Origin of the sequence: Flavobacterium sp. P21, from assembly GCF_050632225.1 — a bacterium.
Classification (GTDB): Bacteria; Bacteroidota; Bacteroidia; order Flavobacteriales; family Flavobacteriaceae; genus Flavobacterium.
In genome coordinates this window covers 230,685-692,057 of record NZ_CP192585.1, presented here as the reverse complement: position 1 = coordinate 692,057, position 461,373 = coordinate 230,685, and the positions used below count along the sequence as shown (strand labels likewise).

Here is a 461,373-nt window from a genome sequence, read left to right as displayed (position 1 = left end):
TGTCTGGCACCATCATAGTTGTTTTTTGGTAATATGGTGTATTTGTAAAAGATGACATTTCTACATAATCATCTGGATTAATTCCCACGACTTCTTTAGCAAAAGATTGTGGTGTATAGTTTTTCCCTTTGTAGTTGAAGTTTTCTGGCACTTTTCCTAAATACGAATCAATAACTGCGCTGTATGCTTTTTGCCAGTTTGGCGTCAATTCACCATTTGGGTTTTTAACTACTGCCGAAAGTACTCCTTCGATAAGAGCTCCCATTTCAGCAAATTTATTTTTGTCTGTTCCGTAGTTTAATCCTGTGTAAACTTCTCTTGGAACAGTTCCGTATTTTTTATACATATTGATTACATCGTGCAATGCACCACCATCGCCAAGCGTAATTGCACCGTGCATACGAACATAATTGATTCCTTTTTCAACATATACATTTCGTGCAGAATAAATTTGAGACAATTCAACTGGCTGTTTTCCTAAACGAATCATTTCTGACTCCAAAAATGAGTTTGTTGAATAACTCCAGCAAGTTCCAGATGATCCTTGAGATTTTACGGATGTTGTTCCTAAGTTAATTACTTCAGTGAATTTAAAGTTCTCTTTACTTTTATCACTTGCATTCAACTTTAATGAATTTACCAAAATGTCTTGTGCAAAACAGCCGCCTACTCCAATCAAAAATGCAGATGCGACAAAAACTGATTTCATTGTATTTTTATACATAATCAAAGATTTAAATAAGTTGACTTATCAGTCGTCTAATTTTATTTTTGTTACAAATCAATTAAATATCAGTTAAAAAAACTATTATTTTTCCGTTAATTTTTATACAATATTTTTATTATGCATTAAAACCTTACAAATAATGTAATCTGTTTTTTTTTAAATTAGATAATGTAGCAATTAGATAATTTTCTTTAAAATCTGAATTTTAAAATACTAGTTATTATTTACAAATAAGTAGTATTTTAGTTCTTGAAAATGCCACATCAAAACCGGACATGTACGAACTGGAAAAAGAAACTTACTTAGGCAATACAAAAAACATCTTCAATACCCAACAGGGAATTGCAGTTGTTGAGACTGAGTATCAAAATAAAGTTTATGAAGGTTGGCATTCGCACAACAATGCACATATAACACTTTTCCTGAAAGGTGGCACAACAGAAAAAAGAAAAAATTCCAGCGAAACAGTTGGGCCTGGTTCTTTATTATTTTATCACAGCGACGAACTTCATTTAAATCAAAATACGCTTTTCCCTTCTCGAAATATCAATATTGAAATTGAAGAAAATCTCTTGACAGAACTTCATCTAAACGAAGCAACAATCGAAAAAGCCGTTCAAAACAGTTCGCTTGCCAAATTCTTGATTCTGAAAATCTTTAAAGAAACACGATCTGCGGATGTTTTTACTAATGATAATGTCAAAATGTTATTTTCTCAATTGTCAAATACCAATGAGCATTTGGAACGATTCGAGAAGAGTCCGTTCTGGGTAAAAAGTCTCAATGAATTATTGAATGACTGTTGGAATGAAAACCCGAATTTAAAGGATCTTGCTCAGGTTTTAAATCTCAACCCGATTACCATTTCAAAACATTTTCCAAAATACTTTGGATGTACTTTGGGTGAATATATGCGCCGAATCAAAATTAACCGTTCGCTTTCGCTGATACAATCTCATGAAATCAATTTGACAGAAATCGCTTTAGAATGTGGCTTCGCAGATCAAAGCCATTTTATCAGAACTTTTAAAAACCAAACTGGATTTTTGCCCAAACAGTTTCAAAAATTATAAAGAGGCAAATTTCATTCTATTTTTTGTTTTTAATGCCACATACTTTTGTCTCATCATAAATCATTAAATACAATCAAATGGAAACGCTTACTCTAAAACAGAAGACTTTTAATTCTCCTATAACAAAAATCATTCTTGCCTTGCTTACTTTTATGGCAGTTGTTATTATTAGTCAACAAATTGCTGTAAAATTACTTGCCTTTACGACGCTTGAAAAAGATTACCGAAACCTTTTAAAAGGGCTTTTTGTTTCTGCTTTATGCATTTTCAGTTACATTCTTTTCTTTAAAAAATATGACAAGAGAACAGTCGAAGAATTTTCTGGAAAAGGAATTGCAAAAAATCTTATTCTTGGTACTCTCATTGGTTTTACTTTACAATCTCTCACTATTTTAGTAATATTCCTAAACGGAAATTATAGTGTTGTGAACATTAATCCAATTTCATTCATTCTGATTCCTTTTACTATTATGTTTACTGTTGCCATTATTGAAGAAATATTGGTACGTGGAATTATCTTTAGAATTGTGGAAGAAAAACTGGGAAGTTATATTTCTCTTATCATATCGTCAGTACTATTTGGCGTTTTTCATTTGGCAAATCCTAATGGTACTTTGATTTCATCAATATGCATAACTATGGCAGGTTTTATGCTGGGAGCAGACTTTTATTTATAGCCGTAATTTATGGTTTCCAATAGCCTTGCATTTTGCTTGGAATTTTACACAATCCGGAATCTATGGTGCAATAACATCTGGAAACGAAAAAACAAATAGTTTATTGAATGCTAAAATACAAGGTCCAGAATTCATTACCGGAGGAGAATTTGGTCCTGAAGGATCTATTCAGGCAATTGTATTCTGTGCAGTAGGAGCAATTGTATTATTGGCTTTAAGCCGAAAAGAAAACAAAATTATCAAACCTTATTGGAAGAAATAAAAAACAAACTCCCGACAGTTATTGTCGGGAGTTTCACTATTTACTTTGTTACTTTGTTACTTTGTTACTTTTACCAAAAAATTCACCTCATCCAATTGCTTCCGAAAACAATATAATAGGCCCAATCTTCATTTCCTTTTGCAACATCAATTCCCATTCGAAGTTTAAATTTTCGGGCAATTAAATATCTAAAACCTGTTCCGTAACTGTAAACAACAGGTTTGGCAAAAGCTTGATCCCAATCATCAAAAGCACTTGCAAGTCCTCCAAATCCCATTAAACTCCATCTTCGGTACAAATCCCAGCGAAACTCGAGTTCGTTTACAATACTGGTTTTTCCTTGATATCGAGCCGTTGGAATTCCTCGTAAATTAATTCCGGGTCTTAAATAAAAAGGCGGACTCCCAAACGCCTGCTCCCCTTCAATCCTGAGCCCACCTATTAATTTGTCTGTTATTGGATAATAACCTATTGCAGATAAATTGACGCGCCAAGAATTATAATCACTTCCGATTCCTTTGTCTGACCAAAAGAAATCTGATTGAATGCGTATTCCTTTATCTGGTGTAAATATATTGTCGCGACCGTCAAATTGAAGCGCTCCTCCTAACTGACTTACCGTACTTTTAATATCGCCGGGCTTAACAAACGGAGGCGGAAGATTAAAGTCTGGCAAATTTATTTTAGAATTTAAAAACAAATATTGTGGTCCGGCGCTCCATTTTGCATTTTTAAATTGTTTCAGCCATTGCGTATAAAAAACCGTAGATCTAAAATTCAATTTAAATTCCTGATCATTTCCAGTAGGAAGATTATTTGCATAAAAAGAAAGGTTTACATTGCCATATGCGAGCACCTACACGATATAATATTTTTGGTTTTATCAAGGTTGCCGAACGAAATCCTCCGGCCATCCAGCTATTATTGGCAGTGTACATTCCGAATCCTCCGGTTATATCTGGATTTATAAAGCGTTTTTTGCCATCTTCTTCTATTACCGGTGCGTGTTTTTTAGAAAAATAGGCGCTAATGCCCCTCCAAATCCTCCTAAAGCCGGCTCAGATATAATAGCCGGAACTACAAGAAAACCATTTGCGTAGATAAGAAAATTACTCAAATCGATAGCGCCATCAAGAGAATCTTTGAAGCGCATATTTTTAGGTGTTTGTGATGTTGTTGCTGTTGTTGTCTGCGAAAACATTCCGGAATAGGACAAGAGAAACACAGGGATAATTAATCTCATTTTCCAAATACTTATTCGATCAAAAAGAGCCTTTTTTTCATTGCAAAATATGTTTTACCTGTAAATAGAAAATTGATTATTTCGGTTGTTCTTTTTGAAAACTAAATACATGCGCAAGTGTTACAAAAAAGGTATTTCCCTGAAATCTGTTAACAGCTCCAATCTCTGAAACCCAGCGTAGCCCGGCTGTGGTTTTGCACCCAATATGAAAATAATTTACCTCAGCTCCTAACGCTCCAACTCTGTCTTTATGTGGTTCCAAAAGCAACGTGCCTGCTGGTATTTCATCATTTGATACTTTATACTGTAGATAATATATTAATCCCGCATTCAATATTCCAGTTGGGGCAGTTTTCTCGGCATTCATCGTATAAAAAGTTTTTCCCAAACCTCCTTCGATACTTAAAATGTCTCCGGTTTTTATATTAGTATCTTTCTTTTTTCCGTTGATTTCATAAGCGACCAAAATCGAGAAATGAGTTGTTTTTTTGTCATTAAAAAACAACGTCGTTCCTCCTGAAAATTCGTTCATAAACATTCCTAATCCGCTATTGTCACTTCCTCCAAATTCATATTTTCCAGTAGGAAGATACAATTGATAACTAAAAACAAAATCGGCTCTTTTATGATGCCAACCTAATTGAATAGGTTGTACAAGCATATCAGTAAAAGCAAAAGAACTTTTGAATCTACATAACTTCCTTGAATTGTGTTTGATGCAAAAGCAACCAAAACGGTCGCCCCATAATTTGCGCCAAGAATCTTAAAATCAGTCACATAATTTGCACCTACACCAGTTAAAAACATATTAATATCCGGATTTGCGATAGATTTGTCTCCATCAGCATTTCGCAAAGAACCTGCTTCATAAAAATATCCTGGTACATATACGGTCAGCATATTTTCTGGAGCCTGCGTTCCAGATTGCAGTCCAGAAGACCCAAGAATGTGTCCGCCTTTAAGCTGTGCACTTCCTGAAAAACACATCATTAAGATTGAAAATACAATAACTGATTTTTTGATTTGTCTATACCGATTTAATTTCGTTTTCATTGTTTTAATATTTTAAATTAATGAGACTTGGACAAATTATATCTATAAACTAATTCCATCAGCTTAAATGGTGTTTCAAACAATTTGTATGCTTTTCTCTGGATTCATTCTGATAACTTTAAAATATTCTGAAGGTGATTTTCCGGTATGCTTAATAAAAGCTCTAAAACAAGTTGTTCTCGATTTAAAGCCAGATCCCCAAGCCATTCCTTCAAGAGAAAGATCTTTCCATTCTGGATCGTTAATTTTTTCTTTGAAATATTCAATTCTTTTCAAGTTTACATAGTCTTGAAAATGAAGTCCAAATTCAGAATTAATTAAATTCGAAAGATGATGCACCGATATACCTGTTTCGTCAGCAATATCTCTCATGACCAAATCTTTTTTAAGGAAAAGTTGTTTTGATGCAAAAATTTCTTCCAATTGTTGCAGGTACTGTTGTTTTTTTCGACCGTTAAATCTTTTACGATCGGCAACACATTTTTTGCTTCGTTTTCTTGTATCAGCAATAGTTTTTCTTCGACAATTTCAAAGTTATTGTTAATCTCATTTGTGCTTGAATCATAAAATATATTAGGATTAAAGTAAAGCCAACCCACTGTGAAAATCAGCACAAATGAAATCAAGACATAACACGACAAATCAACGGTATAAACACTGCTTACTAAAAAATAATGAACAAAAAGGGCTGAAAACATAAACAATACCATCAAATTATAAACTCGGATCCAGTTAATAATTTTTATTCTGTTTACATGGTTTTTTTGAATTTCTCTAAATCATAATTTAAAACCATCATCGTTTGGCTAAATGCATAAATGAGCCAAATTGACAAACTCAACATTGAAAATGGGCTTTTGATTATGTCCGAAATGTTTTGTGCCAACGGAAAATGAGCAAAATTCCCAATCCAAACACAAAATGTCAATCCAAAATAAACAAGAAAAGGCACGAAATGAAGCCAATCGTATTTTTGAAAAATATCCTCTGTAAACAATAAATTACGGATATATAAAAAAGCACAAGGCGCCACCAAAAACATGAAAGATTTCGTGATCATAAAAAAATCAGGAAAAAATTAAGCACATTTGCCGACAAATAAAAATTATATATACTGACAACAGCAAGGCTAAACAAAAACAGTCCTAAAAAGAAACTCTTTGAATAATTTTTTTAGAAAACAACACCATAAATGATGTTGCAAAGCCAACCATTGTAGCCATAAAAAAGAAAAGAGAGAGTACTATATCCAGCATATATCATTTGTTTAAAAATTAATAATTGCCCTTTCTTTTAAAATTTATTTTTAAGAGAAAGTAATGTACCATAACAGATAAAAGCTATACTTATCTGGAAACGACCAGATAAGTATTATGGCTTTTTATAGAAATAAATTTATAAGTTATTTTTTAGCGAGACCTGGGGAAAGCCTTCTAAGATTTTCTTAATTGCACCAGCAATAAATTCTTCTGGATTGTCTGGCTTGCTGTCAATTTGAGCATTACCTATTCCTTGCCAAACTAATTTTTGTGTTTTAGTAGAAACAATATCGATTACAAGCGAACCATCAACATAATCGTAAGAATTAAATGTTGTGGTACCACCGCCCATCATAGCGCCACCGCCCCAATATCCGTATGGACGATACATTCCGCCATAGCCATAAAAATTAGTATCGGCTGTAACTTGAGTTTTGTTTTTTAATATAGAAACTGCATTTACTTTTAAATCTGGATTATCAGAAGATTCGACAAATCCTTTGGCAGTCATTTCAGCACGAATGGCTTTTGCAACACGATCCACATTTAATTGATTTACTTGACCTTCTTGAGCTTTCAAATCATATACAGCAAAAGTTTTGTATTGACTGAAATTGGCTGAGTGATCATAATCAGTGGTGACTTTTACAGTAGGAGAACAACTGTAAAATAATCCCAATAAAACTAACGGAATTAGGCGAAGATTTGTTCTTTTAATATTCATTGTTGTGGTATTTAAATTAATAATTAAATTAGTTTAACTCGAATGTATTAAAATCAAAAAAATCTTTGGGGCATTAAAACAATGTAAAATAACTGTTAATTTAACACAAACAACTATTAAACAAGGCTTTAACTTAACCTAAAGGTATATTATTTTCTTTAATTAACATAGTTTATTGCAAAAAATCTTACTTATGATGTTTGAGAGATTCATTCTAGAAGCTTTGATTTTTTTATTTCTTTGAAAAACTATATTAATCTAACTAGACTTCTGCCGAAATTGGCAGACGTCCTTCTTTTACAGCATCGACCATTTTATTGTAATCCAATTCATTTTGATGTGCATATAGTATTGAAAATTTAGAAATGGCATTGGCAAACTCATTATTGTTTCCAATATATCCTGACAAAAGCGACGGATCACCAGATCTTGCATGCGCCCGTGCAAGAGCCCATCCACAGGCTTTTGCGTAATCGGCCATATTATCGGCTTTCATAATTTCAATAACTGGTTTTATTTTAGCATCACGAAGCTGACGGATATAAAAATATTTGCCTTTATCATCATTAGTCCAACCTAAAAACATATCTGGCGCTGATTGCATTAATTTTTGTCCCATTACAATTCGCTCGCCTTGATGTGAATATTTAGCCTTGATTTTTACATTGGCTTCTAATACACTTTTTCGTGCTTCTTTAAATTGCAAAAAAATAGGTTCTCCCGTTGCCGACATTAATAGACTGATTCCACAGAGCGTTCCAACACTTCCTACACCTACAACTTTTATGGCAAAGTCATGCATGGTATATCTGCTTAACAAAACTTGTTTGTCTTCGGGCAATGATTCGACATATCTTTTGTGAACCTGTTTGGCTTCTCGCATTGTATAACTAACTTCATCTTTAGATGGATGATAAATTAATGGCGGATCATCTTTTATTTTGGCACGAGTTCCATCTAAATACGTCATTTTTGCAAATTCTTTTTCATGAGCAATAGATTCGGTCGCTTTTTTATTCTTTTTTGCTGAAATTCTTTCAATTCTTCATCTTTACCAAGATCAATAAGCTCCGTTAAGTCAATATCAGCATACCAGATTTGAAGTGCCGATAATTTACTATAATCCAGCATATGTCTTTTATAACTGTCTGCAACATGCCAAGCGAATGCTTTACAATCTTTAGTAGAAAACTTTCGCCATTTTCCCGCTATCGCAAAACTTGTTGCCAGTCTTTTTACATCCCATTCCCAGGGTCCTTGAAATGTTTCATCAAAATCGTTAATATCAAAAACCAACTTGCGTTCTGGAGTTGCAAAACCACCAAAATTCATTAAATGACAGTCACCGCAAAGCTGTAAATGCATTCCCGTATTTGGTGTACTTGCTAAATCTGCTCGCCATAATTGCTGCTCGCTCCTCTATAAAAGGCAAACGGCGATTCAATCATTCTTCGATATCGGATTGGCAATAAACTTTCAAGTCTGCCGATACTTGTTTGAATCAAAATAGCTACTGGATCTTCACGATCTTCAGGTGGTGCCCATTCTTGGTGTGAAGAACGAGGCACAATTTTCCTGATCGGCTGCTCCAGTATCGTAGCGTTCTGCTTTTGATGCTAATCGATCGAATTGGCTTTCTTCTTTATATTTAGACTCATCATTCATAATTTATAATGTAAAAAGATCTCGATTTTCTAAAATTTTTCTAATTAAGAAATCAGAAAACAATTTTTAAGATCCGGGAAATATAAATGCTACCACTGCTCTTAATCCCCAATCTGGTCTTATGCTTGAATGTCCAACAATTGGTATTAAAGGCATAACAGCAAATTGCATGGTCTGGCCACCTAATTTTGTTATTGCTCCAACATTTGGGCTAACTGTGATAAGAGTTGTATTTCCTTGCCAGTTTTGAGTAATTTCAGAAGTAAAACCTAAACTTGCGCCACTTTTATAACTATGTGATAGAAATATTTGAGTGTAAAACTGATTGAAATCTGCTCTGTCTGCATTTCCTGCAACAGACCAAATTTGATTGGCTAAAAAACCTATAGAAAGTCCTTTTCCTTGATGCATAACCAAAACGCTGGGTCCAATTCCGAATTTTTCTGTTCCTAAAAGTTTTTCTGTAGCGGTTGGTACTAAAAATGCAGGACCAACTCCAAGGATAATTCCTTTAGTTTTAGGAGCAAAAAAAGCAGTTACTGTTGCATCGCTCAAACCAAACTCATGAGTGTTTTCTCCTGTAACATCCTGCTGATCTACAACAGGAAGTATATAACGAGTAATTAAATTCAGATTTTCACTTAATTTGAATGGAACAACAGGTTGGATATTGATCTGATATTTTGACCCATTATAAGCGCCAATTCCGTAAGTAAGATTATTTTGCAACGGAACACTAATTAAACTTGCCACAGGATTTGCCATTTTGTCGGCGAGTTCCTGCGCACTAGCTCCTGCTTTTTCTTCTTGAGCGAATGCTGAAAAATTTAAAAGAATTAAAAATATACTGAATAAAAATTTTGATGCGGAATATATTCTAGTGCAGTTCATAATAGTTCTTTTAAAGATTTAAATAGGCTTTGATTTCTGATGAAACTCACAATTATTTATCGGCAAAAACCTTTTTCCAATCGTCCTTCATGCTTACAACATGGTATTTGTATTTTGCGGCAGTGTTTAATGAAAGATTGTCTTTTTCCTGATAATTGTATTCTCTTATAGAATCGTTATGGTTTACAATTAATTGAAAAGATGGATATTTACTCCCCGAAGAATATCTTAACATGGCAAGATCTCCAGCTCCGCCTTCATTTCCGCAAGCAAAAACTGGTCGTTGCCCAATGTGCAATTGTATGCCGACAGGTTTTCCTTCTTTGTCATTAAAATGATCTAAAGCAGGTTCTCTTAAAACTGTATTTTTGGCATCATCAAATTTATATTTGAAAGAAGTTCCAACAACCTGATCTTTTGGAATTCCGTAAAAATCCTGAGATATAGCGCGCACCAATTCAATCGTTCCACCGGTAACAATGAAAGTTTTGAAACCATTTGCGCGCAAATAGTTCAAAAGCTCCAATTGAGGCTGATATCTGATTTGTTTTAGCGGAACATTTTTCCCTGGATATTGGGCTCCTGAAAAGAACTCTTTTGTCGATGCTTCAAATTCATCTTCTGTCATTCCGGTATGCGTTGCGGCAACTAATTCGATAAGTGCTTTATCGCCGCCCTTTTCAAAATAGGTTTTGTCTTTTTCTACAACTGCTTTAAAAGGTTGTTTCTGTGCCAAAGCCGGATTGGCTTCGACCATTTTTTTACTCTATAAAAAGCAAAAAGTTCTTGTACATAAGGTTTTTCAGCCCAAAGTGTCCCGTCATTATCAAATGTGGCAATTCTGCTTTCTTCCGGAATAAAATCTGGACTTCCTTCTTTAGTTACTTTTTCAACATAAGCAATAATGTCTTTTTTTAAAGCACCATCATCCCAGCTTGGCAAAGGATCTCCGCTTGTAACTGCAGTCGCTGTATTATCTTTTGGATTAACAGCAGTGCTTTCTTCTGATTTTTTACATGAAATAAATAAAAAAAGAAGCATCGGTATTAGTACTATTTTTTTATGCATAACAAATACTTATTAAGTGAAAGAAACAGGACGTAAAAAGTCCTGTTCCTTTTAATTATCTCTATTTATTTTTTCTTTTTAGAAGTTTCTTCGGCCTCTTCTTTTAATTTAGGCATCACATTTTTTTCTATATATTGTTTTGCTTTAATATCTTTCATCGCTTCTTCCATAATAGTATAAGCAGAGAAGCTTGGCGGAATTGATCTTGGAGGATATTCTTTAAATGTTTCTGCAAATACAACTACATCTTGTATCGCTCCATACATCATTTGTACGTGGTTTAACTGCCATTCCCAAAATGAATTAGACGTTATATCGGCTCTTTCATAAGGATCTTGATACAAATTGAATATTTTTTGCAAACGCAGTTTAGTAAATGGTTCTGCCCAAACTCCCATTGTACCTTCAAGACGCTGTTCTGCAAAAACATATTTGTAATCTCCCTCCCTTAAACCAACTAGCAAACCGTCATCATCTGTATAGAAGAATTTATCTCTGGCGCTTTTTGGCGTTTTTCCTTCTAAAAATTTGCTTTGGTCATAACCATCTAAATGTACTTTATAGGTTTTTCCGTTTGCGGTATAACCTTTTAAAAGTTTATTTGTTAGATCAGGCTCTCCCGCGATAGAAGCCAAAGTTGGGATCCAGTCGTTATGGCTCATCAATTCAGTAGTTACAGTTCCTGGTTTAATATGTCCTGGCCAACGAACGATACAAGGTACACGGAAAGCTCCTTCCCAGTTTGTATTTTTTCTGAACGATATGGTGTCATAGCGAGCATCTGGCCATGTATTCATGTGAGGGCCATTATCCGTAGAGTAAACAACAATCGTATTATCAGCAATTCCTAAATCATCTAATACTTTTAAAATGCTTCCAATAGTTTCATCGTGTTCGATCATACCATCAATATATTCACTGTCGCCATGCGTATATCTTCCCCTATGTTCTGCTCTAACGTGTGTACGAAGGTGCATACGAGTGGCATTGAACCAGCAGAAAAATGGTTTTCCAGCCGCGTTTTGTCTTTTAATAAAATCGATAGCCGCCGCAGAAGTTTCATCATCTACAGTTTCCATTCTTTTTTAGTAAGTGCTCCTGTGTCTTCAATTTTTTGTTTTCCAACTCTTCCAAAACGAGGATCAGTTGTTGCATCATCAACATTTGTTGCCGTGCATTTTAGAACACCTCTTGGCCCAAATTTTTTCAAGTATTCTGGATCTTTAGGATAATCTGGCAATTCTGGTTCTTCTTCAGCATTTAAGTGATACAGGTTTCCGAAGAATTCATCAAAACCATTTACAGTTGGCAAACTTTCGTTACGATCTCCAACATGGTTTTTACCAAATTGTCCTGTCACATAACCCAAATTTTTCATAATTCCACCAATAGACGGATCTAATTGACTCATTCCCATTGGTGCTCCTGGAAAACCAACTTTTGTCAATCCAGTTCTAAGACCATGCTGTCCTGTTAAAAATGCGGCACGACCTGCAGTACAGCTCTGCTCTCCATAATAATGAAGAAAACGCAATCCTTCATTCGCTAAGCGATCAATATTAGGGGTTGTGTATCCCATAACTCCATCACTGTAGGCACTGATGTTTGTAGTTCCAATATCATCACCCCATAATATCAAGATGTTAGGTTTTTTCTGAGCGTTAACCTGAACAACTGTGAAGCATGCTAATGCTAAGTGCATTATCGCAATTCTAAGTTTACTTTGTTTCATGGCATTAAGATTTATTTATAATTAATTGTTATAGTACGCTTACAAAAAAATTTAATATGCTTAAGTATTTTCTAAATAAAAACCATCATTTGCGAAACATTGTCCATTTATTCATCACTGATGCCGATGAATTTAAAATCAAGAATTTTCTTAATTTTTTTATTAAAACAGACTCAAAATTAGAGAATAAAAATCCGGATTATAGTATTTTCTGACCGTTACATGGTTTCATTTTATAAAATGAAACGTTAAAAAGTGAAGATTTCAATTATTTGTTATAGGATTTAACAGAATTTGTTTAACAAAAGTAATACTTTCCAATTCCGTAAATTGCTAAGTGTGTTCGAGAACTTTTTTGATTCAACATTGTATTCAGCTAAATAGATAAAAAAAATGGCCAAAAAAAAGCCATTCTCTCGAATGGCTTTTAGTATATCTTAAAAAAGATGACTATTCTATTTCAGAAACTCTCATGGTATTCACCATTCCTTTATCTTTAATCGGCATTGCGACAAGATTGATCAAATAATCACCTTTTGTTGCATATCCTTTATCAACTGCAATTTTGTTTACATCAGTAACAGTATCATCTGTACTTTCATCATTATCATAGAAGAAAGATTTTACTCCCCATAATAAATTCAATTGTGTTAAGATTCTTCTGTTTGAAGTAAATACCAAAATGTGAGCTGTCGATGGTCTCCAAGCCGAAATTTGGAAAGCAGTATAACCGCTATTTGTCAAAGTACAAATCGCTTTTGCATCGATTTCATTTGCCAATAAAGTCGCTTGGTGACAAACTGTTTTAGTAACAAAACGTTTTGTTTTGATTTGTGGTGTATTTTGAGGTACTTGAATAAGCGGAGAGTTTTCTACAGCTTCGCAAATTTGCGCCATTTTTTGAATTACTTGAACCGGGTAATTTCCTGTTGCAGTTTCTCCAGACAACATTACAGCATCAGCACCGTCCATTACAGAGTTTGCAACGTCGTTCACCTCAGCTCTTGTTGGAGTCAAACTTGTAATCATTGTTTCCATCATTTGTGTAGCAACGATAACAGGAATTCTAGCTGTTTTTGCTCTTCTGATCAAATCTTTTTGTACCAATGGCACTTCGTGAGCAGGAAGCTCAACACCAAGATCTCCACGAGCAACCATTAAACCATCGCAATATGCTACAATTTTGTCCATATTCTCAAGAGCTTCTGGCATTTCAATTTTAGCAACGATCGGAATTTTGTATTCAGAATGTTTGGCGATTAATTCTTGTAAATCTTGTAAATCGCGAGGGGTTTTTACGAATGAAAGTGCGATCCAATCTACTTTTTGCTCAATTGCAAAAATCGCATCAGCAATATCTTTTTCAGTTAAAGCTGGCAAAGAAATTTTAGTGTTTGGAAGATTAACTCCTTTTTTAGATTTTAATTCTCCACCTTGAATAACTCTAGCAACAACTTCTGTTTTTTTGTCTGTTGAAACAATTTCAAAAATAAGTTTACCATCGTCAAGCAAAATACGCTCTCCCGGATTCACATCATTTGGGAAATTTTGATATTTCATGAACACTCTTTTTGATGTTCCTATAATATCTTCAGCAGTAGTAAAAGTGATTTCGTCTCCATCATGTACTACTGTTCCTTCTTCCATTACTCCAACTCTAAGTTTTGGTCCTTGCAAATCTCCAAGGATTGCTGTTGTATAACCAAACTCTTCATTTAAGCCTCTAATGATATCGATTTTTTCTTTTACTCCTTCGTAATCTGCATGCGAAAAATTGATTCTAAACACATTAACCCCTGCCTCGATCATATCCTTGATAATCTCTCTTGTACTACATGCGGGACCAAGTGTAGCAACAATTTTGGTTTTCTTGTTTGTTAACATTTTTTTTAAAAATTAGATTGTTTTTTGATTTTATTTTATTTGTATCGACGGCATAAATAGCCGCAACACTCTCTATGGTATTTAATTGTTGTTGAATTTCTGAAAAATTTAGAGTTTCCTCGCTATTCTCTATTTTCAGGAAAAAATCTACTTTTTTGAATTCAGGAAGTAAATGAATTGTTGTTGAAACCTCACTTGTTTCATTAGAAAACAAATTCTGGAAATCATTTGTACTCACTGAAATGATTTCATTTTTATTCTGAATTAAATTCCATGAAACTGCTTTTTCGGAATCATAATAATAAAATCTAGAAAAATTTGCTTCTCCTTCTTTCGTCTGAGCATGAATCTCGTTTTTGCTCTTACTTAAGTTTATCGGAAGGATTTTATTGATAAAATAGGCCAGTCTATAATCTTCTAATGAAGTATGAATTGCCATTAAATAATAATCAATTTCGTCAAATTCGTCTAAATCCAATCTATGAATTGCCATGTCATGAAAAATCAAGTTGTAAATATACTATTTCTAACGGAGCATCAATAGTTATGACGTGGTTGTTTTTGTTAATTTATAAACGAAAACGTTATAGCTTTAAGATAGTTACAGCATTTTTGTAGCTATTTCTTGTCTATTTTCTCCTGAAATGCAAAATAAGCTCTTTGTGATGCTTTCTCTTCTGCCTTCTTTTTTGAAGTTGCTCGCGCTCTTGCGATTACTTTATTGTCTATACTTAATTTTACTCCAAATAAGCGCTGACCGTCAATACCGTTATCCTCAAAAATGTCATAGTGAAAAACTCTTTTTCTTTTTGACACCATTCGATAACCAAACTTTTATAACTAATAACTTTTCCTTCAAGTCGAGCAATATCAACATACGGCGTAATTACTCTTTTTGAATAAAACGCTCGCAGAAAGAATATCCTTTGTCTAAATAAATTGCACCAACTAATGATTCGAAAATATTACCATGGATGTTTTCTCCAAAATGCTGAATTGGCACTTTGCTCTCCACAAAGCGAACTAAGTTCAAGTCTTTTCCGAGTTCATTCAAATGTTCGCGACTCACGATTTTAGAACGCATTTTGGTCAAATACCCTTCGTCTCCGTTTGGCGCTTTATTAAACAAATGTGCGACAATTACGGCACTTAACATGGCATCACCCAAAAATTCCAATCGTTCGTAATTTATCGGTTGTCCATGTTCATCTAACTTATTTGATGATCTGTGTGTAAAGGCTTTTCTATAAAATTCAATATTGACCGGCGGAAAACCAAGAATTTTCTGAATAGTGTCAAAAAAATCCCGTCTTCTAGAGAACGGGATTTAGAAAATATTTTTTTGATAATATTCATATACGAAAATTAGTCAACGAATTTTTTAAACAATACACAAGCATTGTGTCCACCAAAACCAAAAGTATTGCTCATCGCAACATTTACCTCTTTTTTTGAGGTTTGTTTAAGGTAAGATTCAAAGATGGATCAATTTTTTCATCCACAACACTATGATTGATCGTTGGAGGAACAATTCCGTGTTGCATTGCCAAGATTGAAGCAATTGCCTCAATAGCTCCAGCGAGCACCAAGTAAATGTCCTGTCATTGATTTTGTTGAATTGATATTGATATTTTTAGCGTGATCACCAAAAACTGCACTAATTGCTTTTAACTCAGCAACGTCTCCTAATGGAGTTGAAGTTCCGTGAGTATTGATGTGGTCAACTTGATCAGGCGTCATTCCAGCATCTCTTAAAGTATTTTCCATTACGGCAATAACTCCAATTCCTTCTGGATGTGGCGCTGTTAAGTGGTATGCATCAGATGACATTCCGCCACCACCAATTTCGCAATAGATTTTTGCACCTCTTGCTTTTGCATGCTCGTAATCTTCAAGAACCAAAGCTCCTGCTCCTTCACCTAAAACGAAACCATCTCTAGTTGCGTCAAAAGGTCTTGAAGCCGTTTCTGGACTTTCATTTCTTGTAGATAAAGCGTGCATTGAGCTAAAACCTCCCATACCAGCAATGGTAACAGCCGCTTCAGAACCTCCAGATACGATAACATCACACATTCCTAAGCGAATGTAGTTGAAAGCATCAATTAATGCATTTGCAGATGATGCACATGCAGAAACTGTTGTATAATTTGGCCCCATATAACCATTACGCATAGAAATATGTGCAGGAGCAATATCAGCGATCATTTTTGGAATAAAAAACGGATTGAATTTTGGAGTTCCATCGCCTTTCGCATAATACATTACTTCTTCTTGAAAAGTCTCTAGACCGCCAATACCTGCTCCCCAGATAACACCAACTCTTTGTTTGTTTACGTTATCGTTTGTGATTCCAGCATCTTTAATAGCTTCATCACTGGCGAGCAATTGCATATTGAGCAAATTTATCTAGTCTTCGAGATTCCTTGCGATCCATGTAATCTTCAATATTGAAGTTTTTCACTTCGCAGGCAAATTTCGTTTTATGCTTCTCTGTATCATAATATGTGATAGGAGCGGCTCCGCTTACTCCATTCACAAGTGCATTCCAATATTCCTGGATATTATTCCCTATAGGAGTAAGTGCACCTAATCCTGTTACAACAACTCGCCTTAATGCCATAAATTTGTATTTTGTACTTTAAACAAATAAAACCCACGCTTTCTTAACATAATGTTACTTAAGAGCCATGGGCATTACAATATAAATATATCTTATTGATTGAAAATCAATCGAATTTTAATTTTAAAAAAATAATAACACCCGACTCTTAAAAATTTCAAAAATCAAAAAACAAATTCCAACTGGAATATGGAATTTCAAAAATTGGGATTTTTAGAAATCGGGTGTGGTATTATTATTTTTTTGCTTCCTCGATATAAGAAATAGCTTGACCTACAGTAGCAATGTTTTCTGCTTGATCGTCTGGAATTTGAATATCAAATTCTTTTTCGAATTCCATAATAAGCTCAACAGTGTCTAATGAGTCAGCTCCTAAATCATTAGTGAAGCTTGCTTCTGTTACAACTTCGTTTTCGTCAACACCTAATTTGTCTACGATAATCGCTTTTACTCTTGATGCAATGTCTGACATAATCTTTAATTTTAGAATTTAATTTGTTGGCAAAAATAAAAAACTTTATTTTAAAACCATGATTTAGTTAATAAATGTAACACTAATTTATAAAATTAATTTCAAGAAAGGTCTTTTAAAGCTATTTATTTTCGATTTTTATTCCGTTTTTTGCACTCTCAAAACACACAACTTTATGAAAAAAATTATTGTTTTTGCCTCAGGATCAGGAACTAACGCAGAGAACATTATAAAATATTTTTCAAACACCGAAATTGCTAAGGTCGTTTCGGTCTTCACAAATAATGCTACGGCAAAAGTGATTGAAAGAGCAAAAAATCATCAAATTCCAGTCGAAATTTTCTCAAAAAATGAACTTTTAGAAAGAAACGTACTACAAAAAGTGCAAGAAATCGACCCGGATTTGATAATCTTGGCTGGTTTCTTATTGAAATTCCCAGAAAACATAATCGAAAAATATCCAAACAAGATAATCAACATACATCCAGCACTTTTGCCTAATTATGGAGGCAAAGGAATGTACGGAATGCACATACACAGAGCCATAGTTAACAATAAGGAAAAAGAAACCGGAATCTCTATTCATTATGTAAACGAAAACTACGACGAAGGCGCCATTATCTTTCAAGCAAATGTTGCTTTAACCGATGAGGATACTCCTGAAACCGTGGCAGAAAAGATTCACGAATTGGAACAAAAACATTTTCCTGAGATTATTCATAGAATCCTAGAAGAATAAATATCAAATTCAAAAATCAATTGCAATTACAAAAATCATCCCGATAGCTATCGGGACTGAAATCTAAAATTAAATGAATCACGAAGTACATATATATACGGACGGCGCCGCAAAAGGAAACCCAGGAAATGGCGGTTATGGAGTCGTGATGGAATTAGTAGGAACGCCGCATAAAAAAGAATTCTACGAAGGTTTTCGCTTGACTACTAATAATAGAATGGAACTTCTGGCTGTAATTGTTGGTTTGGAAAAACTTAAAAAACCGAATATGAAAGTTCTAGTAATTTCCGATTCTAAATATGTAGTAGATTCTGTTGAAAAAAATGGGTTTTAGGCTGGGAGAAAAAGAAATTTGCCGGAAGGAAAAATCCAGATTTATGGAAACGTTTTTTAATTTCTTACCGAAAACACCAAGTCGATTTTAAATGGATAAAAGGCCACAACAATCATCCGCAAAATGAACGCTGTGATCAATTGGCAGTAATGGCGTCTATGCAACCGAAGCTTTCTGTCGATGAATATTACGAAACTATCGGATCTAAAGAATAAAAAAACGCATCAAATAATATTGATGCGTTTTTTGTACTAACTTAAATTCCTACTTACGATTTATTCTTTATCCAAACTTTTAGCTTTGTTAAACCCAAAAAGCAAACCAACTCCAGACATCGTAATAATTGTTGCCGGATAAACGACGTCTGAATTCATTGCTGTATACGTTGTAAGGAATAATGCTATAAACATTCCTACTCCAATCCCTATTAAAAGAAAGGCCGTATTTATAACAAATACTTTCCAAGCCGGAACTCCTTTGCCCTCTCCTTTTAAAAAGATGCTGGCATCAACACCTTTTTCTATAAGAGCCAAACGTTCTCTGTTTCTTGTTGAATAAATAAGATAGACAATCCCAAAGATTGTTGCGCAAAAACTAAAAGGTACTAATACTTCTGGTCCCATGATTTTATATTTTTTTAATTGATTGATACTTCATAGGACGACACCTTTTAAATTGAGGTTACAGCTTTTGTGAAAAAATTTTAAAATTTAAATCCCATCCCGAGGCCTCGGGACCAAAACTTACTGATTATGAGTTAATTTTGAGTATATTTTTTCGTATTACCAACTTTGTCAAAGTTTTAAACTTTGACAAAATTCTAACCGATCCAACATTGGAATTTGGTCTCGAGGCTTCGGGATAAAAAAATTGCAATTTATTTTTCAAAATTCTTGTAACCTAAAATAACAAACCGTCGTCCTATATAATATGAGTGCAATTTCAGATCAACATTATATCGATAGAATCCTGCAGGGCGAGACCAATTTGTTTGCCGTGCTGGTTGACCGTTATAAGGATATGATTTTTACATTGTCGCTCAAAATGATCAAGAACCGAGAGGAAGCCGAAGAAGCGGCGCAAGATACTTTTATTAAAGTGTACAATTCGTTGAGCAAGTTTAAAGGCGATTCTAAATTCTCGACATGGATTTATAAAATCTCTTATAATAATTGTTTAGACCGTTTGAAGAAAAACAAAAAAGAAGATTTGAATATTTCTATTGATGAATTTTCATCGCATTTAGTCAAAACAATGGACAATGCTTTAAGCAATTTAGTTGACGCAGAACGAAAGCAGGCCATTCAAAATTGTTTAAATTTGTTACCAAGCGATGATAATTTTTTGCTGACGCTCTTTTATTTTGAAGATCAAAATTTAGAGGAAATTGGAAAAATCATGAATATAAACGCTAATAATGTCAAAGTGAAATTATTTAGAAGCCGACAAAAATTAGCCACCATTTTAAAAACGCAGTTAGAACCCGAAATAGTTGAGTATTATGAAAGAGAGCGATAAAAACTTAGAAAATCTTATTGATAAAATGATGAGCGAAAACACTTTGCAATCGCCATCTGCCGACTTTACTTCAAACTTGATGTCGCAAATTCTTATTGCCGAAAAAGCAAAAATCAAGCCTTATAAACCTTTAATTTCCATTTCAACATGGATTTTTATTGGAATTATTTTGGCTCTTTTGATTGCTTATAATGTGTTTTTTGCAGGAACTCAAAACAATTTAGAAGTAGGAAAATCGTATACAGATAAAATTTCGGCAATTATTTCTGGAATTCATATTTCAAAAACTTTATTGTATTCTATTTTGATAGTTCCTTTTATGATTCTAGTGCAAGTTGGGGTTTTGAAGAATTATTTTGATAAGAAGTATCAGTTGTAATGTTATTTTAAAACAAATGAAAAGTAGTAAAATCAAAAATAATTTATCTTCAAAAATTTTTAAAACACAGACCTATTTTCTCTTAATGTTTTTGTTTTTTATTACTAGTTATGCATCTGCAATTCCATCAAACTTTACTACTAAAGAAATAAAATTTGTTAGTGAAGGAATTTCACTTGCTGGAACTATTTTTATGCCCAACAATGCACAAGTCGCCGTTGTGATTGTTCATGGATCTGGGCAAGAAAAAGAATGATCGACTTTGCTACAACCCTAGCCAACAACGGTATTGCAGTTTTGACGTATGACAAACGCGGAGTCGGAGAATCAGGTGGCGTATATGCTGGGCCTGAAGTAGGAACAAACAATGTTGATTTCGTCAATCTAACTCTTTTGTCTTTAGATGCAAGTGCTCGCCGTAAATACTTTATCTAAATCTTTATCAAATAATCAAATACCAATAGGCTTAATAGGCGGTAGTCAAGCGGGATGGATCATTCCATTAGCGGCAGAGAAAAATAAGAAAGTCAAATTTATGACCATATTTAGCGGAGCTCTTATAACGGTTAAAGAACAATTGAGATTCCAATTTTACACCAATGGTGACAAAAATTTTTGGGACATACACTCCGAAGAAGAAGCCAGAAAACATGTATTCAATGACCCAGACAAATATGAGTTTATTGATACAAATCCCAATGATGTTCTTTCTAAATTATCAATTCCGGGATTCTGGATTTTTGGAGGAAAAGACATTCAGGTTCCCGTGAAATTATCAATCGAATATCTTGACAAATTAAAATCTACAGGAAAACCTTATGAATATAAATTGTTTTCAAACTTGGGACACAATACTGCATTTTCAAAATCTGAAGAGCCTATGAAAGATGCGATCAATTGGATTAAGAATATAAAATAAAGAATCATATGCTCCGAATTCTTCGTGTTTCATGCAAAAAAGAAAATATTCTTCAGCTTAAAAACTAAGATAGAAATGAGTTGTAAAATATTCGCAATTATTTTCGAAAAAGTTGCAGATTAATTCTGAAAAATCTATTTTGAGCTCCATTAAAAACAGATTTTAACCGATTCATTTACAGTATTTTCAACCCGAAATCGGTGTCGTTTTTTTAAGAAAATTTTGAGAACCTAAACCGTTGCAATATTGTAACTTATAGAGTATCTTTGCACCTAATTCGAAATTCATAAAATGAATAAACTATTGATTGTTGGAACAGTTGCTTTCGACGCGATTGAAACTCCTTTTGGAAAAACAGATAAAATATTAGGTGGTGCTCGCAACCTACATCGGATTATCAGCGTCATTTTTTAACTTGCAATCGGCCATTGTTTCTGTGGTTGGCGACGATTTCCCTCAAGAACATTTAGATCTTTTAACTTCAAAAAATATTGATATCTCTGGTATCGAAATTGTAAAAGGCGGAAAGACTTTTTTCTGGAGCGGTTTATACCACAACGATTTAAATTCTAGAGACACTCTTGTAACGGAGTTGAACGTTTTGGCAGATTTTCAGCCAAAAGTTCCTCAAAACTACAAAGATGCTGATGTGGTAATGTTAGGAAACTTGCACCCATTAGTACAAAGCAGTGTTTTAGACCAAATGGAGAAAAAACCAAAATTAGTTGTTTTAGATACAATGAACTTTTGGATGGATTGCGCTCTTCCAGAATTATTAGACGTTATTAAACGTGTAGATGTTATTACAATCAATGACGAAGAAGCAAGACAACTTTCAGGTGAATATTCATTAGTAAAAGCAGTACGCGAAAATCCAAGATATGGGACCAAAATATGTGGTGATCAAAAAAGGAGAACACGGAGCACTTTTATTCCACAATAGAGAAGTATTCTTTGCACCAGCTTTACCGTTAGAAGAAGTTTTTGATCCAACTGGAGCCGGAGACACTTTCGCAGGTGGATTCTCTGGATTTATTGCACAAAGCGAAAACATTTCTTTTGGAAACATGAAAAATGCAATTATTTACGGTTCAAATTTAGCTTCGTTCTGCGTAGAGAAATTTGGAACCGAAAGGATGGAAACATTAAGCAAAGCAGAAGTAGCGATTCGATTACAGCAATTTAAGTCGTTAACTCAGTTTGACATAGAAATATAATGCCTAAGAGCCTCGGATAAAACGGGGCTTTTTTTATTACGTTAATACACACAACTTACAACAACACACAAATAACAAAAAACAATGAGCGACGCTTTAAAACACGAATGTGGGATAGCTTTAGTTAGACTACTTAAACCGCTTGAATATTATAAAGAAAAATACGGAACTGCTTTTTACGGAATTCAGAAAATGTATTTAATGATGGAAAAACAGCACAACCGCGGTCAAGACGGAGCTGGTTTTGCAAGCATTAAATTGGATGTTGATCCTGGACAACGCTACATCAGCAGAGTTCGTTCGAACCACGCACAACCAATTCAAGATGTTTTTAAACAAATCAACGAGAGAATCAGCGAGGAGTTAAAAGCAAATCCTGAAATTGGCGATGATATCAATAAAATAAAATCGCAGATTCCTTATGTAGGCGAATTATTTTTAGGGCACGTTCGTTACGGAACTTTTGGAAAAAACAGCATCGAAAGCGTTCACCCATTTTTGCGTCAGAGCAACTGGATGCATCGTAACTTAATTTTGGCCGGAAACTTCAACATGACCAATGTTAAAGAACTTTTCGAAAACTTAGTTGAGCTTGGACAACATCCAAAAGAAATGGCGGATACTGTTACTGTAATGGAAAAAATTGGTCACTTTTTAGATAAAGAGGTAATGCAATTGTACCAAGATTGTAAAGCTGAAGGTTATTCTAAAAGAGATGCTTCTCCAGTAATTGCAGAGCGTTTGGATATTGCAAAAATCTTAGCTCGTTCAGCTAAAAACTTAGATGGAGGTTACGCAATGGCTGGATTATTAGGGCATGGCGACGCATTTGTTTTTAGAGATCCAGCAGGAATTCGTCCAGCTTACTTCTATCAAGATGACGAAGTAGTTGTGGTAGCTTCTGAAAGACCAGTTATCCAAACCGTATTTAATGTTCCTTTTGAAGGTGTTCAAGAAATTGATCCAGGAAATGCTTTGATCATCAAGAAGAACGGAAACGTTTCTATGAAACAAATCTTGGAACCAACTGTTAAAAAAGCTTGTTCTTTTGAAAGGATTTATTTCTCAAGAGGAAGTGATGCTGAAATCTATCAAGAGCGTAAAGATTTAGGTAAATTAATTTTGCCAGCCGTTCTTAAAGCAATTGACAGCGATACAGACAATACTGTTTTCTCTTATATTCCAAACACAGCTGAAACTTCATTTTATGGTTTAGTCGAAGTCAGCTCAGGATTTCTTAAATCAAAGAAAAAACAATTATATCCTAGAAAACAGAAATACATTAACTGCAGAAACGCTTCAGGAATTATTGGCTGTAAAAATCCGTACGGAAAAGGTAGCCATTAAAGATGCTAAACTTAGAACCTTTATTACAGAGGACAGCGACCGTGACGATTTAGTAGCTCACGTATATGATGTTACTTATGGTGTAATCAAACCAGAAGATAATTTGGTTATTATCGACGACAGTATTGTTCGTGGTACAACTTTGAAAATGAGCATCATCAAAATGATGGATCGTCTAAAACCAAAACGTATCGTTATCGTTTCATCTGCACCACAAATTCGTTATCCAGATTGTTACGGAATTGATATGGCGAAATTAGAAGGTTTAGTTGCCTTTAGAGCAAGCACTCGCTTTATTAAAAGAGAGAAACCTTTACCATATTGTAGATGAAGTTTATGCAAAATGTAAAGCACAAGAAAATTTCGCAGATAAAGATGTTGTAAATTATGTAACAGAAATTTACAGCCAATTTACTGACGAAGAAATTTCAGATAAAATTGCAGAAATGCTAAGCTCTCCAGAAATTAATGCCGAAGTGAAAATCATTTTCCAAAAAGTGGAAGATTTACATATTGCATGTCCTAAAAATTTAGGAGATTGGTACTTTACAGGAGACTACCCAACCCCTGGTGGAAATCGAGTTGTAAACCGCGCATTTATGAATTTTTACGAAGGAAAAGACGCTAGAGCTTACTAAAAACTATTAATGAAAAGTTAATTTGTGCATTTCATCGATTATTTTTGCCGTTCATCCTATTTCTTTGGTAAAAATGAAAAGCTACAATACTTTTGGAATACCATAACATTAGTAGGTTAAGTTTATGGTAGATTTGGGGCAAAAAGGGTGGAATTTATTCCACCTTTTTTATTTTATTCAGATAAGTATTTACAAAACAGACTTCTAGAATCACTTCATCGAAAATATTGACCATTCATCTAAAAAGTTTTTTTATAAAATATAGTCGCCATACATTTACCGAACCATAACATTAGTAGGTTAAGTTTATGGTAGATTTGGGGCAAAAAAGGCGGAAGAAATTCCGCCTTTTTTATTTCTTCTTTTTTTAGAAAGAGAATTAAGATTGAAGTATTAAGTATTAAGTATTAAGTATTAAGTATTAAGTATTAAGTATTAAGTATTAAGAAAATAAGTTAAAAACAGACGAACGATTAACCAAGCAATTCCTTTTTTAATACTCTAGTCTACACAATTTTCTTAATACTTAATACTTAATACTTAATACTTAATACTTAATACTTAATACTACCTTCTTTTTACTTCATCGGATATATTTGCCATTCGTCTAAAAAAGTTTTTTTTGAAATATACTCGTTATACATTTACTGAACCATAACATTAGTAGGTTAAGTTTATGGTAGATTTGGGGCAAAAAAGGCGGAAGAGATTCCGCCTTTTTTATTTCTTCTTTTTAGATAAAAGAACAAAGAGAATACAAGAAAGACTAAAAATTGCACATAAAAAAAGACGAACACAAAGTGCTCGTCTTTTTTCTTTCTCCTATTTTCTTGATTCTTTTCTCTTATTTGTCTAAAGCGAATCTTCTTGCAACTTCTGTCCAGTTAATTACACTGAAGAAAGCTTCAATATAATCTGGTCTTCTGTTTTGGTAGTTTAAGTAGTAAGCGTGCTCCCAAACATCCATTCCTAAGATTGGAGTTCCACCGTGACCAGCAACTTCTGGCATTAATGGATTATCTTGATTTGGAGTACCTACAACTTCTAATTTTCCTCCTTTTTGAACTGTTAACCAAGCCCATCCAGAACCGAATTGTGTAGCACCAGCTTTAGCAAATTTTGCTTTAAACTCTTCGAAAGTTCCGAAAGAAGCTTCGATTGTCGCTAATAAATCTCCTGTTGGCAAACCTCCTCCGTTTGGAGACATTACAGTCCAGAATAAATTGTGGTTATAGAAACCTCCACCATTGTTACGAACTGCGGCGTTTGATTTATCTAAATTGATTAAGATGTTTTCAATAGTTTTTCCTTCTAAATCTGTTCCAGCTATAGCGAGCATTAAGATTTGTTGTATATGCATTGTGATGCTTTGTATGGTGGATTTCCATTGTACGTGCATCAATATGTGGTTCTAATGCATCATATGCATATGGTAATTGTGGTAATTCAAAAGCCATGATATTTCTAATTTTTATGGTTTATAATAATTTATTCCAAATTTAGACATTTAACTTTGGAATTGAAAATACTATTTCGTTATAATTGAATTAAATTCAGTGATAATTTACATTTTTACAACATAAACACCTGAAAATCTTTATTTTCCATTAAATGTTGTCATTGTATTTTCTAAACCGGCTGTTCCAAAAGTTCTGATGATTTCTGCCGAAGTTTCTAAGCGTTCTGGCAATTTTGCATTTTCTTCATCATTCCATTCGCCTAAAACATAATCGACCTGCTGTCCTTTTTTGAATTGATCACTGATCCCGAATCTAAAACGAGTGTAATTTTGTGTATTTAAAACAAGATTGATGTTTTTAAGTCCGTTATGACCGCCGTCACTTCCTTTTGGTTTGATTCTTATTGTTCCGAATGACAGATTTAAATCATCTGTAATGACAAGAATATTTTCTAGCGGAATATTTTCTTTGTCCATCCAGTATTTTACTGCTTTTCCACTCAAGTTCATATAAGTATTTGGCTTTAAAAGAAAAAAGGTTCTTCCTTTAAATTTATATTCTGCAAGTGCACCTAATTTTACAGTTTCAAAAGAAAGCCCTTCTTTTTTGGCTAAAAAATCCAGCACTTTAAATCCGATATTATGTCTGGTGTTTACATACTCAGCTCCTATATTTCCTAATCCGACGATTAAATATTTCTTCATATTGTCTTCTATGTTCTCTTCTTTTGGTGTTGATGAAAACAGTTTTGTTATCCATTTTATCATGATTGCAAAAATAAGGTTAATTAGGGAATGTGGCAATTGGATAATTAGATAATTTGAAAATGTGCAAATTAGACAATTGTCTGTTGGTGCGATTTAACCGCAAAGCGTGCGAAGGTTTTATGCAAAGGACGCTAAGAAAGAGTTTCTATCTAGATGGACAAAGAACGCAAAGAAAGGTCTCTCGCAGATTTGGCAGATTATGCCGATTTATATTGATTTCTTGTTGTCAGACTGAACGAAGTTGAAGTTACCCAAGAAACTCGACAATCTAAATTCCATACTTTGAGCGGGCTTCGACTTCGCTCAGCCTGACAACGATGAAAAAACTTAGCATCCTAGAATCTCAGCAACTTAGTATCTTATGAAAAAGATACTTTCTTTCTAGCCCTGACAGGAGCGGTATCCTTTTTCTGGCTTCTTTAGCCAGGAAAAGATTTAGCGGATGGCAGGAACATCACTTGTTCTGAAAACGGGATTTTCTGCTTCTAAAAAAACTTAGCATCTCAGCACCTTAGAAACTTAGAAGCTTTAAAAAAAAGCCCCAATCGAAAGATTGAGGCTTTTTGTATAGAGTGAAAAAAAATTATTTTTTCTTTCCTTTTGCAGGAGCTTTTGCGGCTTTTGCGGCCTCTTGAGCAGACTTTCATAGCGGCACGAGAGATTCTTACTTGACAAACAACAGTGTTGTCTGGGTGCATAATTTTGTACTCTGGTTTTCCAACTTTAGTAACGTATAATTTGTTACCCATTTCAAGTGGAGTGATGTCAGCTTCAACGAAATCAGGAAGATTTGCTGGTAAAGCTTTCACTTTTAATTTACGTTGGTTCAAACGTAAAACACCTCCCGCAAGAACACCTTTAGATGTACCAACGATTTTCACAGGAACTTCCATTGTGATTTCTTTGTCATCAAACAATTGGAAGAAGTCGATGTGTAAAATTTTGTCAGTAACTGGGTGAACTTGGATATCTTGCAAAATTGCATTGAATGATTTTCCTTTTCCAAGCTCAATCACAACTGTGTGTGCGTTTGGAGTGTAAACCAAGTTTTTGAACAGCTGCAGCGTCTGCTGAGAAGTGTACTGCTTGATTTCCTCCGTATAACACGCAAGGAACCGCTCCAGCATTACGTAAGGCTTTAGTTGACACTTTGCCCACGCTTTCTCTTTCTGATCCTTTAATTGTAATCGATTTCATTGTAAAAAAATATAGTTATTAAATAAATATTCTTGTTTGTTGTAGCGAAAATTACATAATGAATTTTCCGCTAATTGAATTGTTGTGGTGCACCATGTGCATAACTTCTGCGAAAAGAGGTGCACAACTCACTACTCTAATCTTGTCTGAATGTTTCTTTAACGGAATAGAATCAGTTACGATCAACTCTGTTAATTTTGAATTTTCAATTTTTTCATACGCACCGCCTGATAAAATAGCGTGTGTACAAATTGCTCTTACACTTAAAGCTCCTTTCTCGATCATTAGGTCTGCGGCTTTCGCCAAAGTTCCTCCTGTATCGATCATGTCGTCTACCAAGATTACGTTACGACCTTTTACTTCACCAATCAATTCCATAGTGTCGATAACGTTGGTCGCTTTTCTTTGTTTGTAACAGATTACTACATCTGATTCTAAAAACTTCGAATAAGCATAAGCTCTTTTTGATCCTCCCATGTCTGGAGATGCAATGGTCAAATTTTCTAAATTCAAACTTTGCACGTAAGGCAAAAAGATGGTAGATGCAAATAAATGATCTACTGGTTTTTCAAAGAATCCTTGAATTTGGTCTGCATGCAGATCCATTGTCATGATTCTTGTTGCTCCTGCGACTGTTAATAGGTTTGCTACTAACTTAGCTCCAATCGGAACTCTTGGTTTGTCTTTTCTGTCCTGTCTTGCCCAACCAAAATAAGGCATAACAGCTGTAATATGTCTTGCTGATGCGCGCTTTGCGAGCATCAATCATTAATAACAATTCCATCAAATTATCTGCCGATGGGAAAGTTGAACATACGATGAATACTCGTAAACCTCTAATTGATTCTTCGTAAGATGGCTGAAATTCTCCATCACTATACGTTGACATCGTTACTTTTCCTAACGGAATTCCGTACTGCTCTGCAATTTTTTCTGCAAGATAAACACTTTGTGAACAAGCAAAAATTTTAGCTTCTGGTTCTAGGTGCGACATTATAATTTGTTGTTTTATTCCGAAGCTTTCCATCAAATAAGCCAAACTTTTTTTGCTATAGCCTTTTAAATGTATTTACCTCGGTTGTAGTTAGTTGTGTGTGCGTCGTTTTAACGAGCCGCAAATTTATAAAATTTATTGACACTGAAAGTAAAAAATTTAAGTATTTTTATTAGAATGTTTAATTTTATTTTTTACATTTGCACCGTGTTAAAGGAACGACATCATTTATGACTTCGTTCTATTGCGTTAAAAATAATCGCTTTTGATTGTTTTTTCGTCTGCTAAGCCCGGATGGCGGAATTGGTAGACGCGCTGGTCTCAAACACCTGTGGGAAACCGTGCCGGTTCGACTCCGGCTCCGGGTACGAAAAACCTCTTCTTAACCGAAGAGGTTTTTTCATTTTAGTCCTTTTCTTGAAAAAACCACTTACCATGCAATTTACTGTTTATCTTATTTTTACAAATAAATTTTGTCTGTTTATATTTTAATCGTAATATTGCAATATTAAATTAGACAAAAATGGGAGCTACAAAAACCGAACATTTTACAGACGCACAAAATCAAATAGCAACAATAGCAAAAGCATTAGGACATCCTGCAAGAATTGCAATAATAGAATATTTGCTAAAAGTCAACGAATGCATTTGTGGCGATATTGTCAACGAACTTCCTCTTGCGCAACCAACAGTTTCCCAACATTTGAAAGAATTAAAAAATGCAGGAATTATTAAAGGAAACATCTCAGGAAATGCAATTTGTTATTGTCTTGACGAAAAAACAATTGATATTTTGAGCGCTTATATTTTAAATATCTCAGCCACTATTTCGAAATCAAAATGCTGTTAGGCATTTTTTTACTATTTATTATCGCAATATTGCATTAAACAAATAAACTTTGAAAAAATGAAATTATCAGAAATAAAACAGATTTTGCCAACATTAGATAATGTTGAATTTCAATTAGAAAACGGAGCTTTTGTACCTGAACATTTTCATGTAACTGAAATTGGAAGCATTACAAAACACTTCATCGATTGTGGTGGTGTTATTAGAAACGAAAAAGTTGTCAATTTTCAGCTTTGGAATGCGAACGATTTTGAACATCGCTTAAAACCTGCTAAATTATTGCACATCATTCAGCTTTCGGAGGATAAACTAAATATTGAAGATCTTGAAATCGAAGTAGAATATCAAAGCGATACCATTGGAAAATATGATTTAGTATTTAATGGGAACACTTTTGTTCTTCAAAATAAAAAAACTGCTTGTCTAGCACAAGACGCTTGCGGAATTCCAGCTGAAAAACAAAAAATCAAATTAGTCGAATTAAATAATGATTCTTCATGCTGTACTCCAAATTCTGGGTGTTGCTAACATGAAAGGAAAACTTATTAAATACAAAAAACCAATTATTATCACCACAGCTGTTGTTGTGTTGCAACTCATTTTTGGCTTTGACCCAAAATTCTGCATCATAAACATCATTTGGCTGTTTGTTTAAAATTATGGAAAAGAAAATATTAATACTTTGTACAGGAAATAGTCGCAGAAGCCAAATTGCAGAAGGATATATGAGATATTTTGCAGGCAATAAAGCGGTAGTTTACAGTGCCGGAGTAGAAACTCATGGAGTCAATCCGAAAGCTATTTCAATAATGTTAGAAGACGGTATAGACATTTCAAATCATACCTCTAACCATATTGACGAATACACCAATATTGATTTTGATTATGTAATAACTGTATGTGATAATGCTAAGGAACGATGTCCATTTTTTCCAACTAAAGCACTTAAATTTCACTATAATTTTCCTGATCCTGCAAAAGCATCAGGAACAGATTTAGAAATAACGGAGCAATTTAGAAATGTAAGACAATTGATAAAGGAATATTGTAAAAGTTTTGTTGAAGAAAATTTAGCTTAATCACAGCATAAAAAAACCTCTTCTTTTAAAGAAGAGGTTTTACTTTTATATTGCTTCACAAATTGCATTATGCAAAACCGGAAAATTGCAGGAATTAGCAATAAAACACAATTGATTTGCTTTTTGATGTAATTCTAAAGCCAATTCTATTTGGTCTGAATTTGAGATTTTTACTTTTGGATATAATTTTACCTCAACAAAACGCCCGCTTCCGTCTGGATTTACTTCTAAGGTTGCTTCAGCATTATCTGAATATTCTAAAACTTCTATTCCATTTTGAGAACAGACATACAAGTACGACATCATGTGGCAGGAAACCAAACTGCTCAACAACAAATCTTCAGGATTATATAATGATGGATCGCCTTTGAAAGCTTTTGCCGCAGAAACATCTAAAGTTGGCTTTCCTTCAATTTTAACTTGATGGGTTTTACTATAGAATCTTTTGGATGATTCTTCTGGAATTTGTTTTGAAGTCCAGCTTAATTGTGTTTTGAATAGATGTTTCATTTAACTAAGTTAAGATTTTTTTATGCTGTATGAATTAATCTCGCAAAGTCTCAGAGTCGCCAAGAAATTAAATTTTGAGTCTTATCGCCTTTGCGAGATTCAAAATTCGTTCTATCACCTTATTTCAGTTTATCAAATTCTGCTTCAGCTTCATCAAGGCAAAGAAGTCGACCTTCGAAATATGGAAAATAATTTACCTTATCAATTGATAATTTTTGTATTTCATTTTCACCAATTCGCAAGTATATTTTTTTGGAAAAACCCTTCTTACTATCAAATAATCAACAATCCTAAAATTTCTTTTTACTATTTTATCACCAAGAGGACATCCTATTTCTGCAGTAAAGATTTGTTTTTCTATACTTATGAGGTTTTCTTTTTTTGACAAAGATTCCCATTTGTACTTTTCTATCTTTTCACTTTTACTTTTCTTAATTCTGTATTTATTTTTTTATCTAAATCATATTTAGAAATTTGATCCAAAATCTTGCTGAATTCTGAAAGACTTATAAATTTTCTTTTTTGTTCATTAAGAACAACCGCATGATGATCAATTTCTTTAAAGCTTTTACTGGTTTCTAAACAAACCTCTGAAAATCCGGTTTCAGAATAGTTTTGAAAAAGTACAAGTGAACTCAGCGATATAAATATCAGTATAAGTAGAAAATATTTATTCATTAATTTCAAAATATTTATTGAATTGAACTCACGAATTTATATAAATTGAAACATACATAAAGTATAATTTCATAAATTTTCAAAATCTAAAATTCGTGAATTCGTGGCAGAAAAAAGCAAAAAACCTCGAAAGCCAATTAACTTTCGAGGTTTTTCAGAGAATTAGAACTAACTAAACAAATTCTAAAGATTATTTTTGAACAGAAAACTTAAAGGTTGTTTTCGTTTTATAATTTTCTCCTGGGTTTAAAACCGTTGTTGGGAAATTTTTCTGGTTTGGAGAATCTGGATAATGTTCTGTTTCTAGACATAATCCTGTTCTGTGTGCATAAGTTCCACCGTTTGGCATTGGCAAAGTTCCGTCAAGGAAATTTCCTGAGTAAAACTGAATTCCAGGTTCGTCTGTTGTCATTTCCATAACTCTTCCGCTTGTTGCGTGGTATACTTTTGCAATGATTGTTTTTCCTTTTTCAGGATTGTTCAACACCCAACAGTGATCATAGCCTTTTCCTCTTTCTAACTGCTCATTTTTAGCATTGATGTCTTTTCCAATTAATTTTGGCGTTCTGAAATCAAAAGGAGTTCCCGCAACATCATCCAATTTTCCTGTCGGAATCAAAGTAGCGTCAACCGGAACTAATTTATCTGCATTTAAAGTCAATTCGTGATCTAAGATTGTTTTTGTAAAGTCTCCAGATAAATTAAAATAAGAATGCTGTGTCAAGTTGACAACTGTTTTCTTGTCTGTTGTTGCTTCGTATAAAACTTCCAACTGATTGTCATTTGTCAATGTATAAGTCACAAAAACTTTCAGATTTCCAGGATATCCTTCTTCCATATCTTTGCTTACATAAGATAATTTTAAAGAAGCTGTTTCTCCAGATTTAACCTCATCTGCTTTCCAAACCACGTTAAAGTAGCCTTGCGGACCACCATGTAAAGCATTTGGCGCATTGTTGATTGCCAATTGATATTCTTTTCCGTCTAATGAAAATTTACCTTTTGCAATTCGGTTTCCGTATCTTCCTATCAAAGCTCCAAAAAATGGATTTTCTTTTTCGTATTGTGCCAAAGAACTGAATCCGATTACTACATTTTCTGAAACGCCTTCTTTATTCGGCACTTTCAAATCTGTAATTCTTCCGCCAAAAGTGATGATGTCAACTTCCATCCCGTTTTGGTTTTTCAATTTATAGCTCTCTACTTTTTCGCCTTTTGCAGTAGTTCCATATTCCGATTTGTCAATTGTAACTAATGCTTTTTCATCAGTTGCAACTTTTTCTGTGTCAGCTTTTTTATCGCCTTTACATTGAACTGAAACTGCGACCAAACTCAAAAGGCTTAATCCGAAAACACAACGTTTTAATACATTCATAAATGGTTATTTTTTAGTTAGTAAAGTCTCAAAGTCAAAAGTCATAAAGTCTTTCTTCAAAGTAACTAAAACTTTCGGACTTTATGACTTTCGACTTTTGACTAATTTATAGTCCGTGTTGAAACAAATGATAATAAGCTTCGTTGGCATTAATTTTATCTTTGAAATCTCTTACCGTAGTTTTTTCATCAATTACTAATAGCTCAATTCCAGCGATATCAGCAAAATCTTCCATATATTCAGTTGTCAATGACTGGCTGTAAACCGTATGATGCGCTCCACCAGCTAAAATCCAAGCTGTCGCCGCAATATCAAGATTTGGTTTACAATCCCATAAAACTCTTGCAACTGGTAATTTTGGCAATTCTGCCAATGGTTTAACTGCCTCAACTTCGTTTACAATTAAACGGAAACGAGTTCCCATATCCACTAAAGAAACATTGATTGCATCTCCGGCTGGTGAATTAAATACCAAACGAGCTGGATCTTCTTTTCCTCCAATTCCTAAAGGATGCACTTCGCAAGAAGGTTTTCCGTCAGCAATCGATGGACAAATTTCCAACATATGCGATCCTAAAACGTATGATTTTTGTGGTGTGAAATGGTACGTGTAATCTTCCATGAAAGAAGTTCCGCCTTCCAAACCGATATTCATTACTTTTAAAGCTCTTACCATTGCGACCGTTTTCCAGTCTCCTTCACCACCAAAACCATAACCATCGGCCATTAATCTTTGTGTTGCGATTCCTGGTAATTGTTTCCAAACTCCAAGATTTTCGAATGTATCTGTGAAAGCGCCGAAACCTCCTTCTTCAAGGAAAGCTCTTAATCCTAATTCGATTTTTGTCGCTTCAACTAATGAGCTTCTCTGTGCTCCACCTTCTTTTAAAGAATCGGTTAAATTGTATGATTGCTCATAAACCGCTAATAAATCATTTAATTCTTTATCTGTAACTTTCTCGATATGTTTTGTAACGTCTGAAGAATCGTATCCATTTACCGAAACGCCAAAACGAATTTGTGCTTCTACTTTATCGCCTTCTGTTACGGCAACTTCACGCATATTGTCTCCAATACGAGCTACTTTTAAGTTTTGAAGTTCGTCCCATCCTAAAACGACTCTTGACCAGATTCCTAATTTTTTCTGAACTCTTTCGTCTTCCCAATGTCCAACTACAACTTTACGTTTTTTGCGCATTCTTGACATGATAAAACCAAATTCACGATCTCCGTGAGCGGATTGATTCAGGTTCATAAAATCCATGTCAATAGATCCCCACGGAATTTCAGCATTGTATTGTGTATGTAAATGACATAATGGTTTTTTCAAAATACTCAAACCGCCAATCCACATTTTTGCTGGTGAAAAAGTGTGCATCCAAGCAATAATTCCGATACAGTTTTTCTCTGAATTCGCGACCAAACAAACGTCTAAAATTTGCGATGGTGATTTCACCACATCTTTGTAAACCACTTTTACTGGAATTGAAGATGAAGCGTCTAATCCTTTTGCAATTATCTGCGAATGTTCTGCTACTTTTCTTAGGGTTTCTTCACCATATAATTCCTGGCTTCCTACTACAAACCATACTTCTTTTTGAGATATATCAATCATGCTGTTTAATCGTTTATTTGTTGAATTGTTTAATCGTTTGCAGGTTCTAAAATCTAAAATCTGCATTCTAAAATCTAAAATTATTTATTGTCCGTAATACGAATCTTTTCCGTGTTTGCGGTTGTAATGTTTCTTAATTAATGAATCTTTTAATCTTGGTGCGTTTGAATTTATTTGCAAAGTCAGGTAAGCCATTTCTGCCACAACTTCCAGAACTTTGCTATTGTAAACCGCTTTTGCGACATTTTTTCCCCAAGCGAATGGGCCGTGATTTCCAATTAAAATCATTTCTACTTCTTCATAAGAAAGATTTTTTCTTTGAAGCAATCCAGAATCTGAATTCCGGTATTGTGTTCGTAGTTTCCTTCGATTAAATGATCTGCCATCGGGGGCGCACACGGAATATCAGCCGTTAAGTGATCCGCATGCGTTGTTCCGAAAATTGGAATATCTCTTTGTGATTGTGCCCAAGCCACAGAATAAGTTGCGTGTGTATGCGCAACACCTCCGATATTTGGCCAATGTTTGTATAAATAAGCGTGCGTTTTCGTATCAGATGACGGACGCATCGTTCCTTCAATAACATTATTATCAAAATCGACAATAACGATATCTTCAGGTTTTAAATCTTCGTACGGAACACCGCTTGGCTTAATGGCAAAAACACCATTTTTTCTGTCAACAGCGCTTACATTTCCGAAAGTATATACCACCAAATTCAATGCATTCAACTGCATGTTGGCTTCGTAACATTCCTGTTTTAAATCTTTATACTGAGAACTCATTTTGAGATATTTTAATAGTTGGGTCTGCAAAAACACTTAATTGTTCGTAAGCGATAAGCAGTTTGTTATACGCCGCCACTTTATCTAATTGAGGAAAATATTCTCCGTCAAAATCACTTCCGATTTTTTGGCTTGCTTCGATTACGTTTGGATAAATTCCGGTCGCAACGGTCTGCGTAAATTGCTCGCGCCTAACGCTGGAGTTTGATCTGACGAAGCGATTTTAATTGGTTTGTTTAAAACATTTGCCAAAGTCTGCATGATGAAAGGCGATTTTCTCGCAACGCCACCAATTCCGATCACACTGTCGATTTTTACGCCTTCTTCTTCAAAACGATCTACAATTTTCTTCGCTCCAAAACAAATTGCGTTTACTAAAGCTTTGAAAATATGAGGCGCTTTTGTTCCTAAAGATAAATTTGAAATAGCACTTTTTACTTCCTGATTTGCATCTGGAGTCCTACGTCCATTAATCCAGTCTAAAGCAATTGGAAGGCTTTCTGAAACTGGAATTTTCTCCGCTTCTTTCGTTAATTCTACAATTAACTTATCGCTGAATTCTTCTCTTAATTGTTCTTTTTGAGCATCATTTAAAAGAGAAGAAGATCCTAATAAATGTTCTGTAGGCCACATTAATAATTCTTTGTACCAAGCCAATAAATCGCCAAAAGCAGATTGTCCTGCTTCAAGACCAATAAAGCCTGGAATAACTGAACCGTCAACTTGACCGCAAATACCGCGAACGGTTTTTGTTCCCACTTCATCATAAGAACCAACCAGAATATCGCAAGTTGAAGTTCCCATAACGCGAACTAAAGTATTTTCTCCGATTTTAGCTCCAACAGCTCCAGAATGTGCGTCGAAAGTTCCAACAGCCACAACTGTTTCTGTAGAAAGTCCTAAACGATCTGCCCATTCTTTGCTTAAATTTCCAGCAGATAAATCAGATGTATACGTTTCATCATATAAATTACCACGAAGTTGTGCTAAATATGGATGTAATTTTTCTAAGAATTCAACTGGAGGTAATCCGTTCCAGTCTGTGTGCCACATTGCTTTGTGACCTGCGGCGCAACGGCTTCTTTTGAAGGTTTTTAAATCTTTATCTTCGATTAATAAATACGTCATTAAATCGCAGTGCTCCATCCAAGTGTGTGCTCGCATTTCGAACGGCTTCATCTTGTCTTGCAATGTGAAGTATTTTTGCCCAAAACCATTCTGATGAGTAAATTCCGCCAACGTATTTAGTAACGTCTTCTCCGCCCCAGCTTACTGCCAGTTCGTTGATTTCGTTTGCTTCATTTATCGAAGTATGATCTTTCCATAAAACCATCATCGCATTTGGGTTTTCTTCAAAACCTTTTGTCAATGCTAATGGCGTTCCGTCTTTTGTAACCGGCACGGGAGAAGATCCAGTCGTGTCAATACAAATTCCTTTAACTAATGAAGGATCAACTTTACTTTCTTTTATAACATTCTGAATCGTAATTTCCAGCCCTTCAATATGATCCAAAGGATGCTGACGAAACTGATTTATTGAAGCGTCACAATATTGCTTGTTTTTCCATCTTTTATAATGAGAAACGTTCGATGCCAGCTCTTGCCCATTTTCAGTGTCTATTAGCACCGCTCGAACAGAATCTGTTCCGTAGTCCAATCCTATTACGTAATTTTTCATTCTAAATTTGTTTTTAATAATGACAAATATAATTATTATAAATTAATAAGTGTATAAAAAACACTTAACAAAGATCAGCTTTTGAATTTTTACAAATAATGCATCAAAACAAGCAATTATGGCTAAAACAGAATATAAATGTTTGTTTTACATTTATTCTGTTGCGATTATTTCATCTTAATTTTCAAAACTGTAACTGAATAAGCTGGGAAATCATATTGAACTTTGCTTCCGTTTACCTTAAATTCACTTTCTTTTGGGCTAATTTTGGTTGGAGCTTCAAAAGAATTTTCATCATTTATTCCGTCACCTTTTAAAATTACAGCTGTTCCTTTTGAGTCTAATTTTGCTCCTTTTAAATCAATTGAAACATTTTGAGATGATGCCGATGCATTTACAATTTTCAAGATTACCTCTTTTGTATTTATGTCTTTTACTGCTGATGCAAACAAATCATTTTGTCCCGTAACTGCTTTTCCGTCTTTTGTAATGTTGATTAAATCAGTTCCTTTATTATTAGAGAATAATTTCTGAACATAATAATTTGGCGTTCCATATGACTGTAAATTGTTGAACCAAATCATATCTGGTGTCCACTGCCAGCCTTCAACATGAGCCAATAAAGGTGCATAAGAAGTCAGTTGAACTACCTCAGCATTACGTTCCATTCCGGTCATGAAAGCCGCTTCTGAGAAAGCACATTCCCAGTTGTTTTTGTTTTCCGGACTTGCAATTGCTACGCTTTGTGCTCGCATACTCTCCAGCAAAAATTTTTGGTCCTTTACGATCATAATTGTCATAACGCGTTACATTTTTACGGAACCAAGCTGGATCTTTGTAATAATGTTCGTCAACAATTTCAGCGTTTAGTTTTTTCAATTCTTTCATGCCGTAATCATAAAAATCTCCGTCAGGGAAAGGTCCTGTTCCTGAAACAATTGTAATGTTTGGATATTTAGCTTTGATTGCTTTTTGGAATACTTTGAAACGCTCGATATAATCTGGTCCCCATTGCTCGTTACCAACTCCAATGAATTTTAAATTGAATGGTTTTGGATGTCCCATATCAGTTCTAAGTTTACCCCAAACGGTTTCTGATCCACCATTTGCGAATTCAATTAAATCTAAAGCATCCTGAACATACGGATCGATTTGATCCATCGGAACTAATTCTCCTGTATTAAATTGGCACGCCATTCCACAACTCAAAATTGGAAGCGGAGAAGCGCCGATATCTTCTGAAAGCTGAAAATATTCAAAAAATCCTAAACCAAAACTCTGGAAATAATCCGGTGCCGGACGGTGTGAAAATTCCATATTCCAACGGTTTACTGCCGTTTCTCTGTCTTCAACATTTCCTACTGATTTTTTCCATTGGTAACGTTCTGCCAAAGTTCTTCCTTCAACAATACATCCGCCAGGGAAACGCAAAAATCCTGGTTTTAAATCGTATAATAATTGCACTAAATCTTTACGAAGTCCGTTTTTTCTTCCTGCCCAAGTCTCTTCTGGAAATAAGGAAATATTGTCTAAATCAATTACGCCATTTCCTTCAAAAGTGATTTTCAATTTTGCTTTTGCTTCTGTTGCTGTCGAAACCAATTGAGCCGAATAATTTGACCAATCTTTTGATGTTGGTGTAACCGAAGTTTCTCCTAACACTTTATTGTCTTTATCAATAAATTGAAATTTGATTTTCGAAATATTTCCTGAAATCTGTGAAGCTTTTAAAGTCAAATTGTACTTTAAATCTTTCTTGATTCCCATTCCTCTGAAACCTTCGTTAATTAATTGATAACCATTTGCATCATTAATTGTAACTCGGCAGTAATTATGATTGGTTCCTTTTTGAGAATACTGAATCACATTTGCAATTCCTGATTCGGTGTTTAATTTATGACGGTCGCTTTTAGGCTGATTCCATCCCATTAATGGAAACTGAAATTCGAAAGATCTGTTTTTGATCATTTCGGCATACAAACCGCCATCTGCGGCAAAATTGATATCTTCAAAAAACACTCCGTACATGGTAGGCTGAATTTTTGTTACTGTTTTGGCAACATCAACTTGAAGATTATTTTTTTGTGCCGATGCATAAACAGCCGCTCAGCAATAAACCGCAAAGGGTAATTTTTGTAATTAAATTGGACTTCATTTTTTTATAATTAATGTGTTTTATGGCACGCGGATGACGCGGGTTAAAACGGGTTTTTATTTTTTGTTTCTCGCAGATTTTGCAGATTAGACAGATTTATTTTTAATCTTTTTAATCCTTTAATCTGTGGCTATATTTATCTTGCTTCTTGCTTCTTTTATCTATTTTCTCAATTCTTATAATCCAACCAAACTTTCATTTTTCCAACGCCACGGTTTGACCAAGAATAATATGGAATTGCTTTGAATTTTTCGTTTTCGATTACATTTACGCCATTTAATAAATTCGCTTCTTTTTTTACTTTGAAAGCATCTCCAGAAGCTACATTTATTTGATCAAAATTTGTTTTGTTGTCAATTTCTTCAACTGCATAAACGATTGGTCCGTACTCTAAAGAAACTTTGTTTTTGTTGCTTTCCACTTTTGAATTGGTTTGAACTTCCTGAACTTCCATTGGGAAATTAAGGGCGATTTTGTCTCCTTTTTTCCAATTTCTTGTCACGTTGTAATATCCATTTTCTGGCTGAATCGCAACAGCTTCACCATTTACAGTAATAGTAGTTTTTTGAGTCGAAGCTTTTTTATAAGAGTATAAATCCCCCGGCAGAACCTCATTTCTAGCCCAGCCCGGAACGCGAAGTTTAATCGTAAATTGGCTTTCTTTTTTGGATTAACAGCAATTGCTACTTTTCCGTTCCAAGGATATCCTGTCTGTTGTGAAATCTGTAAATCTGTTTTTCCTAATTTGAAAGAAGCGCTGTTTGAGGCATATAAATTTACGTATAAAACATCATTTGTTTTCGAATAAATCAATCCCGGAATTGCCGGAATAAAACGAATCAAATTCGTAGGACAGCAAGAACAGTCAAACCAAGCCTGACGCGTGCAAGAACCTCTGTTAGATTTATAAACGCCATCAGCTTCCAATGCGTTTGGATAGAAAAACTCTTTTCCGGTCAATGAAATTCCCGAAATTAATCCGTTGTACATCGTTCTTTCGATGACATCAAAATACTCCGATTTTCCGTATAAATTATGCAATCTGTGATTCCAATATACATCGCCAATTGCCGCGCAAGTTTCATTGTAAGCGGTTAGATTTGGAAGCTCATAATTTGTTCCAAAAGCTTCGCCGTCGTGTCTTGAACCAATTCCACCTGTGATGTACATTTTTTTGTTCACCATATTATTCCATAAATTGTTTACGGCATTTTCATATGATTTGTCTTTTGTCATTGCGACAATATCGGTCATTCCGGCGTACATATAAACCGCACGAACAGCATGTCCAACAGCTTCATTCTGCTGAATTACCGGAATATGATCTTGTGCATATTCTCCATATAATTTATGATTGTTTGGATTGCCACGATTGTCCAAAAAGTATTTCGCCAGTTTTAGATAATCTTCTTTTCCAGTAATTTGATATAATTTGATCAAACCCGTTTCAATAATCTGATGTCCCGGAACTCCTTTTACCTGACCTGGCCCATCTCCAAAAGTTTTCACAAATAAATCGGCATTTTTGATGGCGATATCAAGGAAATTTCTTTTTCCAGTTGCTTCGTAATGCACTACAGCGACTTCGATTAAATGCCCTGCGTTGTAGCATTCGTGGCTTATTTGTAACGATTCCCAACGTTTTCCTTCTATAACCGGAACCCAAGTTGCTGGCGGTTTTGCTGGATTTATGGTTCTCCAAGTTGTCAAATAACCATCGGCTTCTTGACCGATTTTTACAATGGAAATCAACGAATCTAATACCTTTTCTAATTTTGGATTTGGAGCAGAAATTAAGGTGTTTGATGCGCCTTCGATAATTTTGTAAACATCAGTATCATCAAAAGGCATTTCGCCTCTAACTGTTCCTGTTTTTTGTTTTCCTGCGATTAAGAAATTTTCAAAACGTCCTTCTTCATTACATTTTTGAATAGCATAAGCAATCGTAACTTCTTGCACTCTTTTTATAATTGGCAACCAAAAAGAATCATTCAGTTTTACATTTTGGATGTTGACCGGTTCAATTTGATATCCTGCTTTTAATACCGAAGTTTTGTCATTTGACTGCACTGCACTGTTTTTTGTTTCTTTACAAGAAATAAAAATCAAAAGCGAGAGGAAAATTGTAATAATTGGAAAAGTAAATTTTTTCATTGTATTGGATTATTCTATTTTAAAATCGGCCATAAATCAGCATCCCATTGCATTTCTTTGACTACTAATCTTGGTGTTCCGTTTGATTTTTTTCGTAGGCGTGATAAAAAATATAATCTTTTCCATCAAAAGTATAAGCGCTGTTATGGCCTACGCCAAAGTAATTTTCGTCGCCCTGAACTACTATGCTCCCACCGCCTTCGGTTAATAATTTTCCATCTTTATCAACATAAGGTCCGGTTACGTTTTTAGATCTTCCAACGACAACTTTATACGTGCTTTTTTCTCCGCGACAACATAAATCCCAAGAAAGAAATTGGTAGTAATATCCGTTTTTCTTAAAGATAAATGGAGCTTCAAGCGCGCCATCGCCGGGATCAGAATCGGCTAATTCGAAAGTTCTTTTACGTTTTGAAATCGTATGCCATTCCTGAGGTTGTGCAATTGATTTTAAATCTGGATTTAATTTCACCATTTTTAATCCTTCCCAAAAAGAACCGAATGAAAGCCAAGGTGTGTTATTTTCATCAAAAACTAAATTCGGGTCAATGGCATTCCACATATCACGATTTGGCTGTGACTGAATCACAATTCCTTGATCGACCCATTTGTAATTTTTATCCTTTGGATCTAAAGTTGTGTTAGTCGCAACGCCAATTGCCGAAGTATTTTTGGCGAAAGCCGAAACCGAATAATACAGGTAATAAACGTTATTATGCAATGAAATATCCGGTGCCCAAATATGATTTTTAAAATCGGCCGCAACGCCATCTGCCCAAACGGGTTTTTCTTTGAAAACCTGCGGTTGCTTGTCCCATTTTTTTAAATCTTTTGAACTAAAAACACTGATTCCGTTTCCGGTGCAATACAAATAATAAGTGTCTTTTTGTTTGATGACAACCGGATCGTGAACTACAATTTCCTGCGCAAATGAAGCTGATGCAATCAACATCAAAAAACCAGAAAGTGCATGTTTTATATTTTTGTAAACCATATAAGTGATATAAGAAAATTTAAGTTTAAACCTTAATTGAAAACTTTATCAGAACATATAAGCAGTTCCTGAATCCAAACTGAAAACTGCGACTGTGACTGAAAACTATTGTATTCCCTCAGATGTCATTACAACTCGTTTCATTGTTCCATCTTTATTATAATACAATTTATCAACGCAAACTGATCTTCTGAAACTTCCTCCGTGCGGAATTGACGCTCCATTATGATAAATAAAATACGATTGTCCTTTAAAATCAATTATCGACTGATGATTTGTATTGCTGTTTCCGGCCAATTCGTTTAAAATTCCTTTAAATTCCCAAGGTCCATTTATTGATTTGCTCATGGCATAGGCAATTTTTTCTGGAAATTCATATGCGTATGACAAATAATACCAATCTTTGTGTTTGTGAATCCAAGGTGCTTCGGTATAATTTGGAAGTTTTATATGATGAATTTCTCCATCTATTTCCGTCATGTTTTCCTTTAATTTAGCATAATGACAAGCGGTATTTCCCCAAAACAAATAAGCTTGTCCGTCATTATCGATATAAACTGTGGGGTCGATATCGTCCCAGCTTATATCGGTAAATTTGGTCATGTCATTTGTAATTAAAGCTTTTCCTAAAGCATCTTTAAAAGGCCCTGTCGGACTATCTGAAACTGCAACACCGATTGATTTTCCTGGAATTGTTCCATGTTCAACTGTTACAAACCAATAAAATTTTCCGTTTCTTTCAATTACCTGCGAAGCCCACGCATCGCTTTTTGCCCATTTAAAATCGGTTACTTTTAATGGCACCGGATGCGATTCCCATTTTTTCATATCCGATGAAGAATACACAACCCATTCGTTCATCTTATAAAAATTAAAATCATTTGGCGCTTCGTCATGACCAGCGTATAAATACACTTTGTCCTTGTAAACCAATGCCGCAGGATCGCCTGTATATTGATCCTTAATAATTGGATTATTGAATTTTATCGATTGTGCAGTTCCTGCTATCGATAAAAACAAAATAGAAAGGCTTGTAAATAGGTTCTTCATTATCATTTTTTTTGCCACTCCCGATAGCTATCGGGATGCACAAATTTTCTCGAATTATAATTTGTGGAAATTTGTGCAATTTGTGGCTTATTTTTTCTCTCGCAGATTGAGCAGATTTTTATTAAAGAATTTTAAAAATTGAAATTTTCTAATTTTCTAATTTTCTAATTTTCTAATTTTCTAATTTTCTAATTTTCTAATTAATCTTTTTACCCCAAACTGGCAATCCAGCTCCTGTATATCCAGAATAACTCAAGGTTACTTTTCTGGTTGCTAATTCCCAATCCCAAGAATCAGAAACGTTGCATTTTACACCATTAACTGTTAGGATTTTTTAGTGCTGTCATACGACCAAGTTCCTGTTGCGTCACCGCTTACTTTTTTATCAGCGGTCAAATAAATTGTTCCTGCTTTCTGCATGGTTTTGTATTGGTAATTCATTGTAATTTGTTCCCAAGTTCCAATGAAATTTGCTTCTGTAATTGTTGTTGCTGGAACACCTGCATAACGTTCTGCTTCAACAACTGGCCAGCCATCTTCTGTCCATTGAATGGCACGAACATGTCCCATCATTACTGCATTTGAAACTGCAATTCCAGGAACACCTTCTGGCAAACGCGCCTGAGAAGCATAATACCATTGTTTTGTATCTGGATTTTGAAAAACGGCACAATGTGCAAATCCCACCCAGCCTGTATGATTTTTAAATTGATACGGATGCGTTACCATTGGATAACATTCTGCTCCGGTTGTAATACTGCTTCCGCTGATAGTCAGATAAGGACCTAAAATGTTTTTCGAACGAGCGACACGAGTATTATAAGCAACTGATAATTCATCATAAGCCAAAAACAAATAATAATATTGTGTATCTGGATTATAGATAATTTCTGGTCCTTCAAGTGCTTGCCAACGGTTTGTGCTCACGTTTCCGCGACCAGCAATTCGTACTCCATAATCGTCGATTGTTTTTAATTTAGCTGGTTTTCCTGTCGCTGGATCCAGTTTTAAAGCCGCAATTCCAGAATGCCAAGAACCATAAATTAAATATTGATCACCTTCTGGAGTCTGGATAAAACTTGGGTCGATGGCGTTGAATTTAAAATAAGCATCCCAATCATTTCCACCATTTCGAACGTAACTTTTTACGCCGTCTGGCTCAGAACAAACCACCATTCCTTTGTCAACCCAATTGTTTGAAGCCAAATCATCAGTTTCGGCCAAACCAATAAAAGCGCGTTCTGACCAAGATGTATTGGTGTCTGTTCCTGTAATTGGATTGGTAACCACAATGCTGTAATACATTCTGAATTTGTTTCCGACTTTACGAACGCAAGGTGCCCAATAGCCATAACTCGGATTTGCGATTGGAGGAAGCGCCGGATTCATTCTTGCCCTTTTGTTGTTCAAAGAATCTTTTACCCAAGCTGGAGCTGTAGTCATTGAAGATCCCATAAATTCCCAATTGATTAAATCTTTTGATCTTCTGTAGAAAAAATGTCCGTTGCCTTCATGCGCATTTCCATAAGAAGCATCCGTTTGATACATATAATAATATTCTCCTGATTTTTCTACTGATGGATCATGCACGTTGGCTAAATTCCATTGCGATCTGCTTCCCCAAGCTGAAATTGAAGTATAATTATCTGCATAAGTTGGTCCCGGAAAAGCCGGCGTAACCACTGGCGGGTCTACAACGACAGGCGGATCTGGAGTTACAGGCGTATCGGGACTGTCGCTTGAACAGCCAAACACCAATAACGCGCCTAAAAACATTCCGATATACGGCATTATTTTTAGAATGGAATTTGATTTTTTCATGTTTTTATCTTTTTATTTTCCTTCTAAAACAACAACTGAGAAAGGAGGAATTGTGATTTCAAGTTTTCCTTTTTTGTTTTCGAAACCTTTAAAAACTGTTGGAACAATTTTGTTTGGTGTATCAAATGAATTATAATCTTGTAATTTAGCTGATGTTAAAACTGTTCCTGTAAAAGTTTTAACGCCAAGCTCATTAACATCAATTTCTATTTTGTTTTTGTTTTTTGCATCAACGTTCACTAATGAAATGTGAACTACACCGTTTTTATCTTTTGAAGCTGATGCCGAAACTGCAGGAAGTATTTCTCCGTTAAAAGTGTAATTTGGAGAAGTAAAACTTACTGGCAATAATTTTGCATCCTGATGCACACTGTACATTTTCATAACGTGATAGGTTGGCGTTGTAATCATTTTTGCTTTGTCTGTTAAGATTACGGCCTGCAAAACATTTACACATTGTGCCAAGTTTGCCATTTTAACTCTGTCTGCATGGTTGTTGAAAATATTCAAAGTTGCTCCAGCCAAAACTGCGTCTCTCATTGTATTTTGCTGATATAAAAATCCAGGATTTGTTCCTTTCTCCACTTCGTACCAGCCACCCCATTCGTCAACCATCATGGCAACTTTTTTCTGAGGATCGTACTTGTCCATTATTGCAGAATGCTTTGTAACAAGCTCTTCCATTTTTAAAGCCGATTTCATTGTTTTGAAATAACCTTCTTCAGTAAAATCTCTGTCATCACCTTTTTTAGCCCATTCAATTACCGCATAATGATGTACTCCAACACCGCCTAACATATTCAGCGGAATATTTTTCATTAAAACTTCTGTCCAATTATAATCGGCACTGTTTGAACCTGACGCAATGCGAGTCAATCCTCCAGTGTTTTCCCAATCCGACATGAATGTTGCAAATTTTCTGTATTCTCCAGCGTAATATTCGGCTGTCATATTTCCTCCGCATCCCCAAGCTTCATTTCCAACTCCCCAGAATTTAACTTTCCAAGGTTCTTTTCTACCATTTTTTTGACGCAAATCACTCATCGGACTTTTACCTCCAAAATTCGTGTACTGAACCCAATCCGCTAATTCCTGAACAGTTCCGCTTCCAACATTTCCTGACAAATAAGGTTCTGCTCCTAGAAGTTCACACATATTCAAGAAATCGTGAGTTCCAAAACTGTTGTCTTCTGTTACACCGCCCCACCATTTATTTACAATTGTTGGTCTTTGTTCTTTTGGTCCAATTCCGTCTTTCCAATGGTAGGTATCAGCAAAACATCCACCAGGCCATCTTAAATTCGGAATTTTCAACTCTTTTAAAGCGACAATAATATCATTTCTTACCCCCTTTGTGTTTGGTATTTTTGAAGTGTCTCCAACAAAAAATCCGCCGTAGATACAGCGTCCTAAGTGTTCAGCAAAATGTCCGTAAATGTTTTTGTTGATTACCGGAGCATCAGCATTATTTTTTATGGTTACAACTGTGGTTTGATTTTGGGCAAAACTAACTTGATTACAAAGGGTAATAAGAAATGTGATTAAAAGTGCTTTTTTCATAATGGTTTTATAAAGTTTATAAAGAGGAAAGCTTTTGTGAACTTTCCTCTAAATATTAAAATTAATAAGAAAGTGTAGGCCATCCTGATGACCATGTAAAATATACAATTTCTAGTTTTGGATTTCCGCTGTCGGCTCCGTCATAATAATGAACAGATCCTTTTTGGGTTCCGGTAATTCTTGACAAATGTCCAGGGCCAATATAATTTCCTTGAGTTGCTAAAACAGTTGTGCCTCCGCCATTTGTTAAAGCTACTCCGTTTTTATCCAAATAAGGTCCATATACATTTGTTGAGCGTCCAACTACAATGTAATAAGTGCTATTAACACCGTTACAGCAAGTGCCTCTGTTTACAAACATATAGTAGTAACTGCCTTCTTTAATTAAACAAGGAGCTTCCCAAGATGCGCTGTTTCCTCCTGCAACTATTGTTCTTGTTGCACTAGGTTTTCCTGTTGAAACGTTTATTGGAACAACTCCAATTCCGGCATGCCAAGATCCATAAGCCATGTAAACATTACTTCCGTCAACTAAAATTGAAGGATCGATTGCATTTACATCTGAAGCTGAAGAAGAAGAAACTACAACGCCTCTGTCTGTCCAAGTTGTTCCTGCGCTTTGAGAAATTGCCGGTGTTGTTACCAATCCAATGGCTGAAGTCGCTGATCCAAAAGTAGAACAAGAATAATACATGTTCCAACGATTGTTGAACCAAGCCACATCTGGCGCCCAAAATGTTTTGGTAAAACCCGGTACATATCCTGCAATCCAGCTTGGCGTTGATGAAAACACTGATGTTCCCCAAGTCCAGCTTGTTAGATTTGTTGAATATGTCATAGGAATGTTATCACCTGTTGTAAAAACATAATAATTGACGCCGCTTTTTACTATTGTACTCGGATCATGTGAAGCAACTGTTCCTGTAACTGTTTTTGCTGTTAAATTTTTTACCTGAGAATTTTGAGTTTCTACAACTGCAGATGCCTCATCATTCGAAGGGATTATAGTATCTTCATTTTGACAACTTCCTAATAATAATGCTAATAAAACCAAACTTATAATTGTTTTCATTTGTAATAATTTTAGTAAATGTTAATAATTTAATCTCTCTATAATCTCATTCTCTTTTAAAGATAATATCACATGGCAAACTTTATAAATCTGCCATATGATATTAGGTATTCTAACTAATTCAAATATTATTTAGTCGCAGTTTTCAGTCTTGGTCTCAGTGGAGACTGTGACTGAAAATTGCAAACTATTTTTAATAACTATCATTTTGTTTTGTTCCCGGATTGTTATCCATTTCCAATTGTGGAATTGGGAAATATTCTCTTCCTGGCGCATATGAATTGAATTCTGCATCTCTAGATTTTAGCCAAGCCAATTTTGTAGCATCCTGAAGCCAGCCCCAACGACGAATATCGTCAAAACGGTGTCCTTCAAGAGGGAATTCCAAGAATCTTTCGTGACCAATCTGATCTCTCATTTGAGCTTGATTCATTCCTGGTTTTGCAGTTGCTAAATCAGGCAAGTTTACTCTGTTTCTTACCATTTGAATGTAAGTGTAAGCCCCCGGAGTATCTCCTGTTTCGTTTAAACATTCTGCATACATCAATAAAATATCAGCATATCTTAACAAACGCTCGTTGATTCCTGATCTCCAATCATATTCATCGGCAAATTGACCATCTGAATTTTGATATTTTCTACAGAATAAATCATTTAAATCTGCTGGACTTGTTGCATAAAAAGTGGCAAAATCTTTACCATATAATTGCATGCCGCCTGGTTTGTTATAAAAAATAGTAGCGTCTAAACGAGGATCTACAGCATTGGTTTTTGTTTTTTCCTGCTGATATTCATTAAATAATGCCCATGAAGGTTGAACGTCTGTCCATCCAAAAGCTCTTGGCGCATACGTAATTGCACGTGCAGATGTTTTTCCCCAACCTGAAGCTGGCGCACCGCCCCATCCTAAATCAACTCCACCGGCATCTCTACTGAATTGTACTTCAAAAAGAGATTCCGAATTGTTTTCATTTGCTGTAGTAAAGTTGTCACGATAGTTTGAAACTAAAGAGTAAACTCCCAAATCAATTACTTGTTTAAACGTTGTTTTTGCGTTTGCAAAATCTTTAGTAAACAAATATGCTTTTCCTAAATATCCTAAAGCGGCTCCTTTTGTAGCACGTCCTTTTTGACCTTTGTCGATTCCTGTAATTCCATCATATGATGTTGGAAGCAATTCGGCGGCGACTTTAAAATCCGCAATAACTTGAGCCCATCCTTCAGCTTCTGTTTTTTGTGGAGTGTAAAGTTTGATTTCTGTTGGCAACGGAACATTTTTAAACATGTTTACCGCATGGAAGAAATACAAACCTCTTAAAAAATACGCTTGTCCTAAAATTCTGTTTTTAAGCGTCGCATCTTCAAATTGTATCTCTGGAACATTTGTCAAAACTTGGTTTGCACGGTAAATTCCTTGATAATACGTTTCAAAAGCCCATCCGTAAATTGCAGGATCTGTTGGGTTTGAGTTGAAACGGCCTACGTTGTACATCGCTCCCCAAGGGCTATTACTGCGAGTATCATCACCTTTTAAATCTAAAAGCAAAGGTGTACTTCTCATATACGTTCCATCTGTAAGCAAACTTCCATAAGCGGCATTTACTCCTTCGATTGCATCTTGATCTGTTTTCCAAAATGAACCTGCAGTTTCAACATTAGGATCCACTTGGTTCAAGTCTTCATTATCAACGCGACTTGTGGTTACAAGTGCCAATGAAAAGAAAACTGTTATATAATTAAATACTTTATATTTCATTTTAATTCGTTTTAATGGTTAGGATAGATTAAAAAGTTACTTCAACACCCAAAGAAATTGTTCTTGGATTTGGGAATGATCCAGCGTCATATCCTCTAGAAAATAATCCGTCATTGTAATTAAAATCTGGATCGTAACCTCTGTATTTGCTGATGATCCATAAATTTTGACCATTTACATATACTTTCGCTCTTTGAATAAACAAATCTTTTGGCATCGGAATTGAATATCCGATTTCCAATGTCTGCAATTTGATATAGTCACCACTTTCAATAAATCTGTCAGAATCTCTTGCGTTTCCGTTTGGATCTCCAATAATTGGACGAGGAACGTTTGTATTTGTATTTGTTGGCGTCCAGTAGTTCAATGCATCCACGCTATGGTTTCCATATTGCTCTGTCATTAAATTACGATACAATCCGTTGAATACTTTGTTTCCTCCTGAACCTTGCCAGAACATAGAGAAATCCCAATTTTTATAATTTGCACCAAAGTTGATTCCGTAGCTGTATTTCGGAATTGAAACTCCCATAAACTTTCTATCGGCATCTGTAATCTGGCCATCATCATTTAAATCAGCGAATTTAAGATCTCCAACACCTGCGTTTGTCTGAGTTGGTGATGAAGCTAAATCTGTCGCATTTTGGAAAATTCCTGCAACTTGATACGTATAAAGTTCTCCGATAGATCTTCCAACTTCTGTTTTTGAAGCGGCTCCATAAATTGGATTTCCGTCAAGACCAATTTGTAAAACCTCATTTTTCAAGGTTCCTAAGTTTGCCGAAATATTGTATTTAAACTCGTGGTGATTGTTGTTGTATGTTGCTGTAAACTCAAAACCACTGTTTTTAACTGCACCTGCATTTGTTGTAATACTTGCTGGGAATGCTCCAGTTGAATAAGGCAACGGAACTCCAATCAATAAATCTGTTGATTTTTTCTGATAATATTCAGCTGTAATCTGTAAATCGTTATCTAAGAATCCAAGTTCAACCGCAACGTTTGATGTAGCTGTTTTTTCCCAGTGAACATTAGGGTCAATAGCGCTTACAACTGTTGTTCCTGGTGCTAATTGGTTGTTAAAATCATATCCTGCAAAAGCATTGATCGTTGGTGAATAGGCATAAACACCAAGTGTATTGTTTCCTAATTCTCCATAACCTCCTCTTAATTTGATGGTATTAAACCAATCTGGCAAATGGATGAATTTTTCGTTGCTTAATTTCCAAGCTCCTGAGAAAGAGTAGAAATTCGCCGTATTGTTGTCTTCGCTGAAAAGTGATGTTTTATCTTGTCTGAAGTTTCCAGTAATGAAATAACGATCATCATAAGAGTAGTTCAAACGGCTTAAGTACGAGATATTTGTAAGCGTATTTTTGTATTCACCAGCACTTGTAGCATCAGCGTATTGAATTTGGCTAATTTCGCCTGGAGTGTATCCTACACCTCTTGACCAATGTCTGTAGTAGTCATTTCTTTCTTGAATCCATCCTCCTAAAGCATCGATTTTATGTTTGTCTAAAGTAATTTCGTAAGTCAATAAGTTATTTACGAATGTTCTTTGTTGGTTTCCATTATCAACATCTAAAGAAGCTTCATCATTTGTTGTAATATAATACCATCCTAAATCACTTGGCGGAATGAATTTTCTGTTTTGAAAATCTAATCTATCGTAGCTTAAATCTAATTTATATTTTAAGCCTTTAACAATTTCAAGTTCTCCCCAAATATCTCCGATAAAACGGCTTCTTTGTCCATTATTAGTAATCAAATTATTGTAACCAATAACGTTCATAGAGATTGCTCTCTGCGTTAAATTGTCAGTTCCTCCGTATCCTCCAAGTCTGTTTGGATCATAAACTGGCATTGTTGGAACTGCTCCTAACAAATCAACAATTGCAGATTCTCCTCCATTATATTCATTAAAGTTTTCTTTGCCAGATTTTGTATATCCAATTTTTGAACCGTATTTGAATTTTCCTTTTTTACCATATAAATTCAAATTCATAGAATATCTTTCGTAATCCTGAGGCGAATTCAAATAACTTGTATTTTTGAAATAATCAGTATTTAAGTTGTAGCCCAACGTTTCAGCTCCTCCGCTAAAAGTAAGCGAGTGATTTTGAACAAGACCTGTCTTAAAAGCTTCTTTTTGCCAATTTGTATCTACATTTTTAATGTATGAAGGGCTGTTTGGATCATTTCCTGGTGCAATTCCTAATCCAGCATTTTGTTCAGCCGCCGATGTGATTTTTTGATAACCCACACGATCCGTTACATCCCATGTTTTAGCTACATTCTGAAAACCTACAAGTGATTTATATTTAATGTCTAGTTTTCCAGATTTCCCTTTTTTAGTTGTAATAATTACAACCCCGTTTGCTCCTTGAACACCATAAATTGCCGCAGACCGATGCATCTTTTAAAACCTGCATCGATTCGATATCTCCTGGCGCGAAGTCATTAGGACTTGCTACAATCATACCATCAATAACAAAAAGAGGGTTGTTGTTTGTAAATGAGTTGATACCTCTAATTTTCACATTTACAAATCCTCCCGGTTCTCCAGATGATTGTACTGTTACACCGGCAACTTGTCCTTGAAGCATTTTTGCAGGATCATATGTTACTGTTTTCTTAGCCGCTTCCATATCAACTACTCCAATCGAACCTGTTAAGTCGGCTTTCTTTTGTGTACCGTATCCTACAACTACTACTTCGTTAAGTTTGTTTGTGTCTTCTCCTAATTCTAGATCAATTTTTGATTGATTTCCTACTGTGATTTCTTTATTCTGAAATCCTATAAATGAAAAAACTAAAACATCGCCTTGAGATGCTTTAATCGAATACTCTCCATCAAAACCAGTTGTTGTAACGGTTTTGGTTCCTTTAATCATAATATTAACACCCGGCAAAGGCAATTTATCCTGAGCCGAGGTAACAACTCCGTTAATCGTTTTGCCTTGAGCCGACATTTGATTAACAGAAAAAAGCGACATTACTAATGCTAAAATCCATTCTTTTTTTGGCAACAAAAAGTTGCAATAAAAAAATAATCGTTGGTTTGTTATCATAAGGTTTAATTAAGTTGGTTAGTGTATAATTATAAGTGTTAATTTTACATTTGTAAATTTAACTAAAAAAAAACCTCAAAAACAAATTAATATCATAAAAAAAACGCTTAAAAAAATACATATCACAAATTAAGTGTGAAATACACATTAATAAATCGATGTTTTTTTCAAAAAAAAGACCTTTTTTGAAAGTTATTTGTGTAAAATATACACTTTTTATCGAAAAGCTTCTTTTTAAGCAAAAAATCGGCTTTTGAAAAAAAATATAAATAGGCTGTTTTAGAATAATTTGAAGGCTAAAAAATTTTTTATTTGTAAATAAAATCCTGTTTATCGAGTGGCTTTTTTATATGAAAATGTTCTTATTTCAAAAAAAAGAGTTTATTTTTGTTTCGAAAACGTTTGAAAATGACAAAACAAGCGTCAGATTTAAAATTCGTCTCCGTTTTTTTAACTTCCTTTTTTGATATTTTTTTGTTTTAAGTGTAAAATCTACATTAATAAATTATGAAACGTATTAGGAAGTTTATATATTTACAATCAAAATATTGATTTATGCTAAACAGTTATAGCTCTGCCGATAAAGCGTTATTAGCAGTAGATTGTATCATTTTTGGTTTCGACAATCAGGGTTTGAAAATACTTTTGATCAAAAGAGACTTTGAGCCAGAAAAGGGCAAATGGTCTTTGATTGGAGGATTTTTGAAACGTGACGAAGTACTGGATAATGCCGCGATTAGAATTTTAAATACATACACAGGTTTAAACGACATTTACATGGAGCGACTTTATGCATACTCTGAAATTGATCGTGATCCTGTCGAAAGAACTATTTCGGTTTCTTATTATGCTTTGATTAATATTGAAAATCATAATGCAGAACTGATCAAAAATTATCATGCACAATGGTTTAGTATTACCGATGCGCCAAACTTGATTTTTGACCACAATGAAATGGTGGAACACGCTATCAGAAGATTACGTTACAGAACTTCAATAAAACCAATTGGATTCGAATTGCTTCCTGAAAAATTCACCATGCGCCAGTTATTAGAATTGTATGAAGCAATCCTGAGCAAAGAATTGGATAAACGAAACTTTATCAGCAAGATCAACTCATTGGGAATTCTGAATAAACTAGATGAAAAAGATATGGGCTCTTCTCGAAAAGGTTCTTATCTATACACTTTCAACAAAGAAAAATATGAAGAAAAATTACTCAACGATTTTGTTCTGAATTTATAAAAAAAGTTTAGCCACAGATTTCACATATTAAAATGATTTTTATCTAGACATTTATAAAAAAGAAGCCTTGAAAAGAATAAATTTTCAGGGCTTTTTATTTAAAATCTCTCGCAGATCTGGCAGATTTAAGGGATTTTTTCTGCTAAATCTGCTAGATCTGCGGGAAACTTATTCCGAAAAAACAAAACCCTGAAAGCCACAAACTTTCAGGGTTTTTACTTCAATAAAACTACTATTAAAAAACTAAACAAATTTTCTTTTTTGCCATAGATTAAAAAGATTAAAAGGATTTTAAAAATCAGTGTTAATCTGTGAAATCTGTGGCTAAATTTTTAAATAATTAGCTATTCCCTTTTTGGTAATCTGCTAAAAATTGTGCTAAACCAATGTCTGTCAACGGATGTTTCAACAAACCTTCAATCGCGCTCAATGGTCCTGTAATAACATCTGATCCAATTTTTGCACAATTGATAATGTGCATTACGTTGCGAACTGAAGCCGCAAGAATTTGAGTTTCAAATCCAAAATTGTCATAAATCAATCTGATTTCTTCAATCAAATTCATTCCATCAGTCGAAACATCATCCAAACGCCCAATAAATGGTGAAACATAAGTTGCTCCCGCTTTTGCCGCCAATAATGCCTGTCCCGAAGAAAATACTAAAGTACAGTTGGTTCTGATTCCTTTATTCGAAAAATATTTGATTGCTTTTACACCATCTTTTATCATCGGAATTTTCACTACAATCTGCGGATGCAACGCCGCTAATTTTTCGCCTTCGGCAATCATTCCTTCAAAATCGGTCGAAATTACTTCGGCACTTACATCGCCTTCAACCAATTCACAAATTTTTATATAATGATCTAAAATATTCTGTGCTCCTGTAATTCCTTCTTTTGCCATTAATGACGGATTTGTGGTTACACCATCTAAAACCCCTAAATCATTGGCTTCTTTAATATCTTTTAAATTTGCTGTATCTATAAAAAATTTCATTTGTCTTTTTTTTGAATGAATTAAAACCTGTTTGCTTTATCTTTTTGACGAGTTTCTTCCTAGGTATTCTCTTCAATAAAACAAATTAAATAATAAGTGTAAAATTTACATTTACAAATGTATGCAAAATAATTTCACAAAAACAAAAAATTGTTTCCTTATTTTTTTAATTAAAAAAGAAGTGATTTGTCAAACAAAAAGAGAATTGTTTGAAATATAATACGGAAGGGGAATAAAATATTACTTTTTAAGATTACAATGAATTACGCATAATCAAAGACGATTTATTCTCGATCTGTTCTTTTTTTCCTTTCAAAACCATTTCTGCTAAAATTTTTCCCATAGTTTCAAAATGAGTTGAAATAGTCGTAATCCCATTTGCTACGATTTTTTTTAGTCGGGTTTCGTTATAAGAAATTATTCCGAAATCAATTCCTAGTTTCAAATTCTGATTTCTTGCATTCTCAATTACATGAACCAATTCACGATCAGTTGGAATAATATATACATCGCCAATATCGATTTTTCGATCTGTAAATTCGTTTATAATTTCGTATTCAAAATTGTATTCGGAACAAAAAGCTTCAAAACCCAATTTCATACCAAGCGGTTCTCGAAATCCTGGGAAAATTAAAATCAGTTTTTTGTAGTTTTTCAATCTTGCTTTAGCATTATACAAACCTTCAAAAATATCTTTCTGGTGATTTTGATAAATGGCAGGATACGCTCTCAAATCGGGATTGGTCTGATCCAGTATAATAACATCACCTACTGGTAGGTTTTTTATTGAAGGAGCAGTATCAAGCAAATTTGTTGGCATGATAATATATTTCGTGTAATTGCCATTGCTGTCATTAATGAGTTTTTGAAAAACCTGAATATTGAAATGATGAAAGAAAATATCGACCTGAACATTCTTTCCGATATTTTTTAAAAACGAATTATAGATGTCTTCCTTGAAAATATTCAACTCATCAAAAAGTAAAAAAACCTTCTGTTTTATAGTAGTTTCAACGCTTTTAACATAATAGCCTTTGCCCGGAATAGCATAAATAATTCCTCTTTTTTTAAGTCTTCATAAGCCAATAAAACCGTATCGCGTGACAATGAAAAAGCCAGGCAAACCTTATTTACTGACGGAAGTCTGTCGCCTTTGACTAATTTTTCTTCATCAATCGCTTTTTCAATTGAAAGAATTATCTGCTTATATTTTGGCAAACCAATGTTATTCTGAATTGAAATAATATTCATAGAAATTGAAATTTTGGCGCAATATACAAAAAACTGGTAGGTACTGGTATGCAAAAGATAAAAATGTTTCTAATTTTGAATTTCACTTTTGTCAAAAATAACATGGAAATAAAACATATATCGCATTTTCAAGATGCATCCGCTTTCAAATCGTTTGGTTTAACCCTTGATAACGAAGAAATTCTCTCTTTTGAATTATCAAACAAAAACGGAATGAAAGTGAAGTTAATCAATTATGGAGCGACTGTTACTTCTCTGCAAATTCCTGTTGAAGGTAAACTGGTTGATGTGGTTTTAGGTTTTGATACATTAGAACCCTATATCGCTTCGTACAATTTGCCGAGTGCCCCATATTTTGGAACAACTGTAGGCCGTTATGCAGGAAGAATCAATAAAGGTGTTTTTTCTTTAAATGGAAAAGAATTTCAATTGGCAGGAAATAATAACGGAAATGCTTTACATGGCGGAAATGTTGGTTTTGGAAAAAAACATGGAATGTTTCTGATATAACTTCCGGCGAAAATCCATCTATTACTTTTAGCCTTTTAAGCGAAAACTTAGACCAAAATTATCCAGGAGCTTTACATGTTGATTTAAAATATACTTTGACAGAAGCAAACGAATTACAACTAGAATACAAAGCAACAACTACTGAAGATACAGTAATTAATTTGACGCATCACAGTTATTTCAACCTAAATGGTCACGATTCGACTGTTTTGGATCAGGAAATGACTATTGTTTCGGATAAATTTTTAGAAACAAATTCAGAGAATATTCCAACCGGAAAATTCACAGCAGTTTCTGGTCATGATTTTGATTTTAGAACAGCCAAAAACTGTCCGGCATCAATTGACAATTCATTTGTAATTGAGCCTTCAAATGAGGTTGTGGCAACATTATACAGTTCAAAAACAAAATTAAAAATGAGTGTTTATACCGATCAACCAAGTGTTCATATATATGTAGGCGGAAATTGTTTTGACACTTTGAAAGGGAAAGAAAATACAAATTATCATCCGTCAAGCGGAATTTGTTTTGAAACCCAAAATTTTCCTGACGCACCAAATCAAGAACATTTCCCAAATTCGGTTTTGAGAAAAGGTGAAGAATATCATCAAAAAACAATTTACAAATTTGAAAATGTAATTTAAGATTTATGAAGAAGATCAAATTATTAATTAGCCTTGTCACTCTTGCTGTTTTTGCTTCATGCACGACAACAAAAGACAGCAAGGAAACAAAACCGGAAGAAAAAGGTTTTGCAAAAGGAGCCGATGTGGGCTGGCTTCCACAAATGGAAGCAACGGGTTATAAATTTTATGATACCGACGGAAAAGAAAAAGATTGTCTGCAATTGTTAAAAGATAGAGGCATCAACACCATTCGTCTGCGCGTTTGGGTAAATCCGAATGACGATAAAGCAAGCGGACACTGCAGTCCGGAAGAAACAGTAGTTATGGCAGTTCGTGCCCAAAAAATGGGAATGCGCATCATGATCGACTTTCATTACAGCGACTCTTGGGCAGATCCGGGAAAACAAAACAAACCTGCCGCTTGGGCAAAACATTCATTTGCTGAACTTTTGAACGATGTTTACAATCATACTTTTGATGTCTTGACTTTATTGAAAAAAGCTGGCGTAACTCCAGAATGGGTTCAGGTTGGAAATGAAATTCCGGGTGGAATGCTTTGGCCAGAAGGAAGCTCCGATAATTTTGGTCAATTGGCACAATTACTTAATAAAGGTTATGAAGCTACAAAAGCAATCGATCCAAAAATAAAAGTGGTCGTGCATCTTGACGAAGGAAACAAGAGCGAAAAATTTAGATGGTTTTTTGATAAAGCAACTGAAAATCATGTAAAATATGATGTAATTGGAATGTCGTATTACCCATATTGGATCAAAACCGATTACAAAAGCACCGTTTTAGATCTAGAAAATAATTTAAAAGATATGGCTTCGCGTTATAACAAAGAAGTTATGGTAGTTGAAGTTGGAGGCGATTATACGTTGGTTCAAAACACAAAAGAACTTCTTGAGGCAACAATAAAAGCAGTAAAAAGTGTTCCAAATAATAAAGGTTTAGGTGTGATTTATTGGGAACCAGAAGGAGAAAAAAGCTGGAGCGGTTATCAATTAAGCGCTTGGCTTTCTGACGGAAAACCTTCGCCGGCATTAGATGCATTCAAGAATTAAATTTTAACACAACGAATATCTGTAGAGACGCATTTCAATGCGTCTACGCAACAAATATCCACAATACGTTGGACGCATTGAAATACATTTAAGCAACGAATATACACAATACGTTAGACGCATTGAAATACATCTACACAACGAATATTCACAATACGTTAGACGCATTAAAATGCGTCTCTACAAAACATTGGAACGATAATAAAAAAACAAAATGAAATTAATTTTTAAATCAATATTCTTCTTATTTCTTCTGAATTTTTCTTTCGGAAAAATTCAAGCGCAGTCACGCACAAAAGTAAATTTTGGTGCCGACTGGGAATTTAAAAGAGAAGAAACTCCCGCTCAGGATTGGGAAAAAATAACGATTCCGCATACTGCTAGATTAGAGAAATTAGTTGTAATCAAACAATTTCAGGGAACGTCTTGGTATCAGAAAAAATTCAAAACCAACATTTCAAAAGACCAAAAAGCCTTTATCTATTTTGAAGGTGTAATGCAGGAAGCTGACGTTTGGATCAACGACAAAAAAGTAACGAATCATAAAGGCGGATATTTACCTTTTACAGTTGATGTTACTTCGTATTTAAATGCAAATAATGAAAACACAATTAAAGTAAAAGTCAATAACGAAGACAATCCGAATTTTCTTCCGGGAAAACCTTTAAAGGATTTGGACTTTAATTATTATGGCGGAATTTATAGAAATGTTTATTTCATCACAACTTCAAAATTGCATATCACTGATGCTGTAAATGCTAATAAAAAGGCAAGTGGCGGAATTTATGCAAACTTCAATAACATTAGCAAAACGGAAGCTTTAGGAACGGTTCAGGTACATTTGAAAAATGAATTTGAATCCGACAAAACAGCTTCTTTGAAATTTATCTTAACGGATAATTCAGGCAAAAAATTAGAATTCAGATCAGAGAATTTCACAGTAAAACCAAATTCTGATCATACGCTTACGCAGAAAATTTCAGTTAAAAACCCAAAACTTTGGTCGGTTCATAATCCGAATTTGTACAAATTAGAAGTTCAGATTATTTCGAATAATAAAGTTGTTGATTCTTATTCAGAGAAAATCGGAATCAGAAAATCAGAAATAAAAGCCGATGGTTATTATTTGAATGACCAAAAAATGTACATCAACGGAACAAACGAACATCAGGAATATCCGTATTTAGGATATGCACTTTCTGATGAAGCGCAATATCGAGATGCCGTAAAAATTAAAAATGCAGGTTTTGATTTTGTTCGTATGTCACATTATCCACATGCCGAAGCTTTCTTAAATGCTTGCGACGAATTAGGAATTTTGGTGATGAATAGTTTGACTGGCTGGCAATTTTTTGGTGGAGAAGAATTCCAAAAAAGCGCGTATCAGGACATTCGCGATATGGCAAGAAGAGACAGAAATCATCCGAGTATTATTTTTGGGAAGCGTCGTTGAACGAAACAGAAATGTCTCCAGCTTTCATGAAAGAAGCGACAAAAACACTTAAAGAAGAATTGCCGTTTGATCATAATTACAGCGCAAGCTGGATCGACAATGACAATTACGACATTTTTATTCCAGCGCGCCAACACGCAAAAGCCCCAGATTATTGGACAAAATACAGCAAAGGAAATCGCAAAATTTTCATTGCCGAATATGGTGATTGGGAATATTATGCGCAAAATGCAGGTTTTAACCAAACGGAATTTGCCAACTTAAAAGAAGAAGAAAGAACTTCAAGACAATTGCGTGGCGCGGGCGAAAAAAGACTTTTACAACAAGCTTACAATTTTCAGGAAGCTTCAAACTCTAACAGAAAAGGCGCATCAACAATTGGTGAAGCCAACTGGTTAATGTTTGATTACAACCGTGGTTACAGCCCAGATTTAGAAAGTTCTGGAATCAGCGATATTTTCAGAATTCCGAAGTTTGCTTACTATTTCTACCAAAGTCAGCGCGATGCTAATGTGGTTTTGGACAAAAAACTATTCTCTGGACCAATGGTCAATATTGCTAATTTCTGGACTCCGGAATCGCCATTAAATGTTACCGTTTACAGCAATTGCGACGAAGTGGCTTTGTATGTAAATGATATTTTAATTTCTAAAGAAAAACCAACTTTAAACAACAACAGCGACAAACTGGAACACGCTCCGTTTATTTTTAAAGTAACAGCATTTCAAGCGGGAACTTTGCGTGCCGAAGGATTTATCAAAGGGAAAAAAGTTGCTTCAAACATTGTGAAAACTCCGGGAAAAGCATCGAAAATTGAATTGAGTTATGATCTTTCTTCGGCAAAAATCAATCCCGACTCTCCAGATATGGTTTTTGTTTATGCCAAAATTACAGACGAAAATGGAACTGTTATTCCAACAGCAACAAACGAAGTTACTTTTGCTTTAAGCGAAGGAAATGCCGAAATCATTGGACAAAATCCTGTTCAAGCCGAAGCCGGAATTGCAACGATTATTCTTAAAACAAAAGACCTTAAAAAGAAAATTGTTCTAAAAGCAACATCAAATAAATTACAAGAAACTACTATTACAATTACTAAATAATGAATGAGATTTTAATTCAAAACACCACAGCATTTTTTGAGAAAACTTTCGGGTCTGCTCCTCAAAAAATTGTACTTTCTCCGGGAAGAATCAACATCATTGGAGAACATATTGACTATAACGACGGTTACGTTTTGCCGGTAGCAATTGACAAAGTAATTTGTTTTGCTTTTGAGAAAAACAATAGCAAAAAATCGAAAGTAATCGCGATTGATTTAAATGAAGAATTTGAAATCGATTTGACTGAAAAAGTGGAATTGAATGATGCCGTTTGGACCAATTATATCCGTGGCGTAATCAAACAGCTTCAGGATAATGGTTTTGCTTTTGAAGGCTTCAATTGTGTTTTCAGCAGTAATATTCCGGTTGGCTCTGGATTATCTTCTTCGGCGGCTTTAGAATGCGGCATGATTTTCGGAATTGCATCACTTTTCGACTTAAAAATTGAAAAGAAAGACATAGCATTATTAGGACAAAAAGCAGAACATTGGGTTGGAATCAACTGTGGGATTATGGACCAGTTTTCAAGCGTTCATGGTCTTGAAAACAAAGTAATCAAGTTAGACTGCAACACACTAGAATTTGAATATCACAATGCCGACTTTAAAGATTATTCTTTGATTTTAATGGACAGCAATGTGAAACATTCTCTTTTACTTCAGAGTACAATACGAGAAGAATTGAGTGTGAACAAGGTTTAGCTATTATAAAAAAGAATTTCCCAGAAATAAAAACTTTTAGAGACTGCAAAGAAGAACAGCTTTTGAGCATTCAAGATCAGTTTGACCCAACAGTTTTTAAAAGAGTTCATTTTGTTGTAAAAGAAATCAACCGTGTAATCAAAGCTTGTGAAGCTTTAGACAAAGGAAATATAGAACTTTTAGGACAATTGCTTTTTGAAACGCATTACGGATTATCTCAGGAATATGCAGTAAGTCGCGAAGAACTAGATATGCTTGTAGATACTGCAAAAGCTGATGATAACATCATTGGTTCTCGTTTAATGGGAGGTGGTTTTGGTGGATGTACCATAAATTTAATTAAAAAAGGTCACGAAAATGAGATAAAACGTAAGTTTTCAAACCTTTATTTAGATACATTTGGAATTGAATTAAAATTCTATGATGTAAAAATCTCAAACGGAACACAACTACTTTAATACCACAACAACATTACATGAAAAATTTTGACATTAACGAAGATCCTCACAGACGTTTTAACCCTTTAATCAATGAGTGGGTTTTAGTTTCACCTCATCGCGCAAAACGCCCATGGCAAGGGCAAAACGAAACTATAGCTACTGAAGCATTGCCAAAATACGACCCAACTTGTTATTTATGCCCAGGAAATGTTCGCGCCAACGGAATGAACAATCCTAAATATGAAAGCAGTTTTGTTTTTGAAAATGACTTTGTCGCGATGAAACAAGACGAAATTATTTTTGAAGAAGATATTAAACACACTTTCTTTAAGGCAAAACCAGAACAAGGAATTTCAAGAGTAGTTTGTTTTTCGCCAAGACACGATCTGACTTTGCCAGAAATGGAAATTGACGGAATTGAGAACATCATTAAAACTTGGCAAAAAGAATATACCGATTTAGGAAACATCAAATACATCAATCACGTTCAGATTTTTGAAAATAAAGGAAGCGTGATGGGTTGCGACAATCCGCATCCACACGGACAAATTTGGGCGCAATCATCATTACCTACACAAGTTGAAAAAACACAAAACAGCTTAAAAGCTTATTTTGACAAAAACAATAGAACGCTTCTTGAAGATTATCTCCAGGCAGAATTAAAATCAGGTGATCGTATTGTAATTGAGAACGATCATTTTGTGGCATTGGTTCCGTTTTGGGCAATCTGGCCTTATGAAACCATGATTTTAAGCAAAAGAGCTTTTGGAAAAATCACTGATTTTACTTCCGAAGAAACAACTGCTTTTGCTAAAATCTTAAAACAGCTTACAACAAAATACGACAACTTATTCAGTACTTCTTTCCCATATTCTTCAGGAATTCACCAAACTCCTACAGATGGTCTGAAACATCCTGAGTGGCATTTCCATATGCATTTTTATCCACCATTATTAAGATCGGCGACGGTTAAAAAATTCATGGTTGGTTATGAAATGATGGGAGAATCACAAAGAGATATCACTCCTGAAAAAAGTGCCGAGATTTTAAGACAACAATCGGATGTACATTATAAAAGTCTTTAAAACTGAGACAAAATCAACTCGATTTTAAAATTTAACATAATAAATCGATTATAAATGTAAAAAACACATTTGTAAATGGTGTAGATATGGAATTTTATTATACTTTTGGCTTTCGTTCTTATTTTCATAAAAAAATAACAGAATAAAAACGGATATCTTAGTTTTAACAAGATAAAAACAACAAAATAACAGGTTTCGAAATTATATTAAAAAATGAATTCATAAAACCACTTTACAAACAATCACCTATACTAATTTTTTAAAATACTATTAACAATGGACCAGAACCTCGCTTTCGCCGATTATGCGGTTTTTATTATTTATTTTATCGTAGTCTCTGTCTACGGTTACACGGTTTACCGCAAGCGTAAACAAGACGAACATGATGCTAAAGCTTATTTCTTGGCTGAAGGAAACTTAACTTGGTGGGCTATTGGAGCTTCATTAATTGCTTCAAATATCTCTGCTGAACAATTCATCGGGATGAGCGGTGAAGGTTTCTTTTTAGGAATCGCTGTTGTCGCCTACGAGTGGCTTGCTCGCTATTGCGTTAATTATAGTAGCGGTTTGGTTTATTCCTGTATATCTTAAAAACAAGATTTACACGATGCCTCAATTCTTAAAGACACGTTACAACGAATCTACCGCTTTGATTATGGCGGTTTTCTGGTTGTTTTTATATGTTTTTGTAAACTTAACATCAATCCTTTATTTAGGAGCTGTTGCTATCAATGGTCTTGCTGGAGGTGAATATCTACACATAATCATGATCGGATTGGCAGTATTTGCTTTATTTATCTCTTTAGGAGGAATGAAAGTTGTAGCTTATACAGACGTTATTCAAGTGGCAGTATTAATCATTGGAGGTTTAGTAACTTCATACATTGCCTTAACAACTGTTGGACGCTATTTTGGTGTTGGAGAAGATGCTATCGCTGGATTTAATGTTTTAATGGAAAAAGCTCCCGAACATTTCAAAATGATTATTCCGAGACCAACTGCAACTTCATCTCAACTTGAAATTGACAAATATTTGACTTTCCCAGGATTATTATCTTATGCTCGCTGGTATCTGGATCATCAACTTAAACTATTGGGGTTGTAACCAATATATTACGCAAAGAGCACTTGGAGCAGATTTACAAACTGCTCGTACAGGTATTTTATTTGCTGGTATGTTGAAATTATTAATGCCACTTATCGTAATGTTGCCTGGTATTGCTTGCTTTCGTTTTATATCAAAACGGACATTTACCTCAATTAGTTGGAGGAAAAGATGGTGCTTATTCTGCAATCTTAACGTTCTTGCCAACAGGTCTTAAAGGACTTTCTGTAGCGGCTTTGACTGCTGCGATCGTTGCATCATTAGCCGGTAAAGTAAACAGTATTTCGACTATCTATACATTAGACGTTCATAAAAAATACATCCAAAAAATGCTGGTGAAAAACAACAAGTAAACATCGGTAGAATTGCCGTTTTTGCCGCAATGCTTTTAGCTGTTTTATTTACATGGAATGACCTTTTAGGAATTGGTGGAGTTGGAGGATTTACTTATATCCAAAAATATACAGGTTTCATTAGCCCTGGAGTTTTTGCCATGTTCTTCCTTGGTATGTTCTGGAAAAGAACAACTGGAACTGCCGCAATTGTTGGGGTAATTTTAGGATTTTTATTGTCTGTATTATTCAACGAATATGCGCCTGCTTTATTTGGAAACGATACACTTTTATACACAGCTTACAACAACGGGAAAGGAGCTTTCGAAATTCCATTCCATATTTGTATGGGATTATCATTCTTCTTTACAATGTTAGCAATGATTGCAATCAGTTTTGCGGGGCCAAAAGTAAATCCAAAAGCGTTTGAAATTGACTCTGAAATGTTTAAAGTAAAACCACAAACTACAGTTTTAATTGTAATTACATTATTGATTATTGTTGCACTGTACGTTAAATTCTGGTAGTATAATTTTTTACTATATTATTTTTTGAAGATTAAAAAAGGCTGTCTATTTAGACGGCCTTTTTTTGCTTCCTAATTTTAAAATAAAAAATAATATTCTCATTGTTTTAATTATTTTTGGCCACAAAAAAACAAACTAACAAACCTAACAAATGAAAAAATTAGTTATCGCATTACTTCTTATTTCCGGCACAGCTTTCTCTCAAAACATGGAAGTTATTAATGGAAATTTTGATTTTTTAAAAGACCAAAAAGACATCAACATTGAATTCGATTATAGTAATTTTACTATGATGAAGGAAAACAAACCAGAGGCTCAATATGTAGAAGAGCACAAAGCCGATTTAGATCAAAAGGCAAAAGGAAACGGAAATCTTTGGCACAAAAGATGGATTGTTGCAAAAGATCAAATTTGGACACCAAAATTCTTAGAAATCGGAAACATCATATTTACAAAAGCTGGAAAAGAAATGAATTTTCAGGAAGGATTAAACACTCCTTACACTTTAATTGTGAAAACCGTATGGATTTATCCAGGCTGGGATGCAGGAATTATGAAACAGCCAGCAAAAGTAAGTACTATTTTAACATTTGTAGAAAGTGCTAACAGATCAAATGTTTTATTAGAAATATCAAGTATGGAGGCTCCCGGAGATCAATGGGGAAACAATTTTAATAATGAAACTAGAATTGGCGAAGGTTATGCTAAAACAGCAAAATCATTATCTAAGCTTATCATAAAAAAAGCATTCAAATAAAAAAAGCCCTGATTATTCAGGGCTTTGTTCTTTTTGCATATTTAGTAAATAAGCCATATTGGCTATTACATGATCGTGTTTCTTGACAAAAGGATTTTCCTCATTCCAAACATATCCGGCTAAAACCGAACATATTTTTTCTTTCACATCAAGATTTTCTGGCTGATGGAAAAACAAAGTCTGTAAATTTCCAGTGTACCATTCTTGTACATAAGTTGTGAAAACTGCAATACCGCGTTTCATATATTGAGTAAATTCAACTTCCCAATCTACTTCAATTCCTTGTGATTCTTTCAAATATAATTTTGCCGCCAACATTCCTGATTCTGTAGCAAAAGCAACTCCCGATGAAAATACAGGATCAAGAAATTCAGAACTATTTCCGGTCAAAGCAAAACCATCACCATACATTCTTTTTACAGCTCTTGAATAATTTTCTAATTTAACTGGTTCGAATAAAAACTCCGTCCCTTTAAATCTTTTAATATAATAATCAGATTTCTGAATGGCGTTTCGTAACGCTTCGGCGTTATCTTTATTTTCAGAAAGCGAATTGATAAAATCTGTCGGACCAACAACTCCCAAACTTGTATTTCCATTTGAAAACGGAATTACCCAAAGCCAAACTTCCGTTTCCAAAATATCAAAAGAAATTTGTGTTCCCTCCTCACCTTCTTCTCTATTAATATCTTTCACATGCGTAAAAATCGAAGAATGCGGATCTAGTTTTGATGGCGTATCCAAATCTAAAAGTCTTGGCAAAACACGCCCGTATCCGCTGGAATCCACAATAAATTTGGCGTGGATTTCTTTTAAATTTCCGTCTTTATCTTTTACAATTGTTTTCGAATTTTTCCCTTCAAAAGAAACTTCCAAAACCTCTGTTTCAAATTCTAAGTCAATTCCTTTTCGAATCACTTCCTGTGCCATAGTGTTGTCAAAATCGGCACGCGGCACTTGCCATGTCCAGTCCCATCCTTCTCCAAATTTCTGGCTAAAATCAAAAACACAAATTTCTTCGCCACGAATAAATCGTGCTCCTAATTTTTTTCAAAGTTCATTGCATTCAACGCATCATACAGCTCCGCCTCGGCAAAATGATCCATCACTCGCGGTATAAGGCTTTCACCTACTACGAGTCGAGGGAATTTTGTTTTCTCAACAACTTTTACCTTGACATTATTTTTATGAAGATATGATGCAGAAACGCATCCTGAAGGTCCTGCACCAATCACTAAAACATCAACAAACTCCTGTGTCATAATAGAAATGTTATGAATTATTAACTTACATTTGCGTTCATCAAAATAACTACATTTATTTTGATAAATAAAATTAAATTAGCACAATCAAATACGGTTTAATGAACACAATTAATGAATATTTAAGTTTAGCAGAATTCGAGTCAATCATTTTTGGAAATAACAAAGTTGCAATCAGTGATGTAGTTTTAAATCGAGTAAATGAAAGCTTTAATTTCTTGAAAGAATTTTCAGGAAACAAAATAATATATGGTGTAAATACTGGTTTTGGACCAATGGCTCAATATCGAATTAAAGAGTCAGACCAAATTCAGCTACAATATAATCTGATCCGAAGCCACTCTTCTGGAACAGGAAAACCATTAAGTCCAGTTTGTGCGAAAGCGGCAATTTTGGCACGTTTGAACACACTTTCTTTAGGAAATTCTGGCGTTCATCCGTCAGTTATCCACTTGATGGCAGAATTAATTAATAGAGATATTACACCACTAATTTTTGAACATGGTGGTGTTGGTGCGAGCGGTGATTTGGTTCAGTTATCACATTTGGCTTTAGTATTGATTGGCGAAGGCGAAGTTTTTTACAAAGGCGGAAGAAGACCAACCAAAGATGTTTTTGCCATTGAAGATTTAAAGCCAATTCAAGTTGAAATTAGAGAAGGTTTGGCGTTAATCAACGGAACTTCGGTAATGACTGGAATTGGTGTTGTAAATGTTCATCATGCAAAAAAATTATTAGACTGGTCATTAAAATCTTCTTGCGCTATAAACGAATTGGTTCAGGCTTATGACGATCATTTTTCGGCAGAATTAAACCAAACCAAACGTCATAAAGGACAACAGGAAATTGCAGAAAGAATGAGACAAAATCTTTCTGATAGTACTTTAATCCGCAAAAGAGAAGACCATTTATATTCTGGAGAAAATACCGAAGAAATCTTCAAAGAAAAAGTTCAGGAATATTATTCTTTAAGATGTGTTCCACAAATTTTAGGTCCGGTTTTAGAAACGATTAATAATGTCGCTTCAATTTTAGAAGACGAATTCAACTCGGCAAACGACAACCCAATTATTGATGTAAAAAACCAGCACGTTTATCATGGCGGAAATTTCCACGGAGATTATATTCTCGCTTGAAATGGACAAACTGAAAATCGTTATTACAAAATTAACGATGCTGGCAGAACGTCAATTGAATTATTTATTGAATTCAAAAATCAACGAAATTCTTCCTCCATTTGTAAACTTAGGAACTTTAGGTTTTAATTTCGGAATGCAGGGTGTTCAGTTTACTGCAACCTCAACAACTGCCGAAAGTCAAATGTTGTCGAATCCAATGTATGTACATTCGATTCCAAATAATAATGACAATCAAGATATTGTGAGTATGGGAACAAACGCGATGGTAATTACGTCAAAAGTTATCGAAAATGCTTTTGAAGTTTTGGCCATCGAAATGATTACTATCGTTCAGGCAATTGATTATTTGGGTCAAAAAGATAAAATTTCATCAGTTACTAAAAAATGGTACGATGATGTTCGACATATTATTCCGGAATTTAAGGAAGACCAGGTTATGTATCCTTTTGTTCAAAAAGTAAAAGATTATTTAATCAACAATTTGTAGTATATTTCGTGCTATTAATTAAAATTAAAAATCATGAAAAAACCGCTTATTTTTTTGTTGCTAGTTTTCATTCAATTTGTTAATAGTCAAGAACTGGCATTAGTTAAAAGAATTCAAAAATTGGATTTCTGTCAAAAGACGGATCTTTTAAAATTGAGCCTCAATTCAAATCTGCCCGAAGTTTTTCTGAAGGTCTTGCTTGCCGTAGAAAATAACGGAAAATGGGGATTTATTGATACAAAAGGCACTTGGGTTATCCCAGCCGATTTTAGTAACGCTAAAGATTTTAACAGCGGAATTGCAATCGTTCAAAAAGATAAGGAATGGGTTTACATCAATACAAAAGGCGAAGTTCAGAAAGCTCCGGCTTCTGAAAAATTATTTGATTTTAATGATGGTGTTGCTTTTATCAGACAAAACAATAAAGTGGGTTTGATCAACAATAAAATGACAATTGTTTTAGAACCAAAATACGATCAAATCAAACCTTTTGAAAATGGTTTTGCCCGAGTAGAACTAAACAAAAACTGGGGAATTATTAATACCGAAGGAAAAGAATTGGTTGAACCTGCTTATGCTGAAGTTGGAAATTATTTCAAAAATACAACTTGGGCGAGAAAAGACAAGACTTTTGGTTTGGTGAGCGCAGGAAAATTTATCCCTGTTGATGGCGCCGAAAAAATCTGGGATTTTGAAACTCAGGATTTGACATTTGCCAAAAAGAACGGCAAAATCGGTTATATTGATTTAAAAGGAAATTGGGTAATTCTACCTATATATGATAAAGGAAAAGCTTTTTCTAAAAACTTGGCTCCGGTTTTAGTCGGAAAAAAATGGGGATTCATTAATCCAGAAGGAAAATTTGTAATTGAACCTACTTATAATGATGCCGAAGTTTTCAGTACAAATGGATTGGCTCCGGTAAAAGAAAACAACTGGGGATTTATAAATGAATCAGGAAAATTAGTTATCCCTACACAATACGGTATTACAACAAATGCCATTATTGCCATGTTTACGCAACAAGACAAAGGATTTATCGACGGTGTTGCGAGAGTAAAAAATGAAGGAAAATGGGGATTTCTTAAACCAGACGGAACTGTTTTAAGCAACCAATGGTTTGAAAATGCCGAACTATTTTCGAAATCAGAAAAAAACAAGTAGCTGAAACTCCTGCTGAAAAGCCAAAACAAGAAGCGAAACAAGACGCAAAACCGGTTTCAAAAACAGCAAAAAAACCGGTTGCAAAGAAAAAATAATATTTACCCCAAATAAAAATAAAACCTTAAGTAATGAAATGTGTATTAGTAACCGGCGGTTCTAGAGGAATTGGAAGTGCAATTTGTAAAAAATTAGCCGTTGAATCTGATTATCATATTTTGATCAATTATCATTCAAACCAAACCGGCGCCGAAGAAACACTCCAGGAAATACAAAAATTAGGTGCAACTGGAGAAATTCTAGGTTTTGATGTTTCTAATTTTGAACAAGTACAAGAAGTTTTAACAAAATGGCAGGAAGCAAATCCTGAAGCTCTAGTTGAAGCTATTGTAAACAATGCAGGAATTACAAAAGATGGTCTTTTTATGTGGATGACACCACAAGACTGGAATAGTGTAATGAATACAAGCACAAGTGGATTTTTTAATGTAACGCAGTTTTTTATCCAAAAAATGTTGCGCAACAAATATGGCCGAATCGTAAATATGGTTTCGGTTTCTGGAGTTAAAGGAACAGCTGGACAAACCAATTATTCGGCCGCAAAAGGTGCTATTGTAGCCGCAACAAAAGCTTTGGCTCAGGAAGTGGCAAAACGCAACATTACAGTAAATGCCGTTGCGCCAGGTTTTATCAGAACCGACATGACAAGCCAACTCGACGAAAAAGAATTATTAAAACTGATTCCTGTAAATCGTTTTGGCGAAGCAGAAGAAGTTGCTGATTTGGTAAGCTTTTTGATTTCTAAAAAAGCAAGTTATATTACAGGTGAAATTATAAACATAAACGGAGGAATATATTCTTAAGAATACTATGTTTGCATAATATTTTAAGTTTTTTAAACATAGAAAATTACACTTTAAGGATAAAAAAATTACTTTGAAAGACCATGAATAAGAGAGTTGTAATTACTGGAATGGGAATTTATTCTTGTATCGGAACTTCTTTAGATGAAGTAAAGGAATCATTATACAACGGAAAATCGGGTATTAAGTTTGATTCTGAACGAAAAGAATTTGGTTTCCAATCAGCTTTGACCGGAATGGTTCCAAAAGCCGATTTAAAAAATTTATTGACGCGCAGACAACGTATGAGCATCGGTGAAGAAACCGAATATGCTTATATGGCAACTATAGAAGCTTTAAAAAATGCTAATATCGACGACGCTTTTTTCGAAAATCGCGAAGTCGGAATTATGTACGGAAACGACAGTGTTTCTAAAGCGATAATTGACGCGACAGACATTGTCCGTGAAAAAAGATACTGCATTAATTGGATCTGGAGCGATTTTCAAATCGATGAATTCTACAGTTACTATGAATCTTTCGACGATTTTCAAACTTCGTGGAATTAATTTAACAGTTAGTGCGGCTTGTGCGAGCGGTTCTCATTCTATTGGATTGGCTTATTTTTTAATTAAAAGCGACTTTCAAGATATCATAATTACCGGCGGAGCGCAAGAAATCAACAAATATGCGATGAGCAGTTTTGATGGTTTAGGTGTTTTTTCGAATAGAGAAAACGATCCTGAAAAAGCTTCGCGCCCATTCGACAAAGATCGCGACGGATTAATTCCGAGTGGCGGTGGCGCAACTTTAATTTTAGAAAGCTACGAATCTGCAATTGCGAGAGGCGCAACTATTATCGCCGAAGTTTCTGGTTACGGATTTTCATCAAACGGCGGACATATCTCGACTCCAAATGTCGAAGGTCCTGCCACAGCCATGCAACGCGCACTCGACGAAGCAAAATTAAAAGCATCAGATATTGAATATATAAATGCACATGCAACTTCAACTCCGGTTGGAGATGCAAACGAAGCAAAAGCAATCTTTGAAGTTTTTGGCGAAAAAATCCTCCTGTAAGCTCTACAAAATCAATGACAGGCCACGAATGCTGGATGGCCGGAGCAAGCGAAATCATTTATTCTATTATAATGATGCAGAACGATTTCATTGCGCCAAACATCAATTTGGAGAATCCAGATGAAGATGCGATGAAATTAAATTTAGTTAAAACTACGTTAAACAAAAAATTTGACATATTTTTGTCCAATTCTTTCGGTTTCGGAGGAACCAACTCTGCGTTGGTGGTTAAAAAGTTTAAATTGGACAATGAATAAAGAAGAGATTATAACGAAAATTAATGGTTTTTTGGTTGATGAATTTGAAGTAGATAATGACGAAATTGAACCAGATGCTAATTTAAAAGATACACTTGGGTTAGATAGTTTAGATTATGTTGATTTAGTAGTTTCAATAGAATCTAACTTTGGTGTAAAACTAGTAGAGGCAGATTTCGTTGGTATCGCAACTTTTCAAAACTTCTATGACTTGATCGAAGCCAAACTAAAAGCTAAAACCGCTTAATGAGTCAATGGGATGGCAAATCAAAAGGTACAGTTTTAGGCTATAAAATATTCGTTTTTTTGATACAAAAAGCGGGTGTGAAATCTGCTTATGTCTTACTTTATTTTGTCGCTACTTATTATTTCTTGTTTCTAAAGAAAAGCAATAAGGCTATTTTTTACTATTTCAAAGAAAGACTTAACTATTCCAATTTCCAGTCAAAAAAATGGTTTTCAAAAGTTACTATACTTTTGGACAGACTATTATTGACAAAATTTCCATTTCGGCCGGGCTTCGAAATAAATTCACTTATGAATTTGACGGAATCGAAATTCTGAAAAAACTTTTGGCCGAGAAAAAAGGCGGTGTCTTAATTAGTGCACACGTCGGAAATTTTGAAATCGCCGAACATTTTTTTGGCGACATCGATCTTGATTTTCAAATCAATTTGGTTACGACCGATTTAGAACATTCGGCAATCAAGAATTATCTGGAAAGCGTCACGAAAAAATCTTCTGTGAAATTCATCATCATAAAAGACGATTTATCGCATATTTTCGAAATCAATTCGGCTTTGGCCAATAATGAATTGGTTTGCTTTACCGGCGATCGCTATTTTGAAGGAACCAAATCACTTTCTGAAGAAATTTTGGGTAAAGAAGCTAATTTTCCTGCTGGCCCATTTTTAATCGCTTCAAGATTAAAAGTTCCTGTTGTTTTTGTATATGTAATGAAAGAACCAAATCTGCATTATCATTTATACGCCCGAGAAGCAACAGTAAAACACCGCGACGAAAAAGGCTTATTAAAAGAATACGTAAAAAGCGTTGAAAGCATTCTGCAGAAATATCCTTTGCAATGGTTCAATTATTTCGATTTTTGGAATGATTTGACATAATGGGTAAAGAATCTCGCAAAGGCGCAGAGTTTTTTCTCATTTTTGTCATTTCTGTAAAAGTCACTTATTTCGGTAACGGATTTATCATTTCAATTGGCTTTTTTCCATCGATTCCCTGATGTGGTCTTTCGTGATTATAATAATATAAATATTGTAATAATTCTTCTTTTAGCTCTTCTTGAGAATCAAAATCCGTGTCTCTTAATAAATCGTCTTCCAGAGTTCTCCAAAACCGCTCTACTTTACCATTTGTCTGTGGACGGTAAGGTTTTGTATATCGGTGCACGATTCCTAATTCCATCAGCATTCTTTCAAATGGATGGTTATTTTTGACTTTGCTTGTTTTAGGTCCAAATTCAGCCCCATTATCAGATAATATCTCTTCAAATTTTATTTCATAATGACTGCTTAGGATGTTTAAGCATTTTAATGACGCAAACATCACTGTTAAACTGGTAATGTCTGGAACTAATTCTGCCCAGGCAATTCGGCTGTAATCATCAATTACACAGACTAAATAGAGTTTTTTATTTTCTCCACGAATTATGCTTTTACTTAAATAATGACAATCAATATGACCCAGCTGTCCCATTCTTTCCTTGATTATTTTCTGATGATTCTTTTTAATCTTCGGAGTTAATCTATTTATTTTATGCCTTTTTAAAATATTATAAACTCCAGAATATGATGGTGCATGTTTTCCTAATTTGGGATTTAAGATACTAACAATTTCATATTTGTTGTTTCCTTTTTCTCTTAATTCGATTACTTTTTGTTCTATAAAAGGCAAAGGACGTCGGGTTTTATATTTTGGACCTCGCTTTTGAGGCAATAGATCCTGAGATTTCCCACTCTGTTTATAGCGATTATAATACTTTAAGAAACTTTTTCTGCACGTGTCATTTGCTGTGTAAAAATCCATCGCCTTTTTATAAAGTGGATGAGTTTTGTTTTTCACCTGCTCATATTCTTTTATCAAGAAACGATATTTCTCTAAATAGTTCCTCTCTAATGTACAATCTTGACTATTATTTCTCATCGTAACAAAATTTATTAAATTTAAATTTTGTTACCGAAATATCTAACCTTTACAGAAATGACAAACTGCACTTTAAAATTCATTTTAAATTTAACCTTTGCGCCTCTGCGACTTTGCGAGATTCAAACCGTACCACAAATCCAAGCTTAAAAAAACTTGTAAAACGAAACATTAAACAAGAAAATTCGTTTAAAATAATTTACCTATTTTTGCTTTCAACCAAAGAAAGCAAACCCAAATGAAAAATGTTCTCGTTATTTATTATTCCCAATCTGGACAACTGGAATCGATTGCTCGCAACATTGCAAAACCTTTTCTGAATTCAGATGAAATCAACGTAACTTTTCATGAAATTCAATTAGAAAAACCGTTTCCTTTTCCGTGGAATAAAACCACTTTTTTTGACGCCTTTCCAGAATCATTTCTACAAATTCCAACGGCTTTAAAACCAGTTCCGCACGAAATTCTGAACACAAAATTTGATCTTGTTTTACTGCATTATCAGGTTTGGTATTTGACACCTTCAATTCCGATGAACTCTTTCTTAAAAAGTGCTGAAGCCAAGACTATTTTAAACAATACTCCCGTTATTACCGTAAACGGTTCCCGAAATATGTGGATTATGGCGCAGGAAAAAGTGAAAGTTTTATTGAAAGAAGCCAATGCAAAATTGGTTGGAAATGTTGCGTTAGTCGATCGCGTTGGAAATCTAATCAGCGTCATTACAATTGTAAACTGGATGTTTTCTGGAGTCAAAAAACGTTATTTAGGCTTTTTTCCGTTGCCTGGAGTTTCGGACAAAGACATTCAGGAATCGGATAAATTTGGCGAAATCATGCTTTCCGAATTCAAACAAAACAAATTAGAAGATTTACAGCCAAAATTAGCCGAAATTGGAGCCGTAAAAATCAGTCCGTATTTAGTGACTGTAGACAAAACTGCTAACAAAATCTTTAATAAATGGTCTAATTTCATTCATAAAAACCAAAAAAACAGAAAACTGCTTCTGAAATTATTTTATGTTTATTTATTCCTTGCAATATGGGTAATCTCGCCAATAGTATATATATTGCATGTTATTAGCTATCCGTTTAAGATTAAAACTATAAAAAAAGAAACTCAATACTATCAAGGGGTTTAGAAGAGGAGAAAATTATATTATGTTTGACGTATATATTACCAAAGCCGCAAAATATTTGCCGAATGACGCTGTTTCTAACGATGAAATGGAGAACTATTTAGGGCTAATAAACGATACTGCTTCAAAAGCACGACGTATTATTTTGCGCAATAATAAAATTACAAGCCGATATTATGCCGTTGACAAAAACGGCAAAAGCACACATAGTAATGCCGAATTAGCAAAAAGTGCTATTGAAAAGCTATTTGACGAAAATTTCACTGATCAGGATTTAGAAGTACTTTCTTGCGGAACATCATCACCAGATGTTTTTGCCCCTTCGCACGCCGCAATGGTTCATGGATTATTGAAAAACAAATCGGTTGAATTGAACTCTTCTTCTGGAATTTGCTGTTCTGGAATGAATGCCTTGAAATATGGTTTTCTTTCGATAAAATCTGGAAATTCTAAAAATGCAGTTTGCACAGGATCTGAAAAAGTTTCGACTTGGCTTTCGGCACAACAATACAATCAGGAAATCATCAACTTAAAAAATCTGGAAGAACAGCCTATTATTGCCTTCAAAAAGATTTTTTACGTTGGATGTTATCAGACGGAGCTGGTGCTTTTTTATTAGAAAATAAACCAACCGGAAATATTTCTTTAAAAATCGAATGGATGGAAGCATATTCGTATGCATTCGAATTGGAAACCTGCATGTATGCAGGCGGAGATAAACTAGAAAACGGGGAAATAAAACCGTGGAGCGAGTACAAACCTGAACAATTGCTAAACGAATCCGTTCTAGCAGTAAAACAGGATGTGAAACTGCTTGACGAATTTATTCTGCCAAAAGGTGTCGAAAGTATGACCGATGCTATGGCAAAACATAATGTTACTGCCGATGATGTTGATTACTTTTTGCCACACGTTTCTTCGTACTTTTTTGTTGAAGGACTAAAAAAAGGGTTAGACGAAAAAGGAATTGTAATTCCATCTGAAAAATGGTTCATGAACCTTTTGAAAGTTGGAAACGTGGGCTCCGCCTCAATTTATATTGCAGTTGAAGAATTAATGAATTCTGGAAAATTGAAAAAAGGAGACAAAATTTTATTGTCGGTTCCAGAAAGCGGACGTTTTTCATTTGCGTATGCGTATTTAACTGTTTGCTAATGGAAACCGTTGTCCTTTTAGAAAAAGAAGCTGTAGAAAATCTGCTTCCGCAAAAATTCCCTTTTGTAATGGTGGATCGTATGTTTTCTTATTCAGAAACGGGATTAATTTCTGGTTTGAAAATTCAGGAAAGCAATATTTTTTTAGAAGAAAACTCTTTTTTAGAAGCTGGCTTAATTGAACATATGGCGCAGTCTGTTGCCTTGCATACGGGTTATCAGTTTTTTTGAAAAATGAAATTGCTCCAACTGGTTATATTGGTTCTATCAAAGATATTCAGATTAAAAAATTGCCTAAAATAAATGATACGATTCAGTCGAATGTTACCATTTTGCAGGAATTTGCCGGAGTGACTTTAGTAGATATCGTGACTTTTTTAAACGATGAAGAAATTGCAAGCGGACAAATGAAAACCGTTCTAGCACAATAAATATTATGATGAAAGTTGGAATCGACATACAAAATTATTTACCGCACCGCGCGCCAATGCTGATGGTCGATTTGATTTTGGAAATTGATGCCACTTCTGTTGAAACCGAATTTTTAATCCAAGAAGACAATATTTTTGTTGATAAAGGCATTTTTACTGAAGCCGGTTTAATCGAAAATACCGCGCAGACTTGTTCATCAATTGTCGGTAAAAAATATTTTTTGAAGAAGACGGAACCGAAAATGAAAACGTAAATGTTATTGGTTTTATCAGCGCTTTAAAGAATTTAAAAATACATGCATTGCCAAAAGTTGGCGATGTTATTACAACCAAAGCAACTTTGGTTTCCAAATTTGTTGGCGACGATTATACTTTATGTACAATGAGTTGCGAGAGTTTATTCGAAGATAAAAAACTGTTAGAATGCGAAATTAATTTGTTTATTCAGAAGACGATTTCTGTTGAAAAATAATTAAATATCGAAATGGATAGGAAAAAACCGCTTTATCATTTATTGATTCGATTAGGAATTTTAATATTGATACTTATTGCTGTTTTCAAAATAAACTCTGATGAATTAGCTTTCTTTTTAAGTCAAGTTTATTGTCTATTTCTCTTAGTAGAAATGATTTATTTTTTTGTCAAAAAAAGAAAAATTTAGCCTTAATAAATCTTGCCTTATTAATTATAATTGAAATATTACCTATTTTGGTTTTGATACGTTTAATGGTATAGATTAAAAAAACACCGTCATGGAAAAAGAAAATGTACCTCAACACGATGGAAATTTAAGCAAAAAAATCTCAAAGAATTGGTTTATGCAACCGACGAAAACGGGAATTACACAACCGCTTTGAGTACAGGTTGGGAACCAAAAGCCATTGCACTTTCGAACGCCATCGACGATATAAAAGAACGTGCCGAAGAAGCAAAACAAAAAGTGCTAAACGGAGAATTGAGTCCGATTTGTTATTTTATGGAACTCAACAAAATGGATCTTTCGATTCTTGCTGGTTATGTCGATATGTGGAAATGGCGCGTAAAAAGACATTTTAAGCCTTCCGTTTTTGCCAAACTAAATGACAAAACTTTACAAAAATATGCCGACGCTTTTGACATTTCAATTGCCGAATTAAAAAATAGTATTACAAAATAATGCAAGTTACTTTTACACATCATCAATCTGCTCATTGTGAAAACGGAGTAGCTTCAAACCTCTTAAAAAACAGCGGACTCAATATCAGCGAACCGATGGTTTTCGGAATTGGTTCTGGACTTTTTTTCGTCTATTTGCCTTTTTTAAAAGTAAATCATGCACCGGCAATCAGTTACAGAACTTTGCCTGGACACATTTTTAATAAAGTGGCCAATCGCTTAAATCTTAAAATTAAAAGACAAAAATTTTCTTCGGTTGCCAATGCCAATAAAGCTTTAGAAGAAAATCTAAAAAACAATATTCCAACGGGATTACAAGTTGGTGTTTATCATTTGAGTTATTTTCCTGATGAATATCGCTTTCATTTCAACGCGCACAATTTAGTCGTTTACGGCAAAACCGAAACTGATTATTTGATCAGCGATCCGGTGATGGAAACCGTTACCACTTTGACACACGAAGAAATGGATAAAGTGCGTTTTGCCAAAGGCGCTTTTGCGCCACGCGGACAAATGTATTATCCTATTCAGATTCCGTCAACTGTTGATTTAAAAAGTGCAATCATAAAAGGAATCAAAAATACTTGTCGCGATATGCTGGCGCCAATGCCAATTGTAGGCGTTCGTGGTATCAAAATGGTTTCGCGACAAATTCGAAAATGGCCGAAGAAACACGGCGTTAGAAAAGCAAATCATTACTTGGCACAAATGGTTCGTATGCAGGAAGAAATTGGAACTGGTGGCGGTGGCTTCCGATTTATTTACGCTGCGTTTTTACAAGAAGCCTCGGTTGTTTTAGGAAATGAAGAATTGAAAACACTTTCTAAAGAAATGACACAAATTGGAGATTCATGGCGCGATTTTGCCGTTGAAGCTTCCCGAATTTATAAAAACCGAAGCGCCAAAGAAGACGCTTACAACGCCATTGCCGATGAACTTTTGGACATTGCGAATCGCGAAGAAATCTTTTTCAAAAAACTAAAAAAAGCAATCAGCTAATTATATTTTGAATTCCATTATAAAAATAGAATCTCTTTCGAAAAAGTACAAAGATGCCGATCAGTTTTCTTTGAACGATGTGTCGTTGGAGATAAATGAAGGCCAGATTTTCGGATTATTAGGCCCGAATGGCGCCGGAAAAACCACTTTAATTTCGATGCTCTGCGGATTGATCAAACCAACTTCGGGACATTTTTCAATCGATGATTTAGACTATCACCATCATTCTTCGAAAATCAAAAAAATCATTGGCGTTGTTCCTCAGGAATACGCTTTGTATCCAACTTTGACTGCGAGAGAAAATCTGCATTATTTTGGAAGCATGTACGGTTTGAAAGGTTCTGATTTGAAAGATAAAGTAATCGAAACTTTAGATCTTTTAGGTTTATTAAAATTCGCCGATAAACAAATTCATACTTTTTCTGGCGGAATGAAACGCCGTGTGAATTTGATTGCCGGAATTCTGCACAATCCGAAAGTTTTGTTTTTGGATGAACCAACTGTTGGCGTTGACGTTCAGTCAAAAAATGCAATTATCGATTATCTTAAAGTTTTAAATCAAAACGGGACCACGATTATTTATACCTCACATCATTTGGCGGAAGCCGAAGATTTCTGCACCAATATTGCCATTTTAGACCAAGGCAAAATTTTTGCAAAAGGAACGCCAGAAACCCTAATTGAAACTACAGAAAATGCCAGAAATCTCGAAGATGTTTTTATTTCATTAACCGGTAAAGACTTGCGAGATGATATATAAAATTTGGATGTCGATAGTAAAAGAATTTCTTTTATTGAAAAGAGATTTAGGCGGTTTGATTATTTTATTTATCATGCCGTTGGTTTTGGTAATTACAGTTACGATTATTCAAGACAGCACTTTTAAAACAGTCAGCGATAATAAAATTCAGATTTTATTGGTTGACAATGATAAAGGCGCTGTTTCGAAAACGGTTTTTGACAATCTTCAAAAGAATAATTTATTTAGCGTTGTAACACAAATCGACAATAAAACCATTACCGAAGAAGTTGCCCGAGAAAATGTCTACAAAGGAAAATTTCAATTGGCCATCGTAATCCCAAAAAACCTAAGCGCCGATTTGCAAGCCAAAGTCGATCAGAATGTCGAAAACATTGTGAGCAAAATGGGTTTTACAGACAGCGTTGCAAAACCTGAAAAACCAAAAGTTATAACTCAAAAAGAAGTGAAATTATATTTTGATCCGGCGGTTCAGCTGAGTTTCAAAAATTCAGTTATGAGTTCGATTGACAAAATGATTTCTCAAATCGAAACCAAATCAATTTATACTGCTTTTCAAAATCAGTTTGGCGAGGAAAACACCGAATTTGATCAAAAAAGTTTTATCACTTTTAAAGAAATTGTTCCGAGAATAAACAACAAAGAAGTGTTGCCAAATTCGGTTCAGCACAACGTTCCGGCTTGGACACTTTTTGCGATATTTTTTATTGTGATTCCGCTTTCTATCAATATTGTAAAAGAAAAATCACAAGGAACTTTTGTGCGATTATTGACCAATCCAGTTTCGAATTTGGTTGTCATTATTGGCAAAACCATTACCTATTCTGTTATTTGTATGATTCAGTTTTATATGATGGTTGCCGTTGCGATTTTCCTGTTTCCGCACATTGGTTTGCCTCCTTTAAATGTTGAAGGTCATTTGTTTTTAATGAGTATTGTCGCTTTATTTTCAGGTTTTGGCGCCATCGGATTCGGAATTTTATTAGGAACCGTTGCGAGCACTCAAGAACAATCAGCACCTTTTGGTGCAACAAGTGTTATTATTCTGGCCGCAATTGGCGGAATTTGGGTTCCGGTTTTTGCAATGCCAAAAATCATGCAGATCATTGCCAAATCTTCACCGATGAATTGGGGATTAGAAGCTTTTTATGACGTTTTATTGCGCAACGTTTCGTTCGTCGAAATCATTCCAAAAATAAGTTTGTTATTTTTGTTCTTTATAATCACAACTTCCATTGCCTTATTTTATGACAAAAAGAAAAGAACAGTATAACGAAGCCTCAAACTTAACCGTTTCGCACGAAATCAGAATTCGTTTTAACGAAACTGATCCGCTTGGAATAGTTTGGCACGGCCATTATATTACGTATTTTGAAGACGGTCGTGAAGCCTTTGGACGCCAGCACGGACTTACGTATTTGGACATCGCAAAAACGGGTTACACGACTCCAATTGTAAAATCAAAATGCGAACATAAATTGTCTTTGCGCTACGGCGATGTTGTAACAATTGAAACCACAGTTGTCGATACTCCGGTCACGAAAATAATTTATCGTTTTAAGATTATTGATCATAAAGGCGAAATTGCCTGCACTGGCGAAACAACTCAGGTTTTTTTAGATAAAGAAGGAAATTTAATGCTGACGAATCCTCCTTTTTATGAGGAATGGAAAAGGAAAGTTGGATTGTTGAAATAAAGTTTTTTCGCCACGAATTTCACGAATTAGCACAGATTAAAACATTAATTCTGCGGGAAAAGAAAATTTTAATTATTTGAAACAAGAAGATATAAAAGTACTTTTAGATAAATATCTGCAAGTCTTAGATATAGAAATTAATCAATTAGGATGTAGTCCTACAGAAGTTCGTCATTTATTAGGAAGGATTGGAGAATTTTATTGCGCGATAGAAACAAATGGAACATTAGCGCTTAAAACTAATCAAAAAGGATATGATGTAATATGTTCAAATAATCGAAAAATCAGTGTTAAAACAACAGCGCAAAAATCAGGATTTGTTTCTTTTAACAAACGCACATTAGATTTCGCAGATGATATAATGATATTACAATATTCCGAAAATGGTTTAAAGAAAATTTATTTTGGAGATTCAAAGTCAATAATTCCGTATTGCAGAACTTGGAAGGAAACTTTTGAATTGGATTTATCTAAAATAAAAAAATGAATAATTAAAATGTCAAAAGAAATATACATTACACAAACCAATTGTATCACGCCTTTAGGATTTGATGTTCCGTCGAACATCGAAGCGATTTTGCGTGGCGATTCTGGAATTCAATTGCATAATGATACTTCTTTGATGCCAAATCCGTTTTATGCTTCGATTATTTCTGATGAAAAAATAAACAGCGCTTTTGCAAAAATCAGCGCTGAAAGAAAATATTCCCGTTTAGAGAAAATGATGATTTTGGCTTTAGAGCCGATTATCAAAACTTCTGGAGTTGAATTGAATTCGAAAACTGCTTTTGTACTTTCGACAACAAAAGGAAATGTTACGGCTTTAAAAAACAACTCTGAAGAAAATTTCAATAATGCACATTTAGATGTTTTGGCTAAAAACGTTGCCAATTTCTTCGGATTCAAAACACAACCAATTGTGATTTCAAATGCATGTGTTTCCGGAATTTTAGCTGTTTCTGTTGCTAAAAGAATGATTCAGTCGGAACTTTATGACAATATTTTTGTTGTGGCCGGCGACGAAGTTTCGGAATTTGTTTTGTCTGGTTTTAATGCTTTTCAGGCGATGAGCGAATTGCCTTGTAAACCCTATTCTAAAAACAGAACCGGAGTAAGTTTGGGCGAAGCAACTTCTGCAGTTTTAGTTTCGGCTGAAGCCAAAAACGCGAAAATAAAAGTAATTGGAGATAGTTCGATAAACGATGCGAATCATATTTCAGGGCCTTCAAGAACAGGTGAAGGTTTGTTCAGAAGTATTCAAAATGCTTTGAAAGAAGCAAATATTGAAGCCAATAAATTAGATTATATTTCAGCACACGGAACCGCAACGCCGTTCAACGACGAAATGGAAGCGATTGCCTTAAACCGATTGGATTTACAAAATGTTCCAATCAATAGTTTGAAAGGATTTTACGGTCATACCTTAGGCGCTTCAGGATTATTGGAAACGGTAATTGCGATTGCATCTGCAAATCGAAATATGCTTTTTGAATCGAAAGGTTTTGATGAAATTGGAGTTAGCGAAGCTATAAATGTTATTGAGAAAAATGAAGAAAGAAATATAGAGTATTTTTTGAAAACAGCTTCTGGATTTGGAGGTTGCAATACGGCTGTTGTTTTTGAAAAGATAAAATAGAAAATAACAAAAATCTATTTAAAGAATGCTGAATCTTTTAATTCTCTTTCTTTCAAAATAGAATCAACAATTTGAATTATTTTTATTTTTGAAACATCTTGATTTTCTAAAGCCATTGTAGAATATACAGTATCTACAAGAACTTTTGAAAGAAAGCTTTTTCGTTTTAATATTGGATATTTTTCGTAGAATTTCATCAGATATCTAATCTATAAAATTAAATTCCAACTTGTAAAGAAAACTTACAAGTTCAATATCATTAAAATTGCTAGAAATATGAGTGATAAAATTGCAGGTCTAAAAAAAGATATTGAAAGTAATCTGGGGTCAAGTAGTGGTTTTTATGAATTGGTGTTTCAGCCTTACATTAGAGATTTCATAAGCAATTTAAATCAAACAGATAGTGAAAATTTTTCAATCGAAATCTTAAATTGGAATGAAGATTTACTTTATCATTTAGCTGATGAAATTCTTTTTAGCAACAATGAATTTCTAGATAAAAATTATCTCTATTGTTCAATCTTTTTAAGAACTTATGATCAAGAAAATTTAGAATTTTTATCACAATATTTATATGATTGCTACGACGATTTAAATATTGAAAAAACCTCCTTAGATTTTTTCGTACAACTAAAAGAAAAAGTTGAAAAGTTTTACATTATAAAAAATGGAAAAGAAAATATCGATAATTTCATTAGACCATTAAATGATATTATTAATCAAAAAATGGAGAAGATTTAAAATCACTTATTCAGTATAAATTTTTATACTAATTAAAAGAATGATCAACAAAACCTACATACAATCCTACATCACCATCCAAAACAACCAAATTGTTTTGAACGGAACTTCTGTATTCAAAATTGAACCAACCGATTTTGCTGATTTTTCTAAACAAGCATTGCGTAATTTTGAAATACAATATCCAAAGTTTTTCAAAATGGATGCTTTGAGCAAACTGGCTTTTTTAGGATCAGAATTGCTTTTGAGTCCGATTATTTCATCTGAAGAAGAAAATAATATTGCTTTGGTTTTGGCGAATAAATCGTCAAGTTTAGATACTGATGTGAAATATCAGGAATCGATTTCTGACAAAGAAAACTATTATCCGAGTCCGGCGGTTTTTGTTTATACACTGCCAAATATTTGTTTGGGCGAAATAAGTATCCGCCATCAGCTGAAAAGTGAGAATTCTTTCTTTATATTTGATGCTTTCAACGCCGAATTTCTGTCTAATTATTCAGATATTCTTTTAAACACAAATAAAGCAGATTCAGTTTTATGCGGTTGGGTCGAATATTTTGACGAAAATTATAAAGCTTTTCTTTGTGTTATCAGCAAAAAAGAAAACGAAAAATATACAAACGAAAATATCAATACATTATACAATAGATAAGCATGGAAGCATTAAAAGAAGAATTAAAAAATAAAATCATTACAACTTTAAACTTAGAAGATATCGCTGTTGAAGACATTGCCGATAACGATCCTTTGTTTGGAGACGGTTTAGGTTTAGACTCGATTGATGCACTTGAATTGATCGTGATTCTTGATAAAGATTACGGAATTAAACTGGTTGACCCGAAAGAAGGAAAGTCAATTTTCCAATCAATCGAAACTATGGCAACTTACATCAACGCTAACAGAACAAAATAGATTTCAGATTTTAGACTTTAGATTTTAGATTCCAGTTGGAAATCTAAAATCTAAAATGGTTTAAAAATCCGTCAACTTTGTCAAAGTTTAAAACTTTGACAAAGTTCTAAGAATCTACAATCTAAAATCATAAATCTAAAATTAGATGAAAGGTGTCGCAATAACGGGAATGGGAATTATTTCTTCGATTGGAAATTCAGTCGAAGAAAATTATATTTCGCTGATCGAAAATAAAATTGGCATTTCCAGAATTGAAAATATTCCGACGGTTCATGCCGATGTGATCAAAGTTGGTGAAATCAAAAAAACCAATGAAGAATTAATTTCCGAATTACAGCTTTCAGAAAATAATAATTTTTCGAGAACCGCTATGATTGGCGCTTTGGCGACCAAACAAGCAGTTGAAAATGCCGGAATTACCTCAATCAACGAATTCAGAACCGGACTTATTTCGGCTACAAGTGTGGGCGGAATGGATATGACCGAAAAACATTATTTCGATTATTTTGAAAAACCAGAATTGGTAAAATATATCACTTGTCATGACGGCGGCGATGTTGCTGAAAAAATTGCTTCGGAACTTGGTTTAAAAGGAATGGTTACGACAATCAGTACGGCTTGTTCATCGGCGACAAACTCGATTATGTTAGGCGCGCGATTAATTAAAACCGGAAAATTGGATCGTGTAATTGTGGGCGGAACTGATGCTTTGGCAAAATTTACCATCAACGGATTCAAAACTTTGATGATTTTATCTGACGATTACAACAAGCCTTTTGACAATAATAGAAAAGGTTTAAATCTTGGAGAAGTGGTGCATTTTTGGTTTTAGAATCGGACGAAATTGTGGCGAAACAAAACAAAAAAGTCTTGGCAAGAGTTTCAGGTTACGGTAACGCAAACGACGCTTTTCATCAAACTGCATCTTCAGAAAATGGCGACGGCGCTTACTTGGCCATGAAAAAGCTTTTGAAGTTTCAGGAATAAAACCTTCTGAGATTGATTATATCAACGTTCACGGAACTGCAACGCCAAACAATGATTTGTCTGAAGGAAGAGCTTTGCTCCGAATTTATGAAGATGAAAAAGTTCCAGATTTTAGCTCTACAAAACCTTTTACAGGACATACTTTAGCGGCGATAGCATTGATTGAAGCCGTTTATTCTGTTTTAGCGATTCAAAATAATGTGGTTTATCCGAATTTGAATTTTGAAAATCAAATGGAAGAATTCGATTTGAAACCTCAGACTACTTTAAAAAATAAAAATATCGAACATGTTTTATCCAATTCTTTCGGTTTTGGAGGAAATTGTTCAACCCTTATATTTTCAAAAAGCTAATGACAAAAAAAACATATATAAATGGAGTAGGCTGTATTTCGACTCAAAAAACATTTGATACTGTTTTTTTGGAAGAAGCCGTTGTAAACAAAAACGAAACTGTTCTAACAATTGTTCCTCCAGTTTATAAAGATTACATTTCTCCTGCCATGATCAGAAGAATGGCAAAAGGAGTGAAAAACGGAATCGTAGCTTCGGCTTTGGCGATGAAAGATGCCAATGTTGAAAATGTCGATGCCATCATTACCGGAACTGGTTTAGGTTGTATCGAAGATTCTGAAAAATTCCTGAAAAACATTCTCGATAATAATGAAGAATTTTTAACGCCAACTTCATTTATTCAATCAACACATAATACGGTTGGTGCGCAAATTGCACTTTCTTTACAATGCAAAGGCTATAATTTTACGTATGTAAATGGCGCAGTTTCTTTTGAATCAGCACTTTTGGATGCTAAAATGCAGATTGAAGAAGACGAAGCCAATTCGATTTTAGTTGGCGGCGTTGATGAAAACGGTGAATATACACTTTCGCTTTTCAAATTGGCTGGAAGAATTAAAAAAGAAACTGATCTTCCTTCTGATATTTTAAATGCAAATTCTAGTGGAGTTGTGTATGGTGAAGGCGCGAGTTTTTTTGTTTTGGAAAATGAACGAAAAGAAAATACGTATGCCGAAATTCTTGATGTTGAAATCGTAAATACTTTAGAAGAAAATGAAGTTGAAACAGCTTTAATTTCTTTTCTAAAAGCAAATAATCTGGAAATTGCAGATCTTGACGCTATTGTTTTAGGTTTTGATGGAAACTCAGATTCTGATTCTTATTACAGAAATCTAAGTGACAATGCTTTCGCAGAAACGCCTCAATTTTATTATAAACATTTGAGCGGAGCTTTCGATACGGCTTCGGCTTTTGCTTTGTGGATGGCTTCAAAAGTTTTAAAAACTCAGGAAATTCCGGAAATTATAAAAGTGAATTCGGTTTCAAAACCTTCTTATAATACCATTTTACTTTATAATCAAGTAAATGGAAAAAATCATAGTTTTACGTTGCTTTCAAAATGATAACGCATAAAAACATATCTAGGCTCTTCTATTTTTTACTTATTTTATTACTTGCTTTAAAAATAATTATAGAAATTAATAAGCTATGGTATCTTGTATATCTTCTTCTTTGGATTGTTATAAATGCTTTTGGCTCTGCCCGAATTTCTTCTAATTATCATGTAAAAGCATTCTGCAATAATCCATCAGAAACAGAAAAAAAATTGCCTTAACGTTTGATGACGGACCAAGTGTTTTTACTTTGGAAATTTTGGAATTGCTGAAAAAATACAATGCCAAAGCAACTTTTTTCTGCATCGGAAAAAATATCGAAGAACATCCCGAAATTCTTCAAAAGGTTATTGATGAAGGTCATTTGGTTGGAAATCATTCGTACTCGCATTCTAAATTTTTTGATTTTTATAATACCAAAAAAATCACCAAAGAAATTCAGAAAACAGATGCACTTCTGGAAAAATTCACTTCTAAGAAAATCAACTTTTTTCGTCCACCTTACGGAGTTACGACGCCATCAATTGCTGAAGCTCTAGACTTTACCGATCACAAAGTAATTGGCTGGAATATTCGTTCGCTTGACGGTGGAACAAAAAATGTGGATTTGATTTTAAGCCGAATTAAAAAACGCATTTCTCCCGGTGGAATCGTACTTTTGCATGATACTGCTCCGCACTCTGTTTTAGTATTGGAACAGTTTTTGCAATTTTTACAGCAAAATAATTATGAAGTGGTTTCTGTGGAGGAATTACTGAATCTTAATGCTTATGAAATTGAACACGGATGAAACGGATTCGCTATCGCGAAGACGCGGATTTAAACGGATTTTCTTAAACTAAAAATTCGTGAAAATTGGTGCAATTCGTGGCAGATAATAAGCACAATTTTTAATAAAATATGAAAACTAAAATAGCGCTCTTAATTCTATTTATTTCAGGCAATATATTTGCTCAAGAACAAAAAATGACCGATGCTGAAATTGCTTCTTTCAAGCAAGATGTAAATGAAGTGGCCAAAAAAATCAAAACATTGAGCACTGATTTTGTTCAGTACAAACATTTGGATTTTTTGTCGAAAGATATTGAAACTTCTGGAAAAATGGTTTTTAAAGAACCGGCTTTATTGTCTTGGCAATACAAAAAACCATACAATTACAGCATTGTCTTCAAGAACGGAAAAATCCTGATTAACGACGAAGGAAAGAAAAGTGCGGTTGATATTGGCAACAGTAAAATCTTCGCCAGAATCAACAAACTGATTATTGGAAGCGTAAGCGGCAATATGTTTGACGACAAAGAATTTACGATTTCCTATTTTAAATTGAAAGGTCAAAACTTGGCGAAATTTATTCCGAAAGATGCAACTTTGAAAAAATACATCAAACAAATCGAACTGACTTTTGATAAAGAAGAAGCAACAGTTGTTCAGGTAAAACTTTTAGAATCATCTGAGGATTATACCCGAATTGTACTTAAAAATAAAGTAATCAATGCAAAAATCGACGATTCAGTTTTTACTAATTAATTGTTTTCTGGCAATTATTTTGGTTTCCTGTGGCTCGGTCACAAAAAATTACACGCCTAAAAAATTAGACAAAACGAAGATAGAAGTTCCGTATTTCGCTGACGCAAATGCTGATTATGTTTATAAAACCAACATCACGGTTTACGGTCATGAAATGTCTGGAATTTTTATTGCCAAAAAGGTAAATGACACTACGCATAGAGTAGTTTTTACAACTGAATTTGGCAACAAATTAATGGATTTTGAAATTTCTGAAAAGACATTTAAAGTCAATTCAATTGTATCAGAATTAGACCGAAAAATTTTGATTAATACTTTAACAGAAGATTTCAGAATTCTTTTGAAGAAAGATTTTGCAATTCAGGAACAATTCGAAAACGAAGATTTTGACATTTATAAATCGGCAGACGGAGATCGCGACAATTATCTTTTTATTTCCAAAAAAGATCAAAAATTCGAAAAACTAATTCGTTCATCGAAGTCAAAAGAAAAAATAACAATTACTTTTACTTTAGAAAACGATAAATTTGCTAAAAATATCGTCATTTTACATCAAAATATAAAGTTGAAAATTGAACTAAATTATTTTAAATCAGAATAAAAATACAAACCAAACCAACTATGAAAAAACTAACCTTAATTGCATTTGTTTTATTTATTGGACTTGTTTCTGCGCAAGCACAAGTATCTGTTAGTCCAGGAATTCGAGGCGGTTTAAACCTTACTAGTTTAACCAATATTGATAACAACAGCATGAAAGCTGATTATTATATTGGAGGATTAGTTGCCATAAAATTCAATAAATTTTTCACACTTCAGCCTGAAATAACGTATTCGAGACAAGGTGCCGAAGGGCGAGAATATTACAACGGATCAAATACTTTACAGGATACAAAATATGAATTAAATTATGTAACGCTTGGCGCAGTTGCAAAGTTTAACTTTGGTGGGCAAGGTTTTCATGTTTTAGCAGGACCATCACTTGATTTGAAAACAAGTGACAATTTTGGTCGATATGGCTATGATCCTATTGGTACAGATTTCTCTTTTGTTGGAGGTATTGGCTATACTTTGCCAAACGGACTAACTTTTGAGGCAAGATTTAAACAAGGATTAATTGATATTTATGGTTATGATGGTATTGACTATGACGACTATTATTATGACCAAGTTATTTTAAATCAGGTATTGCAGTTTGGAATCAGTTATACTTTTAAAGTAAAATAAAAAATGGTTTTAAAAGATTTTTACAGCATACTTTCGGAAGAAAAAATATCAGATTCTAAATATACTATTACAATTTTGGTCAATGAAAAACATGAGGTTTTCAAAGGTCATTTTCCAGGAAACCCGATTATGCCGGGGGTTTGCATGATTCAGATTATTAAAGAACTGACGGAAAAAATTACGCAGGAAACTTTAATGATTCAGACGCTTGCCAATGTAAAATTTATGGCGCTTATCAATCCTGAAGTAAATCCGGAGTTACGCTTAGAACTTGACATTACCACAACTGAAGATAATTTGGTTAAAGTAAAAAACACTACTTATTTTAATGATACTGTTGCTTTGAAATTAAGCAATGTGTACAAAAAAATGTAATTATGAAACTGCTATTGACATTACTTTTATGGATAAATTTTGCTGGAACTCCAGATTTGGCTTCCATCAGAAAAATGTATACTGTTGTTACAAAATCGGAGAGTAATGCAAAAGAATTTTCAGAAAAACTAGCTTCAATTTCTGACGATGATAATAAAACTTTGGTTGCTTATAAAGCGACTTCAATTTTATTGGATGCCAATTTCAAAAAGAAATTAAAAGAAAAAATTGACCGTTTTAAGGAAGGTGCAAAACTGCTTGAATCGACCATAAAAAGCGAACCCAACAATATCGAAATCCGAATGATTCGCTTGAGCATTCAAGAAAACGTACCTGGAATTACGGGCTATAAAAAGAATATAAAAGAAGACAAAAAATATCTTACAGAGCATTATGCCGATCAAAACGGCGCTTTAAAAGAATATCTAAAAGACTTTGTTTTACAATCCAAAAGCTTCTCTGAAAAAGAGAAACAATTTGTGAAGTAAACGAAAGCAAAATTTCCAAATGAAACCTATTTTATCACAGCACGATCTCCTTAATTCCACTTCTTTTTGTGTTATTGTCCCAACGTACAATAATCAGAAAACATTAAAAAAAGTTTTGGATTCTGTTTTAGAATTTACTTCAAATGTGATTATCGTCAACGATGGCTCTACAGATGAAACTCCTGAAATTCTAAAACAATATTCGCAACTTACGCAAATTCATCATCCAAAGAATTTAGGAAAAGGAAGAGCTCTTAGAAATGGTTTTAGAAAAGCAATCGAGCAAAATTTTGAATACGCTATAACAATCGATTCTGACGGCCAACATTTTGCTTCTGACATTCCTAGTTTCCTAGAAGAAATTCAAAAAGAACCAAATTCTCTTTTGATTGGAAGCCGAAATATGACGCAGGAAAATGTTCCGAAGAAAAGCAGTTTTGGAAATAAATTTTCGAATTTCTGGTTCAAATTCGAAACCGGAATCAAACTCGATGATACACAATCTGGTTTCAGATTATATCCGTTGCAATTGCTTCCAAAGAAATTTTACACCAATAAATTTGAGTTTGAAATCGAGGTTATTGTGCGCTCGGCATGGAAAGGAATTGTAGTAAAAAACATTCCGATTCAAGTTTTGTACGATCCTGCGGAACGCGTTTCGCATTTTCGTCCTTTCAGAGATTTTACCCGAATCAGTATTTTAAATACGGTTTTGGTTACGAATGCCTTGCTTTACATCAAGCCAAGAGATTTTTTAGAAGAGCAAAAAAAAAGGTTTTAAAAAGTTTTTTCTAGAAGACATTTTAGAAAGCAGTGATTCTAATTTCAAGAAATCCGCGCCTATTGCATTGGGAATTTTTATCGGTTTTTCGCCTTTTTGGGGATTTCAGACCATTTTGCTTTTTACTTTTGTCGCTATTTTCAGGCTTAATAAAGTTATTGCTTATCTGACTTCAAATGTGAGTTTTCCTCCATTTATTCCATTTATTATTTACGCTTCACTTCAGGTCGGAAGCATTTTTGTTTCCAGCGACGCGCCTCTAGTTTTAGACAGTTCGATTACGCTCAACGATATTCAAAAAAATGCAACGCAATATATCGTAGGAAGTCTTATTTTAGCATCCGTTTCCGCGCTGACTGTTGGTCTTTTGAGTTATTTACTTTTGACTGCTTTTAGCAAGAAACACAACGAATAAAATTTATTTGTTTTTGCCACAGATTACATAGATTAAAAGGATTTTTGCATGTCAGGCTGAGCGAAGTCGAAGCCCATGTCCAATTGGAATGCCCTTCGACTTCGCTCAGGGTGACAAACTAAAACTAATCTGTGTAATCTGTGGCAAAAAATTCACAGCAAAAAAATAATTATGCATCACTTTTTCTATGCCATTCATTTATTTGTAAATAAAAGAAAATCGCTTTCGGTTTTTTTGGCTTTGCTGATGCTTTTTATTTTCGGTTTTTTTGCTTCTCAAATCAAATTCGAAGAAGACATCACCAAACTTATTCCAACAAACGACAAAGCCGATGCAACGGCAAAAGTTTTAAAACAATTGAATTTTGCAGATAAAATAACCGTCATTTTCAAACTCGAAAAAAACGGTTCTGCCGAAGATTTAAAAGAAATCGCGACCGCATTTTCAGACAGCGTTTCTAAATCCTGCAAACCTTACATAACCGGAATACAAGGAAAAATTGACGAAGAAAATATTCAGGAAACTATTGATTTTGTTTACAATAATCTGCCACTTTTTCTTGAAAATAAAGATTATGAAGCCATTCAAAACAAACTGCAAAATGACAGTATTTCGACGACGGTTCAAGGAAATTACAAATCGATTATTTCGCCTTCGGGATTTATAACTAAAGATTTTATTCTGCAGGATCCGCTTGGGATTTCGTTTATCGCCTTAAAAAAATTACAACAGCTCAATCTTGGTGATGATTTTACTTTAGAAAATGGTTTTGTAATGACCAAAGACAAAAAGAAATTATTGCTTTTTATAACTTCGGATATTTCGTCAAGCGAAACTGAAAAAAACACGCTGTTTGCTGAAAAACTAAGATCAATTCAGGAAAATTTAAATCAGAGATTCAAAGGCAAAACTTCGATCAGTTATTTTGGTTCGGCATTAATTGCTGTTGCCAATGCCAGCCAAATCAAAAGCGATATTATCCTGACAACATCAATTGCCATGGTTACGTTGATGCTGATTCTGATTTTATTCTACCGAAAAATAGTGATTCCGTTAATTATTTTTCTTCCAACCGTTTTCGGAGCTTTATTTGCTGTTGCGTTTTTATATTTTGTAAAAGAGCAGATTTCAGCAATTTCACTCGGAATTGGATCTATTCTACTCGGAATTACGATCGATTATTCCATTCACATTCTCACGCATTACAAGCACAACAGCGACATCAAAACATTGTACAAAGACATTACAATGCCTGTAATCATGAGCAGTTCGACAACAGCTGTTGCCTTTTTATGTCTGCTTTTTGTAAAATCGGATGCGCTAAAAGATCTCGGAATTTTCGGCGCCGTAATTGTAATGGCAACAGGAGTTTTCTCGCTTCTGATCGTTCCGCATTTGTACAAACCAAAAGAAAATCCGGCTGAACATAAGAAAAATGTCATTGATAAAATGGCACATTTCTCTTTTCACAACAATAAATTCCTGATTGGATTTTGCGTAATCATCACGATTATTTGTTGTTTCACTTATAATGATGTTGGTTTCAATAACGATTTGTCGCAATTAAATTTTGTTCCTAAAGACATTAAAGCGGCCGAAAAACAATTGGAAGAAAGTACAAGCTTGACTTCAAAAACTATTTATGTGGCTTCGTACGGAAAAAGCATGGATGAAGTTTTGCAAACCAACAGCAAGCTTTTTCTGATTTATCCAAAGAAAAACAACAAAACAAAATCCTGAATTTCAGTTCCGTTGGCGGAATTGTGCTTTCTCAAAAAGAACAACTTCAGAAAATCGAAAAATGGAATTCATTTTGGAATGCTGAAAAAAAACAAAATCTAAAATCGCAATTAATTTCCGAAGGCTCAAAACTTGGTTTCAAACCAACAACTTATACTGCTTTTTTTAATCACTTAGATCTTGATTTCAAACCCATTTCTGCAGAAGATTATTTAAAAGTTCAAACGTTGCAATTAAAAGAATTTGTAACCGAGAAAAATGGTTTTTACACGATTTCGACTTTAGTAAAAGTTACTCCCAAACAGCGTGATCAATTTGTAAAAGCAACTTCTGCCAAAGAAAATATAATTGCAATCGATCGCCAACAAATGAACGAAACGTTTTTCAGCACTTTGAAAACCGATTTCAATTCGCTTGTAAATTATTCATTTGTGGCCGTAATTTTAATTCTGTTTTTCTTTTTCCGAAGAATCGAATTGGTAATTGTAAGCTGTATTCCAATTGCGCTGACTGGAATTGTAACAGCTGGAATTATGGGCATTTTTGGCATTCAAATGAATATTTTCAGCATGATTGTCTGCACTTTGATTTTTGGTCACGGTGTCGATTTCAGTATTTTCATGACAAGTGCTTTACAAAAAGAATATACAACTGGAAGAAACGAAATTGCCGTTTACAGAACATCCATTATTCTGGCAGTAATTACTACCATTTTAGGAATTGGAGCTATGATTTTTGCCAAACATCCAGCACTGACTTCGATTTCATCGGTTTCTTTGATTGGAGTTTTTGCGGCATTAATTATCACATTTATCTTCTACCCGATTCTCTTTAAACTTTTCATCTCAAACCGTTCAAAAAAGGAAATCCGCCATTTCATTTACGCACTTTTGTTCATGGCGTAATTTCGTTTGCCTATTATGGTTTAGGTGGCATTATTATGTCGATTTTCAGTTTTACGCTAATGCCAATTTTGCCGTTGAGCGCAAAAACAAAAATAAAAGGATTTAGATATATCGTTTCAAAATTCATGAAATCGGTGTTATATTCCAATCCGTTTATACGCAAAAAAGTCGTTAATAATTTCAATGAAACTTTCGAAAAACCTGCGGTAATTATTGCCAATCATTCTTCATTTTTAGACATTTTGTCAATGGGAATGTTAAGTCCGAAAATTATATTTCTGGTAAGCGACTGGGTTTACAACTCTCCAATTTTTGGCGGAGTTGTGAGGAAAGCTGGGTTTTATCCGGTTTCTGAAGGTCTTGAAGGTGGCGTTGAACATTTGCGAAAAAAGGTAAACGAAGGATATTCGTTGATGGTTTTTCCAGAAGGAACGCGCTCTGAAAACAATGTTATAAAACGATTCCATAAAGGCGCTTTTTTCTTGGCCGAAGAATTTAATCTGGATATTATTCCTATTGTGATTCACGGCGCTTCCGAATTAATTCCGAAAGGCGATTTTGTCATTCATAATGGAAAATTAACCATTACGATTCTGGAAAGGATTACGCCTGAAAATACTTCCTTCGGAAAAAATTATGCCGAAAGAACAAAACAAATAAGTACTTTCTTCAAAGCAGAATATCGAACTATTCGTCAGGAATTAGAAGGTGCAGATTATTTTAAATCGATGTTGCTTCACAGTTTTGATTATAAAGAAATTGAAGTGGTGGACAGCGTTAAAAAGGACATCAAAAAGCATCTCGAAACCTATTTCATTCTTGGAAAACAATTTTCGGCGAAAGCCAAATTATTACATTTAGCTGATGATTATGGACAAGTAGATGTGTTGTTGGCTTTGCAGGAACCACAGCGAAAAATACATTCTTATATTGTGGATGAAGAAAAACGAGATATTGCCAAAACCAATTATATTGTTGGAAAGAGAAAAATAACCTATCTCGAAAATTTAGAAACAATATCAGAAAATCAATATGATGCCGTTTTAATTTCAGATGAAAATCATGAAAAAGAAATTCAGAATGTTATTTCTGCAACATCTTGTGTAATTTTAATTGATTGTCCTAGTTTAAAAGATGCAATCATCAACCTTGGTTTTCATTTTGTTCTGGAAGAAAACGACCTGATTATTTTTAAGAAAAACTAAAATGAAAGAACATTACGATGTAGTGATTATCGGAAGCGGTTTGGGCGGATTAGTGTCGTCTATTATTCTGGCTAAAGAAGGCTACAGCGTTTGTGTGCTCGAAAAAAACAATCAATACGGCGGGAATCTTCAGACTTTTGTTCGGGACAAAACCATTTTTGATACTGGAATTCATTATATCGGAGGTTTAGGCGAAGGCCAAAATCTGCATCAATATTTCAAATATTTGGGAATTATCGATAAATTAAATCTGAAGCAATTAGATAAAAATGCTTTTGATATTATTTCGTTTGAAGATGATAAAACCGAATATCCGCATGCACAAGGGTATGAAAATTTTGTTCAACAACTAGCAAAATATTTTCCGGAAGAAAAAGCAAATATTGAAAATTACTGCCAAAATTTACAAACCATCTGCGACTCTTTTCCGCTGTATAATTTAGAATGGGAAGGAAAATATGATCCTGAAATTTTAACGCTCAACGCAAAAGAAACCATCGATTCATTTACAAAAAATGAAAAACTAAAAGCAGTTTTAGCTGGTTCCAACTTTCTGTACGCGGGCATTCCTGATAAATCGCCATTTTATGTTCATGCGTTGATTGTAAATTCCTATATTCAAAGTTCATGGCGTTGTATCAATGGCGGAAGCCAAATTACAAAACAGCTTTTAAAACAGCTCAAAAAACACGGAGGCGAATTTTACAAACATAAAGAAGTTACACAAATTGAAGTCGAAAATCACAAAGTGAATTCGGTTAAAATGAAAGATGGAACTCAGGTTTCTGGAACGTTTTTTATTTCGAATATTGAGCCCAAAACAACGTTGAAAATGGCAGGAGAAGAAAACTTCAGAAAACCATTTTTCAACCGAATCCAAAATCTTGAAGGCGTGCTTTCAGCTTTCAGTTTGTATCTTGTTTTTAAACCAGAAACGTTCAAATACATCAACCATAATTATTATCATTTCAAAAACAGCGACGATGTTTGGACTGCACATGAATATGACGAAAATTCTTGGCCCAAAACGTATATGGCTTCTATGAATGCGTCTAAAGATGATGAAATTTGGGCCGATGGAATGACTTTTATAACCTACATGAAATTTAATGATGTTTTGCCTTGGGCGGAAACATTTAACACGACTGTCGAAAAAAATGATCGAGGTGAAAGTTATGAAGAATTCAAAGCCAGAAAAACGGCTAAATTTTTGGATGAAATCGAAATCAAATTTCCGGGAATTAAAGATTGCATAAAATCGATACATACCTCAAGTCCACTTTCGTATCGCGATTATATTGGCGGTGATAATGGAAATATGTACGGTTATGTGAAAGATTCTGGCAATCCGATGAAAACTTTGATTCCGTCAAAAACCAAAATCGAAAATTTATATCTAACTGGCCAAAGCATTAACATGCACGGTGTTTTAGGCGTAACTATTGGCGCGGTTGTAACTTGTTCTGAAATTGTTGGGAAGGAATATTTGATTACTAAAATCAATCAAGCTGAATAAATGAATTATGAAAAACCGAATTACATATCTTTTCTTTATCGGTTTTTTAGGAATTTTGGTTTCTTGCGGTACGTCAAAATCAAAAAAACATCAGCCAGATATTTCAAATTTCAATGCTACAAAACCTGTTGTTACAAAACTTTCTGACAGCGTTTTTATAGCGGGAAATAATTCGCTTTTAAAAAACAAACAAGGACTTTGGGAACTTTATGTCGAAGGTGATCCTTTAGAAATTGGTCTTAACACCGGCGCTTTATCTGATTCACTTTTGCAGAGGCAACAACAAATATTTTTCGCCAAAATAAAAGATTTAATTCCGTCAAAATTTGAACAGAAAATGTTGCGCCATTTCTTAAAATGGTACAATCGGAAATTATACGAAAATGTTCCCGCAGAATATCAGACAGAAATTTTTGGTATTTCACAATATACTTCGCATGAATTTGACAACATCGCTCCACAATATCAGCGTGGTTTGTACTTGCATGCGGCGCACGATATTGGCCACGCTTTGCAGGATTTGGCTTTAGTTGGTTGTTCGTCATTTGTTGCGTGGGGCGATAAATCAGAAGATGGAAATTTGATTCTCGGACGCAATTTTGATTTTTATGTAAATGATGCTTTCGCAGAAAATAAAATCGTTGCGTTTATAAAACCGGAACAAGGCCATAATTTTATGATGGTTTCCTGGCCCGGAATGATTGGCGCCGTTTCTGGAATGAATCAGCAAGGTTTGACTGTTACTATAAATGCGGCAAAATCTGAAATTCCGTTGACAGCAAAAACACCAATTTCAATTTTGACGCGGGAAATTTTACAACATGCTTCAACTATTGAAGAAGCAATTGCGATTGCAAAAAAAGAAAAGTATTTGTTTCTGAATCTATTATGGTGGGAAGTGCTCAAGACAATAAAGCTGTTTTGATTGAAGTTTCTCCAAAGAAAATAGACGTTTATGAAGTTCCAAACAGCAATCAGTTAATTTGTTCGAATCATTTTCAGAGTAATGCTTTTAAAAATGAAAAACGAAATTTAGGGCAAATTGCAGACAGCCATTCTGAATATCGCTTTGAAAGAATGCAGGAACTTCTTTCTGAAAACAAAAAAATAAATCAGGAAATTGCTTCTGCAATCCTCAGAAACAAAAATGGTTTGAATGATATTCCGCTTGGTCTTGGCAACGAGAAAGCGCTAAATCAATTATTAGCACATCACGGAATTATTTTTAAACCGAAAGAAAAAATGGTTTGGGTTTCGGTAAATCCGTTTCAATTGGGTGAATTTGTTTGTTACAATTTGGATTCTATTTTTAACGAGAAAAAGGCAAATACCACAATTTCATTTGAGGAGGAAAATTTAAATATTGCCAAAGATCCTTTTATAAAAACGGAAGCTTTCCAAAACTTTAAAAAGTTTAAAGCCGCAAACCATGAAATGGATTTGTATCTGAAAAACAAAGAAACCATTCCATCAGAATTTATTCCGAATTATCAATCGCTAAACCCAGATTATTGGGTTGTATATTACAAAGCAGGGTTGTACTTTTATCAAAAAAAACAATTCCGCGTCGCTCAAATTAATTTTGAAAAAGCACTGACAAAAGAAATTACTACTGCTCCTGAAAAAGCAAAAATTGAAAAATATTTAAAAAAACTCAAAAGAAAATTACAATGATTCCAGCAATAGAAAAAAATTCTTTAGACGAAATTAAAGTTTTTCAGGAACAAAAATTAACGGAACTTTTAGCTTACATCAGCGAGAATTCTCCTTTTTATAAAAGACTTTTTGCTGGACAAAATATTGATATTGCGAAAGTAAAAACGCTGGAAGATTTGCGGCATTTACCTGTTACAACGAAAGAAGATTTACAACAATACAACGATGATTTTTTGTGTGTTCCGCAACATAAAATTATCGATTACGCTTCAACATCAGGAACTTTGGGCGATCCGGTAACTTTTGGTTTAACCGATTCTGACTTAGATCGTTTGGCTTATAATGAAGCGATTTCTTTCGCTTGCGCCGGAATTGCAGAAGGCGATGTGGTACAATTGATGACGACAATTGACCGAAAATTTATGGCTGGTTTGGCATATTTTCTTGGTTTAAGAAAATTGAAAGTTGGCGTGATCCGCGTTGGCGCAGGAATTCCGGAAATGCAGTGGGATTCAATTTTAAAATACAATCCGAGTTATTTGATTACCGTTCCTTCTTTCCTTTTAAAATTAATTGAATACGCCGAAATTCATGGAATCGATTATAATAATTCAAGCATAAAAGGTGCCATCTGCATTGGAGAATCTTTGAGAGAACAGGATTTTTCAATGAATATTTTATCTAAAAAAATAACGGACAAATGGAATATTAAGTTGTTTTCGACTTATGCTTCAACCGAAATGAGCACGGCTTTTACAGAATGTGAACACGGTCAAGGCGGACATCATCATCCGGAATTGATTATTGTTGAAGTTTTGGATGAAGATAATATGCCTGTTAAAAATGGCGAAATCGGCGAACTTACTTTTACAACTTTAGGAATTGAGGCGATGCCGTTGCTTCGTTTTAAAACCGGAGATATTGTCCAGCTTCATAATGAACCTTGCGCTTGCGGAAGAAATACGTTGCGTGTTGGTCCAGTTGTTGGGCGTAAAAAACAAATGATAAAATATAAGGGAACAACGCTTTATCCGCCAGCAATGAACGATGTTTTAAGCAGTTTTGATAATATTGAAAATCATTTAATTGAAATTTCTACCAACGATTTAGGCACTGATGAAATTCTAATAAAAATTGCCGTAAAAAACCAAACTCCAGAATTTCTTCAGGAAATAAAAGATCATTTTAGAGCCAAATTGAGAGTGACTCCAAAAATAGAATTCGCTTCAAAAGAAGTTTTGAATCCATTGGTTTTTAATCCAATGAGCCGAAAACCAATTCGATTTTTTGATTATCGGTCTTGATATAGGGACAAAGTAACAAAGTGACAAAGGCTCAAAGACTGTTAATCAGCACTATAAAAAAACCTTTGTCACTTTGTTACTTTGAGCCTTTGTCCCACGAATTGTGTCAATTCGACTAAAAAGTTGTAATTTTGCAAAAAATTATGAAGATGGTCAAGATTGGCAACATAGAATTACCCGAATTTCCTTTACTACTAGCTCCGATGGAAGATGTGAGCGATCCGCCGTTTCGCAGATTGTGCAAAACGCATGGCGCTGACATGATGTACTCTGAATTTATTTCATCGGAAGGATTAATTCGTGACGCTATCAAAAGCCGAATGAAGCTGGATATTTTTGATTATGAACGCCCGGTTGGAATTCAGATTTTTGGTGGTGATGAGGAAGCGATGGAAATGTCTTCTAAAATTGTTTCGACTGTAAAACCAGATTTAGTGGATATCAATTTTGGATGTCCGGTAAAAAAGTAGTTTGCCGTGGTGCTGGTGCAGGAGTTTTGAAAGATGTTGATTTGATGGTTCGTTTAACAAAAGCGGTTATCAAAGGAACTGATTTGCCTGTAACAGTAAAAACGCGTTTAGGCTGGGATGAAAATTCAATCAATATTGATGAAGTTGCTGAAAGACTACAAGATATTGGTGTTCAAGCTTTAACCATTCACGCTAGAACTCGTGCTCAAATGTACAAAGGCCACTCTGATTGGTCGCATATTGCACGTGTAAAAAACAATCCTAGAATTACAATGCCTATTTTCGGAAATGGCGATATCGACAGCCCAGAAAAAGCATTACATTATAAAAATGAATACGGAATTGACGGTATCATGATTGGTCGTGCCGCAATTGGTTATCCGTGGATTTTCAACGAAATAAAACATTACTTTAAAACTGGTGAGCACTTGCCTGCTCCAACGGTTATTGATCGTGTTGAAGTCGCCAGAAATCATTTAAAATGGTCGATGGAATGGAAAGGTGAACGTTTAGGAATAGTAGAAATGCGACGTCATTATACCAACTATTTCAAAGGAATTCATTCGTTTAAAGAGTTCAAACAAAAATTAGTTACCACTGATGCGCCTGAAGATTTATTCGCTATTATGAAAGAAATTGAACAGGTTTATGCAGGATATGAGTTTGCTTAAAAAGTATAAAAAAGGCCTTCAAAATTGAAGGCCTTTTTGTTTATTATACTTGAACTCTCTTCCACTTTCCTCTTTTATAGAAAAATATACCTGTCAAAGTAATCGCAGTTTCAGCAACAGGAATAGCAATAAAAACTCCTGTTGGTCCCATATTAAAATGTTTTGCTAATACGAAAGCTAACGGAATTTGGAACAACCAAAACCCGAAGAAATTAATTCCGGTTGGTGTCCAGGTATCTCCTGCTCCATTGAACGTATTGATCAAAACCATTCCGATTCCGTAGAAAATAAATCCAATACTCATAATCTGCAAAGCTTCAATCGCTATGGTTTTTACCTGATTATCATTCGTGAAAAACGAAATAATATATTGTCCAAAAACCAAAGTGATTATCATAATAGAAGCCATAAAAATCACATTGTAACGCGCTGTCGTGTAAACCGATTTTTCGGCACGTTCGATTTGTTTGGCTCCTAAATTCTGTCCAACCAAAGTCGCGATCGCATTACTCAATCCCCAAGCCGGAAGTATAAAAAACATCATTATTCTTAGGGCAGTTTGATAACCTGCAGAACCATGATCTCCACCAGTTGTTGCTACTAATTGTGCCAAGAAAATCCAACTGCAAGAAGCAATTACAAATTGTAAAATTCCGGGAGTCGCAATTTTTACTAAAGCTTTTATCTGCGTAAAATCCGGAGCAAAATATGGAATCTTAATTTTTAAAATTCCGTTTCCAGAAAACAAATGATACAATTGGTATAAAACTCCAATGCTTCTTCCAAAGGTAGTTGCTAAAGCCGCACCTATTAATCCAAAAGCGGGAATTGGCCCTAAACCGTTAATTAAAATCGGACATAAAATAATGTTGCAAATATTAGCAATCCAAAGACTTTTCATTGCAATTGCCGCATTTCCAGCTCCTCGGAAAATTCCGTTAATTAAGAATAAAAGCATAATACACAAACTCGAACCAATCATAATTTGTGTAAATCGGAAACCGTGTTCAGCCGCCTCTGCAGATGCGCCCATCAGCAACAGTATATCTTTGGCATAAATTACACCCAAAACGCTCATTACACTGTTTACAGCAAATGCAACAATTATCGCCTGCATCCCTGCTTTAGCGGCGGCGACCGGATCTTTTTCTCCAATTCTGCGTGCTACAACTGCAGTTGTCGCCATACTCATTCCAATAGCAAGAGAATATATAATTGTTAAAACGGATTCTGTCAAGCCAACTGTCTGAATGGCAAAACTACTGTGTTTTAAATGTCCAACGAAATACAAATCGACTAAAGCAAAAACCGATTCCATCATCATTTCCAAAACCATTGGAATCGCTAATAGAATTACGGCTTTCTTTATACTTCCTGAAGTATAATCAAATGATTCGTCGCCTTTTAAGGCTTGTTTTGTTGTGGTAAAAATTTTAGAAATAAAATTTTTCTTTATAGATGTTTCTGTCATGATGTATTTAGGATAAATGATAAAATTGTCCAGTTTATAAAACTGAACTAAAAAGTAAAAAACGTAAAGTATCCTAATTATTCTAAAAAATCAATCAGGATTAGGCAGAAACAATCATATGCGGTAATTTTTTGAGACGATAAATATAGGAAATATTTTTCAGCCAGAAATCTTAATCCAACAGCTTTTTGCTCACGCGACTACAAGCAATCAAAGAAGCCAAGAAACCTAAAGAAATAATGGTTCCTAAGACAATCAATATGTTTTCAATTGTAAAAACAACTGGAAATGCCAAAGTTGGCGTAATCATAATCAGCTCGTATTTTTGTTGGAGTAACACTAAAATAACACCCAAAATAAGTCCTATTATACCACCAAAAACACTCAGCAAAGTTCCTTGAAGAAGAAATATTTTTCGCAGGTGGCTTATTTCTGTTCCGAGATTAAAAAGCGTTTTCAGATTTCCTTTTTTCTCTAAAATCATCATAATTAAAGCGCCAATCAAGTTAAAAAGGGCAACAATAATAACCAATGTAAAAATCAGATAAACAGCAATGTTTTCGGTGTTTAACATTCTATACAAAGATTCATTTAGCTGTGCTCGATTTCTAAGTGTTACTTTATTTTTGAAAATACTTTCAAGCTTCGATCTAATTGCACTTTCATTTGCGTTTTCTTCTAAATTAAATTCAACGCCCGAAATTTGATTTGGCTTGTACATCAATAATTCTTGCACCAAACCTAAATCGGCAAAAACATATTTGGAATCTAGATCTTCACTGATCGAATAAATTCCGACAGGCAAAACATCTGTTTTTGTAAAAGCATCTTCAGGATTTTCAATTGCACCTTTTCCTGGTTTTGGAGCAAAAATCTGCAACGGATTTTCAAAATCCAGAACTCCTAAAGAAAAATCACGAGAAATTCCGTAACCAATTACTACTTGATACGTATCTGGTTTAAGCCATTGTCCTGTAAAAAGCTTTTTCTGATGTCATTGACTACGGGATAATTGCGGTCAACTCCTTTTAATGAAGTAACTTTTTGTTTGTCTTTGAACAAAAACAAAACGCGTTCTTCTATAATTTTGGTATATGAAACAACACCTTCAATTTTCTTAATCTCACTTTCCTGATTCGGCGTAATCAAAAATGATTTTCCATAAGTACTTGTCATTTTTAGATCAGGATCAATTTCATTCGTAAATGAAAGACTAAAAACCTTTAATCCGCTAAAGACGGACAAAACCACAAACAAAGCCATAGTACCAGCTATGATTCCTAAGCTGGCAATACGATTGATAATATTAATAGCATTGTTTTTGCTTTTGCTAAAAATATAACGTTTGGCTATGTAAAGGGGGAAATTCAATTTATGATTTTCTTCTTTTCTCTAAAAGATCACGGTTTTCAATTGGGTTTTCTTTGCCAGCTAAAGCATTGTCTATTTTTTCGATATAATCTAATGAGTCATCGATAAAAAACACCAAATTTGGCACACGGCGCAACTGCAAACGTACGCGTTGCGATAAATCGTGCTTAATTAAGGTAGTATTTGATTTTATAGCTTCTAATGTTTCTTTTGCTTTCTCCTGCGGAAAAATGCTTAAATATACTGTTGCCACAGATAAATCTGTAGTTACACTAACTTTGGATACCGAAATTACTAAATTGGTAATTCCGTTTTTTCGCACTTCACCTTGCAAAATATCAACCAGATCTTTCTGGATGACACCGCCTATTTTTTTCTGTCTATTTGTTTCCATACTGCAAAAATACTATTTTTAAATTCAATCGGTTAATTTCGAATCAAGATATAAACTGATTTTTCAAATAGAATCATTTTTTCTTCCTTTTAAAAGTGATTTTTTTGTCTGATATTAATTCCAAAAAAATTTTAACTTACTATATTTCAAATAGTAAACTGATAAAAATCATGTTTTTTATACTTCTAATTTTTGACCTTTGATAAAACATTACAACCCATTTATCATGAAAAAGAGAGAACCAATTAGTCACATCATGACAAAAACCGTGGTGACTGCAAATGAAAAAGATAATTTAAAAACTGTAGTTGAAAAATTAAAGAAAAATACAATTCGACACATTCCAATTGTTAAAGGAAAAGAAGTTGTGGGTATTATCAGCCGAACCGACATTAACCGACTTACTTTTGGCGCTTTATTCGAAGGACAAGAAGGTGCCGATGAAGCTATTCTTGACATGCTGACTATTTCTCAAGTAATGACTAACAAACCAAAAACAGTTTCGTCAGACATGATTATTAAAGATTTGGCAGAAATTTTTGCGAAAGAAGATTTTCATGCTTTGCCTGTCGTTGATCATGATGAACTTAAAGGAATTGTCACGACTACTGATGTTATCAAATATCTTTTAGAACAATACGATTAATCAAATTTATGCTTAATAAAAAAGGGAGCCAATTAGCTCCCTTTTTTTATCTGTTTTGCAACCATCCTTCTGGATTCATATTGGTCGTATTTTGAAGAATCAAAAACTTAATAGTTGTTTTTCCTGTATCTCCACTGGTTCTTACTTTTCCAATACTTTGTTTAGTACTTACTTTATCACCTTTTGCAACTGATACTGAACTTAAATTCTGATATACTGTGAAATAATCTCCATGCTGAATCATAACTGCTCTGTTGATTGGCGATAAAACAATTACGCTCGAAACCTCTCCTTCAAATACTGCTCGGGCTGTTGCGCCTTGTTCTGTAGTGATCTCAACTCCTGAATTATGAACTGTAATCGACGGATGCGACGGGTGTGGCTGATCTCCATAACCTAATGAAACAAATCCTTTTTCAACCGGCCAAGGCAATTTTCCTCGATTCGCTTTAAAGTCTGCGACTAATATTTTTCCTTCTGGCGTCAAAGCAATTTTAGAAGAAGAAACTGGCGCTGTTGAAGATGTTGATCCAGGGTTTTCTTTTGCTCTTTCAAGAGTCGCTTTTCTATTTGCTTCGGCAATTGCTTCACGAATCAAACGATCAATTTGTCTGTCAATTCGTTTTGCTTCTGCTTGTTTATTTCTAGTATCAGCAATGATTTTGTTTTTGTCCTTTTTAAGAGCATTAACTAATTTTTGCTGTTCTTTCTTTTCAACTTCTAAGCTTTGTTTCTCTTTTTGATTTTCAGCAATAATTTTTTCTTAACCTGTCTTTGTCCGTCCAATTTTGCATTAAAATCAACTAATTGAGCTGTTTTAGATTGAATTTCTAATCCTTGATTTTTTCTGTAATTTGTATATTGCTTTAAATATTGTGCTCTTTTGTAGGCCTGTAAAAAGCTTTCAGATGACAAAATAAACATTGCTCGGCTTTGCTCAGAACGGCTTTTGTATGATTTTAAAATCATCTTGGCATAATCTGCTTTCAAAACGGTCAATTCTTTTTTCAGCTTATTAACCTGAACTTGGTTAATGTACATGTCATTACTTAAAATTCGCTCCTGCTTTGCAGTCGTATTAATAAGTTTCTCTTTCAGCTTAATTTTATTCGCCTGAATCATGTAAACATTTACAGCCGATTTTTCTTGTTTCTTTACAGACTGAAGCATTCTTTCATTATCTCTAATTTCCTGCTGAATTTGCGCTTTACGCTGTTCAAGTTTTTCTTGCTGTGAATCCTGTGCCCACGTAAAGGTAGTGGCACAAATAAAAATTAGGCTTAGGAGAAATTTATGCATGTTTCTGTTTTCTTTTTGCAAATTTACTTAATTATAACTTTTTTATACCCACTCGGAACACTATATGGGAAAGAAAGTTCTTCATTAAATGAAATATTATTATAGTTCAAACTAATATTGGTTTTGCCTTTTGGCTGAACCGCATTAATTTCAATATATGTTGGAAGCGTTCCTTGATTGAATGTCTTATTGTCGGAATAAATAATTTCCAGATTTACATTTTCTGCCGATTGTGAAATTTCTTCCTTCTGAATCAAATATTTTTCCGAATCTAAGTAAAATATCTTTTTTACTTTGTCTTCTTTTTCATCTTCTAAACGAAATAGATTTTCTACAATTGTCTGTGTATATTTTCCTTTTCTTAAATCGTCAAGTGCCTCTCCTACTAACAAATTCTGAACCTTGCTGTAATCCAATTCTGTTCCCAGCCATTTGCTCAAACTAGTAAAATCACCTTCATAATAGGAACCTTTTACTTTTTCATAATAACTAACAGTGGTTGGCGTAATTAAAGCTTTTGCCATCGTTATTCCAAGAAAACGAACACTTATCAAAATCTGTTTATCTTTTTCGATTTTGATATCAGCAGTAACATTTTGACTTTGTTTTTCGTCCTCATACTTTGCGCTGGCTTTTATGCTTAAAGTCGAAAAATCTAACTTATTATTATAATGTTTTTCAATTGCTTTTTTATCTTCTTTCGGCGCTTCTTCTATTTTAGTATTGTTTTGTACCGCTACCGCTTTTGATTTACATGAAATCACAAAAACCGATAGCAATACAATTGCTATATATTTTTTCATCTTTTACTTCTTTTGTTTTAATAACTCATTCGCCTTCAAAAAGTATTCCTCTTTTTTCTTAGCATCTCCCAAACCATTGTAAGCCTCTCCTAATTGAATATTAAAATTTGATTCCAGCGTTTTATCGTCAACAACATAATCAAGACCCATTTCTAAAACGGTTTTTGCGTTCTTAAATTGTTTTAACTGATTGTTTCCAAGTCCTGCATAATAATAAAATTGCGGTTGGCTCGGGTAAACTTCAATCATATTCATGGCCCTTTTGGTCATTGGCTCAAATTGTTTTGCCTGTGTGTAAGCTTCAAGCAAAAGTAAATTGGTTTCACGATCGGTATCTGAATTTGCCTTTAAATCTTTTTCATAATATTTAATTGCGTTTTCGTATTGGCCTTTGCTGTGATAAAATTTTCCAATTTCTTTTGCAACGTCAACATTTGGATCATTATCAAAATAAGAAATCGCTTTCTCTAAATCTGCGGCGTATTGCGGATTCTTATTTGTATAAATCAAAAACTCATTCAGTGTGCGGTGTTTGATTTTTGAATCAATTTTTGAACTTGCCAAAATAATATTCATTGACTTAATTGCTTTGTCCGCCTGGTTGGCATCCAAATACGTTTTGAACAAACTTACCTGTGCCCATTCAGAACTTGGGACTTCTTTTGCCAATTTTGTTGCAACTTCCAAAGCCTTATCATTGTCATCTGATTTTGAATATAAAATAATCAGATTAAGATAATTAGATTCTTCTTTCGGATTCTTTTTTATCTGATCAATCAAATTTGAAATTTCTGCATTTTGGTATTTTCCCTGCGAAAGAATCTGCATTTTGTAACGGTCACGATCTTCCGATTTTCCAAATTTATCATTCATTTCGTTAATCGTCGCAAGTGCTTTATCAAACTGATTTGTAAGCATATATAACGAAATCAAATCATCTTTGTATTCTTCGTCAAAAGCAATAATTTTTTGAATCGTTTCTATCGCCAGCGGATAATTCTTGGTTTCATAACTTACGTCATAAATTCCAAGCCAATACCATTTGTTTTTCGGATCTAATTGTGTTGCTTTTTCAAAGGCTGTATTTGCGCTTTGATAATCTCTTAAAGAAAAATAATTTTTCCCCAATTCAAAATAAGCAACAGCATCATTAGGTTTTAGTTTTATGCATTTTTCTAATGATACTATAGCTTTGTCGTAATTTTCAATTCCTTTTTGTTTCAAAGATTCGTAAAAAGCATCTTGATATTCGTCTGGAGCCATAGCAATATCCTCCGGTTCTGTCTGAGCCAAAACCGAATTTGAATTGCCAAGCAAAACGAAAAATAAAATTATCCAAATGCCTTTTTTCATTCTTTTTACAATTTATTTTAAACCAAAAAGAATCCTCTGAAAAACTCTTTTCTTATTCTAAAACTGAATAATCTCCAATGCTAATGCTGGTGAATTTACCATCATAACTAACGTGATTTCCAATCATCGCATTGTCTAAGTTAGCGTTTTTTATTTGAGAATAGGTTTGTATTAAGCTATTTTTAATAGAACTGTCTGTAATACGACATCCTTTTCCAACTGAAACATTTGGTCCAATTGTTGTATTTTTCAAGACAACATTTTCTCCGATATAACATGGTGGAATAATCGTTGCGTTTTCTAATGTTACATTGTAATCTACTAAATGTTCTCCGTCGTTATGTAAAAAACCAAGCATTCTTGAATTTGTTTCAACAGTCACGTCTTTGTTTCCGCAGTCCATCCATTCATCAACGCTTCCTGTTTTGAAAACTTTACCGTTTGCCATCATAGCTTTGATTCCGTCGTTGATTTGATATTCGCCACCGTTTTGAATATTATTATCTAAAACACCTTGAAGTTCTTTTTTCAAATCTCCAACTTCTTTGAAATAGTAAATTCCGATAACGGCTAAATCACTTACAAACTCTTTTGGTTTCTCAACCAATTCTATAATTTCATTATTTGAATTTAATTTCACAACTCCAAAAGCTTCCGGCTGATCAACTTGTTTTACCCAAATTACAGCATCTGCAGAAGGATCCAATTCAAAATCGGCTCTGATTAAAGTATCCGCGTAAGCGATAACTGCTGGACCAGACAAAGATTCTTTCGCACACATAATCGCATGACCTGTTCCTAAAGGCAAATCCTGACGGTAAATAGAAGCTTTTGCTCCAAGACCTTTTGCCAAATCCTCTAAACTTGTTACAACATCTTCGCCAAAAAAGGCTTCATCACCTAAAATAAAAGCCACTTCTTCGATTGGTTCCTTTAATATTTTAGCAATATCTTCAACCAAACGGTGAACGATAGATTTTCCTGCAACCGGAATTAATGGTTTTGGAACTGTTAAAGTATGTGGTCTAAGTCTCGAGCCACGGCCCGCCATTGGAACTATTATTTTCATTTTATATTTATTTTTGTGGGAAGATTAAAAAAATCTTCTTGGTTTGGTTCTTAATTTTAAAGTACTGATTACTGAAAACTGCGACTGAAAACTTATTTCACTCCCGTGCTTCCAAAACCTCCAGCGCCTCTTGATGTTTCAGATAATTCTTCAACTTCAATCCATTCTGCCCTTTCGTGTTTTGCGATAATCAATTGTGCAATTCGTTCGCCATTTTCTATAACGAATTCTTCATTTGATAAATTTACTAAAATCACACCTATCTCACCTCTATAATCGGCATCAACGGTTCCTGGAGAATTCAAAACGGTTACTCCTTTTTCTGTCGCGAGTCCACTTCTTGGTCTTACTTGTGCTTCGTAGCCAATTGGCAATTCAATAAAAAGTCCTGTTTTTACAATAGTTCTTTCTAAAGGTTTTAACGTAATTGATTCAGTTAAATTAGCACGTAAATCCATTCCTGCAGAAGCAATTGTTTCGTAGTTTGGCAGGTCGTGCTGTGATTTATTTATGATTTGTATTTTCATTTTTTACTTTAAATTTTTTAAACGCGGTCTTATTTTCTCTTCATAATTCCTTTAATCGTATCTTTTTCAAAATGGTAAACCATATACATAAAGATTAAAAGAAGCGGAATCCCAACATAATATTTTTCTCTAAATCCGTAAAATGAAATTATAGAAAATAATATTGAAACGCCTAAATAAGCACCAATCTTGTTCATGTCATAAGGAATTGGATAATATTTATTTCCGAGGGTATAAGAAATAAGCATCATACTTCCGTAAGCAGAAATGGTTGCAATTGCCGACCCATAATAACTGTATTTTGGAATCAAAAGATAATTTAAAACCAAAGTCACAATTGCGCCAACGATAGAAATATAAGCTCCAATTTTTGTTTTGTCTGTCAGTTTATACCAAACAGATAAGTTATTGTAGATACCTAAAAAGAAGTTTGCCAAAATAATCAGTGGCACCACTTTCATCGCTTCCCAATACGATTTGTTATCTAGCAATAAAAATTTTAAGACATCTGCAAAAACAATAACTCCTAATAAAATCAATGATCCTAAAATCACAAAGTATTTCGTGATTACGGCATAAGTTTGTGGCGCATTTTCATTTTTTGCATGGCTAAAAAGAAAGGCTCAATTCCTAATCTGAAAGCTGTTGCAAAAAGAACCATAAATAATCCTAATTTGTAACAAGCTGAATAAGCACCAACTTCAGATTTAGCCAAATTTTCAGGAAGTAAATATCCTAGTAAGATTTTATCAAAATGCTCATTTACGGCAAATGCCAATCCGGCAACCAAAATAGGAAGCCCGTACTTCATCATTCTTCTCCAAAGTTCTGGATCGAATTTTCGACCAAGCGAAAGATAATTTGGCGAAAGCACGATGAAAGTGGCCAAACTCGCCAAAAGATTTGCAATGAAAATATACGCAATTTGGAAATTCTCAACATATAAATTATCCCAAACAGAATTTGGATTTGAAGCGACAAGTTTTGGCAAATACATTAAGAAGAAAATATTCAGCACTAAATTTATTACGACATTTCCAATCTTAATTGCGGCATAAACCATTGGTCTCTGATTGGCTCTTAATTTTGAAAATGGTATTAAAACCAAAGCGTCCAAAACTAAAATCCAAACTGAATATGTGATATACTGAACATCTACTTCGGCCCAGGTTGCTAGAGTATTTCTAAAAATCAAAGCCGCAAACAAAAACCCAATCGACGACCAAAATATTGAAATTGTAGAAGTCGCAATTACATTTTTCTTGTCTTCTTCGGCACTATAAAATCTGAAAAAAGCAGTTTCCATTCCGTATGAAAGAACGACATTAAAGAAAACCATCCAAGACAAGACAATCGAAACTTCACCATATTCTGCTGTTGGCAAAATACCTGTATATAATCTGACCAATAAAAAACTCAGCATTCGAGGTAAAACCGTTGCTAGTCCGTAAATCGCAGTTTGTTTGAATAGATTTTTATATAATCCCAAAATAATTTAATAATAAAGTTCGTAAAACAAAAATAACCAATTCTTTGGTTTAATAATGATTTTGCAGGTTCAATAAAACAAGTTGTTCTTGTTTTTATTGCGTTAATTTGGTTTCGTCCAAAACTTTTACAAAGTGAAATCCTTTTGGGCCATATCCTTGATTGTAGTAAAAGCGGTGTGCGCCAAAATTTCCAGTAAATGCATCCAAAACAATACTGCTACAACCTAGATTTTTTGCCTTTTGGTCAACATAATCTGTTAGCAATTTTCCTATTCCTTTAGATCTGTATGCTGGATTTACGACAAAATTATCAATCTCAAGATATTTTCCTGTCCAAAGTTTTGTCGCTGACCAACAGCCCGTTATCCCTAAACAAGAATCATTTTCGAAAACCCCAATCTGAATATAATTGTGTGGTACCATCTCCAAAAGAAAAGATTGATATTTTTCAACTGAAAGTTTCGGATATAGAAATCGCATGGTTTCAATTTGCTCCAGCATTTCTTCGATTGTAGTAAGTTCTCGTATTTGAAATTCCATTATACTAAAAATAAACCTCAAAAATACTCAATTTTTCTACGTTTATCATATAATTCTAAAACAACTAAAGATGTGAAATGTATAAAAACACAAAAAAATTATATAATTTTTTACAATTGCTTCTATATTAACTTTGTACAACAGGGAATGAGAAAAGCTAAAATGCAACCCTTTAAAAAAGCAAAGCATTGGGACGGATAAAGCTAGTTTGTTCCCACAAAAGACAAAGCACAAGGGATTGATTCTGCTGAAATGTAACCCTCAAAAAAACAGAGCCTTGGGACTAATAAAGCTAGTTTGTTCCCATAAAAGACAAAGCAAAACAGAGGTGATAAATCTGTGCAATAATTTTATAAAATGGTAGTGATTCTCAATTTAAACATAAATTGAGAATCACCATTTTATAAACACAAAATTAAAAAGCTAAAACCTTATATAAAGAAAATAGCCGACAAATACTTGTCGGCTATTTTGCTATTATTCCTTATCCTTTACTTCAAAATTAACATTTTGCTCTGTTTCTTTTGGCTCCGGAATATCTTCTTCAGTTAATGTTTTTAAAACTTTATTGGTGATCTTTTTTAATTTCACAATTCTGTTGGCCTGATTCTGCACACATTTTTCAAATAAATTTCTAACCACTCGTGCATTTCCAAAACTTTCATTTTTACTTTCATATAATAATTCAAAAGTATCTGTAAGTTTTTCTTTTGCATCTTCAGAAATAATAAAATCAGACTTCGAACAAAACGATTCAAAAATTTGAAATAATTCTTCCGGAGTAAAATGACCAAAATGAAAATACCTGTTAAAGCGAGAACGCAACCCCGGATTTGATTCTACAAAAATCTTCATTGGTTCTGTATATCCAGCAACAACAACGGCAAGATCTTCACGATGATCTTCCATTCTTTTTAGCAAAGTGTTTACTGCTTCGGCACCATAATCATTCCCAAATGCATTTTGGTTTAATGCATAAGCTTCATCAACAAACAATACTCCGCCAAGACTTGCCTCTACAGCATCATTTACTTTTGTCGCCGTTTGCCCTACATAACCTGCAACCAAACCTTCCCGGTCTGTTTCAAACATTTGACCTTTTGACAGAAATCCTAAGTGTTTAAAAATTCTGCTTAAAAGTCTGGCAACAGAAGTTTTTCCGGTTCCGGGTGGCCCAAGAAAAACAGTATGAAGCGTAATTTCTACATTCTTCAAACCTTGTTCTGAACGCTTTTTTTGAATTTCCAATAAATTGATAAGCTCCGAAACATCTTTTTTTACTTCGGCCAAACCCACTAATTCATTTAATTCTTTAAGAACTTTTTCCAGTGTATCTTCTTCAGGCAAATTATCCGGCTCTTTTTTCTTCTTTGACTTGTTTAGATTTAAACCCAAATAGTCATTAAAAGATTTCTCATTTTCAAATTTTTTATGAAATGAAAAGTATAGGAAGTTTTGATATCTGATTAAGATTTCTTCTAATTTATTATTCTTTTTTCAGCTAAAATTTCCGGCAACAAATACTTGTTTTCTATTGCATTTGAAGCTGGTATTTTATTCTCGCTTTTTATTTTGCTGAGATGATTTTTAAAACTTTCCGAAAAAACCAAATGATTTAGTTCACTAACAGAATTTTCATCGGCAAAGTGTTTGTTGCGCAACGCGTCATAATAATAGGCTAAAACAAACTCTTGTTTTTCACTTTTCGTTCCTTGCTCTTTTTCATAAAGCTGAATAATATCTGAAAGAAAAAATGTTCTGCCTTAAACAATCCTCCTCTAGAAAAAGATGGGTTTACGGTTTGATTTATCTTTTGAATAAACTCTGTATCCTGATTTAACTGATTGCAAATCTCAAGAATTTGCTTGGTTTCTTTTTGCAAATCCATAATAAATGAAGCCGTAAAAACGGCTTCATTATTAGATATGTTTGTTTCTAAATATTTTTTTAGAGACAAAAATGAATCTTCTATTATTGATATCGGACTGTTTTTCTTTGACATATTCTAATTTAAGAAATCATCATTTGATGAATAATTTCTTTTGATAATTTTAAGTGATCTTCGCAATAATCTTTCCAAGCTAATTCCATTTCTCTCAAATCATATTTGGCTACAATAGTTGCATATGATTGTAGTTTACCGTTGACTGTCGGATACCCGATGACATAAATTACCTGTGCCAATTCAAGCGCCAGTTCAATATCGTGAGTTGAAAATATGACCGTATTATACTCAGATGTATTTCCTAATAACTTGAACGCTTTTTTTACTTCCTGAATATTTCCAACATCAAGACCTGAGAATGGCTCGTCTAAAACGATAAACTGGTCAGACGAAAACAACTGTTCAATAATTGCGGTTCTTTGTCTTTGTCCTCCCGAAAGTTCATTAGGATATTTGTCTGCACAATTTGTTAAACCCCATTCTTCCAGATACTGATTTATTTTTTGTTCTTTTTCAGTATTCGAAAGTTTCGTTTTTCTTAAAGAAAATTTAAGTGCCTCCTTTACTGTTTTATGTCTGAACAAAGTATATTTCTGATCAACAAAACCAATGTCTCCTTCTTTTACAGATTTAGCAGTATTGGGTTCTGGGTTTTCAAAATCTTTGATTAAAATTTTTCCTGAACTTGCGGGAACTAATCCTGTCAATGCTTTAAAAAATGTAGATTTTCCTCTTCCGGAACGTCCTACAAAAGCCAGTACCTGCCCTGTACAATCGCGTTCCTGATGTACCACGTCTTTTTCTATAATATTTATATCCTTAATAATAACATTATCATCATAGGCAACGCTTAGGTTTTCTACATATAAAAGCGTTTCTTTAAATTCGTGTTTCATGATTATATTTTTGAATATCTAAATACAGCTTTTCTTAAGAAATTTATTCCTGCATCTAAGCCAAGACCTATTAATAAAATGATCATTTGAAGGGCAATGATACGTCCTGTATTCATAAACTTATCTGAGTTTTTTATTAAAAAACCTAATCCTCCAGAAGCCACAACAATTGACTCAACTGTTACAAGCATCATCCAAGTAATTGCAAGATTTTGTCTGATTACGTCTATTACATAATCTACTCTTCCTAAAATAATAACTTGCCAAAGCACTTCTAGTCTTGTACATTTTAGCATTTTGGCGTGATCAAATTCTTCTTGCGGAATGTCTTTAATTACTGCAATTAAAGATGTAGTTAAAAATGTAGTTAAGAAAATTACCAAAATCCAAACCTGCATTGTTCTTGCTTCATGAACAACCATTGTAATATAAAATGAAAGCCCTGTAAATGGCAAGAATCTAAATTTTGTAACAAATTCAGAAATTGACTTCAAAAGTGGAATTGGCCATGCGTATGCAAAAAGCAAAGAAATTATAGTAGCCAAAAAAATCGAAATAAAACATAATGACAATGAATTGAAAATATGTACTACTAAACCTTCTCTGTACAATTCCTGAAAACCTGTCAAAACCTGAGAAGGAGAAGGAAAAAGATGTTTTTCTCCTGCAGTTGATACAAACCAAATAATAATCAAAAGCACTAACCAACCTGTTAAAATAAGGGTCTTGTTCAGCTTTGATATTTTTTCAAAGGGCGTTAAAAATTTTATCATATTTATTGTAAAAGGCTATCCGTTAAGATAGCCTTTAATTAATTTTTATTTTAATAGAGTGATTACAACACGTCTGTTTAATGCTTTTCCAGAAGCTGTGTTATTGTCTCCAACCGGATCATTTTGACCTTTTCCGTCAACTAACTGGAAACGATTTGCAGGAATTCCTTTTTGTTTTAAGTAATCTACAACTGCCTGAGCTCTGCTTTTTGACAATGCTAAGTTAGCATCTGCATTTCCAACATTATCTGTATGTCCAACAACAGTTAACTTTGTGTTTTCAGCTTGTACTAACAGGTTGTAAATTTTCTCCACTTCTTTACTAGATGAATTTGAAATTTCAGCACTTCCTGTGTTAAAGTTGATTTTCCATTCTCCAGAAGCTACCACTTCTTTTGCCTCACTAGTGTAGTCCGCTTTATCAGCCGAAGTTGATTCGATATCATTAATATTTTTAAGGAAAAATAAATTTACCGCTTGCTCATAAGGAACAACAGCTCCAACATTTTCATTAAATCCAAATGGATTCAATTCTGTCAAATAACTTGAAACCTGATTATAAACTGATTTGTATCTGTTTACACCATCAGATAAACCATAATATTGCATTGCGTCAGCATAATTAAATACTTTTGAACCTCCCATATTATAGGTCAATCCGCCTTTTGTTCCTTGTTGTCCTTTGAACATTTTGTACCAATATTCAGGAGTTTCAAGTTTATATGTTGCGGCAACTGCTTCTGAAGCTCTTACTTTCCAATCTTCATAATTTTTCATTTGATTTGAAGCTGTCAATGCCGACTTCAAAATATTTGAAACTATACTTGGATTTTTCTCTGCCCATTCTTTCACACCAATAATAGTAGTTGGCATTTGATTATTGAATTCTTTTGTAGAAACAATATCAATGAAACCAGTCAACTTATCAAAAACCGTTTTATCTCCTGGTGTCCATGTAGCACAACCGTCAATTTTTCTGTTAACAGATTTTCCAGTTAGTTTCCCGTTTACTACTTCTTTCAAAGTAACAGTCCATCCAGTTGTTTGAGATTTGATTAATTCCTCTGCCGATTTGATATAATCATCGTTTTCTGATGGATAAATATTTACTGCTTCAGCATCATACGTTGTTGGATCAGGGTTTACTTTTAAACCGTTAGCAAAACAATAGTTTACTGTAGTTACCCAGTCACCGTCTCCAAGTACTGCAGAAATAACAGAACCTTTCATAGATTTTGGATCTGATTTCCAGCTTGGAGGCCCGATTAATTTATCTTCTCCGTAACTCATACCAACAGCTCCCATTACCTGTAAGTGGTACTTATCTTTTCCGTATTTTTCGTCAAGAGATTTCTGAACAGAACTAATGTAAAATGGTGCTCCATCACCCATAATGATAACAGCAAAAACACTTTTTTCTGAAGATGGAAAGGCTTCTCCTTTATCGAATTCTTCAATAAATTTCATTTGCATATTACGCAATTCTGAAAGCCAGTCCTGACGGATAATTTCAAGATTTACTCCATTTTTTTCCATCAATGATCCTTTTGTTGTTTTTGGGCCACCATTAGCAACAATAATTCCAGACTGAGCATTCCATGCATAAGCACCAATTCTCACTAAAGGCTGATTTGAAACTTCAGTAGAAATTTCAGTTGATGGAAGTTCAATTTTTGCCGCATTGGTAACATTATTAACATCTGTTTGATTCAAATCAATTCCGTTTAATTGTTTTGAAACAGCTGTCTTAATTCCCGGTGAAATATAATAAACACCACCAAGAATAATTCCGATTCCTGCAATAACGATTAATAACTCTGAAAGCGTTGTAAGCTTTTCAGTTCTTAAAATTTTCCCCATTTTTATTTATATAATTAAAATTATTGTATTAAAAAATATCTCCAAAACCACCGCTGGACAATTTATCCTCTTTGGTCATTTTATAATTTGGACTCGTATACTTTGTAGAGTCCGGAATTGTATTATCTCCAGTTTTAATTTCATCAGCTAAAGAATCTAATCTCGAGTAAAGCTCATCATTATCAACCGAATATTTAGAAGTCAACACATCGATGTCAATTAAATTTTCAGAAGTCTTAGCAATATCCTGAGCAATTGTAGAAGTTACCACTTCCAGAGCATACTCTAATTCCCAGTCTTTAGTAAACAACATCGCACTTTTTGCGCTTTCAGTTGCCTCTTTAGCATTTCTTGCAAATTCATACTCTTTCTGCGGCATCTTAACTGTTACATCAAAATCTGCAATTTTAATGTCGATCGCAGTACCCGCCAAAGTCAGTTTACGATCCATTTTACCTAAAACATTCGCACGAACTCCATATTTCTGAATGAAACTTTTACTTTGTTCATACTGCGTTGAAACTCTTTGAGAATCGCTTAACTTTCTGGCCAATTCACTTTGTAAGGCTACATACTCATCCGTATCTTTAGTCGCAACACCATTGATTCTAACCATTTCGTCCATTGCAGATTTCAATTTTTCTGATTGACGTTGTAAACTCAAAACATCTTCCTGAAATCCTTTAGCTTCCTTTTCAGATTTATTCGCTTCAATTTCCATTTCATTTTTAAGACCTTTTAGCTTTGCTTTTGTATTCTTAAAAACTTCACGGTTTTTTATCATTTTTTGCTTTTGCTCTTCTAATTCATTAAAAGGATTGTTTTGTATCAAGGCTTTATGAATATTTTTTGTCGCAAAACGAAGTCCTTTCATAATAACAGGTGCCATCATCACCAAAAAAACTAAAAATACTCCGGTGGCAGATAAGGCAATTGCCTGACCAAGCATTGTAAATAATGGCGGAATAATGTAAGTCCAGATTAAGTAACCTCCAACTCCCAACAAACCAAGTGCTAAAGCCAAAAATAAAGACTTTTCTCCTTTTTTTAATACGCCTGATTTTAAAGCAATTTCACCTTTCGATTCGTCAAAATGTTTAAGAATTGGCAATGTCAAAAGAGTACTTCTTTCTTGTTCGAATTTGTCCATTATTATAAATATTGATTAATTCCTGTAATTACAGTATTGATTGAGTTTAATATTTTTTGTTTTGCCAAATCGTTGGCTTCCATTTTTAATTGAATCTCTGAAAGTTGTTCTCTGTTAACGGGATCAATTTTTTGAAGTTCAAGTTTTTTTGCCTCTAAGTCTTTTTGAAGTTCTATAATTTTGGCTTCTAAATCTGAAATGTTTTTAGATAAATTATATTTCTCTTTAGTAATACTATTATCCAATTCCGCTTTTTTTGTTTTACCAATTGCGTCATATTTCGCGTAGACCTTTTCAATCTCAGTTATATAAAAACTTCCCTTTTGCAAAAGAAATTCTTTATTTAAATCAGATTTTAAAGATTTACCCATCGTAAAAGCCATCTGATAACTTTGAGGATTGGTAACTCCAACTGCCAAAACAGATTTATAAAGTTCAAAGAAATCAAAACCCTCTGCATTCAAAGATTCAAAACCTTTGTCATATACTTCGAAGATTTCATTTAGAAAGGGATTTGTTAACGAATTAGTTGCAGATGGTTCTCCTGCATGATCTGGAAATTTACTATTTGTTGGTGATAAAATGGGAGCCGATTGCTTAATTTCCGCTTTATCCTCCGAATTATTAGCCTCATCATTTATGAAAAGACTTTTCCAATTAAAACTTTCTTTTGCCATTGTATTTAGTTAATCAATTTTTTAATAACTTTTTGGTTGTTAAATGTTATACGAAGAAAGTGTTAAAAAGTTACTAATTTTAAAGCTATAAATATATACTTTTTTAAAAATAAATCGTAACTATTTAATTACCAAATCAGTTTATTCGTATAATTTTTAAAAAATTACATCAACTTGGTCAAATCAAATAAGTAAATACAAAAAAAGAGCCAATATAAATTGGCTCTTTCATTTTTCATTAACTGAAATATTTTTATCCGTTCAATGCCTCAGCACCACCAACAATCTCTAAGATCTCGTTGGTAATAGCCGCTTGACGCGCTTTGTTATAAGTCAATTTCAATTGGTTTCTCAATGCAGTTGCGTTGTCAGTTGCTTTGTGCATAGCTGTCATACGTGCTCCATGTTCTGAAGCAAATGAATCGCGAATACCTTTGTATAATTGCGTTTTTAACGATTTTGGAATCAAAGTCAATACAATTTCTTCTTTTGAAGGCTCGAAAATATAATCTCCAGTAGTAGTTGTCGCATCAGATTTAATTGGAGCTAACGGTAAAAATTGCTCTGTCTGAACAATTTGAGTCGCGACATTTTTAAACTGATTGTAGATCAATTCGATTCTGTCATATTCTCCAGATAAGAATTTTTGAGTCAAATTATCAGCAATTCCAGCAACATTTTCAAAAGTCAAATGATCAAAAATTGCATTATGATGCCCGTGAACTTTAAATGTTTTAGACAAAACGTCGTTTCCTTTTTTCCCAATAGGAAAAACATCAACTTGTTTTCCTGCATAAAATTCAGAACGGTTTTTAACCTCTTTAATAATATTCGAATTGAATGCACCACACAAACCTCTGTTAGAAGTAATTGCTACAAGCAATACTTTTTTCACTTCACGTTGAGTTGTATAATCTCCTCCAACTTCACCATCAAGTGTAGCAGAAAGATTTTGCAATAATTCCGTTAATTTCTCGGCATAAGGGCGCATTGCAGTGATTGCATCTTGTGCTTTCTTAAGCTTTGTCGCAGAAACCATTTTCATAGCCGATGTAATCTGCATCGTCGATGAAACGGAAGTAATTCTATTACGGATTTCCTTTAAATTTGCCATGTACTATAGTTGTTGGTTGGTAGTTATTGGTTGATAGTTACTTGGATAATTCCAATAACAATCAACCAACAACAATCAACTAAAATTAGTTATATTTTGCTGAAACTTCTTTTGTCGCTTTTTCGATAACATCTGTAATGTTGTCATCAAATTTACCAGCTTTCAAAGCGTTAAGCGTATCTTTATGTTTACTGTTCATGTAAGCTAAGAAATCAGCTTCGAATTCTTTTACTTTATTTACAGGAACACTTTTCAATAAGTTTTTAGATCCAGCGTAAATAATAGCAACTTGGTTTTCAACAGGATAAGGATCATTTAAACCTTGTTTCAAGATTTCAACGTTTCTTTTTCCTTTTTCAATTACGTTTAATGTAACTGAATCCAAGTCAGAACCAAATTTAGCGAAAGCTTCTAATTCACGGAATTGAGCTTGGTCTAATTTTAAAGTTCCAGAAACTTTTTTCATTGATTTAATTTGTGCATTACCTCCAACACGAGATACAGAGATACCTACGTTGATAGCAGGACGAACCCCAGAGTTGAACAAATCTCCATCAAGGAAAATCTGACCATCTGTAATAGAGATTACGTTTGTTGGGATATATGCAGAAACGTCACCAGCTTGAGTTTCGATAATTGGCAATGCAGTTAATGAACCACCACCTTTTACGATAGATTTGATAGAATCTGGTAAATCGTTCATGTTTTTAGCGATACCGTCATCAGCGATTACTTTACAAGCACGCTCTAATAAACGAGAGTGTAAGTAGAAAACGTCTCCAGGGTAAGCCTCACGTCCCGGTGGTCTTCTTAATAACAGAGAAACCTCACGGTAAGCAACAGCTTGTTTAGATAAATCATCATAAACAATAAGAGCTGGACGACCAGAATCTCTGAAGTACTCTCCAATTGCGAGCACCAGCGAATGGAGCGTAAACTTGCATTGGAGCTGGATCAGAAGCATTAGCGACAACGATAACTGTATAAGCCATTGCTCCTTTTTCTTCTAACATTTTAGCGATTCCTGCTACAGTTGAAGCTTTTTGTCCAATTGCAACATATATACAGAATACAGGTTTTCCTGCATCATAAAATTCTTTTTGGTTCAAGATTGTATCGATACAAACAGTTGATTTACCTGTTTGACGGTCACCGATAACAAGCTCACGCTGTCCACGACCAACTGGAATCATAGCATCAACTGCTTTTACTCCTGTTTGTAATGGCTCAGTTACTGGCTGACGGAAGATAACTCCAGGTGCTTTTCTTTCTAAAGGCATTTCGTACAAATCCCCACCGATTGGTCCTTTTCCATCAATTGGAAAACCAAGAGTGTTAACTACACGTCCTACCATTTGCTCACCTACTTTAAGAGAAGCAATACGTTGAGTTCTTTTTGCAGTAGATCCTTCTTTAATTCCTGTTGATGGTCCTAATAATACAACCCCAACATTATCCTCCTCAAGATTCAATACGATACCTTCCATACCGTTATCAAATTCCACTAACTCACCATATTGAACGTTAGATAGCCCGTAAACACGAGCAATACCATCTCCAACTTGAAGTACTGATCCTACTTCCTCTAGCGTAGCACCAGATTCAAAACCTTCTACTTGCTTTCTTAATATTGCTGAAATTTCAGCAGGTTTGATTTCCGCCATCTTAATTTATAATTTAGACACTTTTTGTGTTATAAAACTAATTACTTAACTCTCTTTTTAATACTTGTAATCTGTAAGCAACTGAAGCGTTGTACTGATCATCTCCTATTCTCAAAATAAATCCACCAATGATTGAAGGATCTACTATATTTTCAATTGTAATTTTTTTATCTGATAAAGTTGCAACTTTTGCTAAAACTTTAGCTTCTAAAGCAACATCCATTGGAATAGCCGTTGTAACTTTCGCTACTTGAACACCATTACTTGCATCAAATAATTTATTATATTCTGATGCTATTGCATCTAGAATTTCAAATCTTTTGTTTTCAAATAATAAACGAAACAAACTTTTAGTCACTCCGTTTACATTTGCAAAAACTTCTAAAAGAGCACTTTCTTTAACTTCAACAGTTGTTGTTGGGTTCTGAATAAACGTACTCAATTCTGTATTTGTCTCAATTGCATTTGCAATTGATTTCATATCGTTATTTACAGCTTCGGCAACACCTTTAGAGTTTGCTAAGTCCAGAATTGCTTTTGCATAACGAATTGCTCGCTCTTGTACCTGCCATAATCTTAGTTTAACTTTACGTCACCTAACATTTTCTCTACTAATTTAGTTTGAGATTCTTTGTTAGATAATTCTTCTTTCAATAATTTCTCAGCGATGCTTAATGATAAAGTTGAAACTTGAGATTTCAATTCAGCCATAGCAAGCATTTTTTTCACTTTCGATAGCCGCTTTAGCTTGCTCGATCATTTTTTGACCTGCTTCTTGCGCTTCGTTTTTAGAATCAGCAATCATTTTCTCCTTCATTTCGCGAGCTTCTTTCAACATCGCGTCACGTTCTGCACGAGCTTCATTCAAAATTCTTTGATTGTCAGCTTGCAGGTTTTCCATTTCTCTTTTTGCATTTTCAGCAGAAAGCAATGCATTTTTAATACCTTCTTCTCTTGCAGTAATAGATTCCATAATTGGTTTCCAAGCAAATTTCACTAAAAGCAAAATCAATATTACCAAGATTAAAGCTTGCCAGAAGAATAAACCGAATGAAAAATCGTTAATTAACTTATCCATTTTATAACTATATTAAATATTTAATTTCTTTTTAAAGTAACAACACCTTTAACCAACCGTTAAAGATGTTGTTATTTTTTCCTTTATTATTTTCCTAAGATTAAAGCGACAAATGCTAAACCTTCTAATAAAGCCGCGATAATAATCATCGCAGTTTGAATTTTACCTGCGGCTTCTGGCTGACGAGCAATAGCGTCCATAGCAGATCCACCGATTTTACCTAAACCTAAACCTGCACCGATTACTACTAAACCAGCACCTACTAAAGTTGGAATTGTTCCCATAACTATTTATATATATAAAATTAAACTTCTAAATTAAATAATTGCTGTTTCGTCTTCGTGGTCATGAGCGTGATCATGATCCTGAACAGCCATACCGATAAACAATGATGATAACATTGTGAAGATAAACGCTTGCAAAAATGCTACTAAAATTTCAATAACAGAGATGAACAAAGTCAATCCTAAAGAGATTGGTAAATCTGCTCGCTAAATTTTTTCCAACGAAAATCATTCCGATCAAACTCATAATTACTACGTGACCTGCAGTAATGTTTGCGTACAAACGAATTAATAATGCGAATGGTTTTGTTAATGTTCCTAAGATCTCAATTGGAGCTAAAATGATTTTCATTGGAACTGGTACTCCTGGCATCCAGAAGATGTGTCCCCAATAATCTTTGTTTGCACTAAATTGAGTGATGATAAATGTAAAGGTCGCTAAACAAACTGTAATAGCGATGTTTCCTGTTACGTTGATTCCTAGCGGAGTCATTCCTAATAAGTTCAAGATCCAAACAAAGAAAAACACAGTTAATAGGTAACCCATATATTTACGGTATTTTTTCTCTCCAATATTTGGAACTGCGATTTCATCTCTGATGAAAATTACAAGTGGTTCTAAAACTCTACCAAATCCAGTTGGGATTGGTCCTTTTTTATATGATTTTGCTAAACCAGTAAACATAAAGAATAACAGTACTGCAACAAAAAGCATTGAAACAACATTTTTTGTAATAGAAAAATCTAAAGGTTTTTCGTTTTCTGGATGACCGTGCTCATTAAAAGTGATTGTTCCGGTCGCATCTGTTTTGTAGATTTTACCGTGAACTAATTTGTAAAAGTTTCCGTCAACTTCTGCAACTGTTTCACCAAAATGGAATTTTGAAGAAGAGAAAACTTTTAAACCTCCGTCAATTAATATAACAGGTAATGGAAAACCGTAGTGTTTGTTTTCTTTCTCATCTTGGAAGAAAACAAAATCATGAGAATCTTGTAAGTGGTGATCAATAAAAGCATCCACTTTTGCTTTTGGGTCAAGAGCAACTGCATGCTCTCCTTCCGCAGGAGCTTCGTGTGAAATTACTTTCTCTTCGTGAGCCGTTTCAGTTTGTACATGCGTTGAATCATTCTCTGAGTTTGCAAAACCCATAATTGGTAGAGAAGCTACAAAAGTCGCTAGAATAAAGCTGAGTGGTTTGTTTGAAATCACCATATCGTGGAAAATCTTATTTTTTTACGTTTCTAAAATTTGGTGCAAAGGTACATTTTTTATTAATATTCAAAAGGATATGAAAAATTATTTTTGAACCTTCTATTAAAGAATCCTTATTTTAACGCTTTTCATTTAATAATCGGACAGTTAAAAGCGTCTCAAATAACAAAAACAAAATAAATGTTACAAAAAAACTGAGTTTTTCAACATCGGCTGTTTCTGTTTTGATTTTTAAAACAGGCCGCAAAATTAAATATCCCAATAACATTTGGGTAAAAGTTCCGAATAAATAAACCATTCCTACGATTTCAAAATTCTTCTTTTTTACCTTTAATAATATAAGGTATAACAAAGCTGATAATCCGAAAAAAATTAAATAAAGCAATGCTATACTATAATGAAATTTTTGAAAATTAATTTCCAGCAAAAAGAATGCTCGCTATATGAACTAAACAAGCAACAACAGCGAAACAAAATAAATGAAAAATAGGTGTGTAATTTTTTAATGACATTTCAAGTAATTTTTTGCAAAGATGCAACTTTTATCTAAAGTTGCTATAAATGAAAAATTTACTTCAATTTATTAATATCATTAACCTGGCGGATAACATTATATAAAGCAAGGCCTACGCCTGCCATTACAAAAATAGTATTATAATAAACTTTTGGGCTCGGATGATTTTCATCAAGCCAGGTTCCGAAATAAGAAAACAAGAAAATAATAACTCCCATTTGAAATGGAATGTTGATCAATGCAAGCCATTTATTCCTCCTATTATTATTCGGTTCCTTTTCCATCTTCTAATAGTATTACCGGATTAGAATTTAACATCGTACAAGATGCTGTAAAGTCTGCTCCTGGTTCTATAGATAATTTTCCAACGGCAACTTCTCCATGAATGCGAGCTGTACCTTTAATATTAAGAACTTCCAAAACTTTCAATTTTCCTTGAAATTCTCCTTCAATATCGGCATTATGGCAAATAATTTCGCCCTTAACAATTCCTGATGCGCCAATAACGAGTTTCCCTTGCGAAGTAAAATTTCCTATCAATTCACCATCAAGTCTAAAATCAGCTTTTGAAACAATATCTCCAACAATAGAAGTTCCTTCTACAATTCTATTGGTTTTTCCTAAATTCTCTGTACTGCTTTTTTTGACTTTTTCAAACATGGCTTTTATGGGGTTTTTGGGGCTAAATAAACGTCAAGATTTTTTTGATTTGAACTACCTTATAATTATCACTTGAAATAATTATAGGCATATTCGAGATTTTATATTTTTTATCATCTCTCAAAACTCCTGAAACATCTTTGGCATATGCCTCTGATTTTAAACCATGAATAACTACAAAACTTTCCGTTTTATTGTATTTGTCAAATGAAGTTGTTAGTCTTTCGTAATTTTCGACTAACATATATACCTTAATTGATTCCTCGATTTTTTTAACTGTTTTTGTATCTGTATTCGATACTCGATATAAAATTTTCCAGTTTTTACCATCAACTGCCGTAAAATCAAGTTTTTCTAATTCTGGAATTTGTTTTTCCAAAATTTCACGCGCATCTTTTCCTTCTTCACTATTTGGATAGTTGTCAGCAACATTTTCTAATCCTTTTTTGTAAGTCGCCAAACCTTCTACTTTTCCTAAAGTACTTGCTTTAAGCAATTCAAATTTCGAAACAATGTCTTCACCGGCATATTGATTAATCAAGTTGTCGATGTTGTTTAAAACTTCGTCAAAATGTTCGTCTTCAAACAATTTATACCATTTTTTATATTCCTTGTCTGCCGAAGCTAAATCATCTGAATTGGTATTGTTTAAAATCTGTGCATATCTAGAAGATGGATAATTGCCTATTATGTCCGATTTTATTCTTTCAGCTCTTGCTGGATTTATAATCTGATATATTTTATACAAATTGTACATTGATGGCAAAACCAATTTTTCTTCAGGTTTATTCTGCAATAATTGTTCTAACTTATCACTAGCTAATTTATATTCTTTGAACTTTTCTTTATAAATAAGCCCTAATTGATAATAGGCAAAGTTTCGCTCTTTACCAATACTATCCATAACAGCAGGACTTGTTGGGATCTTGCTTTCATAAAATGCCGTTGTATATTTTTCCGGAACCGTTTGCTCGCAATGCATTTATAGAATCCTGATTGATATTCAAAGAATCTTTTAAAGCCGTATTAACAATTGATTTTCCTGCACCTAATCTCCAATTTCCATCTATAGTACGGTTCCCCCATTGTTTTCTAAATTGCAATTTTCCGTAAGCAACCGTTGTTGGGTTATAAAAATAAAAAGTACTTGCCGCATCATTTCCGCCTGGAGGATTAAATGCTCCAGTCGCTAAATCCATTTTATTTGGCGGATTTAATGCTGATGATCCGCTGTTCGCATCAGTATTGCGTTGAATGTTTGCCTGTTTTTCCTTTTCTTTTTCCTCTTGTAAACGTTTCGCATCATCATTCTTTTTTAACTCTGCGATGTAAATTTCAAAATACGTTTTTCTCTCTTCTGCTGGCAAATTATAAACCTTGATAATGCTGTCGTTACGTTTTGCAATTGCCTCGTATTTGATTACATTATCTAGATTTTTTCTGTTTTTTTCAATAAATGCAAACTCTCTAGTTTTTGGATTTAATTTTACCAACGTACTATCATAATATTTTGCCGCCATTGTATAATCTGTATTTCTAAAATACATATTTCCAATGTTTCGATATGTCGAAGCAACGAGATAAGGGTCTTTAGATTTTCTCGCTAACGAATGATTGTAAAATTCCAAAGCATCTTTTTGCTCATTATTTTTGTCAAAAAACACTCCCATTTCATAAAAAAGGATATCATAATAAGGTCTGTTTTCTCGATCTTCAACTAATTTATTATAAGTTTCGATAAACATATCATGATCATCTTTTTCATAATCAAACATTTGCGCTTTTTTTGCATAAGCATGCATCATGTATTTACGATCGGCTTTTCGATTCATATCGATTACACCGTTATAAAAGTAAACAGCACTGTCTCTTTGTCCAGCTTCCTGATATAATTGGCCCAAAATAAAACGATAGCGCGCTCGGTCTTCGTTTATTTTGGTAAATTTTTCTGCAATTTTCAATTTGGCTACCGCACTATCTTTTTGTTCTGTATTTAAAAAAGCTTCGGCCAATAGTGCATTTGCGTCAGAAAAAGTCTGTTTATTCAAATCTGTTTTCTTTAACAACAGATTGATGTTTTTAATCGCAATTGCATCATTTCCTAAACGCATATTGGTTTTTTCGCGCCAGATTTTTGCCGTATAAATATTGTCGCTGTTTGGATATTTATAAAGAATATAATTGAATGCTTCAATCGCAGGGATAAAACGTTGATCATAATATCGTGCTTTTCCGAGCATTAAATATGCTTCATCTATCTGATAATTTCGTTCTCTTCCTCCAATGTTCATGGAGTGTTTTTGAATAGCTTTTGTAGCTTTAGTTTCTGCTTTCTCGAAATCTGGATTTTTTGTCTTTTCTCCTTCCGAAAAATTTTCATCAAATTGCATCTTTTCGATCGGCAGAATTTTCCAGAAATTATCCTGGTTGTTGGCCTGAATAGATTTAAGCCCTTTTTCAAGACCAATTCCTCCATTATACAAAATGTTGTATTTGGTACTTAAAGCATGCGAGTTTCTATTCACAAAAGTGTTATTCTGTGTAGAACATGCTATTATAAGCAATGCGAAAGTGAGAAAAAAACTATATTTAAGAGTATTCTTTTTCAATAGAATCAATTTTTAAAGCATTAACTTATAAAAAGCACTTTTAGTATAATGACTTGTAAAATTACGCTTCTTTTTGAAATATAGAAACTTAAACTGCAAAAAACGATTCCAACTCCTGCAAGGTCTCTTTTGAAGTTTGAATATCTTTTACAATTTCACCTTTATTAAGGGCAACTATTCGGTCACAAACCTCAACCGTGTGCTGTAAATCATGACTTGAAACCAAAACAGTTACATTTGGGTCATCAGCTAATTCTTTGATAATTTTCTTCAAACGGCTTACGGTAGTAGGATCTAAATTTGCAAAAGGCTCATCTAAAATTACCACTTCTGGATTTCCAATAAGTGTTGCAATAATTCCAACTTTTTTCTGGTTTCCTTTTGATAAATCGCGAAGATATTTTTTGTTTTTTAAAATTTCTCCATTAAAAAATTCTTCATGTTTTGCCAAAAGTGCATCAATATCAGCTTTATTCTGATGACGCAAATCGCCAATAAAATAAAAATATTCTTCTGGCGTCAAATAGCCAATAAGGAAACTTTCATCTAAAAAAGAACCTGTAAAAGATTTCCATTTTTCACTTGTATTTACTTGAATATCATTTGTTTTTATATTTCCAGTCGAAGGATGAATAAGATCTAAAAGCAAACTAAAAAAAGTGGTTTTTCCAGCGCCGTTGTTTCCAACAAGCCCAAAACTTTGTCCTTTTGGAATTTCAAGGTTTTCTATATTTAAAACTGTTGTGCCGTTATATTTTTTTGAAAGCTGATTTACTTGTATCATAATAATTTTAGATTTATGAGTTTAGATTTTAGATTAAAAACTCGGTCTTTAATAATTTTAGATTGTTGATTTTAGATTTCTAAAGAATGAAATTATCTCATTCTCAAATTGACAAATTATCTAATTAATTCTTTTGTTTATATGCGCTAATTGTACTGTATTTTTCGACTTTGTATCTTTTTTCAATGATTGAAAAAACTTTGTTTCTAAATACAAATCCCAAAACTCCAGCTCCCGCAACCAGCATTAAGCCAAGTGTTTTATCGCCCAAATAAAGTCCGAGTCCGTAAAGTCCTAAAGGCAATAATAATTTTGGCAAAGTCAAAAGCATCGCATTTACATTGAATGCTTTTTTATCTCCAAAAGCACCTCCAGCGTTGCTCAAATCGATTGGCGTTTTTGTAAATGCTCCACCTAAAAGAACCAAATGAGAATTTACTCCAATATTATAAATAGCACCAACCACTATGGTCAAATAAACCTGCCATCCGTAAAAAAGATAAAATGAAGCCAAAATTGTCGAAACAAAAGTGGCAATAACAATAAGCCACCATTTTGAGGTAATATATCCTCTATAAGGAATATTTTGTGTCATCATCAATTGGTAATACGAACTGTCCCAACTAGGTACAAACTGGCCAAAGACAAATAAAAATCCGCCTGAAACAAATATTCCCGCAAAAATATACATGACCGCCGGCTGATGTGTATTGCCAAAAAAGATCAATCCGTAAAACAAAAAGAAGAAACTCATGATAATTGTCGTTTTTGATCTTTTGTTTCTTTTGATCAATTTGATGTCATTTTTAAGAAATGTTCCTAAAGTTCCAAATTGATTCAGCCAAGAATAATTTTCGGTAGTCGCAATATCTTCTTTTTGAGAAAGTCCCGCGTCTAAATATAAATTGTTTTTGAAATACTTAAATGTAAAAACATACAATCCAACTAAGAATAAAATCGGAATTAAAAATAATACTTTTGATGTGTAAAGTCCTTGGAAAAAAGGCGTTGTGAAAACCGTAATATCAAAAAGCTTGTAATATTGTCTTGCTCCCAAAGCTAAAGCCAATCCGACAAAAACAACAAATAATTTATCGATATTACTTAAAACAATATTTAAAAAATTATTGATGTAGATCAAAGAGAAAATAGCCAAAAGCCAAAATAGAATTCCGACAATATCATATCCTTCAATTGCCAACACAACTGAAAACGGCACAAAGAAAAGCGCATGAACCCAGTTAAAAAATGACAATGCTGTTTTTCCTAAAGAGAAATGAACAATGGTTGGTTTTTTGAAAGGCAATACCAATAACGACTTAATATTAAGAACCGGAATTGCTTGCATCAACAAACGAATTATAAGATCAAACAGAAAATAATAAATCAAGAATTTGTTGATGGTGATTAAAGGCTCGAGGTTCATTTTTTTAAGCACATAAAATGCTCCTACTCCCATTGCAACAAAAAGTACTGAAAAGTACACCATCAAAAAACCGATTAAAATTTTCATGGCCAAATTTGCTCCAAATGAGGCTGATCTGACAAAGGCTTTCCATTCGAGGTAAATAAACTTTTTAATCATGGTTATTTGTTTTAATTTTTCAGTAAGAGACCAAATGTAGGAAAACGTTACAAAAAAGTTAAAAAAAATATTTTAGTAAGTGTCAATTACTTAGTTCTTGCTACTTTTGCAAAAAAAATAACCATGCCTTCATTCTTAAAACTTATAATTAAAGAGGTAAAACGTGAGACTGCAGATGCGGTTTCGGTACTTTTTAATGTTCCTGAAGAACTAAAACCTGACTATAAATTTATAGCTGGACAATACATAAATTTAAAATTAACTCTTGATAATCAAGAAATAAGACGTGCTTATTCTATTTGCTCAGCACCAGAAAGCGGTGAATTGCGAATTGCAGTAAAAGCAGTAAAAAATGGTCTTTTTTCTCAGTTTGCCAATACGACTTTAAAAGCTGGCGACGTTCTTGAAGTTGGTCATCCAGAAGGAAAATTTACGCTTGAACCAGAAGCTGACAGACAAAAAAATTACGTAGCGTTTGCTTGCAGGAAGCGGTATTACTCCAGTAATTTCTATCATCAAATCGGTTTTAAAAAGCGAGCCAAAAAGTTCATTTGTATTGGTTTACGGAAATAAAACTCCTGAACAAACTATTTTTCATCAAGAACTACACGACTTGCAATTGCAGTATGTTGGCCGTTTCTTTGTACATTACGTATTTAGTCAAGCTAAAGCTGAAAATGCTTTGTTTGGAAGAATCGACAAATCGGCGGTGAATTTTGTATTGAACAACAAGCATAAAGAACTGCAGTTTGACAAGTTTTTCTTGTGTGGACCAGAAGAAATGATCAATACGGTTTCGAATATTTTAAAAGAGAAAAACGTAAAAGAATCAGCAATTAAATTTGAGCTTTTTACTTCTTCTGCTCAAGAGCACGAAATTCAAGGTTCTCAAGAAGGACATACAAAAATTACGGTTTTAGTTGATGATGAAGAAGTTACTTTTGAAATGTCTAAAAAACAAACCATTCTTGATGCGGCTTTAAAACAAGGCGTTGATGCTCCTTATTCTTGCCAAGGCGGAATTTGCGGCGGCTGTTTAGGACGTGTGACATCAGGAAGTGCAGAAATGACAAAAAACTCAATTTTGACAGATGGAGAAATTGCCGAAGGCTTGATTTTGACTTGCCAAGCGCATCCAACATCTGAAGCTATTTATGTTGATTACGACGACGTATAATTAGTTAAATCACAAAAATATAAATTCCAAATTCCAATTTTCTATTGGGATTTGGAATTTTTTTTGTTTGATTTTTATTACAATATTTGTCAAATTGGAATTTAAAAATTGAAAATTAATTGTTTATGAAATCTGTACGAGAAATTTTTAGAAATAAAAAATATCTTCTGGAGGAACCGGAAGTCAATAAACTTGTTGATTATTGCGAAGAATTGCAAGACGAGATTGTAGAATTCAAATTTCAGAAAACCGACAATAAAAAACTTGCAATGCTCGATATGCTTAAAGAAGTAATAAAAGGTTGCAATGCCATTGAGAAAGAACAAATGGAGCATGAACGATATGGATATGAAGCACCAGATTATCAAGCAACTATTTCCAATCTTAAAAATTACATTTATAACAGATGCAAAGAAGAGAAGATTTGGTTATAAGTTAAATTATAAAAAATACAGTTTTTTAGCAAAATATTGCTGATTTTTTATTATATTAGAGGTGAAATTACAGTAATCGCAATCTCAAAGTCTGAGAATTTGTAGAGCTAAATCTAATTTGTCAAAACATTTAAAACTTTAAATATCATGACAGCTCACGTACAACACTTTCATCTATATCTATTTATTATGCTGGTTGTAACTGCTTCGCTATGCGTTCTGGCAGTTATTATGAAAATGAGAAATAAAAAGGGTCCGAAATTGCTTGAAAAAGAAAAATACAATTCGACCATGACCGAAAAAATGATCGAAGTAAAAGACACTGATTCGAATATTTTTAATATTTGGCCTTATGTAAGTCAACTGAAATCGGCCAAAATTTTATCTACAAAAATTAAAGATCACGACTTGATTTATAAAATTTACAGAGATTCAACAAATAAGTTCGAACATATTCTATTATCTACCGAAGACAAAAATAATTTTGTTACGATAATCGTTAATAAAAAAAGAAAAAAACGATAGGATATTCTATACTTGATTCCAACAAAAAATATGATTTACGCATGACAACGTTGCTTAACGATAAAAAAAACTTCTCAGATTGAGAAGTTTTTTTTATTATTTACGAAAGCTGTTCTATAATTTTGTCAACAACCTGTTCTGGTAAAATTGTCCTCATAGCATTTTCATAACCTTCAACAACTTTATTTCCGTAAACAGAAGTAGGCAATTTTGGATATTGATTTCTATCTGAAGTTAAAGCGTTTTCTAAACTCTGATTAAAAGGCAAAAACCCGGCATATGGATGTGTGGCGCCCCAAAGCGTAACGACTTTCACACCAAGCATTGCGGCAATATGTGCATTTCCGGAATCCATAGAAAGCATAACGTCTAGATTACTAATCAATTTTAATTCCTGCTGGAATTTAATTTTTCCGGCTACGTTTATTACATTTTTAAAAGGCTCTGAAAGTGAATCTAAAATTTCTATTTCTTTTTTTCCGCCTCCAAAAAGCAAAATCGTCTGATCTTTATTTTCGGCCAATTTTACAATTACTTCTTGCATCAAATCTAAAGGATAAACTTTAGAATCGTATTGGGCAAAAGGAGCGATACCGATTAATTTTTGATAATTCTCTCCGATTAAATCCGTGATTTCAGCACTTAAAACTGCTTTTTTGGAAATTCAGTCCCGATTCTTCGGGATGATAAATCAACAGGAAAACCAAGCTCTTCAAACACTTTTGCGTGTCTTTCGAACATCGTTGGCAATTGTTTGAAAATCTTGTTTTCGGCTCTTGTCAATTCTTTTTTCCTTCTCGGCCTTTATCGACTGTTGCTCTTTTTTTCCGCTTAAAGCGAAAAGCAAACTCACTATTTTAGATCGCAAAACATTATGAAGATCTGCAAAAGCATCAATCTTGAGCTTTTTTACATCTTTAAATAATCGTAAAAGTCCAAAAAATCCTTTATGCCTTTCTTTTTCATCAAAAGCAAAAAATTCCAGATTCGGAATTCCGTCAAAAAAAGGTTTGAAAAAAGGACGCGAAATAACGGTCAATTTTATCTCTGGATGTTGTTTTACAAAAGCTCGTAAAACAGGAACCGTCATGGCGACATCTCCCATTGCGGATAGTCTCATGACGGCTATGTGTTTAATTTTGGTAGACAAGTCGGCCAAATTATTTTTTATTTTGATATAAAACTGGATTCAATTCATCATCATTGTACATTTTCATTTGTTTGTACACTTTCATGAATTTGTCGCCATTTTCGATATCTGTCAATAATTCTTCAATTGCTGTCGATAAATCTGTTCTTTGCTCTAATAGCACATTTAGTTTTTCTTGACATTTATCTCTGTGCTCTTGTGAAGCTTCTGCACGAGTAGCTTCTTCGTGCATGTGGTAAATTTTCAAAGCCAAAATAGACAATCTGTCAAATGCCCAAGCTGGACTTTCAGAATTGATTTTTGCTCCGTCTTTTGCTTTAATATGACTGTATTTCTGCAAAAAATAGCTATCAATATATTCCACCATATCAGTTCTTTCCTGATTTGAAGCATCAATTTTTCTTTTCAAAGTCAACGCCGCCACAGGGTCAATTTGTGGATCACGGATAATATCTTCATAATGCCATTGAACAGTGTCAATCCAGTTCTTTAAATATAACAAATGCTCAAACTTATCCTTTGGGTAAGGATTGTTTATTGGTTGATCAACATTATCAAATTGATGATAATCTTTAATGCTTTGTTCGAATACCGAATATGCTAATTTTGAAAACATGTCTTTAATTATTAGAGACACAAAGATACTTTTTATACTTTTATAGTGTGAAAAAAACCATTATTTTTTCATTTTGCGTTAAAAACAATCAAATAATTTTAAAATTTAGATATGAAAATTCATTATATATCTGAAAACAATAGCGTTTTGAATCATTTTTTAGGCCAAATCCGAAATGTAAATGTTCAGAACGACAGCATGCGTTTTCGAAGAAATATTGAACGGATTGGCGAAATTATGGCTTATGAATTAAGCAAAACCTTGCCGTACAAAAATGTCGAAATTCAAACACCACTCGGAATTAAAAAAACAACCGAAATCGAAACCGATTTGGTTTTATGCCCCATTTTAAGAGCTGGATTACCGCTTCATAATGGCTTTTTGAATTACTTTGATCATGCCGAAAACAGCTTCGTTTCGGCCTGCAGATTTCATCCAAATAATGACGATGAATTTGAAATTTTAGTTGAATATCAAGCGATCTCAAACCTCAACAATAAAACAGTTTTATTGCTTGATCCCATGTTAGCAACGGGTCAATCGATTGTAGCGGTTCATAAAAAACTAATGGAAAATGCTTTGCTCCAACAGAATTTCATATCGTGGTAGTTATTGCCGCTCCCGAAGGAATTGCCCATTTAGAAAAAAATCTGCCTGACAATTGCCATTTATGGGTTGCTTCTCTCGATGAAAAACTTAATGAGAAAAACTATATTGTTCCTGGACTTGGCGATGCCGGTGATCTTGCTTACGGAAGCAAATTATAATTGAGAGAAAAAAGTAAATAAACTGCGGCAAATAAGTACGTAAAACACAATTTCATTGTTTAATTTTTGTCGCATATATTCTACATGACTAGATGCCATAATCGTCAACGGCGTAATACTAAACAACAGCAAATCATTGCTTTTATTTGGTGAAAGAATAAAAACAAAAGCCGCTATGAAAAAACAAGCAACGATTTTTTTATAAGAAGCATGCACAATTTGTGGTCTGTTCGATAATGTTGACAACATCGAAACTAAAAAGAAAAGCGCAACAGCAACATAAATTGAAAGCGCTCCGTTTTCGTAATTGTTTTTGAAATAATCGATATTCAAATCGATTACTGCTCTTTTTTCAAAAAATGCAATGGCATCAAAATGGAATAAAAGCGATACCAATAAGAAGATCAATGCAACTGCTAAAAGCGCCACAAATGGCAATACCCAGTTGCGATAATCACGCGAAACGTGAAAAATAATTGATATAAAAACCAAAATCAGAAAAAGAATACACCAAAATTGAAATAAAGAAGCTATTAAAATCCAAAAAGAAGCATCAAATATTTTTTCTTTTGAAGCTTTTAAGGATTGCAACGAAATTAATCTTCGAAGTGCCAGCAACAAAAAGAAATTGGCATAAATTACATTCGAATCGTTAAATATGGTGGGAAAAAATAAGATGAACAATAAGTAGAAAAATATCGAATATCCGTTGTCTTTACTGAGTCCGTTCTTTTTTACGATAAAATTTACCAAGAAAAAAGAAGCCAAAATAAAGCACAACAAACTTACTTTTGAAATGCTAAAAAAGGCGCAGTTATCCAAGATGGCTCTTGAATTTGGAACAGAAAAAAGAAAACCAGTATTAAAATTACGACCAAAGAATAATTTAATGGCGTAGATTTTTTAAAAACACTTGTTATCATAAGGATATTTTATACTTTTGTGATTGTAAAGATAATACTTGTTTAAAATGAAAAAACGAACAAGTTGAAAAAAGATTCGATTAATCGAATTTTGTCTTCAAAGCATTACACAACAATAAATAACATATAATTTTTAAAATTATGACAGCTTTTTTTGAAGGAATTCAATACTTATTCGTTAACATTTTGTTTGCTCCACTTGACTTTTTACGTCATTTAGAATTGATTACGTGGTTTGGTGCAAACACTATTAACTGGATTTTCATGATCATCTGCGCATGTGCAATCGTTTATTGGATTAAACAATTACGCATTTTTGATGACGCCGGAACAGAAAACCAAGATACAACGGCTCATTCATTTTTAAAATAAAAAACCAAACCCTTTAATTAAAAAGGGCTGGCGAATTTATTTTTTAGATTAAATCGAAACCGATATCTTTTCTAAAATACATCTTATCAAAGCTTAGTTTATCTATGTTTTGGTAAGATTTTTTTATGGCCTCCTGGAAATTGTCTCCATAAGAGGTTACAGCAATTACACGTCCTCCATTAGTAACGACATTTTCGCCATCTAATTTTGTTCCTGCGTGAAAAACTATCGAATCTGTAACATTTTCTAATCCAGAAATTACTTTTCCTTTTTCGAAATCTTCCGGATAGCCGCCAGAAACTACCATTACAGTTGTTGCGCTTCTTGGATCCACTTCTAAATTGAAATCTCCTAATTTTTGATCTGCAACAGATAAAAACAATTCAACTAAATCTGATTTTAATCTCGGAACTACAACTTCAGTTTCAGGATCTCCCATTCTTACGTTATATTCAATAACGATAGGTTCACCTTTTACATTGATTAATCCAATAAACACAAAACCTTTATATTCGATTCCATCTTTCTGAAAACCTTCGATTGTTGGTTTTACGATACGCGTTTCAATTTTTTCCATCAAAACAGCATCTACATAAGGAACTGGAGAAACTGCACCCATTCCGCCTGTGTTTAAACCTGTATCTCCTTCTCCAATTCTTTTATAATCTTTTGCCGTTGGAAGAATTTTATAACTTTTTCCGTCAGTTAAAACGAAACAGCTTAATTCAATTCCGTCCAAAAATTCTTCGATAACAACTTTTGAACTCGCTGTTCCAAATTTTGCGTGAACCAACATGTTTCTCAATTCCGTTTTTGCTTCTTCAAGATCTTGAATAATCAAAACACCTTTTCCTGTCGCCAATCCGTCTGCTTTTAAAACGTATGGTGGTTGTAACGTTTCTAAAAACTCACATCCTTTCTCCACTGTTTCGGCAGTAAAACTGTCATAAGTCGCAGTTGGAATATTATGTTTCATCAAGAATTCCTTCGCGAATTCTTTACTTCCTTCTAATTGAGCACCCAATTTAGATGGTCCAATAACCGGAATATGTTTTAAACTTTCGTCGTTTTTAAAATAATCGTAAATACCCTTTACCAATGGATCTTCAGGTCCTACAACTACTAAACTTATATTTTCTTTAAGTACTAATGCTTTTACTGCTTCAAAATCTGTTGCAGAAATTGCCACGTTTTCAGCAATTGCCGCAGTTCCTGCATTTCCAGGCACTACAAAAAGTTTTTCGCAAAGCGGACTCTGTGTCATTTTCCATGCAAATGCATGCTCTCTTCCGCCTGATCCCAATAATAAAATTGTCATGGTGTTGTTGTATTTAGTTGTGGTGCAAAAATACTTGCTTTTGCACGTAAAAAATAATTAAATCTTCAAAAAATTGTTGGTTCTACATTGTTAGTAATTCGTAAACCTTATTTTTGACGAAAATTATGCTAAAAAATGATTCGCCTTTTTGATATTTCCCTTCAATTAAATGGTTTTCCGATAAAGAAAGCCAAAGCTGAATTGGATCAAATTGTTCATTTTTCTGAGGAAGAATATGCTTCATTTCTTGAAATCAAAAAGAAAGAAATTGTCGGTTTTCATCTTAAAAACAATCCTTTTTATGCTGAATTGGCTGGAAATGTAACTGCTGAAAATTGGGGAAATCTTCCGATTTTAAACAAAAAGAATTTACAAAAACCTCTTGAAGAAAGACTTTCAAAAGGTTATTCTAAAAAATCTGTTTATCTCAACAAAACCTCTGGATCAAGCGGAACTCCTTTTGTTTTTGCTAAAGACAAATATTCACATGCCTTGACTTGGGCTTCCAATATTATGCGATTTGGTTGGTTCGGAATTGATTTTAATAATTCGTATCAAGCACGTTTTTATGGAATTCCGATGGATTTTATTGGATACAAAAAAGAACGTTTTAAGGATTTCCTGACGCATCGTTTTCGTTTTCCTGTTTTTGATTTGTCTGATGAAATTCTTGGAAAGTTTCTGCAGAAGTTCAAAACCAAAAAGTTTGATTATATCAACGGTTATACAAGTTCGATTGTTTTGTTTGCCAAATATTTGGAACAGAAAAATATCATTTTAAAAGAAATTTGTCCAACGCTGAAAGGATGTTTTGTAACTTCAGAGATGCTTTTTGAATCTGATAAAAAGTTACTACAAAAACAATTCGGAATTCCGATTATCAATGAATATGGTGCTTCTGAATTGGATTTAATTGCTTTTGAAAATCCGCAAGGCGAATGGCAGGTAAATGCTGAAACGCTTTTTGTAGAGATTTTAGATGAAAATAATAAAGTTCTCCCTTACGGGGAAAAAGGAAAAATTGTGATTACTTCTTTATTCAACAAAGCAAATCCGTTTATCAGATATGAAATTGGCGACATTGGGATTTTAGACGAAAAAAGCACGCCTCAAAAACCAATTCTAAAAAAATTAATTGGAAGAACAAATGATGTCGCAATTCTTCCAAGCGGAAAAAAATCGCCAGGTTTGACATTCTATTATGTAACCAAAAGCATCATTGAAGATGATGGAAATGTCAAAGAATTTATCATCAAACAAACCAAAATTGATAGTTTTGAAATTGAATATATAGCTGAAAAAGAACTGGTTTCAGCACAAATTCAAAAAATAAAAGAAGCCATCGATTTGTATTTAGAACCTAATTTAAACTTCACTTTTACTCGAAAAACAGTTTTAGAAAGAACCAATCGCGGGAAACTAAAACAGTTTAAATCATATTTATAAATATAAATAAAATCTTACATTTGTTTTTCTAATTAAAAACTTATGGAAGATCAATCTTTGCTATCTGAAGAAACAATTTCTAATAAAATATATTTTATCCGTGGTCAAAAAGTGATGCTTGACTATGATTTAGCTTCTCTTTATGAAGTTGAAACTAAAAGATTAAACGAGCAGGTAAAAAGAAATTTATCACGTTTTCCGATGGATTTCATGTTTCAACTTACTGAAAATGAATATAATTCTTTAAGGTCGCAAATTGCGACCTTAAAGAAAGGAAGAGGAGAACATCAAAAATATTTACCTTTTGCTTTTACAGAGCATGGTGTTTTAATGTTATCGAGTGTCTTAAAAAGTGACAAAGCCATTCAAACCAATATTCAAATTATGAGAATTTTCACAAAAGTGAGACAAATGCTTTTGGATACAACCGAAATTAAAGTAGACATTCTTCAGATTCAGAAGAAGTTAGAAAATCATGACAAAAATATTGAATTGGTATTTTCGTATTTAGATGAATTGACTGATAAAAAAGAAAATGAGTCTGAAAGAGTGAAGATTGGATATAAAAAATAATTACTTTAAGGTCACAAATTGTGACCTTAGAAAATATTTCAAACTTGATGTCACAAATTGTGACATCAAGTTTGGATTTAAATTTTATTACATGGCATAAAAAATTTGGAGGTCGCAATTTACGACCTCCAATTATAAATTAAATTCTTCAAGGTCACAATGTATGACCTTGAAACTTGAAGTCGCAATTTGCGACTTCAAGTTTGAACTTAAACTTTACTCCAAGATTTTTAAAAAAATTGGAGATCACAAATTGTGATCTCCAATTATAATCGAAATTCTTCAAGGTCACAGATTGTGACCTTGAAGAATATTAAACTTTCTTAATATATTTTGGTTTAATTACCAACTGAGTAAACAAAAACCTCATCATCAATAAAATAGAAAAAACCAGATTATCTCCATGAAATTCTCTATAAACACCAAAGTTGTGTTTGATCAATTTAAATTTTGAAGATGAAATAGAATCTTTTCTAATTCTATAAAACGCCAACGGTTCTGGAATAGCTTCAGCCGTTTTTATTTGTTTTAATATGGTTAGCCAAATTCGCCAATCTTGTCTTTTTTTTGAAGATTCTAATTTGATTTTTCCAAAATATTCTACATCATAAATTGCCGTAAGATTCCCGACATAATTACAGAAAAACAACTGCTTATAAGTTAACGGTTGCGGATTTTCAACTCTTCTGTTTAAATTATTCCCTTCTTCATCAATAGAATCGTAAAAACTAAAAGTAAACGGAGCATTTTTCTCTTTTAAAAACTGAACCTGTTTTTCTAATTTATCTGAACGCCATAAATCATCAGAATCCAAATAAGCGATATATTTTCCGGAAGCTTTTTCTAAAGCTACATTTCGGGCAAAACCGTTTCCTGAATTTTTTCTAATCTGAATAATTTAATTCGATCATCCTTTTGAGCAAATTCTTCAATGATAGCAACCGTTTGATCTGTTGATGCATCATCAACCAAAATCATTTCCCAATTGGAATAACTTTGATTTTGAACCGATTGAAAAGTTTCTCTAATGAACTTTTCAGTATTATATGTCGGAATTAAAATAGATACTAAATCGTTCATTAGATTTATTATGCTTTCAAAAATATATTATTTCTTATTTTATATAACTAGAAAAATCTTTGTGTTCTTCTTTAGCCAGTTCTTCAGGAGATAATGATTTGAAATATTCATAGGTAATTTTCATTCCTTCGGCACGACTTACTTTTGCTTCCCAACCCAACAATTCTTTTGCTTTTGTTGTGTCTGGCTGACGCTGTAAAGGATCATTTATTGGAAGCGGATGATAAACCACTTTCTGGTTTGTTCCGGTCAGTTTTATGATTTCTTCAGCAAAATCTTTAATCGTGATTTCATCTGGATTTCCAATATTTACTGGATAAACGTAATCAGAATGCAATAATCTGTAAATACCTTCAACCTGATCGTCAACATAACAGAAAGAACGCGTTTGCATTCCGTCCCCAAAAATCGTTAAATCTTCTCCACGCAAAGCTTGACCAATAAAAGCCGGAATTACACGTCCGTCGTTTAATCGCATTCTTGGTCCATAAGTATTAAAAATACGCACGATTCTGGTTTCTACGCCGTGAAAAGTATGATAAGCCATTGTTATAGATTCCTGAAAACGTTTTGCTTCATCATAAACGCCACGAGGTCCAATTGTATTTACGTTTCCGTAATACTCTTCTGTTTGTGGATGAACCAACGGATCTCCATAAACTTCAGAAGTGGAAGCAATCAAAATTCTGGCTTTCCTAACACGCGCTAAACCTAATAAATTATGCGTTCCTAAAGAGCCAACTTTTAATGTCTGAATTGGAATTTTCAAATAATCAATCGGGCTTGCTGGCGAAGCAAAATGCAGTATATAATCTAAATCACCCGGAATGTGAACAAACTTGGTGATATCGTGATGATAGAATTCGAAGTTTTCTAGTTTGAATAAATGTTCAATGTTTTTAAGATCGCCCGTAATCAGGTTATCCATTCCAATAACAAAATAGCCTTCTTTAATGAATCGGTCACACAAATGCGACCCTAAAAATCCTGCGGCTCCAGTAATAAGTATTCTTTTCATAATTGATTTTATTGAACATTTTTGGATTTCATTTGGCAATAAAATCCAAGATAGACGCACAAATGTACTAAAATATCTTTCCTTTCAAATGACACTTTTAAGCATCTATAAAAGAAGTTTTACAATTTCAGATAATTATTAAACTCATTTATTTATTTTTACTCACAAATTAATCCCGTATTTTGAAAGTTGTACATGTAATTGAGGCGCTCGGTGGTGGCGTTTATACCTATTTTAGAGATTTATCGACTTTCTTTGGAAATGATGAAATAAACCAAAATATCGAAACCACTATTATTTATAGTGGTAATCGAAAAGAAATTGATGCTCAAAAAATTAAATCTGAATTTTCAGGTGGCATTAAGCTGATCCAGGTTAATATGGTTCGGGAGCTTTCTCCATTTCAGGATTTAAAATCAGCTTATCAATTAACAAGAGAACTTAAAAAAATCAATCCAGATATTATTCATCTGCATTCTTCAAAAGCTGGAGTTTTGGGCCGTGTCGCTTATTTTTTCTTATTTAAAAAGAAGAAACTTTTTTATACGCCTCACGGATATTCATTTTTGAGAACTGATATTTCAGGCACTTTAAGAACACTTTATTGGACAATTGAAAAAAGCTTTCAGCGTTTCTTTGGCGGAACAATTGTGGCCTGTGGCGATACCGAGCAAAAAATTGCCCAAAAATTAGGGCCTGCAAAATTAGTCCGAAATGGAATTGATATTGTAAATGTTCAAGAACATTATGCACCTCATCAAAACGAAAAACTGACCATTGGAATTATGGCCAGAATTACTGTCGCGAGAAATCCTGAAATGTTCAATCAAATTGCTTTAAAATTTCCAGATTTTAATTTTGTCTGGATTGGTGATGGCGAATTGAGACATTTAATTACAGCTCCAAATATTAGAATTACGGGCTGGATTTTAGATCGAAAAACGGTTTTAAAAGAACTTAATAATATTGATATTTACATGCAAGTTTCGCTTTGGGAAGGTTTGCCAATTGCTGTTCTAGAAGCTATGGCATTACAAAAACCAGTTATTGCTACTAATATCATTGGGAACAAAGATGCTGTTCTTCACAATAGTACAGGTTTCCTTTTTACTGAAATAGCCGAATTAGATGGCTTTTTCGAAATTTTGAAAGATGCCGAAACTAGAGCAAAATTTGGTGAAAATGCTTTGGCAAGATGCCGAGAATTATTCGACAAAAATCAAAATTTTAAACAGCTTTTGGCGCTTTATCAAGAATAAATTTCTGCTGAAGCCAATAACTGGCAAAAATAGAAGACCAAATGCCGCTGAAGGCAATTCCATCAAAACTAAGCAGGAAATCATCGACTAAATTTGATGTGAAGAAAATCAAGAAAAACGATAATATCATGGCATTTTTTAAATCATAGCCAAAATAGCCAATTGTAAAAATGTAAAGCAGAACAACCAGGGGCCCAAGAATTCCGAACTTCAATAAAAAGTCTAAAAATTGATTGTGAACTGGAAATTCATATTTAGCCAAAAAATGCTGATTCGTTTGCTTATAATATTTGAATAATTCAGGTTTTCCATCTGCGGCTCCAACTCCAAAAGGAAGATTTTTCACCGATAATTCCCAAGCCGATTTCCAAATGGAAACTCTCGTAACCAGAGAATTAAAAACCTTTATTTCGGGATGGTCGATTTCGTCTAATTTTCCAACTTTATCCATATAAGCAAAAGTTACCGACGAATATTTCTCTTTCATATAAGGATTCTTCTGGATGAATAAAAACAGAATTCCTCCCAATAAAACAACAATTGCAAGGCTGGTCAAAAGAATCTTCTTCGGATTAATTTTGGTTCTAATTTCATAAAAGAAAACAATCAAAAATCCGACTAAAGCATTCAGTAACGCCATTCTGGTATTAACCAAAAGCACAAAGAAAAAAGAAAATAAAAAGACGATCAGAGACGTAATCTTAAATCCTATCTTCTCCTTATTTTTAAAACTTTCAAAAACAAAATACAACGCGCAAATCGACACAAAAGCCAAATGCATATTCAGCGCCGGTGCATGAATGCCAATGCTATCGGCAAACTGATAACCCATTTCCCATAAATCAATTTGATGGAGGTATTTTTCTACTAAATCAGGAAAAAGAACAACAAATCGGATCAAGAAAAAAACATAATAACTGTTGTAGCAATTACATAAGTTTTAGCAATTTTAAAAAAATCTACTCGCTGATAATTTCCAATAATAAACAATGGAAATACAAGCAATGATGTTCTTTTTTCAATCGCCTTTATTCCTTGGACAAATGAATCATTATTCCAAAAAAGCAACAATTCTAATAAAACTGGTGAAGCAATGCAAGCGATCAAAATGAATTGTTTTTTAGAATATTTCAATTTCTTGAAAAACACTAAATTAAATACCGCAAACAAAATAATCAACAGTGAGCACGGTTTCCTGAAAATCATTGCAACCGCCATTAAACACAAGAAAAAGTGAAATATTTTATTGAAGTTCTTTTCGGAAATGGTCATAGTAAAGTGCAAAATAGATTAAAGGAAAAATCCCAATTTTGTGTCGGATCGAGGAACCTAAATCAGGCTCAAAAACACCTTGAAGAATGAAAAAAGAAAACAGAATAAACATAATCAAAAGTTCATAACGATACTTTTTTCTTTCTTGCAAACATTTAGAAAATCGGACCAGCAAAATATAAAACAGTAAAAGCCGCCAAATTACAAAAACAATAATTTGAGGAGAAAGAACGTGCTTTAAACCATTTAATGGCAAATTCACCGTAAAAAATCCATAAAAAATTCCAATTGCTTCTCCGTACCAAGTATCTGTTTTTACTGGCGAAGTGATCATCGAATTAGCATCTGCAGAAACCATTCTCGAACTATTTACAACTTCCCTACTGATTTCAGAAAAATATTTCCCTTTTAAAACTCCGTAACTCAGCGATAAAAAAACAGCAATCAGCAAACCATAAAAAATCGTACTGACTGTTTTACTCTTAAAATTGATGAAACTCACTAAATACATTCCGCCACCAACAATGGGAATCAAAGCAAAATAAGGGCGATATAAAGCTCCAAAAACCACAAGAAGGACTGAGGCAATCAGAATTGTTTTTCGGAATGAAAATCGTTCGTTTCGGCACAATAGAACAATTATAGCTATAAACAAATAAGTAATAAATTCTTTCGACGGCATTGAGATGAAAATCGCAATCATAAAAATGCCTAAATACACTAAAATGTTTTTAACATTCAGTTTTTCAAAATTATCTGGAATACCTATTTTATATAAAATATAGATTAAAACCGGAAATTGAATCAAGGCAATTATTGGAAAAGGAAGATGTCTGAAACCAATCATTTTATAAAACAAAATCGTAAGCGGATAACTTCCTAAATAGCCAATTTCATTGTATTTGTCGTAAATAATAATTGCAGTATCGTAGAAAAATTTTGGAGGCAGAATAAAATAAGACAGAAATGCCACAACTAAATTAGTCGCCGCAATAAGCAAAAATGTTGCTGTACTTTTTTTAACTAATAATTGCATTTTTCTATTTTAATTTGAAGCTCTACGTCTTTTATTCAAACTTCTTTTTAATCGGTAACCATTCAAAAAGAAAATTAAAGTCTTGAAGGATAAAAATTTATAAAATTTCATCACTTTATCTACTTTTATGTTACGTCCTTTTTTAAGAAGGTATTTCCAGGAAATCAAATCATCCCAAATCTGTTTTTGCGTTTCCGGCGACAACACATAAAAATCTTTTAGAATTACGACATAATTGCAAGCCCAATAATTTTCTATTGCTTTATTTAATTTTTCTGATTCTGTTTTCCCCGAATACAATCCGTCTTTTACCATTTCATAAACATCTTCAATATGTTTGGCGCTAACAGTTGTGGTTATAGAACCTTGACGCGCTTGACGATATACATAAAATGATTTTGAATATAAACTGAAAGTCTTGATAAAATGCATCAGTTTACCGCACCATTCAATATCTTCAGATTTTCTTCCAACGGGAAAAAACAATTGATTTTCGATTAAAATTTCTCTTTTAATTACTTTATCCCAAGCAGACTCAACATATAAATCGTAATAAACCAAATTTAAAACCTCATCTTCAAATTTCCCGCTTTTGTTTTTTATAAATCGCTGATTGTATTTGCATTTCGAATCATTTTCAGAAAAAAAACGAGTTTCTTCATGAAAGATAATATCTGGATTTGTTTCAGAAATCAAATTACTTAAATCTTCCAAAACCTGTTTTCCTTGCCAATAATCATCGCTGTCGGTAAAAATAATATAATCGCCTTTTGCCGCTTTTAATCCCGTATTTCTAGCATCAGATAAACCGCTGTTTTCTTTGTCAATCAGAATTATTTGAGGAAATTTTTGCTTGTATTTTTGAGAAATTTCCAAGGAAGAATCGGTTGATCCGTCGTTTACTAAAATAAGTTCAAAATCAGAAAAAGTTTGGCACAAAACACTGTCTAAACATTGTGGCAAATAAGCCTCAACGTTGTAAACCGGGATAATAATGCTAAAAAGCAAAGTCTCTTTCTCTATGTTCATAGCATAATTTTTTAATGCAAAAACACTTTTATTTTATCTTTTCGATAAATAACAATTGCCACAACAAAATTCCAGAAAAAAGAACTTGATACAAACGCAATTGCACCACCAGTCATTCCGTAAATCGGAATTAAAAATCGGTTTAAAGTGAAATTAACAACTACTGCCAAAATCAAAATGATCTGAAAAATGTGTTGTCTTCCCGTCATATTCAAATAAACTGATGCTGTACCAAATGCCGAACAAATTCCCTGACCAATAAGCAAAATTAAAAATGCCTCGTCGCGCCACAACATATTGATGCCCAAAAATGGACAAAATTGATTTTGAAAAATAACTTATCAGCAAGATGACCGGCAAGGTTATCATCAAAATTAAACGAGCACTTTTTCTTGACACTTCACTTAATTCTGCTGTTTTGTGACTCGCAAATAGCTCGGCAATTTTAGCCGAAACGGTAATATTTATACTTACTATTATAATCGAAATAATCGTCATTATTTTAACCCCAACGGAATAAAATGCGACGGTTTCATCGTTTCGGTATTTCTTCAAAAACATGATATCAAAACACATTAATAAAAACATTGCCATTGCACTGATGGCAATTGGATATGATTTTAAAAATACTTCCTTGTGTGTAATTTTTTCTGTTGTTTCTAAAACCGTTTTTTTTCGAAAATAAACTAAAACTAAAGCAGTACTCACAACAGCCAGAAAAACAAATCCTAACAGGAAAACATTAACTAAATATTCTTGTTCATGCCAATAAAACAAAACTATAGAGCCAATAATAAGCGGAATATATTTGATGATATTTCGAAACAATTCGGCTACATATAATTTATCCAAAGCTCTGAAAACTTCGGTATTTAAAATCGATAAACCCGAGAAAAACAAGGCTCCCGCTCCTTTCAGTAAAATCGAATATACTTCTGGATCTGAAAAATAATTGTTGATCGTTTCTTTGCTGATAACAGCAATTATAAGTAATACCAACAATGAAGTTCCAAAAAGCATCAGAACCATTTTTTTGTATATATTTTTTAGTTCTTCGAGCGCATTTTGACTTGCTAATTTCCCTTTGAAATATATAATCGATTGATCAAAACCAAGCAGACACATGCTCCCAATGGATAATAGAAAAGAACGTACAAAATCATACTGGCCAACTAATTTTGGGCTGTAGGTTTTGGTTAGAAAAACAGTAAATCCAAATAAAAGCAATGCACCAAAAACACGTAATGATAAAGTACCAAAGCTTTGTCTTAAAAACTTATTCTTTGAAAATCTTTCGAAAATAGAACTGGCTTTCAATTCTTTTAGAGTTGATTTGCTTGTGAAAGTGCAAGCTGTTTACGGTAAAATCTTCGAAACAAACTAATTACAACAAAAATAAAAATAAAGAAAAGCGGCAACCAAATTTTAAAGTTTCCGTTTACAACTTTGTTTTCGTTTATGTTAAGCGTCGAATTGATTTCTTTAATCGTTTTATCAAAACTGATTAATTTGATCTTGTTTTTTCCTTGTTCTAAAATCAGTTTTTGTTTCGTTTTTAAAATGTCATTCAGCCGCAAATTTTCATTATAATAAACTACTTTATCATTTTTTGCAGTGCTCGAAAGACCTTTTAAAACTTGATCAATCTGTGAAATAATCGTGTCGTTTTGAGCAATTTCACGTTCCAGATTTTTGTAGCCAATTTTTTGAGCCGCATCAAAATAATCTGAATTGTTCAGGTATTTTAATAACGGTTCTACCACATCTTTTTCGCTTATTTCTTGATTTGAAGTAAAAGTAATGGTGTGAAAAGTGTAATTTTTGCTGGTAACATTATCTTCAAGAACCTTTTTTATTTCGCCTGTTTCGGCCATTAATTTAATCAGTTCAAAGTTTTGTTCTTTGTCTTCAATAAATTTATAAACATCTGGAACAGGCTTGATTTCAATATATTTTATTCGATCTGAACTACCAAAAACAGTACTTAAAAAATCAACATCTCCAGCGGCAATTTTTGCCTGAATCAAATCAATTTTTGCATATAAATAATCGGCACTTTCAAAATTTGGCGTTACAACAATCTGATTTTTAAAAGATTTTTTATTCGAATCTAAATACAATCCGAGCGCACCCCCAAGTACAAACAAAACCAGAACCGTAATCCAGTTTCGGATAAAAAACTGAATAGCTCTAAAAATCGATCTGTTCAAACGATCAAAAAAACCTCCAATGCTTTTTGAAAGCTGAAAAATATCGATTTCCTGATCCTGATTTTGGGGTACTTTTGTACTCATTGATGTTCTATTTTACGTTGAAAATTTGTTCCAAAATTTTAATGGTAATCAAATAAGTTGGCTTAACTCCTGTTGTTCCTAATCCGCCAGAAGCCAATGTACTTCCGGTTTCCAAAGGATTATCTGAAGCATAATAAGCATAACGAACTTTAATATCGTGCGGCACACTTTTTCTGATTTTTGATGCCGACTGAATTGCTTTTTGATAATACGATCCTTCCATTTCGAGACCTATTACGCCCCAAGTCGATTCGTGGAAAAATTTCAATAAATCTCTGTTTTGCAACGAAGTTCCTAAGACTGTAACCATCGCACCTTCGTAAACGTCTATATCATTTCCTCTAAACATATCGCCGGTTAATTCATTTTCGAAGAAATAATTATCAGCCGTTCCTTCATTGATATGTGCCGTCGGAATCATAATATCGCCTTTTCCTCCTTCCAAAATTCCAGCCTTGCCCATAATCGAAACCGATTTTACATTTAGCAACGTTTCTTTTTTAAATGGTTTCAAAAGTTCGTCGATAGTTTCATAAGCTTGCTCACCAAACGCATAATCCATTACAATAATTACTGGCTTTTCTTCGCCTACATTTGCGTTTGAAAATGCTGTTTTTGACCAATCAATTTTAGCCGTATCAAAAATCTGAACGTCGATATTTGTTCCTGAACAGTCTGGCAATGAAATCATTCCGTTTTTCAAAGCCAATTCTTCAACTTGTCCTCTTATTTCTTTTGAACCTGAACCACTTAATTCTTCATAAATATGGAAATCGCTTTTGCCTTTGTATTTTGATGTCAACAATGGCGTAGCAAAAATCGAGTTCATTACGCTGTGCATGTTCGCGCTGATCACATGAATTGGACGTTTTAAAAGATCGTTTGCTTTTAAAACTTCCTTGATGTTTGTTGCCCAGATTTCTCCGTGGATATGGTGTCCCAAACGCTCGCGCAAAACCGGACTGAACGTAATTGTTCGTTTATTGTTTTCAACAATTTCTTCGATTGCCAATTTTCCTAACCAATAAATTACGTGCAAGAAACGATCTGGCGCATTTTCTGAACCGAAAGCGTCATAAATATCCAAAACTTCTTCGAAGGTTCTAGCCAAAATATTGGCGACGTGCGAAATTGCTTTTTCTTTTTCAATCTGCGTCAACTTTTTGGTTTGCATTACCGCTTGTTCCAATTTTAACCAATCGCGAGAAACTTCACCTCCATCGTCAATTAAAACTCTGTTTTTGATTTTGTGTGATTCGATGAAAATGAATGTCAAATGCGTCAGAATATCATAAATGTCTGAACGTCCGCGTGTGATTTCGACATTCATTTGTTCTTCATCAATTCGGTAACAATTTCTTCTTCTTTTTGGAGGAACTATTGGCTGAAAATGCGATTTTGAATAGCCTTCATCTGAAGTTAAATTGATGAATCGGCATTGTTCAATTCCTATCGGAAGACGTTCTATAACATATAGAAGTCCGTTTAATTCTACTTTTTCCTCGGCAATATTTCCGTAGATTTCCGGACGTAATGCCAATAATGATTCGCGTAAACTGTCGCCAGAAACTCCCATCGGCTTATAAAAACCTCGGTTGAATAAATGGCGCATTGTAATGTACATTTTTTCTATCGCCGCAGATGATTCCTGAGCTCTTGATCTTGATATATGTTTGGTTTCTTTCATGCTATTCTATATTTATAAACTCAAATGTAAATTCAAATGTAAACAAATACACGGCATGCCGTGTATCTGCAACATCATTTTTTAAAAAATCATTTTGATTTATTTTCTGTTTTTAAATTTATCCTTTTCCCAATTTTCCGGATTTGAAACAATATAATCAGAAATCCTTTGATAATCATCATTGCTTCTAATGATATTGTCGTAAAATAATTTTTGCCATTGATGTGGATATCCTAATCTGTTGGCATGTTTGGTTACAGCAGATTTATAGGATCCAACAATTGACGAAATGGTGTTTTTTCCAATATTTTGAAATCGTGGAGACGGGGCGTGTTGAGACAGGGCATGCCCTGTCTGTACAATATTGGCGTCATTTGCGAAATTCAAATCAATATTGGTCGATTTTTTATCGATAATCAAAATTCCGTGAATATGATTTGGCATGACCACAAAATCACCTAATTCAACGTTTTTATGATGCGCTGGAATTTGATGCCATAATAAATCGGCAATAATTCCTGTTGCTGACAAAATCATTTTTCCGTTTTGAATTTCTCCAAAATAATGTTTTCTGTCTTGTGTACAAATGGTTATGAAATAGGCTCCGTTCCAACCGTAATCCCACCATTGCGCTCTTATTGAAGAAATGCGATATTTATTTTGAAATTTTTCTTTATTCATAATAACTTAATGCTTCTATCTTTTTTATTCATTAAAAAAGAGGCATTAACTTACAAATATAAATATTTTCCTACTTTAAATTATCCGCAATCTTTCTATCGTTCGACAATCTCGGAATTTTATTTTGACCTCCCAGTTTTCCTTGTGATTTCATGTATTGCTGAAATCCGTTTTTTGAAACTTTGGTAATAACTACTTTCTGCAAAACATTTCCGGTAATCAAATCGTCGTAATAAATATTTTGTTTTCGCATTGAATCGTCGATTGCTTCAGCGAAAGCCTGCATATTTTCAGGTTCTTTTTCAAATTCAATCAGCCATTCGTGATACGGCAATCCGCTTGACGGCGTGATTTGTGGCGCAACAGTGAATTCATTTATTACGATATTGCTTCCTGCTGTAGCTTCTTTCATTGCATTTTCAACCTCGTTTGCAATAACGTGTTCGCCAAAAGCCGAAATATAATGTTTGATACGTCCTGAAACTATGACGCGATATGGAGACAAAGAAGTAAACTGAACAGTATCACCAATATTATAACCCCAAAGTCCGGCATTTGTAGAAACAATCAAAGCATAATTTACGCCTAACTCTACTTCGCCAATGGTATAACGTCTTGGGTTTTCGGTAAAAAATTCATCCGCTTTGATAAATTCATAGAAAATTCCTGAATTCAACAACAAAAGCATTCCTTTTTCTTTTTGAGAATCTTGATAGGCAAAAAAGCCTTCTGAAGCTGGAAACAATTCAATGCTGTCTATTTTTTTGCCAATCATTTGTTCAAATTTGGCGCGATACGGTTCATAATTAACACCTCCGTAAATGAACAAATTAAAGTTTTTGAATATTTCGCTGATCTTTTTTCCTCCGCTTTTTTCCTGCAAACGCTCAAAATACATCTGAACCCAAGAAGGAATTCCTGAAATCACAGACATATCTTCTTTGATTGTTTCGTCAACAATCGCATTTACTTTGGTTTCCCAATCGTCAATGCAATTCGTTTCCCACGATGGCATTCGGTTTTTTTGCAAATATTTCGGAACAAAATGCGCTACAATTCCAGAAAGCCTTCCAAATTTAATTCCATGTTTTTCAGTCAAAATAGGGCTTCCTTGCAGAAAAATCATTTTTCCGTCAACAAAATCAGCATTTCCGGTTTCGTTGATATAATGCAAAATCGCATTGCGCGCCGCTTCGACATGAAAAGGCATTGATTCTTTCGTCAGCGGAATATATTTTGCTCCCGAAGTCGTTCCTGAGGTTTTGGCGAAATAAATTGGTTTTCCTTTCCAAAGAATATTAGCTTCACCTAATTTGACTTTTTCAACATAACTTTTCAAATCTTCATAATCCCGAATTGGAACGTTTTTTTGAAAATCTTCAATTGTTTTTATTGAAGCAAAATTATGATCTTTCCCAAACTCGGTTTCTTTTGCATTCTGAATCAAACTTTTGAAAACTTCAAACTGAGTTGCCACTGGTTTATTAGACCAAGCTTGTGTTTGATTGTATATTTTTCGAGCAAATATCTTTGCGGCAATTGACTTAATTGACATTTTTTGTGGTATTATTTTTTGTCACTTTTCTTATTATTTTTTTTGCTTTCACTTTGCTCCTTCTCCATTTTTGCAACATCTTCTCTAAGCTTTATTTCTTCTTCTGTTGCCTTCATGTTTACATTTGAGTGTTCCTCATTTTCGGCAATAATCGAATCTTTATTGAATTTTGCATACTCCAGTTCTCCTCTCAAAACCTTTTGAACTCCTTTTAAATAGGCTTCATTTCGTTTTAACACTTTTTCCAACGAATCTGATTTTATCGCTAATTCCGTTGCATTTCGTTTTAATTGTGAAGATGAATAACCCGGAATAAATTCGCGAAGCGGTGTAAAAGCAATGATAAATGTAGTAACTAAAATCAAAAATATACCGCCTAAAGTAAACATTACGAAAACATTCATTAAAGTCAGCCTCAATGAAAAAATTTCTTCAAAAGTATTTTCGTTCAAAATTACCAATCGGTTTTTGATGAATAATTTTTTTCTGAAATTTTTATTTTTTTTAGTCATTTTGTTGTTTGTACTAGCAAATATAGTGATTAATCGTCTTGTTGTTATGGGAGAAAAAACGGCAAATAATGCAATTTTATTATTTTATAAAATATTTAACGCAGTATAAATGAAATATTTTAATCCAAAATTTCTTGTTGTTCGTATATTCTATATACCTTTGCGGTGAAAATATAAATCAAAATTTGCTTCGGCATTAAATATAATAGTCATGGGAAGATTAGGTCTTACAGAAATCCTTGTTATCGTAGGTATTGTGATATTACTTTTTGGAGGTAAAAAAATTCCAGAATTAATGAAAGGTTTAGGAAGTGGAATTAAGGAATTTAAAAACGCCGCTAAAGACGATCAACCTCGTCGCTTCTAAAAAAGAAGAAGAAACAAAATAAGAAATTCGAACGTATTAAAAATCCCAGATTACAAATTGTAGTCTGGGATTTTTTTGTTTATCATTCCAAATTGTAATTTAGAATTTAAAAATTGAGCTTTTCTAAAGTACCATCGTCAGCTGAATTCTCTTTCTATCTTCATCAACTTCAGTAACTTTAACCTCAACATGTTGGTGCAGTTTTACCACTTCGTTTACGTCGCTCACAAATCCGGCTTTTAACTGGGAAATGTGAACCAATCCGCTTTCTTTGATTCCGATATCAACAAAACAACCAAAATTGGTAATGTTATTAACAATTCCTGGCAAGATCATTCCTGTTTTCAAATCTTTGATCGATTTTACATTGGCATCAAATTCAAAAACCTTAGCTGACTTTCTCGGGTCTAATCCTGGCTTTTCAAGCTCTTTTATGATGTCTTTCAGCGTCAATAAACCAATTTCAGGTGTAACATACTTTTCAGGTTTAATAAGCGCTGTTTTTTCTTTATTTGCAATTAATTCATTTAAAGAAATATTCAAATCTTTCGCCATCTTTTCAACAACCGGATAAGCTTCCGGATGCACCGCCGAATTATCCAACGGATTTTTAGCATTTGTTATTCTAATAAACAGCTGCTCCTTGCTGATAGGCTTTGTCTCCTAAACGAGGCACTTTTTTCAGCTGTTTTCTATCTTCAAAAGGTCCGTTTTCAGAACGATATTGTACAATGTTTTCGGCAAGCTTCTCCCCAATTCCACTCACATAACTTAGTAAATGTTTACTTGCTGTGTTGATGTTAATTCCGACCGAGTTTACACAACGAATTACAGTACTATCCAATTCTTCTTTCAATTTAGTCTGATCAACATCGTGCTGGTATTGCCCTACTCCAATTGCTTTCGGATCGATTTTTACCAATTCGGCCAAAGGATCTGAAAGTCTTCTTCCAATAGAAACCGAACCACGAACCGTTACATCATAATTTGGAAATTCTTCACGCGCAATTTTTGAAGCTGAATATACAGAAGCTCCTGCCTCAGAAACCACAAAAACCTGAACTGGTTTGTCAAACGCGATTTTTTTGATGAAAAATTCAGTTTCGCGAGAAGCTGTTCCGTTTCCAATAGAAATCGCATCAATCTGATACGCATTTACCATAGAACGGATTTTCTTGATCGCCATTGTTTCCTCGTTTTGAGGTGCGTGTGGATAAATCGTTTCGTTGTATAATAAATCGCCTTTTTCGTCCAGACAAACTACCTTACAACCGCTTCTAAATCCTGGATCAATTGCTAAAATACGTTTTTCTCCCAAAGGTGGAGCCAATAATAACTGACCTAAATTGTTAGCAAAGACCTGAATCGAATTCGCATCGGCTTTTGCTTTTGCTTCCTGCAACGTTTCATTTCCAATTGCAGGATTTAATAATCGTTTATAACTATCTTCAATTGCCAACTGTAAATGCGAAGTTGAATTGTTTTGTTTTTTAATAATGATTTCGTCAATAACATCATATGCATCATCAATATCAACATCAATTTTCATTTTGATAAAACCTTCGTTTTCTGCACGTAACATTGCCAATAAACGGTGCGCAGGCGCTTTTGTCAAAGGTTCTTCCCAATCAAAATACTGGTTGAATTTTTGTGCGCCTTCTTCTTCAGCTTTCTTTTTAACCACTTTTGTGGCAATGGTTGCTTTTCGCTGAAACAATCTACGAAGCTGTTTACGAACATAAATATTTTCATTAATCCATTCAGCAACAATATCTCTTGCACCTTGAATAGCGACTTCTTCATTAATAACATTTTCATTCAAATATTGCGTCGAAATAAAATCAAAATCAACGTCACTTTCAGACATTATTAATTTTGCCAATGGCTCTAATCCAAATTCACGTGCCACATCGGCTTTTGTTTTTTTCTTCTTTTTATATGGAAGGTAAAAATCCTCTATTTCTTGCAAATCAAAACTGTCCTCAATTTTTTCTTCAAATCTGGTGTAAGCGCTTTCTGCTCTTCTATCGATTTTAAAACCGCTTCTTTACGTTTAATCAACGTATCGTATTCTTTCTGCAGTTTTGCAATCTGCTCAATTACAGTTTCATCAAGGTTTCCGGTTGCGTCTTTTCGGTATCTCGAAATAAACGGAATCGTACAGTCTTCCTCTAATAATTTTACTGTGTTTTGAATACTTACTGCAGGCGCCTGAACCGACTTGGCAATGAATTGAATATTAGTCATACTTTTAATGAAATAATTCTTAATTATAAACTGATATAATTTACTTGTTAAAATTAAAAAGCAAATTCATCTATGATTCGGCTAAAATAATATCTTTGTTTTTAATTTTATGCCAATGGAAATTTTTTTACTCTATTTTTTATTTATAAATGTAATCGTTTTTATTCTTGCCGGATATGATAAATATAAAGCCAGAAAAAATAAACGAAGAATCCCTGAAAATACGCTTTTCTTTCTACAATTCATCGGAGGAACTCCAGGTTTATTAACAGCGATGTTAATCTTCAGACATAAAACGAGTAAAACTTCTTTTATTGTAAAGTTTGCCGTGATTTTAGCAATTCAAATTGCGTTTATAATCACCTTTTTAAATTATAAAAAGTAGATATTAACATTGTTGATAACTCAAAAAATGCTATTTAAATAACTGAATAATAAATACTTAAAATAAAAAACCGGACAAATTAAAAAATCGGCCCGGTGTGTTTATGAATAGGTGCGAAGCACCTAATTTTTTGACTTTTTATGCGCAAGCAATTTTATTCACTCTATTTTGGTGTCTTCCACCTTCAAAAGCTGTATCAAGAAAAGTTTCAACAATTTCAACAGCCTGATGAATAGATGTGAATCTCGCTGGAATACTCACAATGTTTGCATCGTTGTGTAAACGTGTCAAATATGCGATTTCTTTCGTCCAGCATAAACCAGCTCTCACTTTCGGGTGTTTATTAACAGTCATTGCAATTCCGTTTCCGCTTCCGCAGATTACGATTCCAAAATCAGCTTTTCCTTCAGATACATCATTGGCAACTGGATGCCCAAAATCTGGATAATCTACAGAAGTATCTGTATCCGTACCATAATTAGTTACTTCATATCCTCTTGCTTTAAGCATTTCAACAATTGCTTTTTTATATTCTGGACCTGCGTGATCGTTTCCTATCGAAATTTTCATTTTTCTATACTATTTAGTTGTGTCATGCAAATTTACTTAATAAATAGATGTTTGCCACGAATTACTCCAATTTTCACAAATTTTTTCTTTTTAAATACTATATAAACATTCTAATATAAACTCTTGTACATTCGTCCAATTCTTGGCAAAACACTCCATTTTACAACTATCTTATAGTCAAAACCTTATCAGTTATTAACAATTTTGATAAGTCTATAACTAGCTCACAATCAATGAAAAATAAACATAATATTTGTTAAAATTTTGAGGTGTTAATAGGAGTTTGTAATTGCTTGATATTCAATTAACTTTAAGTTAACAGAAAATGTTAATAAGTTCGAAAAGAAAATTAGAAGTTTTTTTTGGTTGTTTTGAAAAATTTCATAATCCAAAAGTGAAATTAAATATGCAAGAAAAGTTTCGTGAATTTTTGGAAAAGTTATCAATATCAAAAATCCTATTTTCAACAGAAATCAACATATCAACTTATCTACAAAATGAATTCATTTTTGGTTGTCAACCGTTGTTAATTAAAATTCAAAAAGTCTTAAAAATTAAAGTTTTAAGCAAAAATAACTATGTTGATAACTCAGAATAAATAAGTAAAACGAGATTTCAATGACTTCAAAAAAAAATTATTCGACATATTAACAAGCTATAATAACAACCAAATTTTTTTAAATTTTAAAAATTCTTTTTTGTTGTATTTAATATATGTTGAAAACTAAAAAAGTTGAAAATGAAAAATTTTATTTTTTGAATTGAATTTATTCTGATTTGAAATTGATTTTTGAATTTTTGTTTCAGACGATTTTGAGAGGATTGTTGAGATTGTCCAAGATTTCCTGAACTTGCTCGAAATCGTCTGGATGGACTTTCAAACGAATGCCACCCAGCGCCGCTGAATACATTGGTGCAACGGAAAGCGTGATTTCGTTTTCGAAAAAATAGGGAATTTCTTCCTGCTCCAGTAAGTGTTTGAGTATTACGGTTTCGTGCAGATAATTGAATACGGCGATGGTCTTAAAGCTTTCCATATTAGGTCTTTTTGTAAATGTACGAAAAGTTATATTTTTAATAATTCTAATTGTTAAAATCTATATTCTGATATCTTATTTGTAATTTTAAACCTTATAAGAAAAGATATATGAGTAAGAAAATTAGAAAGCCGATAAAAAAAGAGAAAGATTTCTCTAGTAAGATAGTAAAAATTTTATCGCAAAGTGCTAATAAAACATTCAATTATAAACAAATAGCGACAAAGTTAGAACTTGATGATACAAAAAGCAGAAATCAGATTATTAAAGATTTGAAAATTCTAGCTTCGCAAAAGAAGATTATAGAAACAGAACCTGGAAAATATTTAGTCAAAGCTGAAAGCCAGGACTACTATGAAGGAACAATAGATATGACGAGCAGAAAAACGGCATATTTTATTTGTGATGAATTTGAAGAAGATGTTTTTATTCCGACCAATAATTTGAATCGTGCTTTAGATAAAGACAAAGTAAAGGTTTATGTTTATAACAGAAGAAAAGGAAAAAGACCTGAAGGTGAGGTAATTGAAGTTCTTGAAAGAGATAAAACTGAGTTTGTTGGTGTAATTGATATTCAGGCAAATTTTGCTTTTGTTTCGACTGCAAATCCTAAAATGTATACCGATATTTTTATTCCAAAAGATAAAATTGGTGAAGCAGAAAATGGTGATGTTGTGTTGGTTAAGATTGAAGATTGGCCAAAACGAGCTGATAGTCCGTTTGGATCTGTAATTCGAGTTTTAGGAAAACCTGGAGAGCATAATACTGAAATTCACGCTATTTTGGCTGAATACGGTTTGCCTGCAGATTTCCCTGTAGAAGTAGAGGTTTTTGCACAAAAACTGGATACTTCGATTCAGGAATCTGAGATTGCAAAACGTCGTGATATGCGTGATACGCTTACGTTTACGATAGATCCAAAAGATGCAAAAGATTTCGATGATGCCTTGTCTTTCAAAAAGTTAGAGAATGGAAACTTTGAAATTGGAATCCATATTGCCGATGTTTCGTATTATTTAGAAGAAGGAACAATCCTAGATGATGAAGCGTATCAAAGAGCCACTTCAGTTTATTTGGTCGATAGAGTAGTGCCAATGCTTCCAGAAGTATTGTCTAACTTTGCCTGTTCGCTTCGTCCGAATGAGGAAAAATATACTTTTTCAGCAATATTTGAAGTTTCTCCAACAGCTCAGGTTATTAACCAGTGGTTTGGAAGAACTGTAATTTATTCCGATCAGCGTTTTGCTTACGAAGAAGCGCAACATATCATTGAAACAAAAGAAAATACTATTCCGGTTGATGTTTCTATTACTGGAGAATCTTATGTGGTTTCAGATGAAATTATTGAAGCAACTTTAAAACTAGATGAATTAGCTAAGATTTTAAGAAAGAAAAGAATGCGACAAGGCGCTATTTCTTTTGATAAAGTTGAAGTGAAATTTAATCTTAATGAAGAAGGAGAGCCAGAAGGAGTATATTTTAAAATATCAAAAGATGCTAATCATTTGATTGAAGAATTTATGCTTTTGGCCAATAGAAAAGTAGCTGAATACATTGGAAAACAAAAGAAAACCTTTGTTTATCGTATTCACGACGAACCAAATGAAGATAAATTAATTGCAATGCAAACTGTAATTGCTAAATTTGGTTACAAAATTGATTTTAGATCTAAAGATGATATAGCTAAATCAATAAATGCTTTGATGGAAGAAGTAAACGGTAAGAAAGAACAAAATCTTATTGATACTCTTGCCATTAGAAGTATGAGCAAAGCCAAATATTCGACTGATAATATTGGTCATTATGGTTTAGCATTTGATTATTACAGCCATTTTACATCGCCAATTCGTCGTTATCCAGACGTAATGGTACACCGTTTGTTGCAATATTATTTGGATGGAGGAGCTTCTGTAGATGAAGAAACGTATGAAACCAAATGTCTGCATTGTTCAAACATGGAAAATTTGGCAACAAATGCAGAACGTGACAGCATTAAATACATGCAGGTTAAATACATGCAGGATCATCAGGATGAAGAATTCCTTGGAGTTATTTCTGGTGTTACTGAATGGGGAATTTATGTTGAAATCGTTTCTAACAAGTGCGAAGGAATGGTAAGAATCAGAGAAATAAAAGAGGATTATTATACTTTTGACGAAAGGCAATATGCTTTGGTTGGAGCAACTTCAAACCGTTTATTGCAGTTAGGAGACGAAATTTATGTGAAAGTAAAAAATGCCGATTTAGTTAAAAAGCAACTTGATTTTCATTTTTTAAGACGAGCAGAATAAGTATTAATTAAAAAATAAAAGTATGAAAAAGTTAATTATAGGAGCGGTAATTTTATTTGCACAACTATCTTTTGGTCAGGTTACCAAAGAGTTGGGAGATTTTGATACCGTTAAGGTTTTCGATAAATTAAGTGTAAAAGTAGTTCAGGCATCTGAAAATAGAATTGTGATAAAAGGCGCAAGAGAAGCAGAAGTCGAAGTTGTTAATAAAAATGGTATATTGAAATTAAGAATGCCTTTTCCAAAACTTTTGTCAGGAAATGATCTAAGCATTACTTTATATTACAAACATATCGAACTTATAGATGTAAATGAAGGAGCAACAGTAACGAGCAATGAAGCGATCAAAGCAACTTCGTTTAAAGTAAGTGCACAAGAAGGTGGCGTTATAAATGTTGATTTAGATGTTGATAAACTCAAAGTAAGTTCAGTATCAGGAGGTTCAATCACATTAGCTGGAAAAGCCGCAAATCAAGATGCAAGTCTAGGAGCTGGAGGTTATTTGCTTGCCAGCAAATTAGAGACGTCTCAGACTACTGTAAGCGTTTCTGCGGGCGGAAAAGCCGATGTTAATGCTTCAACTCTTGTTGATGCAAAAGTGAGCGCAGGAGGCTCTATTTACATTTATGGAAAACCAAAACAAATAAACCAAAAAACAGTCTTCGGTGGTAAAATCGAAGAAGTAAAATAACAATAGTATTTTGATGATAAATGATATTCTGGCTGGACTGCCATGGGGACTTGTTCTTAGCTTTATGGTAGGTCCAGTATTTTTTGTTTTATTAGAAACCAGTATTACAAAAGGATTTAGAGCGACAATCGCTTTTGATTTTGGAGTAGTTTTAGGTGATGTTTTTTTATTGCTATTGCATATTTAGGAAGTTATAGACTGATATCCAGTTTAAAAGACGATCCAGCTCTTTTTATTTTTGGAGGAATAATTATGCTTTCTTACGGTATTATTTCGTTTGTAAAACTAAAGAAAGAAGAAAAGATAAATGATGAAGAAATTGATCGTGATATCTTAAAAAGAAATTATGGAAGTTTATTTGTAAAAGGTTTTTTACTGAATGTTATAAACATTGGAGTTCTTGGATTTTGGCTAGCTGTAATTATTTCTGTTGGGCCAAAATTAGAAATGCAGACTCCTAGAATGATGACATTTTTTACTGCCGTAATTATCACTTATTTATTAATTGATTGTGCTAAAATTTTATTAGCCAAACAATTAAAATCAAAAATGACTCCGACAAATATTCTAAAAATCAAAAAAGGAATTAGCGTTGTTTTAATGGTTTTCGGATTTGCACTTGTTATTCAAGGATGGTTTCCAAAAGAAAAAGAAATGGTTAAAAATGCTTTTGAAAGAATAGAGAAGAAGTAGTTGTTAATAACTCAAAAATATAAAATTAAACCTCTGAATTTCAGAGGTTTTTTTGTTTACAAGTGTTTGTTTAAAGTTTTTTTGAGTATAGTTTGTCATTCTGAGGAACGAAGAATCTCCGCAAGTAACTCCGTAACTATTGTCCAATCTTTGTAGAGCTTCTCGCGAAGATTCTTCGTTCCTCAGAATGACAATATTGTAGAAAAATCAAACAAGAAATACCTCCAAATTGTTTTGAAGGTTTTGAGGCATCGTCCGGATTCGAACCAATATATTTTAATTAATTTTCTAAAAATTAAACATAAAAAAAACCTCTAAATTGCTTTAGAGGTTTTTGAGGCATCGTCCGGATTCGAACCGGAGTAGGAGCTTTTGCAGAGCCCAGCCTAGTCGCTCGGCCACGACGCCATTGCTTGAACGGATGGCAAAAGTAACTAAAATCTTTAAAATTCAAAAGTTTCGAATAAACTATTTTGAAAAAATGCCATTTTAGTTTTTAAAATTACTTTCTAATTTCCGTCATTTTTATTGTAACTGATTCAACATCACCACCAATAGGCGGATTAATTTTAGAAACCCAAACTGTGGTTTTTTCTACAGTTTTTATCTCTGCCAGTACTCGAATATTGATTCTTTTGGCTACATGTTCTAATAAATGCGAACGAATTGCCATTTCTTCAGTCACAATTTTGTTCAAATGAACATAGTCAACAGTGTCTAAAAGATGATCTGTTTCTGCTGATTTTTGCAAATTGGTTTTAATTTTTAGATCAACTGTATAATCAGATCCAATTTTTCCTTCTTCAATTAAACATCCGTGATAAGAAAAAGTACGGATATTTTTAAGTTTTATAACTCCCATTTCTAAATTTAGTTTCAGGTTTTAAGTTTCAAGTTTAGAGTAAGTTTCCAAAGAAAACCATAAACCATAAACTATTAACTATAAACTTTTTTATCTTTGCTAAAATTACTATAAAATAATGGCATCAGAAGAGAAATCACTCAATTTTATTGAACAAATCATAGAGGAAGACGTAAAATCAGGTCTTTCAAATACTAAACTTCGCTTTCGTTTTCCACCAGAACCTAATGGGTATTTACACATTGGGCACGCGAGTTCTATTGCGTTAAATTTTGGTTTAGGAATTGATTATCAATCTCCTGTGAATTTACGTTTTGATGATACAAACCCTGAAAAAGAAGAACAGGAATTTGTTGATGCTATTAAAAAAGATGTAGAGTGGTTGGGTTATACTTGGGCAGAAGAATGTTATGCATCAGATTATTTTCAACAATTATACGATTGGGCAGTTTTATTAATTAAGAAAGATAAAGCGTATGTTGACAGCCAATCTTCTGAAGAAATGGCGATTCAAAAAGGAACTCCAACAACTCCAGGAACTGATAGTCCGTACAGAAATCGTTCTGTTGAAGAAAATTTAGATTTATTCGAAAGAATGAAAAACGGTGAATTTGAGGCTGGTACATATATTCTTCGTGCAAAAATTGACATGAAATCAACAAACATGTTGATGCGTGATCCAATTATGTATAGAATTTTACACAAACATCACCACAGAACAGGAGATGCTTGGAAAATCTATCCAATGTACGATTGGGCACACGGACAAAGTGATTATTTAGAGCAAATTTCTCACTCATTTTGTACACTTGAATTCTTGCCTCACCGTGAATTATACGATTGGTTTTTAGATCAGATTTTTGATGATAATAAGCTTCGTCCAAAGCAAAGAGAATTTGCAAGACGTAACTTATCACATACCGTTGTTAGTAAAAGAAAATTACAGCAACTAGTTAAAGAAAAGCATGTTAACGGTTGGGATGATCCAAGAATGTCAACAATTTCTGGATTAAGAAGACGTGGTTATACAGTCGCTTCTTTACGTAATTTTGCCAATACAATTGGTATTGCAAAACGTGATAACTTAATAAATGTTTCAGTTTTAGAATTCTGTATTCGTGAAGATTTGAACAAAATTGCACCTCGTGTAATGGCTGTTTTAGATCCTGTAAAACTGGTAATTACTAATTATCCAGAAGGAAAAGAGGAGTGGTTAGAAGCTGAAAATAATCAGGAAGATGAAAGTGCTGGTTTTAGAAAAGTACCTTTTTCACGTGAATTATATATTGAAAGAGAAGACTTTTTAGAAGAAGCTCCAGCTAAATTTTTCCGTTTGACTTTAGGAAAAGAAGTTCGTCTTAAAAATGCTTATATCATTAAAGGTGAATCTGTTATAAAAGATGAAAACGGAAATATAACAGAAATTCATGTTACTTATGATACTGATTCTTTAAGCGGAAGCGGAACAGAAGCAAGTCAAAGAAAAGTATCTGGAACATTGCATTGGGTTTCAATTCAGCATGCATTAGAAGCAGAAGTTCGTTTGTACGATCGTTTGTTTACAGATGAAGCGCCGGACAGTTATAAAGAGAAAAATTTCTTAGATTTTGTGAATCCAAATTCATTGGAAATTGTTACCGGATATGTTGAACCAAGTTTGTCAACAGCTCAAAATGAAGATAAATTTCAGTTTCAACGTTTAGGATATTTTACTGTCGATAAAGACTCAACTGCTTCAAAATTAGTATTTAACAAAACTGTTGGACTAAAAGATGCTTGGGAAGAAAAGGGTAAAAAAGAAGAAAATAGCATCAATAATTCTTTGAAAGATATCAACAAATATTTTAAAGTTGAGACTAAACCAGAAAGAATTGCAATTGAAAGTGCAATAGGGGAGAACATCAAAAATATTTCTACTTTTTCACTTTTACAGAATTCTTTAAAGAAGAATATCAACAATAATAAGGCTTCGCTGTTGTTTTCTCAATTTATTTTGAAATATTCGAACTGGAAATCAGCTGATTTTGAAGAAGATGATATTAAGAAATTATATTCAATGTCTCTAAAAAGTGAATCGACTTATGTGAGATCAAAAACACTTTTAAATTTGAGAGATTTAGAAAATGAAACTTTCAGAAATCAGTTTTCAGAAGAAATTTCAAAATTAAATTCAAATCCTCCAAAAAATGCATCGGAAAGAGAAATCGAAATTTTATCTGAATTGGTAAAAAAATAAAATATAATTAGAATCTATTGAAAAGCGCTTTTTAAAAGCGCTTTTTTATTATATATAAAATCTATTAATTTTTATAAAATTATAATTTTAACAGATTAAAAATGACTTTTATAACTTAATTTTAAGCGATTTTTAAAATTATTCCATCTTCTGAATCGTTTTTAAAAAAAGGTTTAATAAAACGCTTTATTTTAAGTTTAACTTTTTTAGGCTTAAATTTTACTTTTTTCAGCTTTATTTTTCATTTGTTTCATTTTCCATTTTTTTGAAAATTTATTTTGATGAGATTTTTTATAAAATAGTAATTTTTGATTATTCTTATATATTTATAAGTTTTGTTTATTATTTATATTAATAATTATATTTTTTACTTTGATAGTTTTATATAATTATTAATATAAATTATTATAAAAGTAAAATTTATAGTTTTTATATATTAAAATTAACCTTCATAAATCGTTTTTAAGGCGTTTTTTAATTTTAAGTGATAGATAACTCATTTTTTGAATTATTGTTTATTTAGAGTCTTTATTTAACTTTTTGCTGTTATTTTTGTCAGTTTAACGGGTTGTTAACACACAATTGTTTATAAAGTTGCTATTTTTAACTCAACACTAAAAATCAGAGATGATTTTTACAAAAATTGAAATTTGCCGTTAAAGAAACGAAAGTGGAATTTACTGTTTTTAAAAACTCGTAATTTTTATTGCAGTAGATTTTCAATATTGATTTCTTGAAAAGACAATTTTATGTTCTCATTTTTATTGTGGTGTAATTTTGATAATATTTCGCGTAAAAGGTATTTTTCAAATTGCATCATAATGTACAAAATTCCATAATATTGAATTTGTGTGAAGCTTTAGTTTTTAAATTTCAAATCTGATCATTTTTAATTTAAATCTAATAATCATGAAAATTTTATATTTTACGCTAGCAATTTTATTTGCAAATATTGCAATTTCTCAAACACATCAAATTACAAAACACAATGGTGAAACTCTTGATGTTAATTTCATTAAAAACGAAAATGGCTTAATTTATTATTCGACAGTTGGAAGTTCTGAAGAAGTAAAAATTAGCAAACACGCTGTTTCATCAATTACAAATAAACAAACAAAAACAACTCAAAAAATCTCTGATAAAATTGTAGTTGATTCAAAAGATGATTACAAAATGGTAACCGTTTTGCCTCAAGAAAAGACAATAGGACTGAAGCAAGCGACAAGTTTTACAGGTGTTTCGACAAGGACAAAAGGTGAACCGCCAATTGCAAATCAGAATCAGACTGCTATGAGAATCAAAACTAAATCGGCTTCAAATGGTTATCCTTTTGTTAGTATTGTAGATAAAGGGAATGGTAATTATGAAGCTGTGGCTTATGTGTATTAATTAGATTGTTAAATTTTTGTAAATACCAAAAATTCAATAATTTATAGCTTAAAAAAGAGTACCTTTATTAATCACTTAAATTTTAATATTATGTCAAAAAACTTAAATACTATTGCGACGATTGTTGGTGCGGTAGCGGCTGGAGCGACTATTGGAATTTTATTTGCTCCGGATAAAGGATCAAAAACTCGTGCAAAATTAAAAGAGGGAATTGATGATGCGAGCACATAATCTGAAAGATTCATTATCAGCAAGTTCAGAAGTTTTACGTGAAAAATTTACTCATGCAAAGAAAAATCTTGACGGAACTTATGATGAATTACTTTCTAATATGAGTTATAAGACTGAAGAGGTAATTACATTTTTAGAATCTAAATTGGCTGATTTAAAAGCTCAGAACGCTAAACTTCAGAAATAATAATTTTTTAAAAGCACATTACTTGCTTAGTTTTATAGGCAAGTTTTGTGCTTTTTTATTTAAAATTTATAATTATGGCGTTTGAAGAATTAAAAGAAAATACCGAAAATATTCAGGATCAGGCTAAAGAATATATAGAAAGTCATTTGGCATATTATAAACTTTGGGGCTTTAAAGTTGCAATGAAATCAACAACTTTAATTTTTAAGTTTACATTGATTTTATTGTGTTTCAGTATGGTATTGCTTTTCGGATCTTTTGCTCATGAGCGTATGCTTTCGGAGATTTCTTTGGAAGTACCGCTTTAGGATTTTTGACAGTAGGAGGGATCTATCTTTTCTTTACGATTTTGCTTTTCTTTGTAAAAGACAAGTTTGTCGAAGGTCCAATTTTAGAGAAATTTTCGGAAATCTTTTTTAATGATTAAGAATTATGGAAAGGAAAAAATACTCATCGTACGCAGAAATTGATAGAGATCTGGAAATTTTGAAATTGGAAAAAGAGATTAATTATCAGAAATTAGTTTTAAGTATTCAAAAAACAAAAGAGAGCATAACGCCACACAAAATTGTAAATGGTTTTGTTTCGTCTTACACAGATTACTTTAAAAATTCATATCCAAAAATTTTACAGTCAATCTTACCATTTGTTATCAATTGGTTTATAAATAAAAAAAGAGGCAAATGAGCCTCTTTTTTATTTTAGTGTTATTTATTTAAGCCGTTTCTGTTGGCTCTGAAGTATCTGATGGATTGTAGTTTATATCAGAATTGTTTGCTTTTTTAACTTTTCTAGGTTGTCTTTTCATTTCTTCTCCAATAATATTTGAAGCTGAAAAACTAGTTACCATATTGTTTAACATATCACTTGCCGCTTGTGGAGAGTTTGGCAATAAGATCAAATTAGAGTTGGTATCAGCTCCAATAGCTTGAAGTGTATCATAATGTTGTGTAATTACAATCAATGCAGAGGCTTCTTGTGAATTGATTCCAACATTGTTCAAAACTTCAACACTTTCTACTAATCCGCGTGCAATTTCTCTACGTTGATCGGCAATACCTTGACCTTGAAGTTTTTTACTTTCAGCTTCAGCTTTTGCTTTGGCTACAATTCTAATTCGTTGAGCTTCAGATTCAAACATTGTCGCTGTTTTTTCTCTTTCGGTCGCATTGATTCTGTTCATTGCATTTTTTACCTGAATATCTGGATCAATATCTGTTACCAATGTGTTGATAATGTCATAACCATAAGTGGTCATCGCTTCGTTCAACTCTCGTTTTACTGCAATTGCAATATCATCTTTACGAACAAAAACATCATCCAGGATTAATTTAGGAACTTCGGCACGAACAACGTCAAATACATAAGCCGTAATTTGATCATGCGGATATTCTAGTTTGTAAAAAGCTTCATATACATGTTCCTGTATTACTTTGAACTGAACAGAAACTTTCATTTTGATAAAGACATTGTCTTTAGTTTGTGTTTCAATAAGAACATCTAATTGTTGAATTTTCAGATTTACACGACCTGCAATTCTATCAATTATTGGAATTTTTAATTGTAAACCCGAATTTCTAACACTTGTAAATTTTCCAAAGCGTTCTACGATAACACTTGTTTGTTGTTTTACAGTAAAGAAAGACGACAGTAAAATAAATAATCCGAAGACTATTAAAATAATAAATGCTGTACCCATGGTGATAATTAATTTAGATTTTTGATTTTCTAAAAATACAAATTATATCATGATAATAATTTATTATTTAATTTTTAGGTGATTTTTATTGTTAATATTTGCTATATATTTGGCTTGAAAATTAACCAAAAACAAAATCTATGAAAAAAATACTTTTTAGTATTGTATTGTTATCTTCAGTTTATTTATCAGCACAAACAGTGATTGTTGAAGAAAAATATGAGAAAAATAATGAACCAATTAACTTTCAATATCTTCCAATTTCAAAAAAGGTCGTTATTTATAAAGGAGAAAGTATTTCTTTATCTGAATTTTCTTTAACAACTAGTGGAGTTAGTTTTGATGCTGATGGTAAAAAAGATATTTTATTTGAAAACGAGAAGTTTGTAGAACCTACTTTTTCAGTTACTGAAAAAACAATCAAGGGTTATGATGGCATAAAATTTTCAGGTAAGCATGATTATAAGTTTTATCAGAACAAAACTTATAATATCATTGGGCACAAAATGCTAGAAGATATAAATTTTTCTTATTTCGGATTTTATGATCGTGACAATTTTTATAATCATTCGGGGAGGAGTGATGCTGGATGGCATTTTGAAGCTTCTTTTAATGATACATATGATTTTGCTTTCACTGATCAGAAAGAAAGTGATGATATAGATTTTACTAAAGATGACATTTTTTTAGAAGTTATAGATATTAAAAACAATTCAAAAAAGAGAGTTCAAATTGCGAAGCCCGATTTAGCTTTATTAACAGGTGATGGTTTTGCTAAAGATCAATATAGAACAACATTTAAAACCAGATTAAATGGAAATGAAAACTTTGATTTGATTACAAAATCAGTTTCAGCAGATTTTCATACTACTACAATTTATAAAACGACCTATAATTTTGAAGGTAAAATAGTTAAGGAATTACCTTTAGCTTTAAAGCTTGATAATAAATTTTTTATTGTATCAGATAATAAGGGAGGTTATAAGTATGAAAGTGGAGATGGTCGTCTCGAAAGGTTTTTTTAGTGTAGGAACTTCATCAATCAATAACTTTTTTGAAGACAGATCAAATGGAGATATATATGTCTATGGTATTTTTAGTGATAATGCCCCTAAGAAAATTAATGGTAGTTGCAATCCAAATGGTTTTTATGTTTTTAAATTTGATAAAGACGGAAATAAATTATGGGAATCTGTTAACTACATAGATGGGAAAGAGTATTTTGAAAGAATAAAATCCAATTCATATTTATCTGTTAATTTATTTGAATACAATAAAGATTTTGTTTTTTCTGTATCTGTTAATTCTTTTACTGAATTTTCATATTCTACTATTGTTGATAAATCAACAGGTTCAATATCTAAAATTAATTTTATAGAATATAATAATGCCGGTAATAAGGCACTAAACAAAGCCTTTATTAGCAACACTTATGTAAGTGATATTAAAAATAAAGTTTTCTCGCAAATTACTTTTGTTGCAATGATTACGAATCAGAATGTTTTAAAATATATAAATAATGTATCTGAAAAAGGGAATAGGTTATATTATGAAGCAATTTTTTCAGATCAAGGGATCTGGTTAATTGAAACAGACAACAAAGAATATTATAAAGTTCTCTTATTTAAAGAATAAAAAAAGCTCCCAATTTTGGGAGCTTTTTTGTTTTTATAAAGTTGCTATCGCTTTCTGAATTCTCGAAATAGTTTCTTCTTTTCCGATGATTTCAACAATGTCAAATAGGTGAGGACCTTTAAGAGCGCCAACCAAACTTAAACGGAAAGGTTGCATAACTTTGCCCATTCCAATTTCATTTTTAGTTAACCAATCTTTTACGATTGCTTCGATATTTGCTGAATCAAAACCATCAATATATTCAAGAGTCGAAATCAATTCCTGCATTAAAGCTGGAGTTTCTTCTTTCCAATTTTTGCTTGCTTTTTCATCGTATGATGTTGGTGCCTGGAAAAAGAAATCAGTTAAATCCCAAAAATCTGAAACGAAATTTGCTCTTTCTTTTACTAGTGAAACAATACGCGTTGTCACTTCGAGCGGAGTCGAGAAGCCTTTTTCAACCAAAATAGGAGAGAAGTCTTTCGCTAAATCAGCATCATTTTGTTTGATTAAATGTTGATGATTGAACCATTTTGCTTTTTCAATGTCAAATCTAGCTCCTGCTTTATGTACTCTATTCAAGTCAAAAGCTTTGACTAATTCTTCTAAAGAAAATAATTCTTTGTCTGTTCCATCATTCCAACCTAATAAAGCAAGGAAGTTAATTAATGCTTCTGGTAAATATCCGTCACCTTTAAATCCTTTTAGTTCTTTCCAATCTAAAGGAAATACTGGAAATCCACCAATTTCACCATCACGTTTAGATAATTTTCCTTTTCCATTTGGTTTTAAAATCAAAGGCAAATGAGCAAATTCCGGCGCATCCCAGCCAAAAGCTCTGTATAATAAAACGTGAAGTGGCATCGATGGCAACCATTCTTCACCACGAATCACATGTGAAGTTTCCATCAAATGATCATCGACAATATTCGCTAAATGATAGGTTGGCATTCCGTCGCTTTTAAACAAAACTTTATCATCAAGTAAGTTCGTTTCGAATTTAACATCACCACGAATGATATCCGTTAAGTGTAAAGTTTCATCAACCGGAGTTTTAAAACGAATTACATAATGTTCTCCATTTGCAATTCTTTTTGAAACTTCATCAGCAGAAATTACTAATGACGTATCTAGTTTTTCACGGTTTGTATGATTGTAAATAAATGTTTTTCCTTGTGCTTCTTGTTCATTTCTTAATGAAGTTAAAGTTTCTGGAGTATCAAAAGCATAGTATGCCCAACCAGAATTGATCAGTTCGTCAACATAATTTTTGTATAATTCTTTACGTTCACTTTGTCTGTATGGACCAAATTTTTCATTTTTTCCAACGGTTTCATCAGGAGAAATTCCTAACCATTCTAAAGCTTCCATAATATAAGCCTCAGCACCTGGAACAAAACGGGTTTGATCTGTATCTTCAATTCTCAGATAAAAAACACCATTATGTTTTTTTGCAAATAAATAATTAAATAGGGCAGTACGAACACCACCAATGTGTAATGCTCCTGTCGGACTTGGTGCAAAACGCACACGAACTTGCTTTGACATTTGTATAAATTTTGATGCAAAGATACAATTCAGATTTAAGATTGTTGATTTTAGATTTTAGATTTATGATGTAATCATTAATTGTATTTTTTGATATTGTTATTGCAATTGATTTTTGAAATTTGAATCTTTATAATTACTACTTTTATGGGTTATAATTAAAAGAGATTTTATTTTGAAAACATCATCTGCAATATATCAGAAGTTAGAAGGATTTATAAAGAAATATTACATGAATGAATTGATAAAAGGAGCACTTCTTTTTATTGGTTTCGGACTTTTGTATTTTCTTTTTACGCTTTTTATCGAGTATTTTCTTTGGCTGAAACCATTAGGAAGAACACTTTTATTTTGGATATTTATTGCCGTTGAAGTTTTTCTGCTGTTTCGTTTCATCTTATTTCCAATTTTTAAGTTGTTCAAACTTCAAAAAGGAATAGATTATAATCAGGCTTCTGCTATTATTGGAAATCATTTTACAGAAGTTAGCGATAAGCTGACGAATTTTTTACAGCTTTCATCAAATGAAAATTCTGCAGAAAGTTCAGAATTAATGTTGGCTTCGATCGAACAAAAAGCAAATTCATTGCAACCAATTCCGTTTGGAAATGCCATCAATTTTAATTCAAATAAAAAGTATTTGCCATTAGCTTTGATTCCGGTTTTATTGTTTGCAGTGTTTTTTGTTTCTGGAAATAGCAATATTATTTCGCAAAGTTTTAATAGAGTAGTGCATTTCAATTCTGCTTTTTTACCACCGGCTCCTTTCAAATTTGTAGTTTTAAATGACAATTTACAGACAGAACAAAACAAAGATTTTATTGTAAAAGTAGAAACTGAAGGAAACATTGTTCCGGAAAATGTGATGATCCATATAGGAAACGAAAGCTATTTTATGGAATCTTCTCAAACAGGAAAGTTCGAATTCAAGATTGAAAAACCAACTTCAGATATGGCTTTTTCTTTTGAAGGAAATTCGGTTTCATCAAATGAATATGAATTAAAAGTTATTACAGTTCCATCGATTGCTAACTTCGAAATGGTTCTGAATTTTCCATCTTATCTGAAAAAGAAATCAGAAATAATTCAGGGAACAGGAAACGCAATCGTACCAGAAGGAACAACTGTAACTTGGAAAATGTCTACAAAGTCAACTCAGGAGATCGTTTGGAAAGATGAGAATTCAGTATTTAAATTTAATAAATCTGATGATGAATTTAAGTTAGTAAAAAGCATCAGTCAGAATACTGAATATCAAATTCAGACTTCTAATAGTAAAGTTAAGAATTATGAAAAACTGGATTACCAATTGTCTGTTATCAAAGATCAGCATCCAACGATTACAGTTTCGCCAGCTCCAGATAGTTTGAAGTTAGATAAAAATTATGTTTTAGGAAGATTGGGAGATGACTACGGATTATCAAAATTACAGATCGTTTATTACGAACATGGCAAACCACAAACTGCAAAACGCGGAACCATTCCGGTAAAGCAAACAGTGTTCGATCAGTTCGTTTTTAACTTTCCAAGTAATCTTGCAGTAGAAGAAGGAGTGTCGTATGAATACTATTTTGAGGTTTTTGACAACGATGCACCACACGGATTTAAGAGCACAAAGTCATCTACATTTTCAGATCGAGTTGCTACAACAGATGAAGTTCATGATGCAGAATTACAACAGCAAAATGCCAACATTAATAGTTTATCTAAATCGCTAAAGAATCAGGAAAAGCAATTTTCTGATATGGACAAACTAAAAAACACCGGAAAAGAAAAAGATAATTTAGAGTTCAAAGATCAACAGAAGGTAAATGATTTTATCAAACGTCAAAAACAACAAGACGAAATGATGAAGCAGTTTGCTGAAAAAATGAATAAGAATTTAGATAAATACAATACCGACAAGAAAGATAAAACTGCCGAAGATTTGCAAAAGCGTTTAGATAACGCAGAAAAAGATTTGGAGAAAAATCAGAAATTGATGGATGAACTGAAGAATCTAAATGACAAATTAAACAGCGAAGAGTTGTTTGATAAGATGGAAAAGTTCAAACAAATCAGCAAAAATCAATCTCGTAATTTAGAACAATTAGTCGAATTAACCAAGCGTTTTTATGTAGAAAAGAAAACTGAGCAAGTTGCTGAGAAACTAAATAAGTTGGCTGAAAAGCAAGAAGAACTTTCTAATAAAGATGCTGAAAACACAAAAGAGAAGCAGGACGATATCAATAAGTCATTTGATAAGATTCAGGAAGATCTTAAAGATTTGAAAGAGGAGAACAATACTTTAAAATCTCCTTTAGATATTCCGAAAGATGCTTCAAAAGAAAAAGATGTAGAGAATGATTTGAATAAAGCTTCTGAAGAATTGAGTAAAAAGAATACTTCTTCGGCTAAGCCAAAACAGAAAAGTGCTTCAAAGAAAATGAAGTCAATGGCAGAGCAAATGAGTTCAAGTATGGAAGGTGGAGAGCAAGAACAATTGCAAGAAGATGTTGCAATGCTTCGTCAAATTCTGGATAACCTTTTAGCTTTTTCATTATCTCAGGAAGATGTTATGAAACAATTTAAATCGATGAAATTAGGTTCTTCTGCTTATACTAAGAACATCAAAATTCAGCAGAATTTAAAGCAACAGTTCAAACATGTTGATGATAGTTTGTTTGCATTGTCTCTTAGAAATCCAAAAGTTGCCGAAGATGTAACTAAAGAAATTGGCAACGTACAATATAATATGGACAAAGCGATTGAGGTTTTAACCGATGTTCAAATCCCAAAAGGAGTTTCACATCAGCAATACGCAGTTTCATCTGCAAACAAATTGGCAGACTTTTTAAGTGACCTTTTGAATAATATGCAAATGTCTATGGCTAATCCGGGAGCTGGAAAACCAAAACCTGGAGATGGACAAGGAATGCAACTTCCAGATATTATTCAAAAACAAAAAGGCTTAGCTGATAAAATGAAAGACGGAATGAAGTCTGGTGATAAACCAGGAACTGGTAAAGATGGAAAAAGCGGTGAATCAAAACCGGGAGAAGGAAAAGAGAATGGACAAGGAAAAGATGGTAAAAGTGGTCAAGGTAAAAACGGACAGGGAAATCAAAATGGAGGAAAAGGCAAGAATGGAAATGAAGGTGAAGATGGAGAAGGAGACGCTGAAAAGATAATGGAGATTTATAAAGAACAGGTAAAACTTCGTGAAGCATTACAAAATGAATTAGCAAAAAAGGTTTGGATGCGCAAGGAAGAAATGCAATTGAACAGATGAAAGCTTCAGAAAAACAGATTTTAAACAAAGGATTTAAGAATGAGAACCTGCAAAGAATTTTAAATATTCAGCAAGAGTTGCTAAAATTAAACAATGCAATTCAGCAACAAGGCCAAGATACGAAGCGTCAATCTGAAACAAATAAGACAGAATTTCCTAATCGTTCAAATGCTCTACCAAGCTCATTAACTGATTATTTAAATAGTGTAGAAATTTTAAATAGACAATCGCTACCTTTGCGCTCGAATTTTAATCAAAAGGTTCAAGAATATTTTAATACAAAATGATAAACTTTAATTACGAAACCGAATTTTCTTTAGACAACGAACAAGCTTTTACAGATTGGTTAAGCGCAGTTATTGTTTCTGAAAAGAAAAGAGAAGGAGAAATAAATTATATTTTTTGTGATGATGAGTATTTGCATAAGATAAATGTAGAGTATTTAAACCACGATACACTAACTGATATTATCAGTTTTGATTATACAGTTGGTAACGAATTAAACGGAGATATTTTTGTTTCTGTAGAAAGGGTAGAAGACAACGCAAAAGATTTTAATGTTTCTTTCGAAGAAGAATTGAAACGTGTACTTGCTCACGGTATATTACATTACTGTGGATACAAAGATAAAAGTGATGCTGATGCAGAATTGATGCGTTCAAAAGAAGATGAAAAGATTGCAATGTTTCACGTGGAACAGTAATTAAACATCTAAAAAAGAAGCAGAAGTATGTTCCACGTGAAACGTTTTTATCTCTTTAAATAGAAAAAAAGATGTTCCACGTGAAACATCTAAGAGAAAAACAACATATTTATTTATGTCGTTCCACGTGGAACGACATAAATTTTTTAAACTTTTTAATTTAAAACTGTGTTCCATGCGAAACGTTTTGAATTTTTTAAATAAGAAAGTTTAAAAGATTAATTGATTAAATGAATCGTTCCACGTGGAACGATTATGGATTTGATTTAAAGTTTCGAGTTGTTTCTAGTTTATATATGTGTTCCACGTGAAACGTTTGTGTGTAGATTTGAAAGCTGAAACAAATATTGTGTTCCACGTGAAACATAAGTTATATTGAAATTTGAATTTGGAATTTAAATCATTCGTTCCACGTGGAACAAAAGGAGAATAAATTTAATTCTGAGAACTGCCTTAAACGGTTTCCAGAGAATAATGAAACAAAATGTTTTTAGAAGAATACGATGTTATTGTAGTTGGTGCTGGTCATGCTGGATCTGAAGTCGCGATCGGCCGCCGCAAATTTGGGATCCAAAACTTTATTGGTTACAATGAGTTTGCAGAACATAGCCCAGATGTCTTGTAATCCTGCGATGGGTGGAATTGCGAAAGGACAAATTGTTCGTGAGATCGATGCGCTTGGTGGATACTCCGGAATTGTTTCTGATCGAACTGCAATTCAGTTCAAGATGTTGAACAAATCGAAAGGACCTGCAATGTGGTCGCCAAGAGTTCAAAGTGACAGAATGCGTTTTGCAGAGGAATGGAGATTGATGTTGGAGGGAACTCCGAATTTAGATTTTTACCAAGAAATGGTAAAAGGTCTGATTATCGAGAACGGAAAGATAAAAGGAATCAGAACTTCGCTTGGAGTTGAAATTCGTTCCAAATCTGTTGTGTTGACAAACGGAACTTTTTTGAACGGATTGATTCATATCGGAGAAAAACAATTCGGTGGAGGAAGAGCGGGCGAAAGTGCTCGCAACCGGAATTACCGAAGATTTAGTGAAAGCGGGATTCGAAGCTGGAAGAATGAAAACAGGAACGCCTCCGAGAGTAGATGGTCGTTCTTTGGATTATTCGAAAATGAACGAAGAAAAAGGAGATGCAAAACCGGATAAGTTTTCTTATTCGGATTTAACGGTTCCGTTAACGCATCAAAGATCTTGTCACATGACATACACAAGTTTGGATGTTCATGATATTTTGAGATCTGGTTTTGATCGTTCGCCAATGTTTAACGGAAGAATAAAAAGTTTAGGTCCGAGATATTGTCCTTCGATTGAAGACAAGATTAATCGTTTTGCAGATAAAGAACGCCATCAACTTTTTGTTGAACCAGAGGGATGGAAAACTTGTGAAGTTTATGTAAACGGATTTTCAACTTCGCTTCCAGAGGATATTCAATTTAAAGCATTGCGTACCGTTGCCGGTTTTGAGAATGTGAAATTCTTGCGCCCAGGTTATGCAATTGAATATGATTATTTCCCACCGACACAATTGAAACATACTTTGGAAACAAAGTTGGTTGAAGGATTATATTTTGCCGGACAGATTAATGGAACGACAGGATATGAAGAAGCCGCTTCGCAAGGTTTGATGGCCGGCATAAATGCGCATTTAAAAGTGCACGAAAAAGCGCCATTAATTTTAAAACGTGATGAAGCGTATATTGGAGTTTTGATCGACGACTTGATTACGAAAGGAACGGAGGAGCCATATCGTATGTTTACATCGAGAGCAGAATACAGAACATTGTTGCGACAAGATAATGCCGATTTCAGATTGACGCCAATGTCATACGAAATTGGTTTGGCTTCTGAAGATCGTATGAGAAGAATGGAACACAAATTAAACGAGTCTGAAAAGATGGTTTCGTTTTTTAGAGAGACGAGTGTTACAGTTGCAGAAACAAATCCAATTTTAGAAGCAAAAGAATCTGCGCCAATTTCGCAAGGAGATAAAATGTTTAAAGTTTTTTCTCGTCCGCAAATTGAATTGGAAGATATGTTGAAATTCGAAAAAGTGGAAGCCTATATTAAAGAAAATAATCTTGATGAAGAAATTGTTGAGCAAGCCGTAATTCAAGTTAAATATTCTGGTTACATCGAAAAGGAAAGAAATAATGCAGATAAACTAAATCGTTTAGAAGAAGTAAAAATTCCGGAGAATTTCGATTATAATAAAATTAAATCTATGTCGATTGAAGCAAAACAAAAATTGAGCAAAATTCGTCCTGTGACAATTTCTCAAGCTTCAAGAATCAGTGGCGTATCACCAAGTGATATTTCCGTGCTTTTGATTTATATGGGAAGATAAAGATTTTAGATTGCTGATTTTAGATTTTAGATTGTTTTGATCTTTTGAAATGATTTGTTTTACGTGAAACTAAAAAGGTTATATGCTAGCGCAGATTTTTAGATTCCTGTAAATAATTTAAAATCTAAAATCAGAGATCTAAAATTGATTTTGTTCCACGTGAAACTTTTTTAAAAAGTTGCGTTGGATTATTTTAACATAAAATATTCATGATTGTAGAGATGGACAATTAATTGTCCATCTTTTTACGATTTGATTGAAAAATAAAAAAGTAAATGTTTGGATGAACTTTGATTCGATTAAACATTATTCAAACCCGAATTCTATTAAATAACTATTAATTAAAAAATGGACGTTTCAAACAAAAAACATTTTCTAACTGTAAAAGACCATTCTGTTTCAAAAGAAATTTTCGATTTATACTACGATGAAAATTTGGACATGCTGATTACTTCCCCATGACCAGATTTAGAAAATTTAGGAAGATATTACGAAAGCGAAGATTACATTTCGCATACAGATAACAAACGTTCTGTTTTTGAAAAAGCCTATCATTTTGTAAAAAGTATCGCTTTAAAAAATAAACTGAATTTGATTAATTCAGAACAATCTCAAAAAGGAAAAATTTTAGACATCGGTGCCGGAACTGGAGATTTTTTGTTGACAGCAAAAAATGATGGTTGGAATGTAATTGGAGTTGAACCAAGCGACCGAGCAAAAAATATTGCAAAGCAAAAAGGAATTTCATTTGTTGAAGAAATCAGCGAACTCGAAAATAATTCTTTTGACGTAATAACAATGTGGCACGTTTTGGAACACGTTCCAAATTTGGAAAATCAAATTCAGGAATTGAAGCGATTATTGAAGCCAACTGGAACATTGATTGTTGCTGTTCCGAATTTCAAATCTTTCGATGCAAAACATTACGGAGAATTTTGGGTCGCTTTTGATGTGCCAATTCACTTTTGGCATTTTTCAAAAAAATCGATCCAAATACTTTTTGAAAAAGTTGACATGAAATTAGAAAAAGTACTTCCAATGAAATTTGATTCATTTTATGTGAGTCTTCTTTCTGAAAAATACAAAACCGGAAAAATGAATTTTGTCACTGCGTTTTTTGTCGGTTTGCGATCAAATTTAAAAGCATCGTCAACAAAAGAGTATTCATCGCACATTTATGTCCTAAAAAACAAGCAAAACGTAAAATAAGCCCGTTTTAGAGACGTTTTAGGCTGAAAGCAGAGTTTGTGTTGTCTTTTTCTAGAAAATCGCTCTAAAGCAAGCTATGAAAGCCACTTTTAATAGTGATATTTTATAGTATTTATTTACTTCATAAAGAAAATCAATGCCATATTTTTGTGGCATTTTTTTGTTTTTTTTCGATCAAAAATGTGAAATTTTAAATTTTAGAAAATTTTAAAAAAAAACGCTTTTCAAAAATTGGAATAAATTTCCAAAATTGAAAAAATGCACTTTTGTATCAAATTTGAATTGATAAAGAGAAAAAGAAAAAAATGATTTTATTTTTGGAAAAATCCCGTTTTGATCAAAATTTCATTTCGCTGAAATCCAAAAACGAATCGGAAGCCAATTTTGGCACTTAAAAGTGTCCAAGACGTAAAATTAGCGTGTTTCCGGGACTTTTTAAGGTGAAATGAGGGTTTGTATCTTCTTTTTCAAAAGGATTTCGCTAATAAAAGCTATGAAGTCCACTTTTAATAATGATATTTTATAACATTAAAAATTTCCATAAAGAATACCAATATCATAAAATTTTAGCATTTTTTAAAGTTTATGTCGATGCTATTTATTTTTTTATATTTTTGTCTTTCATACCAATAAAAAAATAGAAATTTAGAAATGAAAAAAGCATTAGTAATTATCGGGCTTTCAATTTTGGCTGTTTCTTGTAATAAAACAGCGGAAGTTAAGGAAGTAAAAACAGCTTACGTAGATACTTCAGTTTTAATGAAAGAATACACTGAAGCAAAAGACCTTGAAGCTAAATACAAAGCTCAGGCAGAGGAAAAAGGAAGACAACTACAAGCTGAAATTACTCGTTTTAAACAAGACGTCGCTAATTTTCAAAGCCAAGCACAGGCAAATGGCCAGCAATGGGCACAACAAAGAGGAGCTGAATTGCAAAAAAGAGAGCAACAATTGGGCTACGCTCAACAAGCTTTGTCGCAACAATTACAGCAAGAAAGTGGTGTAGAAATGGACTCTTTAATCAGTGGAGTTAAAAAATTCATCAAAGATTACGGTAAGAAAAATGGTTATGCATACATCTATGGTACTGGTGATGCCGCAACTGTATTATATGCTGAAGATAAGTATGATATCACAAAAGAGATCATTAAAGAATTGAATGAAAAGTACAAAGCGACTCCAAAAGCAGAAGCTAAACCAGCCGCAAAAGAAGAGGCTAAAAAATAAGACTTCCAAAACTAACTAAACTAAGAAAACCTAAATCAGTAACTGATTTAGGTTTTTTTCTTTTATAAAAATGCGATATTTTTGGCGTTTAATACCTGCCTAATGCAAAACGTTTCAGAAGTCTGTCGCTTACACCTTACAATTCATAAATCAGACGCAAAAATCTATTTTTCTTACCGGAAAAGCTGGTACAGGAAAGACGACTCTTTTGCGCGAAATAATTGCTACAACACACAAAAATACTGTGGTTGTGGCGCCTACAGGTATTGCGGCGCTAAATGCTGGTGGTGTTACGATTCACTCGATGTTTCAGTTGCCCTTTTCGGCTTTTCTTCCCACTTATGAAGAAAGTTCTCAGTTTACCGATACTGTGAAATTTGAAAACAAAGAATCTCTTCGACGACATTTCAAAATGAATAATGTCAAGCGAAATGTGATCCGAAATATGGAATTGCTGATTATCGATGAAGTCAGCATGCTTCGTGCTGATTTACTGGATGCTATCGATTTTATGATGCAGACAGTTCGCAGAAATACACGAGCTTTTGGTGGTGTTCAAGTACTTTTTATTGGCGATTTGTTGCGGCTTCCGCCAGTAATTCGGGATGAGGAATGGAGAACTTTACGCAATTATTATAAAGGAAAATTCTTTTTCCATTCGCACGTAATTCAGCAAAATCCGCCTTTGTATATTGAATTATCTAAGATTTACCGTCAAAGCGATGATGTTTTTATTTCGGTTTTGAACAATCTTCGAAACAATCAAATTACAAAAGAAGATGTTGAAGTTTTAAATCAATATGTAAAACCAGATTTTGATTTAAAAATGAATCCTGGATATATTACGCTGACGACTCACAATGCCAAAGCAGATACGATTAATGAGCAAGCAATCAGTGATTTGACTGGAAATGAATTCAGTTTTCAGCCTTTTGTAGTTGGTGATTTTCCTGAAAAAATTTTCCCAGTTGAAGAAAATTTGAAGCTTAAAGTGGGTGCGCAGGTTATGTTTGTGAAGAATGATTTGTCATTTGAAAAAAGATATTTCAATGGAAAAATGGGTGTAATAAAATCGCTTTCTGCTGAAGAAATTTTCGTTCACTTTCCTGAAGAAAATAAAACCATTGAAGTCGAAAAATACGAGTGGAAAAACATTCGCTACAAGGTAAATGAACTGACAAAAGAGATTGAAGAAGAAGTTTTAGGCACATTTGCTCATTATCCAATCAAATTGGCGTGGGCCATTACGGTGCACAAAAGTCAAGGACTGACTTTTGAGAAAGCCGCGCTTGATGTATCGCAAGTTTTTTTACCTGGACAAGCCTATGTAGCACTTTCGCGTTTAACGTCCTTAAATGGGCTTGTTTTGCTTTCTTCGATGCAAATGAACGGACTTTCGAATGATCAAGATGTCATGGATTATGCGTTAAACAAAGCGACAGAAGATGATTTGAAAAATTCACTACATTTTGAAACCAAAAATTTTATTCATAACTATTTGATCAACAGTTTTAATTGGACAGATTTGGCTCAGGAATGGCGAAATCATAGATTTAGCTATAACGAAAATGCGACAAGTTCCGAAAAATCAAAACATTCCGTTTGGGCGCATAAACGATTGGATTCAATTGAAAGTTTGGTGGATCCTTCGCAGAAATTCATTCTACAACTGAATAAAATTTTCAACGGTGAAACTGTCGATTTGATTTTTGTGAAAGAAAGGGTAGAAGCGGCTTATGACTACTTTTTTAAACCAATGGATAAATTGGTCACGGATTTGTTGGCAAAAATGGCTGAAATTCAGAAATTTAAAAAAGTAAAAGAGTTTTATGAAGAATTGTCTGTTTTGGACGATTTGCAGACAAAAGCCGTTTTGCGACTAATGAAAGCCAAACTGCTTATGGAAATTGTCGTTTCCCGTGAAACAATCAGCAAAGATAGTTTGACTTCTCCAGCCATTAAAAATTATAAAACGGATAAAATTTCGAGAATCCGTGAGGAGTTTAAAATGACCAATACAGACATGTTTCAAGTCGAAGAGCCTGCAATGCGTTATTCTTTCAAAAATTGGATAAAACGGTCGAAAAAGGACCAAAAAAGACAACAGTTGAAGAAACGCACGAACTTTGGTTAGAGAAAAACTCAATTGAGGATATTGCACGAATCAGAAAAATAACGAAACAGACGGTTGAAACACACTTGATAAAATTGATTCAGGCTAAGAAAATAGAGATTTCTGAAGTACTTCCGGATGATAAAATTTTAGCACTTCGAGATGCTTTTGAATTTTATCAAGAAGAATCGTTAGCGCCGTTAAAAGAAAAATACGGTGATGAATTTACTTGGGATGAACTTAAAATGTTCAAAGCTAGTATAAACTGATTTTAGATTTTGTAACTTGTGTTTAGAGTTCTAAATTTTAGAAATATCTTAAAAAACATTATGTAAAATAGAAATCATGAAAAAACTATTATATCTCTCAATTGCAATATTTTGGATGAGTAATGTAATTGCTCAAGACTTAAAACCGGAATATCAAAAGTTTATTAAAAGTTTTATCGCTAATGTGAAAAAGGGTGATAAAGAAGCAGTTGCAAAATTTATTTCATTTCCGCTCAATAGAGAATATCCAATTCCAAGTATTGTAAATAAGGCCGATTTTATAAAAAAATACGATCAGGTTTTTGATGAAAAATTGATAAGTGAAATTACTAAATCGAATCCTGCAAAAGATTGGTCAGAAATGGGCTGGCGTGGTATTATGTTGAATAACGGAACATTATGGATAGACACTGACGGAAAAATAATAGGAATTAATTATCAATCAAAATTTGAAAAAGATTTAAAAGCAAAACTGATTATTAATGAAAAAACGAAGCTTCATCCATCAATTGCCAGTTTTAAAACACCAGAGTATATTTTAGAAACTTCAAAATTCAGAATCAGAATTGACGATTTAGGGAATGAAAATTATCGTTATGCTTCTTGGTCTATTAATCAAAAAATGAGTGAAAAACCTGATTTGGTAATTACTAACGGGAAGTGGGTTCAGCAAGGATCTGGTGGAAACCATTATATCGAATTTAAAAAAGGAAATTATATTTATACTTGCGATATTATAGTTTTAGGCACAAGCGAGTCGCCTCCAGCGAGATTAATTATTACACAAAACGGAAAAGAAATTTTAAATCAAGACGCGACTATTGTTCCACGTTAAACAAATTAGCGATAGCTTTAAGCCTCAACACGAACTAAATTTAATTTGATTATATTTGATTGTTTTTGTGATAGTTAGTTTTTAATTAAAAATATTTTTAAGATGAAAAGAAGCTATTTGTTTTTAATTCTATCAATTTTAATCTGTAATTATACATCTGCTCAAGAGGCAAGTTCAGATTACCAAATATTTGCAAAGCGGTTTATTGAAAATATAAAAGACAACAAAAAAGAGGTTTTGGCTGATCTGGTTGTTTACCCACTGAACAGGGAATATCCGATACCTGATATACTTGACAAATCAGATTTTATAAAACGATATGATGAAGTTTTTGATGCTAATTTTAAAGATGAAATCATAAAATCGAATCCTAAAGAAAATTGGCATGATATGGGTTTGCGCGGGATCATGCTTGATAAAGGAAGCATTTGGCTCGATGTAGAAGGACGTCTGACAGCAGTTAACCATTTGTCGAAATTTGAAATTGATCTCAGAAAGAAACTTATCGATGCGCAGAAAAATGATTTAGATGCAAGTATTGCTTATTTCCAGACTCCAATTTGCATTTTAGAAACAGATAAATTTATTATCAGAATCGATGATCTGGGTAAAAATAATTATCGTTTTGCATCATGGGCAATCGGAAAAAAGATGAGTGAAAAGCCCGATATGATTCTTTATAAGGGCAAACTTATTGTCGAAGGTATTGGTGGCAATCATCAATATGAATTTGCAAATGATAAGTATACTTACGAATGCGCAATTATAATTTTGGGCGAAAAAATTCGCCTCCGGCGAGATTTACGATATATCAGGGAAGTAAAAAAATACTTCTTCAAGATGCTAAAATTGTTTCACGATAAACAAAAAGCCTATTCAATTCGAATAGGCTTTTTGTTTATAGCGTTGAAATCACTTTTTCAAGCTCTTTTTGTTGCGTTATTTGCGTTAATTTTAGTTTTTGAATGTTCACCTCGTTTTCTTTCGTTTTAATGCGCTGTTTGGTTATTTCTTCATCAGAAAGGGAAGTTGTAGCAATTTTGTTCTCTAATTTTTGATTCGTCGATTGCAGTTTTTCAATTTTGCTTTTCGTCGCTTTCAAATTATTTTCAGATTTAACAAGATTTTTCTTTTTGTTTTCAGCCTCTTTCAGCTTGCTTTTCAATTCAGTGATTTTCGTATCAAGCGCTCTGTGATTTTGATCTGAAAGATTTTTAAAGTCAGCGTCAATTCTTTTTTGTTCTAATTCTAAAGTTTTTTGATCTGTATTGGTTTGTTGTGCAAAGAAATAGCTAGTGTTCATCAGGAACATAGCCAATGCGATAATTTTAATGCTTTTCATTTTTTTAGTTTTAATAAGAAGCTAAATTATCGTTTGAAAAGTATTGTAATTACCTTTATGAGAATTTTAAAGCAACAGAATAGGACAAAAAAATCCTATTCTTTTCGAATAGGATTTTTAGGAATTTTATAAGTTTTCGACTAATATCCAGGCATCTGGATTTTCGCCTTTTTGTATTTCTTTTTGAGCTTTAGTAGCTTCGGCCATAGTTGCATAACTTCCGTATAAAACAGGAAATAAACCGTGTTTGTTTTCGCCAAGCATACGTGCTTTATAACCATCTTTTATTAATTGATCATAAGCTTTTTTAGCATTTGCTTCACTTCTAAAAGCTCCGGCCATAATGTGGTAAGGCATTAATTTGGCTTCTGGAGTTTCTACTTTTGCAGAATCAACCGAAAGCGTTACTGCAGGCAAAGGATTTTGGATAAAGAAAGTCGCTTCCTGAATTTTGTTTTCTACTTTTTTCTGAACAGCACTTTCGACAACTAGAGTTTGAGAATCAATTTGATTTTGGTACAAAGGATAGCCAATACTTCCAGTAATACCAAGTCCTAAAATGAAAATGGCGAGCATATTTCAATAAAGAATTCGAAGATTTTGATTCCTCTTCACCAAAAAGCGCAATCGTTTCTTTTTCTGTAATTTCTTCCAATTTGCGCTCAAAAATTTCTTTTTTCACAACTGGAGAAATAAACGGACTTAGTCCAAAAGAAGTAGCCAAATAGTTGGTTTGATCATTTGGAGTGAAAATGATATTTTTTTCAGAATTCAGACGAATTTCACCAATATTTTTCAGGCTTATCGTACCATCTTCTTCAAGCGTTTTTTTCCAGCTTAAAACTTCAAATGCAATTGCACTTACGGCAAAACCATATGATGTTTTTTCAGCATTTGCTATATGATTGGCAAGTAAACCGTCGTTGTTTTTTAAGTGACTGTTGAAAGAAATCAACTTCTTAGGTGGAGAAAACGAATTTGTGTTTTCATTCACTTGTGCCGATTGAGTTTCTGTTAAGAATGCACCAAATCCTGGAACCGTTACACACTGATAACGATACAATAACTGTCCTATGTAGTTTTCGATTTTCATAGTAACAAAGTTATGGAACGAATATAGTTATCAAAATTTTATTCACAATTTTTATTAACAATTCGGATTATTTTATAGACAATTCGTTTTCAATTATTTAAATAAATGTAGTGCTAATTTTTAGGTGTACTAATTTTATAAATCGCTATTTTTATTAGGAAATTACTTTATTTTAGTGATATTTGCGCTTTAAAACTGTTTTAGTTTTCGGTTCTATTTTACATAATGTTTTTTGAAAATGTCAGATCAGGAATTATTTTACTTGTTAGCCTTGCTCAAAGTGGATGGAGTAGGAGATATTATGGCCAAAAAATTGATAAAGCATTGCGGAAGTGCAGAAGCAGTTTTTAAAGCAAAAGCGGTTCAAATTGCCAATATTGATGGTATTGGTGCCGTTTTGCTTAAAAACTTGAAGGATAAAAGTGTTTTTGAGAAAGCTAGTTTCGAATTAGAATTCATCCACAAAGAAAAAATAAATATATCCTATTTTCAAGATGAAGACTACCCTGATCGTTTGAAACACTGCATAGATGCACCGGTTTTGATTTTTACTTCTGGAAAGATAAACTTGAAAAACAAAAAGTTAATCAGTATTGTTGGTACACGGCAAGTTACTTCATATGGAATTGATTTTTGCAAAAAATTTATTGAAGATCTTGTTCCTCTCGATCCTGTAATCGTAAGCGGATTTGCTTATGGTGTTGATATCGTAGCGCATCAATTGGCTATGGAAAATAATCTGCAAACGATTGGTGTTTTGGCACATGGCCTTAATCAAGTTTATCCGAGAACGCACAAAAAGTACATTGCTAAAATGGAAGAAAACGGTGGGTTTATCACTGAATTTTGGAGTTCTTCAAATCCAGATAAAGAAAAATTTGTTCGCCGAAACCGTATTGTAGCTGGCATGACCGAAGCCACCGTTGTAATTGAATCTGCAGATAAAGGCGGTTCTTTAATTACCGCCAATTTTGCAAATGACTACAACAGAGAAGTTTTTGCAGTTCCTGGCCGTGTTTCAGACAGATACAGTCAAGGATGTAATAACTTGATAAAAACGCAAAGAGCAAATGTTTTGACCAGTGCGGCCGATTTGATTTATGTACTGAATTGGGATCTTGAAAATAAACCAAAAACGGTGCAAAGACAGCTTTTTGTAGAATTAGATCCCGATGAAGAAGTAATTTATAATTTCTTGATTAAAAACGGAAAAGAGCTTCTGGATATCATTGCATTAGAATGTAATTTCCCAATTTTTAGATTGTCCGGAATACTTTTGAATATGGAGCTTAAGGGATCAATTAGACCATTACCAGGGAAAATGTTTGAAGCGATTTAGTTGGTTTTTTATTAGAAAAATTAGCACGAAATGAATAAGAATACATTTGTTTTTGAGGATAAGAAAAAAGCCTAATAGAAACTAAATCTATTAGGCTTTTTTTGGAGATTTTATTTTTCAAATCCTAAGACATTGCGAACTTTTGCTAAAACGCCATCTGCAACAACAGAAGCTTTTGTCGCGCCTTTTTTCAGTAAGGCATCCACTTCTTCAAGATTGTTTATGTAGTAATTATATTTTTCTCTTTCTGTTTTGAATTTTTCGGTAATTAATTCAAACAAAGCTTGTTTGGCGTGACCGTAACCATAATTTCCGCCAAGATAATTTGCTCTCATTTGTGCAATTTGCTCATCATTTGCTAATAACGAATAAATGGCAAAAGCATTACAAGTATCTGGATTTTTTGGAGCTTCAAGCGGAGTACTATCAGTTTCGATGCTCATTACTTGTTTGCGAAGTGTTTTATCATCCAGAAAAATATTGATGATATTATTTGCAGATTTACTCATTTTTCCGCCATTTGTTCCCGGAATCAACATGCTGTCTTCCTGAATTTTAGCTTCTGGAATCACAAAAGTTTCGCCCATTTGATGGTTAAATCTTGAAGCTACGTCGCGCGTAATTTCTAAATGCTGTAACTGATCTTTTCCAACCGGAACAAATTCGGCATCGTATAATAAAATATCAGCTGCCATTAACATCGGATAAGTAAAAAGTCCAGCGTTAACATCGTCTAAACGGTCCGATTTATCTTTGAAAGAATGTGCTAAAGTTAATCTTTGGAACGGAAAAAAACAGCTCAAATACCAAGTCAATTCGGCAGTTTGAGTCACATCAGATTGTCTGTAAAAAGTAACTTTATCTGGGTTCAAGCCACATGCAAGCCAAGCCGCCGCAGTGCTATATGTATTTTCTCTTAATGTTTTGCCATCTTTGATTTGTGTAATAGAATGCAAATCAGCAATAAACAAATAAGATTCATTTGCAGGATTGTTCGATAATTCGATTGCAGGGATAATTGCTCCCAATAAATTTCCTAAATGCGGCGTCCCTGTACTCTGAACACCCGTAAGTATTTTTGCCATTCTCAATTTTTTCTGAATTGCAAATGTCGTGATGTTTTTTCTAACCGCAAAGCACGCAGAGATTTTACGCAAAGCACGCCAAGATTTTTTACTGAACGTCCTTTAAATAAATTAAAAGATAGAGCCACAGATTATGAGGATTTCCACCGATTTTAAATCCATTTAATCATTTTAATCTGTGGCTATAAACTTTGCGAACCTTGCGTAAAATCTCTGCGTGCTTTGCGGTTAAATAATTAGCCAAAGAAATTCTTGTTTAAAATTCATTTCTGTTTTACTACATTTGAAACTATGAAAATATTTAAAATTGCTTTTTGGGTTTTATGGCGTATTTGGTTTTATGTTTTAATGGCCATTCCGATATTGATTATGTTGCCGTTTTTGCTGATTTCTATCATTTCAGAACGCGGATATCCGTATTTCTTCAAAATGGCCCGCATTTGGGCTAAATTTATCCTTTTCGGGATGGGTTTTTATTACAAAGTAAAGCGCGAACAAAAGCTTATCAAACATACAAGCTATATGATTGTTGCAAATCATACCTCGATGACAGATATCATGCTAATGCTTGCTCTTATTAAAAATCCTTTTGTTTTTGTGGGAAAGAAGGAATTAGTAAAGATTCCGCTATTTGGATTTTTCTATAAAAGAACTTGTATTTTGGTAGATAGAAATTCTTCAAAAAGCAAAAACGAAGTTTTTAAAAGAGCTCAAAATCGACTAAATCAAGGTCTAAGTATTTGCATTTTTCCTGAAGGTGGTGTTCCAGATGATGAAAGCATTTTGCTGGATGAGTTTAAAGATGGAGCATTTCGATTAGCAATAGAGCATCAAATTCCGATTGTTCCAATTGTTTTTCCAGACAACAAAGAGCGTTTTTCATATACTTTTTTTAGTGGAAGTCCTGGAAAAATGCGCGCAAAAATTCTTCCGTTTGTAGAAACAAGTGGCGTAACAATCGATCATCGAAAAGAACTTCGGGATCAAGTAAGACAATTGATTTACAATGAATTGATTGAATTTCAGAAGAAAGATTCTAAAAAATAAAAACAGAACCCGGCAATCCTTAAAAGTCTAGGATTCCGGGTTTTCTTTTGAACTAAAATAACCCCTTATTTTTATTCAAAAATCTTATCTGTGAATGATTTTTTCAGAAATAAATCGCAATACTTTTTTAAACTTTAATTTGGTTTTTCTGCGGTTTTTATTGTACAACACTTCAATTTTCTCTTTCATGATTAAAAACATTAAGGATTGATAATAAAGAGTTTGGTTAGAACTCAAGTTAACTTCACAATATAATAGAGAGCTAAAAATGAAAAAGGTTGCGTACAACAGGAAATTTTTTTCTTAAAAAGAATAAAAACCCGCCAGCACCAAACTAAACCGACGGATTTTTATTAAAACAAATCAACCAAATTCATTCTAAAAATTTAAGAAAGGCACTTATGGCGATGCCAATAAATTTTATTACTAATTACTAGATGCGATTTTTTTGAAATGGTTGCGTCGATTTTTAATATTTTTTAAAAGAAAAACCCGGAAGTTTAAATACTTCCGGGTTTTTGAAAATATAAATCTGTATTATGCAGATTTTGAAAGATTTATGCGTTTGCTAATTCTTTCATATGTTCTTTAATTTTAGCCTCTAATTCGTCAGCTAATTCTGGATTATCTTTAATTAGAGCTTTAACGGCATCACGTCCTTGACCTAATTTTGTATCGCCATAGCTAAACCATGATCCTGCTTTTTTAACGATATCGAATTCAACAGCAAGATCAAGAATTTCTCCAGTTTTAGAAACACCTTCACCGTACATAATGTCGAATTCTGCAGTTTTAAATGGCGGAGCAACTTTGTTTTTAACGATCTTAACTTTAGTTCTATTTCCAATAACGTTTTCACCGTCTTTGATTTGAGCAGAACGACGAATATCTAAACGTACAGAAGCGTAGAATTTCAATGCGTTACCACCCGTTGTCGTTTCAGGATTTCCAAACATAACCCCAATTTTTTCACGCAACTGGTTAATGAAGAAAACCGTACAGTTTGTCTTGCTGATAGTTCCAGTAAGTTTTCTTAAAGCTTGCGACATCAAACGTGCGTGAAGACCCATTTTTGAATCTCCCATTTCGCCTTCAATTTCGCTTTTTGGAGTCAAAGCCGCAACCGAGTCAATTACCACAATATCAATTGCTCCAGAACGAATCAAGTTTTCAGCAATTTCTAATGCTTGCTCTCCATTGTCTGGTTGTGAAATGATTAAGTTTTCAATATCTACGCCTAATTTTTCAGCATAATTTCTGTCAAAAGCATGCTCTGCATCAATAAAAGCGGCAATTCCGCCTGCTTTTTGTGCTTCAGCAATTGCATGCAACGTCAAAGTAGTCTTACCAGACGATTCTGGACCGTATATTTCAATAATTCTACCTTTTGGGTATCCATTTACCCCAAGCGCTAAATCAACGCCAAGTGAGCCAGAAGAAATCGTTTCTACTTCCACAATGGCTCTATCGCCCATTTTCATTACGGTTCCTTTTCCGTAGGTTTTGTCAAGTTTATCAAGCGTTAATTGTAGCGCTTTTAATTTGGCTTCTTTGTCTGAACTCATATCTTTTTAAATTATCTTAATTTTTTTTGGGCTTTCAGAACAGTACTAAAAAATAAGAAATAACTTTCTTATTGCTGTTTAACTGAATTTGTGAATTGCAAAACTAGTTCTTTTTTTGGAGTTTAGTTGCTCCAAATTGTTCCAAATTGTCACAAATTTGATTACAAAAACAAAGCTTTTAATTCTGTTGCTTCTGATGGTTTCATTTTTCCTGCAAGCACTAAACTCAGCTGTTTACGGCGTAAAGCCGCATCAAAACGTTGAATTTCAAGTTCGGTTTCTGGTACAATTGCTGGCACTTCAACTGGTCGTCCGGTATCATCAACAGCGACAAAAGTGTAAATTGCTTCGTTTGCTTTTGTTCTGCTTCCAGATTCGCGGTCTTCAACCCAAACGTCAATGTAAACTTCCATCGAGCTTTTGAAAGATCTTGAAACTTTAGCTTCGACTGTAACAACGCTTCCTAGCGAAATTGCTCTATTGAAAGCAACGTGATTTACAGAAGCTGTAACTACAATTCGGCGTGAGTGCCTGCGTGCCGCAATACTTGCCGCACGATCCATTCGGGCAAGCAATTCGCCACCAAAAAGATTGTTTAAAGGATTTGTTTCGCTCGGTAAAACTAAATCAGTTAAAATAGTTATAGATTCTGAAGGATGTTTTGAATTCATTTTTTGTAAAATTATAATTAAGCGCGCTGATTAATTCAGCCAATAAACAGCCATAACAGCTGGTATAAAATAGATTACAATGGTTCTTGCACCATCGTAATCCTTTGCAAGTCTTTGTCCGAAAAGCATCATCAATAAACAGATGCATGAAAAAATTGCACCATAAAAACCAAATTCGCGGCCACTGTTCAATGCGATTTGAATGGCACCAACAACAGATAAAATCCCTGAAATTAATTCAAGAATAAGTAAATGCATGAGCGCTAAAGGGACTTGGTTTTTTAATGGTGTTTTGGCAAAATGTTCTTTAAGCCAGTTTACATTATCTTTCCAATAAAAAATCTTTTCATAGCCTGATTGTAAAAACGTTATGGCTAAAAATGCTAATAATAAAATAGAGGCAACATTGTTCATTTGAGGACTATTTTTTGTGGATTAAACGAGTCAGTTTTATGGATAAATCGGTTAGGATTATTTTTGCATTTCCGTTTCTTTCAATGTGATACATTGCATCTGAAAGCTCTTTGAAAATTTCGTGAATATTGTTTCCGTTTACAAAAGGCGCAAAATTTTCAAGTTTGAATTTGTCCACTTTTGGTTCGATGTAAACTAAGCTCGGAGTTTGATAATTCAACAATAAAGCCTGACGAAACATTTCGATGCAAAATTGGATGAATTTTTTCTGGCTTTCGCGTCCAAGGCCTGCAATTTCTTCACTCCAAGAAATCAAATCCTGAATTGCGGCGGCATTTCCTTTAGCTCTAAAAGCGACTCGAACCCAGTTTACAAACCATTGTTCGAAAGGATATTCCGAGTCATCTTCTTTTAGCAAATGCATTGCTTTGTTGAAATTTCCTTGTGCCTGATGCGCAATTTTTTTGGCTAAATTCGAATCAATATTTTCGCGTGAAACTAAAGCGTCTGCAATTACTTTTTCTGGAAGTCCATTAAAATGAATTACCTGACAACGAGAGCGAATGGTTTGGATAATATCTTCTTCATTTTCAGAAATTAGAAGGAAAATGGTTTTGTCTGAAGGTTCTTCAAGAAGTTTTAAAAGTTTGTTTGAAGCCGCAATATTCATTTTATCAGCCATCCAAATGATCATGATTTTGTAACCACCTTCATATGATTTCAGCGAAAGCGACTTTAAAACTTCCTGAGCATCTTCGACCCTAATTTCGCCCTGTTTATTTTGAACGCCTAGAATTTTGTACCAGTCAAATAATCCTCCGTAAGGCATTTCTTGAACAAATGTTCGCCAATCCTGAATAAAATCTAGACTTTTGGGTTTGGTTTTTACATCTTCGGTCGTTACTGTCGGATAAATGAAATGAAGATCTGGATGTGAAATATTTTGAAATTTCAAATTGCAGGAATCATTTCCATTTTCGTTTTCGTTACCCGTATTGTTGCACAAAATATACTGCGCATAAGCGATTGCGGTTGACAAAGTACCGCTTCCTTCTGGCCCAACAAATAATTGCGCATGCGGAATTCGTCCTGAAGATGCACTTTTTATCAAGTGACTTTTGATATAATCTTGACCTAAAATTTGAGAAAATTGCATGAAGCAAAGATATAAGAAAATGATGTAGGCAAAAATTTTAGATTAAAAGATTCTCGGTTGTATTTAGATGCAAAAATTTGGCGTGATTTTTTTTATTAAAAATACGTTTGTGTCAATTTAATTTTGTTAATAAATTAGTTCACGCTAGCAGATATGAAGACTTTTTTGTTAATATTTTTTTGCCAAAAACGGTAAACGTAACGTTTTTTTGGCTATTTATAGATATAAAACTATTAAATTTTATAGCTTTTATCTTACGGTTTTGATTTTAACAAATTTAACAAAACACTCGTTAAAACGCACATTTTCTCGACATACGACTGGTTTTTAAGGTTTTTTTAAGTTTTTTTTTTGAAAAAAGAAATCAATAAAGTTGCGATTTAAGTTAATTTATATATTTTTGTTTGCATGAACAACCAATTATAAATCGAATCTATGAAAGGGAAAATTATTTTATTAAGTACACTTTTTTCTTGACAACTGCGGCTGTTTCAGCGCAGGCAAAAAATGCTCCAAGAAGTATCATTAGTACAACAGCTCTTATCAGAAAATACCATGATCAAAAAGAACTGAGTGGTATGCAAAAAGGAGAACTTTTGGAATTATACATTGAGCGTATTAAAGTTTTAGTGAAAACCCTTCCGTACATTGCTTTGGTTACAAAACCAGGAGTTACCATGGCCGATTTAGGTATTCCAGACGATAGTGAGCACAAAAAAGTATTAGATGCGCAAGCAGTTGGTACTACAACTTTCTTGGACACAACTGTTGATTTCCAAAGAAAAATGATGCCTTACTCTGATAAAGGAAACTTGATCGCGGCGATTTTATTTTACGAAAGCACATTGAAATCATTACACGAGTTCAACGATTTGAACGAAATGTAATAAAAAAATATTTTTAAAACCTCTTTTAATTTGTTTACGTAGATGATTTAGATTTTCGAAAAACATTAAGAGAGTAATAAAAATTAACTCGTTCTCGATGTGTTCTGATTATTTCAGAAAAATCGAGATGAGTTTTTTCATTTACGCATACCCAAATTTATTATTAACCCTAATACCCCCTTATCATGAAAAAAATTACTCAAATGATCTGCGTTCTTTTGACAGTTACTAGTATGAGTGCTCAGCAAGAGAAAGGAATTATGGGCTACAACAATTGGTTGAATAACTGGACCGAATTTAAGCCTAACAAAGTAGAGTATGGAGAAGCAAATCAAATTTTAGCAGGAAACATTTCTGTTAATACTAAATTGCTGAAGAGGAATGTATATGTTTTGCAAGGCAACGTTTATGTTACAAACAATGCAGTATTAACAATTGAACCAGGAACTTTAATTATTGGTGATTTCGAAACTAAAGGAACATTGGTAGTTACAAAAGGTGCACAAATTATTGCTGATGGTTTAGAAACTGATCCAATCGTATTTACTTCAAACAGAAGCCAGAAAAAAGCTGGTGACTGGGGAGGAGTTGTACTTCTTGGTGATGCGCCAATCAATAAATTTGGAGGTGTTGGTTCTTACAACATGGATTTAGATCCAAGTTTAACTACTTATGGTGGTGATAACGTAAACGGAAATTCAGGCGTTTTAAGATTTGTTAGAATCGAATTCGCAGGAAAAAAGTTAAAGGTGTAGATACTTTCAATGGTTTGACTGTTGCTGGTGTTGGTGCTAAAACTATTTTAGATAACGTTATGGTAAGCTACTCTGGAGGTGACTCATTTGCTTTCTTTGGAGGTGATGTAAATGCTACTAAATTAGTTTCTTACAAATCAATCAACGACGATTATAAATTTACTCAAGGTGTTCAATGTCGTTTATTCAACTCATTGGCAGTTAGATCATCTTATTTATCTTCTAACAAAGATGGATCTCGTTGTATGGAGGTAAAATCGTTCGAGAAGAAAAGCGAAACAGATTTTACTAAAAAACAAACTCTTGTTGTTGCAACAAATATTACAATGTTAAATGACAGTGAGAACATTAAAGCTGATATTCAGGCAGGTTTAGTAAAAGAGGCAATTTATGTTGCTGAAACTGCATCTCTTGAAATGAAGCGTAGTGTAATCTCTGGATTTAACCCGGCCGTTTTGCTAGACAGTAAAACTGAAATCAATGATGCCAACCTTAAAAAAATCAAATTTGAGGAAATGTACTTCAACTTATGTAACGGAAATATCTTTACAGAGTACAATACAAACAATGAAGATTTAGAGGGCTGGTATGGAAACCCTGTGTTCTTTAACGTTTACTCACAAAGTGACAACAAAGAAACTTTCATTGATATTTCGAATCCTAAGAAACCAGATTTCAGATTACAATTAGGAAAAATTACAGCATCTAGCGGAAAATAGATAAGTTTCGATTTTTATTTCAGAGCGTAAATTTTATTAATAAAGTCCCCAGACACAATTTATGTTAGTCTCGTAAAGGACCAAATAAAGATCAAGACATAATGGCCCCATCTATAAAAAAATATTTTATTTATATTATATTTTTGGTTTCGCCTATAGCGACTTTAAATGCACAAAGTAAATCAGAAAACACTATTGTTTCTGCTGATACTAATGGCATTGCACTGGCGTGTAATAACAACCAAAAAACCGAAACGGCTGATACAACAGTGATCAGCAAATTAGAGAATTCTAATCAGTTAGCAGTGGAGCTATCCATCCCCAAGGATAGCTTTGCTATAGCTAGTGATGTGAACGATCAAAAAACTTCAGAGTGCAAAGAAAATTCATCAATTACAGCTTCTTATTCTGTTCTTGCGAAGGACATTATCGAGAACTATAAATATGATTTTTCTGAAACATTCATTGATATCTTGTTTTTTGAAAATATAGACTTAGCAAGAACAAGAACTATATGATTCAGAAAACTACGCTATCTGTAATCCGTTTTATCCTTTTTTTAGTATTTTTTTAGGTACTAAAACAAATAGCTATGCCCAAACAATAGTCCCACAACAACTTGGTTATCCAAGAATTTGTGCTGGACTTATTGTTGATGGCAAGCCTTTTAATGAATATAACGCAACTTTTAGCTATGTTGATTTTCCTGCTGGAACTACTTTTGAAATACAGCTTTCAGATGAATTAGGAAGTTTTACAACTCCAACTGCAACTACAAAGATTGGAACACCAATTGATAACCCAACGCTACAGCAACAGACTATTAAATTTGCAATCCCAACTGATTTAAAGGGTTCAAATACATATAGCATGCGCGTAATAAGCAGTACAGGAAAAACAAGTTTAGGTTTTAAAAATTCACAAGGCGTAACTAGTTTTCCTATTTACTACAGAACATATGTTGAGACATTCTTTATCAATGATAAAGTTGCAACAGCGACATATTGTACGGGAGGAAACTTGACTTTAGAGATTTATAACCCAACACCTGCCGATGTGCCTTCGTCTCCAGCTAATTACCCAAATCTTAAATACAAATGGTTTAAAGATGATGTTGCAATTGCAGGACAAAGCGGTAAAACGTTATCAGTAAACACACCAGGTGTTTATTATGCACAAATTGATTATGGAGGATGTAATGATGAGAATTTTGCCTCAAATCGAGTTACAGTTTCATCATCGGCTTCAGGATCTTCAGTGACTATTAGTTCTAGTTTAGGAAACCCATTTTGTTCAAACGGAACAGGAACTACTTTGACTGCAACAGCTGGAAACAAATATCAGTGGAAAAAGAATGGAGCTGTAATTACAGGCGCAACAAACAGAAGCTATACTACAAACGAAGCCGCAATTTATACCGTTGATGTTGATTTTGGTGGTTGTACTGCTACAGGAACAATCGATCTTAAAGGAAACAATTTTAATGCTTCGTTGAATGTCCCAGAAGAAAATGAAATTGAATCTGGAGGTTCTTTAAGCGTTACTGTTACAACAAATGCAGTTAACCCAACCTACCAATGGTTTTTAGGAAATACTGCAATCGCGGGTGCTACTGCAAATACATATTTAGTTTCAAGTCCAGGAGATTATAAAGTAAAAATAAGTCAGGCAAGCGGATGTACAGTTGAGAAAGAATTACCGTTCAAAGTTACTATCGAAGGTGAAATACCATCGGTAGAAAAAATACCAAATATTATAAGTGTTAGTGCGGCATATCCATATAATTTTTGGAATATCCCAAACGAATACAAAAACCAAGAATCTAGTGTAAAAATAATTAGTTCAAACGGTGACTTGGTTCTTGATGTTGTCAACTATCAAGGCGATTGGCCCCCGTCTGGATCAATTGATATTAAAAATGTAAATCCAGTTTATTACTATGTCATTCATTCCCAGACAGGTGAAAAGAAAGGATCAATAACCCTGATAAAATAAAATGAAGAAAATCCTACTATTCATAACTTTATTTTACGGTTTTTCAAATGTACTCTATTCTCAAGATACTAAATCTGAGGATGGAGTTGTTTCGTTTTCTTTACCTATCAGAAATTCTTTAAAGTTCAATAGATATTTAATTAACCCAACTTTCAGCTTTGTACGTGAATCAAACCCTTATGTAAGTTTTTACAATAAAAGACAATGGGTTTCATTTGATGATGCTCCCAATACGTATTTATTTGGTTATTCTGGCCGTTTCAGAGAGAATGAAGCTTTTGCTTTTGGATTATTTCAACAAAATTATGGTGTCTTTACCGTATTTGGAGGAGTAGCCAACTTTGCCCATAATATCGTTTTGCAAGAAGACAGCAATTTGACATTTGGTCTTAACGTTGGTGCTTACCAAAGTGGTTTAAACAAAGGCAAAATCATTTCAAATGATCCAAATCTTCCAATAGATAACATTCCATCAAATACATTGCTTACAGTAAATCCTGGTATTAACTACGGTACTGCATTTCTTGATTTTGGTTTATCGATAAACAATTTAGTTCTATATAATTTTGGATCTGGAATGGTAAAAGATGATCCAGAAAGAGCCATCGAATTGCATGGTATGTACACTGGCTATATCGACAGCTACGGTTTTTTTGACAGAAGCAAATTTTCTGGAATAGTAAAAACCGAAATCAAAAAAGATAAAACAATTTTATCAGGACTTGCGATGATTGCGATTCCGCAAGGAGTTTGGGCACAAGTAGGTTATAATACTCTGTACGGGGTTTCAGCAGGTTTAGGAGCGAATATTTCACCAAGTATTTCTATCGAATATAATTATGAACGAGGTTTTGGGAATTTTACCAATTTAGGAGGTTCTCATGAATTTGCAATTGCTTATAGATTCAAAAGCAGAAATTACTATTATGGTGATGATGACGAAGGTTCTCTTATCGATCCTTCTAAGCCAAAACCTGTAATGGCTAAAAAGACTACATCAGCTCCTGTTACAAGAGTAGATGGTGCTGAAAAAGCAAGATTAGCGACAGAAGCAAAAGCGATTGCTGATGCTGAAGCTAAACAAGCAAGACTAGCGGCGGCTGAAAAAGCAAAAGCAGATGCTGAAGCGACAACAAAAGCAAAATTAGAAGCAGATAATAAAGCTAAGGCTGACGCTGAAGCATTGAAACTTAAATTAGCCGCAGAAGCAAAAGCAAAAGCTGATGCTCAGCAGCGGCAACAAGAGCACAAACTGCAACAGCAAATAGAGCGGTTGCTCGCAACACAAAAAACACAAGCCCAGTTGGCCGCTGATAAAGCAAGAGCCGATGCGGAGGCACGTAGAATACAATTAGTCGCCGACAATAAAGCACGTGTTGATGCAACTGCGTATCGCAAGAGCGCAAGCAACGGCAAATAAACCAGGAGCAACAGCATCAAAAACACAAGCTCAATTAGCGACTGATAAAGCTAAGGCAGATGCCGAAGCAATGAAATTGAAATTAGCGGCCGATGCTAAAGCCAAAGCTGATGCTGAAGCGGCAAAAGCAAAAGCGGCGACGACAAAACCAGCAGAGCCACAAAAAACAGCGGCACAATTAGCGGCTGATAAAGCCAAAGCTGATGCAGAGGCGAGCAGCAAAAGCAAAACTAGCGGCAGACGCAAAAGCAAAAGCAGACGCCGAAGCATTGAAAATTAAGTTGGCGACCGATGCAAAAGCAAAAGCAGATGCGGCTGAAGCGAAGAAAAAGCCGATGCAAAAGCGAAAGCTGAGGCGACAGACTTACAATCTATTTTGGCGACTGATGCAAAAGCAAAAGCAGACTCAGATGCATATCAAGCTAGATTAGCGGCTGAAGCAAAAGCAAAAGCAACATGCAGAAGCGAAAACTAAAGCGGCTATTGATGCCGCAAATAAAGCCAAAGCGACAGCGGCTCTTAAAGCAAAACAAGCTGAAGAAGCGAGCATTAAAAGAAAAATTAGCGACTGATGCAAAAGCTAAAGCCGATGCAGAGGCAAGACAAGCATTGATTGCGGCAGAAGCAAAAGCAAAAGCTGATGCGGAAGCATTGAAGATAAAACAAGCGACTGATAAGGCGAAAGCTGAAGAAGAGGCAAAACAAGCAAAATTAGCGGCTGATGCAAAAGCAAAAGCTGACGCTGAAGCACAACAAGCAAAATTAGCGGCTGATGCTAAAGCCAAGGCCGATGCAGAAGCTCAAGCTAAACTTGCCGCAGATGCCAAAGCTAAGGCTGATATGGAAGCATTACAGGCAAAATTAATTGCTGATGCAAGAGTTAAAGCTGACGCGGAAGCTACAGCAAAAGCAAAAGCTGATGCGGAGGCAAAACAATTAAAAGAAGCTGAAGAAGCACGTCAGGCTAAATTAGCGGCAGATGCAAAAGCTAAAGCTGATGCAGAAGCTCTTAAAGCGAAACAAGTCGCTGAAGCAAAAGCAAAAGCAGATGAAGAGGCTCGTCAGGCACAATTGGCGACCGAAGCAAAAGCGAAAGCCGATGCAGAAGCACTTCAAGCGAAATTAGTTGCTGATGCAAAAGCCAAAGCAGATGCAGAAGCTAAGGCAAAACAAGCCGCTGAAGAAAAAGCTAGAGTAGAAGAAGAAGCTCGTCAAGCGAAATTAGTCGCCGATGCAAAAGCAAAAGCCGATGCAGAAGCGCTTCAAGCAAAACTTGCCGCAGATGCAAAAGCGAAAGCTGACGCAGAAGCTCTACAAGCAAAACAAGTCGCTGAAGAAAAAGCTAGAGTAGAAGAAGAAGCTCGTCAAGCGAAATTAGTCGCCGATGCAAAAGCAAAAGCCGATGCAGAAGCACTTCAAGCTAAACTTGTAGCAGATGCAAAAGCAAAAGCGGATATGGAAGCATTACAAGCTAAATTGCTTGCTGATGCAAAAGTTAAAGCAGACGCTGAAGCTACAGCAAAAGCAAAAGCTGATGCTGAAGCAAAACAATTAAAGGAGGCAGAAGAGGCTCGTCAAGCGAAATTGGCGGCTGATGCGAAAGCAAAAGCTGATGCAGAAGCAAAAGCGAAAGCTGAAGAGGAGGCTCGTCAAGCGAAATTAGCGACCGACGCGAAAGCCAAAGCTGATGCAGAAGCATTGAAATTGAAACTTGCCGCAGAAGCAAAAGCCAAAGCTGACGCAGAAGCTCTACAAGCAAAACAAGCGACTGAAGAGAAAGCTAGAGTTGAAGAAGAAGCTCGTCAAGCGAAATTAGTCGCCGATGCAAAAGCCAAAGCTGACGCTGAAGCTTTACAAGCAAAACAAGCGACTGAAGAGAAAGCTAGAGTTGAAGAAGAAGCTCGTCAAGCGAAATTAGCGGCCGACGCGAAAGCAAAAGCTGATGCAGAAGCATTGAAATTGAAACTTGCTCGCTGACGCAAAAGCTAAAGCTGACGCAGAAGCTCTACAAGCAAAACAAGCAACTGAAGAGAAAGCTAGAGTTGAAGAAGAAGCCCGTCAAGCGAAATTAGTCGCCGACGCGAAAGCAAAAGCTGATGCAGAAGCATTGAAATTGAAACTTGCGACAGATGCCAAAGCCAAAGCTGATGCCGAAGCACTTCAAGCAAAATTAGCGACTGATGCAAAAGCAAAAGCCGATGCAGAAGCTCTTAAAGCGAAACAAGATGCTGAAGAAAAAGCTAGAATTGAAGAAGAGGCTCGCCAAGCGAAATTAGCGGCAGATGCAAAAGCAAAAGCCGATGCAGAGGCGACGGCAAGAAGCGTACCGCGACTCAAAAAGACGAAACAGCAAAAGCGATAGATAACTTAACAGAATCTCTAGAAGCATCGAGTAAAAATCAAAGTGATTTATTGGCGCAGTTTAATGCAACAGTTGCCAACAAACAAAAAGATTTGAACGACTTAAGAGAGGAAAATGATTTAAGTGAAAAAGGTATTTATAGAGAACCAAAACCTTTCAAGAGTGTAGCAACGAGAAAACAGTCAATTAGAAGCTTTAAAAGCAAATATTGCTGAAGCAAACAGACTTCAAAAAGATGAGATAGCTAAGCTGACGAATTTATACAATGAAAGGCTTAAAAAGGTTCCGAATAAAAATGATGCTTTAAACAGAGCTTATTTAGAAAAGATAAATCAATTGAAAGCGGCGCAATTGAAAATGGAAGAAGACAGCGCAGACTTTATTAGCGAATTTAGAGCGAATTAAAGCAGAAACTGAAATCGAGAAAAAACGTAGAATTAAACGTCTTGCTTACGAAAATGATCAAGGAAGATATAACCAAGACCTAGCGGCTCTTAAACGTATTAAGGAAACTACTAAAATTAGCAGTACGCCTTTAACAGCAAGTGATTTTGATTTTGGTGAAGACCAGTCAAATATGCAGATCATCAAGAATATTAAAAATTCTGAAAGTGGATATTATATGATTCTTGCCGTTCATAGCAGTGTTGAAAAACGTGATGAGTTCTTAACCAAAGCAGTTGCGACAGGACGTTCAGACATTAATTTCTTCTATAATATAGCGACAAGTAAATATTATATCTATTACGAGAAATTTGAAGGGTTACAAGAAGCGACTAAAGCATTAGAGGCAAAAGGAAGCAAACCTTACAACGGCAAATTAGCCATCGTAAAAGTGGAGAATTAATAATAGAGATGAAAAATTAAGCACCTTAAATTTTTAAGGTGCTCATAAAAATAAATAGTTTAAAGCGGCAAAATTTTAATCGCTAATGCCCCTTAGAGATTAAAAAGACCACAAAATTAAATACCATGAAAAAACCTACTATTCTAAAAATTGCATTATTACTGCTGTTGTTTTTACAGGCAGATATAGTATTTTCTCAAACGTATAAGCCTTTTAATAAACAATACAGTACGCGACTTAGAGGAGATATTATTAACATTGGAAATAGTATACTTAACAGAGGTACTAAGAAATCTGATGGTACTTATAGTGTCAGTCCGAACACGCCTTTTAGCGGTACTACTAGTAGTGATACCAATGGTAATTTTGATATGTACTATATCAATGTTGATGCTGTATCGAATAACACTGAGAAAATATTCAGTTCGAGTAGTGCTACTCTTACAGTACCAAATAATATTGCTCCTGCTTCTCCTTGCTATAGAGTAGCTTATGCCGCTTTGTATTGGTCAGGTATTTTAAGATCACCAGCAGATAGAACAAAAATTAAAAACGTAAAAATTAAGGTTCCCAATACCACTAATAGTAATTATCAGGATCTAACAGGAACTGTTATTTGGGATATTGACAAGAATGCCGATGGTATTGCTGATTCTGGAGGAAACAAAACACAAGCTTATGCCTGTTTTGCTGAAGTTACATCGTTATTAAATCCTACTAACCCAAATGGAGTTTATACCGTAGCCAATGTACAAGCGACTGAAGGTGTAAAAAATACAAATGGTTCAACAGGTTTGGCGACTGGATGGTCTCTTTTTGTTATTTATGAAGATAATTCATTACCAACCAAATCAATTTCTACTTTTAATGGATTTTTTGGGATAGGTAGTAATGCAGGTCCTATTAGTACAACGGTTAATGGTTTTACTACTCCAGATCTAGGTGATGTTAATGCAAGAGTCGCATTTTCAGCTCTTGAAGGGGATCAAAATTATTCAGGTGATTACCTTTACATTAACAGTAAGTCTATTACGACAACACCAAGTTCGGTGAGACCTGTTAATAATTTCTTTAAAAGTTCAATCACAACTTCTAATGGTGTATTTACAGATAGAAATCCTAATGGTACCAATACTTTAGGTTTTGATGCCGGAGTTCTTGATATTACGCCCCAAAGTGGAATTATTCCAAATAAAGCAACATCTGCACAAATCACCATAGGTACAAATGTGGATGTTTATATCAATTATTTTTTGGCTTTTTCGGTAGATGTTATTGCGCCAAATATAAAATTGATAAAGAAGGTACATGATGCGACTGAAGTTGATGCAGAAAATAAAAATGTAACCTTGGGTCAGGAGTTGCGATATACTTTATCATTTAAGAACAGTGGAAATGACAGTGCAACTGAATTTACGATAACGGATCAATTACCAACAAACACCAATTTTAATTTTCCAGCAGATATTTTTAAGTTGCCTACTGGAATGACCATAGCTAACAATGTTACCTATAATGCCGCAACTCGAACTATAACATTCAAGATACCAAATAGCTTGGTTGAAAAAAATGATCCAGAAGAGACTATTCGTTTTAAAGTTAAAGTGGTAGATGATTGCGCTTCATTGATAGATGCTTGTAATAATGTTATTAGAAATTCTGCGCTTACAAGCTATCGCGGTAACCCTGCGGCAGGTGGAGGTGGTAATGGTACTCTATTTGGAGATACGAGTTATGCTTCTGCAAATTCTTGTAATGCTACACCTCAGTCTACAAATTTCCTTGTAGGTTTAGATGCTTGTAAAAATAGTAAAGCAGAAATCTGTTTGACAGATATGCAACTTTCTGCGGCTGGTGGCTACACTACTTACAAATGGGCGACAAGCTCAGCTTATAATCCGGTTTTAGGGACAAATCAAAAACTTACGATTACAGGACCGGGAACATATTATGTTTATAGTACAAAAACAGGTTGTCCTGATTTCGAACAAATTATTACTGTAACAGATGGAGGTGGTGTAAAAACCAATCCAATTATTAAGTATGCAGATAATAAAGATTCAAATGGTGTAATTGCTCCTTGTGATATTGATGGAAAGCCATTGCCAAAAATATTCCTTTGCGGGGCCAATGATTCAAGACTTTTTAATTTAGAGCTTCCATCAGCTACGGTTGTATGGGAAAAAACGAGCTGTGTTCGTCCTCCACTTTCAGAGTTATCTGATTTGTGTGCTGATGAGAGAGCAAGTTGTACTTGGGTATCAGCAGGACCAAACGGTTCTCTTTTTACACTTACTGAAGCAGGTTATTATAGAGTAACGATTAGTTCAGGAGGATGTGTAAACAAATTTTATTTTAATGTCTACAAAAGTGATGTTGCTATAAATGAAACGCACAAAAATATATCATGTACAATTCCAGGAAGTATTACAGTTGATAAACTTACCGGTTACGAGTTCAGTTTGACTCATGTTCTTATTCCGGCATCTAGTTCTACTACAACTGCTTGGGGAGACAATAATGTTTTCAGCATAACAACTGCCGGTAATTACATTGTAAACTATAGATTAAAAAATGTTAACCCGACCTGTATTTATAAAACGGCTCAAATTATAATCGCAAATGATGCCTTTAAAGCGGGTATTGATAATCCGAATGAAAACCCACTTTGTTTTGGTGATAAAGGAACTATACAAGTAAGTGCTACAGATGGATTTACAAATTATTTCTTTACGCGTTACGAGGACGGTGTTAAAGTGGAAGATGTGGGGCCAGTAGGTAAAACTCATACATTTACAAATTTAACTCCAGGAAAAACATATAGAATTGTAGTTTTCACTAAAAATCTAGACGGATCAGTTAACTGTAGTGACGAGGTAAGCAAACTTATTCCTAATCCAAATGCGGCAATAACCGTTACATCTTCAGTTGTAAGATCTCTTACTGCTTGTGAAGAAGGTTTGTATCGAATCACAGCTAGTGGTGGCACACCTCCTTACGCATTTTTTGTAGACGGTTCTGCAACAGAATATGCATCAGATGAAAATGGAAATACGGTTGCAAATTCAATTTTATTAAATACGCCTACTGCAAAAGAGTATACTATATTAGTACGTGATTCTAAGACATGTACGACTACATACAAATTTACAGTTCCAGCTAATCCTAAACCGGATTATGTGGTTGTCGCTACTAAAATTGTTTGTGCAGATGATAATGCACAAATTAATGTCAACGTGAGTGATGCTCATGGATATACAGTAGAATATAGTTTTGATAATGGTGCTACATTCGGTTCAAGTCCAACACTTTTAAATGTAAAAGCTGGAACTTATCAAGTAGTTGTTCGATATAAGTTGTCAGATAGTACTGTGTGGTGTACTGATCCTGCTCAACCTATTACAATTTTACCATCAACAAGTACTTTAACAGCTTCTGGTGGTGTTGCTGAATTAATGGGATGTACACTTTCAGGTACTGGAGGAAAATTAAGAATTACAAATGTAACAGGCGGTAAGTCGCCTTATCAATATAGTTTTGATGGCGGTGCATCTTGGCAAGCAGAAGCATGGAAAGATGTAGCTGTAGCCGGCCCTTACATCCTCGTAGTTAGAGATAGTGATGGATGTAAGTACCAAATACCTTATGATGTAATTTTAGATCCAAAACCAGCAGATCCATCTCTAGATCCAATTAATGTGGTTTATAATTGTACTGGTACAGGAAGAACTACGGTAACCGTTAATAATCCATCAAATGGAAATTATTCTTATGAATATTATTTAGATGGTGTTGCAAATACACCTATTACAAATAATGTTTTTGATAATGTATTATCAGGTAGCCATAAGATTACAGTTAAATATAAATTAGAAGATGCTAGTACATTTAGTAATTTATTAAAAGAAGATTTCGGAAGAGGAGCACCAACTACAAGCCCTGGTATTGCGGCGGCTTATTGTTTCAATGATCAGAGAGTTGTTGGGCCATATCCATGTGATACACAATCAGTAGAAGACAACCAATATTCAGTAGCAAGTTTCTTCTGGAGAAATGATACAGCATGGTATCCATTTAAAGACCATACTTCTAATGGGTCAGTTGCAGACGGAAGATATTTATTAGTAAATATTGGTGGTGCGGCTGGTCTTGATGGAGTACTTTATAGCAAACCAATAGCGGACGTTATTCCAAACCAACCGGTAAAAGTAGATCTGGCTGTTGCCAATTTATTAAATCTTGGTCAACCCGGTGGGGCTCCGATTGTTAAATTTCAATTAGTCAATCCTTCAGGCGTAGTTGTTGCTGAAGCTAACACAGGAAAAATCGCTGAAGATCCATATGATCCAAACAGAACAAAATGGGTTGAAATTCCAACAATCTCTTTGAATCCGGGACCAAATACAAACCTTACTTTTGTTGTTCGCTCAGGAAGTGTGGTGTATGGAGGTAATGATTTATTAATTGATGACATTGCAGTTTACCAATTGCCAAAAACATGTTTAGCAGAGAAAGAAATCACTTTTGATGTTGGAACAGATAAAGCATTTGATGTATTAGAGCCAACAATTCAGGATGTTGCTTGTAATGGAGGTAGTACAGGTTCTATTACTATTACAGCTCAAAACTTTAATGGAAGTTTTTATTATTCTATAAATGGAGGAACGCTACAAAGTTCTACGACATCTCCAAAAACGATTAGCGGATTACCAGCAGGACCTTATACCGTAGTTGTACAAAGTGACTTAGCAGGTACTTGTTCAGAATCATTTAGTAAAACTATTGGATCTGCATCTGCTATTACTGTTAGCGCTACTGTTACTGCTCAGCCTAAATGCGGAACAGGAACTACACTTACAGGGGCTACAATTACAGCTTCTGCTTCAGGAGGAACAGGACCTTATACTTATGAACTAAGAGGAGCAGACGGTGTTACAGTAATTGCTGGCAACGCTTTCCCTCATTCTAATATTTTTACAGGTATTGCACCTGGAACTTATACTGTTGTCGCTAAAGATGTTAACGGATGTCCTTCTGGAGTTTCTACAGCTGTAATTGTAAACACACCTACGGCTCCAACTGCAAGCTTGAATGCTAGTTCTGATTTATGCTATGATTCAGTAAACAAAGCAACTATTGTGGTTACTGCTACAGGAACCGGAACTTTAAGTTATAGTTTAGATGGTGCGGCGGCAGTGGCATCTAATACATTTACAGGTGTAGGTGTTGGTACGCATAATGTTGTAGTTACTGACAGTGCAAATAATTGTACTGCTACAGTTAGTGGTATTATTGTAGCTCCAGCCTTAGATGCAAAAGCATCAGTTACTAAACCATTAGATTGTAATACTGCAGGAGCAACAATTCATGTTGAAATCAGCGGTGGTAAAACAACTTATAAATACAAAGTTAAATCAGGATCTGGTTCTTATGGATCAAGTACACCTGTTACGGGAACAGCATTTGATTACCCAGCACCAGGATCTGGAGTATATACATTTGAAATCTCTGATTCAAACACTCCAACTGCTTGTACATTTGAAGTAAGTGCTACAGTAGATGCGATAACGAACCCAACAGTTATTGCTACTCCAACACAAGTTACTTGTTTTGGCGGAACAAATGGATCAGTTACGCTTTCTGGCTCAGGAGGTTCAGGAGGTTATACTTATAGTTTTAATAATAGTGGATTCACTCCTACAGCGACTTATTCAGGTTTAAAAGCTGGAGTTGCTTACCCATATCAAGTAAAAGACAACAAAGGATGTATTTCAACTCCAGGATCTATTACTTTAACAGAACCACCAGTGGTTCAAGGAAGTATTTCTGCTACAGACATTACGTGTGGTCCAACAGGAACTGTTCCGGCTGTAGTTACTGTAACAGCTTCCGGTGGAACAGGAACTGGGTATCAATATAGTTTTAATAACGCTACAAGTTTTACAACTACAAATACTTTCCCAACTACAGCCGCAGGTTCTACTGTAACAGCTTATATAAAAGATAGTAATAATTGTCAAATAGGTCCATTAAGTATTACTATTGGAGCATTTGACCAAATTACAGATATTACAATAACTGATAACGGTTATGATTGTTCTACAACTCCAGCAGGAGGTCACGTTAATATCGGCGCAGTAAAAGGCGGTGTATCAGCACCTATTCGTTATCAAATAATTTCTGGTCCAGCCGGATATAGTACTGCAACAAATTCTGATGGTGAATTCAAAGGATTGGTTCCTGGAAGTTATGTTTTCCAAGCTACCGATATTAAAACAGGCTGTTCATTTACGAAATCTTATACAGTCAAAGGAGTACCTGATATCACTACAGGAGGATCAATACTTACTTCTATCAAATGTTATGGAGGTACAGGTACAATTCAGTTCACTGTTAATGGAGTTAAGAGCAGATACGATTATGTTATCAAAGATGGTTTAGGAAATACTATTCAGAGTGCAAATAATTTAGTTGGATCATCAAATACAACAATTACTGTAAGTAGTGCATTAGCGGCAGGTTCTTATACTATTACTGCGACAGATAGAACAACAAAATGTACATCTACTTATACAGTTACTTTAACTCAGCCAAATAATGCAGTAGATGTGACTGCAACAGCGACGAACATTACTTGTAGTAAATTTACTTCAGTAATTACAGCAGTAGGATCTGGTGGAACACCAAATTATTCGTATGCAGTTGTAAAACAAGGATCTCCAGCACCAGCGGCAGGAGCTTATACTACAAATGCAACAATGACAGTTGACACAAACAACGGTAATGATCGTAACTGGACAGTTTATATAAAAGATGTGAATGGATGTCCAGATACTGTTAATGTATCTATTCTTATGGATGCTGTTCCGACGGTTACGGCAACTTTAGACAATCAATGTACAGGTTCTGGAAATAAATTCAGAATTACTGCAACAGCAGGTGGAACGAACTTAGTAACTCCTTTGACTTATGGAATCAACGGACCTACAGGTTCGTTTGGACCAGATAATTTCTTTGATGTTGCCGCAAGTGCAACTCCATATACTGTTTGGGTTAAAGATGCAAACGGATGTACTGCTTCAGCAACACCAATTACAGTTTATCCACAATTAACAGCAACAACTGTTGTTAAAGAATTAGATTGTTCGGCTACACCGAATGCTACTATTACAGTTAACGCTAATGGTGGAAGAACTGCATATAAATACGAAGTTTCGACAAACGGAGGAACGAGCTATTCTCTAATGGCATCAAATGTTTATACAACTTCAGTTGCTGGAACATTCAAGATTAAAGTTACAGATGCTAACGGATGTACTTTTGTGGTAACCGAAACGATACAATCAATTTCAAATCCAACAGCTTCAATTGTTACACAAAGCAATGTAAGCTGTAACGGAAAACTTGACGGATCTGTTACTATACAAGGTAACGGAGGTTCAGGCGGATTTAGTTATAGTAACAATGCTACAACAGGATTTGGATCAAACGCTACTTTCACAGGTTTAGGCGCTGGAGATTATACTTTCTATGTAAAAGATTCTAAAGGATGTGTAGGAAGTGTTCCAGTTAAGATTACACAGCCAGGAACATTGACAGTTTCGGCTACTACTGTTGGCTTCACTTGCGAGCACTACAAATGCAAAAGTTGCCGGTTCGGTTACGATCAATGCGCCAGTTGGAGGTACAGGACCATTCCAATACAGCTTCAATGGAGGTGCTTACGGTTCGGTTCAGACTTTGGCGGTGAGTGACAACGGAAGCGACCAAACGATCAATTATTCTGTCAAGGATGCAAACGGCTGTATCGCAAACGGATCGGCGACATTGAATAAATTAAATTCTCCAAAAATCAATACGGCAGTGGCATCAGCTGTTACTTGTACAGTAGGGACGAGCACGGTTACGGTGACTACGACTGCAGGTACAGGAGTGGGGACATTGACATATGCTATTATTGCTCCAGCTTCTGCAACAAGCAATACAACGGGAGCTTCTAATGGTATTTTTACAGGTTTGGCACCTAACGCCACTCCATATACATTCAGAGTTACTGATGCAAACGGATGTTATGACACCAAATCGGTTACGGTAAATCCGGTTACTCCAATCGGAATTACTGCAACAAAAAATAATGATGCAAAATGCAAGGGCACTTCAACAGGAAACGGAACATTCACAGTTTCTGGCTATGCAGTTGCAACAGATTATACTTATACATTGACGGCAGGAGTGCTTGGCACAGGCACTTTGACAAAAGCTGGAAATACATTGACATTGAGCAATGTTGCGGCAGGAACTTATACTGTGGAGGTAAAAGACAATGCTACAAATTGTACCAATACAGCAAGCATTACAATCAATGAGCCAACAGCTGTTTTGGATGTAACAGCTGTGGCGACAAAGATCAACTGTAATAATGACAATGCAGTTATTACAGCAACGGCAACTGGCGGAACGACAAATTACAGCTACGCAGTTAAGCAGGGAGCTGTGGCTCCGCTTGCTTCAGACTATGGAGCAAACAATGTTCTTACAGTTGATACGAACAGCGGGGCGAACATGAGCTGGACTGTTTATGTAAAAGATGCAAACGGATGTACAGATTCATTCCCGGTTTCATTATCGACAGACCCTACGCCGTCAGTTACGGCGGTATTGAGCAACCAGTGTACAGGAACAGGAAGCAATTTCACTATTACAGCTACAGGAAGTTCGACTGATCCAACCCTTTCAGCAAGTTTGGTTTACGGCATCAATGGCATAAACGGCGGCTTCAGCACAAACAATGTTTTCAATGTTCCGGCTGGAACTTATACCGTTTGGGTTAAAGATGCAAACGGATGTACAGCTACGGTCGCGCCTATTACGGTAAATCCTCAATTGACAGCTGTTGCCAATGTTACAAAACAATTAGATTGTACTGCTACACCAAATGCGGCTATTACAGTTGACATTACTGGCGGAAAATCTACATATACATATAAAGTTGATCCAGGAACAGGAGTTTATGGGTCAAGCACTCCGGTTACAGGAACACAGTTTGTGTTTACTGGAGCTTCGACTGCTACAACTTATAATTTTGAAATTACAGATTCAAACAACCCTACAGCATGTAAGGTTATCGTTTCTGCTACTGTAGCTCCGATCACAAATCCTACGGTTACTGCGACACAGGTAAATATTACCTGCAATGGAGCAAACAACGGATCGGTTGTGTTGACTGGAGCAGGCGGATCTGGCGGTTATACTTACAGCAATGCCTTGGCGGGTACTTATGCGGCTACAAATACTTTCACTGGACTGACTCCAGGCTTGCATACTTTCTATGTAAAAGACAACAAAGGATGTTCAGGCCAAGTTGATGTTACTATTTTAGAGCCAAATGTATTGACGATTTCGGCTACTACAGTTGGCTTCACTTGCGACACTACAAATGCAAAAGTTGCCGGTTCGGTTACGATCAATGCGCCAGTTGGAGGTACAGGACCATTCCAATACAGCTTCAATGGAGGTGCTTACGGTTCGGTTCAGACTTTGGCGGTGAGTGACAACGGAAGCGACCAAACGATCAATTATTCTGTCAAGGATGCAAACGGCTGTATCGCAAACGGATCGGCGACATTGAATAAATTAAATTCTCCAAAAATCAATACGGCAGTGGCATCAGCTGTTACTTGTACAGTAGGGACGAGCACGGTTACGGTGACTACGACTGCAGGTACAGGAGTGGGGACATTGACATATGCTATTATTGCTCCAGCTTCTGCAACAAGCAATACAACGGGAGCTTCTAATGGTATTTTTACAGGTTTGGCACCTAACGCCACTCCATATACATTCAGAGTTACTGATGCAAACGGATGTTATGACACCAAATCGGTTACGGTAAATCCGGTTACTCCAATCGGAATTACTGCAACAAAAAATAATGATGCAAAATGCAAGGGCACTTCAACAGGAAACGGAACATTCACAGTTTCTGGCTATGCAGTTGCAACAGATTATACTTATACATTGACGGCAGGAGTGCTTGGCACAGGCACTTTGACAAAAGCTGGAAATACATTGACATTGAGCAATGTTGCGGCAGGAACTTATACTGTGGAGGTAAAAGACAATGCTACAAATTGTACCAATACAGCAAGCATTACAATCAATGAGCCAACAGCTGTTTTGGATGTAACAGCTGTGGCGACAAAGATCAACTGTAATAATGACAATGCAGTTATTACAGCAACGGCAACTGGCGGAACGACAAATTACAGCTACGCAGTTAAGCAGGGAGCTGTGGCTCCGCTTGCTTCAGACTATGGAGCAAACAATGTTCTTACAGTTGATACGAACAGCGGGGCGAACATGAGCTGGACTGTTTATGTAAAAGATGCAAACGGATGTACAGATTCATTCCCGGTTTCATTATCGACAGACCCTACGCCGTCAGTTACGGCGGTATTGAGCAACCAGTGTACAGGAACAGGAAGCAATTTCACTATTACAGCTACAGGAAGTTCGACTGATCCAACCCTTTCAGCAAGTTTGGTTTACGGCATCAATGGCATAAACGGCGGCTTCAGCACAAACAATGTTTTCAATGTTCCGGCTGGAACTTATACCGTTTGGGTTAAAGATGCAAACGGATGTACAGCTACGGCCGCGCCTATTACGGTAAATCCTCAATTGACAGCTGTTGCCAATGTTACAAAACAATTAGATTGTACTGCTACACCAAATGCGGCTATTACAGTTGACATTACTGGCGGAAAATCTACATATACATATAAAGTTGATCCAGGAACAGGAGTTTATGGGTCAAGCACTCCGGTTACAGGAACACAGTTTGTGTTTACTGGAGCTTCGACTGCTACAACTTATAATTTTGAAATTACAGATTCAAACAACCCTACAGCATGTAAGGTTATCGTTTCTGCTACTGTAGCTCCGATCACAAATCCTACGGTTACTGCGACACAGGTAAATATTACCTGCAATGGAGCAAACAACGGATCGGTTGTGTTGACTGGAGCAGGCGGATCTGGCGGTTATACTTACAGCAATGCCTTGGCGGGTATTTATGCGGCTACAAATACTTTCGCAGGACTGACTCCAGGCTTGCATACTTTCTATGTAAAAGACAGCAAAGGATGTTCAGGCCAAGTTGATGTTACTATTTTAGAACCGACAGCATTGACTACGACGGCAAGTGCGCCAGCGTTTACTTGTAGTGCGACAAATGCTAAAGAGTCTAAGACATTGACTATTGTAGAGCCTACTACTGGAACATCGCCATATCAGTATAGTTTCCAAGGTGGCGGATATTCTACTGTTAGAACTTTGACAGTAAGCGATACAGGTTCCCCACAGACAATTAATTACTCGGTAAAAGATAAAAACGGCTGTATTTTTAATGGTTCAGTTACTCTTACGCCATTAAATCCACCAACTATTCAGAATATTGTTGGAACGGCTGTTACTTGTAATGCTACTTCAAGTACGGTTACTGTTACAAAAACTGCAGGAACAGGTGTTGCTCCAGTTGTTTATAGTATTACAGGACCAGCTTCTGCGGTAACAAGTAATACGACAGGTGATTTCACTAATTTAGCACCAAATGTTACTTATACGTTCAGAATAACAGATAACAATGGTTGTTATGCAGAACAATCTTATAAAGTTAATCCAGTTACACCAATTGCTGTAAATGGAAGCGTTGTAAGTCATGTAAAATGTTTCGGAGTTAATACAGGAAGTGGTTTATTTACCGTTTCTGGATTTAGCGGAACATACAAATATAGTTTTGATGGAGGAGCAACAGAAGTTCTTAATCAAAGCGCAAGTACAATCAGTTTAACAAATCTTGCGGCTGGAACATACAATGTTTTAGTTACAGATGAAGTTACAGGCTGTTTTGCAAACAGTTCATTTACAATTGTACAGCCAACAGCCGCATTAAGTGCATCTTATGTTGCTGTAAATGCAAACTGTAATGTTGGTACTTCAAAAGTTACAGTAACAGCTACAGGAGGAACTGTAGCATACAAATACTCATTTGTACAAGATGGCTTCCCAATGGGAACATTAACAACTTCAAATGTTGCTAATTTAGATCCTATAGTTAATAAAAACTGGGACGCTTATGTTGTTGATGCAAATGGATGTCAAATAAAATTAGATATAGCAATTGACACTGATAATGCTCCAACAGTTACGGCTACTGCCGCAGGACAATGTTTAGGTGTTGGTACTTACACTATTACTGCTTCAGGAACAGGAAAAGCGCCGTTGACTTATAGTATTACGGGTGCAGGTTCTGGTTTTGGTTCTTTAAATACTTTTACAGTAACTGCTTCAGGTACTTATAATGTTTGGGTAAAAGATGGTAATGGCTGTATCGCTCAGACTACGGTACCAGTAATTGTAAATGATAAATTGACGATTTCTGCTCAATTGACAAAAGACGTAACATGTTCTGGTGCAACACCAGCTACAATTACTTTAACTGCTTTAGGAGGTTCAGGTACTTATTCTTATAACTATACAAGTACACCAGCATCTGCAACAGGAACTTTTGTTGGAAATGTTTTCACAACAAGCGATGCTCGCTGATTTTATATTCACGGTAACTGATACTAAACTTTGTACAGCAACAACTACTGTCGCTGTTAGAACTACAATACCAGTTAATCCTGAAGTTACGGTTTCGCTTGGAGCCGCAATTAGTTGTAGTGGTGATTCTTCAGCTTCATTGAATGTTGTTGTGAATCCTTCTAAAGGTCAAGCACCTTTTGTTATTGATGTTTATAATAATACTTTAGGTATTGATTATTTTACAAGAACTTCAGGTCTTCGTGCAGGTTCATATACTATTACAGTAACCGATGCAAAAGGCTGTACTGATGTTAAGAATATTAATATTAATGAGCCATTGCCTTTAACTGTTACTTGGGATAAGACCGACATGCGTTGTGACGCTAGTACCGGCGGAGTATCAAAAGGTGAAATTATTATCCAATCTGTTACAGGTGGAACAGGACCTTATGATTATTATGTAACAGGTATTAATGGATATAGTGCTCAAAGGCTTGGTATTGATGGTTCTACTGTAGTATTTCAAGTAGTAGACTTCGGTTATTATCAAATTAGAGTGGTTGACACAAATGGTTGTTCAGTATTTAAGGATAATGTTCTTATTGCGGCGCCAGTAACAGGACTTGATATTGATATTGATACAAGTGCAACTTGTGGAGCTACAGGTGGTTCAGCTACTATCACAATAAATAGTACATATGCAGGATCAGGACCATTCTATTTTAATATTTATAAAGGTGTCGCTTGCTACTCCTCCATTTACTGCAGTTAATGTAGATGGATGGATTGGAGAAAGTTCTCCTGGACAAGCTATATATAGTGGATTAACACCAGGGGTTTCATATACTTTTGTTGTTTATCAAGTTACGACAGGATGTTATTATTTCCAAGCGGCTCCAGATCCAATTCCTACACATTCTGCTTTAGAGGTAGTAAGTGAGGTTGCAAGTAATATTACTTGTAAAAATGCCGCTGACGGAAAAGTTACTTTCGCAATTAAAAATAATTATCCTACTGTACCAGCTCCAGGAGCTTCTGTAGATGTGTCTTACTCAGTAAGGGAAGCATTTACAAATAGAGAAATTATTGCTCCTACAACAATACCTGGATTAGCCGCAGGCGCAACATCTGCATCTATAACCATAAACCCATTAGCAGTTGGAACGTATTATATATTAGCTGAAGAAACCGTAGGTCCTAATGCTGGATGTTCAGTAGTTTCAGACAGTTTTACTATTAGAGAATCTGCATTGCCATTAACTCTTACAGCTTCAGCGACATCAAAAGAAGACTGTAATAATTTGGCTGTAATTTCTGCTCAGGCTAAGGATGGAACAGGTCCATATCATTATATGGTTTTACCTGGAGCTTCAGTCGCGCCTTTGGCAGGTGATTCAGGATGGGTAACTACTAATACTTTTACAAGAGCGGGAAGTATAGCAGGAACTCCATACAATGTATACGTTAAAGATGTATATAATTGTATTCAAACTGTGGCGGTTACAGTGTATAAATATGATACACCATCAATAATACCACCAGCACAATTCTGTTATGCTGATGCTCCATTTACAATTTCGATTGTAGGAAGTCAAGACGCTACTATTGTGGGTGCTCCAACTTATAGTGTAAATGGAAGTGCTTATCAGGCTTCTCCAGATTTTACATTTAATGCGTCTGGTACTTATAATTTATCTATTAAAGACGGTAAAGGCTGTATCTTTACAGTTCCATATATAGTAGAACCTAAATTATTGTTAGATGTTAAATTAACAAGAGAGTTAAGCTGTATCGTTGGAAGTGAAAAAGCTCAATTTACATTGACGCCTTCTGGTGGACATGGTACAAATGTGTATTCATACACAGTAAATGGCGCACCAGGTACAGATCCTTTCGTAGGAAATGTATTGACGACTGTCGCTGTAGGAACTTATGTATTCACAGTAACTGATAGTGAAAGTTGTACAGCTAATTTCACGATTGATTTAGATGATATTCCAGCAATTGTATTTAATGCAGTTCCTACAAACTTAACTTGTAATGTGAGTGCCGATGGAACTATTAAAGTTGATGTAACAGGTGGAGTTGGTCCGTTCGAATATCAGTTGGAGAGAGGCGCGACAATAGTTCGAGGTTTCTCTAGTTCAAATGAGTTTACAGGATTAAGTGCCGCAACAAATTATGTTGTTACTGTTCGTGACGCAAAAGGTTGTACGCTTACAGATAATGTAATTATTACACAGCCTACAGTTTTATCTGCAACGTCTTCAATTACAACAGATTTAGTTTGTACAGCAGGTAATAATCCATCTAAAGCAGTAGTAACGGTTGTTCCTTCAGGAGGAACTGGACCATACGAATACAGTTATGATAATGGAGTAAATTACACTTCAGATGATACATATGAGACATATGCTGGAGTTACCCTAAATGTGCTTGTTAAAGATAATAACGGATGTATATTTACTTTAGTAAACGGAGTAAACGTACCAGCATTGAATCCTCCGACGGATTTGACTATCCAAACGACAGTACCAGATACATGTCTTGCCGATGCTACAGTTGAGATCACAGCTCATGTAGGCGGAACAGGCACGCTTTATTATGAGATTCTATCTCCAATAACAAGAATTAAACAAACAACTACAACATTTGCAAACTTGGCGCCGGGTACTTACGTATTCCAGGTTACAGATGCAAACGGATGTACATATACAGAATCTCATACGGTAGATCCTGTTGTGAATATTACGGTTTCAAGCACATTGCTTGCAAACGTTTCTTGCAACGGAGGTTCTAACGGATCAGTTCAATTTGATGTTGCTGACCATGCAAGCGGATTTACTGCAATGTTAATTGCTGGTGCAGGAACGCTTTCAACAACAGGAAACGTTGTGACAGCTACAGGATTGGTGGCAGGAAACTATACATTGGAAGTTACCGACACGGCTACAGGCTGTAAAGCTACAGCAAGCATGACTGTTACAGAACCGGATGCATTGGCGTTGGCGATCGACAAGAACAAGAATGCAAACTGTAGTTCTGATGCGAAAGTGAGCGTAATCGCTACCGGCGGAACAGCTCCTTACGAGTATTCATTCGTACCGGCAACGGCTACAGGTCCTGGAACTTATTCGACTTCAAATGAAGCTTTATTGAATCCTGCAACGACTACAAGCTGGAAAGTTTATGTACAGGATGCTAACGGTCGCGTTATCGGAACACCGCTTCCAATAACTATCGAAAGCGACGATGCTCCAACAATCACTGCTCCGGCATTGATCTGTTTTGTAGGAACATCTACTAATGTAACGGTTACTTACACATCAGACACGGATCTTGCAACAGCACCGATGTTCAGTGTAAACGGAGGAAGCTTCCAAGCTTCGCCAACATTTGCAATCAATGCTCCTGGAACTTACAATTTTGTGATCAAGGACGAGAACGGTTGTACAGCTTCAGCTTCATACGAAGTTAAGCCTCAGGTTACTTTGCAGGCTGATCTAGTTCAAGATCTGACTTGTGTTGTAAACGGATCAATTGTATTGACTCCAAACGGAGGAACAGGCACTTATACTTATGAAGTAGACATCGACGGTGGCGGCTATAACCCGGCTACAACGCCTTATACAGCTACAGTTGACGGAAGCTATACTTTCAGAGTTACAGATTCGCAAGGATGTCCAGCAGTATCGAATGTTGTTGTTGTGACTCCTAAAACAACACCAACGGCTTCACCAGTAGCTACGGCTGTGAAATGTGCAGGAGACAGCAACGGAAGCATTACAGTTACGGTCGCTGACGGAATTGCTCCATACAAATATCAATTATCTAAGGCAGGCGCAGTTGTTGCGGCCTTCCAAGATTCAAATATTTTCTCTGGCTTGCTTGCAGGTACAGATTACACTGTAGAGGTTAGAGATGCCAAAGGATGTATTTCAGCGGCGGCTCCAATTACAGTTGGAACACCAACAGTGTTGACAGCTAGTTCTTCGATTACGACGACTTTAGATTGTACAGCTGGAAATGCGCCTTCAACAGCGGTTGTTACAGTTACAGCATCAGGCGGAACTGGAACATACGAATACAGTTATGACAATGGAGCGAATTATTCTAATAATGCTACATATGCGACTTCTGTAGGAGCAAGATTTGACATAATTGTTAGAGATTCGAATGGCTGTTCAGTTACGATCACTGATGGAGTGAACGTACCAGCATTGAATCCTCCAACTGATTTGACTATCGTAACAACAGTACCAGATACATGTCTTGCTGATGCTACTGTAGAAATTACAGCTCATGTAGGCGGAACAGGCACGCTTTATTACGAGATTCTATCTCCAATAACAAGAATTAAACAAACGACTACAACATTTGCAAACTTGGCTCCAGATACTTACGTATTCCAGGTTACAGATGCAAACGGATGTACATATACAGAATCTCATACGGTAGATCCTGTTGTGAATATTACGGTTTCAAGCACATTGCTTGCAAACGTTTCTTGCAACGGCGGTTCTAACGGATCAGTTCAATTTGATGTTGCTGACCATGCAAGCGGATTTACTGCAATGTTAATTGCTGGTGCAGGAACGCTTTCAACAACAGGAAACGTTGTGACAGCTACAGGATTGGTGGCAGGAAACTATACATTGGAAGTTACCGACACGGCTACAGGCTGTAAAGCTACAGCGAGCATGACTGTTACGGAGCCGGATGCATTGGCATTGGCAATCGACAAGAACAAGAATGCAAACTGTAGTTCTGATGCCAAAGTGAGCGTAATCGCTACCGGCGGAACAGCTCCTTACAAGTATTCATTCGTACCGGCAACGGCTACAGGTCCTGGAACTTATTCAGCTTCAAATGAAGCTTTATTGAATCCATTGACGACTACAAGCTGGAAAGTTTATGTACAGGATGCTAACGGTCGCGTTATCGGAACACCGCTTCCAATAACTATCGAAAGCGACGATGCTCCAACAATCACTGCTCCGGCATTGATCTGTTTTGTAGGAACATCTACTAATGTAACGGTTACTTACACATCAGACACGGATCTTGCAACAGCACCGATGTTCAGTGTAAACGGAGGAAGCTTCCAAGCTTCGCCAACATTTGCAATCAATGCTCCTGGAACTTACAATTTTGTGATCAAGGACGAGAACGGTTGTACAGCTTCAGCTTCATACGAAGTTAAGCCTCAGGTTACTTTGCAGGCTGATCTAGTTCAAGATCTGACTTGTGTTGTAAACGGATCAATTGTATTGACTCCAAACGGAGGAACAGGCACTTATACTTATGAAGTAGACATCGACGGTGGCGGCTATAACCCGGCTACAACGCCTTATACAGCTACAGTTGACGGAAGCTATACTTTCAGAGTTACAGATTCGCAAGGATGTCCAGCAGTATCGAATGTTGTTGTTGTGACTCCTAAAACAACACCAACGGCTTCACCAGTAGCTACGGCTGTGAAATGTGCAGGAGACAGCAACGGAAGCATTACAGTTACGGTCGCTGACGGAATTGCTCCATACAAATATCAATTATCTAAGGCAGGCGCAGTTGTTGCGACCTTCCAAGATTCAAATATTTTCTCTGGCTTGCTTGCAGGTACAGATTACACTGTAGAGGTTAGAGATGCCAAAGGATGTATTTCAGCGGCGGCTCCAATTACAGTTGGAACACCAACAGTGTTGACAGCTAGTTCTTCGATTACGACGACTTTAGATTGTACAGCTGGAAATGCGCCTTCAACAGCGGTTGTTACAGTTACAGCATCAGGCGGAACTGGAACATACGAATACAGTTATGACAATGGAGCGAATTATTCTAATAATGCTACATATGCGACTTCTGTAGGAGCAAGATTTGACATAATTGTTAGAGATTCGAATGGCTGTTCAGTTACGATCACTGATGGAGTGAACGTACCAGCATTGAATCCTCCAACTGATTTGACTATCGTAACAACAGTACCAGATACATGTGCTTGCTGATGCTACTGTAGAAATTACAGCTCATGTAGGCGGAACAGGCACGCTTTATTACGAGATTCTATCTCCAATAACAAGAATTAAACAAACGACTACAACATTTGCAGGCTTGGCTCCAGATACTTACGTATTCCAGGTTACAGATGCAAACGGATGTACATATACTGAATCATATACAGTTGACCCAGTAATCAATATTACGGTTGCAGGTGAACTTGTTAAAAATGTTTCTTGTAACAGTGGATCAGATGGTGTTATCAAGTTTACAGTAGGAAATAAAGCTGGCGGTTATACTGTTTCTTTAAATTCTCCTTTAGGAACTCTTACTCAAGTGGGTGATGTAGTTACTGTTACTAATTTACCAGCAGGTTCTTATACACTTACAGTTACAGACGCTATTACAACTTGTACTAATACAGCAACTGTTGTTGTTGATGCGCCTGCAGTTTTAGGATTAAATATAGTTTCTCAGACAGCGACAAATTGCTACTTAGGTGCAGTAGTCACTGTTCAAGGAACAGGTGGAACTCCAGCTTATAAATATGCATTTGTTCATGCTGGCGACACTCCTTTAGCTACTGATTTCAGTAGCACAAATTATGCAGTATTAGATCCTGCATTTGCAAATTGGGATGTTTATGTTATGGATGCTAACTTAATTTGTTCAGCAGTACGCAATGTGACTATTATTAAACATGATGCTCCGACGATCAATCCAAATGCGAATGTATATTGTTATACTGGTGGACCAGTTCCAATTACAATTACTGGAACAACGGATTCTAGAATTACAACGCCACCAATGTACAGTATAGGAAATGGTTATTATGCTAGACCTGATTTTACATTGAATGCACCAGGAACTTATGACTTTTATATAAAAGATGGTAATGGTTGTATAGCACATGAAACATATGTATTAAGACAAGAATTATTGATACAAGCGACTCTTACACAAGATTTGAACTGTACATCTAATGATGCGACAATTACATTGTCTGCAACACAGGGGACAGGTACAGGAACATACGCTTTCGAATATGATCGTAATAATAGTGGAGTATTCCAACCTGTTACTGCGTTGCCTTTTGTAACTAGTACACCTGGAACTTATACATTTAGAGTTCAAGATGCTTCAACTTGTCAAGCTGTTTCTGTACCGGTAGTAGTGACGCCGCTTACTATTCCAACATTTACTACTTCGGCTGTAAATGCATTATGTCAAGGTGATTTAAATGGAAGTATTACAGTAACAGCATCAAATGGAGTTGCGCCATACAAATACAGCATTAACGGAGGAAGTTTTGTGAACTCTAATATTTTTGCTGGATTAGGAAGAGGAACTTATGCAATTGCGGTTATGGATGCGAAAGGATGTTCTTCAGCCGCAGTTAATGTTGATATCACAGATCCAGTTGTTTTAACAGCGACAAATGTTGTTACTCAGTTTGGTTGTGATGCTTCAAATAATGCTAAAGATGCAATCGTTACAATCAATGCAACGAACGGTACTTCACCATATAGCTATAGTTTTGATAATGGTGTGACTTTTGGAACTTCACCATCGCATGTAATAAATGCCGCAAGCACGATTAACTACGTGGTAGTAGATATAAATGGATGTAGAGTTTCTGGTTCAGCTACTGTTCCAGCTTACAACCCACCAACGAATTTCAATATGACGGCTTCGCCAATTTATTGTAATACAGCAGGTGGAGTTGCGACTCTGACTGTAAATTCAGTAACAGGAGGTGTTGCACCATACAATTATGCTATTATTCAGCCGGTAGCATCGGCAACTTCTAATACAAGTGGAAGTTTTGCTAACTTATTGCCAGGAACTTATATAGTTAGAGTTACAGACAACAATGGTTGCGAGCACTTTAAATACAATTGAAATTAAGAAAGCTAGCGAAATTAATGTTGAAGCTCAATTATTGAGTGATGTACTATGTAATGGAGGAATAACAGGTTCAATCGCATTTACAGTAAGTAATTACATTACAGCTGGAAATTATGATTTTGCATTGTCTCCAAATAACGGAACATTTACTCAAACAGGAGATGTGATCACTTATACAGGATTAACAGCCGCAAATTACACTTTCACGGTTACGGATAGAACTTCTGGATGTACAGATAATGTGACTAACTTCTTAGTTAATCAGCCAACTGCTCCATTAAGTTTTACAATGAACGCGACAAACATTTCTTGTAATAATAAAAATGCTACTATTACAGTGACAGCCGCAGGCGGAACACCTGCTTACAGTTATGCTCGCTGTAGTTAGCGCAAGTGTCTGCTCCAACAACGTTTACTGCTGATAACAAATTAGTAGTTGATACGAATCTTGGAACTGCATGGGATGTTTATGTAAGAGATCTTAACGGATGTAATACTTTGGCTCAAACTATAAATATTTTGACTGATGCGCTTCCAAGTGCAATCACTGCAAATGTTACTAGTCTATGTCCAAGTGCAACAGGAACTTATGAGATTGTTGTTTCTGCTACAGGTAAAGCGCCTCTAGAATATAGTATTGGTGGTGGATTCCAGTCAAGCCCATCATTCCAAGTAAATTCTTCAGGATCTTATGATGTAACGGTTAGAGATGGAAATGGATGTGCAGTTACGGTTACAGGTGCAGTAAACATTCAAGGAGCTCTTGATTTACAGTTAGATATTCAGCAATTGCCAAGCTGTGATTTCCCTAATAGTGGCCGAATCGTAGCTAAAGCTACTGGAGGTTCTGGAAATTATAGATATACTTCAGGTGCTTATATTCCTGTAGTTGCTGGAACAACTGCATCATTCAACACAATGCCAGCAGGTTCTCATACAATAACTGTTGAGGATTTGACAACTGGATGTAAAGATGTTGTTACTGTTGAATTATCAGCGCCAACAATTATTACAGGTCTGAGCTTGCAGAAAACAGATGTGAAATGTGCAGGTGGTTCTAATGGTTTAATCATTGTTAACTTGGCACCAAGTGCTCCTGGTGTAAATGATAATCCAATCTACAAATACACGTTAACAGGAACTACTGTTGGTGGAGTTGCGGTGAGTATAGTTGGCCAAGAATCAAATGTTTTTGATAACCTTCAAGCGGGAGATTATACAGTGAGAGTAACTTCAGGAAGAGGTTGTAATGCTCAAGTAGATACAAGAATTAACCAGCCAAGTGCACTTGTAGTTAATGCTCCAACAGTTACACCTTTTGGATGTACTGCAGGAACAAACACAACAAACTTTGCAAGAATTACGGTTAATTCAGTTTCTGGTGGAACGACTCCTTATATTATTTATGAATTCAGTAAAAACGGAACAGTGGTTCAAAGTAGCAGTTCAAATGTTTACGATGAAACGGATCTTGCTGGTGGATCTTACTCTGTAAGAGTAGTAGACAGCAATGGTTGTGATGCTACAACAACTGCTCCGATAACAATAGGGTCTTTCATTACAATGACTGATTTAAATGTTAATGTGGTTGCTCCAATTACTTGTGTTACAAACGAAACTATTCAGGTTTCTGTAACAACAGCTGGCGGAACTCCTACAGGATTAGTTTATACAATTGCTGGTATAAATGGAACAGTTTTCAATCAGACAAATCCAACGGGATTATTCTCTGGATTGCCAATTGGAGGCTATGCATTAACAGTCTTTAACCCAACAACAGGTTGTACAATTAAAGACTACCACTATGTAAATGATGCAAATAACTTTGTAATCAATGCAACGCCTGTAAATGGTGAGGTTTGTTACGGAGTCGCTGATGGAAGTGTAGACTTATTGTTTGTGGATAATCAATTAAATCCAACAAATGATGCAGGTGCATTTACCTATACAATTACTGGTCCGGTACCAAGTTCGGGAAGTTCTACAACTGCAGGTCCAGTTAGAGTTTCAGGATTATTGGCAGGTCAGTACACTGTAACGGCTAAATTGATAAACAGCCCAGAATGTACAGTAACAACGGTATTTAATATTAAACAACCTATAGAGCAATTAGCAATAACTAAAGTTCAAACACCAATTACTTGCGTTTCTGGTAATAATGATGGAACTATTTCAGTTGCGGCTTCTGGAGGATGGGATACAGATTATCAATATGAATTAGTTGGTCCAGTAAGCAAAACATACTCAACTGAAAATGTATTTACTGGTTTAACTGCAGGTACGTATACAATTAATGTTAAAGACGGAAAAGGATGTATTGCAACAACAACTGCTGTTCTTGCTAATCCAGCTCCAATAGTGTTTAATGCAACGCCAAGCGCAACAATGTTGTCTTGTCATGGAGATAAGAGTGCTGTGATTACAGTTTCTCTTCCAACAGGCGGTCAGGGAAGCAATTATTTATACACATTAAATACGCTTTCTGATAACCCAATGAGTGTTGCAGGTCCACAACCAAGTCCTGTATTTACAGGATTAGGAGCAGGTACTTACACAGTAACAGTAACTGACGGATTTAGTTGTTCAGCTACATCTGCTCAGATTGTGATTAGCGAGCCAACAATTGTTGAAGCAAGTTTAGTTCAAGCTAAAACAGCAACTTGTCAGACTCAAGCACAGCTTACATTAAGTGCTATTGGAGGAAAAGCTCCTTATACTTATAGTACTGATGGAACAAATGTTTTAGGAACATTTACTTCATCTGTTACATTTAGTGTTGCTCCTGGAGTTTACAGCTACTATGTTAAAGATGCTAATGGATGTACAGGATTTATTTCTAATGGTATTACTGTAGAACCAGTTATTCCATTGACGGTTGATCTAGATGTATCTAGCGCAATAGTGAGATGTAAAGGAGATGCAACTGCAATTTTAATTGCCGAAGGAAAAGGTGGTTTAGGAAATTATATTTACACATTGTATAGCGGTACTACAGGTACAACAATTGTACGTCCTGCTCAAAACAATGGTTCATTCTTAGACTTGCCAATTGGTTTCTATAGAGTAATGGTTACAAGTGGTTCTGATTGTAGTATCGTTAGTGCGCCGTTTGAAATTACTGAACCAACGGCTCCATTTGTCGCGAACTTTGTTCAGAAAAACGTTAGCTGTTTTGGAGAAAGTAATGGTAGTATTACGGTTACTGGAAGTGGAGGTACTGGAACATTTAAATATTCAATTTCTCCAGATTCTGATCAGTTTGATACTAAAAATGTATTTGAGAACTTAGCAGTTGGTGATTACACTGTAATTGCGATGGACGAAAATGGATGTAATGAAGTACGTGTTATAACAATTACACAACCACCATTGCTAAAAGCGACATTGGTTCCAAATACAATGATTCCTGAAGCTTGTTCTGGTGATAAAAATGGAGCATTTAGTGTTGAAATCAGCGGAGGTACTCCTTCATACAGTGTTAGTCTAGATAAGGAGAATGGTCCATTTACACAAGGAGCAGTAGGTCAGACAATTTTTGACTTTATGAATCTGTCAGGTGGAGCACACAAAGTTTACTTCAAAGACTCGATGAGCTGTTTAAATGTTATCGATATCATTATGCCGGATGCAGTAACGCTTAATCCAACGAATGAGGTATCTTATGAGTGTGTGAACAATGCAAATGCAAACATGGTTATAGTAGATCCAGGTTATGCGGATCATAGCCAAATCGATTATCGTCTTGACGGTACAGGAACAATTACGACAGACAATGTCTTTACAAACCTTAGCCCAGGTAATCACACGATTACTGTAAGACATACTAACGGTTGTACGGCAGATACTAGTTTCGAAATTAAAGCTATTCAGCCATTAACACTTGCTTTATCTGCAGGTAAACCTGAAATGAATATCATTTCAGTAACTGCAACAGGTGGAGCACCAGCTTATGAGTATAGCTTCAACGGAGAACCATTTACATCTTCTAACACATACAAAATCTACAAATCTGGAGATTATGTGGTAGTAGTGAGAGATCAAAATGGCTGTACGAAGACTATCACTGTTCCAGCGATATATGTTGATGTTTGCTTAGACAATTACTTTACGCCTAACGGAGATGGTGTTTATGATACTTGGGGACCTGGTTGTACTAATATTTACAACAATCTTGAATTCTCAATCTTCGATAGATATGGTCGTGTAATTGCTAAATATCACTATGGTCAAAAATGGGACGGAAGATACAATGGAGAAGAATTGCCTTCAGGTGATTATTGGTATGTTCTTAAACTAAATGACGAGAAAGATGCAAGAGAGTTTGTTGGACATTTCACATTATACAGATAACAGAATTTGAGCCCCAATGATGTTATCTAAAAAAATTATTACAATGAAAAAGTTTATTTTATCCCTAGTACTCATGGCTGTAACAACAAGTTACAGCCAAGAGTTAAACCTACCAGTGTTTACACAGTATTTAGCTGATAACCCGTTTGTGCTTTCGCCTGCTTATGCTGGTATTGGAGATAACCTTCGAATAAGAGCCAATGGTTTGACGCAATGGGTCGGTATTAAAGATGCGCCTGAAAACCAATCTTTATATGCCGATTTTAGAATCTTAGATCGTTCTGGGGTTGGAATTTCGCTTTACAATGATAAAAACGGATACACAAGACAAACTGGTGCTAAAGTTTCGTTTGCGCATCACTTGATTTTGGATTATTATGCTAAAATGTATCTGTCTTTTGGTATTTCGTATAACTTCAACAGTTTCAGAATTGATATCGATGAGTTTAATAATACAATTGAGCATCCAATTCTTGATCCATCGGTAACAGATAATCGTTATACAGGAAACAACAACTTTGACCTTAGTGCATTGTATCGTTATAAGAACTTTTATTTGAGTTTCAATGCCAACAACGTTTTAAAGAAAAACGTTGATAAATACCGTGGAGTTGAGCCTAACTTACTATCAAATTACCAAGTTTACACAGGGTATATTTTTAACGATGGAGAAAATAGACGAATCGAATACGAACCATCTGTATTCTTTCAATACTTTGCAAGTGATAAACGTTCTACTACCGATTTCAACTTCAAGTACAGACGTTACAACCGTTACGAAGATTACTATTGGGTTGGAGTTTCGTATCGTATGTTGAATGACCAGTTTCCAAAACCATTATCAGTTGGGCCAATGGCAGGTTTCATGAAATCTAGATTTTACTTCGGATATTCGTACCAAGTCATGTTCAACGATCTTGGAAATTATAATACAGGTACTCACGTAGTAACCATAGGTTTTGATTTCTTGCAGGCTATCAGTAACTGTCCTTGTACGCAGAGTCCAGTTCACGATTAATAAGAACAAAACCATTTCTTAGGCGAAATAAGCCATTATTACAAAGCGAGTCGCAACATTATGTGTTTTTACCGCAATAATTTGAAATAAACTTTCAATAACATTAAATTTGATTTATCAGTTTGAATCGTCAAAATGATAAATCAGATTTGATTTATGAAAGCAAAATTTTCACTTTACGCGAAACACATTGTTTTGTGCCTCGCTTTTCTTTTTTGCCGTATGCCTTTACATCGACAAATACCATTTTCTCGTTGCCGCATTTATACACAAATGCGCACGATCGTATTTACTTTTTCATCTATTTTACGCTACTTTGTTTTTTCTATTTTAACTTCTACTTTTTAATTCCGAAATTCTATTTTTCCGAAAAGAAGTTCATATACTATTCCATCATCATCGGATTTCTTTTGTTTTTTCTTTGGATATCAACCACTTTAGATCATCCTGCCCGAAATTTTTTAGATTTTAGAAATCCTCCAGAACATTTTGAGCATAATCCTGGTTTGTTTCCAGAGAAATTTCCTCCGCCCCCTTCAATGGTTAAAGAAATGCCTTTTGATTTCGTAGGTGGCCCGCCAACGCAATATGGACATACTGCTCTCGTTTATTTAATCGGAGTAATATCTAGTTTGCTTTTTGCCATAAGCGGAAGATTGCGAGCATGTGGAAAAGGAAAAAGTGAAATCAGAGTTGGCTTTCTTGAAAGCACAAATCAATCCTCATTTTTTATTCAATACTTTGAACAGCATTTATGCTTTGGCTTTAAAAAAGATGATAAAACGCCCGATGCCGTTGTGCAACTTTCAGAATTAATGCGTTACATCATGACGAATTCAAATGATGAAGTGATTGATTTGACCAAAGAAATAAACTACATCAATAACTTTATCTCTTTGCAAAAAACACGATTAGGAAATACCGTTTTAGTCGATTATAAAGTTGATGGAAATACTTTCGGAAAACAAATCACACCGCTTATTCTAATATCTTTTATCGAAAATGCATTCAAATATGGTGTAAATCCAGATCAAACTTCTGAAATTTGTATTCGTATAGATATTATCGAAGAACAGCTGACGTTATTTGTTTCTAATAAAAAGACTTTTTCAGTTCAATCAGAATCCGGAATCGGACTTCAGAATACTATCGAAAGGCTAAAATTGGTTTATCCAAACAAACATCAGCTCAAAATAGAAGATACGCTTGAAAAGTATGTTGTCAATTTATCTATTAAACTAGGATGATTAAAGCAATTGCATTAGATGACGAGCCATTGGCATTAGAAATTCTTCAGAGTTTATGTGATACTATTGATTACATAGAACTGGAAAAGGTTTTTACGAAATCGGACGAAGCGCTTAAATATCTTAAGAAATACCCAGTTGATTTGTTGTTTTTGGATATCAATATGCCGTCGATTTCTGGTTTGGATTTTTACAAAAAGCTCCCAAACAAAACAATGGTAATTTTTACCACTGCTTATTCTGAATTTGCTGTTGAAGGTTTTACACTCAGAGCGACCGATTATCTTTTAAAACCTATTTCGCTTTCTCGTTTTCAGCAAGTCGCCGAAAAAGCTTTTTCGCAATGGAAACTGCAAAATCAAAACATTGAACAACAATATCTTTTTATCCGTGCCGATTACAGTTTGATAAAAATCTTGTTTTCGGATATTTTGTATATCGAAGGTTTAGACGATTACGTTAAAATTCACATTCAAAATCAAAAAACCGTCGTGGCTAGAATGACGCTCAAATTGATGCTTCAAAAATTACCAGAAACAGAATTTATTAGAGTTCATCGTTCTTTTATCATTCCGATTTCTAAAGTTGAAAAGATCAGAAACAAAGTAATTTTTATAGATACTGCCGAAATACCTATCAGTGCCAGTTATGAAGAAGCTTTTTTGCACTTTTGGACAAGAAATAAAGAAAGTTTATCCGACTTATTTTTACTACAAAAAATAAAAAATTCGCTGTTTACCTCATAAATTTTATCGTTTACCTCAAACTTTTTCCAACACTTTAATTTCGAATAATTTTACTCGAAAATAACTGTTAATCATTCCATTGGTATAACATTTAAAAATAAAAGCAATGAAAAGAAAAGAGTTTTTAAGAGGTTTGGGTTTAATGGGAATTTCATCTTTGGCAATTCCAATCATTAACTCGTGTAGTAAAGATGATGTTTCGTCTGATTCTTCAACTAATACAGATTCATCTTCTGGTTCGGGATCATCTTCAGGTGATTGTTCTGTAACTCCATCTGAAACTGCTGGACCATTTCCAACTATTACGCCTTCGTCTTTAGTAAAATCTAATATTACAATGGATCGAACTGGTGTTGCATTTACAATCAAAATCACGATCAAGAATACAAATGCAAGTTGCGCTACTTCTAAAAAATGCAATTGTAGATATTTGGCATTGCGACAAAGATGGATATTATTCTGAATATGGCGGAACTTCCATGCAGTCTGTAAATTATACTTCAGTTCACTTTTTAAGAGGAAGACAAACCACAGACGAAAACGGATTAGTGACATTTACCTCTATTTTTCCAGGCTGGTATTCAGGAAGAGCAACACATATTCACGTGCACATTTACAACGCCAGCGGAACATCTTTATTGGTAACTCAAATTGCTTTTCCAGAAGGTTCAAACAGTGCGGTCGCGCTGGTAAACGCATCATCTGCAAATGGCTATACAAAAGGATTGACGGGTTATACCTATAATGCGTCTGATAATGTATTTTCAGATTCTACTGCAAAAGAAATGTCAACTATAACTGGAAGTGTAAGCGAAGGTTTTGTCTTAACGCACACTATAAACGTTGCAGGATAGTTTTTAAAACGAATAAAAATGATAACACAAATTCCAGCTCAAATTTATAAGTCAGATGCGCGTGGTGTTTTCAATTCGGCGAAACACAATCGTTACGCGACTTTTAATTTTGAACGTTACCAAGATATATCCAGAAAAGGCTTTGGATCTTTGAAAATTTTAAATGAGGTAATACTTGCTCCCCAACAGCGCATTTCTCGATTTATCACTTCGAATGCAAATGTGATCATTTTGCCATTATTTGGCGGAATTGAGTACAAGGATACTATTGGTAATGAGGAGTTTTTGCGTGTCGATCAAATTCGGGTTATTGCGGCTGATGATGATTTAGAAATTGAAATTTTTAATCCATACGACGAGGAAAACGTAAGTTATCTTGAAATCGATTTTCAAATGGGACCGCAATACTTCAAAAACTATTTTCAGCAATATAAATTTGATTTTAAAGCACATAATAAGTTAAATAATTTATTCGAAATTGAAAGAGCCATTGGTTTCATTGGAATTTATGACGGCAGAAAAGAAGGTTTTTATGCTTTAAAGAATACAGAAAATGGTGCTTTTATTTTTGTTATAAATGGAGCCTTTGAAATTGAAAACAGATTATTGGAAGCGAAAGACGGTTTAGGAATAAAAAGAATTTCAACCATCGAATGGGAAGCTTTGTCTGAAAATGCGATTCTGCTTGTGATTGAGGTGCCTCTGGACCTTTAAAATTGAGAAAATGGAAATTAAAAAGATAAAATTGGCGTACCGAATTGTAATTGATAGTTCTTCGAATTTTTTGTGGGACAAATATGTTTTTGAAGATACTTTCAAAGAATATCAAATGCAAAGTCAACAATTTAATTCGGAAACAAATCCGAAAAATACTTTCCGAGAATTATTGGCAGAAAATGAAAAAGCTGAGAAATTGCATTTCCTAGTAGGAATTGCGGCAAGCGGTTATGTGGAGCAATTGAAAGGAAAATTTCATCGCGTTGCTGATATTTTGGGGAATAATTATTTTGCGTTTATTAATTATCAGCTTGATATTATAAATACAGATCGTACAGATGCATCAAAACACAAAATCGGAATTACATTTTATTCGCCTTTGTTGTCGTATTTCGGAATTGTCGAAGGAAATTATCTGATATCGCTAAATAGCGATGATGTAAATGAATATGAAACCATTATGTTTCCAGTTCAGAAGAATTTATCGATATGTTATATAAAAAATAATTAGTGAGCTTTAGTTTCGAAAAAAAACAGAGATTATTCGTTTCATTTTTTACCTTTTCTGTCGGTCTGCAAGACAGGAAAGGTTTTTTTATGATTAAGAAGATGTGAAATTTGTATTTAAAATTGTGTTTAATATTTAATAAACCAATTTATTTGTGAAATTATAACGTTTTCGTTCTTTTAATTATCGATTTTTTGGTTTATCCGAATTTATTAGTACTGTAAAAGTCCTATATTTGTTGTTCTTTCGAAAAAAAACCTAAAAAATAATAAAAATGAAAACTTTAAACGATTTCGATTTTAAAAATAAAAAAGCAATTATTCGTGTTGATTTTAATGTCCCTTTAGATGAAAATTTCAATGTAACTGATGCAACACGTATTGAAGCGGCTAAACCTACAATTGATGCTATTTTGGCACAAGGTGGAAGTGTGATTTTGATGTCGCACTTAGGAAGACCAAAAGGTGCTGAAGAAAAATATTCATTAAAACATATTTTAAAAACAGCTTCTGAAATTTTAGGAGTTCAAGTAAAATTTGCTGAAAACTGTGTTGGAGAAGTGGCTCAGAATGCGGCGGAAGCTTTAAAACCAGGAGAAGTTTTATTATTGGAAAATTTACGTTTTCACGCTGAAGAAGAAGCTGGAGATGTTGCTTTCGCTAAAGAATTGGCTTCGCTTGGAGATATCTACGTGAACGATGCTTTTGGAACGGCTCACAGAGCACACGCTTCGACTACAATTATTGCTCAGTTTTTCCCAAATGACAAATGTTTCGGAACATTATTGGCAAAAGAAATCGATAGTTTAAATAAAGTATTGAAAAACAGTGAAAAACCAGTTACTGCAGTTCTTGGAGGTTCTAAAGTTTCTTCAAAAATCACCGTTATCGAAAACATTTTAGACAAAGTTGATCATATGATTATTGGTGGAGGTATGACTTTTACTTTCATTAAAGCACAAGGTGGAAAAATCGGAGAATCAATCTGTGAAGATGATAAATTGCAATTAGCTCTTGATATTTTGAAAGCGACTAAAGAAAAAGGTGTTCAAGTTCACATTCCAGTTGATGTAGTTGCCGCAGATGATTTCTCAAACAGCGCAAATACACAAGTTGTTGATGTAACTGCAATCCCAGACGGATGGCAAGGTCTTGATGCTGGTCCAAAATCTTTGGAGAACTTCAAAAAAGTAATTTTAGATTCTAAAACAATTTTATGGAATGGTCCATTAGGAGTTTTTGAAATGGAAACTTTCTCAAAAGGAACTATTGCTTTAGGTGATTTCATTGCTGAATCTACTAAAAATGGTGCATTTTCACTTGTTGGTGGTGGAGATTCAGTTGCCGCAGTAAAACAATTTGGTCTAGAAGACAAAATGAGTTACGTTTCAACTGGAGGAGGAGCAATGCTAGAGATGCTTGAGGGCAAAGTTTTACCTGGAATTGCCGCAATTTTAGACTAAAATATCACAATTAACATTTTTTTGCGTATTTTTAAACACTAAACTTTTTAGTTTTGCAAAAATACATGTCTTATAAATATTTGATTTATAAGATTTTAAAAAAATGTTATATGATTGTAAGGAAAATATCAATAGTAGCTACAGCTCTCTTTTCAATGACAATGTTTGCGCAACAAAGCGCGTCTTCGGAAGTTGAAATCAAGCCTGAAGTAAAATTATCATACTTAGATTCGGTTAAAAGCACATTCAAGCAAAATGACATGGTCGCAAAAGCAGACAGTCTTTGGATGAAAGAATTGACAAGTTTAGATATTTATGATGATTTAACGAAAGATATTCAAACTATCAATTCAGATGTTACTGTTGATGAAGAGTTGCCTACAGATTTGCTGAAACAGCGACTGCAGGCAATGAATGAAAAATCACCATTTCATATTGAATACAATCAAGGTTTAGAAAACTTAATAAAGTCATTTCTCAAGAATCGTAAAAAATCGTTTTCTCGATTAATGGCTTTATCCGAATATTACTTCCCAATTTTTGAGGAATCATTTGCAAAGAACAATGTTCCTTTAGAAATCAAATATTTAGCCGTTGTAGAATCTGCTTTAAATCCTAAAGCAGTTTCTAAAATGGGCGCTACAGGACTTTGGCAGTTCATGTACGGAACTGGAAAACAATATGCTTTAAAAATCGATTCTTATATTGATGAGCGCGGCGATCCAATGAAAGCTACAGTCGCAAGCAAGCGAATACATGACCAAAATGTTTGAAGTCTTTGGTGACTGGGAACTTGTTTTGGCCTCTTACAATTCAGGACCTGGAAATGTTACAAAAGCGATTCGTCGTTCTGGCGGACAATCAAAATACTGGGACATTCGTAGTAATCTTCCAAAAGAGACTCAAGGCTATGTGCCTGCTTTTTATGCTACAATGTACCTTTTTGAATACCATAAAGAACACGGAATCAACCCAGAAAGAGCTGTTGTCAAAAACTTTGAAACAGATACCTTAAACATTAAAAAAGAAATGACATTCAAACAAATCGCCGATTTGCTTGATATGCCTCAATCTCAAATTCAGCTTTTGAATCCTTCTTATAAATTGAATGTGGTGCCTTATTATCAAGGAGAACAGCATTGTCTGCGTTTGCCGAAAGATAAAATCGCCACTTTTGTTTCAAATGAAAAACAGATTTATGCCTATGTTGATCATATGTCAACAATTCGCACATTACCGGCAAAGTTGGCTATAAAAGTTGCGCCTAAAGTAAAACTGCAACCAGAGAAGATCAATTCGGATTTCCAAATGTATGAAGTTCAAAAAGGCGATAATCTTGGTGCAATTGCAGAAAAATACGATGTAAATATTACAGATTTAAAGAAATGGAATAACTTAAAATCAAATAATGTTGCATTAGGCAGAACTTTAAAAATCAAGTCGGATGTTGATGCTTCTAAAATTTCAAAAGATGCAAAAGCGCTTCCAGCTGTAGAGAAAAATCAGAAGAAGCAATTGCTTCTGCAGATGATAAAGACAAGAATGCTGATCAGCCAAAAGAATATGTTGTAGCCGCTGGCGATAATTTAGGAAGCGTTGCAAAAAAATTCGGTATGACTATTGCGGAGTTAAAAGAACTTAATGGTCTTACTTCAAACAATATTGGTATCGGAAAAACATTAGTGATTTCTAAAGAAGTTCCAGTAATTGAAGAAACTGCAAACGTAAATACAGCAATTGCTTCGAATGCATCTGTTGATTCGTTCAAGAAAGGTGCTGTTTCTAAAAAAGTTAGCGAAGATTATTACGTGAAAAAAGGAGATTCTCTTTATAGCATTTCTAAAAAATATCCTGGAGTTACAATTTCAGATATTAAAAAATGGAATGGTATTAAAGATGGAGATATTAAACCGGGAATGAAACTCAAAATAAACGGATAATAAAAAAATCATCTAAATTTGGGTTTTATTTCATAAATTAAAAAAATGAATAAAACCCTTTTTTTATTTCTAATAGTTCCGTTTTTATTGGTTTCATGCCTAAAAACAGACAAACAGACTCAACCTGTTTCAGGTAAAGCCAACACGATTTCTGTTATCATCGACGATCAGTTGTGGTACGGAGAGGTTGGCGATACGATCAGAAATAAATTTGCTTCGCCAGTTTGGGGACTGACCCAAGAAGAACCGCTTTTTACAATCAATCAATATCCTGCTCGTTTGCTTGAAGGTTTTGTTACGGACAGCAGAAGCATAATTGTTGTGAAAAAAGCGGCAACTGATAAGTTTGAAATTATCAGAAGCAAAAACTTCCTCACAACACTTTTCGCATTTACGGAAAATCTGTTGATGATATCATTTGCAGTATTGAACTCAATTCGGCTCAAATGGTTAAAATTATTCATGAAGCTGAAATTCAAAAAATCCAAGAGGATAACAGAAAATCCTTAATGAATCAGACCATTATCAAAAACAAGTTTCATGCAACGCTAGAAATTCCTATTGGTTATGAATACATGCTTCATAAAAAGAATTTTATTTGGCTAAAAAAATATTATAAGCGGCAATACTAGTTTGCTGATTTACCAGATCCCGCTTCATTCTTTTAAAAAATCAAATGTTGTCGCCGATATTATCAAAATGAGAGATTCTGTTGGCACATACATTAAGGGTAGAGAACCTAAAACCCGAATGATAACAGGGGAAGCATATGCACCTTATTTTACCACAATGGAATTAGATGGCAAAAAGGCGTATGAAACAAAAGGTACTTGGGAAATGAGAAATGATTTTATGGCTGGACCCTTCATCAACTATGCAATTGTAGACGAAAAGTATAATCGAATTTTAGTGATTGAAGGTTTTTGCTATTCACCCTCGAATCAAGAACGCGATTTAATGCTCGATCTTGAAGCAATCATAAAATCAGTTAAGATTGATAAGAAATAGATTTTTTGTTTCAAGTTTCAAGATCTCTTAGCAATGTCAGGCTGAGCGGAGTCGAAGCCCTTTCGACTCCATTCAGGCGACTTACAGATGCATAAGTTTCAAATTACGTATAGAATCTGAAACCTGAAACTTGAAACCTGAAACTAAATATTTTTTCATTAAATTTGTTTGTAACAAACATAAAAACAAATACTTATGAAAAATGTAACCGGAATATTAGTAGTATTGTTGTTGAGTTTTATTTCTTGTAAAAAAGAAGTCAAAACCGAAACTGTTGAAACAAAAGATTTAGATAGCATTAAAACCGAAGAACCAGTTGCCGAAACTGAAGCACCGGTAGATTCTGCAACTGCAACAAAGGCTTGGCAGACATATGCAACTCCGGGCGGGCCACATAAAATAATGGCTGATGAAGTTGGAACGTGGACTTGCGACATGACTTTTTGGTATGAACCAAACGGTAAACCCGAAAAAGCAACTTCAATAGCAACCGTAAAAATGCTTTTGGGAGGGCGTTATCAAGAAACCGATTATAAAGGGACTATTATGGGAGCTCCTTTTGAAGGAAAAGGGACGTTAGCGTATAATAATGCCACTAAAGAATTTACGAATACTTTTATTGATAATATGGGAACCGGAATGATGGTAGCCTATGGTAAATATGATGAAAGCACAAAAACAATCGAATTAAAAGGAGAAACTGTAGATCCAGTAAAAGGGAAAAAACGCCTTATCGTGAAGTTTATACGATTGTGGATCCGACTACTAGAAAATTCGAAATGTATGATATGAAAAACGGTGCCGAATATAAAAGCATGGAAATTATTTCGAAGAAGAAGTAGTTTTAAAAAGTTACAAAGGTACAGAGTAACAAAGTGACAAAGTTTTTCCTGATCGTGTGAAAGGTTAAAACTGGAATTTCTATAAAGTAAATTGCCCGATTCCAATTTGTAATCGGGTTTTTTATTGAAATCAATATTATAAGCAAAAAATATAAAGCTAACTTTGCGACTTTGTGCCTTTGTGGCAAAACTTTAGCAGAATGGAACTAAAATGGAAAATAAAGCCTTTTGAGGCATTAACGGTTAACGAACTATACGATTTGCTTCAATTGAGAAGCGAGATCTTTGTAGTGGAGCAAAATTGCGTGTATTTGGACCTTGACGGCAAGGACAAAAAAGCATTGCACTTAATGGGTGAGCTTGATGGCAAAATTGTCGCTTATTCTCGTTTATTCGATGCCGGAATAAGTTTTGATAATGCTTCTATCGGAAGAGTAATTGTCGATGCTAATTATAGAGATAAAAAATTCGGACACGATTTAATGCGAAAAGCTATTGCTGAAATAAAGTCTAATTTCGGTAAAGATAAAATTACAATTGGCGCGCAATTGTATCTAAAGAAATTCTACGAAAGCCACGGTTTTGTGCAAACCAGCGAAATGTATTTGGAAGATGATATCGAGCATATTGAGATGATTCGAGGTTGAAAAGCAATAACGCAAAATTGTTGCATTAAACAAGTTGAACTTTAAATTTTTTAGTAATTATCTTAAATACAATTTAATAATAGCTTTTCTTAAAGTATAACTTTAAGACTAAAAAAAACTTTTTTAGTTTAATTGAATTGAATTTTTTAAATCTTAGTAATTAAAAATTCTACTCTGCGGTCGTATTTATCTCCTTTTCCTAATGGATATTTATTGCCACAACCTTGATAGGTCATTCTGTTTTTAGAAACTTTTTTAGAGCTTAGATAATTGAAGACGGTTTTGGCACGATTCCATGAAAGTCTTCTTTCATTAGTAGCTTTGTCAATTCCGTCGCTGTATATTTCGGGAGTACAGCAAACATGGCCTCTTATTTCAAATTGAAGATTTCTTTGTTTTTGAAGTTTTTCGGCAATTTTGTCGAGTTCTTTTTGAGAAGATGAGGTTAATTTTGAACTTCCAATATCAAACAAAATGCTTTCTAAGTATATTTTGTCACCGACTTTCAGATTGTCTTTGAAAGAAGTATAAACTCCTTTTCCAAAACTATTTCGTTTTACTACGATCAAATCAACCCGCCGATTCCGGGAACGCGTTTCGTGCAGGTTCTCAACAGTATCAGGCCGGACAACAATTCGGCCTTTTCCTTCTAGAATGACAATTTTGCTTTGATTGAATCCTGTGGCAATCAATAAATTCTGAATCGTATTGGCACGATTGCTCGATAATCTATAATTATATTCGTCGTTACCGCGATCATCGCAGTATCCGTAAATTTGGATTGATTCGACTTTTGCCGTATCAATACTTTTAATGAAATTGGTCACAACTTCGGTTTGTAGAGGAGTTAGATCATATTTGTCAAACTCAAAATAAATGGTTTCGATAGGTTTTTGCTGTGCCGATAAATTGTAAATAATAAACAGAAATAGGGCTAAACAAAGTTTCATTTCATTTTTACATTTTTAAAATCGTTTTATACTCAGTTTGATTATTTAAAACGCTCACCGCTTTTTTAATTTCTGAATTGTTTTTAAGATAAAATTGATACAAACCTTCTTGATATTGGTACCTTTTGATAAGCTCTTCCTGAATCAAGCCTCTAATTTCTTTTTGATTTTTGTCCAGCAGAGTGGTCTCGCTTTTTTCTAAAGCGGCTAATAATTGTTGATATTCTGGGGCAATTGTTTCTTCTATTTTTTCATTTTTGGTCGCGAACCAAAGTGTTTTTTAGCGCAACTTCGGTTTCAGTATCAAAACTGATTTTATTGGTTTTCAAATATTGTTTGAATGTGGTGTAATCAGCATCAGTCAAAACAGGTATTTTATCTCCTAGATTTGGGTTTTTGTAATAATACGTTGTGGCATAATCAAAAATCCCATCATTTTTTAATAAGGCAGTTGTAATCGGACTCATTTTGGTTTCATCCAATTCAATATCTGGTAAAACGCCACCGCCATCATAAACAGTTCTTCCTTTTCTGGTTTTAAATGCATTGAAGTTTTTTGCTTCTGTTTTTTGAGCAACACCATTTTTGTCTTTATGTGCGTAATCAAGCGCCTGAATGCAACGTCCAGATGGAGTGTAATAGCGTGAAATGGTAACTTTTAGTTGAGTTCCGTAAGTTAAATCCACTGAACGTTGTACCAAGCCTTTTCCGAAACTTCTGCTTCCTAAAATAACCGCACGATCCAAATCCTGCAAAGCACCAGAAACAATTTCAGATGCAGATGCGCTTCGTCCATTTACTAAAATAGCAAGCGGAATTTCGGTATCAACAGGTTCTTTGGTCGTTTTATAAGTATTGTTGTGTTTTTCGATTCGCGATTTAGTCGTTACAATCACTTCATTTTTCGGAACAAATAAATTACAGATATCAATCGCTTCATTTAAAAGTCCGCCTGGATTTCCTCTTAAGTCCAATACAATTTGGGTCGCTCCGTCGGCTTTTAATTTTTCAAGAGCGTCTTTGACTTCGGCGATGCTTTTCTGCTAAAGTGTGAAAGAACGATATAACCGGTCTTATCGTCAATTTTTCCATAAAATGGAACCGATTTGATATCAACTTCGTCTAAAACTAATTCTGTAGAATTGGTTTTTCCTTGACGAATGTATTTGATCTGAATTTTGGTGTTTTTTGTTCCCTTCATCAATTGTGAAGCGTCATCTTTATAATCGGCAATCAAAACATCGCCAATCTGAATGATTTCATCGCCCGCTTTTAGTCCGGCTTTATCGGCTGGATAACCTTTGTAAGGTTCGCGAACAATTAAGCGATCTTTTTTCTTGCAATCAAAGCACCAATTCCAGTGTATTCACCTGTATTGTTGATTTTGAAATTTACAACATCTTGTTCGTTGAAGTAAACGGTGTATGGATCCAAACTTCCAAGCATGCTTTTAATGGCTTTGTCCATCAAATCGCCAGGATTGGTTTCGTCTACATAATTTGTGTTTACTGCTTTGAATAAAGTCGTAAAAATTTCGATTTGTTTGGCAATTTCAAAAAGTCTTCTTTGAAACTGGCGCCAACAAACAATAATCCTGACGCAACGGCCGGTATAATGAATCTCTTTTTGAAATATGGATACATAATCGTGAATTATCTTAATTATAAGGTACTAAAATAAGAATAAATCATCAATTACGATTATTCGGACAGACTAATCTCAAAGTTCTATTTCAAACTGATTGATTATAAGGGATTCTCTGATTCAGGTTTGTTTTCAGAATATGGAGTTTTATTGACTTGCTGTAAAAATTTCTCAAACAACTGAATCGTTTTGGTATTGATTTCTTGGTATGATAATTTGTCTTTTGTCTGATAAAAAAACATGATAGAATAGGGCTCATTCAAGTTTTCCAAAAGCAAATGTTTGTTTAATCGATACGTTTCCCTAAGAACTCTTTTGAAATAATTTCGATCAACGGCTTTTTTGAAATATTTCTTGGAAACTGAAACGCCAAGTTTTATTTTTTCTTCTGAATTTTCTTCCGCTTGACGGTAAACCAAACGCAAAGGATATTTCGATACCGATTTTCCTTCAGAAAATAGTAATCCAATTGTCGTTTTGCTTTTTAAGCGTTCATTTTTAGGGTATGTAAAGCTCATTTAGTTCAGAAAAAATTTGCAAATTCTGAGGCAAAGGTACAATTAAACGAGAAAAACAGTTATTGTTTTCAATTTTTATAAGGCTAAAAATATATTTACTACTTTTGGCAATTAATTTTTCAGGCATGCAAAAGATAATTTCGTACCCAATATCTGTTATTTACTACTTATGTTTTGGATTGTGTTTGGTGATTTTTCATCCAATACAATGGATTTGCTTAAATGTTTTTGGATATCAAGCACACAAAAAAAGTGTCGATTATTTGAATTTATGTCTTTTAAGATGTACCAATCTTGTTGGAACAACGTATAAAGTTTCAGGAGTAGAGGATATTCCGACGGGAGTTCCAATCATTTTTGTTGCCAATCACCAAAGTATGTACGATATCGTTACAATGATTTGGTACTTTAGACGTTTTCATTGTAAATTTGTAAGTAAGAAAGAGTTAGGAAGCGGAATCCCAAGTGTTTCTTTCAATTTGAAATACGGAGGATCAGTACTTATTGACCGAAAAGACCCTAAACAAGCAATTCCCGTAATTAAAGGCTTGTCTGAATATATCGAAAAAAATACCAGATCTGCTGTGATTTTTCCAGAAGGAACACGCAGTAAAACAGGAAAACCTAAAGAATTTGCGCAAAGCGGTTTAAAAATCTTATGCAAATATTCGCCATCTGCGTATGTTGTTCCGGTTAGCATCAACAATTCTTGGAAAATGGTTCGTTACGGAATGTTTCCTGTTGGTTTAGGAAATCATTTGACTTTTACTGCACACAAAGCAATGGCTGTAAAAGATTATGATTTTGCAGAATTGATGGTTTTAACAGAAAAAGCTGTAGTAGAAGGAGTAAACGAGTATAAATAGATTTTTGTTTTCAGCGAAAATGCTGAAACTTAAATCCCAAATCAAAAATAAGTAATGTCTATAAAAAACATTAGATTAGAAGTAATGCAGTTTTTGGAAAAAAACGTGGATAGCTTCGTTGAACAGTATTTAATTCCAGTGGAAAAAATTTGGCGACCGTCAGACTTTTTGCCTAATTCTGAAGGAGAAAATTTCTTTGAGGAGGTAAAAGAGTTGCGTGAAATTGCGAAAGAACTTCCATATGATTTTTGGGTTACGCTTGTTGGTGACACGATCACTGAAGAAGCTTTGCCTACATATGAATCTTGGTTAATGGATGTAGAAGGTGTAGATCAAGTAGAAAACGGCGGAAACGGCTGGTCAAAATGGATCAGGCAATGGACTGGTGAGGAAAACCGCCACGGAGATCTATTAAATAAATACTTGTATTTGTCTGGCCGTGTGAATATGCGTGAAATCGAAATGACAACACAGCATTTGATCAACGACGGTTTTGATATTGGAACTGGAACTGACCCATACAAAAACTTTGTATATACCAGTTTTCAGGAATTAGCAACTTATGTTTCACACAATAGAGTTTCGCAAATTGCAAAGAAATTTGGCGATAACAAGTTGTCTAAAATGTGTAAAATGATTGCAGGAGACGAAATGCGTCACCACCATGCATATAGCGAATTCGTAACGAGAATTTTTCAAGTGGATCCAAGCGAAATGATGTTGGCTTTTCAATACATGATGAAGCAAAAAATTGTTATGCCGGCTCACTTTTTGAGAGAATCTGGGCAAAAAATCAGTTCTGCTTTTGAGCAATTCTCAGATTCAGCTCAACGTATCGGAGTTTATACGGCTAACGATTATGTTGATATCATGCAGAAATTGATGAACAAATGGGAAATTGATAAAATTTCGAATTTAACTGACGAAGCTGAAAAAGCTCGTGACTATTTAATGAAATTGCCAGCGCGTATGGCGAGAATTTCTGAAAGATTAGTTATTCCTGCAGAGTCTCATATTTTTAAATGGGTTGAGCCTGCAAGATTGTAATTTTTGAAAATTATAGCTTGAAATTTTGAATACGCAACAAAGTTGCAATTCTAAATAAAGAAATATTTTTATGTTGATTGTCATAGCTTTACCAGCTTTTTGGCAATCAACATTTTTTATAAAAGCAGTTGTTTATCTGCCAAATTTGTTTAATCTCCAAAGTCTGCGAGTGAATTAAATTGCTCGTAAGATGTAAAAATTCTACTATGAACACTTCTGAATTAATCAATAAAACGATCATTTTTGTAAAAGAAAAACTAAATGATGCCGAAGGCGGTCATGATTGGTTTCATATTGAACGTGTTTATAAAAATGCGCTTTTGATTGCAAAAGATACCGATTGCAATCTTGAAATTGTGCAATTAGGAGCTTTGCTTCATGATATTGCCGACAGCAAGTTTCATAATGGAGATGAAAGTATCGGACCAAAAACAGCACGAACGTTTTTAGAGGCTGAAAACGTTTCGGAAGAGATTATCCAGCATGTAGTCGATATCATTGAAAATATCTCGTATAAAGGCGGAAATTTTGAAAAGAAATTCTCTTCAGTCGAATTGGATATTGTTCAAGATGCGGATCGTTTGGATGCAATTGGTGCAATTGGCGTTGCTAGAGCATTTAATTACGGCGGATTTAAAAACAGAGCCTTGTATGATCCGGAAATTGCTCCTATTACGAACATGACGAAAGAAGAATACAAAAAGAACAATGCGCCAACGATAAATCACTTTTACGAGAAGCTTTTGCTTTTGAAAGATAAAATGAATACCGAAAAAGGAAAACAAATCGTCGCTGAAAGACATTATTTCATGGAACAGTTTCTTGCTCAGTTTTATGCTGAATGGGAGGGAGTTAAGTAAAGTTTTCAGTCGCAGTCTCAGTTTTCAGTCACAGTCTCAGCAAAATTTAAGATTCAGTTTTTCATCTTTGATCTTTTTTCTTTCATCTCTTATTTGACTTTCTGGACGAATTTCTGGATCGTGGTTTTAAACTCCTTATTTTCCTCGTAATACAAAATATGTCCGCCATTAATAATCTTAACTTCTTGGTTTGGAAATTTAAACAAACGATAATGATTCGGGCCAATGTTATTGTCTTTTGTTCCGGAGATTATTAGTGTTGGAACTTCGATTGTAGCCGTTTCTTTTGTGAAATCACTAAAATATAATGGTGCGCTTAGCGCATATTGCGCAAAAGATGAATTTCTTTTTTCGCTATTATCGATGCTGTCTAGTTTTTCGACAGTTGTTCTGTTATCAGATAAGATTTTATAATCTAAATCAGTTTTTTTGATTTTTGTTTTGGCTTCAAAAAAGGTATTTAATATGGAATCCTTGTTTTTTACCGAAAAATCTTCTCCAAGCGTTTTGCCCATAAAAGCAATTTGATTTAAAAGTGAATCATTAATGTCAAGTGTGGCATTCAACAGAATTAGGCCTTTTACATGTTGCGGATATTTTTCGGCATATTTAGTGGCCAGAATTCCTCCAAATGAATGTCCAATTATAAATACTTTTGAAGTTTTAAGATACGCGCGAATCTCTTCGATATCATCAATCATTCTATCCATGCTATAATTGTTGTCAGATGAAGATCCTGATCGACCGCATCCTCTTTGGTCGTAATAACACATTTTTAGTTTGTCTTCTAGGACATTTCCACCAAATTCTTCAAAAGATTTGCTCCATGCGCCGGGACCGCCGTGTACAAAAATACAGGCTTCGCCTTTTCCTGAAACTTTCAAAAATAACGGAACCCCATCAGAAGTTATGAAGTTGTTATTTGATTCTTGCTTTACATCGTTCGTTTGACTGATTCCTTTATGTAGAAAAAGCAACATAATTAAAAACAGAAAAGGAATTTTTGATTTCATTTGATATGTTTTGAAAACATAAATGTAATTAAAACTGGCAAAGAAAAAACGAATGATTATTTTTCATTACAAAGTAAATTTTCAAAATAGAACATAAAAAAACAGCTTCAAGATCCCCTTGAAGCTGTTTTTTATTTTAAAAGACTCATTATGGCAAACGCGCATAAAAAACCGAGTGAAAACCATAATAATCGGGCAACTCTATTGTCTCTTATAATTTCTTGTCTTTCATATTTTGTCATTTTCGCTGGATTTAATTTGATAAAATTATCCTAAAACAGCGATTGTTAAGGTCTTTATAAGTTTTAAAAATAGCAATAAAAGACTTTTTATTTTTCTGATTTAACTGCAACCACAGTTTCTATCTCCACAATCCTTTTTCTTTTTAGATTTCCAAAAGAATTTTTTGATTAAAAATGCAACAGCAAATCCTAGTATGGCAAAAGCGATAATTTCCTGAACCATGATTTTTTATTTTAAGAATTGATATGCAATTAATGCTGATAGATAAGCAAGCGAACTCATGAAGACAAGTTGCATTGCCGGCCATTTCCAAGAATTGGTTTCTTTTTTTGTAATTGCTAATGTGCTGGCACACTGCATTGCAAAAGCGTAAAAAAGCAATAAAGAAACTCCAGTCGCAAAATTGAATACTTTTTGTCCGGTTTCAGGCCGAATTTCTGCCTGCATTTTGCTTTTTATAGTCGATTCGTTATCAGTATCGCCAACACTGTAAATTGTAGCAAGTGTTCCAACAAAAACTTCACGTCTTGCAAACGAACTGATTAAGGCAATTCCGATTTTCCAATCGTAGCCTAATGGCTCGATTGCTGGTTCAATAGCTCTTCCCATTAATCCGATATAGGAGTTTTCTAATTTTTGAGAAGCTACTTCGTTTTCAAATTGAATTTCTGTTAATGTCTTGTCGGAAAATCTTTCTTTAACGATAGTTTCGGCTTCATTGAAATCTTTTCCTGGACCGTAAGAAGCTAAAAACCATAAAATAACAGATATTGCCAAGATGATTTTACCAGCTCCAACAATAAAAGCTTTGGTTTTTTCTACAACATTGATTCCGACATTTTTGAAAAGTGGCATCTTATAACTTGGCATTTCGACTACGAAATAGGTTTTGGACTCAAATTTTAAAACTTTATTTAAAATATAAGCTGATAAAATAGCGGTTCCAAATCCTAAAATATAAAGACACATCAGTGTTAATCCTTGAAGATTCAGAATTCCAAAAACCCGTGTACTCGGAATAACTAATGAAATGATAATGGCATGAGACCGGTAATCTCGCAGAACATGTCGTAAGTGGTGTTACCAAGATCGTGATAAGGCGTTCTTTCCAGTTTTCAATATTTCGAGTCGCCATAATTGCCGGAATAGCACAAGCCGTTCCCGAAATTAAAGGCACAACACTTTTTCCCGAAAGACCAAATTTACGCATGATTTTATCCATCAGAAAAACAACACGGCTCATATAGCCGCTTTCTTCCAAAATGGAAATAAAGAGAAACAAAAAGGCAATTTGCGGAATAAAAATAATTACGCCTCCAATTCCTGGAATAATTCCCTGCGAAAGCAAATCGGTCAAAATACCGCTTGGCAACTCTTCAGCAGTCCAAGCGCTTAGTGAAGCAAATGTGCTATCAATAAAATCCATTGGAATGGTTGACCAGCTAAAGATCGATTGGAAAATCAAAAATAATATGGCAAAGAAAATAACATAACCCCAAACTTTATGCGTCAATACGCGGTCTAGTTTTGCACGAATATCTTTTGCCATCGAGGCATCAACTTTTAAACCTTCTTTTAAAACATCATTTATAAATTGATAACGTTTTATGGTTTCCTTTTGCCGCAAGCGCTTTAATTCGGAATGCGATTTTGTAAAAGTGCTTCTGATTTCATTTCGATCCAAATTTGAAAAATTCACATCCTGCGTAATCACAAGCCATAATTTATACAATAATTGATTCGGAAAAGCATGTTGCAGTTTTTTGAAATATTCCTCGTCAATTACTGAAGCATTTAGGCAAGGTTCATGTGGAATTGTTTTATAAGAAACAATCAATTCTTTTAATTCTTCAATTCCTATTCCTTTTCTTGAACTGACTAATGCAATTTTAGTTTTTAGTTTTTCTTCCAAAAGTGGAATATCAAGCGAGATTCCTTTGCGCTCCATACGATCAGACATGTTGATGACTAAAATCGTCGGAATTTGAAGATCTTTTATTTGCGTGTAAATCAGTAAATTTCTTTTCAGATTTTCAACATCAGTTACTACAACTGCGACATCTGGATATAATTTGTCGTTTTTGTTGAGCAAAAGTTCAATTACAACACTTTCATCCATTGAACTTGCGTTCAAACTGTACGTTCCTGGCAAGTCTAGAATATTGGCTTTGATATTATGGGGAAGTTTGCAGAAACCCATTTTTTCTCCACTGTAATTCCGGGATAATTTCCAACCTGTTGATTTAAACCTGTAAGCTGATTAAAAACGGAAGTCTTTCCTGTATTTGGATTCCCAATAAGGGCAACATTGATATTTTGAACACTCATTACAAATTGTTTTTGATAAGTTCAACTTCAATTTCACGAGCAGTTTCAATGCGAATCGCCACATGCGAACCGTTTATGTCTAAGTATAAAGGATCTCCAAAAGGTGCAATTTGAATTAATTCGACCAAGTCGCCTGGCAAACAACCCATTTCTAATAATTTTAGAGGAACAAGATCGATATCAAAATCTTTGATAATGGCTTTTTCGCCTTTTTTCAGAGTGTGAATTGTATTTTGCAAGCTTATTTAGATTGAATTTAGATTGCAAAAGTAGGCAATTATTCTTTATTTCAAGGCATTTAACACTCTTGAATATGCTAAATCTTTCTAAAAATAAGGGATTTTACTCTTTTGACAAGAAATCGATGTCTTCTAAAAGGCGTTTGATTTCTTCTTTATTTGTTCCGTCATAAAAACCGCGGACACGTCGTTTTTGATCTACCAAAACAAAATTCTCTGTATGAACCATATCATAAAGCTGATCTGGACGGCCTAATTTTACAGCTAGATAAGATTTTCTTGCCATCGTGTAAATTTCTTTTTTGTCGCCAGTAACCAAATTCCATTTGCTGTCCACAACATGATGCTTAATTGCATATGCTTTTAAAACCGGAATACTGTCAACTTCAGGAAAAACGGTATGCGAAAGCAACATTACTTTTGGATTATTCAAAACTGCTTTTTGAACATCTTCCAGATTAGTTGTCATTTTTGGACAAATAGATCCACAAGTTGTGAAGAAGAAATCGGCAACATAGATTTTTCCTTCGTAATTTTTTTGCGTGATTGTGTCTCCATTTTGGTTTACAAATGAAAAATCGGCAATGGTGTGGTATTTGCTTTTATATTGGATCGTACTATCAACTAATTCTGGATTGACATCAGAAGGATTGTAAATCGGAAGTGTTTTTTGTGGTTTTAACGCCGAATAAAATAGAGATATGGTAACAACCGAAAATACAATTAAGACAATAAAGAATTTGCGGTATTTATAAAGAAGCGATTTCATAAAAATAATTTGGCGCAAAAATACAAAAACAGCTTTTTAAAGTCTTAATTATAACGGCTTTTTAACAGAGTGCAAACGTAAATTAGAATCTGTTTTTTCGGTTGGAATTTTTTTATCGAATTTTTTTGTAACAAAATGATAGTTGTCTAGACAAATGTTTAACTGAAGGCATTTAAAAGGATATCTTCGAAAATAATCTGTTTATTATTGATGAATTTTAACATAATATTCAAAATAATAACAATATGTTTGTATATATACTAAAACAATAAATTATAATGATTAAAAAGCTTACTAAACCAATGTTTTGTGTAGTTTCTGCAATGTTTTCATTAACTGCAGTTCAAGCTCAAGAAGCAAAACCAAAAGAACCAGGTATCAATATTGCCAATATGGATACAAAAGTGAGTCCGAGTCAGGACTTTTTTCGTTATGTAAACGGAGCTTGGCTAGACAAAACTGAAATTCCTAGTGATAGAACTTCATGGGGAAGTTTTAACGAATTGCGTCAAAAAACTGACGAGAATTCTCTTGCTATTTTGAAAGAAGCTTCGAAAAACCCGAAGTATAAATCAAATACTGACCAAGGTAAAGCAATTGCTTTGTTCAACACTATCTTAGATACTGTTGGAAGAAACAAAAGAGGCGTTACACAGCTTCAACCTTATTTGAAGAAAATCGATGCAATTAAAAATGTAGCCGATCTTCAAAATTATATTACTGAAATGCAACTTTCTGGCGGATCAGGTTTCTTTGGAGTCTATGTTGGTGCTGATGCTAAAAACAGTAACAGAAACACTGTGAGCTTAAGCCCAGGTACTTTAGGATTGTCTGATAAAGATTACTACAATGCAGATGATAAAGATTCTAAAGAAAAACGTGAAAAATACGAAGTACACGTTGCTCGTATGTTGCAATTCATTGGAGAGTCTCCTGCTAAAGCAAAAGAAAGCGCAAAACAAATTTTGGCTCTAGAAGTTGAAATGTCTGCGCCAAGATTAGACCGTGTTGAAAGAAGAGACAGAAGAAAACAATACAACCCAACTGCTGTTGCTGATTTGAAAAAGAATACGCCTTCTATTCAATGGGAGAAATATTTCGCAGGAATTGGAATGGCAAAATTGGATACCGTAAATGTGGCACAACCTCGCTACATGATCGCTCTAGAAAAAACTTTTACTGAAAAGAAAGTAGAAGCTTGGAAAGAGTACTTAAAATGGTCATTATTAAACAGAGCGACTTCAACTTTGACTACAGAGATTGAAAACGCAAACTTTGATTTTTATGGAAAGACATTAACTGGAGCATTAAAACAACGTCCGCGTGAAGAAGTTGCTTTGCAAGTAATCAACGGAGTAACGGGAGAGGCTTTAGGAAAATTGTATGTAGAAAAATTATTTCCTGCTGAAGCAAAAGAAAAAGCAAAAGACATGATTGCCAATGTTATGCTTGCTTATGAAAACAGAATCAATGCATTGCCTTGGATGTCTGCTGAAACTAAAGTTAAGGCGATTGAAAAATTGAAAAAATTAACGGTTAAAATTGGATATCCTGATAAATGGAAAGATTATTCAAAATTAGAGCTTAAAGACGTTAAGGAAGGCGGAACATATTTTGATAATATGAAAAATATTTCAAAATGGGCTTATGCTGAAAATCTTGCTGACCTTTCAAAGCCTGTTGATAAAACAAGATGGGGAATGTCTCCACAAACGGTTAACGCTTATTTCAATCCATCTTACAACGAGATTGTTTTCCCAGTCGCAATTTTACAGCCACCGTTTTACAATTACCAAGCTGATGCTCGCTGTAAACTACGGTGGAATTGGAGCAGTAATTGGTCACGAAATCTCTCATGGTTTTGATGATTCAGGTGCGCGTTACAACGCAGACGGAAATCTTGTTGACTGGTGGACTCCTGAAGATTTAAAACAATTTACTGCTCTTGGAGGAGAACTTGCCGCACAATACAGCGCTTTAGAACCACTTCCTGGAATTCACGTTGATGGTAAATTTACTTTAGGTGAAAACATTGGTGACTTAGGAGGTACAAATGCGGCTTATGATGGCTTGCAATTGTATTTGAAAAAACATGGAAATCCTGGATTAATTGACGGTTTCACACCAGAACAGCGTTTCTTTATTTCTTGGGCTACAGTTTGGAGAACAAAATCTAGAGACGAGGCTATTAAAAGCCAAGTTAAAACCGATCCACACTCTCCAGGAATGTACAGAGCGGTTGTGCCAATCCAAAACTTGGATTCTTTCTACCAAGCTTTTGGAATTAAACCGGGAGATAAAATGTATGTTGAACCAGACAAAAGAGTTAAAATCTGGTAATCTTCAATTTAGTCAATATAAAAACGGCGCTGATTTCAGCGCCGTTTTTTGTTATTTTATGGCAATATAAATGTCAACCTCAGCATTTTCAGGATTTTGAGCATTTTCTCCATAGACTTCAAAATCACTTGTAAAAGTTCTTTCGAGATTGGATTCCCAAATTTTCAGCCATTCATTATAAACGATTCCTTCAGACAGATTTCCTTTCGGAGCAAAGTTTGCATAATTTGAATTCTCAATTGTTATTCCGATCATTTTTTCAGGAATAAAATCAAAATTATCAACCACACATCCTAAAATTGTGGTATAAGGTTTCGTATGGTCTTTTTCATAATCGGTGTAAATGCAAATGATATCCTGTGAAATCTTATTTGGAATTTTCTCAGCAATAGATTCAGATATAAAAGTATTCCAAAGTGCCGGAATATCTTTTGAAGATTGCCCATTTTCATTTGTTGTTCGTACTGAAATGCCAATTACGTTGAATTTCTGATTATACATGGTGTTTCATTTTATTTGTTAATGAATCAAAATTAAGAGAGAGAAATGACAACAGTATGTCAGCAGTGAAAAGTGATTTTTAATTTTAAAAAGAAAAATAAAAAACGACGCTTAGTTGGCGTCGTTTTTCTTTTATCGATAAAAGAGTCTGTTATTTCAGATTGCTGTAAATATAAGCTTCAATTGCTTTTAATTCCTCATCAGACATTTCTTTGGTTATTGCAAAATTAGTCTGCATTACTGCAAATTGACTCGGATCAACAATTGGTTCTGCATTTCCTTTTAAGAAAGTCGGAATGTCACCTTTTTTGTCTTTGTACGTTTTAGCAATTTCCTGAATACTTGGCCCAATCACTTTTTCCCCACCTGATGGCAAGAAGTGCAATTTCCTCTTCCTTCAAAAATTTCTTTTCCTAAGGCTTCTGGAGTTGTAGCTTTCGCTGCTTCTCCTTCAGAATAATTTTCAGTTTTTGTTTCTTCTGATTTTCCAAAAGGCTCTTGACTTTCTTTTTTACATGCCGCAAAAGCTAAAACGGCAGATAAGAATAATACTTTTTTCATTACTATTTATTTAAAATTACCGCGGCTTCTTTTGCGAAGTAAGTTGAGATAATACTGGCTCCTGCACGCTTAATGCAATAAAGTTGCTCTATCATAATTTTGTCGTGATCCAGCCACCCTTTTTCTGTCTGCGGCCTTTACCATTGCATACTCACCAGATACTTGATAAACCGCAACTGGCACATGAACGGCATTTTTTACCTCACGAACAATATCTAAATACGCCATTCCTGGTTTTACCATTACGATATCTGCACCTTCTTCAACGTCTAATAAAGCTTCGCGAATTCCTTCAATTCTGTTCGCATAATCCATTTGATAAGTCTTTTTATCTTTTGGGATATTTTGAGAATCTACCGGAGCAGAATCCAACGCATCACGAAACGGTCCGTAAAATGCTGAAGCATATTTTGCGCTGTAGCTCATAATCCCCACGTTATGGTGACCATTTTCTTCTAATGCTTTTCTGATCGCCAAAACTCTTCCGTCCATCATGTCGCTTGGTGCTACAAAATCGGCACCAGCTTCTGCATGGCTTAAACTCATTCGGGTTAAAGCATCAACCGTAGCGTCGTTGATTAATTGACCGTTTTCGATAATTCCGTCATGGCCGTAAATTGAATATGGATCTAAGGCTACGTCTGGCATCACAATCATTTCCGGAACGGCATCTTTAATCGCGCGGATTGTTTGTTGCATTAAACCATCTTTGTTCCAAGCTTCGGTTCCTTTATTGTCTTTTAAATTATCGCTTACTTTTACATAAATGTTTACCGCTTTGATTCCTAAATTCCAAGCTTCTTTTACTTCTTTGATGGTGTTATCCAACGAATGACGGTAAATTCCAGGCATTGATGGAATAGCCGATTTTATGTCTTTTCCTTCGGCAACAAACATTGGAAGCATAAAATCCTGCGGACTTAAGCTAGTTTCGCGAACTAAAGAGCGAATAGATTCATTGGTTCTTAAACGACGGTTTCTTTGTAATGGGAACATGTTTTTAATTTTAGATTTTAGAATGCAGATTTTAGATTTTCTACAATCTTGATTTTTATTTTTTTATTGATTTAAATACTTTTGACTTATTATTTAATTGAGGCGTTGTAAATGTCTTTAATTGTGTTGCTTAGTTCTGAATTAAAATCATCATCAGATTGTCCGGCTGAAAGCCCTTCTGATAGTGCTCTTGAGAAACTCGCGATTAGTCCGTGGTTTTGTGAAAGTTTTTGATTGGCTTCTTCTCGTGAATAACCACCGGATAATGCTACGACACGCACAACATGAGAGTCACTCATTAGTTCTTTATAAAAATCAGTGACCGTTGGAATTGATAATTTCAACATTACTTTTACATCTTTGGCAAGTGTATTTAGCTGTTTTATAATTTCATTTTTCAGAATTTCTTCTGATTTTTCTTTATCTGAACTATAAATGTCAACTTCTGGTTCAATAATCGGAATTAATCCTTTTTCAAAAATCTGTAACCCAACTGCAAATTGTTGTTCAACTACTTCCTGAATTCCTTTCGCATTAGCTTCTTTAATGACAGAACGCATTTTTGTTCCAAAGATATTTCGCGCCACGGCGCGGTCCAGCAAATCATCTAAATTTGAAATCGGTTTCATCACTTGAACGCCGTTTGAAAGATCGGCAAGTCCTTTGTCAACTTTTAAAAACGGAACTATATTTTTCTTTTCCCACAAATAATCGGCTGTCCATTGTCCGTCGATTTTGCGGTCCATTGTATTTTCGAACAAAATAGCGCCAAGAATATAATCGCTGTCAAATGAAGGACTTTTAATAATTCGGGTTCTCATTTCATGTACAAGCGTGTACATTTCTTCTTCATTGGAGTAACTGTCTTCAGAAATACCGTATTGCGCCAATGCTTTTGGAGTACTTCCTCCACTTTGATCAAGTGCGGCGATAAACCCTTTTCCGGAATGCATACGATTTAATTGTGCCGTTTTTACATCTGTCTTTTCCATAATAATGATTTTTAATTATTAGAAATCTCTCCTTGTGCTCGTTTTTGCTATTTTGAAGGCTTTTTAAAGACCTATTTTCTCATTTGCCTTGTCATATACTTCTTTTACTTTTTTCGGAGGGTCAAATCGATATCCTGCAGAAATTTTTAAAGTGACAATATTGTCATTCAGTCGCGGATCTACTTTTTCGTCCTGATCAAAGCTTACTGCATTGAGACTTGCGAAAGCAAAGAAACGATCTTGATTATAAGCTAATTTTAAATTTAAATCGGCTTGATACAATGCTGAGGTGTCTCCGTCGACATCATTGATCCCAGCGCCCAAACCAAGTCCAGCTCCAATTAAAACGCGATCACTTATTACAAAATTATAAAAGTAAGACGGAGTTAAAGTAAATACGTAAATATCTCCAGGTGTTGTATCGGGTGTGTTTAAATCGATATTAGTATAATAGAAAGAAAAAGTAGGAATGAAACTGCCAGAACTTTTGGTTTGCCATTCGTTTTGATTTACCAAGGCTTTGAATGAGAATTTGTCATTAAAAACATAGGAAGTCGATCCGCCAATTTTTGTTGTACGCATATTTGGCAGTTGAGCATTTATACCACTTTCACTGACATAAAATCCTTTTTGATTGATGAAAGTAAAGGACTGCATCCATTTCTTATAATAAAAACGAGTATTGAAATTAAAGTTTTTAGAATGTGAATCGCCAGTATTTCCGCCAAGAAATTTGGGAGCAAAACCAATTGTTACATCAATGATTTTATAATTCAAATTAAAACCAATTTGTTCTCTTCGATTCGGAATAAGATCGACATAAATTTTTGGTTCCTGATTATCAGAAGTAATCTGAAAACTATTAGAAGTGTCTAAATAATAAGCACTCGCTGTAATTTTATCTCTATATGATTTAAAATACGGATTTTGCAACGTATCATTTTGGGCAAAACACCCAAAAACGCTGACAAAAAACGCTATGTAAATCATTTTTAAATCCATTCGCGTGGGTTTTCTAAAACATTTACCAATTTCTCTTCCTCACTTCCCGCTTCGGCATGGTGATCATAAACCCATTGCACATGCGGAGGCAAACTCATCAATATACTCTCAATTCTTCCGTTGGTTTTTAATCCGAATAAAGTCCCTTTGTCATGAACCAAATTAAATTCAACATAACGACCGCGACGGATTTCCTGCCAATTTCTGTTTTCCTGAGTATATTCCAGGTTTTTCTTCTCTCGACAATTGGAATATACGCTTCAAGGAAACTATTTCCGACTTCGGTTACAAAATTGTACCAGTTTTCCATTGACATTGTTTCATTTGCTTTGCAATAATCAAAGAACAAACCGCCAATTCCACGCGCTTCATTTCTGTGTGCATTCCAGAAATACGAATCGCATTGTTTTTTATATTTTGGATAAAATTCTGGATTGTGTTTATCGCAAGCCGTTTTACAAGTTTGATGAAAGTGTTTTGCATCTTCTTCAAACAAATAATAAGGCGTTAAATCCTGTCCGCCACCAAACCATTGTTCGATTACATTTCCTTTTTCGTCATACATTTCAAAATAACGCCAATTGGCATGAACTGTTGGAGTCATTGGATTTTTCGGATGTAAAACCAAACTTAATCCACACGCAAAAAAATCGGCTTCGCCAACTCCGAACATTTTTTGCATCGTTTCAGGAAGTTTTCCGTGAACGGCTGAAATGTTTACACCACCTTTTTCAAAAACATTCCCGTTTTCAATCACACGCGTTCTTCCGCCACCACCTTCAGGACGTTTCCAAAGATCTTCACGGAATTTTGTTGTTCCGTCAACAGCTTCTAATCCAGCACAGATTTGGTCTTGTAAATTTTGTATGTATGCGTAAAATTTATCTTTCATGGTTTTATTTTTCTGGAAAAGTATCATGATATTTGAATGCGACATTCATATCAATTACTATCGAAGTGTCTTTTTTTAAAATTTTTATAAATCTTGAATTTTCTTTTTTTACTAATGAATCTCCTATTTCAGCTTTTTCCCAAAGAACTGAATAACCATATATTTGGCTAGAATCTTTTAGTTTAAAAGTAGGAGACATATGGTTATGTTTATCGTTATATTTTTTTACAATTAATCCAGAAAAATTTTCATCAAACATTTCTCTATATGCATCTTTGCTAATTTTAGCATCGTTTGAAAAATAGGAACATGTACTAGCAAATACTGCGAAAAAGAGCATTACAAAAAAACCTTGATATATAGGGTTTAATTTTTTAAACTCAAAATTAGAAAGAGCATCTAAAAAATTTTCAAAAGAACTCATTTTAAATTTTCATGATTTAATGTATTCTGATTTAAGCAGTCCGAAATAAACAGTGTTTTGCAATTCGCCATCACCGTTTCTAAATTCGTCTCTTAAAATTCCCTCTTGTTTAAAATTATGTTTTAATGCAATTCGCTGACTAGCAATATTTATTTCTGATGTACAGATAAAAACCTTATTCATAAGTAATTCATTGAAACAGAAATCAAGTGCATTCGAAACCATTTTTGATGTTATTCCTTTTCCTTGAAAATTTTCATCTGTAAAATAACCCAATTCGCATTTCGAAATACGGAAATCGATGCTTTTGATGCATAAGTAGCCAATTAAAGTATTGGTTTTTAAATCTCTTGCGTAAAAATAATATCCTTCTTTGTTTTTCTCTTTGTCAATTGCAAAAGCGATAAAATCCTTTGCTTTTTTTAGCGAATCAGAGTTGGCGAGCGTTACTGGAAAAGTTTGCCCAATGTGATTTCTATTCTTATCAATGAGTTTATAAAATTCTTCAGCAAGAATATCTTCAATTCGGTCTGTTTTCCAATCTGTAAAACTCATTGCTATTTGTTTTTTAGGGATGAGATTTTAGTATTAATTCCAAACGAAAAAACTTTGCTTTCCTGTTGAATATATTGATAAATAGCCAAAGCTTTATCAGTAAAATCATAGTTTTCATCTTTAGAAAATTCGACTAAAATATCTCCGAATTGTTCCAAATGTTCCCAATCAAAATGAAGTTGAATTAATAATGTAATAAGATCTTCATTTGTTTGGCTGGATAAAGTTTTGAGGTTCAGCCCAATTTCTTTTAGCTGATTTTCAATATTTTCTTTTTCCAGATTGTTCAAAGGATAAGGGACATAAATAAGAGTTCGTAACGTTTTGAGCACGTTATCAATTCTTATTTTTTCTTCGTCTCTTAAGCCTTTGTTGAGCATGGTTTATAAGTTGATGGTTGTTGGTTGTTGGTTGATAGTTTGGAACGTTCCATCAACCATCAACTAAAAACCAACAACTAAATTAATTCCCGTATTCCTTCACAGCGTCAATAAACGCTTTTGCGTGATCTACAGGAATATTTGGTAAAATTCCGTGACCTAAATTTACGATATATTTATCTTTTCCGAACTCGTCAATCATTTCGTGAACCATTTTCTTGATAGTTGGAATTGGGGAAAGCAATCTTGACGGATCAAAATTTCCTTGTAAAGTGATATTTCCGCCAGACAAATAACGAGCATTTCTTGCTGTGCAAGTCCAGTCAACTCCAAGAGCCGAGGCTTTACTTTTACCCATTTCGCCAAGAGCGAACCAGCATCCTTTTCCGAAAACAATAACTGGAGTAATTTCTGCTAAAACGTCGACGATCTGGTTAATGTATTTCCACGAAAATTCCTGATAATCAACAGGAGAAAGCATTCCTCCCCAAGAATCAAAAATCTGAACGGCATTTACTCCCGATTTTACTTTCTCTTTTAAATATAAAATAGTAGTATCTGTGATTTTTTGCAATAGAGTGTGCGGCTGCAACCGGATTTGAAAAACAGAATCCTTTTGCAGTATCAAAACTTTTAGAACCTTTTCCTTCAACAGCATAACAGAAAATTGTCCAAGGCGAACCTGCGAAACCAATTAATGGCACTTCGTCGTTCAACATTTCTTTAGTCAATTTAACAGCGTCAAAAACATAACCTAAAGTTTCATTTACATCTGGAACAATAACTTGATTTACTTGTTCCATTGTACGAATTGGATCTGGAATAATCGGACCCAAATTGTCTTTCAATTCAACATGAATTCCCATTGCACGAGGCACTACTAGAATATCAGAAAATAAAATAGCGACATCTGGAGCGATTCGGCGAATTGGCTGAACTGTAATTTCAGCGACTAATTCTGGAGTTTCGCAACGCGTAAAAAAATCATATTTATCACGAAGTTCTCTAAATTCTGGTAAATATCTTCCAGCTTGACGCATCATCCATACCGGCGGGCGTTGTACTGTTTCTCCTTTTAATGCTCTTAAAAATAGGTCGTTTTTTAACATGTTTTTTATTTTAGGTGCAAAGTCGCAAAGTGACAAAGTTGCAAAGGTTTTTATTTGTATTCGTGAATTACATCTTCGATCACATCTTCAATTGTGGGTTGATCTGCGACGATGATATTCTTTGTTATTTTTGATAAAGCTTCTGCGGTTGTATCGCCAATGCAGAAACAAATTTGATTATTTATAGTATTCTGTTTCAAATAACTTTTAACTCCAGACGGACTAAAAAATAATATTGCTTCTGAATTTGCTTTTATTTTCTGAGGTTGTAATGTAGTTTCGTAAACCTGGATTTCGTTGAATTTAATTCCGTTTTCTTTTAAAGCTTCGGGCAAAGTATCTCTTCTTAAGTTTCCACTGAAAAAAGTATAACTTTCATTTCCGTAAATCAAAGTGATAATTTCAGCTAAATCTGAAGCATAACCGGTGTAAGCCACAACATTAAAACCGTTTTCTTCTAAAAGATTTTTGGTTTTAAGTCCAACGCAGTACACGTTTTTTTCTTTAATTCTTCTGATTTTGGATTTGATAAAACACTGTGGACAGCATTTTGACTTGTAAAAATCAAACTCTCGTTGAGGTCTTTTAATTCGAAAGATTTGTTTTCGGTTTTAATAAAATCGGCTTCGATTAATTCAACGCCATATTTCACTAACTCTTGTTTATGAAGAGGAGATAATATTTTTGTAGAGAGTATTTGAACTGTGTTTGCCATTATTTTTTCAGAGTTTCTTTAATCTGCTTCATTAATTCTGTTCCTCCATTATTCAAGATTTCCTGAGCACAGTTAAAACCTAGTTTTTTCCATTCTGAAATATCAACGGTTCTATTGATTTCTAGTTTTTGTTTTCCATCAATAGAAAGTAAAACACCTTGAAAATGCAATGTATCTTCATCTTCATTATAAGTAACCAAAGATCCGATTGGTGCTGTACATCCGCCTTCAAGCGTTCTCAAAAACTGACGTTCAATATAAGTGCAGATTTCAGTTTCGATATCATTTAACTGAGAAAGTGCATCCAAAGTATAATTGTCATTTTCCATTGCAACAACCAACATTGCTCCTTGAGCCGGCGCGGGAATCATCCAGTCTAAGTTGATGTAGTTTTCTGGTTTTAAGTTGATTCGCTCCAAACCTGCAGCAGCAAAAACAGCTCCATCCCAATTATTATCGTGTAGTTTTTGCATACGAGTATTCACGTTTCCACGTAAATCTACTACAGTATGATTTGGATATTTATTGAACCATTGCGCCTGACGACGTAAACTTCCGGTTGCAATGGTACTTGGGTTTGTAAAATCAGGATTTCCTTTATGAACTAGAATATCCAAAACATTGGCTCTTTCTAAAACTGCGGCTTGAACAATTCCTTTTGGCAAAGCCGTTGGAACATCTTTCATAGAATGCACAGCGATATCACAATCGCCATTAATCATGGCAATGTCAAGCGTTTTGGTAAAAATTCCAGTAATCCCCAATTCGTAAAGTGGCTTATCCAGAATAATATCACCTTGAGATTTTACCGCGACAATTGAGGTTTTATAGCCTAAATCGTTTAGTTTTTCTCTACAGTGTGTGCTTGCCAAAGTGCTAATTCGCTGTCACGCGTTCCTATTCTGATTGTTTTTTCTGCCATTTTTTATTTTTTGAACCATATAAGTTATATAAGTAAATTTAAGCAGTTTGGGTAAAACACAGTTTTTAAATGAACTTATATAATTTATATGGTTTAAATTTTATTTAAGATGCTTTTATTTTGAAGACTTTTTCGATCCATTCGATGCTTTCATCGACCATGGTATCGTCGTCTTTTAAATGATTTGCAAAATGAGTAGTGATTTTTTGAATGATACGGTTACTGATGATTTCAGCTTGCTCTTCATTAAAATCGGCGATTTTTTTGCTTTGAAAATCTAGTTCCGAAGCTTTAATAGCGTTTAATTTCTCTTTTAAAGCATTAATTGTCGGAGCAAATTTTCTTCCTTTCATCCAAGTCACAAATTCTTCTTTGATTTCTTCGATGATTGATTCAGCGACTGGAATGTGTAATTTTCTGTTTTCTAAAGTTTCATCTGTCAATTGCGACAAATAATCCATGTGAATCAAAGTTACACCTTCTAATTCTTCAACATTTTCATGAACGTTTTTCGGAATTGATAAATCTAAAATCAATAAAGGTTTTTTAAGATTCAGAATTGCTTTGTCAACCGTTGGATTTTGAGCGCCTGTTGCTACAACGACAACATCAGCTTTTTGAAGTTCTAAATGCAATTCGGAGTAATCTTTAACAATCAAATTCAGTTTTCCGGCTAGTTTCTCTGCTTTGTCTTTAGTTCGGTTGATTAAAGTGATGTGCTCGTTTTTAGTATGTTTTACTAAATTCTCGCATGTGTTTCTTCCGATTTTTCCAGTTCCGAAAAGCAAAATATTTTTATTGCTGATATCTTCAACATTCTTCAAGATATATTGTACCGATGCAAAAGAAACCGAAGTAGCGCCAGAGCTAATCTCAGTTTCGTTTTTAATTCTTTTACTTGCTTGAATAACCGCATTCACCAATCTTTCCATGAAAGCATTCGCTAAACCTAAAGATTTTGAATGGATAAAAGAAGTTTTGATTTGAGATATAATTTCGAAATCGCCAAGAATCTGACTATCTAAGCCAGTTCCTACGCGAAATAAGTGATTGATTGCTTCCTGATTTTTATAAACGAAACCAACTCTTTGAAAAGCATCAACAGATCCGTTACTATTATCGCAAATAAGTTTTATTAATTGAAAAGGATGTTCAGCAAAACCGTAGATTTCGGTTCTGTTACAAGTTGAAGTTACAAGTAAACTTTCTATTCCTTCGTTTTTAGCTTGTTCCAGCAAACGCGTCTTTGCAACCGAATCCAAACTAAATTGACCTCTGACCTCAGCATCAGCTTTTTTATAACTCAGACCAACTGAGTAAAAATAAAGGTGTTTCGGTACATTATTGTTTTCCATAAATTCACTTTCATATAAAGTGCTACAAAATTATTACTATAGCATTGATAAAAGTAACGCTAAAAGTACTTTTTATATCGCTGTATGTTTTTTTGAACCTAAATAGGTGTTTTTGAGTAAAAAGGACTACTTTTGTAGCAAAATCAACTCATTTGAAGTGATTAGTTTAGAGTCGTTCTAAATAACATTTTGAGTTTGTTTTGATTTTCGTTTCAAAAAATATCGCTATGAGTTCTCAAGAAGTTATAAAAATTGAAGACGACTTTACGCTGATCCGTTTTCAAAACGATGGTTCAGAACCTTTTTATGCACAGCACGAAATAATAGGTACTGGCCTGATACAGTTTCACTTCGGGATAAAAGGAAATGCAAAATTTTTATTCAATCAAGGCAATTATGCTTTAGAATTAAAAGAAGAAAAATCGTTGCTTTTATACAACCCACAGAAAGAATTACCGCTTAATTTAGAGCTGGCTCCAAACTCGTGGGCGATTTCAGTAATTGTATCCATCAAAAAATTTCACGCGTTATTTTCTGCGGAAGCCAATTATATTACTTTTTTAAGTCCTGATAATAAGGACAAGAAGTATTATAACGAAGGAAATATTAGCCCGTCAATGGCAATTGTACTGAGTCAGTTGTTTCATTACAATCTTCATCCATCTATAAAAAACCTTTATTATAAAGGAAAAGGATATGAATTGTTGAGTTTGTATTTCAATAGAACCGAAGATCCAAATGCAGAACAATGTCCGTTTTTGATTGATGAAGATAATGTTCTTAAAATCCGTAAAGCCAAAGAAATTATTATTGCCAATATGGCGGAACCACCAGGATTACAAGAACTGGCAGATGAAATTGGTTTGAATTTGAAGAAACTGAAAATGGGTTTCAAACAAATTTATGGCGACACCGTTTACGGTTTTCTTTTCGATTACAAAATGGATTTCGCTCGAAAACTTTTAGACAGCGGTTCGTATAATGTAAACGAAGTTGGACTTAAAATTGGCTACAGTACAGGGAGTCATTTCATAGCGGCATTCAAGAAAAAGTTTGCCACAACTCCAAAGAAGTATTTGATGTCGATTAATGCGAATGTTTAGTTGAATGAAAAAAACTGTTTTTATAATATGTGTTGCTTTCTTTAACTGTAAATCACCAGATAGCCCGTTGTTGGCTAAATATAAAAATCAAGCTTTACATGATATTGAAGTTGATAGTGTGAAAACATTTACTTATGGTTTGCCATTTATTTCTCCAATTGAAGCTCAAAGAAAAATTCAAGAAACAAGAAAGCATAAACGAGATAGTATTTATAATAAATATGGATTATTTATGAAAAATCAAGGTTGTGTAATTGGCGATAAAAATATGGATGAAGCAATAAGAGCATATCATAAAATAACAGACTCTTATTTAGAAAATAGAAATGGAAAGAGATGGAAAGAAAAAATGGAAGAAGAATTAAGCAAATATTAAAAGCATCAATTTTAAAAATAACTACATAATCAAAAAGTAATAATTATCATATTTCTAAAAAGTAGCAAGTTCTACTTTTGCCGAAATTTTTAAAAACAAATAAAAAGCTTAAAGCCTAGAGCTTAAAGCCTAAAGCAAAAAATAATGAAAGGCGTATTATTAGTAAACTTAGGATCTCCAGAAAGTCCAACTCCAAAAGATGTAAAACCTTATTTAGACGAATTTTTAATGGATAAATACGTGATCGACGTCCCGTATTTATTGAGAGCATTATTAGTTCGCGGAATTATTTTAAGAAAAAGACCAGAAGAATCAGCGCACGCTTACGCGAAAATTTGGTGGGAAGAAGGTTCTCCATTAGTTGTGCTTTCAGAAAGAATGCAGAAAAAAGTGCAACCTTTAGTAAATGTTCCAGTTTCGCTGGCAATGCGTTACGGAAGTATGACAATCGAAAAAGGACTTCAAGAATTGAGTGATAAAGGAGTTACAGATGTACTACTTTTTCCTTTATATCCGCAATATGCAATGGCTTCAACTTTGACTATTTTAGTTAAGGCAGAAGAAATTCGCAAGAAAAAATTCCCTCACATGAAATTTACAGATGTTCCGGCATTTTACAACAAACCGGATTACATCAAAAACTTGTCAGATTCAATCCAGAAACATTTAGTTGGATTTGAATACGATCATTTATTGTTTTCATATCACGGAATTCCAGAGCGTCATATCCGTAAAACCGATGTGACTAAATCGCATTGTAAAATTGACGGTTCATGCTGTAACACGCCATCGCCGGCGCATGAATTTTGTTACCGTCACCAATGTTATGAAACTACAAGACAAGTCGTTAAATTATTAGGACTTCCAGAAGACAAATATAGTTTGACATTTCAATCTCGTTTAGCAGGTGATAAATGGTTAGAACCTTATACAGATGTTGAAATTGACAATATGCCTTCAAAAGGGATTAAAAAATTAGCAGTTGTAACGCCGGCTTTCGTTTCAGATTGTTTAGAAACTCTGGAAGAAATCGCCATGCGCGCCAAAGAAGATTTTGAAGCAAAAGGAGGAGAAGAGTTCTTGGCAATTCCTTGTTTGAATGATGATGATGAATGGTGCCAGACAGTTTCTAATTGGATTAATGATTGGGCTTCAAAATAGAAAATAGAAGAAAGAGCAAAGAAAAAGACTTTCATGGAATACTATAACTACTTAAAATCACTGCATCTTATATTTGTAATTACTTGGTTTGCGGGTTTGTTTTATATTGTGCGTTTGTTTGTTTACCAAATTGAAGCCAGTGAAAAACCTTCGCCGGAAAAAGAAATTTTGCAGGCGCAATACAAAATAATGGCCTACCGTTTGTGGTACATTATTACGTGGCCGTCGGCGGTTTTGGCGAGTATTTTTGCTTTTTGGATGCTTTTTTTACAGATGCAGGACACGTTTGGCTTACACAATCTTGGATGCATGTAAAATTATGTTTCGTTTTCCTTTTATATTTATATCACGGAAAATGTCATCAGATTTTTAAGCAATTACAAAGAGATGAAGTAAAATATTCTAATAATTTTATGCGTTTGTGGAATGAAGGCGCAACGATTATTTTGTTTGCCGTTGTATTTTTAGTAGTTTTAAAAAGTGCCATCAACTGGATTTTCGGCGTAATCGGAATTATATTGTTTTCGGTTTTAATAATGCTGGGATTCCGTTTTTATAAAAGAATTAGAGAGAGAAAATAGTTTTCAGTCTCAGTCACAGTTTTCAGTTTTTCTGAGACTGAGACTGAGACTGAGACTGAATACTAAAAAAATATGCTCAACTTCAAAATGACAATGCTTTCACTTCGTACCAGGATATTCCTGTCGATGATTGTATTGATTGTTGTGGCATCTTTTTTATTGGCTTCGATTTCGATTATTCAGTTTAAGACTGAAGCAAAAGAATATCATCAGGAACGTTTAGAACGAAAAGAAAATGCGGTGAAAGAACATATTAATTATGTGCTTTCGACTACAACTTACCCGCTGAAAACGCAAAATCTGGATTTGATCTTTAAAGATAAAATCCACGAATTAGCTCAGATTCATAAAATCGAAATCAATATCTACAGTCTCGATGGAAAACTCTTGAAATCTTCAAAGGAGTCTTTTGCCGTTGATAAAGCGCCACCGCCAATTCCGGAATATATTTTGAAATTGGTTCGTTCTTCAATTGAAAAACGCTTTGTAGACATTAAAACGATCGACGGAGTTAAAAACAGATCTTCATACAGTTTAATAAAAGACGAAAAATTCAAACCACTCGGAATTTTAAATCTTCCTTATTTAGAAGATGACGGTTATTACGATAACGAATTGAATACTTTCTTGATTCGCTTGAGCCAAGTCTATTCTTTCATGTTGATCGTGGCTTTCGGATTGGCATATTTGCTTTCAACTTATATTACAAAATCATTAAAAACCATTTCAGATCGTTTGGAAGAAACTAATTTGGATCAGAAAAACGAGAAAATTGTTTTAGAAGCCAACAGTAAAGAAGTCAACTTTCTGATCAAAGCCTATAACGGAATGGTGGACAAATTAGAAACCAGTGCGATTAAATTAGCGCAAAGCGAACGTGAAGAAGCCTGGCGCGAAATGGCAAAACAAGTTGCTCACGAAATTAAAAATCCGCTTACGCCGATGCGTTTGACCGTTCAGAGTTTTCAACGAAAGTTTGATCCGAATGATCCAGACGTGAAGCAGAAAATGAACGATTACTCTGAAACCTTAATTCAGCAGATTGATACCATGACAGCTGTGGCTTCGGCGTTTTCGAACTTTGCTTCGATGCCGGCGCAACAAAATGAAACACTGAATGTAGTTGAGGTTGTCGAATTGGCTTTGGATATTTTTAACGAAGATTATATTGTTTTCGAAAAAGAAGAAGAAGAAATCATTTCCAAAATGGATCGTACGCAATTAATTCGTGTCATTACTAATTTGGTTAAAAATGCCACACAGGCAATTTCAGAAAGTCAGTTTCAGAAATCTATTGTCGTGTCGGTAAAAAGACGAAACGATAATGTTGAAATTGACGTTAAGGATAACGGAATTGGAATTCAGAAACAAGATATCGGCCGAATCTTCGAGCCTAAATTTACCACCAAAACCAGCGGTATGGGACTTGGACTTGGAATTATCAAAAACATCATCGAAAATTACAAAGGAACAATTACCTTTGAATCAACATACGGAAAAGGAACGACTTTTACAGTTTCGTTGCCAATCACAAACTCATAAAATCAGTGTCATGAACTACGAAAATATCTTAATTGCAATAGAGGAGAGAATTGCAACAATTACGATTAATAGACCAGCAAAATTAAATGCTTTAAACAAGGAAACAATTAGTGACTTGAGCGATGCAATTAAATTGTTAAGCAAAAATGATGATGTTCGTGTTATAATTTTGACAGGAAGTGGCGAAAAAGCATTTGTTGCAGGAGCTGATATTTCAGAATTTGCCAACTATACTGTTGTTGAAGGCGCACAATTAGTCGCTGAAGGACAAGAATCACTTTTTGATTTTATTGAAGGGCTTAAAAAACCTGTTATTGCTCGCTGTTAACGGATTTGCATTAGGTGGTGGATTAGAATTGGCAATGGCATGTCATTTCAGAATTGCTTCTGACAATGCTAAAATGGGTCTTCCAGAAGTTACTTTAGGATTAATTCCTGGTTACGGAGGGACACAGCGCTTGCCACAATTAGTTGGAAAAGGTCGTGCGATGGAAATGATTATGACCGCCGCGATGATTACTGCTGAACAAGCAAAAGATTATGGTTTAGTAAATCATGTTGTGCCTCAAGAAGAACTATTGTCGTTTACAAATGTAATCGCTCAAAAAATCATTAAAAATGCTCCGTTTGCAATTGGAAAAGCCATAAAAGCCATAAATGCGAACTTCAAAGACGGCAAAAATGGATTCGATACCGAAATAAAATCATTTGGAGAATGTTTCGGAACGCAAGACTTTAAAGAAGGAACAACAGCATTCTTAGAAAAACGTAAAGCTGAATTTACAGGGAAATAAGTTGTTCCACAAAGTTACACGGAGATAACACAGAGATTCACAAAGAATTTTTATCTAAAGCTTTGCGTAACTTTGCGAAATCTTTGTGCAACTTTGTGGTATAATATTTAGAAGAGGTTAAAAACTTAGAACCTCAGCATCTCAGAACCTTAGCACTTTAAAAAAAATGTACGAACCAATATTTGCCCTTTTTTGTGAACGAGTTAAAGAAAGCATCCAATCTGGAACTTTCGCAAAACTGACTTTGGCCAAAACTATGGGCGACACCGAAATCAAAAACATCTATTTCAGACTAGTTCTGAATGAAGATAATACATTCTCTATTTCCCTTACGACCAGATATAAAACAGAAGAAATTGAAAGCATTCATACTTTAGATGAAGCTTTGTTGATTTTGGGGACTTATATCAAAAAACCGTTTCTAACGGCGCTTTTATTTACTACAGATAACGACGTTACTTTCAAAGTAAACAAAAAGAATGCTGGAAGCATTATCGAACAAGATCCGACATTTAAAAATGCATCGCCAGTAATGTTAGAAATGATTGAGAAAGGAATTGTTTAGATAATTTTTTCTCGGGTTTGTCAGGCTGAGCGAAGTCGAGGCCTCGCAAAGTGATGTAGCAAACGGGGCATTCGACTTCGCTCAGCCTGACAAATGAATAAATCTTTGTGAACCTTTGCGAAATTCTTCGCGAATCTCTGCGAAATAACCTCTAAACCAGCTTCACAAACAAATTAGAGGCAATTTTATTCGAAATAGACAATTCCCTTTCATTTACCTTAATTTTCACAGATAAATCAAAAGATTCTTTAGAAATAAACTCAATTTTAGAACCCAAAGCAATTCCTTGTTTATCGAGATATTTCAAAAATTCCGAAGAAGTATCTTTTACACCTACGCAAACTCCGGTCTGATTTTCAGATAATTCAGAAAGCAATTGTTTTTCAATTTTAATTATTCGGCCGTTAGCATCCGGAATCGGATCGCCATGTGGATCTTCAGTCGGATTTCCTAGAAAATCATCCAAACGGTTAATCAATTGCTCTGATTTGATATGCTCCAATTGTTCAGCGATATCATGAACCTCATCCCAGCTGAAATTCAGTTTTTCAACTAAAAACACTTCCCAAAGGCGATGTTTTCTCACAATCATTTTGGCGACGAGTTTTCCGTTTTCAGTCAAAGAAACACCTTGATATTTTTTATAATTTACTAAATCTTTCTCTGCCAGTTTTTTAAGCATATCTGTAACCGAGGAAGCCTTGGTTTCCATGATTTCAGCAATAGCATTTGTGCTGACTTCAGTTTCCAAAGCGGCAGTTAGGTGATAGATCGATTTAAGGTAGTTTTCTTCTGAAAAAGTCATTTCTTTTGAGGTTCTAAGGTTCTAAGGGGCTGAGGTTCTAAGGTTTTGTTTTAAAGTTTTCGAGAGAAACCTTAGAACCTTAGCAACTCAGTACCTCAGCATCTTTTTATTTAACAATCAACAAAGGTATTGAAATTTTATGTCTCAATTTGTCTACCGTTGTGCCGAAAAGGATATCTTTTAGTCCAGTGTGGCCGTGGGTTCCCATTACCAGAATGTCAAAATTGCCTTCATTAATGATTTTTGGAATTACTTTGTTTGGTTTTCCAAAACCGAGTTCTGTTTTAATTTTGAAGCCTTTTTCGGAAAGCATTTCTTTATATTTCAGCAATAATTTCTCGTCAATTGTGGTTTCATGATCGTGAACGTGAACTCCGTACATTAATGCACCGACGGTTTCTACAATGTGAATGAGTGTATATTCAGTGTCAATGCCACCCAATTCAAAGGCTTTGTTTAAAGCGGCTTCATCAGCTTTTGAGAAATCGACAGAAACCGCTATGTTTTTGATACTCTGGCTTTCTCTTGGTGTGAATTTAAGTTTTAGATGATGTGGTGAATGATTTATGGCTTTAGACTTGGCTTTTGCAATAAAAGGCTTGAAAACTATATAAAGCAATAATCCGGCAAATGCAAAAGCAAGAGGAACCACAGTAAACCAAAGCACAGTTGGGTTATTCGAGCTTTCAAGCCACGAAGTAATTTCGTCATAAACTAATTTTGCATTTAATGAAACAATGATTGAAGCAATGATCCAAGAAATAATCTGAGTGGTTTTAGAAATATGAAAACCATTCATTTTAGATTTGTCACTTACGAAATGAATAAGCGGAATAATAGCAAATCCCAATTGAAGACTCAGAATAACTTGGCTTAAAATCAATAATTTACCTGTTACACTTTCGCCATAAATATAAATTACTATTAATGCCGGAACAATTGCAATCAGACGCGTTATAATTCTACGAACCCAAGGCTGAATGCGTAAATGCAAATATCCTTCCATTACAATTTGTCCCGCAAGTGTTCCTGTTACTGTTGAACTTTGTCCTGCGGCGATTAAAGCAACGGCAAATAATATTGGTGCCCATTTGGTTCCCAACAAAGGTTCGAGAAATTGATGAGCATCCTGAATTTCAGCAACTTCAAACATTCCGTTTTTATGGAAAGTTGTCTGCAGCAAGGATTAAAATGGTCGCATTTACAAAGAAAGCCAGATTAAGTGCGATTGTAGAATCGATCAAATTGTATTTTAAAGCCTGTTTGATTCCGGCTGGCGTTCTGTCGAATTTTCTGGTTTGCACTAAAGAGGAATGCAGATAAAGATTATGAGGCATTACCGTCGCACCTATAATTCCGATGGCAATGTATAAAGCGGCAGAGTTTGGAATAGAAGGAACAAGTCCGCCGATGATTTTGTGAATTTCGGGTTCGGCAAAAATCATCTCAAAAATGAAAGAAAACCCAATTATAGCGACCAAAGCAATAATGAAGGCTTCCATTTTTCGAATTCCTTTATTGATTAGGAATAATAAAATAAAAGTATCTAAAACTGTGATCAAAACGCCTTCAAGCAATGGAATTCCGAATAAAAGATTAATTCCAATAGCCATTCCAAGTACTTCTGCTAAATCACAGGCCGCAATGGCAATTTCTGCTAAAAAGTATAAAATGTAGTTGATGTATTTTGAATAGGTTTCGCGAGAAGCTTGTGCGAGGTCGCGTTGTGTGACAATTCCGAGGCGTGCGCTTAAACTTTGCAAAAGCAAAGCCATCAAATTACTCATTAATAAAACCCAGACTAAAGTATAGCCAAACTGACTTCCGCCAGCGATATCTGTTGCCCAGTTACCAGGATCCATATAACCGACGCTTACTAAATAGGCCGGACCTAAAAATGCTAATATTTTCCTGAAACCTGTTTTTTTATGCTCTGTAGCAACCGATTGGTTTACTTCTTCTAAAGATTTGGTCATTTTAAAAAATGTTGTTTTAACAAATATAGGTATAAATTATATTCGTTGAACAATATTTTTAGGCGAGTCTAAAACTTAGATGTTAGAATTTAAACAATTTGGGCATAAACCTGATAATGTAAAATTGATCTCTTTCACTTTGTAATTATGAGGCATAATATAACTCGGTTTTACATTTTCGAGACACGTAATTTCATGACAGTTTTCACAGCTAAAATGAGCATGATTATGGATGTGAACACGCTGGTTGGAATGATTGCATTTTGCATATTTTACTGTTCCGTCAAGGTTTGAAATTTTATGCACAATATCGTCGTTTACTAAACGGTCTAGTATTCTATAAATAGTGACGCGATCGCAAACATCGTTCAATTGTTTTTGAATTTCGGTGTGCGATAGTGCGGTTCTAGATTTTTCAAAAACCTCTAAAACGGCCGTCTTTGCTGTAGTGTTACGTGTAGTTTTCATTTTTTTAATTATAAAATTTAATCGCAACAATGTTGCAATTAATAAAATTGTAATATATTTGCAACTAAATTGCATTAAGCAAATCTACAAAATATGAAGAAAACAACAACATCTTTTTATGATATTTTAGGAATTTCAAGCGCGACATTTTGCCTCGTTCATTGTTTGATTTTTCCTATTCTGACCATCCTTCCTTTGGGACTAATTCATAACCCAATAATCGATTTGATTTTTGCTTCTTTCGGTTTATTTGCAATAATCAAAATTATGAAAAAATCGTCGCTTTTAGTGTCGACAATTTTGGTTGTTTCTATGAGTTTAATTTGGATCAGTATTTTGAGTGAAATAGTTTTTGAAATTCATCTCGATCTAATTTACTTTGGAGGAATCGGAATGATCATTGGGCATTTGTTGAATTACTATTTGCATAAAAAACAAAATCATTAAAAATTGCCATTATGAAACAGAAAGATTTTGATGTAATTATCATTGGCGGAAGCTATAGTGGACTTTCAGCTTCTATGAGTTTAGGGCGTTCCCTTCGTCAGGTTGTGGTGATCGACAGCGGTTTGCCTTGCAACAGACAAACACCGCATTCGCATAATTTCATAACACAAGATGGTGAAAAGCCTGCTGTTATTTCGGCGAAAGCCAAATTACAAGTTGAGCTTTATAAAACCGTTCATTTTTATAATGGACTCGCTATAAAAGCAATCAAAAAAGAAAATGGGTTCGAAGTTTCAACTGAATCTGGCGAAGTTTTCAATTCCAGAAAAATCTTGTTCGCAAGTGGTGTCAAAGATTTGTTTCCCCAAATAAAAGGTTTTGCGGATTGCTGGGGAATTTCGGTTTTGCATTGTCCGTATTGCCATGGTTACGAAGTGAAAAATCAAAAGACAGCGATTATTGCAAATGGCGAAATGGCTTTTGAATACGCAAAATTAATTTCAAACTGGACAAAAGATTTGAGATTATGTACTAATGGAAAATCGGAATTGACTTTGGAACAAGCTCAAATTCTAAAGAAAAAAGGTATTTCAATTTTTGAGGATGAAATAGATTCGTTTGAACACAATGACGGATATGTTTCGAATATCGTTTTCAGAAATCAGGAAAAAGTTGAAGTAAAAGCGATTTATTCAAAACCTCCGTTCGAGCAACATTGCTCATTATCAGCAGATTTAGGTTGCGATATAAACCAACAAGGTTTAGTAAAAGTTGATGCCATGCAAAAAACAAATGTTCCAGGAATTTATGCAAGCGGAGATTGTACGACTCAAATGCGATCTGTGGCGATTGCGGTTTCTACTGGTTCTTTCGCTGGAGCGGTTATAAATAAAGACCTTATTGATGAAGATTTTGCTTGATTTTTTTGGTAGTAAAAATTTAAACACATAGAAACATAGCTTTTAAAGCTGTTGAAAAGGCGTTTCACTTCCATCAATACACATAGCTATGTGTGAAAGCTAGCTTTTTCTTTTCTCTTTTGTTAAAGGAATAAAATCTATGTTTCTATGTGTTTAATAATAATTTTAACGTATTGAAATTGAAATGTTTTAAAAAACATATTTCAGAACAACTATTTGTCAAATTTAATTTTTAGTTTTGTCTAAATTTAATTTTATAAGAATGAAATATTTATTTTTGACAATATTAATAATTTCTGCTACACGCCTTTATTCGCAAAATATCTCAGGAAAAATTGACGGTGTAATTCCTGCACAACAGGAAATTAAGATCAGTTTATTAAATACAAACTTTAAAACTCAAACTGATTCTTTAGGTTTTTATAAATTAGAAAATGTTCCGAAAGGAAATTATAAAATACACGTGACATCGACTGGATTTAAATCAATAACCCAGAAAATCTCGGTTTTAGAAAATCAAAACTTAATTCTTGATTTTGAATTAACGGAAGACCAAAATGAATTGAATGAAGTTGTAGTTTCAGGAACTTTAAAACCAGTAAAACGTTTGGAAAGTGCCGTTCCCGTTGAGGTTTATTCGCCGGTTTTCTTCAAAAAAATCCAACGCCAAGTATTTACGATGCGCTTCAAAATATAAATGGCGTTCGGCCACAGCTGAATTGCGGTGTCTGCAATACAGGCGACATTCATATAAACGGATTGGAAGGGCCTTATACTTTGGTTTTGATTGACGGAATGCCAATTGTGAGCAGTCTTTCGACGGTTTATGGTTTATCTGGAATTCCGAATTCTTTGGTGGAAAGAATTGAAATCGTAAAAGGTCCTGCTTCGTCGCTTTACGGAAGTGAAGCGGTTGGAGGTTTGATCAACATTATTACTAAGAATGCAACAAATGCGCCGACTTTTTCTGCAGATTATTTTACGACAACGTATTTAGAAAATAATCTTGATTTGGGAGTAAAATTCAATATTGGAAGAAAAGCAACTTCTCTTCTTGGGATTAATTATTTCAATTACAATCAGGTTATTGATAAAGACAAAGATAATTTTACTGATGTTACGCTGTCTGACCGAATTTCGGTTTTTAATAAATGGAGTTTTTTGCGAAATAATAATCGCCTTTTTACGATTGCGGTGCGTGGAATGTATGAAGATCGCTGGGGCGGAGATGTACGTTGGGAAAAGAAATTCCGTGGAGGCGATGAAATTTACGGTGAAAGCATTTATACCAAAAGAGCCGAATTAATTGGAAGTTATCAATTGCCATTTGAAGAAAAACTGATGCTTTCGTTTTCTGGAAATGTGCATTATCAAGACAGTCGCTACGGAACGACTTCGTATATCGCGAATCAGAAAATTGGTTTTCTACAATTGACTTGGGATAAAAAAATTGGCCGAAATGATTTATTAGCCGGAATCGCCAGCCGATATACGTATTATGACGATAACACGCCAGCAACAAAAGAAGCTGAAAACACTTGGCTTCCTGGGGTTTTTGTTCAGGACGAAATAACCTTTTCTCCAAAAAGCCAGGTTTTGCTCGGAATGCGTTATGATTATAATTCGATTCACGGTTCTATTTTTACGCCAAGATTTGCGTATCGATTTAAAGCGAATGAAAACACGATTTTCCGTTTGAATGCCGGAACTGGATTTCGCGTCGTGAATTTATTTACCGAAGATCACGCCGCGTTGACGGGTTCCAGAGATGTTGTAATTGCAAACGATTTGAAACCCGAGAAATCGGTAAATGTGAATTTAAATTACATTCAGAAAATCAACTTTGGTAATGGAACTTTTATGGGCATCGAAACAACGGCTTTTTATACCCGTTTTAGCAATAAAATCATTTCTGACTATGAAAGTGACCCAAACAAGATTATTTACGATAATATCGACGGATATGCATTGAGTCAGGGAATTAGTACGAATGTTGATCTTAATTTTCCATCGGGTTTAAAGTTTATTGTCGGAGCAACGGTTTTGGATAATAAAAATGTTCAGAATGGAATTTCGGAAAGACCTTTTTTAACGGAGAATTTCACAGCAACTTGGAGCGTCTCTTATAGAATAAAAGCTTTAAATTTATTGTTGGATTATACCGGAAATGTTTACAGTCCGATGAAATTGCCTTTGCTGAGCGAAACAGATCCAAGAAGTCCGAATTCACCATGGTACAGCATTCAGAATATTCAGTTTACCTTTACGGGCTGGAAGAATTTTGAGCTTTATGGCGGAATCAAAAATTTGCTGAATTTTACGCCAATGCAAAACAATCCGTTTTTGATTTCGAGAACAAACGATCCTTTTGATAAAAATGTGCAATATGATTCGGCCGGAAAAGTTTTGGTAACGCCTGATAATCCTTACGGTTTGACTTTTGATACGACTTATGTTTATGGGCAAAATCAAACGATTCGCGGGTTTTTGGGATTGCGATATACTTTGAGGTGATTTTTTATAGCCACAGATTTCACAGATTAAATGGATTTTTTTTTGGATTTTGATTTGCATTTGTCAGGCTGAGCGTAGTCGAAGCCCGTTTCCAATTGGCGAGCCCTTCGACTCCGCTCAGGGTGACAACCAGAAAAAATCCATTTAATCTGTGAAATCTGTGGCAAAAAACAAAAAACAAAATGAAAAAGCTATTTCTATTAATCTTCTTCTTCGGAATTTCAGCGACAGGTTTTTGTCAGCTGAAAAGTAATTCTTTTGAAGAAATTGATAGTTTACAGCAAATTCAAAAACGAAAAATCATCGTCTTCATTCATACCGATTGGTGTCAGTTTTGCCAAAGAATGAAAGCAACCACATTTAAAAATCAGGAAATTATTGAAAAACTGAATTCAGATTTCTATTTCATTGATTTTAATGCCGAGGAAAAACGAGATATAACTTTTAATAATCACGTTTTTAAATTTCAGCCTTCGGGAAATAATGTTGGTGTTCATGAATTGGCTTTACAACTCGGAACAATCAATAATCAGATTGTTTATCCGGTTTTATGTGTTTTGAATGAGAATAACGAAATTGTCTTTCAGTATTCAAATTATTTGGCTCCGAAGGATTTTAAAATTCTTTTAGAAAAATTGAAAGAATAAAATTCCTTATTTTTGAGAATGAATTCTTCGCAAATCAAACATTTCGATTACATTTTTACTGGCGCCGGATTGGCCTCTTTGATGACTGCTTATAAAATGGCTTTATCTGACAAATTCTCAGATAAAACCATTTTACTACTCGATAAAGATTCAAAGAAAACAAATGATAGAACATGGTGTTTTTGGGAGAAAGAAGAATCGATTTGGAATTCGATTATCTCTAAAAAATGGAATTCGGCTCTGTTTGCCAATGAAAATTTCAAACGTGATTTAGATCTTAAACCGTATTCATACAATAAAATCAATGGTTTAGATTTTTATGATTTCGTTTTTGAGACGATTTCAAATCAGCCGAATATTACTTTTCTACATGAAAAAGTAACTGATATCAATGAACTCGAAACACATGTTTTTGTTGGAACTGAAGAAAATAGATACACCTCCAATTATTTATTCAACAGCATTTATACAAAGGCTTTCGCCGAAAGTCAAACGAAATATCCGGTTTTGCAACAGCACTTTTTGGGTTGGTTTGTAAAGACAGAAAAAGAAGTTTTCAATCCTGAAAAAGCAACTTTCATGGATTTTTCGGTTGAACAGAAGGGGAATACACGATTTATGTATGTTTTGCCGACTTCAAAAGCTGAAGCTTTGGTTGAATATACGCTCTTTTCTGAAAAACTTCTCTCAAAAGAAGAATACGAAGATGAAATTCTAATCTATTTGAAAAAACTCGGCGTAAGCCAATATCAAATTCTTGAAAAAGAGCAGGGAAGTATTCCAATGACGTGTTATCCATTCTGGAAAAAAATACTAAACGGGTTTTAAATATTGGAACTGCCGGCGGATGGACAAAAGCCAGTACGGGTTATACTTTTAAAAGCTCAGATAAAAAATCTTCGCAATTGGTTGAATTTATTATTGATAAAAGTGCTTCTCCCGAGGCTTCAGGACCGCTCAGCATGACAACGTTTTATAAGAAGAATAGATTTTGGTTTTATGATTCACTGCTTTTAGATATTCTTTATCGAAATAACGAATTGGGATGCTCTATTTTTTCTTCCTTATTCAAAAAAGGAAATCCAGCTTTGATTTTTAAATTTTTGGATGAAGAAACTTCTTTAATTGAAGATTTTAAAGTAATCTTGAAATGTCCTAAAATTCCGTTTATAAAATCGTTATTTAGGGTGATTTTCTTTCGAAATAAATAAACATAAAAATCACAATTTTGAAAAACACTATTCTTGGATTTAGTTTCCTTTTTACTTTTTTGTCATTTGGGCAAGTTTCTACTAATAAGGCACAAGACGCGATTATCGCTACATATTTGACGAATTGTGCTGAACATCATAATTATATTATTGAAATGACCGAATGGCAAGATTGTTTAGACCAAGGTTTGAAAAAAGACAGTACGGTTGCTTATTTGTGGCAACAGAAAGCGATGCCGTATTTTAAATGTAAAAAGTACGAAATTGGAATGCCTTATTTAGATAAAGCGGTGCTATATGACAAAAAAGAATGGTTGCCGTATCGTGGTTTTATGAAATGTATATTTTCTAAAAACTATAAGGAAGCCATCGTCGACTTGGACGAATCTATCAGACTTTACGGTAATAATTACAGAATGGATCATACCTATAGTTTTTATATCGCACTTTGTTATTTGCAACTTAATCAATATGAAAAAGCAGAAAAGCTTTTGGATGATTATGTCGCTGATATTTATAAAAACAGACAACAATTAGAACATCCAACGGCTTATTTTTATCAGGGAATTGCTAAATATGAGCTTAAAAAATGGGATGAAGCAATTGCTATTTTTGATAAAGCTTTAAAAATCTATCCTGAATTTTCAGATGCAAAGTTTTATAAGGCAGTGTGTTGGCTAAAACAAGGGAAGACTAAAGAGGAAGTAATGGCTTTAATAAAAATTGCAAGAGAGGATGCCGCAAAGGGTTTTTCTATTAATGAGGACAATGCTTTTTATGAGACATATCCGTATCAAATGAAGTTTGGTAAATAATGTTGAGAAATAGATTTTTTGTTGAATTTCAAGTCATAAAAGGTAGCTTTTTTAAGATTTGTTTTGACTTTCGTCTTTATGACTTTCCAACTTTAGACTAAATCGATCGAACTATAACAAAACTTTATACTTGAAATTAAGGAGTTGCGAGTAAACTTTGTAACTTTGCAACTCAAAAGTTAATTTTAAAAAACAAGAATATGTATCCACTAGACATGGTAAGACCAATGGAAGCTGAATTGACTTCTGCAGGTTTTCAAGATTTACATAGTGCTGAAGCTGTTGAGAATGCTATCAAAGCTGAAGGTACCACTTTAGTTGTTGTTAACTCTGTTTGCGGTTGTGCTTGCTAGAAATGCACGTCCGGGAGCAAAAATGAGTTTAGAAGGCGCTAAAAAACCAGATCACCTTATTACAGTTTTCGCTGGTGTTGACAAAGAAGCTGTTGATGCTCGCTAGACAACATATGTTTCCTTTTCCTCCATCATCGCCATCTATGGCTTTGTTCAAAAACGGAGAATTGGTTCACATGTTAGAGCGTCACCACATCGAAGGACGTCCAGCTGAAATGATCGCTGAGAATTTGCAAGATGCGTTTAACGAGTTTTGTTAATTCTTTAGGTTCAAAGTGACAAAGTTACAGAGAGACAAAGATTAAAAAAAGCACTATGAAAATAGTGCTTTTTGTTTTTTTAAAATATGCTAAGAAAACTTTGTTTCTTTGTCTCTCTGTCACTTAAAATCAGAGATTCCATCCCCCGCCAAGTGCTTTATACAATTCAACCATTGAGCTTAATTGTCTTTCGGATAATTGGGCAAGGCTTAATTGGGCATTAAACAAGTTCGTTTCTACATCTAAGACTTCTAAGTACGAAACATAACCGCTGTCGTATCTTTCGCGAGAGAGATTAAAGTTTATCAAGGTCGCTTTAACTTGTCTGTCGCGGGCTTTCCATTCTTCTTTATACGTTCTAATGTTTTGAATGGATTGTTCTACTTCAGAAACGGCGCCGATGTACGTTTTTTGATAAATGAATTTGAATTGTTCTGCTTGTTGCCTGTTGATTTCAACTCTTCTTTTGTTTTTTCCGAAGGCAAATATTGGACCTGCAATTCCTGCTGATGCATTTTGCGAATAGGAACTTCCGAGGAATAAGTTGCTTAAATCGGCACTTGCAAATCCCGCTATTGTCGCCAAATTCAATGATGGAAAACGCATTGCTTGAGCCACTCCAATTCTTTCATTTGTCGCTTTGTATCTTAATTCGGCGACTTTTACATCTGGTCTGTTTTCTAACAAAGCCGATGGAAGGGAAAGTGGAATTTCACTCACAATCTGCAATTCGGTATTGCTTTTTCCTCTTGGAATTTCAGTTGGAAGCTGACCTGTAAGCGGCGCAATTGTATTTTCTTGATAAGTAATTTGTCGCTGAATGTTTGGAATCGCGACTTCGGCAATCGCTACTTGTTGCTCAATTTGTACTTTATCCACTTCAGAGATATAACCATTTTGAAATCTTTGGTTTATGATTTCATAGTATTTCTCTCTTGTTTCAAGTGTCGATTTAGTAATTTCCAGCTGTTCGTCTAGGTTTCGCATTTGGAAGTATGCATAAGCAATATTGCTGACAATATCCGAAAGCACCACTTTTCGAGCTTCTTCAGTGGCTAAGAGTTCGGCTTGTACAGCGTTATTCTCATGACGGTATTTTCCCCAAAAATCAAGTTCCCAAGACATACTTGCTCCTGCGTTTGAAGGAGTGAAGTTTTTCTCGTTGCTGTTTATGGTGGCTCCATATTGAAATGTTGGAAACAAATCGGCTTTGGCATATCCTAATTGTGCACGAAGCTGATCGATTCTGGAAACGGCAATTTTTAAATCGTAATTGTTTTCCAATCCTTTTTTGATCAGATCTTTCAAAACATCATCATTAAACAGATCAAACCATTTTAAATTGGTAACGTTCGCCAGACTATCTAAGTTTCTTTCGTTTTTATATGAATCAGATTTTTGCTGTTCTGGTTTGCTATATTTTGGACCAACCATACAACCCAAAGGAAATAGGATGAGGATAAATATAACGACGACTATTTTATATCTCTTAATCATGATCTGCAGTATTTGATTCCACATTATTTCCTTCAGATACGATTGCTTCATCTTTCTTTTTTCCGATGTTTTCAATCATTACAAATAGACCAGGCACAATTAATACACCTAATACTGTTGCGATTAACATACCACTGAACACCGCCATTCCCATTACGATACGCGCTTGAGAACCTGCACCAGTAGCGGTCAATAAAGGAACAACCCCAAGAATGAATGCAAATGCCGTCATCAAAATTGGTCGGAAACGAAGTTTTGCGACAACCATAGCCGATTCATAAAGCGGTTTCCCTTTTTCATATTCTTCTTTGGCAAATTCGACAATCAAAATGGCATTTTTGGCAACCAATCCAATTAACAATACGAGTCCAATCTGGGCAAAAACGTTATTTACATAAGCATCGCTTCCAAATCTTGCGAGCATTAATCCTAAAAAGGCACCAAAAACAGCAAAAGGAGCTCCAAGCAAAACGCTGAAAGGCAGTTTCCAGCTTTCATATTGCGCGGCAAGAATCAAGAATACAAACACCAATGCCATGATGAAAACGGAACTTCCTCCGGGCGAATGTTTTTCCTGATACGATAAGTTGATGTAATCAAAACTCATATCAGCAGGCAAAGTCTGTTTAGCAACTTCTTCGAGTGCAGTCAAGGCTTGTGCACTACTATAACCATCATTCGGACTTCCTCCAATCTCTGCAGATCGGAATAAATTTAAACGATTGGTAAAATCAGGACCTGTAACTTTTGTTGCGGTAACCAATGTTGAAACAGGTAACATGTCGCCGGAATTATTTTTTACATAAATCAGATTTAAATCTTCTGGTCTTACACGATCAGCGGCTTCACCTTGCAGATAGACTTTGTATTGACGACCAAAACGGTTGAAGTCATTTACATAGCTTCCTCCTAAAAAGGCTCCTAAAGCTTCTGTAACTTTAGAAACAGGAATACCTAATTTCATGGCTTTATCATTGTCAATATCCAATTTTACTTGTGGCGTACCAGCATTAAAAGTGGTATAAATTCGTTTAATTTCAGGACGTTGCTGAGTCGCCTCGATAAATGCTTGTGTTTGCTCGGCTAAATATTGTGGAGTATTTCCACCTCTGTCTTGTAGCATTAAACTGAAACCAGCTGAAGCACCTAAACCTTGAATCGCCGGTGGCCCAAATGAAAAACAGGTTGCAGTCGTAATTTGAGTTGCAAGTTTTATGTTTAGTCTATCAACAAATTGTTTGGCCGTTTCGGCTCTGTCTTCCCAAGGTTTTAATGAGATGAAAATAAACGCATTGTTTGGCTGATAGGAGTTTGTAAGCATACTAAATCCGTTTATCGTCGTATAAGACAAAATCGATTCTTCTTCTTTAAGAAAACTATCTACTTTTTTCGAAATTTCATCTGTACGCTGTAATGACGATGCAGGAGGCAATGCAATATTTACCAAAACATAACCTTGATCTTCTTCAGGAATAAATCCTAACGGAATTTTCTTTCCTAAGAATACAATCGCAACTAATATTACAGCAAGTAATAGAACGATGCGCATTGCTTTTTTGCGAAAAACGTAGCTCCGCTGATATACTTGCCAGTTACTTTTTCGAAAATTCTGTTGAATCCTGCAAAAAACTTGGCCAGCCAGCCTGTTTGTTCTTCAATAGGTTTAGTTGGTTTTAACAACATGGCACAAAGAGCGGGACTTAGTGATAAGGCACTAAAAGCCGAGAACGCCACCGAGACGGCAATGGTTATGGCAAATTGCTGATAAAAACGACCTGTAATTCCTGGAGTCATTGCAACAGGAATAAATACAGCACATAAAATCAAAGCAATTGCGATTACCGGTCCAGATACTTCTCGCATCGCTTGAACTGTCGCTTCTTTCGGAGTTTTTCCGTGCTCGATATGATGAATAACGGCCTCAACAACTACGATAGCATCATCGACCACAATTCCAATTGCGAGTACTAATCCTAAAAGTGAAAGTGTATTGATGGAAAATCCTAGCATTGGAAAAACCGCGATGGTTCCAATAAGAGAAACTGGAACTGTAATAAGCGGGATTAAGGTAGCGCGCCAGTTTTGAAGAAAAATGAACACTACTAAAATTACCAATATAATAGCCTCAAAAAGCGTATGGACAATATCATCAACACCGGCAGTAATTGCCAAAGTTGTATCTAAAGATTCTTGATATTCAATATCTTTCGGGAATTTTTCAGATAATAACTTCATGGCGCTTTTAGCATTTTCTGCCACTTCAAGTGCGTTACTTCCTGGCATTTGGTACAAAGCAACAACCGCACTTGGCGAACTGTTTCGTCGTGCAGTAGAACTGTAATTTTCCGTTCCTAATTCAATTCGGGAAATATCAGCTAATAAAACTTGTGCTCCATCTTGTTTGCTTCGAACTACGATGTTTCCAAATTCTTTTTCGGTAACTAAACGATCTTGAAGTGTTACACCATAAGTGAATTCAGTATTTGGTGGCGCTGGTTCTGCTCCAAATTTCCCTCCGGGACTGATCATATTCTGAGCATTAAGTGCATTTTTAACATCTTCGACAGTGACGCCAAGTTTGCTCATCATATCGGCTTTAAGCCAAATTCTCATCGAATAATCACTTCCTCCAAAGAGTGTAACTTCTCCAACTCCTTTGATACGAGCTAATTGATCCACAATGTTAATACTAGCATAGTTGTTCAAAAACTTAGCATCATATTTTGGATTGGTTGATGTAACTGTGAAAAGCATCATTGGAAAAGACAACGATTTTTTTACCACCACACCTTGTTGTTTTACGCTCGATGGCATAAAAGGAGCTGATTGGTTTTGTCTGTTTTGGGTAAGCATATTGGCGTTATCCAAATTGGTTCCCACATCAAAAGTTACCTCAATTGTACAGGCACCATCAGAAGTATTGATGGATTTCATGTACAACATATTTTCAACACCATTTACTTTTTGTTCAATTGGAGTTGCAACTGCTTGCTCAACATTCAGCGCGTTTGCTCCAGTAAAAGATGTAGTGATTTTTACAACAGGAGGATTGATATCCGGATATTGTGAAATAGGCGTTTTTTGTAATGCCAGTAATCCAAGTATTACAATAATAATACTGATTACAATAGCAACGATTGGTCTTCGAACGAAAAATTCTCCCATAATACTATGTATCTAGATTATTATTTAGTAACTGCAGATTCTGTGTCTCCCAATTGCCATTGAACGACTTTTGGTGTAATAACGCTTCCGTTTTTTAATAACGAAGTACCTCCCATGGCTATCTTATCGCCGGGCTTTAAACCTTCTTCGATAATATATCCATTTTGAACAGCAGGTCCGGGTTTTACAATTTGCATTTGGACTTTATTGTCGTTTCCTAAAACATAAACCTGATAAATTCCCTGAACTTCTATAACAGCGCGTTGCGGAATTACGATTGCGTCTTTGCGAATGTCAGTAAGGAGCGCAATTTTTGCATATTGGCCCGGACGAAGCAATTTGTCTGGATTTGCAAAAGCGGCTTCAAATGTTATTGCACCAGTTGCTGGATCTATTTGTCTATCGGTAAAGCTTACTTTTCCTGTTTGTGGATAAGTTGAACCGTCTGATAGTTTCAAAGAAACTGATGCTCCTGAACCTTTTAAAGCAGAATTTGGTTTGTTGAATTCTCGATATAAACGAAGAAATTCCTGCTCGCTCATGGTAAAACGAACTCTCACATCTCCTAAATCAGAAATGGTATTCAAAATCGAGACAGCTCCTGGTCGAACATAATCGCCAACTCTCACTTTTGAGATTCCGATTAAGCCAGAAATTGGAGCAACAATTCGGCAATAACCCAATTCGATTTTTGCATTTTGAACGGATGCATCCGATGCTTTTATTTGGGCTATGGATGCTGTATAAGCTGATTTGGCTGAAACCAATTCTCTCTGGCTGACCGCATTCATTTTTGCCAAAGGAGTAATCATGTCAAGATCGGATTTGGTTTTTGATAATCTTGCCTGTGATTCGGCGGCATTTCCTTCGGCTTGATTAAGTTTGGCTTTATAAGGCAAAGGATCAATAGTGTACAACAATTGTCCTTTTGTAACAAAACTTCCTTCTTTGAAATTCACACTTTCAATAACACCATCGACTCGAGGATTAATTTGAATGTCTGATTGACCAAAAGTTTGCCCCGTGTATTCAGACTCAATTTTAACATCCTGCTGTAATACGGTGGTGACTGAAATCTCTAATGGCTTTGGCTGTGGTGGGGCTTCTTTTTTGCAGGAAAACAATAAAAAAAGTAAGAAAATTGCTGGGGAGTAAATTTTGTTCATTTTTTCAAATTTTTTAAATTCTATTAAAACTCAACTAACTTAAAACCAAATAAATCCTAAGCTAAGTTAACATTTTTTTAATTAATTTTTTAAATATTATTTTCAATTTGATTTTTTTTTAAATTTATATTTAATTGATATTCAGTAGTTAAAAAATCGACAAAAAGACTTAAATTGTCGTTGAAATACATGTTTTGTAAGAATCATGTTTTGATGTCAAAATCCAAAATCTTAAATATTTCTAGTTATGTCAAAAAAGAATAAAAAAAGCAAGATAATTTAGATGCTACTCCAGATAATTTAAAAGCATTAAGCAAAAAGGAATTGCTTCATCGTGCAAAGAAGTTTTCGGAGGAGTTTTGTGTTGGAGATGATAAAGATTTTATGCTAAAAGGTAAGCCAACTTCTTATTTTGGAAATGAATCAAAATCGGCGATCAAAGAAACTTTGCAAATGGGTGTAAAAGCATTGGTCGCGATGCAAGAGACGCTGTATGCACAAGATAAATGGTCGGTCCTGATTATTTTCCAAGCAATGGATGCGGCGGGAAAAGATGGCGCAATTAAGCATGTAATGTCTGGGATAAATCCGCAAGGCTGTCAGGTTTCTTCTTTTAAAGCACCAAGTTCTGAAGAATTGGATCATGATTATTTGTGGCGTTGCCAGAAACACTTGCCAGAAAGAGGACGCATCGGAATCTTTAATCGTTCTTATTATGAAGAAGTTTTAGTGGTTCGCGTGCATGAACAAATTTTAAGAAGTCAAAAAATCCCTGAAAAATTGATAAAGGAAAATATTTGGGAAAACCGTTTTGAAGACATTCGAAATTTTGAAAAATATCTGAATAGAAACGGAACTATTGTAATCAAATTTTTTCTGAATGTTTCTAAAGAAGAACAAAAGAACAGATTCATAGAAAGAGTTGATAATCCTGATAAAAACTGGAAATTCAGCGCCGCCGATGCAAAAGAAAGAGGATATTGGGATGATTATATGTTTGCTTATGAAGAATTGATCAAAAATACTTCAACAAAAAAATCACCTTGGTACGTTATTCCTGCAGATAATAAATATTATGCCCGAATTGCAATCGCATCTGCAATAATTCACGCTCTAGACGAAATGGATTTAGAATATCCGAAAGTAAGTGAAGAAAAACTGGCAGAACTAAACGAGGTTAAAAAAGCCTTATTAGCCGAAAAAGATTAATTCTTATCATTTTGAATGATGATTTCTAAACTTTTGCCCATTACAGGTTGGATTAAAGAGTATAAATCAAAAGATCTCAAAAGCGATTTTGTAGCAGGAGTGACACTTGCCGCATATGGAATTCCGGTTTCATTAGCCTATGCAACGCTAGCGGGATTACCGCCACAATTTGGAATTTATGGTTATCTTTTGGGAGGAATATTTTATGCTTTTTTAGGAACTAGCAAGCGACTTGCAATAGGACCGACATCTGCAATTTCCCTATTGATAGGAACTACAATCGCAACTATGGCAAACGGCGATGTGCAACGATGGTCTGAAATCGCTTCGCTCACGGCATTAGTTTTTGCAGTGATGGCGATCATTGCCTATATTTTAAAACTAAGTGGTATCATAAATTTTATAAGCGAAACAGTTTTGGTTGGATTTAAAGCTGGTGTTGCCATAACAATTGGAATGACCCAATTGCCTAAATTATTTGGTGTAGAGGGCGGGGGCAATAATTTTCTGGAACGAATTATGGTGCTGTTTCGGCAAATTCCGGATCTTAATAGTACCGTTTTCATTTTTGGTATTGTTGCTATAATACTATTGATTATTGGAGAGAAACTAGCACCCGGCCGGCCGATAGCAATTTTAATAGTTGTTTTGTCGATTGCACTTGTTTCGACAACATCATTAAAATATAGTGGATTTAAAACAGTTGGTGTTATTCCAACAGGACTTCCAGAATTTCACATGCCTTCTGTAATGATTCGTGATGTAGATGGAGTGTTGCTTCTTGCGATGGCTTGTTTTTTATTATCATATATTGAAAGCGTTTCTGCCGGAAGAACATTGGCACAAAAAAATGGATATGTTATTGACCCGCGCCAAGAACTTTTGGCACTCGGAATTGCAAATGCGGCCGTTGCTTTTGGACAAGGTTATCCTGTTGCTGGCGGATTATCACAATCGGCTGTAAACGATACTGCTGGAGCAAAAAGTCCATTGTCTCTTTTGTTTTGTTCGGTTACAATTGCAGTTTGTCTTTTGTTTTTGACAGGGCATCTCCAAAACTTGCCAACTGTAATTTTGGCCTCAATAGTTTTGGTGGCCATTCGAGGTCTTTTTGATTTGAAAGAAATGAAATATCTCTACAAAAGAGACAAACAGGAATTCTGCGTAGCGATGATTGCGCTTTTAGGAGTGCTCATTTGGGGGATTTTGACAGGTGTATTGTTGGTCGCAATGTTTACTTTACTGCTTTTGCTGAAAGCGGCTTCGAAACCAAACGTAGCTTTTTTGGGCAGAGTTCCAGGAACAAAACTTTATACCGATTTAGAAAGACATCCGGATAATGAAAAAATTGAAAACATCTTGATCGTGAGGATTGAATCGTCTATATATTATTTTAATGCTGAATATATCAAAGAAAAAATCTGGGAGAAAATATATAGCGAACCACATTCATTAAAAACAGTAATATTAGATCTTAATTCGTCTCCTCGCGTTGATATTGCTGGAACACGTTTCTTAAAAAACTTATTTTTTGATTTAGATACCAAAAATATTACGCTCAAAATTGCTGAAGCACGTTCTGAGGTTCGTGATCGTTTGAGAGCAGAGAATTTGGAATTCTTTATGGGGCACATAAGCCGTTCTGTTTCGGTTGATGACTTGGTTGTTCGTGCTTCTGAATCAGAGATTAAATCTTGATTTTTGTTTGAAAATGACAATGCTGATTGTTTAGGTTTTTAAAAGATGTTAAAAAAATCAGATAATTAGGGCAATAGGATTTTTAATCTCAAAATAAACCCTATTTTTGCGGCAGATTTTCAGAAAAATCTAAAATAACATATATTCTTAACTTAAAACTGTTTATAGCATGCAACTGTATAACACTTTGAGCGCAGAAGAAAGAGCCATCATGATCGATGATGCAGGACAACAACGACTTACGTTGTCTTTCTATGCGTATGCCAAAATTCAAGATCCACAAAAATTTCGTAACGATTTATTCATTGCCTGGAATGCCTTAGATGCATTAGGCCGAATTTATGTTGCTTCTGAAGGAATAAATGCCCAAATGAGTATTCCTGAAGAAAATTTGGAGGCTTTTAGAGCAACTCTTGAAGTTTATGATTTCATGAAAGGCATTCGTTTGAATGAAGCTGTAGAACATGATGACCATTCCTTTTTAAAATTAACTATCAAAGTGCGTCACAAAATCGTTGCCGATGGATTAAACGATGACACTTTTGATGTAACCAATATAGGCGTTCACTTGAAAGCCAAAGAATTCAACGAGATTCTTGATGATCCAAATACGATTGTTGTAGATTTTAGAAATCACTACGAAAGTGAAGTTGGGCATTTTAAAGGAGCTATAACTCCAGATGTTGAGACATTTAGAGAAAGCCTTCCTATTATCAATGAGCAACTTAAGGATCACAAAGACGATAAAAATCTGGTAATGTATTGTACTGGAGGTATTCGTTGCGAGAAAGCGAGTGCTTATTTCAAACACCAAGGTTTCAAAAATGTATATCAATTAGAAGGTGGAATCATCAACTATGCGAAACAATTGAAAGAAGAAGGTTTAGAAAGTAAATTCATTGGTAAAAACTTCGTATTTGATAATCGTCTAGGGGAAAGAATTACAGATGATATTGTTTCGCAATGCCATCAATGTGGAAAACCTTGTGACAATCACACAAACTGCGAAAATGATGGGTGCCATTTATTATTCATTCAATGTGATGAATGTAAAGCGGCAATGGAAAACTGTTGTTCTACAGAATGCTTAGAAATCATCCACATGCCTCTAGTTGACCAAGTTCGTTTAAGAACTGGAAAACAAGTTGGAAACAAAGTGTTTAGAAAAGGAAAATCGGAGAACCTGAAATTCAAACATTCGGGTGAATTACCAGAAACTGCTTTGGCAACTGCACAAAAACAGGCTGATATCCGTCAGAAAATAAAAGTAAAAAAGGTACTCCTTGGAAAAGCGGAGCATTACTATGTAAAAGCGAAAGTTGGACAATTTACAGTAGAAAATCACGAATTAAACAGCGGTGACAGAATCTTAATCTCTGGTCCAACTACAGGAGATCAGGAATTGGTTTTGGATAAAATCATTGTTAATGGAGCAGAAACTCAATCTGCTAAAGTTGGTGATAAAGTTACTTTTGAAGTTCCTTTTAGAATTAGATTGTCAGATAAATTGTATAAAATTGTAAATTAGCGGTTTTTAAAACCCTAATTTACAATGTCGCATTCTTTTACCAAATTATGGATTCATGCCATTTGGGCAACCAAAAATCGTAAAGAAATAATTGATTATTCAATTGAGAAAAATTTATACGATTTCATTTGGTAGGAGCTAAGTGAACTGGGTTGTCCCGTTAGAATTATTAATGGAATGCCAGATCATGTGCATGTTTTATTTTTACAAGATCCACAAAAAACAATCTCAGACATTGTAAAGCAAATAAAAGGAAGTTCTTCTCATTTTATGAATAGAGGAGAATTTATTCTTGAAAAATTTGCATGGCAAACTGGCTTCGGGGCATTTTCTGTCAGCGAATCTCAGTTAGATGCTGTTTGCAATTATATTAAAAATCAAAAGAAACATCATCTTAAGAAAACTGCAGAAGATGAATTTGATGAATTTGTAAAATTGCATGGGCTGGGGGATAAATGATCGCTTGGCTTAACGATGCGTTCCCCGTGGTTGAAACCACGGGCTATATTAAAAAACATTCGCAAAGAAAAACATAGCCTGCGGTTTCAGCCGCAGGAACGCAACGGATATCCACAACAATTGTGTATTTTTCAAAATTGAATTTGAAATACGGAACAATACGTTTGTCCTGGTTGAAACTATGACTTAATACTATTATTAATAATTTTTAAATTATTAGACTATGATATAAATCATAGAAATCTAATCTATACCGCATTATTTTTGTCAATTTTTAGATCACTAGATTCTAATAATATATCATTGGAACAATAAAATCAAAAATGACAACAAATAATAAAATTGAACTCATGGCTCCTGCTGGGAACTTTGAGTCGCTCCAGGTCGCTTTAGATAATGGCTGTGATTCTGTATATTTTGGCGTTGAACAACTCAACATGCGTGCACGATCGACAGTAAATTTTACTATAGAAGATTTAAAAGAAATTGCCAATCGTTGTGAAGCCAAAAATGTTCGAAGCTATTTGACTTTAAACACGATTATTTACGATCATGATTTGTCAATCGTAAAAACATTGTTGAATAAAGCCAAAGAAGCAAATATTACTGCTGTAATTGCTTCTGATCAAGCCGTAATTGCGATGGCAAGATCGATAGGGATGGAAGTTCATATTTCAACGCAATTGAATGTGACCAACATCGAAACCATTAAATTTTACAGCTTATTTGCCGATACAATGGTTTTAAGCCGAGAATTAAGCTTACGTCAAGTAAAAAACATTACGATTCAAATTGAAAAAGAGCAGATAAAAGGTCCAAACGGAAATTTGGTTGAAATCGAAATTTTCGGCCATGGAGCTTTGTGTATGGCAGTTTCAGGAAAATGTTATTTGAGTTTACATTCGCATAATTCATCTGCAAATCGTGGCGCCTGCAAACAAAATTGTCGAAAAAAATATACCGTTATTGATCAAGAAACGGGTTTTGAAATCGAATTGGATAACGAATACATGATGTCGCCTAAGGATTTGTGTACGCTTGATTTCTTAGATCAGGTAATTGATTCGGGAATTCAAGTTTTAAAAATCGAAGGACGAGGCCGTGCTCCAGAATATGTGGCAACGGTAACAAAAACGTATCGTGAAGCGATTGATGCATATTACGAAGGAACTTTTTCAAAAGAAAAAACCGCAGTTTGGATCGAAGCTTTAGAAACAGTTTACAATCGAGGGTTCTGGTCTGGATATTATCTCGGTCAGGAATTAGGTGAATGGAGTGATATTCCGGGATCAGCGACAACGCAGAAAAAGGTTTATGTTGGAAAAGGAGCGCATTATTTCCCAAAAGCCGAAATTGGACAATTCAAAATCGAAGCGTACGATATTAAAGTAGGCGATAAAATATTGATTACAGGTCCAAGCACAGGTGCGCAGGAAATGATTATTGACGAAATTTTCGTAAACGATCTAGAAGTTGAAAAAGCGACAAAAGGAGACGACTGTACTTTCAGATTACCATTCAGAATAAGAATGTCGGACAAATTATATAAAATTGTTGAGGCGTAATGGTAATCATCACTTTACAAAGAGACAAATGCATTGGCTGTAATTATTGTGTCGAAATGGATCCGGTGCATTTTCAGATGTCAAAAAAAGATGGAAAATCAGTATTGCTTCATTCGCAGAATGCAAAAGGGTTTTTTACTTTGAAATCTTCCAATCATGCTATCGTCGAAAGCTGTGAATTAGCGACAAAAGCCTGTCCGGTTAAGATTATTACCGTTAAAGAAACTTAGAAATTCATTATTCTATAAAAGAAAAGAGTCGTCGCGAAAAAAAACAGGGCGACTCTTTTTATATTTAAGCATCTTGAGTGTTTTCGGTTACGCTATTTTCTTCAATTTCATCCCATTCTTCGGCTGTCCAAAATAAGGCAATATGAAGATTGTATAGACCGATAGCCGCATAAGTTATTAAGCAAGTATAATAAAGTCCGGTAGGCAAATCTTGATATAAAGCAAATACGGCGATAAAGCCCAATAGCGCTAAAACGATTCGAACCCCAATTCTGACATATAATATTAAAATATAAAGTGCTACAAATATTGCAATCATATAAATTAAGTTTTCACGACTAAGACCTAATTCAATAAACCTTTTAATTGCATAAGCACTCGACAGCAATAAAATAAATATCTGGAGATAAGATCTGTTCTGTTGCTCGATGTCTTCTATTTCTAAAAATTCGGAATTACTTAAAGGAGTTCTTTTTCGAAAATAAAACAATAACGTAAATAGATTAATTACTGGAGCAAAACTTAAGAGATATATCCATAATGGTCTTCTTCGTAGTGCTGTTAATTGTAAAAGCAATAGTTGAGAAAATAATAAATATACAAATGCAATTTGAGTGATAGCATGGAAAAGATTATACAGATTACCAATAATACTTTTGAGGCTCGAAGGCATAAATTCAAATGAAGATAGCGAAAAGTATTCTGTGGAATAAATATATATTGACAGTAGGCAAGTAAATAAAAATATAAAATGAATAGTAAATTTTTTCTTTGTCAATAAAATCGCTGAGGGCATTCTTGTAAAATTTTTGAAAGAAAGCCCAGCATCTGCCAGAAATAAAAAATAGAAAAAAGAGAGCGGAACAAAAACTCGTGTAAGTATCAGTCCATTAGGAATAAATAGGAGCCAGAAAATCGCTAGACAATAATACAACGGATCCAACTTTTTGATAAAGCTGATTTATGCTGACTAAACCAATCATTCCGATTAAAAATCCAATAAGGCTTATTTTTTCACCATAAAGAATTTTTCTTCTTAATGCTCCGTACAAAACATAGCAATGAAAATAACTCAAAATCATGAAGGGTAAGAAAAAAGAACTCTTGAGGACAGTTTCATAAAGATTTGAATAGGCAACAACAGTATCTATACCAATTGATGGCAAAGCAAGCAAAACAATAAACTTAATCTTGTCGTATTTTTTTAAATAAATAGCTTCCCAGCAGAGTATCGTAAACGTAATCAAGATGTCAAAAAGCAAATTGACGGTCTTTACCCAAAATGGAAGTTCTGTAAAAGGTTCATACATCCCAAGTAATCCGGGACCTCCTAACTTTGAAGTGTTGAAATGGTTTGTGATAAATTGCTTGATAATAAAAAGGAAGGCAATAAATGCTAAAGGCAAAAGAATCTTTTTAAACTTTAAAAAATTAAAATGATAAAAATAGTTTGCTTCTTTTTGTTCGTCTAATAAAATTTCAGTGTTCATTATTGGTTAAGTTTCGTTGTTGGGTTGGTTGGATTTTTTGTACTAGTAAACTTAACAAATTTTAGTTCTCTTTCAGAATTATTTCGAGATACAAATTTTCTTTTTTTATTTAACAAACCATTAGTTTTAATCCGTATAGAGCAAAATAAAAAAATACTATCTTTACCGATTAAACGTTTATGAACTTAAGTTGCTTTTGCAACACTACATATATAATTATGGCATGTACAAGTTGTTCAACCTCAGATGGTGGCGCACCAAAAGGTTGTAAAAATAATGGGACTTGCGGCACCGATAGCCGCAATAAATTGACGGTTTTTGACTGGCTTTCAAACATGAGTCCGTCTAATGGAGAGGCGATTTTTGATTGTGTTGAGGTACGTTTTAAAAACGGACGTAAGGAATTTTTAGAAATTCAGAAAAACTAACTTTAAGTATTGGCGATATTGTAGCAACTGTTGCTTCGCCAGGACATGATATTGGAATTGTGACTCTTACAGGTGAATTAGTGAAAATTCAAATGAAGAAAAAAGGAGTGAATCATGAAAGTAATGATGTTCCAAAAATTTACAGAAAAGCATCTCAAAAAGATATCGATATTTGGTCTGTAGCGCGTGATCGCGAAGAGCCAATGAAGGTTCGTGCGCGTGAATTGGCAATTCAGCATAAATTAGAAATGAAAATTTCGGATATTGAATTTCAGGGCGACGGATCAAAAGCAACTTTCTATTACACAGCAAATGACCGTGTCGATTTTAGAATGCTGATTAAAGATTTTGCTAAAGAATTTAGTACGAGAGTAGAGATGAAGCAAGTTGGTTTCCGTCAGGAAGCGGCTCGTTTAGGAGGAGTTGGTTCTTGCGGGCGTGAGCTTTGCTGTTCGACTTGGTTGACTGATTTTAGAAGTGTCAATACTTCTGCGACTCGTTATCAGCAACTATCATTGAATCCACAAAAATTAGCAGGACAATGTGGAAAATTAAAATGTTGTCTAAACTATGAGTTGGACACTTACATGGATGCCTTAAAGGATTTTCCAGATTATGATACTAAACTGATTACTGAAAAAGGCGACGCGATTTGTCAAAAACAAGATATTTTCAAAGGATTGATGTGGTTTGCTTATACAAACAATTTCGCAAACTGGCATGTTTTGAAAATTGATCAGGTAAAAGAAATTATTGCAGAGAATAAGCAGAAAAATAAAGTTTCGTCTTTAGAAGATTTTGCAATCGAAGTAACTTCAGAGCCTGAAAAAGACTTCAATAATGCAATGGGGCAAGAAAGTTTGACTCGTTTTGACCAGCCAAAAAGAAAGAAAAAACCAAATCGCAAACGTAAACAAAATGCCGAGGCTTCTGGCGTTGCAACTCAGGCAAAACCACAGCAGGAGAAAAACAATAATGCAAAACCTGCAGGGAATAATAATCCGAATGCAAATTCAAATCAGCAGGGCAAACCTAATAATCCAAACAAACAAAATCATAAGAATAAGCACAAGAATTCGAACAAATCAAATAATCCGAATCCGCAAAATTCAAATGAAAATAAATCTACGGAGCCTAGAAAACCAATAATTATTACTAAAAATGAGAATAAAAAATAGCGGAATTCTTCTGTTGGTCGCAATACTTCTTTTTTCATGTGATAAAAAAAGAGTGTTCGATGAGTACAAATCAGTCGGAAGTGCCTGGCACAAAGACAGCGTTGTTACTTTTGATCTGCCGGTTTTAGATTCTACCAAAAAATACAATTTATTTGTAAATTTGAGAGACAACAACAATTACCCTTTCAATAATTTGTTCTTGATTGTGGCTCTTGAAACACCAAGCGGATTTACGAAAGTTGATACTTTAGAATATCAAATGGCAAATCCAGACGGAACGTTGTTAGGAAACGGCTTTACTGACATAAAAGAAAGCAAGCTGTATTACAAAGAAGATGTAAAGTTTAGAGGAAAATACAAAGTTCACATCAAACAAGCGGTTAGAGAATCAGGTAAAATTCCTGGTGTTGAAGCTTTAGAAGGTATTACAGACGTAGGTTTTAGAATAGAACAAAAAGATTAGAAATAGTTATGGCGACCAAGAAAAACAACCAATCAAATAGCGTTAAAGATATTAATTACTATAAAAAGAAATTCTGGCGAATTTTTGCCTATACTTTGCTGGGTATTTTGGCTTTCTTTTTATTTGCCTCTTGGGGATTATTCGGTTCAATGCCTTCTTTTGAAGATCTTGAAAATCCCGATTCAAATTTAGCTACTGAAATTATTTCTTCGGATGGAGTAGTGATTGGTAAATATTTTAAAACCAATAGATCACAGCTAAAATATTCAGACTTGCCAAAAAGTTTAGTTGAAGCTCTAGTTGCTACTGAAGATGCGCGTTTTTACGAACATTCAGGAATTGACGGACGCGGAACTTTGAGAGCGATTTTCACTCTAGGAACAAACGGTGGAGCGAGTACGTTAACGCAACAACTTGCAAAACAATTATTTCATGGCGAAGGATCAAAATTTCTTCCTTTCAGAATTGTTCAGAAAATAAAAGAGTGGATCATTGCGATTCGTCTCGAAAGACAATATACTAAAAATGAAATCATAGCAATGTACTGTAATGTTTATGATTTCGGGAACTATTCAGTTGGAGTGAGCTCTGCGGCGCAGACTTATTTCTCTAAAGATCCAAAAGATTTGACAATGGACGAATCGGCTATTTTAGTTGGAATGTTCAAAAACTCAGGATTATACAATCCAGTTCGTAATCCGCAAGGCGTGAAAAATCGCCGTAATGTGGTGCTTTCGCAGATGGAAAAAGCAAAAATGATCACTACTGCCGAAAAGTTGAGATTACAAGCTTTGCCAATTACGTTAAAATTCAAATTGGAGAGCCACCGCGAAGGAATGGCAACTTATTTCAGAGAATACCTTCGTGATTACATGAAAAAATGGGTAACTGAGAATAAAAAGCCAGACGGTTCAGATTATGATATCTACAAAGATGGTTTGAAAATTTATACTACTATCGATTCAAGAATGCAGATGTATGCTGAAGAGGCAGTTTCTGAACACATGAAAAACTTGCAACAGCAGTTTTTTATTGAAATGAAAACCAATAAAAATGCGCCTTTCGTAAATATCACACAACAAGAAACAGATCGTATCATGATGCAAGCGATGAAAAATTCTGATCGTTGGGCAATTATGAAAGATATGGAAAAAAGCGAAGATGATATTATTGCTTCATTCAAAGTAAAAACAAAAATGCGCGTATTTACTTGGAAGGGAGAACGCGATACAGTAATGACACCACTTGATTCTATTCGTTACTACAAACACTTTTTGCAGTCAGGTTTAATGGCGATGGAACCACAAACGGGTAACATTAAAGCTTGGGTTGGAGGAATCAATTATAAATATTTCCAATATGATCACGTAGGGCAGGGAGCAAGACAAGTTGGTTCTACTTTCAAGCCATTTGTTTATGCAACAGCGATTGAGCAATTGAACATGTCTCCTTGTGATTCAATTTTGGATGGTCCGTTTATGATTCATAAAGGACGTCACCACGTAACAGAAGATTGGGAACCGAGAAACTCTGACAACAGATACCGAGGAATGGTAACCTTAAAACAAGGTTTGGCCAATTCGATCAATACAGTTTCGGCTAAATTAATTGACAGAACTGGCCCAGAAGCGGTTGTTGAATTGACAAAAAAATTAGGAGTAAAAACTGAAATTCCAGTTCAGCCTTCAATCGCGCTTGGAGCAGTTGATATTACAGTTGAAGATATGGTTGCGGCTTACAGTACATTCGCAAATCAAGGTGTTTATGTAAAGCCACAGTTTTTAAGCAGAATTGAGAATAAAAGTGGGGAGGTTATTTATGAGCCGATTCCGGAATCTCATGACGTTTTAAATAAAGATATTGCCTTCGCAGTTATCAAATTACTTGAAGGAGTTACTGAAACGGGTTCTGGTGCGCGTTTGCGTACGCAAGGCGGTGGAAGCGGAGATAACCGTTGGACAGGATATCCATATATGTTCAAAAACCCTATTGCTGGTAAAACTGGAACAACGCAAAATCAATCAGATGGTTGGTTTATGGGAATGGTTCCAAATCTTGTGACTGGAGTTTGGGTTGGTTGTGAAGACCGTTCAGCGCGTTTCAAAAGTTTGACTTATGGTCAAGGTGCGACAGCAACACTGCCGGTTTGGGCTTATTTTATGAAGAAATGTTATGGAGATGAATCGCTTCAGGTTTCTAAATCAGAATTTGAGCGTCCTGCAAATCTTTCAATAAAAGTGGATTGCTATCAAAGGCCTGCCGTTGTAAAAGACACAACCGAAACAGATCAAAATACAGATGAATTTGAACTGTAGTTTAAATTTCGTTTTTTAAATAATTAAATCCTTTTGTATTCTTCTAAATTGAGGAGAATACAAAAGGATTTTTTTAATTACTAGTATTTCAATATATACTCCGTTAGGAGTTAAATATTGGTAGAAAACAATGAATGATAAGATTTCAAAGATGTCCCGTAGGGACTACATCTTTTAAGATTCTTAATGAATTTCACATATAGTCCCTATGGGACAAAATAATACTGGCGATAAATTTTTCTACCAATATTTAATCTCTCCGAGATATATTTTATGCGGTTAAAATTAAATTCGTCAAAATCATTACGAAATCGTTATAATTAAATCTAAAAATCTTATTTTTATCAAAAATATACAGTAATAAAGACACTTTGTTATGATAACAAAAAAAGTAAATAATGTTCATGAGGCAATTCAAGGAATCGAAAGCGGCATGACAATCATGTTTGGCGGTTTTGGTTTGTGCGGAATTCCTGAAAATACTATTGCGGCATTGGTAAATACATCAATTTCAGATTTGACTTGTATTTCAAATAATGCTGGTGTAGATGATTTTGGATTAGGTTTGCTTTTGCAGAAAAAACAAATCAAGAAAATGATTTCATCTTATGTGGGAGAAAATGCCGAATTTGAACGCCAGATGCTTTCTGGGAATTAGAAGTTGAACTTACACCACAAGGAACTTTAGCAGAAAGATGTCGTGCGGCTCAAGCCGGAATTCCAGCTTTCTTTACACCAGCTGGTTACGGAACCGAAGTTGCTGAAGGAAAAGAAGCGCGCGAATTCAACGGAAAAATGCACATTATGGAAGAAGCCTTCAAAGCAGATTTCTCGATTGTAAAAGCGTGGAAAGGCGATGAGGCCGGAAATCTTATCTTCAAAGGAACTGCCAGAAACTTTAACGCTTGCATGGCCGGCGCCGGAAAAATCACAATTGCCGAAGTTGAGGAACTAGTTCCGGTTGGAACTTTAGATCCAAATCAGATTCACATTCCGGGAATTATGGTGCAACGTATTTTTCAGGGAGAAAAATTTGAAAAGAGAATCGAGCAAAGAACGGTTAGAACGAAGAATTAGATAATTGAGATAATGAGACAATTAGATAATTGTGTTTAAATTATCTAATTATCAAATTCTCTAATTGACACATTTTAAAATATGGCACTTAGTAAAGAAGATATAGCAAAAAGAATTGCAAAAGAGGTAAAAGACCGTTATTTCGTAAATCTAGGAATTGGGATTCCAACTCTAGTAGCGAATTACGTTAGAGAAGATATTGCAGTAGAATTTCAAAGTGAAAACGGCGTTCTTGGAATGGGGCCTTTCCCGTTTGAAGGAGAAGAAGATGCAGATATTATTAACGCAGGAAAACAAACGATTACGACTTTACCGGGAGCAAGTTTTTTGATTCGGCTTTTAGTTTTGGAATGATTCGTAGTCAAAAAGTGGATTTGACCATTCTAGGAGCAATGGAAGTTTCTGAAAACGGAGATATTGCCAACTGGAAAATTCCAGGGAAAATGGTAAAAGGAATGGGAGGTGCTATGGATTTAGTAGCTTCGGCAGAAAATATTATCGTTGCCATGATGCACGTAAACAAAGCAGGAGAATCTAAAATCTTAAAAAAATGTACTTTGCCATTAACAGGTGTAGGATGCGTTAAAAAGGTAGTAACGGAGCTTGCGGTTCTCGAAGTAACCGAAAAAGGTTTTAAGCTCTTAGAACGCGCGCCAGGCGTTTCAGTCGAGCATATCGTCGCTTCAACCGAAGCTAATTTGATTATTGAAGGAGAAATTCCTGAAATGAATTTTTAGATAAGGTACAAAGTTGCAAAGGTTCAAAGTAACAAAGTGATTTATAGTAAAAAGAAAAAACCGCCTTTTGGGCGGTTTTTCTATTTAAAAACTTTGTTCCTCTGTACCTATGAGCCTTTGGAACTTAAAAGATTTAATTTAAATTAAATGAAGCTCCTAAACTGAAAGTAGCTTGATTATTTAAGTGATCAAATACATCATTATCACTGCTGTATTTTGCAATTGGAAAACCAATTTCTGTGAAAACACCAAATCCGTCAGTAAAGAAATAACGACCTCCAATGTGACCTCCAAAATTTTTCAAGCCTAAACTTAAACCTGGATAAACATCTAGTTGTTCTACTCCAATAACACTGCTTAAGTTAGCGTTAATTCTTGCTTTTGCGTCAAAACGATCCTTGAATTCTGGTTTGTAATCATTGTATGGAGTTGGGTGATCACCATAAATACCATTAAAATTGTTTACACCAAGTAAATAATTTGAAACAAAACCAAAAGAGAAATTTTCTCCTAAACCAAAATCAACAGAACCTTGAATTCCAGAACCACCATCTTGTAGATTAGCACCAACATTTACTCTGATATCTCCTTTGCCTGTAAAAGCTTTTTGAGCATTAACAAATCCAAATGATACTAAAAACAAGAGTGTAATAACTTTTTTCATAAACTTAAATATTAATTATTTTGCGGTGCAAATGTATATTTAATATTTTAATTCCTACCTTTTTCATCAGGATATAATTCGTTTAATGGTTCACTTTGCCAGAATTCTTTAGTATCTACATTCAAAATGGTCAGAGGGCCTTTGAAGGCGGCGCCGGTATCAACATTCCAAACACAAGCTTTGTTTACCGGAACGGTTTGCCCAATTCTTGTTACAGGTGTATGTCCGATATATATTTCTTTATAAACCGTAAATCGTTTTGGATAATATAAATCATCGGGCTTTAAATCTGGGTTTAAAGCTAGTGCTGATTCCCAAAGTGTTCTGTCCCAATAAAATAATTTCGGAAAATATTCCCAGACAACACCATTTAAATTGGTAAAACCAGCGTGCACAAAAAGACGATTTTCATCATCAAGGTAATAATCTTTTAAAGATTCTAAAAAGGCAATATGTGTTTTCTTTTTTCTTCGGAAAGTTTAGAGTATCCTTCAACAGTTGCTTTTCCGCCATGTTTGTACCACATTTCTTCATCAAAATCTTCATGCCTGTTTTCAAGCCAGTCAAGTGCCAGCTGATCATGATTTCCTCTGATGCAGATGCATTTTTGTTTGCTTTTAAGATCAATTAAAAAATCGATTACTTCAGCAGATTGGCTCCAGCCGTCCACATAATCGCCAAGAAAAATAAGAGTATCTTCGGTAGTAACTTTCGCTTTATTCAACACTTGCTCAAGTGCGCGTAATCCTCCGTGTATGTCGCCTATAACAAATGTTCGCATTTTTTAAATTTTCGGGTAAGGATTACAAAAATAAAGAAAATGATTTGTTTGGAATCATTTAGTTGTTAATCTTTAAAAATTGATATTATTTATAACTATTGCCAACGTTTTTTTATTGTTTTCCTTTTTAAATTTGTAGCATGTCTGAAACGCCTGCATACCGAAAAATTATTCATATCGACATGGATGCTTTTTATGCTTCTGTCGAGCAGATGGATAATCCGGCTTTGCGCGGAAAACCTGTTGCAGTTGGTGGTTCAGAAAATAGAGGAGTCGTTTCGGCGGCAAGTTATGAAGCCAGAAAATTTGGTGTTCGAAGCGCCATAAGTGGTGTTTTGGCTAAAAAATATTGTCCAGAAATTATCTTCGTACGCCCGAGATTTGACCGCTACAGGGAAATCTCTTCTAAAATCCATAAAATTTTTCATGAATATACTGATTTGGTCGAACCGCTTTCGCTTGACGAAGCCTATTTGGATGTAACTCAAAATAAAAAGGGAAATCCGAGCGCGAGTTTATTGGCACAAGAAATCCGTCTGCGAATTTTAAATGAAGTCGGACTTACAGCATCTGCGGGAATTTCGGTCAATAAATTTGTGGCTAAAATTGCTAGCGACGTAAATAAGCCAAACGGCCAAAAAACGGTAAATCCTGATGAAATTTTAGCTTTTTTGGAAGAATTGCCGATCCGAAAGTTTTATGGCGTCGGAAAAGTGACGACCGAAAAAATGTATCAACTCGGAATTTTCACGGGAGCCGATTTAAAAAGCAAAACAGAAGAATTCTTGGAAAAACATTTCGGAAAATCTGGTGCTTTTTATTATAAAGTGGTTCGAGGTATTCATAATAGTGAAGTAAAACCACATCGAATAACAAAATCGGTCGCCGCAGAACATACTTTTGATATCAATTTATCCTCCGAAATATTCATGCTCGAACAGCTTGAAAAAATTGCCGGATCACTTGAAAAGCGTTTGAAAAAGCATAAGATTTCAGGCAAAACGGTTACCCTGAAAATTAAATACAGTGATTTTACACAACAGACTCGGAGCAAAACGCTCCCTTATTTTATTTCTGATAAAAGTTTGATTTTAGAAGTTGTCGAAGAATTGCTTTATCAGGAAAGGATGAAAGATTCTGTGAGATTACTTGGAATTTCGTTAAGTAATTTAAACACAGAGGAAAAGAAGTCGGTTGTTGTCCAGTTAAAATTTTCGTTTTGATTTGTTATAATATTTAAAAATACGGTTTTCCGTAAAAAAAACTGGAGTTTTCGTTTTATCTTTGAGAGAAAAGATATCAATTAAATCACTCCAAATGAAAAATTCCGACCTTGAAGATCCTTCTTATCGATATTCAGTTCCAATTTTGTCATGGGATTTTCACTACGAATATGTAAATGAATTAAAAGCTCTTGCCGCCGATCTGAAAAAAGTACATCAAATTTCTACGCAATATTCCTGGAATGAAAAAGGACTGAAAATAGAAGAACGCCTTAAAAATGAGGTAATTGTAGTTACTGATTTAAATTTGAAAATCGTTTTTGCTTCAAGTAAAATCAAGAGAATGACAGGCTATACCGAAGCTGAAGTTTTAGGAAACACGCCAAAAATGTTTCAAGGACCAGAAACGTGTCCAACAGCATTGAAAGAAATAAGAGAAGCAATTCAATTAAAAACTTCTTTTGAAAAGACTATAGAAAACTATAAAAAAAACGGAAAAGTGTACAGTTGCCATATCAATGGTTTTCCCGTTTATAATTTTAAAGGTGAAGTATCGCATTTTATTGCTTTTGAGAAAAATGCTCTGAGTGCTTAGTTTTACCACAAGGACGCTAAGTCGCGAAGAAAATAATTTATAAGAAAATAAAAAAACCGCCTTTTGGGCGGTTTTTTTTATGGAAAAAGAAAACTTAGAATCTTAGTTTCTTAGAACCTCAGTGTCTTAGATTATAAATTTTCAAAGAAATCATTTCCTTTATCATCAGTAATGATAAAAGCAGGGAAATCTTTCACAGTAATTTTACGAACAGCTTCCATTCCTAATTCTTCAAAATCAACTACTTCGACTTTCAAGATATTATCTTGCGCCAGAATCGCGACTGGACCTCCAATAGAACCTAAATAGAATCCGCCGTATTTGTTGCAGGCATCTGTAACTTGTTTTGTTCGGTTTCCTTTTGCCAACATTACCATACTTCCGCCATTCTTTTGGAATTCATCAACATAAACGTCCATACGTCCAGCAGTTGTTGGTCCAAAACTTCCTGAAGCCATTCCTTCTGGAGTTTTTGCTGGACCAGCATAATAAACCGGGTGATTTTTGAAATATTCCGGCATTGGTTTTCCGGCATCTAGTAATTCTTTGATTTTTGCGTGCGCAATATCTCGGGCAACAATCACAGTTCCGTTTAATTTTAATCGCGTTTTGATTGGATATTGAGACAATTTAGCCAAAATAGTCGCCATTGGCTGATCTAAATCAACTTCAACTGGTGCTTCTAAATGTGGAGCAGTTTCTGGTAAAAATTGTTTCGGATTTACTTCTAATTGCTCAACAAATATTCCGTCTTTCGTGATTTTTCCTTTGATGTTTCTATCTGCCGAACAAGAAACTCCTAATCCAACTGGGCAAGAAGTCGCGTGACGAGGCAAACGAATTACACGCACATCATGTGTGAAATATTTTCCTCCAAATTGAGCTCCAATTTCACTTTCTTGACAGATTTTCTGAACTCGTTCTTCCCATTCTAAATCACGAAATGCCTGACCAGCCATGTTTCCTGAAGTTGGAAGATGGTCATAATATCCTGCAGATGCTTTTTTGACAGCGCTTAAGTTCGCTTCCGCAGAAGTACCGCCAATTACCAAAGCCAAGTGATAAGGAGGACAAGCAGAAGTTCCTAAGTCTTTGATTTTTGCACGAATAAATGCATCCAGAGATTTATCGTTTAATAACGATTTTGTTTGCTGATATAAATAAGTTTTATTCGCAGATCCTCCACCTTTTGCCATAAACAAGAACTCGTAAGAAGCTCCTTTTTTAGCATAAATATCAATTTGTGCTGGAAGATTTGAACCTGAATTCTTTTCTTCAAACATCGAAATCGGAACGATTTGTGAATAACGTAAGTTGCGTTTTTGGTATGTATTAAAAATTCCTTTGCTCAACCATTCTGCATCATCAACACCGGTAAAAATGTTTTCACCTTTTTTAGCCATTACAATTGCAGTTCCAGTATCCTGGCAACTTGGCAATTGTCCTTCAGCGACTACTGAAGCATTTTGAAGCAAATTGTAAGCAACAAAACGATCATTGTCTGTAGCTTCGGGATCGTCAAGAATGTTTCTTAGTTTTTGTAAATGCGATGTTCTTAGCATGAAGGAAACATCGGTTAAAGCTTCTTCAGCCAATAATTCTAAACCTTTTGGATCTACAGTCAATATTTCACGTTCTCCAAATTTTTCAACTTTTACAAAATCAGAGGTGATTTTGCGGTATTGTGTCTCATCCTTCAAAATTGGATAAGGATCTTGGTATATAAAATCAATCATTGTTTTGTTTTTTTACAAAGTTAGAAATTATTTACCTAAGAAAGAATTTGAATTAGGAAGGTTTGTGTGTATTAATTTATTGCGGAAAAATACATATATGTTGAGTTGAAGTTTTAAAAAAACCAAGTCGCCACAAAGATCGCAGTAATCACGCAAATCAAATCAACCAAAAGCATTGTGCCCAAAGCATAACGTGTATTTTTGATATTTACAGATCCAAAATAAACCGCAATTACATAAAAAGTACTTTCGGCACTGCATTGAAAAATACTGCTTAATCTAGCTGTTAAAGAATCGGCGCCAAAAGTATTCATCGAATCGATCAAGAAACCTCGCGATCCTGCAGAGCTAAACGGACGCAACATTGCAACTGGCAAGGCATTCGTGATTTCTTTGCTTACTCCTAAATTTGAGAATATAAATCCGATTCCGTCACTAATGATTTCAAATAAACCGCTGTTTCTGAATAGTGAAATTGCAACTAACATCCCTAAAACATAAGGAAAAATCGTTACTCCTGTTTTAACTCCGTTATTTGCTCCAACAACAAAAGTGTCGAAAACGGTAGTGTCGGCATCTTTGAATTTTTTCTCGTGCATGAAAGAGAAAATCAAAGTAAAAAGAACAATCGTAAGCAAAATTAAACCTGAAAGATTAGAAGTAAAGTAATTTTTTCCGATCAAGTCCAAATGATTCACATACAACAGTAAACCTACAATAGCGGCAATCATAGTAATTAAACCAATTAGAAGTGAAGCACTTTTAAAATTGATTTTTTGTTTGATTCCAACAATCAGGAAGGCGGCAATTGTACCAATAAAAGAAGTAATAACACACGGAAGTATTACATCGGCTGGATTTGTAGCATTTCGTCATGAAGACGATAGCCAATAATTGAAGTTGCAATCAAAGTTAAGCCTGAAGCGTGTAGACACATAAACATAATTTGCGCGTCGCTGGCTTTGTCTTTTTCCGGATTAATTTCCTGTAAACTTTCCATTGCTTTTAATCCAAATGGCGTTGCGACCGAATCTAATCCCAAGAAATTGGCGACAAAGTTTAAAGTCATATAAGAAATCGAAGGGTGATTTTTAGGAATACTCGGAAACACTTTCACAAAAACTGGACTTAAAGTTTTGGCTAATTTTCCAGAAGCTCCAGAAATGATTAAAAGTTCCATTAATCCGCAGAAAAAAGCTAAATAGGCAATAAGTGGCAAAATCAAATCAACCAAAGTAGTTTTACAAGTTGGCAATAAACCATCAGATTTTTGAAGACCGCTATAAATTTTTACGGTTTTGTTTTTGAAAACGTAGGTCGTGTCTGCATTTAGCGTATCACGATTGATAATCATGGTTTGATCTTTGGCTTTCGAAATGCTGTCTTTGATGAATGCTGGAAGTTCTTCAACGTATTTTTCAGAAATCAAAATTGGGTCGTCTTTTTTCCATTCAAAACAGAATCAATCGTATAAGTATTGGCAGTGAATAAACTGAATACAATAAAAACAATCGAAGAAATAAAAATCGTTAACCAAAATCTGCTCAATACCATAATTGTAATTTTTTGTAAATGTAATTATTTAGCAATAATAAGCATAAAGATTTAAGAAACGAAACAGGAAGTTATGGTTATGAACGATAATTTTTTAATTAAAATTCGGTTTATTCAATAACAATTTTGGTTCCCAAATACGTTTCAAAAGACTTAATGCCTTCAAATAAAATCTGTTTTTTATCTGTTTCAAAATCCTTAAAAAACTCTGTTTCGATTTTAGCGTGATCTTTTTTGATCGTTCTTTTCCAGATTCCAATCACTTTTCCATTTTCTAAAATTATCGGTTTGAAAATGCCGTTATTGGTAAAAACTTTCGATTGATGTGCTGTATTGAACGAAGCATCGCGTGTTTTATACGAAATTAAAATCTCATCAAAAGCGGGAAGAAAATGCACGCTTTCGCGAAAGTGATCCGCATCTTTAACCTCTTTTTTAAACCAATATTTCTGATTATCAATAGTAATAAGGTTTAATTGCAACTCTATTGCGTTAATGGCTTTTTGGCAAATTGTAGGTGGAAAACCCGACCACCAAGAAAAATCAAGCACTGTTGCCGGACCATGACTTTCAAAATAGCGCCGCGCAAGTTTTGCTAAAGCTTCTTCTTTTGTTAGCACATTTTTTGGCCTCGGAACTCTTTCTTCAAGCAAAGCATAAGTAATTTGCTTGCCTTTCATTTTTCCATTGCAAACCAAGCCATCCAATTCGGCGTTCATCATAATGGTCGCGCTTAAAAAATCAGCACTTGAAGTTTTTTTGATATTAAGCTCCTGCATGATTTCTTCACGAGTTAAATGATTATTTCCAGATAAAAGTTTTTCAATTGCGTCATTTGCCTGATTTAGCTTTTTGTCATCATAATCAAATTTTTTGGCCGCAGAAGCTGTAAAACGTTTCACCTGTGGCGCAGAAAGATCCAACATCCAGTAAATGTCTTCAGCCGAAACAAAATGCCAAGTTGGACGCAGAATATGGGTTCGTATAATTTTGCCCGAATTTATAGCTTCTTCCACCTCTTTTTCGGTTGCATCACAACGAGAACCAATCGCCCATTTTGCCATTGCGTAATCCTGTGCCTGCATAGCGCCAAAATGACGCACAACTTCTTGTGGAGAACATTGAGTTGTTTTATATAGTTTTTGAGCAACCAAACGATGATGTGAAATTTCCTCGTGAGTCATTTTTTTAAACCATTTAAGTTATTGAAGTTCATTTAAACATTTTAGAAAAAAACTTAGAATCTTAGCAACTTAAAGACTAAACATGAATAATCTCCTCGTCAATCAATAAATCTTCTCGACGCAAGCGAAGAAAAATTTGCGCTACAGCAATTGTATCTTTTTCGCAATACGTAATAATTCGGTCGATGTCTTTTTCGACATAATAGACATGAGCAACCTGACTTCCGTCGATATCGCCTTTTGGAGAAGGAACTCCAAGAATTTTGGTCAATAATTTTAACGAAGTAAAATGTTTGTAATCACCAAATTTCCATAACTCCAAAGTATCTAAATGCGGTATTTCCCAAGGCTTTTTGCCAAATAAGTTCAATTTATCAGGAATTGGCATTTGATTGATGATCATTCTTCGAGCAATAAACGGAATATCAAATTCTTTTGAATTATGTCCACACATTAAGTGTTGTGGCTGATTGAAATGATTATTGACCAGGTTCGAAAAGTCTTTTAAAATTTTCTTTTCTTCACCAAAAAAGAAGTTACTCTAAAATTTCTAATATCTCCTTTGATAGTAAAAAAACCGACAGAAATGCAGATAATTTTTCCAAATTCAGCCCAAATTCCGGCGCGATCGTAAAATTCTTCTGGCGTAAAATCGTCTTTTCGCTGATATTGCGTTTTTAGATCCCAAAGTGTCTGCATTTCAGCGTCAAGCGAATTGAAATTTTCTTCTTCAGGAACAGTTTCAATATCAAGAAATAATATGTTGTTTAGGTTTACTTTTTCGATCATATTTTTTTAGCCACGAATTGCACGAATAACACTAATTTTATTATTTGGTATAAATGTACACAAATTTGATTTTTTAATTTATCATAAATATAAATTGAATGAATTTTCTTAATATTTTATGAAGTTAATAAATCGACAGGTTTATAAAGAATATTCGTGGGAATTATTGGAATTAGTGGCAAACTAAAACAAACTTTGTTGTTTAATTGGATTTTCATGCTCCAAAAGCCATTTTTTGCGTGACAATCCGCCGGCATATCCGGTTAAAGATCCATTTGTTCCAATAACTCTGTGGCAGGGAACTACAATCCAAAGCGGATTTTTGCCATTTGCAGATGCTACGGCACGAATCGCTTTTACATCACCAAGCTTTTTGGTCTGATCCATATAGCTTACGGTTTTTCCATATGGAATTTCTAGTAAAGCTTTCCAGACTTTTTGCTGAAATTCGGTTCCTTGCGGATTCAGTTTAAGATCAAAATCGGTTCTTTTGCCTTCGAAATATTCATTTAATTGCAGAACTGCGTCTTGTAAAACTTCTGGTATAATTTCCGAGACTTCATTTGTGCCAACATCAGAAACAGAAATTACAGAAATACCGTTTTCATCTCCAATAATTTTGGTGATTCCTAAAGGCGAATTGATGTAAACTGTTTCCATGTTTTTATTTTACCGCAAAGTTTTTTTACCGCAAAGGCGCGAAGGTATACGCAAAGTTCGCAAAGTTTTTTTAAACCATATAAGTTATGTAAGTAATTTATGTTTTATTGGCTTGTTTATAATTTTATCAGGCCTTCGACTTCCCTAAGACTGAAATTGATCGCTTTAGTAATTGCTAAGTTCAAATTTATATTTTAAAACAGTCTCAATTTTTTCACTCGAAATAAGCTTTTTAATGTTCGATTTTTCAGAACTGAACTTCGGTTCTGGCAAATTCATTTTAATCGCTTTTTGAGTATAATATTCTTCTCTTGTTGGGTGAAAAGGCGCAACGGCGTTAAAAACTTCATTCCATTTTGACTGATTTATGATTTCTTCAATAATGCTGATGCAGTCGTTTAGATGAATTAAATTTACTGGCGCGTCAGGATTTTCAAGGTTTTCTTTTCCGGCTAAATGTTTTACCGGATGACGGTCTTCGCCAATTAATCCGCCGAAACGGAGAATTGTAGTCTGGAATTTTTTGTTTTCAAGAAGAATATTTTCAGCCAAAAGCAATTGTTTGCCGCTTTCTGTTTCTGGATTAGGAATAGTTTCTTCGTTTATGAGTTCATTTTCATCGCCGTAAACGGAAGTTGAGCTCACAAAAAGAACTTTAGTAACAGAAGATTTTTCGATAAACGGAATTAGATTTTTGATTTTTTCTACAAAAACCTTCTTTTCAGAGTTTGGATCGATGGTTCTTAATTTTGGCGGAATATCTATAATTAAGATTTCACTTTCAGACAAAAATGCATTGATAGATTCAGAGATGCTTTCGCTTTCAAGCGCAACCAAAAACGGATTTATTCCTGCATCTTTTAAAATGGCGAGTTTATTTTCTGAAGTTGTTGAGCCGTTTATCGAATTTCCTTTTTCAATCAGTTTTATTGCCAAAGGAAATCCAAGCCAGCCACAACCAAGGATGCTTATTTTTGTCATTTTTTTATTTTGAGGTGCAAAGGTACAAAGGTGCAAAGTTTTTTGTTTTACGCAGATTTAAAATGATTTAAGCTGATTTTGTAGATAATCATTTATAAATTTAAATCTGCTCAATCTGCCAAATCTGCGTGAAACAAAAACTTTACAAAGTTAAAGTAAATCGGACTTTATCTTTTCCGGTTGCGCCCATTCTGTTGTAAAATTTAATTGCTCTTGTGTTGAATTCTGGAGTTTGCCATTGAATGTTGACACAATTGTTTTGTTTTCCGATTTCTTTTAATCTTTCGATTAAGATTTCACCAATTCCAAAACCTCTCGTTTCTTCTTCCAAAAACAAGCAGTCCATGTAGAGAAAGTTTTGCGCGTTCCAAGTAGAAAAATCAAAAGTATAAGAAGTATAACCGACAATGGTTTCTTCTGTAGCCACAACTAAACAATATAATTTTGGATTTTTCCCAAATAAAGCATTCTTTAATCCTTCTTCTTTTCCTTCCGGAGAAAACTCGGCTTTTTCGAATTCTGCATGTTTTTGGAGTAAAATTAAGAGTTTAGGTAAATCTTTGATTTCACAATTTCGTATTAAATATTCCATTGTAGATTAATTTCGGTTTGCAGAAAGTTGATGAAATGATGGAAATAATCCGGATAATTTTCATTGGCGCGGGTTGCGATGAAATGTTTTCGTTTTAAACCATTTTTCCCGACTTTAATTGCTCGTATGGGACTTGATTTTAGATGCGGTTGAAGCGCCCATTTTGCCATTGACATTACACCCATATCAGCTTTTACCATTTCCAAAGAAGCTTCTGTCAGTGGCATCGGTGTAATTTTCTTTGGTGAAATTTTGGCTGGAGCCAAAAGAAATTGATGAATGGTAACTGTTTCCATCGGAAGCGAATGAATAATTAGATGTTCATTTACAAAATCTTCGGCGACGACATATTTTTTATCCGTCCAAGGATGATTTTCAGAAACGACCATTACGACTTCATCCTGAAAAAGCTCGGTATATTTGATGTTATTATCTTTGATGGTATCGCTTATAATGGCAATGTCGATTGTATTATCCAGAAGTTTTTGAAGCGGAATATGAGTAGCCTCGATTACAATTTTCAATTCAACATTTGGATACAAAAGATGAAACTGTTTTAAAACCGAAGGAAGCCAATGATAACTCGAGAAACATTCAGTACTGATTCGGATTTCACCATATTCGCCAAAAACCATTTGTTTGATTTGCGTTTGTGTTTCTGAGAGTTTATTCAGAATTTCGTTAGCGAGTTCATAGATTTTTTCGCCGGCTTTTGTTAAAACCAGTTTTTTATTGGTTCGTAAAAATATAGCCGTACCCAATTGATATTCGGCTTCTTTGAGTTGATGGCTCAATGCCGATTGTGTCAAATGAAGTTTGTCTATGGCTTTTGTGATGCTTCCTTCTTCGACAATTGCTTTTATCAATTTTAAGTGACGTATTTCCATTTTGAAACGTATTTCTACAAAGTAACAAAATTTTAGAGTGGCTTTTGTATGAAAAAAAGTAATGCTCTTGATGAATTCTTTTCGTTTTTATGGTGTTTGATGTTCGGCTAATTTTGGAAAAGTAAAACATCAAAACTTAAACAACATGGAAGCACAAATTAAACATTATGAAAACAAACTAGCTTTTGAAATGGATCCGTCTGATTTATTCGAAGCTTTAAATAATGGCGAAAAAATAATCGTAATCGATGCTAGAAGGGCTTTTGGTTACGATGAAGAACATATTCCGAATGCAATTAATATTCCGCATCGTGAAATGAATTTAGAAACGACACAACATTTAGACAAAGATGTTTTGTATGTTACATATTGCACCGGAATTGGTTGTAACGCATCAACAAAAGGAGCTTTGAACATGACAAAATTAGGTTTTAAAGTAAAAGAGCTAATTGGCGGACTGGAGTGGTGGAAAATCGACGGCTACGCAACCGAAGGCTCAAAAGGTGAAAAACAAGGTTTGAAAATTGAATGTGCGTGTTAAGTCTTAAAGGTTCTAAGATTCTAAGGTACTAAGATTAAAAAAAGCACTATTTTCATAGTGCTTTTTATTTTTTTACATATGTTAAGAAACCTTAGTACCTTAGAATCTTAGCATCTTAGAACCTAATTTTAACCCTCAATTAAAGCTTTTAAACCTTGAAGAATTGGATTTTCTTCACCTTGTGGTTCTTCTTGTACCGCTCCTGGTCGATTATCTTCTTGAATTATTTCGAGTTTTGTTTTCTGGTTTTCTTCCGTCAAAACATAGTTCATTATGAAATAATTCTCTGGTTTGTCTTCTAGTTCTGGCCTTGGGAAAAACAAAGAATATTTGATTTTCTGATTAGGAGCAACTTCTAAAACCGTTCCCCATTGTTCAAAAACTTGGCCTTCCCATTCATTTCTAAATCTGATTTTGCTACCAGTTTTCCAATCCGTGATTAAATCACTTCCGTATTGCCATTGTTTGACCAATTCTGGTTTTGTTAAGGCATTCCATACTTTTTCGACTGGGGCATTCAAAACGATTGTAGAAATATTTGTTGCCATTTTAATTGCGTTATTGTGGTTGAACAATAGGTTTTATGCTGTCTTTTGCTACTGTTAAACTATCTGTAACAGGGGCAACAGGTATTTGCGGAACTGGCGCGACGTATCGTTTTATTTTTTGCTGAATCAAAACTGCGTCATTCAATACAAAAGGAGTTGGCATCATCCAATCGCTTCTTGGTTTTACTTTCAATAACGGATTTGTCATTAAATCAAATGAACTTTCTATCAAATCCATGTCGAAAATTGAAGATTTATTGATATAGAATTCCATTTCAAGTGGCTCGTTGCCTACTACATAATAGCATAATATTTTTGAACCTTCGCGCTCAAGACGATTTGTTTTTTCTCCCGATGTTGCAACACCATTTGCCTTAAAGTTGTAGAATGTCATTTTCGGATTAGCAAAAATGTCGTAACGATTTACTTTTCGGTTTGGTGTTATTCTGATTTTTAGATATCTTTTATTTCCAATAACGCTATCTCTTAAGAAAGAGATTGTTGGTTTTGGAACATCAACAACTGGCGCGATTGCACTATATGTAAAACCAGAATTATACTTACTTGCAAGCGGAAGACTGTTTAATCCAACAGCCTTTTGATTTTTTTCGCCTAAATATGATTTGGTCCAATCGTCTAAATTTACATCGTAAGTTGTCCAAACCGCAGAATTAGTGTTAGCATTATACACATACAACAAGCTGTTTGATTTTGCTTTTCCAGGTTCGTAACCAGAATGATATCCTGCATAAATGAAGAATCCAATCGAAAAAGCAAAAAACAACATCGTCCAAACCCCTTTTTTGATGAATGCACCAAAAATTGGAAGCAATAACCCGAAAACGAGAACAGTAAGAATTGCGCTTCCAAAAAGAATTTTCAATCCTAAACCTACTGGAAACATTACAATAAATGGAGCGACGATAGCTAAGGCCGGAATAGAGAAAATTAAATTCATACCCAAACTATTGTGTCCTGTAAGAACATAAATTCCGAATAAAATTATTCCGAAATAAACAGGAACAATCAAGAAACCAGCTCCAACTAAGCTATTGGCAATAAATCCATTTATGATGATCCATAAGAGCAAAGCCGAAACAAAATGATTCATTGTTGCTTTTGTCTCAGAAAAATGATGATAAAATGCAAAACAAATCGCAATACTTAAGGTTACAAATGCTCCAATATAAGCATGGCCGTTATAAGTGAATCCGTTTAATAAATCAGAATATTGAGGGTAAACTTCCAAAACGATTTTCCAGCCCAAGAAAGTTACCAAGCCAGCAATCAAAATAGCGCCAATTAGCGGCACAAAACCTTTAAAAATTTCTCTGAAATTGACAATATGTTTGGCTTTTCCAATAAAAATAAACACAATCAATAATCCTAAAGCAATAATTGTCATTGGCATTACCCAAGAAAATGGATAGCTGATGAATGAAAAAGGAACGTTGAAGTACACATCATCTTCAGTAGAATCTGTTGCGTTCAAATCAGCATTTGCGAAATATTTAAGCAAAGGCATCAAATATGAACCTTGATGCGCAAGAGTGGTTTTGTTTAAATGCTGTACATCATCTTGTCGCGTGTGATAATTGTAATGTCCGTCGATGAAAGCAAAGTTGAAGCCTTGAATTTTGCCTTGCTCTCTAAAAACCGTCAAATCGGTATCATTCGGAAGCATTTTGTAAATGCTGTACATCAATGAATTTGAAACTGGATAAGCCGCTTTTGCATTTGCAAATTCTTTTACAAGGGTTTTGTTTCCTTGATTGGTTTCCATTAGCATATAACTTGGACCTGAAGAACCTCTAGCTTCAAAATTAAGCACCAAACCAACATCTTTTGCCCAAGGGTGTTTGTTGACAAAAAGCGCGACTCCGTTTAAGCCTAATTCTTCGGCATCAGAGAAAAGGATTATAATGTCATTTTTTTGTGGACTTTTTGCATATAAAAAAGCACGAATTCCTTCTAAAATGGTTGCAACTCCAGAAGCATCATCGCTAGCTCCTTTTGAAAAAGAATGTGGCGCGCTGTCGTAGTGTGAAAGCAATAAAAGTGCTTTTGAGTTATTTGAACCCTTTATGCGCGCCAGAATATTTTTTGATTTTACTAAAAGTCCTCTATCGTTAAGTGTAAAACCTTCTTGGATTGAAGTTTCTAATCCTATTCGGTTGAGTTCAAGTATTAAATAATTTGCAACAAGTTCATGATTTGTTGACCCTACATAATGCGGTTTTTGCGCAATAATTTCTACCTGATTCAAGGCTCTTTCTGTCGAGAATTCTGCCAATGCTTCTTCTTCCCGAGAGATATATTGCGGCATCATTGTGGCATAAATTATGCCCAAAATGCCTAATACACAAAGAAATCCAAGAATTGAGGTGGGGTTTTTTTCATGATGAACAGTACTATATTTCTTTTTTAACTAGCATAAAATAATCATTGTCTAAGGAGCGGTATCCTTGGTCATACAGGAAATAGTAGGTGTTCCCTGTTTTGGTCTGCAAGATATTGGTAAAGAAATCAAAATCAAAACCTTTATTTATCATTTTTTCCCTTGTTGCTTTAGATTTTCCGTCCGTATTTAATTCAGCCAAAATACGGTAATTTTTGCGTAATTTATTGTTCACATTGCGCATAAAATTTGTACTGTCTTTGTTTATTTTGTTGTTGTAGGCATTTCGGCGACTGTCAGAACAGAATTTTTTGTCTTCTCTACCAACAATTTTTTCGGAGCATTCGAGGCAAGTCTTCATGAATTTAGTTTTTTAATTTCATATAAATCTGTTCTTCTGTCTTTTAGTGTGTGGACGCTTCCGTGTTCGTGAAGTTCTTTCAGCAAATTTAAATCAACATCGACGATCAGCGTCATTTCGGTATTTGGAGTAGCTTCGGCTTTGATTCCGTTGCTTGGAAAAGCAAAATCGGAAGGCGTAAAAACAGAAGCTTGTGCATATTGAATGTCCATATTGTTCACTTTCGGAAGGTTTCCAACGCAACCAGCAATAGCGACATAACATTCATTTTCAATGGCACGTGCTTGTGAACAATGTTTTACACGAGTATAACCATTTTGTGTATCAGTCAAAAACGGAACAAAAAGGATGTTCATTCCTTCATCGGCTAAAAGTCTCGAAAGCTCTGGAAACTCCACATCATAACAAATCAAAATTCCAATTTTTCCGCAATCGGTATCAAAAGTTTTGAATTCTGAACCGCCTTTCATTCCCCAGTGCACTACTTCATTCGGCGTGATATGAATTTTGGTGTACATTTCTGAAGTTCCGTCTCTTTTGCATAAAAAACCGACATTGTATAAATTTCCGTTTTCCATATACGGCATGCTTCCGGTTATGATATTGATATTGTATGAAATTGAAAGTTCCTGGAAACGTTTCCTGACAGGTTCTGTATATCGAGCAAGTTCCCGGATTGCTTCGGCTTCAGATAAATGATTATAATCGGCCATTAATGGCGCAATGAAAAGTTCTGGAAATAAAGCAAAATCGCTTCCATAACCCGAAACAACATCAATAAAAAACTCAGCTTGCTCGATAAACTCTTCGAGATTGTTTAACGGACGCATTTGCCATTGAATCAAACCAAGACGAATAACGCTTTTTTCAAGATTGATCAATTTCGGACTTTCATCATAATAAATGTTATTCCATTCGAGAAGAACCGCAAATTCTTTAGATTCTTCGTCGCCTTCTAAGTAATTTTTGATAATTCTCAAAACGTGAAAATCATTGCTTAACTGAAAGGAAAGAACAGGATCATAAAGTTCTTTGTGTTTTACTTTTTCGATGTAATTTTTTGGAGTTAATTTTTTAGAATGTTGTGCATAATTTGGAATTCGGCCAGCAAATACAATGGCTTTTAGATTCAATTGTTCGCAGAGTTCCTTGCGGGCATCATATAAGCGACGTCCTAATCGAAGTCCGCGATAATTTGGATGGATGAAAACATCGATTCCATACAAAATTTCGCCATCATAGTCGTGTGTTGAAAAGGTATAATCGCCGAGAATCTGACTGTAGTTGTGTTTTTTGTCTACAAGTTTTTCATCGACAATAATCGATAATGCCGATCCTACAACTTTGCCGTCAACCAAAATTACTAATTGTCCTTCTGGAAAAATTCCGAGCAATTTTTCAATCTCTTTAGATTCCCAATAGGAGTTTGCCATTTCGGGATAAGATTGAATCATCGAATTTTTTAATTGTTTGTAGTCTTCGATCTCCAAATTACGAAGCTCAACTTTTTTGATTTTTGTTTGCATATCGTAGGATTTATCTCAAATATACAAAAATATTTCCATTTACAAACGCTTACAAATAGTTACAATCGAAAGTAAATAGTTTACAACCGAATAAATTTTGAAAGCCAATCCATCTTTGCATCGTTGAATTTGAGAAACAGATTCAGATATAAACATTTTAAAATAATATACGCCATGAACGAAATGAAAAACAGAGTACAATTGATTGGTAATGTGGGAAATGAACCAGAAATTAAAACATTAGAAACAGGCAAGAAGCTTGCGCATTTGACTATTGCAACAAATGATTATTATAAAAATGAAAAAGGCGAGAGGGTACAGCAAACAGAGTGGCATCGTGTGACCGCCTGGGGAAAGGTTGCCGAAATTATTGAAAAATATGTGGTAAAAGGAAAAGAGATCGCTGTTGAAGGAAAATTAACCCATAGAAGTTATGATGACAAAAACGGTGAGAAAAGATATGTAACCGAAGTTGTTGTAAACGATATTTTGTTGTTAAGCAAATAAGTTTGTACAATTGTTGGACTAAACCCGACAGGTTTCAAAAACCTGTCGGGTTTAATTCTTCGTGAACATATTTATAAAATAGAAACTCCGTTTGCATCTGTGGTCAACACTTCACTCATATAATCAAGAAAAGGACGCATATTTTTAAAAGCATCTAAAGCCAATTCTAAAAATTGCGGACTCAATACTTCTTCATCTGAAAATCGTTTTATAACCAAAAATTGTTTGAAACGAAGCAAATCAATAGCTGGATGATCTACGTCGAAACCTTTTGGTTTTGTTTTGAGTTGTTCGCCTTGTAAAGTTCCGAAGTTGCTGATGAAAGATTTTGAGTTCAATATTTCCTGAAAAGTTTCAGGATCTTGAGCAAATTCTGATCTAATTCGCTTCAAATCTTGAGCATTTGGTCCCCAAAAACCACCTGCGAAAAAAGTGTTTCCTTTTTCAAGATGAAAATAATAACCGCCACGACGCGCCGCAGTTGCTCGCGTATAACTTCCTCCCCAAAAAGTCTTGAAAGGTGTTTTGTCTTTTGAAAACCGGATGTCTCTATATATGCGATAAACACTTTTTTTGCCCGAAGTATTTTCTAAAACATCCGTTTTGGATAATTCTTTTAGCAAAGCGCCTGCAAAAGTTTCAATATGATTGAGTTCGATTAAATATTGCGCTTTATTGGCTTCAAACCACGGTTTGTTGTTGTTTTCTTTAAGTTGAACCAAAAAATCAAGACTTGATTTCGGAATTGTGATATTGTTTTCCATAGTTGAATTTAGAATCAAAAGAGGATGCAATTTAAAACTAAAAAACCCACCAGAGAAATCTGATGGGTTTTGTTTATATCGTTAAGCCGTTTTTTTGAATAAATCAAACATAGGACAGCGTGAGCAACGCTTCTTTTCACTTTTTTTATATTTCTCACAGCAAGAAGATTTACAGTTTTCAATCTTCTTAATTTTATCAAGGATAACAGCGTTTTTCTTTTTCTTTTTATCCTTTTTCTTGTCCTTGTCTTTTTCTTTCTTGCCCAAAATTTCCCTCTGTATTATTAAAAACAGGGCAAATATAAATCAAAAAAGTTATTTTTAAATGTTCTAAATAAACTTTAACTTTTTTTATTTTGGATTGATGGCAATAGAGCTTGTAACGGTTAATTGCTGAATATCACGATCAAACAAGTAAAGTCCGCCTTTGTCATCACCAATCAAGTTGATTTTGTCTAGAATTGATTTCGCTGTAGCCTCTTCTTCGATTTGTTCAGAAACATACCATTGCAAGAAATTATGTGTCGCATAATCTTTTTCTTCAAAAGTAATGTGCACTAATTCATTGATAGATTTCGAAACAAAAAGTTCGTGATTATAAAGTTCCTCAAACATTTCCTTAAAAGTAGAATAACTTGTTTTAGGCGCTTTTAGATCGGTAACGTGAGCGTGTCCTCCGCGTTCGTTTACATACTTTACTAATTTAAGCATGTGTGCACGCTCTTCATCTGACTGTGTGTACATAAATTGAGCGATTCCCTCTAATCCGTGTACTTCAGCCCAACAAGCCATAGAAAGATAAGTTTGCGAAGATTCTGCTTCTATGCGAATTTGCTTGTTTAAAGCTGTTTCAATATTTTTTGATAGCATAATGATGTCTTTTCTGTAAAATTAACGAAAATAATTCATAGGACTTTTTTGAAATGGCCAAAACATTCAAGATTTGGATAGATTTTCAATAAATTAATTTCTTTTAGATGACATAGATTTGGTAAACATGGCTTTATTCATAATTGGATTTCCAGGATTTTGATCCATAAAACCATCTGTAAATTTACGCATAGCATAACTTTTAGTTGCATTATCATAATAACCTAAAATATAGAAATCAGGAACTTTAAGAATACTTACTAAAGAAATATTTTTGCTGGTGCTCAAAAAATAATTGAGATTGTCAATTGCCAAAGGCTCTAAGCGGCTGTTGTTTACAAATTCAGAATCTGAACTTAGCGCGACGTCAAAGAAAACCATTTTGCTGGCATTTTGAACATTATTAAAATCCATTCCGTTATAACTTAGTCCAAGAGTTTGATAAGCGACAAATCCGCCAAAAGTGATAAAAGTATATTGTTTGCTTTTGAATGCAGAAAGTGCTGAATTTACTGTTGACAACTGTTTTAGAAATTTACTTGTGGTTTTTAATTTTATTGGTTTTTCGCCATTTACTTGCAAAAACATTGGCGAATTTTTAAAACTGATACTGTCGTTTTTTGAAATAGAAACATTTTTAATGCTTTTGCCCGAATCAAAATCTTTTATGCTGAATAACAATTGATCGCTATTTGCACTAATTTGATACAATTTTTTCTCTAGATAAAAAGAATTTGTTGTTGATGGGGTTTGCGTTGCTGGCGTGTCAAAAAGTTTTTCTGTTACCGCATTGGTTTCAAAATTTAAATGAAACGTTTGAGTGCGTTTTGCGTTGTAATCAAATGTTAGGACAATGCCGTCGTCCTGTATGAACATTTTGCTTTTGTTTTCACTTTTGTCCAAAGAAGAAAAATCATCAGATTCAATTTTTTCGATAGGATAATGGTATTGCACCAATGCACTAAAAGAGACACCTTGCCCTTTTTCATTTTTAAAAGAAAAAGGAGTAAAATCGAACATTTTTATTTCGCATTTTTCATTTCGGAATTCGAATAAAAGCAAATGGTCCTGATCTTTTTCTTTGGAAAGGATATAAAATGTATTGTTTTTTTGGAAAGAAGTGATAACATTTCCAGTATTTGCAGGAAAATCAAAACTTAATGGATTTGATGTTTTGGTTTCCAGATTGTATTTTATAATTCGGATATTTTTATGATTTTCGGAACCCCAATAAAGCGTTGGATTACCATCTTCGCCAAAGCTATAGCCAATTAGAGTTCTTTTTTGTTCAGCACGAAGCGTATCCTTGAATTGATTTGCCAGAAAGAGTGATTTATTATACTTTAAAATATTGATGATTTTATTATCAGAAGCAAAAACAAATACTTCATGAGTTTTGACATTTTCGGCATTTATAAGCTGACCATTTTCTGAGGGCTTATTCAAATTCAGAACAGCAGAATTTAGTATAGTTTGGCTTAACAATATTGATTGTGAAAGCAAAAGGCAGAAAAGCAGTAATTTTTTCATTAGGATTTGGTGGGATATATTTTCAAAATTAATGAAATAAAATGATTTTTTGCAAAGTAAAATTCAGTCCAAATTGAGGCAAATTCTTTTTTCAGAAGTATAAAAAAAGCTCCAAAGAAATTTCTTTGGAGCTTTTACCATTAATGAGAATCTAAATTATCTTACTCTAAAAGTAACTCTTCGAGCTAATCTTCTAGCTTCTTCAGAGTCTTTTTGAATAGAAGTGTCAGCTCCTTCTGAAATAACATTTAATCTTGAAGATGAAATACCAGCTTTTTCTAAAATGGTTTTCACATTTGTAGCTCTCAGATTTGCTAACTTATCGTTGTATTGAGAACTTCCTACTTGATCAGCGTGGCCTACAACATCAATTGATGCTGATGGATTTTTTCTTAAGTAAGCCAAAATTACATCAATTGCAGATGTTGAGCTTTCAATAGGGGTTGCTTTGTTGAAATCAAAATAAACACTGTAGTATTTATCATTTACCATATCTTTAACAACATCTTTGTCAGCAACAACAGTATTGGTAACTGGTTTTTCAATAATAACTTGTTTTTCTGGAGTTTTTTTGATTTGCTCTTCAAGACCTGCAACTTTGTTTTCTAAAGCGACAATATCAGCATTATCAGACATTACAACCCAATCAGCATGTTTAGCATTTTTTCCTAAATATACTTGCAGACCAATTGTTCCATTAAACATTAATCCAGAGAAACCTCTGCTTCCCGTTAATGCCGCACCATCAAAAGTATGATCTTGGTAAGCATTTAAAATTGTACTCGCATCAGCAGTTAAAGCAATTCTATCTGTTAGTCTTACTTGCCCTGTTAAACCAGCAATTGCATTTCCAATTCTGTCTCTAACGTGATAATCTTTGTTTTCTAACTGAGCAACTCCAAAACCTGCATGTGCCAATAAACCAAATGTGTTAGTCCATGTTTCAAAATTCATGATGCGACCTAAGTTTGCCACACCTTGCAGATCAACTCTGTAGTATTTTGAATCAAAAGGCAACGAACTGTTTTTTTGTTCTGTCAAGCTATTGTATCCAAAATCAGCTTTTAAACCAAACTTGTTATTCAACATGTATCTTACACCTAAATCAGCTGTAAATGGACTGATTCGCGAATTGTAATAATTGCTTGATGTGAATGGACGTTGTGCTTTGTTAAAACCGCCGTCAAGTTCTATAGACCATTTGTTATAATTATCGGCGACTTTTGTTTCTGTTTGCGCGCTGACATGCATAATGCTTAGTGCAAATGCCAGGGTCATTACAATTTTTTTCATTGTTAATTTGAGATTTTATATTTGGGTCAAAAGAACAACGTATTGTAAGAATAATCTCCCTTTATAAGTTATAAATGTATTAAAATAGGACTTTTTAAAAAAACAGGTTTTAGTATTCTATATTCATTAATTTTTGAAAGTAATCTACAAACTTCCCCATATGCAAACCGTCCATCAATCCGTGATGGACATATACGGCCATTGAAATGGTTCTTTTTCCAGTTTCAGAAATCATCATTTTTCCAAAAGAAACTTTTGGGCAACTGTCAGGAAAAGTAAAACTGCGAGCATGGGTAAGTGATGTAAAATTCAGCCACGGAATTGCTGAAAAATGAATCAAATTATCGTCATTAAATTCTCTTGTAAAGAGCCCGGTTGTATTTTGAATGCGTTCAATTTCGGCTAAAGCATTTTTTTCGAAGATTTTAAAATCCGGATTATATTCAATTAAAGAAAATCCAAAAGTTCCGTCTTCACGCCCAATTGTTGCCGATGCATCAATTCGGTCATTAATGTATATTTTATCATCCGAAATTCTGTATTTGAAATTTTCGATAGCATTTACAGCAACCAATGTTTTATGCAAATAATAAATGAAAAAAGAAGTTTTAAGTGCTTTTGCAGATTCATAAGCTTTTGTGCAGTCAATTTCTACAGTGGCACCAAAAAATGGTTCTTCCATCTGCTTGAAATGCGCAAAATGCTCTTTTCTATTCCAATTTTCTAAGTCTAAAAGTGTTTTCATTATAATAAATTCGGAAGCACTTCTGCAATCGTTTCAAAAGAACTAAAATGCTCGTGTTCGATAGTGTGATTAATTTTTTCATGTTCCCAAGTCGTATGAAACGGAATGTGGACTGCGTAACCGCCAATTCCTAAAACTGGCAAAACATCAGATTTTAATGAATTTCCTATCATTAAAAACTCATGCGCCTGAATGTCTAGACGACCAAGCAATTTTTGATAATCAATTTCCTGTTTGTCTGACATTACTTCAATATGATGAAAATAATGCCCTAAACCAGAACGATGCAATTTGCTATGTTGGTCTTTTAAATCGCCTTTTGTGGCAACAACCAGTTTGTATTTGCCTTTTAAAGCTTCAAGAGTCTCTTCGATTCCGTCTAAAAGTTCGATTGGTTTTTCCAATAATTCTTTTCCGTATTGAATGATTTTTTCAATTACTGCAATCGGAATAGTATTGTTTGAAATATTCATCGCGGCTTCAATCATAGAAAGAATGTAACCTTTGATTCCGTAACCGTATAAAGGTAGATTTGCAATTTCAATTTTGAATAATTCCTGCGAAATTCCTTGATGTGAAAGATAATCTTCCATCAAAGCACAAAACTTATGTTCAGTTTCTTGAAAATAAGGTTCGTTTACAAACAAAGTATCATCGGCATCAAATGCGATTACTTTTAGGTTTGGTATTTTAGTTTTATGTAACATAGTTTTTTTGTTTCAAGTGTTTTTTTGTTTCAGGTTTCAGGTTTTTTTGCCACAGATTATTAAGATTAAAATGATTTTTTAAAATCTGCTCAAATCTGTGAAATCTGCGTGAAAAAACTTTTCCAAAACTTTACTAATCTTTAGAAAAAAGCTTTTTCAAAGAAATGGTTTTATCGTAAAACGTAATTCGGATTCCGAAAAGCAGAATGATTCCGCCAAAAACCATCTGTAAAGTTATTTTTTCTTCCAAAAACAACCAAGCCAAAATTGAGGTAATTACAGCTTGACTTAATAAACTCAGAGAAACTCTGGTTGCACGCATATGCTGTGTAGCATAACTAATCGAAAGCCAGGCACACAATTGGCAAATTACTGCTTGAAGCAGAAGCACAAACCAACCTGCATTTGAAAATCCTGTAAAAGGTTCGCCCAATGAATAACATAAAATTCCCAAATAGATGCTCGAAGAGAATAAACTAATCGTCATAAAAGAAAGAACATCAACTTTTGAAAGCACATTTTTGCTGACCAAAAGATATATTGAATATAATATTCCGGATAAAACGGCAAACAAAAAGGCCTGATCAAAATTTAGGTCTATAAAAAATTCAAAGCCAACTAAAGTTATCATTCCAAACAAAGCTACAAGAGTTCCAATCCAGAAATTCGTCGCAGGTTTTGATTTTAAAAACAAAAATGAACCAATTCCGACCCAAACCGGAGACAAATTTGTCAATAAAGAAGCCTGAGTCGCGCTCGAATCCTGAATTGCAATATTCCAAACTGCAACATCCGAAGAAAACAATACACCGCAAAGCATCGCCAAAAGCGTAAATTTCAAACTCGGCAATTTAAAATTTTTACTCAAAAGCGTATATGGCAAAAGCAGAATGACCGCAAAAAACATTCGGTAAAAAGCCGAAATTAATCCTGGAGTCAATCGTAATTTTACCAATATTGGAAAAATTGATATGCAAAGTATACCGCAGATTAGGGCTAATCTTGGTTTGGTGAGTTTCATTTTGTTTGTTTTTTAGGCATGTAGAAAAAGCAAATTGCGTGAATCAATTAATAATAATCGACTCACGCAATTTATATAATTATATAAATCTTTAGTTTACAGTCGATCCGTTTGGAGCGTCAGCATCTGGATTTACAAATACCAATTTTCCTTCGGCATTTGTTGTCATCAAGATCATTCCTTGGCTTTCAACACCACGTAAAGCTCTTGGTGCTAAATTTGCCAAAACAGAAACACGTTTCCCGATAATTTCTTCTGGAGAAAAACTCTCAGCAATTCCCGAAACAATTGTGCGAACATCGATTCCTGTATCTACTTTTAAAACTAAAAGTTTATTTGCTTTTGGCATTTTTTCAGCCTCTAAAATAGTTCCGATACGAATATCCATTTTCGCAAAATCCTCAAACTGAATTAAATCTTTTTGTGGATCTGGTTGTTTGCTTTCAGCAAGATTTGCTGTTTTTGTTGCTTCCAATTTATCTATTTGTTTTTGTATTTCTTCGTCTTCGATTTTTGCGAAAAGCAATTCTGCTTCGCCAATTTTATGTCCAGATGCAATTAATTCTGAATTGTCTGCAACATCAGCCCATTTCAGGTTTCCTTCGTTTTTAAGGATTCTTGAAAGTTTAGCTGTTGTAAAAGGCAAAAATGGTTCGGCTAAAACGCTCAAAGTCTGCAGCGATTTGCAACGCCACATACATTTGAGTTTTTACACGCTCTGGATTGTCTTTCATTACTTTCCAAGGCTCTTCGTCTGCAAGATATTTGTTTCCTAAACGAGCAACATTCATCAATTCGCCTAAAGCTTCACGGAATCTGTAGCGCTCTACTGAACTTGCAATTACAGCTGGATACGCTTTTAATTCGGCTAAAGTTTGTTCATCAACTTCTGTAAATTCATTTGGCGTTGGGATTACACCATCATAATATTTGTTGGTTAAAACTACAACACGATTTACGAAGTTTCCGAAAATAGCAACTAATTCGTTGTTGTTTCTAGCTTGGAAATCTTTCCAAGTAAAATCGTTATCTTTTGTTTCAGGCGCATTTGATGTTAATGCATAACGCAAAACATCTTGTTTATCTGGAAATTCTTCTAAATATTCATGCAACCAAACCGCCCAGTTTTTAGAAGTCGAAAGTTTGTTTCCTTCCAAATTCAAGAACTCGTTTGCTGGAACGTTGTCGGGTAAAATATAGCTTCCTTCGGCTTTTAACATCGCCGGGAAAATGATACAGTGGAAAACAATATTGTCTTTTCCGATAAAGTGAACCAATTTCGTTTCTTCATCTTTCCAATACGGTTCCCAATCTTTTCCTTCGCGTGCCGCCCATTCCTTTGTAGAAGAAATATAGCCAATTGGCGCATCAAACCAAACGTATAGTTTTTTGCCTTCTGCACCTTCAACAGGAACATCGATTCCCCAATCCAAGTCACGTGTTACGGCGCGAGGTTCTAATCCGCCGTCGATCCAAGATTTTACTTGACCGTAAACATTCGGTTTCCAATCGTTTTTATGTCCGACTAAAATCCATTCGGTTAAAAAATCAGAATATCTGTCTAAAGGTAAAAACCAGTGTTTTGTTTCTTTTAAAACTGGAGTTTCTCCAGTAATTGTCGATTTTGGATTGATCAAATCGGTTGCGTTCAAAGTAGAGCCACATTTTTCGCATTGATCTCCATAAGCTTCCGGATTATCACATTTTGGACAAGTTCCTACAACAAAACGATCGGCCAAAAACTGATTTGCTTTGGCATCGTACAATTGTTCTGTTACTTCTTCAATAAAATCTCCTTTATCATACAATGTTCTAAAGAATTCAGAAGCTGTATCATGATGAACTTTTGCAGAAGTTCTAGAATAATTATTAAATGAAATTCCGAAATCAGAAAAAGATTTACGGATAATTCCATCATATTTATCGATAACTTCTTGTGGTGTAATTCCTTCTTTTTTAGCTTTCATCGAAATTGCAACGCCGTGTTCATCGCTTCCGCAAATAAATGCTACATCTTTTCCTTGCAAGCGCAAGTATCTCGAATAGATATCTGCAGGCACGTAAACTCCCGCCAAATGGCCAATATGGATTGGTCCATTTGTGTAAGGCAATGCCGCTGTGATTGTATATCTCTTTGGATTCTGTGTCATAACTCAATTTTATTGAGTGCAAAAATAAGCAATAGAATTGAGATTTTGATATTACGTGGAGATTCGCTGAAGTTTTTAATCTTGCAAAGACGCAGAGTCGCAAAGATTTGTTTCATGCAGATTGAGCATATTTAAGTTAAAATCATTTAAATCCTTTCAATCTGTGGCTAAAATTTAAAAACTTTGCGACTCTGCGTCTTTGCGAGACTATTTCAGTGCAATACATGATTTTTTTATGAATTTTTTTGGAATTCACTGCTAAAATAGAACCAGTTTAAACTAGCATTCGCATTAAAATCTTCAGGATTTATTTCGCAATCTTTGCCCTTCGAAAAAAAAACAAAAGAACAATTTTTATGAGCAAGACTAAATTAATCATCAATAAAAACGGATCAATCAAAATTGAAGGCGATTTTGAAATCATGGATCCAGAAGGAACTCTTTACGGATTGCAAGGAAGACAAGCGTTAGGACTTTGCCGTTGCGGACATTCAGCAAACAAACCATTTTGCGATGGTGCGCATAGAAACAATTTTGAACACGATTCAAAAGCATTTGACTTGCCTCCAATGAAAACAAATTAAGAAATTCTATTTCTGTTATAGTAAAAGTCGCATTTATTGCGCCTTTTTTTATTTCTTTATTTGAAAGAATTTTCGAATAAATAATTGGTTTCTAATCTTAAAAAACAGTATATATTTACAAAAAATTGTTAAAACATAAAAAATGAAAAGATTTATCATACTGTTCCTGTTTTTAAGTTTAATGTCGGCAAAAGCGCAAACACAAAAAGTTATTTCCAGCCAATGGATGGCTTTTAGTCAAGCAATAGATATTAAAACTCCTGTAAAGAAAAGATTTAGAGTAATTGCTTCGGCAAAAGTAGAGTCTAGTGAACCAAAAGCTTGGGCAGGAATTTTTGGAAGAGTTTTTAATTCAAATAATGAAGAAGGTTTTGCTGATAATATGCATGACCGACCAATAAAATCAAAAGAGTGGCAATCTTATACTGTTGAAGGAACGATTGATGCGAATAGTGAAAGATTAGTTTTTGGAGGAGTTTGCGAGTTAAATGGAAAGTTTTATTTTGATAAATTTCAATTATTTATCGAAAATGAAAAAGGTGTTTTTGAACCTGTAACAATTTTAAATTCAAGTTTTGAAACGCTTGCAACCAATACAGATATTCCGAAATGGAATTTAGGAAATGCAAAACAAAAAAATGTTAAGGTTAAGGAATTTAAGATTTCGTCAGATAAATCAAGTGTTGACGGAAAATATTCATTATTACTTGAAGGAAGTGGCTTAGAAATAAAAGAAACTGGAAAAATAGGAAATGTTGAAGGCGCTTCACCAAAAATTGGAGACATGATTTCGATGCTGGAAGATCTTAAAGACCGTGTTGAATACGCGGTAAAGAATTTAGATCAGTACGAAATTGATTACTTACATGATAACGAAGCAAACCGAATTGGAGCACTTGTAATGCATTTGGTCATGCAGCCGAAAAATACTATCAGGTTTTTACTTTTGAAAACAGAGAATTTAACGAAGAAGAAAAGAAAAAATGGCAGACTGCTTTGAGTCTCGATCAAGGCGCGCGAGATGAATTTAAAGGGCACGATATTCAATATTATCTTGATATTTATAATGAAGTAAGAGCAAAAACTATTTCGGAATTAAAGAAAAGAGATGATGCATGGTTTGCGACAATTCAAATGAAATATGATATAAGCAATCAATATTGCTGGTTTCATGTTATGGAACATCAATCAAGCCATTTGGGACAAATTTTATTTTTGAAAAAGAGAATTCCGCCTCGACAAGAGCCATTAAAACCAATTAAACAGGAGATCAAGAATTAAAATAGTATATAAAAAAAGTCGCATTTTCTAGATGCGGCTTTTTTTATGGGTTATTTTAACTGAGATAATTCTTTTGGTAATCGGTATAAAACAGTTTGAGTGTGTATTTCACCTGTTTGTGCGTTTTTTGAAATAGATATAGTTTCAGGAGCTTCAAAAATAAAATCTGATTCTAGTTTGAAAAATTCTTTATGGATAATTTTATCTACAGAGAGTTTTGTAGCAGTAGTATCTTTTGTATTATTTATTCTTCTCACTTCCTGTTCTGCATAATCTACGGTTCCTTCGATGTATGAGTTTAAATTATCAACATTATAAACCCATTCTCCTTTGTCAAGTATGTTTATGGTTTTTGTTTTCCCATCGATGATTAATTCATTTTTGCCAATAGGAACTTCGGTTACAATAAAACTATTTGGGGCGATGGTTTGTGTTGCTTCTGAAGCTATTTTTATTTCTACAGGAACAGATTTTCCATTGTCAATGTAAAGCGTAGTTCTAAAACTAGAAGAAACAAGAAAAAATGCAATAAAAGCTCCTACTGTGATGAAAAAATAACTTGATTTTTCTAAATGAAGAGGCATGTCTTCATCGCTTTCGTTGTCAATAATAAATTGTTTTCTGCCTTTATAAATGTAATAGAACGCTCCAATTAGTAAAATACCATTTATTGGAGCACTTATAAAAACTGGAATTTGATTAAAAGCGCTGTATAATAAATAATTAAGTATGTAAAATAGAAAAATTGCTACTGCAAGCCTAAAAAGAATTATGATTCGATCCATATTAATAGTTGTTAAAGTAGATTATGGGTTAAGTGTTAAATTAACTCAAATATATTATTATTTTTCAGATTTTAACAATTACTGTTTTGATTTGAGATCAAATTATGTGAATATTTTGCTGTTAAATATAAAGTTCGCCTTTCATGGTTATGATCGAAGAACCACCAACTAAAATATCTTCTTCGCGATTCATGACTTCAATCATTGAAGCTTGTTTTAATCTTACGCCTTGAAGAATTTTATATTCTTTGTCCGATTTAGTGAATTTCTTTTGGGTTAAAAAACCAATTAAAGGGCCAGTCGCGGTTCCTGTTGCTGGATCTTCATTTATTCCGATTATTGGGTTGAAAAATCGTGTTTCTACTATGTGTTCTTGACCTTCATCAGCAATGGTGAAACAATAAAAACCTTCAAAATTATATTCTTTTGAGATTTCGATCAAAAGCTGATTGTCTGGAACAAAGCTATTGAGCAAATAACTGTTTTTTATAGGAACCATTGTGTGTGCAACTTCTGTTTTAACTACTGTTGGAACAAAAGCATTAACATCCAAATCTTCAATTTTTAAACCGAGCGCTACAGCAATTTTATAAGTTGGAATTTCCTGTTTGATGACAGCCGATTTTTGATGCATTTGAACCACCGGATAAAAAGTATCGGGATCAAAGCTTACGGTTACCGGAATTGCTGAATGGTTCATGACTACATAAGGTTCGCTTTCGTTTTGTTCGTCAAAAATGGGCATTCCTTTTAGCAATGCGCCGCAGACTGCGCCCAATAAATTATGTCCCGCACCGTCGATTTCGATTCCGGTTGGAGTAAACGAACGAACTACGAGTGCTTTGTCTCGTGTAGAGTAGTAAACAAAAGAGGTTTCAGAATAGCGAAATTCTTTAGAAATATCTTTATAGGTTTCTAATTTTAGATTACCATTTGTAAAAACCACAGAAAGTGGATTTCCTTGATAGCTTTTATTTGAAAATACATCTAAAACGTAATATTCTAATGCTGTTCTTTCTACCATTCCTTTTTCTTTTTTAAACGGAATAAAGTTACTGTTTATACTATACTAAAACAATAGGTATTACAACATTCGTTTGTGTGAGACACTTATTTGTTTATTCTTATTGAGAAAATACAAAGGATAAACAATAAATATATATATGGAATAAAAAGGGAAAATGAAGAAAACTTTTAAGGGCCACCCAATCCCCATTATACTTTTTCTCAGACTTTTGACTTTATTTAAGTTTTCGATCGAGACATTTTTCCAATGATCATTCATCGAATCAAAATCATATCCATAATGAGACAATAGTATTTCTTTTGAAAAGTATGACCACCAGCCTATAAATAGACACAATAAAAAAGTTGTGGTCAGGCTAATTATCAAATAGAAAAACAAGGTGCTTTTAATAGTACGGTTATAAAGTTTGTTTAAAATGAAAATGGGTGTTGCAAATAAAGCAATAAGCAATGCAAATGATATTACATTCAGTAGGATTTCCATATTTGTGAATTATATTAATTTACAACATTCGTTTTCCTTCAGCACTAAACTTTATCGCTTTTTCCAATCTCGCAATTCTGGTTTTTTCCTGTTTGGCGCTCATAATTACATGAATTATTACTTTTCTGTACGATGGCGCTTGATTGCTAAAATATTCCCAAGCTGTTTTGTTGGCCTTGAATTGTTTTTCTAAATGGGGATCAAGAACATAAGCTTCGTTTTCGTGCGAATAGATTTTGGTTCTTTCTTCAGATTTGTGTTCAAAAGCTTTAATTCCGGCTTCTCTCATGAGTCCGGCTTTTGTGAGTACTTCGACTTTCTTAATATTAATGGCGCTCCAAATACTTGATTTTTTCTTGGCGTAAATCTGATGGTATAACTTTCTTCGTCAATTGATTTTCGGACGCCATCGATCCAACCAAAACAAAGTGCTTGATCTACAGATTCTGACCAAGTCATGCAGGGTTTTTTGCTACTCACTCGATAGAAACCAACTAAGAGTTCAGTTTCTTTTTTGTGATGCTTTTCTAGCCATGATCTGAATTTTTCTTGGGTGGAGAAGAAAGTTGGGGTCATTTTATTCAGTTGTTATTTCTGTAAAAATATTATAAATAACAGAATAAAACAGAATTATTTAAAAACCACAGTTTTATTCGATTTGGCGATTTTAATAATATGATAAGGTTGCGTAATTACCGTTGTTAAATTGCCTTTTAATAATTTTTCAACTTTAATGATTGTTTGAATTTTTGATTCAGTTACTTTAGTGATATCGATAGAATAACCACCATAATTATGTACTTCATCAAAAACAGCAATAACTTGATATTTTGTAAAATCGACAGTTACATCAGGCGATGTGTATAAAGCTTGTGTAATGATATTCAATTTTGATAATAAAGCATTCCATTCGGTTTGATTTGTGATTACAAGATTTGATTTAGGAATTGTTCCCGGATAGTTGCCATAATTATCACTTTTCAGAATCGTTGTAAAGGTTGTATCTGAGCTTTCAGAATTGTCGTTGCTTCATGACTTGCTAAGGTTAACACAAAGCTTAAAAATAAAATTATCTGTTTCATGCTTTTGGTTTTTTAGGTTAAAAAAATAAATTGTAATGTTTTGTTAATTAAACAGATAGTGATTTTTTTAAATGGTTGCGTTGCAATTTTAAAGTTTTTAAAAGAAACTTGAAAACATGAGTTTTTCTTTTGAAACCAAGATTGCGTTAGGGATTACTTCACAATATATTTATTTTTTAGTGGAGTTCAGTGAATTTCATTTGAAGTGGAAAGCCCACAGCCTGACGAAGGAAGTGCGAGGACTTGAAGCGGATAGCCCGGCCCGCCGATCGGAGGGAAACACCAAAAAAAATATTCGGGAAACATATTGATATTTCTCCGAAATTTGCAAAACGATTCTTTAGTATTTATACGATAAAAGAAGAAAAATCATGGCAAAAGGACCAGAAAAAAATACGAAAAACAAGGCTTTGCATACTAAGTTGCTAAACAGGAAGAAAGCGAAACTTCGTGAAGAGAAGGAAGCGCAAAAACTTCGTTTGAAAGAAATAGTGGCAAAATCAAATCAAAAAAATGATATAGAAATGGAGGAATTTGGAAGAATATTAGTTTCTGAAACAGCAATGAATAGCGAAAATCTGCAGGATGTGATTCATTCTAATATTTCGGTGATTAATTTGATGCGCGAGGAAGGTGTTGACGATGAGTTTATTCATGAAGATGCGTTGACAAGTTATTACTTAGATTATTATTGGTCGCAATATACACAGGGAAATTTTGCGCAGTTTGTGCATAATTCAGGATGGAATAAAGATTTGAACGAATTGATTGAAGAAGGTTTGGCTTTAATTGGTGCCGAAAAACATTTGGAATTGTTTTTGGAACAAAGCAAGAAAGTCAGAATTACGAGTAATATCAAACTTGATAAATTTTTGAAAGGAAAATTGGAAGGTGCAAATCCGCTTCGTGATTCTTTTAATAATAATGCTTTTTTTGAATTGGAAGAAAACTTGGTCGAATTGAATGCAAATTTCTTAAAAACGCATCCTGATTTTGAAGCGCTTCCGGTTGATGATATGTTTGCGGTTTTGGAAGAATTTGTTGGGCACGAAATTAAGAGAGCTTAGTTTTTTTAAGGTTCAAAGGTTCAGAGGGGCAAAGTGACAAAGGTTTGATTTACTTCGCTCAAACTGATTACCGGGTTTAAAACTTTTGCATCTTTTTTCAAAAAAAGTTTCAAAAAATGAGATATAAATACAATCTGATATTGTTTTTTCTTTTGATGCAAATTGGGTTTTCTCAAAACAAAATCAATCTTTTTTCAGAAATTAATTATAATTCTATTCCTGCTGTTTCTTTAAACGATTATAAGTCGGTGCAGGATCGTGATTCTCGGATTCAAAATCCAAATATTGCTTTGGGAGTTGGGATTTCTGGTGGCGGATCGCGCGCGCAGTTTTTTAGTTTGGGTGTGCTTTTAGGTTTGGAAGATATTCAGGATGATGATTCAGGTCGAAATTTTCTGAATGAAATTGATTATTTCTCAACGGTTTCTGGTGGCTGTTATTCGGCGGGATATTATTTGACGATTCTCAAAAACAAACTGCAATATGACAACTGCAGTTTTAACGAATTTTATTTCTCAAAAGCCGATGCTTATAAATCTGATGTAAGCAAATCAGCTTCGCTTTTATCACTTTTAAATAATGGGCGAAATGAAAAAGGCGAGAAAATCTCGATGGCGCAACGTTTGGATTTGGAGGTTTTGCAATATGATAGTTCAAATCCTGAAAACGAGAATAAGTTCAAAACTCAAATGCTTTTGTCTGATTTTTTTGTTCCGAAAGAAAGCAAGCTAAGTCCTAGACTTCCAATTATGGTGGCTAATGGAACAGCGTACAACAATGGAGAACGTGTTCCGTTTATGCCTCACATTATTCATGGCTTGAAAATCAATTCTTCTTTAGCTCCAAACAAAGCTTCACTTCCGCTTGATGGAAACCAAATTAATAATGGTTATGATTTTCCGCTAACGTATGCTATTACGGCGAGTTCTGCGTTTCCAGGAGTTCTTCCGAAAACCAAATTCGGAATTAAAAATCAGGATAAAATTTTATGTGTAATCGATGGTGGCGCATCAGATAATATGGGTTATGAAACTTTGATTGAATTACTTCACAGCGATACCAAAGTAAAAGACAAAAACAAAAAAGCACTTTTTATTGATTGTTTGGGACCAGGAAAAAAAGCGCCTTTTATAAACGACGAGAAAATCAAATTGCTTTCATTGCTAGAAACGGCATCGCTATATACGGTTCAAACGCGATACATTACTTTTGAGAAAGATGTCGAAAACGTACTGGATAAATATAAAATCCCGACTTCAAATTACCAGGTTATTGGTTTCACAACTTTGCGAGATTATTTGTTGACCTTGAAAAAAGACGAAGCCTACAAAGATTTGGTAACTCAATTAAAAAGTTCCAATGATGAAGCCGCAACTTGGCTTAAACTTCATGATGATTTCAAAGCGAAATTAATTGAAAAGTTTGGGGAAGATCGTTTTAAGAAGGATAAAAATGGCGAGTTGCAACTTTCTAGTTTAGATAAAGAAACGTTTAAGGATTTTGGCGCAAGCGAAGTTTTGATGCTTTATGAGTACACATCGCACGTTGAAACCAAACTCAAAATAACTCCAGAAGAAAAGGAGATGTTGTTGCTTTCTGGACGTTTTGTCGCCTTTTTAAAAGCAAATGAATTGAAAGAGTTATTGGTAGAGAATAAAGGATTATAAGTCTTGACAACTTAAAAGGGACTAATGCCCAATTAAGATTTTATCTTAATTGAGCATTATTAGCATCTGCATATTCAACTTGAATTGCTTTGATTTCTTTGTCAAGTTCTAATAATCCGCTAAAAGCGCCTTGCATCATTGTAGTCGCTTTTTCTTCATTGTCCTTTGTTGTAAGCATGTCTATGTTTGCTTCAAAACCATCCATCGAGGCAATGCTAAGGTCAAACATTTCCAGCATTGTTTTTCTAAGGCCATGATCTGTGTTCAAAGGAGCTAAAAGGTCAACAGGCTTTTGTGCGGCAACAAGTTTGTTTCTAGTTGAGGCAATTAATTTTAGAAAGTCTTTTTTTGATTCTGGTTTTCCAATAAAATTTAAACTGCTACTTAAAAATGCATCGTTTGCATCAAAAAGTTTTTTGTGTGCTTCGACAATTTGATTGTTGTAACTTGTTGTAGTTTGTTCACCGCAACCAGTAAATACTATAGAAACAAACAATAAGAGTAATAAAGTAATTTTTTTCATAAGCTTAATCGTTTTAAATTATTGTTAAAACAAATATATCAGAATTATTTTAGTAAGTTATCTTTTAATATAATTTTTCATTTTGTTGATTTTTAAGCTCTTGAGCTTTAAGTGTTTTTTGTGGATTTATGTGCGAATTTCTTAGGATTATACAAACGTTAGATCAAGTTGTGTGACAAAACTGCAACACAGTCAATATGGGATTATAGTTTTGTCGTGTGTTTTTTGACAGAAGTAGATAAAGATTACAGCAAGTTTCACAAAGATTATTTTTAAAAAGCTTTGTGAGCCTTCATGCAATTTTTGTGTGTCTTTGCGGAATAAGTTTTTCCTTAAAAACTTTGTAGTAATCTTACCAAACATTTGCTTAAATTTGCTTCCGTTATAAAAAATACAATAGTTATAAAAAACAAGCTATGTTACAAATCGCATTTATTAGAGAGAATCAAGAGAAAGTAATCAAGGCTTTAGCAAAACGAAATATCGATGCTAAAAGCGTTGTTGAAGAGGTGGTGCAATTAGATGAAAACCGTCGTCTTGCGCAAGTAGAATTAGACAATGTTTTATCTGAATCTAATAAATTATCCAAAGATATTGGCGAATTGATGAAAGCTGGAGAGAAAGCTAAAGCGACAATCTTAAAAGAAAAAACAGTTTCATTAAAAGAAAAAAGCAAAGAACTTGGTGAAAAAGCCGAAGCACTTGCTGTTGAGCTAACAAATAAATTGTACACTTTACCAAATTTACCTGCTGATATTGTTCCTGAAGGAAAAACTCCAGACGACAATTTGAATGTTTTTCAAGAAGGAGAAATTCCGGTTTTGCACGAAGGCGCACAACCTCACTGGGAATTGGTAAAGAAATATGATATTATAGATTTTGAACTTGGTGTAAAAATTACTGGTGCTGGTTTTCCTGTTTACAAAGGAAAAGGAGCTCGTTTGCGGCGTGCTTTAATCAATTATTTTTTAGATAAAAATACAGCCGCAGGATATAACGAAGTTCAGGTTCCTCATTTGGTAAATGAAGCTTCTGGTTACGGAACAGGGCAATTGCCAGACAAAGAAGGGCAAATGTATCACGCAACAGTTGATGATTTATATTTGATTCCAACAGCTGAGGTTCCGGTTACGAATTTATTCCGTGATGTGATTTTAAATGAAAGTGAATTGCCAGTTTTACACACTGCTTATACGCCATGTTTCCGTCGTGAAGCAGGTTCTTATGGAGCTCACGTTCGTGGATTAAACCGTTTGCACCAATTTGACAAAGTTGAAATTGTACGTATCGAGCATCCTGAAAAATCATACGAAGCGCTTGACGGAATGGTAGAACACGTAAAAAACATCTTGCAAGAATTAAAATTGCCATACCGAATTTTACGTCTTTGCGGAGGCGACATGGGATTCACATCGGCTTTGACTTATGATTTTGAAGTGTTTTCTACAGCACAGGATCGTTGGTTGGAAATCAGTTCGGTTTCTAATTTCGAAACTTTCCAGGCAAATCGCTTGAAATTACGTTTCAAAGACAAAGACGGAAAAAACCAATTGGCACACACATTAAATGGAAGTTCATTGGCTTTGCCTAGAGTTTTGGCTGGAATTTTAGAAAATTACCAAACTCCAGAAGGAATCGTAATTCCAGAAGTTTTACGTCCTTACTGCGGATTTGATATTATAAACTAAATTTTTTGTAATTTAGAGCTAAACCTGACAGGTTTCAAAAACCTGTCAGGTTTTATCAATTGTTTGAAATACCACATTAAAAAACTGAAATATGAAAAACATCTTTATCTATATCGTTTTGTTGTGGTCTGGTTTTGCATTCGCCCAAAATGAGCAATTGGCTCAATATTACTACGATAAAGGCGATTTTGAAAAAGCAAAAGTCAGTTATGAAGAGCTCTTGAATAGTGCGCCTTCAAATACCCAATATTTTTTAAGAACCATTGACTGCTATCAGCAATTGCGGCAATTTCAAGTTGCGGAAAAAGCAATTTTGGATCGTTACAGCAAATATAAACAAGGCGTTTTCTTGGTGGAACTGGGATACAATTATCAACTTCAGAAAAATGAATCTAAAGCACGAAATTATTACGATCAGGCAATAGAAAAAATCAAAGCAAATCCGAATGATGTTTACGGAATTGGAAATTCGTTTGAGAAAAAAGTATTGTTGGAATATGCCTTAAAAGCTTATCAAACCGCAATGCAGATTCAGCCGAATTACAATTTTAATTTCCAAATCGGAATGTTGTACGGTCAATTAGGCAAAACAGATGAAATGATTGATCTGTTGTTGACTGAATCCTATAAAAATCCGCAAAATGCAAATTTGATTCAGACACAATTATCGCGTTTCATGAATGGTGAAACAGATAATACTGCTTTTAAAGATGCAATGCGAAAAGCTTTGATTTTAAAAACACAAAAAGATCAAGATGTGTTTTGGAATCATTATTTGAGCTGGTTTTATGTGCAAGCAGAAAGAATTTGGAAAAGCGTTTATTCAAGAAAAAGCGATTTACAAACGCGAGACCTGAATCGCTTTCAAGTATAGTAAACCTAAGTCAGTTTGCAATGAATGAAGATGATGATGAAACCGCTTCGGAAATCTTAAACTTCATTCTTCAAAATACTAAAAATCAGGATTTGTTGATTCAGTCAAATGCCTATTTGATGCAAATCAAAATTGATAAAGCACAAGAAAAAGATTATCCGACAATTGATGCTGAGTTGCAACAATTACTTACAACTTATGGGACAACTCCTTTTACTTTATCTTTACAGCTGATTAAGGCGCATTTTGCGGCGTTTAACTTGAAAAATCCTGAAGAAGGTATCTCGATTGTCAAACATGCTTTGGAACTCAATTTAAACGATTATCAGCAAGCAGATGCTAAAATGGAATTGGGGGATATTTTGCTTTTGCAGGAAAAATTCAATCAGGCGCTGATTTATTATTCTCAGATTCAACTGGATTTGAAAAATGATGTCATGGCGCATGAAGCAAGTTTGAAAGCGGCAAAAACAAGTTATTATAAAACCGATTTTGAATGGGCTTTAAAACAGTTTAAAGAATTAAAATCGGCGAACACACAATTGATTGCCAATGACGCTCTTGAATATTTTTTGCTGATAAACGACAATACCGTGGCCGATTCGACGCAAACCGCATTGAAACAATTCGCAAAAGCCGATTTTTTAATTTATCAGAATAAAAAACAAGAAGCGATTGCACAGTTTCAGAATATCTTGAAAACCTTTAAAGGCCAAGAAATTGAAGCTGTTACAATGTTGCGTTTAGGAAAAATATACGAAAGCCTGAAAGATTATAATTCGGCTTTAAGCCAATATCAGCAGATTATAGACCATCATGGAGACGGAATTTATGTAGATGAAGCACTGTTTTTTTCAGCAGAAATTTATAGTGACGAATTGCACGATACCGAAAAAGCAAAACCTTTGTATGAAAAGGTAATTTTCAATCATCAAGACAGTATTTACTTTGTTGATGCCAGAAAAAAATACCGCGAATTAAGAGGAGATAAGAATTTATAGTTGGGTTTAATTGGTTATTTGTTTAACCGTTTAATCGAATAAAAAATTAAAAAAGAAATAGTAATTGGATGATTAACTTTTAAGAGTCAAGCAAAAAAACTCAGAACCTTAGAATCTTAGCATCTCAGAAACTTTAAAATAAATGATTATTTACAACATTACCACAAATATACACGAAAGCGCCCACGACCAATGGTTGAAATGGATGCAGGAAAAACATATTCCAGAAATTCTGGCGACTCAAAAATTTTCATCTGCACGAATTGTCAAGGTTTTGGTCGAAGAAGAAATGGGAGGCATTACCTATTCGGTACAATACACAACAGACAGTAAAGAAACGTTGGAAAAATATTATCTGGAAGATCAACCCAAATTTGATAGAGAAGCTTTAGAATTATTTGCTGATAAAATGCTTTCCTTCAGAACAGAGTTGGAAGTTATTTCGGAGCACTAATATTAGTTTTCAGTCACAGTCGCAGTTTTCAGTATTTGAGATCGCTTTCAAATTTGTGAAAATTCGCGTAATTAGTGGCAAAACAAAAAATAAAGCTTGGCGTCTTTCTGCCTTAGTGGCAAAAAAATAAAGATAAAGCTTTGAGCCTTTGATTTAAAAAGAATACTTTTGCGGCCTCGTGGCAAAACAGGTAAGAAAATGGAAAAAGTAAAAGCCAAAAAACATTTAGGACAGCATTTCCTTAAAGACGAAAGCATCGCAAAAGCAATTGCCGATACTTTGAGCTTAAAGGGATATGATGAGGTTTTAGAAATAGGACCAGGAATGGGTGTGCTTACGAAATACTTGCTTGATAAGCCAATTACAACACGAGTGATCGAGATCGATACAGAATCTGTAGCGTATTTAGATGCAAATTACCCAAAATTAAAAGACAAAATTATTTCAGAAGACTTTCTGAAATACAATATAAATCAGGTTTACGAAAACAAACAGTTCGCCATTATTGGCAACTTCCCGTATAACATCTCTTCTCAGATTGTTTTTAGAACATTAGAATTTAGAGATCAGATTCCAGAATTTTCTGGAATGTTTCAAAAGGAAGTTGCAGAGCGAATCTGCGAGAAAAAAGGATCAAAAACCTACGGAATCTTGTCTGTGTTGTCACAGGCCTTCTATGATACTGAGTATTTGTTTACTGTAAACGAAAATGTTTTTATTCCTCCGCCCAAGGTCAAGTCGGGTGTGATGAAAATGACCCGAAAGGAAGATTATAGCCTTCCGTGTGGTGAAAAATTGTTTTTTACGGTTGTAAAAACGGCTTTTCAACAAAGACGAAAAACATTACGTAACAGTTTGAAAACATTAAATTTATCAGATAATCTGCGAGAAGACACTATCTTTGATAAACGTCCCGAACAGCTTAGCGTTGAGGAATTTATTGTTTTGACTCAAAAAATAGAAGCCGATGGAGTTCAAAGTTAGCAAAGAATTTATCCACCAATTAGAGGAACTTATCGTTAAGAAAAATGACAATGAACTTGAAATTTTACTTAATGATCTTCACCATGCTGATATCGCCGAAATTCTAGATGAATTAGATTTTGACGAAGCAACTTATATTTTCAAGGTTTTAGATAGTGACAAAACAGCTGAAATTCTTCTTGAATTAGAAGAAGATCTGCGTGAAAACATTTTAAGCCGACTTTCGCCTAAAGAAATCGCCGAAGAGCTTGATGAGCTTGAAACAAATGACGCGGCCGATATTATCGCCGAGCTTTCGCAAGATATTAAAGCGGAAGTTATCTCGGAGTTGGTCGATGTTGAGCACGCTAAAGATATCGTCGAATTACTACGCTATGATGAAAATACAGCGGGTGGTTTGATGGGAAAAGAGCTTGTGAAAGTCAATGAAAATTGGAATGTCTTGACTTGCGTCAAAGAAATGCGTATTCAGGCCGAGAATGTTTCAAGAGTTCATTCTATCTATGTTGTTGACGATGAAAATAGATTAAAAGGAAGATTATCTCTTAAGGATTTGCTGACTTCTTCTACAAAAACTCAAATTGGCGACGTCTATATCCGAAAATTGAATTTTGTAAATGTTGATACAGAAGATGTTGAGGTGGCGCGTATTATGCAAAAATACGATTTGGAGGCAATTCCGGTTGTTGATGAGCTTGGTCGTTTGGTGGGAAGAATTACCATCGATGATATCGTCGACGTGATCAAGGAAGAAGCCGATAAAGATTACCAGTTAGCGGCGGGTATTACGCAAGACATTGAAAGTAATGACAGTGTTCTTGAATTGACAAAAGCGCGTTTGCCATGGCTTTTAATTGGAATGGTGATCGAAATTGTAGCTTCATTTGTATTGAAAGACAATGAAAGCGCTTTTCAGAAATATTCAACTTTAATTATTTTTGTGCCTTTGCTTTCGGCAACAGCTGGAAATATTGGCGTTCAGGCTTCGGCAATTGTTGTGCAAGGTTTGGCTAATGGAACATTAAAAGAATTTAGTCGCGACTATTTCAGCAAGGAACTTACAGTTTCGATGATTTCAGGAAGTATTATTTCTTTGCTTCTTTTGGGATATCATTCGCTTATGTATGGACAATATTCTGTTGGATTGGCGATTTCGATTTCTATGATTGTGGTGATTTTATTTGCGGCGACTTTAGGAACTCTTGTGCCGTTGTTTCTTCATAAAAATAAAATCGATCCTGCTATTGCAACAGGTCCATTTATCACAACAACAAATGACGTTTTTGGAATTATGCTCTACTTTGGAGTAGCAAAAATGATTCTTGGATTTTAGATTTTTGGCACAAATTAATAGATTACAGTGATTTAAAATCTTTAAATTCTATGTAATTTGTAGCCGAAAAAACAGACTGTTAATCAGCCAAAAATAAATTAAAGCCAAGCAGTATGAATGTACATATAATTGGGGGAGGAAACCTTGGGGTTTCTATTGCCTTGGGAATTGCTAAATTTTCAAAAAACAACCAAGTTACCGTAACAAGAAGAAACATTGCCAGTATTCAATATTTATCTGAATACGGAATTACAGTGTCTAATGATAACAAACACAATATTCAGGAAGCTGATGTTGTGATTTTGACTATAAAACCGTATCAGGTTGATACAGTTTTGGCTGAGATTCTTCCCGTAATTAAAAATAAAACAATTGCTTCTGCTGTGAGCGGATTGTCTTTAGACATGCTTCAGGATAAGACAAATAATGAATTTCCGGTTGTTCGTATCATGCCAAATATTGCCGCACAATTTGGAGAATCGGCAACTTGTATTTCTTTTCCAGAAACAGACCGCGAAGAAGCATTGCCAATTGTAGATTTATTTAAGGATTTGGGAACAGCTCCAGTTATTGATGAAAAATTAATGGACGCGGCAACTGTTTTAGGCGCATGTGGAACTGCTTATGCATTGCGTTATATCCGTGCTTCTATGCAAGCTGGAATAGAAATCGGATTTGATTCGAATACTGCTTTAGCAATAGCAACGACAAACAGCAAAAGGAGTCGCGAAAATGTTGTTAGAAGAGAAAGTGCATCCAGAACAATTAATTGATCGTGTAACAACGCCACAAGGTTGTACCATTGTCGGTTTGAACGAAATGGAACACAATGGTTTCAGTTCATCATTAATAAAAGGAATTAAAACTTCTTTGAAGCAAATCAAAGGGTTATTGAAATAAAAGCTTTAATTTTTTAAAAATATTAAATTCCAAATTCCAATTTTAAAACTGGAGTTTGGATTTTTTTTAGAAATTAATAATCGCGTTTTGTGGAGCAATAGTCTATTACTAAAGGCAAATTCTCATCGTTTATATAATCTTTAAACATTGTTCTATGATAATCGATACCAAGGTTTTCAATTTTGGTACTGTCAATTTTATGTTTTTTTTGTAGGATCCATTTTGTAAAAACGAGCGAATCTACTCCACGAAGTGGTGGTCCGGTGTTTATGAAATCTAGTTTGTGGCAAGCGAGCACAATTGGAGTTGAAAATTTCTTTTCCTTTTTTTGATTTTCTGTTAATTCGGGATTTTTTGTTCCGCAAATAGGAACTGGAATTCTACATACAAATTCAGGATTTGAGCGATTGAATTGCATTTGATAAAATAATAGACCTGTTAGCAATATTATAAGTAATATCGATAAAGATAATATAAGCCTTAAATTTTTCATTAATTTAAATTAAATGACAGTTTGGGATTTTATTCTCGAATGACAGTATTCAATTAGATGAGCAATATCTTCTTTAGATAACGTCTTAGAAAAAACCGTTTTATGATAATCAATTGCCAATATTTCTACTTTAGAACTGTCAATTTTATGTTTTTTATTTGTTAGCCAGTTTACAAAAACAATTGAATCAACTTCATGTAGTGCTGGTCCTGTTATCTTTGAGTTCAATTTATGACAAGTCGCACAATTCGAATTAAATACTTCTCTTCCTTTTATTTGGTTTTCTGTTAAATCGGTATTTCCGCAAGAAGGTAAATCGCGTGTTGCACAGCTTGGAGTTTCATATTTTCTGAAAATCTTCAGATACATAATTATTCCAACTGACAATACGATTAAGGCAGTTAAAGAAAAAACTATGATTCTGATTTTGCTCATAATAACTCAGTTTTTTGATTTAAGCAAAAACTTCAAAATGTTCGACATTCTCCTCAAATTCCAATAAAAATTGTTGATCTTCAGGATAATATTTCGCTATTTCGATATCTTCTCCAGCAAAATTTTTTATCACTTCCCAACTTTTCCAATAAGTAATAAGGGTGAAATGGCCTTCATCGTTTTTAATATTTCTTAAAAAAGAAAGTTTTACAAAACCTGGAGTTTTTTCATAATCGGGAATGGCAGTGTCGATCAAAAACTTGGTATAAGTTTCATAATCTTCCATTTTTGTTTTTCCGTGCCAGATTCTTGCGATCATGATTTTGATTTTTGATTCTTTTTCAAAGTGTGTTTTAAATAAATAAATCCGAAAATTCCAGAAAGCATCGAGGCAATCAGAATAGCAATTTTAGAAAAAATAATAGTTTCAGGGTCTTTAAAAGCCAAAATTGTAATGAAAATTGACATTGTAAAGCCAATTCCGCCCAACATTCCAGCGCCTAAAATATGAGCCCATTTTAGGTTTTTCGGCAGAGCACATAAACCAGCTGTTACGCCAATCGATGAAAAAAGCACAATTCCCAAAGGTTTCCCCACAACCAGACCAAGAATAATTCCGAAAGTATTTGGGTGATTTAGGCCTTCATGCCAATCTTGGTTTATGGCAATGCACGTATTTGCAATAGCAAAAAGTGGTAAAATAATAAAAGCAACCGGCTGATGCAGAAAATGCTGTAATTTGTATGAAGAAGTATTTTCTCCGCCATCGCCAAACGGAATTACAAATGCCAGAATTACTCCCGTAATTGTAGCATGAATGCCGGAATTTAGCATAAAATACCACATAATTACACCACCGATTAAATAGGGAATTAAATTGTGAATTTTCATTCGGTTTAAAATAAATAAAAAGCCCCAAATGGCTAATGCTATACCGAGATTCAAAAACGAAATTGTTGTAGTGTAAAAAATAGCTATAACGATAATAGCGCCTAAATCGTCAATTACAGCCAATGCGGTCAAAAAGACTTTCAGCGAGGTAGGGACTTTTTTGCCTAAAAGCGATAATATTCCAATTGCAAAAGCGATATCTGTTGCCATTGGGATTCCTGCACCGTTTTGTGTTGCAGTCCCAAAATTCAAAGCCAGAAAAATTGCGGCTGGAACCAGCATGCCGCCAAGAGCCGCCATAATTGGCAACGAAGCATTTTTTATGTTTGATAATTCTCCGTGATAAATTTCACGTTCCAGTTCTAAGCCAATCAATAAAAAGAAAATCGTCATTAAACCGTCATTGATCCAATGCGTAATAGAATGACCGGCCAAATCTTTTTCCCAAAAAGCAATATATTCTGTTGAGTAAGTTGAATTTGCTAAAAAAAGTGAACAGATCGTCACAAATAATAAAAGTAATCCTCCTGATTTTTCGTTATTAAAAAAGGAGTTAAATGTCTTGGTCAATTTCATTTTATCAGATTTTCTGGAGATGTGAAAGATTTTATCTCGTATTTTCAAAGTTAAAAAAATAAAATGAATTTATGTTTTGCACTTTTTGTACTTGAGAAAATGAAAGGAATCTTAGAGAATTGCCGTATTTTTGCTTTTTATAAAATACAATATAAATGAGTGTAAAAATCCTTCATATAGACAGCAATAATCCCATTTTATGGAATCAATTAGAAGAGGCAGGTTTTGAAAATCACGCTGATTTTAAATCTTCGAAAGAAGAAATAGAAGCTAAAATTCAAGATTATAACGGAATTGTAATTCGAAGCCGTTTCAAGATTGACAAGACTTTTCTAGATAATGCAACTAACTTGCAATTTATTGCCAGGGTAGGCGCAGGCCTTGAAAGTATTGATTGTGAATATGCTGAAACGAAAGGAATTCACCTAATCGCGACTCGGAAGGAAACCGTAATGCAGTTGCAGAACATTCGCTTGGCGTGATATTATCACTTTTCAATAATTTAAATCAAGCCGACGCCGAAGTTAGAGCAGGACATTGGAACAGAGAAAGCAATCGTGGGCATGAACTCGATGGAAAAACAGTCGGAATTATTGGTTACGGAAATATGGGAAAGGCTTTCGCCAAAAAACTCCGCGGTTTTGATACTGAAGTTTTGTTTTATGATATTTTAGAAAATATTGGTGATGAAAATGCAAAACAAGTTTCATTAGCCGAATTGCAAAAAAGAGCCGATGTTTTGAGTTTGCATTTGCCTTGGACACCCGAAACGGATAAAATGGTTGATGCAGATTTTATAAATGCATTTTCGAAGTCATTTTGGATCATAAATACTTCTCGTGGTAAAAACATAGTTACAGCAGATTTGGTTGAAGCAATGAAGTCTAAAAAGGTTCTTGGAGCAGGTTTGGATGTTTTGGAGTATGAGAAATTATCTTTTGAAACGCTTTTTCAGGATAAAAACACACCCGAGGCGTTTCAATATTTGTTGGAAGCTAAAAACGTTTTATTGACACCACATATCGCTGGGTGGACTTTTGAAAGCCATGAGCGTCTAGCTCAAGTGATTGTAGATAAAATTAAAATGGTTTATTCAGATAAATCTGCTGGTATTTGATTTAGTTTATAATTCTTCTCCGTTAATTGTAAGATTTTTAATTAACCATAATATTGAATACTAGTTTTTAAAGTTATTTTTTTTAATATTGTTATGAATTTTTTAACAAGAATTTAGAAAAGGAGCGACCGAAAATCCTAAAAAGAGTAGGTTTTAATTAATCTTATAAAAAATGGAAAATACAAGGCACGAGGCTTGGAATACCCCATCACAGCCAAGACAAGAAAACAAAAAAATTTCAGCAGGAATTCTGGCTATTTTGCTTGGAGCATTAGGAATTCATAAGTTTTATTTGGGTTATACGAAAGAAGGTATTATTCAGTTGCTTTTAGGATTGATGTGCGGTGTTGGTGGTGTTATCGGTATAATAGAAGGAATTTTGTACTTGACCAAAACCGACGAAGAGTTTTATCAAACTTACCAAGTAGGTTATCAAGGCTGGTTTTAAAAAATAAAAAAATCCCATCTAGTTTATTAGATGGGATTTTTTTATCGCTAGGATGTCTTTTTCTAATATAATGATGTCTTTTAGTTCCCTAAAATAAATTTTATAATCGGTAATCTTATGCTTTAATTAATAAAGTGGAGGAGTTAACCGAAAATCCTTAAGAGTAGGGGAAATTTAATAAAGATTTATTATGTTAGAAATGTACAAAAAAGTAGTTCTGGAAAATTACGCGAATTTTAATGGGAGAGCAAGAAGAAGAGAGTATTGGTTGTTCTTTTTAGGTAATATCATTATCGCATTCATCCTTAGTTTTGTTGCCGCACTGATTTCTCCAAGTTTGTCAATAATTGGAAATATTTACAGTTTAGCAGTTTTAATTCCAGGAATTGCCGTGGCTATTAGAAGGATGCACGATGTGGGGAAAAGTGGCTGGTTTATTCTTATTCCAATTTACAACTTTATATTAGCTTGTGCAGAAGGAGAAAAAGGATCGAATCAATATGGTTCTGACCCAAAAAATCAGTTAGAAGAAATAGATGAAATTGGTAAAGAATAAATTCTAGTCAGTTTTAAATAAAAATTGTAAATAAAAATCCCATCGGCCTTGGCCGATGGGATTTTTTATTTGGATAGATTATTGTTCTAATCTTCTTTCTCAGATAACTTTTTCTCTAATTCAATCTGAAACTCTTCAATAACAGGTTTCATTGTACTTTCTGGAATATCTGCGATTCTAATGTACATTAAGCCGTCTATTGCGTTGTTGAATAATGGATCGACGTTGAAAGCTACAACTCGTGCGTTTTGTTTGATGTATTTTTTGATTAAAACTGGTAAACGTAAGTTTCCTGGTTCTAATTCATCAATGATTTTATCAAACTTGTTTAAATCAGATTCTGCTTCATCAAAAATAAAATCTTTATCAGCGTCTTTTAATTTCACTTTGTAAGCTTTCTTCGGATGAATATACTGTGCAATATACGGATCGTAATAATTTGATTTCATAAACTCAATCATCAATGATTTTGAGAAATCAGAAAATTGATTGCTGATACTTACGCCACCAACTAAATATTTGTGCTCTGGATGACGCAAAGTGGTATGAATAATACCTTTCCACAATAAGAACAAAGGCATTGGTTTTTGCTGATATTCTTTTACAATAAATGCACGGCCCATTTCGATCGATTTGTGCATCATATCATGAAGTTCTTGTTCGAATCTGAAAAGATCGGTTAGGTAAAAACCTTCGATTCCATATTTCGGATATATTTCAGAACCTAGCCCCATACGATATGCTCCCGCAATTTTTTTGGTTTCATCATCCCATAAAAACATGTGGTGGTAATATTTGTCGTATTCGTCTAAGTCGATAGATTCATTTGTTCCTTCGCCAACTTCGCGGAAAGTGATTTCGCGCAAACGCCCAATTTCATGTAAGATGTTCGGAATTTGTTTTGCACTTGCAAAGAATACTTCATAATTTTTACTTTGCAAAAATCGTGCATCACTATCTCTCAACGCTTGAACTTCATCAATTAATTTTGATTCGTTTGCTGGCGTAACAATTTTTTTAGGTGCTTTAGGTATTTTTAAACTTGCTGTATCAATAAGTTTGGTATCCTTTTCAAAAGGGTTAGCAAGCATATAGGTTTTCTTTCTTAAGAATTCAGAATATTCTTCAAAAGATTCAATTTCGTTTTGTTCACTTACAGAAATCGGTTTTCCAATACGCACTTTAATCACGCGGTCTTTCTGCGTAAGCAATTCAGATGGAAGCTTTGCAGTGCGCAATGTATCATCTATTTTAGAAAGCCAATAGAATAATTTGCTGTTTTTAGCGTGAAAATAAATAGGAACAACTGGAACTTTTGCTTTTCTGATTAATTTCAGAGCGCCTTCTTCCCAAGGTTTATCCACGACTAATTTTCCATCTTTATAAGTTGAAACTTCTCCAGCAGGGAAAATCCCTAAAGGCTTTCCGTCGCTCAAGTGACGTAAAGTTTCTTTAATTCCAATTACGCTCGATTTTGCATCCTTATGATTTTCAAAAGGATTAACCGGCATAATGTATTTTTTCATCGGAACAATTCTGTGCAATAAGAAATTTGCAATGATTTTGAAGTTAGGTTCTCTTTCAAGCATTAATTTCAAAAGCAAAATTCCATCAATTCCTCCAAGCGGATGATTTGAAATAGTAATGTAAGCACCATCTTTTGGCAGACGTTTTAAATCTTCTTCAGGAATTTCAAATTTGATTTCCATCTCGTCCAAAATTCCGTTCAAAAACGCAAGGTCTTCCAAATGTTTATTGCGATCGTAAATTTTATTAAGGGTCGAGATCTTAAGAACCTTCATAAGAATCCAGCCTGAAAAAGTACCAAATACGCCGTACTTATCAACATTTATTGCCTTTGCAACTTCTTTCGCGGTAACTAAACCCATGTACTATTTTTAAATTATTAGAGTAGCGAACAAAGATAACAAAAAACTCTACTTTTCCTTTATTCAATCCTAAACTTTCCACTTTTTTATTACATTTGGAATCCTAAAAAAATACCTAGATGAAAATTATTTCTTATAATGTAAACGGAATTCGCGCCGCAATTACTAAAGGATTTATCGAATGGTCGCAAGCGACGAGTCCAGATGTTATATGCCTTCAGGAAATTAAGGCGACACACGACCAAATTCCAGTTGAAGCGATAACGGTCGCTGGCTATCCTTATCAATACTATTATCCTGCAACTAAAAAAGGGTATAGCGGTGTCGCGATTTTGTCTAAAATTGAGCCGAAAGAAGTGGTTTACGGAACAGGAATTCATCATATGGATTTTGAGGGACGCAATCTTCGTGTTGATTTTGAAGATGTTTCGGTAATGAGTTTATACCTTCCATCAGGAACAAATATTGAAAGATTGGATCATAAATTTATGTTTATGGACGATTTTCAGACGTATATCAATGAATTGAAATTGACGATTCCGAATTTGATTATTTGTGGTGATTATAATATTTGCCACGAAGCAATTGATATTCACGATCCGGTGCGTAATAAAACAGTTTCGGGATTTTTGCCAGCTGAACGTGCTTGGCTTGATGCTTTTATGAAGTCTGGTTTTATAGACAGTTTCCGTCATTTCAATAAAGATCCACATCATTATTCATGGTGGAGTTACCGCGCTGGAGCCCGCGGAAACAACAAAGGTTGGCGTATCGATTACAATTTAGTGAGCGATTCGATTGGACATCGATTAAAACGTGCCGTTATTCTTCCTGATGCTGTTCACTCAGACCATTGTCCAGTTTTAGTCGAAATTGAGTAAAGTTTGGTATTGTTCTTGTTGAAGAAATGGAAATTTTAAAGTTTAAAGAATTGAATTTTGAAATTGCCGTTGAATTTTGATATTTATTAATTAAGCCCCAAATAAAAACCAAAAAGTAAAATGATTAAAAAAGCCTCTATTGGATTGGTAGTTTTAGCTTTGTCTGCAACTTCATGTGTATCCAAAAAGATTTACAATGATCTTGAAACAAAATATTCAGATTTAAAAAAAGAGAATCGTTCGATTGCTGATGAAAATGCAAATTTAAAAACAGCAAAAAATCAGTTAGAATTAGACAAAGATAAGTTGACAAAAGATTTGGCAAGTACTAAAGATGATCTTGCAAAACAAAAAGCGGATCTTGTCGCAGAACAAAAAAAATACAAGGTATTGCAGGATTCTTATAATGCATTAGAGAAAAACAGCAATGATGCATTAGAAAGCAATATGGCTAAAAACCGTGAGTTATTGGCACAATTAGAAGCAAAATCTAAAAAACTTGCAGACGAACAAGCTCGTTTAGATAAAACTGCCAGCCGTTTGAAAGAACTTGAAGATATGATCGCGGCAAAAGAAGAATCAATGCGAAAATTAAAAGAAACTTTATCTAAAGCGTTGAATGGTTTTGAAGGTAAAGGTTTGACTGTTGAACAGAAAAACGGAAAAGTTTATGTTTCAATGGAAAATAAATTGCTTTTCAATTCAGGAAGCTGGGCCGTTGGAACAGAAGGTAGAAAAGCTGTTGTAGAGCTTGGTAAAGTTTTAGGTGAGAATCCAGATCTTTCGGTTTTGATTGAAGGTCATACTGACGATGATCCATACGCAGGTTCTGGACCAATTGCAAACAACTGGGATTTATCAACTAAAAGAGCAACTGCAATTGTGGCAATTTTAAGTGAAAATACAAAAATCAACAAACAAAAACTTACAGCAACAGGACGAAGCGAGTTTTCTCCTCTTGCAAGCAATGCAACTCCAGAAGGAAAAGCTAAAAACCGAAGAATCGAAATCATCTTGACTCCAAGATTAGATGAGATTGCGGAGATGTTGAATAGCATAAATTAAGGTTCTAAGATGCTAAGATTTTAAAAAGGGTTCAAAGTTTTACTTTGAACCCTTTTTTTGGAATTTGGAATTTAAAAATTGGATTTTATCTTATCATTATTTTAACCTTTGTCAAATTTAGAATTGAAGAATCCCTGCGTATCTTTGGAATCTTAAATATTATAAAAGAGAAAAAACTTAGGGTCTTAGTATCTTAGAATCTTAGCAACTTAAAAAAAATGAAATACACTACATTACCCAACACCGATATAAAAGTTAGTAAAATTTGCCTTGGAACGATGACTTACGGGCAACAGAATACCGAAGCAGAAGGGCACGCGCAAATGGATTATGCTCTTGAAAGAGGAGTAAATTTCTTCGATACGGCCGAAATGTACTCGGTTCCGGCGAGTGAAGCGACTTATGGAAGTACAGAAAAAGTGATTGGAACTTGGTTTAAAAAATCAGGAAACAGAGATAAAGTTATTTTAGCATCAAAAATCGCAGGCCCGAATGCGAATTTTGGATACATGCGTGAAAAACTGGATTTTTCGCCTGCAAGTATCAAATTTGCTGTTGAGCAAAGTTTAAAAAGACTTCAAACTGATTATATCGATTTGTATCAAATGCATTGGCCGGAAAGAAAAACGAATAATTTTGGGCAACGTGCTTTTCATGGACATGATGATGTTTGGGAAGATAATTTCAGAGAGATTCTTGAAACTTTCGACGGATTAATCAAAGAAGGGAAAATCAAACACATTGGGGTTTCAAACGAAAATTCTTGGGGAATGATGCGTCTTTTGGAAGAAAGTAAATACAACAATCTGCCAAGAATCAAAACCGTTCAGAATCCGTATTCGTTATTGAATCGTTTGTTTGAAGTGAATTCTGCCGAAGTTTCAAAATATGAAAATGTTGGTTTGTTAGGATATTCGCCTTTAGCCTTCGGAGTTTTGACTGGAAAATTCCTGACAGGAGAAAGTCATCCAAAAGCGAGAATTAATCTTTTTCCGCAATACAAACGTTACAATAGTGATCAATGTACCCAGGCGACAAAATTATATCAGGAAATCGCTAAAAAACATGGTTTAACGTTGACGCAATTGGCTATGGGATTTGTTTTGCAACAGCCGTTCTTGACGAGTTCAATTATTGGCGCGACAACTTTGGAACAATTAAAAGAAAATATCGATACAATTGATGTTGTATTGTCGAAGCAAATTTTACACGAGATTGACGCAGTTCAGGCAATTATTCCTGATCCGGCTCCTTAATTTTTTTGCCACGAAGGCGATTTTTTGTCACGAAGGCACTAAGGCACAAAGGTTTTTTAATCTCGCAATCCCGATAGCTATCGGGAGCAAATTTTTTTAATAGCCCCTGGCTTTAGCTAGGGGAATTGAAATGGATGTCAAAAGGGCTTTAGCCAAACCTTAAAGTTTGGCTAAAGCCCTTTTCGTTGCGTTTATATTTTCATCCAGCTAAAGCTGGACGCTATTGAACTTAAAAATTAAACTTTGCGAGCAAATTTTAGAAGTTCAGATCTCCAATTATTTTTTGGTCATAATCATAATTAGCTTCATTTGGAAAATTTCCCTCTAAATCAGGAAATACTAATTGTAAATATTCATAATCACGATCTTTATAGAATTTAATTGAAGTGAGAATATAGTCTTTCAAATCTATTTTATTAATTTTTATAAAGTAAATAGGAAATCTATCAGTCAAGTCATAAATTTTTGTGTTTAATGGAATTTTTTCGAATTTATACCTTTCGACATAATTTTTAATTAACTCTCCCGATAAATTTGGACCAAGTCCAGAAATAAACAATTCAGGTATTTTAAAGTTTTCAAATATTCCGGTAGAATATGCAAAAGGAGTAAAATCCTTTTCTTCCATTATTGCTGTTGTGTGATAGCCTATATTTTTTATATTGTCATAAACTCGCTTAAAATATATTTCTTTTTTGTTCTCTTCTTCCATTTTAATTTAATTACAAATCAAATTCGTCATCTGTTGCTAGTGAATCCAATTTAACTGCTGTCGAATCCGGCGCTTTGATTTTTATAAGCGAACGTGCATTTCCTGAAATGTAAACCGGCATTAAGCCAATCGTGTCTTCAGGAACTAATAAGCCTCTGCGGAACATCAAGTTCTTTAAAAACTTCTGGTTTTTAATCGCGTAATCTTTCAGATTTCCTTGGTCATTAAACTGATACATGAATTTTCTTGGCTTCGGAATTATTGTTGCCAGATACAAACATTCATCAACATTTAAGTCGGCTGGACTTTTTGGAAATAAAAGTGACTTGCTTCGCCGATTCCGTAAACATTTGGCCCCCATTCGATGATGTTGAAATATACTTCCAACATTCTTTCTTTGCTAACAATTCGGTTGTTTTCTAAAATGTAAACTAATAGGATTTCTTCAAGCTTTCGTGAAAGTGTCTTTTCTCTTGTCAAGAAAACATTTTTAATCAACTGCATGCTGATTGTACTTGCACCACGAGAGAATTTCTTGGTTCTGATGTTTTTCAGAATCGATTGTTTGAAAGCTTCATTGATGAATCCGCGATGAGAGAAGAAAGACGGATCTTCTGTCGTTAAAACACATTTTCTCAAATAAGGAGAAATTTGGTCTAAAGGTGTGTAATTTGGATTGGCATTTCCAACCAAAACTGGTCTTTGCAATACATTTTGAATTATGGCGCGATAAACAAATTCGCCGTTTAGTTTGTTTAAATCGGCTTCGCCATATTTTGTTATTCTTAAATCTTCCTTGTTGAGTTTACTGTCAAAAACAAGGGTATTGGGTTTGTTTTTATTAAACTTGAAATCCAGCTTATAGTCAAAATTCCCGGTTGCTTCCATTCCTTGGAAATGCGTAAACAATCCATCTGGCAAGGAAACAATAAAATCTTGCGCTTTCATTTTTGGAATATCAACTTTCAATGTGTAAACAGTGTCTTTTTCAGTATTATACGAAATATATGGTTTCACTTTTATTTTGTTCAACTGCATTGTTGAAGTGCTGTCAATCGAAATAAAATCGTCGCCCAATAAAAATCGATAATCGAAACGCGCATTTTTGATCACGACATCTTTGCTGGCAATTTTTGGATGATTGATTTTTAAATTGGTAATCGAAGTAAAACCATCAATGTGAAGTTCGCCACCGCTTTTGTCAATTTTTTCGACATTTAATCGAATAGAATCAAAACTTGCTTTTAAGTTGTAGCGTTCGTCAAGATACGGAACACGAATAGCACCGGTATCTAAATTGAAAAATCGAATATCAGCTTTTTGATTTCTTGGGTCAGCAAAGCCTTTTAAGTTCCATTTTTGGTCAAAATCTTTGCTCACAACATGAATGTTGGTTTCGAGTTGTTTGTTGTCTAAAACCAGTTTATTGATTGCGATATTTGTCTTTTTTCCATTGTCATCAATCTTGAATTGGAAGTTTTCCAAATTCATGTCCGTTGGAACTAAATTGAGCAGTTTCGAAATAATACGATAGGCAAAAGCACCATATTTTCGTTTTTCATTTGGCTCAGAATCGTCACGATCTCTTTTTAAGAAAGCATCAAAATTGCGGACTTTTCCTTTTTTGACTAATTGGATATAGCCATTATTGACTTTTAAAGTTCCCACCTGAACATCGCCAATCAAAAGATTGCTTAGGCTGACGCTGGTTTCAATGTTTTTAATTTTTAGAAGTGTGTCAGCGTTTTTTGGGACCAAAACGATATCGGTAAGTTTAATAGTTGACAGCCCGCTAAAAGAAGCTTCTTTTACAGAAAAATCACTGTTGTAGCTCACAGCCATCTTGTGGGTAACTTTTGCAATTACCTGCTTTAGAAGAGAATTTCGGAAATAGTATAGGCCAACACAAAGTAAAACCAATAGTACCAAGAGTATTTTTAGGGCTTTGTATATTTTTTGTTTTGGAAAATTCATAAAGTCGATTTCATAAAGATTTTAGGATTGTTCGCAAAGAGGCTGATTTTCTAGCCACGAATTGCGCTAATTTCCCGAATTATATTGTGGTATTTACTTTGGAATAAGTGGCGTTAAATTTAAAAATAAAATTCGTGTTTAATTTGTGAAATTTGTGGCAAAAAAATTACCCAAAAAGAATGCTGGCTACATCTTCAATTTTAGCAACCAATTCGATTTTGATCCCTGTATTTTTTAAAGCAATTTTGTTGTATTTTGAAACAAAGATAGTGTCGAAACCTAATTTTTCAGCTTCCTGAATACGCTGATCCACTCGGTTAACCGGACGAATTTCACCAGAAAGCCCAACTTCGCCTGCAAAACAAAAACCTTTTCCAACTGGAATATCTTCGTTTGAAGATAAAATTGCGGCAACAACCGCTAAGTCAATAGCAGGATCATCAACAGATATTCCTCCGGTAACATTCAGAAAGACGTCTTTTGCGCCAAGTCGGAATCCGGCTCTTTTTTCTAAAACAGCCAAAATCATATTTAATCTTTTTGCGTTGTAGCCTGTTGTACTTCTTTGCGGAGTTCCGTAAACAGCAGTACTTACTAAAGATTGAATTTCGATCATCAATGGGCGCATGCCTTCAAGCGTTGTGGCAATTGCGGTTCCTGATAATTCTTCGTCTTTATGTGAAATCAATATTTCAGACGGATTGCTCACTTCGCGCAAACCGCTTCCAAGCATTTCATAAATTCCAAGTTCGGATGTTGAACCGAAACGGTTTTTTAATGAACGGAGAATTCGGTAAATATGATTTCTGTCGCCTTCAAACTGAAGCACTGTGTCAACCATATGTTCCAGAATTTTCGGCCCAGCGATATTTCCGTCTTTTGTAATATGCCCGATTAAAATAACCGGAATATTGGTTTCTTTCGCAAATTTGATCAATTCGGCAGTAGTTTCTCTGATTTGAGAAATACTTCCAGCTGTTGATTCGATATAATCTGTATGTAAAGTTTGAATAGAATCAATGATGACAATTTCTGGCTGAATTGCCTCAATTTGTTTAAAGATATTTTGCGTTTTTGTTTCCGTTAGAATATAGCAGTTATCGCTATTTGGCGTAATTCTTTCGGCGCGCATTTTTATTTGTTTCTGACTTTCCTCGCCCGAAACATACAATGTTTTATAGGGTAATTTTAATGAAATCTGAAGTAAAAGTGTACTTTTTCCAATTCCTGGTTCACCACCCAAAAGTGTCAATGATCCTGGAACGATTCCGCCTCCCAAAACACGATTCAATTCTCCGTCAGTAGTATCCATTCGGATTTCCTGTGCCGAATCGATTTCTGTTATTTTTAAAGGTCGTGGCGCTCTGTTTGTTGGAGTTGGTTCGCTTTTCCAAGCCACTTTTTCCTGCTTCTGAATAATTTCTTCAGCAATTGTATTCCATTCTTTGCAAGCGTTGCATTGCCCTTGCCATTTGGCATATTGAGTACCGCAATTTTGGCAAAAAAAGGAAGTTTTAACTTTTGACATTATTTAGTTTTTTTGGCAAGCGTATTCATTTCGTCAATTTTCTCATACATCAAATCTTTATTCAAATCTCCAATTGGCTCCATTTGAGAAGCATTTTGATATTTTTTTGAAGCATGTTTTGGATCGCCCATTTTTTCGTACATCAAGCCTAATTCATATTCTCCCAACATGGCTTTAGGATAATTTACATTTCCAATTTCAGCCATTTTTCCTAATTCATCATAAGCATTCTTTTTCAAAATAAGATTTTCGATTATTTTGAAATCACTCATTCTCACTGGCACTTGAAATCCTAAAATTTCAGACATTGTAGCGTATTTTTTTCTAAATAATCTGAATAACCAGATTGTAGAACGGCAATTTTTTCATTGTATTCAGCAGAATTAATTGGTCTATACGATTCGAAAATTTGATACAGCGCATTCGGGATTGAGTGTAAAACCTCAGTATAATGTGTAGCACCTTTAAATACGTCGTATTTATAATTCACTAACGGATTATTTGCGATTTTAATATTGCTGTTTAATTTTTCAATAGGTTCTTTAATTCTTTTATTATCACCTTCTCCTGCAGAGAGGTAATAGAATATTGGTTTTTGGATTTTTGCAAATTTCTCCGCTATTCTAACTTCCATTTTTGGTGCAAGCTCAGGGCTAAAGCAGATATATGCGTTAAAAAGTGGTTCTTCTTTGTATAAATAAAAATTAGCAAAACTTGCTGTTATGTCATGGCCTGCAATAATTCTGAAAGGCGCTGTGTGGTATTTTTTTCAATATATGGAACTAATTCAGCTCCTATGAATTCGAAAAATTTTGCTCCTTTTTCAAAAGGCAGACCTTCATTTTGATCAATTGTGGAATCGTCTTCACGCTCGTCATTTTTATTTTGATGTATCCCGATGATAATCATTTCAGGAAGGTCATCCCAATAAGATCCATAACTTATAGCTCCGGAAAATGGATCAAATAAATAATCGCCGTCTAATAAGTATAAAACCGGATATTTTCTATCTGATTTTTCATCATAAGAAGCAGGAAGTCCAATTGTTATTCTTCGTTCTTCTCCCAGTTTTTCAGATTTTATATTATCGAATTTTTTCTGAGAAAAAACAGAAACAGAGATGAATACAATTAGTAGGTGAACTTTTTTCATGATTTGTGGCATTTCAGTGAATTAAAAAGTATTGGAAATTGTATGGCAATATAATACTTTATTTGCTTTTTGGTATTTTGGGGCTAAAAAAAGCAATGATTTCTTACGTTAAATTTTTTGATTTAAGGCACAAGAAATCCGTTTGTGCAAAAAGATTTTGACAAATAGAAAATAAAAATAAGTTTGAAACTAGTTTTATGTTAACGAATTATCGTTTTCGTTAGGGAAAATAATCCACGGCTTGAAGGTTTTGGCTTCTTCAAAATCTAAAGTTGCATAAGAAATGATGATGATGATGTCATCTTTTTGAACCTTTCTTGCAACTGGACCGTTCAGAGTGATTTCACCTGAATTTTTTCGCCTTTTATAGCATACGTTTCAAAACGTTCGCCATTGTTAATGTTAACGATAGATACTTTTTCGCCTTCAATAATGTTTGAAGCTTCGAGAAGTGTTTCATCAATAGTGATGCTCGCCAATATAATTTAAATCGGCACCAGTAACTTTTACTCGATGAATTTTTGATTTTATAACTTGAATTTGCATGATGCAAAGGTAATTTAATTTAATGAAATGGTGTCAATTAACCTTATAGAATTAACAAATACCGCTATAAACGCACGGTATTTTTTGTCATTAATTTTATGTTCAATAGGTAATAATGTAGATTCGTCAGCAATCACGAAATATTCAAGGTCAAATCTTTCGTTATCTTTAAAAGCATCTTCTACAAATTTGATGGTTTCTTCGGGAGTTCCCTTTTGAAAAATTTCTTTAGCTTCTGTTAAAGTCTTATAAATGATTGAGGCTTCTTTTCTTTCTTCTGCGGTTAGACGCTCGTTTCGAGAGCTCATTGCCAAAAGATTGTCTTCTCTAAAAATTGGACAGCCAACAATGTTTACAGGCAAATTGTTTTTTTCGACCATTTTTTTGACGATTTGCAACTGCTGAAAGTCTTTTTCACCAAAATAGGCATTAGTTGGTGTTACAATTTCAAAAAGACGTTTTACTATGGTTCCAACACCGTTAAAATGCCCAGGTCTGAATTTTCCTTCCATCTGATTTTCTAAACCGTCAAAATCAAATGTTTGCGAAACAGTGTTTCCTTCATAGATATCTTCGACAGAAGGAGCGTATAAAATTATTTTGTCACTTAATCCTCTCATTTTTTTTACATCCTCTTCAAGAGTTCGAGGATATTTTTCTAAATCTTCAGGATTATTGAACTGAGTAGGGTTTACGAAAATACTTACAACGGTATCGTCATTTTCTTTAAGCGATCGCCGCATTAAAGCCAGATGCCCTTGGTGTAAAGCTCCCATGGTTGGTACAAATCCGATGGTTGAATTTGCGGTTTTGATAGTTTTTAAATAAGCTATCAAAGCTACTTTACCGTAAAAAATATGCATGGCAGTATTATTAAAATTTAGTGCAAACATAATATATTAGTTATAAACTGCATAAATTTTTGTAATTTTGCGACGTTTTTATTACCAAAAATTAAGTAAAATACTATTATGAAAGATAAGAGGATATTATATGTATCATCTGAAGTCGTGCCTTATTTGGCTGAAAATGAGGTTTCTTTAATGTCTTATGACGTTCCGAAAATGATTAATGATCAAGGAGGTCAGATAAGAATTTTCATGCCAAGATATGGAAATATCAACGAGAGAAGACATCAATTACACGAAGTGATCAGGCTTTCTGGAATGAATTTGGTAGTGAATGACTTAGATATGCCATTGATTATTAAAGTTGCTTCAATTCCTAAAGAAAGAATTCAGGTTTATTTTATTGATAATGATGAGTATTTTAAGCGTAAGGCAACTTTTGCTGACGAAGAAGGTGCGTTGTATCCTGACAATGATGAGCGCGCGATCTTTTTTGCCAAGGGAGTTGTTGAAACTGTTAAAAAATTGAATTGGGTTCCAGATATTATTCACGTTCATGGGTGGTTGGCGGCAATGCTTCCTATTTATATGAAGCATTATTATAAAAATGAAGCTTTATTTTCTGAAACTAAAATTGTAACATCGGTTTACGGACAGTCTTTCGATGAGAATTTAGATATGGAAATGATCAACAAAGTTAAATTTGATGGTGTGCCTCATGAATCTGTTGCTGATCTAGAAGTTCCAAATTATGAGAATGTTTTAAAAGCAAGTATATTGCATTCAGATGCTGTTATTATTGCGTCTGAAAATGTTTCCCCAAGTTTAACAAAATTTATAGAATCTTCAGGAAAACCTTTTTTACCTTTCACCCCGAAAGATGCGTTCGCTGAGGCGTATACAAATTTCTATAGAAAAATGGGTCTTTAATTAACTTTAAATTTAAACATGTATAATACTTCTTTTATTAAGAAAATTCTAGTGGCGACTACGGTTGTTTTTTTATATTCCTGCGATAGAGATTTTAATGCGATTGGTGATGATATAATTGGAGATAATCATTTTGATTTGACACCTGAGAAATATGATGTTTTAGCTTATAATCAAGAAGTAACACCTGTTCAGTCAAACGGTTTAGCTACAAATGCCTTGGGTATTTATGATAATCCGGTTTTGGGTACAACAACTGGAAATTATGCGACTCAGGTAACTTTGACAGAATATGCTCCTACAATTGGTGAAGTCGTAAAAATTGATAGTGTTTATTTGAGTGTTCCTTATTTTAATCACGTAGTGTCGACTGATGCTGATGGGAAGCGTACGTTTGAATTAGATTCTGTTTTCGGACCCGCAAACGGAAAATTAAATTTAAGCATTTATGAATCTGGTGTTGCAATGCGTAGCAATTTTTATGATAATGGTACTCAATTGCCACAATTGTATTATACAGATCAAAATACAACTTTTGATTCTTATAAAATAGGGTCAAGATTAAATGATTCCAGCAGTAAAAAGCAAAATTCAGAATTCTTTTTTGATAATGCCGAAATAACGGATAAAACTGTTGATGCGAGTGGGAAAGTTACTTTAACCAAAGTAGCTCCAGAAATGCGACTGATGTTGAATAGCGATTTCTTTATGAATAAGATTTTGAAAGCACCTGCTGAAAAATTAGCAAATGCAACAGTGTTTCAAGATTGGTTTAGAGGATTGTATTTTAAAGTAGAAAGAGTGGCAGGAAGTCCTGCGAATTTAGCTTTGATGGATTTTGCAAAAGCAGGTAAAATTTTTATTAAATATAAAGCAAAAACGGCTATTACTACTGATCCTGAAGATACAACTGAAGACAAGAGCATTGAGATTGATTTGACGGGTGCAACAGCAAGCCTTCAACAGGATGCTAAAAGCGCTAGTTATGCGAGCGCAATAAGTGAATCAAATATAAACAGGACACAGGGAGATCAAAGTCTTTACATTAAAGGAGGCCAGGGATCTACTACTATAATTGAACTTTTTGGTAAAACAGATGCGATAGGTTATAATAAGAGTGATGTTTTGGTCAATAAGCCGAATGGTGTTCCGGATGTCTTGGATGAAATGAGACATGATTTTAGAGTTAAAAACTGGAGGATAAACGAGGTGAATTTAGTCTTTAATATTGATGCTGATAAAATGGCGGTGAAAGATGCCAACGGTCTTCAGGCAGAAGAGCCGAAAAGGGTTTATCTGTACGATATGACTAATAATGTGCCTGTGATAGATTATTCGGATGGAACTACTGGTGCGTTAGCGAACAATCCGAAAGCAACTAAATATGTTTTTGGAGGTATTATTAATATTGATGCCAACACTAAAAGAGGAAATTATTATAAGGTGAGAATTACAAATCATGTTCGAAATCTTATAAAAGATACGACTGCAGTTAATGTGAAATTAGGATTAGCTGTAACCGAAGATATTGGTGTAATCACTTCTAATAAATTGAAAAACAAAATAGCAATACCTGGGACTAACCCAATTGAATATTTTACTGATGCACCTAGAGGTTCAGTTATGGGTCCGTTAGGAACAATATTGTATGGAGGGAATTCAAATGTTCCTGAAGACAAAAGACTGAAACTCGAAGTTTACTACACGAAACCAAATTAATAAATATATATGTGTGGAATTGTTGGGTATATTGGCCATAGAGAGGCGTATCCTATTGTTATCAAAGGATTAAAACGACTCGAGTACAGAGGTTATGACAGTGCCGGTGTTATGTTATTTGACAACGAATCTGGAGTAAAACTTTGTAAAACAAAAGGTAAGGTTTCGGATCTTGAAGCTAAGGCGCAAGAAAACTTGAAAACAAACGGAACGATTGGTATTGGGCATACACGCTGGGCTACCCACGGAGTGCCAAATGATGTAAATTCGCATCCGCATCTTTCTAATTCTGGTGAATTGGTTATTATTCACAACGGAATTATTGAAAATTATGCACCGCTTAAAGAGGAATTAATCAAGAGAGGTTATACTTTTAAATCGGATACAGATACAGAGGTTTTAGTAAACTTAATTGAGGAAGTTCAGAAAAAAGAAAATATTAAATTAGGAAAGGCAGTTCAGATTGCTTTAAATCAAGTTGTAGGTGCTTACGCAATTGCAGTTTTTGATAAAAAAATCCTGATGAAATTGTTGCGGCAAGATTAGGAAGTCCATTGGCAATTGGTGTTGGTGACGGAGAATATTTTGTTGCTTCTGATGCTTCACCTTTTATTGAATATACTTCAAATGCAATTTATCTTGAAGATGGCGAGATGGCAAATATTAGATTGCACAAGCCTCTTAAAGTTAGAAAAATAAAAGATGACTCATTAGTTGATCCTTATATTCAAGAACTTCAAATGAACTTGGAGCAGATTGAAAAAGGAGGATATGATCATTTCATGCTGAAAGAAATCTACGAACAACCAAGTGTAATTAAAGATACATACAGAGGAAGACTTCATGCAAATGAAGGAATTGTTCAAATGGCAGGTGTTGAGGATAATCTTGAAAAATTCTTAAATGCAAAAAGAATTCTGATTGTAGCTTGTGGTACGTCATGGCACGCAGGTTTAGTAGCAGAATACATTTTTGAAGAGTTTACCCGTATTCCAGTTGAAGTGGAATATGCTTCTGAATTTAGATACAGAAATCCAATTATAAACAAAGATGACGTAGTTATTGCAATTTCTCAATCTGGAGAAACGGCAGATACAATGGCGGCTATTAAGCTTGCAAAAGAAAATGGTGCATTTGTTTTTGGAGTTTGTAATGTTGTAGGTTCTTCTATTTCAAGAGAAAGCCATGCAGGTGCTTATACACATGCTGGACCAGAGATTGGAGTAGCTTCAACTAAAGCTTTTACTACTCAAATCACAGTTTTAACTATGATTGCCTTGAAATTAGGAAAAGCAAAAGGAACTTTGACTAACAGCGATTTTCATGCTTATTTGCAAGAATTAGAAATAATTCCTGAGAAGGTTGCAGAGGCTTTGGAAACAAATGATAAAGCAAAAGAAATTGCGTACGCTTTTAAAGATTCGCCAAACTGTCTTTATTTAGGTCGTGGATACAATTTTCCAGTTGCACTTGAAGGAGCTCTTAAGTTAAAAGAGATTTCGTATATCCATGCTGAAGGATATCCTGCGGCCGAAATGAAACACGGTCCTATTGCTTTGATTGATGAGCATATGCCAGTTATTGTAATTGCGCCTAGCCAAGGTCATTATGATAAAATTGTAAGTAACATTCAGGAGATTAAATCTCGAAGTGGTAAAATTATTGCTGTTGTTACAAAAGGTGATACTCAAGTTCGCGAGTTGGCCGATTATGTAATTGAAATTCCTGCAACTTCAGATGCTTTATCACCACTTATTACGACAATTCCATTGCAATTGCTTTCGTATTACATTGCAGTTATGAGAGGTTGCAACGTAGATCAACCACGTAACTTGGCAAAATCAGTTACTGTAGAATAATATTTTACTATATATAAATGTTAAAAAAGCGAGATTTTGGTCTCGCTTTTTTTATTATCGAATTTTTTTCTTACCCCGTTATTTTTATTAAATCCTCATTTTTTTATCTAAATTTTATATGTATGCATACTATTTAAGATTTGGACTGCCTTGTTCTTGCTGTTAATTGAATAAAACACAATGTGAAAAAGTTAAAATACTAACAAAATTTATGCGGTATATTAATTTTTTTTAACGTTTTTTTATTAATCTCAAAAATATTTGTATTTTGGCTATATAAACTAACCAAAAACCTAACCCAAAATGAGAATCTACTTGCTGATTATGTTGTTTTTCTGCGGCGTTTCTTTTGCGCAGAATACGATTACTGGTTCTGTTACCGATAGTAACAAACAATCTATTCCTGGTGCCAACATTAATATTGTAGGAAGTTCAACTGGAACTTCGACCGATTTTGATGGTACGTTTAAATTGAATACCACTTCAAAACCACCTTTCACTATTAAGGTTTCTGCAGTAGGTTTTGAAACAAAAACAATTAGTGTTACTTCATTAAGTCAAAAAATTGATGTAGTCCTAAAAGATGAGGAGAATAAATTGGATGAAATTGTAGTTTCGGCTTCCAGAACTCCTGAAAGGATTATCGAATCGCCTGTAACTGTTGAAAGAATGGGAATTCAGGAAATTAAAAATACAACAGCGGCAACTTTTTATGATGGTTTAGAGAATTTGAAAGAGGTTCATTTCAATACCAGCAGTATCTCATTCAAATCTGTGAATACTCGTGGTTTTGCTACGGTTGCAAATACGCGCTTTATGCAATTAGTTGATGGAATGGATAATTCATCACCAGCTTTAAATTTTGTTTTGGGGAATTTAATTGGTGTTTCTGATATTGATGTTGCAAGTGTTGAGCTTTTGCCTGGAGCATCTTCGGCACTTTATGGAGCAAATGCATTTAATGGTATTATGTTTATGAGCAGTAAAAGCCCTTTTACAAATGAAGGAATTAGCGTTTACTATAAATACGGACAAACATCTCAGGATGCTTGCCGGAACTAATGATTATAATGATTTCGGAATTAGAGCCGCAAAAGCATTTACAGAGACTTTTGCTATGAAAGCTAATTTCACTTATATGGAAGCGACAGAATGGATTGCCGCAGATAAAAGAAGTATGACGGCTGGAGGTGACAGCCATGCAGTAAATCAGAATTATGATGGATTGAACATTTATGGTGACGAGGTGACTACTTTTATTCCAAATGTTGGACAAGTAAGTAGAACTGGGTATCGTGAACAAGACTTGACTGATAATAAAGTTAAAAGTATGAAAGCCGATTTCAGTGCGCATTTCAAACCTTGGAAAGATGATACTGAATTTATTTTGCAATATAAAATTGGTACAGGAAGTACAATTTATCAAGGCGCAAACAGATATGCATTAAAAGATTTCTTAATGCAACAAGGGAAATTTGAGGTAAAAGGTAAAAATTTCTTTGGTAGAGTTTATTTTACAAGTGAAGATGCTGGAGATTCTTATGATATGAGATTCGCGACTTGGAACGTAAACAGAGCGACAAAATCAGACCAAGAATGGTTTACTAATTATGCGACAGCTTATCAGTATTCTGGTGCGGTAATGGGGACAAATGCAAATGAATCTGCTCGCTATTGCGAGAAATTTTGCAGATTACAATATTCTTCCTCCTGCACTTTCTTTCCTTCCAAAACCAACAGGTTCTGCTAGATTTGAACCAGGTTCTGCACAGTTTAACAGTGCTCTTGCAAAAGTAATTGCAAATCCTGATTTGACACAAGGAGCGAAATTTATTGATCATTCAAAATTATATCACTCAGATGTGAATTATAATTTTAGAGATTTAGTTAAATGGGCAGAAATTCAAGTAGGTGGTTCTTGGAGAAAATACATCATGGATTCAGAAGGAACTATTTTTACCGATTATGATGGTCCAATTGAATATAAAGAATACGGAGCATATGCTCAATTGCAAAAAAATGGTTAGACGACAGATTGAAATTCACAGGATCTTTGCGTTATGACAAAAGCCAGAATTTTGATGGAAATATTTCCCCAAGAGTATCATTTACATATGTCGCCGGAGAATCAAAAAGACATAATTTCAGAGCATCATATCAAACAGGTTTCCGTAACCCAACAACACAAGATCAGTATATCGGTTTAGATTTAGGGCCATTCGCTTTAATTGGTTCGGCGCCTGAAAACTTAGATAGATTCCAAGAAACTATGCCAGTGAGTTTAGCGGGTCAAGCATTGGGAGTTCCTGCGACTGTTAATTTATCAGGTCAAAATGCATATCACAATGCATATACATTAGCTTCAGTTCAGGCTTTTGTCGCTTCAGCAAATCCTGCAGATCTTCAAGTGGCTAATATTGGTTTGGTGAAACCAGAACAAGTTCAAGCTTTTGAGGTTGGATATCGCTCTGTTGTTCAAAATGATTTGTCAATCGATTTGAATGCTTATTACAACATTTATAATGACTTCATGAATACGGCAAGAGTTATTTCTCCTTATTACGGTACGGTAGGGACAAATCCTGCTGATCCAAATGTGCAAATGACTTATGCGGCATTGTCTTTTGGAGATAGAAGAGTGTATCAAGTTTATACAAACACAACGGCGCAAATTTCATCTTTTGGTTTCGGAGTTGGTTTGTCTAAAAAAGTTTATAAAGACTTTGAAGTTGGTGTGAATTATAACTATGCTCAATTTGACTTTGATCAGTCAGAAGATCCAGGTTTCGTAGCTGGATTTAACACTCCAAAACATAGAATTAAAGCCTCTCTTGGAAATGCAAAAGTGGCTAAGAATTTAGGATTTAATGTGAATGTGAGATGGAACACAGAATATTTATGGCAATCTTCTTTTGGAGACGGAATGATTCCAGAAAATACTGTTCTTGATGCACAAGTTAATTATGCTTTGCCAAAACTTAAATCAGTTATTAAAGTTGGAGCAACTAACCTTTTCGGAAAAGATTATATCCAAGTAATTGGTGCCGGAGCAATTGGTCAGATGTGGTTTGCTTCTTGGACGATTAATCCATAATTGAAAGAAGTTATTTTGATGAAGTAAGGTTTTCTTTCTTTTTCTCAATTACGATGAATGGAGGGAAGTAATAATTTTAAATTTTAATGACATGAAAAAAATATAAAATGGCTTTTATTGGTTTCTTTAACCTTTATGGCATGTAATAGTGATGATAATGATACGCCTGCAGAAGTACCGGTTGTTCCAGGTTCAGCAGTTTTTACAAAATATGTAGCGCTTGGAGATTCTTTTGCGGCGGGATACAGTGATAATGCTTTGTTTGTAAAAGGACAGAGTAATGCATATCCAAATATTTTGGCGCGACAGTTTGTTGCTCTGCAGGAGGAGGAGAATTTAAGACACCTTTGACGAATGATAATATTGGAGGTTTGCTTTTAGGTGGAAACGTAATTGCTGGAACACGTTTGTATTTCAACGGACAAGCACCAGTTAACGTTGCAGGTAAGCCTACAACCGAAGTTACATCACATCTTTCAGGTGCATTTAATAACATGGGAGTTCCAGGAGCAAAAAGTTATCACTTGATTGCGGCAGGTTACGGAAATACTGCTGGAGTTGCTTCAGGTTTGGCTAATCCATATTTTGCTAGGTTTTCAAGTGCGCCATCTACAACTGTTTTGGCAGATGCAATGGCACAAAATCCAACCTTCTTTTCTTTGTTTATTGGAGGAAATGATGTTTTGGCGTACGCAACTTCTGGTGGAACTGGGAAAGATCAGACTGGAAACATGGATCCTTCAACTTATGGAGGAAGTGATATAACAGACCCAACGGTTTTCAAAACTGTTTTTACAAATTTAGCAACAGCTTTGACTTCAAAAGGAGCAAAAGGTGTTGTGGCTAATTTGCCTTATATTACAAGTTTGCCTTATTTTATAACTGTACCTTATAATCCAGCTACACTTACGGCTACTTTAGCAACTCAGTTGAATGCTGGTTATGCGGCCTATAATGGAGGTTTACAGCAAATGGTTGCTAATAAATTATTGACTGCTGATGAAGTCGCTAGAAGAACAATTAATTTTAAAGCAGGAAGTAATGCAGTTGTTTTGGTTGATAGTTATTTGACTAATCTTTCTGCTTATGGCATTCCGTCATACAGACAAGCTACAAAAGAGGATTTAGTTGTTTTGTCGGCAAGAACATTCATAGGAACTACTGTTGGAGGCGATCCAACAAAAGTAAATGGACTTTCAGTGCCATTGGCAGACAGCTGGGTTTTGACAAAAGACGAAGTTGCTGAAGTTAAAAAAGCAACAGATGCGTATAATGTCGCAATTCAGGCAGTTGCTCGCTGAAAAAGGCTTGGCTTTCGTGGATACAAGATCAGTTTTGACGCGGCTGTCAAGCGGAGGAATTAAATTTGGAAACTATGTAATGTCGTCTACATATGTTACTGGAGGGGCATTCTCTTTAGACGGAGTTCATCCAAGTGCAAGAGGTTATGGTTTGATCGCTAATATCTTTATCGATGCCATCAATGCAAAATATGGTTCTACATTGCGCCATGTTGATTTGGCTTTATATCCAATTCAATATCCGCAAACAATTCAATAAAGCCAATTTTTTTAGTAAGAAAGTCACTCATTTTTAAAATGCAGTGGCTTTTTTTATAGTGTTAAAATTTACTGTTTTAGTTATTTGAAGCCCAACTTTTAGGAATCAAACAAAATGATGATATTTTTTATGAAAAAAAATTGATTTTATATTTTAAAAAATTATCTTTGCGCTCTGAAAAAAGAGGTATTTTCGATAAACCTAAATAGCTATTTAATAAATACATAAGTAATGTCAAAAGTAATAGGAAAAGTTGCTCAAATCATTGGACCAGTAGTTGACGTAGTTTTCAACGGTAAGGATGTTGAACTTCCAAAAATTTATGATTCATTAGAAATCACAAAAAAAGATGGAACTTTATTAGTTCTAGAAGTACAATCTCACATTGGAGAAAACACTGTACGTACAATCTCTATGGACTCTACAGACGGTTTGTCTAGAGGATATGAGGTAGTTGGAACTGGAAATCCAATCCAAATGCCAATCGGTCCAGATGTATATGGAAGATTATTTAATGTTGTTGGAGATGCAATTGATGGTTTAGGTGAATTGCCAAAAACTGGAGAAAACGGTTTACCAATCCACAGACAAGCTCCTAAATTCGAAGATTTATCAACTTCATCTGAAGTTTTATTCACAGGTATTAAAGTAATCGATTTGATCGAGCCTTACGCAAAAGGTGGTAAAATTGGATTGTTTGGTGGTGCTGGTGTTGGTAAAACAGTATTGATTCAGGAGTTGATCAACAATATCGCAAAAGGTCACGGTGGACTTTCAGTATTCGCTGGAGTAGGTGAAAGAACACGTGAAGGAAATGACTTGCTTCGTGAGATGTTAGAGTCAGGAATTATTAAATACGGTGATGATTTCATGCACTCTATGGAAAATGGAGGATGGGATTTATCTAAAGTAGATATGCCAGGAATGAGAGAGTCTAAAGCTACTTTCGTTTTCGGACAAATGAATGAGCCACCTGGAGCTCGTGCTCGTGTAGCACTTTCAGGATTATCTATCGCTGAATATTTCCGTGATGGAGCTGGATCAGACCAAGGAAAAGACGTATTATTCTTCGTTGATAATATCTTCCGTTTTACACAAGCTGGTTCTGAGGTATCTGCACTTTTAGGTCGTATGCCATCTGCGGTAGGTTACCAACCAACTTTAGCAACTGAGATGGGTGCAATGCAAGAGCGTATTACATCTACAAACAAAGGATCAATTACATCTGTACAAGCGGTTTACGTTCCTGCGGATGACTTAACTGACCCTGCGCCAGCTACGACTTTCGCGCACTTAGATGCTACAACAGTATTATCTCGTAAAATTGCTGAGTTAGGTATCTATCCTGCGGTTGACCCGTTAGATTCGACTTCAAGAATTTTAACTCCACACATCTTAGGGGATGAGCACTACAACTGTGCACAAAGAGTAAAAGAGATTCTTCAAAAATATAAACAATTACAAGATATCATCGCAATCTTAGGTATGGAGGAGTTATCTGAAGAAGATAAACTTGCAGTATCTAGAGCACGTCGTGTACAACGTTTCTTGTCTCAGCCATTCCACGTAGCAGAGCAATTTACAGGTATCCCAGGTGTATTAGTTGATATTAAAGATACTATCAAAGGTTTCAACATGATTATCGATGGTGAGTTAGATCACCTTCCAGAAGCGGCTTTCAACTTGAAAGGTTCTATTCAAGATGCAATTGAAGCTGGAGAGAAAATGTTAGCTGAAGCTTAATAATTTGGTTGTTAGTTGTTAGTTGTCAGTTGTTAGAAAGCAACCATCAACCATCAACCATCAACTATAAACTAAAAAGATATGATTTTAGATATAGTATCACCAGAGGCAAAATTATTTTCAGGAGAAGTAACTTCGGTTACAGTGCCTGGAGTTGATGGAAGCTTTCAAATTTTGAATAATCACGCTCCTATTGTTTCTATTCTAGAAAAAGGAACTGTAAAAATTGCGGCTTCGAGCTTTAATTTTTCTAAAGAGGTAGCAGATAAATTTACGAGAGTTAATGACCAAACCTATACATTAGAAATTACGTCAGGTACAATCGAAATGAAAGACAATAAAGTAATTGTTTTAGTTGACTAAGACAATTTCAAAATAAGTTAAGAAGCCAAACAGTTTGTTTGGCTTTTTTTATTTTTTACTTTTGAGGTATTAAAATCTCTTTATAAAATATTGATTTTGTTGTAAAAGCTCAGTAAGCTTTTGCGTTTTCGCTTTGTCTGATTGATAAAGCGCAAATTATTTATGTCAAATTTTATAAAGATTACTTATGAAAAATATATCAAAAGTTGCCGTTTTAGGTGGCGGAGGAAGAACTGGAAAATTTCTTGTAAACCAGTTATTAGAAAAAGGATTTAAGGTGAAAATGTTGCTTCGAAATCCTGAAGACTTCACGATTCAATATCCAGATTTAGAAATTGTCAAAGGTGATGCTATTGATGAAGAAGCCATCAGATCTTTATTAGAAGATTGTCAAGCTGTAGTTAGCACTATTGGTCAAAGGCCGGGCGAACCAATGGTTGCAAGTCAAGCGACTATACATGTCTTGAAGGCAATGAAAGAATTTAATATTCAAAGATATGTTTTGTTGGTAGGCTTAAATATCGATACGCCATTTGATCATAAAAGTGAAAAAACACTTATGGCTACAAATTGGATGAAGATCAATTTTCCGGAAATTCAGAAAGATCGGCAATTAACTTATGATCTTTTGGTTGACAGTGCTGTTGATTGGACTTTGGTTCGTGTTCCGTTTATCGAATTCACAGATGAAAAAACTGAAATTGCGGTAAATACCGAGGATTGCGCAGGAGATAAAATCAGTGCTAGAAATATTGCGGACTTTATGATTGAAGAAATGGTTCTGAATAAATTTCTAAAAAAAGCGCCATTTATAAGCGCTGTTTTGTAAAACAAAAGCAAAGCGGCAGGTCGTTTTGTGCCTGCCGTTTATTCTAACTTCAATTTCATAACTTTGCTTTTATGAAATTACCAGAAAATCTTGTTCAAAAGCTTGAAGTTAGAAAGCAAAATAACTCGTTGAGAAAATTGCCAAGTTTTAATAATCTTGTCGATTTTTCTTCAAACGATTATATTGGATTTTCAAAATCGGAATCTATTTTCAAGCAGTCGCACCATTATTTAATAGAAAATGAGATTATTCAAAATGGCGCGACAGGTTCTCGATTGATTTCAGGTAATCATACTTTATACCAAATTGCTGAAACTTTTATTGCTGAATTTCACGACGCAGAAACGGCTTTAATTTTCAATTCGGGTTACGATGCCAATGTTGGGTTTTTTAGCGCTATACCGCAACGAAATGACGTTATTTTGTATGATGAGTTAAGTCATGCTTCAATTCGTGACGGAATTATGATGTCGAATGCGAAATCGTACAAATTCAATCACAATGATTTTGAAGATTTAGAACGTCTGATTCTAAAATTTCCAGATACCAATATCTATATTGTTACCGAAACTGTTTTTTCAATGGATGGCGATAGTCCGAATTTGGAAGAATTGGTGCAATTGACTGAAAAATACAATTGTTATTTAGTAGTTGATGAAGCGCATACGCTTGGTGTTTTTGGCGAAAAAGGTGAAGGTCTCACACAGCATCTTCAACTGCATAATAGGATTTTTGCAAGAATCATGACTTTTGGAAAAGGCTTAGGCTGTCACGGAGCAGTTGTTTTAGGAAGTCCCGAACTTAAAGAATATTTAGTAAACTTCGCCCGAAGTTTTATTTATACAACAGGATTGTCTCCGCATTCTGTTGCCACAATTTTGATTGCTTATCAGCAATTGGAAATTGAAAAAGAAGCAATTGATAAGCTTCGCCAAAATATAGTTTTCTTTAATCAGCAGAAAAATTTATTAGGTTTAAAACCAATGTTTGTCAGAAGCAAATCGGCAATTCAATCGGCGATTATTCCGGGTAATGAAAACGTCAAACGTATTGCCCAACAATTGCAGGACAAAGGTTTTGATGTAAAAGCTATTTTATCTCCAACAGTTCCCGAAGGCCAGGAAAGACTTCGTTTTTGTATTCATAGTTTTAATACTGAAGAAGAAATCAGTCAGGTCTTAGGGTTACTAAGAGATTTTGTTTTTTAAGTTATTTCACAGAGATACACAAAATTACGCAGAGCTACACAAAGAAACTTTGTGAATCTTTGTGAGTTTTTCTTTGTGTATCTCTGTGTAATAAAAAATATTGGCTTCTCAAGTACCGTATTTCCTCACTTTTTAAAAAAAGTTGAAATTTTTTTGTAACGTTTTGATTATTCGATTACTTACGAGCCGTAATCAAATAAACCAAAATAATTATGAAAACGAAAACAGCTTTATCAAAAGAAAATATCTTCAATTTTATTTTCATCTTTTTGACTTCAGGAGCATTTGGATATGCTTTAACAAATCATTTTTTATTAGATCATCCAAATACAACTTTATTACTTGTTACGGGATTTTTCTTCCTTGCGGCTATCGCTTCTTGGCAAAGAAAAAAATACAGCAAATAATAGTCTAGTTTCAATCATCAATCAAATCAAATAAGTCAATCAAAAATCAATTATCATCAATCAAAATCAATTATCATCAATCAAAATCAATCAAAATCATGAAAAATTTAATCAAATCAGTAATAGCAATTGTCGTACTTGTTTTTAGTTCATCTGCTCAGGCACAAACAAAATCTCAAAAACTTGAAAACTCTCTTTTATGGGAAGTTTCAGGAAACGGAATAACAAAACCTTCTTACGTTTACGGCACAATTCATTCTATTTGCCCAACCGATTATTTTTTATCGGACAAAACAAAAAATGCATTTGAGAAATCAGAGAAATTAATTGTCGAAATCAACTTTTTTGACCCAAATGAAATGGCCGATGTACAAAAATTAGCATTATCTTCAGAGCCGTTAAGCAAGAAATTAACCCCAGAGCAATTTTCTAAGTTAGATTTAATTTTACAGAAAACCGCCGGATTAAAATTGCAACAGCTCGATAATTATAGTTTAGCGACCATAATGAGTTTAATTTCGATGAAGGCATTTGACTGTGAAACTTTAAAATCTTATGAAATGGAATTTATGACTTTGGCGAAAAGTAAGAATAAAGAGATTGCAGGTTTCGAAACGGTAAAAGGGCGACTAAATACATTGTCTAATGCATACAGCGACGCTGAATTAATAGCTACTATAGAAGAAATAAACAAGGAAGAAACAAAAAAATGGTTCAAGATTATAAAGATGAAAATTTGCTTAATCTTTATGATGATACCGCAAGTGAAAAAGAAATGAGCGACAATACCAAAAAATGGATGCTGGATGATAGAAACAAAGATTGGGTGCAAAAAATGTCTGGCATGATGAAAAAGGAAAGTTTATTTGTGGCGGTTGGTTCAGCACATTTAGTAGGTGAGCAAGGAGTGATTTATTTATTAAGAAAAGCAGGATATATTGTAAAACCAGTAATGAACTAAAACTATTTTGAAAGAGAAAGAACAAGAGTTTTTAAATCGGATAGAAAGTCACAAAGGAATTCTGTACAAGGTTTCAAAAATGTACATGGACAATTATGATGATCAGCAGGATTTGTTTCAGGAAATTGTCTGTCAGCTTTGGAAATCGTATGATACGTTTCGGAATGAAAGTCAATTTTCGACCTGGATGTATCGAGTAGCGGTAAATACCGCGATTGTTTTCCTGAGAAAAGAAAAACGAAAGGTTGACAAATATGAAATTGCATCAGAAAATATTAAAGATGATGAAGGCGACTCACACATAAAAGAAAGTCAGTTGGATCATTTTTATAAGGCAGTGCAAAAACTCGAAAAAATTGACAAAGCTATCATTTTCTATCAGTTAGAAGGTTTTTCTCATAAAGAAATTGGCGAGAATCTCGGAATTTCAGAAGGAAATGCCAGAGTAAAACTAAACAGAGCAAAAGAAAAATTAAAAGAAATAATTAAAAATCAAGGATATGGATTTTAACGATATACAAAACGCATGGAACAACGAAAAGACCGAAAATGTTGTTCTTCCAGATAATTTGGAAAAGATAAATTCGGCAAGTACGCCTTTAGGCAAGATCAGAAGAAATTTGAGGAATGATTTGATAATGCAAACAATAGCAACAGTATTGATAGGTTTGACACCTTATCTGTATGGTTTTTCGGAAAAATGGATTGCACCTTTTTATCTGCTGTATAGTATCTTTTTTGCAGTTTGTATTTATTATCTGACTAAACTTTATTTCTTTTATAAAAGATTAAATAATATCACATTAAAAACGAAAGACAGTCTGTATGAAACTTATTTCGATATAAGATTAAATATGGAATTGTACAAAACGTTTGGGTTTGCATTAACACCTTTTTTAGTATTGTTTTTACTTGGTTTTTTATATGATAAATTTTCTATGAAACCAGGGGGATTTCAAGTAGAGAGTTTTAGTAATGGGCAATTAATAAGTGTTTTTGTCATAGTTGCCTTTTGCATCTTATTTATGGGGTTTTCTTTGGAATGGACAGTAAAAAGCTTTTATGGAAAATATGCTAAAGAAATTAAAAAAGTAATCGACGAACTGAAAGAAGAATAAAACAGAGCCCATCGTAATTGATGGGTTTGCTTTTTTATTGGTATTTTTGCGGAGAATACTACACAGAGATTTGCAAGGAAGACTCCAAGATTCACAAAATTATTTATTCTTTGTGTCGCTTTGCGTACTCTTTGCGAATCTCTGCGAAACAACAACCTATGAAAATATTTATTACAGGGATTTCAACTGATGTCGGTAAAACTGTGGCATCGACAATTGTGGTTGAAGCTTTAGAAGCTGATTACTGGAAACCGATACAAGCTGGAGATTTAGATTTTAGCGATACGCACAAGGTAAAATCTAAGATATCAAATTCAAAATCTCAATTATTTCCGAATGCATATGAGTTGAATACGCCAGCAAGTCCGCATTTTGCCGCTGAAATCGATGGAATTGAAATTGATCTGAAGAATATCCAAGAACCAAAAACAGAAAATCATTTAGTAATTGAAGGCGCAGGAGGAATTTTTGTTCCATTAAACGAAAAAGATACAATTGTAGATTTGATTCAGAAGGATTATAAAATCATTGTGGTTTCAAGACATTATTTAGGAAGTATCAATCACACTTTATTGACTATTGAAGCGATTCAGAATCGCGGTTTTCAAGTTGACGGAATTATATTCAGCGGAAGCGAAAATAAATCGACTGAAAGTTTAATTCTGAATAAAACCGGAATTAAATGCATTGGAAGAATCGATGAAGAACCATATTTCGATCAAAATGTAATTAAAGAATATGCAGATTTGTTCAGAAACAATTTGTTGTCACTGGAAAAATCTAAAATCTAAAATCAGAAATCTACAATCTATAAAGATGACTTTACAAGAAAAAGACTGCCAGTATCTTTGGCATCCTTATACACAACATAAAACTTCTCAAACGCCAATTGCAATATCTAGAGGAGAAGGAGCATTGCTTTGGGATGAAAACAATAAAGAATATATAGATGCGATTGCATCTTGGTGGGTAAATCCTTTTGGGCACAGCAATAAATTCATTGCCGATGCGATTTACAAACAGTTGACAACTTTAGAACACGTTTTGTTTGGTGGATTCACGCACGAACCTGCAATAAAAGTAGCCGAGAAATTGATGGAAATTTTGCCTAAGAATCAGCAAAAAATCTTCTTTTCTGATAACGGTTCAACAGCAGTTGAAGTAGCAATAAAAGTTGCGTTGCAGTATTTTTTCAATAAAAATGAAAAACGTACCACGATAATTGCTTTTGAAAATGCTTTTCACGGAGATACTTTTGCCGCAATGGCCGCAAGCGGTATTTCGTTTTATACGCAAGCTTTTCAAGGAATGTTTATTGATGTTGTCCGAATTCCGGTTCCGGTAAAAGGACAGGAAGATGCAAGTTTTGAAGCGTTGAAAAAGGCAATTGAAAATAATAATTGCGCAGGATTTATTTTTGAGCCTTTGGTACAAGGCGCGACCGGAATGGTAATGTACGAGCCAGAAGCATTGGCAAAGCTGATTGAAATTTGTAAAGAAAATAATGTTTTAACCATTGCCGATGAAGTAATGACAGGTTTTGGCAAAACAGGAAAAACATTTGCAATGGATTATGTCGATGCTGATCCAGATATGATTTGTTTGTCGAAAGCTTTAACTGGAGGAACAATTCCAATGGCGATTACAACTTTTACACAAGAAGTTTTTGATGCTTTTTATGATGATGATATCAATAAAGCATTATTTCACGGTCATACTTTTACTGCAAATCCGACAGGTTGTCTCGCCACTTTAGCAAGTATTGAATTGTTGCAAACGGACGAAATGCAGAACAATATTCAAAGAATAAATAAAAGGCATTTAGAGTTTCAGAAGAAAATTCAAAATCACCCGAAAGTAACAACGGCTAGAACACTCGGAGTTATTTTTGCAGTGGAAATAAAATCAGATTCAGAAGAAAGTTATTATGGTTCAATGCGTACCAAATTATATAATTTCTTTATTGAAAATGGGGTTGTTTTAAGACCGGTTGGAAATATTGTGTATATTTTGCCTCCGTACATAATGACAGACGAACAGCTTCAAAAAGTTTATAAGACAATCGAAGAAGCGATAGAAATGGTGTAATTATGCCCGCGGATTAATACAGATTAAACGGATTTACGCAGATTAATATTTCAAAATCCGTTTAATCCGTAAAATCTGTGTTCCATTTTCACAAAACTTATTGAACTTCACAGTTATTTAAGTGCATTTTGCGTAAACTTTTTGCGAACTTTGCGCTTTAAAATCCACAGCATTGAATAAAAAAATCTCGATAACCGCTTTTTCATCCATTTCGCCTTTAGGAAATAATGCTGAAGAAGTTTGGACAAATTATCTGAATAAGAATCATTGTTTTTCAAAACAATTTTTAGATCATCAGGAAACTTCGACAGCGCCACTTAGCGAAGAATCGAAGCGAATTGTTGCCGAGTTAAGAGACTCTGATCCCAAATATAAGTTTTTGGACGATTCGGTATTATTTGCTTTGGTTGCTTCACGTAAAGCAGTAAAACAAGCGGGCTGGAATTCGGAAGATGTTTTCGGAATAAATATCGGATCTTCGAGAGGAGCGACAGATTTATTTGAAAAGCATTACAAAGAATATATCGATACTGGAAAAGCGCAGACTTTAGCTTCTCCAACAACAACTTTAGGAAATATTTCATCTTGGATTGCTCACGATTTGCAGAGTAAAGGCCCAGAAATTTCGCATTCTATAACTTGTTCAACAGCGTTACACGCTTTACTAAATGGCGTTGCATGGTTAAAATCAGGAATGGCAGATAAATTTTTGATAGGTGGAAGTGAAGCACCATTGACCGACTTTACAATTGCTCAAATGAGAGCTTTAAAGATTTATTCGCGAATTGATCAAGATCAAGAAGCATGGCCAAATCTAGCCTTTGATTTTGAGAAAACTCAAAACACGATGATTTTGGGCGAAGGCGCCGCTGTTTGTTGTTTAGAAGCCGGAGAAAAAGATAATGCAATTGCGTATGTAACTGGAGTTGGTTATGCAACTGAGGTTTTGGAACATAATATCTCGATTTCTGCTGAAGCGACTTGTTTTCAGAAGTCTATGAAAATGGCATTGGAAAACGTAGATTTAGAAAACGTAGATGCTATCGTAATGCATGCGCCAGGAACGATAAAAGGCGATTTGACAGAACTTCGAGCAATTGAGAAAGTTTTCGGTTCTAATATGCCATTGTTAACGACAAATAAATGGAAAATCGGGCATACTTTTGGAGCTTCAGGGATTTTGAGTTTAGAATTGGCTCTTTTGATGATGGAACATAATGCTTTTATTGGAGTTCCATTTGGAGAAAAACAAATTCAAAATAAACCGATCAAAAAGGTTTTAATTAATGCAGTTGGTTTTGGTGGTAATGCGGTGAGTATTTTGATTGAAAAAAGATAACCAAATAAATATTGCTTTGATATAATAAAAAATCCATTCTAAACAGAATGGATTTTTTTATAAATTGTTATTTATTGGAAAATAATCTTTTTCGAAGTTGTAAAATCGTTTTCTAAAGTCACTTTTACAATCAAAACTTGACTGCTAGACTGCAAGTTTGAAATCTGTAAATCATTTGAACTTACTTTTGTTTTACTGCAAAGCAGTTTGCCTGAAATATCATAAATTGTAACGTCTTTGATCATTTCTTTTGACGAAAGTACTTTTATGTTTTTGTTTTTAACAGAAACCAAAATACTGTTTTCGATGTTTTCGTAGTTACCAGTTCCTAATGTCTTATTGGTATAGCGCAATACAAAACGGTCAGCGAATGTTCCTGCTTCGGTGGTAAAAGTGTAGTTGCTTTGTCCAAGATCATGGACTGTTCCTGTTTTTTTGTCTTCCAGATAGATTTTCTTCGTGCTCAAATCACCGTCAGCTTGATCGATAGCGATCGTAAAATCTCCGGTGATGGTTGTTTTGTATCCCAGCGGAACGGTGTCATTATCTGTAAACGGCAAGGCGCGTCCTTGAATCGTAAGTTTCTCTGTATCTGCTAAACTGTAGAAATCCAAATATTTGTTGCCATCAAGAGTAGATCCATCATAAAGAATTTCGTAGGAGTTGGTTGCGCCTTCGATATAGCCTACCAATATTTGTTTGAAAGCCCCTTCTTCATTTGTCAAGTTTAGCCATAAGCGGTGTTTCTCCAGCTCCCTTGTTTTGGACGCTTTTTGAGGTTTGTAAAATTCCTTGTTTGAATTGCCTCCTAATCGCATTGAATTGTCGAAAAATACTGTTCCCGTTGTTGTTATTCCGGCAAAAAAGCCTTGTCCTGCGAGCAATTTTCCCTTTTGGAGCGGTTCCACCTGGCATGCTCTTGGCTGGACTTGTCCCTACACCACCGCTCAGATTATAAGATGCATAGTCGTCCGCAGTGTATCTAGTGGTAGCACCATTGCCGGCATAAGTATTGTGTGTCCAGAAGTACAATGTTCCCGTTACGACAGTGCGATTGTCTGTTATGAATTTATCTGCATCCAGTGCTGAAGGATATGGGTTTCCAATCAGACAGTATGTACCTCCATTCACACCGGTTGTGACAAGTCCGTTATTTGGTGTACCGATGAAAGTCGCTGGAAAGGCCGTCCCTACAGTAGCGGAATGAGTTTCGGGAGCACGTATAATGTAACCTTTTCCAGGCACCATGGTGCTTCCCGAAGACACATTTATCCATCCAGATCCCTCGTGTGTATAATAAAGCCCGGCTCTGGTTAATGGAGAAAATGCAACCAAAGTTTGGTTTTTTACCGGTGTTGACCAATATTCATAATCTGCTTTTCGGATTGGTCCAGTGGTTCTATTGTAATTGATAGATCCTGTATTTATAGTATTGCTTGTCGAATTTTGGAGCAAACTTGAACTGTTCTCAAATGTTAAAGAAGCAGTTGATGTTACCGTAAGTCCATTTGCAATAGTCAAGGTTTTTCCCGATGGAACTGTAAGATGGACTCCCGAATTGATAGTACAAGAACAAAATTCTAAATCTGTTGTGATGTTATATGCTCCTGTAAAAACGACATTTTTTGTAATATTTGGATCGCCATTAGACCATGAAGATCCGTTCCATGTTGTTGAAGACTGATTTGTAATTTTAACTTCTGTACTTGCTGGTGATTTACATCCCGTACTGTTTGTAACCTTAAAGGTGTACGTTCCAACCGGTAAATTTGGAACCGTTGTCGTAGTGCCAGTTCCATAAATAGGAGATCCAGAGGGACTTCTTTCTAATGTCCATGTTCCTGTAGCAGGTAGATCACTTAATACAACTGTTCCAGAAGCCGCACACGTAATATTCGTTATCGTTCCCACAGCTGGCGGTGTCAATAAAATAGTGGTCAGTGGTGTTGACAAATCTTCGACAGTATTCAGAGAGGGATCGGTTCCTGTAACTTTAGTATTGTTGATTACCTTGCCAAGGTTTACGTCGGTACTAGTAATCGTATGAACTCCAGTTAATGTTATTTTCGCTCCAGGTGCTAGTGAAGCAATTGGATTTCCTGTAATCACTGTTCCTGAAGCTGGATCTGTAACGTTTATATCTGTGATGGTAACTTCTCCTGTATTCGTGACTTCAAATTCGTAGTTTATTTTATCGCCGAGCTTGCCACAGTCTGAAAGGGTAGCTTTTTTTGCTAAAGTTAATTCGGCTATTTTTAATGAATTTCTATTAAAGGCAATAAAAGCGCAGTCAGAACTACCGGAGAAAGTAACAACAAAGCGATCCACTTGAGCGAGCATTGGCATTTGTAATACCAAATGAGCTTGTTTCTATACCTAAAATTCTAATATCTCGTGTGGAAGCGAGCAGGGAAATTACTAGGCGTTCCGTTCATATTGAATAGATCGAGGCTATAGGTACCCACAACCTGAACAGGACTAAACAGAAATGATATTTCTGTTCCAACCGTATTTCCTGCGGCATCTACAAATTTAAAAACATCGGCCGATGATGTTCCTCCTGGATCGGCAACTTGAGTTACAATTAAATCGGGAAAGCCATCGTTAAGTCCAGTCAAATTTAAATTGTTTGTTCCAATTTTAAACTCCGCTTTACCCACCGGAATATTTGCAATACCTGTTCCAAGTGATAAACCGTTGTCGCCATCAGTTAGGCGTGATGCAAGTTCAGCGCCCGTTGCAGTTGATCCTGATATAGAAGGGATAAGTTTTGCAGTTGTTGGTAATGCGTCGATCATGGAACCCTGTAAAAAATACGTTGAAGTACTTGATCCCAAAGTCTGAATTTTTAAAGCTCGGAATTTTTGAGGGATATAAGTTATGCCTTTAGTATCTAATATGGTATTATTGACTCCGGTAGAGTATGTGGTGTTCTTCCAAGTAAAGGCTAATAAATTGTTAGCATCGTCTGGACGGTTTCCCTCAAGAGTTGCTTTATTAGAAGTCCAATATCCGTTCCAGTCTGTATAGATTCTGGTGACGTCGCTTTGGGCATTTATTTGAAATGTAGCCAAGAGAAAAAAGAAAACTATCTTTTTTGAAAATAGTAATCGAATACGTAAAAGTAATTTTAGGGTCATGCAATTTGGGGGAATTTTATGAGAATAGGAATATAAAACGGAAGCTTTAGTAGGTTTTAAAAATTCCGAGTATTAGTTTGTATCTGTTTTGTTTAGTTATTATATGTAAAAATCCGGCAGTTGTTGCTGTCGGATTTTTACTTTCTTTAATTAGAAATTAGTTGAATATTATTTTTTTCGAAACTGTAAAGTCGTTTTCCAAAGTCACTTTTACAATCAAAACTTGGTTGCTAGAGTTCAAGTTTGAAATCTGTAAATCATTTGAACTAACTTTTGTTTTAGTATAAAGCAGTTTTCCATTGATGTCATAAATAGTAACATCTTTAATGGCTTCCTTAGACGAAATTACTTTAAGCACTTTATCTTTTACAGAAACTAAAATGCCGTTTTCGATGTTTTCGAAGTCGCCTGTTCCTAATGTTTTATTGGTATAGCGCAGTATGAAACGGTCGGTGAAAGTTCCTGCTTCGGTCGTAAAAGTATAATTGCTTTGTCCCAGATCATGGACTGTTCCTGTTTTTTTGTCTTCCAGATAGATTTTCTGTGTGCTCAGATTACCGTCGGCATGATCAATACCAATCGTAAAATCTCCGACGATTGTTGTCTTGTAGCCCAAAGGAACCGTATCAGTGTCTTCAAACGGCAGTGCACGTCCTTGAATGGTAAGCCTTCTGTTTTCGTTTACACTGTAGAAATCCAGATATTTATTTCCGTCAAAAGTTTCGCCGTCAAACAGGCCTTCGTAAGAGTTGGTCGCTCCTTCGATGTAGCCCACCAATATCTGCTTGAAGACTCCTTCTAGGTTGGTCATGTTCAGCCATACACGGTTTTTCTCCCTTTTGGCTGTCTTGGCTCCTTTTCCAGGTTTGTAAAATTCACCGTTTGCATTGCCTCCCAATCGCATCGAATTGTCGAAAAATACCGATCCAGTTGTTGTCACTCCGGCAAAAAAGCCCTGTCCCGCGACAATGTTACCGCTTGGAGGAGCGGCACTCGGCATGCTGGCGACTGGTTTTGTATCGACGCCGCCGCTCAGATTATAGGATGCATAGTCGTCCACTGTATATTTGGCCGTAGTACCTGTACCGGCATAAGTATTGTGTGTCCAGAAATAAATTGTTCCTGTCAGAATAGAAATATTGTCGCCCAGGAATTTATCTGCGTCCAATGCTGAAGGATATGGATTTCCGATCAGACAGAATGTTCCTCCATTCACACCGGTTGTGACAAGTCCGTTATTAGGCGTACCGATGAAAGTAGCCGGAAAGGAAGTTCCTACAGTAGCTGAATGTGTTTCAGGAGCACGGATGATATAGCCTTTTCCAGGTACCATTGTACTGCTTGAAGGCACATTTATCCATCCGGATCCTTCGTGTGTATAATAAAGTCCGGCTCTCGTTAATGGAGAAAGCGCAAGCAAAGTCTGATTTTTTACCGGCGTTGACCAATATACATAATCCGCTTTTCGAATTGGTCCAGTTATTCTATTGTAGTTGATATTTCCCGTATTTATAGTGTTGCTGGTAGAAGTCTGAAGCAAACTTGATTTGTCCATGAATACTAGTTTGCTACTGCTTCCAATTACATGCACACCCTCTTGAACTGTCAATGTTTTTTCTGAAGCAACTGTAACAACAGCATTATTGCTTACTGTTAAAGAACAATATTCTTGGTCTCCTGTAATATTGTAATCACCTGCAAAATTAACAGCATCGCCCGGTCCTGGATTAGTATTATACGACCAAGTAGAACCGTTCCAAGTATTAAGACCTATTGTGATTGGTGTTGCAGAGTATGTAACTGCACAACCATTATCAACGGCGAATCTATAGGATCCTGGAGCTAATCCTGAAATTGTAGACGACGAAAAAGGAATTCTAGTTGTTGTTGTCCCATCATTTACAAGTAAAAATCCTGAAGCAGGCAAGCCATTTAATACAACACTTCCTGTTGGTATAGTACAATTTGGTTGTACTAGTGACGCAATTATTGGTGCTCGCAAAATTTTCATTTACCTTAACTGTTATATTGATGTTTTCTGAACAAATACCATTGGTAATGGTCATTACTCCATTGTATGTTCCTGCGGCAGTACCAGCTGGAATAGTAATTCCTGTTACAGATCCTCCCCCAGAAGCAAATACAAAAGGAGTAGAAGTTTGATCTGCTAAAGATGCCCAATCAATGCTATAACTTGTAGCATTTCCTGTTGAAGCGGTATAGGCTAAATCAGTTGTTTGATTTGCGAGCACTTGCGCAAATTTCGGTAACTAATGCTGGAGTTGCCGCTGTTGTTAGTGTGGGCAATGAGTTTACATTAAAAGCTCCGGAAATTGTACTTGTCACGGCTGAACCACAAGTTCCCGATATCACACAATAATAATACAATGTTCCAACTGTACCTGATTGAGGTGTATAAGTAGCAGTGTTTGCTCCATTCGAAGTTCCAAGCGATGTTCCTCCAGTTGTGCTCGGTGTCGTGTTGCTGTACCATTGATAGGTCAACAACGTGCCAGTTGCAGTAACTGAAATTGAATTGAAAGGAGTTCCAGAGCAACGTGTTTGCGTAGCGGTTGACTGACTACTGATTGCTGTGTTGGCATTTACGGTAAAAACGCCTGAAACCGCACTTGTTACAATGCCACATTGGCCTGTTACAATACAGTAATAATATACTGTTTCGGCAACATTCGATTGTGGTGTATATATATTTGTTTGTGCACCATTAGCTGTTCCTAAAGAAGTTCCGCCGGATGTACTTGCGGTTGTATTTTTATACCATTGGTATAAAAGTGCCGTTTGACCATTTGGATTAGTTCCAGTTGCTGTAACAGAAATTGCGGAAAAAGGGCTGTTTAGACATACTGTTTGTCCAGCGGTTGATTGAGATGTTATTACTGTCGGCGCATATACGTTGAAGCCAGTTTCAATGGCTTTTTGTTCGCTGCAGACTTCCAGTTTGTGCTACCGCTCGAAAAGTGGTATTAACATATAATGGAGCTGTTGGTGTGTATTCAATTATTTTGTCAGTTCCAGATATAGGTCGCCATGTATTGTTTCCATCAGTACTGTATTCCCATCTCACAATTTTATTTGGATCCGAATAAGGCGTATTAGCTGGACCGTCAAAATTTGTTAATGTCAGTTTAGGAGGTACTGATCCATAACAAATATTGCCTCCACCGTGTGTTCTTCCTCGGTCAGTAGTTATCACAGTAAATGTTATCTGACTTGATTTTACTGGATTTCCTGTTAAGCATGAAGTCACATTCGATGTCATTTCAACTCTAATGTCATCTGTACTTAGTAAATTATATGCTAAATAAGAATTCGAAGTTTCTGTAAGTAGAGTTGTTCCATTGTACCATTTATATGTTGGTGCAGTTCCCCCATTAATTGGAGTTGCTGTAAATCTTACATTCGTTCCTTGACAGATGGTTGTACTTGCTTGATCATGTGTAACCGTTACACCGGCTGTTAAGTTGGAATTTACGGTAATAGTATTTGTTGCTTGTGTGGAACCTAGACAACCATTGCTACTATAATTTACTGTAACCGTTTTGCTTCCGCTTGTTAACCATGTTAAGGTTACTGAATTGTTTGAAGTACCAATTCCGCCCGCTGTAATAGTATAATCGTCGCCTGCATTTCCAGGCACTGTCCATTGATAGTTTGAATTTCCTGATTGCGTTGTATAAGTAACCGAAGTATTTGCACAAACGCTTCCACTTGGTGGTGTTATAAATGTTGGTGTTGGCCCTCCTGTTGCGGCTGGGGCGGTAAATGAACCTGTTGCGGAATTTGCTGTGGTTCCACATATATTAGCTGAACGGAATCTATAATAGTATTGTGTGCCTGGAGTTAATCCAGTAATAGTATGTTGAAAAGTAGTGCCTAGATCTTTATTTTGATACCCCGATAAATAAGTAGCAAAAGTATTACTAGTACTAACATCAAGATAATAGTTTGTTGCGTTGGGAGATTGATTTAAAATTTGCACAACATAATTAGAACAAGAAGCAAAACCTGCGCCATCAAGAGTTGGAGCACTTAGAGCGGCTCTCATTACAAAAGTATTGGATACATTATTAGCGGTAATGGCATTTGAACAAGATCCTGATGCTAGATTATTAACAGTAATTGTTGTGCTCGCATTTCCTGCATTTGTTAAGCCTGTTGCAGTAAACGTTCCAGTTCCAGCTGTAGTTACTGTCATAGAAGCGTTTAAATTAGTTGCCCAAGGATCATTTCTACTGTAAATTACGGTATAATTTCCAACTGGTAATCTCGCTGGTGTGGCTTGTATCGTTACTGTAGCTGTAGATAGGCATTGTGCGGCGGGTACTGTGACACTAGTAATGCTAAAAGGTTGATTTACTACTGCTACAGTAATAGTGCTTGTACTTGTAGATGGATTGCTTCCGTAGTATGTTGTACAAGTTAAGGTTGCCGTATAGTTGCCTGCCTGGCTCGCGGTCAAACTATAGTTTTGTGCAGTACTTGTTGTTATTGTAGTTCCATCGGGTGCTAGTACGCTCCAAGAGTAATTTACACCTGGTGTTGAACCTGTCGAAGTTGTGTTTCCTACTGTTCCTGAGTAAGAACCGCTTAGATTGATAGTTCCATTTAGACAAACTGGCGAATTTGAACTGGCGATCGCATTTATTGTTCCTCCACTATTGTTGAGGTCAGTAAAACTTTTGTATATGGGTTGGCCGCCATTCCCTGTACAAGCGACAAATTTTGTACTTCCGATATAAATAGCAACATTGTTTGAACAGTTAGTATCATCAACCTTTCCTGGAGAATTAATTTTTATGCCCGTGTTAGCTGGTAGGTGTATATTACTATTGTTGTCTGCAAAACTAAGTAAACCGTTAATGGTTACTTGAGTTACTGAGTTAAGCGTAACAGTGTTAGATACAAGAAGATTTCCATTGATTGTAAGTGTTTTAGCGTCGTTAGTGCTTCCGGAAATAGTTATTGTTGCACCACTAGCTATTACAACATCATCAGTTGCTGATGGAACTACGCCACCAACCCACGAACTAGGACTGCTCCAACTTCCTCCCGTATTTGTACTAGTTATCGTACCTGCGACAACGAAAGTTTTATACGAGATGTAATTGGCTCTAATTGTGGTGATGTTGAGATCTGATGTATTTTTCCCAAAAGTGAAAAAAGATAATAGGAAAAATAAAAAACTTAAGAGTAATTTTCTAATCATATAAATCGTGGCATTTAAATTTTTAAAAAAATGTTGTTTTGTTTAAAGTTTTCCTACTTTTTGTAATAAAAATCACATCCAAAAACGAAACCAAGTAGTCATGTTAAGTGGTTTCAATCAGGATGTTATGCTGGCATAGGATTTAACCTAACAAAGATATAGACATATACGCTTTAGTAGAAAGGATGGTTTTTAGAATAGCCAAGTTTTCGATGAAATGTTAAAATTACTCGTTGAAATGCACGAAGAAAATGGAGTTCTTATGGAAATTCTTATAAATATTGATTTTTAAATATAAGAAAAATCGTAAAAATTAACATAAAATTTTTAGCTTTTGGAGAAATTTGTCCTCAAAAGGCGTTAAGACCTTTAAAATTCGTAATAAATTAAGATTTTAACAGTAGAATGTTTTATCAGGTTTTTATGATATTTTAACGATGTTTTAAGTGATTTTGAGGAAGGAATTTTCAAAAAATAGAGCTTATTCTAGCTCCATCATTTTAACCTTATCATAAACAAAATTGCTTTCGTATCCGCGACGAAGGAGATAGTCGCAGACCTTTTTTCTTTTCTTTAAAGTATTTTTTTCATGGATGCTGTTCCAGCATTTTTCCGCTAATTCGTTGAAAGTGCTTTCGTATTCTTCTGGATCAATTTCTTTTAGCGCCAAAGTGATGTTAGTCGAAGAAATATGTCTTGCTTTCAGTTCGTTTACAATTCTGATTTTTCCCCACTGTTTGATGCGGTGTTTGCCTCGAGCGAAACTACAGGCAAAACGTGTTTCATTCAAGAAGTTGTCCTCAATTAATTTTACGATGATAAAATCAATTTCGTCAGTTGTCATTTTCAGGCTTTGCAATTTTGCAATTACTTCGTCGTGACAACGCTCCTGATAGGCGCAGAAGTATTCTAATTTCTGTAAAGCTTCTTTTGGAGTACAAATTGGATTCATGGGTTTTTTCTTTCTTTTTAACTAAAAGTGCTAAAAATAGTCATTTTGATGTTAAATTTTCATTGTTTCTTACATTTTTCACAAAAAAGAAATTACTTAAAACGTTGTATATGTGCGGAATTATAATATTTTTGTGCGATAATATTACAAGTTTTTAACCTGTTTGAAAAACAGTGTTTTAACTAAAAAAAAACAAAGTTTTAAAAGCCAAAATTAAAGTATTGCCCCGAAAAATGCTCTACCATTTAGTTTTCTTTTAACGCCAGAAACAAATCTAATACCACGCCTATGCTTCGAAAACTACTTTTGTTTGTACGTTCTTTATTTTTAAATTCTTCTAATTCTTCTAAAGAAAGATCTTTAACACCGAGTTTAAGGATGCTTTGTTTGGGGGTTTTTCTTGTTTTTGTAAATTCTGTTTCTGGGCAAATTGCTCAACCTACAGCTTGGACAAAGGCATCTGATCAAGCGTCATTAACGAGCTCAACTAATTTTGCAATTGCGGCAGGTTCTAACCGTATTCTAATTGTAGCTATCACAACAAATTATACCAACTCTGGAGGTAGTGGCACACAAGCAGATCCAACAACAATTACATATGGAGGAGTTTCTTTAACAAAAGCAATAGGGGATGGTACTACTAGTGCTCGTATGCATACATGGTTATACTACTTAAAAGATAATGCTGTAATGGATGCAACCTCTCGCACACTTAGTGTAACAGGAGGAGCTATTTCTGGCTCGTCATTGGCGAATATGACGATTTGGTATGCTGTTTTTTCTGGTGTCAATCAATCGCCAGCATCATATACAGTTGGAAATGCCAATAATAATAATGCAGGAAACGGCCCAGCACAATTGAGTACTGTAATGACTGTAAACGCCAATGAACAAGCGATTTACGTTTCAAGCATATATAATGACACTAACACTACTCCTCCAAATTATACAATAAATGCAAATTGGGCTAGTGGCGGAAGTACTACCGGAACAAATGGATCTGGAGGTAATACAATCTCGTGGAAAAATGAAGTTGCAAAACGAAATATACCTAGTTCGAATATAACTGATCAAGCTACTACATCTGGAATAACTCCAAGTGGAACCATAAGATATTCAATGTCAGCTATGAGTCTGCCTTTGGCGGCTCCTCCAACAATAACAAGTTTAGGATCTACCAATGGTTGTGCTGGCGGCAGCATTACCATAAATGGAACAAATTTAACTGGTGCTACAGCGACAAATGTAAAAATTGGTGGTACTGCGGTTTCATCAATAACATCAAATTCTGGAAGTCAAATTGTTGCGGTAATAGGAACCGGAACTACAGGAACAGTGTCCGTAACAACAGCTGGTGGCACTGCAACTAGCGCAAGTACATTTACTGTCAATCAACTTCCAACAACATCTAATGCCGGACCAGACCAATATGGATCTTCATTTACACTAGCCGCAAATGCACCGACAAATGGTACTGGAGTCTGGTCAATTACTAGCGGTCCAAGTACTTCTTTAAGTCAATTTAGTGATGTTAATAATCGTGCGGCTACCTTTACACCTTCAGCGACTGGCTCTTATACTTTAACATGGACAATTACAACATCTTGCGGATCATCTGCAGATGATGTCGTAGTATCGAACTGTGTAAGTAATTTAATTAAAAATGGAGATTTTTCAAATAGTACTGGCGGAAATAACTCAGCCGCAAATTGGACTTATGCTACATCAAAAGGTAACTACTCAGAGGTTTTGCCAGAAAACACCTATTTTTCTACGTCAAATAACGATTACGTAGCAGAATTAGATGCAGAAGCATCATTAAGACAAACTAATATACCAGTCATTTCTGGAGTTTCTTATACTGTGACCTATCTTTATGCTCAAAGACCAGGAGCTCCCACACCTACAGGCTTAACTCTTAAAATTTTGGGAGGTTCGTCAACTCTTACAGATGTGAAATCTATTAGTAGCTCTGTTCCACAAGTAGGTACTTATACATTTACAGCCTCAAGCAGTTCAATTGATATTGAATTTTATAACCAAATATTAACTGGAACCCAAACAGTTGGCACGATGATAGATAATATCGTTTTACTTCCAACTTCTCAATTAGTGCCAGTTGCCACAACAAATCCAAAAGGAACTTATAAGACCTTAGATTTTTGTACCGGAGGAAATGGATCTGTAACATTAGATGTTGATAATATTTCGGCTTCAGGTGTTACTTATTCATGGACAGGGTCTTCTGGAGTGGTTTTTTCTTCTACAACGATTAAAAGTCCAACTATAACTTTTACAGCTTCTGGACTCCAATCAGCTACAGTAACAGCTACAACCGCAGGTGGTTGCTCAAGCAATTCGTCTACAACATTTATAAATGTTCGTGCTCCAATCATTACAACTGCTCGCCACACCAGCTGTTGTTAATGCAGTTTGTTCAAGCACTTCTTTACAGTATACTACATTGCCTTATTCGTCAAGCATAAATAGTCCAACAACCTACAGTATTGACTGGGCGACATTAACAGATCAGAACTCGACTTCTTTTACATCTTCTGCAAGTGGAGGAAATGTAACTAATATTGCAGTTCCTGCTGGCACAGCGGCAGGCACATACACAGGAACAATGACCATTTCTAATGGTACTTGTACTTCTACAAAAGCCATTACACTTACGGTGAATGCGGCATCAACAGCGCCTACCAGCATAAGCGGAACTACAACAATCTGCGGCGGAACCGGAACTACATTGACGGCAGTCGGCGGGACTCTGGGAACTGGAGCGACTTACCAGTGGGGTACAGGATCTGTAGTTGGGACAAACCCGATTTCAGGAGCCAATTCTGTTTCATATGCTACAGGCAATCTTACCGGGAACGCAACTTACTGGGTTCGAATAGAAAATACAACTTCTCCATGCACAGCAACAACCGGAGGAGTTTCGCAAGCGGTGACTGTAAATGCGCCATCAACAGCACCGACCAGCATAAGCGGAACTACAACGATCTGCGGCGGAACCGGAACTACATTGACAGCAGTCGGCGGGACTCTGGGAACTGGAGCGAGGTACCAATGGGGTACAGGATCTGTAGTTGGGACAAACCCGATTTCAGGAGCCAATTCTGTTTCATATGCTACAGGCAATCTTACCGGGAACGCAACTTACTGGGTTCGAATAGAAAATACAACTTCTCCATGCACAGCAACAACCGGAGGAGTTTCGCAAGCGGTGACTGTAAATGCGCCATCAACAGCACCGACCAGCATAAGCGGAACTACAACAATCTGCGGCGGAACCGGAACTACATTGACGGCAGTCGGCGGGACTCTGGGAACTGGAGCGACTTACCAGTGGGGTACAGGATCTGTAGTTGGGACAAACCCGATTTCAGGAGCCAATTCTGTTTCATATGCTACAGGCAATCTTACCGGGAACGCAACTTACTGGGTTCGAATAGAAAATACAACTTCTCCATGCACAGCAACAACCGGAGGAGTTTCGCAAGCGGTGACTGTAAATGCGCCATCAACAGCACCGACCAGCATAAGCGGAACTACAACGATCTGCGGCGGAACCGGAACTACATTGACAGCAGTCGGCGGGACTCTGGGAACTGGAGCGAGGTACCAATGGGGTACAGGATCTGTAGTTGGGACAAACCCGATTTCAGGAGCCAATTCTGTTTCATATGCTACAGGTAATCTTACCGGGAATGCAACTTATTGGGTTCGAATAGAAAATACGACTTCGCCATGTACGGCATCAACAGGAGGCATTTCTCAAGCAGTGACTGTAAATTCGCCATCAACAGCACCGACAAGCATAAGCGGAACTACAACGATCTGCGGCGGAACCGGAACTACATTGACGGCAGTCGGCGGGACTCTGGGAACCGGAGCGAGGTATCAATGGGGAACAGGATCTGTAGTTGGGACAAACCCGATTTCAGGAGCCACTTCGTCTACATATACAACTCCGACCCTTACAGGCAACGCGACTTATTGGGTTCGAATAGAGAACACCACTTCGCCTTGTACTGCAACAACGGGAGGCGTTTCTCAGGTGGTTACGGTAAATTCGCCATCAACAGCACCGACAAGCATAAGCGGAACTACAACGATCTGCGGCGGAACCGGAACTACATTGACGGCAGTCGGCGGGACTCTGGGAACCGGAGCGGCCTACCAATGGGGTACAGGATCTGTAGTTGGGACAAACCCGATTTCAGGCGCTACTTCAGTTTCATACACAACTCCAACACTTACTGCCAACGCAACTTATTGGGTTAGGATAGAGAACACGACTTCGCCTTGTACTGCCGCAACAGCAGGCGTTTCGCAATTAGTTACAGTCAACCCACTCCCAACAGTATCACCAATCACCGGCGGATCAGCATCAATTTGCGCTGGAGGAACAACTCCTGCCTTTGCAAATGCAACAGCTGGAGGATCTTGGTCTATAACTCCAGGAACTGGTACAGCAAATATTGATGCGTCAGGAATTGTAAGTGCATTAACTGCCGGAACAGTAACTGTTGTTTATACTTATAATAATGGAACATGTTCAAATACAGCAACAACTAGTTTAACAATTGATGCTAGTGCTCGCCGCACCAACTGCAGGAACACCAACACAACCATTGTGTTCGACTGGTGGAGCTAGTGTAGTTTTAAGTGGTTTGCCTGCCTCAGGAAGTTTGTATCAAGATAACGGCACATCAGTAACCACAATATCTTTTTCAGGTAGTTCGCCAACTATTTCGGGATTATTACCGGGAACATACAGATTTGCACTTGTTAATAGTTGTACACCTGTTTATTCAGCTGATGTGGTGGTTCAAGCTAATACCTATAAAGGTCCTGTTCTTGGATGGACTTATGGCGTCCCAAATTCAAATGACTATGTTGATTTTGCTAGTAATTACGATATAATTAATGATGTAGACTATTGTTCGGTTACCGTAAGCAACGGCGCAACAGTAACAGTTGCAGATGGGAAAACTTTGACCGTTGCAAATGGTGTGCACGTAGCTACTGGAAGCACATTGACTTTTGGGAATACCTCAAATTTAATGCAGACTTCTACCAGCAACACTATAAATACAGGATCTATCAATTACAATAGAGTGACTCCCGCAATCCGCAAGGCGGATTATGTATATTGGTCAACGCCGGTAAAAAATCAGACTTTGCTTGCGCTTTCTCCATTAACGAGAGCCGGACTTTATTATACACACGAAGGATCCGGATGGATAAATGTGTCTTCGGGAAGTACCATGGTGTCTGGAAAAGGCTATATCATCCGTGGTCCTGAGACGTATCCAGTTACGGGAGGTCTTCCTTATCCGGCTACTTTTATCGGTACGCCTAATAATGGACTTGTCACAACCGGTGTGAATGGAGGCACATTCTGTCTGATTGGAAATCCATATCCTTCAGCATTGAAAGCGGATAAGTTCCTTACGGATAATCAGACTATTTTAGAAGGAACTATATATTTCTGGACACACAATACTTATGCCGGTACAGGTACTACGACCAAATATACGGCAAACGATTATGCATCCTATAATTTAAGTGGTGGTGTCGATACAAAACCAGCGAATAGCATGCCGAGTGCCGCTCCTCCAAGCGGAAACATTGCCGCGGGACAGGGCTTTTTTGCAAAAGTAACTACAACGGGACCGGTAATTTTTGACAATTCAATGCGATTGGGAGGCAATGCCAATGGTGATTTTTACAAACCTGGAAAAGAGGCCAAGACAACCGGTCTAGAGAGAAACCGCGTTTGGCTGAATATGACTAATGAAGAAGGAGCTTTCAAGCGGCTATTAGTGGGTTACATCGAGGGGGCGACCAACTCTTACGAAGGCCTGTTTGACGGCGAAACTTTTGACGGAAATAAATATCTGGATTTCTATAGTATAAACGAAAACAGAAGGCTTACAATTCAAGGACGTGCACTGCCGTTTGAAGACACCGATACGGTTCCTTTGGGCTACAAGACAACAATCGTCGGAGATTTTACAATTGGTATTGATCATGCCGACGGTAATCTGAGCACACAGAAAATCTATCTGGAAGACAAAAAAACAGGAACAGTCCATGATCTGGGACAAAGCAATTATACTTTTACGACCGAAGCAGGAACTTTCGCCGACCGTTTCGTACTGCGCTATACCAATAAGACATTAGGGACAGGAGACTTCGAAAACATCGAAAACGGCATTTTGGTTTCGGTTAAAGACAAAGTGGTTAAAGTTATTTCTTCAAAAGAAAATCTAAAAGATATTACGATTTTTGATGTCGCAGGAAAACAGCTTTATAATAAAAATAAAGTAGGCGCAACCGAATTGTCAATTTCAAATTTACAATCAAGTAACCAAGTTTTATTAATCGATATCACACTTGAAAACGGATATAAAACAACTAGAAAAATCATATTTCAATAATAGATAACCAACGTATCTTACTAAAAAAGCCATTTCTCATCAAGAGAAATGGCTTTTTTTATGACTTGTAAAAATCACTAAAAGTTGGTATTGTCCATCTCTAAAAGGCTTTTTAAATTCATAGTTTATTCAAAATTGTGTTAACCTGATTTTTTTGTTCGATGTATAAGTTGTTTTGTTCGCTGGTATTATTGTTGTTTTTTGGAAATTTCACACTTTATAGTCAACAAGGAAAAGTTGATATCACTTTTAATACTGTTGATGATGGTTCTATTGGAGATGGTTTTGATGGTACGGTTCGAACTTTGTCTTTACAGCCCGATCAGAATCTCATCGTGGGTGGCGAGTATTTAAATCTGAACGGAATTCCGTCTTCCTATATAACCCGATTAAAGCCTGATGGCACAATCGACGAAAATTTTCACACCGGAAGCGGATTCAATGGTAAAGTGTATACCTCGTATTTACAACCTGATGGAAAAATAATAGTAGGTGGCGGCTTTACTTCTTATAATGGCATCAGTGCTGGCAGACTCATTCGCCTTAATGCTGACGGCGACTATGATGCTTCCTTCAATACTTCAATTGGCGCAACAACAGGAATTGTATACGATATTGCGCAACAATCCGATGGTAAAATCATTATTGTCGGAAGCTTCACAAAGTACAACAATGCAACTGCAAATCGCGTTGCCCGAATTTTGCCAAACGGAACTTTAGATAGTACTTTTTTAATAGGTTCTGGTACCGCATCTAACATTACAAACGTTGCACTTTTAAACAATGGTAAAATACTGCTTTCAGGAAATTTTACAGTTTTTAATAGTGTTCCAATCAACAGAATTGTTCGTTTAAATGAAGATGGGCGAATAGATTTAACCTTTACAATCGGATCGGGTTTTGATGATGATGTAAGTGCCCTTGTAGTACAACGGGATGGCAAGATTATTTTAGGTGGAAAATTTACCATTTTCAACGGCAACACTGCCAACAGAATTATTAGACTTGAAGAGAATGGTACAATTGATACGTCGTTTTTTACGGGATCAGGTTTTAGCTCTGGAGCAGTTCAAGTGCTAAAATTAGATCCTTCGGGGACAATTATGGCGGGAGGCTCTTTTACTGGAAATTATAATGGGACAACTGTTAATCGCGTTTGTCTTTTGGATGCTTTTGGCTATTTGAAAAATGATATTGATTTTGGTGGTGGCCCAGCAACGGCTTCAGTTCTGGCTTTAGAAAATGATACTGAAGGTTCTTGGTACATAGGTGGTTCGTTTTTAGTTTTTGACGGATTAAATCAAGGAAGACTTGCCAAAATGAACTCCGATGGAGAATATGATACAGGTTATCTTGCATCCGGAATTGGATTTGATAATTCGGTCTACAAAATTCTTTCTTTGGAGAGTGGAAAGACGATAGTTGCGGGCAATTTTAAAAAATTCAATGGCAACAGCGCTTCTAGAATCGCAAAGCTTTTGGAAGATGGCTCAACGGATTCTGATTTTAATATGGGACAAGCTGGTGCCAATAATCTAATCAAAACTGCCGTTTTACAATCAGATGGCAAGATTATTTTAGGAGGGAATTTTACAAAATATAATGAAACTCTGGTAAATCGCATCGTTAGGATTTTACCTGATGGCACCGTGGATCCTTCTTTTAATGTGACTTCGGGATGCAATAGTCAAGTATATGCTATGGCAATTCAGTCCGATGGAAAGATTATCATGGCTGGAGGTTTTACGAAATACAATGATGCAAATGTGGGCCGAATTGTAAGGTTGTTGCCGAATGGTTCACGAGATCTTAATTTTAATCCAGGAACAGGTGCAGATGCCATTGTGGAAGCCGTTTTGATACAGCCTGATGGCAAAATTCTAGTAGCCGGTCGCTTTACTTCTTTCGATGGAGTTTCGACGCCACGTTTGGTCCGTTTAAATGCGGATGGAAGTAGAGATCCTACTTTTACCATCGGTAGTGGATTTGATAAATACGTTTATGCATTTGCATTACAATCGGATAAAAAGATAATCGTTGGTGGTTCTTTTTTAAGTTATAATGGGGTAGCGCAGAAGAGGCTTTTGCGACTGAATCCAAATGGAAGTTTAGATACCACATTTGAATCGGGTTCTGGTTTCAGTAAAGGAGATGTTCGCAGTATTTTAGTACAACCCGATGATCGTATTTTGGTCGGAGGAGCATTTTCAGGAACGTATAAAAATGTACCGTCTTTACGATTAATCCGATTGTTGAAATCGGGAAGTGTTGATAGTACTTTCGATGCACCATTGAACAATAAAGTATTTGCAATGAGCTTTACATCTGATTTTAAGCTTTTGATAGGGGGCGATTTTAATTCGGTTTCCGGTATTTCCAAACACCGAATTGCAAGGCTCAAACTTTGTTTGGAATCAACCACATGGGACGGAACTTCATGGTCGAATGGTTTTCCGTCGGGCGGAAAAGAATTGTTTTTCAAAGAAGATTATCCTTCGTTAAAAGCGACAAATGTCTGCAGTTGTACGATTGATGCGGATAAAAAGGTCACCTTGTTGAGCGGGAATACTTTAGGCCTTGAATTTGGTTATTCGGGTTCTGGAACTTTAATTTTAGAAGATGCGGCAAATTTATATCAGTCGGATGACGATATTGTGAATACCGGCATAATTCATCTTAAGAGAAAATCGGCTCCTATTTTAAAATTTGACTATACCTATTGGTCATCTCCAGTAGAAGATCAAAGTCTTTCAGGTGTTTGTCCTAATGCTACTGGAAATCGATTTTATTCCTATGATCCAGTCGTGAGAGTTTGGAGACTGGAAAATGGTGCAACGACTATGACAACTGCAAAAGGTTATATTATTCAGGGGCCAAGTAATTTCTCTTCAACTGTTGCTTCACCTTACGAAGCAGTATTTAAGGGAATTCCAAAAAATGGAAAAATAGAAATTAACCTAAACATAGGAGTTGTTATTTTTAATTTGGTTGGAAATCCTTATCCTTCCACGCTTAATGCCGACATCTTTTTAAAAGAAAATGCATCACGAATAAAAGGAACCTTATATTTCTGGACACATAATACGCCAGTAACAAATAATAAGTATAACTCTGATGATTATGCGGCTTATAATTTGCTCGGCGGAATAGGAACACGTGGAGCTTTGGCCACGGGTCTTAATGAATCGGTTCCTGATAATACTATCGCTTCAGGACAAGCTTTTTTGTAGGGTGTAAAACGCCAGGTACGTTGGAATTTAATAACAGTATGAGAATGCCACAGCGGAACACGACCTTTTTTAAACCAAGTAAAAGTCATGAAAGTGCTAAAAGTGCTATTGAAAAGCGAAGGATTTGGCTCGACTTAAAAAATGAAGAAGGGGTTTTTAAGCAAATCTTAGTGGGTTACATGACAGGAGCGACAAATTCATACGATGATGATTATGATGCTGAATCCTTTAATGGAAACCAGTTTGTAGATTTTTATAGCATTACTGAGGATAAAAAAATGGTTATACAAGCCCGTGGCCTACCATTTGAGCAAACGGATTCTATTTTGCTTGGATATAGTTCAGTTATTGAAGGCGAATTCAGTATCAGTATTGATCGTTCGGATAATCAGTTTGTAGATTCAGATATCTATATTGAAGATAGAAAACTTAAAATAATACACAATTTAAAAAAGGCTCCTTATTTTTTCAAAACGGAAAAAGGAACTTTTGATGATCGTTTTGAGTTAAAATATGTTGATAAGGAATTGGATGTTGATAATTTTCAAGATGTTCAAAATGGAATTTTGATATATAGTCGAAACAGACAAATTCATATTGAAGCTAAAAATGAAATTATCAAAGAGGCCTCCGTTTTTGATTTGTCTGGAAAAAACATTTATAAAAAAGCCAAAGTTAAATCATCTAATTTATCTATTGAAAATTTGAATGTCACCAATCAAATTCTATTTGTTAAAATCATTTTAGAAAATGGTGATTCGATTGCAAAAACGGTGATTTTTTGAGAGAAACTTTGTTTTAAAGATGAAATCCGTTTAATCTTTTTAAAAGGATTTTTTTAAAATTTTTTCTTGATTCTGACTTTGTCTGACGTTTTTTTTGCAATTTTTTTCTTATGAAGCTCAAAATTTAACCCAAAACTCTAAAATCAATTTTTACTGAAATAACATTAATCTATTCACTTCAAAAGTGATTTTCTGAAAAATGTAACCTTTTACTGTTTCAAATCCATTCGATTTTTAGAATTGATTTTTCTATGTTTTTTATATGAAAATCCTTTTTTAACACACACTTCATTGTTTAAACGATTTGAAAAAAATGACGAAATCAAAATGTTAAAGTCTTGATTTATAAGTTAAAATTTTTAAACAATGTAAATAAAATCGTACCTTGTTGTTGTTTTGATTCGATAAACAACATAAAAGCCCGTTGTAATACAATTTTTAGTGACTTCTGCAGAAAACTAATCAAGTTTTTTATTTGCCAAAATTCGGACGATTAATTATTTACCTCGTTTTGAAAACACGATCCAATGGTTCTTGTTTTCGAAATTCGATAGATGCGTCTGTATACCTAATTTGTTATATGGTGACTCGGTTTTGAGGTATTAAAAATTGGACATCATTCTGATATCAGCTAGAATCTTTTTTTAATTTTCTAAAATGCCACAGTATGGAAAACTTTTTACTTAAATCACTGCTTTTTTTCAACTTTCGATTTCATTTTATTCTAAACAGCAAAAACGATCTCTTTGGGTAAATAGGCAAGTATGCTGTTTGTTTTTTATCTTCTCTAATTTTTTATGGGCACAGCCACCACATACCTATAATTCAAACGGTTCTTTGTATGTTCCTGCTGGAGTTCTTACAATGAATGTTGAGGCTTGGGGCGCAGGAGGCTCGGGTGGAGGAGCGAGCGGTTCAGGGGTAGCTAATAGTCGAAGCGGTAGCGGTGGCGGTGGTGGCGCCTATGTTAACGGACTAATAACAGTTATTCCTGGAAATACTCTTCAGATAAAAGTAGCTGGAATTCCAGAAATTGGAGCTTCTGGCGGAAATACAACAATAACTTCTTTTGAAACAATTCTTTTTGCGGCAGGTGGAAAAAGTGGCATAGCAAATACTGGAACTGCTCCGGCTGGGGAAAGGGTGGTTTAGATACTGAGTCCTTTGGTTCAATTACTAAAATTTCTGGTGGTGATGGTGGCCCAGGTTATAGTGGTGCCTTAGGTTTGTTACAAATTTCAGGTGCAGGAGGAAAAGGCGGTGGTACAGGTGGCGGTGCAGGCGGAGCTAGCGTAGAAAGTCTGTTAATAGGTAATGGTCCTGGTAAAGTAGGCGTTGCTCCAGGTGGTGGCGGAAGTGGCGCGATGAATTCCTTATTAGGTAGTCCCCAAGACGGAGGAACAGGAGGAGCCGGTAAAATGATTGTGAGTTATACTTGTCCAACCTATAATATTACAGGGGTCTCAGCTTCTGCTGGATGTACTACGTCAGGAAATACAACGATCTCACTTAGTGGTTCTCAGGCATCGTTGCCTGTTGGCGTCTATGACGTCACCTATAACCTTACTAATCCAGTGAGTAATGGATTAACGGCTACAATGAATGTATCTACTGCAGGTACTGGTAGTTTTGTATTATCTGGTTTTAATGTTGCAGGTACTCGGAGTATTAAAATTACTAAATTGACATCGGGAGCTTGTTTTGCAGACATAACAGCAAATATTACCGCCGATATTGTTATTTCTTCCCCATCCATTGGTGGAACTGTAACTGGCGGAACTTCAATTTGCAGTGGTTCTCCTAGCGGTGTATTAACTTTGGGGGTAATTCAGGAACCGTTTTGAATTGGGAATATTCAGTTAGTCCATTTTCGGTATGGACTCCAATATCAAATACCGGAACAACATATACTTCAGGGCTTTTAACTCAAACAACTCAATTTAGAGCAGTGGTGCAAAATGGTGTTTGTGCTTCAATAGCTTCAGTGGCGACAACAGTGACCGTTAATCCGATTCCAGTTCCTACTTTTTCTGTACAGCCAGGAACTGCTGTGTGTGCTAATGTAAATGTAAGTTACACGACTCAATCTGGACAATCAAATTACGTATGGACCGTTCCAGGAACAGCTGGAGTAGATTATAACATCATTTCAGGCGGAACATCATCGACCAGCAACACGGTTACGTTACAATGGCTGACTACAGGAAATAAAACAGTTTTAGTTAGATATTCTTCAAACAGTTGTGCAGACACTTGCAGACGCAAGCAATACAACCACAGTAACAAAAACAGTATCGGGAGTTGTAAATGGAGGACTTCATATTTGTCAGGGAAGTCCAAGTCCTTTATTAACATTAAATAATTATACCGGTAGTATTATCAGATGGGAATATGCTGAAGCTATACCTTACGTATGGCGCCCAATTGCCCATACTGGAGTAACCTATCAACCGGGAGTATTGGCAACAAGTACAAGTTATCGTGCTGTAGTGAAAAATGGAAATTGCTCGGAAGAATTTGCAATAGAAACTAGAATTGATGTGGATGTAAATCCGCCTGCTCCGAATCTAGTGAGTTATACGCGCCCAACTTGCGCTATTCCAACAGGAAGTGTCGTTTTGGATGGATTATCCGGATCAGGAAATTTGCTACAGTTTGATGGAACTACAGTTACTAATCATGCTTATTCGGGAAATACAATAACTATTTCTGGATTGGCACTCGGTAAATATAAATTTGCCATTGATAATAACTGTACTATAACCTATTCAGATGAAATAATTATACAGGCAAATACATGGAATGGCACGAACTGGTCTTACGGAAACGGAGAACCAACGTTAGATGATTTAGTCGATTTTCAGGAAGATTATGGTTTTATAAAAGATATAAACGCCTGTTCGTGTACTATAAGTAACGATGCCGCAGTCACCATACAGCATGGAAAAACATTACATGTAGTTAAAGGTATTCATGTAAATTACGGAACGCTAACATTTGCTGATGGAGCAAGTTTGTTACAAGAAAGCACGGACAATAATTTAAATACAGGATTTATTTCTTATAAACGTCGTTCCTTGCCCATTAGACAATCTGATTATGTTTATTGGTCTACTCCTGTAAAAGACATGAAATTAATTGATGTTTCGCCCTTGACAGAATACGATAAATATTATACTCACAATGGAACAGAATGGGTTCAGGTTCCAAGAGCCAATACTATGATACCAGGAAAAGGTTACATTATTAGAGGACCAGAGACGTATTCCCGTACTGACAGATTTCCTTTTGCGGCAGTTTTTAAAGGTGTTCCTAATAATGGTGATTTTACTTGTGAAGCTTCAGGTACTGATAATTTTTATTTAGTTGGTAATCCCTATCCTTCGGCTTTAAGCGCAGATGATTTTATAAATGGCAATTCCATTTTAGAAGGCACATTATACTTTTGGACTCACAATACTTTAGCATATTTAGGAGGTGCTTATAAATATACACGGGATGATTATGCAAGTTATAATTTGAGTGGAGGCGTTGGAGTTGGAACTGTGGCACCTTCTGGAATTGGCTCCCCCGACCCAGATAATAATAGTACTGAACCGAAGGGATACATAGCGGCGGGACAGGCTTTTTTGCCGGAACAACTCAATCTGGAACTATAGTGTTTAAAAACTCCATGCGAAGAGGAGGCGATAAAAATAGTCAGTTTTATAAAGCTACAAAAGCCGATGCACAATCAGATATTGAAAAAAATCGAATCTGGCTTAATATGACTAACACAGATGGTATTTTTAAACAGTTGCTTGTTGGATACATACAGGGAGCGACAAATGAAAATGATAGAAGGTATGATGGAAAAAGTTTTGATGCCAATAAGTATCTGGACTTTTATAGTATAAATAACGAAGAAAATTTAGTTATTCAGGGACGTGCGTTGCCTTTTAAAGCGACTGATACAGTGCCTTTAGGCTATCGGTCGGCTATTGCGGGCGATTTTACCATTGCGATCCATCATGTCGATGGCCAATTGACTTTACAATCTATCTATTTAGAAGATAAAAAATTGAATAAGATCCATGATTTACGTAAAGGCAATTATACTTTTAGTACCGAAATCGGAACTTTTTCTGACCGATTCGTACTTCGATATACTGATAAAACGTTAGGAATTGATGATGTTGCCAGTGATGAAAATAACATAAAGGTTGTGATAAAATCAAATGACATGAAAGTAATATCTACTAAAGAAGCAATTAGTCAAGTCGCTGTTTTTGATCTTTCAGGAAGATTGCTTTTTGAGAAGAAAAACATTAATGCAACAGAATTGCAGATACTGAATTTCCGTTCTGCGAACCAAGTTTTACTGGTGAAAGTGACTTTGGAGAATGGAAATATTACAACAAAAAAAGTAGCATTTTAAAAACAAGAGAAATCAAAAAGCAGTTAAAGATTTTAACCTTAACTGCTTTTTTGATTTCTAAATAAATATTGTTTAGGCACTCTTTCGAAGGTTTTCATTGGTATCGCTAAGTGCTTTTTCATTCTTGTAATCAATCCATTTTTGGCCTTTTAGCTTTCGCATCAAAATATCAAAATGACGCATGATAAATACATTGTATGCTCGCTTTGGATAAATTACCAATGTTTTGAGGAAACGCACGCAGACTCATCGAAAATCCTGGTGTTAGATATTTCATATAATGCCAATATCCTTCTGGCATATAAAGCATTTCTCCATGTTTGAGATTGGTAATGTAGCCTTCAGCATTTTTTAGAGCTGGAAATTTTTCATAATCTGGATTATCAAAATCAATGTCTTCTCTTGAAATCAAGGCGTGAGGAACCTTATACATATATTTCGTTTGATCTGGCGGAAAAATCATGCACTGTTTTTCCCCGTGAAAATGAAAATGCAGAATATTAGAATAATCAATGTCATAATGCATAAAGACTTTTGAGTTTTCTCCCCAAAAAACAACATCGGCATTTGCTTGACTAATCTTAAGCCAATTTCAGGCCATTTAAAGTCATTATTCAAAGCGGGAACTTCTTTCATAAAATTATAAAGAAAGATGCGGTAATTGGTAGGTTTTGATTCTAAAAGCGCTATGTAGTCGCTCATTTTCATTTTCAAATGCGCTTCATTAAAGCCATCTTTATAATTAACAGGCCGGTCATCGTATAATGGTACTGTAATATCGCCTGCGATTTCTTTTATATAGGATAATTTCCATTTGTGATACGCTGGCCAATCTTCGGTCAACTCTTCAATAACAACAGGAATTTGTTTTTTGACATATTGGGAAATAAAATCAGCTTTTGAGATTTTTTTACCCTTTCGATTTGCTTTAACTTCATCTTATTAAATAAAAAAATTGCTTATAACTCTTGTGTTACAAGCAATTTAAAAATATTTGTCGAGAAAGATGAACTCTTTTACTTAAATTTTTGATTTAATCGAATGTTCAACATTTCTTTCAATTGTATGTCCTGGTCGTGACCATTTTGGTTTTTCGCCCAATGGTGCAAATTGTGAATCAGCGGCTTCAACTGTTTTTGGTTGTGAAACTTTTGTAAAAGGTTTTTGTGGATTTAATCCTAATAGCTCAAACATTTTCATGTCTTCGTGAACATCAGGGTTTGGAGTTGTAAGCAATTTGTCGCCTGCAAAAATTGAGTTTGCTCCAGCAAAAAAGCACATTGCTTGCCCTTCACGGCTCATATTTGTTCTTCCTGCTGACAAACGAACTTGAGTATCTGGCATTACAATTCTAGTTGTAGCTACCATTCTGATCATTTCCCAGATTTCAACTGGTTTTTCATCTTCCATTGGTGTACCTTCAACAGCAACTAATGCATTAATTGGCACTGATTCTGGTTGCGGATTTAAAGTAGAAAGCGCCACAAGCATTCCTGCTCTGTCTTCGATGCTTTCGCCCATTCCAATAATTCCACCACTGCAAACGGTAACATTCGTCTTGCGGACATTTTCGATGGTTTCTAAACGGTCTTCAAAAGCACGTGTTGAAATGACATCTTTATAATAATCTTCAGAAGTATCTAAATTGTGGTTGTAAGCATATAAACCTGCTTCAGCTAAACGTTGTGCTTGGTTTTCAGTAATCATTCCTAGCGTACAGCAAACTTCCATGTCAAGTTTGTTAATCGTACGAACCATTTCTAAAACCTGATCAAATTCTTCACCATCTTTTACGTTTCTCCAAGCGGCTCCCATACAAACGCGAGATGATCCACTTGATTTAGCACGCAAAGCTTGTGCTTTTACTTGGCTTACACTCATTAAATCATTTCCTTCAACGCCTGTGTTGTAACGTGCCGCTTGCGGACAGTAACCACAGTCTTCCGGACATCCTCCAGTTTTGATAGATAATAAAGTCGATACCTGAACTACATTCGGATCGTGATTTTGCCTGTGAATGGTTGCCGCTTCATACAGAAGATCCATTATGGGCTTATTATATATGGCGATTATTTCGTCTTTAGTCCAATTGTGTTTTGTAATGCTCATTGATACATTGTTTTTGAAGTCTCAAAAGTAGTTAAATTGTTCTAATCAACCAATGAAGTGCATTGTAAATGAATATTTGACAGCTATTTTCAAAAAGAAACACTCTAAAATCATAAAAATGAATCATTCTATGATTTTAGAGTGCTAAATGTTGAGATTTATTTTGAAATGTTAATCAGCGACATATTTATTGTTCCAATACAACATCATCATTAAAGTTACAATGACTGAAGATGCGATCCCTTCAAAAAGTAAACAAATGCAATAAGTTGGAACAGAAGGGTTTCCGCCAAACATAAAAGTCTCAGATAAGGTTCTTACATAGGCATCTCCGCCTCGTGCATAGCTGTAAACAAGTAACCCGAAAACGCTCATTGACACACCAACTACTGAAGTTGCCATGGCAGAAACGGCATTCGACACAAAATTGGTTTCTCCTTCATGCAGGTTCATTTGCATCGTTCTGTTTACGCCATAAAAGATAAAAAAGACATTTAGGGTACGTAAATAAAACAAATCTGCTAGACCCAATAGATTCATCAATAAAAAATAAATGCCTATTCCGATGAAAATCAAAAAACCGTTGGTAATTTCTTTAGGTAGTTTCATAGTGGTTATTTTTAAAGAAGTTAATAGTAAATATTTGGAAAACAGAGTTCTATATCAAATTTACTAAAAAAATAACTACGATGATTTAAAAAGACCAAAAAGTATTTCTTTGTAAGTTTTAAACCTTGGTAATCTTGAATTATTGGAGTAATGCTCTTAGTGTTTTTACAAAAATTTTGAATCGATTTTGTATACGTTACCATAAATTTTTCCATTTTCAATTATTTGGAAATCGGGCATATAGCAGACAAGTATAATTATCGTTGTAATAAAAATAACTATAGTAATTATATCAAACGGAAGAGGATAACGTTTGTCGTTAAAAGTATAATAAGGTCTTTTTTTGAAAAATTGCACTATTATGCAAATCAGAATCATTGGAATGAATAAATATCCAAAGAAATTAATTACTAATCCACGATTTGTTTCTGCTTTAGCAAAATTGAGATAATCATAATTGTTTTTGGATAAAGAGTGAATTTTAGTAAAACTTCTGGAAATATCTAATGTATCGCCAGATTTAATATTATGAATAAAATTGTTGTAGTGCAAAAAATTATAATCGATACTTTCAATTCTATACTCGCGATTATCTCCTTTGAAATTTAATTTTACGAAATAACGTCTTGTTTTTCCATGATTTTCATGATCAAAAACCGGGTTGGTACTTAGAATTACAGTTTCTTTTACGAAATTTTCTTGCGAAGTATTAATCTTATTTCTTGGGAAAATTAGAGATGCAAATACAATAATCGAGGAAACTATTAAACCAGTTCTAAATTGTTTTTTAGTTTCTAACCATTCATCGTACATCTTCTTGCAGATTTTTAAAGTTGGCTAATAAATGCTTGAGCGTTTATTTTATCTTGATTTAATTGTTCTTTCAATAAATCAACAGATCCAAATTTTTGCTCTTCACGAAGATATTGAAGCAGAGAAACCTCAATTTTTTGTCCATAAATATCAGCGTCAAAATCAAAAAGATTTACTTCAATGGTTTGTTTCTGCCCATTTACGGTAGGATTGAATCCAATATTCATCATTCCAAAAACTTCTTTTTCATTCACAATTGCTTTTACAGCGTAAACACCAATTTTTGGGATTAATTTATAATCTTCATCAATTTGAATATTTGCAGTTGGAAAACCAATTGTTCTTCCTAATTGTTTTCCTTTGACAATTTCTCCCGTTAAAAAATAATCATAGCCAAGATAATCATTGGCCAAAGCCATATTTCCTTCATCAAGTGCTTTTCTGATTTTTGTAGAACTTACAGAAACATCTTGAATTTCTTGAGCCGAAATTTGCTCAACTTCAAAACCATATTCCAAACCAAAGGCAATTAAATTGTCAATATTTGCAGTTCTGTTTCTTCCAAAACGATGATCATGCCCGATAATTATTTTTTGAATCTGAAATTGATCTACCAAAATTGATTTAACAAATTCTTCGGCAGTTAATCTTGAAAAACTTTCATTGAACGGATGAATTACCAGATTTTCAATTCCTGTTGCTTCAAGAAGTTTTGTTTTTTCGGCAATTGTGTTTAAAAGCTTTATTTCTGATTTCTCTTGCAAAACCATTCTTGGATGCGGAAAAAATGTAAGTACTAAACTTTCATATTTGCCATTTTCGGTATTCTGCGTAATTCTTTCAAGAATTTTTTTATGACCAATATGCACGCCATCAAAGGTGCCAAGTGTTAAAATTGTTTTCTTGGTCGAATGGAAATCGTTTATAGAATGAAAGAGCTTCAAAACAAATTATTTAAGATGCTCGCAAATTTATACTATCTATTTTAAATTTGACACTAAGCCGAATTGATTTTTTTGGGTTGCTGAGGTTTCTTTTTGTGAAAATTGACCAACTCGTCGACTAAAAAACGTTAAATGTCGTTTATATGTAAGAATTTGATTTAATTGACTTAATTTTGAATGATCAACGCCCGCAAATATGAAAAAACATTTACTCTATTTATTTTTTATTTTTAACTGTGCTGTTTTAACTGCTCAAAACAATGATTTGTGGCAAAAAGTAAGCGTAAATTCTGCGTTAAGCAAAAGAATAAACGCTTCAGATTCTGATAAATATTATAAATTGAATTCAGAGCTTCTTCAAATAAAATTAGCTTCAGCTACCGGTAAAGGATCAAAAAGCAATACGGCTGAAATTACAATTCCAAATTCTTCAGGTATTTTAGAACGTTTTACAGTTTGGGAATCTTCAAATTTTGAACCAGGGCTTCAAGCGAAATATCCAGAAATCAGATCGTACGAAGGAAGCGGTTTAGATGACAAATCGGCTAAAATTCACTTTAGTGTTTCGCCTTTAGGTTTACAAACTATGGTTTTTCGTTCAGACAAATCAACTGAATTTATTGAAGGAAATCCAGATGATAAAACAGAATATGTTTTGTTTTCAAAAAAATCTTCGACTTCAAAAAGCTTGATCTGTAAAACAGATGATGCGCTTTTAGCTACTACTAATATGGGGAAAACCGCGAAAGAAGCATCAAGCGCAAAGGTTTTCAAAACAATTCGTTTGGCACTTTCTTGCACCGGAGAATATACGGCATATTTTGGCGGAACAAAAGCACAGGCACTTGCAGGAATGAACGCAACATTGACTCGTGTAAATGGTGTTTTCAATAAAGATTTGGCAGTAAAATTAGTTTTGATTGATAATAATGATGCTGTAATTTATACGGATGCAACTACTGATCCGTATTCAAATGCCTCAACAGGTGCTGATGGTGCTTGGAATCAAGAAGTTCAAACTACCTTGACAAACGTAATTGGCAATGCAAATTATGATATTGGACATTTATTTGGCGCTTCCGGTGGCGGAGGAAATGCAGGTTGTATAGGGTGCGTGTGTACAAATCCAACAACAAATATACCTTTAGGAAAAGGAAGTGCTTACACATCTCCTTCAGATGCAAAACCACAAGGAGATACTTTTGATATTGACTTTGTAGCACATGAATTCGGGCATCAATTAGGCGCAAATCATACTTTTTCGTATGATTCTGAAGAAAGAACAAGTGTAAATGTTGAGCCTGGAAGTGGTTCTACTATTATGGCTTATGCGGGAGTTACAGGTGATTATGATATTCAAAATACTTCGGATGATTATTTTGCATATGTAAGTATCAGACAGATTCAGAATACATTGGCTTCAAAAAGCTGTCCAGTAAATACTGCCATAACAAATAATCCGCCAACGATTAATGCTGGAAATGATTATACAATTCCAATAGGTACTGCTTTTGTCTTAACAGGAAGCGGTTCAGATTCCGAAGGAGATTCGGTTACTTATACTTGGGAAGAAAATGATAATGCGACTACAACATCCGGAAGCACCAGTATTGCTTATCCAACAAAACCAGATGGACCTTTGTTTCGTTCGGTAATTCCAACTGCAAGTGGTACAGTTCGTTATATGCCAAAACTTGAATATGTTCTTCAAAATAGACTCACCACGACATGGGAATCTGTTTCATCAATTGCAAGAACGTTACATTTTACTTTGACAGGGCGTGATAATGCCGCTCAGGGTACAGCTCAGACGAATACTGACGATATGGTTGTAAATGTAGTTTCAACTGCTGGGCCATTTACAGTGACTTCTCATACAAATGACAATGTAAGCTGGTGGCAAGGTTTGTCGGAAACTGTAACTTGGGATGTGAATAACACTAATACACTTCCAGGTTCATCAACTGTAAATATCAAATTATCTACTGACGGAGGATTGACATTTCCGATAACATTGGCGACAAATACAGCAAATGATGGTTCCGAAACTATTGTATTGCCAACAAGTGTTCCGTCGTCAAAAAATTGCAGGATTTTGATTGAACCAACAGGAAATATTTTTTATGCCATAAATAGCAAGGCGTTTGCAGTTGGCTATACTTCGGTAGCAAATTGCGATTCCTATAGTTTCGGAAACTCATTTTCCATTCCAAATACAACTACTTTTGTTACTCGAACAATAACAGTTCCGGCATCTGATGCAACAGTTACTGATGTAGATGTTTCTGTGAATATAACGCACGATAAATTTTCTGATATAGAACTTCAAATAGTTAGTCCAGCTGGAACTGTCGTTAGATTGTTCAATAAAAATTGCGGATCCACAAAATCTACTTTAGCAATGCAGTTTAACGATTCAGGTGCGGCATTAGATTGTAATACAACGACTGAACAAATTGTTTTGCCTGTCGATATGTTGAGTGCTTTTAATGGTCAGAATGCGCAGGGAACGTGGACTTTTAGAGTCAGAGATGCTGTGGTTGGGAATTTTGGGACTTTAAATTCGGCTTCCATAAACATTTGTAGTCAAACCTATACTTTGGCAACGCCGGATTTTGAGAACATTGATTTTAGTCTTTATCCAAATCCGAATAAAGGAAATTTTACGATTCAGTTTGAAAGCCAAGCTGAAACAGGAGTTAAGGTATTTGTACATGATATTTTAGGCAAAACCGTTTACTCAAAAACTTTCGATTTGACCTCAAATTTTAATCAAAATATTCAGTTGCCAAATGGCACTTCAGCTGGAGTTTATTTGGTAACGGTTATTGACGGAAACCGAAGAACTGTCAAAAAGATAATTGTGAATTAAAGCTCTAAAAATCCCAATAAATAAATTCCAAATTCCAATTGAAGAATTACTCAATTGGAATTTGGAATTTTTATTTGAGTTAAGTTTGTGAATTTTGAATTTGAATTTGAATTTGAATTTGAAATTTGGAGTTTAAGATTTACGAGTTTGCCATCGCCATACAGACAATACTAATTTTTGCTCCCGGAATTTTCAATACTGCTTTTGAACAAGCTTCCAGAGTTGATCCAGTTGTCAAAACATCATCAACAATTAAAAAATGTTTGTTGTGATTTTCTTCGGAGAATTTGACATCAAAAATGTTTTCGATGTTTTCAGTTCTTCCTAAAAGATTCTTTTTGGATTGTGTTTTAGAATATTTTTTTCGGAACAAAATATGGTCATCAAAAGTGAGATTTAGTCCTTCTGAAAGCGCTTTTGCAAATGTTGTAACTTGATTGTAACCGCGTTCCTTGAATTTTTTGGATGAAGTGGTACAGGAATTATAATTTCAAACGGATGATTTAGTTTTAATTCTTTTAAATCCTCGGCGTACCAAAATCCCAAAACTGTCCCGATTTCTTCGTGGCCTTTGTATTTTAAATTGTGAATGAGTTCCTGAACAATTCCTTTTTTTATAAAATAAAGCAAAGCTGATGCATGTTCAATTTCTACTTTTCCATAAAACTTTTTTACAGCTTCATTTTCTTTATCCAAATGATATTGTGTCAGAGGCATTTCATGACGGCATTTGGAGCATAAAACAATCTCATTAGTCTGCAAAATTTGACGACATCCGTTGCAAACTTTCGGGAAAAATAGATTTATTATGAAATTAAACACAAATAGAAAGAATTTGGTTACAAAAATAACAAAATCAGTCTGTCAATCTTTATTATTTTTCTTTTTTTAAAACTGATTTTTATATTTTTGCATCACTATGGCAAAACAAGACGATTTATTTAAGAATGTGGTTTCGCACGCAAAAGAGTACGGATTTATTTTTCCGTCAAGCGAAGTATACGATGGATTGAGTGCAGTGTATGATTATGCACAAAATGGTGTCGAATTAAAAAAGAATATCCGTGAATATTGGTGGAAATCAATGGTTCAAATGAATGAAAATATTGTCGGTTTAGACGCGGCAATATTGATGCATCCAACGACCTGGAAAGCTTCGGGCCACGTTGATGCTTTTAATGACCCTTTGATTGATAATAAAGATTCTAAAAAAAGATATAGAGCTGACGTTTTAGTTGAAGATTATGCTGAAAAAATCAATCTGAAAGCTAAAAAAGAAATCGAAAAAGCAAAAGCTCGTTTTGGCGATGCATTCAACGAAGAGGAATTTGTAACTACAAATGCTCGCGTAATTGAATATTTGGCTAAAGAAAAAGAAATCAGAGAACGTTTAGGACGTTCTTTGGGCGCTGGTGATTTAGCCGATGTTAAAGCTTTGATCGAAGAGCTTGAAATCGCTGATCCTGAAACAGGTTCTAAAAACTGGACAGAGGTAAAACAATTCAACTTGATGTTTGGAACAAAATTAGGGGCATCTGCAGAAAATGCAATGGATCTTTATTTACGTCCAGAAACAGCTCAAGGTATTTTCGTAAATTTCCTTAATGTTCAGAAATCGGGTCGTATGAAAGTTCCTTTTGGAATTGCTCAAACTGGAAAAGCGTTTAGAAACGAAATTGTTGCAAGACAATTCATTTTCCGTATGCGTGAATTCGAACAAATGGAAATGCAATTTTTTGTTCGTCCAGGAGAAGAAATGAAATGGTATGAGCACTGGAAACAAACTCGTTTAAACTGGCACTTATCTTTAGGATTAGGAAAAGAAAACTATCGTTTCCACGATCACGAAAAATTAGCGCACTATGCAAATGTCTGCTGCTGATATTGAATTTAATTTCCCTTTTGGTTTCAAAGAATTGGAAGGAATTCACTCTCGTACCGATTTTGACTTAAAAGCACACGAAGAATACTCAGGAAGAAAACTTCAATATTTTGATCCTGAATTGAATGAAAACTATGTGCCATACGTAGTAGAAACGTCTGTAGGTCTTGATCGTATGTTCTTGGCGGTTTTTGCAACATCGTTGCAAGAAGAGGCTTTGGAGGATGGATCGACTAGAACGGTGTTGAAATTGCCAGCAGTTTTAGCGCCAACTAAGGCGACGGTTCTTCCATTAATTAAAAGAGATGGATTGCCAGAAGTTTCAAGAAAAATCATTGAAGATTTGAAATGGGATTTCAATGTGGCTTATGATGAAAAAGATGCAGTGGGTCGCCGTTACAGAAGACAAGATGCTCTTGGAACGCCTTTCTGTATCACAGTAGATCACCAAACTCTTGAAGACGAAACGGTAACAATTCGTCATAGAGATACAATGAAACAAGATCGTGTAAAAATCTCTGAATTAAGAGGTATTATTGAAAACGAGGTTTCAATGAAAAACTGGTTGATGAAAATGTAATTTTCCCAATTAACATGATATAAATCCCAAATTCCTAGCTGGAGTTTGGGATTTTTTTACATTTGAAAAGTGCATTTCGTCGAACATTTTTGCATTTCATCATTATGTATTAACATTTTGATGTAATGTGTTAACAATGAAATGTTTGCATAAATGAATTGCGTAAATTTAATTGCGCATCATACACAAAAATTGGAAAATGAATAGATTGCAAAAATGCGATGATTCATTTTTAAAATTGATTAAAACCAAATTGAAAAAATATTCGTACATCATAATTGACAATGACGCTGAGAGTGTTTTGAAAACCAGAATTGTTGCAGAGGGTTTTTCAGAATTAACTTTTATAGCCTCGGCTACGAATTATCAGCACGGGCTGAATTTGGTTTTAGAGCACAGGCCGTATTTCGTTTTCTTAGAAATTGACTCAGAAAATACGCAAAGTAATTTGTCTTTAGCTTTTATTGGAGAATTGTATCGGTTTTTAACGGTTATTCCGAAAATCATTATTACAACTTCTAAAAAAGATTTTGCTTTTGACGCAATTCAATACGGCGTTTTTGATTATGTTATCAAGCCATTAACGCATGTAGATGTAGTAAAAACACTTTTGAAACTCGAAAAATCGTTTTTAGGGGCAAACGAGCATAAAAATTTTGAAATTGACCCAGAGGTCGAGATTTTGAAACAAAGCGCCTCAGCTGTCGAAATAATGCCTTTAAATGAGGAAGAGGATCAAATTGCCGAAAAAGAAGAAGCGTCAGTAGTTGTCAAAGAAGTGCAAGTGCCACAAATTATCGAAAGGCCATTAATACTTTGTATAAAATCATATGGCGATTATCGTTATATGAATGCGGCAGATATTTGTTATTTCCAAGCCGATAATAATTCAACAGATATTTACTTAAGTTCAGGCGAAATGGTGACGGCTTTCAAAACCTTAAAGCATTTTGAAAGTATTTTAGTACATCCGTTTATACGTATTCACAATAGTTACATCATCAACCAAAATTACATTTCTCGTATTCATAACGGAAACTCAGTTTGTTACATTAAAAACTCTCCTAAAAAGATTCCTTTTTCCAAAACTTACAAAGGAAATGTTGATCTAATAATTGCCAATTTTACCGCAGGAAATTATATAGAGGTCTAAATATTAAGTGTTTACATGAATTTGACGTCCACTGACTATCATTTGGGCATGATCTACCATAAACTCCATTTTTCATGTAAATTTTTTTGTCAATGGGTATAATTTTACATCATCGATTCGCAGAGAGCGGTCAGCCCCAAAGACAAAAAAATCAAAAACATTTAAAACCTCAGGTCATGAAAAAAACAGCTTTAACATTCGGATTATTTTCTTTAGTAGTAGTTGCAACTTCTTTCGCGACTCCAGTAACTTCTTTAACAGAACAAGATACTATTATCGGTGGTGGACAGTCTACAGGACGTGATAGAAAAGTTGACTTTCATACTACGACTAATGATTTAAAAAACAACCAATCTGAAGGATTTCGTCAAGACAGACAATCTCTAGGAAACACTATAAAACTTGACTAAGAACCAAGTTTAATTATACAAAAAAAGGTCGCCAAATGAGGACAGCCTTTTTTTGTGTCTGTAGTTTTATTATTTTTGGTAAAATTCAAAAACAGACATTGAAAAAAACTTCACAAATAGTATTGTTTTTAGTACTCATCTTATTGGGGTGCAACAAGAAAACAAGCCTAGACAAAGCAACTGTTTCGGCAGAAGACAGTCTGAAAACTTATTTGTCTTTAGCAAATGACATCAATTTGCCTTATGAATTGAAACAGAAATATGCGAAAAAAGCCTTTTCTATTATAATCGATGAGAATAACGATTCTATAAATAGAGCCAATTTGTTTAAGGTTGCTAATAGATATTACAATATGAAAGATCTAGAATCATATCGTGATATATCAAAATTGATTTTAGAACGTTCAATTAGTGCAAAAGACTCTGTAAGTATTGGAAAAGCTTATACTTATTTGGGAGATTTTTATGGTGCACAAAGTATTCCTGATAGTGCATTCCTGAATTTTTTAAAGCTCAAAAAATTTATATCAGGATTAATGATCAATACAATTTGGCGCAGACTTATTTAAGTAAGGCTAGCCTTCAGTATAATGAAGGGGATTTTTTGAAAGCGAAATCGGAGTTTTTAAAGCTTTGAGTCTTCTAAAAAAGCAAAATAATGTAAATGATCTTCTTTACGATTGTTATAATCTTTTAGGGATTTTATATAATGATAGGGAAGAATATGACAAGTCTTTGGAATTTCATAAAAAGGCAATAGCTGTTTTAAAGGATAAAACAATTCCCTCAGAATTGCAGTTAGAAGCAACTTCATTGAATAATATTGGTTTTGTTTATATTAATTTGAATGATTATGAGCAAGCAAAACAATATTTTCAAAAAGGACTAAATCAGAAAAATTTATTTCAGGAAAAAAACGTTTTGTATGCAATGTTATTGGATAATCTTGCCTATTCCAAATTTAAATTAAGAGATTTTAAAGGACTTCCAGACCAATTTGAAAGAGCTTTGACAATTAGAGACAGTTTAGGTCTAAAATCAGCGTCAATATTGAGCAGAATTCACTTGTCTGAGTTTTATGCTTTTGAAAAAGATACTTTTAAAGCTATTCAGTTTTCAAAGCAAGCATTGGTTTTAGCGCGTAGTTTAGGCATTGGAAAAAATACTTTGGAAGCGCTTAAGCAAATTGCTGTTGTCGATCCCAAAAAGGCATCTGTTTATTCTAAAGAATATTTTAATTTGAATGAAAAGATGCTCAAATCTGAGCGAAAAATGGGAGAGAAATTTTCTAGAATCGAATATGAAACCAATGAAATAAAAGATCAAAATTCGAATCTTCAGGAAAAAAATAGGACGCTGATTTATGTTTTTAGTATTTGTACTTTGGTTGGTTTGTTTTTTTATGTTTATAAGACACAACAAGCAAAAAACAGAGAATTGCTTTTTAAACAGCGGCAACAAATTGCAAACGAAGATATTTACAACTTGATGATTTCGTGACAAAATGAAATTGAATCAACCCGAATAAGGGAAAAGAAAAAGGTTGCGCAAGAATTGCACGACGGCGTTTTGGGCCGAATGTTTGGAGTGCGAATTAGTTTGGACAGTCTTGATAAAGTCGATGAAGCGCAAGTCACGGCAAAAAAGAAAAAATATTTGACAGAACTTAAACATATTGAAGAAGACATACGTGAAATTTCGCATGACTTAAATAGAGAAAAGTCGGAATTAATTAATAATTTTGTTGCAATCTTGATGAAACTATTTGAAAATCAGAGAAACACGTATGATTCAAAATTAATTACGACATTTGATTCTCATATAAAATGGGATCTTGTTAGTAATGCGGTCAAGATTAATTTGTACAGAATTATACAAGAGGCACTTCAAAATTGCAATAAATATGCTGATGCCGAAAAGATTGTAGTTGAATTTAAAAGTGAAATAAATCATTTAGTTCTCTCTATTGCAGATGATGGAAAAGGTTTTAATACAAAAAAAGCCAAAAATGGAATCGGATTGCATAATATTCAATATAGAGCAACAGAATGTAAGGGTATAGTTACTATAAAATCTGCGAAAGGAGAAGGAACACTTCTCGTTGTTAAAGTCCCAATCGATCAAAAAATTAACCTGCATAATAATGACATTTGATTTAACAGCTCCGATTTCGCACTTAATCACGCGAAATATTTTAATTGTCGACGATCATCCCTTTATTATTGAGGGATACAAAAATGCTATTACGCGTTATAACCCGAAAGAATATGATTTTCATATTGCCCAGGCTTATGACTGCAGATCTGCTTATGATTTGCTTGAACGCGAAGCAACTCCAAACTTTGACATTGCTTTTTTAGATATCAGCATGCCAGCCTACGAAGAGAAAGAGCTTTATTCTGGAGAAGATTTGGCAATATTGATTTTAAAAAAGATGCCACATTGTAAAATAATTTTGCTTACAATGTACACCGAGCTTCTGAAAATCAAGACGATTATACGGACAATCAATCCAAACGGACTTATTATTAAAAACGATTTGACTTTTGACGAGCTTCTTTTTGCTTTTGATAAAGTAATGAAGAATGAAAAATATTACAGTCAGTCAGTAGTTAAGATGCTGAATCAGTCGCCTCATAATTCAATTGAAATTGATGAGTTTGATAAACAGATTTTATTTCATTTGTCAAAAGGAACACGAACAGAAGAAATGTCGCATTATATACCAATTTCTTTTGCGGCAATTGAAAAACGAAAACTCAATTTGAAAGAGTTGCTTAAAATAAGAAGCGGATCTGATGAAGAACTTGTTAGAGAAGCTAAAAGTAAAGGACTTTTCTAAGAAGAATTCCTAAAAAAGAAATTCCAAATTCCAATAACTGAGTTAACAGTTGGAATTTGGAATTTTTTATTTAAGATTTTAAAAGTTTATTCACTCAAAGCATCCCATCCTCGGGCTTTTAAAGCAATTTTTGTATTGGCACGAGTAACAAGGTGAATTCCTTCGTTTTCTTCTGTCATATGGCCGATAATTGAAAAGTTTGGATTTCCTTTTATCTTGTCAAAATCATTAATGTCAATTGTAAATAAAAGTTCGTAATCTTCTCCGCCATTAATTGCCACTGTTGTGCTGTCAATATTGAATTCTTCACAAGTCGAAATAAATTGAGGATCCAAAGGCAGTTTATCTTCGTATAAATTACAACCCACTTTTGATTGTTTGCAGATATGAATAATTTCAGATGATAATCCGTCAGAAATATCAATCATTGAAGTTGGCTTTATCTCAAGCGCGTGCAAAAGTGTGCGAACATCTGTGCGTGCTTCAGGTTTCAATTGTCTTTCGACCAAATAAGTATAAGGGTCTAAATCGGGTTGGCTGTTTGGATTTACCTGGAAAACCTGTTTTTCGCGTTCTAAAACCTGCAATCCCATATAGGCCGCGCCAATGTCTCCGGTTACAACTAATAAATCAGTTTGTTTGGCTCCATTTCTGTAGGCAATTTCATTTTCATCGGCTTCACCAATTGCGGTGATGCTGATAATTAATCCTTTTTGAGATGAGGTAGTGTCGCCGCCAACAACATCAACTTTGTATTCTTTTGCGGCATGCGTAATTCCTTCGAATAATTCTTCTAATGCTTCTAACGGAAAACGATTGGAAACAGCAACAGAAACTGTAATTTGTGTTGGTTTCGCATTCATAGCACAAATATCAGAAAGATTTACAACTACTGATTTATAGCCTAAATGCTTTAAAGGCATGTAAGCCAAATCAAAATGTACACCTTCGATCAATAAATCAGTAGAAACAACGGTTTTTTTGTCCTTAAAATCTAAAACTGTCGCATCGTCACCAATACTTTTTAAAGTCGATTCTTGAGTAACATCAAAATTTCGCGTTAAATGGTCAATTAGTCCAAATTCACCTAATTGAGCTATGCTGGTACGTTGTGGATTTTTATCTTCAATCATTTTTTTAAGTTCCAAAGTTTTAAGGGGCAAAGGTACAAAGGTTTTTATTTATAAAAGTACAAAGTTTTTGCCTGTAGAGACGCATTTCAATGCGTCTACGCAAAGAAGGGTATGTGTATTGTTAAAAAAATGGGGTTACGTTGTATGAGACGCATTTCAATGCGTCTGCGCAAAGGAGGGTATTGTGTATTGTTAAAAAAATGGGGTTACGTTGTGTGAGACGCATTGAAATGCGTCTCTACAGCAGGAAAAAAATATTTTTAAAAATATTTTTTTCCTGCTGACAAACTGTTGTCACCAGCCCATCTTACTTTTGAAGTATTAAAAATTTAAAACTTTAAAATCATGAAAACATTAGAAGCACAAGTAATCACTTCAGAAGATTTATTGAAACACTGGCAAGGGCACCGCGCATTAACGCGTCGTTTGATAGAGCTTTTTCCTGAGAAAGATTTTTTCGAGTTTTCAATTGGTGGCATGCGCCCTTTTTCAAAACTAGTTGATGAGCTTTTGGCAATCGCAGTTCCTGCATTAAAAGGAATCGTGAACAGAACAAGTGAGCCTTACAATGAAGAAAGTGGAGAAAAATTGATTTTTAAAGCACAATATCTTGAAAAATGGGACGAAGCAACTGAGGAAATCAATAAATATTGGGAACAATTATCAATTGAAGATTTTAGCGAAAACTTTAATCTTTTTGGGCAATATGAATTTCCAATCATTCAGAATATCTTGTATTTTATTGATAATGAAGTGCATCACCGTGGTCAAGCTTACGTATATTTGAGAGCTTTAAATATTGAACCGCCATTTTTCTGGGAAAGATAATTAGCAATTCGTTGTAACTTTATTCAAAATCTAAAATTAACGGCTATGAGTTTAAAAAAATTAATGTCAAATTATGCAGATTATAATTTATGGGTAAACCAGCAATTTGTGAATTGGCTTTCGCCGAAATCTGATGAATTGCTATATGCAGAAGTACCTTCGAGTTTTTCGACTATTGTAAAAACATTAGATCATATTTGGTCAACAGAAGAATATTGGTTTTCGGTTATTTCCGAAACCGATATGTTTAAAAAGAAACCGGAAAATGAGTTATCGAAAGAAGAAATCTTTGAAGGTTTATTAAATTCATCTACAAAATTGAAGCATTTTATTAATTCATTGTCGGAAGAAGATTTGAGTAGAGAAATTAAAATCGTTAATCCGTGGTTTGAATGTGAATTGCCAATTGCAGATTATTTGCTTCAGGTCATCAATCACGGAACTTATCATCGCGGACAAATTGTAACGATCGGTAGAAATGTAGGCATTACAGATGCGTCAAACACCGATTATAATTTTTACAATGTTGTAAAAAATCAGAAATAAAAACAAAAAAATCTCCTAATGCAACTTAGTTTCTTTAGGAGATTTTTTTCTATAAAAGCCTTTGTCTGTTGACTTCTAGTAATTCTAAAGTTCTAGTTTTTAGCCTTTCAGGCTCTAGGATTGTAGCGTAGTCACCAAACATCAAAAACCAACGCGGAAAGCCTTCTTCGATGCTTCGAGACATAAAAGTCATTTCAATTTGATCGCCTATTTCTTTTTCTGAAACGAAGCCATGATATTTGCGTTCTGTTGCCAAATATCTCGCAATTTTCTTATCGACTAAGATTCTCACTTTTGTTGTTGGGCAATTTTCTGTTTTGGTCAAATAAGTTTCCAAAGCATCGTGTTCAATCGTAAAGTCAAGTTCTGTCTTTTTAATTTCCTGAATACGGTCGGTTCTGAATTGGCGATAATCTTGTCGTAAATGACAATATCCGAGAAAATACCAATTATTATTGTCGTGAAATACACCAACGGGCTCTAAATTTCGTCGCGTAGTTTCGTCTTTTTCAAAGGTTTTATACGTAAGGAGAATTTGCTTTTTCTCAGCAATACCTTCAAAAAGAACTGCTAAAGTATTTGGCGAACTGTCATTAAACATAGGTTCGGCAGTTTGCATCACGACTCTCGATTCAATGTTCGAAAGATAATCTTTGTCAGTACTTCTTAAAACCGATTTTAACTTATACATCGCCGAGGCGTGATGACTCCCAAGAGACGGATCAGTAAATTTTTGCATTAATTTTTCAGCGGCAATAAAACTGCTGACTTCCTCACGCGTAAACATCACAGGAGGCAATCTGTAGCCGTCCATCAAAGCATAACCAACTCCAGCTTCGCTGTAAATAGGGACCCCTGAAGCTTCAAGAGTTCGAATATCTCGATAAATCGTTCGCAGACTGCAATCAAAACGATCAGCCAATTCCTGTGCTTTTACAATTTTTTTAGATTGCAATTGAATAAGAATGGCAACAATTCGGTCAAATCGTTTTGGAGTTTCGTCGAGCATTTTTTTAAGATTCTTAGATACTAAGATTCAAAGATACTAAGGTTAAAGTTTACAAGAAATAAAAAAGCTGTCCCAATTTGGAACAGCTTTATGTGTAAATTCTTATTAGAATTAAAATTTATACAAAAGCCCAAACTTTGGTTGTGTAAATATATTGTTAAACAAGTTGATATTTAATTCAAATGTATTGGATGATGGCCCATTTTCAGGAGAAACGCTGTTGTAAGTAAGTATATTAGCTAAAACGAAAGTTACAGCAATGTTTTTGGTCACAAAATAATTTAAGCCAACATTAATATTGGCAGTAAGACTATTGCTGTCATCGGAGCCAGTATTGTCTTCTATTTTGTTTCGACCATAACCTAATCCGGCTTCGCCATAGGCTTTGAAACGTTTTTTATCGAGTTCCAATACATAATATCTTGCAAATCCACCAATGCCAAAAATATTGGTTTTTGTATCAGTAGATTCGTATTTGTCACTTGAAAAACTAATTTGTCCTCCAACGGCAAATTTGTCATTCAAGAAATATCCAAATTTAGGATTAAAAGCATAATAATCGCGGTCGCCTCCAGTAGCAATTTGCAAAGCACCTTCGATAAACATATCACCATGAGCAAAGGTGATACCTTTTGCAGAATTCATTTCCGAATTAACCTGATCTTCTTGTTGTGCATTAGCAAAGCAAAAAGTAAATAAAGCTAGAACAATTGAAAATTTGGTTTTCATAATCTTATAGTTTTAAAGTTGTAGGATTAAAAATACAAATTCTAATAGAAAATTAACTTTAAGCTCGATTAAACGCGTTAAAAATCAGATATTTATGATATTTTTCTTTAATAAGTAGGATTAGGATTACTTAAAATCGTTTTATTTTTAACTATTTGATAGTCAATTAATTGTTAAAATAAAACGAAAAACCCGACAACTTTCGTCATCGGGTTTTAGTCTATAATCTTGTCTCTTTATTCTTTTTTCTAAATAAAAAAATCTAGTCGTTAAGTTTCAAAACAGCCATAAATGCTTCTTGCGGAATCTCAACGTTACCTACTTGACGCATACGTTTTTTACCTTTTTTCTGTTTTTCAAGAAGTTTACGCTTACGCGAAATATCTCCACCGTAACATTTTGCGGTAACGTCTTTACGAAGTGCCTTAATTGTTTCACGAGCGATAATTTTTGCTCCAATTGCGGCTTGAATCGGAATGTCGAATTGCTGTCTCGGAATCAATTCACGTAATTTCTCGGTCATTTTTTTACCAATATTATACGCGTTGTCTTCGTGAATCAAAGCAGAAAGGGCATCAACTGTTTGAGCATTCAAAAGAACGTCAAGTTTAACCAATTTCGAAGTTCTCATTCCGATAGGAGAGTAATCGAAAGAAGCATAGCCTTTAGAAACCGTTTTTAAACGATCGTAAAAATCGAATACAATTTCCGCCAAAGGCATATCAAAATTCAATTCAACTCTTTCTGTTGTTAAATATGTTTGGTTGGTAATCAAACCACGTTTTTCGATACATAAACTCATTACGTTTCCAACGAAATCAGCTTTTGTAATGATTGTTGCTTTAATAAAAGGCTCTTCAACTCTGTCAAGTTTTGAAGGCTCTGGTAAATCTGATGGGTTGTTTACAACGATTGGCGTTTCTGGGTGTTTCTTAGTGTAAGCCAAATACGAAACGTTAGGAACTGTTGTAATTACAGTCATGTCGAACTCACGCTCTAAACGTTCTTGGATGATTTCCATGTGAAGCATTCCTAAGAATCCGCATCGGAAACCAAATCCTAATGCCGCAGAACTTTCAGGAGTAAAAACTAATGAAGCGTCATTCAATTGTAATTTTTCCATTGAAGAACGTAAGTCTTCGTAATCTTCTGTATCAACAGGATAAATTCCGGCAAATACCATTGGTTTTACATCCTCAAAACCAGCAACCATATTTGTTGTCGGAACTTTTGCATCTGTAATCGTATCACCAACTTTTACTTCACGAGCTTCTTTAATTCCAGAAATCAAATAACCAACGTCTCCTGCTGAAACTACATTTTTAGGAACTTGATTAAGTTTTAAAGTTCCGATTTCGTCAGCAAAATATTCGTTGTCAGTTGCCATGAATTTAATTTTCTGGCCTTTTTTGATTTCGCCATTTACAACTCTAAAGATTACCTCAATTCCACGGAATGGATTGTAAACCGAGTCAAAAATTAAAGCCTGCAATGGTTCCTCTGGATCTCCTTTTGGAGCAGGAATTTTTTCGATAATGGCGACAAGAATGTTCTCAACACCAAAACCAGTTTTTCCCGAAGCATGAATAATATCTTCTAATTTACATCCAAGCAAATCGATAATATCATCACTAACTTCTTCTGGATTAGCACTTGGCAAATCGACTTTATTTAAAACCGGAATAATTTCCAAGTCGTTTTCAAGAGCTAAATATAAGTTTGAAATCGTTTGTGCCTGAATACTTTGTGCGAGCATCAACAATCAAAAGTGCACCTTCACAAGCGGCAATAGATCGTGAAACTTCATATGAAAAGTCAACGTGACCCGGAGTGTCAATTAAGTTCAAGATATATTCTTCGCCCTTGTATTTGTATTCCATCTGAATGGCATGACTTTTAATGGTAATACCACGCTCGCGCTCCAAGTCCATGTTGTCAAGCAATTGCGCTTTTTCTTCACGGGCTGTAACGGTTTGTGTAGCACTTAGTAATCGGTCTGCTAATGTACTTTTACCATGGTCAATGTGTGCAATAATGCAAAAATTACGTATCTTCTTCATTTGTATATATCAGTTCTCTAATCGAGTTTAAGTCTTTTTTTGGGTATAAATTACACTGCAACAATTGCTTTAGTGTATGTTATTAAGGCGCAAAGATAGCGCAAAGTTTTGGATTCTGAAATGGAGTTGCCCGATAGTTGGCCACCGAAATTCAAAACAAACCCTAAAATTCAAAATTAAAACCTTTTTCAGTCAGTTTTTTGTAAATGTCTGGGTCGAATTTATAGAGTTTTGCGGCTCGATGCGAAACATCCTGTTGTTTCTCATCAAGCGCAACAAGGAGTTTCATATGCAGAATTTTTCTTCTGAAATTTGATTTGTCCAATTCAATCCCGAGAATTTCTTCATAGAGATGCATCAACTGCAATAAAGTGAATTTTTCGGGTAAAAGATTAAAACCTATTGGCGCTTGACGAACTCTGTTTTGCAATTGCATCAAACTGAAATCAAAAATTTCGTTATGATCAAAAATCAAATCTGGAATTTCATTGATTTTATACCATTTTGCTTCAATAACCTTTTGACTTGCTTTGATGTTATAGTCTTCGCGGTTTACTAAAGTATAATAACCAATAGTCACAACACGTCTTTCGCTGACACGCTTTGGATCAGTAAAAGCTTTCAATTGTTCCAAATAAATGTTGTCTAGCGTAGTAAGCTCATAAACGATTCGCTGTGCGGCTTCATCTGCGCTTTCATCTTTTCTAAGATAGCCACCTAACAAACCCCATTTCCCAACACTTTCTCCTTCGGCATGTTGCACTAAAAGAATTTCCAGATTTGCTTTATTAAATCCGAAAATTACACAGTCAATTGTAATGCCATTTACAGCAGTGCCGTTATCCATTTGCCTAATTTTTTTGCATTAACAAGTTAAAATTCGAAATTAAATTCTTTTCAAGTGAGCCTATTATAAATCTCAAGGTCAAATTTATACAATTTTGCGGCTCGGTGCGAAACCTAATGTTGTTTTTCACTACCATTAATTTCATACGGTAGATTTTTATTATTTAATATTTCGTTTTTAGATGAATTGATTGTTAAATTGTTGGTGTTAACTGAATATAAATCAGAAATGTAAAAAAATAGGCTTAATATTTTGCTAATGTATAAAAAAGTTTTACACTTGTAGTCAAATTTACCATAAGATAAATTTATTTTGATTTTGAATTTCAAAAGTGCTTTGTTTTGATGGAAATTGATTGATATAAAAGTGGATAAAATTCAGGTCATCAATGAGGAGTTGCTGAAAATTACTTCTACATCATTGCGTTTGGCTTTTGTGAGATATAAAAGCATGCAGGTTGAGGACTTGTCTAATTGTTTTTTCGCTAGAAACTAAAGCCCTATTGCTTGAATATGAAACGAACCGGTAGGTGATTGATACAGTGACTTATTGGTATGTTTATATTTGTTTTTCAAAAAATCTGTAAATCATATCAAAATGAAGAATGAAAGAAAATATCTAAGCAGTAGCCTGACATTATTAATGTTGGCAGTAATTACATTATTCAGTTCATGCAAGAAAAACGAAGAGGCTTTCAGCAACCGAAAAGTTTCTTTTAATTCTGATTGGAGTTTTCATCTCAATGACAGCATTGTCGATAAAGATACTATTGGAACCACAACAAAATGGAGAACTTTAAATGTTCCTCACGATTGGAGCATAGAAGGGAAATTTGATGAAAAAGTCCGGCCGGATATGGCGGAGGTTCTTTGAACGGTGGTTTAGGTTGGTACAAAAAAACATTTAAGGTCGTCGCGGAAGACAGTGCAAAAATAATTTCAATCACTTTTGATGGCGTTTACAAAAACAGCGAAGTCTGGGTAAACGGACATTATTTAGGAAAACGCCCGAATGGCTATATTGGTTTCCAATATCAAATTTCTCAGTATTTAAATTACGGAGAAAAAGAAAATGAAATAATTGTAAAGGTTGACAATTCAAAACAACCGAATTCACGTTGGTATTCGGGTTCTGGAATTTTTAGAAATGTCTGGCTAGAAACTACAGATAAGCTTCATGTTGAAAATTGGGGAACATATATTACTACTCCAAAAGTTACAGCTCAAAATGCTTCAATAAATATTGAAACTCGAATTCAGAATGACTATTCAAAATCAAAGAAGTTCACACTAGAAACTACTATTTATAAAGATGATAAAAAGGTAGCGTCAGCTGATATTATAGATATGACTCTTACTTCAAAAAGAGGAACAATTTTAAATGTAAAAGCACAAGTTGATTCGCCAATTTTATGGTCAATAGAAAAACCGGAATTGTATACCGCAGTTACAGAAATTATTGTTGATGGTAAAGTTGTTGACCAATATAAAACCGCTTTCGGAATCAGAGAATTTAAATTCGATTTGAACAAAGGTTTTATCTTAAATGGAAAACAAGTTAAAATCAAAGGAGTTTGCATGCATCATGATTTGGGGCCTTTAGGTTCTGCCATCAATACTCGCGCAATCGAACGTCAATTGGAAATCCTGAAAGAAATGGGTGTAAATGGAATTAGAACTTCTCATAATCCACCCGCTCCAGAACTTCTTGACCTTTGCGATAAAACGGGTTTCATTGTTATGGATGAAGCTTTTGATATGTGGAAACAAAACAAAACCAAATACGATTATGCAAATGATTGGGACAAATGGCACAGACAAGATTTAAATGATCAATTGCGTCGCGACCGCAATCATCCAAGTATTTTTATTTGGAGTATTGGAAATGAAATTCCGGAACAATGGAGTGATGAAGGTGTGAAAATTGCTAAAGAACTAGCTGAGATTGTGCGTTTAAATGATAAAACTCGACCAATTACGGCGGCGATGAATCCGCCAGTTAATATGAATATAGATGAGGTGACGTTGCAGTTTGAGAAAAAGAATGTTCAGGTGAATCCAATTGCGGCTTCTGGAGTTTTGGATTTAATCGGGTACAATTATGCACATCAGACTTACGAACATCACAAAGAAAATTTCCCAAAAACACCTTTCATCGCAACTGAAACAACTTCGGGATTAGAAACACGAGGTTATTATGATAATGTTTCTGATGTTGTAAAAAAATGGCCAGTTCGTTGGGATCTTAAATTTACAGATGGAAATCCAGGAAACACTGTTTCGGCTTATGATCAGGTTCAGGCGCCTTGGGGTTCTACGCATGAAGCAACTTGGAAAGTCATTAAAAAACACGATTATCTTTCCGGAATGTACATTTGGACAGGTTTCGATTATATCGGAGAACCAACTCCTTATGAATGGCCATCGGTAAGTTCGTATTTCGGAATTGTTGATTTGGCCGGTTTCCCGAAAGACGTTTATTATATGTATCAAAGTGAATGGACAGATAAAACTGTTCTTCATATTTTTCCGCATTGGAACTGGAAACCAGGACAAACGGTTGATGTTTGGGCGTATTATAATAAAGCCGATGAGGTTGAACTTTTCGTAAACGGAAAATCAGTTGGAAAAAGAAGCAAAAAAGGAGATGATTTACACGTAATGTGGAGAATTCCTTTTGAAGCAGGAACTTTAAAAGCAGTTTCTCGTAAAGATGGAAAAGTAGTTTTAGAAAAAGAAATCAAAACAGCTGGAAATCCTTCAAATCTAAAATTGACCGCAGACAGAAGCACCATTAAAGCGGATGGGAATGATTTGTCATTTGTTACAGTTGATATTTTGGATGCAAACGGAACTTTGGCTCCAAATGCAAATAACGAAATCAACTTCTCTTTAAAAGGAAACGGAAAAATAGTGGGCGTTTGCAGTGGAGATCCGGTAAGTCATGAATCGTATAAAGGTTCAAAACATACCGCTTTGAACGGAAAATGTTTAGTAATTGTGCAATCGGATACTAAATCTGGAAGAGTGGAATTAACCGCTAAAGCAAACGGATTAAAATCTGCAACAATTGTAATTACTGCCGAATAAAATAGGATAAGTAGCGAATATTAAAAATAAGTTTTTATTGAGTTTTAAATCGGGCGGAAGCCTAATTCCGTCCGATTTATTAAAAAACAAAAAAATATCATGAAAAAACATTTTATTCTTCCGGCTTTATTGCTTTCAGTTTCGATTGGATACAGTCAGAAAAAGAAAGACGCTTACGAATTGGCATCACCAAATGGATTGAATAAAATCAAATTTGAGTTGGTACAAAATGCTCCAAAATATGCCGTTTCTCATGGGAAGACCGAAGTGATTTCTTCATCAGATATGGGATTTGTTTTAAAAGGAAATGAAAACCTAAGTTCAAACTTCGAAATAAAAGGAACTAAAACTTCGACTTTTGACGAAATTTGGGAACAAGTTTGGGGAGAAAAGAAAAACATCAGAAATCACTACAATCAATTGGTAGTCGATTTGCAACAAAAAACGGGGAATAAAAGAAAATTACAAATTCAATTTCGCGCTTTCGACGATGGAGTAGCTTTTCGATATGTTTATCCAAAACAAAATGTAAAAGACAGTATTTTCATCATGGATGAAAAAACAACTTTTAATTTGAAAGAAGATGGAAAAGCGTGGTGGATTCCGGCAAACCGAGAAAACCGCGACGAATATCTTTTTAAAGATGCGCCTGTAAGTACCCTAGATACAGTTTTGACTCCGCTAACAATTGAAAGCAAAAGCGGTTTGGCTTTGAGTTTTCACGAAGCAAATTTGGTTGACTTCGCGAGCATGACTTTAGTAAATAATAAAGGAACCGAATTAAAATCGGATTTAGTGCCTTGGGCTGATGGCGTAAAAGTTCGTGTAAAAGATTCGTTTACTTCTTCTTGGAGAACTATTCAAATTGGCGAAAATCCGGGAGAATTGATTACTTCTTATTTGGTTTTAAACCTAAACGAACCAAACAAATTAAAAAATACAAATACTTATTTCAAACCTTATAAATATTTAGGAATTTGGTGGGGAATGCACATCGGGAAATATACTTTTTGGGAAAGCGACAAACAAGGTGCAACTACAAAACATGCTGAAGAATACATCGATTTTACAGCAAAAGAAGGTTTCCATCATTTATTGATCGAAGGCTGGAACAAAGGCTGGACGCCGGGCTGGTATGAAAACCGTATGCACATGTTTAGTTTCACAAAAAGTGCTGACAATTTTGACTTAGAAAAAGTAGTTGAGTACGGAAAGAAAAAGAATATCGAATTAATTGGTTATCACGAAACAGGCTCAAACTTAATCAACTATTTAAAACAAGTTGATGATGGTTTTGAATTATACAAAAAACTTGGAATTCATACGGTAAAAATTGGTCACGTAGGTTCTAAATTGAATATGAAACAAATGCACTTCGGGCAGTTTGGAGTAAATTATTTCAGATACATTTTAGAAAAAGCGGCGCAATATGATTTAGCCGTTTTATATCATGAATCAATAAAAGATACAGGAGAAAGAAGAACTTTTCCGAATATGGTTTCAAGAGAAGCGGCGCGCGGACAAGAATATAATGCTTGGAGCGAAGGAAATCCGCCAAATCATTTAAGCATTATTCCGTTTACAAGATTGCTTTCTGGTCCAATGGATTTTACACCAGGAATTTTTGATGTTGAGGTAAAACAAGGTTATCCTGGAAAAAGAATTCAGGGAACAGTCAGGCGACAATTGGCTTTGTATGTAACGATTTATTCTCCAATTCAAATGTTGGCCGATCTTCCAGAAAATTACGAAGGAAAACCAGCATTACAATTTTTAAAAGATGTTCCGACGGATTGGGAAGATACAAAAGTATTAAACGGAGAAATTGGTCAATACATTACAATAGTCCGAAAAGACAGAAACAGCGATGATTGGTTTTTGGGAAGCCTTACAAATGAAAACCCAAGAGAGCTTGAAATTTCACTTTCTTTCTTAGATTCCAATGCAAATTACGAAGCACAGATTTATGCTGATGCAGAAAAAACTGATCAAAAACACAACCCAGAGGCTGTTACAATTTCAAAGAAAACAGTAAAAGCTTCAGATTCACTAAAATTAGGTTTAGGTGGCGCAGGAGGAACAGCAATTAGGTTCAAAAAATATAATTATTTTAGATTTTTAAAATCATAACTATCAAAAACTAAAAACCACAATCAATGAAAAACAAAATGATATACCTGTCGGCGACTCTGGCTTTTGTATTATTTGCTTCTTGCAAAAATGATGCAAAATCTGAAGTTTCAGAAACAGCTCAAACGGAGGAATATAAAGGAAAAGAAATCGGATCAGAACACGATGCCGAAATAGATAAACTGATTTCTCAAATGACGCTTGAGGAAAAAATTGGAATGTTGCACGGAAACAGTATGTTCAGTACAGGCGCGGTAGAACATTTGGGTATTCCCGAATTAAAAATGGCAGATGGTCCACTTGGAGTCCGTGAGGAAATTTCGAGAGACAACTGGGCGCCAGCCGGATTAACAAATGATTTTGCAACCTATTATCCTGCAGGTGGAGGTTTAGCGGCAACTTGGAATGCTGAAATGGCGCATACCTTCGGAAATAGTTTAGGAGAAGAATTACGTGCAAGAGATAAAGACATGTTGCTTTCGCCAGCAATAAATATGGTCAGAACGCCACTTGGCGGAAGAACATATGAATACATGTCTGAAGATCCGTTTTTGAATAAAAAAATCGCCGTGCCTTTGATTGTTGGTTTACAGGAAAAAGATGTAATGGCGTGCGTAAAACATTATGCGGCAAACAATCAGGAAACCAATCGTGATTTTGTAGATGTTCAAATGGATGAACGTACACTGCGCGAAATTTATCTTCCGGCATTTGAAGCTTCGGTAAAAGAAGCAAAAGCGTATGCAATAATGGGCGCTTACAATAAATTTAGAGGAGAATATTTATGTGAAAACGATTATATGCTGAATAAAATTCTTCGTGACGAATGGGGATTTAAAGGCGTTGTCGTTTCAGATTGGGCCGCGGTGCATTCAACAGTAAAATCACTAAAAAGCGGATTGGATATTGAAATGGGAACTCCAAAACCATTCAACGAATTTTTCTTAGCAGATAAATTAATTGCGACCGTAAAAGCGGGAGAAATTGCAGAGACAGAAATTGATCTGCATGTAAAACGCATTTTACGAGTTTTGTTCCAAGTAAAAGCAATGGGCGCAAAAGACCGAACTAAAGGAAGTATTGCAACAGAAGCGCATTACCAAGATGCCTACAAAATTGCGAGCAGAAGATATTGTATTGTTGAAAAACAGCAACAATGCATTGCCTTTAAAATTGGACGGAGTTAAATCTATTGCCGTTATTGGAAACAATGCGATGAAGAAAAATTCTCTTGGTGGATTTGGTGCCGGAGTAAAAACAAAAGAGAAGTTACACCGCTTGAAGGTTTGAAAAACAGACTTCCATCTTCTATAAAGATCAATTATGCGGAAGGTTATTTAGAGCGTTACGACGAAAAAAATAAAGGAAAGTTAGGTGATATTACTTTGAATGGTCCAGTAACTATTGATGAATTAGATCCGGCGAAAGTTCAGGAAGCGGTTGAAGCGACTAAAAAGTCTGATGTTGCGGTAATTTTTGCAGGTTCAAATCGTGATTACGAAACGGAAGCTTCTGATAGAAGAGATTTGCATTTGCCTTTTGGACAAGCAGAATTAATCAAAAAAGTTTTGGCCGTAAATCCGAGAACAATAGTAGTTTTTGTTGCCGGAGCTCCGTTTGATATTGGAGAAATTACTCAAAAATCGCCTGCGGTAGTTTGGAGCTGGTTTAATGGATCTGAAGGAGGAAATGCTTTGGCCGATGTCATTTTAGGAAAAGTAAATCCGTCAGGAAAATTGCCTTGGACAATGCCAAAAAATATTATGGATTCGCCTGCGCATGCTACAAACAGTTTCCCAGGAGGAAAATCAGTTAATTATGCTGAAGGACTTCTAATTGGATACCGTTGGTTTGATACCAAAAATATTGCGCCATTGTTTCCTTTTGGCTACGGATTATCATACACTACTTTTGCTTTGGAAAATGGAAAAACAGATAAAACTTCATATGCTTCAAATGAAACAATTTCGATTTCTGTTGATGTAAAAAATACAGGTAAGGTTGACGGAAAAGAAGTTGTTCAGATATACTCTTCAAAAGCAGATTCAAAAGTAGCTCGTGCCTCAAAAGAACTAAAAGGTTTCAAAAAAGTATTAGTTAAATCTGGAAGTTCAGAAACAGTTACCATCCAAATTCCAGTAAAAGAATTAGCATATTATGATGTTTCAGCAAAAAAATGGACAGTTGAACCAGGAAAATATACGCTGAAAATCGGAAATTCATCTAGAGATATCAAAACTGAGATTGCTTTAACAATTCAGTAAGAAGAAAACAGTAAATTTACCATATAAGGAATATAAGTGAATTAAGTTCGGCCTCATCGCTAGCTTAAAATCACTTATATTCCTTATATGGTTTTAATTTTATATTAGAAAAAATGAAAAAAATCGCAATCCTTTTTTTACTTCTATGTGGCATAATTGCAAATGCCAATGTCAAAATGCCGTTACTATTTTCAGACGGAATGGTTTTGCAACGCAACAAGACAATTCCGGTTTGGGGTTTTGCCGATGCCAATGAAAAAGTAGAAATTCATTTCAACAAACAAATCAAAAAAACACAAGCCGATAAAAACGGAAAATGGATTGTCAATTTAGATGCTGAAAAAGCCGGCGGGCCTTTTGAACTTTCTATCATTGGAAAAAATAAAATCACGATTAAAAATGTTTTAGTCGGAGAAGTCTGGATTTGCGGCGGACAATCGAATATGGAATTTCAGGTTTCTAAAACCATCGACGCAGAAAACGAAATGAATAATGCCGATTATCCGTTGATTCGTCATTTTGGTGTTGAGCGAGATTTTAGTGGAAAACCAAAAGACGATTTAAAAGCCGGAAAATGGGAAGTTTCAAATAAAGAAACAGTTGGTAATTTCACCGCTGTCGGATTTTATTTCGCCAGAAAATTATATGCCGAATTAAAAATCCCAATCGGAATCATCAATACTTCTTGGGGCGGAACCAATGTTGAAACTTGGACAAGCCGTGAAGCATTTGAAAAAAGCCCTGAATTTAAATCCATGATTGCCGATGTTCCCGTTATGAATGTCGATTCTATTTCAAAATTGTATGCAAACCGAATGAAGGAAAGAATCGAAAAAATTCAAGGAACTCCAGTAAATACATCAAATGAAAATACTTTTAAAGAACTTTCTTTTAATGATACTTCTTGGGGCGAATTAAACACGCCAAGTATTTGGGAAAGTCAGCATCTTGGCGATTTAGACGGCGTAGTTTGGATGCGAAAAACAATCACATTTTCAGCAGAAGATATTAAAAATAAAGCAACTTTAAGTTTGGCAAAAATTGACGACGAAGACATTACTTATGTAAACGGAATTGAAGTCGGGAAAAATTTCCAATATGATGCCAGACGTATTTATCAAATACCCGAAAATGTTTTAAAAGAAGGAAAAAATGTTATTGCCGTGAGAATTGTCGATAACGGCGGAGGCGGAGGCATCTACGGAGAATCAGAAGATTTAAAATTGACTTTAGGCGACAAAAATATTCCGCTTGACGGAAAATGGAAATTCAGAGTAATTGTGGTAAAAACAGCTTTGTCACCAAATAGTTATCCGTCATTATTGTACAACGCAATGGTAAATCCGCTGGTTCCTTACGCAATCGAGGGTGTTTTATGGTATCAAGGAGAAACCAATGTTTGGCGAGCCAATCAATATAAAAAAGCATTTCCGTTACTTATTACAGATTGGAGAACGAAGTTCAAACAAGGTGATTTTCCTTTCTACTTCGTTCAATTATCGACTTTCGATGAATATGGAGGAAACAGCAAAAAAGGAAGTCGTTGGGCAGAACTTCGAGAAGCACAATCTGAAACTTTAAAATTGAAAAATACCGGAATGGCCGTTACCACAGATATTGGAAATGCAAAAGACATTCACCCAACAAACAAACAAGATTTTGGACTTCGTTTGGCGGCAATTGCATTAAATAATGTTTACGGCAAAAAACAGGTTTTCAGCGGACCAACATATAAATCTCAACAGATAAAAGGAAACCAAATTATATTGACTTTTGATAACATTGGTAGCGGATTATCAACGCCAAATAACGATGAATTAAAAGGTTTCGAAATCGCAGGCGCAGACAAAGTTTTTCATTCCGCGAAAGCGATAATCAAAGACAATAAAATAATGGTTTCAAGTGATCAAGTTCAAAATCCAGTTGCAGTTCATTACGGCTGGGCAGACGACGACACGCAGATCAATCTTTTCAATATAGAAAAATTTCCAGCATCGCCTTTCAGAACCGATAATTGGGAAATGATTACGGCAAATGAAATATATAAAGTGAGTAAATAATAGTTGGGCGTGACCCTATTTACAAAAGGCGCTATTTAACAAACCGCTTATTGTGCGCCTTTCGTAAATAGCGTCGGGCTATCCGCGCTACTTCGGTAGCCAGCTCCTATCCCTCACGCTAACAAAGGTGATGAGAAATTTTCCGTTAGGAACAATTATTTGTTATTGCAAGATTAACGCGATAGTTTTGTCATTCCTGTAAAGGTTAGATATTTCGGTAACAAAATTTAAATTTAATAAATTTTGTTACGATGAGAAATAATAGTCAAGATTGTACATTAGAGAGGAACTATTTAGAGAAATATCGTTTCTTGATAAAAGAATATGAGCAGGTGAAAAACAAAACTCATCCACTTTATAAAAAGGCGATGGATTTTTACACAGCAAATGACACGTGCAGAAAAAGTTTCTTAAAGTATTATAATCGCTATAAACAGAGTGGGAAATCTCAGGATCTATTGCCTCAAAAGCGAGGTCCAAAATATAAAACCCGACGTCCTTTGCCTTTTATAGAACAAAAAGTAATCGAATTAAGAGAAAAAGGAAACAACAAATATGAAATTGTTAGTATCTTAAATCCCAAATTAGGAAAACATGCACCATCATATTCTGGAGTTTATAATATTTTAAAAAGGCATAAAATAAATAGATTAACTCCGAAGATTAAAAAGAATCATCAGAAAATAATCAAGGAAAGAATGGGACAGCTGGGTCATATTGATTGTCATTATTTAAGTAAAAGCATAATTCGTGGAGAAAATAAAAAACTCTATTTAGTCTGTGTAATTGATGATTACAGCCGAATTGCCTGGGCAGAATTAGTTCCAGACATTACCAGTTTAACAGTGATGTTTGCGTCATTAAAATGCTTAAACATCCTAAGCAGTCATTATGAAATAAAATTTGAAGAGATATTATCTGATAATGGGGCTGAATTTGGACCTAAAACAAGCAAAGTCAAAAATAACCATCCATTTGAAAGAATGCTGATGGAATTAGGAATCGTGCACCGATATACAAAACCTTACCGTCCACAGACAAATGGTAAAGTAGAGCGGTTTTGGAGAACTCTGGAAGACGATTTATTAAGAGACACGGATTTTGATTCTCAAGAAGAGCTAAAAGAAGAATTATTACAATATTTATATTATTATAATCACGAAAGACCACATCAGGGAATCGATGGAAAAAAGCCAATTGAAATGATAAATCCGTTACCGAAATAAGTGACTTTTACAATTCCGAGGAACGAGGAATCTTCGCAAGAAACTCCACAAAGTAAATCTTCAATCTTTGTCGAGCTACTAACGAAGATTCCTCGTTCCTCGGAATGACAAGATTGCAGAAATACCAGATGTAAAAAACATGACCAAAAACAATAATCCTATGAATCCCAAAATCATAAAAAAAACATTTTTCATCTTACTTCTTATATTTTACTGCGTAAACATTTCGGCACAATCGAAACATGTTTTGTGGTACAAACAACCGGCAGAATTTTTGAAGAAAGCTTGGTTTTAGGAAATGGGAAAATGGGTGCGACAGTTTATAGTGGCGCAAATTCAGATAAAATTGATTTGAATGACATTACACTTTGGTCAGGCGAACCAGTAAATGCCAATATGAGTCCAGAAGCTTATAAAAACATACCAGCCATTCGCGAAGCATTAAAAAACGAAAATTATAAACTAGCAGAAGAACTCAACAAAAAAGTTCAAGGCAAAAACTCTGAATCATATGCGCCTTTAGGAACTTTGGAAATCAATAATTCCGAAAAAGGAAAAGCGGTAAATTATCATCGCGAACTCGATCTTTCGAATGCAATTTCAAAAGTAAGTTACGAAATGGCAGGTATAAAATACACACGTGAATATTTTGTATCAGCGCCAGATCAAATTATGATCATCAAATTAACGGCCGATCAAAAAGGCGCTTTGAATTTTGATGTTAATTTAAAAAGCCTTTTACAGTCAAATGTAGAAGTAAAAGGAAATATATTGGTAATGACGGGTGTCGCGCCAATTCACGAAAATGCGGGATATACCGTTTTGCCAAAATATTTGAACATAAAAGATAGAGGAACAAAATTTACGACTTTGATCCAAATCAAAAAAACAGACGGAAAAATTACAAGTTCCAGAGAATCTTTGACTTTAAAAGATGCTACAGAAGCCATTATTTTTGTTTCTGTTGCAACTAGTTTTAATGGTTTTGACAAAAATCCGGCAACCGAAGGTTTAGACGATATTACAAATGCCTTGCAAAATTTGAATAAAGCGTATGCAAAACCATTCGATAAAATAAAAGAATCTCATATCGCCGATTATCAAAAATTCTTTAATCGTGTCGATTTAGACCTTGGAAAAACTTCCGCTCCAGATTTGCCAACAGACGAACGTTTACTGCGCTACGCTGAGGGAAAGGAAGATAAAAATCTTGAAATTCTGTATTTCAATTTTGGACGCTATTTATTGATTAGTTCCTCAAGAACAATTGGTGTTCCGGCAAATCTTCAAGGACTTTGGAATCCATATTTAAATCCGCCTTGGAGCAGTAATTATACCATGAATATTAATTTGGAAGAAAATTACTGGTTGGCCGAAAACACCAATCTTTCAGAAATGCATTTGCCTCTTTTAAGTTTTATAAAAAATCTTTCCGTAACCGGAAAAGTGACGGCAAAGACTTTTTATGGAATAAATCAAGGCTGGGTGGTCGCTCATAACTCAGATATTTGGGCAATGACAAATCCGGTTGGGCAATTTGGAAAAGAAGAACCTATGTGGGCATGCTGGCCAATTGCGGGTGCATGGCTGAGTACGCATATTTGGGAACATTATACATTTACACAAGATGTAAACTATTTGAAAAAGAAGGTTATCCTTTGATGAAAGGGGCGACCGAATTTTGCTTGAGCTGGCTGGTAACTGATAAAAACGGAAATCTAATTACTTCGCCGTCCACTTCGCCAGAAAATCAATATAAATTGGCAGATGGTTTTGTGGGCGCAACATTGTACGGAGGAACTGCCGATTTGGCGATGATTCGCGAATGTTTTGACAAAACCATAAAAGCTTCAAAAGTATTGAATACAGATGCCACTTTTAGGGATAAACTGGAAAAAGCGCTTGAGAAATTTCATCCGTATCAAATTGGGAAAAAAGGAAATCTTCAAGAATGGTATTTTGATTGGGATGACAACGAACCTAAGCATCGTCATCAATCGCATTTATTCGGACTTTTTCCAGGAAATCATATTACGCCATTAAAAACACCTGATTTGGCCGAAGCTTCAAGAAAAACGCTCGAAATAAAAGGCGACGAAACAACAGGTTGGTCAAAAGGTTGGAGAATCAATCTTTGGGCAAGACTTTGGGACGGAAATCGTGCGTATAAAATGTATCGTGAATTATTGCGCTATGTTGATCCAGACAAAAAGAAAACTGACAAGCCAAGACGAGGAGGAGGAACGTATCCGAATTTATTCGATGCGCATCCGCCATTTCAAATCGACGGAAATTTTGGTGGTACAGCCGCAGTTGCCGAAATGTTAGTTCAATCTGATGAAAATGAAATCCGTTTGCTTCCTGCTTTACCAGATGCGTGGGAAGAAGGCTCTGTAAAAGGAATTTGTGCAAGAGGCGGATTTGAAATTGAAATGAATTGGAGCAATAAAACGATTCAAAAACTAATAGTTTCTTCTAAAATTGGTGGAAAAACAACTTTGATTTTTGGAGATAAAAAACAAGAAGTTGTTTTGAAAAAAGGAGAAAGCGTAGAAATAAATTTTTAAAAATAGTATTTTAATTTATAGGTAGATAAGCTTCGGAGAAGCGAAATATTTATAGAATAAAATAAACATTCGGACGGTTTAATTTCTATAAATATATCGCCTCGCTAAGGCTTTTTAATAACAAACCCGACAAGTTTCAAAAACCTGTCGGGTCTAATCTTATAATAATACGACTATTATTTTTCTGTCTGTTCTTTTTCTTCTTCTGGTTTTTCGGAATGTTCTTTTTTAAACGTTTCGTACCATTTTTCAATTGATGGAAATACAAAAGCGGCAACTTTCTTCACTGGATTGTAGAAAATCGATTTGTCTAAAGTTTCTTGTTTTGCAAAAGTATTGTTGAAGTTTATTTTTTCGAACAAAGCAATAAAAATGCTCAAGATCAAAATAGTTTTTAAAACTCTGAAAAAACCGCCACCAAGTTTATTCATCCAACCCAACATCGCAAAATCAGCGATTCCGGTCAAGATTTTAGCTAAAAAATAAATACCAATTACAACTAGAATAAAAGTCAGAATAAAAGCCGTAATCTGAATATTTGTCGGATTCCAAGAAACATGTTTTGATATCATTCCGGTCAATAATGACGAAAATTTAATCGCCAAATAAATTCCTAATAACAAAGAAATAAAAGAAGCAACTTCAACAAAAAGCCCGTTTTTGATTCCTTTGTACAAACTATATCCTAAAAGCGCGCCAACAATAATATCAAAAAAACTCATGATTTGGTTTATGTTAAATGTGGCGCAAAGATATATCTTTTTTAAGGTTCAAAGTGACATAGTTGCAAAGGCTCAGAGGTTTTTTTATGTTTTGCGAACTCATTTTTTAAGCGCATTGATTTTGAAGTGCGTATCTTTGCAACTCTAATTTTAGATTTTTAAATCAGCAATCTAAAATCTAAAATCTAAAATCATAAATTAAATGTCCAGAGATACACAACTAAAAGAGCGCTGGGAAAAGCTCGTCGATATACTTTCAAATCAATTTTCGCAAGGTGAAGATTTAGATTTAGATGCGATAATTTACCTTATTGGAGTTCAGGAATACGGAAAAGTACACCGTCAATACAAAAAAGACGAAAAACTGAACTTAATGCACATTGCAATCTGCCGATTGTTAGAGCCATACGGATTTTATGAATTCGAATATTTTGATGAAGACGGATGGCCACATTACAAAGTAAAAGAACAATTACCGCCTTTAAAAGCAGGAGAACAATCTGTGTTGATGAAAGAAGCAATTGTAAGTTATTTTTTAGAAAGAAAGCTGATTGAATAGCATTATTTGAAGTTAAAATTGCAGTTTATGGAATTATTTGGCAGAAAATCGAAAACTACTAGCGTGACTATACACTTTAAACTAAAAACACTAAATTTGTATTCTCAAGAACCGAAGGAAAATGATAGATAAGATAAAAGTACATATAGAGGAAGCAAAAGCCTTTAATGAGAAAAATAAAGAATCTTTAGAGCAATTCCGAATTAAATATTTAGGAAGTAAGGGGTTATTAAAAGAACTTTTTACTGAGTTTAAAAATATTCCAAACGATCAGAAAAAAGATTTTGGACAAGTAATCAATACCTTAAAAGCTGTTGCTGAAGAAAAAGTAAAACAGATTCAGGAAGAGCTTGAAAGCAAAGAAGAGGTTAAAGGAGTTTTTGGAGATTTAACGCGTGCTCGCAGAACCAGTAATTATTGGTTCGCGCCACCCAATTTCTATCGTTAAAAATCAGATTATAGATATTTTTGCTAATATCGGATTCAACGTTTCTGAAGGTCCAGAAATTGAAGACGATTGGCATAATTTTACAGCATTGAACTTGCCAGAATATCATCCGGCGCGTGATATGCAAGATACATTTTTCATTCAGACAAATCCTGATGTGTTGTTGCGCACGCATACATCATCGGTTCAGGTGCGTTATATGGAAAATCACAAACCGCCAATTCGTACGATTTCACCGGGACGTGTTTTCCGTAACGAAGCGATTTCATCTCGTTCGCACTGTATTTTCCATCAAGTGGAAGGTTTGTACATTGATAAAGATGTTTCATTTGCTGATTTGAAGCAAACGTTGCTTTATTTTACAAAAGAAATGTTCGGAAAATCTAAAATTCGTCTTCGTCCGTCATATTTTCCATTTACAGAGCCGAGTGCTGAAATTGATATTTATTGGGGACTAAAAACTGAAACGGATTATAGAATTACAAAAGGAACAGGTTGGTTAGAAATTGGAGGTTGCGGAATGGTAGATCCAAATGTTCTTAAAAATTGCGATATCAATCCAGATGAATACAACGGATTCGCTTTCGGAATGGGAGTGGAGCGTATTGCAATGCTTTTATACCAAATTGGAGACATCCGTATGTTTTATGAAAACGATGTTCGTTTCTTAGAGCAGTTTAAATCAAATATTTAAGAATAAAGTTATTAGTAAATAGTGATTAGTGAGAAGCTTTCTTTCTAATCACTATTTACTTTTTACTAATCACTAAGATTATGAAAAAAGATATAATAATTCCAGAAGTCGAAAACGTGTTTCTTGCCGCTGTACAGGAATGGAGCGACGATTTTATGGAAAAAGTGTGGTACGCTTATTTAGTTAATGATAGTGATTTTAACTTAGACAGCGTAATGGTAGTTTCAAAAGCATTTGGAACTATTGATGGAGAGATGAAAAAAACTTCGATTTTGCGTCATGCTTTTGTTGAGGTGCCTTCGGTTTCTGTTGTAAAGATAGAATTGGTCGAAAAGAGCCTTCTAGCGCTTAATAACGAATTCATGGTAACTTTCTTCATCGGAAATACTTTGTACGATAAGAAGTTCATTTTTAAGGCCAATTCGCTTGACGAAAACAAAACGGAAGAAGTGCCGATTTTGTTTGTTGAAGGGATTATGGTGAAATAAGAATCAAGAACAAAGAAGCAAAAGAAAAGACTTTTTATGTTGAGGAATGAAAAAAGTAAATGTTCTGATCAAGAAAAACCCTGAAATTATTACGTTAATCATTTGGCTAATAATTTTCGTTGCTCTAGGGTTATTTTATAATAATTTAAAAGCGATGTTAATAGTTTTCCTTGGAATTGTTGTGTTCGGAATAATAATAGGAATTATGCCTTTTTTGGCAAACATCTTTAAACTGATTTATTAATTATCGTTTAATTTTTATAATAATAAGGTTAAAAAAAGAGTCAAGATTAAATAAGTCTTGACTCTTTTTTTATGTTTAAGAAATCTATTTTCTTTGCTCTTGCTTCTTTCTTCTGAAATCAATCCAAGGACTCAGTCAATTTTCTAAATACAGATTTTGCATCTTTCCCTTCATATAAAACAGCGTAAACAGCGTCTATAATTGGCGTTTTGGCACCGTAGCCTTGATTTAGTTTGTAAGCACTTTTTGTTGCGTAGTAACCTTCGGCAACCATGCTCATTTCCATCATGGCACTTTTTACTGTGTATCCTTTTCCGATCATATTTCCGAACATTCTGTTTCTAGAGAAAACTGAATATCCTGTAACCAATAAATCGCCCAAATAAGCTGAGTCATTGATGTTGCGTTTCATTTTATGCACTTTTCTGATGAACTTTTTCATCTCGCGAATCGCATTACTCATTAAAACCGATTGGAAATTGTCGCCATAACCTAAACCATGAGCAATTCCGGTCGCAATAGAGTAAATGTTTTTCAGCATAGCAAGCATATTCAGTTCCGATAATATCGTCTGAGATTTTTGCTTTGATGTAATTTCCAGAAAGAGATTTGGCAACATTGCACGCTTTTTCAGGATCGCCGCAAGCAATTGTCAAATACGAAAGTCTTTCAAGAGCAACTTCTTCGGCGTGGCAAGGTCCTGTGATTACGCCAATATTGTAATAAGGAATATCGTATTGAATATGGAAATGCTCTCCAACAATCAAACTAGTTTCAGGAACGATTCCTTTGATTGCCGAAAAAATAATTTTGTCTGACAAAGAAACCGTCATGTTTTTCATTTCGGCATCTAAAAAAGCAGATGGGATAGCGAAGATCAAATAATCGGCATATTCAATTGCTTCGTTGATATTGTTGGTCAATTTAAGTTTTTTGGTGTCAAATTCTACCGAACTTAAATAGTTTGGGTTGTGTTTGTATTTCTGAATGTGCTCTATTGCGGCGTCATTGCGCATATACCACGCAATTTCAGATTGATTAACGCATAACATTTTTGCAATTGCCGTGGCCCAGCTTCCTCCTCCAATTACTGCAAATTTCAAATTTTCGCTCATTATTTTAATAATTTAAAACAAAAGTACTTAATAATGTGCTAATAAAGCAAAACCTCATTTAAGAAATTTGTAAAACTCCCTTAAAAACAACGGTTTTCAGGAGGTTAGAAAAAGAAATAAAAAAATATTTTGCATCACACACAATAAAATAAGAAGCCTTACGTTGTAAGTGATTATAAATTAGAATTTTAATGAATTTAATAAAAATTGAGTTAGTTAGTTTTGTTTTAGTATTGTGAAAAGGCGTTCCTAAAATAGTTTAAGAACGCCTTTTTTATGAAATTCCAATAAAAAAATCCAAATTCCAGTTTTGAGCCATTGGAATTTGGATTTTTTATTTTGGAATTTATATGTTAGTAGCTAAGTTCCACAATTGATTTTACTTTGTCTAGAGTTACCAACTGATTTTCGCCTAAACCTTTCCAGCCTCTTTCTTCAAAACGATTTACAATGAAATCTGCTGTGTTTGAATAGTCGTTTGTATATTGTGAAAGTTTGGTATCCATTCCCATTGTGTGGAAAAATTCAACTGTTTTGTTGATGGCTTCTTTTGCCACTTCGTCATCTGAACCTGTTAGGTTGAAGATTCTTCTTCCGTATTGAGCTAGTTTGCCTTTTTTGGTTTCAAACATTACTTTGTATAAGCTTGGGCCAATAATAGCAAGAGTTCTCGCGTGATCAATTTCATAAAGCGCTGTCAATTCATGGCCAATCATATGCGTTGCCCAATCGCTTGGAACTCCTTTTTGAATTAATCCGTTTAAGGCCATCGTACAGCTCCACATAAAATTAGAAGCTAATGTATAATCAGTTGGGTTTTCTATAACGCCTGGACCAACTTGAATTAGTGTTTGTAAAATACCTTCGGCAATTCTATCTTGAAGAAAACCTTCGTGCGGATAAGTCAAGTATTGCTCCATTACATGCGTGTATGCATCGACAACACCATTTTGAATTTGTCTTTTTGGTAAAGAAGCAATTACAGTTGGATCACAAATAGAGAATTTTGGAAATAAAGCACTTCCGCCAGAAGCTAATTTTTCTTGAGTTGCTTCAATCGTTACAACGTATCCAGAATTCATTTCACTTCCCGTTGCTGGTAAAGTTAAAACAGTTCCAAATGGCATTGCATTTTCTTTAATTAAAATTCTTTTTGAAGAATATCGATTGGGTTTCCTTCAAAATTTACTGCGCCCGAAATAAATTTTACACCATCAATTACAGAACCACCGCCAACAGCAAGTATAAAGTCGATTTTTTCTGCCTTGATCACATCAACAGCCTTCATTAAAGTTTCAAATCTTGGATTTGGCTCGATTCCGCCAAATTCTACTATTTCAAAACCTTTTAAATTTTGGATTACTTGATCGTAAATTCCGTTTTTAAAAATACTTCCACCTCCGTAAGCCAATAAAATTTTAGCATCTTTTGGTACTAAAGTCGAAAGTTTTTCAATTTGTCCTTTTCCGAAGATTAAATTCGTCGGATTGTATAATTCAAAGTTTAGCATTTTTTTTTGAGTTTCTAAGATGCTAAGATTCTAAGTGGCTAAGTTTTTTATAAGTGGATTCAGAATCTTAGTATCGGGTTGATTTTATTTTTTCAATTATTTAAATAGAATTTAAGTTGCTAAAAGAAAGACTTAGTACCTTAGAATCTTAGCAACTTAGCATCTTTTAATTCAATTTCTGTAATAATTTTCCAGCTACTAGTTTTGATGATGCTGGATTTTGTCCTGTAATCAAAAGTCCGTCTTCAACAGCATAAGGTTGCCAGTTTGGTCCTTTTGAAAAAATGCCTCCGTTTGAGGCTAATGCATCTTCTAATAAAAACGGAACTACTTTTGTCAAACCAACAGCTTCTTCCTCTTCATTAGTAAAACCTGTAATTTTTTTGCCTTTCACTAAATATTGACCGTTTACTTTGACGTTTTTCAAAACTGCAGGAGCGTGACAAACAAAAGCTACCGGTTTATTGTGTGTGTAAAAAGATTCGATTAAAGCAATTGAATATCGATCTTGAACTAAATCCCAAAGTGGGCCGTGTCCTCCTGGATAAAAAACCGCATCATAATCTTTTTGATTAACGGTTGAAAGCTTCAATGTGTGTTTTAATTTTTCTTGTAAAACTTTGTCGGCGTCAAAGCGTTTTGTGTCTTCGGTTGCTGATGACGGATCAGCACTTTTTGGATCAATTGGCGGCTGTCCTCCAAGCGGAGATGCAATTGTGATTTCAACGCCTTGATCTAATAATTCGTAATATGGTGCGACAAATTCTTCAGACCAAAATCCTGTCTTTTCTCCTGTATTGCCCAGCTTATCGTTGCTGGTAACAACAAATAATACTTTTTTCATTCCTTTTCTATTTGATTTTTGAGCCACAGCAGTTGTGCTTAAGGCTGTAAATGCAATTATTGCGAGTAATGCTATTTTCTTCATAAGATTAAATTTTTGACAAATTTACGGCTTAGATGATATCAGTAAAAATAAAATAAACTATGTTTGTTATAAATAAAATTATATCATGGTAAATCTAGAATGGTACAGAACATTTAAAGCGGTTTATAAAAATGGTAATTTTTCGGTCGCCGCAAAAGAGTTGTTTATGAGCCAGCCTGCCGTTAGTCAGCAAATTTCAATGCTGGAGGCGCATGTTGGGAATAAATTGTTCAATCGAAAGTCAAAAGGCGTAGAACCAACGGAATACGCTAAGTTACTGAATAATTTGATTATAGATGCGCTTGACCGACTGGAAAGTGTAGAAACCAGTTTTCGAGCAAAAGCTGAAGATGCTACTAGGCTAATTTCTGTAGGTATTTCAAAACATCTTTTTGACTGCGTTGGAAATTTGCTGATTTCTAAATTTGATCTTATCGATTTTACATTTGCCGAAAATGATGAATTGTTTGCCTTGGTAGATGCCAAAAAACTAGATTTTGCAATTACAACAAAAAGGTTTGATACTTTTGATACGACTTATGAAATTGTCGGAAAAATCAAGTTGATTTTAGTTGCTCCAACAAGTTTGGATATTACTGAGTTCCGCCAGAGATTAAAAGCAGATAATTATACTGAAATAGAACACTGGCTCAATGCCCAAAAATGGTATAGCCACGATGCTAGAATTCCGCATATAAAATTATTCTGGTTGCATGCTTTTAATAAAAAAAGACCTTCGATGGTTCCGAATTACATTATTCCTTCGGAGTCTGAAATGTTGCGTCTTTTATCTAAAAATGAAGGAATAGCGGCAACTTGGAACTGCAATGCTAGAAATTATATCAAAGAAAATAAATTACAGTTGGTTTGGAATAGTTTTCATGTTCCTGAAGAATTTGTGTACTTGCTAGCTCCAAAAAATAATAACTTAAAATCGTTTTTTGATGTAATTGAGAAAGAATTAAAACTGTTTTTTGGTAACAGATTATGATTAAAATCATTGCTTTTTGGTTTTTTATGTAATAATTTTGATAGTATAAACCACTAAAATTTCAAAAATGAAAAAGATTGTAACAATTTTAATCCTAGTTCTTGTTTTTTTTATGAGTAATTCTTGTAGCAAAGCACTAGACTCTATAGTTGATTGTACAGGGGAATCGGTATTAGTTAAACTTGAGCATAGCCCAGATGCGGCAAATTCTAAGAAGATTAATTTTTCGTTTTATTATGCAGGAAGTGGAACTGTGCAAGCAGTAACATGGAATTTTGGTGACGGAAGTGCTCCAGTGGCAGGTAAAGAAGTTTCTCATACCTACAGTGCACCTGGAACTTATGTTGTTAAAGTTGATGGAAGTATTAAAAAAGATGATAGTAACTGTACTATGAAACCACAAAGAACTATTACTGTAGAGTAAACTAGTACAAAAGATATTTTATAAAGAGCCAATTTTATAGTTTATTGCTTTGGTAATAAATTATAAAATTGGCTCTCATTCGTTATATTTGTTCGAATATGATTTTTAAATATGGAAAAATTGCAAAATATTAGAATTGCTGTTGATGCTATTGTTTTCGGATATAAAAATAATGGTTTGTATGTATTGTTGATTGAACAGCAATTTGGTACTTCAGAAAAATATTGGGCTTTGCCGGGCGGTTTAGTTCAGGACAACGAATCTTTGAAAGATGCAGTTATTCGAGAATTGCATGAAGAAACCAATGTGCAATTGACTTTTATGGAACAATTGTACACATTTGGAGATGATATTAATCGCGATTCCAGAAATCGTGTTGTTTCGGTGGCATATTATGCTTTAGTGGATGCCTCAAATTTGGAAATTAAAGCCGATACTGATGCCGAGAGAGTACAATGGTTTAAAATTGATGAAATTCCGTCTTTGGCATTTGATCATAATTTAATTTTAAAAAAGGGTATTGAAAGGCTAAAAGCAAAACTGACTTACGAACCCATTGGTTTCGATTTACTTCCAGAAGAATTCTTGTTTTCAGATCTTGAAAACCTTTACTGCACGATTTTAGAAAAAGAAATCGACCGCCGAAATTTCAGAAAAAAATACTGAGTTACGGTATTTTGGAGGAAACTGAAAAATTTTCACCAGTTAAAACAGGTCGGCCGGCAAAACTTTTTAAGTTCAATAAGTTGAAATATAACGAGTTAATTGAAAAAGATTTTCACTTTGAAATTAAGTTTGCGTAATTTTTACACAAAATAAATTGTTTATTCAAAACTAAATCCTACATTTGCGTATAATTAACGCAAACTAAAAACTATGATACTAAATCTTGACCCAAATTTCACTCCTTTTCAAAACCAGGAAGAAATCAAATTTCAAAGTTTTACATTTTCTGGAGGAGAACCTCACATTAAAATCAGTCCAGATTTTGATCCGAATCAAAAAATTACCATTACGCATAGATTAAACTCTTTCAACGATTTAGGTTTGTTGTGCATTACAGTGGATGCTTTACGCAGAATGGACGTTAAAATTATCGATCTTTTTATCCCATATTTTCCAGTCATGAGACAAGATCGTGTTATGATTCCAGGTGAACCTTTGTCTGTAAAAGTTTATGCTGACATTATAAACGGAATGCAATTGAACAAAGTTTTTGTTTTTGATGCACATTCAGAAGTTACGCCTGCTTTACTGAATAATAGCATTATAATTCCGAATTATACTTTTATAAAAGCAGTTTTAGAAAACATCGGAAATGATGTAAAACTAATTTCTCCAGACGGCGGCGCTCTAAAGAAAATCTATAAAGTTTCTGAATTTTTAGGAGGAGTTGAAGTCGTAGAATGCAGTAAAAGCCGTGATGTAAAAACTGGAAAACTGTCTGGTTTTAAAGTCTATGAAGATGATTTAAACGGAATGGATTGTTTAATTGTAGATGATATTTGCGACGGAGGAGGAACTTTTGTAGGATTAGCTGAAGAATTGAAAAAGAAAAATGCTGGAAAATTATACCTAGCAGTAAGCCACGGAATTTTTAATAAAGGATTTGAAGTTTTAAACTGCTTCGACGGAATTTTTACTACAAACTCTTTTAAAGATTTTGAAGGTGAAAAGGTTGAGGTTATAAAATTAGAATTATGAATAAAAATTACAGAGTAGAAATAGCAAATAAAACTTTAGAAATCATAAAGAATGGCTTTTATGAATGTAAAGGGAAAAAGATTGTAATAGAAAAAGAACTTGAAGAATCTATAAAAAATACGTTTACAATTGCGCCAAATGATTGGAATACAATCTTAAAAGATCCAATTGAAAATAAGTTTGAAACAGAAATCGTTACAAAAAACTGTTCCACAATTGAAGCAATTATTCAGGAGGAAAGTGGCAAAATCTGCGTCCTGAATTTTGCTTCTGCGAAAAATCCGGGTGGTGGGTTTTTAGGAGGAGCTTCAGCTCAAGAAGAGAGCCTGGCCAGATCTTCAAACCTTTACGAAACACAAATCAAAGACAAAGCGATGTATGATTTTAACAGAAATCAATCTTCGTTTTTATATTCAGATTATATGATTTATAGTTCGGAAGTTTTGTTTTGGAATGATGATAATGGAGATTATTTTGAAAAACCATTTATTGTAGACGTAATTACAGCAGCGACGACCAAACAAAGGCGCAATGCTCGCAACATAACAGGAAAGAAGAAATTGCCAGAATAGAAGACGTTTTAAAAAACAGAATGGATAAAGTGTTGGCAATTGCTTTAAAAGAAAAAAGTGATACATTAATTTTAGGAGCTTGGGGTTGCGGTGTTTTTAGAAATGAAACTAAAGATGTGGCGCGTTTGTTCAAAGAAATCATTGCTGAAAAATATGCAGGAGCTTTTAAAAAAATAGTTTTTGCAGTATTTGACAATTCTGAAAAGAAATCAAACTTTAAGCTGTTTGAAGATGTGTTTAATTAGTTTCAGGTTTCAAGTTATCTGTGTGATATGAAAGTTGAAAATTGGAACAAAAAACAAACAAAATGAAATACAATATAGATAACATAGCTCCAGAAAGTAAATTTTTATTTTTCTGGGGACACCAGCCAAGCAAAGACGGAACGATTACTAAAACTTGCTTCAGTCAATGGTGGATAAGTTCTTTTGAAGTTGCTGGCGTGACTTACAAAACAGCCGAACACTGGATGATGGCAAAAAAGGCCGAATTGTTTAAGGATCAGGAAATTTTAGGAAAAATCATAAAATGCAATTCACCTGCTGAAGCCAAAAAATTAGGCCGTAAAGTGAGAAACTACGACGACAAAATCTGGTTGGAAAACCGATTTGAAATTGTAAAACAAGGAAACTTTCACAAATTCAATCAAAATCCAGATTTGAAAACGTTTCTCTTAAATACAAATGACAGGATTATTGTAGAAGCGAGCCCAGTAGATCCAATTTGGGGAATCGGAATGGCAAGCGATCATACAGAGGCGCTAAATCCTGAAAAATGGAAAGGATTGAATCTTTTAGGTTTTGCTTTGATGGAGGTTAGGGATGAATTGAGATAAATTTTGGAGATGAAAATAGAACTTCTAAAAGCAGATATAACAGAAATTGAGGTTGATGCGATTGTTAATGCCGCAAATACTTCCCTGTTAGGTGGAGGAGGAGTTGATGGAGCTATCCACAGAAAGGGAGGAAAAGCTATTTTAGAGGAATGCATCCAAATTCGCAATAAGCAAGGCGGATGTAAAACAGGCGAAGCGGTTATAACGACAGCAGGAAATCTACCTTCAAAATATGTTATTCATACAGTCGGACCAGTTTGGAATGGTGATAAAGAAGAGAAATCTAAATTACTAGCGGATTGTTATAAAAATAGCTTGAATCTTGCTGTTCGAAACGGAATTAAATCCATTGCTTTTCCAAATATCAGTACTGGAATTTATCATTTTCCAAAAGATAAAGCGACAGAAATTGCTGTAAAAACCATAAAAGATTTTGAAAAATCGTCTGAAATAGAGAAAGTAATATTTATCTGTTTCGATGATGAAAATTATAAGATTTACAAAAGTCTTTTGCAGATCGAAGATGTTCCGTAGGAACATTTCATCGGTAGAAAAAAATATTAATTATGAATGAAAATATAGCAAAGAGCGTCAGCAAGTTTTTAAGCCTGGTGCTCAGACATTCGCCAGAAAAAATCGGATTAAAGTTAGATGAAAACGGTTGGGCAGATGTCAATGAATTAATAGAAAAATGTACTAAAAAAGGGAATCGTCTCGACGCCGAACTTTTAGATTACGTTGTCGAAAACAATGATAAAAAGCGTTTTGCTTATAACGACGATAAAACCAAAATTCGTGCAAGCCAAGGACATTCTATTTCTGTTGAATTAAATTTAATAGAAACTGAACCTTCTGAATATTTGTATCACGGAACTGTTGGAAAATTCATGGAAAGCATTCAAAAAGAAGGTTTAAAAAAATGAGTCGTCAGCATGTTCATCTTTCTAAAGATAAAGAAACGGCTATTAAAGTAGGAAGCAGAAGAGGAATTCCGCAGATTCTGACCGTTAGAAGTGGTGCCATGTACAGGGACGGATTTAAGTTTTATTTGTCTGAAAATAATGTTTGGCTAACTGATGAAGTTCCGGCAAAATATATCGAATTTAAATCATGAAAAGAACTTTAGTTTTTGGAGATATTCATGGCGGATTAAAAGCATTAATTCAGCTATTGGAAAGAATTCATTATTCAGAAGATGATCGATTTATTTTTCTTGGCGATTATGTTGATGGTTGGAGCGAATCTAAACAGCTAATTGATTTTCTTATTGAATTATCCCAAAAGCAGGAATGTATTTTTATAAAAGGAAATCATGATGCCTGGTGTCAGGAATGGTTAGAAAATGATATCATAAATGATATTTGGTTTTTGCATGGAGGAAAATCGACAGTAGAAAGTTATAAGGAAATTAATTCTTCCGATAAAGAAAAGCATCTCGAATTCTTCAACAGAATGAAAGATTATTTTGTAGACGAAAAGAACAATTTATTCATTCATGCTGGTTTCTCATCGATGCACGGTCCAGAAAAAGAACATTACAAAACCAATTATTCGTGGGACAGAACCTTATGGGAAATGGCTTTGACAATGGACAAGAGAATCAAAAAAGATTCACTTTCATACCCAAAAAGATTACTGCTTTTTAATGAAATTTATATTGGTCACACGCCAACACTTCATTATGATGTCGAAATCCCGATGCAAGGATGCAATGTCTGGAATATTGATACAGGAGCTGGTTTTTACGGAAAATTAACTTGTCTGGATATTGAAACAAAAGAATTTTGGCAAAGCAATTCTGTACAGACGTTTTATCCAAATGAAAGAGGAAGAAATAAATAGAGTTATGAAAAGAATTTACAAAGCACCAGAAGAAATTCCTTTAAGCATCGATGCAAAAACCATTTTTTTGGCTGGTTCAATAGAAATGGACAAAGCGGTAGATTGGCAAAAACATTGTGAAGAATTGTTACAAGATCAATTTGTAATCTTTAATCCAAGAAGAAGCGAGTGGGACAGCGGCTGGTCGCAAACCATAGAAAATCCTAATTTTAAAGAGCAAGTCAATTGGGAGCTTAATGCATTAGAAAGAGCAGATATAATTATTATGTTTTTTGCAGAGAATACAATGTCGCCCATATCTTTACTGGAATTTGGACTTTATGCTCAAACGAATAAAATGAAAGTTGTGGTAGAGGAAAATTTCTGGAGAAAAGGAAACATTGATATTGTATGTGAGAGATATTCAGTAGAACAGTTTAAAACATTGGATGAACTAATTCAAAATTTATTAAAATAAAAATATATGAACCCATTATTACTAACCGACGGTTACAAAGTTGACCACAGAAGACAATACCCAGACGGAACAACATTAGTATATTCTAACTGGACGCCTCGTAAATCTAGAATTGAAGGATTAGATGAGGTTGTGTTTTTCGGATTGCAATATTTCATCAAAAAATATATTATTCACGATTTTGAGCAATATTTCTTCAAACAACCAAAAGAAGAAGTAGTTAAAAAATACGCTCGAAAAATCAATAATTATTTGGGCGAAAATCAAGTTGGAACTAAACATATCGAAGATTTACACAATTTAGGATATATTCCAATGGTATTTAAAGCATTGCCAGAAGGAGCAAGCGTTCCGTTGAGAGTGCCAATGTTTACGATGTACAATACAATTCCGGAGTTTTTCTGGTTAACAAATTATTTCGAAACTTTATTATCTGCTGTAATCTGGCTTCCTTGCAACTCAGCTACAATTGCAAAAGAATACAGAAAAGTTTTGGACAAATATGCAGAGGAAACTTCATCTGTTCCAGAGTTTGTAGACTGGCAAGCACACGATTTCTCAATGAGAGGAATGGGCGGAATCGAAGCCGCTGTAACTTCTGCATCAGGACATTTATTGAGCTTTACAGGATCTGATACGATTCCGGCAATTGATTTCTTAGAAGAATATTACAATGCCAATTCAGATCACGAATTGGTTGCAGGTTCAGTAGCGACTACAGAACACTCTGTTATGTGTATGGGGACTACAGAAGGCGAGTATGAAACCTTCAAAAGATTAATTACAGAAGTGTACCCAAAAGGAATTGTTTCTATAGTTTCTGACACTTGGGATTTATGGAAAGTTTTAACTGATTATCTTCCAAGATTGAGGAAAGATATCGTTTCAAGAGAAGGTAAAGTGGTAATTCGTCCTGACAGCGGTGATCCAGTTGATATTATCTGCGGAAATCCAAACGGAAAAACAGAACAAGAGAAAAAAGGAGTTATCGAATTGCTTTGGGATGTTTTTGGAGGTACAACAAATGCTAAAGGATTCAAAGAATTGGTTCCGCAAATCGGTGCTATTTACGGAGATAGTATTACGGTAGCAAGAGCAACTCAAATCTGCGAAAGATTAAAAGCCAAAGGATTTGCTTCTACAAATGTTGTTTTAGGAATTGGATCTTTCACATATCAATATAATACCAGAGATACTTTTGGTTTTGCAATGAAGGCAACTTATGGAGAAGTAAACGGAGAAGGAAGAGCGATCTTCAAAGATCCGATTACGGATGACGGAACGAAAAAATCGGCTAAAGGATTAATGAAAATTGATTTAATTGATGGCAGATATCAATTAACGGATAATGTTTCTTGGGAAGAAGAAAAACAAGGTGAATTGAAAGAAGTTTTTAGAGATGGAAAACTTTTAGTTGATCAATCACTGAGTGAAATCAGAACGAGAATAAAAAGCGAAGTGAGTATGGAAGCTTAATTATAAAACGAAAGCCTGAATGAAAGTTCAGGCTTTTTTTATGATTTGAGTTTTTTGCGTTTTGTTTTGTCATTTCTGTAAAGGTTAGATATTTCGGTAACAAAATTTAAATTTAATAAATTTTGTTACGATGAGAAATAATAGTCAAGATTGTACATTAGAGAGGAACTATTTAGAGAAATATCGTTTCTTGATAAAAGAATATGAGCAGGTGAAAAACAAAACTCATCCACTTTATAAAAAGGCGATGGATTTTTACACAGCAAATGACACGTGCAGAAAAAGTTTCTTAAAGTATTATAATCGCTATAAACAGAGTGGGAAATCTCAGGATCTATTGCCTCAAAAGCGAGGTCCAAAATATAAAACCCGACGTCCTTTGCCTTTTATAGAACAAAAAGTAATCGAATTAAGAGAAAAAGGAAACAACAAATATGAAATTGTTAGTATCTTAAATCCCAAATTAGGAAAACATGCACCATCATATTCTGGAGTTTATAATATTTTAAAAAGGCATAAAATAAATAGATTAACTCCGAAGATTAAAAAGAATCATCAGAAAATAATCAAGGAAAGAATGGGACAGCTGGGTCATATTGATTGTCATTATTTAAGTAAAAGCATAATTCGTGGAGAAAATAAAAAACTCTATTTAGTCTGTGTAATTGATGATTACAGCCGGATTGCCTGGGCAGAATTAGTTCCAGACATTACCAGTTTAACAGTGATGTTTGCGTCATTAAAATGCTTAAACATCCTAAGCAGTCATTATGAAATAAAATTTGAAGAGATATTATCTGATAATGGAGCTGAATTTGGACCTAAAACAAGCAAAGTCAAAAATAACCATCCATTTGAAAGAATGCTGATGGAATTAGGAATCGTGCACCGATATACAAAACCTTACCGTCCACAGACAAATGGTAAAGTAGAGCGGTTTTGGAGAACTCTGGAAGACGATTTATTAAGAGACACGGATTTTGATTCTCAAGAAGAGCTAAAAGAAGAATTATTACAATATTTATATTATTATAATCACGAAAGACCACATCAGGGAATCGATGGAAAAAAGCCAATTGAAATGATAAATCCGTTACCGAAATAAGTGACTTTTACAATTTCGACGAAGGAGAAATCTTCGTAAGAAACTCTACAAAGATTGGCGATTTACTATATGGAGCTACTTGCGAAGATTTCTCCTTCGTCGAAATGACAAGATTGTGTAGAATTATTCTTTCGAGAATAACAAAAAACCTCCAGTTAAAACTGGAGGCAATTCAAGTTATTATTTCTTATAAAAATTATTATGATCAATATATCCCCATACCTTCGGCGGTAACAAAGGCTGAATATTTTTCCCCTCTTTAATGCTTTTTCGAATAAAAGTCGAAGAAATCTCGACAATTGGTGCATCGATTACATGAATTTTTGGATGTGATTTTAATTCGACATTTTCCGGTTCATCAGAGATTCTAGGATACACATAAATATCATGGTTTTCTAGAATCACTTCATAATTTCTCCATTTATGAAACGTTTTCAGATTGTCTTCACCCATAATTAGCGAAAACTCATGATTTGGATATTTCTCTTGTAAATGTGCGAGAGTGATAACGGTATAGCTCGGTTGAGGTAATTTAAACTCAATATCAGACGGTTTTATCTTCGGATAATCTTCTGTTGCCAAAAAAACCATTTGAAGGCGCTGTTGATCGTCTAATAAGGTTGCTTTTTTCTTCAGCGGATTATGAGGCGTAACAACCATCCAAATTTGATCTAAATCAGCAAACTCAGCCATGTGATTGGCAATGATCAAATGACCAACGTGTATTGGGTTATATGTTCCGAAGTATAGACCTACTTTCATTTTTTATAGTTTCACAGAGAGTCGCTAAGATAGCACAAAGATTCGCAAAGTTTTATTTCAACTTGGCGAATCTTTGCGTTTTTTCTTTGTGTATCTCTGTGGAATAAAAATTATTTATTAATGAAATCTTTCACTAATTGATGTGCTTCTTCAAGAGCAACAGCTAAATCATAGTTTTTGATTATAACATCGAACTGAGGAGCCGTTGCCAATTCTACAGAAGCTTTTGCGATGCGCATATTGATTTTGTCTTCACTTTCTGTAGAGCGTTGTTTTAGTCGGCGTTTTAATTCGTCAACACTTGGAGGTTTAACAAAAACAGCTAGAGTTTCTTCTGGAAATTTGTGTTTAATGCGAAGACCGCCAACTACATCAATGTCAAAAATGACATTTTTTCCTAATGCCCAGATTCTTTCAATTTCCGATTTTAAAGTACCGTAAAAGTTATCGCGATATACTTCTTCCCATTCAAGGAAATCCTCTGCTTTGATGTGTTTTTTGAATTCTTCTAACGAAATGAAATAATAATCCTTTCCGTGTACTTCTTCTCCGCGTGGAGCGCGCGATGCTCGCAGAAATCGAAAATTCAAGATTTAAATCTTCCTGACCTAATAAATGTTTTACGATAGTTGTTTTTCCCGATCCTGATGGAGCTGAAAAAACAATTAATTTTCCTTTGTTCATTATTGTTATGCTTTAAGCTTTAGGCAGTAGGCCTTAGGCTTTAATTGATTCCGTTTTTAGCTTATTGCCTATAGCTTAAAGCTTATAGTGTTTTACAACACATTCAAAACCTGTTCTTTAATCTTTTCCAATTCATCTTTCATCATCACGACCAATTTCTGCATTTGAGCATGATTTGATTTTGAACCCATTGTATTGATTTCACGTCCCATTTCTTGGGTGATAAAACCAAGCTTTCTCCCGTTAGCTTCTGTTCCGTTCAAAGTTTCAAGGAAATAGTCCAAATGATTCGTTAAACGAACTTTCTCTTCGGTAATGTCTAATTTTTCTAAATAATAGATTAATTCTTGCTCAAAACGATTTTCGTCAACATTTACCTGCAATTCTGAAATAGCAGTTTGCAAACGGTCTTTTATTGCTTGAATACGTTCTGAATCCAAAGCCAAAGTATCGTTCATGTACTGGCGAATGTTTCCAATTCGAAGATTAAATTCTTTTTCAAGAGCTTCGCCTTCATCTTTTCTAAAACTTAAGATGTTTTGCAGTGCTTCATCAATTGTAATCTGAATTTGATCCCAGTCATTTTCGTCGATTTCTTCACGTTCTGTTTTTAATGTATCAGGCATACGAACAGCCATTTTCATTAATTCAGTTACATCAGCATCCGGATAAACTTCTTGTAATTGTGCAATATAATTTTTTACGACAGGAACATTTACTTTGGTTGAAGTCTGTTCAGCAGTACTTTCAATATAAATGCCGAAATCAATTTTCCCTCTTTCAAGCTTGGTGGAAATCAAAGTCCTTAAACCCAATTCCATTTCGCGGTAGACCGAAGGCATTCTTACGTTTAAGTCAAGGCCTTTGCTGTTTAGAGATTTTACTTCAACCGTAATTTTTTTGTAGGCAATTGCAAAGAAGCTTTGCCAAACCCTGTCATAGATTGTATCATATAATTGAGTATAAAGGCGCAAAGATAATTAAAAGTTTGTCGCTTTGTGTTGTAAATTGCTAATCAGTTTCGTACAAAAGGATTTTGTTTTTCTTATGATAATGCTTTGATTACTTCCGCTATATTTTTTTGGCTGTTGCCGATATAAATTTTGCCATCAATAATAAAAACCGGACGACTTAAGAAAGTATAATGTTCCAAGATGTATTTTTTGAAATCGGCCTCTGTCAGATTTTTGTTTTTTAAATCCATTGACTTGTACAATTGTGCTTTTTTACTGAATAGCGCTTCGTAGCTTCCAGAAAGCTGGTACATTTCTTCAAGTTCTGCTTCTGTTATCGGGTTTTGTCTGATATCTTGAAAAACCAAATTGTTTTCAGGCAAACTTTTGATGATTTTACGGCAGGTGTCGCAAGAAGCTAAATAATATATTTTGTTCATTTTTTATCTATTTTGTTTGGAATACAAAGAAAATTCATTTGAACCTTAAATTTGCCTAATTTTAGAAAAAAATAGAAATATGAATTCAGTTTTTGAAGTACAAAAAACCATTAGGGAAATTCTTTTGAAGGTTTTAGATAATCATTCATTAGAACAATTGAATAAAATTCCAGAAAGATTTAGCAATAATCTGATTTGGAACATTGCGCATTGTGTGGCATCACAACAAGTTTTGATTTACAAATTATCTGGTTTGCCAACATTGGTTTCGGAAGAATTTATTGCAAAATATAGAAAAGGGACAAAACCAGAAGGTGATGTTTCGCAAGCTGAAGTGGACGAAATTAGAAATTTGCTGTCATCAACATTATTGCAAGTTGAAAAAGATTTTGAAGCAAATATTTTCGTCAATTATAACGAATACACAACCAGTTTAGGTTTTACATTGAAAAACATACATGGTGCTTTGGATTTTAATAATTATCATGAGGGAATTCATACCGGAATTATAATGAGCATTAGAAAGTTCGTTTAAACAAAAAATCCCGCTTTTAAAGCGGGATTTTTTTATTCTATTATAGTTTCGATGGTCACTTTCATTGCGCCAGCGCCTTTGCTTTTTGTGATTTCCATAAAAGCTCTTTTTGAAAGATCTATTTCGCGAGTTCTTACGAATGGGCCACGGTCGGTGATTTTTACAATTACAAATTTTCCGTTAGCTTCATTGGTCACTTTGACACGTGTTCCAAAAGGAAGCTTTTTGTGAGCGACGGTATATTTGCTATTGCTGAAACGACTTCCGTCGGCAGTTTTTTTCCATTAAAACGATCAGCATAGTAGGAGGCGTGAGCGTTTTTTTTGTAAACTTTTAATTTTAATCCTTTATCAGTAAAGACGGAGTCTGTTGGTAAAGGGATTATGGCGGGTTTTGTTATAGTGTCTTGAGTTTTGGGCTCAATAACGGGCTTTGTTTGGCTTATAACGTAGGTAAAGCAACATATAAACAGCCGCCGTAAGCATTGTGAGTATAAAATTTTTTTGTTTCTCATGGGTTATTTTTTTCAGACTTGGGGAGTTTGTACAAATAATGTGCCATTATAAAAAAAGTCCTACAAATTTAGGACTTTTTTGTTTAGAACCATAGGTTCCAAGGAATTCTGCTTAAAATAAGCAATAATCCTAAACCGTAAAAAATAGCAAAGGTTTTGAATTTTGCTTCGCTATTGATTAGTTTTTTATGTTTAGACCACCCAATAGTAATTAAGGTGATTGCAATAATGTTAATTAGTGGATGCTCAAGAGAGGTAAGTCTCAACTCGGCATTTGACATTTGCCCGAAAGTCGCTTTTCCTAAAGGAGATACAAAATACAGAACTAGGCCAATCAAAAGTTGTGTGTGAGTTCCAATTAAAGCAAATAGAGAAATTTTGCGGTCTTTGGCAGTAAATTCTTTTTTAGAATTGAGGCCAATTAGTGCATTCACTACAGCAACTAAAAGAAGTAATAGCGCTAAGTAAGCCCAACCCGAGTGAAGTTCTTTTAAAAAATGATCCATAAATTATGTTTTTTGTTTAAAACAAATATAACAAAAAAGGGTATAAAAAAACGGCATCAAACTAAAAGTCAATGCCGTTTTTATTATTTATTAAGATTCTAAATTTTAGAAATCGTAACGTAGTGAGAAGTTCCAAGTTCTTCCGAATCCGAAGAATACTTGGTTAGCGTCAGCTACTCCTTTGTACAATCTGTTATTTGAAGCATAAGTTCCTAAAGCTGGATTTGTTGAGCTTACATTGTCATCAGCGAAAATGTTTGTTCTTGATTCAGCGATATACGTTTTGTCAAATACGTTGTTGATATTTAATCTGAAGTTTACAGATTTGTCTTTGTTTTGACCAACTAACATTTTGTATGACCAACCAGCATCAACTAAACCGTAAGCAGGCAATTGTAATGAACCTTTGTTAGTTGCTGAAGTAAAAGCAGTAGGGTTGATTCCAGCATACAAATTGTCATTGTAATTGTAGTTAGCATCTAAAAAGAATCTTGTCAAAACTTCGTAAGAAGCTCCTAAAGATGCTGTCATTTGAGCCGCATCACCAACTTTTACGCCATCCATATAGATCGTAGTTGCAGTGTATCCAGGAACTGGAGTGTTGTCTGCTGTATAATAAGCATTTGCTTTAGCGTTTCCTTTATACTCCCAGATTCCGTAAGAGAACATACCTGTGATTTTTAATCTTTCAGTAATGTTAGAGCTTCCTTCAAACTCAACTCCTGAGTGAACCTCGTTAAGACCTACATACTCTGTATATGTTGTGTTAGCGACAAGACCAGGAACTGCGTTAGCTGGAAGAGCATTACCTCTTAAGTATCTATCATCCCAGTTTGTGTTATAAAGGTTTACGTTAGCAGTAAAGTATTTAGAACGGAATCCGTAACCAGCTTCAAATCCTAAGATTTTCTCATTAGTTAAGTTAGGGTTAACTGTAGATCTGTTGTTAGGGTAAACTGAGTTAAAGAAAGGTTGTTTTGAATAGTAACCTGCATTAACAAAAACGTTGTGTTTTTCGTTGATGTTATAGTTTGTTCCCGCTTTAACGTTTCCACCTAATACATTTTCGTATGGAGTAGATCTTAATGGATCTCCTGATTTGTAAACGAAATCATCTTCTCTTTTGTATCCTTGGTTCGAGATTGCTCCTTGAACAAAAGCACTTAAGTTATCTTTAGAGTACTCTAATTGAGTAAATAAACCGTACCATTTTACGTTACCTGTACTGTTGAAAGAGATTTTTTCGTAGTTTTTGTTTTGGAATGGATTCCATTGAACATTTGTATCGTAAGTAGTTGTAAGGTGTCTTCCAGCTGGTTTTAAATCAGCGATAAAGTTATCGTAGTATTCTCCACCTCCTAATAAGTCATTTAATACTGTATAGTGGTATCCTTTATAAGTTCTTCCGTCAAAACCGAAATCTAAAGTTAAAGTATTAGACAGTTTTTTGTTTAAGTTGATTACAGCACCATACCAGTCGTGAGAGTTGATAGATGAAGTTTGAGAAATACCTGATGTATTGATATTTGTTTGTGGATTATAATCGGCAATGTTTGAACTAGCATTGAAGTAAGAGCTGTTTTGGTAAACTCCACCAATTTTTTGTCTAGTTTGAGGGCCAGTAAGACCACCAATAGTAACTGTTTGTCCTGAGTTGTAAGCTACGATTTTATCATAATCTACTAAACCGTCCGCTCTTCTAAAAGCTGTAAGGTCGTTGTATGCTTTTCCTTTAATACCTCCAGTTGCACTAGCTCCAGCACCACGTCCCCAAGAAGCGTACAATACAGTAGAAAGCTTTGTAGTTTCGTTAATGTTGAAATCCCAGTTAAGAGATGCAATTGGTTTGTGGTAGTAGTTTTTTCTGATGTTGTATTGCTCACCATTCAAGTATCCTGTATCAGCATTGTATCTTGTGTTTGGATCTTCTTTAGTTCCGTACTGTTGGTAAGTTGCAATAGTAGATGCCGTAGATCTTTGGTTGTGCCATTGTGGAGCACCAGTTACTGTTAACTGAATATCGTGTTTGTCATTTTTAGTAGTATATCCTAAAGCAACAAAATAGTTTGATCCTTCAAATTGTGTACCTTGAACATATCCGTCTCCCATTGTTTGAGATAATAATACAGAAGCTGAAAGTCCGTTGCTTAATTTTCCTGTACTATATGAACCTTGAATTTTGAAGTTTCTAGCGTTTCCGAATCCAGAAGAGAAAGATCCACCTTCTTTTCTGTCAGAAGTTCTTGTGATAACGTTGATTGTTCCTCCTACAGAAGGTGTAGCAAGTTTAGAAGCTCCTAAACCTCTTTGAACTTGGATAACAGATGCAACATCTGATAAACCAGCCCAGTTACTCCAGTAAACAGAACCATTTTCCATGTCGTTAACTGGCATACCGTTGATCATAACCGCAATGTTGTTTTGGTTAAAACCACGAATGTTAACTCTTGAATCTCCAAATCCACCACCTGATTTAGTTGCGTAAACAGAAGGAGTGTTTTTTAAGATCTCTGGAAACTCTTGAGTTCCAAGTTTTTGTTGAATTTCAGTCGCTTTAATTGTAGACACAGCAACCGGAGTTTTTCTGTCTTTAGCAACGTCAATTACGGTACTTTTTACTACAATCTCGCTTAATTCGTTTGAATTAGATGTTAAAGTAATTTCACCTAAGTTTGTAGTTGAACCATTTGATACTGTAAATTTTACAGTTTTGTTTTCATAACCTATGAAAGAGACTACAATCTCTCCCGAACCTGTTGTTGAACTGATAGTAAATTTACCATCAAAATCTGTTGAAGTAGCTGTCGATGTTCCTTTGATCGCTACGTTTGCTCCTGGCAATGAACCACCTGTTGCATCGGTGATAGTACCAGTCACTTTTCCTTGAGAAAATACGGTTGAAACTATCATAAAAAATAGTCCAGTAAGTAACCAATTTTTCATTTTCTTCATTTGTTATTTAGTTTATTGTTTTTGGCAAAATTATAACAATAAAATCAGATAATGTTATCAAAATGTTAAGAAAAATTAGTTTTACGTTTTCTGTCGCGCATTAAAATGATTTTTTCTTTTTTCATTAAAAAAAATAATGATTTTTTTAATTTAGAATAGTGATTTTTGTTAAAATGGCAATGAATTTCGCAATGGTGTAGCGGGAAACTTGCAAAATGGGTTGCGTTTTGAGCTTTTTACAAGGTTTTTATACGAAAAAACGCCTTAATTTTTATTAAATCAAGGCGCTTCAGTGTGTTATGAAAATTGAGAATTATTTGTTTTTCAAAAAGTGATTTAGCAAAAATGTCGTTGAGCTGTCATGACTCTTAACAGTTTTGGAATTTATTTCATCTAAGATTGAATTCGCCAACTGTTTTCCTAATTCAACTCCCCATTGGTCAAAACTGAAGATGTTCCAGATGATTCCTTGAACGAAAATTTTGTGTTCATACAATGCAATTAACGAACCTAGGCTTTTTGGTGTTAATTTTTCAATCAAAATAGTATTCGTTGGTTTGTTTCCGGTGAAAACTTTAAAAGGCAATAAATAAGATGCTTTTTCTTCCGAAAGTCCTTGCTTGTCAAATTCAGCTTGAACTTGCGCCGGAGTTTTTCCGTTCATTAAAGCTTCTGTTTGTGCGAAGAAGTTTGACATTAATTTATCGTGGTGATCTTCGTTTCCATAAAGAGGTTTTATGAATCCGATAAAATCTGTCGGAATTCTTTTTGTTCCTTGGTGGATTAATTGGAAAAATGCGTGTTGTGAATTTGTTCCTGGCTCTCCCCAGATAATTGTACCAGTTTGGTAATTTACTGGTTTTCCGTCGCGCCCAACACTTTTTCCATTGCTTTCCATTGTTGCTTGTTGCAAGTACGGAGCTAATTTTGATAAATATTGTGTGTACGGAATCAAAGCTTCACTTTCAGCACCATAAAAATTATTGTACCAAACACTTAATAAAGCTAAAATTACTGGAATGTTTTCGTCAAATTCTGCCGATTTGAAATGGTTATCCATATCATGAGCTCCGACTAATAATTGGTTGTAATTATTAAAACCAATTGCCAAAGCAATACTCAATCCAACAGCACTCCAAAGAGAAAATCTTCCTCCAACCCAGTCCCACATCGGGAAAACGTTGTCTGGATTAATTCCGAATTCTGTTACTTTTTGAATGTTTGTTGAAACTGCAACGAAATGTTTTGCAATATCTTCCTGAGAAGCCGATTTCAAAAACCACTCTTTAATAGTTTCCGAATTTGAAAGCGTTTCCTGAGTCGTAAAAGTTTTAGAAACAATTAAAAATAAAGTCGTTTCAGGGTTTAGTTTTTTGATGATTTCGTTTACGTGATCGCCGTCAACATTCGAAACGAAATGTAAATTCAAATGATTTTTGTAGAATTGCAAAGCTTCAACCGCCATAACTGGCCCAAGATCTGAACCTCCAATTCCAATGTTTACAACATCAGTGAATGCTTTTCCTGTAAAACCTTTTCTTTGGCCAGAAATGATTTCTTCAGTAAATTGTTTGATTTTATTTTTTACTTCGTAAACCTCTGGAATCACATTTTCTCCATCAACATTAATCACTGCAGATTCTGGTGCGCGCAATGCAGTATGAAGTACCGCACGATTTTCTGTTTTGTTGATTAATTCTCCTCCAAAGTAATCAGCGATTGCATTTTTTAATCCGATAGAGTTTGCTAATTCTAATAAAAGAGAAAGCGTTTCTTCAGAAATATTGTTTTTTGAATAGTCAACTAAAAAGTCATTCCATTGCAAGTTGAATTTTTCTGCACGTGCATTATCTTGCTGAAATAATTCTTGTATTGTAGTTTCGTGAATTGCGTTATAGTGGTTTTGCAGATTTTTCCACGCCTCAGTCCCAGTTGGGTTTGTTGTGTTTAAAGCCATTTGTATTTTATTATGTGGTTTGTTTTTTTAGAAACACAAAAATACTGAAATAACTTTTAAAAGGGTAGCGGTTCACGATTATATAACAATAAGTTACGAAAACGTTTTATGAATATGATTTGAAAATAGTCGATTTTTAAAATTAGTTGGCGGTA

Annotated in this window: 358 protein-coding genes, 2 tRNA genes and 94 pseudogenes (2 of these 454 running past the window's edge); 241 read left to right on the top strand and 213 right to left on the bottom strand. The window is 34.5% G+C overall.

Translation table 11 applies throughout. The features are described 5' to 3' along the window. Nucleotides 1-724, bottom strand: partial view of an aminopeptidase C gene (locus tag ACQ9BO_RS03395; protein ID WP_431243633.1) — the 5' portion only. Its footprint begins 473 nt before the window's first position; only the first 724 of its 1,197 coding nucleotides appear in the window; its start codon is at nt 722-724; its stop codon lies off the left edge, out of view. Between the two features lie 278 nt (nt 725-1,002). Between ACQ9BO_RS03395 and ACQ9BO_RS03390 the strand changes: the two genes are divergently transcribed. From ACQ9BO_RS03390 to ACQ9BO_RS03380, 3 genes are all read left to right on the top strand, one after another. After that, nucleotides 1,003-1,800: a helix-turn-helix transcriptional regulator gene (locus tag ACQ9BO_RS03390; protein WP_431243632.1), complete on the top strand. Its 798-nt coding sequence runs from the start codon at nt 1,003-1,005 to the stop codon at nt 1,798-1,800. A 77-nt stretch (nt 1,801-1,877) separates the two neighbouring features. Beyond that, entirely contained in the window at nt 1,878-2,477 is a 600-nt protein-coding gene (locus ACQ9BO_RS03385; RefSeq protein ID WP_431243631.1) for a lysostaphin resistance A-like protein, read from the top strand. Between the two features lie 25 nt (nt 2,478-2,502). Then, nucleotides 2,503-2,739 (top strand): hypothetical protein, encoded by a 237-nt coding sequence (locus ACQ9BO_RS03380; RefSeq protein ID WP_431243630.1) that lies wholly within the window; start codon nt 2,503-2,505, stop codon nt 2,737-2,739. Between the two features lie 82 nt (nt 2,740-2,821). On the opposite strand, the gene ACQ9BO_RS03375 is transcribed toward ACQ9BO_RS03380, so the two are convergent. The 19 genes and pseudogenes from ACQ9BO_RS03375 to ACQ9BO_RS03285 all read right to left on the bottom strand — a co-directional run bounded on the left by ACQ9BO_RS03375 (nt 2,822) and on the right by ACQ9BO_RS03285 (nt 17,350). After that, nucleotides 2,822-3,595, bottom strand: coding sequence for a BamA/TamA family outer membrane protein (locus ACQ9BO_RS03375; RefSeq protein ID WP_431243629.1), 774 nt, complete (start codon nt 3,593-3,595; stop codon nt 2,822-2,824). Nucleotides 3,596-3,733: 138 nt separating this feature from the next. Beyond that, entirely contained in the window at nt 3,734-3,982 is a 249-nt protein-coding gene (locus ACQ9BO_RS03370; RefSeq protein ID WP_431243628.1) for a hypothetical protein, read from the bottom strand. A 76-nt stretch (nt 3,983-4,058) separates the two neighbouring features. Further along, a complete protein-coding gene (locus tag ACQ9BO_RS03365; protein ID WP_431243627.1) occupies nt 4,059-4,643 on the bottom strand; it encodes a SphA family protein in 585 nt (194 codons plus the stop codon). Next, complete coding sequence (locus ACQ9BO_RS03360) at nt 4,619-5,035, bottom strand: hypothetical protein (protein WP_431243626.1); 417 nt, start codon at nt 5,033-5,035, stop codon at nt 4,619-4,621. Before ACQ9BO_RS03360 ends, ACQ9BO_RS03365 begins: the two co-directional genes overlap by 25 nt. 75 nt (nt 5,036-5,110) lie before the next feature. Next, nucleotides 5,111-5,407 carry a helix-turn-helix domain-containing protein gene (locus ACQ9BO_RS03355; RefSeq protein ID WP_431243625.1) on the bottom strand — a complete coding sequence of 99 codons (297 nt, stop codon included), beginning with the start codon at nt 5,405-5,407 and terminating at the stop codon, nt 5,111-5,113. Nucleotides 5,408-5,786: 379 nt separating this feature from the next. After that, nucleotides 5,787-6,095: a hypothetical protein gene (locus tag ACQ9BO_RS03350; protein WP_431243624.1), complete on the bottom strand. Its 309-nt coding sequence runs from the start codon at nt 6,093-6,095 to the stop codon at nt 5,787-5,789. A 335-nt stretch (nt 6,096-6,430) separates the two neighbouring features. After that, entirely contained in the window at nt 6,431-7,018 is a 588-nt protein-coding gene (locus tag ACQ9BO_RS03345) for a DUF4136 domain-containing protein (protein ID WP_431243623.1), read from the bottom strand. A 262-nt stretch (nt 7,019-7,280) separates the two neighbouring features. Continuing rightward, nucleotides 7,281-8,383 (bottom strand): annotated as a pseudogene (locus ACQ9BO_RS03340) (DUF2252 domain-containing protein). A 20-nt stretch (nt 8,384-8,403) separates the two neighbouring features. Further along, nucleotides 8,404-8,586 (bottom strand): DUF2252 family protein, encoded by a 183-nt coding sequence (locus ACQ9BO_RS03335; RefSeq protein WP_431243622.1) that lies wholly within the window; start codon nt 8,584-8,586, stop codon nt 8,404-8,406. Between the two features lie 163 nt (nt 8,587-8,749). Then, nucleotides 8,750-9,574 carry a hypothetical protein gene (locus tag ACQ9BO_RS03330; RefSeq protein ID WP_431243621.1) on the bottom strand — a complete coding sequence of 275 codons (825 nt, stop codon included), beginning with the start codon at nt 9,572-9,574 and terminating at the stop codon, nt 8,750-8,752. A 52-nt stretch (nt 9,575-9,626) separates the two neighbouring features. Beyond that, nucleotides 9,627-10,331, bottom strand: coding sequence for an HAD family hydrolase (locus ACQ9BO_RS03325; protein ID WP_431243620.1), 705 nt, complete (start codon nt 10,329-10,331; stop codon nt 9,627-9,629). Beyond that, complete coding sequence (locus ACQ9BO_RS03320) at nt 10,277-10,615, bottom strand: hypothetical protein (RefSeq protein WP_431243619.1); 339 nt, start codon at nt 10,613-10,615, stop codon at nt 10,277-10,279. Before ACQ9BO_RS03320 ends, ACQ9BO_RS03325 begins: the two co-directional genes overlap by 55 nt. A gap of 92 nt (nt 10,616-10,707) precedes the next feature. Continuing rightward, nucleotides 10,708-11,721 (bottom strand): sulfatase-like hydrolase/transferase, encoded by a 1,014-nt coding sequence (locus ACQ9BO_RS03315; protein ID WP_431243618.1) that lies wholly within the window; start codon nt 11,719-11,721, stop codon nt 10,708-10,710. Further along, complete coding sequence (locus tag ACQ9BO_RS03310) at nt 11,709-12,374, bottom strand: sulfatase-like hydrolase/transferase (RefSeq protein ID WP_431243617.1); 666 nt, start codon at nt 12,372-12,374, stop codon at nt 11,709-11,711. The genes ACQ9BO_RS03315 and ACQ9BO_RS03310 overlap by 13 nt, the downstream gene beginning before the upstream one ends. Nucleotides 12,375-12,824: 450 nt before the next feature. After that, nucleotides 12,825-14,258 (bottom strand): pyruvate kinase, encoded by a 1,434-nt coding sequence (gene pyk, locus ACQ9BO_RS03305; protein WP_431243616.1) that lies wholly within the window; start codon nt 14,256-14,258, stop codon nt 12,825-12,827. Then, on the bottom strand, nt 14,206-14,751 hold the full coding sequence (locus ACQ9BO_RS03300) for an IPExxxVDY family protein (RefSeq protein WP_431243615.1): 546 nt from the start codon (nt 14,749-14,751) through the stop codon (nt 14,206-14,208). The genes pyk and ACQ9BO_RS03300 overlap by 53 nt, the downstream gene beginning before the upstream one ends. 125 nt (nt 14,752-14,876) lie before the next feature. Continuing rightward, a pseudogene (gene rnc, locus ACQ9BO_RS03295) lies at nt 14,877-15,614 on the bottom strand (ribonuclease III). A 9-nt stretch (nt 15,615-15,623) separates the two neighbouring features. Continuing rightward, nucleotides 15,624-16,878 (bottom strand): annotated as a pseudogene (gene fabF, locus ACQ9BO_RS03290) (beta-ketoacyl-ACP synthase II). A 235-nt stretch (nt 16,879-17,113) separates the two neighbouring features. Beyond that, nucleotides 17,114-17,350, bottom strand: coding sequence for an acyl carrier protein (locus ACQ9BO_RS03285; RefSeq protein WP_007137004.1), 237 nt, complete (start codon nt 17,348-17,350; stop codon nt 17,114-17,116). A 175-nt stretch (nt 17,351-17,525) separates the two neighbouring features. Between ACQ9BO_RS03285 and purN the strand changes: the two genes are divergently transcribed. Both purN and rnhA read left to right on the top strand, forming a co-directional pair. After that, entirely contained in the window at nt 17,526-18,089 is a 564-nt protein-coding gene (purN, locus tag ACQ9BO_RS03280; RefSeq protein WP_431243614.1) for a phosphoribosylglycinamide formyltransferase, read from the top strand. 73 nt (nt 18,090-18,162) lie between these two features. Beyond that, nucleotides 18,163-18,638: pseudogene (gene rnhA, locus ACQ9BO_RS03275) on the top strand (ribonuclease HI). Nucleotides 18,639-18,698: 60 nt separating this feature from the next. On the opposite strand, the gene ACQ9BO_RS03270 reads toward rnhA, so the two are convergent. Beyond that, on the bottom strand, nt 18,699-19,046 hold the full coding sequence (locus ACQ9BO_RS03270; protein WP_132987699.1) for a DUF6249 domain-containing protein: 348 nt from the start codon (nt 19,044-19,046) through the stop codon (nt 18,699-18,701). A 307-nt stretch (nt 19,047-19,353) separates the two neighbouring features. Here ACQ9BO_RS03270 and ACQ9BO_RS03265 point away from each other — a divergent pair, with 307 nt between their 5' ends. From ACQ9BO_RS03265 to ACQ9BO_RS03235, 7 genes and pseudogenes are all read left to right on the top strand, one after another. Next, nucleotides 19,354-19,941, top strand: a complete 588-nt coding sequence (locus tag ACQ9BO_RS03265; RefSeq protein ID WP_431243613.1) for an RNA polymerase sigma factor — start codon at nt 19,354-19,356, stop codon at nt 19,939-19,941. Continuing rightward, nucleotides 19,925-20,320 (top strand): hypothetical protein, encoded by a 396-nt coding sequence (locus ACQ9BO_RS03260; protein ID WP_431243612.1) that lies wholly within the window; start codon nt 19,925-19,927, stop codon nt 20,318-20,320. Before ACQ9BO_RS03265 ends, ACQ9BO_RS03260 begins: the two co-directional genes overlap by 17 nt. A 16-nt stretch (nt 20,321-20,336) precedes the next feature. Continuing rightward, complete coding sequence (locus ACQ9BO_RS03255; protein WP_431243611.1) at nt 20,337-20,576, top strand: hypothetical protein; 240 nt, start codon at nt 20,337-20,339, stop codon at nt 20,574-20,576. Further along, nucleotides 20,573-20,755: a hypothetical protein gene (locus ACQ9BO_RS03250; protein ID WP_431243610.1), complete on the top strand. Its 183-nt coding sequence runs from the start codon at nt 20,573-20,575 to the stop codon at nt 20,753-20,755. The genes ACQ9BO_RS03255 and ACQ9BO_RS03250 overlap by 4 nt, the downstream gene beginning before the upstream one ends. Continuing rightward, nucleotides 20,730-21,239 carry an alpha/beta hydrolase family protein gene (locus tag ACQ9BO_RS03245; protein ID WP_431243609.1) on the top strand — a complete coding sequence of 170 codons (510 nt, stop codon included), beginning with the start codon at nt 20,730-20,732 and terminating at the stop codon, nt 21,237-21,239. The genes ACQ9BO_RS03250 and ACQ9BO_RS03245 overlap by 26 nt, the downstream gene beginning before the upstream one ends. 291 nt (nt 21,240-21,530) lie before the next feature. Further along, nucleotides 21,531-22,456: pseudogene (locus ACQ9BO_RS03240) on the top strand (PfkB family carbohydrate kinase). 84 nt (nt 22,457-22,540) lie between these two features. Beyond that, nucleotides 22,541-24,441: pseudogene (locus ACQ9BO_RS03235) on the top strand (amidophosphoribosyltransferase). An 844-nt stretch (nt 24,442-25,285) separates the two neighbouring features. Here ACQ9BO_RS03235 and ACQ9BO_RS03230 read toward each other — a convergent pair. The 4 genes and pseudogenes from ACQ9BO_RS03230 to ACQ9BO_RS03215 form a co-directional block, all read right to left on the bottom strand. Next, nucleotides 25,286-25,898 (bottom strand): annotated as a pseudogene (locus tag ACQ9BO_RS03230) (superoxide dismutase). A gap of 140 nt (nt 25,899-26,038) precedes the next feature. Continuing rightward, entirely contained in the window at nt 26,039-26,668 is a 630-nt protein-coding gene (gene pth, locus ACQ9BO_RS03225; protein ID WP_431243608.1) for an aminoacyl-tRNA hydrolase, read from the bottom strand. 583 nt (nt 26,669-27,251) lie between these two features. Continuing rightward, nucleotides 27,252-27,865 (bottom strand): annotated as a pseudogene (locus ACQ9BO_RS03220) (50S ribosomal protein L25/general stress protein Ctc). Nucleotides 27,866-27,916: 51 nt separating this feature from the next. Continuing rightward, a pseudogene (locus ACQ9BO_RS03215) lies at nt 27,917-28,859 on the bottom strand (ribose-phosphate pyrophosphokinase). A gap of 288 nt (nt 28,860-29,147) precedes the next feature. Between ACQ9BO_RS03215 and ACQ9BO_RS03210 the strand changes: the two are divergent. The 4 genes from ACQ9BO_RS03210 (at nt 29,148) to ACQ9BO_RS03195 (ending at nt 30,788) form a co-directional block, all read left to right on the top strand. Next, nucleotides 29,148-29,227 (top strand) — tRNA-Leu (locus ACQ9BO_RS03210). 155 nt (nt 29,228-29,382) lie between these two features. Further along, nucleotides 29,383-29,709, top strand: a complete 327-nt coding sequence (locus ACQ9BO_RS03205; RefSeq protein WP_379684294.1) for an ArsR/SmtB family transcription factor — start codon at nt 29,383-29,385, stop codon at nt 29,707-29,709. 57 nt (nt 29,710-29,766) lie between these two features. Continuing rightward, entirely contained in the window at nt 29,767-30,237 is a 471-nt protein-coding gene (locus ACQ9BO_RS03200; RefSeq protein ID WP_431243607.1) for a DUF6428 family protein, read from the top strand. A gap of 131 nt (nt 30,238-30,368) precedes the next feature. Further along, on the top strand, nt 30,369-30,788 hold the full coding sequence (locus ACQ9BO_RS03195; protein ID WP_431243606.1) for an arsenate reductase ArsC: 420 nt from the start codon (nt 30,369-30,371) through the stop codon (nt 30,786-30,788). 45 nt (nt 30,789-30,833) lie between these two features. On the opposite strand, the gene ACQ9BO_RS03190 is transcribed toward ACQ9BO_RS03195, so the two are convergent. From ACQ9BO_RS03190 to ACQ9BO_RS03115, 16 genes and pseudogenes are all read right to left on the bottom strand, one after another. Further along, the gene (locus ACQ9BO_RS03190; RefSeq protein ID WP_431243605.1) at nt 30,834-31,298 is read right to left on the bottom strand and encodes an OsmC family protein; all 465 of its coding nucleotides are present in this window, start codon (nt 31,296-31,298) and stop codon (nt 30,834-30,836) included. Nucleotides 31,299-32,166: 868 nt separating this feature from the next. Then, nucleotides 32,167-33,351: an aldose epimerase family protein gene (locus ACQ9BO_RS03185; protein WP_431243604.1), complete on the bottom strand. Its 1,185-nt coding sequence runs from the start codon at nt 33,349-33,351 to the stop codon at nt 32,167-32,169. Nucleotides 33,352-33,457: 106 nt separating this feature from the next. Next, nucleotides 33,458-34,966, bottom strand: a complete 1,509-nt coding sequence (araA, locus tag ACQ9BO_RS03180; RefSeq protein ID WP_431243603.1) for an L-arabinose isomerase — start codon at nt 34,964-34,966, stop codon at nt 33,458-33,460. An 84-nt stretch (nt 34,967-35,050) separates the two neighbouring features. Further along, nucleotides 35,051-35,751: pseudogene (locus ACQ9BO_RS03175) on the bottom strand (L-ribulose-5-phosphate 4-epimerase). Further along, a pseudogene (locus ACQ9BO_RS03170) lies at nt 35,735-37,429 on the bottom strand (ribulokinase). Before ACQ9BO_RS03170 ends, ACQ9BO_RS03175 begins: the two co-directional pseudogenes overlap by 17 nt. A 167-nt stretch (nt 37,430-37,596) precedes the next feature. Continuing rightward, nucleotides 37,597-39,584 (bottom strand): annotated as a pseudogene (locus ACQ9BO_RS03165) (alpha-L-arabinofuranosidase C-terminal domain-containing protein). 169 nt (nt 39,585-39,753) lie between these two features. Then, nucleotides 39,754-40,086 (bottom strand): hypothetical protein, encoded by a 333-nt coding sequence (locus tag ACQ9BO_RS03160; protein ID WP_431245058.1) that lies wholly within the window; start codon nt 40,084-40,086, stop codon nt 39,754-39,756. 9 nt (nt 40,087-40,095) lie between these two features. Next, nucleotides 40,096-41,738 (bottom strand): annotated as a pseudogene (locus ACQ9BO_RS03155) (glycoside hydrolase family 127 protein); the annotation flags it as partial. Between the two features lie 64 nt (nt 41,739-41,802). Next, nucleotides 41,803-42,732 (bottom strand): arabinan endo-1,5-alpha-L-arabinosidase, encoded by a 930-nt coding sequence (locus ACQ9BO_RS03150; RefSeq protein ID WP_431243602.1) that lies wholly within the window; start codon nt 42,730-42,732, stop codon nt 41,803-41,805. A gap of 105 nt (nt 42,733-42,837) precedes the next feature. Continuing rightward, nucleotides 42,838-43,782 (bottom strand): glycoside hydrolase family 43 protein, encoded by a 945-nt coding sequence (locus tag ACQ9BO_RS03145; RefSeq protein WP_431243601.1) that lies wholly within the window; start codon nt 43,780-43,782, stop codon nt 42,838-42,840. 324 nt (nt 43,783-44,106) lie between these two features. Beyond that, nucleotides 44,107-45,603 carry an arabinan endo-1,5-alpha-L-arabinosidase gene (locus ACQ9BO_RS03140; RefSeq protein WP_431243600.1) on the bottom strand — a complete coding sequence of 499 codons (1,497 nt, stop codon included), beginning with the start codon at nt 45,601-45,603 and terminating at the stop codon, nt 44,107-44,109. A 12-nt stretch (nt 45,604-45,615) separates the two neighbouring features. Next, nucleotides 45,616-47,163: an alpha-N-arabinofuranosidase gene (locus ACQ9BO_RS03135; RefSeq protein WP_431243599.1), complete on the bottom strand. Its 1,548-nt coding sequence runs from the start codon at nt 47,161-47,163 to the stop codon at nt 45,616-45,618. Nucleotides 47,164-47,224: 61 nt separating this feature from the next. Then, the gene (locus ACQ9BO_RS03130; protein ID WP_431243598.1) at nt 47,225-48,235 is read right to left on the bottom strand and encodes an arabinan endo-1,5-alpha-L-arabinosidase; all 1,011 of its coding nucleotides are present in this window, start codon (nt 48,233-48,235) and stop codon (nt 47,225-47,227) included. 193 nt (nt 48,236-48,428) lie between these two features. Beyond that, complete coding sequence (locus ACQ9BO_RS03125) at nt 48,429-49,991, bottom strand: RagB/SusD family nutrient uptake outer membrane protein (protein ID WP_431243597.1); 1,563 nt, start codon at nt 49,989-49,991, stop codon at nt 48,429-48,431. A 28-nt stretch (nt 49,992-50,019) separates the two neighbouring features. Beyond that, the gene (locus ACQ9BO_RS03120; protein ID WP_431243596.1) at nt 50,020-52,410 is read right to left on the bottom strand and encodes a SusC/RagA family TonB-linked outer membrane protein; all 2,391 of its coding nucleotides are present in this window, start codon (nt 52,408-52,410) and stop codon (nt 50,020-50,022) included. After that, nucleotides 52,346-53,065 carry a carboxypeptidase-like regulatory domain-containing protein gene (locus tag ACQ9BO_RS03115; RefSeq protein WP_431243595.1) on the bottom strand — a complete coding sequence of 240 codons (720 nt, stop codon included), beginning with the start codon at nt 53,063-53,065 and terminating at the stop codon, nt 52,346-52,348. Before ACQ9BO_RS03115 ends, ACQ9BO_RS03120 begins: the two co-directional genes overlap by 65 nt. Before the next feature lie 555 nt (nt 53,066-53,620). Here ACQ9BO_RS03115 and ACQ9BO_RS03110 point away from each other — a divergent pair. Continuing rightward, on the top strand, nt 53,621-54,310 hold the full coding sequence (locus ACQ9BO_RS03110; RefSeq protein WP_431243594.1) for an NUDIX hydrolase: 690 nt from the start codon (nt 53,621-53,623) through the stop codon (nt 54,308-54,310). 340 nt (nt 54,311-54,650) lie between these two features. Here ACQ9BO_RS03110 and fsa read toward each other — a convergent pair whose 3' ends face one another. Both fsa and ACQ9BO_RS03100 read right to left on the bottom strand, forming a co-directional pair. Further along, nucleotides 54,651-55,307, bottom strand: coding sequence for a fructose-6-phosphate aldolase (gene fsa, locus ACQ9BO_RS03105; RefSeq protein ID WP_431243593.1), 657 nt, complete (start codon nt 55,305-55,307; stop codon nt 54,651-54,653). Nucleotides 55,308-55,560: 253 nt separating this feature from the next. Continuing rightward, a pseudogene (locus ACQ9BO_RS03100) lies at nt 55,561-56,558 on the bottom strand (GntR family transcriptional regulator). Nucleotides 56,559-56,660: 102 nt separating this feature from the next. Between ACQ9BO_RS03100 and ACQ9BO_RS03095 the strand changes: the two are divergent. From ACQ9BO_RS03095 to ACQ9BO_RS03055, 9 genes and pseudogenes are all read left to right on the top strand, one after another. Beyond that, entirely contained in the window at nt 56,661-57,068 is a 408-nt protein-coding gene (locus ACQ9BO_RS03095; RefSeq protein WP_431243592.1) for a hypothetical protein, read from the top strand. After that, nucleotides 57,065-57,712, top strand: coding sequence for a hypothetical protein (locus ACQ9BO_RS03090; protein WP_431245057.1), 648 nt, complete (start codon nt 57,065-57,067; stop codon nt 57,710-57,712). The genes ACQ9BO_RS03095 and ACQ9BO_RS03090 overlap by 4 nt, the downstream gene beginning before the upstream one ends. Before the next feature lie 5 nt (nt 57,713-57,717). Next, complete coding sequence (locus ACQ9BO_RS03085; protein ID WP_431243591.1) at nt 57,718-58,758, top strand: glycoside hydrolase family 53 protein; 1,041 nt, start codon at nt 57,718-57,720, stop codon at nt 58,756-58,758. Nucleotides 58,759-58,972: 214 nt separating this feature from the next. After that, nucleotides 58,973-60,211, top strand: a complete 1,239-nt coding sequence (locus ACQ9BO_RS03080) for a glycoside hydrolase family 2 protein (RefSeq protein WP_431243590.1) — start codon at nt 58,973-58,975, stop codon at nt 60,209-60,211. A gap of 11 nt (nt 60,212-60,222) precedes the next feature. Further along, a complete protein-coding gene (locus ACQ9BO_RS03075; RefSeq protein WP_431243589.1) occupies nt 60,223-61,314 on the top strand; it encodes a DUF4982 domain-containing protein in 1,092 nt (363 codons plus the stop codon). Further along, nucleotides 61,314-62,473, top strand: a pseudogene (gene galK, locus ACQ9BO_RS03070) (galactokinase). The gene ACQ9BO_RS03075 and the pseudogene galK overlap by 1 nt, the downstream one beginning before the upstream one ends. A gap of 17 nt (nt 62,474-62,490) precedes the next feature. Continuing rightward, nucleotides 62,491-63,540 (top strand): UDP-glucose--hexose-1-phosphate uridylyltransferase, encoded by a 1,050-nt coding sequence (locus tag ACQ9BO_RS03065; protein WP_431243588.1) that lies wholly within the window; start codon nt 62,491-62,493, stop codon nt 63,538-63,540. A 276-nt stretch (nt 63,541-63,816) separates the two neighbouring features. Further along, nucleotides 63,817-65,504 (top strand): annotated as a pseudogene (locus ACQ9BO_RS03060) (sodium/sugar symporter). Nucleotides 65,505-65,655: 151 nt separating this feature from the next. Next, nucleotides 65,656-66,261 (top strand): hypothetical protein, encoded by a 606-nt coding sequence (locus ACQ9BO_RS03055; RefSeq protein WP_431243587.1) that lies wholly within the window; start codon nt 65,656-65,658, stop codon nt 66,259-66,261. Nucleotides 66,262-66,273: 12 nt separating this feature from the next. Here ACQ9BO_RS03055 and ACQ9BO_RS03050 read toward each other — a convergent pair. Then, a pseudogene (locus ACQ9BO_RS03050) lies at nt 66,274-67,523 on the bottom strand (NAD(P)/FAD-dependent oxidoreductase). A 101-nt stretch (nt 67,524-67,624) separates the two neighbouring features. On the opposite strand from ACQ9BO_RS03050, the pseudogene ACQ9BO_RS03045 reads away from it, so the two are divergent. The 7 genes and pseudogenes from ACQ9BO_RS03045 to ACQ9BO_RS03015 all read left to right on the top strand — a co-directional run bounded on the left by ACQ9BO_RS03045 (nt 67,625) and on the right by ACQ9BO_RS03015 (nt 73,613). Beyond that, nucleotides 67,625-69,149 (top strand): annotated as a pseudogene (locus tag ACQ9BO_RS03045) (HAL/PAL/TAL family ammonia-lyase). A 119-nt stretch (nt 69,150-69,268) separates the two neighbouring features. Further along, the gene (locus tag ACQ9BO_RS03040; protein WP_431245056.1) at nt 69,269-69,364 is read left to right on the top strand and encodes a WG repeat-containing protein; all 96 of its coding nucleotides are present in this window, start codon (nt 69,269-69,271) and stop codon (nt 69,362-69,364) included. After that, a complete protein-coding gene (locus ACQ9BO_RS03035; protein WP_431245055.1) occupies nt 69,345-70,313 on the top strand; it encodes a WG repeat-containing protein in 969 nt (322 codons plus the stop codon). The genes ACQ9BO_RS03040 and ACQ9BO_RS03035 overlap by 20 nt, the downstream gene beginning before the upstream one ends. A gap of 128 nt (nt 70,314-70,441) precedes the next feature. Continuing rightward, nucleotides 70,442-71,173 (top strand): 3-oxoacyl-ACP reductase FabG, encoded by a 732-nt coding sequence (fabG, locus tag ACQ9BO_RS03030; protein WP_431243586.1) that lies wholly within the window; start codon nt 70,442-70,444, stop codon nt 71,171-71,173. A gap of 83 nt (nt 71,174-71,256) precedes the next feature. Further along, a pseudogene (locus ACQ9BO_RS03025) lies at nt 71,257-72,489 on the top strand (beta-ketoacyl-[acyl-carrier-protein] synthase family protein). Beyond that, nucleotides 72,482-72,736 (top strand): acyl carrier protein, encoded by a 255-nt coding sequence (locus ACQ9BO_RS03020; RefSeq protein WP_320569404.1) that lies wholly within the window; start codon nt 72,482-72,484, stop codon nt 72,734-72,736. The pseudogene ACQ9BO_RS03025 and the gene ACQ9BO_RS03020 overlap by 8 nt, the downstream one beginning before the upstream one ends. Further along, nucleotides 72,736-73,613: pseudogene (locus tag ACQ9BO_RS03015) on the top strand (lipid A biosynthesis acyltransferase). The gene ACQ9BO_RS03020 and the pseudogene ACQ9BO_RS03015 overlap by 1 nt, the downstream one beginning before the upstream one ends. 64 nt (nt 73,614-73,677) lie before the next feature. On the opposite strand, the gene ACQ9BO_RS03010 reads toward ACQ9BO_RS03015, so the two are convergent. After that, on the bottom strand, nt 73,678-74,652 hold the full coding sequence (locus ACQ9BO_RS03010) for an integrase core domain-containing protein (RefSeq protein WP_431241922.1): 975 nt from the start codon (nt 74,650-74,652) through the stop codon (nt 73,678-73,680). Between the two features lie 238 nt (nt 74,653-74,890). Here ACQ9BO_RS03010 and ACQ9BO_RS03005 point away from each other — a divergent pair, with 238 nt between their 5' ends. From ACQ9BO_RS03005 to ACQ9BO_RS02955, 11 genes and pseudogenes are all read left to right on the top strand, one after another. Beyond that, the gene (locus tag ACQ9BO_RS03005) at nt 74,891-75,793 is read left to right on the top strand and encodes a dialkylrecorsinol condensing enzyme DarA (RefSeq protein WP_431243585.1); all 903 of its coding nucleotides are present in this window, start codon (nt 74,891-74,893) and stop codon (nt 75,791-75,793) included. A gap of 19 nt (nt 75,794-75,812) precedes the next feature. Then, nucleotides 75,813-76,945: pseudogene (locus ACQ9BO_RS03000) on the top strand (beta-ketoacyl-ACP synthase III). Next, a pseudogene (locus ACQ9BO_RS02995) lies at nt 76,945-77,375 on the top strand (hypothetical protein). The pseudogenes ACQ9BO_RS03000 and ACQ9BO_RS02995 overlap by 1 nt, the downstream one beginning before the upstream one ends. Nucleotides 77,376-77,383: 8 nt before the next feature. Then, nucleotides 77,384-77,847, top strand: a pseudogene (locus tag ACQ9BO_RS02990) (ABC transporter permease). Between the two features lie 280 nt (nt 77,848-78,127). Then, nucleotides 78,128-78,531, top strand: a pseudogene (locus tag ACQ9BO_RS02985) (hypothetical protein). Then, the gene (locus tag ACQ9BO_RS02980; RefSeq protein ID WP_431243584.1) at nt 78,531-79,529 is read left to right on the top strand and encodes a BtrH N-terminal domain-containing protein; all 999 of its coding nucleotides are present in this window, start codon (nt 78,531-78,533) and stop codon (nt 79,527-79,529) included. The pseudogene ACQ9BO_RS02985 and the gene ACQ9BO_RS02980 overlap by 1 nt, the downstream one beginning before the upstream one ends. Nucleotides 79,530-79,536: 7 nt before the next feature. Next, nucleotides 79,537-80,289, top strand: a complete 753-nt coding sequence (locus ACQ9BO_RS02975; protein WP_431243583.1) for an ABC transporter ATP-binding protein — start codon at nt 79,537-79,539, stop codon at nt 80,287-80,289. Beyond that, complete coding sequence (locus ACQ9BO_RS02970) at nt 80,279-81,562, top strand: ABC transporter permease (protein ID WP_431243582.1); 1,284 nt, start codon at nt 80,279-80,281, stop codon at nt 81,560-81,562. The genes ACQ9BO_RS02975 and ACQ9BO_RS02970 overlap by 11 nt, the downstream gene beginning before the upstream one ends. Beyond that, a complete protein-coding gene (locus tag ACQ9BO_RS02965) occupies nt 81,537-81,986 on the top strand; it encodes an acyl-CoA thioesterase (protein WP_431243581.1) in 450 nt (149 codons plus the stop codon). The genes ACQ9BO_RS02970 and ACQ9BO_RS02965 overlap by 26 nt, the downstream gene beginning before the upstream one ends. A gap of 76 nt (nt 81,987-82,062) precedes the next feature. Beyond that, nucleotides 82,063-82,473, top strand: a complete 411-nt coding sequence (locus ACQ9BO_RS02960; RefSeq protein WP_431243580.1) for a DUF6998 domain-containing protein — start codon at nt 82,063-82,065, stop codon at nt 82,471-82,473. 9 nt (nt 82,474-82,482) lie between these two features. Next, nucleotides 82,483-83,622, top strand: a complete 1,140-nt coding sequence (locus ACQ9BO_RS02955) for a beta-ketoacyl synthase N-terminal-like domain-containing protein (protein ID WP_431243579.1) — start codon at nt 82,483-82,485, stop codon at nt 83,620-83,622. A 14-nt stretch (nt 83,623-83,636) separates the two neighbouring features. Here the strand turns inward: ACQ9BO_RS02955 and ACQ9BO_RS02950 are convergent, their stop codons facing one another. After that, nucleotides 83,637-83,819, bottom strand: a complete 183-nt coding sequence (locus ACQ9BO_RS02950) for a hypothetical protein (protein ID WP_431243578.1) — start codon at nt 83,817-83,819, stop codon at nt 83,637-83,639. Nucleotides 83,820-83,898: 79 nt separating this feature from the next. Here ACQ9BO_RS02950 and ACQ9BO_RS02945 point away from each other — a divergent pair, with 79 nt between their 5' ends. The 19 genes and pseudogenes from ACQ9BO_RS02945 to dusB all read left to right on the top strand — a co-directional run bounded on the left by ACQ9BO_RS02945 (nt 83,899) and on the right by dusB (nt 101,953). Continuing rightward, nucleotides 83,899-84,363, top strand: coding sequence for a hypothetical protein (locus tag ACQ9BO_RS02945; protein WP_431243577.1), 465 nt, complete (start codon nt 83,899-83,901; stop codon nt 84,361-84,363). A gap of 40 nt (nt 84,364-84,403) precedes the next feature. Next, nucleotides 84,404-85,018, top strand: a complete 615-nt coding sequence (locus ACQ9BO_RS02940) for a 3-oxoacyl-ACP synthase (RefSeq protein ID WP_431243576.1) — start codon at nt 84,404-84,406, stop codon at nt 85,016-85,018. 2 nt (nt 85,019-85,020) lie between these two features. Further along, complete coding sequence (locus ACQ9BO_RS02935) at nt 85,021-85,278, top strand: phosphopantetheine-binding protein (protein WP_341691702.1); 258 nt, start codon at nt 85,021-85,023, stop codon at nt 85,276-85,278. Nucleotides 85,279-85,423: 145 nt separating this feature from the next. Further along, nucleotides 85,424-86,618, top strand: a pseudogene (locus ACQ9BO_RS02930) (beta-ketoacyl-[acyl-carrier-protein] synthase family protein). After that, nucleotides 86,618-87,682 carry a beta-ketoacyl synthase N-terminal-like domain-containing protein gene (locus tag ACQ9BO_RS02925; protein WP_431243575.1) on the top strand — a complete coding sequence of 355 codons (1,065 nt, stop codon included), beginning with the start codon at nt 86,618-86,620 and terminating at the stop codon, nt 87,680-87,682. Before ACQ9BO_RS02930 ends, ACQ9BO_RS02925 begins: the two are co-directional and overlap by 1 nt. A gap of 241 nt (nt 87,683-87,923) precedes the next feature. Continuing rightward, nucleotides 87,924-88,463: a polysaccharide deacetylase family protein gene (locus tag ACQ9BO_RS02920; protein WP_431243574.1), complete on the top strand. Its 540-nt coding sequence runs from the start codon at nt 87,924-87,926 to the stop codon at nt 88,461-88,463. A 110-nt stretch (nt 88,464-88,573) separates the two neighbouring features. Further along, complete coding sequence (locus tag ACQ9BO_RS02915; RefSeq protein WP_431243573.1) at nt 88,574-89,200, top strand: outer membrane lipoprotein carrier protein LolA; 627 nt, start codon at nt 88,574-88,576, stop codon at nt 89,198-89,200. Further along, nucleotides 89,166-89,801, top strand: a complete 636-nt coding sequence (locus tag ACQ9BO_RS02910; RefSeq protein ID WP_431243572.1) for a hypothetical protein — start codon at nt 89,166-89,168, stop codon at nt 89,799-89,801. Before ACQ9BO_RS02915 ends, ACQ9BO_RS02910 begins: the two co-directional genes overlap by 35 nt. Nucleotides 89,802-89,821: 20 nt before the next feature. Continuing rightward, nucleotides 89,822-90,427, top strand: a complete 606-nt coding sequence (locus ACQ9BO_RS02905) for a porin family protein (protein ID WP_431243571.1) — start codon at nt 89,822-89,824, stop codon at nt 90,425-90,427. Between the two features lie 3 nt (nt 90,428-90,430). Beyond that, a complete protein-coding gene (locus ACQ9BO_RS02900; RefSeq protein WP_431243570.1) occupies nt 90,431-90,802 on the top strand; it encodes a 3-hydroxyacyl-ACP dehydratase in 372 nt (123 codons plus the stop codon). Between the two features lie 2 nt (nt 90,803-90,804). Next, nucleotides 90,805-91,290: a hypothetical protein gene (locus ACQ9BO_RS02895; RefSeq protein ID WP_431243569.1), complete on the top strand. Its 486-nt coding sequence runs from the start codon at nt 90,805-90,807 to the stop codon at nt 91,288-91,290. Nucleotides 91,291-91,309: 19 nt separating this feature from the next. Continuing rightward, nucleotides 91,310-92,486, top strand: a pseudogene (locus ACQ9BO_RS02890) (DUF2062 domain-containing protein). A 171-nt stretch (nt 92,487-92,657) separates the two neighbouring features. Further along, nucleotides 92,658-94,226 carry an MMPL family transporter gene (locus tag ACQ9BO_RS02885; protein ID WP_431243568.1) on the top strand — a complete coding sequence of 523 codons (1,569 nt, stop codon included), beginning with the start codon at nt 92,658-92,660 and terminating at the stop codon, nt 94,224-94,226. Nucleotides 94,227-94,249: 23 nt separating this feature from the next. Next, a complete protein-coding gene (locus tag ACQ9BO_RS02880) occupies nt 94,250-95,131 on the top strand; it encodes a hypothetical protein (RefSeq protein ID WP_431243567.1) in 882 nt (293 codons plus the stop codon). A gap of 125 nt (nt 95,132-95,256) precedes the next feature. Beyond that, the gene (locus ACQ9BO_RS02875; RefSeq protein WP_431243566.1) at nt 95,257-96,336 is read left to right on the top strand and encodes a lysophospholipid acyltransferase family protein; all 1,080 of its coding nucleotides are present in this window, start codon (nt 95,257-95,259) and stop codon (nt 96,334-96,336) included. 1 nt (nt 96,337) lies between these two features. After that, nucleotides 96,338-97,852 (top strand): phytoene desaturase family protein, encoded by a 1,515-nt coding sequence (locus tag ACQ9BO_RS02870; RefSeq protein ID WP_431243565.1) that lies wholly within the window; start codon nt 96,338-96,340, stop codon nt 97,850-97,852. A gap of 7 nt (nt 97,853-97,859) precedes the next feature. Then, nucleotides 97,860-99,526, top strand: a pseudogene (locus tag ACQ9BO_RS02865) (C45 family autoproteolytic acyltransferase/hydolase). Beyond that, complete coding sequence (locus ACQ9BO_RS02860) at nt 99,523-100,812, top strand: phenylacetate--CoA ligase family protein (RefSeq protein ID WP_431243564.1); 1,290 nt, start codon at nt 99,523-99,525, stop codon at nt 100,810-100,812. The pseudogene ACQ9BO_RS02865 and the gene ACQ9BO_RS02860 overlap by 4 nt, the downstream one beginning before the upstream one ends. A gap of 149 nt (nt 100,813-100,961) precedes the next feature. Continuing rightward, nucleotides 100,962-101,953: pseudogene (dusB, locus tag ACQ9BO_RS02855) on the top strand (tRNA dihydrouridine synthase DusB). Nucleotides 101,954-101,996: 43 nt separating this feature from the next. Here dusB and ACQ9BO_RS02850 read toward each other — a convergent pair. The 3 genes and pseudogenes from ACQ9BO_RS02850 to rbfA form a co-directional block, all read right to left on the bottom strand. Further along, nucleotides 101,997-103,424, bottom strand: coding sequence for an MATE family efflux transporter (locus tag ACQ9BO_RS02850; RefSeq protein WP_431243563.1), 1,428 nt, complete (start codon nt 103,422-103,424; stop codon nt 101,997-101,999). Between the two features lie 172 nt (nt 103,425-103,596). After that, nucleotides 103,597-104,795, bottom strand: a pseudogene (locus tag ACQ9BO_RS02845) (ABC transporter permease). Nucleotide 104,796: 1 nt separating this feature from the next. Further along, nucleotides 104,797-105,189 carry a 30S ribosome-binding factor RbfA gene (gene rbfA, locus ACQ9BO_RS02840; protein ID WP_320569373.1) on the bottom strand — a complete coding sequence of 131 codons (393 nt, stop codon included), beginning with the start codon at nt 105,187-105,189 and terminating at the stop codon, nt 104,797-104,799. Nucleotides 105,190-105,415: 226 nt separating this feature from the next. On the opposite strand from rbfA, the gene ACQ9BO_RS02835 reads away from it, so the two are divergent. Next, nucleotides 105,416-105,835: a CBS domain-containing protein gene (locus ACQ9BO_RS02835; RefSeq protein WP_431243562.1), complete on the top strand. Its 420-nt coding sequence runs from the start codon at nt 105,416-105,418 to the stop codon at nt 105,833-105,835. 46 nt (nt 105,836-105,881) lie between these two features. Here ACQ9BO_RS02835 and ACQ9BO_RS02830 read toward each other — a convergent pair. The 26 genes and pseudogenes from ACQ9BO_RS02830 to ACQ9BO_RS02705 form a co-directional block, all read right to left on the bottom strand. Beyond that, nucleotides 105,882-107,134 (bottom strand): annotated as a pseudogene (locus ACQ9BO_RS02830) (murein hydrolase activator EnvC family protein). 23 nt (nt 107,135-107,157) lie between these two features. Beyond that, complete coding sequence (locus ACQ9BO_RS02825) at nt 107,158-107,937, bottom strand: DUF4292 domain-containing protein (protein WP_431243561.1); 780 nt, start codon at nt 107,935-107,937, stop codon at nt 107,158-107,160. Between the two features lie 3 nt (nt 107,938-107,940). Continuing rightward, nucleotides 107,941-109,290 (bottom strand): tetratricopeptide repeat protein, encoded by a 1,350-nt coding sequence (locus ACQ9BO_RS02820; protein WP_431243560.1) that lies wholly within the window; start codon nt 109,288-109,290, stop codon nt 107,941-107,943. 52 nt (nt 109,291-109,342) lie between these two features. Beyond that, nucleotides 109,343-110,359, bottom strand: coding sequence for a sugar phosphate nucleotidyltransferase (locus ACQ9BO_RS02815; RefSeq protein WP_431243559.1), 1,017 nt, complete (start codon nt 110,357-110,359; stop codon nt 109,343-109,345). Nucleotides 110,360-110,451: 92 nt separating this feature from the next. After that, entirely contained in the window at nt 110,452-110,886 is a 435-nt protein-coding gene (gene dut, locus ACQ9BO_RS02810) for a dUTP diphosphatase (RefSeq protein WP_431243558.1), read from the bottom strand. Between the two features lie 29 nt (nt 110,887-110,915). Further along, nucleotides 110,916-112,375 (bottom strand): annotated as a pseudogene (locus tag ACQ9BO_RS02805) (lipopolysaccharide biosynthesis protein). Between the two features lie 94 nt (nt 112,376-112,469). After that, on the bottom strand, nt 112,470-112,916 hold the full coding sequence (locus tag ACQ9BO_RS02800) for a GNAT family N-acetyltransferase (protein WP_431243557.1): 447 nt from the start codon (nt 112,914-112,916) through the stop codon (nt 112,470-112,472). Nucleotides 112,917-113,393: 477 nt separating this feature from the next. Continuing rightward, entirely contained in the window at nt 113,394-114,311 is a 918-nt protein-coding gene (locus tag ACQ9BO_RS02795; RefSeq protein ID WP_431243556.1) for an AAA family ATPase, read from the bottom strand. A 283-nt stretch (nt 114,312-114,594) separates the two neighbouring features. After that, nucleotides 114,595-114,918, bottom strand: a complete 324-nt coding sequence (locus tag ACQ9BO_RS02790) for a hypothetical protein (protein WP_431243555.1) — start codon at nt 114,916-114,918, stop codon at nt 114,595-114,597. Between the two features lie 8 nt (nt 114,919-114,926). Next, nucleotides 114,927-115,757: an ATP-binding cassette domain-containing protein gene (locus tag ACQ9BO_RS02785; protein WP_431243554.1), complete on the bottom strand. Its 831-nt coding sequence runs from the start codon at nt 115,755-115,757 to the stop codon at nt 114,927-114,929. Between the two features lie 2 nt (nt 115,758-115,759). Further along, nucleotides 115,760-116,530, bottom strand: coding sequence for an ABC transporter permease (locus tag ACQ9BO_RS02780; protein ID WP_431243553.1), 771 nt, complete (start codon nt 116,528-116,530; stop codon nt 115,760-115,762). A gap of 45 nt (nt 116,531-116,575) precedes the next feature. Next, entirely contained in the window at nt 116,576-118,390 is a 1,815-nt protein-coding gene (locus ACQ9BO_RS02775; RefSeq protein WP_431243552.1) for an OmpA family protein, read from the bottom strand. Between the two features lie 28 nt (nt 118,391-118,418). Continuing rightward, nucleotides 118,419-119,540 (bottom strand): hypothetical protein, encoded by a 1,122-nt coding sequence (locus ACQ9BO_RS02770; RefSeq protein WP_431243551.1) that lies wholly within the window; start codon nt 119,538-119,540, stop codon nt 118,419-118,421. A 2-nt stretch (nt 119,541-119,542) separates the two neighbouring features. After that, complete coding sequence (locus ACQ9BO_RS02765) at nt 119,543-120,217, bottom strand: hypothetical protein (protein WP_431243550.1); 675 nt, start codon at nt 120,215-120,217, stop codon at nt 119,543-119,545. A 253-nt stretch (nt 120,218-120,470) separates the two neighbouring features. After that, nucleotides 120,471-121,331, bottom strand: coding sequence for an ATP synthase F1 subunit gamma (atpG, locus tag ACQ9BO_RS02760; RefSeq protein ID WP_431243549.1), 861 nt, complete (start codon nt 121,329-121,331; stop codon nt 120,471-120,473). An 85-nt stretch (nt 121,332-121,416) separates the two neighbouring features. Then, nucleotides 121,417-122,995: pseudogene (atpA, locus tag ACQ9BO_RS02755) on the bottom strand (F0F1 ATP synthase subunit alpha). A gap of 37 nt (nt 122,996-123,032) precedes the next feature. Next, nucleotides 123,033-123,567: pseudogene (atpH, locus tag ACQ9BO_RS02750) on the bottom strand (ATP synthase F1 subunit delta). Between the two features lie 4 nt (nt 123,568-123,571). Then, nucleotides 123,572-124,073 (bottom strand): annotated as a pseudogene (locus tag ACQ9BO_RS02745) (F0F1 ATP synthase subunit B). Between the two features lie 86 nt (nt 124,074-124,159). Continuing rightward, nucleotides 124,160-124,357 carry an ATP synthase F0 subunit C gene (gene atpE, locus ACQ9BO_RS02740; protein WP_278019978.1) on the bottom strand — a complete coding sequence of 66 codons (198 nt, stop codon included), beginning with the start codon at nt 124,355-124,357 and terminating at the stop codon, nt 124,160-124,162. A 33-nt stretch (nt 124,358-124,390) separates the two neighbouring features. Continuing rightward, nucleotides 124,391-125,570: pseudogene (gene atpB / locus ACQ9BO_RS02735) on the bottom strand (F0F1 ATP synthase subunit A). Nucleotides 125,571-126,140: 570 nt separating this feature from the next. Next, on the bottom strand, nt 126,141-126,368 hold the full coding sequence (locus ACQ9BO_RS02730) for an AtpZ/AtpI family protein (protein WP_431243548.1): 228 nt from the start codon (nt 126,366-126,368) through the stop codon (nt 126,141-126,143). Then, the gene (locus ACQ9BO_RS02725; protein WP_431243547.1) at nt 126,349-126,744 is read right to left on the bottom strand and encodes a bactofilin family protein; all 396 of its coding nucleotides are present in this window, start codon (nt 126,742-126,744) and stop codon (nt 126,349-126,351) included. Before ACQ9BO_RS02725 ends, ACQ9BO_RS02730 begins: the two co-directional genes overlap by 20 nt. 22 nt (nt 126,745-126,766) lie before the next feature. After that, entirely contained in the window at nt 126,767-127,726 is a 960-nt protein-coding gene (locus ACQ9BO_RS02720) for a tetratricopeptide repeat protein (RefSeq protein WP_431243546.1), read from the bottom strand. Further along, nucleotides 127,677-129,269 carry a tetratricopeptide repeat protein gene (locus ACQ9BO_RS02715; protein ID WP_431243545.1) on the bottom strand — a complete coding sequence of 531 codons (1,593 nt, stop codon included), beginning with the start codon at nt 129,267-129,269 and terminating at the stop codon, nt 127,677-127,679. Before ACQ9BO_RS02715 ends, ACQ9BO_RS02720 begins: the two co-directional genes overlap by 50 nt. A 172-nt stretch (nt 129,270-129,441) precedes the next feature. Next, nucleotides 129,442-130,137 (bottom strand): ABC transporter ATP-binding protein, encoded by a 696-nt coding sequence (locus tag ACQ9BO_RS02710; protein ID WP_431243544.1) that lies wholly within the window; start codon nt 130,135-130,137, stop codon nt 129,442-129,444. 124 nt (nt 130,138-130,261) lie between these two features. Next, nucleotides 130,262-131,722: a DUF5687 family protein gene (locus tag ACQ9BO_RS02705; protein WP_431243543.1), complete on the bottom strand. Its 1,461-nt coding sequence runs from the start codon at nt 131,720-131,722 to the stop codon at nt 130,262-130,264. A gap of 123 nt (nt 131,723-131,845) precedes the next feature. Between ACQ9BO_RS02705 and ACQ9BO_RS02700 the strand changes: the two are divergent. The 3 genes and pseudogenes from ACQ9BO_RS02700 to ACQ9BO_RS02690 all read left to right on the top strand — a co-directional run bounded on the left by ACQ9BO_RS02700 (nt 131,846) and on the right by ACQ9BO_RS02690 (nt 133,858). After that, nucleotides 131,846-132,899: pseudogene (locus ACQ9BO_RS02700) on the top strand (2Fe-2S iron-sulfur cluster-binding protein). A gap of 125 nt (nt 132,900-133,024) precedes the next feature. After that, on the top strand, nt 133,025-133,333 hold the full coding sequence (locus ACQ9BO_RS02695) for a hypothetical protein (RefSeq protein ID WP_431243542.1): 309 nt from the start codon (nt 133,025-133,027) through the stop codon (nt 133,331-133,333). A 237-nt stretch (nt 133,334-133,570) separates the two neighbouring features. Beyond that, on the top strand, nt 133,571-133,858 hold the full coding sequence (locus ACQ9BO_RS02690; RefSeq protein WP_431243541.1) for a hypothetical protein: 288 nt from the start codon (nt 133,571-133,573) through the stop codon (nt 133,856-133,858). 100 nt (nt 133,859-133,958) lie between these two features. On the opposite strand, the pseudogene ACQ9BO_RS02685 reads toward ACQ9BO_RS02690, so the two are convergent. Both ACQ9BO_RS02685 and ACQ9BO_RS02680 read right to left on the bottom strand, forming a co-directional pair. Next, nucleotides 133,959-134,978, bottom strand: a pseudogene (locus tag ACQ9BO_RS02685) (glycosyltransferase family 9 protein). Nucleotides 134,979-135,018: 40 nt separating this feature from the next. Further along, complete coding sequence (locus tag ACQ9BO_RS02680) at nt 135,019-135,624, bottom strand: DUF4254 domain-containing protein (protein WP_431245054.1); 606 nt, start codon at nt 135,622-135,624, stop codon at nt 135,019-135,021. A 111-nt stretch (nt 135,625-135,735) separates the two neighbouring features. Between ACQ9BO_RS02680 and upp the strand changes: the two are divergent. Next, nucleotides 135,736-136,391: pseudogene (gene upp, locus ACQ9BO_RS02675) on the top strand (uracil phosphoribosyltransferase). Here upp and ACQ9BO_RS02670 read toward each other — a convergent pair. Continuing rightward, nucleotides 136,386-137,213 carry a DUF6427 family protein gene (locus ACQ9BO_RS02670; RefSeq protein WP_431243540.1) on the bottom strand — a complete coding sequence of 276 codons (828 nt, stop codon included), beginning with the start codon at nt 137,211-137,213 and terminating at the stop codon, nt 136,386-136,388. The pseudogene upp and the gene ACQ9BO_RS02670 sit on opposite strands and share 6 nt — an antisense overlap. Before the next feature lie 242 nt (nt 137,214-137,455). Here ACQ9BO_RS02670 and ACQ9BO_RS02665 point away from each other — a divergent pair, with 242 nt between their 5' ends. Beyond that, a complete protein-coding gene (locus tag ACQ9BO_RS02665) occupies nt 137,456-137,686 on the top strand; it encodes a DUF6341 family protein (RefSeq protein ID WP_041519835.1) in 231 nt (76 codons plus the stop codon). 43 nt (nt 137,687-137,729) lie between these two features. On the opposite strand, the gene purD is transcribed toward ACQ9BO_RS02665, so the two are convergent. Continuing rightward, entirely contained in the window at nt 137,730-139,004 is a 1,275-nt protein-coding gene (gene purD, locus ACQ9BO_RS02660) for a phosphoribosylamine--glycine ligase (RefSeq protein ID WP_431243539.1), read from the bottom strand. Nucleotides 139,005-139,139: 135 nt separating this feature from the next. On the opposite strand from purD, the gene ACQ9BO_RS02655 reads away from it, so the two are divergent. Next, nucleotides 139,140-140,450 carry a phenylacetate--CoA ligase family protein gene (locus tag ACQ9BO_RS02655; protein ID WP_431243538.1) on the top strand — a complete coding sequence of 437 codons (1,311 nt, stop codon included), beginning with the start codon at nt 139,140-139,142 and terminating at the stop codon, nt 140,448-140,450. Nucleotides 140,451-140,492: 42 nt separating this feature from the next. After that, entirely contained in the window at nt 140,493-141,023 is a 531-nt protein-coding gene (locus tag ACQ9BO_RS02650; RefSeq protein WP_431243537.1) for an ORF6N domain-containing protein, read from the top strand. A gap of 313 nt (nt 141,024-141,336) precedes the next feature. Here the strand turns inward: ACQ9BO_RS02650 and ACQ9BO_RS02645 are convergent. Together ACQ9BO_RS02645 and ACQ9BO_RS02640 are read right to left on the bottom strand one after the other, a co-directional pair. Beyond that, nucleotides 141,337-142,103: pseudogene (locus ACQ9BO_RS02645) on the bottom strand (glycosyltransferase family 2 protein). Nucleotides 142,104-142,137: 34 nt separating this feature from the next. Next, nucleotides 142,138-143,121 carry a UDP-glucuronic acid decarboxylase family protein gene (locus tag ACQ9BO_RS02640; RefSeq protein ID WP_431243536.1) on the bottom strand — a complete coding sequence of 328 codons (984 nt, stop codon included), beginning with the start codon at nt 143,119-143,121 and terminating at the stop codon, nt 142,138-142,140. A 182-nt stretch (nt 143,122-143,303) separates the two neighbouring features. Here ACQ9BO_RS02640 and ACQ9BO_RS02635 point away from each other — a divergent pair, with 182 nt between their 5' ends. After that, entirely contained in the window at nt 143,304-144,380 is a 1,077-nt protein-coding gene (locus tag ACQ9BO_RS02635) for a glycosyltransferase (RefSeq protein WP_431243535.1), read from the top strand. Here the strand turns inward: ACQ9BO_RS02635 and ACQ9BO_RS02630 are convergent. From ACQ9BO_RS02630 to ACQ9BO_RS02580, 11 genes are all read right to left on the bottom strand, one after another. Then, nucleotides 144,349-145,212 carry an O-antigen ligase family protein gene (locus tag ACQ9BO_RS02630; protein ID WP_431243534.1) on the bottom strand — a complete coding sequence of 288 codons (864 nt, stop codon included), beginning with the start codon at nt 145,210-145,212 and terminating at the stop codon, nt 144,349-144,351. The two genes, ACQ9BO_RS02635 and ACQ9BO_RS02630, sit on opposite strands and share 32 nt — an antisense overlap. A 65-nt stretch (nt 145,213-145,277) precedes the next feature. After that, nucleotides 145,278-145,487 carry a hypothetical protein gene (locus ACQ9BO_RS02625; RefSeq protein ID WP_431243533.1) on the bottom strand — a complete coding sequence of 70 codons (210 nt, stop codon included), beginning with the start codon at nt 145,485-145,487 and terminating at the stop codon, nt 145,278-145,280. 136 nt (nt 145,488-145,623) lie between these two features. Then, nucleotides 145,624-146,688 (bottom strand): hypothetical protein, encoded by a 1,065-nt coding sequence (locus tag ACQ9BO_RS02620; protein WP_431243532.1) that lies wholly within the window; start codon nt 146,686-146,688, stop codon nt 145,624-145,626. A gap of 9 nt (nt 146,689-146,697) precedes the next feature. Next, a complete protein-coding gene (locus tag ACQ9BO_RS02615) occupies nt 146,698-147,717 on the bottom strand; it encodes a glycosyltransferase family 2 protein (RefSeq protein ID WP_431243531.1) in 1,020 nt (339 codons plus the stop codon). 11 nt (nt 147,718-147,728) lie between these two features. Further along, nucleotides 147,729-147,932, bottom strand: coding sequence for a polysaccharide biosynthesis C-terminal domain-containing protein (locus ACQ9BO_RS02610; RefSeq protein ID WP_431243530.1), 204 nt, complete (start codon nt 147,930-147,932; stop codon nt 147,729-147,731). Beyond that, complete coding sequence (locus ACQ9BO_RS02605) at nt 147,871-149,034, bottom strand: oligosaccharide flippase family protein (protein ID WP_431243529.1); 1,164 nt, start codon at nt 149,032-149,034, stop codon at nt 147,871-147,873. The genes ACQ9BO_RS02610 and ACQ9BO_RS02605 overlap by 62 nt, the downstream gene beginning before the upstream one ends. Before the next feature lie 5 nt (nt 149,035-149,039). Then, complete coding sequence (locus ACQ9BO_RS02600) at nt 149,040-150,011, bottom strand: hypothetical protein (protein ID WP_431243528.1); 972 nt, start codon at nt 150,009-150,011, stop codon at nt 149,040-149,042. A 7-nt stretch (nt 150,012-150,018) separates the two neighbouring features. After that, a complete protein-coding gene (locus ACQ9BO_RS02595; RefSeq protein ID WP_431243527.1) occupies nt 150,019-151,698 on the bottom strand; it encodes a DUF6909 family protein in 1,680 nt (559 codons plus the stop codon). A gap of 99 nt (nt 151,699-151,797) precedes the next feature. Further along, complete coding sequence (locus tag ACQ9BO_RS02590) at nt 151,798-152,379, bottom strand: transposase (RefSeq protein WP_431243526.1); 582 nt, start codon at nt 152,377-152,379, stop codon at nt 151,798-151,800. Between the two features lie 70 nt (nt 152,380-152,449). Then, nucleotides 152,450-153,934: a GH3 auxin-responsive promoter family protein gene (locus tag ACQ9BO_RS02585; protein WP_431243525.1), complete on the bottom strand. Its 1,485-nt coding sequence runs from the start codon at nt 153,932-153,934 to the stop codon at nt 152,450-152,452. Nucleotides 153,935-153,945: 11 nt separating this feature from the next. Next, on the bottom strand, nt 153,946-154,446 hold the full coding sequence (locus ACQ9BO_RS02580; RefSeq protein ID WP_431243524.1) for a peptidase: 501 nt from the start codon (nt 154,444-154,446) through the stop codon (nt 153,946-153,948). A gap of 211 nt (nt 154,447-154,657) precedes the next feature. On the opposite strand from ACQ9BO_RS02580, the pseudogene ACQ9BO_RS02575 reads away from it, so the two are divergent. Further along, nucleotides 154,658-154,835 (top strand): annotated as a pseudogene (locus ACQ9BO_RS02575) (Sec-independent protein translocase subunit TatA/TatB). A 101-nt stretch (nt 154,836-154,936) separates the two neighbouring features. Here the strand turns inward: ACQ9BO_RS02575 and ACQ9BO_RS02570 are convergent. After that, nucleotides 154,937-157,060: pseudogene (locus ACQ9BO_RS02570) on the bottom strand (Tex family protein). A gap of 115 nt (nt 157,061-157,175) precedes the next feature. Between ACQ9BO_RS02570 and ACQ9BO_RS02565 the strand changes: the two are divergent. Beyond that, nucleotides 157,176-157,445 carry a DUF1294 domain-containing protein gene (locus tag ACQ9BO_RS02565; RefSeq protein WP_431243523.1) on the top strand — a complete coding sequence of 90 codons (270 nt, stop codon included), beginning with the start codon at nt 157,176-157,178 and terminating at the stop codon, nt 157,443-157,445. 138 nt (nt 157,446-157,583) lie between these two features. Here ACQ9BO_RS02565 and rpiB read toward each other — a convergent pair whose 3' ends face one another. Beyond that, the gene (rpiB, locus tag ACQ9BO_RS02560) at nt 157,584-158,015 is read right to left on the bottom strand and encodes a ribose 5-phosphate isomerase B (RefSeq protein ID WP_431243522.1); all 432 of its coding nucleotides are present in this window, start codon (nt 158,013-158,015) and stop codon (nt 157,584-157,586) included. A gap of 803 nt (nt 158,016-158,818) precedes the next feature. Continuing rightward, nucleotides 158,819-159,052 (bottom strand): putative signal transducing protein, encoded by a 234-nt coding sequence (locus ACQ9BO_RS02555; RefSeq protein WP_132988252.1) that lies wholly within the window; start codon nt 159,050-159,052, stop codon nt 158,819-158,821. A gap of 110 nt (nt 159,053-159,162) precedes the next feature. Between ACQ9BO_RS02555 and rnr the strand changes: the two genes are divergently transcribed. From rnr to ACQ9BO_RS02540, 3 genes and pseudogenes are all read left to right on the top strand, one after another. Then, nucleotides 159,163-161,343 carry a ribonuclease R gene (rnr, locus tag ACQ9BO_RS02550; RefSeq protein WP_431243521.1) on the top strand — a complete coding sequence of 727 codons (2,181 nt, stop codon included), beginning with the start codon at nt 159,163-159,165 and terminating at the stop codon, nt 161,341-161,343. A gap of 22 nt (nt 161,344-161,365) precedes the next feature. Further along, nucleotides 161,366-162,034, top strand: a complete 669-nt coding sequence (locus ACQ9BO_RS02545; protein WP_431243520.1) for a head GIN domain-containing protein — start codon at nt 161,366-161,368, stop codon at nt 162,032-162,034. Between the two features lie 13 nt (nt 162,035-162,047). Continuing rightward, nucleotides 162,048-162,727 (top strand): annotated as a pseudogene (locus tag ACQ9BO_RS02540) (LysE family translocator). Between the two features lie 337 nt (nt 162,728-163,064). On the opposite strand, the gene ACQ9BO_RS02535 reads toward ACQ9BO_RS02540, so the two are convergent. Further along, nucleotides 163,065-163,135: transfer RNA gene (locus tag ACQ9BO_RS02535), tRNA-Cys, on the bottom strand. Nucleotides 163,136-163,229: 94 nt separating this feature from the next. Further along, on the bottom strand, nt 163,230-163,589 hold the full coding sequence (folB, locus tag ACQ9BO_RS02530; protein WP_354589283.1) for a dihydroneopterin aldolase: 360 nt from the start codon (nt 163,587-163,589) through the stop codon (nt 163,230-163,232). Nucleotides 163,590-163,707: 118 nt separating this feature from the next. Between folB and ACQ9BO_RS02525 the strand changes: the two genes are divergently transcribed. The 6 genes and pseudogenes from ACQ9BO_RS02525 (at nt 163,708) to ACQ9BO_RS02500 (ending at nt 168,319) form a co-directional block, all read left to right on the top strand. Continuing rightward, nucleotides 163,708-165,825, top strand: coding sequence for a glutamine--tRNA ligase/YqeY domain fusion protein (locus ACQ9BO_RS02525; RefSeq protein ID WP_431243519.1), 2,118 nt, complete (start codon nt 163,708-163,710; stop codon nt 165,823-165,825). A 909-nt stretch (nt 165,826-166,734) separates the two neighbouring features. Next, entirely contained in the window at nt 166,735-167,214 is a 480-nt protein-coding gene (locus tag ACQ9BO_RS02520) for a hypothetical protein (protein WP_431243518.1), read from the top strand. 90 nt (nt 167,215-167,304) lie between these two features. After that, a complete protein-coding gene (locus ACQ9BO_RS02515; RefSeq protein ID WP_431243517.1) occupies nt 167,305-167,445 on the top strand; it encodes a YtxH domain-containing protein in 141 nt (46 codons plus the stop codon). After that, a complete protein-coding gene (locus tag ACQ9BO_RS02510) occupies nt 167,429-167,632 on the top strand; it encodes a hypothetical protein (RefSeq protein WP_431243516.1) in 204 nt (67 codons plus the stop codon). Before ACQ9BO_RS02515 ends, ACQ9BO_RS02510 begins: the two co-directional genes overlap by 17 nt. 74 nt (nt 167,633-167,706) lie before the next feature. After that, nucleotides 167,707-168,059 (top strand): annotated as a pseudogene (locus tag ACQ9BO_RS02505) (competence protein). Nucleotides 168,060-168,064: 5 nt separating this feature from the next. Next, a complete protein-coding gene (locus tag ACQ9BO_RS02500; RefSeq protein ID WP_431243515.1) occupies nt 168,065-168,319 on the top strand; it encodes a DUF6327 family protein in 255 nt (84 codons plus the stop codon). Nucleotides 168,320-168,347: 28 nt separating this feature from the next. Here ACQ9BO_RS02500 and ACQ9BO_RS02495 read toward each other — a convergent pair whose 3' ends face one another. Next, nucleotides 168,348-169,331 carry an SPFH domain-containing protein gene (locus ACQ9BO_RS02495; RefSeq protein ID WP_431243514.1) on the bottom strand — a complete coding sequence of 328 codons (984 nt, stop codon included), beginning with the start codon at nt 169,329-169,331 and terminating at the stop codon, nt 168,348-168,350. A gap of 140 nt (nt 169,332-169,471) precedes the next feature. On the opposite strand from ACQ9BO_RS02495, the gene ACQ9BO_RS02490 reads away from it, so the two are divergent. Next, nucleotides 169,472-170,356: a hypothetical protein gene (locus ACQ9BO_RS02490; RefSeq protein ID WP_431243513.1), complete on the top strand. Its 885-nt coding sequence runs from the start codon at nt 169,472-169,474 to the stop codon at nt 170,354-170,356. After that, nucleotides 170,319-170,966 carry a hypothetical protein gene (locus ACQ9BO_RS02485; RefSeq protein ID WP_431243512.1) on the top strand — a complete coding sequence of 216 codons (648 nt, stop codon included), beginning with the start codon at nt 170,319-170,321 and terminating at the stop codon, nt 170,964-170,966. Before ACQ9BO_RS02490 ends, ACQ9BO_RS02485 begins: the two co-directional genes overlap by 38 nt. Nucleotides 170,967-170,999: 33 nt before the next feature. On the opposite strand, the gene gltX is transcribed toward ACQ9BO_RS02485, so the two are convergent. After that, the gene (gene gltX, locus ACQ9BO_RS02480) at nt 171,000-172,493 is read right to left on the bottom strand and encodes a glutamate--tRNA ligase (RefSeq protein WP_431243511.1); all 1,494 of its coding nucleotides are present in this window, start codon (nt 172,491-172,493) and stop codon (nt 171,000-171,002) included. Nucleotides 172,494-172,668: 175 nt separating this feature from the next. Here gltX and ACQ9BO_RS02475 point away from each other — a divergent pair. The 9 genes and pseudogenes from ACQ9BO_RS02475 (at nt 172,669) to ACQ9BO_RS02435 (ending at nt 185,471) form a co-directional block, all read left to right on the top strand. After that, nucleotides 172,669-176,051, top strand: a pseudogene (locus tag ACQ9BO_RS02475) (hypothetical protein). Then, on the top strand, nt 176,048-176,467 hold the full coding sequence (gene ybeY, locus ACQ9BO_RS02470) for an rRNA maturation RNase YbeY (protein WP_431243510.1): 420 nt from the start codon (nt 176,048-176,050) through the stop codon (nt 176,465-176,467). The pseudogene ACQ9BO_RS02475 and the gene ybeY overlap by 4 nt, the downstream one beginning before the upstream one ends. Nucleotides 176,468-176,951: 484 nt before the next feature. Next, nucleotides 176,952-178,825, top strand: a pseudogene (gene mnmG / locus ACQ9BO_RS02465) (tRNA uridine-5-carboxymethylaminomethyl(34) synthesis enzyme MnmG). Between the two features lie 348 nt (nt 178,826-179,173). Then, a pseudogene (locus ACQ9BO_RS02460) lies at nt 179,174-180,034 on the top strand (class I SAM-dependent methyltransferase). A gap of 651 nt (nt 180,035-180,685) precedes the next feature. Further along, nucleotides 180,686-181,261 carry an OmpH family outer membrane protein gene (locus ACQ9BO_RS02455; RefSeq protein WP_431243509.1) on the top strand — a complete coding sequence of 192 codons (576 nt, stop codon included), beginning with the start codon at nt 180,686-180,688 and terminating at the stop codon, nt 181,259-181,261. A gap of 145 nt (nt 181,262-181,406) precedes the next feature. Further along, nucleotides 181,407-183,395, top strand: a complete 1,989-nt coding sequence (locus ACQ9BO_RS02450; protein WP_431245053.1) for an ATP-dependent DNA helicase — start codon at nt 181,407-181,409, stop codon at nt 183,393-183,395. Further along, the gene (locus ACQ9BO_RS02445; RefSeq protein WP_431243508.1) at nt 183,329-183,643 is read left to right on the top strand and encodes a helix-turn-helix domain-containing protein; all 315 of its coding nucleotides are present in this window, start codon (nt 183,329-183,331) and stop codon (nt 183,641-183,643) included. Before ACQ9BO_RS02450 ends, ACQ9BO_RS02445 begins: the two co-directional genes overlap by 67 nt. Nucleotides 183,644-183,719: 76 nt before the next feature. Further along, complete coding sequence (locus ACQ9BO_RS02440) at nt 183,720-184,478, top strand: hypothetical protein (protein ID WP_431243507.1); 759 nt, start codon at nt 183,720-183,722, stop codon at nt 184,476-184,478. Nucleotides 184,479-184,580: 102 nt separating this feature from the next. Further along, entirely contained in the window at nt 184,581-185,471 is an 891-nt protein-coding gene (locus ACQ9BO_RS02435) for a hypothetical protein (RefSeq protein ID WP_431243506.1), read from the top strand. On the opposite strand, the gene ACQ9BO_RS02430 is transcribed toward ACQ9BO_RS02435, so the two are convergent. Together ACQ9BO_RS02430 and ACQ9BO_RS02425 are read right to left on the bottom strand one after the other, a co-directional pair. Beyond that, the gene (locus ACQ9BO_RS02430; protein ID WP_431243505.1) at nt 185,377-185,820 is read right to left on the bottom strand and encodes a hypothetical protein; all 444 of its coding nucleotides are present in this window, start codon (nt 185,818-185,820) and stop codon (nt 185,377-185,379) included. The genes ACQ9BO_RS02435 and ACQ9BO_RS02430 overlap by 95 nt on opposite strands. 126 nt (nt 185,821-185,946) lie before the next feature. Beyond that, nucleotides 185,947-186,913 (bottom strand): annotated as a pseudogene (locus ACQ9BO_RS02425) (SPOR domain-containing protein). 238 nt (nt 186,914-187,151) lie between these two features. Here ACQ9BO_RS02425 and dprA point away from each other — a divergent pair. After that, nucleotides 187,152-188,252: a DNA-processing protein DprA gene (dprA, locus tag ACQ9BO_RS02420; RefSeq protein WP_431243504.1), complete on the top strand. Its 1,101-nt coding sequence runs from the start codon at nt 187,152-187,154 to the stop codon at nt 188,250-188,252. Between the two features lie 110 nt (nt 188,253-188,362). On the opposite strand, the gene trpS is transcribed toward dprA, so the two are convergent. After that, complete coding sequence (trpS, locus tag ACQ9BO_RS02415; RefSeq protein WP_431243503.1) at nt 188,363-189,337, bottom strand: tryptophan--tRNA ligase; 975 nt, start codon at nt 189,335-189,337, stop codon at nt 188,363-188,365. Between the two features lie 291 nt (nt 189,338-189,628). Here trpS and ACQ9BO_RS02410 point away from each other — a divergent pair, with 291 nt between their 5' ends. Further along, entirely contained in the window at nt 189,629-190,384 is a 756-nt protein-coding gene (locus ACQ9BO_RS02410; RefSeq protein WP_431243502.1) for a lysophospholipid acyltransferase family protein, read from the top strand. A gap of 557 nt (nt 190,385-190,941) precedes the next feature. Here the strand turns inward: ACQ9BO_RS02410 and recA are convergent. From recA to ACQ9BO_RS02390, 4 genes are all read right to left on the bottom strand, one after another. Next, nucleotides 190,942-191,949 carry a recombinase RecA gene (gene recA / locus ACQ9BO_RS02405; protein ID WP_026727347.1) on the bottom strand — a complete coding sequence of 336 codons (1,008 nt, stop codon included), beginning with the start codon at nt 191,947-191,949 and terminating at the stop codon, nt 190,942-190,944. Nucleotides 191,950-192,110: 161 nt separating this feature from the next. Further along, nucleotides 192,111-192,620 carry an acyl-CoA thioesterase gene (locus ACQ9BO_RS02400; RefSeq protein ID WP_132988280.1) on the bottom strand — a complete coding sequence of 170 codons (510 nt, stop codon included), beginning with the start codon at nt 192,618-192,620 and terminating at the stop codon, nt 192,111-192,113. Nucleotides 192,621-192,650: 30 nt separating this feature from the next. Next, complete coding sequence (locus ACQ9BO_RS02395; RefSeq protein ID WP_431243501.1) at nt 192,651-193,034, bottom strand: DoxX family protein; 384 nt, start codon at nt 193,032-193,034, stop codon at nt 192,651-192,653. A 7-nt stretch (nt 193,035-193,041) separates the two neighbouring features. Then, the gene (locus ACQ9BO_RS02390) at nt 193,042-194,190 is read right to left on the bottom strand and encodes an ATP-binding protein (RefSeq protein ID WP_431243500.1); all 1,149 of its coding nucleotides are present in this window, start codon (nt 194,188-194,190) and stop codon (nt 193,042-193,044) included. 435 nt (nt 194,191-194,625) lie between these two features. Between ACQ9BO_RS02390 and ACQ9BO_RS02385 the strand changes: the two are divergent. The 3 genes and pseudogenes from ACQ9BO_RS02385 (at nt 194,626) to ACQ9BO_RS02375 (ending at nt 197,069) form a co-directional block, all read left to right on the top strand. Then, nucleotides 194,626-195,077: pseudogene (locus ACQ9BO_RS02385) on the top strand (hypothetical protein). Nucleotides 195,078-195,262: 185 nt separating this feature from the next. Beyond that, nucleotides 195,263-196,551 (top strand): annotated as a pseudogene (locus ACQ9BO_RS02380) (hypothetical protein). 101 nt (nt 196,552-196,652) lie between these two features. Beyond that, nucleotides 196,653-197,069, top strand: coding sequence for a hypothetical protein (locus ACQ9BO_RS02375; RefSeq protein WP_431243499.1), 417 nt, complete (start codon nt 196,653-196,655; stop codon nt 197,067-197,069). A gap of 174 nt (nt 197,070-197,243) precedes the next feature. On the opposite strand, the gene ACQ9BO_RS02370 is transcribed toward ACQ9BO_RS02375, so the two are convergent. Further along, complete coding sequence (locus ACQ9BO_RS02370; RefSeq protein ID WP_431243498.1) at nt 197,244-197,423, bottom strand: hypothetical protein; 180 nt, start codon at nt 197,421-197,423, stop codon at nt 197,244-197,246. Between ACQ9BO_RS02370 and ACQ9BO_RS02365 the strand changes: the two genes are divergently transcribed. From ACQ9BO_RS02365 to ACQ9BO_RS02285, 17 genes are all read left to right on the top strand, one after another. Further along, nucleotides 197,422-198,546 (top strand): gliding motility protein SprC, encoded by a 1,125-nt coding sequence (locus ACQ9BO_RS02365; protein WP_431243497.1) that lies wholly within the window; start codon nt 197,422-197,424, stop codon nt 198,544-198,546. The genes ACQ9BO_RS02370 and ACQ9BO_RS02365 overlap by 2 nt on opposite strands. 1 nt (nt 198,547) lies before the next feature. Next, nucleotides 198,548-199,966, top strand: coding sequence for a PorP/SprF family type IX secretion system membrane protein (locus ACQ9BO_RS02360; protein ID WP_431243496.1), 1,419 nt, complete (start codon nt 198,548-198,550; stop codon nt 199,964-199,966). After that, on the top strand, nt 199,926-200,246 hold the full coding sequence (locus ACQ9BO_RS02355) for a hypothetical protein (protein WP_431243495.1): 321 nt from the start codon (nt 199,926-199,928) through the stop codon (nt 200,244-200,246). The genes ACQ9BO_RS02360 and ACQ9BO_RS02355 overlap by 41 nt, the downstream gene beginning before the upstream one ends. A gap of 206 nt (nt 200,247-200,452) precedes the next feature. Continuing rightward, nucleotides 200,453-201,943, top strand: a complete 1,491-nt coding sequence (locus tag ACQ9BO_RS02350; RefSeq protein WP_431243494.1) for a hypothetical protein — start codon at nt 200,453-200,455, stop codon at nt 201,941-201,943. Continuing rightward, entirely contained in the window at nt 201,933-202,328 is a 396-nt protein-coding gene (locus ACQ9BO_RS02345; RefSeq protein WP_431243493.1) for a hypothetical protein, read from the top strand. Before ACQ9BO_RS02350 ends, ACQ9BO_RS02345 begins: the two co-directional genes overlap by 11 nt. Before the next feature lie 50 nt (nt 202,329-202,378). Continuing rightward, the gene (locus ACQ9BO_RS02340; protein WP_431243492.1) at nt 202,379-202,543 is read left to right on the top strand and encodes a hypothetical protein; all 165 of its coding nucleotides are present in this window, start codon (nt 202,379-202,381) and stop codon (nt 202,541-202,543) included. Nucleotides 202,544-202,905: 362 nt separating this feature from the next. After that, nucleotides 202,906-203,175 (top strand): hypothetical protein, encoded by a 270-nt coding sequence (locus ACQ9BO_RS02335; RefSeq protein ID WP_431243491.1) that lies wholly within the window; start codon nt 202,906-202,908, stop codon nt 203,173-203,175. A 125-nt stretch (nt 203,176-203,300) separates the two neighbouring features. Further along, nucleotides 203,301-210,929 (top strand): hypothetical protein, encoded by a 7,629-nt coding sequence (locus tag ACQ9BO_RS02330; RefSeq protein WP_431243490.1) that lies wholly within the window; start codon nt 203,301-203,303, stop codon nt 210,927-210,929. Continuing rightward, nucleotides 210,922-215,781 (top strand): beta strand repeat-containing protein, encoded by a 4,860-nt coding sequence (locus tag ACQ9BO_RS02325; protein ID WP_431245052.1) that lies wholly within the window; start codon nt 210,922-210,924, stop codon nt 215,779-215,781. Before ACQ9BO_RS02330 ends, ACQ9BO_RS02325 begins: the two co-directional genes overlap by 8 nt. Further along, nucleotides 215,771-216,535, top strand: a complete 765-nt coding sequence (locus tag ACQ9BO_RS02320; protein WP_431243489.1) for a hypothetical protein — start codon at nt 215,771-215,773, stop codon at nt 216,533-216,535. The genes ACQ9BO_RS02325 and ACQ9BO_RS02320 overlap by 11 nt, the downstream gene beginning before the upstream one ends. Further along, entirely contained in the window at nt 216,462-221,768 is a 5,307-nt protein-coding gene (locus ACQ9BO_RS02315; RefSeq protein WP_431243488.1) for a beta strand repeat-containing protein, read from the top strand. Before ACQ9BO_RS02320 ends, ACQ9BO_RS02315 begins: the two co-directional genes overlap by 74 nt. After that, nucleotides 221,758-223,662 (top strand): SprB repeat-containing protein, encoded by a 1,905-nt coding sequence (locus ACQ9BO_RS02310; RefSeq protein WP_431243487.1) that lies wholly within the window; start codon nt 221,758-221,760, stop codon nt 223,660-223,662. The genes ACQ9BO_RS02315 and ACQ9BO_RS02310 overlap by 11 nt, the downstream gene beginning before the upstream one ends. Further along, nucleotides 223,634-224,056 (top strand): hypothetical protein, encoded by a 423-nt coding sequence (locus ACQ9BO_RS02305; protein ID WP_431243486.1) that lies wholly within the window; start codon nt 223,634-223,636, stop codon nt 224,054-224,056. Before ACQ9BO_RS02310 ends, ACQ9BO_RS02305 begins: the two co-directional genes overlap by 29 nt. A gap of 5 nt (nt 224,057-224,061) precedes the next feature. Continuing rightward, entirely contained in the window at nt 224,062-228,018 is a 3,957-nt protein-coding gene (locus ACQ9BO_RS02300; RefSeq protein ID WP_431243485.1) for a T9SS type B sorting domain-containing protein, read from the top strand. Nucleotides 228,019-228,061: 43 nt separating this feature from the next. Next, the gene (locus tag ACQ9BO_RS02295; RefSeq protein WP_235832270.1) at nt 228,062-229,036 is read left to right on the top strand and encodes a PorP/SprF family type IX secretion system membrane protein; all 975 of its coding nucleotides are present in this window, start codon (nt 228,062-228,064) and stop codon (nt 229,034-229,036) included. Nucleotides 229,037-229,158: 122 nt separating this feature from the next. After that, a complete protein-coding gene (locus tag ACQ9BO_RS02290; protein ID WP_431243484.1) occupies nt 229,159-230,283 on the top strand; it encodes a sensor histidine kinase in 1,125 nt (374 codons plus the stop codon). Beyond that, entirely contained in the window at nt 230,280-231,029 is a 750-nt protein-coding gene (locus ACQ9BO_RS02285) for a LytR/AlgR family response regulator transcription factor (protein WP_431243483.1), read from the top strand. Before ACQ9BO_RS02290 ends, ACQ9BO_RS02285 begins: the two co-directional genes overlap by 4 nt. A 15-nt stretch (nt 231,030-231,044) precedes the next feature. Here the strand turns inward: ACQ9BO_RS02285 and ACQ9BO_RS02280 are convergent, their stop codons facing one another. After that, nucleotides 231,045-231,449, bottom strand: coding sequence for a hypothetical protein (locus ACQ9BO_RS02280; protein ID WP_431243482.1), 405 nt, complete (start codon nt 231,447-231,449; stop codon nt 231,045-231,047). Here ACQ9BO_RS02280 and ACQ9BO_RS02275 point away from each other — a divergent pair. The 11 genes and pseudogenes from ACQ9BO_RS02275 (at nt 231,419) to ACQ9BO_RS02225 (ending at nt 239,007) form a co-directional block, all read left to right on the top strand. After that, a complete protein-coding gene (locus tag ACQ9BO_RS02275; protein ID WP_431243481.1) occupies nt 231,419-231,883 on the top strand; it encodes a protocatechuate 3,4-dioxygenase in 465 nt (154 codons plus the stop codon). The genes ACQ9BO_RS02280 and ACQ9BO_RS02275 overlap by 31 nt on opposite strands. An 18-nt stretch (nt 231,884-231,901) precedes the next feature. Then, the gene (locus ACQ9BO_RS02270; protein ID WP_431243480.1) at nt 231,902-232,597 is read left to right on the top strand and encodes a hypothetical protein; all 696 of its coding nucleotides are present in this window, start codon (nt 231,902-231,904) and stop codon (nt 232,595-232,597) included. A 10-nt stretch (nt 232,598-232,607) separates the two neighbouring features. Further along, the gene (locus tag ACQ9BO_RS02265) at nt 232,608-233,111 is read left to right on the top strand and encodes a hypothetical protein (protein WP_431243479.1); all 504 of its coding nucleotides are present in this window, start codon (nt 232,608-232,610) and stop codon (nt 233,109-233,111) included. Between the two features lie 271 nt (nt 233,112-233,382). Further along, a complete protein-coding gene (locus tag ACQ9BO_RS02260) occupies nt 233,383-234,570 on the top strand; it encodes a phosphoglycerate kinase (RefSeq protein ID WP_431243478.1) in 1,188 nt (395 codons plus the stop codon). Nucleotides 234,571-234,680: 110 nt separating this feature from the next. After that, complete coding sequence (locus tag ACQ9BO_RS02255; protein WP_431243477.1) at nt 234,681-235,343, top strand: transglycosylase SLT domain-containing protein; 663 nt, start codon at nt 234,681-234,683, stop codon at nt 235,341-235,343. Beyond that, on the top strand, nt 235,336-236,142 hold the full coding sequence (locus ACQ9BO_RS02250) for a LysM peptidoglycan-binding domain-containing protein (protein ID WP_431243476.1): 807 nt from the start codon (nt 235,336-235,338) through the stop codon (nt 236,140-236,142). The genes ACQ9BO_RS02255 and ACQ9BO_RS02250 overlap by 8 nt, the downstream gene beginning before the upstream one ends. 41 nt (nt 236,143-236,183) lie before the next feature. Beyond that, nucleotides 236,184-236,510, top strand: a complete 327-nt coding sequence (locus tag ACQ9BO_RS02245) for a LysM peptidoglycan-binding domain-containing protein (RefSeq protein WP_431243475.1) — start codon at nt 236,184-236,186, stop codon at nt 236,508-236,510. Nucleotides 236,511-236,555: 45 nt separating this feature from the next. Continuing rightward, nucleotides 236,556-237,020: a DUF4837 family protein gene (locus ACQ9BO_RS02240; RefSeq protein WP_431243474.1), complete on the top strand. Its 465-nt coding sequence runs from the start codon at nt 236,556-236,558 to the stop codon at nt 237,018-237,020. After that, a pseudogene (locus tag ACQ9BO_RS02235) lies at nt 236,924-237,518 on the top strand (DUF4837 family protein). Before ACQ9BO_RS02240 ends, ACQ9BO_RS02235 begins: the two are co-directional and overlap by 97 nt. Nucleotides 237,519-237,713: 195 nt before the next feature. Beyond that, entirely contained in the window at nt 237,714-238,310 is a 597-nt protein-coding gene (locus tag ACQ9BO_RS02230; protein ID WP_431243473.1) for a DUF1579 domain-containing protein, read from the top strand. Between the two features lie 250 nt (nt 238,311-238,560). Beyond that, nucleotides 238,561-239,007, top strand: coding sequence for a GNAT family N-acetyltransferase (locus tag ACQ9BO_RS02225; RefSeq protein WP_431243472.1), 447 nt, complete (start codon nt 238,561-238,563; stop codon nt 239,005-239,007). Between the two features lie 146 nt (nt 239,008-239,153). On the opposite strand, the gene ACQ9BO_RS02220 is transcribed toward ACQ9BO_RS02225, so the two are convergent. The 3 genes and pseudogenes from ACQ9BO_RS02220 to rnpA all read right to left on the bottom strand — a co-directional run bounded on the left by ACQ9BO_RS02220 (nt 239,154) and on the right by rnpA (nt 242,119). Further along, on the bottom strand, nt 239,154-239,957 hold the full coding sequence (locus ACQ9BO_RS02220) for an OmpA family protein (protein WP_431243471.1): 804 nt from the start codon (nt 239,955-239,957) through the stop codon (nt 239,154-239,156). Between the two features lie 7 nt (nt 239,958-239,964). Then, nucleotides 239,965-241,600, bottom strand: a pseudogene (locus ACQ9BO_RS02215) (S41 family peptidase). 102 nt (nt 241,601-241,702) lie between these two features. Further along, nucleotides 241,703-242,119: a ribonuclease P protein component gene (gene rnpA, locus ACQ9BO_RS02210; protein WP_431243470.1), complete on the bottom strand. Its 417-nt coding sequence runs from the start codon at nt 242,117-242,119 to the stop codon at nt 241,703-241,705. Nucleotides 242,120-242,244: 125 nt separating this feature from the next. Here rnpA and ACQ9BO_RS02205 point away from each other — a divergent pair, with 125 nt between their 5' ends. The 3 genes from ACQ9BO_RS02205 to ACQ9BO_RS02195 all read left to right on the top strand — a co-directional run bounded on the left by ACQ9BO_RS02205 (nt 242,245) and on the right by ACQ9BO_RS02195 (nt 244,892). Further along, the gene (locus tag ACQ9BO_RS02205; protein ID WP_431243469.1) at nt 242,245-242,985 is read left to right on the top strand and encodes a lysophospholipid acyltransferase family protein; all 741 of its coding nucleotides are present in this window, start codon (nt 242,245-242,247) and stop codon (nt 242,983-242,985) included. Between the two features lie 54 nt (nt 242,986-243,039). Continuing rightward, on the top strand, nt 243,040-244,032 hold the full coding sequence (locus ACQ9BO_RS02200; RefSeq protein WP_431243468.1) for an acyl-ACP desaturase: 993 nt from the start codon (nt 243,040-243,042) through the stop codon (nt 244,030-244,032). A gap of 206 nt (nt 244,033-244,238) precedes the next feature. Beyond that, a complete protein-coding gene (locus ACQ9BO_RS02195) occupies nt 244,239-244,892 on the top strand; it encodes an HD domain-containing protein (protein WP_431243467.1) in 654 nt (217 codons plus the stop codon). A gap of 89 nt (nt 244,893-244,981) precedes the next feature. On the opposite strand, the gene ACQ9BO_RS02190 is transcribed toward ACQ9BO_RS02195, so the two are convergent. From ACQ9BO_RS02190 to ACQ9BO_RS02170, 5 genes and pseudogenes are all read right to left on the bottom strand, one after another. Then, nucleotides 244,982-245,905 (bottom strand): alpha/beta fold hydrolase, encoded by a 924-nt coding sequence (locus tag ACQ9BO_RS02190; RefSeq protein WP_431243466.1) that lies wholly within the window; start codon nt 245,903-245,905, stop codon nt 244,982-244,984. A gap of 342 nt (nt 245,906-246,247) precedes the next feature. Next, nucleotides 246,248-246,370 carry a FeoB-associated Cys-rich membrane protein gene (locus ACQ9BO_RS02185; RefSeq protein WP_431243465.1) on the bottom strand — a complete coding sequence of 41 codons (123 nt, stop codon included), beginning with the start codon at nt 246,368-246,370 and terminating at the stop codon, nt 246,248-246,250. A gap of 6 nt (nt 246,371-246,376) precedes the next feature. Next, nucleotides 246,377-248,476: pseudogene (gene feoB / locus ACQ9BO_RS02180) on the bottom strand (ferrous iron transport protein B). Further along, nucleotides 248,476-248,715 carry a FeoA family protein gene (locus tag ACQ9BO_RS02175; RefSeq protein ID WP_431243464.1) on the bottom strand — a complete coding sequence of 80 codons (240 nt, stop codon included), beginning with the start codon at nt 248,713-248,715 and terminating at the stop codon, nt 248,476-248,478. Before ACQ9BO_RS02175 ends, feoB begins: the two are co-directional and overlap by 1 nt. 103 nt (nt 248,716-248,818) lie before the next feature. Beyond that, complete coding sequence (locus tag ACQ9BO_RS02170) at nt 248,819-249,484, bottom strand: SCO family protein (protein WP_431243463.1); 666 nt, start codon at nt 249,482-249,484, stop codon at nt 248,819-248,821. A gap of 278 nt (nt 249,485-249,762) precedes the next feature. On the opposite strand from ACQ9BO_RS02170, the pseudogene ACQ9BO_RS02165 reads away from it, so the two are divergent. Then, nucleotides 249,763-251,824 (top strand): annotated as a pseudogene (locus ACQ9BO_RS02165) (M13 family metallopeptidase). A 51-nt stretch (nt 251,825-251,875) separates the two neighbouring features. On the opposite strand, the gene ACQ9BO_RS02160 reads toward ACQ9BO_RS02165, so the two are convergent. The 14 genes and pseudogenes from ACQ9BO_RS02160 to hemA form a co-directional block, all read right to left on the bottom strand. Beyond that, nucleotides 251,876-252,325 (bottom strand): GyrI-like domain-containing protein, encoded by a 450-nt coding sequence (locus ACQ9BO_RS02160; RefSeq protein ID WP_431243462.1) that lies wholly within the window; start codon nt 252,323-252,325, stop codon nt 251,876-251,878. A gap of 151 nt (nt 252,326-252,476) precedes the next feature. Next, the gene (locus tag ACQ9BO_RS02155; RefSeq protein ID WP_431243461.1) at nt 252,477-252,701 is read right to left on the bottom strand and encodes a c-type cytochrome; all 225 of its coding nucleotides are present in this window, start codon (nt 252,699-252,701) and stop codon (nt 252,477-252,479) included. Continuing rightward, nucleotides 252,677-252,886 carry a hypothetical protein gene (locus tag ACQ9BO_RS02150; protein ID WP_431243460.1) on the bottom strand — a complete coding sequence of 70 codons (210 nt, stop codon included), beginning with the start codon at nt 252,884-252,886 and terminating at the stop codon, nt 252,677-252,679. Before ACQ9BO_RS02150 ends, ACQ9BO_RS02155 begins: the two co-directional genes overlap by 25 nt. A 2-nt stretch (nt 252,887-252,888) precedes the next feature. Then, nucleotides 252,889-253,882: pseudogene (gene hemB / locus ACQ9BO_RS02145) on the bottom strand (porphobilinogen synthase). Between the two features lie 89 nt (nt 253,883-253,971). Continuing rightward, a complete protein-coding gene (locus ACQ9BO_RS02140; protein WP_431243459.1) occupies nt 253,972-254,874 on the bottom strand; it encodes a fructose bisphosphate aldolase in 903 nt (300 codons plus the stop codon). 63 nt (nt 254,875-254,937) lie between these two features. Beyond that, a complete protein-coding gene (locus tag ACQ9BO_RS02135) occupies nt 254,938-255,864 on the bottom strand; it encodes a DUF4421 family protein (protein WP_431243458.1) in 927 nt (308 codons plus the stop codon). Nucleotides 255,865-255,866: 2 nt separating this feature from the next. Beyond that, nucleotides 255,867-256,768, bottom strand: a pseudogene (gene hemF / locus ACQ9BO_RS02130) (oxygen-dependent coproporphyrinogen oxidase). 4 nt (nt 256,769-256,772) lie between these two features. Beyond that, nucleotides 256,773-257,192 (bottom strand): hypothetical protein, encoded by a 420-nt coding sequence (locus tag ACQ9BO_RS02125; RefSeq protein WP_431243457.1) that lies wholly within the window; start codon nt 257,190-257,192, stop codon nt 256,773-256,775. Nucleotides 257,193-257,201: 9 nt separating this feature from the next. After that, entirely contained in the window at nt 257,202-257,747 is a 546-nt protein-coding gene (locus tag ACQ9BO_RS02120; RefSeq protein WP_431243456.1) for a GNAT family N-acetyltransferase, read from the bottom strand. A gap of 2 nt (nt 257,748-257,749) precedes the next feature. After that, a complete protein-coding gene (locus ACQ9BO_RS02115) occupies nt 257,750-258,127 on the bottom strand; it encodes a hypothetical protein (protein WP_431243455.1) in 378 nt (125 codons plus the stop codon). A gap of 82 nt (nt 258,128-258,209) precedes the next feature. After that, nucleotides 258,210-259,236: pseudogene (gene hemE / locus ACQ9BO_RS02110) on the bottom strand (uroporphyrinogen decarboxylase). Between the two features lie 50 nt (nt 259,237-259,286). Beyond that, a pseudogene (locus ACQ9BO_RS02105) lies at nt 259,287-259,951 on the bottom strand (uroporphyrinogen-III synthase). Next, nucleotides 259,951-260,873, bottom strand: a pseudogene (hemC, locus tag ACQ9BO_RS02100) (hydroxymethylbilane synthase). The pseudogenes ACQ9BO_RS02105 and hemC overlap by 1 nt, the downstream one beginning before the upstream one ends. A 104-nt stretch (nt 260,874-260,977) precedes the next feature. After that, nucleotides 260,978-262,228 (bottom strand): glutamyl-tRNA reductase, encoded by a 1,251-nt coding sequence (gene hemA, locus ACQ9BO_RS02095; RefSeq protein WP_431243454.1) that lies wholly within the window; start codon nt 262,226-262,228, stop codon nt 260,978-260,980. Between the two features lie 227 nt (nt 262,229-262,455). On the opposite strand from hemA, the gene ACQ9BO_RS02090 reads away from it, so the two are divergent. The 7 genes and pseudogenes from ACQ9BO_RS02090 (at nt 262,456) to ACQ9BO_RS02060 (ending at nt 268,350) form a co-directional block, all read left to right on the top strand. Further along, nucleotides 262,456-263,331, top strand: a complete 876-nt coding sequence (locus ACQ9BO_RS02090; protein WP_431243453.1) for a helix-turn-helix domain-containing protein — start codon at nt 262,456-262,458, stop codon at nt 263,329-263,331. A gap of 4 nt (nt 263,332-263,335) precedes the next feature. Further along, nucleotides 263,336-263,707 (top strand): hypothetical protein, encoded by a 372-nt coding sequence (locus ACQ9BO_RS02085; protein WP_431243452.1) that lies wholly within the window; start codon nt 263,336-263,338, stop codon nt 263,705-263,707. A 144-nt stretch (nt 263,708-263,851) separates the two neighbouring features. Next, complete coding sequence (hemH, locus tag ACQ9BO_RS02080; RefSeq protein ID WP_431243451.1) at nt 263,852-264,868, top strand: ferrochelatase; 1,017 nt, start codon at nt 263,852-263,854, stop codon at nt 264,866-264,868. A gap of 33 nt (nt 264,869-264,901) precedes the next feature. Beyond that, a pseudogene (locus ACQ9BO_RS02075) lies at nt 264,902-265,449 on the top strand (CopD family protein). A gap of 126 nt (nt 265,450-265,575) precedes the next feature. Beyond that, a complete protein-coding gene (locus tag ACQ9BO_RS02070) occupies nt 265,576-266,991 on the top strand; it encodes a sensor histidine kinase (protein WP_431245051.1) in 1,416 nt (471 codons plus the stop codon). 10 nt (nt 266,992-267,001) lie between these two features. Beyond that, nucleotides 267,002-267,785 (top strand): annotated as a pseudogene (locus ACQ9BO_RS02065) (enoyl-CoA hydratase/isomerase family protein). A 166-nt stretch (nt 267,786-267,951) separates the two neighbouring features. Beyond that, a complete protein-coding gene (locus tag ACQ9BO_RS02060; RefSeq protein WP_431243450.1) occupies nt 267,952-268,350 on the top strand; it encodes a hypothetical protein in 399 nt (132 codons plus the stop codon). 151 nt (nt 268,351-268,501) lie between these two features. On the opposite strand, the gene ACQ9BO_RS02055 is transcribed toward ACQ9BO_RS02060, so the two are convergent. The 3 genes and pseudogenes from ACQ9BO_RS02055 to ACQ9BO_RS02045 form a co-directional block, all read right to left on the bottom strand. Further along, nucleotides 268,502-269,155 carry a metal-dependent transcriptional regulator gene (locus ACQ9BO_RS02055; protein WP_431243449.1) on the bottom strand — a complete coding sequence of 218 codons (654 nt, stop codon included), beginning with the start codon at nt 269,153-269,155 and terminating at the stop codon, nt 268,502-268,504. A 106-nt stretch (nt 269,156-269,261) separates the two neighbouring features. Then, nucleotides 269,262-271,131: pseudogene (locus tag ACQ9BO_RS02050) on the bottom strand (Nramp family divalent metal transporter). A 75-nt stretch (nt 271,132-271,206) separates the two neighbouring features. Next, nucleotides 271,207-271,599, bottom strand: coding sequence for a Fur family transcriptional regulator (locus ACQ9BO_RS02045; RefSeq protein ID WP_081909399.1), 393 nt, complete (start codon nt 271,597-271,599; stop codon nt 271,207-271,209). Nucleotides 271,600-271,692: 93 nt separating this feature from the next. On the opposite strand from ACQ9BO_RS02045, the gene ACQ9BO_RS02040 reads away from it, so the two are divergent. The 7 genes and pseudogenes from ACQ9BO_RS02040 (at nt 271,693) to ACQ9BO_RS02010 (ending at nt 278,766) form a co-directional block, all read left to right on the top strand. Next, nucleotides 271,693-272,046, top strand: a complete 354-nt coding sequence (locus ACQ9BO_RS02040) for a MerC domain-containing protein (RefSeq protein WP_431243448.1) — start codon at nt 271,693-271,695, stop codon at nt 272,044-272,046. A gap of 11 nt (nt 272,047-272,057) precedes the next feature. Then, on the top strand, nt 272,058-272,966 hold the full coding sequence (locus ACQ9BO_RS02035; RefSeq protein ID WP_431243447.1) for an NAD(P)/FAD-dependent oxidoreductase: 909 nt from the start codon (nt 272,058-272,060) through the stop codon (nt 272,964-272,966). A gap of 262 nt (nt 272,967-273,228) precedes the next feature. Continuing rightward, nucleotides 273,229-275,480, top strand: a pseudogene (locus tag ACQ9BO_RS02030) (TonB-dependent receptor). 182 nt (nt 275,481-275,662) lie between these two features. Continuing rightward, the gene (locus ACQ9BO_RS02025) at nt 275,663-276,127 is read left to right on the top strand and encodes a thioredoxin family protein (protein WP_431243446.1); all 465 of its coding nucleotides are present in this window, start codon (nt 275,663-275,665) and stop codon (nt 276,125-276,127) included. Nucleotides 276,128-276,145: 18 nt separating this feature from the next. Next, nucleotides 276,146-277,338, top strand: a pseudogene (locus ACQ9BO_RS02020) (lycopene cyclase family protein). A gap of 17 nt (nt 277,339-277,355) precedes the next feature. Next, nucleotides 277,356-278,153 carry a tetratricopeptide repeat protein gene (locus ACQ9BO_RS02015; RefSeq protein ID WP_431243445.1) on the top strand — a complete coding sequence of 266 codons (798 nt, stop codon included), beginning with the start codon at nt 277,356-277,358 and terminating at the stop codon, nt 278,151-278,153. A gap of 200 nt (nt 278,154-278,353) precedes the next feature. After that, a pseudogene (locus tag ACQ9BO_RS02010) lies at nt 278,354-278,766 on the top strand (BrxA/BrxB family bacilliredoxin). 129 nt (nt 278,767-278,895) lie between these two features. Here ACQ9BO_RS02010 and ACQ9BO_RS02005 read toward each other — a convergent pair. From ACQ9BO_RS02005 to ACQ9BO_RS01990, 4 genes are read right to left on the bottom strand one after another with little or no spacing between them, the layout of a single operon-like run. After that, nucleotides 278,896-280,263: an efflux transporter outer membrane subunit gene (locus ACQ9BO_RS02005; RefSeq protein ID WP_431243444.1), complete on the bottom strand. Its 1,368-nt coding sequence runs from the start codon at nt 280,261-280,263 to the stop codon at nt 278,896-278,898. After that, a complete protein-coding gene (locus tag ACQ9BO_RS02000) occupies nt 280,256-281,812 on the bottom strand; it encodes an efflux RND transporter permease subunit (protein ID WP_431243443.1) in 1,557 nt (518 codons plus the stop codon). The genes ACQ9BO_RS02005 and ACQ9BO_RS02000 overlap by 8 nt, the downstream gene beginning before the upstream one ends. After that, nucleotides 281,785-283,428, bottom strand: coding sequence for an efflux RND transporter permease subunit (locus ACQ9BO_RS01995; protein ID WP_431243442.1), 1,644 nt, complete (start codon nt 283,426-283,428; stop codon nt 281,785-281,787). Before ACQ9BO_RS01995 ends, ACQ9BO_RS02000 begins: the two co-directional genes overlap by 28 nt. Before the next feature lie 20 nt (nt 283,429-283,448). Next, on the bottom strand, nt 283,449-284,594 hold the full coding sequence (locus ACQ9BO_RS01990; RefSeq protein ID WP_431243441.1) for an efflux RND transporter periplasmic adaptor subunit: 1,146 nt from the start codon (nt 284,592-284,594) through the stop codon (nt 283,449-283,451). Between the two features lie 324 nt (nt 284,595-284,918). Here ACQ9BO_RS01990 and ACQ9BO_RS01985 point away from each other — a divergent pair, with 324 nt between their 5' ends. The 6 genes and pseudogenes from ACQ9BO_RS01985 to ACQ9BO_RS01960 all read left to right on the top strand — a co-directional run bounded on the left by ACQ9BO_RS01985 (nt 284,919) and on the right by ACQ9BO_RS01960 (nt 291,283). Next, nucleotides 284,919-285,803, top strand: coding sequence for a polyphosphate kinase 2 family protein (locus tag ACQ9BO_RS01985; protein ID WP_431243440.1), 885 nt, complete (start codon nt 284,919-284,921; stop codon nt 285,801-285,803). Nucleotides 285,804-285,821: 18 nt separating this feature from the next. Beyond that, nucleotides 285,822-287,501 carry a SulP family inorganic anion transporter gene (locus tag ACQ9BO_RS01980; protein WP_431243439.1) on the top strand — a complete coding sequence of 560 codons (1,680 nt, stop codon included), beginning with the start codon at nt 285,822-285,824 and terminating at the stop codon, nt 287,499-287,501. A 169-nt stretch (nt 287,502-287,670) separates the two neighbouring features. Next, the gene (locus ACQ9BO_RS01975; RefSeq protein ID WP_431243438.1) at nt 287,671-289,029 is read left to right on the top strand and encodes a rhodanese-related sulfurtransferase; all 1,359 of its coding nucleotides are present in this window, start codon (nt 287,671-287,673) and stop codon (nt 289,027-289,029) included. 24 nt (nt 289,030-289,053) lie between these two features. Continuing rightward, a pseudogene (gene tnpA / locus ACQ9BO_RS01970) lies at nt 289,054-289,488 on the top strand (IS200/IS605 family transposase). Nucleotides 289,489-289,811: 323 nt separating this feature from the next. Next, nucleotides 289,812-291,053, top strand: coding sequence for a U32 family peptidase (locus ACQ9BO_RS01965; protein WP_431243437.1), 1,242 nt, complete (start codon nt 289,812-289,814; stop codon nt 291,051-291,053). Beyond that, nucleotides 291,053-291,283: a ferredoxin gene (locus ACQ9BO_RS01960; RefSeq protein WP_431243436.1), complete on the top strand. Its 231-nt coding sequence runs from the start codon at nt 291,053-291,055 to the stop codon at nt 291,281-291,283. Before ACQ9BO_RS01965 ends, ACQ9BO_RS01960 begins: the two co-directional genes overlap by 1 nt. Before the next feature lie 64 nt (nt 291,284-291,347). Here the strand turns inward: ACQ9BO_RS01960 and ACQ9BO_RS01955 are convergent, their stop codons facing one another. Beyond that, entirely contained in the window at nt 291,348-291,602 is a 255-nt protein-coding gene (locus ACQ9BO_RS01955; RefSeq protein WP_431243435.1) for a hypothetical protein, read from the bottom strand. Nucleotides 291,603-292,173: 571 nt separating this feature from the next. Next, complete coding sequence (locus tag ACQ9BO_RS01950; protein ID WP_431243434.1) at nt 292,174-292,773, bottom strand: hypothetical protein; 600 nt, start codon at nt 292,771-292,773, stop codon at nt 292,174-292,176. A 218-nt stretch (nt 292,774-292,991) separates the two neighbouring features. On the opposite strand from ACQ9BO_RS01950, the pseudogene ACQ9BO_RS01945 reads away from it, so the two are divergent. From ACQ9BO_RS01945 to ACQ9BO_RS01925, 5 genes and pseudogenes are all read left to right on the top strand, one after another. After that, nucleotides 292,992-294,379: pseudogene (locus tag ACQ9BO_RS01945) on the top strand (PSP1 domain-containing protein). Then, nucleotides 294,363-294,842, top strand: coding sequence for a gliding motility lipoprotein GldH (locus ACQ9BO_RS01940; RefSeq protein WP_431243433.1), 480 nt, complete (start codon nt 294,363-294,365; stop codon nt 294,840-294,842). Before ACQ9BO_RS01945 ends, ACQ9BO_RS01940 begins: the two are co-directional and overlap by 17 nt. A gap of 8 nt (nt 294,843-294,850) precedes the next feature. After that, nucleotides 294,851-297,157 (top strand): penicillin-binding protein 1A, encoded by a 2,307-nt coding sequence (locus ACQ9BO_RS01935; RefSeq protein ID WP_431243432.1) that lies wholly within the window; start codon nt 294,851-294,853, stop codon nt 297,155-297,157. Between the two features lie 376 nt (nt 297,158-297,533). Beyond that, nucleotides 297,534-298,234: pseudogene (locus ACQ9BO_RS01930) on the top strand (CoA transferase subunit A). Nucleotides 298,235-298,315: 81 nt separating this feature from the next. Further along, nucleotides 298,316-298,971 (top strand): annotated as a pseudogene (locus tag ACQ9BO_RS01925) (3-oxoacid CoA-transferase subunit B). Nucleotides 298,972-299,104: 133 nt separating this feature from the next. Here the strand turns inward: ACQ9BO_RS01925 and ACQ9BO_RS01920 are convergent. Beyond that, nucleotides 299,105-299,635 (bottom strand): DUF6646 family protein, encoded by a 531-nt coding sequence (locus ACQ9BO_RS01920; RefSeq protein WP_035652704.1) that lies wholly within the window; start codon nt 299,633-299,635, stop codon nt 299,105-299,107. A gap of 47 nt (nt 299,636-299,682) precedes the next feature. Beyond that, nucleotides 299,683-300,416: pseudogene (locus ACQ9BO_RS01915) on the bottom strand (metallophosphoesterase family protein). Between the two features lie 140 nt (nt 300,417-300,556). Between ACQ9BO_RS01915 and dinB the strand changes: the two are divergent. Both dinB and ACQ9BO_RS01905 read left to right on the top strand, forming a co-directional pair. Next, nucleotides 300,557-301,639: a DNA polymerase IV gene (gene dinB, locus ACQ9BO_RS01910; RefSeq protein WP_431243431.1), complete on the top strand. Its 1,083-nt coding sequence runs from the start codon at nt 300,557-300,559 to the stop codon at nt 301,637-301,639. Between the two features lie 94 nt (nt 301,640-301,733). Beyond that, nucleotides 301,734-302,234 (top strand): PAS domain-containing protein, encoded by a 501-nt coding sequence (locus ACQ9BO_RS01905; RefSeq protein ID WP_431243430.1) that lies wholly within the window; start codon nt 301,734-301,736, stop codon nt 302,232-302,234. Nucleotides 302,235-302,365: 131 nt separating this feature from the next. On the opposite strand, the gene ACQ9BO_RS01900 is transcribed toward ACQ9BO_RS01905, so the two are convergent. From ACQ9BO_RS01900 to ACQ9BO_RS01865, 8 genes and pseudogenes are all read right to left on the bottom strand, one after another. After that, nucleotides 302,366-303,970: a fumarate hydratase gene (locus ACQ9BO_RS01900; RefSeq protein WP_431243429.1), complete on the bottom strand. Its 1,605-nt coding sequence runs from the start codon at nt 303,968-303,970 to the stop codon at nt 302,366-302,368. Between the two features lie 113 nt (nt 303,971-304,083). Continuing rightward, a pseudogene (locus tag ACQ9BO_RS01895) lies at nt 304,084-305,524 on the bottom strand (nucleoside recognition domain-containing protein). A gap of 110 nt (nt 305,525-305,634) precedes the next feature. After that, complete coding sequence (locus tag ACQ9BO_RS01890; RefSeq protein ID WP_431243428.1) at nt 305,635-306,708, bottom strand: winged helix DNA-binding domain-containing protein; 1,074 nt, start codon at nt 306,706-306,708, stop codon at nt 305,635-305,637. A gap of 76 nt (nt 306,709-306,784) precedes the next feature. Further along, nucleotides 306,785-307,497, bottom strand: a pseudogene (locus tag ACQ9BO_RS01885) (3'-5' exonuclease). A gap of 183 nt (nt 307,498-307,680) precedes the next feature. After that, the gene (locus ACQ9BO_RS01880; protein ID WP_431243427.1) at nt 307,681-308,157 is read right to left on the bottom strand and encodes a methylated-DNA--[protein]-cysteine S-methyltransferase; all 477 of its coding nucleotides are present in this window, start codon (nt 308,155-308,157) and stop codon (nt 307,681-307,683) included. Between the two features lie 165 nt (nt 308,158-308,322). Then, nucleotides 308,323-309,138: an SDR family NAD(P)-dependent oxidoreductase gene (locus ACQ9BO_RS01875; protein ID WP_431243426.1), complete on the bottom strand. Its 816-nt coding sequence runs from the start codon at nt 309,136-309,138 to the stop codon at nt 308,323-308,325. A gap of 142 nt (nt 309,139-309,280) precedes the next feature. Further along, nucleotides 309,281-309,730, bottom strand: a complete 450-nt coding sequence (locus ACQ9BO_RS01870; protein ID WP_431243425.1) for a GNAT family N-acetyltransferase — start codon at nt 309,728-309,730, stop codon at nt 309,281-309,283. Beyond that, nucleotides 309,718-310,617 carry a LysR family transcriptional regulator gene (locus ACQ9BO_RS01865; protein ID WP_431243424.1) on the bottom strand — a complete coding sequence of 300 codons (900 nt, stop codon included), beginning with the start codon at nt 310,615-310,617 and terminating at the stop codon, nt 309,718-309,720. The genes ACQ9BO_RS01870 and ACQ9BO_RS01865 overlap by 13 nt, the downstream gene beginning before the upstream one ends. A 145-nt stretch (nt 310,618-310,762) precedes the next feature. Between ACQ9BO_RS01865 and ACQ9BO_RS01860 the strand changes: the two genes are divergently transcribed. Beyond that, nucleotides 310,763-311,158 carry a rhodanese-like domain-containing protein gene (locus tag ACQ9BO_RS01860; RefSeq protein ID WP_431243423.1) on the top strand — a complete coding sequence of 132 codons (396 nt, stop codon included), beginning with the start codon at nt 310,763-310,765 and terminating at the stop codon, nt 311,156-311,158. Between the two features lie 128 nt (nt 311,159-311,286). Here the strand turns inward: ACQ9BO_RS01860 and ACQ9BO_RS01855 are convergent, their stop codons facing one another. The 4 genes from ACQ9BO_RS01855 to ACQ9BO_RS01840 form a co-directional block, all read right to left on the bottom strand. Then, entirely contained in the window at nt 311,287-311,706 is a 420-nt protein-coding gene (locus ACQ9BO_RS01855; RefSeq protein ID WP_431243422.1) for an SRPBCC family protein, read from the bottom strand. A gap of 10 nt (nt 311,707-311,716) precedes the next feature. Further along, nucleotides 311,717-314,035, bottom strand: coding sequence for a M28 family peptidase (locus tag ACQ9BO_RS01850; RefSeq protein WP_431243421.1), 2,319 nt, complete (start codon nt 314,033-314,035; stop codon nt 311,717-311,719). Between the two features lie 82 nt (nt 314,036-314,117). Next, complete coding sequence (locus tag ACQ9BO_RS01845; RefSeq protein ID WP_431243420.1) at nt 314,118-314,465, bottom strand: hypothetical protein; 348 nt, start codon at nt 314,463-314,465, stop codon at nt 314,118-314,120. Beyond that, nucleotides 314,462-315,991, bottom strand: coding sequence for a GNAT family N-acetyltransferase (locus ACQ9BO_RS01840; protein WP_431243419.1), 1,530 nt, complete (start codon nt 315,989-315,991; stop codon nt 314,462-314,464). Before ACQ9BO_RS01840 ends, ACQ9BO_RS01845 begins: the two co-directional genes overlap by 4 nt. Before the next feature lie 183 nt (nt 315,992-316,174). Between ACQ9BO_RS01840 and ACQ9BO_RS01835 the strand changes: the two genes are divergently transcribed. Then, on the top strand, nt 316,175-316,498 hold the full coding sequence (locus tag ACQ9BO_RS01835) for a single-stranded DNA-binding protein (protein ID WP_431245050.1): 324 nt from the start codon (nt 316,175-316,177) through the stop codon (nt 316,496-316,498). A 71-nt stretch (nt 316,499-316,569) separates the two neighbouring features. Here ACQ9BO_RS01835 and ACQ9BO_RS01830 read toward each other — a convergent pair whose 3' ends face one another. The 9 genes and pseudogenes from ACQ9BO_RS01830 to metG form a co-directional block, all read right to left on the bottom strand. Next, complete coding sequence (locus ACQ9BO_RS01830; protein ID WP_431243418.1) at nt 316,570-317,262, bottom strand: DUF2461 domain-containing protein; 693 nt, start codon at nt 317,260-317,262, stop codon at nt 316,570-316,572. An 81-nt stretch (nt 317,263-317,343) separates the two neighbouring features. Further along, nucleotides 317,344-317,529 carry a hypothetical protein gene (locus ACQ9BO_RS01825; RefSeq protein ID WP_053473091.1) on the bottom strand — a complete coding sequence of 62 codons (186 nt, stop codon included), beginning with the start codon at nt 317,527-317,529 and terminating at the stop codon, nt 317,344-317,346. A gap of 84 nt (nt 317,530-317,613) precedes the next feature. Further along, nucleotides 317,614-318,132, bottom strand: a complete 519-nt coding sequence (locus ACQ9BO_RS01820; RefSeq protein ID WP_026727442.1) for a ferritin — start codon at nt 318,130-318,132, stop codon at nt 317,614-317,616. 93 nt (nt 318,133-318,225) lie between these two features. Next, nucleotides 318,226-319,578 (bottom strand): hypothetical protein, encoded by a 1,353-nt coding sequence (locus ACQ9BO_RS01815; protein ID WP_431243417.1) that lies wholly within the window; start codon nt 319,576-319,578, stop codon nt 318,226-318,228. A 240-nt stretch (nt 319,579-319,818) separates the two neighbouring features. Further along, nucleotides 319,819-320,955 carry an OmpA family protein gene (locus tag ACQ9BO_RS01810; protein ID WP_431243416.1) on the bottom strand — a complete coding sequence of 379 codons (1,137 nt, stop codon included), beginning with the start codon at nt 320,953-320,955 and terminating at the stop codon, nt 319,819-319,821. Nucleotides 320,956-321,064: 109 nt separating this feature from the next. After that, a complete protein-coding gene (locus tag ACQ9BO_RS01805; protein ID WP_431243415.1) occupies nt 321,065-321,700 on the bottom strand; it encodes a CatA-like O-acetyltransferase in 636 nt (211 codons plus the stop codon). Continuing rightward, a complete protein-coding gene (locus ACQ9BO_RS01800; protein ID WP_132987827.1) occupies nt 321,700-322,407 on the bottom strand; it encodes an HAD family hydrolase in 708 nt (235 codons plus the stop codon). Before ACQ9BO_RS01800 ends, ACQ9BO_RS01805 begins: the two co-directional genes overlap by 1 nt. Before the next feature lie 133 nt (nt 322,408-322,540). Beyond that, a complete protein-coding gene (locus tag ACQ9BO_RS01795) occupies nt 322,541-323,428 on the bottom strand; it encodes a DMT family transporter (RefSeq protein ID WP_431243414.1) in 888 nt (295 codons plus the stop codon). A 91-nt stretch (nt 323,429-323,519) separates the two neighbouring features. Next, nucleotides 323,520-325,578: pseudogene (gene metG / locus ACQ9BO_RS01790) on the bottom strand (methionine--tRNA ligase). Nucleotides 325,579-325,934: 356 nt separating this feature from the next. On the opposite strand from metG, the gene ACQ9BO_RS01785 reads away from it, so the two are divergent. The 3 genes from ACQ9BO_RS01785 to ACQ9BO_RS01775 all read left to right on the top strand — a co-directional run bounded on the left by ACQ9BO_RS01785 (nt 325,935) and on the right by ACQ9BO_RS01775 (nt 327,443). Beyond that, nucleotides 325,935-326,162: a CDGSH iron-sulfur domain-containing protein gene (locus ACQ9BO_RS01785; protein ID WP_111377641.1), complete on the top strand. Its 228-nt coding sequence runs from the start codon at nt 325,935-325,937 to the stop codon at nt 326,160-326,162. Nucleotides 326,163-326,304: 142 nt separating this feature from the next. After that, nucleotides 326,305-327,162 carry a hypothetical protein gene (locus ACQ9BO_RS01780; RefSeq protein ID WP_431243413.1) on the top strand — a complete coding sequence of 286 codons (858 nt, stop codon included), beginning with the start codon at nt 326,305-326,307 and terminating at the stop codon, nt 327,160-327,162. Continuing rightward, complete coding sequence (locus tag ACQ9BO_RS01775; protein WP_431243412.1) at nt 327,159-327,443, top strand: hypothetical protein; 285 nt, start codon at nt 327,159-327,161, stop codon at nt 327,441-327,443. Before ACQ9BO_RS01780 ends, ACQ9BO_RS01775 begins: the two co-directional genes overlap by 4 nt. Nucleotides 327,444-327,493: 50 nt before the next feature. On the opposite strand, the gene ACQ9BO_RS01770 is transcribed toward ACQ9BO_RS01775, so the two are convergent. The 4 genes and pseudogenes from ACQ9BO_RS01770 to ACQ9BO_RS01755 all read right to left on the bottom strand — a co-directional run bounded on the left by ACQ9BO_RS01770 (nt 327,494) and on the right by ACQ9BO_RS01755 (nt 330,626). Beyond that, nucleotides 327,494-328,228, bottom strand: a complete 735-nt coding sequence (locus ACQ9BO_RS01770; protein WP_431243411.1) for a hypothetical protein — start codon at nt 328,226-328,228, stop codon at nt 327,494-327,496. A gap of 121 nt (nt 328,229-328,349) precedes the next feature. Next, a complete protein-coding gene (locus ACQ9BO_RS01765) occupies nt 328,350-329,252 on the bottom strand; it encodes a PhzF family phenazine biosynthesis protein (protein WP_431243410.1) in 903 nt (300 codons plus the stop codon). A 505-nt stretch (nt 329,253-329,757) separates the two neighbouring features. After that, nucleotides 329,758-330,314: pseudogene (locus tag ACQ9BO_RS01760) on the bottom strand (YdeI/OmpD-associated family protein). A gap of 54 nt (nt 330,315-330,368) precedes the next feature. After that, nucleotides 330,369-330,626, bottom strand: a complete 258-nt coding sequence (locus ACQ9BO_RS01755; protein ID WP_431243409.1) for a protease complex subunit PrcB family protein — start codon at nt 330,624-330,626, stop codon at nt 330,369-330,371. 565 nt (nt 330,627-331,191) lie between these two features. Here ACQ9BO_RS01755 and ACQ9BO_RS01750 point away from each other — a divergent pair. Both ACQ9BO_RS01750 and ACQ9BO_RS01745 read left to right on the top strand, forming a co-directional pair. Next, nucleotides 331,192-331,887 (top strand): DMP19 family protein, encoded by a 696-nt coding sequence (locus tag ACQ9BO_RS01750; protein ID WP_431243408.1) that lies wholly within the window; start codon nt 331,192-331,194, stop codon nt 331,885-331,887. Nucleotides 331,888-332,003: 116 nt separating this feature from the next. Beyond that, on the top strand, nt 332,004-333,554 hold the full coding sequence (locus ACQ9BO_RS01745) for a patatin-like phospholipase family protein (protein WP_431243407.1): 1,551 nt from the start codon (nt 332,004-332,006) through the stop codon (nt 333,552-333,554). Between the two features lie 40 nt (nt 333,555-333,594). On the opposite strand, the gene ACQ9BO_RS01740 is transcribed toward ACQ9BO_RS01745, so the two are convergent. Next, the gene (locus ACQ9BO_RS01740) at nt 333,595-334,077 is read right to left on the bottom strand and encodes a hypothetical protein (protein WP_431243406.1); all 483 of its coding nucleotides are present in this window, start codon (nt 334,075-334,077) and stop codon (nt 333,595-333,597) included. A 416-nt stretch (nt 334,078-334,493) separates the two neighbouring features. Between ACQ9BO_RS01740 and serS the strand changes: the two genes are divergently transcribed. From serS to proC, 6 genes and pseudogenes are all read left to right on the top strand, one after another. Then, nucleotides 334,494-335,765, top strand: coding sequence for a serine--tRNA ligase (serS, locus tag ACQ9BO_RS01735; RefSeq protein WP_431243405.1), 1,272 nt, complete (start codon nt 334,494-334,496; stop codon nt 335,763-335,765). A gap of 91 nt (nt 335,766-335,856) precedes the next feature. Continuing rightward, nucleotides 335,857-337,640: pseudogene (locus tag ACQ9BO_RS01730) on the top strand (tetratricopeptide repeat protein). 142 nt (nt 337,641-337,782) lie between these two features. After that, complete coding sequence (locus ACQ9BO_RS01725) at nt 337,783-338,094, top strand: DUF4286 family protein (RefSeq protein WP_132987814.1); 312 nt, start codon at nt 337,783-337,785, stop codon at nt 338,092-338,094. 198 nt (nt 338,095-338,292) lie between these two features. After that, the gene (gene rsmA / locus ACQ9BO_RS01720; protein ID WP_132987813.1) at nt 338,293-339,078 is read left to right on the top strand and encodes a 16S rRNA (adenine(1518)-N(6)/adenine(1519)-N(6))-dimethyltransferase RsmA; all 786 of its coding nucleotides are present in this window, start codon (nt 338,293-338,295) and stop codon (nt 339,076-339,078) included. After that, nucleotides 339,062-340,411 (top strand): magnesium transporter, encoded by a 1,350-nt coding sequence (gene mgtE / locus ACQ9BO_RS01715; protein WP_431243404.1) that lies wholly within the window; start codon nt 339,062-339,064, stop codon nt 340,409-340,411. The genes rsmA and mgtE overlap by 17 nt, the downstream gene beginning before the upstream one ends. Nucleotides 340,412-340,524: 113 nt before the next feature. Continuing rightward, a pseudogene (gene proC / locus ACQ9BO_RS01710) lies at nt 340,525-341,311 on the top strand (pyrroline-5-carboxylate reductase). 73 nt (nt 341,312-341,384) lie between these two features. On the opposite strand, the gene ACQ9BO_RS01705 reads toward proC, so the two are convergent. Genes ACQ9BO_RS01705 through nhaA form a run of 4 tightly spaced genes read right to left on the bottom strand, consistent with a single transcriptional unit; the run spans nt 341,385 to nt 343,706 of the window. Beyond that, nucleotides 341,385-341,756 carry a hypothetical protein gene (locus ACQ9BO_RS01705; protein WP_431243403.1) on the bottom strand — a complete coding sequence of 124 codons (372 nt, stop codon included), beginning with the start codon at nt 341,754-341,756 and terminating at the stop codon, nt 341,385-341,387. A 57-nt stretch (nt 341,757-341,813) separates the two neighbouring features. Then, on the bottom strand, nt 341,814-342,239 hold the full coding sequence (locus ACQ9BO_RS01700) for a c-type cytochrome (protein ID WP_431243402.1): 426 nt from the start codon (nt 342,237-342,239) through the stop codon (nt 341,814-341,816). Between the two features lie 19 nt (nt 342,240-342,258). Beyond that, nucleotides 342,259-342,558: an antibiotic biosynthesis monooxygenase family protein gene (locus ACQ9BO_RS01695; RefSeq protein ID WP_431243401.1), complete on the bottom strand. Its 300-nt coding sequence runs from the start codon at nt 342,556-342,558 to the stop codon at nt 342,259-342,261. Further along, the gene (nhaA, locus tag ACQ9BO_RS01690) at nt 342,555-343,706 is read right to left on the bottom strand and encodes a Na+/H+ antiporter NhaA (protein WP_431243400.1); all 1,152 of its coding nucleotides are present in this window, start codon (nt 343,704-343,706) and stop codon (nt 342,555-342,557) included. Before nhaA ends, ACQ9BO_RS01695 begins: the two co-directional genes overlap by 4 nt. Before the next feature lie 155 nt (nt 343,707-343,861). Here nhaA and ACQ9BO_RS01685 point away from each other — a divergent pair. The 3 genes and pseudogenes from ACQ9BO_RS01685 (at nt 343,862) to ACQ9BO_RS01675 (ending at nt 345,827) form a co-directional block, all read left to right on the top strand. Beyond that, nucleotides 343,862-344,823, top strand: a pseudogene (locus ACQ9BO_RS01685) (2-hydroxyacid dehydrogenase). Between the two features lie 172 nt (nt 344,824-344,995). Next, nucleotides 344,996-345,271 carry a TM2 domain-containing protein gene (locus tag ACQ9BO_RS01680; RefSeq protein ID WP_132987804.1) on the top strand — a complete coding sequence of 92 codons (276 nt, stop codon included), beginning with the start codon at nt 344,996-344,998 and terminating at the stop codon, nt 345,269-345,271. Nucleotides 345,272-345,461: 190 nt separating this feature from the next. Then, nucleotides 345,462-345,827, top strand: coding sequence for a DUF805 domain-containing protein (locus ACQ9BO_RS01675; protein WP_431243399.1), 366 nt, complete (start codon nt 345,462-345,464; stop codon nt 345,825-345,827). A gap of 86 nt (nt 345,828-345,913) precedes the next feature. On the opposite strand, the gene ACQ9BO_RS01670 is transcribed toward ACQ9BO_RS01675, so the two are convergent. After that, nucleotides 345,914-347,716 carry a GNAT family N-acyltransferase gene (locus ACQ9BO_RS01670; RefSeq protein WP_132987802.1) on the bottom strand — a complete coding sequence of 601 codons (1,803 nt, stop codon included), beginning with the start codon at nt 347,714-347,716 and terminating at the stop codon, nt 345,914-345,916. A gap of 119 nt (nt 347,717-347,835) precedes the next feature. Here ACQ9BO_RS01670 and ACQ9BO_RS01665 point away from each other — a divergent pair, with 119 nt between their 5' ends. From ACQ9BO_RS01665 to ACQ9BO_RS01655, 3 genes are all read left to right on the top strand, one after another. Then, nucleotides 347,836-348,597: an exodeoxyribonuclease III gene (locus ACQ9BO_RS01665; protein ID WP_431243398.1), complete on the top strand. Its 762-nt coding sequence runs from the start codon at nt 347,836-347,838 to the stop codon at nt 348,595-348,597. Between the two features lie 120 nt (nt 348,598-348,717). After that, on the top strand, nt 348,718-349,662 hold the full coding sequence (locus ACQ9BO_RS01660; protein WP_431243397.1) for an OmpA family protein: 945 nt from the start codon (nt 348,718-348,720) through the stop codon (nt 349,660-349,662). 218 nt (nt 349,663-349,880) lie between these two features. Next, nucleotides 349,881-350,918, top strand: a complete 1,038-nt coding sequence (locus tag ACQ9BO_RS01655) for an aldo/keto reductase (protein WP_431243396.1) — start codon at nt 349,881-349,883, stop codon at nt 350,916-350,918. Nucleotides 350,919-351,174: 256 nt separating this feature from the next. Here ACQ9BO_RS01655 and ACQ9BO_RS01650 read toward each other — a convergent pair whose 3' ends face one another. The 8 genes and pseudogenes from ACQ9BO_RS01650 to panC all read right to left on the bottom strand — a co-directional run bounded on the left by ACQ9BO_RS01650 (nt 351,175) and on the right by panC (nt 357,723). Further along, complete coding sequence (locus ACQ9BO_RS01650) at nt 351,175-351,630, bottom strand: DUF4262 domain-containing protein (RefSeq protein WP_431243395.1); 456 nt, start codon at nt 351,628-351,630, stop codon at nt 351,175-351,177. Nucleotides 351,631-351,640: 10 nt separating this feature from the next. Next, nucleotides 351,641-353,604, bottom strand: a pseudogene (locus tag ACQ9BO_RS01645) (transglycosylase domain-containing protein). 166 nt (nt 353,605-353,770) lie between these two features. Further along, entirely contained in the window at nt 353,771-355,132 is a 1,362-nt protein-coding gene (radA, locus tag ACQ9BO_RS01640) for a DNA repair protein RadA (RefSeq protein ID WP_132987795.1), read from the bottom strand. Further along, nucleotides 355,132-355,440 carry a hypothetical protein gene (locus ACQ9BO_RS01635; protein WP_431243394.1) on the bottom strand — a complete coding sequence of 103 codons (309 nt, stop codon included), beginning with the start codon at nt 355,438-355,440 and terminating at the stop codon, nt 355,132-355,134. The genes radA and ACQ9BO_RS01635 overlap by 1 nt, the downstream gene beginning before the upstream one ends. Continuing rightward, nucleotides 355,425-355,766: a hypothetical protein gene (locus ACQ9BO_RS01630; protein WP_431243393.1), complete on the bottom strand. Its 342-nt coding sequence runs from the start codon at nt 355,764-355,766 to the stop codon at nt 355,425-355,427. Before ACQ9BO_RS01630 ends, ACQ9BO_RS01635 begins: the two co-directional genes overlap by 16 nt. 86 nt (nt 355,767-355,852) lie before the next feature. After that, nucleotides 355,853-356,284: an alpha/beta hydrolase gene (locus ACQ9BO_RS01625; RefSeq protein WP_431243392.1), complete on the bottom strand. Its 432-nt coding sequence runs from the start codon at nt 356,282-356,284 to the stop codon at nt 355,853-355,855. 195 nt (nt 356,285-356,479) lie between these two features. Then, nucleotides 356,480-356,830: pseudogene (gene panD / locus ACQ9BO_RS01620) on the bottom strand (aspartate 1-decarboxylase). A 14-nt stretch (nt 356,831-356,844) separates the two neighbouring features. Next, nucleotides 356,845-357,723: a pantoate--beta-alanine ligase gene (panC, locus tag ACQ9BO_RS01615; RefSeq protein ID WP_431243391.1), complete on the bottom strand. Its 879-nt coding sequence runs from the start codon at nt 357,721-357,723 to the stop codon at nt 356,845-356,847. A 78-nt stretch (nt 357,724-357,801) separates the two neighbouring features. Between panC and ACQ9BO_RS01610 the strand changes: the two genes are divergently transcribed. The 18 genes and pseudogenes from ACQ9BO_RS01610 to ACQ9BO_RS01525 all read left to right on the top strand — a co-directional run bounded on the left by ACQ9BO_RS01610 (nt 357,802) and on the right by ACQ9BO_RS01525 (nt 376,896). Further along, nucleotides 357,802-358,608: a glycogen/starch synthase gene (locus ACQ9BO_RS01610; protein ID WP_132987792.1), complete on the top strand. Its 807-nt coding sequence runs from the start codon at nt 357,802-357,804 to the stop codon at nt 358,606-358,608. Nucleotides 358,609-358,626: 18 nt separating this feature from the next. Then, entirely contained in the window at nt 358,627-360,327 is a 1,701-nt protein-coding gene (locus tag ACQ9BO_RS01605) for a DUF4270 domain-containing protein (protein ID WP_431243390.1), read from the top strand. A 9-nt stretch (nt 360,328-360,336) separates the two neighbouring features. Then, nucleotides 360,337-362,186: pseudogene (gene glmS, locus ACQ9BO_RS01600) on the top strand (glutamine--fructose-6-phosphate transaminase (isomerizing)). A 303-nt stretch (nt 362,187-362,489) separates the two neighbouring features. Continuing rightward, nucleotides 362,490-365,280, top strand: a pseudogene (locus ACQ9BO_RS01595) (TonB-dependent receptor domain-containing protein). Between the two features lie 117 nt (nt 365,281-365,397). Continuing rightward, the gene (locus ACQ9BO_RS01590) at nt 365,398-365,631 is read left to right on the top strand and encodes a hypothetical protein (RefSeq protein ID WP_431243389.1); all 234 of its coding nucleotides are present in this window, start codon (nt 365,398-365,400) and stop codon (nt 365,629-365,631) included. Then, nucleotides 365,628-366,581 (top strand): hypothetical protein, encoded by a 954-nt coding sequence (locus ACQ9BO_RS01585; RefSeq protein WP_431243388.1) that lies wholly within the window; start codon nt 365,628-365,630, stop codon nt 366,579-366,581. Before ACQ9BO_RS01590 ends, ACQ9BO_RS01585 begins: the two co-directional genes overlap by 4 nt. After that, the gene (locus ACQ9BO_RS01580) at nt 366,571-366,840 is read left to right on the top strand and encodes a hypothetical protein (protein ID WP_431243387.1); all 270 of its coding nucleotides are present in this window, start codon (nt 366,571-366,573) and stop codon (nt 366,838-366,840) included. The genes ACQ9BO_RS01585 and ACQ9BO_RS01580 overlap by 11 nt, the downstream gene beginning before the upstream one ends. A gap of 231 nt (nt 366,841-367,071) precedes the next feature. After that, nucleotides 367,072-368,583 carry a F0F1 ATP synthase subunit beta gene (gene atpD / locus ACQ9BO_RS01575; RefSeq protein WP_026727486.1) on the top strand — a complete coding sequence of 504 codons (1,512 nt, stop codon included), beginning with the start codon at nt 367,072-367,074 and terminating at the stop codon, nt 368,581-368,583. 81 nt (nt 368,584-368,664) lie between these two features. After that, nucleotides 368,665-368,946, top strand: a complete 282-nt coding sequence (locus ACQ9BO_RS01570) for a F0F1 ATP synthase subunit epsilon (RefSeq protein ID WP_431243386.1) — start codon at nt 368,665-368,667, stop codon at nt 368,944-368,946. Nucleotides 368,947-369,133: 187 nt separating this feature from the next. Further along, nucleotides 369,134-369,775: an NAD(P)-dependent oxidoreductase gene (locus tag ACQ9BO_RS01565; protein WP_431243385.1), complete on the top strand. Its 642-nt coding sequence runs from the start codon at nt 369,134-369,136 to the stop codon at nt 369,773-369,775. Nucleotides 369,776-369,846: 71 nt separating this feature from the next. Beyond that, nucleotides 369,847-370,983, top strand: coding sequence for an aminotransferase class I/II-fold pyridoxal phosphate-dependent enzyme (locus tag ACQ9BO_RS01560; RefSeq protein WP_431243384.1), 1,137 nt, complete (start codon nt 369,847-369,849; stop codon nt 370,981-370,983). 212 nt (nt 370,984-371,195) lie between these two features. Further along, on the top strand, nt 371,196-371,390 hold the full coding sequence (locus tag ACQ9BO_RS01555; protein ID WP_431243383.1) for a hypothetical protein: 195 nt from the start codon (nt 371,196-371,198) through the stop codon (nt 371,388-371,390). A 98-nt stretch (nt 371,391-371,488) separates the two neighbouring features. Then, nucleotides 371,489-372,351 (top strand): annotated as a pseudogene (locus tag ACQ9BO_RS01550) (TraB/GumN family protein). A gap of 7 nt (nt 372,352-372,358) precedes the next feature. Beyond that, complete coding sequence (locus ACQ9BO_RS01545) at nt 372,359-372,862, top strand: RNA polymerase sigma factor (protein ID WP_035652894.1); 504 nt, start codon at nt 372,359-372,361, stop codon at nt 372,860-372,862. After that, a complete protein-coding gene (locus tag ACQ9BO_RS01540; RefSeq protein WP_431243382.1) occupies nt 372,852-373,469 on the top strand; it encodes a hypothetical protein in 618 nt (205 codons plus the stop codon). Before ACQ9BO_RS01545 ends, ACQ9BO_RS01540 begins: the two co-directional genes overlap by 11 nt. Nucleotides 373,470-373,627: 158 nt before the next feature. Continuing rightward, nucleotides 373,628-374,260 carry a dethiobiotin synthase gene (gene bioD / locus ACQ9BO_RS01535; protein WP_431243381.1) on the top strand — a complete coding sequence of 211 codons (633 nt, stop codon included), beginning with the start codon at nt 373,628-373,630 and terminating at the stop codon, nt 374,258-374,260. A gap of 25 nt (nt 374,261-374,285) precedes the next feature. Then, a complete protein-coding gene (gene bioA / locus ACQ9BO_RS01530) occupies nt 374,286-375,557 on the top strand; it encodes an adenosylmethionine--8-amino-7-oxononanoate transaminase (protein ID WP_431243380.1) in 1,272 nt (423 codons plus the stop codon). Between the two features lie 172 nt (nt 375,558-375,729). Beyond that, nucleotides 375,730-376,896 (top strand): beta-ketoacyl synthase N-terminal-like domain-containing protein, encoded by a 1,167-nt coding sequence (locus ACQ9BO_RS01525; RefSeq protein ID WP_431243379.1) that lies wholly within the window; start codon nt 375,730-375,732, stop codon nt 376,894-376,896. A gap of 71 nt (nt 376,897-376,967) precedes the next feature. Here the strand turns inward: ACQ9BO_RS01525 and ACQ9BO_RS01520 are convergent, their stop codons facing one another. The 8 genes from ACQ9BO_RS01520 to ACQ9BO_RS01485 all read right to left on the bottom strand — a co-directional run bounded on the left by ACQ9BO_RS01520 (nt 376,968) and on the right by ACQ9BO_RS01485 (nt 386,215). Next, nucleotides 376,968-377,621: a T9SS sorting signal type C domain-containing protein gene (locus ACQ9BO_RS01520; RefSeq protein WP_431243378.1), complete on the bottom strand. Its 654-nt coding sequence runs from the start codon at nt 377,619-377,621 to the stop codon at nt 376,968-376,970. Continuing rightward, nucleotides 377,611-379,236 (bottom strand): DUF7507 domain-containing protein, encoded by a 1,626-nt coding sequence (locus ACQ9BO_RS01515; protein WP_431243377.1) that lies wholly within the window; start codon nt 379,234-379,236, stop codon nt 377,611-377,613. The genes ACQ9BO_RS01520 and ACQ9BO_RS01515 overlap by 11 nt, the downstream gene beginning before the upstream one ends. Nucleotides 379,237-379,280: 44 nt before the next feature. Further along, on the bottom strand, nt 379,281-380,036 hold the full coding sequence (locus tag ACQ9BO_RS01510) for a hypothetical protein (protein ID WP_431243376.1): 756 nt from the start codon (nt 380,034-380,036) through the stop codon (nt 379,281-379,283). Nucleotides 380,037-380,193: 157 nt separating this feature from the next. After that, a complete protein-coding gene (locus ACQ9BO_RS01505; RefSeq protein WP_431243375.1) occupies nt 380,194-382,047 on the bottom strand; it encodes a T9SS sorting signal type C domain-containing protein in 1,854 nt (617 codons plus the stop codon). Further along, nucleotides 381,932-382,288 carry a hypothetical protein gene (locus ACQ9BO_RS01500; protein WP_431243374.1) on the bottom strand — a complete coding sequence of 119 codons (357 nt, stop codon included), beginning with the start codon at nt 382,286-382,288 and terminating at the stop codon, nt 381,932-381,934. The genes ACQ9BO_RS01505 and ACQ9BO_RS01500 overlap by 116 nt, the downstream gene beginning before the upstream one ends. Beyond that, a complete protein-coding gene (locus tag ACQ9BO_RS01495) occupies nt 382,266-382,541 on the bottom strand; it encodes a hypothetical protein (protein WP_431243373.1) in 276 nt (91 codons plus the stop codon). The genes ACQ9BO_RS01500 and ACQ9BO_RS01495 overlap by 23 nt, the downstream gene beginning before the upstream one ends. A 421-nt stretch (nt 382,542-382,962) precedes the next feature. Beyond that, complete coding sequence (locus ACQ9BO_RS01490) at nt 382,963-385,263, bottom strand: beta strand repeat-containing protein (RefSeq protein WP_431243372.1); 2,301 nt, start codon at nt 385,261-385,263, stop codon at nt 382,963-382,965. Nucleotides 385,264-385,744: 481 nt separating this feature from the next. Next, entirely contained in the window at nt 385,745-386,215 is a 471-nt protein-coding gene (locus tag ACQ9BO_RS01485; RefSeq protein ID WP_431243371.1) for a regulatory protein RecX, read from the bottom strand. A 288-nt stretch (nt 386,216-386,503) separates the two neighbouring features. Between ACQ9BO_RS01485 and ACQ9BO_RS01480 the strand changes: the two genes are divergently transcribed. The 10 genes from ACQ9BO_RS01480 to ACQ9BO_RS01435 all read left to right on the top strand — a co-directional run bounded on the left by ACQ9BO_RS01480 (nt 386,504) and on the right by ACQ9BO_RS01435 (nt 401,099). Continuing rightward, nucleotides 386,504-388,642, top strand: a complete 2,139-nt coding sequence (locus tag ACQ9BO_RS01480) for a DUF642 domain-containing protein (RefSeq protein WP_431243370.1) — start codon at nt 386,504-386,506, stop codon at nt 388,640-388,642. After that, nucleotides 388,593-390,878 carry a beta strand repeat-containing protein gene (locus tag ACQ9BO_RS01475; RefSeq protein WP_431243369.1) on the top strand — a complete coding sequence of 762 codons (2,286 nt, stop codon included), beginning with the start codon at nt 388,593-388,595 and terminating at the stop codon, nt 390,876-390,878. Before ACQ9BO_RS01480 ends, ACQ9BO_RS01475 begins: the two co-directional genes overlap by 50 nt. Further along, nucleotides 390,817-392,667: a T9SS sorting signal type C domain-containing protein gene (locus ACQ9BO_RS01470; RefSeq protein WP_431243368.1), complete on the top strand. Its 1,851-nt coding sequence runs from the start codon at nt 390,817-390,819 to the stop codon at nt 392,665-392,667. Before ACQ9BO_RS01475 ends, ACQ9BO_RS01470 begins: the two co-directional genes overlap by 62 nt. Nucleotides 392,668-392,828: 161 nt before the next feature. After that, nucleotides 392,829-395,897 carry a delta-60 repeat domain-containing protein gene (locus ACQ9BO_RS01465; protein ID WP_431243367.1) on the top strand — a complete coding sequence of 1,023 codons (3,069 nt, stop codon included), beginning with the start codon at nt 392,829-392,831 and terminating at the stop codon, nt 395,895-395,897. A 44-nt stretch (nt 395,898-395,941) separates the two neighbouring features. After that, nucleotides 395,942-396,682, top strand: coding sequence for a T9SS sorting signal type C domain-containing protein (locus tag ACQ9BO_RS01460; RefSeq protein WP_431243366.1), 741 nt, complete (start codon nt 395,942-395,944; stop codon nt 396,680-396,682). A gap of 771 nt (nt 396,683-397,453) precedes the next feature. Beyond that, entirely contained in the window at nt 397,454-397,834 is a 381-nt protein-coding gene (locus ACQ9BO_RS01455) for a hypothetical protein (RefSeq protein ID WP_431243365.1), read from the top strand. Nucleotides 397,835-397,908: 74 nt separating this feature from the next. Next, nucleotides 397,909-398,526, top strand: coding sequence for a hypothetical protein (locus ACQ9BO_RS01450; protein ID WP_431243364.1), 618 nt, complete (start codon nt 397,909-397,911; stop codon nt 398,524-398,526). Next, on the top strand, nt 398,523-399,044 hold the full coding sequence (locus tag ACQ9BO_RS01445; protein WP_431243363.1) for a hypothetical protein: 522 nt from the start codon (nt 398,523-398,525) through the stop codon (nt 399,042-399,044). Before ACQ9BO_RS01450 ends, ACQ9BO_RS01445 begins: the two co-directional genes overlap by 4 nt. Continuing rightward, a complete protein-coding gene (locus tag ACQ9BO_RS01440) occupies nt 398,926-400,341 on the top strand; it encodes a hypothetical protein (protein ID WP_431243362.1) in 1,416 nt (471 codons plus the stop codon). The genes ACQ9BO_RS01445 and ACQ9BO_RS01440 overlap by 119 nt, the downstream gene beginning before the upstream one ends. 14 nt (nt 400,342-400,355) lie before the next feature. After that, nucleotides 400,356-401,099 (top strand): T9SS sorting signal type C domain-containing protein, encoded by a 744-nt coding sequence (locus tag ACQ9BO_RS01435; RefSeq protein WP_431243361.1) that lies wholly within the window; start codon nt 400,356-400,358, stop codon nt 401,097-401,099. Nucleotides 401,100-401,171: 72 nt separating this feature from the next. Here ACQ9BO_RS01435 and ACQ9BO_RS01430 read toward each other — a convergent pair. The 5 genes and pseudogenes from ACQ9BO_RS01430 to ACQ9BO_RS01410 all read right to left on the bottom strand — a co-directional run bounded on the left by ACQ9BO_RS01430 (nt 401,172) and on the right by ACQ9BO_RS01410 (nt 405,574). Next, a pseudogene (locus tag ACQ9BO_RS01430) lies at nt 401,172-402,037 on the bottom strand (cupin-like domain-containing protein). A gap of 82 nt (nt 402,038-402,119) precedes the next feature. After that, nucleotides 402,120-403,208 (bottom strand): biotin synthase BioB, encoded by a 1,089-nt coding sequence (gene bioB / locus ACQ9BO_RS01425; protein WP_144336897.1) that lies wholly within the window; start codon nt 403,206-403,208, stop codon nt 402,120-402,122. Between the two features lie 171 nt (nt 403,209-403,379). Beyond that, the gene (locus tag ACQ9BO_RS01420; protein WP_431243360.1) at nt 403,380-403,817 is read right to left on the bottom strand and encodes a hypothetical protein; all 438 of its coding nucleotides are present in this window, start codon (nt 403,815-403,817) and stop codon (nt 403,380-403,382) included. A gap of 165 nt (nt 403,818-403,982) precedes the next feature. Further along, nucleotides 403,983-404,630 carry a hypothetical protein gene (locus tag ACQ9BO_RS01415; protein WP_431243359.1) on the bottom strand — a complete coding sequence of 216 codons (648 nt, stop codon included), beginning with the start codon at nt 404,628-404,630 and terminating at the stop codon, nt 403,983-403,985. A gap of 14 nt (nt 404,631-404,644) precedes the next feature. Next, entirely contained in the window at nt 404,645-405,574 is a 930-nt protein-coding gene (locus tag ACQ9BO_RS01410; protein WP_431243358.1) for a bifunctional riboflavin kinase/FAD synthetase, read from the bottom strand. A gap of 196 nt (nt 405,575-405,770) precedes the next feature. Between ACQ9BO_RS01410 and ACQ9BO_RS01405 the strand changes: the two genes are divergently transcribed. Continuing rightward, entirely contained in the window at nt 405,771-408,446 is a 2,676-nt protein-coding gene (locus tag ACQ9BO_RS01405; protein WP_431243357.1) for a reprolysin-like metallopeptidase, read from the top strand. 139 nt (nt 408,447-408,585) lie between these two features. Here the strand turns inward: ACQ9BO_RS01405 and ACQ9BO_RS01400 are convergent, their stop codons facing one another. Beyond that, the gene (locus ACQ9BO_RS01400; protein WP_431243356.1) at nt 408,586-408,819 is read right to left on the bottom strand and encodes a ComF family protein; all 234 of its coding nucleotides are present in this window, start codon (nt 408,817-408,819) and stop codon (nt 408,586-408,588) included. 23 nt (nt 408,820-408,842) lie between these two features. Beyond that, nucleotides 408,843-409,163, bottom strand: coding sequence for a ComF family protein (locus ACQ9BO_RS01395; protein WP_431243355.1), 321 nt, complete (start codon nt 409,161-409,163; stop codon nt 408,843-408,845). A gap of 202 nt (nt 409,164-409,365) precedes the next feature. Between ACQ9BO_RS01395 and ACQ9BO_RS01390 the strand changes: the two are divergent. From ACQ9BO_RS01390 to ACQ9BO_RS01360, 7 genes and pseudogenes are all read left to right on the top strand, one after another. Further along, nucleotides 409,366-410,908, top strand: a pseudogene (locus tag ACQ9BO_RS01390) (glycine--tRNA ligase). A 199-nt stretch (nt 410,909-411,107) separates the two neighbouring features. After that, nucleotides 411,108-412,061, top strand: a complete 954-nt coding sequence (locus ACQ9BO_RS01385) for a LytR/AlgR family response regulator transcription factor (protein WP_431243354.1) — start codon at nt 411,108-411,110, stop codon at nt 412,059-412,061. Nucleotides 412,062-412,237: 176 nt separating this feature from the next. Beyond that, nucleotides 412,238-412,471: a hypothetical protein gene (locus ACQ9BO_RS01380; RefSeq protein ID WP_431243353.1), complete on the top strand. Its 234-nt coding sequence runs from the start codon at nt 412,238-412,240 to the stop codon at nt 412,469-412,471. A gap of 98 nt (nt 412,472-412,569) precedes the next feature. Next, entirely contained in the window at nt 412,570-413,040 is a 471-nt protein-coding gene (locus tag ACQ9BO_RS01375; RefSeq protein WP_431243352.1) for a hypothetical protein, read from the top strand. A 64-nt stretch (nt 413,041-413,104) separates the two neighbouring features. Beyond that, on the top strand, nt 413,105-413,971 hold the full coding sequence (locus ACQ9BO_RS01370) for a tetratricopeptide repeat protein (RefSeq protein WP_431243351.1): 867 nt from the start codon (nt 413,105-413,107) through the stop codon (nt 413,969-413,971). Between the two features lie 78 nt (nt 413,972-414,049). Further along, complete coding sequence (locus ACQ9BO_RS01365; RefSeq protein ID WP_431245049.1) at nt 414,050-414,625, top strand: sensor histidine kinase; 576 nt, start codon at nt 414,050-414,052, stop codon at nt 414,623-414,625. Next, nucleotides 414,615-415,313 carry a response regulator gene (locus ACQ9BO_RS01360; protein ID WP_431243350.1) on the top strand — a complete coding sequence of 233 codons (699 nt, stop codon included), beginning with the start codon at nt 414,615-414,617 and terminating at the stop codon, nt 415,311-415,313. The genes ACQ9BO_RS01365 and ACQ9BO_RS01360 overlap by 11 nt, the downstream gene beginning before the upstream one ends. 86 nt (nt 415,314-415,399) lie before the next feature. Here the strand turns inward: ACQ9BO_RS01360 and thiL are convergent, their stop codons facing one another. Next, entirely contained in the window at nt 415,400-416,446 is a 1,047-nt protein-coding gene (gene thiL, locus ACQ9BO_RS01355) for a thiamine-phosphate kinase (RefSeq protein ID WP_431243349.1), read from the bottom strand. A gap of 345 nt (nt 416,447-416,791) precedes the next feature. On the opposite strand from thiL, the gene ACQ9BO_RS01350 reads away from it, so the two are divergent. Beyond that, nucleotides 416,792-417,274, top strand: coding sequence for a DinB family protein (locus tag ACQ9BO_RS01350; protein ID WP_132988654.1), 483 nt, complete (start codon nt 416,792-416,794; stop codon nt 417,272-417,274). A gap of 45 nt (nt 417,275-417,319) precedes the next feature. Beyond that, nucleotides 417,320-417,820 carry a DinB family protein gene (locus ACQ9BO_RS01345; RefSeq protein ID WP_431243348.1) on the top strand — a complete coding sequence of 167 codons (501 nt, stop codon included), beginning with the start codon at nt 417,320-417,322 and terminating at the stop codon, nt 417,818-417,820. A 49-nt stretch (nt 417,821-417,869) separates the two neighbouring features. On the opposite strand, the gene ACQ9BO_RS01340 is transcribed toward ACQ9BO_RS01345, so the two are convergent. From ACQ9BO_RS01340 to ACQ9BO_RS01325, 4 genes and pseudogenes are all read right to left on the bottom strand, one after another. After that, the gene (locus ACQ9BO_RS01340) at nt 417,870-418,829 is read right to left on the bottom strand and encodes a helix-turn-helix transcriptional regulator (protein WP_431243347.1); all 960 of its coding nucleotides are present in this window, start codon (nt 418,827-418,829) and stop codon (nt 417,870-417,872) included. 111 nt (nt 418,830-418,940) lie between these two features. Further along, a complete protein-coding gene (locus ACQ9BO_RS01335) occupies nt 418,941-419,558 on the bottom strand; it encodes an outer membrane beta-barrel protein (RefSeq protein WP_431243346.1) in 618 nt (205 codons plus the stop codon). A 262-nt stretch (nt 419,559-419,820) separates the two neighbouring features. Further along, nucleotides 419,821-421,618 (bottom strand): annotated as a pseudogene (gene lepA, locus ACQ9BO_RS01330) (translation elongation factor 4). 163 nt (nt 421,619-421,781) lie between these two features. Further along, the gene (locus tag ACQ9BO_RS01325) at nt 421,782-422,465 is read right to left on the bottom strand and encodes an NUDIX hydrolase (RefSeq protein ID WP_431243345.1); all 684 of its coding nucleotides are present in this window, start codon (nt 422,463-422,465) and stop codon (nt 421,782-421,784) included. A gap of 642 nt (nt 422,466-423,107) precedes the next feature. Between ACQ9BO_RS01325 and ACQ9BO_RS01320 the strand changes: the two are divergent. The 9 genes and pseudogenes from ACQ9BO_RS01320 (at nt 423,108) to ACQ9BO_RS01280 (ending at nt 435,801) form a co-directional block, all read left to right on the top strand. Next, a pseudogene (locus ACQ9BO_RS01320) lies at nt 423,108-425,554 on the top strand (glycoside hydrolase family 2 TIM barrel-domain containing protein). Between the two features lie 99 nt (nt 425,555-425,653). Further along, a complete protein-coding gene (locus ACQ9BO_RS01315) occupies nt 425,654-427,684 on the top strand; it encodes a glycoside hydrolase family 97 protein (protein ID WP_431243344.1) in 2,031 nt (676 codons plus the stop codon). A 26-nt stretch (nt 427,685-427,710) separates the two neighbouring features. Next, nucleotides 427,711-428,871, top strand: a complete 1,161-nt coding sequence (locus tag ACQ9BO_RS01310) for a glycoside hydrolase family 3 protein (RefSeq protein WP_431243343.1) — start codon at nt 427,711-427,713, stop codon at nt 428,869-428,871. Further along, nucleotides 428,789-429,528: pseudogene (locus ACQ9BO_RS01305) on the top strand (glycoside hydrolase family 3 protein); the annotation flags it as partial. The gene ACQ9BO_RS01310 and the pseudogene ACQ9BO_RS01305, both read left to right, overlap by 83 nt. 30 nt (nt 429,529-429,558) lie before the next feature. Next, nucleotides 429,559-429,948: a fibronectin type III-like domain-contianing protein gene (locus ACQ9BO_RS01300; RefSeq protein WP_431245048.1), complete on the top strand. Its 390-nt coding sequence runs from the start codon at nt 429,559-429,561 to the stop codon at nt 429,946-429,948. Nucleotides 429,949-430,061: 113 nt separating this feature from the next. Further along, nucleotides 430,062-432,008, top strand: coding sequence for a sialate O-acetylesterase (locus ACQ9BO_RS01295; protein ID WP_431243342.1), 1,947 nt, complete (start codon nt 430,062-430,064; stop codon nt 432,006-432,008). 251 nt (nt 432,009-432,259) lie between these two features. Beyond that, the gene (locus ACQ9BO_RS01290; protein ID WP_431241922.1) at nt 432,260-433,234 is read left to right on the top strand and encodes an integrase core domain-containing protein; all 975 of its coding nucleotides are present in this window, start codon (nt 432,260-432,262) and stop codon (nt 433,232-433,234) included. Nucleotides 433,235-433,483: 249 nt separating this feature from the next. Beyond that, on the top strand, nt 433,484-434,896 hold the full coding sequence (locus ACQ9BO_RS01285; RefSeq protein WP_431243341.1) for a glycoside hydrolase family 95 protein: 1,413 nt from the start codon (nt 433,484-433,486) through the stop codon (nt 434,894-434,896). Beyond that, the gene (locus ACQ9BO_RS01280) at nt 434,818-435,801 is read left to right on the top strand and encodes a glycosyl hydrolase family 95 catalytic domain-containing protein (RefSeq protein WP_431243340.1); all 984 of its coding nucleotides are present in this window, start codon (nt 434,818-434,820) and stop codon (nt 435,799-435,801) included. Before ACQ9BO_RS01285 ends, ACQ9BO_RS01280 begins: the two co-directional genes overlap by 79 nt. 176 nt (nt 435,802-435,977) lie before the next feature. On the opposite strand, the gene ACQ9BO_RS01275 is transcribed toward ACQ9BO_RS01280, so the two are convergent. Next, complete coding sequence (locus ACQ9BO_RS01275; RefSeq protein WP_431243339.1) at nt 435,978-436,523, bottom strand: CvpA family protein; 546 nt, start codon at nt 436,521-436,523, stop codon at nt 435,978-435,980. 202 nt (nt 436,524-436,725) lie between these two features. On the opposite strand from ACQ9BO_RS01275, the gene ACQ9BO_RS01270 reads away from it, so the two are divergent. The 3 genes and pseudogenes from ACQ9BO_RS01270 (at nt 436,726) to ACQ9BO_RS01260 (ending at nt 438,712) form a co-directional block, all read left to right on the top strand. Next, nucleotides 436,726-437,082: a hypothetical protein gene (locus ACQ9BO_RS01270; RefSeq protein WP_431243338.1), complete on the top strand. Its 357-nt coding sequence runs from the start codon at nt 436,726-436,728 to the stop codon at nt 437,080-437,082. 121 nt (nt 437,083-437,203) lie between these two features. Continuing rightward, nucleotides 437,204-438,224: pseudogene (pheS, locus tag ACQ9BO_RS01265) on the top strand (phenylalanine--tRNA ligase subunit alpha). A gap of 80 nt (nt 438,225-438,304) precedes the next feature. Then, on the top strand, nt 438,305-438,712 hold the full coding sequence (locus ACQ9BO_RS01260) for a hypothetical protein (protein WP_111287353.1): 408 nt from the start codon (nt 438,305-438,307) through the stop codon (nt 438,710-438,712). A 362-nt stretch (nt 438,713-439,074) separates the two neighbouring features. Here ACQ9BO_RS01260 and ACQ9BO_RS01255 read toward each other — a convergent pair. The 3 genes and pseudogenes from ACQ9BO_RS01255 to ACQ9BO_RS01245 all read right to left on the bottom strand — a co-directional run bounded on the left by ACQ9BO_RS01255 (nt 439,075) and on the right by ACQ9BO_RS01245 (nt 442,509). After that, a pseudogene (locus tag ACQ9BO_RS01255) lies at nt 439,075-440,071 on the bottom strand (NAD(P)H-dependent glycerol-3-phosphate dehydrogenase). Nucleotides 440,072-440,424: 353 nt separating this feature from the next. Next, nucleotides 440,425-441,581: pseudogene (locus ACQ9BO_RS01250) on the bottom strand (iron-containing alcohol dehydrogenase). A gap of 166 nt (nt 441,582-441,747) precedes the next feature. Continuing rightward, the gene (locus ACQ9BO_RS01245; RefSeq protein WP_431243337.1) at nt 441,748-442,509 is read right to left on the bottom strand and encodes a type 1 glutamine amidotransferase domain-containing protein; all 762 of its coding nucleotides are present in this window, start codon (nt 442,507-442,509) and stop codon (nt 441,748-441,750) included. 85 nt (nt 442,510-442,594) lie between these two features. Between ACQ9BO_RS01245 and ACQ9BO_RS01240 the strand changes: the two genes are divergently transcribed. The 13 genes and pseudogenes from ACQ9BO_RS01240 (at nt 442,595) to ACQ9BO_RS01180 (ending at nt 451,915) form a co-directional block, all read left to right on the top strand. Then, nucleotides 442,595-443,500: a LysR family transcriptional regulator gene (locus ACQ9BO_RS01240; protein WP_431243336.1), complete on the top strand. Its 906-nt coding sequence runs from the start codon at nt 442,595-442,597 to the stop codon at nt 443,498-443,500. Nucleotides 443,501-443,567: 67 nt separating this feature from the next. Further along, on the top strand, nt 443,568-443,924 hold the full coding sequence (locus ACQ9BO_RS01235; protein WP_431243335.1) for a PKD domain-containing protein: 357 nt from the start codon (nt 443,568-443,570) through the stop codon (nt 443,922-443,924). Between the two features lie 111 nt (nt 443,925-444,035). Next, nucleotides 444,036-444,727 (top strand): annotated as a pseudogene (locus ACQ9BO_RS01230) (NUDIX hydrolase). Nucleotides 444,728-444,800: 73 nt separating this feature from the next. Continuing rightward, nucleotides 444,801-445,628, top strand: coding sequence for a ribose-phosphate diphosphokinase (gene prs, locus ACQ9BO_RS01225; RefSeq protein ID WP_431243334.1), 828 nt, complete (start codon nt 444,801-444,803; stop codon nt 445,626-445,628). Then, nucleotides 445,625-446,200, top strand: coding sequence for a TIGR02452 family protein (locus tag ACQ9BO_RS01220; RefSeq protein WP_431243333.1), 576 nt, complete (start codon nt 445,625-445,627; stop codon nt 446,198-446,200). The genes prs and ACQ9BO_RS01220 overlap by 4 nt, the downstream gene beginning before the upstream one ends. A gap of 20 nt (nt 446,201-446,220) precedes the next feature. After that, the gene (locus ACQ9BO_RS01215; protein WP_431243332.1) at nt 446,221-446,445 is read left to right on the top strand and encodes a TIGR02452 family protein; all 225 of its coding nucleotides are present in this window, start codon (nt 446,221-446,223) and stop codon (nt 446,443-446,445) included. Nucleotides 446,446-446,507: 62 nt separating this feature from the next. After that, nucleotides 446,508-447,035: an NADAR family protein gene (locus tag ACQ9BO_RS01210; protein ID WP_431243331.1), complete on the top strand. Its 528-nt coding sequence runs from the start codon at nt 446,508-446,510 to the stop codon at nt 447,033-447,035. A gap of 9 nt (nt 447,036-447,044) precedes the next feature. Continuing rightward, complete coding sequence (locus tag ACQ9BO_RS01205; RefSeq protein ID WP_431243330.1) at nt 447,045-447,569, top strand: O-acetyl-ADP-ribose deacetylase; 525 nt, start codon at nt 447,045-447,047, stop codon at nt 447,567-447,569. A 32-nt stretch (nt 447,570-447,601) separates the two neighbouring features. Then, nucleotides 447,602-448,149, top strand: a pseudogene (locus ACQ9BO_RS01200) (RNA 2'-phosphotransferase). Further along, complete coding sequence (locus ACQ9BO_RS01195) at nt 448,146-448,877, top strand: metallophosphoesterase family protein (RefSeq protein WP_431243329.1); 732 nt, start codon at nt 448,146-448,148, stop codon at nt 448,875-448,877. Before ACQ9BO_RS01200 ends, ACQ9BO_RS01195 begins: the two are co-directional and overlap by 4 nt. 4 nt (nt 448,878-448,881) lie before the next feature. Continuing rightward, nucleotides 448,882-449,334, top strand: coding sequence for a nucleoside 2-deoxyribosyltransferase domain-containing protein (locus ACQ9BO_RS01190; RefSeq protein WP_431243328.1), 453 nt, complete (start codon nt 448,882-448,884; stop codon nt 449,332-449,334). A 6-nt stretch (nt 449,335-449,340) separates the two neighbouring features. Further along, nucleotides 449,341-450,810, top strand: coding sequence for a nicotinate phosphoribosyltransferase (locus ACQ9BO_RS01185; RefSeq protein WP_431243327.1), 1,470 nt, complete (start codon nt 449,341-449,343; stop codon nt 450,808-450,810). Between the two features lie 130 nt (nt 450,811-450,940). Continuing rightward, complete coding sequence (locus ACQ9BO_RS01180; protein ID WP_431241922.1) at nt 450,941-451,915, top strand: integrase core domain-containing protein; 975 nt, start codon at nt 450,941-450,943, stop codon at nt 451,913-451,915. A 180-nt stretch (nt 451,916-452,095) separates the two neighbouring features. Here the strand turns inward: ACQ9BO_RS01180 and nadD are convergent, their stop codons facing one another. The 4 genes and pseudogenes from nadD to ACQ9BO_RS01160 all read right to left on the bottom strand — a co-directional run bounded on the left by nadD (nt 452,096) and on the right by ACQ9BO_RS01160 (nt 454,754). Next, nucleotides 452,096-452,677: a nicotinate (nicotinamide) nucleotide adenylyltransferase gene (gene nadD, locus ACQ9BO_RS01175; protein WP_431243326.1), complete on the bottom strand. Its 582-nt coding sequence runs from the start codon at nt 452,675-452,677 to the stop codon at nt 452,096-452,098. Between the two features lie 110 nt (nt 452,678-452,787). Continuing rightward, nucleotides 452,788-453,361: pseudogene (gene gmk, locus ACQ9BO_RS01170) on the bottom strand (guanylate kinase). Nucleotides 453,362-453,453: 92 nt separating this feature from the next. Next, nucleotides 453,454-454,313: pseudogene (locus tag ACQ9BO_RS01165) on the bottom strand (YicC/YloC family endoribonuclease). Between the two features lie 93 nt (nt 454,314-454,406). Then, nucleotides 454,407-454,754 carry an arsenate reductase family protein gene (locus ACQ9BO_RS01160; protein WP_431243325.1) on the bottom strand — a complete coding sequence of 116 codons (348 nt, stop codon included), beginning with the start codon at nt 454,752-454,754 and terminating at the stop codon, nt 454,407-454,409. Between the two features lie 79 nt (nt 454,755-454,833). Here ACQ9BO_RS01160 and ACQ9BO_RS01155 point away from each other — a divergent pair, with 79 nt between their 5' ends. Further along, nucleotides 454,834-455,289, top strand: coding sequence for a DinB family protein (locus ACQ9BO_RS01155; RefSeq protein WP_431243324.1), 456 nt, complete (start codon nt 454,834-454,836; stop codon nt 455,287-455,289). Nucleotides 455,290-455,321: 32 nt separating this feature from the next. Here ACQ9BO_RS01155 and ACQ9BO_RS01150 read toward each other — a convergent pair. The 5 genes and pseudogenes from ACQ9BO_RS01150 to ACQ9BO_RS01130 all read right to left on the bottom strand — a co-directional run. Then, nucleotides 455,322-455,803 (bottom strand): annotated as a pseudogene (locus ACQ9BO_RS01150) (septal ring lytic transglycosylase RlpA family protein). Nucleotides 455,804-455,886: 83 nt separating this feature from the next. Then, on the bottom strand, nt 455,887-456,309 hold the full coding sequence (locus ACQ9BO_RS01145) for a hypothetical protein (RefSeq protein WP_431243323.1): 423 nt from the start codon (nt 456,307-456,309) through the stop codon (nt 455,887-455,889). A 105-nt stretch (nt 456,310-456,414) separates the two neighbouring features. Beyond that, nucleotides 456,415-459,261, bottom strand: coding sequence for a TonB-dependent receptor (locus ACQ9BO_RS01140; protein ID WP_431243322.1), 2,847 nt, complete (start codon nt 459,259-459,261; stop codon nt 456,415-456,417). Nucleotides 459,262-459,574: 313 nt separating this feature from the next. Beyond that, nucleotides 459,575-461,218: a glucose-6-phosphate isomerase gene (gene pgi / locus ACQ9BO_RS01135; RefSeq protein WP_431243321.1), complete on the bottom strand. Its 1,644-nt coding sequence runs from the start codon at nt 461,216-461,218 to the stop codon at nt 459,575-459,577. 142 nt (nt 461,219-461,360) lie between these two features. Beyond that, nucleotides 461,361-461,373, bottom strand: partial view of a hypothetical protein gene (locus ACQ9BO_RS01130; RefSeq protein ID WP_431243320.1) — the end only. The gene runs 194 nt beyond the window's last position; 13 of the gene's 207 nt are visible here — the last part of the coding sequence; its start codon lies off the right edge, out of view; the stop codon is at nt 461,361-461,363.

Coding starts and splice junctions, on each gene's coding strand:
- ACQ9BO_RS02305 (WP_431243486.1), top strand. CDS start 223,634: ATGGTTGCGAGCACTTTAAATACAATTGAAATTAAGAAAGCTAGCGAA.
- ybeY (WP_431243510.1), top strand. CDS start 176,048: ATGATAAACTTTAATTACGAAACCGAATTTTCTTTAGACAACGAACAA.
- ACQ9BO_RS01795 (WP_431243414.1), bottom strand. CDS start 323,428: ATGAAACTCACCAAACCAAGATTAGCCCTAATCTGCGGTATACTTTGC.
- ACQ9BO_RS01955 (WP_431243435.1), bottom strand. CDS start 291,602: ATGATTGCAATATTTGTAGCACTTTATATTTTAATATTATATGTCAGA.
- ACQ9BO_RS02355 (WP_431243495.1), top strand. CDS start 199,926: ATGCAACTGCGTATCGCAAGAGCGCAAGCAACGGCAAATAAACCAGGA.
- rpiB (WP_431243522.1), bottom strand. CDS start 158,015: ATGAAAATTTCGATAGGAAACGATCACGCAGGTCCAGAATATAAAAAA.
- ACQ9BO_RS02320 (WP_431243489.1), top strand. CDS start 215,771: ATGCTCGCTGATTTTATATTCACGGTAACTGATACTAAACTTTGTACA.
- ACQ9BO_RS03005 (WP_431243585.1), top strand. CDS start 74,891: ATGAAAAATGTTCTCGTTATTTATTATTCCCAATCTGGACAACTGGAA.
- ACQ9BO_RS02935 (WP_341691702.1), top strand. CDS start 85,021: ATGGAAGCATTAAAAGAAGAATTAAAAAATAAAATCATTACAACTTTA.
- ACQ9BO_RS02140 (WP_431243459.1), bottom strand. CDS start 254,874: ATGGAAAAGACAGATGTAAAAACGGCACAATTAAATCGTATGCATTCC.
- prs (WP_431243334.1), top strand. CDS start 444,801: ATGATACTAAATCTTGACCCAAATTTCACTCCTTTTCAAAACCAGGAA.
- ACQ9BO_RS02315 (WP_431243488.1), top strand. CDS start 216,462: ATGCAGGATCAGGACCATTCTATTTTAATATTTATAAAGGTGTCGCTT.
- ACQ9BO_RS02765 (WP_431243550.1), bottom strand. CDS start 120,217: ATGGCAAAAGAAAGTTTTAATTGGAAAAGTCTTTTCATAAATGATGAG.
- ACQ9BO_RS01315 (WP_431243344.1), top strand. CDS start 425,654: ATGAAAAAACATTTTATTCTTCCGGCTTTATTGCTTTCAGTTTCGATT.
- ACQ9BO_RS01540 (WP_431243382.1), top strand. CDS start 372,852: ATGGATTTTAACGATATACAAAACGCATGGAACAACGAAAAGACCGAA.
- ACQ9BO_RS01140 (WP_431243322.1), bottom strand. CDS start 459,261: ATGAAGAAAATGAAAAATTGGTTACTTACTGGACTATTTTTTATGATA.
- bioA (WP_431243380.1), top strand. CDS start 374,286: ATGACTTTACAAGAAAAAGACTGCCAGTATCTTTGGCATCCTTATACA.
- rsmA (WP_132987813.1), top strand. CDS start 338,293: ATGGAAAAAGTAAAAGCCAAAAAACATTTAGGACAGCATTTCCTTAAA.
- ACQ9BO_RS03265 (WP_431243613.1), top strand. CDS start 19,354: ATGAGTGCAATTTCAGATCAACATTATATCGATAGAATCCTGCAGGGC.
- ACQ9BO_RS02590 (WP_431243526.1), bottom strand. CDS start 152,379: ATGAATAAAGAAAAATTTCAAAATAAATATCGCATTTCTTCAATAAGA.
- ACQ9BO_RS02940 (WP_431243576.1), top strand. CDS start 84,404: ATGATCAACAAAACCTACATACAATCCTACATCACCATCCAAAACAAC.
- ACQ9BO_RS02490 (WP_431243513.1), top strand. CDS start 169,472: ATGAAAAAAATACTTTTTAGTATTGTATTGTTATCTTCAGTTTATTTA.
- ACQ9BO_RS01860 (WP_431243423.1), top strand. CDS start 310,763: ATGGAAGCACAAATTAAACATTATGAAAACAAACTAGCTTTTGAAATG.
- ACQ9BO_RS02580 (WP_431243524.1), bottom strand. CDS start 154,446: ATGACTAAAAAAAATAAAAATTTCAGAAAAAAATTATTCATCAAAAAC.
- ACQ9BO_RS02885 (WP_431243568.1), top strand. CDS start 92,658: ATGCATCACTTTTTCTATGCCATTCATTTATTTGTAAATAAAAGAAAA.
- ACQ9BO_RS03350 (WP_431243624.1), bottom strand. CDS start 6,095: ATGATCACGAAATCTTTCATGTTTTTGGTGGCGCCTTGTGCTTTTTTA.
- ACQ9BO_RS02655 (WP_431243538.1), top strand. CDS start 139,140: ATGATTCGCCTTTTTGATATTTCCCTTCAATTAAATGGTTTTCCGATA.
- folB (WP_354589283.1), bottom strand. CDS start 163,589: ATGGGAGTTATAAAACTTAAAAATATCCGTACTTTTTCTTATCACGGA.
- ACQ9BO_RS02895 (WP_431243569.1), top strand. CDS start 90,805: ATGAAACTGCTATTGACATTACTTTTATGGATAAATTTTGCTGGAACT.
- ACQ9BO_RS01245 (WP_431243337.1), bottom strand. CDS start 442,509: ATGAAGAAAATAGCATTACTCGCAATAATTGCATTTACAGCCTTAAGC.
- ACQ9BO_RS03120 (WP_431243596.1), bottom strand. CDS start 52,410: ATGCATCGGTCTGCGGCAATTTATGGTGTTCAAGGAGCAAACGGGGTT.
- ACQ9BO_RS02255 (WP_431243477.1), top strand. CDS start 234,681: ATGATTGTAAGGAAAATATCAATAGTAGCTACAGCTCTCTTTTCAATG.
- ACQ9BO_RS01865 (WP_431243424.1), bottom strand. CDS start 310,617: ATGGAAATACGTCACTTAAAATTGATAAAAGCAATTGTCGAAGAAGGA.
- ACQ9BO_RS02900 (WP_431243570.1), top strand. CDS start 90,431: ATGGTTTTAAAAGATTTTTACAGCATACTTTCGGAAGAAAAAATATCA.
- ACQ9BO_RS01415 (WP_431243359.1), bottom strand. CDS start 404,630: ATGTACGATGAATGGTTAGAAACTAAAAAACAATTTAGAACTGGTTTA.
- ACQ9BO_RS02040 (WP_431243448.1), top strand. CDS start 271,693: ATGAAGAAAACAACAACATCTTTTTATGATATTTTAGGAATTTCAAGC.
- ACQ9BO_RS02440 (WP_431243507.1), top strand. CDS start 183,720: ATGAAAAAACTATTATATCTCTCAATTGCAATATTTTGGATGAGTAAT.
- ACQ9BO_RS01940 (WP_431243433.1), top strand. CDS start 294,363: ATGAGAATAAAAAATAGCGGAATTCTTCTGTTGGTCGCAATACTTCTT.
- ACQ9BO_RS01475 (WP_431243369.1), top strand. CDS start 388,593: ATGTTCGTGCTCCAATCATTACAACTGCTCGCCACACCAGCTGTTGTT.
- ACQ9BO_RS02770 (WP_431243551.1), bottom strand. CDS start 119,540: ATGGACAAATTCGAACAAGAAAGAAGTACTCTTTTGACATTGCCAATT.
- ACQ9BO_RS03365 (WP_431243627.1), bottom strand. CDS start 4,643: ATGCTTGTACAACCTATTCAATTAGGTTGGCATCATAAAAGAGCCGAT.
- ACQ9BO_RS01965 (WP_431243437.1), top strand. CDS start 289,812: ATGACAACAAATAATAAAATTGAACTCATGGCTCCTGCTGGGAACTTT.
- ACQ9BO_RS01675 (WP_431243399.1), top strand. CDS start 345,462: ATGTTAGAAATGTACAAAAAAGTAGTTCTGGAAAATTACGCGAATTTT.
- ACQ9BO_RS01210 (WP_431243331.1), top strand. CDS start 446,508: ATGAAATACAATATAGATAACATAGCTCCAGAAAGTAAATTTTTATTT.
- ACQ9BO_RS02225 (WP_431243472.1), top strand. CDS start 238,561: ATGGAACTAAAATGGAAAATAAAGCCTTTTGAGGCATTAACGGTTAAC.
- ACQ9BO_RS02630 (WP_431243534.1), bottom strand. CDS start 145,212: ATGGGTTATCAGTTTGCCGATAGCATTGGCATTCATGCACCGGCGCTG.
- pyk (WP_431243616.1), bottom strand. CDS start 14,258: ATGTTAACAAACAAGAAAACCAAAATTGTTGCTACACTTGGTCCCGCA.
- ACQ9BO_RS01870 (WP_431243425.1), bottom strand. CDS start 309,730: ATGGAATATTTAATACGAAATTGTGAAATCAAAGATTTACCTAAACTC.
- ACQ9BO_RS02135 (WP_431243458.1), bottom strand. CDS start 255,864: ATGATTTACATAGCGTTTTTTGTCAGCGTTTTTGGGTGTTTTGCCCAA.
- ACQ9BO_RS02690 (WP_431243541.1), top strand. CDS start 133,571: ATGAGAAATAAAAAGGGTCCGAAATTGCTTGAAAAAGAAAAATACAAT.
- ACQ9BO_RS02525 (WP_431243519.1), top strand. CDS start 163,708: ATGGCATCAGAAGAGAAATCACTCAATTTTATTGAACAAATCATAGAG.
- ACQ9BO_RS02200 (WP_431243468.1), top strand. CDS start 243,040: ATGTCTATAAAAAACATTAGATTAGAAGTAATGCAGTTTTTGGAAAAA.
- ACQ9BO_RS01270 (WP_431243338.1), top strand. CDS start 436,726: ATGTCCAGAGATACACAACTAAAAGAGCGCTGGGAAAAGCTCGTCGAT.
- ACQ9BO_RS01905 (WP_431243430.1), top strand. CDS start 301,734: ATGAAAAATTCCGACCTTGAAGATCCTTCTTATCGATATTCAGTTCCA.
- ACQ9BO_RS01740 (WP_431243406.1), bottom strand. CDS start 334,077: ATGAAAAAAATTACTTTATTACTCTTATTGTTTGTTTCTATAGTATTT.
- ACQ9BO_RS03145 (WP_431243601.1), bottom strand. CDS start 43,782: ATGAAGAACCTATTTACAAGCCTTTCTATTTTGTTTTTATCGATAGCA.
- radA (WP_132987795.1), bottom strand. CDS start 355,132: ATGTCAAAAGTTAAAACTTCCTTTTTTTGCCAAAATTGCGGTACTCAA.
- ACQ9BO_RS01610 (WP_132987792.1), top strand. CDS start 357,802: ATGAAAGATAAGAGGATATTATATGTATCATCTGAAGTCGTGCCTTAT.
- ACQ9BO_RS02780 (WP_431243553.1), bottom strand. CDS start 116,530: ATGATAAAATTTTTAACGCCCTTTGAAAAAATATCAAAGCTGAACAAG.
- ACQ9BO_RS03020 (WP_320569404.1), top strand. CDS start 72,482: ATGAATAAAGAAGAGATTATAACGAAAATTAATGGTTTTTTGGTTGAT.
- ACQ9BO_RS02500 (WP_431243515.1), top strand. CDS start 168,065: ATGGAAAGGAAAAAATACTCATCGTACGCAGAAATTGATAGAGATCTG.
- ACQ9BO_RS01295 (WP_431243342.1), top strand. CDS start 430,062: ATGAAAAAAATCGCAATCCTTTTTTTACTTCTATGTGGCATAATTGCA.
- ACQ9BO_RS02220 (WP_431243471.1), bottom strand. CDS start 239,957: ATGAAACTTTGTTTAGCCCTATTTCTGTTTATTATTTACAATTTATCG.
- ACQ9BO_RS02410 (WP_431243502.1), top strand. CDS start 189,629: ATGAAAATATTTAAAATTGCTTTTTGGGTTTTATGGCGTATTTGGTTT.
- ACQ9BO_RS02620 (WP_431243532.1), bottom strand. CDS start 146,688: ATGCAATTATTAGTTAAAAAAAGTACAGCAACATTTTTGCTTATTGCG.
- ACQ9BO_RS01235 (WP_431243335.1), top strand. CDS start 443,568: ATGAAAAAGATTGTAACAATTTTAATCCTAGTTCTTGTTTTTTTTATG.
- ACQ9BO_RS03115 (WP_431243595.1), bottom strand. CDS start 53,065: ATGATAACAAACCAACGATTATTTTTTTATTGCAACTTTTTGTTGCCA.
- ACQ9BO_RS01310 (WP_431243343.1), top strand. CDS start 427,711: ATGAAAAACAAAATGATATACCTGTCGGCGACTCTGGCTTTTGTATTA.
- purN (WP_431243614.1), top strand. CDS start 17,526: ATGAAAAAAATTATTGTTTTTGCCTCAGGATCAGGAACTAACGCAGAG.
- ACQ9BO_RS03125 (WP_431243597.1), bottom strand. CDS start 49,991: ATGAAATATAAAGTATTTAATTATATAACAGTTTTCTTTTCATTGGCA.
- ACQ9BO_RS03095 (WP_431243592.1), top strand. CDS start 56,661: ATGGAAATAAAACATATATCGCATTTTCAAGATGCATCCGCTTTCAAA.
- ACQ9BO_RS01780 (WP_431243413.1), top strand. CDS start 326,305: ATGAAAAGATTTATCATACTGTTCCTGTTTTTAAGTTTAATGTCGGCA.
- ACQ9BO_RS01485 (WP_431243371.1), bottom strand. CDS start 386,215: ATGAATCCAATTTGTACTCCAAAAGAAGCTTTACAGAAATTAGAATAC.
- ACQ9BO_RS02400 (WP_132988280.1), bottom strand. CDS start 192,620: ATGAATTCAAAACATCCTTCAGAATCTATAACTATTTTAACTGATTTA.
- ACQ9BO_RS02730 (WP_431243548.1), bottom strand. CDS start 126,368: ATGGAAAAGGAACCGAATAATAATAGGAGGAATAAATGGCTTGCATTG.
- ACQ9BO_RS01435 (WP_431243361.1), top strand. CDS start 400,356: ATGCGAAGAGGAGGCGATAAAAATAGTCAGTTTTATAAAGCTACAAAA.
- ACQ9BO_RS02695 (WP_431243542.1), top strand. CDS start 133,025: ATGAAATCTGTACGAGAAATTTTTAGAAATAAAAAATATCTTCTGGAG.
- ACQ9BO_RS01160 (WP_431243325.1), bottom strand. CDS start 454,754: ATGAACAAAATATATTATTTAGCTTCTTGCGACACCTGCCGTAAAATC.
- ACQ9BO_RS02230 (WP_431243473.1), top strand. CDS start 237,714: ATGAAAAATGTAACCGGAATATTAGTAGTATTGTTGTTGAGTTTTATT.
- mgtE (WP_431243404.1), top strand. CDS start 339,062: ATGGAGTTCAAAGTTAGCAAAGAATTTATCCACCAATTAGAGGAACTT.
- ACQ9BO_RS02160 (WP_431243462.1), bottom strand. CDS start 252,325: ATGTATAATCAGAAATTCAACGTAATTGGCATTTCAGTACGAACAACA.
- ACQ9BO_RS03325 (WP_431243620.1), bottom strand. CDS start 10,331: ATGGTCGAAGCCAATCCGGCTTTGGCACAGAAACAACCTTTTAAAGCA.
- ACQ9BO_RS02070 (WP_431245051.1), top strand. CDS start 265,576: ATGATTGTATTGATTGTTGTGGCATCTTTTTTATTGGCTTCGATTTCG.
- ACQ9BO_RS01995 (WP_431243442.1), bottom strand. CDS start 283,428: ATGGGAGAATTTTTCGTTCGAAGACCAATCGTTGCTATTGTAATCAGT.
- ACQ9BO_RS01975 (WP_431243438.1), top strand. CDS start 287,671: ATGCAACTGTATAACACTTTGAGCGCAGAAGAAAGAGCCATCATGATC.
- ACQ9BO_RS01335 (WP_431243346.1), bottom strand. CDS start 419,558: ATGAAAACCAAATTTTCAATTGTTCTAGCTTTATTTACTTTTTGCTTT.
- ACQ9BO_RS02835 (WP_431243562.1), top strand. CDS start 105,416: ATGAAAAAGAGAGAACCAATTAGTCACATCATGACAAAAACCGTGGTG.
- ACQ9BO_RS02980 (WP_431243584.1), top strand. CDS start 78,531: ATGCAAGTTACTTTTACACATCATCAATCTGCTCATTGTGAAAACGGA.
- ACQ9BO_RS03385 (WP_431243631.1), top strand. CDS start 1,878: ATGGAAACGCTTACTCTAAAACAGAAGACTTTTAATTCTCCTATAACA.
- ACQ9BO_RS02640 (WP_431243536.1), bottom strand. CDS start 143,121: ATGAAAAGAATACTTATTACTGGAGCCGCAGGATTTTTAGGGTCGCAT.
- ACQ9BO_RS02970 (WP_431243582.1), top strand. CDS start 80,279: ATGATATATAAAATTTGGATGTCGATAGTAAAAGAATTTCTTTTATTG.
- ACQ9BO_RS01765 (WP_431243410.1), bottom strand. CDS start 329,252: ATGGTAGAAAGAACAGCATTAGAATATTACGTTTTAGATGTATTTTCA.
- ACQ9BO_RS02905 (WP_431243571.1), top strand. CDS start 89,822: ATGAAAAAACTAACCTTAATTGCATTTGTTTTATTTATTGGACTTGTT.
- ACQ9BO_RS01770 (WP_431243411.1), bottom strand. CDS start 328,228: ATGGATCGAATCATAATTCTTTTTAGGCTTGCAGTAGCAATTTTTCTA.
- thiL (WP_431243349.1), bottom strand. CDS start 416,446: ATGATTGAAGATAAAAATCCACAACGTACCAGCATAGCTCAATTAGGT.
- panC (WP_431243391.1), bottom strand. CDS start 357,723: ATGTTTGCACTAAATTTTAATAATACTGCCATGCATATTTTTTACGGT.
- ACQ9BO_RS02815 (WP_431243559.1), bottom strand. CDS start 110,359: ATGAAAATAATAGTTCCAATGGCGGGCCGTGGCTCGAGACTTAGACCA.
- ACQ9BO_RS02820 (WP_431243560.1), bottom strand. CDS start 109,290: ATGAAAAAAGGCATTTGGATAATTTTATTTTTCGTTTTGCTTGGCAAT.
- ACQ9BO_RS01625 (WP_431243392.1), bottom strand. CDS start 356,284: ATGAAAAAAGTTCACCTACTAATTGTATTCATCTCTGTTTCTGTTTTT.
- ACQ9BO_RS01630 (WP_431243393.1), bottom strand. CDS start 355,766: ATGGAAGTTAGAATAGCGGAGAAATTTGCAAAAATCCAAAAACCAATA.
- ACQ9BO_RS02705 (WP_431243543.1), bottom strand. CDS start 131,722: ATGATTAAAAAGTTTATTTACCTCGAATGGAAAGCCTTTGTCAGATCA.
- ACQ9BO_RS02205 (WP_431243469.1), top strand. CDS start 242,245: ATGCAAAAGATAATTTCGTACCCAATATCTGTTATTTACTACTTATGT.
- dprA (WP_431243504.1), top strand. CDS start 187,152: ATGTCAGATCAGGAATTATTTTACTTGTTAGCCTTGCTCAAAGTGGAT.
- ACQ9BO_RS01565 (WP_431243385.1), top strand. CDS start 369,134: ATGAAAAATATATCAAAAGTTGCCGTTTTAGGTGGCGGAGGAAGAACT.
- ACQ9BO_RS01240 (WP_431243336.1), top strand. CDS start 442,595: ATGGTAAATCTAGAATGGTACAGAACATTTAAAGCGGTTTATAAAAAT.
- ACQ9BO_RS02370 (WP_431243498.1), bottom strand. CDS start 197,423: ATGCTATATGTATTTGAACCCTTTAAATCAGTTGGGATTGCAAATTTA.
- ACQ9BO_RS02850 (WP_431243563.1), bottom strand. CDS start 103,424: ATGACAGAAACATCTATAAAGAAAAATTTTATTTCTAAAATTTTTACC.
- ACQ9BO_RS03135 (WP_431243599.1), bottom strand. CDS start 47,163: ATGAAAAAAGCACTTTTAATCACATTTCTTATTACCCTTTGTAATCAA.
- ACQ9BO_RS02495 (WP_431243514.1), bottom strand. CDS start 169,331: ATGGGTACAGCATTTATTATTTTAATAGTCTTCGGATTATTTATTTTA.
- ACQ9BO_RS03200 (WP_431243607.1), top strand. CDS start 29,767: ATGAAATTATCAGAAATAAAACAGATTTTGCCAACATTAGATAATGTT.
- ACQ9BO_RS02195 (WP_431243467.1), top strand. CDS start 244,239: ATGAACACTTCTGAATTAATCAATAAAACGATCATTTTTGTAAAAGAA.
- ACQ9BO_RS02515 (WP_431243517.1), top strand. CDS start 167,305: ATGTCAAAAAACTTAAATACTATTGCGACGATTGTTGGTGCGGTAGCG.
- ACQ9BO_RS01665 (WP_431243398.1), top strand. CDS start 347,836: ATGAAAATTATTTCTTATAATGTAAACGGAATTCGCGCCGCAATTACT.
- ACQ9BO_RS01605 (WP_431243390.1), top strand. CDS start 358,627: ATGTATAATACTTCTTTTATTAAGAAAATTCTAGTGGCGACTACGGTT.
- ACQ9BO_RS02240 (WP_431243474.1), top strand. CDS start 236,556: ATGAATAAAACCCTTTTTTTATTTCTAATAGTTCCGTTTTTATTGGTT.
- atpE (WP_278019978.1), bottom strand. CDS start 124,357: ATGGGAACAATTCCAACTTTAGTAGGTGCTGGTTTAGTAGTAATCGGT.
- ACQ9BO_RS01195 (WP_431243329.1), top strand. CDS start 448,146: ATGAAAAGAACTTTAGTTTTTGGAGATATTCATGGCGGATTAAAAGCA.
- ACQ9BO_RS01855 (WP_431243422.1), bottom strand. CDS start 311,706: ATGGCAACAAATATTTCTACAATCGTTTTGAATGCCCCAGTCGAAAAA.
- ACQ9BO_RS02485 (WP_431243512.1), top strand. CDS start 170,319: ATGAAAGTGGAGATGGTCGTCTCGAAAGGTTTTTTTAGTGTAGGAACT.
- ACQ9BO_RS01850 (WP_431243421.1), bottom strand. CDS start 314,035: ATGATGCCGCAATATATCTCTCGGGAAGAAGAAGCATTGGCAGAATTC.
- ACQ9BO_RS02005 (WP_431243444.1), bottom strand. CDS start 280,263: ATGATTAAGAGATATAAAATAGTCGTCGTTATATTTATCCTCATCCTA.
- ACQ9BO_RS01570 (WP_431243386.1), top strand. CDS start 368,665: ATGATTTTAGATATAGTATCACCAGAGGCAAAATTATTTTCAGGAGAA.
- ACQ9BO_RS02055 (WP_431243449.1), bottom strand. CDS start 269,155: ATGACTTTTTCAGAAGAAAACTACCTTAAATCGATCTATCACCTAACT.
- ACQ9BO_RS01800 (WP_132987827.1), bottom strand. CDS start 322,407: ATGTTACATAAAACTAAAATACCAAACCTAAAAGTAATCGCATTTGAT.
- ACQ9BO_RS01820 (WP_026727442.1), bottom strand. CDS start 318,132: ATGCTATCAAAAAATATTGAAACAGCTTTAAACAAGCAAATTCGCATA.
- ACQ9BO_RS03270 (WP_132987699.1), bottom strand. CDS start 19,046: ATGGGACCAGAAGTATTAGTACCTTTTAGTTTTTGCGCAACAATCTTT.
- ACQ9BO_RS03130 (WP_431243598.1), bottom strand. CDS start 48,235: ATGAAAACAATTATAAGTTTGGTTTTATTAGCATTATTATTAGGAAGT.
- ACQ9BO_RS03345 (WP_431243623.1), bottom strand. CDS start 7,018: ATGAATATTAAAAGAACAAATCTTCGCCTAATTCCGTTAGTTTTATTG.
- ACQ9BO_RS03075 (WP_431243589.1), top strand. CDS start 60,223: ATGTCTCCAGCTTTCATGAAAGAAGCGACAAAAACACTTAAAGAAGAA.
- ACQ9BO_RS03300 (WP_431243615.1), bottom strand. CDS start 14,751: ATGGCAATTCATAGATTGGATTTAGACGAATTTGACGAAATTGATTAT.
- ACQ9BO_RS02045 (WP_081909399.1), bottom strand. CDS start 271,599: ATGAAAACTACACGTAACACTACAGCAAAGACGGCCGTTTTAGAGGTT.
- hemA (WP_431243454.1), bottom strand. CDS start 262,228: ATGGAAAACAATAATGTACCGAAACACCTTTATTTTTACTCAGTTGGT.
- ACQ9BO_RS02520 (WP_431243518.1), top strand. CDS start 166,735: ATGAAAATTTTATATTTTACGCTAGCAATTTTATTTGCAAATATTGCA.
- ACQ9BO_RS01385 (WP_431243354.1), top strand. CDS start 411,108: ATGAATAGATTGCAAAAATGCGATGATTCATTTTTAAAATTGATTAAA.
- ACQ9BO_RS01480 (WP_431243370.1), top strand. CDS start 386,504: ATGCTTCGAAAACTACTTTTGTTTGTACGTTCTTTATTTTTAAATTCT.
- ACQ9BO_RS03370 (WP_431243628.1), bottom strand. CDS start 3,982: ATGAGATTAATTATCCCTGTGTTTCTCTTGTCCTATTCCGGAATGTTT.
- ACQ9BO_RS02025 (WP_431243446.1), top strand. CDS start 275,663: ATGAAAAAGCTATTTCTATTAATCTTCTTCTTCGGAATTTCAGCGACA.
- ACQ9BO_RS01560 (WP_431243384.1), top strand. CDS start 369,847: ATGAAATTACCAGAAAATCTTGTTCAAAAGCTTGAAGTTAGAAAGCAA.
- ACQ9BO_RS01145 (WP_431243323.1), bottom strand. CDS start 456,309: ATGGATCATTTTTTAAAAGAACTTCACTCGGGTTGGGCTTACTTAGCG.
- ACQ9BO_RS02270 (WP_431243480.1), top strand. CDS start 231,902: ATGATAACACAAATTCCAGCTCAAATTTATAAGTCAGATGCGCGTGGT.
- ACQ9BO_RS02860 (WP_431243564.1), top strand. CDS start 99,523: ATGATTCCAGCAATAGAAAAAAATTCTTTAGACGAAATTAAAGTTTTT.
- ACQ9BO_RS02285 (WP_431243483.1), top strand. CDS start 230,280: ATGATTAAAGCAATTGCATTAGATGACGAGCCATTGGCATTAGAAATT.
- ACQ9BO_RS01680 (WP_132987804.1), top strand. CDS start 344,996: ATGGAAAATACAAGGCACGAGGCTTGGAATACCCCATCACAGCCAAGA.
- ACQ9BO_RS02800 (WP_431243557.1), bottom strand. CDS start 112,916: ATGGAATTTCAAATACGAGAACTTACTACAATCGAAGAAATGCTGGAG.
- ACQ9BO_RS01280 (WP_431243340.1), top strand. CDS start 434,818: ATGGCTGAGTACGCATATTTGGGAACATTATACATTTACACAAGATGT.
- ACQ9BO_RS01290 (WP_431241922.1), top strand. CDS start 432,260: ATGAGAAATAATAGTCAAGATTGTACATTAGAGAGGAACTATTTAGAG.
- ACQ9BO_RS03110 (WP_431243594.1), top strand. CDS start 53,621: ATGCTAAACAGTTATAGCTCTGCCGATAAAGCGTTATTAGCAGTAGAT.
- pgi (WP_431243321.1), bottom strand. CDS start 461,218: ATGGCTTTAAACACAACAAACCCAACTGGGACTGAGGCGTGGAAAAAT.
- ACQ9BO_RS01215 (WP_431243332.1), top strand. CDS start 446,221: ATGGATAAAGTGTTGGCAATTGCTTTAAAAGAAAAAAGTGATACATTA.
- ACQ9BO_RS03250 (WP_431243610.1), top strand. CDS start 20,573: ATGATCGACTTTGCTACAACCCTAGCCAACAACGGTATTGCAGTTTTG.
- ACQ9BO_RS01345 (WP_431243348.1), top strand. CDS start 417,320: ATGAGTTTAAAAAAATTAATGTCAAATTATGCAGATTATAATTTATGG.
- ACQ9BO_RS02825 (WP_431243561.1), bottom strand. CDS start 107,937: ATGAAAAAATATATAGCAATTGTATTGCTATCGGTTTTTGTGATTTCA.
- ACQ9BO_RS01750 (WP_431243408.1), top strand. CDS start 331,192: ATGGCAAAAGGACCAGAAAAAAATACGAAAAACAAGGCTTTGCATACT.
- ACQ9BO_RS02710 (WP_431243544.1), bottom strand. CDS start 130,137: ATGATACAAGTAAATCAGCTTTCAAAAAAATATAACGGCACAACAGTT.
- ACQ9BO_RS01980 (WP_431243439.1), top strand. CDS start 285,822: ATGATTTCTAAACTTTTGCCCATTACAGGTTGGATTAAAGAGTATAAA.
- ACQ9BO_RS01460 (WP_431243366.1), top strand. CDS start 395,942: ATGCCACAGCGGAACACGACCTTTTTTAAACCAAGTAAAAGTCATGAA.
- ACQ9BO_RS01405 (WP_431243357.1), top strand. CDS start 405,771: ATGAAAAAACATTTACTCTATTTATTTTTTATTTTTAACTGTGCTGTT.
- ACQ9BO_RS03260 (WP_431243612.1), top strand. CDS start 19,925: ATGAAAGAGAGCGATAAAAACTTAGAAAATCTTATTGATAAAATGATG.
- ACQ9BO_RS01350 (WP_132988654.1), top strand. CDS start 416,792: ATGAAAACATTAGAAGCACAAGTAATCACTTCAGAAGATTTATTGAAA.
- ACQ9BO_RS02965 (WP_431243581.1), top strand. CDS start 81,537: ATGACAAAAAGAAAAGAACAGTATAACGAAGCCTCAAACTTAACCGTT.
- ACQ9BO_RS03140 (WP_431243600.1), bottom strand. CDS start 45,603: ATGAAAAAATCAAATTCCATTCTAAAAATAATGCCGTATATCGGAATG.
- fabG (WP_431243586.1), top strand. CDS start 70,442: ATGAAATGTGTATTAGTAACCGGCGGTTCTAGAGGAATTGGAAGTGCA.
- ACQ9BO_RS01950 (WP_431243434.1), bottom strand. CDS start 292,773: ATGAACACTGAAATTTTATTAGACGAACAAAAAGAAGCAAACTATTTT.
- ACQ9BO_RS02925 (WP_431243575.1), top strand. CDS start 86,618: ATGACAAAAAAAACATATATAAATGGAGTAGGCTGTATTTCGACTCAA.
- ACQ9BO_RS02725 (WP_431243547.1), bottom strand. CDS start 126,744: ATGTTTGAAAAAGTCAAAAAAAGCAGTACAGAGAATTTAGGAAAAACC.
- ACQ9BO_RS02250 (WP_431243476.1), top strand. CDS start 235,336: ATGTTTGAAGTCTTTGGTGACTGGGAACTTGTTTTGGCCTCTTACAAT.
- purD (WP_431243539.1), bottom strand. CDS start 139,004: ATGACAATTTTATTATTGGGATCAGGCGGAAGAGAGCATGCATTTGCA.
- ACQ9BO_RS01155 (WP_431243324.1), top strand. CDS start 454,834: ATGAATTCAGTTTTTGAAGTACAAAAAACCATTAGGGAAATTCTTTTG.
- ACQ9BO_RS02585 (WP_431243525.1), bottom strand. CDS start 153,934: ATGTCAATTAAGTCAATTGCCGCAAAGATATTTGCTCGAAAAATATAC.
- ACQ9BO_RS01360 (WP_431243350.1), top strand. CDS start 414,615: ATGACATTTGATTTAACAGCTCCGATTTCGCACTTAATCACGCGAAAT.
- ACQ9BO_RS02090 (WP_431243453.1), top strand. CDS start 262,456: ATGAGTTCTCAAGAAGTTATAAAAATTGAAGACGACTTTACGCTGATC.
- ACQ9BO_RS01380 (WP_431243353.1), top strand. CDS start 412,238: ATGAAAAAAACAGCTTTAACATTCGGATTATTTTCTTTAGTAGTAGTT.
- ACQ9BO_RS02295 (WP_235832270.1), top strand. CDS start 228,062: ATGAAAAAGTTTATTTTATCCCTAGTACTCATGGCTGTAACAACAAGT.
- rbfA (WP_320569373.1), bottom strand. CDS start 105,189: ATGGAAACAAATAGACAGAAAAAAATAGGCGGTGTCATCCAGAAAGAT.
- ACQ9BO_RS01700 (WP_431243402.1), bottom strand. CDS start 342,239: ATGAGCAAAATCAGAATCATAGTTTTTTCTTTAACTGCCTTAATCGTA.
- ACQ9BO_RS02085 (WP_431243452.1), top strand. CDS start 263,336: ATGAAAAAAACTGTTTTTATAATATGTGTTGCTTTCTTTAACTGTAAA.
- ACQ9BO_RS02955 (WP_431243579.1), top strand. CDS start 82,483: ATGTCAAAAGAAATATACATTACACAAACCAATTGTATCACGCCTTTA.
- ACQ9BO_RS02035 (WP_431243447.1), top strand. CDS start 272,058: ATGAAACAGAAAGATTTTGATGTAATTATCATTGGCGGAAGCTATAGT.
- pth (WP_431243608.1), bottom strand. CDS start 26,668: ATGATAAAATGGATAACAAAACTGTTTTCATCAACACCAAAAGAAGAG.
- ACQ9BO_RS01785 (WP_111377641.1), top strand. CDS start 325,935: ATGAGCAAGACTAAATTAATCATCAATAAAAACGGATCAATCAAAATT.
- ACQ9BO_RS03310 (WP_431243617.1), bottom strand. CDS start 12,374: ATGAAACAAAGTAAACTTAGAATTGCGATAATGCACTTAGCATTAGCA.
- ACQ9BO_RS03355 (WP_431243625.1), bottom strand. CDS start 5,407: ATGAGAGATATTGCTGACGAAACAGGTATATCGGTGCATCATCTTTCG.
- ACQ9BO_RS02265 (WP_431243479.1), top strand. CDS start 232,608: ATGGAAATTAAAAAGATAAAATTGGCGTACCGAATTGTAATTGATAGT.
- ACQ9BO_RS01420 (WP_431243360.1), bottom strand. CDS start 403,817: ATGAAACTACCTAAAGAAATTACCAACGGTTTTTTGATTTTCATCGGA.
- ACQ9BO_RS01670 (WP_132987802.1), bottom strand. CDS start 347,716: ATGGGTTTAGTTACCGCGAAAGAAGTTGCAAAGGCAATAAATGTTGAT.
- ACQ9BO_RS01260 (WP_111287353.1), top strand. CDS start 438,305: ATGAAAAAAGATATAATAATTCCAGAAGTCGAAAACGTGTTTCTTGCC.
- ACQ9BO_RS02615 (WP_431243531.1), bottom strand. CDS start 147,717: ATGAACATAGAGAAAGAGACTTTGCTTTTTAGCATTATTATCCCGGTT.
- nhaA (WP_431243400.1), bottom strand. CDS start 343,706: ATGAAATTGACCAAGACATTTAACTCCTTTTTTAATAACGAAAAATCA.
- ACQ9BO_RS01835 (WP_431245050.1), top strand. CDS start 316,175: ATGAAAAACAGAGTACAATTGATTGGTAATGTGGGAAATGAACCAGAA.
- gltX (WP_431243511.1), bottom strand. CDS start 172,493: ATGTCAAAGCAAGTTCGTGTGCGTTTTGCACCAAGTCCGACAGGAGCA.
- ACQ9BO_RS01660 (WP_431243397.1), top strand. CDS start 348,718: ATGATTAAAAAAGCCTCTATTGGATTGGTAGTTTTAGCTTTGTCTGCA.
- ACQ9BO_RS01745 (WP_431243407.1), top strand. CDS start 332,004: ATGAGATATAAATACAATCTGATATTGTTTTTTCTTTTGATGCAAATT.
- ACQ9BO_RS01275 (WP_431243339.1), bottom strand. CDS start 436,523: ATGAGTTTTTTTGATATTATTGTTGGCGCGCTTTTAGGATATAGTTTG.
- ACQ9BO_RS01845 (WP_431243420.1), bottom strand. CDS start 314,465: ATGAAGACTTGCCTCGAATGCTCCGAAAAAATTGTTGGTAGAGAAGAC.
- serS (WP_431243405.1), top strand. CDS start 334,494: ATGTTACAAATCGCATTTATTAGAGAGAATCAAGAGAAAGTAATCAAG.
- ACQ9BO_RS01960 (WP_431243436.1), top strand. CDS start 291,053: ATGGTAATCATCACTTTACAAAGAGACAAATGCATTGGCTGTAATTAT.
- ACQ9BO_RS02785 (WP_431243554.1), bottom strand. CDS start 115,757: ATGAAACACGAATTTAAAGAAACGCTTTTATATGTAGAAAACCTAAGC.
- ACQ9BO_RS02510 (WP_431243516.1), top strand. CDS start 167,429: ATGATGCGAGCACATAATCTGAAAGATTCATTATCAGCAAGTTCAGAA.
- ACQ9BO_RS02555 (WP_132988252.1), bottom strand. CDS start 159,052: ATGGAAAGCTTTAAGACCATCGCCGTATTCAATTATCTGCACGAAACC.
- ACQ9BO_RS02125 (WP_431243457.1), bottom strand. CDS start 257,192: ATGAGTTCTTTTGAAAATTTTTTAGATGCTCTTTCTAATTTTGAGTTT.
- ACQ9BO_RS01365 (WP_431245049.1), top strand. CDS start 414,050: ATGTTTGGAGTGCGAATTAGTTTGGACAGTCTTGATAAAGTCGATGAA.
- ACQ9BO_RS02545 (WP_431243520.1), top strand. CDS start 161,366: ATGAAAAAGTTAATTATAGGAGCGGTAATTTTATTTGCACAACTATCT.
- ACQ9BO_RS03320 (WP_431243619.1), bottom strand. CDS start 10,615: ATGCTTCTTTTTTTATTTATTTCATGTAAAAAATCAGAAGAAAGCACT.
- ACQ9BO_RS02390 (WP_431243500.1), bottom strand. CDS start 194,190: ATGCAATTTTCTCAAATTTTAGGTCAAGATTATATCAAAAGTCACTTG.
- ACQ9BO_RS02565 (WP_431243523.1), top strand. CDS start 157,176: ATGGAAATTTTTTTACTCTATTTTTTATTTATAAATGTAATCGTTTTT.
- ACQ9BO_RS01695 (WP_431243401.1), bottom strand. CDS start 342,558: ATGATCGCAAGAATCTGGCACGGAAAAACAAAAATGGAAGATTATGAA.
- ACQ9BO_RS03190 (WP_431243605.1), bottom strand. CDS start 31,298: ATGAAACATCTATTCAAAACACAATTAAGCTGGACTTCAAAACAAATT.
- ACQ9BO_RS02595 (WP_431243527.1), bottom strand. CDS start 151,698: ATGAAAGAAACCAAACATATATCAAGATCAAGAGCTCAGGAATCATCT.
- ACQ9BO_RS02790 (WP_431243555.1), bottom strand. CDS start 114,918: ATGTCAAAGAAAAACAGTCCGATATCAATAATAGAAGATTCATTTTTG.
- ACQ9BO_RS03085 (WP_431243591.1), top strand. CDS start 57,718: ATGAAGAAGATCAAATTATTAATTAGCCTTGTCACTCTTGCTGTTTTT.
- ACQ9BO_RS01805 (WP_431243415.1), bottom strand. CDS start 321,700: ATGAAAACACTTTTAGACTTAGAAAATTGGAATAGAAAAGAGCATTTT.
- fsa (WP_431243593.1), bottom strand. CDS start 55,307: ATGAAATTTTTTATAGATACAGCAAATTTAAAAGATATTAAAGAAGCC.
- araA (WP_431243603.1), bottom strand. CDS start 34,966: ATGATTGATATATCTCAAAAAGAAGTATGGTTTGTAGTAGGAAGCCAG.
- ACQ9BO_RS03330 (WP_431243621.1), bottom strand. CDS start 9,574: ATGAACTGCACTAGAATATATTCCGCATCAAAATTTTTATTCAGTATA.
- ACQ9BO_RS02275 (WP_431243481.1), top strand. CDS start 231,419: ATGCAAGTTGCGCTACTTCTAAAAAATGCAATTGTAGATATTTGGCAT.
- ACQ9BO_RS01185 (WP_431243327.1), top strand. CDS start 449,341: ATGAACCCATTATTACTAACCGACGGTTACAAAGTTGACCACAGAAGA.
- ACQ9BO_RS02600 (WP_431243528.1), bottom strand. CDS start 150,011: ATGAGTACAAAAGTACCCCAAAATCAGGATCAGGAAATCGATATTTTT.
- ACQ9BO_RS02060 (WP_431243450.1), top strand. CDS start 267,952: ATGTACGAACCAATATTTGCCCTTTTTTGTGAACGAGTTAAAGAAAGC.
- ACQ9BO_RS01990 (WP_431243441.1), bottom strand. CDS start 284,594: ATGAACAAAATTTACTCCCCAGCAATTTTCTTACTTTTTTTATTGTTT.
- ACQ9BO_RS02120 (WP_431243456.1), bottom strand. CDS start 257,747: ATGAGTTTTACAGATTGGAAAACAGACCGAATTGAAGATATTCTTGCT.
- ACQ9BO_RS03055 (WP_431243587.1), top strand. CDS start 65,656: ATGAAAAAATTAGTTATCGCATTACTTCTTATTTCCGGCACAGCTTTC.
- dut (WP_431243558.1), bottom strand. CDS start 110,886: ATGAAAATACAAATCATAAATAAATCACAGCACGACCTGCCAAACTAC.
- ACQ9BO_RS01880 (WP_431243427.1), bottom strand. CDS start 308,157: ATGGAAACAGTTTACATCAATTCGCCTTTAGGAATCACCAAAATTATT.
- ACQ9BO_RS01900 (WP_431243429.1), bottom strand. CDS start 303,970: ATGATTGATTTTATATACCAAGATCCTTATCCAATTTTGAAGGATGAG.
- ACQ9BO_RS01830 (WP_431243418.1), bottom strand. CDS start 317,262: ATGGAAAACAATATCACAATTCCGAAATCAAGTCTTGATTTTTTGGTT.
- ACQ9BO_RS01325 (WP_431243345.1), bottom strand. CDS start 422,465: ATGGATAACGGCACTGCTGTAAATGGCATTACAATTGACTGTGTAATT.
- ACQ9BO_RS02665 (WP_041519835.1), top strand. CDS start 137,456: ATGACAGCTTTTTTTGAAGGAATTCAATACTTATTCGTTAACATTTTG.
- ACQ9BO_RS02190 (WP_431243466.1), bottom strand. CDS start 245,905: ATGAAATCAAAAATTCCTTTTCTGTTTTTAATTATGTTGCTTTTTCTA.
- nadD (WP_431243326.1), bottom strand. CDS start 452,677: ATGAAAGTAGGTCTATACTTCGGAACATATAACCCAATACACGTTGGT.
- ACQ9BO_RS01190 (WP_431243328.1), top strand. CDS start 448,882: ATGAAAAGAATTTACAAAGCACCAGAAGAAATTCCTTTAAGCATCGAT.
- rnpA (WP_431243470.1), bottom strand. CDS start 242,119: ATGAGCTTTACATACCCTAAAAATGAACGCTTAAAAAGCAAAACGACA.
- ACQ9BO_RS01635 (WP_431243394.1), bottom strand. CDS start 355,440: ATGTCTGAAATTTTAGGATTTCAAGTGCCAGTGAGAATGAGTGATTTC.
- ACQ9BO_RS02335 (WP_431243491.1), top strand. CDS start 202,906: ATGCAGATCATCAAGAATATTAAAAATTCTGAAAGTGGATATTATATG.
- ACQ9BO_RS03255 (WP_431243611.1), top strand. CDS start 20,337: ATGAAAAGTAGTAAAATCAAAAATAATTTATCTTCAAAAATTTTTAAA.
- hemH (WP_431243451.1), top strand. CDS start 263,852: ATGAAAGGCGTATTATTAGTAAACTTAGGATCTCCAGAAAGTCCAACT.
- ACQ9BO_RS03010 (WP_431241922.1), bottom strand. CDS start 74,652: ATGAGAAATAATAGTCAAGATTGTACATTAGAGAGGAACTATTTAGAG.
- atpD (WP_026727486.1), top strand. CDS start 367,072: ATGTCAAAAGTAATAGGAAAAGTTGCTCAAATCATTGGACCAGTAGTT.
- ACQ9BO_RS02000 (WP_431243443.1), bottom strand. CDS start 281,812: ATGCGCATCGTTCTATTACTTGCTGTAATATTAGTTGCGATTGTATTC.
- ACQ9BO_RS02870 (WP_431243565.1), top strand. CDS start 96,338: ATGAAAGAACATTACGATGTAGTGATTATCGGAAGCGGTTTGGGCGGA.
- ACQ9BO_RS01180 (WP_431241922.1), top strand. CDS start 450,941: ATGAGAAATAATAGTCAAGATTGTACATTAGAGAGGAACTATTTAGAG.
- ACQ9BO_RS01935 (WP_431243432.1), top strand. CDS start 294,851: ATGGCGACCAAGAAAAACAACCAATCAAATAGCGTTAAAGATATTAAT.
- ACQ9BO_RS01725 (WP_132987814.1), top strand. CDS start 337,783: ATGATTATTTACAACATTACCACAAATATACACGAAAGCGCCCACGAC.
- ACQ9BO_RS02245 (WP_431243475.1), top strand. CDS start 236,184: ATGACTATTGCGGAGTTAAAAGAACTTAATGGTCTTACTTCAAACAAT.
- ACQ9BO_RS01340 (WP_431243347.1), bottom strand. CDS start 418,829: ATGCTCGACGAAACTCCAAAACGATTTGACCGAATTGTTGCCATTCTT.
- ACQ9BO_RS02260 (WP_431243478.1), top strand. CDS start 233,383: ATGAAAACTTTAAACGATTTCGATTTTAAAAATAAAAAAGCAATTATT.
- bioB (WP_144336897.1), bottom strand. CDS start 403,208: ATGAGCATTACAAAACACAATTGGACTAAAGACGAAATAATCGCCATA.
- ACQ9BO_RS01650 (WP_431243395.1), bottom strand. CDS start 351,630: ATGGAAGAAGAGAACAAAAAAGAAATATATTTTAAGCGAGTTTATGAC.
- ACQ9BO_RS03285 (WP_007137004.1), bottom strand. CDS start 17,350: ATGTCAGACATTGCATCAAGAGTAAAAGCGATTATCGTAGACAAATTA.
- ACQ9BO_RS03360 (WP_431243626.1), bottom strand. CDS start 5,035: ATGAAAACGAAATTAAATCGGTATAGACAAATCAAAAAATCAGTTATT.
- ACQ9BO_RS02915 (WP_431243573.1), top strand. CDS start 88,574: ATGAAAACTAAAATAGCGCTCTTAATTCTATTTATTTCAGGCAATATA.
- ACQ9BO_RS03080 (WP_431243590.1), top strand. CDS start 58,973: ATGAAATTAATTTTTAAATCAATATTCTTCTTATTTCTTCTGAATTTT.
- ACQ9BO_RS02115 (WP_431243455.1), bottom strand. CDS start 258,127: ATGCTCAACAAAGGCTTAAGAGACGAAGAAAAAATAAGAATTGATAAC.
- ACQ9BO_RS01465 (WP_431243367.1), top strand. CDS start 392,829: ATGTATAAGTTGTTTTGTTCGCTGGTATTATTGTTGTTTTTTGGAAAT.
- ACQ9BO_RS03195 (WP_431243606.1), top strand. CDS start 30,369: ATGGAAAAGAAAATATTAATACTTTGTACAGGAAATAGTCGCAGAAGC.
- ACQ9BO_RS01890 (WP_431243428.1), bottom strand. CDS start 306,708: ATGACTCACGAGGAAATTTCACATCATCGTTTGGTTGCTCAAAAACTA.
- atpG (WP_431243549.1), bottom strand. CDS start 121,331: ATGGCAAATTTAAAGGAAATCCGTAATAGAATTACTTCCGTTTCATCG.
- ACQ9BO_RS01810 (WP_431243416.1), bottom strand. CDS start 320,955: ATGAAAAAAATTGTAATGACCCTGGCATTTGCACTAAGCATTATGCAT.
- recA (WP_026727347.1), bottom strand. CDS start 191,949: ATGAGTTCAGACAAAGAAGCCAAATTAAAAGCGCTACAATTAACGCTT.
- trpS (WP_431243503.1), bottom strand. CDS start 189,337: ATGGCAAAAATACTTACGGGTGTTCAGAGTACAGGGACGCCGCATTTA.
- rnr (WP_431243521.1), top strand. CDS start 159,163: ATGAGTAAGAAAATTAGAAAGCCGATAAAAAAAGAGAAAGATTTCTCT.
- ACQ9BO_RS01220 (WP_431243333.1), top strand. CDS start 445,625: ATGAATAAAAATTACAGAGTAGAAATAGCAAATAAAACTTTAGAAATC.
- ACQ9BO_RS02945 (WP_431243577.1), top strand. CDS start 83,899: ATGAGTGATAAAATTGCAGGTCTAAAAAAAGATATTGAAAGTAATCTG.
- ACQ9BO_RS02775 (WP_431243552.1), bottom strand. CDS start 118,390: ATGGGGAAAATTTTAAGAACTGAAAAGCTTACAACGCTTTCAGAGTTA.
- ACQ9BO_RS02360 (WP_431243496.1), top strand. CDS start 198,548: ATGAAGAAAATCCTACTATTCATAACTTTATTTTACGGTTTTTCAAAT.
- ACQ9BO_RS01205 (WP_431243330.1), top strand. CDS start 447,045: ATGAAAATAGAACTTCTAAAAGCAGATATAACAGAAATTGAGGTTGAT.
- ACQ9BO_RS01875 (WP_431243426.1), bottom strand. CDS start 309,138: ATGACAAAAATAAGCATCCTTGGTTGTGGCTGGCTTGGATTTCCTTTG.
- ACQ9BO_RS02350 (WP_431243494.1), top strand. CDS start 200,453: ATGCCGCAAATAAAGCCAAAGCGACAGCGGCTCTTAAAGCAAAACAAG.
- bioD (WP_431243381.1), top strand. CDS start 373,628: ATGAAAATATTTATTACAGGGATTTCAACTGATGTCGGTAAAACTGTG.
- ACQ9BO_RS03150 (WP_431243602.1), bottom strand. CDS start 42,732: ATGGTTTACAAAAATATAAAACATGCACTTTCTGGTTTTTTGATGTTG.
- ACQ9BO_RS02650 (WP_431243537.1), top strand. CDS start 140,493: ATGGAAGATCAATCTTTGCTATCTGAAGAAACAATTTCTAATAAAATA.
- ACQ9BO_RS02150 (WP_431243460.1), bottom strand. CDS start 252,886: ATGAAAAAAGTATTATTCTTATCTGCCGTTTTAGCTTTTGCGGCATGT.
- ACQ9BO_RS02455 (WP_431243509.1), top strand. CDS start 180,686: ATGAAAAAAGCATTAGTAATTATCGGGCTTTCAATTTTGGCTGTTTCT.
- ACQ9BO_RS01555 (WP_431243383.1), top strand. CDS start 371,196: ATGAAAACGAAAACAGCTTTATCAAAAGAAAATATCTTCAATTTTATT.
- ACQ9BO_RS01490 (WP_431243372.1), bottom strand. CDS start 385,263: ATGATTAGAAAATTACTCTTAAGTTTTTTATTTTTCCTATTATCTTTT.
- ACQ9BO_RS02910 (WP_431243572.1), top strand. CDS start 89,166: ATGCAAAAATCGACGATTCAGTTTTTACTAATTAATTGTTTTCTGGCA.
- ACQ9BO_RS02330 (WP_431243490.1), top strand. CDS start 203,301: ATGAAAAAACCTACTATTCTAAAAATTGCATTATTACTGCTGTTGTTT.
- ACQ9BO_RS01395 (WP_431243355.1), bottom strand. CDS start 409,163: ATGCCTCTGACACAATATCATTTGGATAAAGAAAATGAAGCTGTAAAA.
- ACQ9BO_RS02875 (WP_431243566.1), top strand. CDS start 95,257: ATGAAATCGGTGTTATATTCCAATCCGTTTATACGCAAAAAAGTCGTT.
- ACQ9BO_RS03390 (WP_431243632.1), top strand. CDS start 1,003: ATGTACGAACTGGAAAAAGAAACTTACTTAGGCAATACAAAAAACATC.
- ACQ9BO_RS01840 (WP_431243419.1), bottom strand. CDS start 315,991: ATGCAAACAAAAATCAAAAAAGTTGAGCTTCGTAATTTGGAGATCGAA.
- ACQ9BO_RS01505 (WP_431243375.1), bottom strand. CDS start 382,047: ATGAAAATTTTGCGAGCACCAATAATTGCGTCACTAGTACAACCAAAT.
- ACQ9BO_RS02170 (WP_431243463.1), bottom strand. CDS start 249,484: ATGAAATCGCTTCTTTATAAATACCGCAAATTCTTTATTGTCTTAATT.
- ACQ9BO_RS02720 (WP_431243546.1), bottom strand. CDS start 127,726: ATGCATTGCGAGCAAACGGTTCCGGAAAAATATACAACGGCATTTTAT.
- ACQ9BO_RS01510 (WP_431243376.1), bottom strand. CDS start 380,036: ATGACCCTAAAATTACTTTTACGTATTCGATTACTATTTTCAAAAAAG.
- dinB (WP_431243431.1), top strand. CDS start 300,557: ATGTCTGAAACGCCTGCATACCGAAAAATTATTCATATCGACATGGAT.
- ACQ9BO_RS02435 (WP_431243506.1), top strand. CDS start 184,581: ATGAAAAGAAGCTATTTGTTTTTAATTCTATCAATTTTAATCTGTAAT.
- ACQ9BO_RS01515 (WP_431243377.1), bottom strand. CDS start 379,236: ATGCTCGCTCAAGTGGATCGCTTTGTTGTTACTTTCTCCGGTAGTTCT.
- ACQ9BO_RS02950 (WP_431243578.1), bottom strand. CDS start 83,819: ATGAAATTCTACGAAAAATATCCAATATTAAAACGAAAAAGCTTTCTT.
- ACQ9BO_RS02395 (WP_431243501.1), bottom strand. CDS start 193,034: ATGAACAATGTTGCCTCTATTTTATTATTAGCATTTTTAGCCATAACG.
- ACQ9BO_RS03315 (WP_431243618.1), bottom strand. CDS start 11,721: ATGGAAACTGTAGATGATGAAACTTCTGCGGCGGCTATCGATTTTATT.
- ACQ9BO_RS03205 (WP_379684294.1), top strand. CDS start 29,383: ATGGGAGCTACAAAAACCGAACATTTTACAGACGCACAAAATCAAATA.
- ACQ9BO_RS03185 (WP_431243604.1), bottom strand. CDS start 33,351: ATGAATGTATTAAAACGTTGTGTTTTCGGATTAAGCCTTTTGAGTTTG.
- ACQ9BO_RS03065 (WP_431243588.1), top strand. CDS start 62,491: ATGAAAAATTTTGACATTAACGAAGATCCTCACAGACGTTTTAACCCT.
- ACQ9BO_RS01920 (WP_035652704.1), bottom strand. CDS start 299,635: ATGAAAAAAGTTATTACACTCTTGTTTTTAGTATCATTTGGATTTGTT.
- ACQ9BO_RS02365 (WP_431243497.1), top strand. CDS start 197,422: ATGCGCGTAATAAGCAGTACAGGAAAAACAAGTTTAGGTTTTAAAAAT.
- ACQ9BO_RS02680 (WP_431245054.1), bottom strand. CDS start 135,624: ATGTTTTCAAAATTAGCATATTCGGTATTCGAACAAAGCATTAAAGAT.
- ACQ9BO_RS02185 (WP_431243465.1), bottom strand. CDS start 246,370: ATGGTTCAGGAAATTATCGCTTTTGCCATACTAGGATTTGCTGTTGCA.
- ACQ9BO_RS01655 (WP_431243396.1), top strand. CDS start 349,881: ATGAAATACACTACATTACCCAACACCGATATAAAAGTTAGTAAAATT.
- ACQ9BO_RS02375 (WP_431243499.1), top strand. CDS start 196,653: ATGGCCCCATCTATAAAAAAATATTTTATTTATATTATATTTTTGGTT.
- ACQ9BO_RS02430 (WP_431243505.1), bottom strand. CDS start 185,820: ATGAAAAGCATTAAAATTATCGCATTGGCTATGTTCCTGATGAACACT.